This window comes from Enterococcus sp. AZ197 (genome assembly GCF_050556405.1).
GTDB lineage: Bacteria > Bacillota > Bacilli > Lactobacillales > Enterococcaceae > Enterococcus > Enterococcus faecalis.
Map to the genome: position 1 here is coordinate 2345001 of NZ_CP187873.1, position 367500 is coordinate 2712500.

The window sequence follows — 367500 nt, forward strand, 5'->3', positions numbered from 1 at the left end:
TGCAACCCCACATCCTTTTCCACTTAACATATATTTTGGGACCTTAGCTGGTGGTCTGGGCTGTTTCCCTTTCGACTACGGATCTTATCACTCGCAGTCTGACTCCCGGATATAAATGAATGGCATTCGGAGTTTATCTGAATTCGGTAACCCGAGATGGGCCCCTAGTCCAAACAGTGCTCTACCTCCATCATTCTCAATTCCGAGGCTAGCCCTAAAGCTATTTCGGAGAGAACCAGCTATCTCCAAGTTCGTTTGGAATTTCTCCGCTACCCACACCTCATCCCCGCACTTTTCAACGTACGTGGGTTCGGTCCTCCAGTGCGTTTTACCGCACCTTCAACCTGGACATGGGTAGATCACATGGTTTCGGGTCTACGACTACATACTCATTCGCCCTATTCAGACTCGCTTTCGCTGCGGCTCCGTCTCTTCGACTTAACCTCGCATGCAATCGTAACTCGCCGGTTCATTCTACAAAAGGCACGCCATCACTCATTAACGAGCTTTGACTTGTTGTAGGCACACGGTTTCAGGATCTATTTCACTCCCCTTCCGGGGTGCTTTTCACCTTTCCCTCACGGTACTGGTTCACTATCGGTCACTAGGGAGTATTTAGCCTTGCGGGATGGTCCCCGCGGATTCCGACGGAATTTCTCGTGTTCCGCCGTACTCAGGATCCTCCTAGGTGTTGTTAGCATTTCGTCTACGGGGCTTTCACCCTCTTTAGCGGAATTTTCCAAATCCTTCAACTATACTAACAGACTACCATATTGGAGTCCTACAACCCCAACAAGCAAGCTTGTTGGTTTGGGCTCTTCCCGTTTCGCTCGCCGCTACTCAGGGAATCGAATTTTCTTTCTCTTCCTGCAGGTACTAAGATGTTTCAGTTCTCTGCGTCTACCTCTAATCAGCTATGTATTCACTGAAAAGTAATATCCTATAAAAGATATTGGGTTCCCCCATTCGGAAATCTCTGGATCATAGCTTACTTACAGCTCCCCAAAGCATATCGGTGTTAGTCCCGTCCTTCATCGGCTCCTAGTGCCAAGGCATCCACCGTGCGCCCTTATTCACTTAACCTTATCAACCTTACGGTTGGGTCTTGATCACTTCTTCTAGCGATAGAAGGTTAATCAATAAATAAGCAATTGAACTTATTAAAAAACTCATTCAACGCGGTGTTCTCGGTTTGTTTTGATTCTTTTTACTTCAATATCCAGTTTTCAATGAACGAATCTGATAGCAAAAGCTATCAATGGAGCCTAGCGGGATCGAACCGCTGACCTCCTGCGTGCAAAGCAGGCGCTCTCCCAGCTGAGCTAAGGCCCCGAACTTATTTGATTGAGAGTAGACCTCTCAAAACTGAACAAAGTAAAGACGAAATGTGTATTTCCGTAATATTCCTTAGAAAGGAGGTGATCCAGCCGCACCTTCCGATACGGCTACCTTGTTACGACTTCACCCCAATCATCTATCCCACCTTAGGCGGCTGGCTCCAAAAAGGTTACCTCACCGACTTCGGGTGTTACAAACTCTCGTGGTGTGACGGGCGGTGTGTACAAGGCCCGGGAACGTATTCACCGCGGCGTGCTGATCCGCGATTACTAGCGATTCCGGCTTCATGCAGGCGAGTTGCAGCCTGCAATCCGAACTGAGAGAAGCTTTAAGAGATTTGCATGACCTCGCGGTCTAGCGACTCGTTGTACTTCCCATTGTAGCACGTGTGTAGCCCAGGTCATAAGGGGCATGATGATTTGACGTCATCCCCACCTTCCTCCGGTTTGTCACCGGCAGTCTCGCTAGAGTGCCCAACTAAATGATGGCAACTAACAATAAGGGTTGCGCTCGTTGCGGGACTTAACCCAACATCTCACGACACGAGCTGACGACAACCATGCACCACCTGTCACTTTGTCCCCGAAGGGAAAGCTCTATCTCTAGAGTGGTCAAAGGATGTCAAGACCTGGTAAGGTTCTTCGCGTTGCTTCGAATTAAACCACATGCTCCACCGCTTGTGCGGGCCCCCGTCAATTCCTTTGAGTTTCAACCTTGCGGTCGTACTCCCCAGGCGGAGTGCTTAATGCGTTTGCTGCAGCACTGAAGGGCGGAAACCCTCCAACACTTAGCACTCATCGTTTACGGCGTGGACTACCAGGGTATCTAATCCTGTTTGCTCCCCACGCTTTCGAGCCTCAGCGTCAGTTACAGACCAGAGAGCCGCCTTCGCCACTGGTGTTCCTCCATATATCTACGCATTTCACCGCTACACATGGAATTCCACTCTCCTCTTCTGCACTCAAGTCTCCCAGTTTCCAATGACCCTCCCCGGTTGAGCCGGGGGCTTTCACATCAGACTTAAGAAACCGCCTGCGCTCGCTTTACGCCCAATAAATCCGGACAACGCTTGCCACCTACGTATTACCGCGGCTGCTGGCACGTAGTTAGCCGTGGCTTTCTGGTTAGATACCGTCAGGGGACGTTCAGTTACTAACGTCCTTGTTCTTCTCTAACAACAGAGTTTTACGATCCGAAAACCTTCTTCACTCACGCGGCGTTGCTCGGTCAGACTTTCGTCCATTGCCGAAGATTCCCTACTGCTGCCTCCCGTAGGAGTCTGGGCCGTGTCTCAGTCCCAGTGTGGCCGATCACCCTCTCAGGTCGGCTATGCATCGTGGCCTTGGTGAGCCGTTACCTCACCAACTAGCTAATGCACCGCGGGTCCATCCATCAGCGACACCCGAAAGCGCCTTTCACTCTTATGCCATGCGGCATAAACTGTTATGCGGTATTAGCACCTGTTTCCAAGTGTTATCCCCCTCTGATGGGTAGGTTACCCACGTGTTACTCACCCGTCCGCCACTCCTCTTTCCAATTGAGTGCAAGCACTCGGGAGGAAAGAAGCGTTCGACTTGCATGTATTAGGCACGCCGCCAGCGTTCGTCCTGAGCCAGGATCAAACTCTCATAATAAAAGTTAGAACAATCTTGCGATTGTTAAGCTCAATTTGTTTGCTAGCATATTGCTTGCTTGTTAAAAATGTTTGTTGTCTTGAATTGAATCAAGACGCCCTACACATTTGGTTCGTCTATTCTTTGTTCAGTTTTCAAAGGTCTACGTTACCTCGCAGCAACTTTTATATCATAACAAACTTTCGTTTGAATGTCAAGAACTTTTTTAAAAAAGTTTTTTAAGTTGTTTTGCTCGGTTGTTGTCGTCTGTTGTGACAACTTCTATACCTTATCATCTCGTTTGTTATTTGTCAACAATTTTTTTGTTGTTTTTTCAAACTTTTTTCGAGAGATTTGAAACCAAGAATTGTTATTTAATTATTGATTTCTGAATCGCTCAGCTGTGTGACTCGCCTTGCGACATGTAATAATATATCAAGATTTTGATGTTTGGTCAACACTTTTTTTCAAAAAAATTAAAAGAAGTTTTCAATCTGTTTTCATTCTTTTCAATTATTTCGTTTTTAAACTTTTTAAATCCTAATTGTCTATCAAAACAGTTTAATTCCTTACTAAAAATCGAACAATTTGAATCATATATTTGAAATAGTTCGATTAACTTTTTTACGTCCAACATAAAAAAAGAAAGAATCTGTTCGATTATCGACAGATTCTTTCTTTTTTGTTTAAAACATTGGGACACCTTCAATATGATATTTTGACCAAATCGTTTTTAATTCTGCAGGTGCTACCCATGTATAGTCTTTATCCATTTCATTTTTAAGTGCTTGTTCATCCATCTCGAAGACAAACAGCGGAACATTTTCTTTATTGATATGCGCGTTAGTTAATTCTACTAAGCTAATTGAAGTAACGTCCAATTGAACCTCTTCTTTGAACCATTGTAGCATACTAGCTAAACCCGTCATCTCATCAGAAACTTTTGCCATCGCAAACTCAATCGCTTCACCTATTGGATGCATCAAAAATTTTTTACTACCATCGTTTAAGTTCAGTATGATTGTTCCAGCGACTTTTTTGTTAGACACGACATCCACCTCAATTAATTTTTAGATTCACTAACAAAAGAAATTGTAACACACTTTCTGAAAAAATACAGAATTATTTTTCAAGCAACTTATCCATTGCTTCATCAATCCATTCTGGAAGTTCTTTGTCTAAGGTTGCAAAGCCAATTTTTTTATTCTTATCCGTAAAATATTTTTTGCGTCGATGGTTCACTGAATGAACTTTGTCTTCAAGGGTTCGTAAAGATAAGCTAATCTTTTGAGAATATTCATCAACATCAATAACTTGAACGGTTACTTTTTGTCCAACGGTTAAGAGTCCATGGATATTTTTGGTAAAGCCAGCTTGTACTTCCGAAACATGAATCAGTCCTTGTGTTTCTTCGTCTAAAGAAACAAATGCGCCATATGGTTGAAGTCCGGTAATTGTGCCAGAAAGTACCATACCAATTTTGTACTTCATCAAATTTCCTCTTTTCATACGATAAATTTCTTTTTCCGTTTCTACTCATTTAAAATAATAGCATTTTTTCAACGTTTGTGCATTATTTCTTCCCTAGTTGTTAAAACTATTGTTTCATCTTTTAAGCAAAATCTACTATACTATAGGAAGTAAGACTTTATATAGAAGAAAAGGAGTTATCTTATGTTTAATTTTAATGAAACCATTGATCGTCGCCACACGAATTGTGTTAAATGGGACACCGTTGAAACGAGTTACCACGAAAAAGATTTACTACCTTTATGGGTTGCTGATATGGATTTCAAGGTACATCAGCCTATTCTTGATGCCTTGTCACAAGTTATTGAACAGGGCATTCTAGGATATGCAGTTGCACCTAATGAACTGTATCAAGCAATTCAAGATTGGCAACGGCAACACCATCAATTGATTGTTGAAAAAGAAGAAATTTTGTTTAATAGTGGCGTGGTACCCAGTTTGGCCACAGCCGTTCAAGCGTATACAGCACCTGCTGATTCTGTCATGATTTGTGATCCAGTCTACCCCCCTTTTGCAGATGTGGTAAAACAAAATGAGCGTAGACTTGTGCGCCATTCTTTACTAGAAGTTAACGGACATTATGAAGTTGATTTGGTTAAAATGGAACAACAGATAATCGAAGAAAAGGTGAAACTGTTACTTTTTTGTAATCCCCATAATCCTGGTGGACGTGTTTGGACAAAAGAAGAATTGCTGGCAATTGGCCGTTTATGCCAAAAACACCAAGTAACTGTGGTTAGCGATGAAATTCATCAGGATTTGATTTTCAAACCGCATACCTTCACTTCCTTCACTGTCGCTGATGATGCATTTAAGGAATTCACTGTTACCTTAACCGCAGCAACGAAAACCTTTAATTTAGCGGGGATTAAAAATTCAATGCTGTTCATTCCTAATGAAAAACTACGGCAATCTTTCGTATCTTTACAAGACAAAAATCATCAAGGCGGCATCAATACTTTTGGCTACGTTGGAACGGCAGCTGCCTATCAAACAGGGGAGGAATGGCTAACGGCATTACTTGATTATTTAAAAGAAAATATTGATTTTGCCCTTTCTTTTTTCCGTGAAGAGCTGCCTAGCGTTCGTGTAATGGAGCCTGAAGGGACCTATCTTTTATGGTTAGACTTTAGTTCTTATTCACTAACGGATCGAGAACTTCGCGATACCTTAATTCATAAGGGGAAAGTGGTTCTAAATCCAGGAATTAGTTTTGGTCCCCAAGGTTCTCAACACATGCGTTTAAACTTAGCTTGTTCAAAAGAAACTCTCGAAGAAGGCCTTTTACGTATCAAAAAAGCCTTTAATTAAAAACAGCTGTCCTAGTTTTTAGGACAGCTGTTTTTAATTCTTTCTTTTGCGTTTAGCTAAATAAACTCTGACGAACCAGATACCTGAAAATAGAAGTAAAATTTCTCCAATTATGATTGTATAAAATCCTGGTTCATGAACGATTCCTTGCTGATCTACATACGTAAAAAACGTTCCTATAAATGGGAGTATTACTGCAAACAAAGCCAAGGCCATTGGATATCTGTATTTTTCTAACAAATTCGCTTCCTCTCCTTCTATTCTTTAACTCAGTATCCTATAAAGACTTCATTAAAAGAAGCGATTTGGATGCTTTTAAAAAAAAGTTAGTCGTTTTAAGAAAAAAATAAAGAGTACCAACGAATTTGTCCCTCGTTGGTACTCTCTTTTTCAATTGGTTAAACTTATTCACCAATGATTTCAACTGTGTCCATCACGACGTCAAATGTTGGACGGTCTTGGGCATCCCGTTGGACTCCACCAATTTCATCCACTACATCCATACCATCAACAACATGACCAAAAACAGTATGACGGAAGTCTAACCAAGGTGTTCCGCCTTGTTTGTAAGCTTCAATAATTTCTTCTGGAAAACCAGCATCTTCTAACTGACTCATCATTTGAGCTGGAACATTTTGATTAGTAACAACAAAGAATTGGCTGCCATTTGTGTTAGGACCAGCATTTGCCATTGACAATGCGCCGCGCAAATTGAAAACATCCCGAGAAAATTCATCCTCAAATGCTTCTCCATAAATACTTTCGCCGCCCATTCCTGTTCCGGTTGGGTCACCGCCTTGAATCATAAAATCAGGAATCACACGATGGAAAATAACGCCATCATAGTAGCCCTTTTTCGCTAATTCAACAAAATTTTTAACCGTTTTAGGCGCTTGTTCTGGGAATAATTGAACAGTGATGTCGCCTCGGTTTGTTTTAATGACCGCTTTTGGGCCTTTAGCATTTTCTAAATCTAATTGTGGAAATTGTGACATGAGAATGTCCTCCTAGATAATTATTTTATAGTTCCATCATATCGAAAAATGCTGAAAATTGCTATGATCTTTTTCCAATGATTAAAGAATGCTTTGATTCGTTAGCCAAACTTGCTTTTTTCGAAAAGCCGTGCTATTTTGTGAAGTGTTCGCAAAACGATCAATAGTTGTCTCAACCCTAAATGAATTAGGAGGAATTTTCAAATGTCTGATGAAAAAGATATTTATGATTTAACGATTATCGGCGGCGGTCCTGTTGGATTATTTGCCGCTTTTTATGCGGGAATTCGTAAAGCGAAAACGAAAATCATTGATAGCCTGCCGCAATTAGGTGGTCAGCTAACAATGCTGTATCCCGAAAAATATATTTATGATATTCCTGGATTCCCTGCTATTAAAGCCGGTGAGTTAATTGCCAATTTGGAAAAACAGATGCAGCCATTTCAGCACGATGTTTGCTTGGAAGAAGAGGTCACACACCTTGCACAGGAAGCAGATGGACTTTTGCGCTTAGACACAACTAAAGGCACACATTATTCTAAAACGGTTATCTTTGCGATTGGTAACGGCGCTTTCCAACCTCGACGTTTAGCTATCGAAAATGTTGAAGCCTTTGAAGGTGAGTCAATCCATTATTATGTGACTGACATGAAAAAATTCGCTGGCAAAAAAGTTGCGATTGCTGGTGGCGGCGATTCCGCAATTGACTGGGCTTTAATGCTAGAAAACGTCGCAGAAGAAGTATCTATTATCCATCGTCGCCCACAATTTCGCGGCCACGAACATAGCGTGGAACAACTGGAAAAATCTAGTGTTTCTATCAGAACTCCCTATATCATTAGTGATATTTTAAAGGAAAACGAAACGTTCACAGGCATCCAATTAACGGAGACAAAAGGTGACCAAACATTGGATCTCCCTCTGGATGATTTAATTATCAATTATGGCTTCACTTCTTCTTTAACACACCTCAAAGAATGGGGATTAGACGTTTCTAGAAATGCTATTAATGTTCATTCCGATATGTCAACTAACATTCCTGGTGTATACGCTGTAGGGGATATCTGTTCCTATGAGGGAAAAGTGAAATTAATCGCTACAGGCTTTGGTGAGGCACCTACTGCCGTAAATAATGCTTTACATTACTTACGGCCCGATGCTCGACGTCAACCAGTTCATAGTACAAGTTTATTTGAAAACGGCGTACCTAAATAAGGTTAGCACTGGACTTTAGCAGTTTTTAAGCCAAGGACAAAAATCTAAATCGGATTTTTGTCCTTGGCTTTCTGCTTTACTGAAAAGCCTTTCTTTTTCTCTTTTAAATTTATTTTTGATACAATAAAAAGTGCTAGGAGGAAGAAAGATGAACCAACCAATTATTTATTTAAATGAAGTATTCAACGAAGAACAACTGGAACAAGTGAAAGCTGTGGCACCCAATTATCTAGTTAAAACATCTACCGATCATTTATCATCTGCTGAAGAAGAGGCCATCGAAATTATGTTAGGCTGGCATAAAGAAATTGGTCCGCGTTTATTAGCATCTGATACTAGTCACCTAAAATGGATTCAGCTCATTTCTGCTGGTGCTGATTATATGGATTTTGATAAATTAAGAGAAAAAGGCATTCTGTTGTCTAATGGTAGCGGAATCCATAGTGTTTCTATCTCAGAACATGTTTTAGGCGTTTTATTAGCACATACCCGCGGACTGCAAGAAAGTATCCAACAACAAATGCAACACACATGGAATCAAACAGCCCCTTCCTATCAACAACTTTCTGGGCAAAAAATGTTAATCGTAGGCACCGGGCAAATCGGACAACAATTAGCTAAATTTGCTAAAGGTTTAAATCTTCAAGTTTATGGCGTGAATACCTCTGGACATGTGACGGAAGGCTTCATTGAATGCTATTCACAGAAGAATATGAGTAAAATTATCCATGAAATGTCCATTGTTGTGAACATTCTTCCTTTGACTGAAACAACAAAACATTTATACAATCAGGCACTTTTTGAAAAAATGGCTCCTGAAACAATTTTCGTAAATGTTGGTCGAGGCGCCTCAGTAGCAACGAACGATTTGATAACTGCCTTAAACAATAAAACCATTGCTTTTGCTGCCTTAGATGTCTTTGAAGAAGAACCTCTTCCCGAAGATAGCCCTTTATGGGAGATGCAGAATGTTTTATTAACACCTCATATTTCTGGCATGACACCGAAGTTCAAATCAAAATTACTGGCGATTTTTATTCCAAACTTAAATCAATTTGTGACGGATCAGACCCTCGTCAAAAACCAAGTTTCCTTAAAAAAAGGCTATTAACTCAAAAAAGGCCTTCAACCATCTTTCAAGTAATTGCATGGTTGAAGGTTTTTTTTTTGCTATTTTTTACCAGATAACCTTGAAGTTATCATTTGTCGACGCTTGAATGATTGGATGTTTTTTTAAATATTCTGCAATCAGTTCCGTCATATCAATTTGAATTTCTCGAATAATTTTTTCAGGTTGGAACATTTGATAGTTTCCGCCACCGACTGCTCGGTATTGATTTGTCACGATTTCCAAAACATCTTCTGCTTGCACTGCTTTGCCATGATAATTAAGTTTCGTCACTCTTTCACCAAACGGTTGTCTTAAATCAAGCGTATACTCAATGCCTTCATACATATCATAATTATAGTATTGTGGTTTTGGATCGACATATTTCGGGTTAAAAATTGGTTGGCCTTTTTCTAACACAAAATAAGTAGCGCTTTGTTCTAACGCTTCACGGAGGTCTTGTCCAGTGACACGCAATACAGCCAAAGTATTTGGATAAATGTAGTTGGTAATGATATCGCGCATCGTAATTTGATTATTAAATCCTTTGCCTTCATTGTTAAAAAGTGCAGTCCCTGAAATATCCGTTCCGCTTGAAGCCATTTGGACGTTATTAATAAATTCTATATATGGATGTTCTTTGAGGCGTACGGCATTCGGATTTTGAATCGTCATATCCCCTTCCACATTTCCCACTGGTTGGTCAAGCCACTCTTCTACCTCGTCATGTAACGCTGTTGTCAAAGCTAAAATTTCTGCATCTGGTTGTTCGTTTCCAACAGGATGAATAGCTGCGTCACTTCCAATAACGCGATAGCCTTTAGCCATAGGTTCAATTTCTAAAGTAATTTCTCCAACAAAAGCTCCTCGAAAACCTGGTTGAATCACAGGTATTCCATTCAGTTTTGTAGCAATTTCTCGATGTTGGTGACCAGTGACTAAGGCATCAATCCCAGGAACTTTTTCCAATAAATCGTAGCCTTCATTTTCTCCTGTTAGTAATTCCGTGGGTTCCCCTGTTTCTAAATCTTTTTCAAAACCGCCATGGTAAGCGACAACAACTAGATCCGCTTCTTCCCGCAGTTTTGGCACGTATTCTGCCGCTGTTTCAACGACACTTTTAAACGTTAAATCTTTGACTGTTGCCGGCTGTTCCCAATGAGGAATATATTGAGTCGTCACGCCAAGGATGGCTACTTTAATCCCTTGTTTTTCTATGATGACATACGGCTGACCGAAATAAGGTTGTCCATCTTTACCAAGGATATTGGCAGCTAAAACTGGCTGTTGATAACTGGCAATCGTTTCCTTTAAATAATCTAATCCGTAATTAAATTCATGGTTACCTAAAATGCTAACATCATAATTCATTTGATTAATGATTTTAGTGATGGCTTCCACTGAATGTGTTTCTGCTTTTCTTACGTAGTAACTAAGCGGCGAACCTTGAATAAAATCCCCATTTTCAATTTGAAAAACTGGTCCTTTGGCAGACGCCCGTAACTTTTTCAGCATGGTTGCTGCTTTTGCGGTTCCAAAAGGCAAATCCATCTTTTTTTCACTATAACTTGTTGGCATAATGTACCCATGCATATCACTTGTTGCTAAAATTTTTATTTGCATTTTGTTTCTCTCCTTCTTCCACCCAAAAGAACAGGAAGGTTAGAACACGAGCCATAACGACTCAGATCCCAACCTCCCACGTCTGTTTATTTATTGATTATTGGTTCCATGCTTGTTCAAATTGTGATGTTGCATCTTTCAATAATTTTTTCGTGTCTTTATTTGATGAAGCAAAAATACTTTCCATAATTGTCCGCATTTCATTATAGGCTGAATCAGCATTTTCTTCTACTGGGATAGCGAATAAATCTTTTACTGCGTTTTCAAGTTGTGCAGGTACTTTGGTTGTCTTAGAATTTTTGTACTCATCACTGTGTAAAACAGATTCTAAAATTGGCATATAACCTGTTTGTTGTGCCCAGTACAATTGTGAATCAGGCGTTGCTAAGAATTTCATGAATTCAAATGCCGCTGTCCGTTGTTCTGGCGTAGCACTATCGAACATATAAATATCTGTTCCTTGTTGTAAGTTGATTTTTTCAGGACGTGGTGCAACACCGTATTCATAGCCACCAGCTTCAGCATCTTTTTGAACAAAACCAGCACCAGCAATACTACCGACAAACATTGCTACCTTTTTGTTTGCAAATGGGCCAGATAAATATTTATCTGAACCAGCTGTGCGGAAGTAACCTGCTTCGATACCATCACGGTAATAGTCCACGACTTCTTGTGAATCTTTGCTTGTTAAATCTAAGTCTTTATTAAAATCAACGCCTTTGTTTTTCATTCCAATTGCGTAATAGTTATTTAACGAGTCAAAACCAGCACCAACGACTTCTTTGTTGGATTTTTCGTAAATTGTTTTAGAAGCTTCTTTTAATTCCTCTAATGTTTTCGGTACTTCAACACCATATTCTTTCAACAAATCAGCATTATAGAATAACATTTCTGTCGATTTATTAAATGGAATGCCGTATTGTTTGCCGTCGATTTTGGCGCCGTCTAACAATACTTCACGAATTGGCTCTGCATCTTTCCAGCCGATTGTGTCATCATCCATATATGGTTTTAAGTCCACTAACATTTCATCTTGTGCAGCATTCCATAACCAGCCTGGGTACGCTTGCGTAATTGTTGGTAAATCTTTTGGTGAAGTTAAAGTCGAATTGATTTTGGCTTGTAAATCAGGGTAAGCAGATTGATTTTGTAATTCCACTTTAATTTTTGGATTTTCTTTCATGAAGTCTTTCGTTAATTTTGTTAACGCTTCTTCTTGAACCCCATTCATTGCATGCCAGAAAGTGATTGTCGTATCTTCCTTCACTTCTTTCACAATATCGTTTGATTCTTTGGCCCCATTACCGTTACCACAAGCCCCCAATGCGAAAATAGCTGCGGTTGCTAACACTGTTGTTGCTAGAGTTTTGAACTTCATTTTTTTCTCTCCCTTAAAAAAATTTATAAAACAATTTGCTCGCCACGTTCTGGCAATATTCTTTCACCATACGGGTTTTCCAGTTTTTCTGGTTTTAACGTATGGATTGGAACCAATACTTGAGGTTCAATCAATGCAATAATTTTATCCAGATCTTCTGGAATTGCATGTCCTGAACAAGCTAAGCGGACAAAAGTAATGTCTTTTTTAGCCAACAAATCTAAAAACACGCGATACTGTGGATCAAAGTCCCCTAACGGTTGTGCATCACTGTGAATGTATAAACTACCTTCTTGGAGGTTGTCAAACTGGTTCACAACTTGCCACAAATAGTCTGTTTTGTCCTTTAGTAACGTGTCATACGGGATTTCTAACGCTGGATTCAATTCTGGTATTTTACCAGATTCAGCATAATAATAACGAACTTCTATTCCAAATACTTCAAGTAACAACGCAGCCATATTTGCTTCTAAAACGACTGTACGTGGTGACTTTTCAATAATCTTAGCAAAACGTTCCACGTTTGCTGGATAACCATTAAAGGTAATTTGTCGATTCGGGTTTTCTAGTTCTAAACGAACCAAGTGCTGAACAAGATCTTCTTCACTGACAACCGCTATTTGGGCTGGATCTGGTTCACGTTCTGGGAAGCTAATGCTTACGCCTTCCATCATTAATAATTCAGTATGTTTGGCTTTTTCACAAAAAGCTAAAGTCTCTTCACGATTATGGCCATGTAAGCGCAAATCACCTGTGTATGTGATGAAATGGTCAGGCGTGCGAATCAGTAATGCCGAAGCACCGTACGCGTCATGATCAACAGGTACGATTTCCACTGAAATTTCGCCAACTTTAATCACATCGTTTTTATTAAGACCAATCATTTCTCGGGTAAAATTCTTTTCTTCAAACGGTGATGGAATCAAAAAATCACCTTTGCGATTTAAACTATTTAGAATCATTTTCGTTTCTTTTAGGGTGTACAACGGAACAGCTGGGTCTAAATAATTAATCATGCGTGAATGATCTAAGTGGGCATGAGATAAGAAAACAGCGGTGTGTTGATACTCTTTGTCTTCTGCACCATGATATTCATAACCTAAACGTGGATCGTATAAGTCTTTTAATTCTGGCACTAAACGATTATTAATTAAGGTTTCAATGTGATCATCAGGCAAATCTAATTCTGGTCGAAATTCTGTACCAAAATCAAAGAAGATGTGGGCATCTTTATACGCCACTTCAATCACGGTTCCTCCAATTGTTAAAATGCCACTGTGAAAAGTCACAGTTGTTTTAGCCTTTGATTCCATTTTTTGCAACTCCTCTGATAATTTCTTTTCTGAAAATCAAGTAAATAATTAAAATTGGAATAACGGTTAATGTTGCAGCAGCCATTTGTAAATGTACGTCACTACCGCTCTCTGTCGCAAAGGCCGATAGTCCATTATTCAATAGACGGTATTTTTTCTCGTTCGTCACCAACAATGGCCACAAGAAAGAATTCCAACTAGAAATGAATGTTAAAATCCCTACTGTTACCAACGCTGGTTTTGACATTGGTACTAAAATACGCCAAATATATTCTAAATCACTAGCGCCATCAATCTTGGCAGCCTTGTAAAAAGTATCAGGAATACCTTTTAAATAACCGTTTAAATAGTAAATATAAAAAATACTAGTTAAAAATGGAATAATTAAGGCGCTGTAAGTATTTAACAAACCTAATTGCGCAATCGTTTGATAATTGGTAAAAATAATAGATTCATACGGAACCATTAACAACGAAATCATCAAAGCAATGACCACATTTTTAAAACGGAACTTCAAACTCGTTAATGCGAATGAAGCTAACACGGCGGTGACTACCGTAGCAATCGTTGTAACGCCTGAAACAAAGACTGTGTTCAAGAAATACCGAAGAAAGGGTGCTTTTTGAAAGACCTCTGTGTAGTTTTGCCATTGTGGTTGTTTTGGAAACATGGTTGGCGGCATGCTGGTCGCTTCAGAGTAACTCATTAAACCAGCTAAAATCATATAGACAAATGGAAATAACGTAATAACGGCTAAAATGCCTAAGAAAACAAATGCGATAATCGTTAAAACTTTTTTCATTGGCTTATTGCCCCACTTTCTTTAAGAGTTTATTTTGTAAGAAAGTGACCACTAAAATAATCACAAATAAAATCACTGTGGCGGCCATCGCAATTCCGGGACGCCCTGCAATGTGGAATTTGTCATAAATATAGTACACTGCGGTTGTGGCACTATTGGCAATCCCCGCACGACCACCGAATAAAGCATAAACTTGTGTATAAACTTTAAAGGCGCCAATTAAATTGACCGTTAATAAAAAGGCAATGGTCGGGACTAGCTGCGGAAACGTAATACGTCGGAAAATTTCGCCGTCTGAGGCGCCAAACATTTTTGCAATTTTAAAATGTTCTTCATCAATATTTCTCAACCCAGCCAACAAAATAATAATATTAAATGCTAAACTCGTCCAAACCCCAAAAATAATCAATGTCGGCATACTCATTTGAACATTATCTAGCCAGTTGACAGAAGGAATGCCGAAAAAGCCTAAGAAGTAATTGACAATTCCATAATCGCCATTAAAGAAGTAACGGAAGACAATCCCAATGGCAATCGTACTCGTTACATAAGGCATAAAGAAAATCGTTTCAAAGAAACTCTTATGTTTAACTTTTTCAAAGATAATCCAAGCAATTGCTAGGGAAATTATCAAGGCAATCGGTACCACAGCAAATGCATAGAGCGCTGTATTTTTTAACGCTTTATAGAAGATTGGATCATTCAATACACGTTGATAATTTTCTAAACCAGCGTAGCGTTGGTTAATTAAGGAACCTTTTTGGAAGCTCATCCACAAAGAACGAAACAGTGGATAAACGCTAAACAGTAAAATGATTCCTAATGATGGCAGAAGGAAGAGCCATGCTTTTGGTTGATTTTCTGGATTGTATTTTTTCATTAGTAAACCCGGTCTCCCGCTTCGTTAAAGATAAATACTTTTTTATATGAAAAATCAAAAGATAAAGTGTCTCCTTCTTCAATCGCTTCTTCTACACTTACAATTGATTTCACTTGTTCATTTCCTAATGTAAATCGTAAAATACGTTCTCGACCAATCAATTCCACTAAATCTGTCGTTGTGGTAAAGAGACCTGTTTCAGTTGGTACCACATCTTCTGGACGAGAAGCAAACGTATATTTCCCGTCAGTCATTGGCATTTTAAAGCGTGCTTGCTCAAAACGCTCAAGCGGAATTTCAAAACTTTCGTGGTACATTTTGCCGTCTTTCACTTCAACAGACAATAAATTAATAATTGGGTTACCTATGAACTGAGCAACAAATAAGTTATTTGGTTCTAAGTAAAGGTTTTGAGGTTCATCATTTTGTTGAATAACCCCTTCGTTTAATAAAATAATTTTATCACTGATTGATAGCGCTTCCTCTTGGTCGTGCGTTACAAAGATTGTTGTAATCCCTACTTCTTTCACCAAGCGGCGGATTTCTTCACGAATTTTCAAACGCAAACGTGCATCCAAGTTACTTAAAGGCTCATCTAATAATAAAACATCTGGTTTTTGAACTAACGCCCGGGTAATCGCAACACGCTGTTGTTGACCACCAGAAAGTGTGCCTGGCTTTTTATGGCTTAACTCTTCAATATTCGTTAGTTTCATATATTCTTCGGCAATAGCTTGTGCCTCTGCCTTAGGAACTTTCTTACTTCCTACCGTCAAAGGAAACATTACGTTTTCTAGAACAGTCATATGTGGATATAAGGCATAGTTTTGAAAAACGAACCCGATGTTCCGATCTTTTGGTGCTGTTTTGACAACCGATTGCTGTCGAAACTGAATATCTCCATCACTTGGATGTAATAAACCTGCAATTAAGTTTAAAATTGTGGATTTCCCACACCCACTTGGTCCTAACAAACAAACCAAGTCCCCTTGCTCAATCGTAAAATTGACCGATTTTAACGCTTCAAACCCATTATCGAATACTTTTTTCAAGTCGATAACTTCTATCATGACCCAACCTCCAAAAAAACATTTAATAGCATACCTTTTGATTTTAACATTTATTTCTTGCAACCGCGAGAGCAAAGCTGTTTCATTAAGATAAAAATAGGTAAAGTTAATGTATTTTTTATGTAAAAAATGTTGTTTTTCTGAAAAGCCTGTTTACACTTTTTTTAACGCATAACAAAAAAGCAGAGAATTTTTCTCTGCTTTTTTGGTTATTTTTTAGAATCTTTTTCTGATTCCTTTACAATATAAATTGGTCGTTTTTTCGTTTCTAAGAAAATTTTGCCGATATATTTGCCAATAATTCCTAAACATAATAGTTGCAAACCACCTACAAAAAGTACAATACAAACCATTGAAGGCCAGCCGCTTGTTGGATCACCATTAACTAATGTTCGAAAGATAATCACTAACATTGCTAGTGCAGAACCAATACACGAAAAGGCGCCAACGTATGAAGCAATATTCAATGGTGTCTCTGAAAAATTGACAATCCCGTCAATTGAATAACTTAATAGACTCCAGAAAGACCAAGAGGTTTCTCCAGCAATTCGTTCTCGATTTTTAAATTCAATATATTCTGTTTTAAAACCGACCCAACTAAAAATCCCTTTTGAAAAACGATTATACTCAGATAACTCTAAAATCGCATCGACCATTTGTCGGGTCATGACACGAAAGTCACGGGCACCATCCACCATTTCCGTCTCAGCAATTCGATTAATGAGTTTATAGAACATCCGTGCAAACAAGCTACGAATGGGCGGTTCGCCGTCTCTTGTTATGCGTCGTGTGCCAACACAATCTAAATCTGTACTGGTTTCAATCATCTCAATCATTTGAGGTAATAACTCGGGCGGGTCTTGTAAATCAACGTCCATGACTGTCACTAAGTCACCTGTTGCTTCTTTTAAACCAGCGTATAAGCCTGCTTCTTTCCCAAAATTTCGTGAAAAAGAAAGATAACGGACCTTCTCTGGATGTTCGCGATAAAGCTGTCTTAAAACAGCTAACGTCTTATCTTTTGAGCCATCATTCACAAATATATATTCTACTGAATGAGACAGTTGCTGGCTAATTTTTTCTACTTCTTCAAAAAACAGCGGAATCGCTGCTTCCTCATTATAACAAGGGACAACAATTGATAACATTTTATTTCCTCCACACTTCAGTTAATTATCATTATACCATATAATAGCCTTATTAAATAACGATATCCAACTAAAAATAACTTAAATAGAAAGAACCTGAGAAAAAATCCAAAACGATTTTTTCTCAGGCTGACTAGCGGTTAAACGAAAGCAACAGAAATAGTCCTACGCACTACTTCAGCCTCTTTTGTTTAGCACTAAAATTATTTTGTTAAATCTTCTTGGTTTGCTTCAAATTGATAACGCGGTTCATCATTCTTTTCATCATAATCAACAATCAAATCATACCCTTTAAAGAACCAATCATCTGTTTCTTCAATAAAATAGGTAATCCCATCTAGGTTCTCTTTAATCATTGGCTCATCTGGCGCTTCTACAGACATCGCAATGGAAAAACCATCATGAACAGGTGTTTTTCCGTAAATTTTTCCGAAAAAACGAATGCCTGTCTCAGGCTGAACCCCGGTTTCTTCTTTAAACCATTGTTGGGCTTTCGGTGTCACTTCTAATTTCATTCTTTGTTCCTCCTTCACATCTCTGTCGCCATTTATTGTAGCACAGCGCAGTGCTTTTAGAGAATAAAGTGCTTAGCCATTCATTTTTTCATCTAATAAATCCACGTCTGCGGTATCACCGATAACTAATAAATTGTCGTTTTCTCGAACAATTTCAGAAGCATCTGGCGAAGCAATTACTTCTGTTTTCGAGCGGCGGATCGCTACCACAGTTAAACCAAATCGCTGACGGAAATTTAATTCTGCTAAGGTTTTATTGTAAAATTTAGGATTGGTGACCCGAACCTCAGCTAATGAAAATTCGCTAGATAATTCAATATAATCTAAAATATTGCGTGAAACAAGTTTGTGAGCAATTCGAATGCCCATATCCCGCTCTGGGTGAACGACCATGTCTGCCCCAATTTTATCTAAGACACGGGCATGATATTCATTGACTGCTTTGGCTAAGACATTGGGAACCCCCATCTCTTTAACCATTAATGTTACTAAAATACTCGCTTGAATATCTTCACCAATTGCCACCACTACGTGATCAAAATTCCGAATCCCTAAAGAACGCAACGTCATTTCATCTTGGGCGTTAGCCACCACTGCATGCGTTGCAATATTCATATATTCATTGACACGGTCTTCACTGCTGTCAATGGCCAAAACTTCTTGACCAGCTTCCACCAAAGTTTGGCATATGCTGCCGCCAAAACGTCCTAAACCAATAATTGCAAAATTTTGTTTCATTTCTTCTGACCGCTCCTGTCTGTTCGTTAAAATTAGTATAACAAATCCATAAATAAATTCCTAGAAGGATTTCCTAGAATTTATTTATGGATTTATCTGATATTTATTTGGCTAAACCATGTTGAAAAGCATAAATCGCCGCTTGGGTCCGATCATCCACATCTAGTTTTGCTAAAATGTTTGAAACATGTGTTTTAACTGTTTTCAAAGTGATAAAGAGTTCATCAGCTATTTCCTGATTACTTTTACCTTGTGCAATCAACATTAAAATTTCGTGTTCCCGGTTTGTCAAATCTTCGTGCAACACCGGCTCTTGTTTTTTTGTTAACCGTTCCATCATCTTATGCGTCACTTCAGGTTCCAACACACGCTCTCCGCGATAAGTCGCCCGAATTGCATCAGCAATCTCATGTGCTGTTGATGTTTTTAATAGGTAGCCCGCTGCACCAGCTTCAATCGCCGGATACACTTTTTCATCATCAATAAAACTCGTCACAATAATAATCTTGGCTTCTGGCCAATCTTTCAAGATCGCTTTTGTTGAATCAATGCCGTCCATTTCTTCCATTACCAAATCCATCAAAATAACATCTGGACGTAGTTCCAATGCTTTTTCATAGCCAATCTTACCATTTTCTGCTTCGCCTACGACTTCTATATCCTCTTGAATAGATAAATATGATGAAACGCCTAAACGGACCATTTCATGGTCATCCACTAACATTACTTTGATCACTTGCAGTTTCCTCCTTTATGACAGGAACTTTAATTTCAACGCTGGTTCCCTGCCCTTTAAAACTAATAATTTTAACTGTACCGCCCATGCCGACAACACGTTCTCGGATATTATTTAAGCCATAACTACCGGCTTTATTACTTTGTTCCTTCATATCAAAGCCGACACCGTCATCAACAATACGCAATAGCACGTTTTTATCGACTTGGTGTAAGTATACCTCTAATTCCTTTGCTTTGGCATGTCTTAAGGTATTTGAAAGTAATTCCTGCACAATTCGGAAAAGATGATCCTCAATGCTGCTATTTAAATGAACATCTTCAACATCCCAAATCAATTCAATTTTAATTTTTGTTTGTAGTTCTTTCAGTAATTGTTCAATACCTTTACGCAAACTTTTTCCTTCTAGACTGATAGGACGCAAGTGCAATAGTAACGCGCGCATTTCCGATTGGGAGGCGTTAATGATTTCTGCCACCATGGCTAGTTGTTTACGATATGGTTCCGGGGTTTCTGTTCGTTGTGCTTGTTCATTTAAGGCAGACAACATCATCATGGCTGCAAAAAGTTGTTGACTGACTGAATCATGCAACTCCCGCGCCAAACGATGCCGCTCGTTCTCTAAAATTTCTTCTTTTGTTTGCCCATCCATTAATTGCGGTCGACTGTTTAATAATTGCAATTCTTTAGACATCTCTAATAATTTATTTTTAATCGACCAAATATCTTGTTCGACTTCGGTTAGATAATGGTCTTGATTTTCACTGGTCGTTGGTTTGTTTAAGACTGGACTTTCATAATTACCGTTGGCCAATAACCGAAGTTTTTCTTCAATCCGTCCATATTGCCCTTTTTGAACCAATGAAATCAGTAAAAAGGTCAATAAGCCTATTAGTAAGGATATGAGAACAATGTGCACAATTAGTGGTAAATAAAAGACTTTTCTCTGAAGAAGCTCTAATAACCACCGGTTTTGTTTAATCGAATGAAAATATGAAAACAATGTAATTAAGATAACAATAAAGGTGCTAAGGGACGCATATAATGAAATCATGCGTCTTGAAATCCGATCGGTCATACACGGATCACCTCAACATCTCCTACTAAAGTGTTCGTCATAATTTTCAAACGACGAAGATTGGTATCATAATCATTGCTGTAAATTTTTAATGATTCGTTTTTCAATTGATATTTTTCTTCTTCAAAACGTACCGTTCCGTAAAAAGTTGAATGTTCTAACAAAATAGCTACACCTAACGGCACTAGAATTCGCGTGCGGCCAAAACCTTTACGAATAATAATAATATTGTCTTCTTTCGGTAGTAGCGTATTACCTAAATCAATAATGGTGTCCCCAGAGATTAAATCAATATTGATATCGTCCCATTCATAGATATTGTTACCAATGCGTTCGTTGGCAAACCAGCGGCGTTTAAATCGTTTGCCATTTTTAGGTTCTTTTGCCGCCGTCTCCACCATAATCATTTGTTTTTTACGCCAAGGTGCTCGCTCAGCTATATCCACGCCTGAGATCTCAAAGCCTTTTAAGCCGATAAAGAGTACGCCAAAAATCAACATAAACCAAACAGCCGTGCTGTTCATTGCACCAATGACAATAAAAACAACGCCGAGGACGAATTGAAAGTTGTTAAAATGTGTTTTAGATGCTTTCCTGGAAACGTAGGCCACAAGTAAAACGCCAATTGTTAATAAAACAGCTAATCCAGGATTATGTACAATTTGCCATAACGCCAGAATAAAAAGTAATGCTTCTGCGACGATAAAAAAGCGCCAAGGGTTATTCATAGATTTGCCTCCTCCCTCTGTCATTTATTTTACTCGTTTATTTTATTTAATCATAGTGGTTTGCGCCTCAGGTTACCATAGGACTTTAGCCCTAAATGTCTTAGATTGCGAAAGGACAGGCCTTGGAAGCTGCCTGCCCTACTCAATTATTTAGTTTGCTTCAACTTTTGTAATTTTAACTGTCATGTCGCCACCAGGTGTTGCAATAATCACTTGGTCACCTAATTGTTTACCAATTAAGGCTTGCGCAATCGGTGAATCGTTAGAAATTTTACCAGAAAATGGATCGGCTTCGGCACTTCCTACGATTGTGTATTCCTCTTCTTCTCCATCAGGCAATTCTTGGAAAGTAACTGTTTTACCGATGGAAACTTCGTCTTGGTCCACGCCATCATTATCGATGATTTCTGCAAAACGAATCATATTTTCTAACGTTGTAATACGTCCTTCAACGAAAGCTTGTTCATCTTTAGCTGATTCATACTCTGAGTTCTCTGAAAGATCCCCAAAGCTACGAGCGATTTTAATACGCTCTACGATTTCTTTACGTTTAATTGTTTTTAATTCTTCTAGCTCTTGTTCTAATTTTTCTTTTCCTTCAAGAGTCATTGGATATACTTTTTCTACCATGTTAATTCTCCTTTTTCGCTTAACGATACGTAGTTCTTGGTTGGTTATTGAAAAAAATTCCGCTTTCAATCCACAAAAGAGTACCACGCTTTTTCTAAATTGTAAATATAATTATTGAATTTTTGTGATTTTGCTAAATTTTATTTATATAAATTTCTAGTTGCTACTCTTTCCCTCTGTTAAACAGATTACTTTTTGAGTATCTAAAAGCTTGGTGAATCATACAAAATTGATTCACCAAGCTCTTTTATGTTTTCATTTTATTCACTACTTGAATTATTGACATACTGATCTACTAATACTTGATGTTCTTCATATGTTTTTGAGAAGTAGACTTTTCCTGTAGAAATATCTGCTACAAAGTATAAATAGTCACTTGGTGTCGGATTCAAGACTGCTTTAATTGACTCCTCACTTGGGCTATCTAATGGTCCTGGTCCATAACCAGTATTTTTATACAAGTTATAAGACGAGTCCACTTCCAAGTCAGCATACGTTACAGTTTCTTTGTGTTCTCCTAGAGCATACAAAATAGAAATATCTGATTGGATTGGCATATCGGCAGCCAAGCGGTTAAAGAATACTTGCGCAATTTGTTTGCGGTCTGCTTCTTTGACTCCTTCTTTTTCAACCAATGAAGCTAACGTTAAGACTTGCTGATTGGTTAAATTCTTTGCATGAATTGTCGGCGTATATTGTTCCATTACTGTGTTCATTTTAGCAATCATTTGTTCGACAAATTCAGGAAGTGTTGCTTTTTTGTAGTAATCATAAGTTGCCGGGAACAAATAGCCTTCTAAGCGATAACGAACACCTTCTGCAGTTGCAGCACTTTCAAGTAAATCAGGATACTTAGCTTTCATTTGATTGAAGAAGTCTTCGTTTTTCATTAATGCAATGAAATCTGCTTTCTTGAAATCTGTATTTTTTTCAATAGCTTCGCCAATTTTATCTATATCGTAGCCTTCAGGAATCGTTACTTTGCCATCTGCAATTTTAGTTGGTTCTGGCGTACCTCCTTCTTTTAGCATTTCACCAATTTCATCGAGTGTCATGCTTGGAGACATTTGATAATAGCCCGCTTGAAAATCTGTTAAGTTTTTAAATTTTACGTAGTAGTTAAAAACCATTCCGCTTTTAATGACGTTGCTTTCTTCTAAAACCGCAGCAATTTGCTTATTAGAAGATCCTTCTGGGATATGCACTTGAACAAGCTTCTTATTGTTCTTGTCTAGTGGCTGTAGCCCAGCATCTACATATTTATAAAAAGTAAACCCAAAGATTGCCATCATTAAAACTAATACAGAAACTACAATTAACACGATACGACCGACTAAACGATCTTCTTTTTTACGTGTTTGTTTTTTTGTATTTGTTGGCTTTTCGTCTGTTTCAATCGGGGTTGGCTCTTCGACTGTCTGTGTTGTCTTGTCTTTCCCACGTCTTCGAGCAGCTCTAGAACCTGCACGTGTTTGTGTTGTGCGGCTCGCTGTTTCTTGTGATTCATCAGATGAAGGTTGGGGTGACCTATCATTTTTTTCAGAGGAATCAGGTTGATCGCCATCATTTCTACCATTTAAAGACCCAGTTACTTGATCTCTAAGCGAAGATTTGGGATCTTGGTTATTTTGGTTATCATTAGCCAAAACTAACCCTCCTTACTATTCTATCGTTTATGACTGAAACTATTATACATGAAACCTCTTTAAAATTAAATGTTTTTAATAAAAAGACCGTCATTCCCCGATAAAAAATTCATCATTGATAACGTTTAAAGCCTATGATGGCGCTTTTCTATTGAAACGATAATAAATCTTAAAATCCTCCTAAATTTATCGAAAATCCATTTTCTATTAAGAATTTCGTAGCAAAATAGCACCTAAGTCTTTAGGCGAGTGTACTAGGAATGTCGCTCCCGCCTCTTGTAACTCTGTTTCTTCACCAAATCCATACAAGACACCTATACTATCTAAGCCATTTTGTTGAGCACCAAGAATGTCATGATTACGATCACCAACCATGATAATTGCTTCTTTGGTTGGGTCTAGTTGAGCTTCCGTTAATGCATACTGAATCACATCTGCTTTTTTAGAACGATGACCGTCCATACTCGCTCCATAGATGCCTGTAAAATAACGATCTAAATCAAAATGAGTAATAATCTTTTTAGCAAATTCTTCTGGCTTGGAAGTCGCAATGTATAACTTTGCTCCCGCTTCCTTTAACCTTATTAGTACCTCTGGGATCCCTGGATACACATGATTTTCAAACATACCTTTTCTCTGATAATACGCTCGATAATGACCCACGGCTTGTTGCGCTGCTTCAGCTGAAGGCGCCATGTGCAAAAATGACTCATATAAAGGCGGCCCTATGAAAGAACGTAACGTCTCCTCGCTAGGAGCTGGCCAGCCTAATTGTTCTGTTGCGTACAAAATAGAACGCATAATGCCGCTACCAGAATCCGTAATTGTGCCATCTAAATCAAATAAAATCGTTTGATACATCTTCACTTCACTACTTTCTAGCATTTTTTGTCTAATTGATTCTTCAAAATAAGATACGCAAAAGAAGCACATTTTTCAGCGCTTCTCTGCCTTTTTATTTATTTTGCTGTAAACGTATCTGGTTTTTTATCTGATTGCTGCATTTCATAGGCAATGGCTTCAACGATTCGACGGCTAGCTTGACCATCCCCATACGGATTTTGTGCATGCGCCATCGCGTGGTAAGCATCAGAATCAGTCAATAATGTTTTTGTCTCTTGATAGACTACTTGTTCGTCTGTACCAACCAATTTCAATGTTCCTGCCGCTACGCCTTCTGGACGTTCCGTTGTATCTCGTAAAACTAAAACTGGCACACCTAAGGAAGGAGCTTCTTCTTGCACACCGCCAGAATCAGTTAAAATTAAAGCACTTTTCGCTGCAAAATTTTGAAAATCTTTGACATCCAATGGTTCAATTAAATGCACACGAGCTAATTCACCTAAGTGTTCCGCTACTATTTCACGGACTTTGGGATTTTTGTGCATAGGGAAAATGACTTCAATTTCTGGATGTTCCATTACAAGCCGACGAACAGCTTTAAACACATTTGCCATTGGCAGGCCTAAATTTTCACGACGATGCATTGTAATTAGCACGATGCGTTGGTCTGTAGGGATTTTTTCCAATAAATCATTTTGATAGTGGGCATCAACAGTGTACGCCATCGCGTCAATCGCTGTATTGCCAGTTACATAAATATGTTCTTCTGGATGATTTTCTTTGATTAAATTGTCCTTACTTTGAGTGGTTGGGGCAAAATAAATATCCGTTAACACATCTACCAGTTGACGATTCATTTCTTCCGGAAACGGAGAATATTTTTGCCAGGTCCGTAATCCTGCTTCCACATGTCCCACCGGAATCTGTTGATAAAAAGCAGCCAATGCAGCCGCAAATGACGTGGTTGTATCGCCATGAACCAAGACAATATCCGGCTGTTCTGTCACAAGAACCTCAGTTAATAAATTCAAAACACGACTTGTAATATCTGTTAAGGTTTGCCCATCTTTCATGATATTTAAATCATGATTCGGTGTAATTTGAAAATCTTCTAACACTTGATCCAACATTTGGCGATGTTGCGCTGTTACGACTACTACAGAGTCAAATCCTTCACTTTGCTCTTCTAAAACTTTGATTAAGGGCGCCATTTTGATCGCTTCTGGCCGTGTTCCAAAAACCGTCATTACTTTAATTTTCTTCATCATTTTCCTCCTAATTCTATGTTAGTTTCGGGTATTTTTGTTGGCGAAATTCTTCTGCTCGTTGAATATAATGTAAGGCGTTCGTATGATTACTGGCTATTTCTGCTGCCGTTAACGGACGGATAACCTTCGCGGGTCGACCAAATGCTAAAACATTTGGCGGGATAATTTTGCCTTCTGTCACTAAAGAGCCCGCACCAATCAGGCTGTTTTCTCCAATAATAGCGTTATTTAGAATGGTTGAACCCATGCCAATCAAAGCACCATCACCGATTTCACAACCGTGTAACATGCATTGATGGCCCACCGTTACATACTTGCCTACAATTGTCGGGGCATCTTCATCAACATGAATAATCGTGCCATCTTGAATATTACTACCTTCACCAATGGTAATTGTGTTACTGTCACCTCTTAAGACCGACTGAAACCAAATATTACTATCCTTTGCTAGTTGTACGTTTCCATAGACATCTGCACTAGCAGCAATAAAATACTCTTTTTTCAAACTCTGTCACCTCTTTTCATTAAGTATAGACAAGAATTCCTCACTTTCATAGTAAAAAAGACAAGAAAAGAGCGTGGGACAAAAATCACTTTGGATTTTTGCTCCACGCTCAAAAAATGATAAACGGCGGGAACAAAAGCAACTCCTTCGGAAATAAGCCGGAATTCTCCAAAAATTACAGAACAATTTTCGGAAATTCCTTCTTATTTCTCGGAGTTAAACGCTTCTGTCCCGACCTCTTTTTATTCCTCATAGTCGCCTTCTTCAGCAAATTGACTATTGTATAGTTTTTCATAGAAACCACCTTGTTCCAGCAACTCATGATGCGTACCTTTTTCAATGATTTCTCCTTGTTTCATAACAAGAATTAAATCAGCTTCACGAATAGTTGATAGGCGGTGGGCAATAACGAAACTCGTTCGTCCTTCCATAACACGATCCATTGCTTTTTGAATTAAGGCTTCCAAGCGTGTATCGACTGAACTAGTCGCCTCATCTAAAATCAAAATTTTCGGATCAGAAATTACCGCTCGGGCAATGGTCAACAATTGTTTTTGACCAAGGGAAACGTTATCTCCCTCAGAATTGATTTCCATTTCATACCCGTCTGGCATTGTCCGAATGAAGTGATCCACATTGGCCGTTTTCGCTGCATCCACAACTTCATAATCCGTGGCATCCAACTTCCCAAAACGAATGTTATCTGCAATGGTACCTTTATACAACCAAGCATCTTGCAATACCATTCCAAATACAGAACGGACATCACTACGGTTCATTTTTTTCGTGTCAATGCCATCAATTTTAATGGCGCCTTCTGTTACATCATAAAAACGCATCAGTAAGTTGATTAAGGTTGTTTTCCCAGCGCCAGTTGGTCCCACAATCGCAACCATTTGGCCCGCATCAACTTTAAAGTTCAAATTACGAATTAACGGTTTTTCTGGGTCATAACTAAAGCTGACATTTTCAAATTCAACAGAGCCTAAAATAGGTTCTGGCAAAGGAACATCTTGTTCGTTAAGTTCTTCTTCTGGTTCATCTAGGATTTCAAAAATCCGCATGGTCGAAGCTGAAGCGCTTTGTAAAGCTGCAGACAACTGCGTAATATTCCCCATTGGTTGGCTAATTTGCCAAATATATTGAATAAACGCTTGTAATTGCCCCACTACGATCACACCAGCAACCACATAGTAACTACCAAGGACAGCTACCCCGATATAGGTCCCATAAGCGGTCATCTGAACCAATGGCAACATTAATCCTGAGATAAAGGATGCTTTGAAACCAAAACCATTTAAACGATGATTGACTTGTTTAAAGCCTTCAAGGGTTTCTTTTTCCCGACCATATAATTTTAAAACACTGAACCCAGTCATATTTTCTTGGACATAACCATTTAAGTCTCCTAAAGAATTTTGCATTCCTTGGAAATATTTCTGGGAGATTTTAACAATTGTTCTGGAAATAATCAGAGACAACGGAATCATAATCACTGAAAAAATCGCCATCAGCGGATTGATCAAGAACATCATCACTACCGCCATCACAATACCTAAGACTGCCGAAACAATATTAATAAAACTTTGTTGCATCGCATTGCTGACAGCATCCACATCGTTCGTCACCCGTGACAAAATATTTCCTTGTTGGTTCTTATCAAAATAAGAAACTGGCAAACGATTGATTTTTTCTTCAATATCGCGGCGTAAATCGCGCATGGATTGTTGAACGACATTCGTCATTAAAAAGCCTGACAAAAATTGTGCCACACAATAACCTGTTCCCACAACTAAAATCCAAATTAAACATTGGATTACATAATCAAAATTAATGGATTCGCCAGCCGCAATATTACGGCTAATTTCTGTCGTTGGTAATCCAGTCAAATAAGGCAACGCTGCATTAAAGGCAACGGTTAATATTGTAAATAAAATAACTAAATAAAACGTCACTCGGTACGGTTTAATATAGCGACCGATTCGTTTCATAGAAGAAAAGGCGTGTTTCATGCTAATTCCTCCTCTGACAATTGAGAAGCCGCAATATCATAGTAAATTGGACAAGTCTCAAGTAATTCACGATGTGTGCCAATTCCGACCACGTCGCCTTCGTTTAAAACAACAATGCGGTCCGCATGCATAATTGTTCCAACACGTTGTGCCACAATTAAAACAGTGGATTCTGTTGTTTCTTTTTTCAGACGCGCTCGTAAATTTGCATCTGTTTGATAATCTAACGCAGAAAAACTATCATCAAATATATAAATTTCCGGATTGCGAATAATCGCCCGTGCGATAGCTAAACGTTGTTTTTGACCACCAGAAAAGTTCGTGCCACCTTCTGAAAGAGGTTCATCATAGCCTTGCGGTTTTTGCGAAACAAATTCTGTGGCTTGAGCAATGTCAATTGCTCGTTCCATTTCTTCTAACGTCGCATCTTCCTTACCGTAGCGAAGGTTATCAGCAATTGTACCAGTAAAAAGTAACGCTTTTTGTGGAATATAGCCAATCTTATTGCGTAATGCACTAAGTTGGTACTCTTTTACGTTCACTCCATCGATTAAAATTTCACCTTCTGATACATCATAAAACCGTGGAATCAATTGAATTAATGTTGATTTCCCACTACCTGTGCTCCCAATGAAGGCCACTGTTTCACCAGGTGACGCCTTAAAACTTACATTGCGGATGACTGGGCTTTCCGCATGTCCAGGATAGGCAAAGGTTACATTTTTAAACTCTAGATAGCCTTTAGTAGCTGTTTCTGTTACGCCTTCTTCTTCACGAATAGCTGGTTCCATGTCTAAGGCTTCTTGAATCCGCGAAGCCGAAACCGCAGCCCGAGGATACATCATAAAGACACTGGCAAATAACATAAACGAGAACAGCGCATGGAAAATATATTCAATAAAAGCTATTAAATTCCCAACTTCTAAATCCCCATGGCTGATTTGAACAGTCCCGCTCCAAATGATTAAGACCATCACAATATTAAATAAGAAAAAGAACCCTGGTTGGGCTGCTGCCATTAAACGAAACAGACTTTTTGAACTTTTAGTGTAAGTTTCATTGACTTTATTAAAACGAGATTCTTCAAATTTTTCATTAACAAATGCGCGTATTACCCGCAATCCAGAAAGATTTTCTCTTAAAATCCCGTTGATTCCATCTAAGTTCTTTTGTTGCTTTTTAGATAACGGTTCTGACAAACGAGCAATCCCGACAACTGCTAGCAGCAGAAAAGGCAAGGCACCTAAAACGTACATTCCTAACGACGGACTCGTTCGCATCACCATGTAAAGACTGGCAATAAACATCACTGGCGTCATAAAGCCAAGACGTAAAATATTTCCCAAGAAGAGCATAATTTGGTATGCATCATTGGTCGTTCGCGTAATTAAGGAAGAAACCCCAATACTTTCATATTCACTGTGTGAGAAAGTTTGAATCTTTTCAAATAAATCATCACGAATATCACGAACAATGTTTGTTGTAATTCTGGCACCAAAGTACCCTAGCAAAATATTCATTGCGACACCAATAATCGTAATTACAACCATCCAAATCCCTTGCTGATAAATATAGTCCATATCTCTAGGAATAATTCCTTTGTCAATCATTCGTGCTAAAATGGTCGGCAAGCCTAATTCAATCAAAATAAAACCAAACACACAAATAAAATCAGCAAAAAGTAATTTCTTATAACGCATTGTGTAACGCCACATTAACTTCAATTAATCATCTCCTTCTTATCTTACTTTAAATTTTCTAGTACTCCCACTGTATCAAAAAGAAATCGGTAATACAAGCTGTCTGGCTAGAAAAAACAGCCTTTCTCTTTCTATCCTTTCTCTTTTAGATTTTCTAAAAAATAGATAATTTTAATGATTTACTTATACGATTAAAATTGCTACTTCCTTTTGATTGTGCCATAATTGGGAAAAACTGAAAGGACCCTTTGAATGAAAAAATTATTCTTCATTTTTCTCGGTTCCTGTACGTTTGCTTTAGGCACGTTAGGAATCTTTTTGCCGCTTTTACCCACCACTGGTTTTTATTTATTAACGGCCTTTTTTTGGATGCGTAGTTCAGATAAACTTTATAACAAATTTTTAGCTTCTTCTTATTATCAAAAATATATCCAAGAAGCCTTCTTTGAGAAAAAAATTACTCGTAAAGGTAAATGGAAACTATTTATTTCCATGTTTCTTTTATTTGCCATTCCGTGTTTAATTGTCCGAAATACGTTGATGACTACGACTTTAGCGATTGTTTATTTAGCCCACGTGATCGGCTTAAGTTGGTATTGGCGTCCTAAAAAAAAGGCACTCGAACTTGATCAAGAATAAGGTGAAACAAGAAGTTTGTTTTTTTTAAAAGTCCAGTGAGTGTTTCTATACTTCCTTATCATTCTATGATAAAATAAGCTTAATTGTTGTTATTCACAACACACGGGACGGTTGAAAAAAGAACACATAAAATCAAATACCCAGAATGAAGCAAAGTCGAGGCTTCATTTCATCATTAACAGATGTTTTTGATGAGCATTCTTTTTTAGGTGATCAGCACCTCGTTTTGTTGTGTTTAATTTTCTGTCTTAAAATGAAAAAAACTATAAATTGCTACTATTAGTAGCTGAAGGAGAAATGAATCGATGATTTACAAAGTATACTATCAAGAAACAAAAATCAGAAACCCAAAAAGAGAAGACACAAAATCTCTTTACATGGAAGCCGATAGCGATGTAATCGTGCGCCAATTAGTTGAAGAAAATACCCCATACAATATTGAATACGTTCAATTATTAGACGAAAAACATCTTGCTTACGAGCAAGAACATGCGGACTTCACTCTAACGGAGTTTTAACATGAAAGTAAACATAAAAAATAACGAAACTGGCGTTTTTGCAATCGGTGGTTTAGGCGAAATTGGAAAAAACACATATGGGGTACAATTCCAAGATGAAATTATCATTATTGATGCTGGGATCAAATTCCCAGAAGATGATTTACTTGGGATTGACTACGTGATTCCAGATTATAGCTACATCGTTCAAAATTTGCATAAAGTCAAAGCACTCGTTATTACCCACGGTCATGAAGACCATATTGGTGGCGTTCCTTATCTTTTACGTCAAGCGAATATCCCAATCTATGCGGGACCACTAGCCTTGGCTTTAATTACCAACAAACTAGATGAACATGGTTTATTGCGAGAAGCGGAATTACACGAAATTAATGAAGATACGGTGATTCGTTTTAGAAAAACAGCGATTAGCTTTTTCCGGACGACTCACAGTATTCCTGATGCCTTGGGCGTTGTGGTTAAAACGCCTTCTGGTAACATTGTCGCAACAGGTGACTTTAAGTTTGACTTTACACCCGTTGGTGAGCCAGCCAACTTACACAGAATGGCGAAATTAGGTGAAGAAGGCGTCCTTTGTCTTCTTTCAGACAGTACCAATGCTGAAATACCCACCTTTACAAAATCCGAAAAAACAATTGGGACCTCTATTTTAAAAATCTTTGAAAAAATTGATGGTCGGATTATCTTTGCCAGTTTTGCTTCAAACATTTTCCGTTTACAACAAGCTGCTGATGCAGCCGTGAAAACCGGTCGCAAAATTGCTGTTTTTGGTCGTAGCATGGAAAATGCCATTGTCAATGGCGAACGCTTAGGCTACATCAAAGTGCCAAAAGGAACGTTTGTCGATGCGGCGGAACTGAATCAATTGCCAGCAAATGAAACAATGATTTTATGTACTGGCTCTCAAGGAGAACCTATGGCCGCGCTTAGTCGGATTGCTAACGGTACACATCGCCAAATTAGTATTCAACCAGGCGATACGGTTGTTTTCTCAAGTTCACCAATTCCTGGGAATACGACAAGCGTTAACCGTTTAATCAACTTATTATCTGAAGCCGGTGCAGAAGTTATCCACGGAAAAATCAATAATATCCATACTTCTGGTCACGGTGGACAAGAAGAGCAAAAATTAATGCTTCGCTTGATGAAGCCTAAATATTTCATGCCTGTTCATGGTGAATTTAGAATGTTAAAAATCCATGCTTCGCTCGCTCAAGATACAGGGGTTCCTGAAGAAAATTGCTTTATCATGGGCAACGGCGATGTCTTAGCTTTAACGGCTGATAGCGCACGTCCTGCTGGTCACTTCAACGCTAATGACGTGTACGTTGATGGAAATGGTGTCGGTGATATCGGGAATGTTGTTTTACGGGATCGTCGTATCTTATCTGAAGAAGGTTTAGTTTTAGCGGTAGCAACAGTTGATATTAAAAATAAAGAAATTATGGCTGGTCCAGACATTCTTTCCCGTGGTTTTGTCTACATGCGTGAGTCTGGTGATATGATTCATGAAGGCCAACGTCTTTTATTCAATGCTCTACGTGAAGCAATGAAAGATAAAAACTGTACCGAAGCAAAATTAGGCGAAGCCATGACGACCGCTTTACAGCCTTTCTTGTTTGAACAAACAGAACGTCATCCAATGATTCTGCCAATGATTATGACTGCCACAGTTAGTGATCAATAAAGCTCTCATTTAATAGAGAAGAAAAGTGTTTGTCCATTTTTCTTCTCTATTTTTTCTAACAAAAAAACACCTAACATGCGTTAGGTGTTTTTGGATTATTTTTTATTAGTTTTTTTCTACGTTAACTGCTTGAGGGCCACGGTCTGAATCTTCAACATCAAAAGTCACTGCTTGACCTTCTTCTAAAGTTTTGAAACCATCACCTTGGATAGCTGAGAAGTGTACGAATACGTCGCTTCCGTCTTCGCGTGAGATAAACCCAAAACCTTTTTCTGCGTTAAACCATTTTACTGTTCCTTGTTCCATTCTTTTGTTCCTCCTCGTGCATTTGCACATAAATAGTCGTAACTTTGCTCGCTTCCAATAGAATATTTAAAAAAATTTAAAAAGTCTACATAATTCCAAACAAGATTACCCTTTCATTTTACACGTGATAAAATATTTTTGCAAGAATTGTCCTCATTCTGAAGCAAAAAAATTCTCTTCTCTCAAACTAATGTATCCGCTATCACCAACAATAATATGATCCAACAATTGAATCCCCATCATTTCGCCACATTCTTCCATTCGTTTGGTAAATTGGATATCTTGTGGAGACGGTGTCGGATTGCCAGATGGATGATTATGAGCTAATAGTATGCGAGCAGAAGAATATTTAACCGCTTCCCGAAAAATTTCGCGTGGATGAGCAATACTTTGATTCAGTGAACCTTTGAAAATCGTTTTCTGTTGGATAATGTCATTCTTGGTATTCAAGTAAATACAAATTAAATGTTCTTGTTGCAGCCCCTTCATCTCTTGAAGTAATCGTTGAGCGACTTGTTGACTGGACGTAACTTTGCCAAATTTGATTTGACTACTTTGATAAATTCGACACCCTAATTCAATGGCCGCACGTAATTCAATGGCTTTCACTTGGCCAATGCCTTTAATAGCCATTAACTCGTTCAACGTGGCTTGCTGCAAATAAGAAAGTTGCTTAAACTGTTTTAACAGCGTTGCGGCAACAGTCATCACGTCTGCTTCTTTTGAGCCAGTACGTAACAGAATCGCCAACAACTCTTGATTCGATAATGCTTTTTCTCCTATCGCTAAGAGCCGTTCTCGTGGTAAACAATCACTCGGCATCTCGCGAATAAACAGATCCGATACTTGCATAAAAAAACCTCCTTTGCTAGTCATTAATAAACTACGCAAAGGAGTGTTGTTTTTATTATTTTAAATAATGTGGCGCTTGATGTAAACTCTCCAAGACATGTAATGTTTTCTCTTGGATAACTTCAGTTGGTTGCAATAAATCAGGTACCATGATCACTGGAATGCCCGCACTATGAGCCGCACTTACCCCATGAAATGAGTCTTCGAAAATCAAGGTTTTCGGGGCTTCTGTTCCTAAAAGTTGACGTGCTTTTTGAAAAATTTCTGGGTCCGGTTTTGCTCGTTTAACGTCCTCTGCTGAAACAATTCCTACAAAACGATCCTGAATCCCAGCATGGCTTAATAACATTTCAATTGCTGGACGGACGTTACTTGAAGCAACCAATCGAGGAATTTTTTGATCATCTAAAAAGTCGAGAAATTCCACCACCCCTGGTTTTAAAGGGACGTTACCAGATCGAAACTCTTGCAAGGTATCATCATAAGAACGGCGGATAAATTCTTCCACTGTGTCGTGACCATAGGATGCATAAATACGTCGGTAATTCTCTTGTACTTCTTCATCTGAAATCCCAACATAGTCTAAATAGACTTCTTTACTATATGGTAACCCCATTGCATCTGCTACTTTTTGAGTAGATGTATAGTAAATCAACTCCGTATCAAAAAGCAACCCATCCATATCAAAAATTACGCCATCAAATTTCTTCATCATTTCCTCCTATAGTTAAAAGTAATTCTCTTACTTGAGAAACAAAATATAATGAACCTGTTACTAATAATAAATCATCTGTCGACATTTTTTCTAAAATTTCGCCTAAGCCAAATTGCCATAAAGACACAATTTCTGTTAAATCGTCTTCATATTTTTCCATTTCTGTAAGTGCAATAGCTTTAGGGTAATCAAAGCTAGTTAAGTAAAGATGCGCATTCGGTACTTGCTTTAAGTCCTGAATCATCTCATCCACATCTTTAGTTGCTAAAGCTGAAAATAAAATATGAATCGTGTGTTGTGGAAACTCTTTGCGCAAGTTTTCAACTAAGCGTTTTACTGCATGATCATTGTGGGCACCATCTAAAACAATCAACGGTTCATCACTAAGACGTTCCATTCGAGCTGGCCATTGCGCTTTAGCTAACCCTTGAGTAATGTCTCGTTCTTTAAACGGCAAATGTTGTAGTTGGCAATACTTGTCAAATAATTGAATAGCTACCGCCGCGTTTTCTACTTGGTGACGCCCCAACAAGGGAACTTTAATTTTTGTCAGTTTGCCCATTTCTCCATAGAAATTAAATACTTCCCCCCATTGTGTATCAGGATGTAGATATTCCACTTGATACTCTTTGCCAAAACGAAAAATTGGACTCTGTTTTTCTTGTGCGACTTTTTCAATGACTGCTAGCGCATCAGCACAAATATTGCCTGTTACTACTGGGACTTTTTCTTTAATAATACCCGCTTTTTGATAGGCAATTTCAGCAATTGTTTCACCTAAAATTTCTGTGTGATCCTTCCCAATTGTCGTAATTCCCGTCAATAATGGCTTCACGACATTGGTGCTATCAAGTAATCCACCTAAGCCAACTTCAACAACGGCGATATCCACTTGTTCATTCACGAAATAGTCCAAGGCCATTCCTGTCAATGTTTCGAATTCTGTAATTCCAGCCACTTCAGTGATCTGGTCTAATTCTTTAATGATTGGTTGATACTTTTCCACATAGGTAATCAATTGTTCGTCTGAAATTGGTTGACCATTTATCGCAATTCTTTCATTAAATGATTCAATATAAGGAGAGGTAAAGGTTCCGACTTTCAAGCCCATTTCTTCTAATAGACAGCGTAAATATGTCACGGTTGAGCCTTTACCATTGGTTCCTGCGATATGAATCGTTGGCACTTTGTTTTCTGGATGATCAATTTTTTCTAATAACGCATTAATCCGATCCAAACCAGGTCTTGAGCCAAAGGGTAACCGGCTATGAATCCATTCAATGGCTTCTTCTATTGTTAATTGCATCTTGTCCAACTCCTTGTCTTCTTCTACATTATAACTAAGTTAGGTGACTTTTTCACTAATAACCAATTGAAACTTTTTCTTGAAAACTTTTTGCATTTTTCATAATTTTGCGTTATTAGCGGATACATTAATGAACTTATGGTAAACTAACATTCTGGATGGTTCATTCCAGCCAGCCAATTAAAAACTATTTTTAGAGCGTTCAACACGCTTATTCATGATTTTTTTATAAAGGTGGACTTATTTTGATGAAAAACAAATCGAAGCTTTTATGGTTAGGAAGTTTTTTCTTGCCGTTTTTACTTCTATTGCTTGTATGGATGACATTACAACTTGCGCCTTTTGGTGACAACAACTTATTAGTTAGTGATTTAGGCACACAATACATGCCTTTCTTGAGTTTTTTAAAACGCTCTTTTCACGAGGGAATAACTACATTCTACTCTTTTTCCAATGAGATTGGTGAGTCGATTGTTCCTTTGGCAGCCTATTACTTACTGAGCCCTTTTAATGTGTTGGCTTTCTTTTTTCCTTATGAACAATTACCTATAGCAATTTTATGGATTATTACCTTAAAACTTGCCTTGATGGGCACGACGATGTTTAGCTATTTAAAATACACCTATCAAAAAGTTGATGGCACCACGTTACTTTTTTCAACGTCCTATAGTTTCTGTGGCTTTGTCACCGTCTATAGCCAAAACTTTATGTGGTTGGATGCACTGATTCTATTCCCGCTTATCTTATTGGGACTCCAACGTTTATGGGATCAACGTAAATGGGGCTTATACAGTATCACCCTGTTTTTAGCGATTGTGACGAATTACTACATGGGTTATATGATTTGTCTCTTTGCTGTTTTGTACAGTATCTATTGGTTCTTTAAAAAGAATACCCAACCCCATGCTATTCGGCAATTTTTTAAACAAAGTCCGTTATTCATCCTCGTTTCTTTTTTAACAGGAACTGCAACTAGCTTTTTATTATTACCTGCAGCAGAAGGGATGCTCTATACAAAAAAAGCAGATTTTGATGTCTCGACGTTCTTTTTAACGCCTAAGTTCAACACTTCGTTTTTCTCGCAATTAGGCTTAGGTTCTATTAATTATGAGTTGCGTTTAGACCATTTACCAACCGTTTTTGCTGGATTATTTGTGACACTCCTCTGTGTTGCCTATTTTCAAACGAAACAAATTGCGTTAAAAGAAAGAATAGCTTCAGCAATTCTTTTATTCATTCTCTTTTTAAGCTTTTGGTTAGAAGCCTTTAATACTGTCTGGCACATGTTTCAAAGCCCAGCTGGTTTCCCTTACCGAAATGTCTTTATTTTTAGCTTTTTATTGATTGTCTTTGCCTATGAAGTTTGGCTTAAAAAAGTGACCATTCCTTGGACCGCACCTATTATTTTTAGTCTGCTGTTAGTCATTGGCTACGGATCTTTGTATTATGGTCCACAAAAGAATCTCTTAATTTCGATCAATTATTTATGGCTAAGTTTACTTTTTATTTGGTTGATTTTCTTTTGCTTGCGTTTAGCGCACAAAAAGGCCTTAAGAAACTATGTAGTCGTGGCTTTATTCTTACTGGTCAGCACAGAATTAACAACGAATTTCTGGATTTCTTTTAAACATATGCCCTTTGGTAGCCAAGCAACATTTGCCCAAGATTACCGAAAACACAGCCAATTAATCGATGAAAAAATGGCCTCAGCACCAGAACTTTATCGCATGAAACAAGTCATTCCTTCCAAAGAAACAGGGTTCCGTGAAATCAATAACGGCTACAATAATCCTTTACTTTATGGCTATGCTGGCGTTTCTAGCTATACTTCGACTTTAACTGCCACTACCCAAGACACATTAAGTGCGCTAGGTTTATATCGAAAAAATGATCGCCGGATTGCCTATGTGGATAATTCACAACTAACCAATTTACTTTTAAATGTGAAATATGACTTTTTACCAATTGAAAAACCTACGAGTGAAAAATTGCTAAAAACAGTTGGTTCCACGAAAATCATGGAAAATGATGAAGCGATTGGTATGGGCTTTTTGGCGCCAACCGCATTAACCAAGTTAAAATTAGCAAAAAATAATCCTTTAGATGCCCAAGAAGAACTCCTGCAAACGCTCGTGCCGACGGATAAACCTTACTTTAAAACAGCTTCGTTGATAAATGAACCTCATCATACCAACGAAACAATTGAAGCAACCTTTAAAGTGAATAGCACTGGTGACTTGCATCTTTATATTCCGAATTTAAAATGGAAAAAAGTTACACAATTGAAGGTAAACCAACAAGTTATCTCGACGCCGATTTATATTGCAACCAATCAACTGTTCAATTTAGGGCATTTTGAAAAAGGAACTACCGTGACCCTGTCACTAACTGCTGAACAAGTGGTTGATTTAACTAATTGGCAACTTCAAACTTTAGACCAAACAGCCTTTAATCGTGCGGTTGACAAATTACGCCAACAAGCTCTTCACGTGAATGCAACTAAAAAAGGCCATTTAAATGGCGCACTGAATGTACCTGGAAATGACACTCAGTTACTGTATACGTCCATTCCTTATGACCAAGATTGGCAAGTCAAATCGTCGCTACAAAAAGAACCCTTAAAAACACAACGCATTCTAGGTGGCTTTTTAGCTGTTGAAGTCCCTGCTGGCAAACAGCAGTTAACCTTTGCCTATCATCCAAGAATGATTTATCTTGGCACTGCCGTCAGCGGAACGGTTTTACTGGGAACGGCTGGTTATCTTGGCTTTAAAAAATACCGTCGAAAACGTCAGGAGGCCACTCATGACTAATCAGAAAAAATTTTTAAATGGACTCATTCGGTGGTTACCTCTAGTTGGACTGGTGCTTTTCTTCGGCTTAATTTTATGGGGATATTCCAGAGGAATTTTTCATTCTGTTGCTTCCTTGCAAGCTTTTATTAAACAGTTTGGTAACTATGCGGTTCTGTGTTTCATTCTTTTACAAATCGTCCAAGTGATTATCCCTATTCTACCTGGAGGAATCTCTTCTGTTGCAGGAATGTTGATGTTTGGCAATTTGCAAGGACTTTTGTATAGCTATCTTGGATTGATTATTGGTGAGTTTATTGGCTTTTTACTGGTTCGTTACTATGGACGTAGCTTTGTAAAAATAATCCTTTCACCCAATAAATACAAAAAATTTGAAGAGATTTTGGACAAAAATGAACACAATGTCAAAAAGCTCTTAATCTTTACTATGTTAGTCCCCTTCGCTCCAGATGATATTGTTTGTTTAGTGGCGGGAATTACAGATATATCTTTAAAGGAATTCATGAAAATTGTTCTTTTATTAAAATTCTGGTCTGTGGCTACTTACAGCTATTTAATGTTGTATTTGTTTCAATTATTTGGCAAATTATAACAAAAAGACAACAAAACCAACGTTTGGTTTTGTTGTCTTTTCTTTTTTAGATTGAACGTAATTGGGCAATCCGTTCTTTGACAGCCTCTTGTTTTTCAAGGTAGTCCTTTTCTTTTGCACGTTCTGCTTCCACGACCTCATCTGGTGCATTTGACACAAAACGTTCATTTGAAAGTTTGCCTTGCACACGTTTGACTTCTTTTGTCCATTTGTCTAATTCTTTTTCTAAGCGAGCAATTTCTTCCTCGATATTAATCAACCCAGCTAATGGTAGGAATAGTTCTGCGCCTGTTAATACAGCGGACATGGCTAATTCTGGCGCTTCTATTTCACGACTGATGACTAATTCCTCTGGGTTACAGAAGCGTTCCAAGTAGCTAGTATTAGCTGTTAAAAATTCTTCTACTTCTGTATCGTTTGTTTTAATTAACAAGGTAATTGGTTTAGAAAGTGGTGTATTCACTTCTGCTCGAATATTCCGAACCGAACGAATAACTTCTTTCAGAACTTCCATTCCTCGAGCTGCTGCTTCATCGTTAAATTCTTCATGAACAACTGGATACTCTGCCACAACCAATGACTCACCTTGATGCGGAATTTTTTCCCAAATTTCTTCTGTTACAAACGGCATAATTGGATGCAATAAGCGTAAGATTTGATCCAATGTGTACACCAAGATGCTCCGTGTTGTTTGTTTAGCTGCTTCATTTTCTCCGTAAAGAATTTCTTTACTCATTTCAATATACCAATCACAGAAGTCATCCCAGATAAAGTTGTATAATTGGCGACCTGCTTCACCGAATTCAAAGCGATCAAATAATTCTGTCACACGGGCGACTGTTTCGTTTAAGCGCGTTAAAATCCAACGATCAGCGACAGTCTTTTCACCACTAAAGTCAATATCTGCAGCAGTCATACCTTCTACATTCATGATAACGAAGCGACTTGCATTCCAGATCTTATTGATAAAGTTCCAAGAAGCATCCATTTTTTCATAACTAAAACGAACATCTTGACCAGGTGCTGAACCATTTGATAAGAACCAACGTAACGCATCTGCGCCATATTTTTCGATGACATCCATTGGATCAATCCCATTCCCCAATGATTTACTCATTTTGCGTCCTTGCTCATCACGAATTAAGCCGTGAATTAAGACATTTTGGAAGGGACGTTCGCCTGTAAACTCTAAGCTTTGGAAAATCATACGACTTACCCAGAAGAAGATGATGTCATAGCCAGTAACTAATGTGCTTGTTGGGAAGTAACGTTGATAATCTTCGCTTGCTTCATCTGGCCAACCCATCGTTGAAAATGGCCATAAAGCAGAACTAAACCATGTATCTAAGACGTCACTATCTTGAACCCAATTTTCACTGTCGGCTGGCGCTTCCATCCCAACATACATCTCGCCCGTTTCTTTGTGATACCAAGCAGGAATTTGGTGGCCCCACCATAATTGTCGCGAAATAACCCAGTCATGTACATTTTCCATCCAACGTAAAAATGTTTGATTGAAGCGTGGTGGATAAAATTCAACAGCGTCTTCTGTTTCTTGATTTTTCATTGCTTTTTCAGCTAATGGTCCCATTTTTACAAACCATTGGGTCGATAAACGTGGTTCCACGACAACGCCTGTTCGTTCTGAATGGCCCACGCTGTGATTCATTGTTTCGATCTTAATTAAGCGACCTAGTTCTTTCAAGTCGGAGACAATCGCTTTACGTGCGGCAAAACGATCCATTCCTTCGTATTTTCCAGCCAGTTCATTCATCGTGCCGTCTTCGTTCATAACATTTACTCGAGGTAAGTCATGACGATTACCGACTTCAAAGTCATTTGGATCATGGGCAGGTGTGATTTTTACAACCCCTGTTCCAAATTCCATATCTACATAGTCATCTGCAATAATTGGAATTTCTTTATCTACTAATGGCAAGACAACTGTCTTACCAATAAGTTCCTGATACCGTTCATCTTCTGGATGGACCGCAATCGCCGTATCTCCCAACATTGTTTCAGGACGCGTTGTCGCAATTTCAACAACGCCAGAACCATCTGATAATGGGTAGCTCATGTGGTAAAAAGCTCCTTCAATATCTTTATGGATTACTTCAATATCAGACAATGCTGTTTTCGCTTTCGGATCCCAGTTAATGATATATTCACCACGGTAAATCAAATCTTTCTCGTAAAGAGAGACAAACACTTTACGAACGGCCTCCGATAGCCCTTCATCTAAAGTAAAACGTTCACGGCTGTAATCTAAAGAAAGACCCATTTTTGCCCACTGTTCACGAATGTGAGAAGCATATTCTTCTTTCCATTCCCACACTTGATCAACAAATTTTTCACGACCTAAGTCGTAACGTGAAATTCCTTGTTGTGCTAGTTTCTCTTCTACTTTTGCTTGCGTAGCAATTCCAGCATGGTCCATTCCTGGCAGCCATAACGTATCAAAGCCTTGCATTCTTTTTTGGCGGATAATCATATCTTGTAATGTTGTATCCCAAGCATGCCCTAAGTGTAGCTTCCCTGTTACATTAGGTGGTGGAATAACAATTGAATAGGGCTTCGCTTTTTTGTCGCCACTTGGTTTAAATAAATCTTGATCTAGCCATTTTTGATAACGGCCAGCTTCGATTTCTGTCGGTTGATATTTCGTTGGTAAGTTTTTTTCTTCTGACATTTTTTCCCCTTCTTTCTTAAAATACGCGATTTGGAGCGGTAATTATTTTACAAATGAGTTTTTTTGGCTAAACACTAAAATACGCCCTAAAATACTTTCGTATTTTAGGGCGTAGATTCATCTTATTTACGCGGTACCACCTAAATTGCATTTGAATTGAATTCATTCAAATGCCACTCATTCGTGAGATAACGTTCACGAAACGAATCGTTCTACTAACGTACTGTGTTCAAACCATTGACTCACAAGCTACCTTCTCACTGGTTGTGTAAAAGTCTTGCACCTGAACGACTTTTTCTCTAAAACGACGCCAATGATACTCCTCTTGTTCGCTGTCTTTGCTTCATTCTACAATGAAGCGCAAGCAAAGTCAATTTGTAATCTAGAGGGATTACACTTTTTTTGCAGCTTCTAACGCTTGTTGATAATCGGGTTCCGACGAAACTTCTGAGACGATTTCTTCATAAACTAACGTTCCTTCTGGGTCAATCACAAAAATAGCACGTGCTAAACGGCCCATTTCTGGAATATACAAACCATAAGCTGCACCAAATGAGCCTTCAGTATCATGAAGCATTTCCATTTCGACACCCTCAGCGGCACACCAATTTGCTTGTTCTTCAACTGTGTTATTGGAAATCGTGATAATCTGAACACCGTCTAATTTCGCCGCTTCTTGATTGAAACGTTTCGTTTGCAGTGAACAAACACGTGTGTCGATATCAGGAACCACACTAATTAAAACCGTTTTACCTTTATAATCTGCCAAGTTGATTTCTTGGTTGTTTAAATTTTTCAAAGAAAAGACGGGGGCTTTTGTGCCAACTTCGGGCTGTTCACCTGTCAATTCTAATACGTGCCCTTTTCTTGTAACATTCATTCTGAAATCCTCCTTTTCCACTTTCAATAATAAGTATAGTAGAGGATTTTTATGAAGACAATTTTATTGCTTTGGGCTATTTGCTAGTGAAAAAGTTTCATTAAAATAAATCAGTGTTTGCAGTTCCGTTGTTAAATCAATATACTGCACACTAACGTTGGCTGGCACACTGACACGGTCTGGCGCAAAATTTAAAATCGCAGTCACACCCGCTTGTACAATTTTGTCGATGGCTTTTTGAGCATGGTGACTTGGTACTGTAGAAATGGCTACCGTGACCCCTTCTTGTCGAACGAATGCTTCTAACTCAGACATATCATGAACTAATAATCCATTAATCGTGGTGCCAACTAAAGCTGAATCATTATCAAAAGCACAGACAATATTCAAATTCTCGTTGCGTCTAAAATTATTTTTTAATAATGCCTTGCCTAAATTGCCACAACCAATCAGAGCAATTCTTTTTTCTTCTTGCGTATTTAAAATATTACTAAATACCTCAATTAAATACGGCACATCGTAACCATAACCGCTTCGACCCAGTTCACCAACGTGGGAAAAATCACGCCGAATCGTTGCAGAAGGAATCTGGATCATTTCACTAAACTCTCGTGATTTAATGCGTTTAACACCAGAATCCCCTAACATTTTTAAATAACGTAAATAAACCGGCAAACGTTTTGCCGTTGCTTTAGGCATTTTTTTCTCCATCCTCTGTCCTCCTTGTTACCTACTTCACATATTCAGTTTATCACGGTTCCCCTCTCCGAGCAACTTGTTTGTGAAATAAGTACAAAATAAATACAGTGACGTCTAAGCGACCGTCACTGTATTTATTTCTTATAGGAAATCTGCAAATTCGTCTTCTTGTTTATCTTTCGCTGTTTCTGCTGAAATCTCTGTAATTTTGAGTCCTTCTAAGGCCCGAGCCATTAAACCTTCCAAGTCTAAGCGCGCTTCATAATCTTGCGCTTTATCCAAGCGAGGTCGTGTTTTCGGTTGCGGTGGCGCAAAAATTGTACAACAATCTTCGAAGGGTTGGATGGCTAATTCAAACGTGTCAATTTTTTCGGCAATTTCGATAATTTCTGTCTTATCCATTGAAACAACGGGTCGAATTATCGGTGTTGAGGTAACCTCATTAATTGCTACCATACTTTGAAGTGTTTGCGAAGCCACTTGTCCTAACGATTCACCGTTAATAATGACTAAACCTTTCCGCATTTCACGAATTGCATCTGTTAAGCGTAACATTAAACGTCGTGTAATGGTCATTAAGTAGCCTTGGGGAACAACTCGTTTTATTTCTTCTTGAATTTCTGTAAAGGGCACTTCAATAAATTGAATAGTTCCTACATAAGGGACTAATTTTTCAGCTAAATCTTTAGCCTTTTGTAACGCTTGTTCACTTGTATAAGGTGGACTAGCAAAATGGACAGCTTCCACTTCCACGCCACGTTTCATAGCTAAATAACCAGCAACTGGTGAATCAATGCCTCCTGACAACATCAACATACCACGACCACTGGTGCCCACTGGCAATCCACCCGCACCGCGAATCGTTTCATAAGATAAATACGCCGCATCTTTACGAATTTCAATTCTTAAGTTAATATCAGGCTTTTTCATTTGTACTTGAATTTCCGGAATGGCTTCAATAACGGCCCCACCTAATTCTTGATTCAAGCCATTTGAATCAAGTTCAAATGAATGATCCGAGCGTTTAGCAGTAATTTTAAACGTCTTACCTGGCGTATAAACTTCCCGAACAACCTCTTGAACCATTGCACGAATCGCTGGCATTTCTTTTTCAATACGAATACTTGGCGAAAAATTTTGAATTCCAAACACTTTACTTAGTTTCGGAATCACTTCTTCACTATCTTCCCCATTTAATAAAATATGCATTCTATCTCGATCTGCATGGATTTTCAATGCTGGAAAATCAGCTAACGCACGTTTCACATTTTGTGCTAACTGCATGATAAACGTTTTACGATTTTTTCCTTTAGTTGATAATTCGCCATAGCGAACCATAATTTCTGTATACTTCACTCAATTAATTCCTCTCTGTTCCTGTATCTTCACAGGTCAATGTCTTTGCAAATTATACATCAAATAAGGGGCGTTTTTCTAGTGCTTAGTCGAAAAAAAATAGTTGATTCATAAGTTCATTGTCTTATGAATCAACTATTTGATAACTTTCTCTCTTGCTTATTGCGCATTCAGGATCCACATGAATCCGACAAAAACAAAGAACAAGCCATACATAATTGGCGAAACTTCTTTCCCGCGTTTTGCCGCAATCATTGTAATTGGATAGAAGATAAAGCCTAAGGCAATCCCATCTGAAATGCTGTATGTCAATGGCATTCCTAACAAGATTAAGAAGGAAGGAATCGCAATTTCCATCTCGTTCCATTTAATTTTGCTTAAGGATTGTGCCATCAAAACACCAACAATAATCAACGCTGGTGCTGTAACTTGCGAAGTGACAACTGCTAACAAAGGAGAAAATAGCAAACTGAAAATAAATAAAATCCCGGTTGTAATAGCTGTGATTCCTGAACGACCACCCACAGCAATCCCCGCAGATGATTCGACATATGCGCCAACTGGCGATGTCCCTAATAGAGAACCAGCTAACATCGCTGTTGAATCAGCGGCTAAAGCTTTCCCCACACGCGGCATTTTATTGTCCTTCATAAAACCTGCTTGATTGGCTAAGCCCACCAACGTACCAGCGGTATCAAAGAATGTTACTAATAGGAACGTTAAAACCACGACCCACATTTGAATCGTATTGATATCTTTCACATGTCCTAACGCCACTAAAAATGTTGGTTCTAAACTTGGCGCGCTTGAAATAATCTTATCAGGCATTGGAATAACGCCTGTCGCTAAACCAACAATCGTTGAAATTGCCATCCCAATAAAAATACCACCCGGTACTCGACGAACTAACAAAATTGCAGTTACGACTAAGCCGACAATGGTAACCCACGTTGAACCAACATTCAAAGGTCCTAAGCCAACGAGTGTCGCATCATTAGCCACAATTAAGCCACCTTGGCTTAAACCAAGAAAAGCAATAAACAACCCGATCCCACCTGAAATGGCAAATTTCAAGTCTGCAGGAATTGCATCAATAATTAGCTCGCGTAATTTAAAAATTGTAATTAAAATAAATATCAATGAAGCCACAAAAACGCCTGCTAATGTCGTTTGCCAAGGAATCCCCATACCAACAGAGACTGAATAAGCAAAGAATGCATTAATTCCTAAAGCTGGTGCTGTCGCAATCGGATATTTCGCCAACACACCCATTAAAATACAACCTAAGGCACTCGCTAAAGCGGTGGCAGTAAAAACAGCGCCTTCGTCCATGCCAGAAGCACCAAGTACGGTTGGATTAACGAACAAAATATACGCCATTGAGATAAACGTGGTGAAACCAGCTAACATTTCTCGTTTCATATTCGTATTCAATTGTTCAAGTTCAAAATATGAACTTATTTTTTCTTTCATGTTCCGTCCTCCTAAAATCTAAATATTTTACAATGTTCGTAAAATATTCAATTTATTAATGAAACAACGTGTTTAATCATATAATAAACCAACAAATAAGTAAATATCAAATTCTAAATTCTGTAAAAAACGAACAATCACGATTTAAAAAAAGTATTCCTTTCTAGGAATACTTTTTAAATTAAATCGTTTGTGTGGTCGGGCGAACAACCATTTCACTGATTGACATACGATCTGGCGTGTCTATGGCAAAGACCACTGCTTGCGCAATGTCTTCCGCCTTTAAGACCCAACTTAACTGTTCTAGATGTAACGTTTCAGCTACTACTCGATTAGAAATTGTTTGATAAAGTTCTGTTTGTACAGCACCTGGTGAAATAATCGTTGATTTAATGTTATTCTCTCTTTGTTCTTGTCGCAATCCTTCCATAATTGCTCGAACAGCAAACTTTGTTCCACAGTAGACAGCCGAATCTGGATAAACGACATGTCCTGCCACAGAATCAGTAGCAATAATCTGCCCTGATTTTTGTTCAACCATAATTGGAAGAACTGCCGCAATGCCATTTAAAACACCCATAATATTAATATCTAGCATTTGACGCCATTATCCTTTTGGTGCTTCAATAAGAGGCGCCGTTGGCATAACTCCTGCATTGTTAAAAAGAACATCAATTCGTCCATATTTTTCCATTGTAAGCTTGATTACACGCTGAACTTCCTCTTCTTTCGTTACATCTGCTTGTTGCACGAGAATCGTTGCTTCAGGAAGTTCTTTTTTTATAGCAATTAAACGTTCTTGTCGACGTGCTGCAATGACTAACTTCGCTCCTTTTCTGGCAAGTAAACGGGCTGTTGCCTCACCGATTCCACTGGAAGCGCCCATGATAACAATAACTTTTTCTGATAATGATTTCATTATATTTCCTCCTTATCTTCCTGAATCCAACGAATAATTTTAGCTGGTGTTCCTGCAACAATAGCGTTAGCTGGCACATCTTTAGTTACAGTCGCATTAGCTGCTACGATAGCATTTTCACCAATCGTAATACCTGGTAAAACAGTAACACCCGCGCCTAACCACGCAAATTTTTTAATGGTAATTGGTGCTAGCAATACGCCTCGCCGTTTCATTGGCAGTTCCGGATGATTGACACTTAAGAGATTAACGCGCGGACCAATTAAAACATTGTCTTCAATTATAATGCCCCCTAAATCAACAAACATAGCTGCCCGATTAATAAAAATATTTTTACCAAAATGTATATTGCGTCCAAAATCTGTATAAAAAGGCAATAAAATCGTAACGGTTTCGTCAATTTTGTCTTGGATAATCGTGGCAAGAAGATTCCTTACTTCATTATGTGTATAGGCTTGTTGATTTAATTCTATTAAATAGCGACTATTTTCCTCTTGAATCTGATGAATAAGTTGAAATAGTGGTTCATCTTTATCAATGCTACCTGTTGCAATTAGTTCTTGGAGATTTTTTGTAAGCATTCCTAATCGCCTCCTTTTGCTAAATTTATCGTAATACGTGACAACTCCTCTGTCTAATACTTATAATAAATAGATAAGTATGCGTTTTAGTTATAGGAGGGAAAGTAATGGAATTACGAGTGATTCACTATTTCTTAGCAGTGGTCCAAGAAAAAACGATTAGTGGCGCAGCCAAACAATTGCATGTATCACAACCAACATTATCTAAGCAATTAAAAGAATTAGAGGAAGAATTAGGCGTGACATTATTTATACGCGGAAATCGACAAATACAATTAACACCTGAAGGAGAATATTTAGCTAAACAAGGGCAAGATATTTTAAGCTTAGCGAATAAAACAGTCACCAACTTGTCGCAAAATGAATTCATTAATGGCGAAATCACGATTGGTGGCGGCGAAACAAAAGCTATGTCTTTTTTAGCGAATGCACTACAACAAATAACAAGCCAGCACTCAGCTGATATTCACCTTCATTTATACAGCGGGAATGCAGATGATGTAATAGAACGGCTAGACAAAGGATTATTAGATTTTGGTTTAATTATTGAGCCTGCACCTAAACAAAAATATAGCTATTTAACATTACCAGTTGTAGATACATGGGGCTTAATCACTGTAAAGGACCATCCCTTAGCCACTAAAAATGTTATTACTGCAGCCGATTTAAAAGAAGAACCTTTATTTATTTCTCGACAAGCACAAGTTCCGAGCCAACTCTCTGATTGGCTCGAAGCAAGTCTAGATCAGTTCCGAATCGTTGGGACCTACAACTTACTTTACAACGCTTCACTGATGGTAGAAGCTGGGCTAGGTAGCGCCCTAAGCATTGATGGTATTCTAGAAACAAAGCAAACAAATTTACGTTTTATCCCGCTATATCCTGCTTTAACAGCCAAAATTAGTTTAATTTGGCGCAAAAATACGGTTCTTTCCACAGCTGCTGCATTATTTTTAGAACAAATAAAAAAAAGTATTCAACGCCCTGAATAATAGGTCGTTGAATACTTTTTTAAATCATCACTGTGATCGTAGCTGCAGCCAAAATCAAAACCAAGCCGATAATCGTTACGGTCATTTCCTTGGCTGTTTTCTTTTGACCTAAGAACCAAATACCTGTCAACGTTGCAAGCACAACTGATGTTTGGGATAGAATAAAGCCAGTTGCCAAGCCGTTCATATCTGGCTGCGCTGAAATTAAATAAGTTAACGCTGCAAAGGCGAAGAAAAAGCCTGAAAAAATTTGTTTGTAAGAAACAGCTTCTATAAATGGGGATGTTTCCCCACCCTTAATAGTGACAACTGCTGAGTAAATAACTGCCACAATTACCATGCCTATTGCTTGTGGTAAAAAGGCATGCATGCCATCAATTGCCGTTGCTTGGGGTGCTGCAGAGTACGCCCAATAGCCGATTTCACCAACGGCTAATAGAAGAACTGCTTTTTTCATAATCCCAGCACTCTCAGCGGACTCCGTTTCCGACCAGACCGTCATTTTGGCACCAATCATGATTAACACTAAGGCAAATGCGCCTAACAATTTGGCTGTCGCACCTGGCCAGTTTCCTAAGAAAAAGACACCCCAGAGAGAAGCACCTAAAAGTTGGAACGCGGTCGTTACTGGCATGGCACGTGATGAACCAATCATCGTGAAGCATTTAAACGTAATGATTTGCGCACAGGCCCAACCGACACCAGATAAAATTGAAAAGAATAAATCCATGCCCGCTGGAAAAGCCAAACCATTAATCATTGAAAAAATAGCGGCAAAAATCAATGTTCCTAAACTGGTACCGAGAATTTGATTCACCGGACGTCCACCAATTTTTGAAGCAATTGTTGGAAAAAGCCCCCAACCTAGAAGCGGTCCTAAACCGATTAATAATGCAGTCGCATTCATCTCTATTTCCCCTCTCTCGTTTAAAAGACAACGTTACTTTCTAATAAAATATTTGCGTAAGGAGTCATTTCCCCCGTCCGAATAAATGCATGGCAGTTGTTTAATTCTTGTTTCATTTCTGTATGAGGAATAAAACTGATGGGAGTTTCTGGTAAACGAGTTTCAATTGCTGTCAACATGTCAGGATTTTCTGTTTTAATTTCTTCTGCTAAATAAATTCGTTGAACTGCCAATTCCTCAAGGACATTGTTTAAAACTTCCATAAAACTAGGGACGCCATTGGTAACTGCTAAATCAATTTTTTCTGTAGTCCGAGGCACTGGCATGCCTGCATCACCAATACTTAATTTATCAAAATGACCCATTTGTGCGATGACGCGGGAAATATCTGAATTAATAACTTTTGTTTTTTTCATGTCGCTTGCTCCTTTTTATTTGTCTACCAATTCGTGTTGATAAGGAATCGAAGGTTGGGCTCCAAAACGTTGAACAGTCAACGAGGACGCCTTGTTTCCATAACGAATAGCTTCTTCCAAATTGCTAAAATCTTTTTCTAATATACTACTTAATGCGCCAATAAAAGTATCGCCAGCAGCCGTTGTATCAACCGCTTTCACTTTAAAAGCAGGCACAATACCACTTCGTCCATTGACGTCATAAAAGGCGCCTTTACTACCTACTGTAATAATTACTGCTTCAATCCCTAATTGATGAAGTGCTTCTGCGGCTTTACGCATACTCTCTTCATCTGTGATTTTAATGCCTGTTAAAATTTCGGTTTCTGTTTCATTTGGTACAATCATATCTGTCACGTTTAGTAATTCTTCAGGAACTTGTTCTAACGCAGGTGCGGGATTTAAAATCGTTTTGACGCCTGCTTTTTTAGCAATTTTAAACGCTGCAATCGTACTATCAATCGCACTTTCAAATTGGGCAATCACAAAATCACTTTTTTCAATAATTTCTTGATGTTCCTGGACTTGTTTTGGCGTAAAGGCGTTATTGGCTCCTGCGTAAATCATAATGCTATTTTCACCAGCGTTATCTACCATAATAAAGGCTTGGCCAGTAGCTGTTTTTTCTAAAGTGGTGACCCCAGTTAAATTAATTTCATCTTGACTCATTAAATCAGTCATCATAGCTCCAGCGCCATCATTTCCCACAGCACCAATAAAATATGTTTCTGCGCCTGAACGTTTCGCTGCAACTGCTTGGTTTGCTCCTTTACCACCACCTGCTGTAAAATGTTCAATGGCGTGAATTGTTTCGCCTGGTTTTGGCATTTCTTTGACTCTTAATGTTGTGTCTAAATTGATACTTCCGATAATTGTAACCGCGTTCATTTTCATCCACCTCAATAAAATTTATTTTTTCATTCTAATTAAAACGTTTTAGTAAAACGTTTTAATTCCACAACAAAAATATAGCACACCTTGAAAGCTATTTCAAGGGTGCTGTCGAAAATCGTTCAATCAGTTGGACAGGCAAGGTTTGCTCCTCCCAATCTTTTGCAGGCTGATGGATTCTTTCCAATAATAAAGTCGCCGTAGTTTTCCCCAATTGAAAAACAGGTTGAGCAATTGTTGTTAGCGGCGGCGAAACATACTCGCACATATCAACATTGTCATAACCAATAATGCTATAATCCTCAGGAATTTTTTTGCCTGCTTCTGCTAATCCTCGATATAAACCAAAAGCAATTTCATCATTGATAGCAAAAATTCCGGTGCTCTCTGTTTTTAAAATTTCGGGGACAGCTTGGTAGCCGCCAGTTTTTGATAATTCTGTTTCGATTAACTGGACCTTTTCCGTATAAACAGAACAAAAACCTTTTAAACGTTGCTGAATATTGACTGGCGCATGTGGCGGCATTACCACGATGACTTGTTCATGTCGTTGCTCTTGTAAATGCTTTGCTGCTAGTTGCCCACCTCTATAATCGTCTGTCAAAACAGCGTCGCTACAGCCTTCTGCTTTTTTTTGGTCAAGTACAATAAACGGAATCTTTTTCGCACGTAGCGTTTCATTAATCGTTTGATTGGAAATTTCAGAACTTGCAATCACAAAGCCATCGACACTACGACGAATCAACTCTGTTAAATATTCATGTTCTCTTGTAACATCTTGGTCCGCATTGCATAACATCAGTATAAAATTTTCTTTGTATAAAACACTTTCAATTCCTCGAATCAATTGCGCGAAAAATGGATTAGTAATATCAGGTACGATTACGCCAATCGTCTTACTTTTTTTCATCACCATACGTTGCGCAAAATAGTCGGGCTGATAGTTTAATCGCTCTTTTGCAGCCAATACTTTTTCGACCGTTTTCCCACTAAACCGTGCCCCATTCCCGTTTAAAATTTGTGAAACGGTAGTAATGGAGACACCTGAGTCATTGGCAACATCTTTAATTGTAACCTTTTTATTTGTCATCCTACTTCTCTCCTTGCCGTGAACGCGCCCATTCACCGGACCTCTTAATCTCATTTAATTTACTACAATCATTTACTTTACGCAACCACAAATAAATACGTACATTCGTTTAAACCGTCCTTTCATCCCTTCAACAAATTTCGTTGTTCTACTTTTAAAATGTTATACTGTAGAAAAAATGATTTACTTTTTGCTGAATGGAGGGCCTTAATTGAAAAAGAAATCGATTGGTTTGTTGTTAGCTAGCGCATATTTGTTTCACACACGTTCTCGTCAAAAATCCTTAAAAGCCTGTCTTTTTGAAGATTCTTTACGTCTTTCCCAAATTGCTCGCCTTGAACGAAATCCGAAAGTCACCAAGGCTTTTTATCATTGGCAACGATCATTAAATGAACAAGTAACTTTGCCAAAACATTTACGTCATCTTTTTCCTCTTCAAGAAATGACTCAATTTCCTACGATGTATCGCATGTCAAACTCCGTTATTGCACCTACCAAGAAAGCTGTACTGTACCTGCATGGTGGGGGCTTTACATTGAATCTCGCCTATAGCCAATTAGACTTTAGTTATAAACTAATTGAAGATCTCTCTTTTGCAACAGATTATTTTATCCCTGTATATCCATTAGCACCAAATAAGTCTTTTGCTGATATTTATAATCATTGCTATGCTGCTTATCAAGAAATTTTACAGCATTATGATCCCGAAGATGTTATTTTATTAGGTGATTCTGCTGGTGGCACATTGGTTTTAAACGTATTGCAGAATTTAGCCACCGATTTCCCTGAACGCTTACCCAAAGCTGCTGTTTTAATTTCTCCTTGGTTAGATGGACATTTAGACATTCCTGTTGCCAAAAGTTATCAAAAAAAGGACAAAATGATTGGCATGAACTATTTACAATTAATTGCCCAAGAGATTGACGACACGGCCAATCACGCCACACTTTCTTTAAATTGCTTGTCCTTTGATTATCAAAAATTTCCGCCACTTTTTTTCGTGGGCGGCACACATGAAGTTTTTTGCCCTTCCTATCACCAATTTTTAAAACAATTAGGGCCACGACCACAAGATACTTGCCGATTGGTGCCTGGCATGCAACACGTTTTCGCAATGAAACAGTACTTGCCAGAAGGACGACAAGCGCGGAAACAAATTGCACAATTTATCCAAGAACAATGGTAAAAGGCAAATGGGACAGAAGTCAAAACGACTTCTGTCCCACTTGCCTTTTTAGAACTAAACACTTAGTTTTCTTCGGCGACTTTTTTCTCCCGCATAGTCAAAACAGCGCTAGCCAAAAGAACAACCACTACAAAAGCAATGATTCCTCCTACTAAAAGACTCGGACCTGCCTCACCTAATTTACCTAAAAATAGGCCTGGGATTAAATAATCTGTATCCGCAAACGTTGAGGATGCTAACTGTAGATCACCCAAGACTGGTAAAATGAATAACGGTAACCAACTAATTAATAAGCCATTAAACGCAGCCCCTAAAATCGCTCCCCGACGTCCCCCTGTGGAATTTCCAAAAACGCCTGCCGCGGCACCACAGAAAAAGTGCCCGACAACGCCTGGTATAATCACGGTGGTATTCAGACCAACCATCGCTAACATTGAAATAGTTCCCACAATAAAGCTCGCAAAGAACCCAATCAAGACAGCGTTTGGCGCATAAGGAAAGATAATGGGAACATCAAGTGCTGGTTTAGAATTAGGCACTAATTTTTTAGCAATTCCTTGGAAAGCTGGCACAATTTCTCCTAAAACCATCCGCACACCCTGTAAAACCACAACGAAACCAGCCGTAAAGGTTCCTGCTTGAATTAATGAAAAGATGATCGCATTTTCGCCATTGCTTAACTCATGCTCGACATAGCCTGTCCCAGCCAGCAAAGCCAAAATCACATAGACAATCGACATCAAAATCATAATTGAGATGGTTGAGTCTCTTAAAAAACCAAAACTTTTAGGAATTTTAATATCTTCCGTTGACTTTTCTTTATTCCCAAAGACTTTTCCAATAAAGCCACTTGCCGCATAACCAATATTCCCTGTATGCCCCATTGCTACTTTATCATTTCCAGTAATTTGTTTCATAAAGGGCTGACAAAGAGCAGGTGTCACTGTTAATAAAGTTCCTTCAAATAAACCACCTAAAAGAATCATTGGCAAACTAACGCTAAAACCGGCCCCCACTAAAATAACGGCTGTCAAACACGAAACGTACATCATCGCTTGACCTGTCAAAAAGATATATTTAAAACGTGTAAAACGCGCCAACAGAATATTAACAACCATGCCCACCAACATAATCAGAGCAGTTGGTGTCCCATATTGTTGCAAGGCAATCGCTACAACTGCTTCATTACTAGGCACCACGCCTTGTGTATTTAACGCGGTTTGGAACATCTCCGCAAAGGGCGTTAACGAGTTCGCTAATAGCCCTGCGCCACCAATTAAAACTAAAAAGCCGACGAATGTTTTCAACGTTCCTTGAACAACATCAGAAAATTTCTTTTTCTGTAAAACTAATCCCAACAAAGCAATTAATGAAACCAGAATCGCTGGCTGGCTAACAATTGAAACAAATAAATTCAATAAAGTTTCCATGTTTTTCCTCCTTCTTATTGATGTGCAATGCCATTGTCATCTAAAACTTTCAAGACTTTCTCCTTCGTTTCATCGTAATCAATAATCGCATTTAAAGGAATGATTTTTTCATCAGGAATTGACCCTAAAGCATCTTGCAATGTTTTTTCGACAAAGAAGTAATCAGCCATATCGCCACTGGCACTCCCGACATCTGTGTGATCAATTTGAAAATTATCTGTATCAACACCGACTTCCTCTAAAATTTGTTGGATATTCATTTGCACCATAAAACTTGTTCCTAAACCACTTTGACAAACTGTAAAAATCTTCATCTTATTTCTCTCCTTCTTGGATAATTGATAGTATTTCTGGGACGGTTTCAGCCGCCACTAAGCGATGTAATGATTCTTTTTTTGATAGAATTTTTGTCAGACTAGATAAGGCCCGTAAATGTGTTTCGTTATCTGAAGCAGCTAAACAAATAAAAAGGTGAATTTCATGCTTAGGATCTTCTAATAAATCGACACTTTTTTGGATTTTTAGTAATGACATGCCTAACTGATTAACGCCATCTTCTGGTCGCGCATGAGGCAATGCTACGTCTGGACAGATATGGATAAATGGCCCAAACGATTCGACTTTTTGAATCATTGCATCAATGTACTTTTCCGTAATACTGCCATTTTTTAATAACGGCTTGGCAGCTTCTGTAATTCCCGCTCGCCAGTCTGCAACTTCAGGCAGGACTTGGACTGTTTCTGTTGTTAATAATTCCGATAACATTGGACGCAGATCCTCCTCTTTTTCTAAAATTTTGTTCATTTTACGATGCAAGACACGATATAACTGCGCTTCTGTGACTCCTTTTTTTAAGGAAATATAAGGTTTTAAGGCATCTAAAATATCTTTAACATCTGGCATGGAAATACCTGGCAATAGCCAATCTGATTGAACTTGGTGCATCAATTGATTTTTCTCCAAAGAGCTCATAATGGGCTTGGTAAGATAAACTTTTTTGGCTGTTTCAATAGGGACCGTTGAGAAAATGATGTCATAGCTTTTTTCAGATACATTCTCTATTTCCCTCACCGCATTCGTTTCTTTAAATTCAATCATTGGAAATAGCCGACGCAATTCCGATTGCAAAATCAACGAAGAACTGATGCCACTGGGACAAACAATTAGCGCTTTTAGCTTTTCTTGCCGCTGTTCATTTTTTTGGCCGAAAATTTCTCCACCAAATAATATGGTAAAAAAACCGATTTCCTCTGACGGGATTGACCGTTTCGTTAATTTTTCTAAAGGAGCTAACGCTTGTTCACAAAGATGATAAAGCGACCGATACGATTGTCGAATATCCTTGATTAAAACATTCGGCAAGTAAAAGCCATAGTTAATCCGAAAATAGGCAGGAACCAGATGATAATACACATTCATGAGCAATTCACGAGGCTGTTCAAATTGAACAACGGCCAACAATTCCATTTTCCGAATAATTTCACCAGAAATATCTAATAAAAACTCTAACTTCGTATCTCGCAATTCTCCTTGCAAGGCTGTCATTAAACAAATCGTGAAAAAAAGACTCTCAGTTTCTACATTCGCCACTGGCCCAACTAAATCACTTAAAATACGACGACTGACGGGATAAGCGCGTAAGGACTGAATTAACTGGTTCTCAGGCCAGACGACTGTTTTATATTTGCCTAATCTTTTTTGAGAAAAAGCAAGAAAGTAACTAATTTCATCTAATCTGCTGGGTACCAGTTGAAGCTGTGCTTCCTGGACGGCTAATTGAATGCCGTCACGTATTTTTGCGTATTGGCTCATTTGATGCTGACTGAGCCAGCAAAATAAAGCGAAGGTGCCCGACTTTTGTTGTAAGAGGCGGGCAAGCCAATTTTTCCCGAAACGACGAATCCGAAATTCATCTCCTTCTAGGTAAAACCCTCGTTTTCGTTCGTAGGATAAAGCAATGTTTTCAGTTGCTAGTTGGTGTCGTACTTTTTTGATATCCGCTAAAATAGTGCCTTTCGAAACGTCTAAAAAATTTTGGTAATGATACACCGATAGTTCTTCGATTTCTGAATAAGTGAGCAAAAAAATAAGTGCTTGTCTTTCTGTTTCGCTATAGATCACTTGACGTTGTTGAAAAAGTTGTTTTCCCCATTCATTTGCGGAAAGGTTTGGAATGCTGACGGTATCCTGTTGAACTTCTCCGCCTATTGTCGAAAGTTGCGTCACTAATTCTCGTTGCGAAAGATCGGTTATTTGTTGAGCCAAAGAGAGCGCAATTTTTTGCCCTGCATACTCGTCAAGGAGATAACTTATTTTATAATTCACAGCTGTGTCCTCCTCCTGTAATCATCATATAATGATAGCGCTTTAATTTCTATCTAAGTTGGGTACAAATGTCTACTGTACTTTTTTGATAAATTGTACCGTTCTTTATTTTAAAGTTAACAAAAACCCGTTGCAAGTTTCTTAAAAACTTACAACGGGTTTTCTTTATGTTAATTGTGTTTGTAATGCGATATTCAGCAAGATAGCCACCGCTACCCAGCCGCCACACATCACCAGAAGCAGCCAACTAAACATTGATTGTTTTACTAAAGACTGCTTAGGCTTTGCCAGATGTACAAAATTCATGCTATTTACTAAGAACAGTAAAAATAAAGCAAAACAAAGGACGGCCAAGCCAGCACAAATCCAAATCCACATCGTAATCTCCATCTATATTCCTCCTTCTACATTAACTCTATTTATAAAAACAGCACATTATTTTTCCTTTTTCCTTTTTTTATTCAAATAATAGAAACTTGTTAGTACTACGAGTAAACATGCAATACCAAGGCTGTAAAGCCACGTGCTATTTCGTTCACCTGTCCTTGGTAATGACGTCTGTGCATTAGTCGGATTCGTTTTAGCAGTGGTTTTTCTGCTCACTTTGTCTTGTTGTTGTGACGTTTTTTTATCTTTATCAGTGACTGGTTGCTCTATTGGCTTAATGACACCTTCCGTTTTTAGTGGCTCTTTCCCTCCATAGAACGTTACACCGATATTCGTTTGCCCTACTTCTTCTGCAAAACTCTCAGAAGAAACAATTAGACTCGCAATGCCAACGGTTAAAAGTATTCCCAACGTCACCAGAAGTGACCCTTTACTTTTCATTGTCATCATAGCGTACTCCTTGTCTATTTTTCAAGGCTGCCTGTTTTTCTTGTTGTAAATAGGCTTGTTGTTTCAGTGTTGCTTTCTGTTGCGTAAAACGCCAAATAGCTAGAATTAGACTCACAATTGTTGCAACTAACAAGCCATAAAAAGCTTGATTCCACCAAGTCGGTAGGACCAATTTCACTACTGCTTCTTTATTTAATTTTTTGGCTTCTTGACTACTGATGGTAAATTCTTGCTTAAACGGCCACACTTGTTGTTCATCTTCTTTCAAGACCGCTTTTCCTTCAAAAATATAGGTTCCTGGACGAACATCTTCTTTCCCGAAATCTAAATGGAAGTTCATCGTCGAATTTGGCGCAAAACGAACACTTGGTAAAATCCGTTTGGCATATTCTTTCGTTTCGCCTTTTTTCGTTACTTTTCCTTCTAAACGTACTTCAGGAAAAATAGCGGATGTCGGATTCTGAATAACCGCTTGGACCGATTTATTTCCTAAAGCAATGGTCGGAACTAATTTAACTAATTGAAGAGTCTCTGCTAGATACATCGGTGTATCTTCTGACATTCGTAAAGCAATTGCTACATTAAATCCATATCGACTGGTTAAACCCGTTGATTTTCCTTTTTCTTCCTTTTCATCTTCTGCAAGCGAAGCATAAACACCACCCAAAACTAATCCTTGGAAACCATTCGCTGGAATTTCGACAGTCATTTTGGCTGTTACGGTTTTCTTAGCGGGAACTTTTACATGTTCCTCAGGTAATTTAATTAATGTTGTCAAGGGTACTTTTAAACTTGAATCTGGTTTTTTCTCGAAATCATTGTACACAATTAAACCATTGTCATTCGTCACAGCATTCGCCAAATTTAAATCAATCGTCAATTCTTCATCTGTTTTATTAATTAAAGATAATTCGACTTCTTGTTTCTGTCCTGGTTTTACAATGAGATCGTAGTAGGATTGCGTATTTTTCGCTTGATTCTCAGGAATATTGGGTTTAACTGTAAATTTTGTATTCATGTTGTCATCCGCTTCTTCTGCTTGTACAGCAGAAGGGATGCTTAATGCCATCACACAAATAAAAACTGTGACGATTAGCCAGCGCATTGTCTTCATTATTTGTTCCTCCTATGTATCGAAAAGGAGCCGTGCACCACTGCGCAGCTCCTTTTCTAGTAATGCAGTATTCTCGTTAGTAACTTTTTATGGCGCAGCCACTAATGTCCAAGTTACGTTACCTGTATACGCACCATTTGTAATTTGTGAACTAGGTGTTGTAATGTTTAATTTTACATTTGATAATTCAGAATCCCATGTACCTTGACCTTTACCAACTGCAGCTGTAGCAATTGATACAGCTGCTCCACCTACTGGAATAGTTGTTCCAGCAAATTCAGGACTTCCTGGATCTGCTGCAAAGGCAGCCACATCACGTGAGTATGTTTTTGCTGTTTCATCGTATTTAGCTACTGCTCCTGTTTGCGCAAAGGTAATTGAACCTTCTAAAGTAGCAGTACCATTTTTCATTTCAGCAACGCCTGCAGTAACTGACCAACCCGCTTGTGTTCCACGAACATCCCCGACCGCATAACGTTTTGTTTGTGTACCATTTGCATCTAATGAAATCGCTGATAAATCAGAACTAACTTCTGTCGAAGCAAATTTGAATTCTGTTGGAACATATAACAAATCAAAGTTAGTATTCGTACCTGGTTCTGGTTCTTGGGTACTTCCATCTTCTCCATCACCATTACCACCTGGTAATGAACCACTCGTCATTTCTACGTTTGCTGGTGTTGTACCAGTCGTTGTTGCATGTGCTGCTGCAGGAGCGATGCTTGCCCCTAAAATTGCCGTTCCTGCAAATAAAGTTACCAATGTTTTTTTCTTCATTTTACTCTCTCCTTTATATCTTGGTTAATTAATGAATAAAAAAGTGAAAAACTTTTCTATCTCAGTAGAACGTAAACTAAGTATAGCGAAAAAAAGACTGCTTGTGATTTCAAATTTTAAACACCTCATGCAAAAAAAATGAATTTACTATAACAGCAAGGTTCCAACGACTTTTCGTGTCTTTGAAAACGTAATTTTCAAAAAATATATTGTTTTTTTTCACATATAAAGTAGTAATTTTATAAAAAAACAGCGAGAAAACGTCAAAACATTAGTAACAAACACTAACATTTTGACGTTTTCTCGCATTTATTAAATCGAAATTTCCTCAATATTTTTAAAAAAAATAGTGAAAACTAAAATTATATCGTTTTCATAGACAAAACGTACATTTTTTCTTACGAAAATTGATAATCACTCGCTGACTATTCTCTAATCAAAGCTTGCGTTGTACAGCGGAAGGAACCACCTAACATTCTAGAAACATGGTAATCAATTGCCTCAACTTTGATACCTTTTGCTTCTATTTGAGGAATTAAAGTTGTAAACGATTGGTCCGTTATATAAGTTTCTTCGTTAAGCGGTAGACCATTTGTCACTAAATACGCTGCTTCTTGCAAAGTAACGTGAATTTTTTCCCAGTTGGCTAATTGCGCAGGAAGTCCATCCAAAAAGGCCTCTTCACAAACAATCATCAAGCCTTCTCTCAACAAGCTTAACGCACAATCTAAGTGGAGAATATGCGGATGTAACCGAACCGGCACCACTTCATAACCAAAATGACCAATCATATTGGCTAACCACTGAATTCCTGCTAGGTTACTTGCCAAGCCAGAGTAGCCCACAAAAATTGTTTTTCCTAGAACTAAAACATCGCCGCCTTCAATAAAGGGACCTGCTTCACTTAAAGCCCCTTCAGAAATGTCAGGTTGTGGCGCAGCAAAATAATAGCCTTCTGCTTCTTGTGTCCACTGCTGAATAATCGGACGAATTGGTAAAATTTCTTGTCGACGGTGTTGAAATCTTAAGTTTCCTTCTATTAAGAGATTGCCAATTGTAAAAAAAGGGTCTCGTGAAAAGAAGTTACTATATCCTACGCCCAATTCCTTGCCATGTTCTTTTTCATAGGTTGTCAATAAACGTGGACGAAATACTTCTACGCCATAAGATTCTAATACTCCTTGCATGACTTCTTTTTCTTTTTCCCAACGCACTTGTTGTTCTGGTGCAAAGTCTGCTAAATCACGCCCTTCATTATTCTGTGTTAAACGGGCATTTTCCTCTGTTAAAAAAGTCGTATCCGCTTCATCAAATTTATCTGGTAAACAAAATTGCGATTGTGCTAAAACAACTGAACGCAACGGTGCAAATTCACTTTCAACATGCATTTTTTTCATTATTTGACCTCACTTTTATCTGGTTACCTTCATTATAACAGAGATAAAATTTTTATGCCTTCAATGAAGAAAAAGCAGAACTTCTATACGTTCTGCTTTTTCTTCATTTTGTTATTTACCAATACCTTTATCTTTAATCTCAGCTTTTTGCCCGGTGCCATCTACTAAGCCAAAAATAATCTTCGCTTGGTCTGTATTATCAATTTGTCCTGAAAAAGCTTCTGCTTGTGGGCCATAAGCATAGACATTTACATCTTCTCCTGTGTGTCCGCCAGTAGTCCAACCAGTATTCGAACGTTCATCAAAAATCTTTCTTAATGCCTGAGCTATTTTTTCAACATCTTTTGACTCCGCCGCTGTTTTCACTGCTTTCAATTCAGCCTCACTTAATTGAAAATCAATATACTCAGTCACTGTTTTTTCCACATTACCATTTTTAATAATTTCTTCTGCCATGAAATCAGGCGTGCGTTTTGCCGCATGTAAAGGCTCCGTCAACCAGTTGTATTGATCTCCTTTGCCTAAAGACAAGCCCCCTGTTGAATGATCTGCAGTTGTAACCACCAATGTTTCACCATCTTTTTTGGCAAAATCGATGGCCTTTTCAAACGCCGCTTCGAAGTCTTGCATTTCGCTCATCGCGCCAACAATATCATTGCTATGCCCGGCCCAATCAATTTGACTACCTTCAACCATTAAAAAGAAACCTTTTTCATTTTTATCTAACCGTTGAAGAGCCGCTTCTGTCATATCAGCTAATGAAGGGACTTCTTCCGTTCGGTCAATCATTTTAGGTAGCCCGCCTGGTGCAAACAAGCCTAAAATTTTGTCGTCTTGGTTCTCATTCAACGACTTTTTGTCTGTGACATGACCATAACCCGCTTGGGAAAATTCTTTGACTAAATCACGATCTTTCCGGGCAAATAATTCGGAGCCGCCGCCAAGTAACACATCGACTTTGTGTTGTCCGTCGATTTGATCATCAAAATAGTCATCGGCGATTTCTGCCATGTTTTTGCGTGAAACATTATGTGCGCCATATGCAGCAGGGGTTGCATGTGTTATTTCAGATGTTGCTACAAGCCCCGTTGATTTCCCCACTTTTTTCGCACGTTCCAGCACTGTTTCTGTTTTGGACTTGTCATTATCGAGTGCTATAGCATTATTATAGGTTTTTACTCCGGCAGCCATCGCTGTCGCTGCGGAAGCTGAATCGGTGACATTCTCTTCTTCATCTTCTGGATAAGTGGCTTGCTGTCCGACCAAATAGGTATCAAAAGCTGTTTGGGGAACACGCTTGTCTGAGTGATTGGCTTTGAAATAGCGATAGCCCGTTGTATACGGATTCCCCATGCCATCTCCAATCATAAAAATAACATTTTTTACTGATGCTTTTTCAGATTCAGTTGCCTTCGCTTCAGCAACCTCTGTTTGTTTTTCGCCGCTTTTCTGTTCAGATAAATTTGTACAACCCGCTAATGTTGTGAATGTTAATAAGGTAACCCCTAGCAAAGCTCTTTTCTTCATTTCCTTGTTTCCTCCTTCATATCTACCCATACATTGACTATAACAAGTCTTAGTTGATTTCTGATAAATAACAAGTAAACAAAGTGTTAAGTTGTTGTATTGCTTCTGTTAAGTTCCTTATTTATCGCGTCTTGCTGCTCTTTTTTCGGCCTCTTTGCGTAATTGTTTCTGCGCTTTTTTTGAGCCGCGTTCAATATCTTTGAGTTTCTTTCGTTCATGGAAATCTGTAAATAAACTTTCTAAATCATAGTCTTGCGGATATAGATCTTGTGCTTTCGCTTGTAATTTCAACCGTCTTCGTGGTACATTTTCAATTTTATCATTCACAAATACTTGGATTTCTTGTTCACCCTCATCTGTAAAAACCAACCCAATTTGTTGTGTTTCTGTCAATAGGACACGATCACCTTTTTGATAACGGTGTGTTTCTTTTACAAACATGGCAAAGGTCGTTTCTTTTGCTTTCAGGGGTTTAAATAAACTTCGATTAGTAGGGTATTCTTTCCGCTGAATATAATGGGCCGCCTTTTCAATGAGCTGTGGCTCCATCTTCATTTTACGTGCAATCCAAAGCGCCTGACTATCGCCAACTTCACCAATTTTCAATTGATATTTGGGTGTTAATGTTTCACGATCGAAGGCCATTGCGGCGGGCACAAAATCATCATGTTCTTGGGCAAAACGTTTAATTTCACCATAATGGGTCGTCGCAACTACCAAGGCACCCTTTTGATACATCGTTTCCATGATCGCAATCGCTAAGCCAGCTCCTTCGTTCGGCTCGGTACCACTGCCAATTTCATCTAATAAAACAAGCGTGTGTCGCTTAACATTACGCAACATTTCCGCAATATTTTTCATGTGCCCAGAAAAAGTGCTTAACGCATTTTCCAGATTTTGCTGATCACCAATATCGACAAAAATTTCATCTAATACTGGAATCTCTGTGCCCGCTTGTGCTGGAATTTGCAACCCAAATTGTGTCATGACAGTCAATAAGCCAACTGTTTTCAAGACAACCGTTTTACCACCAGCATTGGCACCTGTAATGACAAGTCCTCGATACTCTGCTCCTAAAGAAAACGTCAATGGTACTGCGTGTTCTAATAAAAGTGGATGTTTTCCTTGAACAATGCGCAAGCGTTCTTCTTTGTTTACTTTTGGCGTGATCCCACCAATTTCGCGACTATACTTTCCTCGTGCAAAAATAATATCTAAGGTGGTCATTGTATCGACGGCTTGATCGACAAGTCGTTCTTGCTCATTAATTAACCCAGTTAGTTCCGCCAAAATTTGATATTCTTCCGCTGTTTCTTCCGCTTTTAAGAGTGTCAATTGTTCATTTAATTTACTAATTGCTACAGGTTCAATAAAGACCGTTTGTCCTTTATTGGATTGCTCAATGATTGTGCCTGAAACCTTATTTTTATAGCTAGCTTTGATTGGTACCGTGTAATGTTCCCCTTTTTTCACCATCATATTTTCTTGAATATACAGTTGATTATTTTTATTGCGTAAAAATTTGGTGACTTTTGTTTCAATTTCTTGTTGGCATTCATTGATTTGACGCCGGATTTTCCGAAGTTGTCGAGAAGCATCGGTGGCAACTTTTTGATTATGGATTTTCGTATAAATTTGTTCTTCAATTGCTCTGAAATCAGCTAAGTGCTGACTGTAACTAAATAGGCGTGGTGTTTGGTATTGATTTTTTTCAAAAAACTTCTGGATTCGCTGACTACTTCTTAAAAAGTCAGCGACCTCAATCAATTCGTTTGGTGTAAGGATTAAGCCTTTTTTCACTTGTTGAAGCAAGCGGGTAATTTGGCTCAAGCCCATGAAAGGGACGTGTTGTCCGCTATCAATAATTAAGCGGGCCTCGGTTGTTTCCGTTAAGCGGGACTGCACTGTTTCTAAACGTGTTGCAGGGACCATTTTCGCCAACCGTTCTTTACTATACTCGCCAATCGCACGTGTTTGAACTTCTTTAAGAATTGTTGTAAATTGTAATTTTTGAATGGTTTCATGATTCATTTGTTTTTTCTTCCTTTCTATCACGAAAAGAATACCTGGCGCCTTTAAATAAAAACCAGTTTCTATAGAAAAAAGAGGACAGCGTTCTACCGCTGTCCTCTTTATCATTGGATAAAGGTTACTAAAGAAACCTCTTTTAAAGGAGGTATTTAGTAAATGAGATGACTGACAGGTATCACTTTCTAAGCACACCAAATAAACCTTGCTTGGTTCACTGGTTATTCAACTTATCAATTAGATACCTACGACACTCACCAAAATACCCCACATTCATTTGTTGGTTTTTATTTATTCTCCACTTGAGAGTAGCAAATCTAGCGAAGAAAGTCAAATAAAGATTGGCCCTTTACTTATTCAATGTCTTTTTCATCATGGTTAGTAACGTTTTCACGTCTTCTGTTCTAGTGTCCCCTGTTTCTTGATCGATAATTGAGCTGTAGACATGAGGAATGATTTTTTTAACGCCGGCATCCACCGCAATTTGAACAATTTCTTCAAAGTTTTCTAAATCAATGCCCCCTGTTGGCTCTAAATAAAAGTCATACTTGGCACAAGCTGCTGCTACTGCTTGGTATTCTTCTTTGTGAGCCAAGCCTTTCATCGGGAAATATTTAATGGAACTGCCCCCCATGTCTTTCAACAATTTGATGGCAGTTTCGATAGGTACTTCCGCCGCTGGCGCACCCGAGCTTAACGGACCTGTCGCAATGTTAACATAGCCAACTTTGCCTGTGGGTGAAACCAAGCCATTAATCACTGTTTCGTCTTGACGAAGTAAGGCCCGCGAAGCGCCGACACCTGTGAAAACTTGGTTCACGTGTTGCGGTTGTAGAACTTCTGATAAGCGAGCCACCATTTGACTTTGATTTGGATCACCAGCTCCTAAGCCGACAGATAAAGCGTTGTTGGTTGCTGCTTGGTATTTTTTCATATCGTCAATGGCTGCTTCATCGGTTTCATAGTTTTTTGAAAGGACGCCTAACACAACATGCCCTTCTGCTGCTTCATAACAGGCTTGGGCATTTTCTACTGAATTGGCTAAAACGTTTAAACAAATGCGTTCTTCTAAATAATTAGGTTTTAATGACATGGCTTATTTCTCCTTTGTGTCCATAATTTCTTGTAATCGTTGCACGATTTTGTTCATTTCTTCTTGATTGACAGAACGAATGTCAAATTCAATGATGCCATTGTTGGCTTGATATTCTCGCGTATAAATGGCTGGACTTTCTGCTTTTAACGCTTGGATGACTTCCTTGGCGGTTTTTCTGCCGTCCACTTTGACACTGGCGCGATAAATGTCTCGGCCAGCGCCATCTTGGACAATTTTGGCGGTTAAATCTGACAGGTTGTTGATGGCTTCAACAAACGGTTTTAAGCGCTCTTGCATCGAAGCCCCTGATTCACTGCCATGCGCCAAGTATTCTTCCACTGCTTGCGTAAAGCCTAGGATATTGTCTTTGCCAATTTTCATTGCTCGACCAATGCCTTTGCCTTGTAGGCGCACCCAGTCAATGTATTCTTTTTTCCCGACCACTAAACCGGCACTTGGCCCTTCAATGGCTTTGGCGCCGCTGTAAATCACCAAATCAGCGCCTGCTTCAGTGTATTTGAAAAGATCTTCTTCTGCTGCCGCGTCAACAATTAGCGGCACCTTGTGGCGTTGCGCCACTTTGGCCGCTTCGGCTACCGTCAGCATACTTTTTTGCACGGTATGATGGCTTTTGATGTATAGAATGGCCGCTGTTTTTTCAGAAATCATCATTTCCACGTGTTCTGGACTGCACATGTTGGCGTAGCCAGCTTCCACCACTTGGCCGCCGCCTTGCGCTACCATAACTTCTACAGGCGTGCCGTAGTCCACGTTGTGCCCTTTAGGTAAAACAATCTCCCGCTGTTCGATCTTTTCTGAATAGGGATGATACGCGTGGTACAAGCTGCCTTTTCCAATCAAGGCAGCCACCGATTGGGCAATCCCCGCCGAAGCCGAGGAAACGATTTGGGCATCTTCTACCTTCAACAAGTCGGCTAAAAAGGCCCCTGTTTGCACACTAAGTTCACTCATTTCAAAGAAATGTTCGCCGCCGAATCGTTGAGCTGCTAGGACTGCCTCCGAAACTTTGGAGACACCTAGAATGGTCATTTTCCCAGAAGCATTGATGACTTCTTTTAAGTGGAATTTTTCGTAACTATTCATTATTTTCTCCTTTATAACAAACCAAAGAATGAAGTGACCAAACTAACTAAGACAATCGTGCCGATAATGATACCGTAACGTGGACCTTTTTTTACCATGAAGAAATAAATAGCCATGACTGCTGCTAAAGGAAGTAACCCTTTCATAATTTGATCTAGGATATCTTGTAAAACAATCGTGGCACCGCCAGTAACTTTAAACGTCATCGGGCTAGCAATTTTAACATAACTCGCACTTAAAGCGCCCATCATCATCATTCCTAAAACATTTGCTGAATAAATGACTTGCTTAATTTTGCCGTCTTTTAACAAACTTAAGATTGAATTACGCCCTAATGTATAGGACTTATTTACTAACGTCCAACTGATGTATAACGTAATGGCTGTGTACAGAACCAACGGACCGATACTTCCAATCACGTTACCTCCTTTAGCCATTGGAATAAAAATGGAAATGATTAACGGCATTAATGCTGCCCAAATAATCGAATCGCCAATCCCAGCCAGCGGACCCATCAGCCCAGTTTTAATCGATGTGATCGCCGTATCAGAGATCGCTGCGCCATTGGATTTTTCTTCCTCCATAGCAATTGCAATCCCTTGAATTGAAGCCCCTACTGTTCCTTCAGTATTAAAAAAATTCAAATGACGTTTCAGAGCTTCTCTTTGTTGTTCTTCATCGTCTGCGTAAAGTTTTTTAATTGCAGGAATCATCGATGCACAAAAAACTAAACTTTGGAGACGTTCATAAGAATTTGATAATTCACAGCCTAGTTGATAAATCCAAAAGGCTTTGGATAATTCTTTTTTAGTAATTTTTTTCTGTTCCAATTGTTGTTCATTTGCTTGTGTCATTTGTTCCATTATGCTGCCTCCTCACTCAATGCCTTATTTCTAACTAAAAAGGCAATACAGATTCCTAAAATAGCGACGGCCATAACTTCTGCGCCAAAATATACTACTGCAACAAAACCAATTAAAAAATAAGGAATCAAATTTTTCTTGCCAATTACCATAATTGTTAAGGCGAATCCTAACGCTGGTAAAATACCACCCATTACTTCAAAGCCGTGCATCAACCATGCTGGGATAACTTCTAAGACTTTATTCACCACGGATTGACCAAAAAAGTTCGCCGCAAAAACCAACGGAAAGCGAATTAAAAATCCCGCTAAAGCTGGATAAACAAACGCAGCTCGGTAAATCCCCCCATAATTTAACTCTTCTGCATATTTATCAGCCATATGCACCCAAGTCGCATTGATGGTCCGCCGTAATTGATCCATAAAGACGCCTAACACACCAAAAGGAACAGCTAGTGCAACAGCCGCCTCGGCATTCATTCCCACACCTAAAGCAATCGGAATCGCGATTGCTGAAGCTAAAGCCGGATCACTAGGCACATTGCCGCCCGGTGTGGAGGTGACTCCTAGATAAACAAGTTGAATCCCCGCCCCCACAACCATTGCTTCACTAAGTTTTCCTGTTGCTAAACCAGCCACCAACGCTGCGCCTAATGGCTGAGACAGCATGCCTGAAAATGTGTACCCAAAACGCAAACGTGCAAACCAATAATAAAGTCCCATAATAATTGAAACACCTAAAACGCCCATATGATTCTCTCCTTTTTCTCTGATTATAGTGATTGATATTTTTCAATTAATTTTTGAATTGGTAGGGGATTTTCTTCGGGAATCGCTTGGAAGAAAACATGGATGCCCTTCGTTAAAAGTTCAGTCAAAATTGCAACATCTTCTTCAGATAAATTGATATTTTTTAAAACATTTTTCCGATTTGGTCCGCCACCTAAGCCACCAACTTGAATCTCCTCTTTAATAATTTCTTGGTCCACCATCGCTTTTAAGGTCGTTAAATCTGGCACTAAAAATAACACCTTTTTCTCTTCCTTTTCTTGCGATTCCCAATATTCTTTGGCACTTTCAATCCCTTTAATTACTACAGAAACCCCTGGAGGCGCCGCCATTAAATAAATACTTTGTAAAAATTCATCTTGCTCTAGTTCATCACTCACTACCAAAATTTCATTTGCACCTGATTGTTGTAACCATTTAGTCACTACTTGTCCATGGATTAAACGGCTATCGACTCTTGTTAATACGATTTTTGACATTCTGTTCACCTGTACTTTCTTATTTTGGAATTTCTAAAATTTGACAACTGTCTACTGCTGCTTGTTGAATCATCTCTGCATCTTGTAAACGAAATCCAGGACCACTTTGTTTCATGACGGATTCTAATAATAACGATGTGCATAATCCTGACACAATCAGGAGGTCATAATCTTTTGATAAACGTAATGCAACGTTACTAGGTGTGCCGCCTTTAACATCTGTTAAAATTAGCAACTGGTTGTGCCACGTTAATTGGTCAATTTTTTCTGTGACTCGTTCTAAATAATCCCCCAGTGAATCCTCTGCTTGTAATGCTACTTCATGTACATTTGTGACTTCTCCTACAATCATCTGGACGCTTTTGACTAATTCCAAGCCCCAACCATTGTGTGTTAAAAGTAAAATTGGTTCATTTTCCATAAACAAACTCCTTTGCTAATTAATCATTTTATTAAAAGCAATAAGTGTGCCAACTTTCATTTCCGTTTGAATTAAGCCTTTTCAAAGAGCAATTCATAAATATAGCGCACTTCCAAAGGTGGAATCAACAGATTATAGGACACTTCAAGCGGTCGAAACGCCATTTTTATGACAGATACTACTTCTGGCAACTCTCGGTATGACACTTCATAAGCTGTCGGGTCATATTCTGGATTTAGCAATTGCCGTTCTAACATACAAGCACAATGAATGATAAAACGAAGTAAAATCTTTTCGTCACTTTTTATTTTAGTTTGTAAGCAAATATCTGAATAAATCTTAGCTAATTCGATCGAAATGGTTGTAGGATTCAAAACCGTTAGTAAGTCTGTAATAGCTTCGATTGATAATCCTTGAATATATTTAGCTGAAACTTTCTTTAGTAACTCTTGGTTTTGTTTTTCTTCTAAATGATGGCCTAATAATTCGAAAACTAGCTGAATGCCCCGCTTCGATAGTAAATCTTGTAAAGAAATAAACGGAATATCTGGCACTTCTGTCTTTACGGTGCCAATGATACCAACGATTTTCTCTTCTTTTCGAACAAAAGAATGCAAGCGATCAATATCTTCCACTTCTCTTTTCTCTAAAGTAATGATGCGTACATTCGTTAGTAATTCATTAGGAAAAGTTTTTAGTAACAACTGTTCAATTTTAATAGCAGTCCCCATGCCAGTTAGACAGGAAATAATGAGAACTTTTGCCTCGTTGAAGCGACCTTTACTGCAAATCAAGGCGCGATGATTTTTTTCTTTTAAGACTGGTAATAGATACTCAAATGCCGTCGATTCATAAATGACTTCTCGGGCCACTTCTAGCAATGTTAAGAGATTGATATTGCTAATTAGCAGCACTTCCATTTGAAACGTTTGACTGATAGCATTACCAAAGTAAACCAGGGAACCTATGTCCACCATTAAAATAATTTTTTTATACTGATTTTGCTTTACAATTGCACGGACTTTTTCTAATGTTTCTTCCACGGATTGATTAATCGGCATATCAACTGCACGCATGACCGTTGTTGAAAACAGAAGGTTGGTGTACTCAACCATACTGCTGGCCGTCGCGGTACCATGAGCAACGACGATAACGCCACAGTTTTCTTCAACTGAGTGCGCTCTTTTTTTAGCTGTGACTTTACGAATAAATAGATCAAAAAAGAGGATTTCCGTATCAGCAAAAGAAATCCCAAACAATGTTTGTAGAAAGTCCACCATGGTCTTAGCAGCTTGATACTGGGTTACTTTGCCAGAATAGATATTTTTGGTATCTGAATAAAATGTTTCATTCATTTGTGCAGAATAAAAAACAGCAGAATAAAGGTGGACAATTAAAATATTCTGGAAATCCTCTGTCAATTTTTCTTGGATTAATTGTTCAAAAAAGACAATGGCTTCTTGAATTTTTGACTGCAATGTTTCGTCAATGGCCTCTATGGCTAGCGGTTCTTGAGCAAAAATATCCATATCATAAAGTTGCTCTACTTTGTTTTGCATGATTGCTAGCGCATCCTCTGTCGAAAGAGTTAATTTTTTCAAATCCGCATATTCTTTCAATAGAAAATTATAAAAACGATCATTTTTCAGACTTTCCGATTTGAGTAACTCTTGACTGCTTAAATAAAAATGGTTGTATTGAATCGTGAGGCCATCGTTAGGTATCCACTCATTAAAAGCCAGCAGACTTTCTACATCAGGTTGCTCTTTGACTGTCCCCTCGTTTGCTTCAATGCAAATAGTTTCCGTTAATTGATCGAATACTTCTAAATAGGCTTGTGCGCTCATAAATTGAATCGCCGCTTTCAATTCGCCAACGTTGGCTTCAAAATGAGTAAACGTTAATTGTTTCAACGCCTCATAACGAATATGGATATTCTTTTGAATCCGTTGACTTTCTTCTAAGAAAAAGGACAAAATCAATTGAATTTTTTCTTTCAAAGAGCGCTCGGCTAAAGCTGGAATGGCTAATGTCACAGGGATCCTTCTTAAAAACGTTTTCAAAAAATGTTGATTGACGGCTTCGGTTGTTGCAAAAATAAATTTTATCGATACATTTCTTTGTTTTTCGGCTTCACCCATCCGTGTAAAATACCCTTTATCCAAAACTGTAAACAATTTTTCTTGGCCTTCGCTCGTTAATCGATGGACTTCATCTAAAAATAAAAAACCGCCATCTGCCAACTCCACTAAGCCTTTTTGGTCATTGACGGCACCAGTAAAACTGCCTTTTTTATAGCCAAACAGATGCGAAGTTAATAATTCTGGATTGTTGAAATATTCTGCACAATTAAAATAAATAAACGGAACTTCTTGGTTCATTTTAACTTGATAAAATTGGTGTAATTGTTCCGCAATTAAGGTTTTCCCCACCCCAGATTCTCCAGTAAGTAAAATATTCAAGCCATTAGGCGGATATAAAATAGCGGCTTTCAACTTCTTGATGGCGTCTGCTAAGCTCCCATCAAAACCAATTACGTTCGCAAATGGATTCATTTTCAGTAGCTGCTTTTTCTTATGTATCTGTTCTGTCTGTTGATAAATGTCCTCTTGCAGCGAAGCGAGGGAATCATAGCACGTGCTACTTTTAAAAAAAGGAAACTGTTCCTCTAAGTAGTCTTTATCAAAAAATAACACCGGTCTTGATTTAACTTTAACGACTTGGTCTTTTCTCACTAATTCTGAAAGCTCTTCACTAACAGCGGTTCGGGTATAGCCAGAGGCCTGACTTAATTGCGAAGCCGTTGCGGGCAACAAGGTTTCTTTGCTACTTGGATTTTGTACGTGAAACTGTTTTAACGCTTGATGAATATTATCAATTCTCATAGTCTTTTCCCCATTTCTTTTTTGATCCAAAAGTTAATTTATTATACATTAAAACGGAAGCGGTTTCTTATTTACCATAAAAAAAATCAAGTCTTTAACCAAAAGATTAAAGACTTGATTTTTATTCTCCGTATTGTACAAGTTGTGTATTTTCACAATGAAAGTCCAAGAAATCTTGGATTTTTTTACCATTGAAGTAGTTATCAATGACTCGCATAACCGCATTGTGGCAAACAAATAGGTAAGTTTCCTCTGAAGCCAAGGCTTCCTCAATCAGGGGATAAATTCGACCCGCGACATCTAGGACTGATTCCCCTTCTGGAAACGGCAAGGAAATCTCAGAACGATTTTCTTGGAAAGCCGTTGTTTCAATCGGTTCACCATCATAAATGCCAAAATTCATCTCAATTAAACGAGGTTCTGTTTCAGTCGTCAATTGATTTCGTTCCGCAATTTTACGTGCTGTTTCTTGCGCCCGTTTTAAAGGGGACGCCAGTAAACGGTCGATTTGAATTCCTTGTTTGGCAATTTTTTCAGCTACCAATTCCGCTTGTTGATAGCCTTTTTCGGTCAATTGCGCTTCCGCATGACCACAAATTCTACGGGCCACATTATAATCTGTTTCACCATGTCTCACTACGTACAGCATTTTTCCACCTCAGTTTTTTGTCTTGTGTCTATTTTATCTGAAATTTGGTCACAATAACACCCTATTTAGCGGTAACTTTCTGGTAATTTAAATTTACCTTCTTGCTCAAACTGTTCGCCTACTTGGAATAAGAGATCTTCACGTCCACGAGCAGCCAGCAATTGAATGCCTAAGGGTAACCCCGTTGCCGTAACATGTGTGGGCAAGCTGATGGCTGGTTGTCCTGTCAAGTTCGCTAGTTGAGTATACGGTGTTAGCTGTAAACTTTTATCAAAATAATCATAGATTAATTCAGCTAACTCTGCTTCTGTTAATTCTGCTGCTTGCTCCATTCGTTGACGAATGTGCTCACTTTGCAAATCTTCGTTAATTTTTGGTGCTGAAAAAGCCGTTGTTGGTGATAAAAACAGATCAAATTTTTGAAAAAGTTCTTCCATCGTTACTGCTGCTTGATCCCACAACTGTAATGAATGAACATAGGTGGCTGCTGGAATCTTTTGGCCAAATTGATGCATGGTCCATGAAAAAGGTTCGATTTCTTCTTTACGAATTGGGCGCCCGAGCCCCTGTTGAATGCTGTTCATCATTGCTGTAGTTTCTGCGCCGTTCATTTGATAATAGGAGCGAATCAGCGCTGCACCATCGACTGGATAAGGAATCTCAATGATTTCATGACCAGCGGCTGCCAGAAAATCAGCCGCTTGTTTCGCCGCTAGTGTTGCTTCTGGCGAAATCATTGAGCCGATAGGCGAAGCGGTACACAGAGCAATTTTTAGCCGTTGTTTTTTAGGGTGTGTTTGCCATTCTGCCAAGGGCGCTTGGTATGGGGCGCCACTGTGGCTACCACGTAGGCCATAAAATAACGCTTTGGTGTCTCTCATAGAAATAGTCAACGCAAAGTCAATCGAGGCACCTTGCCAGCCTCGCCAGCCTTCTGGGCCGACAGGCATGGAGCCACGGCTAGGTTTTAAGCCAATTAAGCCACTAAAAGAGGCGGGAATTCGGATGGAGCCACCGCCATCGCTAGCGCCGGCGATAGGAACAATCCCGCTAGCGACAACTGCGGCAGCGCCGCCACTGGAACCGCCTGGCGAATGTTCCAGGTTCCAAGGATTGCGGGCTGGCCCGTAAAGCGCAGGGTCCGTAATATTTTTAAAGCCAAACTCTGGAGCGTTGGTTTGTCCTAAAGGCATCAAGCCAATCGTTTCTGCTTGTTTGACAAAGTTAGAGGTCGTTGTTGCAGTACTATTTTTAAAAAGTTGCGAGCCGGCCGTTGCTGACCACCCCGCTTTTTCTTGGCCTAACATTTTCAAAGGAAATGGCAAACCAGCAAATAGTGTGTCCTGCTGTTTATTTTTTTGATAAGTTGCTTCTGCTTTTTGGCTGTCAAAGGTTACAAAGCCATTGATCTTTGGATTTAACTTTTGGACTTTTTTCTCAATATCCTTTAAGAGTTCTGTGTGACTTACTTTCTGTTCTTTTAATTGTTGTACCCAATATAGTCCGTCTTTCATACAGACCCACCTCCTATACTATTCAGTATTAGTATAGCATGGTTTTTAAGGGGCATCCTGTGATGGTGATTCTCATTCGTCAAGTGCTTCTCTAATTTAAGTAAATAATTCGCCAATGTAAGGAAGCAACTGCGGATGCAGTTTGTAGCCTTTATAACGTGTATTTTGGATACCTTGTTTTTTAAAGCCCCCTACTTGAATTTTTTTATTTAATTTTGTCAGCTGTTTGGTCATTTTTTTTCGATTATTGGCTGTTTCTTCTGTGTCATATATTAATTTACACAGGCGCTCCATTGGTAAGTGTTCTTTTGGCGTACTATACAAGACAGCCAGTAGTGCACGTTCTGCGGCTGTTAGCTTTATCCCCTCTACATCTAACTTTTCATCTTCTCGTTGGATGGGTTTATTTAATTCTGCCAAAAGGAGATTTTCTCTTAATGTATCCAAAGTCGCATCCAATCGTAACCAATTGAGAATGCCATATTGATAGCTAATGCTCAATTCTTCCGAGGTAGGAATGTCTTCCGAGCGAAGAAACAACGGCGTTTTAACTCTGGCTAATTCCTTTAGATATAAATATTGTTCTTTGCGAGGAATCGTTTCGCTGAGAATGATGGCATCAAATTTTCGATAAAACAAATGACTTTCCTTAATTTCACCAATCAGACACGTCGTACAAAAAACTTGGTGATCTAAATGCTGTAAGCGGTTTTGAAAAGCAGTTTCTGATAAAATATTTTTTGTGATGACCATTATTTTCATTCTTGATTCCTCCTTAATTCTTTTTTGGTTCAAAATTTTCTCAATTTTCGTGTTTTGTTTTGATATATTTAGTATACTGGAAATTTTTCGAATTAAAATTTAGAAATTTACAAGCAAATCAGTCATTAACAGTCATTCCTGTAATCCCCGATTTATAAAGGATTTCCAATAGTCTTATTTAAAAAATGTTTGTTATTTAATCCTCAACGTGCTATTTTTTTAATTTTTTTCTTTTTTATTTAGCTGACAAACGTCAAAAGGTTGGTATTAGCTACCAACCTTTTGACGTTTGTTAGCTACTTTCTCTTGAAATCTTTGGATTTTTTTCTACTTTCACTAAAAAAAACAGCCAAAAATGGCTGTTTCTTTGCTATTTATATTTATTTCATAATATCGATTAAGTCTTTTTTTGAAGCTGCCGAGGCAGGGAAATAGCTAAATACAACCCCGATAAAGACAGAAATCCCAATGGCTAATGAAACGGTCATTAAATCTGGTCGAACAGAAAACGGTAGTGCCATTGAGGCTAAGTAGGCAATAATCATTCCTAAAAGATAACCAGTAATTCCGCCGATTAAGGTCAAGGCAATCCCTTCTGTTAAGAATTGCTTTTTAATATCACTGGCTGTCCCGCCCAATGCACGTCGGATACCAATTTCCTTAATCCGTTCTGAGACCGAAATGTACATCATATTCATAACGCCGACCCCAGCAATTACCAGTGAAATAGCCGCAATTGCGGAAATAAACAAGGTTAAATTATTTAATAAAGAGCCCATTTCTTTGATGGTATCTTTAACATTATATTCTTGATACGTCCCACTGTTTTTCATGGTTCCTTGTTGAGAGAGAGTTTTTATTGTTTCTTTCAATACTTGATCTGGTTGATAGCCAGGTGCTACTGTTAGTTTCAACGTAGATGTATCTTTTAGCTTGCCGAAATAATGTTCATAGGTCTTTTTGGGAAAATAAAGCAATGAGTCATCATTACCTGGACCAATGGCACCGCTGGTATTGGTTGTCACGCCAACAATGGTAAAAAGTTGCTCTTTATATGGAAAAGTTCGATTAACTGCTGCAGTCGGGTCTTGGTAGAGTTCTTTGGCAACCAGTTCATCCACCACCACTGTTTTATCCAGTTTTGCATTGTCTCCATCATTCAGTTGGCGTCCCGCCAACAATTCTTTGGTGGTTTTGTTGGCAAGTTCATAGGTTACAGAAAGATTTTTCGGTCCTGCTTGAAAATTCAGTGTACCTTTTTGGGCGCCATCAACTTCTCTTTGATCAAAATCAATTTTTTCTACGCCAGGAACCATGCGCACGACCCCTAAATCATTGTCGGTAAACATCGCTTGGTCACTAAACATATCCGAAGTGTTGTAGGCCGAAAAAGAAATCTTTTTCACATTTTCTTTTTGTTTTTCAGCAGATAATTTATCGACCATGTCTTCTTTAAAGCCGTTACCGATAGCCACGATGGTAATCACCGAAGCGATCCCGATGACAATCCCTAGCATCGTTAACAAGCTGCGTCGCTTATTTTTCAAAATGGAACGGAAGGCGGTTTTCCAAATAATTGAACATTTCATGTCAGCACCTCCTCTAAAATCTTTCCATCACGAACTTTAATCAAACGATTGCAGTATTCAATTGTTTCTTCATCATGTGTCACTAAAATAATGGTGACACCTTCATTGTTTAATTGCTGAAAGAGCGTTAAAATTTCTTCCGATGTTTTACTATCTAAAGCCCCAGTTGGTTCATCTGCAATAATAAAACTTGGCCGATTGACAATCGCACGCGCAATGGCAACACGTTGTTGTTGTCCGCCCGAAAGTTGTTTTGGATGCTTCTTGCCTTTATCTGGCAAGCCGACTTTTGTCAGAACTTCGTGGACACGATCTTTGGCTTCTTTTGGGGTTAACCCACTATATAAAAGAGGTAATTCAATGTTTTCTTCAACTGTTAGTGTTTCAATTAAACTAAAATTCTGAAAGACAAAGCCGACTGCTTCATTTCTAATTCGGGATAGTTCCTTATCAGAAAAGTCGCCAATTTCACGGTCTTCAAATAAATACGTTCCTTCAAACTTTTTATCAATAAAGCCTAGCAAATTAATCAAAGTCGATTTCCCAGAACCAGAAGGACCCATAATCGCTAAAAATTCTCCAGCGTCTACTTGGAGGTTAATATCATCTAACACATGCAGTGTTTCTTCTTCGGAATAATAATATTTATGAATATGGGCTAGCTTAATCATTGGCAGCTACCTGAACATCTTGATTATCTTTTAATTCTTTATTGGGATTGGCAATCACTTGGTCTTTCCAATTCAAGCCACTTTTGACAACTTTACGACCTAAATTTGTTTCTGTTTCAATCGGTGTTTTTTTCGCTTTGCCCGCTTTGTAAACATAGACAAATTCTTTTTGGCCTTCTTTTTGGATTGCTGCTGTCGGTATAATCATTTGCTTTTGTGGCACAGCGATACTAGTAGACAAGCCTTCTGCCCAAGGAAAATCACCTTCTACTGTAAATTGATAACTCACTACTGGATTGCCTTCATTTTTAGCTATTGGGGTTTGCGCAATGGAAACAATTTTGCCTGGTGCTGATTTACCTGAACCAACGGTCGTCACTGTTACTTCTTCCCCTATCTGTAATTTATCGTAATCATACTCGGTTACTTTTCCTTGAATATTTTTCTTTTGTGTTGCAATTTTAATGACTGGTTTGTCGGTACTACTCATGGCACTAGCATCAACAGTGACTTGGCCATCAATTGGTGCTGTAACGACTGTGTTGACTTTGCCACGTGTTTGTTCAAGCGTGTTTGCTGCTCCGACGGCATCACTGTTGGCTAATTGAAGGGCTTGGTTAGCTTGGGCGACTTCACTATTCGCAGCACTAACGGCTTCATTCAATTGCTGAATTTCCGCATTTAGTGTTTCTTTCTCTTCAGCCTCTTTTGCGGTGTTTAATTTTTGCTTGGCTGCAGCAACTTTGTTTAACGCTTCATTGTATTTTTGAGTGGCTAAGTTAACGTTCTCTTGTGCTTGTTGAACTTGAAGATTGTTCCGATTAACAGCATTCGCTTGTTCTGTTTCTGTGGCTTGGATGTCTGAGTTATTGTACGTTAACAATGGACTATCTTTCTTGACTTCTTTACCATTTTCAACATTTATTTCGGCAATTTTTCCTAAAGAAGGATCAAAGAAAATATCCCGAGTATCTAGAAAACTCACTTGACCATCTAATTTTAATGAGGCCATTTCTGTAATGGTATACGTTGTGTATTCAGGTTCAACTTCTTTTGAAGAAAAAACTGTTTTTGCTCCGATAAATCCGACGACGACCACTGCGGCACCAATACCGAACCACACTTTTTTATTTCGCTTCTTCTGGCCTGACTTTTTCATTTATTTGTTCCTCCTTGATTTCTGTTGACGAGTTTGTCATTTTATTTAGTATATAATGAATAAAAAAACTGGTCCCTTCATCTTCCTATCATTCCTCTTACAGTTTTGACACATCTTTATCTAACAAAAAAACGTTTATCCTGTGTAAAAGAATAAACGTTTTTTGTTATTTTATTGTTCTAATTGACCCAACCAGCCAGATGTACCACCTAGAACATTGGTTACTTGATACCCTTGTTGACTGAGAAACGCACACGCTTGTGCGGAGCGCGACCCCATTTGACAAATCAGATAATAGGGTTGGTTTTTATCTAATTGCTGATAATTTTCGGTTAAAGTACTTAAAGGTAAGTTGATGGCCTGAGGGACATGCCCCAGTTGGTATTCCATTTCTTCTCGTACATCAATAATCGGTAATTTTTTTCGTTTTGCTTCCTGATAAAATTCAGGCATGCCAATCGTGTTATACATTTTCTAGTTCCTCCGGTTTTACCATTCGATATAGCGCAAAAGCACCATCTAAATTTTTGGCTGAGATGCCTGCTTGTTTTAGCATCCGTTCTGCAATATAACTACGCAAACCACTGTGACAACTAACAATGTACTCCGTTGACTTGTCTAATTCCTCCAAACGTTCTCTTAACTCATTTAAAGGAATAGACACAGCATTTTTAAATTGACCATTGGCTCGTTCGGCGGGATTACGGACATCTAATAAAACAGCTCCATTAGCTAATTCGTTGGATAACTCATACCATTGAACGTTTTCACTCAATCCTTCTACAAGGTTCATCGCTGCATAGCCTAACATGTTCACAGGATCTTTCGCTGAACCAAACGGCGGCGCATAGGTAAACTCTAATTCAGGCAAATCAAAAATAGTTAACTGTCCTTTAATAGCGGTCGCAAGAATATCAATCCGCTTATCTACGCCCTTTGCCCCAATTCCTTGTGCGCCATAAATTTCCCCTGTCGTAGGATGGAAAACTAATTTTAACTGAAGATCTGTTGCGCCAGGATAATACCCCGCATGGTCTTTTCCACTGATATGCACAACAGCTGTTGTTAGTCCAGCAGCTTTAGCAGCCCGTTCGCTTAAACCAGTTGAAGCAGCGGTTAAATCAAAGACTCGCACAATGGCGGTCCCAATGCTTCCTTGATTTTTTCTCTCTAACCCAGCAATCACATCCGCTACTTGACGTCCTTGGCGATTGGCGGGAGAAGCTAAAGAAATCAGCGCATCTTCTTGAGTGATTTGTTGTTTCACTACAATAGCATCCCCAACCGCATAAATATCGGGTTGATTCGTTTGATAGTGTTCATCAACAACAATACCGCCACGTAAACCAGTTGCTACACCTGCTTCAACTGCTAAGGTATTTTCTGGTTGGACCCCCACCGACAAAATGGTTAAATCAGAAGCTAATGTTTGACCGTCTTCTAAGCGAATCACTTGCCCTTCTTCTTCAAAAGCAACCGCAGATTGTCCCGTAATTACTTGAACATTGTTTTTGCTTAATTCAGCTTTGACAAAAGCGGCCATTTCTTCGTCTAATGGCGGTAAAACATGAGGCGCTTTTTCCACGAGAGTGACTTCTAATCCGCGTTTTTGCAAGTTTTCTGCCATTTCCAAGCCAATGAAGCCTGCGCCAATCACGACGGCTCGTTTTGTTTCTGGTGTCAAGGCTGTCATAATTTGATCTAAATCAGGAACATTTCTTAATGAAAAAACATTTTTGGCTTCTGCCAATCCTGTAATTGGTGGCACAAAAGGTTTCGCCCCTGGTGATAAAATTAATTTGTCATAGTGTTCTGTTAAAATTTCTGTTTCATGTTTCACTGTGATCACTTTTTCTATTGGATCAATAGCCACGACTTCATGGTGAGGACGAACATCTAAATTAAACCGTGCCTTTAACGCTTCGGGTGTTTGAACAAGCAGTTGCTCTCTTTCTGCGATTTCGCCAGAAACGTAGTAAGGCAAACCACAGTTTGCAAATGAAACAAAAGGGCCTTTTTCCATGACAACAATTTCAGCATCTTCCATTAAACGACGTAAACGTGTCGCTGCTGACATACCACCAGCCACGCCTCCGATAATTACAATTTTCATTTATTTTCCTCCTTTAATTTGACCAGACCATTGGGACATCCCGCCACGAACATTAATCACGTGATAGTTTTTTCTCGCTAAAATTTTGGCCGCATTTTTGCTGCGCATGCCGGACTGGCAAATCACATAGACTTCGTTAGCGGATTTGTTGTAGGCGGGAATTTTGTTAAGTGGGACATTAATCGCTTGTGGAATATGCCCTGCGCGGTATTCGCTAGGTGTCCGGACATCTAATAACGTTATCTCTTTAGATAAACGTGACTGCAATTCCTTTGTTGAAATACTTGGCGTTTTTTTAAACAATTGAAATAACATCTTTTTCTCCTTCTCTTATATACCTTACGGGGTATATTTAACATGAAAAAGTTAGACTTGTCAACTGAAGAGATTTCTGCCATTTTTAGATTCAAAGAAAAGATAGTTGACAAAAATACCTCGTGTAGGTATATTTTAAAACAATCACTACTCTTAAGGAGGGGCAAAATGACTGAAGAAAAAAAGAAAGTGCTGAATCGTTTACGCCGCACAGAAGGTCAAATTCGCGGGATTCAAAAAATGATTGATGAAGAAAAAGAATGTATCGATGTTATCACTCAGTTGAGTGCGGTCCGTTCTAGTATTGATCGCGTAATGGGGATGATAGTTGCGGAGAATTTAAAGCATTGCTTTGAAAATCCTGAAAAAGATCCTAAAGAACAAGAAGAGCGATTAGCACAAGCGATTAATATGATTGTCAAAAAGTAAAACAACGCAAACTTATTCAGCGAAAGATAAGTTTGCGTTGTTTTTTTATTTATTAGACGAATCTGCCCTGCGTTTTTTTAAATTGACAAGCATAAAAAGAATCGTGCCAATTAGTAAAATCACGACGGCGATATAAAAGCCCATGACTTTCGAACCCGTTGTGTCAGAAATTTTCCCAGTTAAAGCTGGGGCAATCACAGATGACATCATGCCGAAAAAGTTAAACACGCCCAAAGTAGTGCCAATTCCAATTTTTGGTGCATTTTCACCTAGCCAAGAAATAATAATCGGTTCTACAGCTAATTTTCCTAAGAACCCATACATAATTAAAGCAATTAATAACAACGTCGCATTACTTACTTGTACAGTTAACAAGAGCATGGCTGTTGCTAAAAATTCTAAAACAACGATGAATTGAACTTTTTTATGCATGTACTTATCCGCCAACCGACTAAAAAATAACGCTCCTGGAATAGAGGCAAATGCGACCAGTGAAGAGGACAACCCTATTGCTGCTCCTTGGAAACCACGTTCGGTACTTAAAAAATTAGGTAACCAAGTCACAATCATATAATATGCATAACAAGTGCCAAAATATAAAATATACGCAAATAGCATATGTGGCGCAAACAGTTTTTTAAAGGGCACTTTTTCTTTTACCGCTCCGTTATCTTTTTCATCAACAACGGTTGGCTGAATCAAGGCCATGTCTTCTTTATGATTACGAATAATCACTTGAAAAGCCACTAACATACAAATAATCATAAAGGCGGAAATGTACATCATCACTTGCCAAGGTAATCCTTTTTGGGCAACTAAATAACTAGATAAAATCATCCCTAAACCTGAACCAACGGCTGAACCACTGTTGACAATAGCTGTTGCAAAACTTTTTTTGGCTTGAGGAATGTTTTGCGACGTCAACGAGTAAGCCGAGCCATAGAAAGAACCACATCCTAAGCCTGCCAATAAGCTACCTAAGTAAATTGTTCCAATCGTTTGGGCTTGGGCAATCAGTAATGCTGCCAGCGCAAACAAGATAAAGCCTGGAATTAATACACGTTTTTTCCCAATTTTGTCTACCAAGAAGCCTGCAGGAATCTGCATGACTACGTAACCGAGAAAATAAAAGCTAGAAATGGACCCTAGGGCCGTATCGGAAGCGTTACCATTTAGAGACGCACGAATTTGTGGATAAACAGGAGAAAGCGCGGAACGATAAATCCAGATTGTTACCCAGCCCATACATAGTAAAATAACGATTTTTTTCCAATAAGCCAACGAACTTTTTGTCTTGTCTGTCATTTTCTTTTCCTCCACCAATCATTTTTTTGGTTAACGTTTCACAAGGAACAAAAGCACTACGCTTTTTACGTAGTGACCTTTGTCCTACCTTCTTTTTTAGTTTAAATACTCAGCCAATGCATGAGTACTACCGCTACCGCCTTCAAATTGATAGCCTTGGTGTTTCAATACAGTCTCAAAGGCACTTAAGAAATGCAACACATTGTCTTCGCGACTGCTGTAACCCATATTACCGACCCGCCAAATTTTTCCTTTTAAATCACCGAAGGAAGAGGCAATTTCAACTTTAAAATGATCCAGTAATAAGCTCCGCACTTTTTCACCATCAATTCCTTCTGGAATGACCACAGGAATGACTGTTGGTGTTTTTGTGTCTAACTTCCCGAAAATTTCTAAGCCCATTTTTTGCAGACTTTCAACTAAAATACGATTGTTTTTCCGATGGCGTGCATAGACATTTTCCATGCCTTCTTGAAGTAACAAGCGCAGCCCTTCATGTAGCCCATAAATCATTGTAGTCGCTTCTGTATGGTGATTTAAGCGCTCTGGTCCCCAATATTTTTCTAATTGCGATAAATCCAAGTAGTTACTTTGAATGAACCGTTCATTCCGCGCATCCGCGCCAAGCCCTAACTCTTTTTGGTAACGGCCCGCCAGATAGTCGGCCACACGTTGGTTGTAAGTAATCAAAGAAAGGCCTGAAGGTACACTGACACATTTTTGAGTGCCTGCTACCGCAATATCAATCTTCCAATCATCGACCTTTGTTTCGACACCGCCGTAAGTCGCCACCATATCTACTACGAAGAAAATTTCATTTTCCCGACAAAAGGCGCCAATTTGATCCAGCGGTTGCATTTGTGCATTCGCCGTTTCGCCGTGGACCATCGCAACAATTTTTGGTTGATGTTCTTTAATCGCTTCAATCACCGTTGTTTGTTCAAACGGTGCGAGCCAGTCCTTTTCTAAATAAATGACTTCGGCCCGGGCGCGTTCGCAAATTTCACCTAATAAATAAGCAAACCGGCCATACGCAGGCACAAGCACTTTGTCGCCTGGCTCAATCAACGCAAATAACCCCGCTTCCAAGCCTGAACGTGACGTGCCATCAATGGCAAAGGCTTGTTGATTCTTTGTGGCAAAAGGTACTTTAATCATTTCCCGAACTTCGTCCATAATCTGTAGAAATTCTTGATCAAATTGCCCTAAAATTGGTTGACCCATTTGACGAAGTACCGATGGATGGGCTTCGACTGGTCCCGGCGTCATGATTGTTCGCCGTACAAAATTTGGTTGTTGATACATAGTAATCCCTCACTTCATTTTTAATTCTTCTCTTTTATTATCTTTGGAAAAACCCAGAAATTCATTGTTCAATTTGCACTATTTTGACTTGGTTTTTTAGACATATTCAATAACTATCTTTTGTACTCCTTTTTATTCTTCGCTATACTATAAAAAAAGGAGGTTGTTGTGATGAAAATATTAGCTGAGGTCTTGGCTTTACCAAGATTTTCTGACTTACAATTATTATCGTCTCACTCAAACTTAACACAGCCCTTGGAAAGTGTAGAAATCACGGAAACACCTGATGTGGCTGATTTTATCCCTAAAAATGTCATGATTTTAACAACGGCAATGATTTATAAAGATGATCAAGAAAAATTGAAACCTTTTATTGACTCGCTAAAACAAGCAGAGTGTACGGCTTTAGGAATCAAAGTTGGGCGGTTCCTTGACGAAATTTCACCAGAAATTGTTGCCTATGCCAGTGCCGTTGATTTGCCCCTGATTAAAATTCCTAGCACACAGCCACTAGGCGGGTTGTTGCATGAAATTGTAGGCTATCTTCGTGATAGCAAAACCGAACAGATGTCTGTAGCATTTGACATCCAAAAGCGTTTTTCAACATTATTAATGCAAGATGTTGATGCTACGCGTTTCATCGCTGAATTTGCGAAAATTTTAAATGCGCCAATTATTTTATTAAGTCCTTGGCAACAGGTGATTGCCCACTCGAATTATTTTTATGGCAATCAAAAATCGGCGGAGTTTTTTATCAAACAATTATCAAAAGACCACTTTCAACAATTGGCACAAGAAAAGAAAATCTTTCGTTTACAGGATGAGCGACAAGAAAACATTCAAGTAGCTGGCTTTCCAATTCGTGTGAACGATTATTTTCCCTATTATCTATTGGTCTTATCTCCTGAACAGATTCCTTATCCTATTTCTGAATTTGCCATTGATCAGGCCATTTTAGTTTTGACTTTTATGTTATTTAAAAACCAGAAAATTGCTGAATCTTTTGAGCATCTCAAAACAGACTTTTTGGACCGCTTGCTTGATACACATCAAGAAGCGCTGAGTAAACATCAAAATTGGTTGGAACTTTGGAAAAATTATCGTTTAATCAACAGTGATTATTATCAATTAGCGATTGTCTACGGCGTGACTAAACCAGAAAATGAAACCCATATTCGTTATCAGCAAGCGGAAGGGCAACTAATTTTCCAATGGCTCAAAGAACAATTGCCGGAAATCCTGCCAGATGTCGCCTTGTTTAAATTAAAAAATCAAAATAAAAGTATCTTGATTTTTCAATCTAAAAAAAATGACCATTTGATGATTTTGCAAAACCTCGCTGAACGTTTGCAACAGGCTTTGCCTATTACCATTCGCTTTGCTTTAGGCAATGCTTATGAAAACCTAGAAGATTTGCCTAATTCTTATATTGAAGCTTCCTCGACATTAGAGGCTTCTTTACACGCTCAAAAACCAGCGACTGTGCAATTGTTCCATCCCAAAGGCCTAGCTGGACTTTTTGAAAAGATTGGCACTGAAGATGTTGAATACTTTTGCCAGCAACAATTGAAAGAGTTGGCCTATCCGACGGAACCGACGTTACAAGAATTACGAAAAACCTTGAAAGTTTTTTTAGATTTCAATTGCGAAATTACTAAAACGGCCAACGCTCTTTACCTACACAGAAACACCATTAAATATCGCATGAATCAATGTGAAAAATTATTAGGCACCTCTATCCAAGAGCCTGAGACGAGTTTACTCTTACGGGTAGCGCTAGAACTTTCAGGAAAATAATTAACAGGAAAATAGCCGAATAAAAGTAACGTCTACCAAGAAAAAGGACTCTACCGTTCACCACTGCGTGTTCAAATCCTATTGTTCCGAGGTCATTACTTTACATTCGGCTTTTCTTTATAATTCTGGTTCACGATTGGCATCTTTGGAATAAACGTACATTAGCGGTTCTTCACGGCCAACCGCATAGGCTGCTTGTGGCACATAGGCACTCATGAAAATATAGTCCCCTTTTTCCACTGGATACCATTCATTGTCCAAATTGTACATCCCTTGGCCACTAATTAAATACGCACCATGCTCTTGGACATGCGTTTCAATATAGGCATGACTAGCGCCTGGTTCAAAAGATAAGATATGCATATTCATATCAAAGTCAAACTCTTTCGGCAATAAACTCCAAAGTAAAACGTCTGTCATTCCTTCATATTCTTCGGGTTGTTGGTCATGAATTGACCCAACCACTTTATAAGGTTGATGGCCTGCCAACGGCTGATAGCGTTTTTTATATAAGAAAACTTCTGTGTCCGCTTCCTGTGCGTTCGCTAAATACATTTTCATTTCAGGCGTAAAGTAGGCGTAGCCCCCGGCTTCAAGTTCATGAGTTTCTTGACCATCTGAAACGCGCAAACGACCGTCAATGACATAAACCAACGTTTGGATCCCGTCGCCACCAAAACCAGTTGTTTGTTGACCATTTTTATGAAACGTAGCAATGTAATCCACAAATGTCGCACCTAATTTAGGCGATCCCAAAAAGGAAATATCGACATTTTCAAAACCAGGTACTGCATTTTGCACCAAACCATCATGGGGAATAATGGCGTAATTGTCTTTTTTTATCACAGCTCTTGATGTTAACAATTCTTTTTGGTAACCAACTCGATTATTTTTATAACCCATCACAATTCTTCCTTTTCTATCTTATTTATACGCTAATTCATATAAGGTATCTGCTAAAAGCTTGACGCCTTCAACCAAATCTGGAAATGCCGTTGCTTCTGCTGGATTATGACTAATCCCACCAATACTTGGCACAAATATCATCGCTGTCGGGTAATGGGGCGCAATAATTTGCGAATCATGCCCAGCACCACTATGCATCATACGATACTGATACTTGCCTTCTTTGGCTTTTTGTTCAATAACTTCTACAATTGCTTGATTCATCGGTACAGGGGCTTCATCCATCCAGCGGTCAATCGCAATCGTCAAGCCTAATTCTTGAGCAATTGTTTTCATCCGTTCTTCTAATTCACCGGTAAAATGTCGTAAAAAAGCAGCGTCGGTATGACGGCAGTCAATTGTAAATTCCACTTCTCCAGGCACCACGTTGACTGTATTGGGTTTCGGAATAACTTTGCCGAATGTTAAAACTAACGGATCCCCAATTTCGTTCGCACGATCAATGGCTTCTGCACAAATTTTAGCAAAGCCATATACCGCATCATGACGGTAACTCATTGGCGTAGTGCCTGCATGATTGGCTTGCCCTTTTAAGTTAACCGTGTAGCGACGTTGCCCTACAATACTATGAACAACACCGACTTGGAGCTTTTCGTTCTCTAAAATATTGCCTTGTTCAATATGAATTTCGACAAATGCTTCAATGTCCTCACGTCTTGTTTGCTCCTGCCGAAAATCAAAGCCTTGGCGATGCATCTCATCAACAAACTTTTTACCTTCGTTGTCAGAGATATCGACTACTTCTTCACGTTTGGCTTCACCAACGACATTTTTGCTTCCCCAGAAAACCGTTGGAAAACGACTCCCTTCTTCTTCAGCCATGGAAAGCACTTCTAAAGAACGCCGTGGTTTCCCATATTTGTCTAATAAATATTGAACAGCCGTCATGGAAGCAATAACACCATATTGACCATCTAAGGTCCCACCATTTACTACTGTGTCGATATGTGACCCAGTTAAAATCGTTTCCTGAGGAAATTCCGTTCCTGCCACTCGACAAAACAGATTCCCGACTTCGTCAAATTGCGTTTCCAGTCCAAACGCCTCAGTTTGGCTTTGCACATACTTTTGTGCTGCCAACCACGAATCTGTATAAAGTAAGCGTGTCATCCCTCCTGCAGGATCACTCCCAATTGCTGACAACTCTTCGATTCTTTGTTTTAAAACTTTTTCCAAGTCCATCACAAAACCTCCTGACTGATTACACTTTGATTGTAAACGTTTCCCTAGTTATCTTCATTGTACTTATCAAACAAAATTAAGCCTTTTTTTGTGCAAAACAACCAACGAACATCCTCTAACTCGTGGACAGAGGCGCTAATTCAATCACGCTTCTGTCCCTTTTCATTTCTAAAATAGGTGTTTAATTTTTGATAAATACGCCGTTAAACGCCTCGGTTACCCCAGTTTCTTGTGCGTAAATTGTTTCGCCTCTTAAAATTGTTTGAATCACTTGGGCCCCAATTTCACGACCAATGTAAGGACTAATTTTATTTCGGTATTCTAAATCTTCTGCTTTTAAGATATACGGCGCATTAGGTTTAATTAGTACAAAATCGGCATCCTTACCAATGCTGATGCGGCCCTTTTGTGCTAAGTGATAACGGTCAGCTGGGTTTGCTGCAATCATATCCGCGAATTGTTTCAAGGATAAACCACGTTTTTGGACGGCTTCATCGAATAACACATCGACGTTATTTTGAACACCAGAAATGCCGCCCCAAGCTTCAAAAGCATTGGTTGTATCTTTTAAGTCTGGCGTACAAGGAGAATGGTCAGAGGTTACAAACGCGATGCCGCCTGTTTGCACGTGGTTCCATAATGCGGCTTGTTGGTCCGCGTCACGAATCGGCGGTGAACATTTGACAACTGGACCAATGGCATCAAGTTCATCCGTGGTAAAATATAAATAATGCGTACATGTTTCACAAGTCACATCTACCCCTTCTGCTTGGGCTTTTAAAACTTCTTCCACGCCTTCTTGACAAGCCACATGACAAATATGAATCCGACAACCTGTTTCTTTGGCAAATAAAATAGCTTTTTGAATCGCTTCAACTTCGGTAAACACAGGACGTGTAGCTACATATGCTGCTAAAGTCGTTTCGCCATTTTGATAAGCTAACGCGCCTAATTTATCCGTAATTGGCGCATTTTCTGCATGGATTGCTAGCACTTTGCCAGTCTTGGCGACTTGTTTCATTCCTTCATATAGTGAATAATCGTCGACATTTTGAAAATCTCCTTCAATTGAACGATCGCCGCACGTTCCTAAAAAGCATTTATAGCCGGAAACGCCTCCTTCATCAAGTTCCTGAATCCCACCAGCCAAGTTGGTCGGGACCACGCCGCCAAATGACCCTACATCTACTTTTAGTTTATTTTCTCCTGCCTTGTATTTGATCTCAAGAGAGGTCTTATCCACAGTTGCTGGAATCTGATTTAAAGGCATTTCCATAAAGGTCGTCACGCCCCCTTTGGCACAAGCGGCTGTTCCTGTGACATACCCTTCCCATTCATCGCGGTAACCACCACCAGGATCGGTAATATGAACATGAGCATCCACCATCCCAGGACTAACGACTAAACCCGTCGCATCAATCACACGTTCTCCTGACAAGTCTTGCCCAATCGCTACGATTTTTCCTCCTTGAACGGCGACATCCGTAATGACTTCTCCAGTTTCTAAAATAACTAACCCGTTTTTAATCACTAACTCTGCTTGCATTTATTTTCCCTCCTGATAAGCTGTTTCTTTCACTTTTTTTGAATCCCAAGTCCATTTTTTTAACACTAAGTACAGCACAAAACCTGTGGCAAAGCCCACAAACCACGAAATATCAGCAATGATTTTAACCTGTGGAATAAATTGACCACTTAAGGAAAGAACCAACGCCAGAATAGTAGCAACATACGCCGGCTTGTTTAATCCGTAAAAAGGATTGGCTTCCTCTTTTTTGTGTTTATCTACGTATAAAGCATTTAAATCAATTTGTTGCTTTTGAACAAAATAATAATTCGCAATCATCACACCAGCGACTGGTCCTAAAACAGCCCCAATTGCGTTCAGAAAAATAAAAATACTATCGGCGTTTTCCATCAGTTTCCAAGGCATAATAAGAAAGCTAATAACACTGGCAATCATGACGCCTTTTTTATACGTCATTTTTTTAGGAAATAGCGCCGCCAATTGATAACCTGCCGGAATGATGTTCCCCGTTGCATTCGTTGAAATAGTCGTTAATAAGAAAACCGACATGGCTAAGACCACCACTGCCACATTATCTAAACGATCAATAATGTTTAAAATATTCCATTCTTGAATCCCAAAATACAGCGAACCACCTAACAGAATAACCACACTGGAAAAAGCGAAAATCCCATAACCAACAACTAAACCTGTTGTTTGCCCCACAACCTGAGCACGTGTCGAGCGCGCATTCTTAGTAAAATCCGCCACACTCGCACCAGGCGCTGACCAAACGGCCACAACCGAGTTAAAAATAATCAGATACGCCACCAGTGGATTGACTGAACGAATCGCACCAGAAACTTGATAGGACAAAATTGGTGTTAAACCGCCCCCAGCTCGAATGGCCCAAATCGTTAATCCAATAATAACGACATAAATCAACGGACTTAAAATGGCGGTAAAACGGTTCAAAATTTTGCTACCACCGAAACCTATTGCCACATTTAAGAGCCAGAAAAGAGTAAACGCCATTAATTCAGGTAGCCTGAGACCAAAAAACTGGAATGATCCACCAATTTCTAAAAAGTTCGGCCAAAATTTCCCGAGAATAATTAATAAAGCCAGCGATCCTGTAAATGTTTGCAGACCAAACCAAGCAATCGCGGCCACACAACCTCTTAAGAACCCTGGCAGTTTTGCCCCGAGACTGCCGTAAGTAGACTGTAAGTGCATCGCAAAAGGAATGCCATATTTAGAGCCAGCCACGCCATTCAAATTCATGAAAGTTGCTACAATGAATGAGCTTAACACAACTGCCAACATAACTTGCAGCGGCGATAAACCTAAGAAAATAAAGCCGCCCACTGCTGCATAATTCGGGATATTATGAATCGAACCCATCCATAATGTAAAAAAATTGCGCGCGCTCATTGTCCGTTGTTTCGGGCTACTTGGCAACAAATCCTCATTGTAGCCACGTGCTTTCAGCGCTGTTTCTTCTTGAGCTGTTACTTGAGACACATTTTTCTCCACGACAAACTCTCCTTTTTATTAAAAATTTTTTTCTATTAAAACACCCTGCCTTCTCTTTTTTGTCACTTTTGCACAAACATGCGTACTACTCTCATCACACAAATTGTAAGCGCTTTTTATAACAACAATCATTAGTTACCCCAACTAAATAACAAACGATTCTTTGTTCACTTCGAACGAAAAAATAGCAACCTTTTTTATATCGTCCTCTCACTCTAGAAAGTAAGAAACAAATCTTTTTATTCACATATTATGTACAACTTCTCTTTTCAAATGCTAAAATACGCTTATTGTTAAAAATGACATAAACAAATTATACAGTTAAATGAAATCCAACACAACATTTTTTAATCAAACACACACAAATCAGATAAACTGAAGTGGATTTTCAGGAAGAGACCCATCCTGAAAAAAGACACTGACAAAAGAGTTTTCTCACAAGATCGACAATTTTTCACAGATTCAAAATCTTCTTTTTCAATTTTTACGTTTTAAAAAATAACATTTTGAAAATAAAAAAAATGCTTAATTTTAGTCAAAAAAATAAACAAAGATTTCTGATTTTATCAGAAATCTTTGTTTCTAAATTTTCTTGCTATAATTCCTTTAACAAAATAAAATCCGTCTGTTCATCGTCTCCCATAAAAAATGAATGTTGACTGTAATAGCGGTAGCCAATCGTTTTATAAAATGCCCGCGCCGCATCATTGTGTTCCCAGACACCTAGCCACAGTGCGTTTTTACCAAATTCACGAGCTTTCTCTTCCGCCAGTTCTAACAATTGTGTCCCCAGCTTCTTTCCTTTAAACGCAGGCAAAATATACAATCGCTCAACCTCGAGCTTTTCTGGCCCCATCGGTTCCGTTTGTGCCGTCTCACGATTTAATTTCATGTAGCCAGCTAATTGATTATCGACAAAGATAAAATAAAAGTCAGAGTGGGGATTAGCCAATTCCTTTTGTAATTTTTCTAAATTGTAGGCTTCTACTAAATAGGCTTGCATATTTTCTGGGGTATTATATGGTCCGAAAGTATCTGTATAAGTTTCAATGCTGATTTCTTGTAACGCTGGTGCATCTTCTATTGTTAATTGTTTTATTTCTCCCATCAATCAGTCGTCCTTTCCTTAATAATTTCGAGTGTTCCCTTTTTTGACAAATTCCCAATCTTCGCTGACATTTTTACGCATCCGGACTAAGTAATCTGCCAATTGTGAAATTTCCACTTCTGACAAGCCTTGCAAAGCAACTTGATTCGAGTGTTGATTTTCGCGCACAATGATTGGATAAACGTTTTTCCCTTTTTCTGTGGCATAAATCCGCTTAATTTTTTTGTTGCTTGCATCTTCTTGACGATAAATGAAGCCTTGTTCTTCCAAACGCTTAATCGCCCGCGCCGCTGTGGTTCGATCAACTTTAATCAGTTCGGCAATCTTTTCTTGGATAATCCCAGGATTTTCACAGACCCTGACCAAATAAAGATATTGTCCTCGTGTTAAAGATAATTCCTTAAATTCAATATTACTGATTGAATCTAAGGCCCGCGCAATCATGCCAATTTCTCTTAAAATATCTGTCACTAGGACACTTCCTTTCGCTAATATTTTATGATTGTCATTACTGTAACTTATTTTTGTTGCAAATGCAACAAAAATAAGTATAAAAACTACAGATTTAAACAATTTGAGCATTCGTGAAAATAAAATAATTATTTCTTTTGTTATATTAACAAGTAAGATAAAATTAGTTATAGCGTCTATAGGAGGAATAGTATGAAAAAATTATTTTGTGTTATTTTAGTTATTTTTTTAACAGGTTGTAGTTCTCAAAAAGCGAATGAACCTAAAAAACAAGAAAATTCTACCAATCATACAACATCAATAAAAAGCAGTACTAATCATTACAGTTCTAGCACAGAAACAAGCTCTAATAATAAACTAAAAGAAACTTCAGAAAGTGCCAGCACCACTCAAGCTTCGGCAAAGTCTAAAAATGAAGTATCCACAAATGTCGAAGAAGCAAATTCTTTAGAAGCAACACCTTATGCTGTCGATCTTAGTAGTTTAAACAATCCACTAGTATTTAATTTTAAAGGAATGAATGTGCCAACTTCAATTACGTTAGAAAACTTAAATTCAACACCAACTGCTACCTTCCGAACTAAATTGTTTGGGGCTGAAAATGGTCAAGTGAAAGAAGCCATTAATAAATATGAGCTATCTATAAATACAATTCCTACAAAAGAGATTAGAATATTTTCAGCGGCCGATAACAGTATTCGCACCGTTAAAGTAAATACAGAGTTAATTTTAGGAACTAATATTTCTTCAAACGATGAACAAAATAGATCGGGTACTTTATACTTATTCAACAATAAAAATGGTTCGATATCTTTAATCACTTCTAACTACGCAGGCAATGTTACGGATGATCAAAAAGACGTTATGCTAGAAGTAATTCAATAAATAACCAAAAAAAATAATAAAGAGAAAACTTCATACTTAGAAGTTTTCTCTTTATTATTTTTTAGGAACTCCTCTAGAAACTCGTTTTAGTCCCCACTTATTTTTCTTATTTCTTCACCCATTAAGCTCGCGATAGAAAATAGAACATTTCATTTGAAAATGAATTATGGTTCTGCAACATGCACCGTTTGTAAAAATTCTGCGACTGAGAAATGGTATTCTTTCTCTTGATTTCCTTGAATGGTTCGAATCATTTTCTCAACTTCTGGTTGCAGAGCGGCAAACTGAACTTGTTGTCCGCGACCTTCTGCTGCGAGACAAAATTCTTCTAAAATATCTAACGCCGTACTATCAATGCTAGGAACTCCTCGCATTGAAAATACTACACCACTTTTTGTTTCCAATTGCAGTAACGTTTGTTTCAATCGTTCAGAAGACATGAAAAATAACGGGCCACTCAAATAAACCACCACCCAATTTTCCGTACAATCGGTCGGTACTAGCCCCATTCTTGACCAATCAACTTCCTCGACATTAATCGTAATCACGGCACTTTTCGCAATGAAAAACAGGCAACCCGCTAAGACCCCTAAAACAATAGCTAAACTCAAGTCAAAAATAACGGTCGCTACCATCGTTAAAAAGAATAAACATAAGGCTGTGTGGAAACGTTTCTGGAAGAATTCTTTAATCACCGACCATTCATTCATTCGCCACGCTGTCACCACTAAAACACCAGCTAACGCAGGCATGGGAATTTTAGACATGACTGGCGATAAAAGCAACATCGATAACAATAAAAAGACCGCATGAAAAATACCCGCTAAACGTGTTTGCGCACCAGATTTAATCACTACGCTCGTGCGGGCAATCGCTGCCGTCGCAGGCACGCCACCGAAAAATGGCAAAATTAAGTTGCCAATTCCTTGTGCCACTAGTTCCTGATTACTGTCTAATGGTTTCCCTGTCATGCGACCAGCCGAAGCGCCACAAAGCAAACTTTCAATCATACCTAACATAGCAATGCTAATCGAAGGCACCAAAATATCCTGAAACGCACTTAATTGAAGTGAACCAAGTTCCAAACGTGTATCACTAAAAATACTTGTCGGAATTTTCCCTACAGTGGCCACTGGCAGTTGAAAAACCACTGTTGCTAAAGTAGCTAAAATAATCATCACCAATGAAGCTGGTATCATCGCATTCCACTTTTTCGGAAAGAACACTAATCCAAGCACCACTAAAATCGACATAACCGTCGTTGGTATACTTAAATCAAAGCCCAATGAACGATAACTGCTGATTTTCTCAATTAAATTGTGTCCTTCTGAACGAACCCCAAAGAAATTATCAAGCTGCCCCAACGCAATAATAATAGCAATTCCTGAAGTAAACCCGGTAATGACCGGTGACGGAATAAAAGAAGTCAAGCTCCCTAAGCGCAAAATCCCTGCCAAAAGCAAGAAAATTCCCGCCAAAAAGGTGGCCAACAAAATCCCTTGCATGCCATGCACTGCCGCAATTGACATTAAAATAGCTGCCATCGCACCTGTTGGTCCTGAAATTTGATAAAACCCACCCGAAAGGCTCCCAATCACAATTCCAGCGATAATCGCCGTGATCATGCCAGCTGCTGCAGTAGCACCGCTAGAGACCCCAAACGCTAACGCTAATGGCAACGCGACGGCTGCGACAGTCAAACCTGCCAAGAAATCTTTTTTCATTTTTTTTTGATTATACCCTTTAAATTCATCCCTTATCATTTGTGTGTACTTTTTAAACATTCGCATCCTCTTTTCATGAAATTTCCATTCTAAAGATATCATATTTTCGGAAAGATAATAAGGTGTTTTGTGAAGGAAATCGCTAAAAAATTTTTTTCACCTCATTTAGACAAAATTGTCTAATATTTTAGGAATTTAGCCACCGCTGTTTCCTAGAGTATGATATGCTTAACTAGTAAACAGGCTTCACAAACTTACATTAATTGGGGGAAACTATTATGTGTACAGGCATCAAGATTATTTCCAAAACAAATGATATTTTTTATGGACGTACGATGGATTTTACGTTTGACTTTTTTGGCAACGAAGATCCAATTGCACCAAAAATCCCTACTCTAATTGCTCAATTTCCAAAAGGTACAGTTCTAAACAGCCAACTAAATCCTTGGACGGCAAAATATGCCTTTATGGGACTAGCAATGTCAGGCACAGATCAACCAGCGAACGATGGTAAAACCGTCAGCCTTGCTATCACAGATGGTATCAATGAAGCCGGCTTATCTGGTGATATTCAATATTTAATGGAATCTTCAACAGCACCTGCTGAAAGTTTAGCAGATCGTGGTTTAACACCTCATATTGCAGAAGAAGTACTTGCTTATATTTTGAGTAATTTTGAAAGCGTTGACGAAGTAAAAGTAGCTTTTGAAAAAATCGGCCTGTTAGATCAAAAATTCCAACTTGATTCATTGGGGGAAGTTCATTTTACCTTACACTGGACCATTAATGATAAAAATAATAATAGTATCGTTTTGCAACCAACAGATAACGGAGCGTTCGTCATTTATGATTCGATTGGCGTAGTCACAAACAGTCCAGAATACAATTATCATTTAACCAATGCACGAAACTATATCGGGATGCGCAACTATGCTATTAAGGAACCTTACACTTTAAAATCAGGCGCAACACTTGACCCAATTGAAGGTGGGACTTCTTACGGACTATTAGGAATCCCAGGAGACTTCACTTCGCCGTCACGCTTCATTCGTGCGTTATACTATTCTGACAATCTCCAAGAATTTGATAGCTCTGAAGGGATTATGCAACTCTATCGCGCCTTCCAAACAGTGATGATTCCTCGGGGAATTGGCCATTTAGGTCAAAGTAATTCTCTGTCTGATTTCACACATTATTGGTCAGGATATGATGTAACTAATTTAACCATGTATGTCCAACCAGAAAGTACTACCTCATTTACAAAATACACTTTGGATCCAGCTTTAACAGAAGTTACTACTTTTGCTGTTTCTAACGAGCTACTACTAACAGATTTAAATCAATAAAAACACAAACAACGTCTCTGACCAGGTAATTGGTCAGAGACGTTGTTTCGTTCATTTTTCAGATAATGCGTTATACAACGGCGCTAATTCTTGAAGCGCCTGACAACTTTTTTCTTCAATCGTTTCAAGCTTTTCCGTCGCAAACCACAACTTACCGATCTGAAATGAGCGATTGCCTATCCGCTCTTCTAGAATTTTCCGTTGTTTTTCATCTGCTAAATAATCTTTTAAAGGCAAATGGTCCACTAGTTCATGCTCCTCCTGCGGCCAAATATAATAGCCTTCGCAGTCGATGGTTTGACTCCAAGCTTCTAAACGATTAAGCAATTGATTGTAAGCGACGACTGAGCCTGTCCGCTCCTCACTTTTGTAATGTTGAAACATCAAATACACTTGAAATTGCTTTTTATTTAATAACAACGCCAAACAAGCATTTTCCGCTTGACGTTGCTCACTGCGATACGCAGCCCAGAAATGACTGCGTAAATTCCAGCCGTTGGTCCAGCTTTCAATTTTCGGCTTAGTGATGCCGAGTTCAGCTGGTAAACCTTGGGCGATTGCGAGGTTTAAGGCTTTCCACTTTTCCCAATGTTGCTTGTAGGTTTGCTTTAAGGCATCGATTTCTGCTGATGTTTGTTGCTCTTTGAGTTGTTTAAATGTGAAGATTTCTCGGTTGAATAGGTTGAAGTCTTGATGGGTTAGGTTCATTTTATTCCCTCTTTTTAGTATCTTCTAGTTACTCTTAATAATTTTATTTTTCAATAGCCATTGTAAAAATAACACAAGGACTACAACTGGCCAAAGCGTGATTGGGAAAAAAAGCCCCACAAAAATGCCTGGTACAAGAATCGTTCCTAAGATTTGGGTTGTTAAACTCGTAGCAAAAATTGCGACAACAAAAAGCGAGTTAATTGTTGGAAAAAATTGTGCGACCGCAAACCCGATTAAAATAGCTGAAAAAACGACGGGAAAAATATCGCCACCTATCCAACCCGTGTGTAAACAAACTTGTAAAAATACTAGTTTCATTATCGCAGCGATTACCAAGATATACCAGGCTTGTTGACTACCAAAACTAGGAACTAAATGCATAAAAGATTGTCCTGAAAATAGTAATCTTGGCATTAAAATAACAAAGAGAAAAATACAGGCTGCACCAAAGCTTACCAGTATGCTTTGCTTTTCTTCAAAAGGTTGGCATAGTTTAGCCAGAGCAGCTTGCAACCATTGATAGGCGTTACCAATCACAAAAGCAGTTAATAAAGCGGGTAAAATCAGCCATAACGAAGCCATTTCAATTTTTCCAGTTCCTAACTTCGTAATAAACGATGGGTGTCCCACCAATTTCATTAAAAAGGTAAACACCACCAACCCGTTCACAATAAATAACCCGTTCATCACTTGTTTCAGTTTCTTTTTATCCACAGGAGCGAGCATCGTATCGTAGCGCTGAACAAACTGTTGCGGATGTAGCAAGCGCTGAATTTTTGTCCAAAATACTTGCTGTTCTTGCTCGTCATAATGAAAATAAAGGTACCGTAACTTATCAGATTGCCAGACTGACAACGAAATAATTGCTCCCAACAATGCAGCTTCAGGACCGACACCAGCCCCGAAAATTAAAATTACCAAGGCGGCCAATAAATTTCTAAACACACCTGAATAATCGACCGATTGTTTCGCCTTCAATTCTGTCAGAGCCTCATGCGCCGTTTGTGGTATTTGCCCGAAGCGTTTCTTCAGATAACTCAATACCAACGCTCCTAGCACACACAAGACAAAATAATAGAGAATTGGCCATTTCATTTGCGCTGGCAACACCTCCCAGAGCAGAGTCGTTAGCTCTCCTTCAATGATTAAAAATGCTCCTGAAATTCCCGCGATGATACTACTTAAAAATAACCCACTGACGATAATTGTCCACATTTTTCTGTTACACATACTTCCTCCAAATGATAGTTGTTTCTTTTATAGTAGCAGATAGTTAGTGGTTTGTGTTTGAAGATTTTGGGAAGGATTTATTTTTTTGAAAAAATTGAGGTTATGAAAAGATTCCATTTTTTATTGATCAAATTATCCTTCTTGTATAATCGTTTCTTTTGGCTATATATATTCCATTAAATTAAAAACCGCCACTTATATTGCTTCTTAAGTTCCCACAAACAACGCCACTTCCAGCGCCAACAAGTCCACTTCCTTATCAAAATCCAACAGCACTAGCTGTTCAATTTTCTCCAATCGTTGTAACAAAGTATTACGATGAATAAAGAGCTTTTTGGCTGTTTGAGACAAGTTTCGTTTTGATTGAAAATAGACATTCAGTGTATGGACAAAGTCGGTATGTTGCTGTTGATCACTTTTCTTCAATGGTTGAAGATATTTTTTTCTGAGGGTTGCTTGTCCTTCTTCTAAAAAATAACGTTGCAATGTCTGTCTAAGATGAAAATTCGCGTAGGAAGCAATCCTCATTTCAGGTTTTTCTACAATGAATTGACGTTGAAAGGCTAAAACGTCAATCGCTTGTTGATAAGATTCATGAATCTGGGTCAGACCTTGAATCTTAGGTCCTATTGTTAGGAAAAGTTCCACATCTTCTTGTACTTTCATTAACTGATTTATACTACTTTGTGCTAGGCGTTGCATCATTTTCAGATAATCGCCTTCTTTTTCAGGTGGATCTTCAACCAATAAGACAAAGGAACTGTCAATTTCAATACAAACAATTTTTTGTTTGTCCCCTAAGATAACTTGGTTTAGCTGGTTGCCTAAAATAGACATTCTTTCTTGCCTTTGGCGTTCATTTAAGGTTAATGAAATTAGCAAAATTGCATAGGGCTTATCTATTGCCAAGCGATAATATTGTTGAAATTGTTGGAAAACAGCTTGGTCCCTCTTTTCATGCGCAATCAGCTTAAAAAATAATTCGTTTCGTTGTTGGTATTCTTCAAATTTCCGTGAGTATTCCAATTGCAATTGTAAAAGTAAGTAATGAGCTGTGATTTTAAAATGAGCCACATCGACTGGCCGTAATGGGGCCAAGGTGTTCCAGACGAGTAAATAATATAAAATAACATTTTTCTTTTTAATTGGATAAATTTCAATTGGCACCACTTGGTTCTGGAGTTTCAACTGTAAATGAATCGGTTCTTGATAAAAGCGTAATAATGGATGACTTTGTTCCAGCAATTGTTTTTGGAACTCTGAGGTTTCTTGTCTATCTTCTAAAATGCTAGAAATACGAATTGGATTTTTAGGCAAGTCAAAAAAATTAACTCCTTCAAAGTGGTCATTCAATAACAAGACAGGATTTTGAATGGTTTCTGCTAGATCCTGCAGCAAATGAAAACTGCTACTTCCCGTTTCTAAGATTTGGTAAATTTTATTATGCAATGCGGTTTCTTGCGCATTCATGTCAAATTGTTCTAACGTGACACGACTTTTCAACACGTCAGCAATTTGCGAAAAGGTGTAATTGTAAGGAATTGCTAAAATAGGAACGTTCATTTCATCTGCTAATTTGATTAGGTCTGGTGGAACTTCTTCAAAATAACGTTGGGTTTTAAATCCCAAGGCAGCACAATGGTGTTTGGCTAGTTCTTTCAAAAAATTTTTCTGTAATTTCCGATCATCTTTAAATATGTACCCTGTCGTTAACAGCAGCTCACCTGCTGTTAGCCAATCTAAAATATCAGGATTTTCTAAAATATTGACTTTTAAAATCGGTTGGTCCTGATTTTTATGTCCTGCCACTAAGGTAATGCCAGGTAATTCTTCTAACGTTAATAAATCACTCACTTTTAACATCATTTATCCTCCCAATGTACAAATTGTCCATTCAAACTTGTAAATCAATGTCATTTTTAGCAATTGTTTAGCGTGCTGGATTCTTTTATTATGAGGTCGTGAAAGCGCTATTAAAAAGGAGGTCGTTGGAATGACAAAAATTTTAGCTTATGACCAAACGATTTTATCGAAACTCCCTCATCAAACATTGACTAGTTTGCAATGTTTTACGCACGCTATTAATTATGGTCATGTAGACACCCAAGAAATTCTCTTGACCATTTCAACGCATCCCGAACATATAGCACCTAACACGATTATACTCGATGAAAAAAAACTTAGCCATTTCGCTGATTTACCTGTCCAAATTGAGCCCCTGTTTATCCGGTTAGGCCGACGACAATTAACCCTAGCCGATGCCCAAATTTGGCAACCAACGCCACTTTATTTAACACCCAGTAAAACAAAAATAGCTATTTTTTTAACGTATATTCAGCAAACTCGTTTCAATCCTTGGCAAGCGCTTTTTCCTGCTTCGCCGTCAACCTTTCTTTTTGATTCTTATAGTCGGACCCAGATTCAAAAAGAAATGATTCATTTTCAACAGGCTTGGGAGCAAAAATCTTTTAAAATAGCTCTTGATTGTTTAACGAAGATTTTGGGATTGGGGATTGGTTTAACCCCCACTGGCGATGATTTTATCACAGGATTACTTGCTAGTTTTTCTGCATTACAGCAGCTTCCCTCGAATTTCCAACAGCTGGCTGTGCTAGCCAAGGAACGAACGAATGCGGTCAGTTATGCGGAAATCCATGAAGCAGTGAACGAGCGGTTTTCTCAGCTAGTTCAGCGTGTTTTTTTATCAATTGAAAGTGGAAATACAAACGAAATGGCTCAAGCGGTTTCAGCTTTAGAGGAGGTGGGCTCAACTTCAGGAAGCGACATACTTTGCGGCATTATTTTTGGTTTAAAACTATTTTGTGAGGAGAATAATCATGACAATTCAAACAGTAATTAAAGAGAACGCCTATTTTGATTCAGTTACTTTAATGACCATTTCAACACGAGCCAATGAACTGGCTGGAGTTAAAACTGCAATGATTGGGATGGGAACCGACATGAATCTTGAAGTGATTCGGAATGTTGGTTTATATACACCCGCCTTGGATCATGTTACAACAGGTGATTTATTAATTGTTTTAGATCTTGATGACCAAGCGAACTCAGAAGAAATTTTACAGCAAGTCGACGAGTTATTTACGAAGAAAAAGAAAACCGCTTCTTCTGAAGTAACCTATAAGACGTTAGATTCAGCCCTTCATGAAGAGCCTGATGCCAACTTAGTTGTAATTTCTGTCAATGGAAAATTTGCTGCACGAGAAGCGCATAAAGCTTTAGATCAGCAAAAACACGTCATGCTCTTTAGTGATAACGTGACGGTTGACGAGGAATTAGCGTTAAAACAAAAAGCACACGAAAAAGAACTGTTTGTGATGGGCCCTGATTGTGGAACAGCGATTATTAATGGCGTCGGGTTATGTTTTGCTAACGAAGTACGTTCAGGAGATATTGGAATTGTCGGCGCTTCTGGTACAGGCAGCCAAGAAGTTAGTGTCCAAATCCATAAATATGGTTATGGGATTTCACAATTAATTGGTACTGGTGGCCGTGATTTGTCTGCTGAAATTGGTGGGCTGATGATGCTTGACGGGCTGGATGCTTTAATGGCTGACGAACAAACTAAGGCAATTTTGCTTATTTCTAAACCGCCTGCTCCAGAAGTAACAGAGAAAATTTTAAAAAAATTAGCTGTTTCAACTAAACCAGTTGTTATTTATTTTATCGCCAGTGAACAAACGGAACGAAAAATAGACAACGTCACTTTTGCTACTTCTTCTCTGGATGCAGTTCAAAAAGTGATTCAATTTAGTCAAACACAGGAAGCGGAAACCAGCCTCTATCAAAATCCGACAGGCGCAATGTTAACAGCTATCCAACAGCAACAAGCCCCTTCTCAAAAATTTGTTCGTGGGTTGTTCTGTGGTGGCACTCTTTGTGATGAACTTTTGTATGCTTTAACAGAAGTCTCTGATGATGTTTATAGTAATATTCATAAAATTCCTGAACGACAATTAGCAAATCCTGACCACAGCCAAGCACATACATTGATTGATTTCGGTGATGATCGTTTCACAGAAGGCCGCCCACATCCAATGATCGATCCGACTTCTCGGATTACTCGCATTCTTCAAGAAGCCAAAGATCCTGAAGTGGCAGTTTTAGCGTTAGATTTTGAATTAGGTTATGGTTCTCACGAAAATCCTGTTGGCGTGTTAGCGGAGGCGTTAAAGGAAGCCAAAGCAATAGCAAAAGCAGATGGGCGTGAGTTAGCCATTATTGGCTATGTTTTAGGGACCGAAGAAGATCCACAAGATATTCATGAACAGCGGAAAATTTTAGAAGATTTAGAGGTTCTCGTTGTCGACAGCAGTCATCAACTTTGCGAAGCCACCAAAACTTTTGTAAAAGGAGCGAACGAACATGAGCAGAAATGATCTTTTTAAACAGCCTTTAGATACGATCAATGTAGGCATTGACTTTATTCATGAAGATATGAAAAAACAAGGGATTCCTTCACATCAAGTAAATTGGGCACCGCCAGCCAATGGCGACCCAGAGCTATTAAAATTATTGGATCAGTTAAAAAATCCAACACTTTATGAAAAAATCCAACAAGCCAACGAAGAAGCGGTTACCCGCATTATTCAATCAAAACCTATTTTAGTAGGATTTGATAAAGCAATTAATGTCATGCCCGATATGACTGAAACGACCATCTTACATGCTGGGCCACCCATTACTTATGAAAATATGTGCGGACCGATGAAAGGTGCCGTTCAAGGAGCGCTTGTTTTTGAAGGATTAGCAAAAGATCTAGCTGATGCCGATCGGGTTGCTCGTTCTGGCGCGATTACGTTTTCTCCTTGTCATGAACATGATGCCGTTGGTTCTATGGCTGGCGTGACTTCTCCGAATATGTACGTTCATATTATCAAAAATGAAACGTACGGCAACACGGCTTTTACTAATTTAAGTGAACAATTGGCGAAAGTTTTACGATTTGGTGCAAATGATCAATCCGTCGTGGATCGCCTGATTTGGATGCGCGATGTTTTAGGTCCATTACTTCATGATGCCATGACTTTTTGTCCAGAAGGCATTGATTTACGCTTAATGCTTTCGCAAGCCTTGCATATGGGCGATGAGTGTCATAATCGCAATGTAGCTGGAAGTACGTTGTTAGTCCAAGCATTAACACCTTACATGGTTCAAACTGATTTTTCTCGTGAACAATTAAAAGAAGTATTTGAATTTCTTGGCAGTTCTGACTATTTTTCTGGTCCGACTTGGATGGGCGCCGCTAAATGTGCGTTAGATGCTGGGCATAATGTGGAGAATAGTACAATTGTCACCACCATGTGTCGAAACGGGGTCGAATTTGGAATTCGTGTCAGTGGGATTGGTGGAAATCACTGGTTTACGGGGCCTGCCCAACGGGTGATTGGTCCGATGTTTGCTGGTTACACACAAGAAGATGCTGGTTTGGATATGGGCGATAGTGCTATTACAGAAACGTATGGTGTTGGCGGATTTGCCATGGCAGCTGCACCAGCAATTGTCCCATTAGTTGGCGGAACAGTGGCAGAAGCATTGAATTATTCAAAAGAAATGCTGGAAATTACTACGAAAGAAAATCCCAATGTCACGATTCCTGTTTTAGATTTTATGGGGATTCCTTCAGGCATCGATGTCTTAAAAGTCTTAGAAACAGGGATGCTGCCTGTCATTAATACTGCTATTGCTCATAAAGAACCGGGGATTGGTATGATTGGCGCTGGATTGACTAATCCGCCAGCAAATGTCTTTAACGAGGCACTAAAAGCTTTAATAGCTACAATAAACTAATTTCAAAAACTTAGTAAAATGTCATTTTTTTGGAGCGATCATATGAAAAATAAATCGATCAATTACGAAGCCGTTTTAGCTCTTGTTGTAAAAATTTTTTTGGGAATGTTCCTGTATTGGATCATGAATGGCTTTCGACATGTGTCTAATTTTTTTCCTTACAATGACGTAGTTACCAAAGTGAATCAGCAGGGATTTTACAAATTTATCTATTTTGTTATGAACTTCACGGAAGGAGAATTTTACGGTGGACTTTTTACAACGCTTTTCTTACTAATCGGCGGTCTGATTGCTTGGCAACTTTATCGGAAAAATTCAAAATGGCAGGGATTTGCAATTGCTGGTGGTTCTGGTGCTTGGCCTTGGGTACTTGCTTCTCAGCTACTTTCCCTCTTTTTAACTATTTATGTTTTTGATTTTACACGCTTTTTTACAAAAGAAGTGTTGTGGTTACCAACGTTTATTGTGGTGGTCGGCACGCCGCCAGCTTTAACGCTCGTTTATGGTCCTGGCTGGAAAAAATTAGGAACGATTTCTCTGTTGAGTGCGCTTTTCACCTTTCCGTTTGCCAATTGGCTGAATGCGCAATTGATGCCCCTTTTAAATGTACCTGGGACAGTTTCCAACGTTACCACAATGGCTTTTGTTGGCTGGATTGTTTCAGCCATCTGTCATCAACTTCCTTGGATGGTTCCTTCTGTTGCACCAATCGCTCAGAAGCGGCAAAAACAACCTAAAATTGAAAATACGCAAACCTTTCAATGGTCAATACGACGCACTTTTGCTGACTTCTCCGAAGCTTGGTTTTATGGAAATGAGTTAGTTGGAGGTTTGGTAATTCTAGGCGTTTTAACAGATTGGTTTGTCAACATTAATCATATTACAAATGGTTCTGGCTTGGTTCCTGACATTTTAATGGGACAAATGATTGCTTCGGCTGTTGGTGTTTTTCTTTATCGAAAACATTTCGCTGAAGAAGGTTGGTATCCAACGTTTATGCCACTGGTCAGCATTGTTCCTGGTGTGATTTTAATGATGGGTGGTGGCTTTTGGCTTTCCCTGACCATCGCCGTTTTAGCAGGAATTAGTGCGGCCCCTGTCGGTAGCTATATTGCTAAACGATTACCTCCGTTTGTTCCTGGCGCTGTCGGCTTTGTATCAGGAATGGCTGTTGTAACCATTTTATTGTCAGCCGTTTTGCATACATTTGATATTTTTGTATAGTGAATAAAAAGAAGCGAATGACGATTCGCTTCTTTTTTTAATTGACCAATCCCCTTTTTATCCGTATTCTTAAGCAAAAGGAGGTTTTGCCATGTACTCCATGTTAAAACGTGTGATAACGGAAAAAGATTTGCTTCGGCAAATTCGTTTGTTGGAACAGTTGTTAAATGTTCCCCAGCTGACAGCCAAGCGTTTAGCCACGCAAATCCAAACGACAGAGCGAACCGTTTTTTCGGATTTACAGTATATTCGCAGTCAATTACCCGCCGACTGGTCCATTGAAACCGATAGCAGTGGTATTCGGTTACGCAATCAGGGGAATGCGCAAACCAATGAGCTTTGGTCATTATTTTTACCTCAATCCATTAGTATTCAACTATTAAAAGAGCTACTATTTACGAAAGAGTTAGTGACAACTTCTTTTTTGAGCACTAGTGGTGTTTCTTATGAAACTTTGAAGCGACATATCAAAAAGATGAATCTGGCCTTACGTGATTTTCATTTAACGATTCAGCTAACCACAGCCACCATTCAGTTAATCGGGGCAGAAAGCAATATTCGGATTTTTTATCATCGTTTGTTGGTGCCTTTTACTCATAATAATTATTTTTTTGACGATTATTCTATTCATGAGGAGCATTATTTTCAATTTTTGAAACAAGTTTACAGTAGTGAGTTTACGGTGGAAACGGAAGAAATTTTTGGCGCTTGTTGGTTTTTTATTAACACGATTCGCAACAAAGCCAATTGCCGAGTGAGTCAATTTTCTTTTGATTCAAAAGATGTCTTGTTTCAACTTTATCAACCGTCCTTGGCAAAACTTTATGCTTCTGAAGGCATCTATTTGCAAGGAGAAGAAAGTTTTTTCGCCTTCTTTTGTTTCTTAGAAAGTTGGAATTACGATAATGTCTATGGCGAAACGTTGGCTTCTGCGCTCCACACTCATTACAGTCAGCTGCGAAAGTCGTTACAACAGTTTGTCACTAATTTGTCCACTGAAGAAGCCCGGCCTGATTTAATCCAAACAAATTTATTGGATAATCTGTTATTGTTATTCATTAAATATACCGAGTCCCCAACACTTTCTGAGCAATTTCAATTGGAATATCAAGAATTAATGACTGAACAAGCCGCGGAGGACCTTGCGTTATCAAAGAGCAACCAAGAACTTTTGGAGATTTTATCTCGCTACACCACGATTGAAGAACCAACTTATTTTCTTAGTTTGGCTTCTTTGTTAGAAAAACAAGCCAGTTATTCTATTCAGGCGCAAACGATGACTGCCTATTTCCTCTTTCAAGGGGAACCTGCTTGGAAAGCTTTTTTACAACAAGAATTAGCTGCTTATTTAGGTACTCGTGTGAAATTACAAGCCATTGAATATGTGGAACTAAGCCAGTTGACGTTAAATGAAGTCGACATAATTATTTCCAATTTTCCCTTGGATCATCTTGATCTTCCTGTCTTTTATCTCTCTTTAATTCCAACAAAAAATGAACTCCGCCGACTAGCAGAGCTCACTCTTCATTCTTATTTTTAAAGGAACTAGCGAGGACATTCGCTAGTTTTTTGGCTTTCTTTCGTCATGAATCGTTTGGTTATATATTTTTCCCCTTCAACAAGGAAAAACAGACTCACAACATGGACGAAAATCATTGCTAATTGAAGGCCATTTAAAGAAGTTGTGCCAATTAATTGCTGCGCTACTGGCCAGTAAACTACTAGCGCTTGTAGTAAAAAGAGGATTCCTAATGAAGCAAACAACACTTTATTTTGGAAAAATCCTGTGCTTAACGACGGATCAACCAACTTACGACAGTTGATCATATACGCTGCTTGCGCTAAGACGATACTTTGTAAGAGGAACGTTTGCTGTAAGGCTTGGCCCTCAAATTGTAATGCCATAAGGTAACCTGGTACCATAATGAGTACCGACACATAGACGATTCTAAAAATACTGTACTTTGTTAAAATGCCTTCGTTAACATCTCTTGGTGGTCGTTTCATTGTATCAGCACTCGCTTTTTCAAAACCTAATGCATAAGACAAAGTAATCGTAGTTACCATGTTTACCCATAATATTTGGACAGGTGTCAACGGTAGAGGATGATTCATTAAAAGCGCCCAGACAACAATTAAACCTTGTGCTAAAGAGGTTGGCAAGAAGAAGGTAATCGTCTTTTTCAAGTTATCAAAAATGCGGCGTCCTTCTTTCACGGCTTTAGCAATCGTATGGAAATTATCATCTGCCAAAACCATATCTGCGGCTTGTTTGGTTACTTCACTTCCTTTAATTCCCATGGCAATTCCGGCATCGGCTTTCTTTAGTGCTGGCGCATCGTTTACACCATCGCCGGTCATTCCGACAATTTCGCCATTGTTTTGTAACGCCGTGACAATTCGTAATTTATGTTCTGGCGTCGTTCGTGCAAATACATCGACTTTTTGAACGTGCTGAGCTAATTCTTCATCTGACATAACATCAATTTCTAATCCTTCAAGAACTTTTTTCGTATGCTTTAAACCAACCTGCTCGCCAATGGCTTGCGCTGTATCTTTATGGTCTCCGGTAATCATTTTGACGGAAATACCTGCTTCTTGAGATTCTTTGACGGCTTGAATGGCACTTTCTTTTGGCGGATCGATGATGCCTGCCAGTCCAGCAAACGTCAATCCTGACAATGTTTCATGTGTCAGTTCCTGTTGTGACGTAACTGTCTTATAAGCGAAACCTAATACCCGTTGTCCTTTTTGCGCTAATTGCGCAGCTTGTGCTTGCCAAGCACCTTTTTGATTATCAGATAACGTAGAAAGTTGTAACAATACTTCTGGCGCACCTTTGACATAAATAATTGAACCTTCTGCTTGCGGATGGCGAGTGGCCATGTATTTGTAACTTGAACTAAACGGAATTTTCTTTTCTACAGGGCGTAAAGACAGTTGATCCTGATCAACATATTGTAATAAAGCTAACTCGGTAGGATTCCCTTGTAAGTCGGCGATTTTTTGTTGGTCTTGTAATTTCAATTCTTGACAGTTGGCCATAATCTCTTTGACAATGGTCATTTCTTCAGTCACTACATCCATTACCGTCATTTCATTTTTAGTTAGCGTTCCTGTTTTATCTGAACAGATAACTGTCATTGAGCCTAATGTTTCAACGGAAGGCATGCCTTTAATAATCGCATTTTCTCTAGCCATCTCATGAACACCCATCGATAAAATCATCGTTAACACAGCAGGTAAGCCTTCTGGGATCATTGCTACAATTAATGCAATCATCGCAGAAAATAAGAGGCTCCATTCCATGCCATGACGAAAAGTGGTAAAGAAAATCAGAAACACGATCAAGACCATAATCCCTTGGAAAATTTGCTTGTTTAATTGGTGCATTTTCCGTACGAGCGGCGTTGTTTTTTGATCTACTGACTGCAACGCGTGATTAATTTTTCCAACTTCAGTGGAATCTCCTGTTTCTACTACAACGCCCAAGGCTGAGCCCGCTTGGACAAGAGTTCCTGAAAAAGCCAAATTCTTTTGATCGCCTGTTGGCAATTCTTCATTCAAGGAACCGGTAATTTTCTCCACGGCTTCTGATTCGCCTGTCAAAATTGATTCTTCAATCATCAGATTATGAACATCAAATAAGCGCAAATCTGCTGGGACTACATCGCCAGCTTGTAACGTGACTACATCTCCCAGAACCAATGTTTCAGAAGAAACGGTTGTTTTTTGTCCATCAATTAGAACGACTGCCTCTTGGCCCATCATCTGTTTCAGGCCGTCTAATGATTCTTCTGCTTTACGCTCTTGCCAATAACCGACAAAGCCATTGACAAGTACCACTAGAAAAATGATACTTCCTTCGACCACTTCGCCTGTGGCAAATTTTAGAATTGCGGCAGCGAGTAAGACCACCATTAGTAAATCTGTAAAATGTTTGGCTAGCTTTTGCCACGTTTTCAGTTGTTGTTTTTCTTCAATTTTATTTGGACCATTCGTTTGTAAACGTTGCTGACGTTCTTCGCTAGAAAGACCCGTTTGCTTCGTCTTAGTCTGCTCGATTACTTTTGTTGAGGAAAGTTGATACCATTTCATTTCGTGTACCTCCTATTTACTTGATACCTTTATTATAGAGAGGATTTTCTTCACAAAATGGTCGATAATTTCAGTGGCCCCTGAAAAAAATGGGGCCGAGATTATTAAAGAAAGGAACAACCCGCATTTTAGCGGGTTGTTCCTTTCTTTTAAATATTTTCTTGTTCGACCACCAATTGACTTTTGCCAATTAACGCTTTGACATCAATAATTTCACCATTTTTACGTCGGTCTGCTAACTCAACTGAGGTGGTAAACAACAAGTCACTAGAAGAGTTCAACGCTGTTTCAATGGAATCTTGGACTACGCCGACGATAAAGCCAACGCCGACGACTTGCATGGCAATATCATTGGAAATGCCAAACAAACTACATGCAAGCGGAATTAACAACAAGGAACCACCAGCAATTCCTGAAGCCCCACAAGCAGAAACAGCGGCGATGATACTCAACAATAATGCTAAATAGATTGGCACGGACATGCCTAATGTGTGGACTGCCGCCAATGTCATAATGGTAATCGTAATGGCTGCGCCGCCCATATTAATCGTTGCGCCCAGCGGAATAGAGACCGCATAAGATTCTTCATTTAAATCCATTGCTTTCGCCAATTCCATATTAATGGGAATATTGGCCGCAGAACTGCGTGTAAAGAATGCGGGAATCGCACTTTCCTTTAATACAAAAAAGACTAACGGATACGGATTTTGCCGAATATTCCAAAAAACAATCGCTGGATAAACGACTAAAGCAACCACGGCCATCGTACCAATTAACAATAATAGTAACTGACCATACTTGGCTAACCCTGCAATGCCTGTTGTTGCCACCGAATGAAACACCAAACCTAGAATTCCAATTGGCGCAATGCCGATAATCATTTGAACGACCGTGGTAATCCCTGTTGAAAGATTGGCAATCACATCCTTGGTAGCGACCGAACTTTGACGTAGCCCAATACCGATTAATGAGGACCAAAATAAAACAGATAAATAATTGCCTTCAATCATCGCTTGAATCGGATTTTGGACAACGCTTGTTAACACATTGCTTAAAACATCACTAAGTTGCGTTGGGGCTGCTTGCGCTTCCTGCGCCGCCTCCAAGACAATCTTAACGGGAAACAGATAGCTTGCCGTCACTGCAACAACAGCTGCCAAAAATGTCGCTAACAGATACACAACTAAAATTGATCCAACATATGTTTTCGCCCCAGCCTTTTGTTGGGCTAGCGACGCAATAATTAAGACAAAAACTAAAATCGGCGCAATTGCTTTTAAGGCGCCCACAAACAATTCACCAAGAACGCTGATGAAGGTCCATTCTGGCACCAAGAAACCCAAGGTGGTTCCAATCACAATCCCTATCATGATTTTTTGAATTAACGATAATTTCCGAATCGCTTTGACCATTCACTTCACGCTCCTTTAAAATAAAATACAGTTTGGGACATACTACCATAATTATTAAGATAAAAAAAGAGTGTTTCTCAAAAAACTTTCATTTTTCGAGAAACACTTGGTCAACTCATCAATTTCGTCTATTTTTCTGAAGACTTTTCCGCTGAATGTTCTTTGTTTTTATGGTGATGGTGGTGATGACTTTGTTTAGAATACAAGTAGGATTTTGCTACGACCGAAATAAACATAGCCATAATCCCCAAGCCTACTGTAGCATAAACCATGGTGAAAATTTTTCCCAAGTCAGTAACTGGATGCACATCTCCATAACCAATCGTGGTTAACGTCATGAAACTTAAATATAACGAATCTAATGGCGACAATTTTTCCACTGTTGAATAAAAAATAGTCCCACTCAACAACGTGGTTGCCAGTAAAAAGAACAAGGCACGAGTGTCTTCTTTTTTTAAGATACCTAAAAAAGATGAAAATAGTTTTTTGACAGAAATAAGTAAAGATAGCAAAAAAATGACCTCTTTCTATTGTTAATCTCTTCTTAACGTTAGCACTTTTTAGATGAAGTTCAACTTTTTAATTGGTGTGGTTAAAGAAAATTTATTTTTTTGTTATTTATAATACACTTCATCTAAAAATAACCCTTGTGCAGGAGCCGTTTCACCTGCGCCTTCTCGGACTTTTGTTGCGAACAATTCATCAATTATCGCTAATTCTTTGGTGCCTGCACCAATTTCTAAAAGTGTCCCAACGAGGATGCGGACCATTTTATGCAAGAACCCATTGCCCACAAAAGTGAACTGTAACATTTCGCCGTTTCTTTCAATCGTAATCTTTTCAATCGTTCGAGTAGTCGATTTTTTGTTTTTTTTCAATGCTGAAAAGCCAATAAAATCATGGGTCCCTATTAATTTTTGGCAAGCTTGTTCCATTTTTTCTTGATCCAACGCTTTGGGAAAGTGAAAACTATGATACCGTTCAAAGGCATTAGGAATTGGGCTATTCCAAACATAGTAGCTGTATTGTTTGCCTGTGGCATTATACCGTGCATGAAAACGTTCAGGCATTTCTGTAACTTCTTTAACAACAATATCGCCAGGTAAATATCGATTTAAAAAGGATAACATTTCGGTTGTTGTTAGTGAACTAGTCGTTTTAAAATTCGCTACTTGACCACGTGCATGTGTGCCGGCATCCGTTCTGCCTGAGCCAATAATTTCAATCGGTTCACCCGTCATTTGTGTTAAAATACTTTCAATTTTCCCTTGAATCGTTTTCTCTGAATTGCCTAGTCGTTGCCAACCTGAGTATCTTTTACCATCGTATTCAATGGTTAATTTTATGTTGCGCATGGGCGAAGCTCCTTCGTATTCTTTTTCTCTCTTATCATAGCAGAAATAAGTGGATTTTTCTTCTTTTCCAAGAATAAAACACCTCTTTTCTATAGAAAAGAGGTGTTTTATTTAGTTTAATCCTGCAATTTTCAATTCTTCAACATTCGCTGCTTTAGCATTTTCAGTCACTACGGCTTTAAATGTCACTTGGTCGCCCTCTTTTAAGAATAGCGCCAGCGGACTGTTATTAGTTGTTACGCTAAAAATGGTTTTTTCATCTTCTAGTAAAAATGAAACTACCGTTTGCGCTTCCCCAGCTACTACTGAGACACGAGCTACTTTACCTTGCATCGTTTTCAAGTTGGCTTTGTCTGTATTTTCATTGTTACTTCCTTTGGTTACTAACTCAATTCGATAAGCGTCTAATGCGCCTTGTGCCGTGTCTGCATCAATCACAATATCATTATCTACGGCGTTTATATAGACATATTTTTTGAAAATCCCTTTACTGTCCATTAACGAAACAATCCACGTTGGCACGCCATCAATGTTATAAAGGACTGGCATACTAGCTTTCCATTTCTTTTCTGGATAAATTTTTGAAGCGATAGAAATGGCGCCATCACTATCCATAATGCCGACTTTAGTATCACGATAATACGTAACTTGGCCTGTTCGGGCATTGATTAAGGAATAACCTAAAGCGGAATCTTGGTCTTTTTCACTACTTGTAAAGTCCGTAAAATAAAGCAACTGGTTCCCTTCCTTGTTCATCATCGGCGTAATTTGTCCTGATGCATAAATACCATTTTCAGTTGGAATTTTAACATCTTTTTTGGCACCAAACATTGTCTGGTTCCACCAGCCTTGACTGTAACGACCAAAGAATTCATTTAAGCTATTCGCCGCTGAACTAGTAATCGGCGCATCAACGAAACTTGGGGCTTTTTGACTGTCATAAACGTTAACTTCTCCTGTTGTAGCATTTAATACCGCCGTTTTAAATTCATTATAGTGCATGCGACCAGAAACCCCATACTCTTTGTAAAGCGTTTGAATATAGTAAGGATTTCCTTGGTCGTCCAACTCTAAATTGATTGTGCCAGTTGCTGCATAACCTGGATAAGCGGAATAAATTTTTCGTGCAGCATCTTTGCCAAAGTAAGCTGAAGGAGTATAAACAATTGGTTTTTCTACAAATTCTGGCTGTGCGTTGATATCTGTCGCACTAATGATGAAATAGCCAGGTACTTCCCCCAGTTTTAGCCATTTAAAGAAGCCATTAAATTCGACTGTTGCTACATAAACATACTCGCCATTGACAACTTGTGCCGTTATACCATCCAAAGTAAACATATTGGAATTGGGAATGACAGAAAATTTTTGTAACATTTTTCGTTTCGCCGTTTGTGGTGCAATCGCAATGGGTGTTTCTTTCGCCGAAGTTAAAACTTCAGCTTTTTCTTCCGTTTTTAAAGGAATCGTTTGATAAATTTCATCAATAGAAGAGATTCTGGTAATACTACTGACAACAGTCAACAAAATCATTGCCAAAACGGCAACACCCAAAATTTTGCCAGACCAGTCTTTGTTAGCCGTTTTGTTGGTATTCTTCCCTACTTCTTTGCGGCCCTTTTGGATACCAGGAACTTCGACTTTACTAGCTAAGCGTGTACTTAATAACACCCCACTAGCAATCACTGCGCCAATCAGATTAATCCATAACACGGTTGAAAGATTTTTACTTGGCAAAGTCACAAATAAAAAGATACCTAACAAGAGCAATTCCATCACCATTAATAGAATGGTCCCCTTACTCTTTTTCCCTTTATTCGCTACAATTTTGGCGCCATTCGCAACTAAGATCCCGATACCAAAAAATAACGTTAACCCAATAAAATTAAAAAACATTCACTTGCCCTCCTCATAGATAAGTAAAAAAGTGCTCCCACGCATTGTAGAAGCACTTCCTGTGATCCATTCTATTATAACGTTTTCTATTTTTACTGACAATATCGTTGAAGCAAAATCAGTCGGAAGGCTTAGAGTTTTGAAGAACGTTTATTTCTCTGGCTGAATATAAGGAACGATAGGTGCGGTCACGCCAATTGAAGCCCCACGAACAAAAGGTTCATTTTGTAAGGCTTTGAAATTTTTGGTTTGTCCGGTGAGCATGACTCCCCAAATAGGTAATTTTTCGACTTTTTTATTTTTATTTTGTTGGATAAACTTTTGGCCTTCTTGGTTGTCAGCAAACATGGGGGATTTTTCTAAGGTTTCAAAAAAGTGTTGCTTGTCGTTTTCAGGATCAAATATTTCGTTTTGATCGTCCATGCTTAATTGAAAACCATAAGGCAGCGTACCAGAAGGACCCTCTTTTTCATTAACCGTTTCGGAGTAAACATAGAGCCAAACTAAGTTGACATTGCTCGGTAACATTTTGCGGACTTCTTCATATGGATAAGGTTTATCAAAAGAAATCGCCACTTCCGCTACTTGGTTTTCCATTTTATCTAATTCACTTAATTCGTTTTTGATACCACCATAGTAATTGGTAATCGCTGGGTTATAAAAAGATGCTACTTTCTGCTTGGTTTGTCGGTTGTATTCATAAAAATTCTTAGAAGAATAATAGCTACCAGGATAGACTTCATTCCAGTCAATCGAATTTCTGAAAAAGCTATATCTGCTACGTAAATTACTCCACTCCACCGTGTAACCATCAATATTTTTTGAACGATTAGTTACAACTTCGCCCCCAAAAGGCGAACTATTAGCAATTACTTGGGAATCTAATTGAGTGTTTGGTGAAGCAATCATTTCTTGATCATTAATTACTTCTAGTAGGGTATGATAGTTTTTCGTCGAAAGTTTATCCATTCCCACAAAAAAACCGACAAACAATACGGCAAAACTAACAACGGTTATGGCACCAATCACGATAAATTGTTTTCTTTTCGCTTTACGAATACTTTTTTTTAAATCCACTTCTATTCCTCCAGTTCTTTTTTTAATTTTTGACGTGTGCGATACAATTTTTTGCGAACATTTTCAACAGATAATTCTAAAATCAACGCAATCTCGGCATACGATAATTGATAATAATATTTCAAAAGTACTAGTTCTTGTTCCTCATCTTTTAAGGAATCGATCAATAATAATAACTCTTGCCCTTCCATTTTTTCTATTGATTGCACAGGATGGCTGTTTGCCACAAAAGTGCGTTCTCGTTTCTTTTTTCGATACATCGTAATGTAGTAATTAAATGTTACTCGGAAAAACCACGGGCGTAGATTTTCTGATGTAATTTCAGGTAATATTGAAAAAATCGTTGTATACGTTTGCGACACTGCATCTTGTGCATCTTCAAGACTTGCTCCTCGGTGAATCAAGACTTGGATGACTTCTTGCCCCAAAGAAAATAGTACTTCGTCAAAATTTGCCTCCTTTTTCATCTGATTTCTCCTTTCACTTATACAACGTTTCAACTAGGGAAAAAGTGGACAGTCCTTCGTTCATTATTTTTATGTATTTTTCTCTCAATAAAAAATGCTCCTGCTTAAGCAGAAGCATTTTTGTTTTTGCTTATTTATCATTTTCCAATGACTAATCTTCGTGTATAAACGGCTTGCCCAGAATGCATCACTGCATCATCAATCGCTGAAACTAAACGGACTTGTCTAGTCACCGGCGGGGTCCAATTTTTATCAATCACGTCTGACAATTGTTCTTCTTTGATTTGGTCTAAATAGCTTTTGGTAAGTGCCACACTAGCAGCCAAATAGTCACTAAGCAATTGCTTTTCTGCCACCACGACTTTCGCCGCTTCTTCTGGTGTGTGATGCCAGTCTTCTGTCTCATCTGGCAAATCCAAGGCAAATTTTTCTGTCCAGTGTTGGCTAAGCCATAACGGTTCACTATGATTAAGTGCGGAAATTTGTAGGTCTAATTCTCTGGCTGTGTGCCACATTAGCCAAGTAACAGACTTAATTAATGGTGCGGGCATCGTGTTTGCTTCGGCAACGGTCATTTGCGCAAGGGTTTCTTCAAAACGTTCGTGCGCTCGGTCAAGGGTTTCACTAGAAAGTTGAGTGACTTTCATAAAAATACCTCCTTTGTGTTGGTGCCTGTTCTTTCGTTTCTATTTTCTATTATACTGCAAAAGAATCCGTTGTAGTTCTTTTTTGGCTGCAGTATCTGCGGAAAGGGTAAATGTTTGAATAGGCCTTCCATTTTCTTGCCGATTGCCTTTATCATCCATCTCATAAAAACCATCTGTAAAAGAACCACTACTGTGATATTCATAAATTTCACCATCATCACCAAGTAAATATTTTATAATTGGTTTTCCTAAATCAGCAACTTCATTATAGCCTGCTGCTAAAGCCGAAGTCATTACTTTATCAGACTGGCCCAAGGTGCCATCTTTCGAAGTATAAAATGTTACCCCACCCAAGGCTTGAATAGAGTAGCTATTTTGTCTAGATGAATCTTGCCGCTGAACTAAAATAGCTTGCCAATCTGGTGTTAATGCATACCAATCACCTTTACCACTAGCTCCATGATCAAAAAATCTAGTGGTAACAGCCATTCCACCAATTTCTGCTCGCTTACTAGCCCAGAGCAGAAATTCATTAGTTATTGCTCGCTTCTCTGACTCCGTATAATTCCTTTCGTTTAATCTTGTTGAACTATTTTGCTGTGAACTCATTGTTTGAGGTATGGTTTTCAAACTCTCTTTACTAATTTTTGTTGTTTGGGTTGTTTTGCTGGAACTTTTTGTTTGTTTTTCAGAATTTTTCCCACCAGTAACAATAATAAAAATAAGTAACCCAATAATGACTAGTAGCAGTATAATCACAACAAAGAAGTATTTATTTTTTTTGTGACGATGATTAAACATACGCTTTAACTCCTTTTCTAAATCAGTGCTCTATTACTTTATGACAATCTGATCCGCCACTCGATTCATACTACTTAAATCACCCACATCAAAAAAATTTTTCCAAATTTTATTCATATTAGCTTGTCCCAAGTTTATCGCTGTTGGTTGAGCGGATGAATTATCCAGTTTTGTTTTAACAACATAATAGTAAATCATTTCACCATCACGTCCGAACGCATAGATTTGTGAGGGAACACCGCCAACACCTTGTATATTTTTCCCCGTTGCAAAAAACATTTGATCATTTTCACTAGTGTTATCACTTAACTTACTACTTACTTTGGTTAACGTTATGGCATTCATATTGGATAAAGCAATCTCTTGAACTGATTGATTCGAATTTTCTTGAGCTGGATAGCCATTAAACCGCCATCCTGAAGGCGCACCCAAAATAACTAACGCCGCACGTTGGCTAGTGGAGAGTTTTTTTACTGCTTCTGCAGCCACATTTTCTTCATCTGAAATAGTAGTAACTGCTGAACTACTTTCACTTTCTTTCACCACTGAGGTACTTGAATAACTGCTAACGGTCTTTGTCGAGGAAGATGGTGTTGCATCTACTTCTTCTACCGTCTTTCTTTTTAAATTTGTTTGCCCATTCACTAAGATGAATACTAATAATCCAATAATAACAATTAATAATCCAATCACTATTCCTAAATACTTGTTATTATGATGTCGATCACTTCTCATTAAAAATACTCTCCTATCATATAGAAAGGTAATATTTCCTTTCACTTATTCTACTAATGATTATTTTAACACAATCATTAAACAAAAAATGAAAAACGTCTGTTTCTTTCCTTTCATTTCTTCAAAAATAACACCCCCCTAAGTAAAAAAGAATTGACAATTCTCGTAGTTTCCCTTAGTATGTGGAAAAGTACCTTTAAGATAGTCCGAGAGGCTAACAAGGCAAAGTTCTGTAAAATTCTGTATTTTTGTATAGTGAATGATACGAGATGTCTTGCCCTTTTTTTGTGTGCAAGGCTTTTTTTGCGCGGTGCTTAATCAATTTATTTGGGAGGCAACAAAGTGGAAAAGAAAAAACGTGAAGTGAAAGGTATCTCATTTACCAAAAAAATGGTGATTTCATTGGTGGGAGGGTTAATCGTTGGGCTCGGCTTTTTATTTTTAAGAGAGCACCTTATTCGCAGCAATCAAGGCGCTGTGTGGCAGACAATCAATCAGATTCTTTTCCAAGATATTTCAGATCCTGAAAAAGGACAATCTGCGATTGGGCTTTTCTATATTATTGGTCAACTATTTATCAACAGCCTACAATTAGTGATTGTGCCGATGGTCTTTACTTCAATTACTTTAGCCATTTGTCATATTACCGATACGCAAAAATTAGGACGAATTTCCTATAAAACGATTTTTGGCTTTTTATCGATGTCACTGATTGCGCTATTAACGGCTGGAATTGTGGGCTATAGCGTATATTTAACTGGCGCTTTTAATGTGTCGTTATCTGAAACGCTAGCTCCTGTCGAAGTAAGTACGAGCGGCAACCCATTAATGGTGATTGTCAATGCTGTCACGAAAAATATCGGTTCTGCATTTAGCGACAATGGTGCAATTTTAGCCGTTGTTGTGTTGGCAGTGATTACTGGTTTATGTATTAATGCATTAGGGGATAAAATTCGTGTTTTCAAAAAATTAATTGAAGAAGTCAATGCGATGGTCACGTTATTTTTAACCTTTGTAATTACTAAATTTGCTCCTATCGCCGTCTTTATGTTGTTAGTTCGGACGTTTGCTTCTTACGGGATTGATTATTTAAAACCAGCGTTAGTCTACGTCGTAACAACGACAGCGACGCTCTTAGCCTTTTTGATGATCGGTTACCCATTATTTATCTTATTTGCGACAAAATTAAATCCTGTTCCTTTTATTAAAAAGATTATGAAAGTTGTGGTCTTTGGATTTTCTACTTCTTCTTCGGCAGCCACTTTACCGTTAAATACAAAAACAACGGTTGAAGAGTTAGGTGTCGACAGCGATGTTGCCGCCTTTGTCTTGCCGTTAGGAATGACTATTAATATGAACGGCACAGCGATTATGCAAGTAATTGCGGCTATTTTTGTGGCGGGCGTAGCTGGTTATGAAGTGACACCAGCTAATATTGCCTTGATTGCCATTTTAGCTTTAATGTCATCTATTGGTACACCGGCGGCACCTGGCGCTGGCGGAATTATCCTTTTCACTATTTTAACTGGTTTAAACTATAACAATGAGATTGCGATTGCGACGTATTCATTGATTTTAGCCATTAATCGTCCAATCGAAATGCTCGTTACTAGCCTAAACGTGGTTGGTGATAGCGCCACTGCGATTTATGTCGCACATTCGGAAGATTTGTTGGATGAAGCCACTTATCTGACTGATGTCGCTGACTTGCAAAATGCGGAAGCGGAGTAATTAAAAGCAAATACGCTCGTATGAGATTGAAACAAAAGTGTTTAGTTCCTATAAAGCCTTTATCATCGACTATCTAAAAAAAGAGTTTGGGGCATCGGTCATTTTGTAGCGCCCCCAAACTCTTTCTTTTTTTATCAATCCAAAACATTTCTTCACTAAACTGATTTATTTCTGCCGTATTACAAAAGCTTCATATGGTTGCAGCATGATTTCTCCTTGTGGTAATTCCGCTAAATGATAATTGGAAATAATTACTTCTTTTCCCGCTCCTGGCATCGTCCACTGCTGCTGATTCCTGCTGATATTCGCTACAACTAACCAAACTTCGTCATTAAGTGTGCGCTGATAGGCAAATACCTCAGGTGGTGTATTCTCCAATAGTGTGTACTCTCCCCAAACAACAATTTCATTTTTCTTTCGCAACTGGATTAATTTTTTGTAAGTATAAAAAATTGATTCAGCATTTGCTAAATTGGCAGCTACATTAATTTCTCTATAATTTGGATTCACATGTAACCATGGTGTTCCCGTTGTAAAGCCTGCATTTTCTGAGTTGTCCCACTGGATAGGAGTACGTGCGTTGTCTCTACCTTTGGCATTGATTGATTCCATCAGCGTTTCTTTAGAAAAACCTAAAGATAATCGTTCATTATACATGTTAATTGTCTCTATATCCTCCGCTTCAGAAATATCTGAAATTGGGTAATTGGTCATCCCAATCTCTTCTCCTTGATAGATATAAGGCGTTCCTTTCATCATATGCAGCAAAATAGCAAACATTTTGGCGCTCTGTTCTCGGTAAATCGTATCGTCGCCCCAACGAGAGACAATTCGAGGTAAATCATGATTGTTCCAAAACAAACTGTTCCAGCCCTCATCACCTAGTGAAACTTGCCACTTAGATAAAACGGTTTTCAGTTCTGGAATACTTAATGGTTTTAAATCCCACTTATCTTTGCCTACGCCATGTTCTTGGTCCAAACCAATATGTTCAAACTGAAAAACCATGGATAATTCATGCCGTTTCGGATCAGAGTACAGCTTCGCAATCTCAGGTGTCGCTCCCCACGTCTCACCTACTGTCATTAACTCTTTATCGCCAAAAGTTGCTTGGTTCATTTCTTGGAGATATTCATGAAGCTTCGGTCCATTGCCAGTTATTTCCTTATCTGGTATTTTACCAATTAGGTCAATGACATCCATCCGAAACCCGCCTACACCTTTAGAAATCCAGAAATTCATCATTTTGTATACTGCTTGACGAACGTTCTCATTTTCCCAATTTAAATCAGGCTGACGTTTACTAAACAAATGCAAAAAGTACTGTCCAGATTCTGCATCAAATTCCCATGCAGAGCCGCTAAATGTTGAACGCAAGCCATTGGGAACCGCTCCAGCCACTCCATCGCGCCAAACATAATAATCTCTGTATTTATTATCTTTACCTTTTTTTGCTTCAATAAACCAAGCATGTTCATCAGAGGTATGGTTGACGACTAAATCCATGATAATTTTAATATTGCGTTTTTTTCCTTCTTCAATCAAACGCTCCATATCTGCCATGGTACCAAATTCCGCCATAATTTCCTCATAGTCGCTGATATCATAGCCATTGTCATCATTTGGCGATTGATAAACTGGAGATAACCAAATGGCGTCAATCCCCAAGTTTTCCAAGTAGTCTAAGCGTTGAATGATTCCTTGTAAATCGCCGATTCCATCTCCATCTGAATCTTGAAAGCTTCTAGGATAGATTTGGTAGACCACTGATTTTTGCCACCACTTTTTTTTCATGTTTGTTCCTCCTACAACTCAATCCATTCAATATCAAATGCTAATTGTTGCTCACAACTGACTGAACGGTCGTCTTTCGTTACTTTTATATGGATTGTATTTCCTAAATAGTCAACAATTGTTTGTTCAAAATCTGTTTTGACTGTAATAATCAGTTTTGGTTTTGTATATTGTGTTAAATCATTTCCGATAGTCTCTCCTAACACTCCTGTATTGCCTAAATTCAAAAAGACAGCTGAATTTTCTTTTATAAAAACAGGGATTTGATGAACTTCAGCAGAAACCTCTACAGTTGTGCCTCCGTCATAAATCTTATGCGTCCAAAAATCTGTCCAACGACCTTCTGGGAATTGCACGTTCCTTGCAATTGCTTTTTCCTCAATCACAGGTGCAACAAGTAAAGATTCGCCAAACATAAATTGATCATAACAATTTTGAAAGTCTTCTTTTTGATACTCAATTTGTAATGCATTCATCAATGGTTTCTGTTGATTCACTGAGTTCATGGCTTGATCATAGATGTACGGTAGCAAATTCATTCGAGTATTTGCAAAAAAACGATATACGTCAATGACTTTCGGTGTGTTCGTTCTTTCCGCTATATTCCATGGCGTTCTATCTTGATTAAATTCCCCTTTACTTTCCGCATGATACTGCATAATTGGACAAAAAGTAGCCATTGAAGTTGCACGCATAAATAGTTCTGCGCTAGGAATATCACCATTGAATCCCCCTAAATCCCAACCCCAAAATAGTACGCCAGACATCCCTGAATTTATTCCTGCAATAAGTTGTCGTTTAAACGCTTCAAATGTAGAGCGTTCATCTCCTGCCCAATGCGCTGGATAAGTTTGAGCTCCTGTATAACCTGACCGACTGAACGTGATGCCTTTGTTTTGCTGTGCAAATTCGTAATATGCTTTGATGTATTCTTTAGGATAGTTATTGCGCATGTTTCTCCCCGTGCTTCCATCTGAGAAGGTCACATCTGCTCCGTAAACCATTTCTCCCCCGTCTGTTTTAAAGCCATCAACACCAATCTCAATTAAATATTGTCGTTTTTCAAACCACCATTTTTTTGCCTCGTCATTCGTAAAATCCATCAAAAGACTATCTGTAAACCAATTTTCTGGAATTCTATACGGCGATCCGTCGGCATTCTTAACTACAAATCCTTTTTCAATCATATACGCTTCGTCTTGATCTTTTAAGGGATGTTTTTGCTGATTTAAATATTTTTCTATCGGAATTTGCCACAATATAAATTTCAACCCATTTTCATGACAATAATCAATCAACCCTTGAGGATCAGGCCAACGCCCCCATTTAGGAAAAGTCATCTGATGATAAGAATGACTCTCACCAGGTTTCAGCATTGGATACTGGGCATCATTAAACATATAATAGGTTGTCTCATCACTCCACTGCTCAAGAACAATCACCGTAGAGGGGATATCATATTGATTAGTCAGTTCTACTTGCTGACGAACAATACTGTCCCGATCCCAATTATTACTAGACATCCAAGGTCCCAATGCCCAACTAGGCACCATAATCGGCTCACCTGTACATGTGATATATTGACCAATCATCTCTTTCATGCTGCCGTGAAGTAGTTTAATTTCAACAAAAAAGTCTGTAGGTTCTGTCTCTATAAATACTGTCACAACACCCGATTGTGCTTTTTGTAAATCAAAGCTTGTATAATAATCTGTGTCTATATACATTCCGTATCCACGATCTGTAAAAAAGTAAGGCATCGGCAGATACGTTCGAGTTCCTTGATCCCGATATTGATTATAGACAAAGCAATCCAGCTGATTTCCTAATTGATTGATTGCGTTATAGCGTTCACCAAAGCCGTAATAAATCTCTGATTGATCGTTAAAATTCATTGAAATGCCACTAATTCCTTGCCCCATTAGCTCGTGTAGTTGAAGCATATTTTCATGAAATTGAAGCAACGGCTCACCAGTCGGTGTCATAATCTGCTGCTGCTCGTTTAAATACATATATCGTTTATTTACTTCCTTTGAGCAAGGTTGTGGCTGCGCCAAAACAAGTTGTACTTTTGCTTGTTGAAACATTAAAAAAAGTGGGGGTCCATTACTCTCCAACTGATAAATATTCCCTTCTACACAAGAACCTAAGAACATAGGCTTAGCCCCTGTCGAAACTTTTTGAATCGTCAATTGATAGGTTTCCGAACGTTCTTTTGTATCTCCTACAGCCAAAAATGAATAGGTTCCACCTGTGTAACCTACAGGAATATTGACAGTTCCTTGATAAATGTTTTGTTGCTCATCTACCAATTCACAAATAACCTCACCTAGTCCATCAAGAATCAAAACAACCTCCTTTACATATTTGCTATTTACTTGAACCTTAAAGGTACAGTCTTCCCCAACGATTGGGTAATGAGGGCTTCTTTCATAAGGTAAGTTATCATAAATATTGCCATTGCCTAATGGCTTATGGATAAAATCATTGGTTGATATACTGGCTTTTTTTTCTTTCAAATAGGTTTCAAAAAGACAGGTGAGTATGTTGCCGTCATCAACTGCTATTTTCGTTTGTGCCAGATAATTGTCTGCTTTCGTAAAATCATATTTTTCTGTATAGTAAATCCCTAACAATGCTGCTTCATTTTTTGATACTAGCTTTTTCTTCTTTGTTAGCTGTTGGATTCCTGCGACCATAACTAAATCTTCTGGTGCAAAAAGGCCAAAAGGCAACACACTTAACACTATGTCAAAATCAGGCTCTCCTTTTTCAATAGACGAAATAAGTGCACCTTTTCGAATCATATGTGCAAAAATATAGTCACGAATTTCTGTAATTTCTTTTTGTAGTTCAAAAAAACTATAATTGTTTTTAACCTCTAACAATGTCATGTAATAAATAGCCAAATTTGATGTATAGATATCCGCGGGTTCTTCAAAGACATTTTTCGTCTTATTTGACCATTCTTTTTGAATTCTATAAATCATCGTATAATCTTCTTCATTTAATATTATGCCAGTTCTTACTTTTACCCAAATTGCTGCGGCTGTGATAGGTAAAGAAGTAGTTGTTAGCTTTAATTTTTGTTCATTATCACGACGACTATTGATATAATTATTATAAAATGAAAGTATTTCTGAGAATTCTTGCGCTAGTTTCATAAATGCTTCCTCTCTTAAAAAAGAGTGTGGTGCGGGGACTCCCCTGTTTCTATACCACACTCAAAAATTTTATCTATTTTCCAAACTCATTTTGAAGTTTATCCAGTGCTTCTTGTGCACTTTCTTCATTCAATAATACTTTTTGGAATTCTTTATCTGCAGTATCACTTACTTTACTCCAATCACTATCTACTGGCGGTAAAATTAGATAGTCTAATGATTCAAATACAGCTTTCCGATTTTCTGGTGGTGTTTGTTCTAAATATGGTTTTAAAGTTGAATCATCCGTAATTGCTGGTAGTTCCCACCCATTTTCTACACGAATTGCCGCAGCTTCTTTGCTCGCACTCATGAATTGAGTAAATTTATAGGCTGCTTCAGCATGTTTGGTATCTTTAGAAACTGCTAAGCCATTCGCAAAAAAGTGCGTTGCTTTTTCTACATTCCCAGCTTCAACTTGAATATCCCAATCAAAATCAGCCTCTTTAAATTGACTAAACATCCAAATTCCAGTATGAACCATTGCTAGTTGACCATTTAAGAAAAGGTCTTCTGAATTTTGACCAGACATTTCTTCTGGCGAAGGGGCTATTTTTTCTTTGTTTACGTTGTTCACCATATATTCCAGTGCTTCAACATTTTTTGAATCATTGATTGTCCAATTTCCAGCATCATCCTTTAATTTCCCACCATTTTGAGCAGCAACTTTGTAAAATTCATTCATTGTAACAGGCGCATACGTGCCATAAATATTTTCTTTTGCATTTGTCAGTTTTTTAGCAGCTGCCACTTCATCTGACCACGTCCAATCTTTTGTAGGATAGTCGATATTGGCTTTGTCAAAGAGATCTTTATTATAAAAAGTCACTACGTTTGAAAAACTTTCAACCATTCCGTATTGCTTTCCATCATACTGATATGCTTCAAAGGCTTCTTTATTCAATGTCTTGCTGTCAAAATTCTGATCCTCTGCAATGTATTTATCCAAGTTTAATAATGCCCCTTTTTCTGCATAGGAAACAAAGTTCTCATAGTTCAGTTCAAAAACATCTGGTGCTTGACTTCCTGCCATCAACGTCTGTAGCTTCGTAAAATAATCGTTGTACGGCACTAATTCAACATCAACTTTGATTTCTTTGTTTGCGGCTTCAAATTTTTCAACCATCTCGTTTAGCTGATCTTCATAATCAGGTGTAGCTGAAAAACTATAATATTTTATTTCTGTTTTGTTTTTGTCGGATGTAGAGTTGCTTCCACCACAAGCGCCTAATACCAATAACGTCAATGCTGCAATGCTCATAAATAATAATTTTTTCTTCATATTTTTCCCTCCATTTTTTATTCTTTCATACCACTCATGGTCATCCCTTGAATGAAATATTTTTGTGCAAATAGGTAAACTGCTAAAATAGGAATCACGCTAATTACAACGCCAGCCATTACAAGGTTCCAGTTGGTACTCCAACGACCTTGTAATAATGAAAGTCCCAAAGGTAAAGTAGCCATTTCACGACTACTTGTAGCGATTAACGGCCACAAATAATTATTCCATGATTGCATAAATGTAAAAATAAACAATGTTGCTATCGTTGGTTTTACTAACGGCAAATCAACTTTTATAAAAACAGTCCAGTGATTCGCACCATCCATGAAAGCTGCTTCTTCTAACTCAATAGGAATGTTCAAAAATGCCTGTCGCATAAGAAATACACCAAACACACCAAAGATATTTGGTAAAATTAGTCCTTGATACGTATCAATCCAGCCTAAATTTTTCAAGAGAATAAATTGAGGAATCATGATTACTTGTGACGGAATCATCATTGTACTCAAATACAGTAGAAACAATAGGTTTCTTCCTTTGAAACGCATTCGGGCAAAAGCATAAGCTGCCATTGATGCTACAATGATTGTTCCCACGGTTGTCACCAAGGATACAATGATTGAATTTTTCATAAATATTAGCATTGGAAAACGGTCGATTACTTGTTGATAATTTTCAATCATGGGATTTTCAGGAAGAAATGTTGGTGGAAAGACCATTGTCGCTCCACGTTCTTTTAATGACGTGGAAACCATCCATAAAAACGGCAAAATCATAATGCCGCAGCCCATAAGAACGATCAGATATTTCAAAATCGTTACTAGTCTTACTTTTTTCATTTCGTCAACTTCCTTTCTCCCCACATCTGAACAACCGATACGACTAAGATAATCAAAAATAATATCCACGACATAGCCGCCGCATAGCCCATTTCTGAATATTTAAACGCTGAATTATAGATGTTTTGTACCAACACTGTCGTTGCATCTCCAGGACCACCTGCTGTCATGATATTTACTTGATCAAATACCTGAAAAGAATTAATTAACGAAATCATTGAAACAAAAAAGGTTGTTTGTTTTAGCATAGGTAAAGTAATCTTCCAAAATTGATGCCACTTATCAGCACCATCAATATCCGCTGCCTCATAAAGTGATACAGAGATATTTTGCAAACCACCAAGATAAAGGACCATGATAAAACCAATATCTTTCCAAACGCTTGTGATAATAATAGCTAACATAGCGGTCTTAGGATCATTTAACCAATTAGGTCCATGAAGCCCAATCATTGTCAAAAAATAATTAATCAAGCCATACTTCGGATTAAACAACCATTTCCAAACCAATGATACCGCCACCCATGATGTCACTACAGGTAGGAAATAAACCCCTCTAAAAACAGGTTTTAAGCATAATTTACTATTTAACAACAATGCCACAAGTAGCCCAATTATCATCACGGAAGGTAAATAGCCAATTATAAACAGAAACGTATTTTTCAAAGAATTCCAAAATGTAGAATCATTAACTAAACTTTGATAATTTTTTATCCCAACAAATTTCATTGGATTGATTAAATCCCAATCAGTAAAACTCACCCCAAGAGAATAAAATACTGGATAGATAATAAATACTAAAAAACCCATCAAACTCGGTAGTAAAAATAAACTTATCCATAATGCATTGTTTTTTTTTGAACCAATCATCGCTTTCCTCCCCCCTTAACTTTCTTCTATATAAAAGACTTCCGTTAATAAATCTGTTAACTGTTCATCTTTAAAGCACTTGACAGTTAACAATTTATTTTTAAAATCTGTAGTATCGGCTAGTATTTCCCATAATTGATTTTTTAAATCATAGGAAATTTCTGGTAAATCAATGCGCTCAAAGAGCATATCTGTCATCATTTGTTTGTCTATTTCTTTTACTGGTAACGACAAGTGTTCAACAATCTCTGCTCGGAAAATATTTTCAGGAAAAGCAGAACCATCACCAGCTTCTACACAATGTAAAATCAATCTATGACTTCTGTCACTAGGGATAATCGATAACTCACCATTGATCGCAATTGTCACTTTCAAATTTTCCCAGTCTAATTTGAAAGAAGTAGTACAACGTTTACCCTCTTTTTCTTCGATTAAATGATATTCTCCTGACTGACCAGGAAAAACTTTCCATTCAATGACTTTTGGTAGTTCATCTGGCTTTGTTGTGAGGAAATCTGCTGCGGTTGGAATAATAGCTCCTCCTCTGACAAACACAGCGCTTTCATTAATTTTTCGAAAAATACTAATTTCAGTATCCCCTTCATAACGATAGCCATTATGGTAGTCATACCACTTTCCTTCGGGCAGCCAGATATCTTCTTTTGAAAATTTATACGTTTTATCTGTAGGGTGAACGATTGGAACAACCAGAAGTTCATTCCCAAAATAATATTGATTTTTATAGTTATAGGCTGCATCTTTTTCTGGATTTTCGTAATACATAGGTTGTAGCAAAGGGCTTCCTTGTTCACTTAGTTCTACATTTGCTGTATATAGATACGGCAATATGCGATGCCGCTCTCTCAAGGACTCCTTCATGGCCTCTTCAATCATTGGTGGAAAATTCCAAGGCTCTTTTCCATTAAATGGACTGGACGAACTATGTAAACGATTAATTGGACTATAGATACCGAATTGCATCCATCTTAATGTCAACTCATCATCTCTCTTTCCACCCATATGTCCGCCAATATCATGGCTCCACCAAGAATAACCAATGTTAGAAGCAGTCGCTGTAAAATAAGGTTGAAATTGTAGTGATTCCCAACTGATAATCGAATCCCCAGAAAAGCCAACTGGATAACGATGACTGCCCGGGCCTGCATATCGTGAAAGAATCAAGCCATCTTTTGTTTTGTTATTATCTTCAAAATGATACTGGTTCAATAGCCACAAAGGGTCTAAACCATCCTCTTTACTTTGTTCACCTTGTTGCCAGTCAATCCACCAAAAATCAACGCCTTGTTGTTCTAAAGGATGATGGACATCTTTAAAATAACTTTCAACAAATGCTTGACTCGTCATATCAAATTCTGCCGACTCTTCAAGTAAAACGTTTAACTTTAATCGGTCAGCAACTTTCGGATAACAATCTTCAAATGCTCGAATGCCATCAGCAGGGTGAACATTTAACGTTACCCTCAGTCCTCGCTCATGCAACTTTTCTAAAAATTCAGCTGGTTGAGGAAATAATTTTCGATTCCAAGAATAGCCTGTCCAACCACTGCCAAATCGACTGGGAATATCTCGAAGATGCCAGTCCATATCAATCACACTCACTGAAAGCGGGATTTCTTCTTTTTTAAATCGATCCATTAACGCTAAATATTCCTGATCTGTATAAGCCCAAAATCGACTCCACCAATTTCCAAGTGCATAACGAGGCAGAATCGGTGTTGCCCCAGTTAACTTGAAATAATCTTTGAGTGCTTTTTTGTACTCATGTTGGTAACCAAAAAAATAAATATCTTTATGTTCCACTTGTTTTGATTTAGGTAAACCTTTAGTTGATACAATAAATGAGGTGGAATCATCAAGTATGGCATAACCTTGTCTAGAAATGATTCCTTCCTCTAGCTCAATTTCTCCATCTACGTTATCAAGTGTGCGAACAGTTCCTTTTAAAGTATTTACTTGTTGGCCGTAATACCATTTATTATTGTAATCGGTAAAATTAGATTTCATAGTAATTACCAGCCCTTGACTGGTAAAAGCTTTCTTATCATAAGTTAGGTGAAACGCCTCCGTATCAATCTCTAACCGTTCATTTTTTTCCTCTAGTTCAAACTCAAACTCAGGAAACTCTCTATTTTGAATCACCTGTGTCTGCTCATCAATAAAGAAGTTCTCTTTTGAATATTCCATTCGAATTAGCTGTGGCGTTAATACTGTAAATCGATATCCCTTTCCCACTATTTTCTGCTTACTTGATACTTTTACCATCTCACTCTGTCCTTTCCAATACTGACTCTCGACTAATTAGCTGACCTTCAATCATAATATTTCTTTCAAACTGCTTTTCTGACCTTTGAAGCATATCGTTGATTAATTTAACAGCAATACGTCCCTTTTCTTTTTGTCTCAAATCAACGGTAGACAGAGGAGGATTCAATAGTTGAGAAAATATATTATTGTCAAAACTAATCAGTGACTTGAATTGCTGATTTCTTTCTCTTAATTTATACAAATATTGTGCTGCTAAATAATCTGAATTAATGATGGATGCGGAATAAGTTTCTTCAGCTTCTATAAAATTAGTCAATTTTTCTTCCGAAAATAACAGTTTATCGTCAGCAGCCAAGCCAAATTCCAAAAGTGCATCTAAATAACCTAAATAACGTTGTGGGACTACGCCATCATCTTTTAATGAAAAAGCTGGACTGAAAAAGGCAATATTTCGATACCCATAATTTAATAATACTTTTGTAGCTTCATAAGCAAGTTTTCTGTCATCATTATTGACAAATAAAATTTGTGGATTTTGGATAGATAGATCATAATAACTATCAATAAAGACCATGGGTTTACTGATTTTTTTAACAAGTTCTGTAATAATATTTTTAAATGCACCAATAATGATAAAACCATCAAAATTCCAGTTTCTTTGCAATAAATCAATGTCTTTTAATTCATTAAATCCATGAAATAAGATGAACGTCCCTTGTCGTTTTGCTTCAAATTCTAAGCCGGTCATCAAATCAGCAATAAATGGATCGCCAAAATCGATTTCTTCTTTAATAGAGTAATATAAAATACCAATCATCTTTGATTCCTGTGCTACGAGGGAACGAGCATTTAAATTAGGTGCATAATTGTATTTATCCATCAACTCATGAATTTCACGTTTCTTTTTTTCTGAAACACGGTTTGCTTTATTATTAATGACATTTGAAACCGTGGCGATACTGACTCCTGCTTCACGCGCAATATCCTTTATCGTAATTTTTTTCACAAAAACACTCCTATCAAATAAAGTTAAACGTTTAACTTTATGAATTAAGATTAGCATAGTTGCATTCAGCTGTCAACGCTTTCATTAACAAAAAATAACGTTTTTGACCGATTGATTATTCGTCTCGTTAACGAGTTCTATATCTTTTGAAAATCACATAGTATAACTTGTTACCATACCTCCTGCTTATTTCACTACTTTTGCAAAGCTCTTGCTATCCTTTTTACGTTAGGAAACCGCCCCTATTTATGATACGGTTCCCCTTTCATAATCCGAAAACCGCGATAAATTTGTTCAACTAATACCAAACGCATTAACTGATGTGGATAAGTTAAGCGGCCAAAAGAAATTTGTTGGTTACTTCGCTGAAGGACTGAATCACTGAGACCTAAGGAGCCACCAATGACAAAGGTTAGATTACTTTTGCCACTAATCCCTAATTGTTCAATTTCTTTTGAAAATTCTTCACTAGATAATTGTTTGCCATTAATGGCTAAAACAAAGACGTATTCGTTGTCATTAATTTTCCCCAAAATACGTTGGCCTTCTTTTTCTTTGACTTGAAGCATTTCAGCGTCACTGAGTTTTTCTGGGGCTTTTTCATCTGGTACTTCAATGATTTCCATCTTGGCATAGCTATTTAAACGTTTCAGATATTCATTAATGCCTTGAATCAGGTATTTTTCTTTCAGTTTTCCGACTGTTACTAGTTTAATTTTCACCTATTCCACTACTTTCTCGTTTTCTCTTCTTTCTTATTTTAGCACGAAGTTTGGCTACTTTCCACAACGTTTCCACATACTTATACACATATACACAGAGTTATCCACAGAAAAAACTAAAAAATTACTTTATTTAACAGCTTTTTCAATACAAACACATATTCGCCACTGATTTGTCCACATTATCCACATTCTGTGGATAACTTTCTTAAAAACTATACACAGAGTTATTCCCGATTTGTTCACATTTTTCTGTGTATAACTTTTTCATTCGTATTTTTTCTGTAATTTTTCCCTAAGTTGTTCATAAAAAATTCAAAGCTATTCGATAGACTAAAGGAGTAGGAAACAGATATACTTAATATAGAAAATTCAGATGCACTTATTGGGAGGTTATTTTATGCAACGAAAAGATGTTACACCTAATTCAGATAAAAAAAGTTTATTGCAAAAATTTGGGATTGGTTTAGCTGGCGGCTTACTTGGTGGCGCTCTTATTCTAGGAGGCGCTTATTCTGGGATTATTCCCACACCCAACGGCGGAAATAATGCGGCGACGACGACGTCCACTAATCACGGCGACACAAAAGTCAGCAATGTGAGTTACAATGTTTCTAGCGATGTCACAAAAGCCGTGAAAAAAGTTCAAAATTCTGTGGTTTCTGTCATTAATATGCAAAGTGCTAGCAACAATTCTTCGGCAGATGATCCTTTTGGGGGATTGTTTGGTGGGAATGAAGGTACTCAAGACTCTTCCGGCAACAATGGTAACGATTTAGAAGCAGCCAGTGAAGGTAGTGGGGTTATTTATAAGAAAGATGGTAAAACGGCTTATGTCGTGACAAATAACCACGTCGTAGATAAAGCGCAAGGATTGGAAGTTGTTTTATCTGATGGTACCAAAGTGAAAGGCGAATTAGTCGGAACCGATGCTTACACGGATTTAGCCGTGATTAAAATTTCTTCCGACAAAGTTGATCAAGTCGCTGAGTTTGGAAATTCTAGTAAAATCACAGTCGGTGAGCCTGCTATTGCAATTGGTTCCCCTCTAGGCTCTGATTATGCTAACTCTGTCACACAAGGAATCATCTCTTCTGTGAATAGAAATATTACCAATAAAAACGAGTCTGGTGAAACCATCAATATTAATGCCATTCAAACCGATGCTGCCATCAATCCAGGAAACTCCGGTGGTCCACTAATCAATATTGAAGGACAAGTCATTGGCATTAACTCAGTAAAAATTGTGCAATCAACTAGTCAAGTGAGCGTTGAAGGGATGGGCTTTGCCATTCCAAGTAATGACGTAGTCAACATTATCAACCAATTAGAAAAAGATGGTAAAGTGACGCGGCCAGCTCTCGGGATTACGATGTCTGATTTAACAGGTATCTCTTCACAACAACAAGAACAAATTTTAAAAATTCCAGCTTCTGTAAAAACTGGCGTAGTGGTTCGTGGCGTTGAAGCAGCGACCCCTGCTGAAAAGGCTGGATTGGAAAAATACGATGTTATCACGAAAGTTGACGGCCAAGACGTAAGCTCTACTACAGATTTACAAAGCGCGCTTTACAAGAAAAAAGTTGGCGACAAAATGGAAGTGACTTATTATCGTGGTTCTAAAGAAATGAAAGCAACCATCGATTTAACCATTGATAAATCAGCTTTAACACAACAAAATAATCGCAGCAATCAATAAAAGAAAAAAACGACCTGTTGTCTGAACAACAGGTCGTTTTTTTCTTTTATTCTCCTACCGCAAATGCAGAACCAACTTCTGCATCAAAAGGCAATTCTAAGATTCCTTTTTTAGCAGGTGCATTTGGTAAACGTAATTCTTTTGCTGAACAAATCATTCCAAAACTTTCTTCACCACGTAAAACCCCTGGCCAAATCATTAAACCATCAGGCATCATTGCGCCTGGTTTGGCCACAACTACTTTTTGTCCTGCTTTGATGTTCGGTGCGCCACAAACAATTTGTAAGATTTCGCCGTTGTCTACTTCTGTTTGTGTGATAGATAAATGATCTGAATCTGGGTGTTTTTTACATGATTTGACAAAGCCAACCACAATTTTAGGGGTGTCGTCTTTTTCAAGGGTTTCTGAAAATCCCGCATCTTTAATCGCTGTATTGACTTTTTCGATTTGTTCGTCTGTTAAAGTCACTTGGCCGGTGCCATTAATGTCACCTAGAAGCACTGAAGCATTGAAAATATTCCAAGCTACCACTGTTTCTGGCGCCTCAACTAAACTTACACGTGCCACATCGCCGACACGTTTTACTTGGTTTTCCGCACCTTGATCGTCCGCAACGATGACAAGTAAGACATCGCCAACGTGTTCTTTATTATATGCAAAAATCATTTCTGTTCCTCCTCTGTCGTTTTCCTGTCTTATCTTATCAAAAATTGACCCCTTGTGCATACTTTTTTGTCGAAAAACTAAAAGACTTGGAAAATATGTCGCTACGACTTATTCTCCAAGTCCTCAATTTTGAGTGACAAGCCGCTGATCCTTTGAAAAAACAAAAGAAACGTAGGGTCAACTCTCTATTCAATCAATAACTTTTTTTGCTTATTTTTCTTCAGAGTGAACAATTAAGACATCGCAAGGGGCTTGACGAATAATGTAGCTACTGACGCTTCCCATGACCACACGTTCGACTGCGTTTAATCCTGATTGTCCCACCATAATTAAATCAACATTGTATTTTTCAGGTAATTCATGACTCATGACTTCTTTGGGTGAACCAAACATGGTAACTGTTTCAACATTATGAAAATCAACGCTTTCAGCATACTTTTTACAATCGGCCATTAATTCTTCCGCAGCGGCTGTTTCTTGATCAATTAATTGATCATTTAACGTCGAATACCCCATCATTGTATACACTTGATTTTCTAAAATATTTGCAACAATGACTCGGCTTCCGTTTCGACGAGCAACCTCAATTGCACGTTCATAAGCTAAATTGGCTTGATCACTACCGTCTACGCCGACAAGAATATTTTTATACATTTGTTCTTCCATTTTCGTCACCTTCCCGATGGAGGCTGATCTAAAAGGCTTCTTTGACTAAGAAACTAGAGTCAAAAATGAATTTAGGACCCTTACGCAGAACGCCCTTTTGTCCAGCTGATTCTCTCTTAATTTAATGGTTCCTCTGGTTCATGAAAATTAGCCTAAGCTAGTTAAAAATGCACTGATTTCTTCTTTTGTTTTTCGGTCTTTGTTTACTAAGCGTCCTAACTCTTGACCGTTTTCAATTACGACAAAACTCGGAATACCAAAAATATTCCACTCGGCAGCCACGTCAATAAACTGATCACGGTCGACTTCGATAAATTGAAACGCTGGAAATGCTTCTTCAATTTCAGGCATGACTGGTTTAATGAAACGACAGTCTCCGCACCAATCAGCCGTAAAGAAGAAAACATTTTTACCTTTTTCAACATAAGTTGCTAGTTCTTCTAATGAATTGGGATAAATCATTTAAACATCCTCTACTTTCCGTAAACAATTGTATTAACTGTTGATTTATCCAAGCCACGTAATGCTTGTAACAACATTTCCCGCGCTGCTTCATAATCCGCAATACTAAACATTGTTTGATGCGTATGGATGTAACGACCACAAACGCCGATGACTGTACTTGGTACACCGTTATTAGTTGTGTGCGCTGCCCCAGCATCCGTTCCGCCTTTAGAAACAAAATATTGATACGGAATATTGTGTGTCGCAGCTGTATCTAATAAATATTCACGTAAGCGAGGCAATGTGATCAAACCTGGATCGAAAATCCGTAATAACGTTCCTTCACCTAAATGACCATACGTCCCTTTTTTCGTGTGAATATCATCTGCCGCTGAACAATCCACCGCAAAGAAGATATCTGGATTAAATTTATGAACAGATGGTTTAGAACCACGTAAACCGACTTCTTCTTGTACGTTTGCTCCAGCAATTAATGTGTGGCCTAATTCTTCATTTTGTAACGTTTCCAATGCATCTAATACCAACGTACAACCATAGCGGTTATCCCATGATTTACTGATAATATTTTTGCCATTGGCTGTTTTAATCGTTTCTGTTTGTGGAACAATGGAATCCCCTGGACGAACACCAAAGCTTTCAGCTTCTTCTTTTGAAGAGAATCCTGCATCAAATAACACATCAGAGACTTCCAATTGTTTTTGACCACTCGTACCACGCAACAAGTGTGGCGGAATAGATGAAGAAATACATGGATAGTTCCCTTTACTTGTTTTTAACGTAAAACGTTGTGCTGAAACAACATAGGGATTCCAGCCACCTAAAGGAACCACTTGGAATAAACCATTATCGTTAATTTGAGTTAACATGAAGCCAACTTCGTCCATGTGAGCTGCTACCATTACGCGTGGCGCTGCTTCCACTTTTGAACGTTTAATCCCAAAAATACCACCTAAACCATCATATTGGACATCGTCCACTAATGGGGTGATATGTTCTTTCATGTACGCGCGAATGTCGTCTTCAAATCCGCTGGTTCCTTGTAATTCAGTTAATTCCTTGATTCGTTGAAATGTTTTTTCTTCCATAGATGTATGTCCTATTGCTTTTGATTTGTTGGAAATTACGCCAACCAAGCGTCACTTTTTCTCTAAAAAGTCACTTTATCCTGTCGATAAAAATAGGTACTCCTTTCATATGATTTCACTCTTATTATAACGCAAATACTAGAAAATGCACATCGCTTTCTCTTTTTAAACGTGACAATGAGAATGCCCTAAAAGAATGATTGAAAAACTTTTTTTATTTCTCAGCGGCCCCTTCTCTATGGTAAAATAAGAGTGATACTGACAAAAGTAATAGTAAGCAGAAACCGACCAAGGGAGGTCATACAAATGAACGAAGAAAATGAGTTGACATACTTTAAAGGCGGCTTAGCGCTAGGTGTTGGTCTTGGTTTAGTAGGCGGCATTGCCTCAACCTTGTTCTACCATAAGAAAAAAACAATCTCCGCTGATCTCGTCTTAGAAAATGTAAAAGCTGCTTTTTTAAAAGAAGGACCGATTGAAGGTTCGTGGATTGAGTTTGAGAAAAAGCCCTTGCGGAAATTCGCCATCCACTCCAAAACGTATACTGGAGGAATTTGCCGCATTGAAGACGACGGCATTGTTCAATACGAATTCACTGCAGATGCCTACACAGGAACTGTCATTGACATCCAACGATTAAAAGATTAAAAAGATTGTTACAAAAGCACTTATTTGCTTTTGTAACAATCTTTTTTTCTTCTCATTTGTTTTTTGTAAAAGGGATGTTTATTTTATGTCAAAAAAATCAAATCAATGATGAATAAATACTCAAAAATTGAATGTTTTCTGCATGGAAATCAGCTTAAATCTTTACTTATCAACGTTTGTCCACTTTTTTCATAAAAAAGATTAGACATTTTTTAAAAATTGATAAAAGAATAATCATTTCTAACGATTTTTTAATTTCTCCTTTTCATTTTTACATTATACTGAGAGTATTGCTAAAAATGAAAAGGAGCGTGTCAAATGAAGAAATCTGTTTTATTTACTTCATTACTTGTATTATCAAGCTTAGCTTTAGCGGCCTGCGGCGGTGGCAGTGACGATAAAGGAGCAAGCAACGGCGGCAGCGACAACCAAGTATACACAATGGTTGAATCCCAAGAAATGCCTAGTGCCGATCCGTCCCTTGCGACAGATGAAGTGAGTTTTACCACTTTAAATAATGTCTACGAAGGAATCTATCGTTTAGATAAAGACAACAAACCCGCGCCTGCTGGTGCAGCCGAAAAAGCGACTGTTTCAGAAGACGGTTTAGTTTACAAAGTTAAATTACGTGAAGAATCAAAATGGTCTGATGGCAAACCAGTTACTGCTGCAGATTACGTTTACGGTTGGCAACGAACAGTGGACCCTGCCACTGCTTCAGAATATGCCTACATGTTTGAACCAGTAAAAAATGCTGAAAAAATTTCTAAAGGGGAACTACCTAAAGAAGAATTGGGCATTAAAGCAATCAATGATCATGAATTAGAAATCACTCTAGAAACAGCAACACCATATTTTGACGATTTATTGGCTTTCCCTTCTTTCTTGCCGCAACGTCAAGATATCGTTGAACGTTTTGGTAAAGATTATACAAAGAGTAGCGATAAAGCAGTCTACAATGGTCCGTTTACGCTAACTGAGTTTGATGGTCCCGGAACAGATACTAAATGGTCTCTAACTAAAAATGAAGAATATTGGGACAAAGAGACTGTCAAGTTAGATAAAGTCGCTATCAACGTGGTGAAAGAAGCCCCAACTGCCTTAAATCTTTATGAAACTGGTGAAGTGGATGATACGTATTTATCTGGCGAACTGGCCCAACAAATGCAAAACTCGCCTGACTTGGTCCAATTAAAAGCCGCTTCTTCTTTCTATTTAGAAATGAATCAAGCAGATGAAAAATCACCATTGACTAATGCAAACTTACGTCGTGCTATGTCTTATGCCATCGATCGCGATTCATTAGCTAAAAATATTTTAGCTAATGGCTCTCTTCCTTCACAAGGCTTCGTTCCTGTGGATGTCGCGAAATCACCAAAAACGGGTGAAGACTTTGTTAAAGAAGCCGGCAGCGACAAATTAGTCAAATACGACAAGAAAAAAGCTGTGGAATACTGGAACAAAGCGAAACAAGAACTTGGTGTTTCCAACTTAACGGTTGATTTAATGGTAGACGACTCTGAAGGCGCTAAAAAAATGGGCGAATATCTTCAAGGATCACTATCTGATACTTTGGAAGGCTTAAAAGTAACTGTGACGCCTGTCCCTATGGCTGTTCGCTTAGATCGTACCTTAAAAGGGGATTTCCAAATCGCTGTTCGTGGTTGGAGTGCCGACTATTCAGACCCAATTAACTTCTTAGATTTATTAGAAAGCTCAACTTCTAATAACCGTGGACGTTACAGCAATCCTGAATACGATAAATTCATTGCTGCGTCCAAAACCACAGATGTTAACGATCCTGAAAAACGCTGGGAAGATCTAATCAACGCTGAAAAAACAGTAATTGCTGATATGGGTGTTGTGCCAATTTACCAAAAAGCAGAATCACACTTACGTGCACCAAACATGAAAGAAATTATTTATCATCCAACAGGTGCTAAATACGACTTCAAGTGGGCGTATAAAGAATAAAATAAAGGTCTCCTTCAATTTTGGAAGGAGACCTTTATTATTTATAATGACACGTTTCTAAATGATCATTCACCAATCCCGCCGCCTGTAAAAAGGAATAGACTGTCGTGGCACCTAAAAATTTAAATCCTCGTTTTTTTAACGCTCGACTAATCTGTTGCGATAATTCCGTGGAGGCTGGAACCTCTTCTGGCCGCTGCCAGTGATTAACGATTGGTTGCTGATCGACAAAGTTCCAGAGGTAGCGATCAAAGGAGCCAAATTCTGCCTGAATTTCTTGAAAAACTTGCGCATTCGTGATGGTCGCTTGAATTTTTAAACGATGACGAATCACACCAGGATTTGCTAGTAAAGCTAAAATTTTTTCCTCATCATATCGCGCAATTTTCCGATAATCAAACGCATCATAAGCTGCTCTGAGCGTTTCTCGTTTATTCAAAATAATCGCCCAGCTTAAGCCCGCTTGCATACTTTCCAAGGTCAATAACTCAAATAACTGTTGCTCTTCATGAACTGGACGTCCCCATTCATCATCATGATAGGCTTGCATCTCTTCAGTTGTATTCGTTGCCCAAGTACATCGCTCCATTGTCCTGCCTCCTTTTATTTGCTAAAAAAGATGCGAACAAAGGGTACTGCCTGTTGTTCCACACCTTTTCTTATTCCTAATAAAATGCCCAGAAGTTTAACGCTTCATTCATCACTTCTTCGGCTGTAAATGTCCGTTTTGAATGGCCCTTTTCTTCTGAATCGTTTGGATCATTAATCCAGAAATCGCCTTTTTCATCCACGCCACTCATCACCATAATGTGACCAGTTGTAGTGAAATAGCCCGGTTTTACAGAAATAATGACTGGATGACCTTCCTTCAAGAAAGCTGCCACTGTTTCAATATCCCCAATTTCTTGACAGTTATAGCCTTTCATTTCAGCATATGCACTAAAAATAGACCACGCCGTTCCTTGCCCTTCCATAAAGAAGTCATTTTTTGCCCAAGCTAACACATCCAGAGGGGTAACTTCTTGGTGATCCATGTATGAACCAACCATTGCAAGCGACACAATCGCACAGCCATTAATTTCGATTGTATTCGGCTTATCCACATTGCCAAATCCGTATGCGGTGTCTTTCCATTTAGCATCTGTCTGCAATTCTAACGGCAAATCCAGATGTCCATTATATTGCTTCTTTTCAATTTCTTGATTGACCTGTTGTCCATAGCTTAAAGGTTTGACTTTTTTCTCAATTTTAACTGGTGCTGGTTCTTTTGTTTTACTTGATTCAGCACTAGCTTTGACATATGAATCATCAAACCAACTTGAAAACCCACCTGATTTCATCGGCGAAAACTGCGCTAACAACCCGCCAAAGCCAAACGATACCAACAACACCGTGAGAACTTTTTTTTGGTAACCTGATGGTTTTTTTGACATACTATTCATCCTTTTCTATCTATTGACTACATCCGATAATCTTATGTATTTCTTATATGCTCACACATTATACTACTTTCTTTTTCGAAAAACAGAAACGTTGGTAAATTCTCATAATTATTGAAGGCGAACATATTTTCTTGAATTTTATCACAAAATTAGGTAAAATACAGGTAATTAGTCATTTGAGTTTTATTCTATTTTATTCGTAAAGGAGGCAGAAGAATGGATCAACATAAAGCTACCATCAAGAGCATTTCTAAACTGATTACGCTCTCTTCCCAACATTTCTTTTCGGCATTTTTAGAAGATTCTCAAGATCAAAAGAATAAAGAAAAGGAACGCAGTGCGCTTTTACAAGAGCTCCAAGTCGCTGCCGCCCAAAAATCCTTAGTGGTCTTACAATTGAAAGAAGTCCCTACAGCGCATAAATTCGAAACGGTGATCGGCTGGATTGTCTCAAAAAATATTTCGGACAATATCGTCGTTCGTTTACAAACGGATGAACAACAGTTGCGCATGATTCCTGTTGCTTCTGTCATGAAAGTCAGCACGTTAGCTAATCGTCACCAACGTCAAATTCACTAGAATATTGAAGTCTTTATAAAATAAATGGAAACCACCAACCCTGGCGATTGCAGGTTGGTGGTTTCTTTTATTTATGACTTTAGTCAAAATCCCATGAAACTTCTGACTTAGGACTCAACTTATTTCTTAGGAACAAATAATTGCGGTGCTACTTTTGCCAATAAGCCTAGAACTAGACTTACATATAAACAATTGACGACGGTACTTGTACCGTTTAGAACAAAGGAATAGAGATATGGGCTCATTCCTTCTGGTGCATACATGCCCCAAACCAATACACCCGCCCAAAAATGCCAAAACCAGCGGGCGAAGACTGCGACAACACTTCCTAAAATAATCGTACGAATGGCTGATTTTAAACGATTCGCTTGAAAATACAGTTGAATTTTTCTAGCGAATACGCCACCCATTCCTCCAAACGCAAAAGCAAAGGGATATTCAAAAATAATCTGCGGAACGGACAAGAAATTTTTCATGGCTGTACCGAGAATAATATTTAACATGCCCCAAACAAAGCCTGCTGCAACTCCAGGAAGCAACCCACGACGAAACGAATAAAGAACTAATGGGACCATTCCCAACGATAGGTCCAAGCCACTATTGGCAAATTCAATCGGTAAAAAAGAGAGGGCCATTGCCATTGCTGCGACGACTGTTCCTTCTACCCAAATACGTAAATCCATTTTTCTAGCCAAACAAATTTCCTCCTATGTTCTGACGCTCTCAACCACTAATACATCGTTATTTTACCATAGGGACTTTAGAAAAACACGTTTGTCGAACAAGCAAAAAAATAGCTGATCAGCATTTAAGGGAATCAACTCCTACTCAAACGCATGCCAGCTACTTTTTATCCATTAATCGTCCCGCTCAGTTGTCAAAATTTTACCAGAATGAGCATCGATTTTTACCTCTATTTTTTGTTGGCCCTCTTTCACTTTCACTTCCCAATAGGTGATTCCTAATTCTTTCTCTAACTTCCAATCTGTTGCCTGGCCGACTTTCGCTGCTTTTTCAGCCAAGGTTGTGGCTTGTTCTCTGGAAATGATATTTGTTAAATCAAGTGCCTCTTCTTGCATTTTAACGCCATTTTGTTCATCGGCATCCAAGGTTTCGACTTTTTCTTTTGTGAATTCGCCTGTTTCTGCGTTCACTTCAACTTGATATTCTTTTTGCTGATCCACGCCTTCTATTTCATAAAAATAACGTCCAAAATCTGTATCTAACTGCAGACTTGTTATTTTAGCTTCTGGATATTTTTTCTCAAATGCTGTCGTTACTTTTTCTAAAGAGACAGCTACCGCACTTGTCTTCTCTGATGTCGTCGTTGCTTCTTGTTGTACGGATGAACTTGTTTCAGTAGTTGATATTACTGTTTCTTTTTGTTCATTTGTTGATGAAACAGCTGTGGGTGTTTTGGATGTACAGCCAGCTACCAAAAAGAGTGCCAAGCCAGTCATAGAGCCATAGAGTATTTTTTTCATTAAACAACCTTCTTTCCTTTTTATCATTTTATTATACTTGATTTCTCATCCAAATCATAGCTACAAAAAAAAGCCCTACTTTAGTTGATAAAGTTAGAGCTCTCTCAGCCTTCATGGGCCAACATAAAAATTTCACCGAAATCATTCTCTTGTTCAATGTGCCAAATGCGTTTTTCACTATTATAGACAAGCGTTGCCAAAATTTCTTCTTTTTGGTAAGAGGTATTTTTCATCTTGCTAAGTGAATCTTCCACCAAGTAAATAGGAATCCGATATTCTTCTTTATCCACTTCCGTTTGTTGGAAGCAAAAAATAACACCTTCTTGCAAGATACCTTTCATATTTTTAAGTAATTCAGGACTTAATTTTTCGACAGGCGTATTTCGTTTAAAGAAGGCCTTTTTCTGGTTCACTTTCTCTAAAACAACACGTGTAATTTTATCAGCAAAGATTCGATAAAATTCATCAATATAACGATAATAGACACGCGTCATCTGATCTGCAAATTCAAAAAAGACAAAATCATTTTGTAGCTTATAAAAGAAAGGCGAATGCAAACTATTCTTCATGTGTCCAAAATAAAGAAGTTCCGAAATTTCTAATGGCGTTAGCTCTTTTAGCATCGTCACATCGGAAAAGTCAATCCATTTAATTTCTTCAGTCATCCAACGACGTTGTAGCGATTGAAAATAGCGATTGACGCTTTCTTCTCCGCGAATAATTTTCAAGCCTGAATGCATATCGTATTCGCCAGCTTCGGCAGAAGGATCTAATAATAGTAAGTTCTGTGGATGATGCACAATTGAACGAACAAAATCGGAATGGGTAATTCCTTTAGATAAAACCGCGTTGCTGGTTACATCTATATGTACATAAATTAAATCAAGCAAATTCCCATCTCCCCTCTACTAGCCTCCTTACCATTTTACAATATTTTCAAAAGAAAAGCTTGTTTCTTTTACTTTAAAATTCCATTACAAAATGAGGATTTTTTTGAAAAATCAATCGATTCAGTTGTTTTTTATTAAATCAAGGTCCGGCCAGCTTACCTATTCCCCAAAGAAAATAAATAGGTTTTTCAAATAAATTGTGGTAAACTTGATACATTAAAAGGAGGGAGAATATGCGCCCAAAAGAGAAAAAAAGAGGAAAAAATTGGTTAATCAACAGTTTATTAGTTTTACTATTTATCATTGGCTTGGCCTTAATTTTTAACAATCAGATACGCAGTTGGGTGGTTCAACAAAATAGCCGCTCGTACGCCGTTAGCAAGTTGAAACCAGCTGATGTGAAGAAAAATATGGCTCGTGAAACAACGTTTGACTTTGATTCAGTTGAGTCCTTGAGCACAGAAGCGGTGATGAAAGCCCAATTTGAAAACAAAAACTTACCTGTGATTGGTGCCATTGCGATACCAAGTGTCGAAATTAATTTGCCCATTTTTAAAGGATTGTCAAATGTCGCTTTATTAACTGGTGCCGGGACCATGAAAGAAGATCAAGTCATGGGGAAAAACAATTATGCCTTGGCTAGTCATCGAACGGAAGATGGTGTTTCCTTATTTTCACCTTTAGAAAGAACCAAAAAAGACGAACTCATTTATATCACTGATTTATCTACTGTTTATACATACAAAATAACTTCTGTAGAAAAAATCGAACCAACCCGTGTTGAGTTAATTGATGACGTTCCTGGTCAAAATATGATTACCTTAATTACCTGTGGCGATTTACAAGCAACGACGCGAATTGCTGTTCAAGGAACATTAGCAGCAACGACGCCTATTAAAGACGCCAACGACGATATGTTAAAGGCTTTCCAATTGGAGCAAAAAACCTTAGCCGATTGGGTGGCTTAATAAAAAAATCCTTGAAAAGTTTTGACACTTTTCAAGGATTTTTTGCTTTATTTCATCACTTGGCGTTCTTGCTGTTTCAGACGAGCAAAACCATAACGAATACCTGCAAATAATAAAACTAACGGAGATAAGAAAACAGAGATCATTAACCATTCACTTGTATACATACTACTAAAAGATAAATGATACGTGACAGCATACACTAGCGGCAGACTCATTATCAACAATAAATAATACAAACTCAATTCAAAAACATAGGATAAATAACTACTGTTCATCTTACTTCCCTCCTGTCTCTTTTTCCCTGAACAATTTGTTAACACTATTGTACCAAGGGGAAACAGAAAGTACTATCGGACTATAGTCCTAATCTTTCAGCTGTGCTTTTATTTTTTTCAACCATTCTGAGGTACCTGCTTCCACTAAGCGGTAAGTTTCCTCAAAATCACCAGTATAATAAGGATCAGGTACGTCCATGGTTTCTTTACCAGCCACAACTTCCATAAATAAATGAATCCGCCGTTGCTCTTCTTGAGGAGCTAATGCTTTTAAATCTGCCACATTATTCGCATCCATCCCAATGATATAGTCATATTTTTTAAAATCACTTGGCTGGATTTGTGTTGCCCGCATTCCTTGATAGGAAATTCCTTGTTGTTCCAAAATTTTTCTGGTTCCCTTATGTGGCTGACTGCCAACTTCCCAGTGGCTAGTAGCTGCTGAAAACACTTGAATAGTCGATTCTAAACCGGCTTGTTGGACTTTCTGACGAAAAATCGCTTCTGCCATTGGCGAGCGACAAATATTGCCTAAACAAACAAATAACACAGTTACCACAACGTTTCACTCCTTCATAAAACTTTTTATCCGTCACACATTACTCATTGGCTTCTTGTTCATACAAATGATAAGCCATAAATTCTGTATCTTTCGCTAAACGGAATAATTGCGTCGCCATTTCCAAAGGAGTCTGAGGATATTCCTCAAGAATCCATTTCGTTAAGACGCCGCTACATCCATAAGAAAAGAAATTCGCATAAAATTGTTTGTCTTTATCTGTTAAATGGTTCTCAACATCGACTTGTTCAAATAATGAAATAAATAAGCGATTGGTCGAAGCGGAAAAAACATTAAGAAGAACTTCTGAATCTGAGGTCACCGTTGTATAGTAAAAATGACTCTTCTCTTTAATCGCTTTTAATAACTTCAGGGCTTGTTCCTCCCAGTTTTCCAAACAAATATCTGTTTCTAAGTAAATCAATGCATCGTGACGATAAATCCAACGTAATAAATCATATTTATCTGTAAAGTGATAATAAAATGTTTGACGATTCAAGCCCACTTTTTTGGTAATATCTTGGACACTTATTTTACGAAAATCCTTTTGTTCACATAATTCTATTAAAGCTGAAGCGATTGCTTGTTTTGTATCGTGCGTTCCGCTCATGCTGATTCCTCCGCTCCTAATATGTATATACCTCTATAATTGCAAAAAAACGGCCAGATTACAATATTTTCAGATACATTTTATGCATATATTTAAAATTAAATGAATAAAAAAAGCGGCAACTAACGATTTTTGTTAGTTACCACTCCTTGTTATCAATTATTAATAGATGACTATTTAGCCTGGAAAACGCCATACAACAGCGCGGAATCCTGCTGGTGGTGCTGGTGACCAGTTAGAGTTAGAAGAAACATAACCAGAACCTCCTGGGTTGTTCGCTTCAACGATTTGAACACTTCCACCACTTACACCTGTAACTAAGACAGTATGCACGCCACCAATCCAGCTATCTGGACTATAGGCACTTTCATATTGAACAACATCGCCTGGTTGCACGTTACTCCAGCTAACTTGTGTTGCGCCAGAAGCAACATAGCCACTGTTTGGACCACCATAACCGAAGTTAATACCGCCTGCCGCTAACCAGCGACGAACAGATACTAAACATTCGCCTGGTTGATTCCAACCTGTTGCATAAGAATTACCAACATCTGCTAAAGCTGCATTAATTGCGGCTTGTTTTCCTGAAGTCACGCCACCATTCCCTGGTTTTACTTCATTACCTTTTTCAGGAGTCGTTGGGTTAGTTACAGGAACTTCTTTTTCTTTTTCAGGTGCTGCTGCAGGTGTTGTTACAACACTTTCTGTTTCAGTACTTGAAGTTGTTGTTTCTTGCGTTGTGGTACTTTCAGTAGTTGTTGATGATTCTACTACTGGTGTTGCGGCTTTTTCTTCAGCAGCAGATGCTGCTGCCTCATTAGCTGCTTTTGTTGCTTGCGCTTGCTCTGCTGCCGCTTTTTGTGCTGCGGCTTGTGCTTGCGCTGCCGCTTGTTCTTCTGCTTTTTTAGCAGCTGCACGTTGGCGTGCTTGTTCTTCTGCTAAACGTTTTTCCGCTTCTTTTTTCTGTTTAATGAAGCCGTCTTTTTTCCCTTGTTCTTCAGAACGTTGTGCTTCTAAATCATTTTTAGCCACTTCTTGTTGAATCTTCAATGTTTTTAATGATTCTGTTTTGTCATTTAATTCTTTTGTTGCTGCTTCTAATTCAGCAATTTGTTTTTCAACATTCTTTGTTTTCTTTTCAACAGTCGCTTTGTCTTCTTTTTGTTGTTCTAGTAATTCATTGTTGGCGCTCATCATTGTTGAGACCGCTTGAACGCGACCAATTGCATCTGCTACTGAATCTGCATCTAAGACAGCATCAATAATTGAATCACTTTGACCATTCACTTGGACATCGCGTGCTTGTTTTGTCATTTGTACTTCACGTTTTTGAATACGGACATTCAAATCAGAAATTTCACTATATAATTTAGATACTTCTGATGATAGCTTGTTCTTTTTAGCTGTTAATGTATCGATTTGTTTGGCCGTTTCAACCATATCATTTTCAATCGCGGCAACTTTTGCTTCTGCATCTGACATTTGGCTAGTTAACGCATTAATTTTTTGATCTTGTTGTTGAATCTTTGTATCGTATTCATCTGCAAATGCTGCGGATGGCAACGCTACGCTTGTTAAGGTAATGGAACATACCATTAGAGCCGATAATACACTTTTCTTCAATCTGTTGTCCTCCGAAAATCCTTTTTTTGTTAAGCTTTTTTATTATTTATTAAAATTTGAATAAATTTCTCTTTTTCAACGATAGAGCAATTGTAGCATAGCTGTATGTCACTGAGATAATATGGATGTTACAGTAATATTTCAATTTTCTTCTTGTAAATGACAAAAAAAAGCTTCACTTTTTTCACAACTTTCTTCATGGCTCCAGGGTAAGCTTCTCATTGTTTTGTTATTTAAAGAAAATAAAAAAAAGCGAAAAATGCTAACAAATGAGCATTTTTCGCAAACGAACAAAATTTTCAATTTTTATTTTACGGAAAACAGTTTTTTCAGCGGATAAGATAAAATAACATACCACACCATGTTCAATAGCAATGTAGGTCCCAACACACGCGTAATAAATAAAATCGGGCTGACATCTGCTAAATGAAAGGCCACTTGAATCAGTACCGCAATCAGTTCATACAACGTGGTAAAAATAACGATCCCAAAAAAACCAGTTAGTAAATTTGTTTGAATTACTTCTTTAAATGTATACATCAACATAACCGAAAGCGTCAGTGCAACTGTATAAATCCCGATAATGCCAATGTAGTAGCTATCGCAAATAAAGCCTAAAATTAACGAAGTAATTAATAAATAACGTTTAGAAAAATTAGGAACGGCAAACATAAACGCAAGTAATAGCAGATGAGAACTGGCGAAGTAAACATTACTTGTCCACGTTTCAAAAGACTTTGTTAAATGAGCATCAATTAACATTAAGAAAAACAAGAGAATAGGTGTGACGTATTTTAAATACTCTTTCCGAATCATTCGCTTTCCCCTGCCGATCTTTTCACGACCGTCACAACAGAGATACCATAGACATCCGCATAAGGTTTCACATACACTTCACGATCTAAACCAAAACTATCTGGTTTCACTTTAATAACTGTCCCTACCGCTAAATCGGCTGGGGAATTACCACCTAAGCCAGAAGTCTGAACGACATCGCCTTCTTTCAGAGTGGCATCGCCAGTTAATTGTGACACAATTAATGCATTCGTCTTATTGTCGTAATTTTTAAGTAAACCAAATGATTCGCCATTTGCGGAAGTTACTCGCACAGGGAAATGGTTCGAGTTAACATTTTTAGACGTTAGTAGTTCCACTTTTGCAGTCGTTGCATTGACTTCAATAACACGCCCCACTAACCCTTTTTGCGCCATGACCGCCATGCCCGCTTCAATGCCGTCATTGGTTCCTTTATCGATAATTAATAAGTCTTGCCAAGTATCAGGCGAACGCGTAATGACATTCGCAGTTACTTTTTCATAGTTGGCCAACGTTTCGTTCAGATTCAATTCTTGTTTTAAACTATCAATTTCGCGTTTATAGTTATTGTTTTGGACAGCTAATTCATTATAGCTATCAATTTTTTCTTTTAGACGTTCGTTTTCTTTAAACGTGTTAATTAAATTGCCCATTGAAGACAAGCCATTTTCCACCACACGAGCTGGAAAAGAAATTACACGATCCACCATACTAACGCTATTGTTGACGCCACCTTGAACGACATTGGTTTTGCCTTTTTCAGAACGTTGCGCAGCAGTTAAACTAATAATGGTTACTAAAATAATGACTAAAATTAAGGTAATGATTATATTTTTATTTGGATTAAATTTTTTCACAAAGACACCCCAGATATTCTTCAGACTGATAGTATTAATTTTACCACTAATTGACTATAAACAAAAGAGTTGGCGATCGTCTTTAGCTTTTTTTATCATTTCTTTTTTAGGGCTTGTTTTCAACGAAAAAACCAACGAAAAGAAAGGAAGCTTCCTTGGTTTTCGTTGGTTTAAAAAGAAATTATTTTTCTTTGTTTTCTTCGTTTAATAATGCTTTTCTTGACACGTTGACACGGCCTTGTTTGTCAATTTCAGTTACTTTGACAAGGACTTCGTCGCCTAATTTCACGACATCTTCAACGTTGTTCACACGTTCGTTTGCTAATTGAGAAATATGGATCAAGCCATCTTTGCCTTTAATTAGGTTAACAAACGCACCAAATTTTTCAATGCGGACAACTTTTGCTAAGTAAACTTGACCGACTTCGACTTCTTTGGTTAATTCTTCAATAATCTTGATGGCTTTTTTAATCATTTCGGCATCTGATGAAGCAATACTTACGTTACCGTCTTGATCGATATCAATCTTAACACCAGTTTCATCAATGATGCTGTTGATTGTTTCGCCACCTTTACCAATGACATCTTTAATTTTCGCTGGTTTAATTTGAATCATTTCAATTTTCGGTGCATATTGACTTAATTCTTCACGAGGAGCAGCAATCGTTGTTGTTAATTCTTCTAGAATTTCCATCCGTGCTTTCTTCGCTTGGTCTAATGCTTCCGTTAAAATTTGTTCTGTAATTCCTTGAATTTTGATGTCCATTTGTAAAGCAGTGATTCCGTCTTTCGTTCCCGCTACTTTAAAGTCCATATCGCCAAGGTGGTCTTCTAAGCCTTGAATATCTGTTAAGATTGTATAGTTTTCACCATCACTAACAAGACCCATTGCAATACCTGCAACTGGCGCTTTAATTGGCACACCCGCATCCATTAATGCTAATGTTCCCGCGCAAATACTTGCTTGTGAAGAAGAACCATTTGATTCTAACACTTCTGCCACTAAGCGGATTGTGTAAGGGAAGTCTTCTTCTGATGGAATAATTTGTGCTAAGGCACGTTCACCTAACGCACCGTGACCGATTTCACGACGACCTGGTGAGCCCGCGCGTCCTGTTGAACCAACAGAGAATTGTGGGAAGTTATAATGATGGATGAAACGTTTGCTATCTTGGACACCCAACCCATCGATAATTTGATGTTCCCCTAAAGGCGCTAATGTACAAACGGATAAAGCTTGTGTTTGACCCCGAGTAAATAAGCCAGAACCATGCACACGTGGTAAAATACTTACTTCTGATGATAAATGACGAATTTCGTCTAATTTACGGCCATCCGGGCGAATCTTATCGATCGTGATTAACTCACGTACGACATCTTTTTCAAGATCTTCCGCAATTTGTTTCACTTCTTTTAGTAATTGCGCTTCTTCTTCGTGTTCCGCAAATTTTTCAGCGTAAACTTCTTTGACTGTATCTTTTACTTTGTCAATTTCAACTTCACGTGCTAATTTTTCTTCCGTCATTACGGCTGTTTTCATTGTATTATAGTACGCATCAAAAATTTCTTTTTTAAGATCAGCGTCCACTTGTAATAAGTCCACGTCCATTTTTGGTTTACCTACAGCGGCAACGATTTCTTCTTGGAACGCTACTAGTTCTTTAATGGCATCAAAACCGAAAAGTAAGGCACCTAACATATCTTCTTCTGATACTTCTTTAGCACCACTTTCAACCATGTTGATGGCTTCTTTTGTTCCAGCAACAGTTAATTCAATATCTGTTTGTTCTGCTTGTTCTACCGTTGGGTTTAAGACATATTCGCCATTAATACGGCCAACGTCAACACCAGCAATTGGTCCATCAAACGGAATATCTGAAATTGCTAACGCTAAGGAAGACCCAAACATTGCAGCCATTTCTGGTGTACAATCTTGATCCACACTCATAACGATGTTCGTGATTTGGACTTCGTTACGGAAGCCTTCTGAGAACATTGGACGAATAGGACGGTCGATTAAACGAGCGGTTAATGTCGCACGTTCACTTGGACGACCTTCACGTTTAATGAAGCCGCCAGGAATTTTTCCTACCGCATACATTTTTTCTTCATAGTTTACAGTTAATGGGAAAAAGTCTACATCTTTTGCTTCTTTAGAGGCAACAGCAGCACTTAAAACGACCGTATCGCCGTAACGTACTAAGACAGCTCCATTGGCTTGTTTGGCTAATTGGCCGATTTCTACTTCTAGTGGGCGGCCGCCCCAAGTTGTTTTAAAGACTTGTTTTTCTGTCATAATTCTTCTCCTTTACTCTTGCTCTTTGGAAAAGTCAGACGGCTACTAAACAAATGAAAAAGTAACAAGTCGTTGCTGCTCTTTCATTTGGTTAGTAGTTCCTAAAAACTTTCCAAAGAGGACCTTCAATAGTGACAATAAGATAAAAAGCGAGATTCTGATTGAACCTCGCTTTATACGTAATGATTAACGACGTAATCCTAAACGTTGGATCAATTCGCGGTAACGTTGGATGTCAGTTTTACGTAAGTAAGCTAACAAGTTACGACGGTGACCGATTTTTTTCATTAAACCACGGTAAGAATGGTGATCTTTTTTGTGTGTACGCGCATGTTCGTTCAATTGGTTAATGTCTTCAGTTAAGACAGCAATTTGTACTTCTGGAGAACCAGTATCTCCTTCATGACGTGCGTATTCTTTAATGATTTCGTTTTTTCTTTCTTGTGAAATTGCCATTTGTTCCACCTCTTTCTCTATTATTCGTCTGATCACTGAGTGAAGCGTTGGTGACTCGCTAAACCAAGTGATAGATGGTGTGTTTCCACACAAGCTTACTTTACAGGAAACACCGCTAAAATGCAAGCTTAATCTCTATTATTCGATAGTTTTTTTAAACAATCTAGCCCCTTTTTTAGTGATTTTGTGATACACTAAATGGTGGTAAACAACTGATTATTTCAGCGCATGAATAAATAAAAGAAGAATTTTTTTATGTTTCAAAGGAGGAACCATTGAATGATTACAATGAAAGATATTATTCGCGAAGGGAATCCCACACTTCGTGCTGTGGCAGAAGAAGTGCCTGTCCCTATCACTGAGGAAGACCGACAATTAGGCGAAGACATGTTGACTTTCTTAAAAAATAGTCAAGATCCAGTCAAAGCCGAAGAATTACAATTACGTGGTGGCGTTGGTTTAGCTGCACCACAATTAGATATTTCTAAACGAATTATTGCTGTCCATGTTCCTAGTAACGACCCAGAAAACGAAACGCCTTCATTAAGTACGGTAATGTACAACCCTAAAATTTTGAGCCATTCTGTGCAAGATGTATGTTTAGGTGAAGGGGAAGGCTGTTTATCTGTCGATCGGGATGTGCCTGGGTATGTCGTTCGCCATAACAAAATTACCGTCAGTTATTTTGACATGGCTGGCGAAAAACACAAAGTTCGTTTAAAAAACTACGAAGCGATTGTGGTTCAACATGAAATTGATCATATTAATGGCATTATGTTCTACGATCATATTAACAAAGAAAATCCATTTGCTTTAAAAGAGGGCGTTTTAGTCATCGAATAAAAAAAACTGGGCCGTTTGTTTTCAGACAAACGGCCCAGTTTTTTTAAATGGCCTTCATTTCTTTTAAGGCTTTCCAAATGCCATCATTATCATTTGTATCTGTGACCATCGTGGCCACTTTTTGAATGGAAGGACTCGCGTTGCCCATTGCGACGCCAATCCCTGCATGGCTTAACATTTCTCGGTCATTTTCGCCGTCCCCAAAGGCAATGATATTTTTTGCATCAATGCCCACACGTTTAGCTAAATACGTTAACGTAGCTGATTTTGAGCCATCTTTAGGCACAACATCTACGCTATGTTGATGCCAGCGAATAAAGCGAAATTCTGGGTATTCTTCTTCAAACGTACACTGATCTTCTGCGTCATAAAAAGCCAACGCTTGGTAAATATCATTTTGACGATAAAAGTGTTCATCATAAGCAGGTGAATGAAAATGAAAAGAGTTCATCGCAATTTCCATTTTTTCAGCACGGTGCTGGTTGCTCTTCTTAATATCATCTAAGCCCACACAAGCAAATCCTAAGCCGCGTTGATCACTGTCTTGTGCCAAACGTTCCAACGCTTCAGCGTGCAATAAATTTTGATAATATTGCTCATGATCCACAAAAGCCGCGGCGCCATTACATAATACGTAATTAGTAAAATCTAAATCCCAAATCACCTCTTGCGCCATATAACGACTTCTGCCAGTTGCCAGCGTAACTAAGTGTCCTTGCTCCCGCAATTTTGCTAGCGCTTCTCTCGTGCTATCCAATGCTTTCTTCTCCGAATTTAACAACGTCCCATCAATATCAAATGCAAAAAGTTTTCTTTCCATCATTTCTCCTTATTCGCTCGCTTTCGCTAAATATTTACTGCCTTCTCGTTGTGCTAAAGGACTCAACACTAATTCTTTCATCAATTCCTCGACCCATTGCGGATTCGTTTTACTATATTGGCGTAATGACCAGCCAATCGCTTTTTGAATGAAGAACTCCTCTGTAGTTCTATCATAAATAATCGCCTTTTTCAACAGGTCCTGATTGGTCTTTTCTTTCAACATCAACTGTAAATTCAGCGCAACACGCCGATTCCAGAAATTTTCAGCGCCATAAAAAAGGGCAAAAATCGTTGGCAATTCAGTCAGATGCAACGCCACCCACGACCCAAAAAATTTTCGCCAAGCATCCACACTATCCCACCATGCTTTTTGTGGAACATAGGCTTTAAACGCTACGACCTCTTCTAATGAAAATCTCCGAACATTTTGAAGGGCTAAATCAATAGCGACATACTGATATTCTCGTTCTGTTTTTTGATAATAAGCCTCAATCTCTTGGCATAATTTTTCCTTTGGCCACGTATGACTTTCTTTTAAAAGTTGTTTACTTAACGCTTGACGTTCTGGGGCGGGGATGCCTGCAAAAACAAATTGGTGTTTCATATAAGCAGACATTTTTACTGCTGTTTCTGGGTTCTTCTGAAATTGAAGTGTGTCCATTCCTTCGCTCCTTATAATAAAAAAACTATACTAAAACAGTGTACCATGTTTTAGTATAGTTGGTTGGTCAATTAATCAAAATACGTTAAGTTTTTGTTGTCTTTATCTAACCAGGCATAGCCGAGACCCATAATTAAGCCACCACCGATAAAGTTACCGATAAAGGCCCAGAACAGATTATGAACAACATTACCAGCTGTGAAAGCTTCAATTGCGCCGTTCGAAGCAAAGTAAGCTAAACTGAAGGCTGGGAAGTTGGCAATCACGTGTTCAAAACCAAGGAACGCAAAGATAAAGATAATGAAAATAATGGCCGCGACTTTGCCGGCGTCATCTTTCATTCGCATACTCACTAATACGGCTGTATTAACTACAATATTGGCGAACATAGCTTCAACTAAAATCTGTAGGGTGGTTTTTTCTAATTTTCCAGCAATCGATGTAAAGAAGAAACTATCTTTTGGCAAATCTTGGAACGGCACCGTAAGTGATACCAAGAAACCAAACAAGACGCCACCAATTAAATTGAATAAGATACAGGTAAATAAAATTTTTGCAGCTAAGGAAAAGTTGACTTTTTTACGATAGACCCCAACAGTCATGTACAACATATTCGAGGTACCAAGTTCGGCATTCATATATAAAATCATCACAAGTGACCAACTGAACATGAAGGCGTAAAGCATTTTCCCTAAACCATGAGAAATTCCTTCTCCTTTAATTGCGATTGCAAAAGCAACAGCTGTTCCCAACGTTAAAAATAGACAAGCAAGCATTGCACGAACAGCGTAGCGGGAAAAGCTGTTTGAGAATAAATTCACTTTCTTGTCGATGGATTTATCAATTTGTTCAAACAATGGTGAACCAGACTTCATTGTAAACTCCCTTTCATTCCGTTTTCAACTTATATTTTCAAAACATCTCCCCTTATTCTAATGAGGAAAAGTGTTTTTGTCTACCTTTTTTTCATATTTCACTTTAAAACCTTGACGTTTCCTATCCTATTAAGTATACTAGATTTTGTGTAAAATAATTGCAGCAGAAGAATAATAACTCGTCAACAGTTCATTGCCAAACTTGGTTCAACTGCGTAACCGCGGCTGCAAAGGCGAAGGTTGAAGAATGAACTGAACGAATATGAATTTTTCATCTAATTATTTTACTCCAAAAAAACATTTATTTATTGGAGGAATTTTTAATGTCTCGTTATACTGGACCATCATGGAAAGTATCTCGTCGTCTAGGTATCTCTTTATCAGGTACTGGTAAAGAACTAGCTCGTCGCCCTTACAAACCAGGACAACACGGACCTAACAGCCGTGGTAAAGTTTCTGAATACGGAATGCAATTAACTGAAAAACAAAAATTACGTCATATGTATGGCATGAACGAACGTCAATTCCGTACGTTGTTCATTAAAGCAAGCAAAATCAAAGAAGGTAAACACGGTGTTAACTTCATGGTTTTACTAGAACAACGCTTAGATAACGTTGTTTACCGTTTAGGTCTTGCAACTACTCGTCGTCAAGCACGTCAATTAGTTAACCATGGTCACATCACTGTAGACGGCAAACGTGTTGATATTCCATCATACCACGTTGAAGTTGGTCAAGTGATCGGTGTTCGTGAAAAATCTCAAAACATCTCAACAATTAAAGAAGCGGTTGAAGCAACTGTTGGACGTCCAGCATTCGTAAGCTTTGACACTGAAAAATTAGAAGGTAGCTTCACTCGTTTACCAGAACGTGATGAACTTTACCCAGAAATCGACGAAGCACTTGTCGTTGAATACTACAACCAAAAACTTTAAGATTTCAAAAGGTCGAACTACGGTTCTTACCTTCTTTCAAAACCTTGCCTTTCTTGGGCAAGGTTTTTTTCTTTGCCCTCTTTACAAAATGGTTCACTTCCGCTAAACTATTGTTAACCAAATAAAACAATTGGTTAACAATAGAAAGTGAGGCTTCTTATGAATAAAGCATCGTTACGCTCTTTAATTTTAGCAGCAGAATTCGCTGTGATTATTGCTGTACTTTCACAATTTACAATTCCATTGGGGATTGTCCCACTAACCGGGCAAACATTTGCCATCGGCTTAACCGCTACCGTTTTGGGCAAGCGAACGGGGACCTACGCTATTTTAATTTACTTCTTATTAGGATTAATTGGTTTACCCGTTTACGCTGGGATGTCTAGCGGGTTCGGTGTACTCTTTGGACCAACTGGCGGCTATTTAATCGGCTTTATCTTTAACGGCTTATTAACTGGTTATATTTTAGAAAAAACAACCTTTAACTATACTTGGGCCATTATCGCAAATATTGCCGGTGCCTTAGTTACCTTAGTTTTCGGCATGATTTGGTTGAAATATTCCGCAAATCTGCCGTGGCCAAACGCTTTCGCTGGCGGGTTTGCTCCGTTTATTATTCCTGGTATCATCAAGGCTGTCGCAGCTGCTTATGTTGGTATTTTAATTCGCCAACGCTTTATGAAACGTTTTTTAGCACATCTTTCTTAAGGGGAAAACTTTTTTCTTTTCCTTGTCTGTAGTACACTAAAAGGACAAAGGAGTGAAGTCCATGTCCTCATTATTAAAACGATTGGTTCAGTTGGTTTTGTTAGTCGTCGCTGTCTTGCTAATTCGACACTATGTTTTCTCCCCTGCTGCAGTGAATGGCTCTTCAATGGAACCAACACTTCATAACAACGACCGTTTATGGGTGACCTCGATTAAAAAACCACAGCGCTTTAATATTATCGCTTTTCCCAGTCCTCGCAACGGCCAACGAGTAGCCAAACGTTTAATTGGTTTACCTGGCGAAACAGTCGAGTATCGCGATGATACCCTTTATATTAATGGTGTATCACTCAGTGAAGATTACTTAGCAAGTGCTAAACGAAATGTCTCTAAAAATGAAAATTATACCCAAGATTTTACGCTAGAGACCTTAGAAGCCACCCAATCCCTGACCGTTCCAGAAGGCATGTATTTTGTCTTGGGGGATAATCGCCCGCGCTCAGATGACAGTCGTTACTTTGGCTTTGTTAAACAAGCGAGCGTGGAAGGTGTTTTGACTTTTCGTTATTATCCATTAGATAAAATTGGCTTTCCATAAAATAATAAACCGCCCTCAAAAAGTTAGACTTTTTGAGGGCGGTTTACTATTTTTTTAAGGTCCAGTGACTAAGTTCCACGTCACCGTTCCTTGATATTTCTCATTTATTTTCCCTTGATTGGCAGGGACTTCTAATTTCACATTGGCAAAATCAAAATCTAATTGATAGACATCATTACCTGTAAATTGGTTATTAAGAATTACTGGTGTAGATGTACCGTCACTCGTCAAAGCTAAGGTTTTCGTAACCCCAACTTTATTTGTTAACTCTGTGACTTGATTATAGTTTTCGATTGCTATAACATCCGCACTTCCTAATAATAAACGCGTACTAGTTGGCAAACTATCAGCTGATGCTGTTAACTGTGACAATTGTGCTGTTAACTGCCAATTAGGTTGGCTTGTCTTTATTCGTAGATATGGATTACGTGTGCCGTTGCCATAGTAATCAGCTGCTTTTTTCAGTCCGTACTGCTTAGTGCTACTGTTAATCGTAATTTTCCCAAAATCAAATGTTGGTGTACTAATGAAACCTTCTTCTACTGGTGTTGGCGTAATCGTTTGATCTTCTCCTTGAATACGTACAAAGTTACTAGCTGTCACTGCAGAAAAGTTTCCACTAGATGTCATTTCTGCGGTTAAAAGTTGTCTTGGTTCTCCCGTGATTTTCGCTGTACCCACTGTCACTAAGGCTTCACCGTTCACAGGAATCTCTATATCCAAATTAACCCCTGCTTGCCATTGTTCTGCCGTCACTGGAATAATTTTATTTGGTGTATTACCAATACGAACAGCTAATTGTGTCGGTACCGAAATACCTGCCGCCCATTTGGCAGTTGGGGCTAGTTTAACGTTGGTCAATGGAACTTCACTGGTGTTTCTTAGTCTAACTGTCCAAACCATAGAAGCTTCATTTGGGATCACTTCTAGTAACCGACTAACCGTCATTTCTGTTGTTGGCTGGACTTCCTCATAGACTGCTGTCATGTCGTCTTTATCGTCGTAAGTCACAGCGTAACTTGGTGTTTTAGTCGTTGTCAAGGTACCTGGTTTGGTGTTACCTTTGTACCAGCCTCTGAACTTATAGAATTTGTCTCCTGTTGTATAAGTGTCTGGTAAGGCTTTCGTACTAGCGTAAGTGAAATTATCACTATCAATCACTGTTTGTTTTCCTTGCGTGAAGCCTGTTGGCGGTGTAATTTTAGCGCCGCTTGGATCCACAAAGTTTTCAGTGACTCGGCGATTTTCTAAATAATAGTAGATTGTTCCCTCTGGAGAAGCTAGGTTATAGTTTTTTCCGACTGTCCCTGAATAAATTCCCATAGCATACAACGTGTTATTCGGGTCCCATGTCCAAAAAGCTCGTCTGGTTCTAAAAAAAGTTCCAGCGTCAGTTAATTTGAAGGCTTCTGCTCCGTCAGCTTGAGAAACAACCGTATATGGCGCTTCTATATTTTTCCGGACCTCTTTGCTCATAGGATACTTTGTTTTGTCTCCCGTATAAGTAGCTAGCGGTGTAATCGACATTGTCTTATATTGTTTAGGAATCGTATGATTAACAGACCTTGCACCGTATGTCTTAAGCTTCTCTATCGGGAAATCATATGACTTGCCAGGAATCGATAATTTTTTTAATTTACTCATCACTTCATCAGTTCCTTGGATTTTCCCTAATACTGTTGATTCAGTTTCGTCACTTTCACCTAATTCGGCTTCTACAGAAAAGCCTGCTGTATTCAATAGGTTACCTGCATCATCAACATAACCAAAGTACACATCTTTGGCTGGTAAATTATACGTTTTCATCACGACTTCTTCATAGACTACCGTCAAATCATCATCATCATTATAAGTGACTGGATAACTGGGAGCTTTGGTCGTCGTCAAGGTGTCTGGTTTGTTTTTACCTTTGTACCAGCCTTTGAACTGATAGGTTTTCGTGCCGACTTTATAGGTATCTGGCAAATCTCCGCTTTGCTTAAAGGTGTACGAATCACTAGTAATTACTGTTTTTTTCCCTTGAGTGAAACCCGACGGTGCGGTGATTTTAGTACCATTGGTATCTACGAAGTTTTCCGTAACACGACGATTTTCTAGGTAAAGATACATCCGCGCATTTTCATCTAGCGTATAGATAATCGGTTCTACTCCTTTACCAGTGCTAGTAGCACTTAGTAGTGTCGCAAGCCTAACATTTGCAGGCATTGATGACCAGTATATACCGCTCATCGTAAACTTTTGTGGATCTGTTGTCGGGTCAAGACCAATTCGCCATCCAGTTGTATCGATGTCACTTTTGACGCCACTTCTTAAACTAAGACGATACGTTTCTGGAATAGGATAGGCTGTACCTGTATAATTAGGGCCAGGTTGATACGTTACGGTTTTATACATTTTGGGCAACGTAAAGGTTGCATTGCGAACTCCATATTGCAACTGTGTAGGTCTTTCTGTATCGAAAGCCCGACCTGGTATAGTGATTTCTTTTACTGCGCTATTATTGTTAGTCGGAACTGGGCCAATTGGCGTTACTTTGCCATCCGCAACCTCAACTAATTCTCCAGTAAAGCCATAACGATCAGCAAATGTCAGACCTCCTGTTTCATTGATAAATAGGACACGATACATGCGATCAGGCAAAGTCACTGGATTCTGAATCGCCTTATTCATCACCTGAACAGATGACATTCCTTTTCCTTCTTGAATCGCCTCATACACCACCGTCAAATCGTCATTCCCATCATAGGTCACCGCATAGCTTGGCGCTTTGGTCGTGGTCAAGGTATTTGGCTTGGTTTTGCCTTTGTACCAGCCTTTGAATTTGTAGGTTTTGCCGTTGCTTGCTTTGTAAGTGTCTGGTAAGGTGCCAGCTTGTTTGAAGGTGAAAGCATTGCTGGTCATTGGTGTTTTCTTGTTTTGGGTAAAACCTGTTGGCGGTGTAATGGCTACGCCGTTAGCATCTACGAACTTTTCGGTGACTTGTTTACGGGTGACTTTGTAAACCATTTTTGATTTGATTGTATTTGTCCCATCAAATCCACGTAATATAATAGAGTCATATCCTTGAGCTACCCAATCAGGATAGCCACCACTGGTTATCGACAAGCTATTTGGCTGTATGATTTCAAAAGAATCCAATGTATTTTTTTGGAAGGTCCTATCCTTATTTGTTTCACTTATTGGCGTTACTCTTCCTTCCTCAATACTATCGTCAAAAATACCTGTCGTTGTATTAAATCCTTTGTATATATACAAATACCAGTAACTGTCTGCTGTAGCATCATATTCAATGCTCTCCACAAATTTCAATGACGTCGTAATAGTTAACTTGTCTAAAGTAAACGTTACTCGATACTTGGTACCAGGAGTTGTTCCACCAGCACCATATTTTTCTATGAATTGCGGAGTCAAGGGAAGCCCCGCACGATTATTGATACTTAAAATATAGGAACCCGTACCATTTGCCTGACCGTATAGTTTATCATAAGGTGCAGGTAAAGCAGATAGTGGCCCATCTGCGCCCCCACTTCGTGCTAGATAATTTCCCGAAAAACCTAAGGGTGTTGTAAACGGCGCACCAGTTTCATCCACAAAATCATACTGAACTTTCGGATAAACAACTGTTTTTAAGGGGATTCCTCTCGACTCAATTTTGGGTGAATTTGCCTCTGAGGAGGATGTCGGAGCCTCGGTTGATTGCACAGTTGCTCCTTGATTATCCTCTTCTGAAGTATCCTGTAATGCAGCATCCATTTCGTTATGTCCTTGTTGATTCTTGGTCTCTATTGCCTGTTCGGTTTGTTCTGTTGCTACTTTTTTCTCTGTTTCTGTACTTGTTACTGGTTCAGCTGTTTCTTCTGTCTGGTTACTTTCTTTCGGCACAGTTTCTGCAACAGCTGTGACTCCCGCGAATGAATTCACTAATAACGAGCAACATAATCCAAATGTTGCTAAGTGTTTAAATTTAATCTGTTTCATGTTGCTCCTTCTTTCTATGTACCATTCCCGCCAAGCCCAATTAAGGCTCTTCTCCTTTTTATGTATTGGTTTATTGTTCATTGGTATATGTACATCTTTTAATTTTCTCCATTATTCTATCAAAAAAAGGCGGACTTGAAATTTCAAATTTTGCTACAGACAAGTGACTTTTCCGACGATTCCTATTATACCAAGGCGGAAGAGCACTTTTTCACTAGAAAAACACTCGAAAATTAAGAGAATCTACCATTTCGCTACTGATTTTCAGCCAAATTCCTTAATTTACATAAACAAAAGCTCAAAATGTTAGTGTTTGATACTAACATTTTGAGCTTTCCTCATGATAACTTAACTATTTTAAGGACCTGTCACTAAGTTCCACGTAACTGCAGCTTGGTATTGTTGGCCTTTGACTCCTTGATTGGCTGGCACTTCAAGTTTGACATTGTTGAAGGTGAAGTCCAACTGATAAATATTACTCCCAGTGAATTGCTGGTTGGCAATAATCCTAGTGGCCGTGTTGTTGGCATTCAAGCTAATGGCACTCGTAGTACCGACCGCATTTTTCAACTCGGTAGGTTGGTTGTAATTTGAGAAACTCGAAACAGGCGCCGTCCCTAATAATAAGCGGGTTGCTGTAGGCAAGCTGTCTGTCGCTGATTTCGGTTGCGACAGTTGCGCCGTTAAGCTCCAATTCGCTTGGGTTTTCTTGATCCGCAGATAGGGATTGCGTGTGCCGTTGCCATAATAATCAGCGGCTTTTTTCAAGCTGTGCTGTTGCGTGCTTCCCGCTACCCCAACTTGACCAAAATTGAACGTTGGAACACTGATGAAGCCTTCAGCCGTTGGTGTTACAATTGCTTGATCATTGTCTTTCACACGTACGGTGGCCGAAGTAGAAACACCACTGTAATTCCCACTGGTGGTAATCCCAGCGCGCAAAACTTGCCCCGCTGTCCCCGTCGCTTTCGTAGTGAACTGAACCGTGGCAGATTTTCCTACGGGAATGTCAGTGCCTAAGCTAACACCATTGGTCCACGTAGTCGCTGTGACGGGAACTGTTTTTGCGGTTCCGCCAGCTGGCGTGACAATCATGGCGGTTGGTGCTGCTAAGCCAGTTGTCCAAGCGGTTGATTTCTTGATGGTCGCCGTGGTTAGTGGCGCTTGGCTTGTATTGGTAATTGTGGCACGCCAGGTGACATTGCCGCCGCTAGTCACGGTTTCAGCGGTAGTGCGCGTTAAAGCGACACTTGCTTTCGGTACTTCTTCCTTATACATCGCCGTCATGTCGTCATTGCCATCAAAGGTTGTATTGTATGTTGGCGTAGTGCTTGTTGTTAAAGTATTAGGCTTGGTTTTACCTTTGTACCAGCCTTGGAAAATATAAGTTTTACCGCCTGTTGTATAACTAGCTGGTAAAGCTCTTGCCGCTGTGTACTTGAAAGTGTTGCTAGTCATGGGAATCTGGTTCCCCTGCGTGAATCCTGTTGGTGGCGTGATTTTAGTGCCGTTGGCGTCCACGAAGTTTTCGGTGACTTTGCGGTTGGTTAGATAGTAGTAAATTGGTTTATCTAACATATGATATAATCCTTTGTCAACTGAGTCAGCAGGATCATAAACGATTTCTCGTAAATTATAAGGCACCTGGACGTCTGCTGGTGCAGCTGCCGTTGTTTGGTTAAAGATAAAAGATTGATTATTACTTTTCTTTAATTGAAACAATTGAGGTCTGCTACTTAACGGAGTTGTAGAAGTATTAACTTTTATAGTCGGAAATGGATACGCTGTATCAAAGGTACCATTCTTATTATAAACACTTATATTTTCATAATACTTGGGTATTTTGAATGTTAAGTTAGCGGCACTATATTGTGAAATTCGTCCATTCATTATTTCTAAAGAATGGCTAGGATAAACAATCTCTTTCAAATTATTTTTTGTTAGTGCGACTTGCCCTTTTTCAATACTAGTTGTTTTCCAACCATCGACAGATGATAACAGTTCTCCATGCCAATTGTCATACGTCAAATCAATCGTTGAAGCATCTACTCGTTTGCCAGACTCGTCTACGAACCCGAATTGATAGGTCAGCGCTGGGAAATCAAAAGCTTCAATCTCCTCATACACCACATTCAAATCATCATTATCATCATAAGTCACCGCATAGCTTGGTGCTTTGGTGGTGGTCAAGGTGTTTGGCTTGGTTTTGCCTTTGTACCAGCCTTTGAATTTGTAGGTTTTACCGCCTGTTGTATAGGTGTCTGGTAAGGTGCCACTTTGTTTAAAGGTGTATGGGTCACTGTTAATTACTGTTTGTTTTCCTTGCGTAAAGCCTGTTGGTGGCGTGATTTTAGTGCCGTTGGCGTCCACGAAGTTTTCGGTGACACGGCGGTTGGTTAGATAGTAATAGATTGGACCTTGAATCGTATAGTACATTGCTTTCCCCGTAAGAAAACTCGATACATATCTTAAATAAAATGGAAGCTGAACATTTTCGGGAGCGGCGGCTGTTGTTCTATTGAACACAAACTCCTGTCCTCCATTATTCTTTAATTCAAAATATTGAGGAGTATTATTTATTTCCGCACCTGATGGGTTTAGTATACTTGGATAAGGATATGCGGCATCAAAACCACCTTGTTGATTTTGTATACTGATGGATTTATAAATTCTTGGAAGCTGATATCTTAAGTTTACTGCACTAAATTGAAATGAATCATTACTATTCGTTTCAAGAGATTGAACTGGGTATATGATTTCTTTAAGATTATTTTTTGTATTTGCCTTAATCCCTGTTTCTATTTTAGTAGTTGCCCATGCTGATGGGATATTGTTGGGTGGCTCAGTACCAATACCGTACCAATTATCATATGTCAAATCAATCGTGGAGGCATCTACTCGCTTACCTGATTCATCAACAAACCCAAATTGATATGTACGACTAGGAAATTCTAAAAACTCAATCTCCTCATACACCACCGTCAAATCATCATCATTGTTATAAGTCACCGCATAGCTTGGTGCTTTGGTGGTGGTCAAGGTGTTTGGCTTGGTTTTGCCTTTGTACCAACCTTTGAACTTATAGGTTTTGCCGTCTGCTTGATAGGTATCTGGCAAGGTGCCACTTTGTTTAAAAGTGTACGCTTCACTATTAATAACCGTTCGCTTCCCTTGTGTGAATCCTGATGGTGGTGTAATTTTTTGTCCGTTACTATTAACAAAATTCTCATAAAGCTTTTTGTAATAAATATAATAATTAATAGTAGCACCAGAATTCCCTTTATTGAACTGTCCTGTTGTTCCTACAAGATTGTCACTAAACATAATATTGGTGCTTACTCCGCTATTAGAACTACGATTCGTTATACGCCATGTCTTACCAGTCGCTTTAGTAAAGTTATATGTTGAAATATCATAGTTACTTCTCGTATAAGTTGTTGATGTGTACGCTCTGGAAGTCATCACACCTGTTCGGCTGTCTGGAAGTGTTGCTTTAGGTGGTGCTAACACAATTTTATCAATTCTATTGGTGGTAGCTGTAGCAAAATTAATCGCAATATCGTTACTAAAGAAAAACCACGAACCCCCGTTACTAGTACCTATATTTTTTAGTCCTGTATCAAACCTATAAAGCCCACTACCAGCATTTGTCATAGTTAAAGGATATCTTAACAGCGTCCCTTCTACTCTCGAATTGGTTGATTTAAATAATACTGGGTTTATGGAAAGACTCATTTGTTCCTTACTAGCCACTCCATCCTCATCGTAAAATTTTAAATTCCCTTTCAAACCTAAGTTACCAGAAAATCTATCCACATACGTCATTTCATTTCGTCTATTCACTGCGCCAAATCCATTAAATCGAATCGTGGAATCGATATATTTTTTTTCGTTGTGTGTACCCGAAGTAATTCTTGTCTGAAAATACAATGTTTTGATATACCCAGTATTTCCAGAAGTTCGCCCGTGTAGACGATTGATAAATGCAGTGACCGTCCTAGTCGACTCTGTCCAAACAAAATATTCGCCACCACTATTGGCATTATGAGAGCCTTCTCCTATAACTACATTTTGTTCCTCGGGGCCAACTTTGATAATAACTGACGTTGGTCTAGTCATTCCAGCTGCCAATTTTGATTCAATTCGAATCGGACCAACAATATCTGAATTTGTATCATCTGTTGTAATATTTTCCAGTTTCATTCGATAATCAACTACATCGTTAAGACGAACCGTGGTTCTATTCGTGGTTCCTGTAGCTGCCCAGACAAATGCTCTAGGCATAATTTTCGCTTGAATACCAGATGGTTCCAGCAGATTTTCTTCTTGAGCTATTTCCGTTGTATCTTCTTGTTCCACTGTTTCCTGTGTCACTTCTTCCCGACTCGTTTCAGTCGTTTCTTGACTGCTTTCCGTACTTTCTGGCGTTGCGCTACTTGCTGATGTTGCTTCCTTAGCGCTACTTGCTACTGTCGGACTACTTTCAATCGTGATGTTTTCCGCAACTGCGGTCGCGCCAGAAAAGGCGTTAATCACTAAAGAACTACACAAGCCAATGGTTGCTAATCGTTGCCACTTAGTTTGCTTCATGTCGTCCCTTCTTTCTCTGGACCATTCCGACAAGACCAATCAAGACAAGACCAAGAATGCTAAGATTTGCCTGACTCTTGCTTCCTGTACGAGGGAGCTGCGAGCCAGCTGTGGTGGTCTGTATCGAACCACCACTTCGTTGATCTCCTTGCAGAGGACCAGCTGGTTCCTTGGGATCCGCAGCTGGCTCATCTGTTTTCGGTGGGGCATCTTTAGGAGCGGGTGTTGCCGGATTTTGGTAAAATTCAATTCCCACCGAACTAGAACCACCCTCAGATGCTTCAACATTTATAAAAAAACTAGGGGAAAATAGTAAACACGCAATTATTAAATAACGCTTTTTTTTCATTTAAAAACCTCCTTTTAACTCATTCACATTCTTCTATATAAAGAATGCGTAAACAACCTTTTTCATACCTTTATAATAGCAAAGAACTCTTTGTTCAAAACATCATTTTTTTTCATTTGACAACATCTATTCGCGAAAATCCCTTATTAAGCAAGGGTTGCTACTCTTGTTATTTAAGCAAAAAAGGCTATCAAAACGTACTTTTCCATAGAAATCAGCCAGTCATCCCTTAATTTTTTTCAAAAAAACTACAGAAAAGCTCACAATGTTAGTAATTAAAACTAACATTGTGAGCTTTTCTCATTTTTGACGATTGGATAATTCGATAAAATAACACTAAAACACAAAATAACTGTCTGTTTCTCTTATTGGGCAACAGCTAATTGATACAATGGCAGGAGTTGTTGATAGGTTGCCAACATATAAGCTCGTGCTTTTTCAGGGTTTTGCCACAAGTCACTATCTTTGGGAATGATGCGCCCAATTTCAAACTCACCTTTTTTTACATCTCTAAAACGAGTTAAGGCTTTCTCTAAATCCGTTTCTGGCAGCGGAGTAATTTGAGGAACCGTATGATCCAAGGAAACATACGTATCTTCTGGTAATGCTTGGAATAATTGCTGATTATCTAAAAAGGCTTGCGCAATCTGCTTTTCATTTTTAGGATTATCAATGAATGACAACCACATAAACACATAGTCGCCCCAAATGCCTAATTGAAAATGCGGCTGCATTTTATACCCGCGCTTATTCGGACTAAGTGCTGACCAAGTATTTTCTGGTGGATACACGGTGCGACGGCGATGTTGCGCAATATGGACAAACAACTCCGTTCCTAGTTCAGGCGCTAGTTGTTCGGCAAAATACGTGTCTAATTCTTGAAAAATAGGTTGAATTTGCGCACGGATAACCGCCATTCGTTCATCTAATCCAGCAACTTCAAAGGCTGCGAATTCTTTTTCTGTAAACATCAACATTTCTCTAATTCCTCTCTTAACTTGTCTTCCGCTTCTATTTTTGTCGATTTTGCCATGTTTCCAGTGTCATCCCACGATAAACATCTGTGACAATTTTCCCTTTATTAATTCGAGCATTGGGTAGTGTTCCTTCGTAGGTAAAACCAATTTTCTCCATGACACGACCAGAAGCTGGATTGTCTTGATCATGTAAAGCAAAGATTCTCATGAGTTTCATTTTTGCAAAACCCAGTTCAACTAACGCCGTCGCGGCTTCAGGCATGTAGCCATTGCCCCAAAAGGCACGGTTCAAGACATAGCCTAATTCTCCAATATTATTGGTTTCATTGACCCGCAAATCAATCGTGCCAATCATTTTGCCCGTTTCTTTCACTTCAATCCCATATTTTCCTAAAGGTTCCCCCATAAAATATTTAGCAATGTTTTGTCGTGTTTCAGCGATTGTTTGATTTTTCAAAAACACATAGCGGACCGTTTCCTCATCTGAAGCATATTCGTACATATCTTCTGCATCGGCTAATGTGACGGGCCTTAAAATCAAGCGTTCGGTTTCGATTCGTTGGTTTTCTGCAAAAATCAATGGATAATTCATGAGCAAAACTCCCTACTTTTCTACATACTTTACCGAAAAACAGCGAAACACGCAAGGAAAATCGGCATTTCCCTTGCGTGTTTCTTTAATTAGCGTTTAAGCGAATGATGGCAATGATCGTCTGAACAGCTTTGGCCATTGATTCAACGGTAATGAATTCATATTGCCCATGAAAATTCTCGCCACCTGTAAATAGATTAGGCGTGGGAATGCCCATGAAAGAAATCTTAGAACCATCTGTCCCGCCACGAAATGGTGTGATGATTGGTTCAATGTCACAACTTTCCATTGCTTGGACGGCCAATTCTACAGGAGTCCAATCTTTTTCGATGATTTCCTTCATATTATAGTATTGGTCTTGGAAAGTAATTGTTAGTCTGGGTTTATCCGCCAGCGCATTTAAACGTTGGACTTGTTTTTCCAAAAATTGCTTTCTCGCTTGAAAGTTTTCTTGATCATGATCCCGAATGATATAGACAAGTTCTGCTTTTTCAATACTTCCTGTAAATTTATTGAGTAAATAAAATCCTTCATTTCCACGTGTTTGTTCTGGCACTTCCTTTTGCGGTAGTGATTGATCAAGTTGTTCGCCTAATTTAATGGCATTTACTAACGAACCATAGGCCGTTCCCGGATGGACACTGGTTCCCTCAATTGTTATCACAGCTTGGGCAGCGTTAAACGTTTCATACTCGAAATGCCCCACGCGGCCACTGTCAATCGTATACGCAAAAGCGACTGGGAAGTTCGGCGCATCAAATTGATCGGCCCCGCGTCCAATCTCTTCATCTGGACCGAAGGCGAGCCAAACATCCCCCCGCGCTACTTCTGGATGTGCCAAAAAATACTCAACAGCAGCTAATATCTCGACAATTCCCGCTTTGTCATCTGCTCCTAAAAGTGTGGTTCCGTCTGTAGTAATCAACGTTTCCCCTTGATATTCTTTTAAATTGGGAAATTCAGCAACCGATAAAACGATGCCTTGTTCTTGATTCAAGAGGACATCTTGGCCATCATAATTAGTGATGACTTGGGGACGGATATTTTCTGCTGAAAAATCCGCCGTATCCAGATGTGCAATCAACCCAATACTCTTCGCTGCAGGTTGGTTACCAGGCAACCGTGCCGTTAAAAAGCCGTTTTGTTTGTTATAATGCACATCGGCCAAGCCTAATTCATGAAGTTCTGTTTCAATCATTTTGGCTAAAACCACTTGACCGACCGTCGTCGGTGTGGTTTGACTGTTGGCATCTGAACGGGTGTTAACTTTCACGTAAGTTAAAAATCGTTCGACTAATTTTTCCATTTTTTACTCCTTCTTCCTGAATCATTCTGTTAAATAAGCATTGCGCAAGTGGAAATAATCCCCATACAAGTGATAACTAATGCCTTTCAATTTAGGATTGATTAGATAATTTGAGGCACTTTGATACAGCGGTACTTGGGCAGCATCTTGGTTCAACAAGATGTCTTCCGCTTCTTTGTATTCTGCAAACTGTTTCTCTGGATTATTGGCATTAATCGTTCGTGCATCTTCTACCAGTTGGTCGTATTTGGCATTATGATAATTGCCATAATTGTAACTTGATTCTCCTGCATATAAGTTAAAGTAAGAGTCTAATTCACTACTGCCGGCAATCCATCCTGAAAGAGACAACTCATAATTTTTTTCACGTCGCGATTGGTTCACATTATTACTTGGTTGCGATGAAATGGTAATTTCTAAACCTGGCAGATTTTCTTGCAACTGACTTTGAACATATTCAGCAATTCGTTTTCCTTGATCTGTATCTGCCGCCAGCAATGAAAGTTTCACTTTTTTACCGACATCCGCTTGGGCTTTCGTCCATTCAGCTTGAGCTTTTTTGACGTCATTTTTCAAATATTCGCCACTGTAAGCTCGGAAATCTTCATCTGTTTCTGGATTCGCATAAAGTTTACTTGGAATCAATCCGTTGAGGGGGTTTGACCCATCGTTTAAGACACTTTGTGTTAAGGCTTCTTTATCAATTGCTTGGCCAATCGCTTTTCGTAAATGAACATTCGCTAATGGCGTTCCTTCTTTTTTGTTGAAATCTAAGAAGTAGTTGGCCACATCTGGATGACTGACATAGCCTGGATCATCTTGATATTGTTGAACATATTGTCCGTTAATGCGAACTAAGTCTAGTTCATTCGCTTGATATAAGTTAATCCCAGTATTATCTTCTTTGATTGTGCTAACCGCAACTTCTTCCAGTTTCACTTGATCCGCATCATAGTATTCTGGATTTTTTTTCAATGTCCAAGTATCTGAAGTCGCATCCCAATTGGCTAGCGTAAATGGCCCGCTATAAAGTAAATGTTCACTATCCAAGGCGTAATCTTTGCCTTGCGCTTCGACAAATTTTTGATTTTGTGGCGCTAACCAAGCAATCGAAACGACTGCTAAGAAGGAAGGTTGGGCCTGTTTTAATTCAACAATGAATTCTTTGTCATTAGGGGCTGAAATCCCTAATTCATCGACTGACTTTTCACCGTTGCGTATTTCAAAACTATTTTTAACACTGTCTAGTAAATAGGCATTTGGTCCAATCGTCGCTGGTGTCACCAGTTTTTTCCAAGAATAAACAAAATCTTGGGCCGTGATTGGCTCGCCGTTGCTCCACTTAATCCCCTCCCGCAAGGTAAAGTGGTACTTGCGTCCATCGTCACTAATCTTGACATCTTTAGCTAGAGCTGGCACCGTGGCACTATCATCATCAAACCGATAAAGGCCTTCAAATAAATGTTGTGCCATTGTAAAGGTATTTTTATCTGTTGTTTGTGTTGTATCCAATGTTGAGATTGGTGCAGGTGAACTAATACTGATTTTTTGTTCAGCTGCTAAATTTCCCGAATCTACTTTCTCTGCCGCTTCTTTGGTTCCGCCACATGCGGCTAAAAGAAACCCTGTTGCAATCAAACCTACTACTTTTTTCCCCAATTTCATGTTGTTGCCCCCTCATATTTTTTAAACAAATAAAAAAAGCATTCGTCCTAAAAAGGACGAATGCTTATGCAATCGCGGTACCACCTTTGTTGATCTCTTCGCTAAAAAAGATCCGCTCGTTTCCAGTACAATCATACTGTAGCGCTATAACAGGCGCACCTGAATTGGTTTAAGCGAACGGCTTCAACCAACCTGTTCAAAGGCCATTTTCCCCTTTAACGTCACTACCTCTTCTCACCAAACGAGGCTCTCTGCAAGCTATTTTAAAAAGTACTTTCCTTCTCATCACATTTTGTTCTTTTATTTGTTTCATCAATCATACTGATTTACGGATAGTTTAGCAAACATTTTCGAGGCCGTCAACCACATTTTTAATTTAAAACTTTTTTGTTTTTCATTAAAAAAAGAAAAGAGGTTTCAATCCCTCTTTTCTAAAACAATTTTACTCTAATCCTTTTTTAACATCTTCTATCATCAAATGCATTGATTCTAATCCACCACCGCTTAGATACCAAACATCTGGTTGAAGCATAATGACTTTATCATTTTTACCAGCATCGGTTTTTTGAATCAATTCGTTTGCAGCGACGTTATCTTTTGAATCGTCGCCACCAATTGCTTTGGTGCGATCTACCACAAAGAGAATCCCAGGATTTTTTTCTAAAACATATTCGTAAGAAACACTTTGCCCATGAGTGGAAGCTTCAATCTTATCGTCTGCTGCTTTGAAGCCAAATGTATCATGAATTAAACCGAAACGAGAGTCTTTTCCGTAAGCGGAAAGTTGTCCTTCGTTAACTAACACGACAAGCGCATTATTCGCGCTAGCTTCTGCTTGTTTTTTCACGTCAGCAATTTCTTTTTCTAAGCCAGTTATTTTTTCTTTGGCTACCTCTTCTTTATCAAAAATAGTGCCTAACGTTTCGATATTTTGTTTCGTTGATGCCCAAGGATTTTTGGCATCTACAGCTAAGTAAATGGTTGGCGCAATGGCTTTTAATTGTTCTTGATAATCTTGTTGACGACCAGAAATAATAATCAAGTCTGGTTTTAGTTGATTGATTTTTTCTAAATCTGGTTCTTTAATACCGCCTGCTGATTCAACTTTTTGGTATTTTTTCAAATACGCAGGGATATTTTTGGTTGGCGCACCTACCACGCGGTCACCGACACCTAGTGCGTCCATTGTATCCAAGGAACCATTGTCAAAAACAACGACTTTCTGAGGATTTTTGGGAACGGTTAATTGACCATTTGTGTCTTTGACTGTGACTTCCGTTTTAGCTGTTGTTTCTTTTGTTGCAGAATCTGCTGTTTTTTTATTTGTTTGACAAGCACTTAACATTAACAGTCCCATCATTGAAACTGCCATCATTGCTAAAAATTTCTTTTTCATTCTTTTCCTCCAAAAATGTTATTTTTAAATTGCCCGATTTAGTGATAAAGACAAAAGCGTTTTCCTTCAATTTCACAAATCCGGATATTCATTTCATAAAGATCATTTAAAATACTTGTTTGAATAACTTCTTCTGTTGCGCCATGCGCATAGAGCTTTCCGCCTTTCATGGCGACAATTTCATCTGCATAGCTTGCGGCAAAATTAATATCATGTAGAACAATCAGAATCGTTTTTCCTAGTTCATCCACTAAGCGTTTAAGAATCTGCATCATTTGAACCGCATAATTCATGTCGAGGTTATTTAAGGGCTCATCCAATAAAATATAATCGGTATCTTGGGCTAAAATCATGGCAATATACGCCCGTTGTAATTGGCCCCCAGAAAGGGTATCAATGTATTCTTCCGCCATTTCAGTTAAGCCCAATTGTTCCAGTGCTTCTGTTACTTTTTCGTGGTCAGCGCTTTTTAAGCGACCTTTGGAATAAGGAAAACGACCAAAATTGACCAGTTCTCGCACAGTTAATTTAAGTTGTACACCGTTGGCTTGTTTTAAAAGGGCAATTTTTTGTGAAAAAGCCGATTGCTTCCAGGTTTTTACTTCTTGCTTGTCCAGATAAATTTCCCCGGTATCTTTGGGAATTAAGCGACTCATCATGGCTAGCAGCGTGCTTTTCCCAGCGCCATTTGGTCCAATAAAGGCCGTTAATTTGCCTTCAGAAATAGGTAAATCAATGTCTGAAACGACAAATTTATCGCCATATTTTTTTGATACATCACTCATCTGGATCATGTGCGTTGCTTCCTTTCTGCAATAATTTTCCATATAAAATAAACGCCCCCAACAAATTGAATCACCACACTTAGCGGGGTATTCAAATGAAAGACCTGTTCAACCATCAATTGACCGAACACCAGTAAAAAGACTGCTATTAAACTCCCTGCCACAAACAGTTCTCGGTGGCGATAGGTTTTCATGAATTGATAACTCATATTGGCCACGATAAAACCTAAAAATGTAATCGGTCCCACTAATGCTGTTGATAAGCCGACCAGACTACTGATCAAACACAACAACACTAATTGAAACTGACTCACAGCAATCCCCAAATTCTGTGCTTGATGGTTCCCTAAATGTAAAACGTCTAAACGGTAACTTTCCCGCCAAAGTATCCCACAAATCATGAGTACCGCCACACCAACGAAAACGAGATACTGACTATTGACGTTACCGAAACTGGCAAACAACTTTCCTTGGAGTAAGTCGTATTCGTTAGGATCCATAATCACTTGTAAAAACGTACTAATACTACTGAAAAAAGTACCTAAAATCATGCCAATCATCAATAATAAAAATAAATCGGATTGATTTTTGCGTAATAGAAAATACGATAAACTAGTACTTAAAAACACCATTAAAAAGACGTTCATCAAAAACGAACCAAGACTTACTTGACCTAACGCTTGTGCGCCTCCTAAAAGAAAAAATAACACCGTCTGTACAAAGACATACAAGGAATCCATCCCTAAAATGTTTGGCGTTAGGAAATGATTTTGCGTGACCGTTTGAAAACTAATAGTTGAAAAAGCCGCAGCGATTCCGACAAAAATAAAAGCCAATAACTTTTTCCCTCGTAACGCCAAAGCAAAGGACCAATTGCCATACGTGTTATAAGTTAAATAACAAAGGCTCACAATTACTACGGCAGCTAAAAGCAAAAGTAATGAAAGCCATTTTTTTAAAGGCCGTTTCATTGTTTGCGCCCCCTTAGTAATAATAAAATGAACAAAATGCTCCCTAATGTTCCGACAACCACGCTGACAGGAATTTCATAGGGGGCAATCAATACTCGTGCTAAAATATCACAGATTAACAAGAACAAACTCCCGCAAATCCCAGTTAACCACAAGGTATTTTTCATATGATCGCCATAACGTAAAGACACGAGATTAGGAATCACAACCCCTAAAAACGGAATATTCCCCACCATCAATAAAACGATGGCACTTGCTAAAGCAACCAGCGTCAAACCTAAAAACTGAATTCGCTGGTAATGGACGCCAAGACTATTTGCAAATGCTTCACCCATACCAACGACAGTGAAATGATAAGCAAATAAATAAATAACAAACCACAAAGGAATCATTAAGAATAACCATTCATAATTCCCTTTCATAACTGTGGAAAAATTTCCTTGTAACCAAGCAGACATATTTTGAACCAATTGGTATTGATAGGCAAAAAATGTGGCAATTGAACCTAGAATGTTACCAAACATCACGCCCACCAAAGGGACCATCACTTGATTCTTACTTGGTAATAATCGAATGAGCGCTAAGAATAACAAGGTCCCGCTTAGCGCAAAAATAAAAGCAATTGCCGTTCGATAGAGAAACGGAGCTGTTGGGAAAAATAACATTGCGACTAAAATACCCAACCTTGCACTATCGGTTGTTCCAGCGACACTAGGAGCGACAAATTTATTTTGTGTGAGTTGCTGCATAATCAATCCAGAAATACTCATCGTACTACCAGCAATGATTAAACTCAACGTGCGGGGAACACGGGTGGTAAATAAAACAAATTGTTGCTGCGCATCTAATTGAAACAACTGAGAAAGTGCAATGTCCTTCACCCCTATCACTAATGACAATAAACTGAAAAGTAATAGTAGAACAAACAAACCAATCTTTTTCATGAGAAAACTCCATTTTTATTTAATTGAGAATGATTCTCATTCTTAGTTACAGTGTATGAGAAAACCATCACAAATGCAACCACTTTTTTTCCTTTATTAAAAACTTCTTCTCAAGCCGACTGACCAACGACTTATCTAAGATATGCTATAATGGAGGGAAACGTTAGGAAAGGAGTGTTACTGAATGGCGAATGATGACTTACAACAACGTCTGGATAAAGGAATGTACGGTACGCCCCTCGTTAATCCTGAAGAACAACACAAATACATGGGCACATTTCGTGAACGCTGCCGTCTCTCCATGACCGTCGCTGAAATGAAAGATGCACAGAACCAAAAACATTTATTAGAAGAATTAGCGAAGCATCCTGAAGTTACAGTACTTTTAAATGGCGAAATCTCTTCTGACCTGCAAAGTACCTATATTAAATTATTAAATCAGCATGGCGCAACCTTTAAGATTGTTAACAATTTTGTGGAGAACAACCCTGACTCTCTCGGCTTACTGTTAGCTGAAAAACATGCAGTAGATGAACCTGTGATTGACGTTACAGAAAAATATCCTCAAGCAACCGAAACGCCAAAAGAAGAGCCAACAGCTAAAAAAGGCTTTTGGCAAAAACTATTTCACTCATAAAAAGCTCAAGGAAAGTTATGAGCGCTTCCATTTATAATAGAATTATGCTATTATAAAGATGAAAAAGAGAGGTATGCGGGTACATACCTCTCCTTTTATACCAACACCAGTTATAAGAACTGGTGGCTTACTGAGTTAAGTTTTGAATCTTAACCGTTCGGCCTACGAAGCTTGTGAACGGTTATTTTTTATTGTTTTTCGTTGCTTCAAGGATACCGAAAATCAGTAGTGCAACAAACGCTGCAAAACTAATCATCAATTCCAATGCCGCTTCGATTGACAAAAAAATGCTCCTTTCGTTAAAGTGCATCGGATACACATAGGCATCACCTGCCTCTCTAACTCAGAGCCACCGTCATACAACTTTCATTGGTAATAGCTTTAGTATAACCTATTGGGTGCACCAAGAAAACGTTTTTATAGGAATTTTCTATAAAATGATATAAGTTATGAGCGCTTCCATTTTAAATAGAATTATGCTATTATGAAAATGAAAAGAGAGATATGCTACTACATACCTCTCCTTTATACCAACACCAGTTATAAGAACTGGTGGCTTACTGAGTTAAGTTTTTGTTGTTCTTTAACCGTTCAGCCGTCTAAGCTTATGAACGGTTATTTTTTATCGTTTTTCGTTGCTTCAAGGATACCGAAAATCAGTAGTGCAACAAACGCTGCAAAACTAATCATCAATTCCAATGCCGCTTCGATTGACAAAAAATGCTCCTTTCGTTAAAGTGCATCGGATACACATAGGCATCACCTGCCTCTCTAACTCAGAGCCACCGTCATACAACTTTCATTGGTAATAGTTTTAGTATAACCTATTGGGTGCACCAAGAAAACGTTTTCATAAAGAATACCGCCAAAAAATCTATTATGAATTTTTTGGCGGTATTCTTTTTTATTGAACCACTTCTGGGTATAAAAGTTTTAAAACGTCCATTGTTAAACGGCGTCCTTTTCCAGCGTAAGGATACACATGCATGTGCATGGCTGGATTAAAGTTTGCTTCGATAATCCCGTACGTTAAGCTATCACGTGTGCCTTTTACGTCTTTGTCAGGAATGATTAAATCAATGCCACAAATTTTGGCTCCTAAAGCAGCTACGGCCTCAATGGCGATTTGTTTATAACTATCATCAATGACATCGGTCATATCAATCGAATCCCCGCCCGTGCTAACATTAGAATTTTCTCGCAAGTACACGATTTGCTCTTTTTCTGGCACAGAATAGATAGTTAAACCTTGTTCTTTCAACATTAGTTTTTCTAAATCATTTAACTGGATTAATTCTAGTGGTGCACGGTGATTGGTCCCCCGCAATGGATCACTATTTTTAGCGGCCACCAATTCTTCTACAGTGTGTTTGCCATCTCCGGTAACATTGGCTGGCACGCGCAACATGATGGCTTTTACATCATTATCTAACACAAAGAACCGATATTCTGTTCCAGGTAAAAACTCTTCAATTAAAACCGCTGTGTCCTCTTTAAAAGCAATCCGTAACGCTTCCGTAAAGTCTTCCAACGAAGCGCCTTCTTTAAAAATGGTAATTCCTAAACCGTAATTCGTTGATTTTGGTTTCACGACAAACGCTTTATTGGCGTAGCGTAAATGTGCTTCTTGTGCCTCAATAAAAGATGAAAATTCTTCACCGCCAGGCACATGGAAACCTGCTGCAGACAAAATTTTCTTTGTCACGGTTTTGTTTTCCATAATCAATGGTACCACGTAGTTATCTTTGCTAGTCATGTTGGCATTTTTGACGTATTCAATGTGCTCGCCATGTTGCAGTTTCAAAAATTGCTCTTGTTCATCTAAAATTTCGATTTCCAAACCTTTTTGAATCGCATCAAACAAGAAAATTTGTGTGGATAATTCCATCTCACGGAAACCAGCTAATTGATAAGGGCGTTCAAAGGCCATACTTTGATATTGGTTTCCAAAAATATTTCCCAGTTCACTGTTGGAATTTTCTTGAATAATCGTCCACATTTTGCCAGAAACGGTGTCTTGTGGATTCCGCAGTTGTTGATAATACTTACCGACAACTTCTTTGCCTTTGCGAATGCCTAGAGCATCTAACATATCAATCATTTCTGAAAAAATTCGATCGCCTTCTGCAATTAACTTAATCGTTTCATGAGGATGACCAAGAGCCACTTGTTCATTAAAAATATCACCAGTTTTTACCCATTCATCCGCTTCTTCTTTTTCATCTGTCCACAATAAATACAACATGAAATAATGTAAGAAATCCACAGTATCTTCCACAATGCCTAAACGTGAAAAAGGATTTAAGTCTAAATTACGCAACTCGATATAGCGAATACCTGTTTTAGGCAGATCAGACATTTGTTTCCCGCCACGTAAGCGCACAGGCGCATAAAATTCTTTTTCTTCAGAAAGTAAACCATTTTCCACCATGCGATGAATATCTTCTAAATAGCGTTCCAATGAGGCATACGATACTTTCACATTGTCATGATTTCTGTAGCCATACGTACTATTCCGAATACTGCGAATGGGTTCTTGCGGTTGGTCGTCATAGACCCTAAAGTAGCCGTCTTCACTAACTGGCGAAGCCCCAAAAAGATACGTAATTAACCAACGATAACGTAAAAAGTTACGGGCAACTTTCATGTACACTTTCGTTTTAAATTGTTTGCAATCTGTCACTTCGGATTGTTCATCATATAATTGCTGAATCAGGGCTTGGTCATATTCAAAATTAAAATGAATTCCGCTGACCATTTGTTTTCGTTTGCCATACTCTTTTGCCAAATAACGACGATATAACACCGCATCATATTGATCTAATTTAGCGATTTTAATCTCTTCATCTTTTGTTGGTAATTGTGGCGGCATACTTAATGGCCACAGCATTTCATCTTCTGGAATCGAACGACGAGCCACATCGTGAATGGCATCTAAAAAACGAAGCATTTCTGTGCCGCTATTTGCTACAGGCGTGATTAGTTCTAATTGTGTTTCACTAAAATCTGTTTGAATATATGGATGATAAGAACGGTTACCAAAAACCGTGGGATGATCAGTTGTCGCTAAAAGCCCTTCTCGTGTACTACGTTGGTTTTCTTTTTCTAAACCAAAACGAGCCATCAATACGTAAGGACGAACATTTTTCTTTTGCATTAATTCTCTATAATTCATCTTGTCGCCTTTCTTTCTACAAACTATCTGTTTCTCTTACTATTATATAGGAAAATGAGTAAATATGCTGTTTTTTTGAACGTTCACTTGGGAATTTTCGAGACACTTTTAGAGAGCGCCTTTTTCCGTTATACTGAAAACAACTAGTTTATAGAAAGTGGGGATTGCTCATGAAAAATCGTGCATTACTTTTAATTGACTTTCAAAAAGGCATCGAAAGTCCGTCGCAGCAATTGTACCGTCTGCCAGCAGTGTTGGAAAAGGTCAATCAGCGTATTGCTGTCTACCGCCAACACCATGCGCCCATTATTTTTGTTCAACATGAAGAAACCGAATTACCTTTTGACTCAGACTCTTGGCAACTTTTTGAAAAGCTGGATGCACAGCCCACAGATTTTTTCATCCGCAAAACGCATGCGAATGCCTTTTACCAAACAAATTTAAATGATTTACTGACGGAACACGACATTCAAACGTTAGAAATCGCTGGTGTCCAAACCGAGTTTTGTGTGGACACTACAATTCGGATGGCTCATGGTTTAGGCTATACGTGTTTGATGACACCGAAAACCACTTCCACCTTGGATAATGGACATTTAACCGCGGCACAAATTATCCAACATCATGAAGCTATTTGGGCTGGCCGCTTTTTGACTTTTTTGAGCCTGTGACAAAAATCACTTTGGATTTTTGTTCCGGGCTCAAAATCTGATAAACGGCGGGAACAGAACCAACACTACGCGTTGCTCCGATCTCAACAACTTCTAAGATGTTTTCTCGACATGCGTCTCGTCACAGTACAGCCTTCAAAAGAGCTAAAGCTCTAAGAGTTGCGATGTTTCACTGTGAAGCATGAACAGATGAAATCATCGTACCTACTTGGTGAAGGTCCTTCGGAAATAAGCCGAAATTGACTTTCTCACACAAGTGTTCGGCGTATCTTAATCCTTCCAAGTGTTGAGAATCACGAAGAACGTAGTGATTCGATGATGAACAATACCTACTTGGTCTCCAAAAATTAAAGAACACCGGGTAGGTATCATGCAACATCAACTCGTACCTCGTTGTGTTTTATGACAATTTTCGGAAATTCCTTCTTATTGCTGAGAAACACTATTTGCAAAGCAAATAGATGTTAATCAGTACCTACTTGGTTCTCGGAGCTAAACGGTTCTGTCCCGACCTCTTTTCCAAAAAATTGTTTGTTCACTATGTTTTCTTGTCGTATTTCATGTTAGTATAAGGAAAAAGTGTTCAGTTGATTAGTTGAAGATTTAGAGTGTGGGACATAAGTCGATTAGGCTTGTCTCTCATGTTCTGTCTTTTTTTATGTCATCATTCACTAAACTAATAAATAATTGGAGGTATTTTATGAACAAATTTTTTACAGCCCAACGTTTAAAAGACACCGCCTATGTAACAGTCGGTGCATTCATTTTGGCCATTTCAATCAATGCGGTCTTATTGCCAAATAAACTTGTCGCAGGCGGAGCCAATGGCATTAGTATTGTTATTAATTATGTTTTCGGGATTAGTCCCGCCATTGTTCTTTACGCCATCAATATTCCTCTTTTAGTGCTTTGTTTCTTACTTCTTGGGAAAGAGGTCGGTGTCAAAACCATTTATGGCAGTCTTATTTATCCATTTTTTGTAGGAATTACTTCGGGGATGCCTGTTTTAACACATAATATTTTTCTAGCAGCATTATTTGGCGGTATTATTACAGGTGCTGGCCTAGGCTTGGTTTTCCGTGGCAATGCTTCAACTGGTGGGACAGCAATCATTTCACAAATTGTCAATAAATACTTCAAAGTTTCCTTAGGTATTGCTATTTTATTCGTCGATGGTTTAGTCATTTTATCAGCAATGTATGCTTTTAATGCAGATATTGTGTTATTCTCTTTAATTTGTTTATTTACAATTGGTCGTGTCGTTGACATGATTCAAGTTGGTCTGGTTCGCTCGAAGAATGTGATGATTATTTCACCAAAATATGTCGCAATTCAAGAACGCTTATTACGTGAACTAGATAAAGGTGTGACCTTGGTGCCAATCGAAGGCGGTTATCGAAACGCGAAAGGCATGCTCTTAATGACCGTTATTCGTGAAAAAGATTTTCCCCGCTTAAAAGAAGCCATTCTTGAGATTGATGAAGAAGCCTTTTTGATTTCAATGAGTGCGAGTGAAGTCTACGGAAAAGGATTTAGCTTGAAAAAAGTAGCTGATTCTTATGGCGTTGAAGCTACTAATGCCAATAATTTACAATAGTTTTTTGTAGGAAAAGAGCCGCAAAATCTGTAGAGATTTTGCGGCTCTTTTTACATCTTCATCCAGACAGGTTCTAAGCTATTGCCATCCAAATCTTGCACCTCTAAGCCATACATTTGCTCTTCTGGTATTCCCATATCAACTCGGTAACAGTTGCCTCCGTTAGCTTTGGCGGTTTCGCCAAACTGTTTTACGGCTTCGGCACTCTCTAAACTAAAGGAAATTAATGCTCCACTGGTTGTTTGCGCATCAATAATTTGCTTTTCTTGGATAAATTTTCCATAAAAGTCATGGTTCAACAACATAATCCAAAATTGATCATCCCACATCATCGAACTAGCTTCCTCTGTTGAAAATTCCTCGTTCTTTTTGAATCCAAGTTTTTCATAAAAGGCTGTAGAACGTTGGACATCCGCTACTGGGAAGTTAACAAAAACCATTGTGCCCATGTGATTCATCCCTTTCTTTTAATCATCTACGACAGCTAACTGTGCGTTGCGACAAAATCAACAAGCTTGTTTGATTTATACTAGCATATTCATAAAAGAAATGTTACTAAAACGTTTTCTTAAGGTAATTCTCGATAAGCCAAGTGCTGAATGATTTCACTATGTTGTGGATAATCGTTTAACAATTCCGCTTGAGTAAATAACTCGAAGTCTTCAAACTCAAAGCCTGGTGTAACTACACAACTGACTAACGCAAATCCTGTCGCTACTGTAGAGCCAAAGATTGTGCCGGCAGGAACTGAGAACGAAAGCTGTTGTCCTTGAACTAAGTCTTTCCCTAACTGAACAGCTTGATACGTTCCATCAGGAAAAATACAGTGAACGGTTAACGGCTGACCATCGTGAAAAAACCATAATTCATCCGCTTTTAAACGATGAAAATGTGACGGACTTTCTGTATTTAATAGAAATAAAATCGCTGTATGCAACGCCCGTTCGCCTCGTTTGGTCGGAATCAATTGTTCACTTTTATTGGTTTGTTTAAAATAACCGCCCTCAGGATGCGCTTCTAATCCTAACTTCTCAATCCACATTTGTTCTGTCATCTTCTCCCTCACTCCTTCATTTTTTCAGAAACGATTTAGGAAGAACTTAGAACATCCGTCCCAATCCTAAAATAAACGGCAAGACAGGAGGTCGGGGCAGAACCGTTTAGCTCCGAGAAATAAGAAGAAATTTCCGAAAATTGCTCTTTAATTTTTGGAGAATTTCGACTTATTTCCGAAGGAGTTGGTTCTGTTCCCGACGTTTATCAGGTTTTGAGCCTGGGACAAAAATCCAAAGTGATTTTTGTCCCAGGCTCCTGTCCCACGTTCTTCCCAAACCTGTTATTTTCTACAACTAAACATCTTTTAATAAGCCTTTAAATAAGCCCATTGCGAAATCGTTGGCATTGAATGGTTCTAAATCGTTAATGCCTTCACCTAGACCAACTAATTTCACTGGCAAGTGTAATTCATTCCGAATAGCAATGACAATACCACCTTTGGCTGTTCCGTCTAGTTTGGTTAAAACTAAGCCAGTGACATCGGTTGTTTCTTTGAACTGTTTGGCTTGTGTCATCGCATTTTGCCCAGTAGTTGCGTCCACGACTAAGAGAACTTCGTGAGGCGCATCTGGAATTTCTCGTTGGATGACTCGTTTGATTTTTTCTAATTCTTTCATTAAGTTGACTTTATTTTGTAACCGACCTGCTGTATCCACTAGCAAAACATCGGCCTGCTCTGCTTTGGCACGTTCCACTGCATCGAAAACGACCGCTGCTGGGTCGCCGCCAGCATTCCCACGTACAACTTCAACGCCAGCCCGTTCACCCCAAACAACTAATTGATCGATGGCGCCCGCTCGGAACGTATCGGCAGCGGCCATTAAAACTTTCTTTCCTTCCAACTTGTATTGATGGGCTAATTTACCAATGCTGGTTGTTTTACCAACTCCATTAACACCGACAAATAAAATCACGGTTAAGCCATTTGGCTGTAAGTTAATCGCATTATTCTCATTAATTCCTGCTTCTTCATACAAATCAACCATTTTTTCAATGATGGTATTTTGAACTTGAGCTGGTTTTTTCACGTTTCGCAGTTTCACTTCTTGTCGCAAGGCTTCTGTAATTTTTAAGGATGTATCAAAGCCTACGTCTGCACCAATTAACGTTTCTTCTAATTCTTCAAAGAAATCTTCATCGACGCTTCGGAAATTAGCAAACAATTCGTTCAACCGTTGACCAAATGTTTTACGTGTTTTTTCCAAGCCTTTTTCATATTTTTCTTGGACCTGCTCTTCTTTTGACTCTTCAATTTCTTCTGAAACCTGCGTGTCTGTTGGTTCTGCCAACGGAGTCACGACACTACTTTCTTCCTCAGGCGCTTCCACAACAACTTCTTGTGTTTCCTCTGTCAAGATTTCTTCTGGCTCTTCTTCTAACGCTTCTTCTACGCCAGCTAATTTTTCCATTTCAGCGTTATCTGTTAAATCGGCTGTTTCTGTGACTTCTTCCGCTGTCGTTTCTGGCGTTGTTTGCGCCTCTTCTGCTGCGGTTTCTTTTGATTCAGCAGGCGCTGATTCATCACTAGGTGTTTCGTCTACTGTTTCTTCAATTATCTCTTGTTTTTCTTCTTCCTTTTTTTCAGCGGAAAAAGCTTTTTTAATTTTATCAAAAAATCCCATTCTTATTGGCCTCCTTCCAACGGCGTTAAAATATATTTTTCGACCGCTTTGGCAACGCCATCTTGGTCATTCGTGTCTGTGACGACATCTGCGGCTTCTTTAACTAATGGAATCGCATTTGCCATGGCGACACCTAAGCCAGCGTATTCAATCATCGGTAAATCATTTTCTTCGTCCCCTAAGGTCATGATTTCTTCTGCACGGATTCCTAAATCTTTGGCTAACAAGGAAATACCATAGGCTTTCGTAATCCCTTTTGGCATAAATTCTAATAAGTTATTTCGCGTTTTAATAATTTCAAAGCGCTCATAAAAAGAGGCCGGAATTTCCTTGATGCGTTCATTTAAATACGCTTCATCAATCGCAACAACAACTTTGTTATAAATTCGATTCGGGGTTAACTCTTCTAATTTGTAGGACTCAAAGGTTAATAATTTGTTTAGAGAACTATAAATTGAAGGATAATTTGGGGCAGAAGGCAGTTGCATCACGACCTCATCGGATAAGACATCAAACGGCATGTTGAGTGTGGTTGCTAATTGGTACAGCTCATGAATCGCTTCCAAGGGAATCAATGTTTTCTCAATAATGGCCCCTGTATCATTTTTTTGAACCAACCCGCCGTTAAAAGTAATGCTATAATCGCCTTCATCTTGTAAACCTAATTCTTCTAAGTAAGGACCAATAGCTGCCAAAGGTCGACCTGTGCAGATAACAACTTTCACGCCTGCTTGTTTCGCAGCCATCAGTGCTTGTTTATTCCGTAAAGAAATCTCTTTTTGGCTATTTAATAATGTTCCATCTAAATCAATAGCAACTAATTTTATCAAACGTTCGCTCCTCCTTGCTTCTGGCTAATTGCTTTTTTCAATTGCGCCACCTTCTTTGACCTCTTCCAAGCGAACTGAAACGATTTTTGAAACCCCAGATTCTTGCATAGTCACGCCATATAAAACATCTGCGGCTTCCATTGTCCCTTTACGATGCGTCACCACAATAAACTGTGTGCCATCTTCAAATTCGCTTAAATAATGGCCAAAACGAGCAACGTTGGCTTCATCTAAAGCTGCTTCTACTTCATCTAAAATACAGAACGGAACTGGTCGAACACGAATAATTGAAAAGAGTAATGCAATCGCCGTTAATGCTCGTTCGCCTCCAGACAACAAGCTTAAATGTTGTAATTTTTTCCCTGGTGGTTGCGCCTCAATCTCAATCCCTGTATTCAAGAGATCCTCTGGGTTGGTTAGCACCAGCTCTGCCCGTCCGCCACCAAACATATTAGGAAATACCACTTTGAACTGGCCACGAATTGCTTCAAAGACTTCTTTAAACCGTTCTTTCACTTCTTGGTCCATTTCATCCATGGTTTCAAATAATTGTTCTTTCGCATTTAATAAATCATCTCGTTGACTGACTAAAAATTGATGGCGCTCATCGACTTGTTCAAATTGCTCGATGGCACTTAAGTTAACAGGTCCTAACCGCTCAATTTCTTGTTTTAGGCGTTTCACTGTTTGCTGCGCCTGCGCTAAATCATCGATTGGGAAATACGCTTCATAGGCAGCTTCATAGGTTAAGCTGTATTCTTCCTGTAAGTAACTTAACGAGCTATCTAATTGCATTTCTGCACGATTTTTTAGGACTTCGATTTGTGTTTTATCTGCTAAATACTGTTGTTGGCGTTTGTTTTCTTCCGCTAATTTTGTATCTAACTCGTCTACTTCTTCTTGCAACGCTTGTCGTTGACTACGTGCCGTTTGTAAAGAGGTTTGCAACGCTGTTTGTTTTTCCGCTAATTGCGCGACTTGTGCCGCTAAGCCTTCTTCGGTTAACTGATGATCGCTAGAATGGCTACTTAGTTGTTGTAGCTGTTGACGGATGGCCGTTTCTCGAATCAACAATTCGTCCAATTGTTCTTGTTTGTCTTGCTTTTGACGAGCAAAATGGGCACATTGTTCCGCCGCTACTGCTTGTTCTGCTTGAACTGTCGTCAAGCGTTCTTGCGCTTGGGCTTTAAAGGTTTCCATTTGGCTAGCTTCTTGTTCCACTTGTTTCATTTCAGCATCTAAACGTTCTTTCGTTGCCGTTAAGTTTGCTTGTTGCTCTGTCAATGTGGCTTTTTTCGTTTGATATTCGGTTAAGAATTGATGCAATTCCCGTGATTCATATTCAAACAGACGTTTTTCTTTTGTTAAACGAGTAATCGTTTCTGTTTGATTGGCTAATTTATTGTCAATTTCTTGTTGTTTTAAGCGATTTTGTTCACCAGCAGAGCGCAACATTTCTGCACGTTCCGTGGCTGTTTTCACTTCTTGCGAGAGTGCTTGGACTTCTTGTTCTACACTTCTTAGTTGTGTTTCTAATTGAGTCATTTGTTCAGTAATTGTTTGAAGTTCTTGCGCTTGTGAAAATAGGCTTCCTTGGTTGCCACGTTTATTGGCTCCCCCAGTCATCGAACCGCCAGGATTCATCACATCGCCTTCCAATGAGACAACGCGATATTGGTAATTGACTAATTTTGCTAACTGGTTGGCACTCGTTAAATCTGCCGCTAAAATCGTGACGCCTAAGAGATTTTGAATAACGGTTTGTACTTGTTCTGGATAACGAACTAATTCACTGGCAATCCCCACGAAGCCCGGTGCACCAGCCAAACGATTCTGAACCATCGCCGATACAGAGCGTGGCTTAATGGTAGTCAATGGTAAAAAGGTTGCTCGGCCACTGTGTTGTTGTTTTAAGAAGGTGATGCCTGCTCGACCATCTTTCTCATTTTCCACAACAATATGTTGCGCCGCACCACCTAGGGCCGTTTCAATCGCCAACGTATATTCTTTAGGCACTTCAATTAACTCAGCCACTGCGCCAACAATCCCAGTCAATTGGTTTTTGTGACGCAATACAGCTTTCACGCCTTGATAGAAGCCAGCGTAATTTTCTTGAATTTCTTGCAAACTTTTTTGGCGTGCCTTCGCTTGTTGCACTTGATTCATCGCTTGGTACATATCGTTTTGACGCTGTGCTAATCGTTCACGCTTAGCTTCAAGCGTTGCTTTCAACGCAGTGTATTCTTCCAACTGTTCTTGTAAGCCTTGTTTTGCAACTTTTTGCTCTTTTTCTAGCGTTTCTTTCATTGCAAGAGCTTCAACCATCTGTTCTTCTAGCGCTTCGTGTTTTGCTAGCGATTGTTGATTTTTAGCTGTTTCTTGTTGATATTGTCGTTCTAAATATTTTAAGTCATTGGCTGTATTGGCTTGTTCTTGCATAACTTCCACATACTGACTGCGCAATTCTTCCATTAATTCTTTAGAAGACTTACTATATTTTTCCACATCTTTCGTTGCCAAAGCCAATGCTTCTTTTAACGTCTGACGTTGTGCCGTTTTTTCTGCGATTGCTGTTTCCAGCGTCTGCAATTCTTCTCGATAACGAACAATTTTTTCGGCCGTTTCTGCCAATGTCTCTTCGTATTCGCTTGCCGTTTGGGAGGTGTGTTTAGAACGTTCAATTAAAACATTTTTTTGTCCTTCTGCTTGTTTCAACGCTTCTGTCACTTGTAATAATTGTTGTTGTTCCGTTTCAATTTGTTCATCTAAACGATTGCGCTTGCTTCGTAAACGTACCAATTTGCCTTCTAGGTCATGGACTTGTTTACTTGCGCCAGCTAACTTTTCTTCAATGGCTGTTAATTCTTGCGTTTTCGTTTCCCAAATAGCTTTTGCTTCTTGAATTTCGGTCACAGTTAAATTGACATCAATTTCGGTAAGTTCTTCTTTCAAAGCTAAATACTTTTTAGCCGCATCTGCTTGGGCGGCTAGAGGAACTAATTGGTCTTCCAACTCGTAAATGATATCTTGGACACGGCTTAAGTTGTCCTCGGTTTCGAAAAGCTTTTGTTCAGCTTTTTTCTTTCGTTGTTTGTATTTTAAAACGCCCGCTGCTTCTTCAAAAATCCCTCGACGGTCTTCAGGTTTACTATTAAAAATCGCTTCAACTTTCCCTTGCGAAATAATTGAAAAAGATTCTTTGCCTAACCCTGAATCCATAAATAAATCTTGAATATCTTTTAAACGGCACGCTTGTTTATTAATAAAAAAGTCACTTTCGCCCGTTCGTTTTAAACGACGGGTGACACTAATCTCACTATAATCCAATGCTAAATAATGGTCGCTGTTGTCTAACGTCACGGTAACTTCCGCAATATTTAGCGGCTTACGACCTTCCGAACCGGCAAAGATAATGTCGTTCATTTTGCCACCGCGAAGGTTTTTCGCAGATTGTTCACCTAATACCCAACGAACGGCTTCCGTGATATTACTTTTCCCACTTCCATTCGGACCAACCACTGCTGTCACATCATCTTCAAATTCAATAATGGTTTTATCTGCAAATGATTTAAATCCTGTAATTTCAATTCGTTTTAAATACACGAATATTGCTCCTTCCAGCCTTACTGAGGAATACTTTTCAGTGCCCGCTCAGCGGCATCCTGTTCAGCTAACTTCTTCGATTTTCCTTGGCCTAACCCAATGAGTTCACCATTCATGTAAACTTCAGTGAAAAAGGTGCGGTCATGAGCAGGGCCTTCTTCTTTAATTAAGCGATATTCAATTGAAACATCGCCTTTGCGTTGTAAAACTTCTTGTAATTGTGTTTTGTGATCCATCTCATGTGAAAAAGCACCGGCATCAATTTTCGGAAAAATAACGTCTTCAATAAATTTCTTGGCTGCGCCAACTTTTTGGTCTAAGTAGAGGGCACCTAAAAAGGCTTCAAATAAGTCACATAATAATGATGCACGTGTTCGTCCGCCCGATGCTTCTTCTCCTTTACCTAATAAAATGTAGTTGTCGAAGTGACATTCTTTCGCAAATTTGGCTAAACTATCTTCCCGAACGATGGCTGCGCGCATCTTCGTTAATTTTCCTTCTGGAAGTTCTGGGAATTTTAAATACAAATATTGTGAAACAATTAATTCTAAAACTGCATCTCCTAAAAATTCAAGACGTTCATTATCGGATAATTTTAAATAGCGATGCTCATTCACATAGGATGAATGAGTAAAAGCTTGCTCTAATAGATTGACATCATGGAAAACAATGCCGTAACGTTCTTTTAACTCTGTTGTTAACTGATTGTCCATTCTCCACATTCCTTTACATTTATTTACACCTTGTTTCATTATACTTTTTTTTTCACTTTTTTTAAATGGTTCTATTCAGAAAAAGCCTGTTATTCACTGTGTTCTCATTATTTTTTAGAAAAAAATAAATAAATAGAGCTATGATTGAGATAAAAGCGTTTGTTTACGTAAGAGATAGAAAGAGCGTGGGACAAAAATCACTTTGGATTTTTGCGCCACGCTCAAAAACTGATAAACGGCGGGAACAGAAGCAACTCCTCCTTATTTCTCGGAGTTAAACACTTCTGTCCCGACCTCGTTCTATCTCTATTAAATCAGCGGAACGTTGTTTAACGTTTTTCCGCAGTGACACCCACCGTTGCCCATGGATTATCTTTCGTATCAACTGCCCACGTAAAGTCAACTACACGGTCGTTGACAGGCAAGACTTCATTTCTGTAAAGCGTTGGGATTACAAACGCTTCATCAATGGCATACTCTTGCCAATCGTAGAAGGCTTTTTTACGTTTTTCTTCATCAAATGATGCTTTTGAATCAATCGCATCAAGTAATTTAGTATTTTCTTCTGACTCAAAACGTGTATAGTTAAAGGCTGAGTTTGGACCATATAAGCCGGTTGGTGAAGGATCTGAACCTGTGCCCCACGCGCCTTGATAGATATCTACTTCTGGGTCATCATTTTTCAATTTATCATAGAATGCTTGGAAATCAATTAAGCGTCCTGTTGTATACGTTACGTTTAAGCCAATTTCTTTCCATTGTTGGACATAGTAATCAGCAAGTGGTTGTGCAGTTTCGCCGCCTGACATTGAAGCAAACTTGATTTCTAGTGGTTTGCCTTCTTTGTCTTCGCGAATGCCATCGCCGTCTACGTCTTTATAACCAGCATCGTCTAATAATTTTTTCGCTTTGTCTAAATCAAGCGTATAGCCTTTCGCTTCGCTATCATGCAAGCTCTTGAAGACTGGTGGGATTAACGTTGTTGCCCCTGTTCGTAAGCCGTTGTAGAATTTTTGGCCGACTGCATCATTGTCAATTGCATAGCCCATGGCTTGACGTAAGCTTTTATCTGCCATTTTAGCTTTTGGATTGTATTTCACTGTATTGGTTTCTTTGTCAAACGTACCCATTTTAAAGCCAATATACGTGTAGGCTTGTTCGGGACGTCCTAAGATTTGATACCCTTCAGTATCTTTGTATGTTGGATACGTATCTGTTGGCATTGATAATGCAATATCGTATTGTTTCGCTTTCATCGCTTCTACAATGCTCGCAGAAGGAACAGATTTGAACACTAATTTATCTAATTTAGGTTTGCCACCGTAGTAATGCTCATTTGGTAGGTATTCAACAGATTCACCTGTCACAATATTACTCATGTAGTATGGTCCAATAGTCACAGGGTTTTTACGAACTGCATCGCTTGATTCCATGTCTTTAACAGCAATTCCTTCAAAGGCATGTTTTGGTAAAACTGAACCCCAAACACCGCCACCTAATTGTTGCATTCCTGGGTGAACTTCTTTATAAGTGATTTTAACTTCTTTATCATTGACTTTTTCTATGCCAGAAATGGTTGGCGATTTACCATCATGGTAGTCTTCCATGCCAACAATATTCGTAAAGTTATCATCATAACGAATCCCTGTATAGTCTTTATGACCAATGACTTCATAAGAGAAAATCACGTCATCTGCCGTCACATCTTTACCGTCAGACCATTTCAAATTGTCACGTAATTTTATGGTTGCTGTATTGGCATCTTCATCTAATTTCAGATCCGCAGGACCCCCATCGACAATCTTAAAGTCTGCATCATTGTTAAATAATGGCTGTACTGTTGGAAGCATGTATTGTGCATCATAGTTGTCTTGATAAAATTCTTGCTGGAAAAGTCCTTGGAATTGTGTATCCATAACTACAGCGACATCTAATGTCCCGCCATCAATTGCTTTTTTATCATTTTTAACAGCGATTGGCATTTTTGAAATGTCTTCTGTTTCCGTTGCTTTATTGCCCCCGCCTTTATTGCCGCCACCACATGCAGCTAACCCGAATACTAACACAGAAGCTAACGTGATTGCACCTAAAATCCGTTTCTTGTTCATCTCTTTTCCTCCCTCATTTTTTGGCTAATTAGCCTAATCGTTGTCGTGCATCTGCTGAGCGCTTAAATGCTTGTCCAACATAGTTTATACTTAACATCAAGACTAAAATTAGAATTGATGCAGGTAACCAAACCCATTGTTTATTGACTAATACATCCCCACTGCTGGCGTAGCCAATTAAGGTTCCTAAACTTGGGACACTTTGTGGTAACCCGAAGCCTAAGAAAGTTAACGTTGTTTCGATCCCGATATTGGCCGCGAAATTAATCGTTAAGTTCGTAATAATTAATGAACTTAAATTCGGCATAATTTCTCGAAACATAATTTTAAAATCGCTTGTTCCCATTGTCTTAGAGGCACTAACGTAATCTCGGCGCCCTTCAGATAACGTTTTACTGCGGAACAACCGCGCTTTTCCAACCCAATAAAACGCACACATAATCCAAATAAAGGACCAGATACTATATTTAGGAATCACGGAAACGAACACAATAATAATTAACATAATTGGCAAAATCATAATAAAATCCACGATACGCATCAAAATATTATCAATCATGCCTCCATAATAACCGGAAATAATCCCTAAACCGACCCCGATAATAGACGTAATAATCGTAATGGCAAAACCGATTAAAATCGAGTTCCTAGCCCCGATAATCAATTGTCCTAAAACATCACGACCCCCTTCATCGGCACCTAAAATGAACTTGGTGCCATTCATTGTAACGGTACCTGGTTCCGCATATTTATCTAAAATACTTACATGCATAACGGCACTTTGGTCTAACACTAACGAACCGATAAAAACGGCTAATAAGATAATAACCAAAAGGATTAAAGAAAACATCGCCATTTTTTCTTTGACGAATTCTCGCGCAATCATCCGAAAGCCCATTGGTGGAATACTTTCTTGTAAGACTTCTTCTCTTTTTTCTTCTGTCAATTCCATTTTTATCACCCTTTCTTCGTGTTTTTTCTACTGAATTCGAATTCTTGGATCAACAATACTCATTACAATATCAGAAATTAAGGTTCCGATAAGGGTTGCCAATCCCAAAATCAACACGAGAGCGGTAATAACGGAATAGTCACGTTGAATGATACTATCAATAAATAATTTTCCAATTCCTGGGAAAGCAAAAATCTTTTCAATAACGACTGATCCGGCAATCAAAGCAGTAATTTCATAACCTAATTGAGAGGCAATTGGTAATGCTGCATTTCTAAAAATGTGTCGATTAAAAATTTTATTCGTTGGCACTCCTTTTGAACGAGCAGTACGAACAAAGTCCATGTTTTTAACATCAATCACTTCACTGCGCAAATATTGAATAGTGACCGCTGTCCCTAGCAACGCTTGAGTGACCCCTGGTAAAATTAAATGCTTCAGTTTATCTAAATAATACGGCCACGTTCCCTCAGCCAAACCAACAGTCACGGTTCCACTCGTTGGGAACCAGTCTAAGCGATACCCAAAAATAAAGAGCATAATCAAGGCAAAGATGAATAATGGCACGGCAAAACTGAAGAAGTTGTAGATAACCACCATTTTGTCAAACCATGAATTTTGGTAACGGCCAGCAATTAAACCGAAAGGAATGGCGATTAAATACGTGATTATAACTGACACAGCGGCCAATGCAATCGTATTCCCCACCCGACCAGCAATGAGCGTGGACACAGGTAATTTAAAGATAAAACTATGCCCAAAATCTCCATGTAAGGCATTGCCAATCCAACGGAAATATTGTTCGTACCAAGGATCATTTAACCCGGCAGCTTCGCGCATGGCTTCAATCACTTTCGGGTCTTGGTTCGGATTAATCAATCCTGTAAACGGATCACCTGGCATCATTTTAGCCAACAGGAAAATCAAGACACTTAAAATAATCACTTGCGGAATCATCAATAACAAACGGCGTAAAATTGTTTTCCACATTATTCAGCACCTCCATTTTTTAACGCTACTTGGTGGGTTGGACTAATCGCATGTAAGTTATAAACCCGCCCATTTTCATCATAATAGTCTTTATGATTTTCCCGATACTCTTGCTCAACTCTTCTTCGTTCTTCTTTGTGAGCTTCTCGGTTCGCTACGTCAATTTTAGGAATTGCTGAAAGTAAGCGTTTGGTATAAATGTGTTGTGGATTAGTGTAAATATCTTGGCGTGTACCGATTTCTACAAAACGGCCTTTGTACATAATGGCAATGTTGTCACACATATGTTTAACTACGCCCAAATCATGGGAAATAAATAAGTAACTTAACCCATATTCCTGTTGAATGTTTTTCATAAAATTCAATACCTGTGCTTGCACAGATAAGTCCAGTGCTGAAACAGGTTCATCTGCAATAATTAATTTGGGGCTGGTAGCCACCGCTCGGGCGACGCCTAAACGTTGGCGTTGTCCACCAGAAAATTCATGAGGATATTTGTACAACGCATCTTCTGGCATCCCCACAATGTCCAACAAACTTTTGACTTTTTTCTTTTCTTCTTGGTCACTTAACCGTTCAAAATTTCGAATTGGTTCGGCGATAATATCTAGTACTCGTTTTTTAGGGTTTAAACTTGACATCGAATCTTGGAAAATCATTTGGACATCTTTGTTGTATCCAATCGCTTTTCGACTTCGCGGCTTGGTTACATCTTGTCCTTGATAAATAATTTCACCATTTGTAATTTTTTCTAAACCAATAATTGCTTTTCCTGTCGTTGATTTTCCAGAACCCGATTCACCAACTAACCCATACGTTTTACCTTGTTCAATCATGAAATCCACACCATCAACCGCCAAAACATGATCAGTGATTCGATTGAAGAAGCCGCTGCGAATTGGATAATGAACTTTTAAATCTTTAATTTGAATAATTTCTGTCATTACGCTTCCCCTTCCCCGTCTCTAAAATGAAAATGTTTATAACATGTACAACGAACAAAATGATTCGGTGCAACTTCATGTAATGTTGGATTTTCTTCATGTTCCGATGCATCAATCCAAGGAATTCGTGGGGCAAACCGACAACCTTTTCTAGGTAATTTGGTTAACGAAGGAACAATCCCTTCAATCACATGAAGTTCTTCTTCATCTGAATTCTCTTGGGGAATGGACTGAAGTAAGGAACGTGTATATGGATGTTTCGGATGACTAAACAATTCTTCAGCAGTGGCTACTTCTACAAACTGACCCGCATACATAACCGCTACACGATCAGCCATTTCCGCAACTACACCTAAGTCATGGGTAATTAAAATAATGCCGCTCCCTGTTTCTTCTTGCAAATCTTTTAACAAATCGAGAATTTGTGCCTGAATGGTAACGTCTAAGGCCGTTGTGGGTTCATCTGCAATTAAAATCGGTGGTTTACACGCGATTGCAATGGCAATAATCACCCGTTGGCGCATGCCGCCAGACAATTCATGAGGATACTGTTTCCCGACACGCTCTGGGTTGGGAATCCCCACTTGATCTAACAGTTCAATGGCCCGTGCTTGTTTTTGTTGTGCGGTCATTTTGGTATGATACGTGAGACTTTCTTTAATTTGGTCTTCAATTCGCATGAGCGGATTCAGTGCAGACAACGGATCTTGGAAAATCATCCCAATATCGTTTCCTCTGACTTTGTTGTACAATGTTTCATTAAACGTAGTTAAGTTTAAATTGTTGTATAAAATTTCCCCAGTAATTTTGGTATGATTGGGATCATGTAAGCCCATAATCGTTGTTGCTAAGGTACTTTTTCCACAACCAGATTCTCCGACGATTGCCAGAATCTCATTTTTCTTCAATTCAAATGAAACATCATCGACGGCATTATAATAATCATCTTTGATTCTAAATGCTGTTTCTAATCCTGAAACCTCTAGTAATTGTTCATTTCCTTGCATCCATACACACCCCTTACGTCCTTTCAAAAACATTATATAAATTAACTAATATTTAATGATAGCACTTTCTAATTTTTATCAATGTTAATTTACAGCTCATTGTTTTTTCATAATTTTATAGAATTATTCCATAAAAAGCAAGATAAAATAACTTTTTTCGCAGTTATTTTTTTACATGTATGATTTTTTTTACAAAAATATGTGTAAAAATAGCCTTATTGCTTAATAAAATAACCATTATGTACGCAAAAAAAGTCGATTAACAGGAATGTTAATCGACTTTGTCTTATTATTTTTTATGAATTACTCACAATATAATCTACAGCGGCACCAACTGTTTCAATTTTTTCTGCATCTTCATCTGAAATCTCTGTTCCAAATTCATCTTCAAGTTCTAAAACAAACTCCATTACGCTAATTGAGTCAGCGTTCAAATCATCTTTAATGTTTAATTGATCTGTTACTTGATCCGCTTCAATATCAAAGTGGTTTGAGATAATCTTCGCTACTTTTTGAAGTACTTCTTCACGAGTCAACTGTATTCACCTCCACTGCTTTTGAAAAAAGGTTCTTTCTTTTACTAAAACGCTAAGATACATTGTACTCACAATTTGGGTATTTGTCCATCTTTTTTTCATTTGAGTAACAAACTGATGTCAAGACAATTGCAAATTACTCTGCTTTGCCTTCATAATATTCCACTAATTGTGGGACAACTTGGGTTTCTAACATTGTATGAATTTGACGAATGGTGTAGCGGACGGCATCAGGACCCGTGGCCCCATGCGTTTTAATGACTGGCGCTTTTAAGCCAAATAAAACCGCTCCCCCATGTTTTGAGTAGTCCATTTCGTCTTTCATGCCACGCAACGCATTCTTTAATAATAAGGCGCCCATTTTTCCTTTGACACCTTCAGAAAGAATCGCTGTTTTCAGCAAGCTCATCATGTTCATAGCTGTGCCTTCGATGGATTTTAAAACGGCATTTCCTGTGAAGCCATCTGTCACCACCACGTCAGCTACGCCATTTAATAATTCTCGTGCTTCAACGTTTCCGACAAAATTAATCGTTTCATCTGCTGCTAACAATTCGAAGGCTTTTTTCGTTAATTCACTGCCCTTTGTTTCCTCAGTTCCGTTATTTAATAGACCGACACGAGGATTCTGAACGTTCCGAACTTTTTCAGCATAGAATGAACCTAAAACGGCATACTGAACCAAATGTTCTGGTTTATTGTCTGCATTGGCTCCTAAATCTAACATGTCAAACCCTTTGTCTGGTTCTCCCATGACAGGTAAAGTTGACATCAAACCGGGACGTTCCACATTTTTGATGCGGCCGACAATGAACAGCCCCGCTGCTAATAGCGCTCCAGTGTTGCCTGCAGAAAAAATCGCATCGGCTTCCCCATTTTTAACTGCTTGCGCTGCTAAAACCATGGAAGCAGTTTTCTTACGACGGATTGCTTTAACTGGCTCATCGTCACTAGCAATTTTTTCATCGGTATGAATAATCGTAATGTTTTTTTCATCGGTGATGTATTTTTTTATTTCGGCTTCTTTTCCATATAATTGAAATTCAATGTCTGGGAAGTCTTGTTTGGCTAGCATAACCCCTTCAACAATTGCTTGTGGGGCGTTATCTCCACCCATTGCATCTACAGCAATTTTCATGAGTGATTCCCTCCTACTTTTTTGTTTCCTAACAAGTATAACATATTTTTTTCAAAGAAATACGCATTGGCTTTTACTTTCTGGCTTCAAAAATTACCTCTTCTAATCGAAAAATTGGGCTGCCTCATCTTGGGGTTTCACTCGATTGGCTAAGCCTTGATAAGCAGGATATTGCCACCACTCTTTCACTTGCCATAGGGCACTTGCTTCTTGGCGCGCAACTTCTAAAATGTTAAAGTCCGTCACGATATCTCCTACCGCAAATTGAGGCACCCCTGATTGCCGTGCACCGAACACTTCCCCAGGTCCGCGAAGTTCCAAATCACGCTCACTCAAGACAAAACCATTGGTGGTCTCTGTCATGATTTTCATACGCTCAACGCCCATTTCATTTTTCGGATTGGCCACTAAAATACAATAAGATGCACTGGAGCCACGCCCAACACGGCCCCGTAACTGATGTAACTGTGCTAACCCAAACCGGTCCGCATCCATAATTAACATCACCGTGGCATTTGGTACATTCACGCCAACTTCAATAACGGTGGTAGAAACCAATAATTGCAGCTGATTGTCTTTGAACTCCTGCATAATGTCATCTTTTTCTTGGTTTTTCATTTTACCATGTAGTAATCCCACTTGATATCTTGGGGAATAAAAGCTTTGCATATGTTCAAAAATTTCTGTTGCGTTTTTCACATCTAAGGCTTCTGATTCTTCAATCAATGGACAAATAATATAGGCTTGATGTCCTCGAGCCAGCTCTTTTTCCATCCATTCTAAAACAGTATCTAACTGCGGCGGCCGAATCCAACGTGTTTCGATTGGAATCCGTCCAGCTGGCATTTCATCAATGATTGATACATCCATTTCGCCATAGGCTGTAATGGCCAGCGTTCGAGGAATCGGAGTGGCCGTCATAAATAGAACATCTGGTTTTAAGCCTTTTTCTCTTAATATTTTTCTCTGGTTCACACCAAAACGATGTTGCTCATCGGTGATTACCAAACCTAATTGATGGAAACTGACATCTTGTTGTATCAAAGCATGGGTCCCTACCACAATGTCAATCTCGCCATTGGCCAGTTCTTCGAGGATTAGACGACGTTCTTTCGTTTTGGTGGAACCTGTTAATAAGGCCGTTCGCACTTCTAATGGATCAAACAACTGCTGTAAGCTTTCCATGTGCTGTTGCGCTAAAATTTCAGTCGGAACCATTAACGCCCCTTGAAAGCCAGCGGTCATGGTGGCGTATAGCGCAATCGCAGCCACTACCGTTTTCCCACTCCCCACGTCACCTTGAAGCAATCGTTGCATATGCTTCGGACTTCGCAAGTCTCGACAAATTTCATTGGTCACTTTTTTTTGGGCGCCTGTCAATTCAAAAGGCAGTCCTTGGGTGAACGTTTTTAAGCGATCCACGTCATATTGAATAGCTAAACCATTTTTTTCCGCTTTTTCTTGTTTCTTCAATCCTTGCATTTTAAGTTGGAAAAGGAAAAACTCTTCAAAGACTACTCGTCGTTTAGCTTGATGGCTTTCTTCTGGATTACTGGGAAAATGCATCGCCCACATTGCTTCTTTTCTAGGCATCAAGCGGTACTTTTCTAATAAATCATTCGGTAAAATCTCTTCAATCAGTGAACCATACTCTTCAAAAGCAGTGCGGATTAACTGAACCAACGTGCTTTGGCGGACTTTTTTATTCACATGATAAATGGGGGCGAAATCTTCATTGTCTCCTTTAGAAGCTAAGATTTTCATGCCATTTAATGATTTTCTCTTGGCATCCCATTTGCCATAAACAGCAATTTCTTCGGAAAGAACTACTTTGTCTTTTAAAAAAGGTTGATTGAAGAAGGAAACATTAATAACCGCATGTTCTTGCATCATTCGAAACGTTAACCGGCTCTTCTTATAACCGTACCGACTAACGACTGCTTCCGAAACCACTAGCCCTTTTAGCGTAACTTTTTCCTGATCCTGAATCTCGCTTAAATCCTTTTCTTGGATATCATCGTAGCGGAAGGGATAATACGTCAATAAGTCTTCAATTGTAGCAATTCCCAGTTCTTGTAAATTTTCAGCACGTTTTGGGCCAACACCGGGCAATACGCTGACTAAATCTGTGATGTCCATAAAATCCCCTCCTCATTAATATACGCAAAAAAATGGATCATTCATTAAATAGGCTGGTTCATTAGCCCTAACTAATGAACCAGCCTATTCGTTTTTATTTTTTCATCACGAAAACCTATTCTGCTGAGAATAAGTATGGATACACAGGTTGTCCACCTTCATGAAGTTCTGTTTCTAGTTCATCGTTTTCAGAAACTAAAATAGCGATTAGCTTTTCAGCTTCTTCAACCGAACCATCTTCGCCGACAATAATTGTCACGATTTCAGTGTCTTCATCAATCATGCGGTTCAACGTGTCTAATGATGCATTAAAACGATCTGCTTCAGAAACGACGATTTTACCATCAATCATTCCTAAGAAGTCATCTTTTTTAATTTCAACGTCATCAATGGTTGTGTCACGAACAGCTGTGGTTACTTGACCACTCACAACGCTGTCTAACATTTCCGTCATACTTGCTTTGTTTTCTTCTAATGATTGTTGATCATTGAAAGCTAACATTGCTGTCATTCCTTGAGAAATGGTTTTAGATGGAACAACCGCTACTGGTACATCGGCAACTTCTGCTGCTTGATCAGCTGCCATAAAGATGTTTTTGTTATTTGGTAAGATAATGACTTGCTCTGCATTCACTTCTTTGACTGCTTTTAAAATATCTTCCGTACTTGGGTTCATTGTTTGGCCACCACTAATAATGTAGCTTGCACCTAAACTTCGGAATAATTCTTGAACGCCTTCACCGGCTGCAATAGCAATCACAGCAAACGGTACGCGAACTTTTTCAGTCAACGCTTCTTGCTGAGCATCGCGTTCAACTAACGTTTCATGTTGTAAACGCATATTGTCTACTTTTATTTTTACTAACGAACCAAATTTTTGGCCGTAGTTCATCACTTCACCTGGATGCTCAGTGTGTACGTGAACTTTGATAATTTCGTCATCGTTAACGACTAATAGAGAATCGCCTAGTTCATTTAAGTAGTTTCTGAATGTTTCATAATCAAAAGCGCTGTCCACGGTTGGGCCTTCGCCGATACGAACCATAATTTCTGTACAATAGCCAAATTTAATGTCTTCTGTCGCAACGTGGCCACTAACACCACGGTGATGTTCAGCATTAACCATTTCGTCCATTTCGGCAGGACTTGGTTCATACGTTTCAGTTGGTAAAAATTCACCACTAAGCGCTTCTAAAAATCCTTCATAGATAAATAGTAGTCCTTGACCCCCACTATCTACAACGCCGACTTCTTTTAGGACAGGTAATAAATCAGGTGTTTTCGCTAAGGCACGTTTAGCGCCTGCTACAACAGCTGTCATAACTTCGATACAGTCATCTGTTTCTTTCGCTTTACGTTCACCAGAACGCGCCGCTTCACGAGAAACAGTTAAGATTGTTCCTTCAACGGGTTTCATCACTGCTTTATACGCTGTTTCTACACCATGTGTAAAGGCAGCGGCCAAGTCTTTGGCATTTAATGTTGTAACCTCAGGAATTTGTTTTGAGAAGCCGCGGAATAATTGAGATAAAATAACCCCAGAGTTTCCACGAGCACCCATTAATAACCCTTTGGATAACGCACCTGCTAATTCTCCTACTTTTTCAGAGCGAGAATCGGCCACAGCCTTTGCACCACTGGTCATTGATAAGTTCATATTTGTTCCTGTATCACCATCGGGTACAGGGAAAACGTTTAATGAGTTGACATATTCTGCATTTGTGTGCAGACGAGTCGCACCTGCCTGGACCATTTCCTGGAACTGACCTGCGCTGATTTCTGTTACATTCACCTAAAAAATCCTCCTTCAGATTTACCGCTAACGGCAACACACGACTTCCTTGTGCAATTGCATCGTTGACAGTACACTACCTCTAATCCGGTAATACACGAACTCCTTGAACAAAAACGTTAACTGAATTCGCAGTGACACCTAATAATGTTTCAAGATTATATTTTACTTTTTCTTGGACGTTACGAGAAACTTCAGAAATTTTTGTACCATAACTAACAATCGTGTAGACATCCACTGCGATTCCGTTGTCTTCTTGACGAACAACGACACCACGTGAGTAATTCTCACGACGTAAAATATCGTTTAAGTTATCTTTAATTTGATTTTTGCTTGCCATTCCGACAATTCCGTAAATATCTGTCGCAGCTCCGCCAACTACTGTAGCGATCACATCATTGGTAATCTCAATGGTACCTGCGGGTGTTTGAATTTTTACAGCCATTGATGAAAGCCTCCTTATAAGAGCACATTCGCCCTATTTTCTTCCATAACATTTTATCATATCCAGCCTTTAATTAAAAGGAAGTTCGTCAGATATTTTCATTCTTCCACTTCTAAGTGAACATTCTAGCAAGATTTCAATTTACTCTTTTTGATTGCTAAAGTCAAATCATAGAAAAAAATCTTCTTGCAAATCAGTGCCTAATATGATAAATTAAGTTAGTATGAGCTGAATATTATCGCTCCAAGATCAAGGCAAAGGAGGAAACTTAAAATGGCAAAAGTATGTTACTTCACTGGTCGTAAGACTTCAAGTGGTAATAACCGTTCACATGCGATGAACTCAACAAAACGCACTGTGAAACCTAACTTACAAAAAGTTCGCGTATTAATCGATGGTAAACCTAAAAAAGTTTGGGTGTCAACTCGTGCTTTGAAATCTGGTAAAATCGAACGTGTTTAATAAACTTAAATAAGCAAAGCTGGACGTTCGTTGTTCGGCTTTTTTTATTGCATAAAAAAAGAGGTTGGACCTTCATCACTTTACTGAAGGTCCAACCTCTTTTTACTTATCTTTACTTTGAATAACCGCAATCATCCCTGCATCGAAGGAAAAAGCAGCGGCTTCTTCGATAAATTCATTACTTGCATACGATGTTGGGTAAGGAACATCTTGATTGGTTAATAAATATTTACTGCGTCGTAGCGTCAAGTTTTCTACAGGCGTCAAACAGCAGTAGGCCAGATATTCTTTATCTGGCTCTTTCGGTACGATATACGAACCAGGGGCGTAATACTGGATGCTATTTTGACGATCGCATAGACGGATTTGGCGAAGTACGCCTTGAAATCGTGGTTCAAAGGGTAACCAAAGATTGGCTAACAGGTGGTCAATTCTGCCCCCTGTCGCACCGATAATCGTCATCTCTGCTTGTGGAAATCGTTGTAAAGCTTCTTGAAGCGCTAATTGTGTATCTGTATCATCTTTTTCAGCAGGTGCTTGAATGAGTGTTTCGGCAGTTTCTTGGACAAAATGGTATTCTTCTCGTGATAATGAATCAAAATCGCCCACCGCTAATTGTAACGGTAAATCGGCCTCTAATAAATGGAGACAGCCGCGATCAATACCTACGAAATAATCATACGTAGCTGGTTCAATGGTTGGCCAATCACTTGGATTGCCCCCAGCTACCAGTAAGACACGACTCATTTGTCTAGCACTGCTCTCAGTGCATCGATTCGTTCTTGAGGATTTTCAGCATTATAAATGTAGGAGCCTGCAACAAACACTTCCGCACCAGCTTCTTTGCAGCGTGCGGCAGTTTCAGGAACAATCCCACCATCGACTTCAATTTCATAGGTGTATCCTTTTGTTTCTTTCCATTCTTTTAATTGAGCAATTTTTTCTAGTGAGTTTTCAATAAATGATTGTCCGCCAAAACCTGGATTGACAGTCATTACCAAGACTTGGTCTGCTAAGTCTAATACATTTTCAATCATCGAAAGTGGTGTCCCAGGATTGATGGTTACGCCAGCTTTCACACCCGCATTTTTAATCATTTGTAAGGCACGATGAATATGGGGTGTTGCTTCTTGATGGACAGTAATAATATCCGCACCGGCTTCCGCAAAGGCATTGATATAGTTTTCAGGTTGTACAATCATCAAATGAACATCCAATGGTAGTTTTGTCACTGGACGAATCGCTGAAACGATATTCGGACCTAAGGTAATGTTGGGCACAAATTGACCATCCATGACATCAACATGAATATAATCTGCTCCTAATTCTTCTACTAAACGGATATCTCTTTCTAAATTGGCAAAATCGGCACTTAAAATGGATGGTGCTAGTTTCATTTGGCTCGCTCCCTTTATATTTGCTATGATTTTTTCTTATAAACAGGTCGTCGATTCTCGATTTCCATTAAAAACTGTAAATAATTTTCGTAACGACTCGTTGCAATGGTTCCCGCTTCCACTTGACGTTTCACTTCACAACCAGGTTCTTTGTGGTGCATACATTCACGAAACTTACAGTGAGAGGCCGCGGCAACAAATTCAGGAAATTGCTTTGGTAATTCCACTGCTTCCATCTCCAAGAAATCGATGGCACTAAATCCTGGTGTATCAGCAACCAAACCGTCGTATAACGGAATCAATTCCACGTGACGGGTCGTATGTTTGCCCCGTCCTAAAGATTGGGAAATTTCCGCAGTTGCTAGTTGTAATTCTGGTGAAATTTGATTCAACAATGTTGATTTTCCAGCGCCTGATTGTCCCATAAAAACAGTCAATCGTTCTGGGAAAAAGCGTTCTAATTCTTTGGTGGCTTCTACGTCTTCCGAAGCGATTACCGCATAACCTAACGCTTCATAAATCTGTTTAATTTCAGTGACTTCTTGACGTTGCGGCTCATCTAATAGATCAACTTTCGTTAAATAAATAACTGGTTCTATATCCTTATACTCTAAGCTGACTAAGAAACGATCCAACAAATTAAACGAAAAATTTGGCGAAACCATACTCATGACAACCACACCTAGATCCACATTTGCAACAGGCGGGCGCACTAATTCATTTCGTCTTGGTAAAATTTCCAACACATAACCATCTGTTAAATTATCGCTTTCAAAAAGCACTTCATCTCCCACGAGTGGCGTAATTTTTCGATTACGAAAATTCCCTCGCGCTCTTGTTTGATATGTTTCTCCATCTGCGTATACATAATAAAAACCGCTTAACGCTTTTCTGATTTGACCTTTCAGATAAACCACTCCTAACTACTTTCGAATATACAGGATAGTGGCAGAGAAATCAAGGGAGCCTCTCGATTCTATTAATTAAAAAGAGCCTAGGACATAAGTCGAAATGACTTACCTTCCTAGACCTAAATCTTAAGATAAATGGCGAGACAGGAGCAGCTTCTTCTTATTGCTGAGAAACACTATTTGAAAAGCAAATAGATGTTAAACAGTACCTACTTGGTTCTTGAAGCTAAACACTCCTGTCCCAACCTCTTGTCTTAATTACTCGTACTACTTTCACTAGTGGTGCTTTTTGAATCATTTGCTTTTGAATAATAAACTGTAACAGAGTCGCCTTTTTTGACTTTGCTGCCAGCGGATGGGCTAGTTCGTTCAACGACTTGGCCATCGCCAGAGCCAGATAATCCTTGTTCATTGATTTTAAGGCCAGCGTTATTGATGCTGTCTTCTGCAGCTTTTGGCGAATAACCTGAAATATCAGGAACAGTTACTGAGTCACTGCCTTTGCTGACATGTAAAGTAATCGTGTCATTTTTCGGATCAACAGCGGTACCAGAAGCTGGTTCTTGACTAATCACGGTATCTTTTTCAACTTTGTCGCTTTCTTCGTCCACTCGTTTAATTTGAGATTCTGGGATACCTAAAGCAATTAAGCGACTTACCGCATTATCGTAAGAAATTCCGCTATAATCAGAAAGTGTCACTTTGTCGCTACCTTTACTTACATATAACGTCACTTGGCCATTTTTAGGTGTCACGGTGCCACCTGGTGCGGGGTCTTGCGTAATGACTAAACCTGGTTCTACCGTATCGCTTGCTTGGTCGACACGCGTAATTTGAGATTCAGAAATACCTAATTGTGCCAGTGCATTTACTGCATTTGTGTAGGAATAACCGGCGTAACTAGGCAAAGTAACCGCTTCTGGTCCTTCACTGACCGTTAAAGTAACTTTGTCTTTTTTCGGATCAACTTTTTTACCTGCAGCTGGTTTTTGTTTAATAATGTTATCTGTAGACACAGAATCACTGTATTCTTTTTTTGTTGTAATTTGGTCTTCTGAAAACCCTAGTTTTTTCAAGGCTTCGACAGCAGATTCATACGATTCGTTTGTATAATCGGCCATCTCAATTTTTTCTGTCCCAGAGCTGATGTACAAAGTAACAGATCGGCCTTTTTTCACAGATGATTTTGCTTCGGGGTCTGTTTTGACCACCTTGCCTTCTTCAATCTTATCGTCGGGAATTTTTTTGGTTTCACTATCGACTTTCAGCCCGGCACTTTGTAGCGCTTGTGAAGCGTCCGCTTTCGTTTCATTTGTAACATCAGGAACTTCAACGTCTTTACCACCCGACATTGCAAAGGCTAAGCCACCTATTGCTAAAGCAATTAATGCCGCAATTGCTAAGCCAATCCACAATTTTTTACGGTTTTTCTTCGGTGGTTGTTCAGCTAAAATGTCATCTGCGATATCTTCTGGGACTTCGACAGGCGTTGTCTCTTCCGGTTCAGCGATGTCTTCGGGTATCGGAGTTAATACTTTCGTTTCTCCTAATAAAGCCGTTGGTTCCCACGCAGGTTCGTTTAAACGACTGGCTGACAAGGACGTGTATAAGTCTTCTGCCATCTCATTCGCTGTTTTGTAGCGATCGCTTGGGTCTTTTGCGGTTGCGTGACGAACCACATTTTCCAATGATTGAGGAATTCCTGGATCAAACATTTTGACAGAGGGAATTTCTTCTTGAAAATGTTTTAAGGCAATCGTTACGGCTGATTCACCATCAAAAGGTACATTCCCTGTTAGCATTTCATAGAGAATAATTCCCACAGCGTAAATATCTGATTGGTTAGTCGCCATGCTTCCGCGCGCTTGTTCTGGCGATAAGTAATGCACCGAACCTAACATTGTGTTCGTTTGCGTAATTGACGTTTCTGACAAAGCAATCGCAATCCCAAAGTCAGTAATTTTGACTGTGCCGTGTTCGTCAATCAGAATGTTTTGCGGTTTTAAATCCCGGTGAATAATTCTATGTTCATGTGCCATTGCGACAGCAGATAAAATTTGTTGCGTAATGTCCACAACTGTGGAATAAGGGATTGGGAAATGCGTTTGGATGTAACGTTTTAAGTCCATTCCTTTTACATATTCCATGACTAAATATTGTAGTCCATCTTCTTCGCCTACATCGTACACACTGACGATATTCGGGTGAACCAGCTCAGTTGCGGCTAGTGCTTCACGCTGAAAACGTCGGATGGCGGCTTGATCGTTTTGGAAGTCAAAGCGCAAGACTTTTACTGCAACGTCTCGGTCTAAAATTAAATCGTGTGCTAAATAGACGTTGGCCATGCCGCCGCTTCCGATGCTGCCAATAATGTGATATCGACCATTCAGCTTCTTGCCGATTTCTATCATTGGTTTTCCTCCTTCTGTTCGTCAAAGTGTATCACTAACACGGTAATGTTATCTAAACCACCCGCTTCATTTGCTTGGGCAACGAGTTGGCTTAATTTGGATTCTAAGGGATCTGACGTCTCTAAAATTTCTAAAATTTTTGTCTCAGGAACCATATTGGTTAAACCGTCCGAACATAACAGTAAATAGTCATTAGGCAGCCATTCATGATTGGTTACATCGACTTCGACAGTGCCAGGCATTCCCAAAGAACGTGTTAGGACATTTTTTCGTGGATGATTTGCAGCCATCTCACGAGTAATCTCCCCTGATTTTACTAGTTCATTCACTAAAGAATGATCTTCTGTTAATTGTAACATGTGTTGGTCACGAACTAAATAAGCACGACTGTCCCCCACATTTGCTAAGACAAATGAATCTGGTAAAAGGATGGCACCAACCACGGTTGTCCCCATTCCTAAATACTCTGGTTTCGATTGTCCGCGTTCATAAATTTTTTCATTTTCCTTTTGAATTGCTTGAATTAACCACTGTGCAGATTTTTCAGCTGAGTCGACAGACGCATTGGACCAACTCTCACCTAAATTATTGACTGCCATTTGGCTAGCGACATCACCTGCTTGGTGACCACCCATGCCATCTGCTAAAACAGCAAAGGTTATGTGTTGTTGGTTCTCAAAAACGTTGGCATAATCTTGGTTCGTATTTCTTTTGCGACCGACATCTGATTGAACGTTGATTTCCAAATTATTTCACCTCATTTGAACTAACTTTCCGCATACAGCAAATAAAGAAGCCATCTGTCATGTATTGATGGGGATACAGAACCAGTTCTTGCTCTTTTACTACTGCTTGGACATTTTCATTTGCAACAATTTCAATTTTTTCAAATTCAGGGTGTTTGGCTAAAAAGGCTGCCACTACTTCCTGATTTTCTTCTGGCGTAATAGTACAAGTGCTATAGACCATTATACCCCATTGTTTTAGTGTTGGGGCAACACTTTCTAAGATTTCTAACTGAATTTTAGGTAAATTTTGAAAATCATTGGCCGTTTTATGGTATTTAATGTCTGGTTTACGGCGCATTAGCCCTAAGCCTGAACATGGTGCATCAACTAAAATCCGATCAAAGGTTTCTGCGGGAAATTCTTCGGCCACTTGTCGCGCATCAAGCTTTTCTGCTTGGACGACATCCGCCACATGGAGGCGTTGCGCATTTTCATTAATTAGCTTAATTTTGTGCGCATGAATATCTAAAGAAGTCACACGACCACCTGCTTCAGCCTCTAAAAAAGTTGCGATATGAGTCGTTTTGCCACCAGGAGCCGCACAAGCATCCAAGACACGATGATGCGGTTCAATTTGCATCGCTGGAGCCACGAGCATAGAGCTTTCATCTTGAATGGTTAAACAACCGTTAATAAACAGTTCACTGCCAGCTAAGTAGCCTTTTTCAGCGACAACACCATAAGGGGAAAGTTGACTTTCCTTCGCGGCAATCCCTGTTTCTTGTAATTCTTCCAGCGCTTCTTCTCGTGAAATAAACCGTGTGTTTACTCGGCCACTCGCATGACTTTTTTCAAATAATGATAAACCTAACTGCCGTGTTTCTTCTTCGCCTAATTGGGCAAGTAATTTTTCTGTTAACCAACGTGGCATGCTAATTTCCGTTGCTAAACGATCAACTGGATCGCTAATTGCTGCCAAACTAGGTGCTCCATTTCGTTGGAACGCCCGCAGCACGCCATTCACGAATTTACCAATCCCAGGATTGCCACGACGTTTGCCAATTTCAACCGCTTCATTAATGACTGCATGATCAGGCACTTTATCTAAATAAAGTAATTGATATAACGATAAAATCAATAAATTTCTCACCCAATTATCGACTTTTTGCGGTTTCTTAACAAATGGTGTTAAGTAGTATTCCAACAATAATTTGCGACTAATTGTGCCGTAGACAAGTTCTGTAAACAAGCGGCCATCTTTCTCGCTTAGTTCTGATTTTGTCATCATTTCATTAAGTAAAAGATTGGAGTACGCCCCACCTTTATCCACACGTTCGATGGTTTCTAAAGCAACGTATCGAACAGAACGTTTTAATTTCTTGGGGATTTTTTCAGCCATTTTTGTTAGTCCACCTTATCTTTTTCTGCGACATTTTGACCAACGCCATTTAAAAATTCTTGAATCGTTAATTGACCTTTACCTGCTGGTTGCAGGCGATCAATTTGAAGGACTGTCCCTTCACCACAAGCAATCCATAGCACTTTTTTACTACGCTGGATAATCGTTCCTGGGGCGCTGGTTGTTGTTTCAGTCAGTGGTGTCACTGCCCAAATTTTCCAGTTGGTCCCTTGATAGGTTGTGAACGCTGTTGGCCAAGGACGCATACCACGCACTTGGTTATCAATTGCCTCAGCAGTTTTTTGCCAGTCAATTCGTTCTTGTTCTCGGGTAATATTGGGTGAAAAAGTAGCCTCTTCTTCCACTTGTGGAATAGGCGTAATTTCGCCAGCAATTAGCTTAGGTAACGTTTCTAATAAAAGTTCTTTTCCTAGAATGCTTAATTTTTCAAACATGGTGCCTACATCATCTTGTTTCGTAATCGGAATTGCACGTTGCGATAAAATCGCGCCAGCATCCATTTTTTTCACCATTTCCATAATCGTGACGCCTGTTTCTTTTTCTCCTTCAATAATCGAGTAATGTACAGGTGCGCCGCCACGATATTTTGGTAAAAGTGAGGCATGGACATTAATCGCACCTAGTTTGGGCGCTTTTAAGATTTTCTCTGGTAAAAATTGACCAAAGGCTGCTGTCACAATTAAATCTGGTGCTAAGTCAATCACTTTTTCCATTTCAGGAGAACCTGAAATTTTCTCTGGTTGTAAGACTAATAAGTTATGTTTTAAAGCTGCTTCTTTGACAGGCGTTGGGGTAATCACTTTTTTTCGGCCAACTGGTCGATCTGGTTGCGTGACAACCGCTTGAACGTCATAGCCTGCCTCGATTAAACTTTCTAAAATCGGAACAGAAAAGGCTGGTGTGCCCATAAATACAATTTTAGTCATCAAAATGTTCCTCCATATACGCTTCTAAATCTTCTGGTGCAATTTTCTCAATCATTTTATCGATAAATAACTCGCCGTTCAAATGATCAATTTCGTGTTGAAAAGCTCGAGCTAAATAACCGTAAGCCGTAACTTCCATTTCTTCACCTTCACGGTCAAAATAACGGACAGTCACTTCATCTGCTCGTTCAACGGTTCCATATGTTTCTGGAATACTTAAACAGCCTTCCACATCAATACTGGTTCCCTTTTTTTCAATAATCACTGGATTAATTAGTTCAAAACGACCAGATTCTTCATCAATTTCAATTACTGCCATTTGCAAATTTTTGCCAATTTGCGGGGCTGCTAAGCCAATCCCATCATGGGCCAGCATTGTTTCATACATATCCTCTAGTAACTGCACAATTTCATCGGTAATAATCGTCACAGGTTGAGCCTTCATTTTTAAGTGTTCGTTCGGGTGAATCACAACTGGATAGCGCATAAGTGCTCCTTTCAAAGCTGTATTTTTTAAATAAAATTCATGGGTTCTGCATCAATGGAAAGCTTTAAACCACGAGCCGTTGCTCGTTGTGTATCGGTTAAAATTTCTTTCAATAATGGTTGAAGCATTGGTTCTTGTTTATACTTGATAATCACTTGATAAAAGTATCGATTATTGACACGCATAATTGCGTTAGGCGTTGGTCCCAACAAAATAGCTTGCGGCGATAAGCCTTGTTTTAATTTCGTCGCAATTTGAAACATTTGTTTCGCTGCTTCATTTTCTTCAGGATGGCTAGCCGTAATTTGGACCGTAAAATAGTACGGCGGATAATCCCCACGATGACGGATATACATTTCTTTTGTATAAAAATCTTCATAATCTTGGGCTTTTGCCAATTGTATCGCATAATGCTCGGGGTTAAAAGATTGAATGATGACTTCCCCCGGTTTTTCAGCGCGACCAGCGCGACCGCTGACCTGTGTCAATAACTGGAAGGTCCGTTCACTGGAACGAAAATCGGGTAAATTCAAGGCGGTATCAGCATTTAAGACACCGACTAACGTCACATTTGGAAAGTCCAGTCCTTTGGCAATCATTTGTGTGCCTAATAAGATATCCGCTTGTCCTTCACCAAATGTTCGCAAAATTTTTTCATGCGCACCTTTGCGACGGGTCGTATCAACATCCATTCGGAGAATACGACTGTCTGGTAACAACGTTTGTAATTCTTCTTCTACTTTTTGTGTGCCTGTTCCGTAGTAGCGAATTTTATCTTGGCCACAGTTAGGACAGCGATAAGGAATCCGTTCTTCATGCCCACAATAATGACATTTCATTGTTTTACTATCCATATGCAAAGTTAAGGAAATATCACAATTCGGACACGGCAACACATAGCCACAATCGCGACACATCACAAATGACGAATAGCCACGGCGATTAAGTAGGAGAACACTTTGTTCGTTTTTCTCTAAGCGTTCTTGGAGTTTTTCTTGCAACGACATGGAAAAAGAAGAGACATTGCCATTTTCTACTTCTTGCCGCATATCCACTACATCAATCGTAGGCAAGGTTGCCGCTTGATTGGCACGCTGTGTTAATCGTAACCGCTGATAAACATTTTTTTGTGCGCGAGCGCGTGATTCCAAGGACGGCGTGGCACTACCTAAAACAACAGGGCAATGATGGTACTCCGAACGCCAAATCGCTAAATCTCTCGCGTGGTAGCGGGGGGTTTCTTCTTGTTTATAACTTGCCTCGTGTTCTTCATCAATAATGATCACACCGATGTTTTCGATTGGCGCAAAAATGGCAGAACGCGCACCAACCACCACTTCCGCTTCTCCTCGTTCAATCTTCCGCCACTCATCGTATTTTTCACCTTGCGATAAGCCACTGTGCATTACAGCAACATGTTCGCCAAAGCGACTTTTAAAGCGTTGTACCATTTGTGGAGTTAAAGAAATTTCAGGGACAAGCATAATGGCTGTTTTGCCTTGGTTAAGAACTTCTGCAATGACCTGTAGATAAACTTCTGTTTTCCCGCTTCCTGTAATACCTTCCAATAAGTAGGTTTGGCTTTGCTGTTCTTGGACCGATTGTAAGATTGTTTCCACAGCCACCTGTTGTTCTGCATTCAAAGATAACGCAGTCGTTTTTTCAAACGTCTGATTAGCAAACGGATCACGATACGCCTCTTTTTCAATGAACGTTAACCAGCCGTTTTTGGCCGCTTCATTTAAAAGCGCGGTACTGAAACCTAATTCTTTCATTTCCTTCACAGCGGTGATTTTTTCAGTGCCCAAGCGTTGTAAATAGTAAAGAAGTTGCTCCTTCTTCTTAGCTCCCTTGCGTAAACCCAAACGAATTTCCTCTAATTGTTCAAATTCCTTAGCGGCTTGAATGAAGCGGACCATTTTTACTTTATTTCTCGTCGTAACTTCGTAGCGAATATCGACTTTTTGCTGTTTGCGTAACGCCATTAGTTGAGGCAAAATCCCACGTTCTTGCGCTTGGTCCCACGAAATTTCCTCTAAACCATAAAATAACTGATCTTGTAATTCTTCAGAAAGCTCATCCGTTAAATAAATATATTTTTGGTAATCGGCACGCATTACGCTAGGCAACATGGTTTGCAAACAAGTGATTTTAAAAGCAAACGTTTTTTCCTTCATATAATCAGCTAAAGCCAACATTTCTGTATTTAAGACAGGTTTTAAATCCAACACCGCCACTAGTTCTTTCAACTGAACATTGGTTTCGTCAAGAACCGTTGCAGCCACTGGTTCAATGGCTAGAACAAACCCTTGAACATGCCGATTACCGTTACCAAAAGGCACTTCTACACGCATGCCGACAGCCAATTGCTCATTTAAATTTTCAGGAACTAAATAAGTGAATGGTTGATCGGTTTGCATCGTTGGTACATCCACAATAACTTTGGCTACTTTTTGCATGGTGCGTCCTCCTTTTTATGTAAATTCTCTTTGCCTATTGTACTAAAGATTGACTGATTTGTCTTGTGTGTCTCGTTGGCACCTTTCAGAATAAACGAAGAGAAAGCCTCTGAAATAGACAGACGGCTTTCTCCATTCGTTGACAATCATTCAATTAATTTTTTTCGTCACGTAAACGGTTTTCTAATTCTTTTTGTTCTTGTTCACGTTGGCGTTTGCGTTCTTCACGTTCAATGCGTAGACGTTCACGTTTTTCTTCAGGATTTGGATCACTGATCACTGTTCCTGCTTCGATTTCTTCTAACGCACGACCCACACTTTTTACAGAATCAAAGGATTCAACGGTTGGTTGAACGCCTTCATCTAATTCATGCGCACGTTTGCTTGCTAAAATAACCAAAGAATATTTTGAAGGGACTTCTTTTAACAATGAGTCAATTGACGGTTTTAACATCATAAGGCTACATCTCCTCTAACATTTTAATATATTTTCCAATTACACGGTCAACACGGAAGTGCTCACTCGCGATAATGTCTTTAATTCGTTGCACGGCTAAAGGAACTTCATCATTCACTACCGCATAATCATACAGCGCCATCATTTCGATTTCTTCTCTGGCCACAGCCATTCGTTCTTCAATCACAGACATTTCGTCTGTTCCGCGGCCAATAATTCTTGATTTTAATTCCGCTAAATCGGGGGGTGTCAAAAAGATAAATACGCCATCAGGCACTTTGTCTTTGACTTGTTTAGCCCCTTGGACTTCGATTTCTAAAAAGACGTCTTTGCCTTCATCTAGCGTCTGGTTAACATACGTTAATGGTGTCCCATAATAGTTACCAACATATTCCGCATATTCCAACATTTCTCCAGCTTCAATCATCGCTTCAAATTCTTCTCTTGAACGGAAATAGTAATCTACTCCATCCACTTCGCCTTCTCGCTGTTTCCGAGTGGTCATTGAGATTGAATATTGAAAATCATTTTCTTCACTGTCGAAAATAGCCTTTCTTACAGTCCCTTTCCCCACTCCTGAAGGACCTGACAATACGATTAATAACCCGCGCTCTGACATAACGACTTCCTTTCAAAACATAATTTCACAGTATTAGTTCTATTTTGCACTTTTTTTCTGCAATTTTCAAGACTTTCTTGGAGATTCACTGAAAAAATAACATTTCTTCTTTAATTTGGCTTTCATAACTTGTTCTTTTTTTAAACAAATTACCTAGAATTCCTATACAGGCAGCCATTTTTTAAGTAAAATGAAGTGATGACTCCTTTAGGATGAAAAAACGTGAATAAGAAAGGACTGAGAAACATCGCACGAATTAAACCATTTACATTGTTTCTGCTAGGCTTAGTTGTCAGTTGTGGGGCCTTTTTTGCCCAACCTACTGTGACTCACGCAGAAGAAGATATTACCGCAATTGCTAAAAAAATGGGGACAACCCTGAAAGCGGATGGCATTCCCAAAGCAGCCATCGTTGTTGATGCTGATTCTGGAGAAATTCTCTGGTCGCAGCAACCAGATTTAGCGTGGAATCCTGCCAGTATTGCCAAAGTGATGACCATGTACTTGGCCTTTGAAGCAATGGAGCAAGGAAAATTTACAATGGATACGACTGTGACTGCTACGCAAAAAGATGTCGATATTTCTAAAATATATGCCATTAGTAATAACAAAATTACGTTAGGTGTTGCTTATCCAGTCCGTGAACTGTTAAAAATGATTGCTGTCCCCTCTTCTAATGTGGCGACTCTCATGTTGGCAAACTTAATTTCAGGGAACCAGCCTACTGACTTTGTTCATTTAATGAATCAAAAAGCGGCTGAATTAGGGATGACAAATACTACCTATTACAACTGCAGTGGAGCGCAAGCAAGTGCCTTTAACGGCCTGTATCAAATGCAAGGAATTGACCCAAATGGCGATAACGTCTCTACAGCTAGAGATTTAGCTTCACTAACCTATCACTTTCTGAAAAATTATCCAGAAATTTTAGAAATCACCAATAAACCAGTGGTGAAAACAATGGTCGGCACGCCTTACGAGGAAACGTTTGAAGCGTACAATTATTCTTTACCAGGCGCTAAGTACGGTTATCAAGGCGTGGATGGTTTAAAAACAGGCTCTAGTCCAACAGGCGGTTTTAACTATATTGCGACTGTCAAACAAGGAGATTTCCGTTTAATTGAAGTCATTTTAGGCGTTGGTAATTGGCAAAACCAAGATGGTGAATACGAACGGCATGTGGCTGGGAATGCTTTGCTGGACTATGCCTATACGACATACGAACGCAAAAAACTTTTAGACAAAGGACCACAAACCATTGATCACAAAAAAGTCACTTTGGCTAACGATTTATACGGTGTCGTTCCCAAAGGCAGTCAGCCTACTTTTAAATTAGTAGCAGGGCAGGTGCAAGTCGACACGCCTTTGACATTGTTAAATAGTACTGTTCAAGCGCCGAAAGTGGCTTACCAAGAAGTTAAGCCAAAACAAACAACAGCTGAAGCTGCGGAAGAATCAAACGAACATTCTGGGGATACCACCGTTGCAGAACCGAATCATTTTATTCCCAAATCGATTGCCACAAGTGTTTTAGTCCTTTTCGGGCTAATCTTCTCAGTAATTACCCGTCAGCTTCAAAAACGTTTAGAACGTCAGAAAAAACACGGCAAAGAAAGCAGTAAAACTGCAGCCATGCGGACAATCTTTTTAAGTGCCGCAGTTCTTTCTTTCCTATGCGCCGTTGGCTTGTTTCTTTTATTCTAATTAAAAAAAATACCACCAAGCGTGAAATGCTTGGTGGTATTTTTTATAAGCCCATATTAGAAAGCGTATTGACCACGTTCATCAATTCATCGCGACGACGAACTTGTTTGTCGACAGGGCCGTCAACTTCTTTCACGTCAATGCGAACAACAAAGTGACGATTCAAAGTAACAAACGTGTCTTCGTTAATTTGGATATTTAATTCTGTTTCAGAATAGCTTGCACAAGCATCTTGCCAGACGTCAAATGGTTCTCTGTCTGAAGCGACTTCTGTTTTTACCACAGAACGACCACTTAATTCTTGAAAGGTTACATCATAAAATTTAGTCATTGCTTTCACCTCTGTCATTTATTCGTTACTTCTATATTATAGCGTTTTCTGGAAAAACACGAAACCATTTTCTCTATTCGACATTTTGAATTTGTTCACGAATCTTTTCTAAGGTTGTTTTCATTTGAACGACACTATTTTTTATTTCAATTGGACTTGATTTCGAACCAATCGTATTGACTTCACGGTTCATTTCTTGAATTAAGAAATCTAGTTCTCGGCCCACTGGTTCTGTTTCGTCAAGCAACTGATGCAACTTATCAATATGGATATCCAAACGATCCAATTCTTCATGAATATCGCCTTTTTCCAATAAAATGGCCATTTCTGTTAATAAGCGTGTTTCATCCACTTGGCTACCTAACCATTCGTTTAATTTCGCTTCAAAACGTTGACGGTATTCTTGTTCAAAAACGCCCACAAACGCTTGCAGCTCTTGAATTGATTGGGTCAACACTGCTACATAGTCAAGCAGGACTTGTTTAATTTGCGTTCCTTCTTGCACACGGCTTTGGTCAAGACTAGCGATGGCTGCTTCAAATGCTTGAACAAGAAATGGTTCAAATGTCTGATCAACGATTTCTGCTTCCACTATTTCGACAAAATCATTTTGCTTTAATAAATGGTTGACCGTGTCCCCTGCATCAAACGTTGCTTCCGGATAGTTTTCCTTTAAATGTTGATCTACCGAAGTTAATAATTGATCAATTAAGTCCCACTGCACGCGCACTTCTTTTTGATTGTTGCCGATTTTTTGGAGATTTACATAGACTTCCACACGCCCACGTTTTAACGTGCGTTTGATTACTTGCCGAATCACCAGTTCATAGGCATTCAGTTCCTTGGGCATACGCAATTGAATATCTAAAAACCGCTGGTTGACACTTTTGACTTCGATATCCAATTGATAATTTTCATTTTGAATGGTCTTTTTTCCAAATCCAGTCATACTTTTCATTGACAGGGTGCTCCTTTTACATGGATTTAATTGTTTTGCTTAATTCAGCAAATTCTTCGTTGGTTAAGGTGATGCCTTTACCCATTTTTTCGTGATCAGGGGCCCACTCACGCAAATCAAATTTTGGTGGACGACCATTCCAACTAATTAAATTCAATTCTTTACGCCAGCCACGAGCATTCTCAGATAACACAGCGACTTCTTCTAAAATTTCATATGAAAATTCTTCTTTCATAACATTCACTCCTTGTTAGTATTCCTTAGGTTATTGTACCATCTTTTCCTCGACACTTAAAATACACATCTCTTTTCTATCACCCTGTCTATATAAACATACGCAACTTTTTCAAAAAATCAGTAAAAAAAGCGGCGACTGCTCGTTTCAATCGTGTCAGTCACCGCTTCTCTGTTTATTCTTTTTCTGTATAAAGATCCACCACTTCAAAACTTTGGCAAACTAACAACATGTCGGGATAAAATTGTAGCTGATAGGGGGCCAGTTCTTCTTTAAAGAACCGCGCATGCTCTTCATACCAATAATCCAACGTCAAATCTCCTTCACCTTCCGCTTGCGCAAAAGATTCTGAGACCTTGTTCATGGGCATAATTTCAACTTTGGTTGTTCGAATAATAGCCAGCGGTTGAGACTGACCATCTAAAATTATGTCGTATTGACCAGCTTTAGGGAGTTGTTCTTCTTCCATCTTATAAATATCTAAAGAAGAACATGTCGCTGTCTTACGACCAGAAACAACCAATTGACCCAAACGATTACCCATCTCAGAAGAGCCATCACCAAACATCCACACATCGGGCATCAACATATCTAATTCATGTTTATCTAAAAAGTTTTGCCAGAACACTTCTACATTTTTTAACATCCTTTGCTCTCCTTTTTATTTTTACTTCACGCAACCTTCTTTCACTAATTATACATAACTGATTGCTTTTCTCCTATACTATTTTTACAAAATGAAAACTAAAATAATGTCAGTAACATTTGGACAGAAAAAAAGAGGACTAAGTAACAAAACTTAGCCCATCTTTTTATTTTGCTTGTCGTTCTTTGATTTTCGTGAGTAAAGATTGAACATGCTGGCGTGCCGAAGCTTCATCTTCTTGAAGCATCTTTTCCGATAAAATAAAGGAGCCGCCCACTGCTAATACTTCTTTTGCTTCCACATACTCTATAAAGTTTGTTTCATCAATCCCACCAGTTGGTAAAAATTGAACATCATAAAACGGGCCACTTAAACTTTTGATGGCTTTTAACCCGCCGTAAATATCGGCTGGGAAAAATTTAACCACTCGTAAGCCATACGCCAGCGCTCGCTGAATCTCCCCAGGCGTAGCTGTTCCTGGAAAAATAGGCACCTCATTTGCCAGACAAAAATCAATGACTTCTGGAACAATCGCTGGGGAAACAATGAACTGTGCACCGTTCGCTACTGCCTCTTGGGCTTCTTTCAAGGTTCTAACAGTTCCTGCGCCTACTATTAAATTCCCTGAAGCAGCAAGTTGTTTGATGGCAGGCAAGGCCAGCTGACTCCGAAAAGTGACTTCAATAAACGGTAATTCGTTTTCTACTAAGACCGATTCTACTTGTGGCAAATAGCGTAAATCTGTTGCAGTGTATAGTGGTAAAAGTTTACATGTCGCTAATTGTTGATACAGTTGATTTTTTTCAACTTTTGTTTCCATTCTGTCACTTCCTATTTTGTTTGGCTTTGGTTGCTTCGTACAGTCCTTGAATATAGGTCAACCCCATTGCTCGATCATATAAACCATAACCAGGCATCGCTTTTTCATCCCAAATTGCCCGCCCATGGTCAGGACGAATAACACCTTCATACCCTACGTCTACCAGTGCTTGCATTAATTCCGCCATATCTAACGAACCAGCGACACTCGGATGCGCCGTTTCTTCAAAACGATGCTCACCTAAATACTTCACATTGCGGAAATGAACAAAATTAATTCTGTGACCTATTTCACGAATCATAGTAGGCAAATCATTCGTCGGGTCCGCACCGAGGGAACCTGTACAAAATGTAATCCCATTTGCTGGTGAGTCCACCAAGGAAAGGATCCGTTTTAAATCCGCTAAATTTTTAGTGATTCTTGGCAAACCAAAAATTTCCCAAGGTGGATCATCAGGGTGAATCCCCATTTTGATATTTTCTTCTTCACAGACAGGAATCACACGTTCTAAAAAGTAGCGCAAATTTTCGACCAAATCTTCTTCCGTTACGCCGGCATACATGGCTTTCAATTCTTGAAATTGTTGCAAACGCTCCTCTTCCCAACCTGGTAACCGGAATCCTTTTGACTGACTGTGAATTAATTGATACATGTCTTCTGGCTGCATGTTCTCTACCACAGCTTGATCAAATAACAACGATAAGCTACCATCTTCATTCTCATACGCCAAGTCCGTTTTAGCCCAACCAAAAATAGGTTTGAAACTGTAGCACACTAAGGAAATTCCGCATTTCCCCAAGTTACGCAACGTCTGGCGATAATTATCAATATAGTGGTCTCGTTGATCCGTCCCCGCTTTAATGGCATCATGAATAGCGACACTTTCAATTCCTAAAAGTGCTAATCCTTCTTGTTCCACCGATTGTTTAAGTGCCTGAATTTCGGCTACTGTCCAAACATCACCTGGTAGTTTATTTAACAAGGTACCGACAACACCAGTAATTCCTGGAATCTGTCGAATATGTTTTAACGGAATGGCATCGCCTGCCGCTCCGTACCATCTAAATCCCCATTTCATTGCTTTCACCCTTTACTACATTCTTAAAAATCATCGTCCTCATCCTCTTCGTCCTCAAAGGAAGTCATAGAAATATCCCATGCTTGCACACTTTCTTTGCCTTGCGCAACAATCGCTTGCGCCGCTTCAGCAATCGGTGTGCCCAATAATTGATGGTTTATCGCTTCTAAGACCATTGGTAGGTTGGTACCACTCACCACAAAGATTTTCTTTTGTAGAGCTGGTTCGAGTTCGTTAATCACCAAAACTGCCTGATTGTAAGGACTCGCACTTAATAAGTCAACCATGACCAACACGCCATCCCCTTGTTGGACGTTCTCAATCGCTGTTTTAATTTGTCCGCCTAGTGCTTGGACATCGTCGCCACTATTTAGATTAACGGTTTCGATATTTTCGGTTGCGCCCATAATCACGGTAGCTGCGTCTTTCGCACCGTCACTTAGTGCACCGTGTGTAGCAATCACAATCCCTAACATAAAAGTTCCTCCTTCAATTCAGTGGCTTGAGTCATTACTTCAAACAGTCATGCAATGACTCAAGCGACTGGCCTTTTTTATAAATTAAATTTGCCTAAAACCTCTTTTAAACTAGTTTTTGGTGCAGAAGGCGTTGCTTGGAAATAAATATCTTCTACGCCATACACCTCATGTAGTTCTTTTAATTTTTCGGCATCTTCTTTGTTTAAATAAACTGATTTGGTTACTAATAAATCTTTTTCTGGATTCTTCTGTGCAATACCGCCGATGTTTAACTCCTTCATAGGGACTCCGTGTTTTACTAAGTCATAAATTACAGAGACGGTTTTAGCGATTAAAATACAGTTGTACTCTTTGAATTGGTATTCATCCCAATAAAATTTAGCTTTTTCCGGCGTAATGACAATGGTTTTTTGTCCTGTCCGACTGCCTGCACTTTTGTATAAATCACGCATAAATTTATCCTTTGCCACCACTTCATCGACAACGAAAATGGAATTAACGCCACTTTTTTGGGACAAGGTCACCATCACTTGTCCATGAATTAATCGTTCATCTACTCTTGCTAAATTTACTACGCCCATCTGATTCACGTCCTTTTCTTTTTATAAAATACCTACCGTTGCTAAGACAATTAAAATACCTGTTAACCACAATAATGCTTGCGTAACTTTCAAGCCTTTTTTCGTATAGAACCAATACACGCCCATTACGACAGCTAGCGGCAAGAGTCCTGGGACAATCTGATCAAGGATATCTTGAACCACAAACTCACGGCCAGAAAGTTTAAATTGAAGAGTTGAAGAAACTTTGACATAATTACCAGCTAAAATCCCCATCATGAACAACCCTAAAACAGATAACATTTCAATGGCTTTTTGAATCCCAGCACTTTGCATTAAGCCTGTAGCATTCCGCCCCATTTTGAAGGATTGTCTCGCAAAGAACACACCTAACAGTACTTGATAAAGGGCAAACGCGACAAAGGGGAAAATCGCACCTAATGCGCTACCTTGTTGCGCCCACGGCACCGCAATCGCAATAAAAATATATTGAACCGTACCTGAGTCAATCGCATCACCAATCCCAGCTAACGCGCCCATCAAGCCAGCTTTGGTGTTATACATTAAATCATCTTGCATCATGATTTCGCGGCCTTCATGTTCTTCTTTGGCCCGCTCTTGTTCCATAGAAGCCATCAACCCAGTAATGACCCCGCCGCCCCAACTTAATTGCGTATTGAAAAACAGCAGTTGACGCATATAAGCGGCTTTTAATTGTTCATCGTCTTTATATAATTTCTTTAAAAGTGGCATCATTGCGTACAATAACGAAGGCGCCAAGTAACGTTCAAAGGAATGGGGAATTTCATTGGCAAAATGCCAACGGAGATAGGCTTTTGTAACATCTTTATTGGTAATTTCTTCTGGTGCTAAATTCGTTGTTTTCGGCACGACTTTTTCTGTTGTTTCCGTCATTTCAGTTCCTCCTTTTTCTTTTAAAACCCGTCATCGTAATCGTCATCATCATCAAAATCAGTGGTGGCACTGGCGGAACCAGCACTTTCTGCTACAGGTTTGCCTTTTTGGACTTGCACAAAAATTAACGCAATAATTACGCCAAAGATGGCATACGTTACCATGGTAATTTCCAATGACTTAAAGACGATACTCATGAAGTATGCAAAGAAAAAGAAAACCAAGAAATCTTTTCGACCAATGACATAGACCGTTGTCGCAATCCCAATTGCGGCTAAACCACCACCGACTACTTCTAACACGTGAATCACAACGGTTCCTTCTAATGCTTTAATAATATCGGCAATGACTGGTGCCCCTAGATAAAGAGCAAAAAAGACTAATGGAACGAATAAAATAAATGAGGCAATCGTTGGATACCAGATAATTGAGCGGGCAATTTTTTTAGAATTTAATTCAGCCACCGCACGATCGGTATACTTCCCTAAAAACGTGTTAATAAAGAAACGGAATTGATATAAATAACTCCCTAAAAGACCGACAGGAACCGCTACGGCGATAGCCGCTTCCGGCTTCAAATTCCCTAGCAACGCAACTGGCACAGCAATCGCTGCCGCAATTGATGGTTCTGCTGGCATAGAGCCACCTGGTGAAAAAACACCCATGTAAATCATTTGTAATGCTGCGGTGACAATCATCGCTTTCGGGACATCGCCCATCACTAAACCTGCTACTAACCCTGTCATTAAGGGCGAGAAACGCAACGTTAACGTTGCTCCTCCTCCAAGCCATCTGGACATAATTGCTGCCACCCAAAGCGCCATTATCAAACTTTGTAAAACACTTAACGTTTCCATAGTTCCTCCTTCTTATCCTTGGTTTTGGATATACTTTTCTAGCTCTTCAATCCCTTGACGTAAACGTTCTTCCGAAATCTCAATAGGAATTAAATGAACCTTTTCTTTTGAATCAATAAATTGAACCATTGCATCGAGTACTGCTTCTTCTTCTGGGTAAAGGCCCATTTGTCGTAACGACATGGGCAAGTTTAGCTCTTGATAAAAGGGGATTAATGCGTCTATGATGGCCCACCTTTTTTCCAATGCTAATTGATAGAAGATGCCGTAAGCTACTTTTTCGCCATGTAAATAGTCATGACTTTTTGGTAAAAATTTACTCATAGCATCATGCATGGCGTGTGCTGCTGCATTGCGGGCGTATTTGTCGCCGAAGCCGCCGACTAATCCAGAAACAGCGAAAACAATTTCTGAAAGATGGACAAATTCAGGCGTGAGTTTGCCCTCATCCATCGCTGCTAAGGCTGCTTTTGAGTCCCGCATAATCGCTTCTTGCGAAAGCTTGGCGGTCGCTCCCGCTAATTGTAAAAAGGGTTCCCCTTGCAAATGGGCTTGGCGTAAAATAGTCTCTGATTCATACCATTTCGCTAACGTATCAGCTAAACCAGCGACAAAATAATCACGGGGTGCATCCAGAAGCAACTTAGGATCGGTGATTAAAAACGCAGCTTGGCGAAAGAAATGTTCCGTTTTGCCTTCGGCCGCGCCATTTTCTTGATACATCACAGCTAACGGTGTCCACGGCGCACAGTTACTAGCCAAAGTAGGGACCAAGCCAAAATTCAGATTGTTTAAATGGGCGCTGTAGCCCACTAAATCGGCTAACTTACCGCCGCCGACTCCCAGAAGAAAGTCAATCTGGTGTTCCTTTATTTGCTTTGAAATTTGTTCGGCGCCAAAATAACTACATTCTCCTGTGTAAGTGTGATAGAAGAATTGATACTCTGAATCTGCCAAGAAGGGCAAAAATGGCTGAGCTTTTTCAAAGGATACGGTGCCATGCACCACCAAAATTCGTTGGGCGTGATATTCCTTGAAAAGTGACGGCACCGAAGCTAAGGCGCCTTCGTGGTAACGATAAAATTGCGGTCCAACTTTCACTTTTAAATCAGTTAACATGCTCCTCCTCCTTCTTAACTAACGTAACGACTGACTTCTTGCACTGCCCGTTGAGGTAAAATACCTTGCACCACGTCTTCCACATCTTGCACGCATTTTTCTCCCATCGCTTGCAGGCATTCCATGGTATAAGCGGAGGTGTGCGGCGTCATTACTACATTTTCAAACGCAAGATAAGGATGATTTTTCCGACCTGGTTCCTCTTCTAAAACATCTGTCCCAAGCCCAGCAATTTTGCCCGATTGTAAGCCGACAATCATGGCTTCTTCATCAATCAAGGCGCCTCGTGCGCTATTGGAAAGATAGACGCCGTCTTTCATCTTGGCAATTTCCGCCGAGCCAATCATGTGATAACTTTCTTCAGTTAAATTGGCACATAAACAAATGATGTCAGCTGAAGCTAGCAACGTATCTAAGTCTACTTTTTTGGCTCCATAACTTTGCAGATAAGTGGCGGATTTATAGGGATCATACGCTAACACGTCACAGCGAAATCCGTTTCGTAACGTCTCAACGACACAACTTCCTGTGTTCCCAACACCAATGACACCCACAGTTTTGTTAAATAACGTCCGACCGACAAAATTCGCTCGTTTTTCCCATTGATCTGCTTTAACGCTGGCATCTGCAGCCACGGTTTGCCGTAAAACAGCTAGTAAATTTGTGACATTGTTTTCCGCCACGGCATCTCGTTCTACTAAAGCTGGGATGATGGAAATAATTGTGTCATGCTGTTTTGCAGCGTCTAAATCGATGTTGTTATACCCAATGCCGTGGCGAGAAATCAGCAACAATTCATCTTTATGTTCAAAAAATTCTTTCGTGAAAAATGGCGTCACGCTAGCAATAATAATCGTATATCCTTGTAAACGTTCCGCTAACTCTTTGCCACCAATTTCACTGTCGACTGTAAAATGCTTCACGGTGCCTATTTTTTCTAAGCGCGTCAAGTGTTCAGGAAAAATTTGACCAAAACTACTGGAATTCACTATGGCAATTTTTTGTTTTTTTAACATGACTAAACTCCTTTACTGACTTTTTACGACTTCATGCCCGCCAAATCCTTGTCGCAAAGAAGCGACCACTTTGTTTGAAAAATGATTTGCTAGCATACTTTCATTTCGAGTAAATAAGGACAACGCCGTAGTTGGGACGGGCATCTCCAAACGCAATGCTTCTTCAATCATCCATTTGGCTTCGCCATTTGCTGCAACTTTCCCTTCTAAATTGGCTAACGTAGGATTTTCCGCAAAAACCTCTTTCGCTAAGCCCATCAAGCGAGCTTCAATAATCGAGCCGTGATTCCACACATCGGCTACTTTCTCCAACGCAAAATCATATTCGGCAGCTTCTAATAAATTGAATCCTTCGCCCATGGCTTGCATCATGACGTACTCAATCCCGTTATGCACCATTTTCAAATAGTGACCAGCTCCTGATTTCCCAGCATAAAGATACCCTTGTTCACAAGCTAAATCTTCAAAAAATGGGGTTAACACCTTGACAGCTTCAGGCGCACCGCCAACCATTAAACACGCTCCTTCCCGCGCTCCTTTGATGCCACCAGAAGTACCACAATCAATAAAATAAATTCCTTTTTCCTCAGCAAGCTGAGCATTCGCAACACTATCATGAAAATTTGAATTGCCACTATCCACAATGATATCCTCTGGTGCTAATTGCTCTACCAATTCTGCCACTAATTGATTGGTAATCTGACCAGCGGGGGTACTTAAAAAAATCACCCTCCTTTTGTTAAGCGCTTTCAATAGTTCCGGCAACGAATCTACAACGGAAAGCCCCTGCTCTCTAGCAGTCGCTCTTGCTTCCTTTGTCACATCAAAGCCAATAATGGGCCAGCCTTGTTCGTGAACATTTAATGCCATGTTCAAACCCATTTTCCCAAGTCCAATAAAGCCAATGTCCATTTTTCTTTCACCTGCCTCTTTTGATACTTCAATCATAAAGGATAAAAAAAATAATGTAAACGATTACACTAATTAAAAAATATTTTTTATTTTTTAGCAAAAATCTTGCCTACTCAAAAGGTAAAACGTTTTTATTTTTAAGGAGCTTTCATACAAAAAACACAAGTAAATCTCTTGGTATCACGTTCTTTTTACTGGCTACTTTCTTTAGTTGAGAGAAGTCTTTTCAAGACCCCTTCATTTTTCAGAAAAAAGATTATTTATTTTTTTTTTGGCTTTTTTAAAGAATTTCTTTTTTGTGGAGAAAAAGAGAAATTGTATTTGTCCTCTTTTTCCACTATAATCAGTCTATACCAACAATGAAAAGGCATTCATTTTATTTTAAAAAAAATAAGATTGGAGGAACGTGTTAATGAAAAACCACTATTTGGATCAACGGATTCGGATCAAAAAACCGAATTTGAGCCTCACAGAAAAGAAAATTTCCGATTACTTTGTTCATTCTGAATCATTATTGACACAAATGACGTTAGAAAGTCTTGCCAACGAAATTGGCGTCTCCCAATCTTCCGTGTATCAATTTGTAAAAAAGATTGGCTATTCTGGGTTCCAAGAATTTAAAATTGATATCGCCAGGAATTCTAATTATCAGCCGACTTTTCAAAACGTCAATAGCGTGAATGGCGCCGATGATATTTCACCAGATGATGATAGTATTACCATTGCTAAAAAAGTCTTACAAGCCAATATTTATTCCCTCAGTAACGCCACACAGTTCTTAACAAAGGAGCTGTTAGATAACGTGTTGGCTTTGATGTACTCTGCTAAAACGCTTCACTTTTTTGGGCAAGGCGGCTCCTCGATTGTGGCTTTTGATAGTTTCCATAAATTCATTCGGACCAACTATCGGTGCAACTATATTTTTGATTACCACATGCAGTTAAGTTTTGTCACAAAATTAACCAGTGAAGATTGCGTGTTTATTTTTTCCCATTCAGGCAAAACCAAAGAATCAATCAACCTAGCACGACAAGTTAAAAAAACCAACGCAAAAATGATTACGTTAACTGGTAACAGCGGTTCAGAATTGGCAGGCTTGTCCGACGAAGCAATTATTGTCGTCACCGAAGAAGGCTTGTTTCGTGCGGAATCCTTGGCTTCACGGATTAGTTACTTAACGGTAATGGATATTTTATATACAAATACGATGTATCACAATTTTGATCAAAATGCCGATTCCTTGAAAAAAATCCGTGATAACATTAGCACGACTAAGACAGATCCGCATTATTTGTCGTAAAGATCTGAATGGTGCTTATTTTTGTAATATCGGTCCTCGCAAATTGGCTTTATACCGTGACTCTACATTTTATGAAGCAAGTGAACTACCATGGAGGTATTTAAAAAGCGGCCAATTTTTTGGTCGCTTTTTATCTTGTGGGTAAAAATAAGTTGGAAAAAAGAACTTGGGGGTTATGTCCAAGTTCTTTCTAAATCTTAAGACAATTAGTTAAATGCATGTGTTGTCTTAGCTTCATTTTAAGTTTGCTTATTTCGTTCATTCCGTTACTTTAAATTGTTCGGATACATATTTAGCGTAAGTTTTATGTTTACTTACTAGCTCATCATGTTTTCCTGAACCAGTTACTTTCCCTTTTTCAACAAAGTAAATGCTATCCGCATCAACAATTGTCGACAATCTATGGGCAATAACCAATGTCGTTCGGCCCTTCATTAAATTAGACAATGCCTCTTGGACCTTCATCTCAGATTCTGAATCTAGGCTAGCAGTAGCTTCATCTAACATTAAAATCTTGGGATTCCGCAAGAATGCACGAGCAATTGCAATACGCTGTCTTTGTCCTCCAGAAATTTTAACGCCACGTTCACCGACTTCCGTATTCAATTTATCTGGCATTTCTTCTACAAATTTTCGCGCATATGCTAGTTCCAAGACATCCCATAGTTGTTCATCTGAGAAGTTTTCTGCTAAGCCATACGTTAGATTATCTCTGATTGTCCCTGCCATAATCGCAGAATCCTGTGATACAAAGCCGATTTGACGACGATAATCTGATAATTTGATATCTTTTATGTCAATATCTCCAAATTTAATTTGTCCTTCTGTAGGTTCATAAAACCTTTCAATTAAACTAAAAATCGTCGATTTCCCGCCACCTGATGGGCCTGCAAAAGCAATTACTTGGTTTGGCTGAGCAGTAAAAGAAATGTCTGTTAAGATAGGTTCCTCTGGTGCATCTTCATAAGAAAATTTTACATTTTTAACTGATAAAGTCTTTTCCGATAAATCAATATCTTGTCCACTTTCAAAGTCTTCAGGTTCTCTAGATAACAATTCTTGCACTCGTCGCGTTGATCCTGCTGCTTTAGCTACTTCAGAAAATAACGTCGCAATGATTGGCATGGCACCAATAAGATTAAATAGATACATTAAGAAACTCATCAATGTTCCGATTGTCATCACACCAATGGCAATTCGATGCATCCCATATGCTAATAGCCCAAATACCATGCTCATAAAGACCATCATCATAATTGGTTGCATAGATGCATCAAATATTGCTTCTTTTTTCCCTACATTAAATAACCGATCCACTTCATTTGCAGCACGAACCTGCGCCTGAGATTCAGCATTAGAAGTTTTGACTAAACGAATTTCACTCAACGTTTCAGTAGCAAGTCCGTTAAATTGACTCATAGCATCTTGGCGAATGTGACTAACTTTTGAACCAAATGCCATTACTGGAATCATACAAAGGATTACAACAGGAACAGCAATTACCATAGCAAGCGACATATGCCAATCCATTTTAATCATCATATATACCGTACCAATAACTGTAATCACACTGGCAACTGTTTGAGGAAAAGTAACGGCTAACAATTGCTTAACTTGATTAGTATCATTTACGACCCGGCTGGATATTTCACCCGCTTTAACAGAGTCAAAATAAGAAACTTTTAGAATAGTTAATTTATTCCATAAGCGTTTACGCATATTTTGGATGACATTTTCACCAAAAATACCTAAAATTGTCCCTCCTAATGCAGAAACGAGTGCTGAAAATATAAATAATCCAACAACTTTACCTAATAAACTATAATCTACCCCCTTTTGAAAATTATTGACTAAACTTGAAGCAAGTTTTGGAACGTACACTTGGATACTAGAAGAAATCACAAGAAATATCATCCCAATGCCAAGCAGTAAATAGTTAGGCTCTGTCATCTTGATTAAGCCTAAAAATTCTTTAAACGAAAATTTTGTTTTATCTGCTCGGATAGAATCATGACTATTTTTGCCGCCTCCACCTACTGCCATTATCTTCTCCGACCTCTCTTCCATCCTTCAAAGCCACCGTATTCACCATTGAATTCACCAAATCTACCAAAGCCATCATGTCCCATCATCTGTTCTCTAGCTCTACCATATCTAGCTGATATTTTTCTGAAATGTTCCCAATTTTTATCGTCGCCAAAAATTGTTTCAATTTTATCTAAAAATTCTTCACTAGAAATATTCTTTTCTATACGTTCTAAATAATTATTTAAAGACTCTAGTTCCTCCTCTGAAAAGCCCTTAAACATTTCTTCATTAAATCCATTGGAAATATTTCCTTGAGTACTTAAACTTTCTCGTCCCTTATCGGTCAATACAACGAATGTGACCCGAGCATCTGATTCATTTTTGACTCGTTTAACTGCTTTAACAGACTCTAATTTTTTTATGATTTGTGTCACACTAGAAGGTTTTATATCTAAATATTCAGCGATTCTTCCAGCTGTTACATTTTCTTCAGAAGCAAGCAATTTTAACGTTTCAAAAGTGTTATCTGGTTTCTCCTCTATGCTAGAAGCAAAGATTAAGTAAGGTTGTTGAGCAATTTTTAATAGTTTATTTAAAATATCTGTTTTTTTCATAATTTCCTCCAAAAAATTTATTTAGTTTATATATAAGCTAACGAACTAAATAGTAATCTATTTAGTTTACTTTGTCAACAACAAACTAATTATTTGTATGTAGATATAACCAAAATGAAAAATAGCATACAGAAACTGCCGATTTGTTTTATCGATTCATCTGTTCCTCTACTTAAAAATCTATTTGCCGATTCAATCATGAATACTAAAAAAACGCTTGGCACAAGCCAAGCGTTTTGATTCTCTCTTTACATCGAACCTTTAAAAACATCTTTATTCTTAGCAAAATAATCAACACCAGAGTAAATGGTGAAAATCAAGCAGGCATATAGCATGATTTGATCTAGTGGTAGATGAAGTGCTGAAAATGGAATGTTGTTAATGAATAGTAAAATAATTGCAACCATTTGGGTAGCTGTTTTTACTTTTCCTGGCCAAGCTGCTGCCATTACTTCGCCATGTTCGACTAATAACAACCGTAAACCAGTTACTGCCAATTCACGACAAACAATAATTGCTACAATCCAAGCAGGTACTTTGCCTTGACCAACTAAGACGATAAAAGCGGTCATCACTAGCATTTTGTCCGCTAATGGGTCCGCAAATTTTCCGAAGTTCGTCACCAAGCCTTGCGCACGGGCAATTTTGCCATCCAACCAGTCTGTAAAACTAGCAACTGCAAAAATAATCGCGCCCACTAATTGGGTAACGGCTAACGTTGTGTCGCCAAAACTAATCGTTCCCCAGTCCATTGGCACCGATACAATAATAATAAAAATCGGAATCATAAATATTCTTAAAACTGTTAATTTATTTGGTAAATTCACTTCAATTGCCCCTTCCTTCTCCTGTTCTATTTTACGTTATCTTGCTGGCAGTGTCACGAAAAAAAGAAAAGAATCTGGAATAATTGCCGTTTGACCGTTTATTCAGAAATATTCTTGCCTTTTTTTAGAAAGAGCTGGTAATAGCCTAAACCGAAATCAATCATTCCAATCAATGTGATACTGTCTAAAAATTTAGAACCATAGATAAAGTAGAAATACAGTTGTAAGCCAACAATCAAGAAGCCCATGACCAACAGAGCGATTGAAAATATAGTGATAAGATTAAATTTTTTATTAACTATTTTAAGCATTGATACCCCCTTCTCTCTTGAATTATTATTGTCGTCTTTTTAACCATTCGCTGTTAATTATAAAAGAAAAGAATCTGGAATAATTGCCGTTTGACAGTTTATCCAGATTCTTCTTACACCATTTCTAACGATACGTAATCCCTAATGTAACATCCTTACGAATTAAAACTGGCGTTTTTTCCAGTGTTAAATCGGCGCCATCGACTTGAATGGCGACGTTATTTGAGGCGCCTAGAATCAGTGTTGCATTGGCGGCATTCGCAGGTAAAGCTGTTGTTTGGGTCTCTCCTGCTTGCAGGGTGTGTTGGTACGTATAGTTGCCATCGACCATCACGCCAATCCAGCAAGAGCCTTCAGTGCCTTTAAAGGTAATGTTGATTGGACTATTCGCATCTTTAACCGTTGCAGTCACTTGATTGTTAGCATCGCTCACCACAGCCACAGCTGTTTTCTTCTCTGGTTCGCTTGAAGAAGACGGCGGTGTACTACTTTGTGTGCTACTTTCTGGGGCTTGACTTGATTCTTTGGGTTTTTCCACACTGGCACTAGTTGCCGGTGTTTGAATAATCGGTTCGGCTTTTTGATCTTGCCACATAATGTACAGCACCACGACCGCAATGGCTAAACCAATTAACGAAAAGGCAATGGCTGGTAAGTTCCGCAGTAACCAACTGGATTGCTTTTCTTCGTCATGCAATTGCTTACGTGATCCTTCAAGCTCTTCATACACTGGCTTGGGTTCTTCGACAATTGCTGGTTCTTTGCCATCATAGATATCTACCAATTGATTGCCATCTAAGCCGACCGCACTTGCATATTGGCGGATAAACGCCCGCACATAAAAGGTGCCTGGTAAGGACTCAAAATCGTTTTGTTCAATAATTTCTAAATATCTTTTTTGAATTTTTGTCATTTGTTGCAGTTCATCAATTGAGATGTTCTTCTGCAATCTTGCTTCTTTTAGTGTTTCTCCAATATTTACGCTGGCCACTCGTCCATCTTCTCCAGTCTATTTTGTTAATTTATCGATTGTCTCATCAGTCTTTTTCAATTGCCAAGGAAAACATTCCCGTCCTTTAAGAATACCACAAAAGAAGCCAACTGAGGATAACAAAATTGAAAGATTTCAAAGATTTTTCTTTTTCTTAAACAGTTGGTTTATTGCTCGGTTTCTCCTTTAGGATACATGTAGAAACGGCTCAATCCTTCTTCACGAATCAAGGTCTCTGCTACTTGGCGGACGTCGGCTAATTGAATACTTTCAATGACTTCAATCTTATCAAACAGCGTGGTTTCCCCAAACAATGATTGTGAAAATTGGTTGGCGATATACTCTAAAGAGTTTAAGGATTGGAAGTATTTACCAATCATTTTTTTCTTCAATAAGGACAAATTTTCTTCCGTTAATTCTGGACTTGTTGTGGCAGATAATAAAATAGCTTCAATTCGTTCTGCTAAGACTTCTGGTTGCTCACTATCGCCGCCAATATCCGCAAAATGGAAACTGCGATCTAAATTAAAGTCATAACTAAAACTATCATCTAACAAGCCTTCATCATAAAGAGCTAAATAGTTTTGAGAGGTATTACCAAACAATAATTGTAACAACAAGTTGACGGTGACTTGATATTTCATTAAGTCACGACCCGTTGTTGGCACTTCATCTAAGCCTTTCAAACCAACAAGCACTTTTGCCCGTGTGACTGCCATTTCAATGGCGCTCTCTTTGACAATGTCAGCAGCTGTTTCTTCAGGGAAATGCCGACGAATAGGTTGGGCGGCAGGAAACTCTTTCGCCGCTTGATTTTCGCGAATGAAGGCCATTAACGCTTCAGGGTCCATTTTCCCTACCACGAATAAGGTCATATTACTTGGATGATAAAACGTATTGTAACATGTATACAAATCCTCTGCGGTAATCTCCGCAATACTTGCCACTGTACCGGCAATATCAATATGCAATGGATGTTTCGGATAAAGGTTGCCTAAAATCCCAAAGAACAAGCGCCAGTTAGGATCATCTAAATACATTTGAATTTCTTGTCCAATGATGCCTTTTTCTTTTTCGACCGTTTCCTTCGTAAAATACGGCGATTGCACAAAATCAAGCAACGTTTCTAGATTTTGTGTCACTTGATCCGTCGTTGAAAACAAATAACTCGTCTTCGTAAAACTGGTAAAGGCATTCGCTGAAGCCCCTTGTTGCCCAAATTTTTGGAAGACATCGCCATCTTCTTTTTCAAACATTTTATGTTCTAAAAAGTGGGCGATTCCGTCAGGTACTTCAATCATTTCCTCTTGACCAATTGGCACGAACGTATTGTCAATGGAACCATAATCGGTCGTAAACAAGCCATACGTTTTTTGGAAATCATTTTTCGGTAATAGGTAAACCTTTAACCCATTCGCCAGTGTTTCTGTATACAATGTTTCTTTAATTTGTGCATAGTCTTTTTTAATCATTTTCCGTTTCTCCTTCCAAAAAGAAGATCGCTTGAAGTTCCAAACGTTTGGCTACTTCTTGGATTTCTGGAATAGTCACGGCATTGATCCGCGCAATCCATTCCTCCGCCGTTAGCATCGTCTGCGGCATTAATTGGTTCAAGTATTCTTTTTCCAGCCACGCGCCTGCATTATCTAACGCTAAGATATACTGATTTTTTAACATTGCTTTCGTTTGTTCAATTTCTAATTCGCTAATCTTACCTAAGCGAATATTTTCCAATTCTGTCGAAATCAAACGCAAGACCTGATTCCGATTTTTGCCATCGATTCCTGTTTGAACCGTCATGAAGCCACGGAAAGTGTCGATACTACTAGAAGCATAATACGCTAAATGCTCTTTTTCACGGACATTCATAAATAATTTAGAATGCGGGAAACCGCCAAAAATCCCATTAAACACTTGCAACGCAAAATAATAGCTATCGCCATAATAAATATCCGTGTTGTAAGCCAAGTTTAATTTCGATTGGGCTAACACCTCACGCTCGGTCCGCTCTTCAATCACGTTGCGAATTGGTTGATTGTAGAAAATCGCGGCTTTGCCTTCTTCACGAGGCGTAAACGGTAATTGCTTGAATAACGGCACTAGCTCCGCCTCATTGACATCGCCTAAAACAAAAATATCCACTTGATCTTCCGCCAGCATTTTTTGATAATACGCTGCTAATGACGCCGCTGTTTCCTCAGCTAACGCCGCAACGGTCCCGAAACTAGGGATTTTTTGATCCTCCGATTGATTAAAATAGACACTTTGAAGCGCCAAAGAAGCATAGGTTTGCTTATCCTCCACAATACTTTCCAAGTACGCTTTCAAGTTCTCTTTTTCCCGTTGGAAGGTTTCCGCCTCAAATTGACCTGCTTGAATATTGGGGGCAAAAATAATTTCCTTCAAAAAGTCCACCGCTTCGGCGAGAACCTGACTATCCTGTAAATAATGATCATTGACAATGTTCATAGAAATATTAAACCAATGTTGATTGCCTTTTTTGGAAACGCCAATCCCAAAGCTGGCGCCGTAAAGTTCCGCCAAACGCTCACTTAACTTGACTTGATTCGGGTAATTCAAGCTGTTGGTTTCCATCAAACTGGACAACAGCGTTCTTTTTGTAATGGTTTCATGATTTAATCGTGTATTAAAGCGGACTAAAAGACGCACCGTTTTATATTTTTCTGTAGGAATGACGTGTAAATTCACGCCTTTAACTAATTGAACAGACATTGCCGCATCGCTCCTTCATTTGCTTCATCTTACCTAAAGAATGCTGTGAAATATATGTATCGCGTAAATTCTAAAGCATTTTTTAATGTTTTTTCCAATAGCTCCATTATAACACAGCTTCAGGTGCTTTCTGAATGATAAGAGTTTTTCAGTTCAAATTTTCAAGAAGATTCGGTATACTGTTTTTAAAGTGAGGAGGGAAAAAAGAATGATTAAAGAATTTAAAGAGTTTATCATGCGCGGGAGTGTCTTAGACCTAGCCGTTGGTGTTGTCATTGGTAGTGCGTTTACAGCGATTGTGACACAAGTGGTGGAAGGCTTGATTACCCCGTTAATTAGTCTGATTTTTGTCTTGACGACTGGGAAAAAGAGTGCCGACGATGCATTGGGTGCCCTTGTTTATAAAGTCGAAGGCGTTGAATTCAATATTGGTAGCGTGATTAGTGCACTTATTACATTTTTAATTACGGCCTTCGTCCTCTTCTTGATTGTCAAAGCGGCCAACAAAATGAAAAACCGCGGCAAAAAAGAAGAAGCGGCAGAAGAAGAAGTGGTACCAACGAGCGAAGATTACTTAAAAGAAATTCGCGACTTGCTAGCGGCGCAAACACCGCCTGCTGAAACTGTCAAAACAGACAGCACCGTCACAGAGAAATAAGCAAAAAGTCATCCTGAGGGGATGACTTTTTTGTTTGGACTTAGATTGATGGTCCTGCGACGAGGTTCCAGGTGATGTTGCCTGTGTAGGCTCCTGCTTTGATTTGTTGATACGGTGTAGTAACATTTAACGTCATATTATCAATACGTCCCAACCAAGTTCCCTGACCCTTACCAACAGTAGCATTTATTAATGTAGTAGCACCACCACCAATTGTCATGTTTGTCCCAATAAAGCTAGGTGCTGTTGGATCATCAGTAATGTTCATTCCATTTTGACTAGCCATTCCCCCATATAAACCCGAGCTAACATTGAACACAGCATAATACGGTGTCATTCCAAATTTAAACTCTCCATCTAATTTGTCTGCCCCGTTCTTCATTTCTGCTATTTCGCCCGTTACATGCCAGCCTTCTTTTGTTCCTCGTAAATCCCCCACCATTACAGATCGTGGGCTAGTTTGAGGTGAAACTGATTTAATAGACGTTAAATCTTCGCCAATTTTTACTGGAGAAAAATCAAAACTTCTTGGAATGGCTAATAAATCAAAATCTGTATTTGGTTTCGTTGGATCTGGATCTACACTTCCACCAGTATTATCCCCTTGATCTGGCAATGTTCCTCCGCCAAACTCCACCTGCACAGGCGTATTCCCTGTCGTCACCGCCTGTGCTGAAAGTGGTGCCAAACTTGCGCCAACTACGGCGCTACCAACCAATAAACTTGCCATTATTTTCTTTTTCATCTATGTACGCTCCTTTGTTTTCAATTCGTCTATAAAGTACAGAACAGCAAAAGTGACGACTGCTGTTCTGTACTTGATTCTTTCAATCTTTGTATTTAGATAGATGGTCCTGCGACGAGGTTCCAGGTGATGTTCCCTGTGTAGTTCCCTGCTTTGATATTGTTCGCTGAAGTGGTGATATTTAAAGAGGTACTAAACATTGTAAACTTCCATAGTCCTTGCCCTTTTCCTGCTGTTGCATTAGCTATAAGAACGGCTTCGCCACCTAAAGGCAGCGACCAATTTCTTGCATTAATAACTTCGGGTTTAGCTACTGGGTCGGCAAGATTAGCAGTTTTAGAAGTATACGTGTTAGTTTCCGCATCATAGTCTAATGAATACAAATTAATTGTACTATTTGTAATACTGCCTTCCAAACTCTCATCGCCGAGCTTCATACCCATCGATTGAGCAGTCAGATGCCACCCTTCTTTAGTTCCCCGCATATCCCCTACGCCAATTGCTTCAGCCTCTCCAGCAGCCTGAGTGATATCTGTATCTTTTTTATTAGGAATCGGTTGAGTTAAATCATCAGAAATCGATAGTGTTCCAAAATCAAATTCTCTGGGAATAAACAGTAAATCAAAATTGCTATTTGTAGCGCCTGGATCTGGCCTCACAGTGTTTCCATCTCCATTACCATCTGGCAAACTTCCCCCTTCAAATCCCACAGATACAGGCGTATTCCCTGTCGTTACAGCCTGTGCCGAAAGGGGAGCCAAACTTGCGCCAACTACGGTACTACCAACCAATAAACTTGCCATTATTTTCTTTTTCATATGTACATCTCCTTTAACATCTTGAATTCCCAGTGCGCCCTAGGTGTTTCTTCGGTGCTACTGAAGCTATGGCTTTATTATACAAGATTCCCCCTTGTCTGTGATTTTAAATATTGAACAGTTCTTGCAAAAAAACAACATTTCCTTTAAAAGCAACGTTTCCCCTTAGTTTAAAGGCTTTTTTTCAACACTTATTGATATTTTTGGCTGTTATTTAATGGTTTTTCCGAAAAAATGCTTTAATAAACAACGAGAAAACGTCACAAAGTAGAGGTCAAACTCTAACTTTGTGACGTTTTCTCCTAAAATCTTATACATTTATTCGCAGTTACAGCGAAAAAACCGTAATTTTTTATTTAATGACAGCCGTTTTTATATTTGTTCGTCACTAAGACTTACAATTTACGGCGACGAGCGAATTCCACAAACTTAAATTTGTTTAAGCGGTGACGAGATTCCGTATAGCCAAAACAGCGGGTATCTTCCAAGTTCATGATACTGCGGACCACGACAACATGATTGCCTTCCACTTCACCAATCAGCTGCTTGTCCATCTCTGTGAGCGGTTCCACGGTAATTTCTTTCTGGGCGTAACTAATCGCCAAGCCAAGGTCGTTTTCAAGATAATCGAAAATCGAATCTTCGGCACGGTGTTTCGGCAGTTCTGGGACAATCTCTTTAATCAAGTAATCAATATCTAAAATATCGACTTCCCCTTCAATCTCCCGTTGCCGAACTAAGCGCCACACAGGGGCCCCTTCCCTCCAACCAGTCAACTGAGCCAAGTTGCGCTCCACAGGAATTTCTTCTAAGGAAACCACATGAGTATGACTTTCAATATGTTGCGTTTGTTGTAACTCCTTGTAACTGGTCACCCCTGAAATAGGAAAATTAAACTTTTTAAAGTTGAGCACAATCGAGCCTTTGCCTTGTTTTTTCTGAATGTAGCCAGCGTTAATTAGTAAATTCAAGGCTTTCCGAATTGTTTCACGGGAAACATTGTAGGTTTCCACTAATTGATTTTCACTAGGTAATAAATCGCCTGGCTGATAGTCGCCTTGGACAATTTGTTGTTCTAATTCTAAAAATATGTCATGAAACTTGTTCATGCCGATCCTCCTCTACCAACAATTTCTTTTCTAAAAGCATAGCATATTCCCTCCGAAAAACCTAGAGCTGGTCAGAAAAATCCCCCGCACTTTCTGCCTTGCTTACGCCACAAACTCCCCCAGCCAAACCACTGCTTGACCGCCTTTTTTTCGGACCCAGCGTAGTCTGTTGCTGCCCCCTTCTGGAAAAGTTTTCCCAAGAATCTGGGGAAAATCCTTGTAATTCTGATTCGTTCATACTATACTGTAGTCAAACACAACATGTCTATACAAGTTTACGAGGAGGCGCCAAACATGACCATTTTAGAATTAACATTCGCAACGAACCAACTAACGACGACTTTTTTTAACCATAAATTGGAACCGCTTCACCAAAAAACGTTCCCTTTTGAAGCCTTGACTATCGAAGAAACGGTTCCTGAGCTGTGCCAATTGATTTTGGCAGAGGCTACGCCGATTCTGGGGGGGATTGTGGCTGATTTTCCAGCGGATTTCTTTTCGCCAGAGGAAACGTTGGCGCTGGTTCCGCAAGCGGTGATTCAAGCATTCGCGGAACAGTTGAACACGCCACTTTTAACGGCAGCCGAACAAGCGGCGGCACCGAATCTGCTGGCAGCATTTGAAGAAAAACGGCAGTATTTGGCTTGGCATTTAGATTATTATGGCTACGTGCCTGGGAAAAATGAATATGCGGTGGAGTCCCTGTTAACTGTCGGCAATGGCTTTTTAGGCTTGCGCGGCACGACACCTGAGATGACGATTTCTGATGATCATTATCCAGCAACCTACATTGCGGGGCTTTATAATACAGCGGCTTCGGAAGTTGCGGGTCAAGTAGTGGAAAATGAAGATTTCGTCAATGCTCCTGACAACCAACACATCGCTTTAAAAATTGGCGATGCCACTGACTGGTTAACGATTTCCCCAGACACGCTACAACAATTACACCGTCAATTGAACTTGAAAACGGGATTGTTTGTCGCAGAAATGATTTTGAAAGATGCGGACAATCAGCAAATTAAATTAACGACGAAAAAAATCGCCAATATGGCACAGCCGAATGACTATCATCTGCAATATACGTTTGAGCCGTTAAACTTTTCGGCCCCGATTACTTTGAAAACCGTCACGGATGGCAGTGTCTACAACTATAACGTGGCGCGGTATCGTAACTTAACAGCCAAACATTTTCAGGTGACAGCATTAAGCGCGCAGGAAAACAAAACCGTGATTGAGGTTTGTACCAATCAATCCAACTTAAGCGTCCGAGAAACGGCCTTGATAACTGGTGATTTTTTTGAAAAAGAAGCGATTACGATTCAAGAAGAAGCGGAAAAAATCGCCCAAGTGGTGACCGTGATGGCGCACCAAGGAACGCGCTATACGCTAGAAAAACAAGTCTTTGTGCAAGCCAGCCACGCCGAACAAAGTTGGCAAGTACCGTTTACGCCGAGGGACTCTTTTGCGGCCGCCGCTCAGGAAAGCGCCCGCGCTTGGCAAACCCTTTGGCAACAAGCCAACATTACCGTGACAGGCGATTTGATGTCTCAAAAACTTTTACGGATTCACAGTTATCACTTGCTGGCTTCGGCTTCGCCTTTTAGTAACCAAGCCCAAGCATTGGACGTCTCGATTACCGCCCGAGGCTTGCATGGTGAAGCGTATCGTGGACATATTTTCTGGGATGAAATTTTTATTTTACCTTTTTATATTCAACATTATCCTGACACAGCGAAACAATTGTTGCTGTATCGTTACCACCGATTAGAGAAAGCGAAGGAAAATGCGGCGGCCAGCCAGTATCGTGGCGCAATGTATCCGTGGCAATCAGGGCGTGATGGGCGTGAAACCACGCAAAAACTTCACTTAAATCCGTTGAATGGACATTGGGGCGAAGATCATAGTATTCTGCAACGACATGTGTCCTTAGCGATTGCTTACAATGCTTGGTTGTATTGGCATAGTACACAGGATCATGAATTTATGAAACAATATGGCGGCGAAATGTTGTTAGAAATCGCTCAATTTTGGAACAGCGCTGCGACGTTAGATGACGCAACAGGACGGTTCTTTATTGATAAAGTGATGGGACCTGATGAGTTTCACGAGGGCTATCCAGACCAAGCGGAAAGCGGCTTGAAAAACAACGCCTATACGAATTTGATGGTGGTTTGGCTATTCGAAGAATTAACCAACATTTTGGCACTTTTCTCTGAGGAAGAACAGGCACAACTTTTTGCCAAAACGCAGACCTCTTCGGCTGATCTAGCCCGCATGCAGCAAATTCAAAATTCACTGGAAATTGAAGTTAATTCTGACGGTATTATTGCGCAATATGAAGGGTATTTCGGCTTAAAAGAGATTGACTGGGCGGCGATGAAAGAGAAATACGGCAATATTTACCGCATGGATCGAATTTTAAAAGCCGAAGGGGAATCTCCCGATGATTACAAAGTGGCGAAACAAGCCGACACGTTAATGTTGTTCTACAACTTAGACAAAACTCGGGTGGATCAAATTTTAGAAGATTTAGGGTATCAATTGCCTGCGGATTATTTGGAAAAAAATCTTTTATATTATCTAAAACGGACGTCTCATGGTTCGACTTTGTCACGAATTGTTCATGCCCAATTGGCAGAAATGGCGCAATTCCATGAGCTATCTTGGCAACTTTATCAAGAAGCGTTGTATTCCGATTATCGTGACATTCAAGGTGGCACGACCGCTGAAGGGATTCATACAGGGGTCATGGCTGCGACGATCCACGTTACTTTAGCAACGTATGCAGGCGTTGACACGCGCCAGAACGAGTTATCAATTTGTCCAAACTTACCTGAACATTGGCAAGCGCTGGCGTTCCAGTTTATTCATCAAGGCGTGACGTATCAATTTTCATTAACACAAACCAGTGTCACGATTACAGCAGATAAAGACACACAATTATTGGTTCAGGGCGCGTTGATTCCGTTAACCGCCGAACGACCAAAAGAAGTACATTATCAATAAAGGAGCGAACCACAATGACGATTGGATTTATTTTTGATTTGGATGGTGTCATTACAGACACCGCCAAATTTCATTATCAAGCTTGGAAAGCGTTGGCCGATTCGCTAGGCATTTCCATTGACGAAACCTTCAACGAAACATTAAAAGGCATTAGTCGGATGGACTCCTTGGACCGCATTTTAGCCCATGGCCACCGTGAAAATGCGTTTACTCCAGCAGAAAAAGAAGCCTTAGCTCAGCAAAAAAATGACCACTACGTTCAATTATTAGAACATTTAACGACAGAAGATGTTTTACCTGGTGTCGTGCCATTGCTACAGCAAGCCCAAGCACGTCACATTCCCTGTGCCGTGGCTTCGGCTTCAAAAAACGCGCCCCTGATTTTGGAAAAATTAGGCGTGCGCGCGTACTTCGCCACAGTTGTCGATCCCGACTCATTAAGCAAAGGCAAACCTGATCCTGAAATCTTTTTAGCCGCCGCTGACAGTATTGGCGTGCTACCGCAAAACGCCATTGGCTTTGAAGATGCCCAATCAGGCATTGACGGCTTGAAAGCCGCGGGCATCTATGCCGTCGGCTTGTCGGCCAGCCAACCCTTAATCGGAGCCGACATGCAAGTTTCTGAAATGACTGAACTAAGCGTTGATGCACTGCTCAATCGCTAAAGAAGGACAAGAACCTTTAGCAGCAGGCACCTCTTTTCATCTACATTGTATCTATGCTAGAATGTAAATGAAAAGAGAGATATGCGTCAACATACCTCTCTAGTGTAGAGCCATTTGAGACGGTGACCTTTTGGATTAATTAAAAATAACCGTACTTGATCAAAGTTGACGGTTATTTTTTATTGTCATTTTTAACAGCTTTTTAGTTTCCAAGGACCAATACTTTACTATTAGCAACGAAGTTCACGGTCCTTTGTGCTTGTCTCCACGTTCATTTCTTTTGCTTATTGTTTAAATCCTACTAACGGAAAAATGAAATCAACGAATTTTATCCCCGCATAAAAACATAGGGCAAACATCAAAATCTTAATTAAGATTTTGACAATTGGTCGTTCAGTTATCTTTTTCATTTGTATACTCCTTTCCAATATTTTTAAAGCTCCAACCTTTTTAATCTTTTTGACATCTATATTTTATCTAATTATAATAAAACTCACAATAGAGGAAGCATCATTTTTTCATTTCCTTTTTATTCCTTGATTAGTAGTTCAATTTGTAAACATATCATTCTGACAAAATAGAAAAGGAGGTTGTTATAGTATCGAAACAAAATTATCTACAAAGAAAAAAACACTTCTTTATCTCCTGTTCACTTTTTTGACAGCCCTACCCAGCATAGAAGCATTAACCGGAATGAGCTTAATAGCTATAAAAAATAACGAAAAAGCCTTGATTATCTTTGATAGTGTACTATCTTTAATTATTATTATCGTGCTATCAGTTTTCTATAAAAAAATAGTAAAGAAAAAAAAGCAAGCTATCTTTAAAAGTCTATTACTAGCTATTGGCATGTTCTTATTTTCTATTATTCTAAATTTACTTTTCTCACGCATTCCTACTCCAGAAAATCAACATTATATTAATGAAGTCCGAAATGTAGCACCTGTTTTAATGGCCCTTCATACTAGACTCTTTTCACCTATAATAGAAGAACTCCTGACTCGTGGCATTTTTATGAACTTATTTTTTATAAAAAACACCTCTCGAAGTGTCTTATGTAAAATATTTTTTTCTGGTCTTTTTTTTTGTCTTAGCCATGGACTATTACCATCAATTTCCATGCTTTTTTATTGTGGAATGGGCTGGGTTTTAGCCTCTACCTATTATTTCTGTAATAACAATCTCACGTATCCTCTTGCTATTCATTTGCTATTAAATAATTTATAATACACAAAAAAAAACCGCCCACATCAGAAAAATGATGTGGGCGGTTTTTATAATTATTTATTTTTTGTTTCAAATAACGGACTAACTGGTTTGTTTTCGTGGATACGTTTAATCGCATCTCCGATTAATTCACCAACGCTGACTTCGTCAATTTTAGCAATTTTACGATCATCAGATAGGTAAATAGAGTCTGTTACAACTAAGCGTTCAATTGCTGAATCTTCAATACGTTGTAAGGCTGGTCCTGATAAAACGGGATGTGTACAAGAAGCGTAAACGTCTTTTGCTCCGGCTTCTTTCAATGCGTTTGCAGCAAGAGAAATTGTCCCCGCTGTGTCAATCATGTCATCAATTAAGACACATGTTTTGCCTTCCACATGACCAATGATATTCATTACTTCTGCTACGTTCGCTTTTGGACGACGTTTGTCAATGATCGCAATTGGTGCTTTTAAGAATTCTGCCAATTTACGCGCACGCGTTACACCACCATGGTCAGGGGAAACAACAACGACGTCATCGCCTTGAATGCCGTGTTCGATGAAGTAATCGGCAATTAATGGTGCACCCATCAAATGATCCACTGGAATATCAAAGAATCCTTGAATTTGGACCGCATGTAAGTCCAATGTCAACATTCTTGTTGCGCCAGCTTTTTCAATCATGTTTGCAACAAGTTTAGCAGTGATTGGTTCCCGGGCACGTGCTTTACGGTCTTGACGTGCATACCCATAATAAGGCATAACCACGTTAATTGTTTTAGCACTCGCACGTTTTAACGCATCAATCATGATTAATAGTTCCATTAAGTTATCGTTAACAGGGCTACTTGTTGATTGAATGACGTAAACATGTGCACCACGAATACTTTCTTCAATATTCACTTGAATTTCGCCATCACTAAATTGTGTTACAGAGCACTTTCCTAGCTCCACACCCACAGCATCCGCAATTTTTTCTGCTAAGGGACGATTAGAGTTCAAAGAAAAGATTTTCAATCTTGGATCAAAATAATGTTTCGACATTAGAACCTCCACTTTCTATTTCAGCCAATTCGTTAAAACTGAACAATACTTTCCTTCTAAAATAATAGTAGTCCTAGCCAAATAAATCAAGAGATTTTCTGTATTTCATACAAGATATTCATCAAAAGTCGCTTTCTTCTAACTATTTTATCGTATTTGTCTAAAAAATGAGGATTATTTGAATAAAGAAAGGTACTCGCCATAGCCTTCTTTTTCTAAATCTGCCACTGGCACAAATCTCAAAGCTGCCGCATTAATGCAATAACGTAAGCCGCCTTCTTGGAGTGGGCCATCAGTGAAAACATGCCCTAAATGTGAATCCGCTTCTTGACTACGAACTTCTACTCGGTGCATGCCGTGACTAAAATCAGCTTTTTCTTTGACGCCACGTTTTTCAATTGGTTTGGTAAAGGATGGCCAGCCGCAACCAGCATCGTATTTGTCCAGGGAGCTAAACAACGGTTCGCCACTAACAATATCTACATAGATTCCGTCTTGGTAAAAGTCATCATATTCTCCTGAAAAAGGGCGTTCTGTTGCGTTTTCTTGTGTGACGGCATATTGAAGATCCGTCAAGGTTTGTTTTAATTCTTCTTCTGTTGGTTTTGTCATTCTGTCCACTCCTTTTCTTCTGTTCAATTTATTGGGTTCAATGATACCACGTTTGCCAAACAGGCACCTAATAGTTTGCATAGTAAAAGACAGTCCTTTCTCTTTTTGACGAATGAAAAGGACTGTCTTTTATTAGTTGAATTCTTTTAGTAGTCGGGCTACTTTGGCAATTGGTAAACCCATAATGGCGTAATAATCGCCAGCGATTGCTTCAATTAGTAATGCTCCTTGTCCTTGGATACCATAAGCGCCTGCTTTGTCGGCATATTCTGCGGTATCTAAGTAAGCATGGATTTCCGTGTCTGTCAGTGGATAAAACGTCACGGTTGAATGAACTGTCGCGGAGCGTTCTTTTTCCCCTTGTTTCAACGTCACACTTGTATACACGTCATGTGTTTTGCCACTTAGGAGGCGCAACATGCGATAACCGTCTTCCCGAGAAGTGGGTTTGCCGAGGATCTCTCCCGCCAATGCCACAATTGTATCGCAGCCAATGACTAGTGCTTCGGGGGATTGCTCTGCTATAGCCGCTGCTTTTTGGGCAGCCATTTGCGCCACATATTCTGCTGGTAAGCCGTCTTTGCCAACAGTTTCATCGATGTCGGCTGGTGCAATCGTAAAAGTTGGGACCACACGCTTTAATAACTCCTGACGGCGAGGAGATTGGGATGCTAAAATAATTTGCATAAAATGATGACGCCTCGTTTCTTTTTAATGGGGGTCTTGAATGCGTTTAAACATTCGTTCCATATCTGAATTCGTAAAATGAATCAGCACCGGACGTCCATGCGGACAATTAAACGGATTTTCGCACAAGGCTAAATCTTTTAATAGCACGCGTGCTTGTTGCTCATTGAGGTAATGATTGGCTTTGATGGATCGCTTACAGCTCATCATAATGGCAGTTGCTTCACGGAATTTTTTCACGCTGACCGAGCCAGTTGTTAGCAACATGTCAATCATCTCGCGAACAATGCTTTCCTCTTCGCCTGCAGGATACCAAGTTGGGTGCGCCCGCACAATGAAACTATTTTGTCCAAAGTCTTCCAAATGGATGCCGACTTCCGCAAGGGTTTCTTTCTGCTCTTTAATTTTCAAGGCATCGCTATTTGGATAATCAATAACGATTGGTACCAATAGTTCTTGTAAATCATCACTGACTTCGCCAATTTTTTCACGGAAGTACTCGTATTTAATTCGTTCTTGGGCAGCGTGTTGGTCGATAATAAACAGGCCATCTTTGCTTTGTGCGAATAAATAAGTTCCGTGCATTTGACCGAAGTATTCTAGCTCAGGAAAACGTTCTGTTGGTCGTTCTTCTTCCAACTTATTCAGGGCTTGTTTCAGTTCTCTTTGACTCGCAGCGCTATTGGCATCGAATTCTGGGTGAAGTTTCATTTCTTCTTGGAAAACCTCGTCAGCAGCCTCTGATGAACGCAGAGAAGGTTCTGAATCAGATACTTCAGTTATTCTCGTTTCTTCGGCTATTATCTGTTGCTCATTACTAGCTGTTTCCCAATGATTTTCGGAATCAACAGCTGCCGAAGAGGTTTCGTAAGCTGACGTTTCTTCCGCTACACTCGTTGATTCTGGCACTGGCGGCGCAAATGGGTCGTCCATTGGGTCCACTGCTCTTTCTGTCTGGTTGACAGCTTCAGGGGCGCTTGAGACTGGTGTTTCGTCTGTCGCATGTTCCGCATAGAAGCGACCCGTTGCGGGATTATAGCTTAAGCTGCCCGGTCGTTGTTTTACCGCAGGTTGTTCAGTCGATAGAGGAATTTCCATTTGTTCGGCTTTAGGTTCTGTCGGTAGTTTCTTTTTAAAACGCAAATTGTCTGCCGCATTGGGAATCAACTGTTCTTGGCTCAACACTTCTTGAATCGCCTGTTCAATTAATGCCATTAAATCTTTTTCTTTACTTAAACGAACTTCTTGCTTAGTAGGATGGACATTGACATCGACTAACAGCGGATCCATTTCAATTTCTAACACAGCAATTGGAAAACGCCCCACCATTAGTTTCGAACCATAGCCGGCTACAATTGCTTTATTTAACGCGAAATTTTTAATATAACGACCATTGATAATCGTTGATAAATAGTTACGGCTGGCCCGTGTGACTTCTGGCAATGAAACATACCCTGTCAAAGTAAAATCAAGGTCTTTTCCTTCAATTTTCAACATTTTCTTTGCGGTGCTAATGCCATAAATTCCCGCAATCGTTTGTTTTAAATCGCCATTGCCTGTTGTACTCATCATTTTGTGGCCGTCATGAACTAAGCGAAAAGCGACTTTAGGGTGGCTTAACGCCAGACGATTGACAATGTCACCAATATTGGCCAATTCCGTTTGGATCGTTTTGACGTATTTCAAACGAGCGGGCGTATTATAAAATAAATTAGAAACGGTCATTTTTGTGCCTTTACGGAGGGCTGCTGGTCGGTTTTCTTCGACCTTGCCCCCTTTTAGAATCACATAGCTGCCTTCTTCTTCCTCAGCTGTGGCAGTTTCGACAATCATTTCAGAAACTGAGGCAATACTTGGTAAGGCTTCGCCTCGGAACCCCAAGCTGCGAATTCGGAACAAATCATCTCTTGTATGAATTTTGCTTGTGGCATGGCGTTTGAAGGCATTCAGTACATCTTCTTTGGCAATTCCTTCACCATTATCAATAATTTGAATGGTTTTCAAGCCAGCTTCTTCAATAAAAATATCAATTTGGGTGCTTCCTGCATCCAGTGCATTTTCCACCAATTCTTTGACGACAGAAGCGGGACGTTCAACAACTTCACCAGCAGCAATCTGGTTGGCTAGTTGTTCGGATAGTTCTTGAATTTTCCCCATTTCACGACCTCCTAACCGGTTCGGTTCCTAATTAGATACGTTTTTGCAATTGATGAAGCATGTTTAACGCATCTAGTGGTGTCATTTCTAATAGATTCATTTTCTTCAATGTGTCAATGACACTTAATTCTTCTGTTGAAACTTCTTTAAATAATGAAAGTTGCTCGGTTTCTTCATGGACTTCTGAAACTTCTTCATGATGAACTGAACTTGGAATCGTTGTTTCTTCCGCTTCTAAAGCGGATAAAATGGTGGCTGCTCGTTCTAAAAGCGGGCTTGGTAAACCAGCGATTTTAGCAACATGTATCCCATAGCTCTTATCAGCAGGTCCTTCCATCATTTTATGAAGAAAGACCACTTCGCCATCTTTTTCGACAGCGCCCACGTGAATATTCTTCAAGCCTTTTAAAGTTTCATCTAGAACAGTTAGTTCATGATAATGTGTAGAGAATAGCGTTTTGGCTTGTACTTCACGATGGATATATTCAATGATGGCTTGCGCTAGCGCCATCCCATCATAGGTTGCTGTGCCGCGTCCTAATTCATCAAATAAAATTAGGCTGTTAGGCGTGGCGTGCCGCAGTGCTTGGTTGGCTTCCATCATTTCTACCATAAAGGTACTTTGCCCTGCAATTAGATCATCAGAGGCCCCAATCCGTGTAAAAATTTGATCGAAAATTGGCATTTCAGCACTTTCCGCTGGTACAAAACAGCCAATTTGCGCCATGACCACCGTCAAAGCCAATTGACGCATGTAGGTACTTTTCCCTGACATGTTTGGTCCAGTAATCAAGAGAATATCTGTTTCTGGGTTCATGCGGATACTGTTTGGAATGTATTCTTGATGCCCTAAAACTTTTTCCACGACTGGGTGTCGTCCTTCGACAATCGCCAAATTTTTCGTGTTACTTCTTAACGTTGGTCGAACGTATTGATACCGTTCACTAATTGTTGCAAAAGATTGTAAAACATCAACCGCACTAATGGTTTTAGCCAGTGTTTGCAACCGATCAATGTTCGTTTTCACTTGTTCTCTCACGGCCAAGAACAATTGATATTCTAGTTCAACTGATTTTTCTTCAGCTTCTAAGATTAAACGTTCTAGTTCTTTTAGTTCGGGCGTAATAAAGCGCTCCGCATTAGCTAATGTTTGCTTACGCTCGTATTTTCCTTCTTCTAAATTCGCTAAATTTGACTTAGTGATTTCAATGAAATAACCAAAGACCCGATTGTAGCCAATCTTCAAGTTTTTAATCCCTGTTTCTTGGCGTTCTTTCGCTTCTAACTCCGCTAACCATTGCTTACCATTGCGCATGGCATCACGGTATTCATCTAATTGGTCGTTATAGCCGTCCTTAATAACGTTTCCTTCAGTAATTTGTAAAGGGGCTTCTTCATTAATCGCCGTCGCAATCAATGCCACTAAATCTTCAACAGGGTTTAAGTCGACTAACAAATCATCCCATTCCCCTTGATTGATCCCGACAATTAACTGTCGAATCGTTGGTACTTGTTCTAAAGAAGTCCGTAATTGAATTAAATCACGCCCATTCACACTGCCGAATGCCACGCGTCCTGCTAACCGCTCTAAATCATACACGTTCGTCAATGCTGCTTGCAAATCTAAGCGTTCAAAATAGGCATTTAATAAGGATTGCACCATTTCTTGACGCGCCTTAATTTGACGTTCCTGAATCAGCGGACGATCCAACCATTGTTTCAATAAACGTCCGCCCATAGCTGTTTTCGTTTCATCTAATAGCCACAAAAGAGTCCCTTTTTTCTGCCCTGTTCGAATCGACTGACTCAATTCTAAATTGAATTTAGAATAATGATCCATTTTCAAGAAATGATCTGGCTGATATTCCACAGCTTTCTGAATATGGGACAAGCTCCGCTTTTGGGTAACGGATAAATAAGATAATAATTTGCCTGTAATTTCAATTTCTAATGGATTAATCAGTTCATTGGTTAAAAAACTAAACTCGGCATTTTCTTCCACCGTTTCTTGTGTCGAAAAGATGATATTTAAACGTAAACTTAAGTTCTCTTTTAACGATTCAGGGATCCCTGAACCTAGGACCATTTCTTTTGTTTGCAACGCAGAAGCTTCGTTTAAAACGCCCTCTTCATCAGCCAAGACTGCTGTTTTTAATTCGCCTGTACTCAAGTCTACATAGGCAAAACCGAACTGATTACCATCTGTTAGCACAGCGGTTAAGTAATTATTGTCTTTGGCTTCCAAGCCTTTACTATTCATCACCGTTCCTGGCGTTACCAACTGGACCACTTCTCGTTTGACCATGCCCTTGGTAGTCTTTGGATCTTCCACTTGCTCACAAATCGCTACTTTATAGCCTTGCTCAATCAACGTATCAATGTAGCCTTGCGCGGCATGATAAGGAACGCCACACATAGGAATCGGATCATCCGCATTGCGGTTACGACTGGTTAACGTCAATTCTAAGATTTGCGCTGCATTGATAGCATCTTCATAAAATAACTCATAAAAATCACCTAAGCGATAAAATAAAAACGCATCCTTGTATTGGGCCTTAATGGATAAATATTGTTCCATCATGGGTGTATTTTTTGTCTTTTGTGGCATTTAATTCCCTTCCTTCTCTAGCTCTTCGTTCACGCGGTATTGAATGAGCGCCGTGACATGTTGGACTAAGTCATTGGCTTCGATCAGTTGTTCGCGGTAGGCTACAACGAGTGGGTGCTCATCAAATTCTTTTGTTTTCGCATCAGCTCGTTGAATGGCTTCTTTTTCAGCAGTTGGTTTGCCATAGTGAGCAAATTGAACCGCATCTTTTTGCGCAGCTTTAATTTCTTCCACTAATTCTGTCAGCTTTTTGTTTTTCTTTACCTTTTCTTCAATCGCTTGGTAGCGCTGAATGACTTCATCTTGTCCAATTAAATGTAACAATTTTTCTAATTCTTTATTACTTTGTGCATCTAAATTCAACGGCTCCATTTTTTTCACCTTCATCTTTCACCGGCACTTTTTCTATAAGAGCAGAAAAAGTTAACCTCTTAATGATCCGAGATTAACTTTTCTTCTATTATTCTTGAAACGGGCGATCTTCGCTAATCTGAATCGGCTCAATCATCTTCGCTTGGCCCGTTTGGTCATCAATCTCTAAAATACAGGCAGATAAAATCGTCCGCCCTGTTTCGACTACCTCAAAGCGCTTCGGCAATGCTGTCATAAACTTCTCAATAATCGGTTCACGCTTCATTCCTAGAATCCCATCATAAGGTCCGGTCATACCGACATCACTTAAGAAGGCTGTCCCTTTCGGTAAAATCCGAGCGTCATTTGTTTGAACATGCGTATGTGTTCCAACAACGGCTGAAACTTGGCCATCTAAAAACCAGCTCATGGCTTGTTTTTCACTCGTCGTTTCGCCATGAAAATCCACAAAAATGAGCGGTGTCCGTTTGCGAGCGATAGCCACTAGCTCGGCGGCTTTCTTGAAAGGATCTTCCAATGGCACCATAAATGTGCGGGCCTGTAAATTAATCACCGCTAGTTCCAATTGATTGACTTTCACAAAAACCATTCCTTGACCAGGCACATCTTCTGGAAAGTTCGCTGGACGAACCATTTTCTTCGCATCATCAATGAATTCAAAGATATCCTTGTTGTCCCACGTATGGTTACCCATCGTAACAACATCGACACCATCTTGCAAAAATTTCTTATAAATCTTGCCAGTAATTCCCCGACCAGATGCCGCATTTTCACCATTGGCAATGGTCACTTGTGGACGATATTTCTTCTTTAATTTAGGGACATACGTTGCTAGGGCTTCTCTTCCTAAAGAACCGACAACATCTCCTATAAATAATATACGCAAAAAGGTTCCTCTTCTCTTTTTAACATCTCTTGTTTATTATAGTTGTTTTCGCTTTGAAAAGAAAGTTTTGGTTTTAAAAGATTAAAAAAAGTGTCTCAACGAACAATTCTTGCAATTGTTCGTTGAGACACTACACGCGATACTTATTCGCTTTTTATTTTATTTCGCATAGTCTACGGCACGTGTTTCACGGATAACCGTTACTTTGATATGTCCTGGATAATCCAAGTCATCTTCAATTTTCTTCCGAATGTCTCGAACTAAACGAACAGATTCTAAATCAGAAATTTCTTCTGGTTTCACCATGACACGAACTTCACGTCCTGCTTGAACAGCAAAACTTGAATCAACGCCTTCAAAACTATTAGAAATATTTTCTAAGTTTTCTAAGCGGCGAATGTAGTTTTCTAACGATTCACTACGTGCACCTGGACGGGCTGCAGATAACGCATCTGCGGCTGCCACTAAAACAGAAATAACTGAGGTTGCTTCCACATCACCATGATGCGAGGCAATGGCATTAATAACTACTGAATTTTCTTTATATTTCGCAGCTAATTCTGCGCCAATCTCAACGTGAGAACCTTCAATTTCATGATCTAATGCTTTCCCAATATCATGTAGTAAACCTGCACGTTTGGCTAATTGAACATCTTCGCCTAATTCGGCGGCTAAAACGCCAGCCAGTTTTGCTACTTCGATTGAGTGGTTCAAGACATTTTGACCATAACTTGTTCTGAAACGTAAACGGCCTAAAATTTTAATTAAATCAGGATGTAACGTATGAGCACCTACTTCAAAGGCTGCTTGTTCTCCGTATTCACGAATCCGTTCATCCATTTCTTTACGTGATTTTTCTACCATTTCTTCGATACGAGCGGGATGAATCCGACCATCTTGGATTAATTTTTCCAAGGTCATTCGAGCGATTTCTCGTCTGATTGGATCAAATCCGGATAACACAACCGCTTCTGGCGTATCATCAATGATTAAGTCAATCCCTGTTAATGTTTCCAATGTACGAATATTACGTCCTTCACGACCAATAATGCGACCTTTCATCTCATCATTTGGTAAAGTGACCACGGAAACAGTTGTTTCAGAAACAGAATCGGCGGCGCAACGTTGAATTGCTAGGGAAAGCAAGTTCTTCGCTTTGCGATCAGATTCTTCTTTGGCACGTTGTTCTGACTCCTTGACCATCAAGGTTAGTTCATGATTCAACTCTTCTTCTGTTGACTTCATAATAATCGATTTTGCTTCTTCTTTTGAAAGGGAAGCAATTCGTTCTAATTCTTGATGTTGCTGATTAATTAAGTTTTCTACTTCTTTTTCTCGCTCATCAATTAATTGCTGTCTAGCACCAAGTTTCTCTTCTTTTTCTTCCAGTGAGCCTTCACGTTTTTCAAGAGAGTCATCTTTACGATCCAACGTTTGTTCCCGTTGAATTAAACGATTTTCTTGAGATTTAAGTTCTAATCTGCTTTCTTTCAACTCACTTTCAATTTCTGAACGATACTTCTGGTTCTCTTCCTTAGCTTCTAGCAATGCTTCTTTTTTCAGTGTTTCTGATTCTTTCCGAGCGTTCTCGAGAATACTCGACGCTGAAATTTTTGCACCATTTATTGCTTTATCATGACGTGACTTTGCAATAACAAATCCTAAACCAAGACCGACAATCAAACCGACGATAGCGAGGAGAATATTTAAAACCATATTTCCACCTCCATACTATCTTTTTGTTAATTCATATCTTGTAGTTTTTTGATAAACTAAAATCAATTATCAATATGCCTACTTGCATATTTGTGCATACACACAATTTTATTCTAATGTTTGTCGCGAAAGGTGTCAACTTAAAAAAGCCCTTTCTTTTGGAAAGGGCAGCAAATATTAGACAACGTCACATTTTTAGGTTTCCGCCGTCACGAATTGTTTAAATTTTAGAACAAACGCCGCATAGTCTGCTGTTTGACTAAGCTGCTTGATGTGGATGGGCTCGGACATGGACAACAGTCTATTTAACAATTTAGTTCTAAACAAAAAAAGACAACACCTGTCCTGTTCAGTAAGTGTTGTCCTTCTTCTTAACGAGTCGTATTCACTCGTTATTTATTCGTCTAAGGGTAATTCTTCTTGACCTTCTGCTTCTTCTGTAATGGTTGAACCGTCACCGATGCCGTATGCATCACGGACCAATTTAGACACTTCTGCCATCATTTCAGGATGATCCGCCATGTATTGTTTGGCATTTTCACGGCCTTGGCCAATTCGTTCTTCTTTGTAGCCATACCAAGCACCACTTTTACTGATAAGGTCTTTTTCCACAGCCATATCTAGTAATTCGCCTTCTTGGGAAATACCTTGGCCATACATGATATCAACTTCTGCCACTTTAAATGGTGGCGCCACTTTGTTTTTAACGACTTTAATTTTTGTGCGGTTACCGACGATGTCTGTTCCTTGTTTTAACTGTTCTGCACGACGGACTTCTAGACGAACCGTTGCGTAGAATTTCAATGCACGTCCACCAGGAGTTGTTTCAGGATTTCCGAACATCACGCCAACTTTTTCACGAATTTGGTTAATGAAAATAGCAATTGTTTTTGTCTTATTAATTGAGCCTGATAATTTACGTAGTGCTTGAGACATTAGTCGAGCTTGTAAGCCGACATGGCTCGCTCCCATCTCACCATCAATCTCTGCACGAGGAACTAACGCAGCAACCGAGTCGATGACAACGATGTCAATCGCACCACTTGAAACTAAGGCATCGGCAATCTCTAAGCCTTGCTCGCCCGTATCTGGTTGAGATAAAAGTAATTCATCGATGTTAACGCCTAGTTTCTCCGCATATTGAGGATCCAATGCATGCTCAGCATCGATAAAAGCGGCTGTTCCACCATTTCGTTGCACTTCTGCAATTGCGTGTAAAGAAACAGTTGTTTTACCTGAACTCTCAGGACCATATACTTCAATAATTCGGCCACGTGGATACCCACCTACGCCCAATGCAACATCTAACGCTAAAGAACCACTAGGGATAGTTGAAATTTTTTGATCAGCTTTTTCGCCTAATTTCATAATAGAGCCTTTCCCAAAGTTCTTTTCAATTTTTTTCAGTGCGGCATCTAAAGCCACTTTACGATCATCTGCCAATGGATAATCCTCCTTTAATTTATATAAACTTATTTTTCATTTCCTGTTAGTAGGTCTATCATATCTCTTTTGTACCAAAAAAGCAAGAAAAAACCGAACAAACATTCGCATATTTATTTTTTATTAATGATTCGGCGCCGCAAAAGATCTAACCCTCGCATAACCGCACTCTGTCTAATATAATTTCGGTCACGGTTAAAATGGAAACATTCTGCAACGGTTGGTTGGCCTTCTTCCGCCAGCCCAATCCAAACAGTGCCTGTCGGTTGACCTTCGATTGGGTCACCAGCGACCCCAGTAAATGATAAACCATAGTTAGATTTAGCTAACTGACGCGCTTTCTCTGCCATTTCTTTGGCACACGCTTCACTTACCGTGCCATGCTCTTCTAAAAGTTCATGAGAAATTCCTAAAAAGTTCTCTTTTGTTTCTTGCGAATACGTCACGAAGCCTCCCTTAAAAATCTTCGAAGCACCCGCAATTTCCCCCAGTGTACTTTGGAATAGGCCAGCAGTGAGGCTCTCAGCAGCCGTGACGGTTTGCCCGTTTTGTAATAACAAATCCACTGTTACCTTGGCTAAACTATTGTCATCCCCATACCCATAAAAATAGTCTCCCACTTTAGCTAAAACCTTTTCTTCCGTCGCTGTTAATAATTCTTCGCCAGCTACTAAGTCTTTTGTTTTAACTGTTAAACGAAGTGTCACTTCATTAGGCTTAGCATAAGGCGCAATGGTTGGATTCGTTTGGTGCGCAATCAACGATTGAATCTCGGTCACCAGCTGTGATTCACCAATCCCATAAAAACGCAAGACTCTTGAAATCAATTGTTCTTCTTGTGGAAACGCATCAATCAATAAAGGTCGTGCCGCTTGTTGGAACATCGGAATTAATTCATTGGGTGGTCCTGGTAAGAGCAAATAGCTTGTTGTGCCTTCTGTTACGAAAGAACCAACCGCTAATCCTGTCGGGTTTTGAAGAACTTGTCCACCTTCAATGGCTAACACTTGTCGTAGATTATTTTCCGTCATTGGCCGCTTAGACTGTTGGAAAAACTGGTGCAAGCGGTTCAATCCTTCTTGATCTTCTACTAATGATTTATGGAGATGTTGTGCGACAACTTGCTTGGTTAAATCGTCTTCTGTAGGTCCTAGCCCTCCACAAAGGACAATTAAATCACTTCTTTGTTCTGCTTCTGTTAGTAGCGTTTCTAAGCGGCCGCCGTTATCGCCAACAACGGTCTGATAGTAAACATCGATGCCTAGCGCAGCTAACTCTTCTGATAAAAAGGTGGCGTTGGTATTCACTACTTGTCCCAGTAATAATTCTGTTCCGACTGCAATGATTTCTGCTTTCATTGATTTCCCCTTCTCTAATAACATACGTAGTTAAACTCACTTTCCATTTTAGCACAACAAAATTTTTACAAAAGAATTTGAGCTTCAGGAAATAATTTTTTTATCAGGAAATTTATTAATTATTACGAAAAAAATGTTCATTTTCTCACAATACATTGTATAATAACGTTATATCGAAAGGAGAGAAATGAATGAGTGTAGTATTAGTACTTTTGGGTCTATTAGGGTTACTTGTCAGCGGGGGACTGACTATCAAAGCATTAATTAAGAAACAACCGAAAAAACAATATGGCTATGCCGCGTTAGCAAGTGCCGCTCTATTTATTGGTGGGGTTGCCACGACAGATTCTTCCCCGACACTTTCACTTGATGCAGAGAGTGTTGAAACCGATGCCAATGGCTCAGCCACCATCAAAGGCGAATACGACGGCAACAGCAAACTAACGGCCAATGGCAAGGAAGTAAAAACGAAAGACAAAACGTTTGCTTACAAAGTAAAACTGTCCGATGAAAAAACGCAAAAAATCACTTTTGTTGCTGAGAAGAAAGATACCAAAGTTGAAAAATCAGTCGAAGTCACACCGTCAAAAGAATTTATTGCGAGCATCACAGATTCTGAGCAAGAATTGGCCAAAACAGAAAAAGCCTTAGCTTACGCTGAAAAACAACCTTCTCAGAAAAACTATGATGAAGCCGCAACCTTAGTATCTTCATTAAGTCAAGAATACGAGGAATACAATGATCGCCTTGAAAAAATCAAAGAAGCAGTACCTGTTGATGAAGCAGTTACAACTGCTGAAAAATCTAAAAGTAAAAGCGATTATCAAGCAGCTGAAAAATTAGTAGCTGCTGCCCCAGTTGGTAAAGAAGGATTTCAACAACGATTAACGACTGTTCAAACCGCTATCGCTGAAAAAGAAAAAAATGAACAATTAGTCGCCAGTGCAACTGCCGCTGTTGAAAAAGCTGAACAGGAACCAACCAATGAAGCTTACTATAATGAAGCGATCAAACAAATTGACGCTTTAAACTCCCCAAATCAAGCTTTAACAAAACGGGTAGCCGTTGTTAAAACTCAATTAGATGCCCACAAAGAAAAACAACGAAAAGAAGCAGAAGCTCAGAAACTAGCCGCTGAAAAAGCGCAAAAAGAACAAGCCGAAGCGGCAGCAAAAGCGCAAGCTGAAGCAGAGGCGCAACAAGCCGCACAGGCGCCGGCGGAAGTCGAGACGGCTGCTGCGGAAGCACCAAGCGGTAACGCCTTAATTAAAGGGTCACGTAATGGAATTTATCATGTACCTGGAAGTAGATATTATAATAGAACTACGAATCCAGTAGCTTGGTTCTCTACTGTTGAAGAAGCAGAAGCAGCAGGATACCGAGCACCCAAACAGTAAAGACATTAGCAATAATTAATCAAACAAGAAAATGGGGTCTCCGTTGTTTTAACGGAGGCCCCATTTTTCTTGTTTCTTTTATTGATACACACTGATTCGTTGATTTGGGTGTGCATTACTTTCCACTTCATCTAACATGGTAACGGCGTAGTCTGCGTAACTAATGTAGCTGTCACCTTGACTATTGGTTGTTAATTCTTCGCCAGCGACTTCATAATGGCCTGTCGCAGGACCATCAGCATCAAACATGGCTGCAGGACTAATATAGGTCCAGTGGATGTTTTGAGCTTCTTTCAATAAGTTTAAAGCTTCGCCCATCGCCGAAGCTAATGGCTGAATTTCTGCTGGGAATGATGGTGTATCTTTTAATTGAGTTGTGTGTTCTGGGTCCACATACAAGGTTCCAGCGCCCCCAACGACAAACAAGCGCGTTTTTTGATTGGTTAAAATCTCAATCAAATGCTGGGTAGATTTGGGGAAATCTTGCACATCAGGGAATCCTAAGGCACTAATTAATACATCAAACGCTTGAATATCTTCTGTTGTTAATTGATAAACATCTTTTTCAATGGTCGGTGTGCCATCTGTTATTTTTGAGGCATTACGAACGATGGCTGTCACGTCCATCCCACGACGTTTAGCTTCTGCTAAAAGTAATTGTCCTTCTTTTCCTGTTGCTCCTAATACTGCTACTTTCATGTAAATCATCCTTTCATTTTTAAATAGAACTAAAATAGTTACATTTAATACTTTAAAAGTAGAGAGATTACTTATCTCTCTTAACTTCTATTTCATGAATCACATCTGCTAAGGTGATGCTTTTCAATTCTTCTTCCATTTTTTGTTGCACTTTAGTAAATTCAGTTTCTAGTACCGATTGGATATTTGCCCCAACGGAACAGTTTGGATTAGGATTCTGATGAATATTGAAAATCTCTCGTTCCAATTCAACCGCTGTATAAATTTCATACAGTGAGATCTCTTCTGGTTTCTTTAATAAGGTATTTTTATTGGCTCCACGCATGGAATGAATCAAGCCGGCTTTTTTTAACTGGCTCATTAGTCGTCGAACAACGACTGGATTCGTATTCACGCTCGAAGCAATGTATTCAGAAGTCACTTGTTCTTGAGGACCTGTTTCAATCAAACTTAAAATATGAATCGCAACACTTAATTTCGTTGACATGGCCATGTCTAATCACTCCAAACTAAATGTAACGTTATTTGTTGCATTTACAGAATACGCTGTTTCGTTTTATTTGTCAATGAGAAACCTCTGACTATTCAAAATAAAAATCATTTGTTGAAACAACACGGGCCCCAAACGGCATTAACGCTAATTTCGCCAATTTAAAGGATTGTTGCCCAAACGGAATACCGATGATTGTCAGACAAAGAAACAAGCCACTAATACAATGCCCAATTGCTAATGGTAGTCCACTGATAATCAGCCAAATAATATTTACCACCAAAGATACGCCACTATCACTATACACGACTCGCTTTTTAAACGGCCAAAAGCTCAACCCCGCTAATTTAAAACATTGTAAACCAATCGGAATACCGATAATTGTAATACACCAAATCACGCCTGCGAATAGCCAAGATAAGCCACCAAAAAAGCCGCCAAAGATGAACCATAAAATATTGCCAAGTGTTTTCATTCTTGTTCCTCTACTTTCCTCATTAAAAATTATGTATGTGAGTAAGTATACCACGAAAGCTTCTTTTTGTTTCAAACAATATTGTAAGGTTGCTGACTCGTTAAAAGACGAAGACGCTGTTTCATGATACAATGAAGAAACTAACGATAAAGGAGCAGACTTCATGGACTTACATTTAACCGTTGATCTAAAAAAAACAAAGACACTCATTGACTTAGCCGATCAGGCCCACTTAATCATTGAACAAACAACTAAATTACCGAAAAAAGAGGCAGCGATTCTTTTCTTGCTAAGAGATAACCAACTAGTTGCTTTAGGACTTGCTGAAGAAAAAGCTACATATAAAGAAGTTTCTTTTGATCACTCGATTTTATTGAAACCGACTTGGGACACAGAACTTGCCTATTTAGCGCAAGCTTTCCTAGATGATGCGAAAGAAAGTGGTTTAACATTGGAAGCGACCCCAACGACAGTCAAAATTCCGAAAAGTGCGGTAGCGACAGTGACTAACTATAAAGAAACAGTCACCTTTATCTTGGAACGTTTTGGCTACTCTCTGTTTAAAAAACCGGCGCCGAAGAAAGCCAGACCAGCCAAAGCACGCCACAAATGGACAAAAGAAGTCAGCCAAATTCCTTTTTATATTGATACTCGACAAAGCAAAGCAACTGTTTTTTGGCAAAAGCGCAATGAAATGCTTATTAAAGCTGGCGCAACAATGATGCCAGAAGCCCCTTTAAATAAAGACGGGTCTGTCGGTTTCTCCGCCAGATTTGGTGAAAAACTTCGTGATGAACGCAAGGGCCAATTTAAAGACTTTGTCACAACGGAAGATATCGTCTTAAAAAGCGTTAATGAAGTCGGCTTGTTTCTCTATTTTGCTGGAACAAACAGCTGGTTAGAGCTAGTTGATGAGAACGGCAAAACCTTAAATGAATGGACTGTGGTGGAATAAACCTTATAAAAAATGTCGCACCTGATTTTTATGATTCAGGCGCGACATTTTTTTAATTTAAATAACTTTTTGCTATCGCTTGATACTTATCAATCATATCTAAATAATTATCAATTTCGACATATTCGTCGACTTGGTGTGCAGTAGTGGTCACACCTGGTCCAAAGACAACGCAATCAAATGTATTGTCTGATTTAGTAAATTCAGCTAAGTCTGTGGTCCCAGCGCTTGTCACTAATGGTAATGGTTGATCAAATTGGGCTTGAATGGCTTGAATTAACGCAGAATCTTTCTCAGCTTTTACAGGAATTTTATTGTAATCAATCGTTAATTCTAACTGATGTTTTTCTTTTTTGTTCAATTCATCGACAATTTTTTGTAATAATGCAATGACTTGGTCGTTGCTGAATTCTGGAATTGAACGGATATTCCCTTGCAAGGCTGCTTGACCTGGAATACTGTTCACTTGTGTGCCACCTTTAATGACGGTTACATTGTGAATCGTTCGACCCAATTCAGGATTTTCATAGTTTGCTGTGACTTCCGCCATTTGTTGGTTTGCTTCTGTAATAAATTCGTTCAAATTATTAATTGCATTAATGCCTTCTTCCGGCATCGAACTGTGGGATTCTTTTCCGTGTGACACAACAGAATAGTTAATTGAACCCATGTGCGCATACATCAAGTTATAATTGGTTGGTTCTCCAATGACTAAGGCACTTAAATCATCCGCATAGCCTTTTTCAGTTAATTGGCCAGCACCTAGCTCACCGACTTCTTCACCAACTGTACCTAAAAATTTAACCGCTCCATTTAATGGAACTTCCTTTTCTTTTAATTCAATCATTGCTAAAACCATTGCGACTAAGCCGCTTTTCATGTCCGTTGCGCCACGGCCATACAATTTATTTCCTTCAATATGGGCCGCAAATGGTGGGAAAGTCCATTGACTTTCGTCCCCTTCAGAAACCACGTCCATGTGGCCACTAAACCCTAAGACTTTTTCTCGGTTTTCACCTAAATAAGCAACCAAACTACTACGATTTGGTGCATAAGAAACAAGTTCAGAAGGGATCTCATATTTCTTCAAAAGATTTTGTAAATAGATTGCCACTTCTTCTTCGTTTCCATTTACAGATTTAATTTTAACCACATCTTGTAAAATACTAATTTTTTCTGATTTTTCCATTGCCATTCGCCCTTTCTTGTTATGCTTAATTCTAGTGTACGCTTCTCTCAGTAAAACCGCAACTGACTTGGTTAGGTCAGTAAAAAACACGCGACATTTCTTAAAACTGTCGCGTGTTTTTTACTGAGTTTATTTTAAATAATTAGGCGCTGCCAATTCATTCTCAATGACTTGATTAGGAATCACAAATTCAGGGGTGCCCATATAGTAAGGCGCAATCTCTCCTTGAGGAAACACAATCACTAATTGGTGTTTTTCATTGATATAGAAAGGTTGGTCCTTTTTAATTTTTTTGAAGGGTTGAACATCACTGGGGGCATCCTCTTTTTCGGACCAGTATATTTTATTGCTATCGTTCTTCATTTGGTCTGATATTTGTTGTTTAATTTCACTACTAATAACATCAATGTAAAAATCATTTTTAAAAATTAAGGGGAGTGAAACGACAACATTGGCTCGTTTGTCGATGGTGTCATATTTCGTTGTCGTCGCAGAGCTGCCTTTAATTTCTGTGAAGGTTCGTTTGACCACTAGGAAGCGACGGTCGTCCACAACTTTTTCATAATCTCCAGTGACTGAAACACGAGAACCATCAAACAATTGCCCTTTGACTTGTTGAAATTCTGTTTGGGCTTCTTTCAAGTATTTTTTATTGAGCGTGTCGGCTACTGAAGATTCTTGGGATGTTTGGATTTTAGGGACATCGATGTTTACTTCACTTTCCTGTTTTTTCGCTGTCAACGTTTTGATGGTGACTAATTGAACAATTTTATCTAACACAGGAATGTTGCGGGCTGCTTCACTAAAACCTGGAAACAAATTGACTGATAAGACAAAGCCACAAGCCACCACTAAACTACTTTGCAGTGAGCGGTTTCTAAAACGAAGCCAGGTGTACCGCTTTTTCTCTTTATGAAAACGCGCTTTGACTTCCGCTTGTAGATCCGTTGGCAACGGTTGTTGGCGGTATTCTTTTGAAAAGTTTTTAACAACACTTTTTACAAAATCTTCCATTATTTTTTCGCTTCCTTTCTTTTACTAATTCAATAGACTTCGGAGTTCATTCAAACTGCGGTACATCTTCGTTTTAATCGTGTTTTCGTTAATATCCAGGATCAAGGCGATTTCTTTTAGCGTAAATCCTTCAAAAAATTTTAATAGAATAATTTCACGATTGGGACTATCTAATTGATTAATAATTTCTTCAATTTCTAAAAAACTGCGTTGGGGATTATTTAAAAGGGCTAACACATGTTCATCTTTTTCAATATGAACAGCTTCTCGTTTCTTTTTACGCCAATAATCTGTCGCTACAGAAAGCAGAATTCGAAAGAACCACGCTTCAAAATCCTTAATATCGGGTCCTTTTTGGATGGCCTTCAGTGCCTTTTCAAAGCTTTCTTGAATCACATCCAAGGCATCTTCTTTCGAATGTGTATAGTTAAAGGCAATGCGATACATTTTTTCATATTTGGTATCCACAAGCGTTTCTAACGCGCGAATTTGTTTTTTTCTTTTCCAACCATCGAAAACCATCGATTTCTGGAACCTCCTTTCCTGTACACTTATATAGACGAATCACAAGCATAAAAAGTTTCAACTTTTTTATTATTTTTAATTTTTATATTCTAAAAGAAAAAGCGTGGTACAAAAATCACTTTGGATTTTTGCTTCACGCTCAAAATCTGATAAACGGCGGGAACAGAACCAGCTCCTTCGGAAATAAGCCGAAATTGTTGAGAATCACGAAGAACGTAGTGATTCGATGATGAACAATACCTACTTGGTCTCCAAAAATTAAAGAACAATTTCCGGAAATTTCTTCTTATTTCTCGGAGCTAAGCGGTGCTGTCCCGACCTTGTTTTCTTCTCCCGAGTGCGGTCTTAGTGCACTCAGCGTTTTAATAAAATGCGACCAATCAACAGGACGTGGTGGCGCTAGCCAAATAATTTGAGTAATCTCAGGCCAATCGACAAAATGAATATCCGATAAAATTAATTGTACACTTTCATCTACATGTGCTTTGAAAATGATATTCCATTCCGTAATTTTTTCAATATTTTTTTGTATCATACGATTATAGGCTTCACCAAAGGAAAAGTCGACACACAATGTAATCGGAGCCAAAACTTTTTTCAATGGTAACGCATCCACCATTAACAACAGATACCGATAAAATAAAAACTGTCTGGCATCCCAAACAGCGGGATTCGTTTTTTGTTCTTGAATAAATTGTCGACTAACAGAAAAATACTCTGTATACGTTTCTGCAAAGTAGGTTATATCCATTTTGCGATAACTATAGTTTGCTTCTATTGGAAAATGGAACAATTTAAAATGAACGATTGTTACTTTTTGTTCAAAACCTTGCAGGACTTCCTCGGAAAGCTGAAATTGTATTTTTAAATAGCTTAACAAGTCACGATTCAATTGTTGAATTTCTGCAAATCTTTGGCAAAGTGCTGCTGAAGCTACTTGAAGCCACTCTTCAGCAATTAAAAATAAGAGTAAATAATTGCCTTCGTTTGTTCGTTGTGGTTCTGGGATTTGAAGACTCTCTAACCAATTGAAAACATTCTGCTGATTGTCACCGGCTAATTGTTTTAACACTTGCGAATCTACTTTTTTCTCTACATAAAACTGTTGCTGCGTTCGTACTAAAGAAACCGCCAAAAAATGAAAACATTTAGCTTGTGCATAGCCTGCACGCTGATTAAGATGAACCTTCTCAGAAAAAAATAGCTCAAAGTTCCGAATCTGCTCTAAAACTTTTTTACCGTACAATGAAAAATCACGTTGGTATAATTGTAAAAAAACCAGTGTTGTTACTTCGCGTAAATTGGTTTCATTTCCTACCAAGTGAAATTCTTTATTAATTGTAATTTGATAATTTTCCAGCATTTTCTTTAATTCCTTGAACTCCTTATAAGCCAATGTGTGACTAACAAAGTGTTCTAACGCAAACTCATTTACAGAATCAAAACGCTGAAAAAAGAAATCTTGAAACATAGCAAAACGTAACGACTCTTTAATATAGCAATCAATCAAGGTAGCGGAAGTTTCCGTTCCTGATTCATTAAGCGTTAAGAAAATACCATCGCTCACAATTTGAAAATCCTCTGATAAACCAAATTCAATAAAATCGGCATTTAATTCAGCGACCGTTTTGTTCACGATAAATTCAGATAATTCTAACTCCTGCATTACGGTTTCTTTTGACTCTGTTAACATCGGTGCATTTTCCAGTAACTGAAATAAGGCGATTTTTCTTTTATCCACTTTATTTAAAAACATCATCAATATCATAGACTTCTCTCACATCCATTTTTTTCCCATACAATCCATTTCCTGAAAGAAAGTACCCAACCGCTGCTAAATAGCTTTCAGATTCTTCATCGCCGCCTGCACCAAGTCCGTTAGGAAAGACAAAGTCTTTATTCACTTGTAAGGGATGAGCCGTTGTTTCTTTTGTTTGTTTCTTTTTTTCTTTTGACATTGCCGGTTTCTCCACAGGTTTGTCTTTTTTCTTGGGTGAAGGCTTTTTTTCTTCAGAAGGAACCGTAGTTTTTTGATCTTCCGGAGGGGTTGGCGCAGGTTGTTCCGGTTCTGACTTTTCCTGAGGGGTGATTGATTCTGGTTTTGGTTGAATTTCTTCCGTTGGTTCTAAGGGATTATAAATAGGTGTCGCCAATGTTTGAATTGGTTCTATTTCGACAGCCGTAAAAATTAGCAAAGAACTAAATAAAAAAAGATACTTTTTTCTCATGGCTTCTCACTCTCTCTACCTCTACTTTATGGGAAGCAATTCCTTGTAAAAGTACCTTTACTTTTACAAGGAAAACCCTTTTTGTCAATAGATAGCCCTTTTTATTACTCAGATTGTTGTTCTTCCTCTTTTTTCTTTTTACGATACAAGAAGAAAATCAATAAGAGCAGCGCTAGAATGATTAATGCAATCAGTAGATACAACCACCAATTGGTTCCTTTAATGGTTACGTCTTTTTCATTTAATTCTTTAGCGACGTCCCCAGAAATAGTAAATTCTTTTGTAAATTCCCATTTGTACAGGTACCGTTCTTCACCATTGGCGCCTTTGACTTGATAGGTGCCCTTTTCATCTTTTACACCATAGGCCGTTGATTTCAAGACATATTTTCCTGGCGTTAATCGTTCCCCTTTTAAAGAAATTGGGTAACTAAAGTTAGAGTTTGGCGCCACTTGCATATCCTCAGTATCGGATTGGTAAAGCGTTTCGCCTCCTTTTGAAACAATGTTGATTAAATGTAATTGGTTTAAATAGGCCGCTTGTGGGTTTTGTAAAGAAACATTGATGACGTTTCGCGCGTTGACTTGGCCTGGTTTAACCCCCAGTAATTTTAAATCTGGTTGAACCTTTGTCTCATTTTGCTGAAGAATAATAGCCACAACATAGGAGTATTCATTATTAATAGCTAACCCTTTTGATTGATCCGCAGAAGTCGTGGTTTCTTTCTTTTTCTCTTTGAGTGTTATACCGCCAGCCATCACGCCATCAAAAGAATCTTTAGGCATTGTGATGGTTAAAGGTAAGGTCTTTTGGGAATGCTTCGGCAAGATGATTTCTTTCGGTGCTTCCACATAATCTTTTAAGTTAAAGCGTAAAGTTTTGTCAGGTTTGATCCCGTTTTGGCCATATTCTACTACGCCATTTAAATTTGTTGTCGCTGAGTTCACCGTATTTTCAATGGTAATGTCTTCATCTGTATCATTGCGTAACTGAATTTCTACGGTTTGTTTGGCACCAGGCGCCATTTTTAAGTCAAAGTAGGTTTTTGATTTGTCCACTTGATTTTCGGGAATTGTTGGTGTGACCGCAAAATTAAATTCAGAAGCGTGCGCCTCCACGCCAATCCAGCCAAATAACATACAAGCGATTACCGTTGCATATACTTTCCATCTGTTCATATTCATTCTCCTATGTCTGTCATTCTTTATTGTATTATAAGCACCAAAAGACCGAAAGATAAGCCAAAAATTTTTGACTTATATCCCGATCTTGCGTGTATGCTGTCGTTCTTAGTTTCCTGTGTTAGCAGGTGTATCTGTCAAAGTCCAAGTAAAAGTTGTCGTGTATTTTTTCGCATATTTTGTGGTTGAACCAGGTACTTCTAAGGAAATACTTGTTTTAGCGGTATCTACACTATCGCCCCAGCTCATTAAGTACGTACCCGCACCTTCTTTATCGCCAGCAGCCATGACCACTGATTCAGCCCCAGTTGGGTTTAATTCAATCGTAGCTGGCGCTGTCGTTGGTTTTGCAGATTGTGAAGCTGAAACCACGCGTCCGTTGCTTAAAGTTACTTTGGCCGCTGTTAGTTCTTGGTTGGCTTCAGTTTTGAATTGACCATTTTGTTTTACTTTTAACGTCCAACCTGTTTCAGTCCCACGATTATCTGAGACTTGAACAAAGTTCGGGCCTTCTTGGTCGGCACCAGCATTATCTTTGTATTTTTGTGTTTCTGCATAGTAGGTCATATTTTTTGAGGTAATCGTTTGTTCCCCAAAAGATAAGCTAGATGCATAGTCAATGGATAACGGACCTGCTGTCCCTGGCTTAGGCCCTGTCGGATCAGTTGGATCAACTGGCGTAATTGGTTTATCCGGATCTGGATTCGTCGGATCAACTGGATTCGTTGGGTTCGTATTTGGTGCAAATTGAATCGCTCCGTTTGTTTGGTATTCACCACCGTCGACTGCTAATGCACTCATTGGTACAAGTGCTAGTGCGCCTAAAGTTGTGGTTGCCATCAATGTCATTACTTTTGTCTTTTTCATTTATTTCCCTCCATTATTTACTGGTACATCTGAAAGTAGCCAAGTCAAAGTTGTTTTATATTGTACTGCATCCTTAGGGGTTTTCCCGGGAACAGTTAGTGAGATTGCCCGTGTGATTGTGGCATTTACTTGCTGTCCTTGTTGATTTTTTTCAGTCACTTTTTCTGCTTGCCCCCACAGCGTGATCCACGTTCCGGCGCCGGTCTTTTCTGGGGCTTGCATGACAACAGTTTCTGCGCCCGCAGCATCTAATTGAATGTTTGCGGTAGCAGTTGGCGGCAATACGTCCGTCGCATTTGAGCGCACACTGGGCTCAGTAAAGGCGACGGTGGCGCCTGTTAATTCTTTGTGTAATGTTTCTGCATTACGAAATTGACCATTTTGTTTCACTTTTAAAACCCAGCCAGCATTGGTTCCCCGTAAATCACTTACTTGTACATAATTAGCAGTTGCCAATTCACTTGCTGAACCATCTGGATTTTTATAGTTTTGCGCTCTGGCAAAATACGTTTGATCCTTATTCGATATCTCATTACTCCCAAAATCCAAACTTGAGGCATAATCGATGGAAAGTGGCCCAGGTGTGCCTGGATTAGGTCCATCAGGATTCGTTGGATCGACTGGTCGAACTGGTTTTTCTGGATCGGGATTTTCTGGATTTACTGGATCCGTCCCATCTGTGCTTGGGGTAAAAACAATCGACTGTTCGCTATCAAAAACGACCGTCGCCGCTTCAGCAGGAACAGTGGCGCCAAGCAACATTGTTCCGAATAACAAGGAGTAGACGACTGTTTTTTTCATTTACTTAGCCTCCAACATTCGTTGGTACAGATTTCAATGTCCATGTTAAGGTCGTACGATATTCTTTTGCTAATTTAATCGCTTTACCTGGGACATTTAATTTCACGGCAGTAGCACCTTCTGTCGCATCTTTCCCAAAACGATAGACCCAAGTCCCCATTCCTTTGCCATCTTCTGCTTTGACTAATTCTACTTCTGTTCCAGGAACAAAGGTATGTGCTGCTGTTGGTGTTGGCGCGTATGCGGCATCAACAATCGATGTCACACCTGCATTGGCAATCGATAAAGCGGCCCCCACTAATTCTTCATTTTGGGCTGTTTTGAATTGCCCATTTTGTACAGCGCTTAACGTCCAGCCTTCTTGTGTCCCACGTTTATCCGTTACCTGAACATAGTTGGGACCTGTTGTTCCATCTTTAAATGTTTGAATTTGTGCGTAATAATCTTTCGTATCGGAAGTGATTTTTTGGGCGCCAAATTGAAAGCTTGAAGCATAGTCAATTGATAAGGGGCCTGCAGTCCCTGGTTTTGGTCCAGTTGGGTCAGTTGGATCTTCTGGTTCAACTTTTTCATCTGGATTGGTTGGGTTAACTGGCTTCGTTGGATCTGTATCTGGTTCAAATGTAATGGCGCCATTACTTGTATAGTTCACGTTAATGTCTTCCGCAAATGCTTGTTGTGTCGCTAGGACACCGCTAAATCCTACAATCCCTACTACTGCTAATACTGTTTTTTTCATCTTCTCTTCTCCTTTTAATAAATAATATGCCTATAGTGATAAGGCTGATTCCCAAATAAATAAATGGTCCTTGATTGGTGGTACCTGTCGCTGGTAATCTTCCTTGTCGCGACCCATATACGCCAGAAGAAAGGACGGATGAAGCGCCTCCGTCAGCTGGCTTGGTGGGTTCAGTCGTTGTGGAAGAATTACTAGTCGCTGTTGTCGACTCTTCTGTGGGATATTCATACGTTCCATAAAAGGAGACAACACCACTATTTTCATAAGCTGCTTCCCCAAACGCAGTGTCTGAATGACAGAAGCTGAAAAGACCTAAAAAACAACTAAGCAAAAGGTATTTTTTCATCTCACTTCTCTCCTCCTTGTTATGGTGCCATGACTAATGACCATGACAATGTCCCTTTGAATTCGCCAACTTTTTGTTTCTCGACTGGCACAGATAGTTTAAGTCCCCGTTGGTTTGCCGCACCCCAACCTTGGTTAATTGTATAACTACCTGAACCGGAGCCTTCATTTTCTGTAACAACCGTATCTCCCTTATTGAGTAAAAATTCTCCTTTGTCTGTAACCAATGACAAATCTTCCAATTGATCTGTGCCGTTCGTTAAGGGATTCGTTACCTGAACATTCAGTTTCCAAGGCGTACTTTCTGTCCCGCGTGTGTCTTGAACGACTAAATCACCTGAAAGAGTTGGCCAGTAAACTTCTGGCTTGGCAGAAATTTTTTGTTTGCCAAAATCAATTGTTTTAGGTACTTTTTCTAACGTTAATTCACCTGAAATAGACACATTGACTTTTTTATTTAACGTTTCACCAGCTTCTGTAAATTGATAATTGGCTGGCACCGTTTTGGCTAATTCTTCTGGTTTCGCTTGCTGAATGGCTTGGAAGGTTGCGGCATCAAGACTTGGTGTTTGATTGGCCCGATCATCTGCGAAAATCACCGTTGCTTGTGTCCATTGTGCCAACTCGTCTGAATTCGTTAAGCCATTTGCTTCTTTTAATTTCAAATGCGCACTTGTCGCATACAAGGCAAACGAACGATCTTTGGCAAGGACACTTTCATTTTTCACAACAACTAAATGAACCGTTTTGTTTTGCAAATTATCTCCTGACGTCCCTGCTTCTAATTGAATATCATGTGTCCGCGATACAGTTTTTTCTGCTAACGGCGTTTGAATTTGTGGTAAATCAGTCTCTTTTAATGAGGTCTTGAAAAATGGCCGACCTTTTGCACCGAGCATTTCTATTACTTTATCGACAGTCGTTAGTTGCGCTGCCTCATCTTCTGTGACAATCACCGATTGCCCCGAAAGTTCCACTTTATTTGAAAATTGAACTTTCACCTGATAACTGTAGTTCATATTCGTCGCTTTCCATGAAAGCGGGGTGGTATCTTTTTGCTCTGGAATTTGCTCTATCGCGCTCCCAACTTCACTAGACTTAACCGTTCCTTGGTGCAACCAAGAACCTGTTACTTCGTCAGGAAGGAAGCTTAGGGTTGGTGTTAAAGCACTTGAGGTCGGAATCATCAAACGTCCTTTTTGAACTTTTTGTCCAGCTACTTCGGTGCCCCACGCTTGTAAGGTTAATGGCGCATTGCCGGCTTTGACCTCTTTTACATCATGAGAAATAGTACCTGCACCTGCCACAATTCCAGGCGTTTCCACTTCGTAATCGATGATGGAGCCAGGAATTGCTATCCCATAGCCATTGGCGCCCTTGGTCACATCGTTATCGCCAATAAATGTTTTTCCAGTCGCTTTTTCAATCCCATGAAACGTTGTTGGCGTAAGTTTTGTAGCATTATTGACCGTTGGATTAATCGTCAAGACCTGATAGGCTTTGACATTTCCAAACCAAGTCCCTGTGCTATCCACCAAAGCAGTTGTATCTGTCGTTGGTTTAATCCATAAAAGTTCATCTTTTGTTGGATCGACAGCTTCAAAATCCGCAATGTTTACCTTACCTGTACCAGGAATTGTTTCTAATGTTGCATGATCCTGAACCGTTAGTTTGCTAGCTGAGATTAAATTGGCCGTGTTGGTGATCCCAATTCCAGCGTTTTTAGATAGATGAATTGATCCGAATTCATTGTAAGTCGTACTGTGGTTCGCGGCAGTAGCAGAAACGCCATTTTTGATGTTCCCACCATTAGCCATTAATTTAATGCCATTGGTGACATTTAATTCCGTAAAGTTGACAACGCCTAAGCCTGTCGCATTTAGTGGTTCTGTTTGATAGTTATCGGTGCCGTCAACGTTAGTCCCAAAGTTAAAGGCCACTTTATTTGAACTAGCATTCACAATTGCATTAGTGAAATTATCTGTTGATGAACCACCGGATAAACCGTTAATACTAACTGCACCTTGAACATTTGCGGTAACATCACGTAAGATTTTTCCGCCACTGATATTGGAATACTGTGTCGCATATAAATTTCCAATACTAGAACCCGCTGCTTGAATATTCATTGTAATCTTGCCGTTCTTGGTATACGCAGCATTGGTTCCACCATCACCGTAAATGCTGGCCCCATTTAGAGATTCCACACCTGTTTTAGTGAAAATATTTAAAGTAATTGTGTTTGATTCATCCGTTCCTAGTGTCGTATTTTGACCATAGGGCCGACCACCAGTAATGTAGGTATTACCAGGCAACTTAAACTCTCCGTTGTAATTTCTTAAATCAATTAAGAGTTTGGCATTTCCAAGAAGTGAGCCCGCATTGGTAATCCCACCTGAAAAACCGTTCGCGCCTGTCCGAGGAGTTCCTGAGAAATTTCCTCCGTAGATGCGATTGTCTGAATTACCAGTAATTGTATGGCCACCGCTTGCTCCATAAGAAGCGCCCATCGAAGCATTAATTACTCCTTCATAAACCGTTACACCGACATTCCCAACATTTTTGGCATCATTCCAGCCACCGCCTGAAAGAAACCAATCGACTTGACCATTATTAACGATTGTTTGACCGTTTCCATAAACTCGAGCTGCTTGATAGCCTGTTCCTTCTAATGTGTCAGCAATCCCGCCATTCAATGTGTTAGAAGTATTGCCTTCAACGACACCTGAAAAAGAGCCACCATATGTCCAGCGAGCAATGGTATTATTTAAAACAGTCTTAGTATCTCCTTTTATATAGATATCCCAAGTATCATTACTAGCAGGATAGCCGCCGCCACCAACAATATCCCAACCTGAACTATACCCACGACTTTTATCGGTCGTTGAATAATCTAAACTCGTCGGTTTTGCGCCTGAATAAGCCATACCATCGCCACCTAAAGACCCATCACCATTCGCTGTTCCCACTTCAATTGTTGTATTTCCTTCAATATAGCCGCCGCGGCCAGCTGCAGTTGAGTAAATTGCACCATTATTAAACGAACCGCTGACTAATTTAGAAGAAATATTTCCAAAAACTTTAAAAGCTGCTGCTGATTTGGCTAATTCTGCTCTTTGTTGTGGTGTATAAGCATCATACGTTGCTTCATTTGAGGCCCCAATTTGACTCTTGTTAAATTTCGAAACATTGTTACCAGCACCGCCGTTAAAATCATTAATACCACCAGCGGAATTCGTTCCTGCTGTAACCACATTCGTAATATCTCCGATGATCGTTCCAGAATATTGGTTGCCTCCTTCAAAATCTGCACGACCCGCACTATACAACTGTGTATTTAAATTTGTAGTAATTCCATCAGTCGTACGATTCGTTCCTATATCGCCACGGGAAGAGCCACCAATAAAACGTTGACCCGCTGTATACCAACGGCCATATCCAGAAATATCGTTTGTTACTTTTCCACCAATATTTCCGTATTGAACACCGCCATAATACGTACTTAATTGGAAACCTGTAGCAGCATTCGTAATCGCAACCTTTGTTGAGACGTTACCAGTAACATTCGCTGTGTTGGTTGCGTTGGTCCCATAACCGCCCCCATAAATTGAAGCAATTCTGCCACCAGAATCATTGACAACCAATGAAGTATTCCCAGTCACTGTCCCAATATTGGCGCCCCCACTTAATGTATTTAGTCCGCTCCGTGTATTGTTAATAACAATCGTAGGATTTCCAGCTAAATTACCACCATTTTGGTTTCCGCCATAGAAATTCCATGTCCCTGTACCTGTACTATTTACTGTTAAAGTTGGGTTTCCTGAAACATCTCCTGTATCCGTTCCACCGTATACGGTCAGACCGTTTCCACTAGAACCGCCATTCAAGTTCAAACTGTAACCATTTAAATACATATTCGTACCTGTATAGTTTAGATTTCTCAAAGTGATGTTTGAGCCAAAATAGATATTTTGATTAAATCCTAACGTCTTAGAACCCGTTGGCGCCGTTTGATCCATACTAATCGGATCCGCGCTGTTTCCAGTAATCACTAAATGATTGACCTTGCCTTGCAAGGCGTAAAAGGTCATATTACTTGCCGTAACGGTGTCAGGAATCACTTTAGCGGTGGTCGCCGCACTCGTCGTAATATTGTTTCCTATATAAAGAGTGAAATCGCCATTGTTCCCCTGTTGATACAAATCAAACAAGGCTTCTTTCAAGCCAGCCTCTGTCGATGCATATTCTTTGTACGCTGCTCCATCTCCTGCAGGACTTGGCACAACAATCACTTTTGTTTTATCCGCAGGAGCAATTGTGTCCGCAATGGACTGATCAACTGAAACAGCTCTGGCCATGCGTGTCAGTTTCTGTTTAAAGACAGCCGTAAGTTGTGTATCTTCTGAAAACTCTAATTGAAGAAGTTCTTCATTTGTATATGTTTTTCCTTGGTAAGACCAGCCAACGAAAGTCGCATTTTCCTCACTATTCGCCCATTTTGGTAATTCTTCTGTCCGAAGTGGCTGATTTTTTTCTTTTACCACTTGATAACTTTTGGCATCATTTTGAAACAAAGCTTGATCCGTTGTTTCAAAGGTCAACGTGATTTGCTTCTGCTCTTCGCTTGGTTTTATTTCTGTGGAAGAGGTGGTTACTTTTTCTGTGATAGCACTAGATTCCGTCATTGATGACTGTTCTATAGAATGTGCGCTGCTTTCTTTTGTTGCTTCACTTGTACTGGTTTCTGCTGTTTTTGGCTGTGTCTGCGTACGTTCTGTTTGTTGCTCCCCTTCAATCGCCCACGCTGAAACAGATAAAAATGGTTGTACAAGTAAACAAGTTGCCAATAAAACAGCGATTTTCTTTTTCATTAACTTCATCACTCCTCCCTCGAAGTAAACTTTCCACAACCAACCTATGGCTCAAGTATACGAAGTTTTCTTCTGATTTTTTTAAAGATATTTTCTTAATTTCAAAAAAAAAATTTATTTTTTAATTTTCTTTTTGTTAACTAAACGAATTTTTTGCTGTTTTTGTAAGATAAAAATGTTAATTTGTTCACAAAAATAACAAAAACGTTGTTTTTAACATTAAAATTAACAAACGAGTTCGTAGTATAGCACGGATTTTTTCTCATGTAAACATCATTAAATAAACATTTTTGTTTAATTTATACATATTTCTCAGCTGAAAAAATGACAAAAATAAATAAACAGAGGCCTTAGAAATATTTCTAAGGCCTCTGTTTATTTATACGTATTCACAAACTGGACTGTTTCTTGGTAACATTGTTTAGCTTCTTTTGTTTGATAGTCGAATTGATATTCGTGGGTGATCGTTGCTTTCTTATCTTTGAAAAAGAGAGCTGAAACTGGAACATTTAAAGTTTTTAACCGCTGAACCAAGGCTAGTCCTTGCTCTTGGAATGAAAAGCTATTGCCATCTGTTAGATACGTCGGGGGAAATTCTTTGGTGGCTTTATCCACTAAACTCACTTCTTGCAGTTCTGCACTCGTCTGCCAGTCTTTAGTGCCGAGCAAGGACCAAGCCACTGTTTTAACGAAAAATTTCATAAAACGATTATCACTTTGTTGGTTGGCCATTTGTTTCAAATCCACCGGACCACAATACGAGAGCGTGCCTTTTAAATGGCTAGCCGGCAATGCTGCAGTCATCCCTAGTTCTTTGGCATAGTTGGCATTGGTTTGAACTGTTGCATATTGTAGAGCAATCTGTGCACCCGCACTGTCCCCGCCAATAAAAAGCTTAGATAAATCTAACATGGGATATGCTTGTTTCTTTTCTAATAAAAATTGAACAAGTTCATCGACCTGCTGGAGCTGGCTTGGATAAGGTGCGTCTGGTGCTAATTCATAATTCATTGAAATAAAGGCAACTGAGGAATCAGCCACTAAACGTGTCGCAAACTCTTTCATCCCAGACTTATCTCCTCCCACATAGCCACCACCATGGACCCATAAAACGACTGGTACCGCTTGTTTTGACGTTTGGGGATAATACAAATCAAAGGTATTCTTTTTTCTTGAAGAAGGGTATGTTTGATTTTCTTGCAATTGGACATTGGGTAATGCTTTATCATAGGAAGCTGAATCTTTTATTTCAACTTCGCCTGCGAATAACTGGTTGATGACCCAAGCGCCTGGCTTAGGGGATAATTGAAAGGCGAGAAACACACCTAAGCAAATAACCACAATGATTCCTAACAACCAAAGGATAAAACGTACGATTTTTCTTTTCACTCTATTCACCTGCTTTAATTTGTAGCAAAATTATAGCATGTTTTTTAGCCAAAGCGTTTATTTTGAAACAGCTTTTTTAGAATTTGATGTACTTTTATCATTTGAAATGCTTTCTTAAAAGCTGTAAAATGAACAAAATGACTTTAACCTTTAGGAGGTTGCCAAATGAAAGCTCTGATTTCCATTGATTATACGAATGATTTTGTCGCCACAGACGGAAAACTAACCACTGGTGCCGCTGGACAAGCTATTGAAACGGCCCTTGTTCAACAAACAAAGCACTATTTTGACAATGGCGATTTTGTGGTTTTTGCCATTGATGGGCATGACCCCCTAGATCGCTATCATCCTGAAAATAAACTTTTCCCGCCCCACAATGTCTTAGGAACTGACGGGCGTAATCTGTTTGGCTCGCTAGATGATTTTTATCAAGCTCACAAAAATGAGGCAAGCGTTTATTGGATGGACAAACGACACTATTCTGCTTTTAGTGGTACAGATTTGGACATTCGATTACGAGAACGAGGAATTACAGAGCTTTGTTTAACTGGTGTTTGTACAGATATTTGCGTGTTGCATACGGCTGTCGATGCCTATAATTTAGGCTATCAATTAATGATTCCCGAGAATGCCGTTGCTAGTTTTGATGAACAAGGACATGAATGGGCATTACGCCACTTTAAACAAACTTTAGGAGCAACCATTCTATAAAAAGACTGGTCAATCCTTCCATGCGCCCTATCTATACTCAAAAAATCCTGTGAACAACACAAAAGAGCCTGGGACAAAAATCACTTTGGATTTTTGTCCCAGGCTTAAAAATTGATAAACGGCGGGAACAGAATAAGCAGAGACTGCTAGCTGATAGAAATTAGCTACTCATAAAAAAGTGAGGAATCCCACTTTTTTATAGACCAATGACCGTTGCAAAGAAAGGAACTACTAAAACAGTAACTACACCAACCACTACGACAGAAATACTAGCCATAGCAGCCTCTGTTTCGCCCATTTCCATGCCAACTGCCACACCTAGGGCATGTCCGGCCGCACCTAAAGCTAAACCTTTGGCGATTGGATTGTTAATTTTAAACCATTTCAATGCAATTCGGCCCAAGGCATAGGTTAGTACACCATTGAAGATTACAGTAAACGCCGTAATGGAAGCAATGCCGCCAACAGTTTGAGAAATAGGTACGGCAATCGCTGTTGTAGCTGCTTGTGGTAAGATTGAGGCCACTAAATGATTATCCATGCCAATCACTTTTCCTGCAAAATAAACAGCCACTAACGAACCAAAAGAACCAATTGTTAACGCCGTTAAAATTTCTAACCAATAGTTTTTCAACACGTCTCTCTTTTTATATAAAGGAATCGCAAACGCTACTGTCGCAGGCTCTAGAAAGAAGCTGATATATTTGCCACCTTCATTGTATTGCTCGTAACTAATTCCTGTTACTTTTAAAACGACAACGCCTAAAATCATCGCAACGAATAATGGCGTAAATAAGAAGAAACCTTTACTTTTTTTAAACAACCAAGTACCTATGCCAAATACAGCTAATGAAATAATAATGCCAACATACGGATTCATGCGCGAACCTCTCCTTTCGCTTTCTTCGTTGCTGCGGGTTCTTTTTCTTTTCGAGCATCTTTCATATGCAATAAAAAGGCGCCCGTCCAACCAGTTGTTGCTAGTAACGCTAATGTTGCTACTAAAATAACAAAAACAATTTGAACGCCAAATTGTTGCATAATCCCTAAAGAATTAACTAAGGAAATCCCTGAAGGAACAAATAAAAATGTAATAACCGTTGATAAGCTATTACCTAGCCCTTCCACTTGCTCCAATTTAACAACTTTTGTACATAAACCAATGAACAATAACACCATGCCAATTACTGAAGCAGGCATTGGTATTGGGGAAATGAACGCCAAGCCGTTGGCGATTAACATAATAATGGCAAAAACTGCTGCTTGTTGTAAAAATGAATATACTTTCTTTTCCATTCTTCTTCGCTCCCTTTTCTCTGTTTTCTATGGGTTAAGTATATAAAGAAAACGTTTTTTTAAGGGCTTTTTTTCATGAAATGCCAGAATTTCTTCACCAAATGCAAAAATCACCACTTGAAATGCATTCGACATTTCAAGTGGTGATTTTTTAACTTAAGCCAAGTTTTTCTTTAAATTCTTTGACGTATGAACGGCTAACAGGTACTTTTGAGCCGTTGGTTAAAATTACTTGCAACGTGTTATTAAACCACGGCTGAATTTCTTGAATTTTTGTTCGATTCAAGATGAAACTTCGATGCGTTTTAATAAAGAGCGTGGCAGGTAATTTTTGTTCGATACTGTTGAGGGTCCCTGTCATCTTATAGACCTGTTGATCCACAAAAATGCTCAGTTGCCGTTCTTCGACAGAAACGAGGTAAATATCTTCTGGCGCCACAAGATAAATGCGGTCTTCCCCTTGAATAGGTATTGCTTCAGATTTTGGTCCTTTTTCGGCAGTGTTTTCTGGGACAGCTTGACCCATTTCTTTCGATGCTTTTTCAATGACTTGTGTTATTTTTTCTTCTTCAAAAGGTTTCAAAATATAATCTTTTGCATTCACTTGAAAGGCCTTTAACGCATATTGATCATAGGCGGTTGCAAAGACCAAGTAGGGCGCTTTTTTAAGATGGGTTAATTTTTCCGCTAAATCAAACCCGCTTTCATCGGTCAAATGAATATCTAAAAATAACAAATCTGGCTTTTGATCCATCATCTCTTCCATTGCCTCCGCCACAGAATCCGCTTCTGCAACGCTCGTCACTTGCGGATGTTGGGAAACAAGATAGCTCAATTCTTCTCGTGCTAAGGGCTCATCATCAACGATTAATACGTGCATCTAATTCCTCCTGTTCCATCGGGATTTCTAAATGAACATGGCTCCCGCCTGTCTCTAAATTTTCAATTAAAAAACAACCTTCTGATCCATAAAGGTTCGCCATTCTGCGGGACAGATTTTCCAGTGCCGTGCCGGTGCCTTTTTCCGAAGTCACTGTCGTCTTTCCTAATAGCAAGCGGCGTTCTTCAGGAATCCCTTGCCCATTGTCATACACATCCACATGTAATTTGTGTTGTTTTGCTTTGACCACTACCCGAACTTGATTGTTCTCCTTCCGGCTGCCAAATGCATGCTTGATGGTATTTTCCACTAACACCTGAATCGCATACGGCGGTACTTTTTCTGAAGCAACCGCTTCTTCCACGTCAAATGTTACTTGATAACGATTCGGAAACCGTGCTTGTTCTAATGACAAATAGGCTTTTACTTGCTCTAGTTCTTGTGAAACTGGGATCGTAGTTTGCACGGCTCCCTGTAAGTTGCCTCGAAAGTATTTACTTAATTGAAGCAATAGTTTCCGCGCTTTTTCACTGTCTTTCCGCATTAATGCGGAAATAGTATTGATGGCATTAAAGAAGAAATGCGGGTTCACTTGCGCTTGCAAGGATTTAATTTCAGCTTCTTTAAGTAATTTTGATTGTACTTCCGCTTCCCCTAATTCAATTTGTGAAGAAAAAATTGTCCCAAGACCTTCTGCTAACTGTTCCTCGACATGTGTTAATTGCGCTGGATCCGTAAAGTACATTTTTAAGGTGCCAACAATTTGCTGATGGGAAAATAATGGAATCACAATCGCCGCTTGCAACGGACAATTAGGGTCCGAACAACCAACTTCTTCTTTGGCATGTGCGATGGTCATTCGGCCCGTCCGTAACACTTCCCGAGAAAGCTCCGTAATGACTTCTAGCTCTGGAATATGATGATCGCTTCCTGCGCCAACATGAGCTAAAATTTGATGACTGTTTGTCATGCTAATCGCACTGACTTTTGTATAATGCTTAATAATCTCCGCAACTTTTTTGCTGGAATTTTTATTGAGGCCTTCTCGAAAATATGGCAGTGTTTCCGCTGCTAATTCCAAAACATCGTGCGTCTGAACCGCTTTGGCCTGCTCTTCTTGTTTCAATGTCGTTGTTAGAATCGACATAAAAATAAACGTTCCTACGCTATTTAACAAAATCATCGGCAGCGCAATAAAACGAACCAACGTGGCTCCATCCGCTAGATCACCGCTGAAAAAGAAAATAAAAATCATCTGAATCATTTCCATGCACGCTCCGACAATGGCAGAAAAGCCGGCAGACGGAAAAACGGTTTGCTTTGCCATGCGGCTCCCTAAAAAACCGGCAATTAAGCCAACAATTAAAGAAGCAGGCACATAAAAGAAACTATGCCCTCCACCTTGAATAACCCGATGAAAGCCAGCAATTAAACCAACCGTACTGCCGACAATCGGACCACCTACTAATCCAGAAACGCCAATTACTAACGTACGCGTATTCGCAATGGAAGCATTGCTGCTTAAATAGGTTAGTAAATTATTGGGGACAATCTGATTCTTAGCGATTTCGATACCTGTAAAATTAGAAATAATAGCAAATAAACCAAAAATCAAAATCAACTGAACTTTTGAAGACATTTTTTCACGACTTAATAAAACACGCTTAAAATAAGGCACATTCACTAAAAGAAAGGCCAGTAAAATAATTAAGCCTACCCGTTCCATCATTAAAATAAATAATTCGACCACACCGGCACCTCCTTCCTATTAACTATACTATAAATCAAGGAAAAGAAAAAAATGAAGCTTCTCAAAAAAGAAGCTTCATTTTTTCTATTCATTAAAACGCAGGAATATTGGCACCTTTAGAATTTTTCTTGATGTATTCAGCAACTTCTTTTGTTGTCATCGCTTCTTTTAAAACCTTGATTTTTTCGCTATCTTTTTCGCCTTTACGTGTCACAACTTGCAATGCGTAATGTTTACTTGCTTCTTCATCTTCTAACAAAATCGCATCTTTCGTTGTTAAACCAGCAGGTTCTAAGTAGGCTGGGTAGCAGAACACCATAGCGATGTCTTTTTCATCATAGGCTTTAGCTAAATTCAGTAAATCAATGCTTTCAAAAGTGATGTTTTTAGGATTTTCCACGACATCTGCCACCGTGCCGTTAAAGCCGACACCTTCTTTTAATTTAATCACGCCGTTTGCATTTAAAATTGCTAAAGCACGACCTTCATTGGTTGGATCGCTAGGAATCCCCACTTTGGCATTTTCAGGTAAATCTTTCGCATCTTGGTATTCTTTTGAATAGAAACCACCAGCAAAATAATAAATCGGTTGCACAGCCACTAAATCAGCTTTTTTCTCTTTGTTAAACATTTCCATGAAGGGTTGATGTTGCGCAAAATTAGCATCCGCTTCGTCATGTTGCACGGCATCGTTGTAGGCAACATTGTCGCTCACTTCCATAATGTTAATTTTGTACCCTTTTTTCTCAGCTTCTTTCTTGGCAATCTCCAAGATATCTTTTGAAGATTCCAATTGCACGGCCACGGTAATCTCCTTGTCTTCTTTCTGATCTGCTTGTTTATTTCCCCCACAGGCAGCTAAAATGACTGTTGCAATAACAGCGAATGTTGCTAAATAAAACTTCTTCATTCTTTTGTCCTCCTACTTTCTTTTGTCTAGTTTTTGGGCAATGAAGTTCCCAAGCATTTGTAAAATGAAGACCAGTGCAATCATAATCACAATGGCAACATACATAATACCGTATTCATACCGTTGATACCCGACACGAACTGCAAAATCGCCAATCCCGCCGCCACCAACAACACCCATCACCGTGGAATATGAAACCATACTCACTGTCGTGGTTGTGTAAGCAAGGACTAATCCGCTACGTGCTTCCACCAATAAAAAGTGCCAAATGTATTGGACTTTCGAGGTACCTAACGAATTAGCTAAAAAATAAATTTCTTCTGGAACATCCAACAGCACTTGTTCAACCAAGCGAGCAAAAATCGCGATCGCAACAATACTCAATGGCACAGATGAAGGAATTGGGCCAAACGCCTTTCCTAAAACAGAACGAGTGACTGGAATCAACGCAATCACAAATAATAAATAAGGAAACGAGCGAATAACAGTTACAATGAAATTTAAAACCCAGTACAGCCAAGGTTGATGCCCTTTGACTTTCGGATTAGCCAAAAATAGTCCTAATCCTAAAGGCAAGCCGACAAGCAAACAGATAGCCATCGAAATCGACATCATAATCCCTGTTTCTTTTAAACCAATCAGCATAGATGGCCAATATTCGGCAAAGGTTTCTGAAAAAGTCATGGACGCAAACTCCTTTCCACTTTTTCTAAATAGGAAAGCGGTTCTTCCTCATATTGCTGAGGATTATTCAGAAATTCGCCAATTAACTGACCTTTTTCCATCACTAAGATACGATTACATAAGCGCTTCACGGTTTCTAATTCGTGACTAACAAAGAAAATAGTCGGTCGGAATTCCTGATGCGTCTTATGTAATAGTCGAACGACACTTTCTGTATTTTCTTCATCTAATGAACTCGTTGCCTCGTCACATAATAACCATTTTGGATTACGGCTCAACGCTCGAGCAATAGAGACACGCTGTTTTTCCCCACCAGAAAGCTGAGCAGGATACGCTTCTGCCTTATGGGCCATATCAACAAACGTTAATAAACGCTCAATTTTTTCAGGCTGTTTCTCTTTTAAAAGTTTCAAAGGCAACGCAACATTATCATAAATTTTCAAATTTTCTAACAAATTGTAATGCTGAAACACCATCCCCATTTGTTGTTGCTGCTGGCGAACTTCTTTTTTAGAAAAGGTTTGAACATTTCTGCCATCAATACGAATCTCCCCTTCACTCGGTTGTTCCATTAAATTCAACAAACGTAACAACGTGGACTTGCCAGAGCCACTTTTCCCAACAATCCCAACGATTTCTCCTGGTTGGACAGAAAAGTGAATATTTTTTAACGCGTGTGTCTCTTGATAGACTTTCGACACATTCACTAACTCAATCATGATTACCTCCTAAAGGCCGACAAACAAACTATAACAACTAAAAAAACTGTATAACAATTAAAGTAATTCTGTGAAACGATTTAAAAAAACTATTACGAATTAAAAAATAACATACGTTTCGAAAAACAGCGTTATATCAGAGATGTAACTACTTACATCATCTACTAAAACAGAAAAAAAAGCAACCTTTTTATTTGTGAAAAAAACACTATCTGTTTTTTGCCTGTATTATTTTGTACAAATGAATTAAAAATTTCCTGTTTCTACAGCTATTTCCCCACGCTCCTCTAAAAAAAGACATTCTCAGAAACGAGGCATCCAAAAAAGGAAAAGCGCTCGTAACGATAATGTCTCTAATAGTTTACTTTTTAAATACAACTGTTTCTTCGACAGTAATTCTTTCAGCCAATGATTGAATCACTGGACAGTTTGGGGAGACAAGCTTCAAACACCGTGTCGCCCGTGCTTGAAAGTCTTCTGGAACAGACACATAAAAGAGAATCGTCACCTGTTTTAATGGTTGTGCGCGTCTCTCTACTTCTCTTGAATACGTGACTTCTATTTTTTCAAACTCAAAGGGAATGTGCGAATTTTCCAAAACGGATTGATACACGTATCCCCCACAAGCGCCAATTGCCGAAACGAGCATTTGAACTGGCGAATATCCCTCTTCTTTTGCTAACACCCAGCGCGCTGTTTTCGTTTGTAATTCAAATTTTTCCACACCACGAATAATCGTCAAACGTTCTACCATTGCCATCTTCACTCCTTTTTACTCTTTCTTAAAAGATACTACAAAACAGCGCTAAAACAAACATTTCTAACTTCTCAACTTAGCAAGTCCTAAAAAAAAACAAAATTCTCACTTGACAAACAACGCAACACCTGATAATATACTTCCGTTCAAATCGTAACCATTACGATTTAGATTTTATAAATCCAAAAAGAAAGGAAGTGCCTTATGGCTAAAAAATCAAAAATTGCTAAAGCAAAAAAACAACAAGCAATGATTGCAAAATATGCGCCTATTCGCCAAGCCTTAAAAGAAGCTGGCGATTATGAAGGTCTTAGCAAATTGCCAAAAGATGCTCATCCAAGTCGCTTAAAACTCCGCGATCAAACAGATGGGCGCCCACGTGGCTACATGCGTAAATTTGGCATGTCTCGGATTCGTTTCCGTGAATTGGCTCACCAAGGCTTGATTCCTGGCGTCAAAAAAGCAAGCTGGTAACTCATTATTTCGATAAAGACAACTAGCGAGGACAGTCGCATTTGGGCTGACCTCGCAGCCCCCTTTATCTTTTATACGCAATTAAAAAAATCAAATTGGAGGACGGTACTATGCGCCAAACCATTACGTTAGCTTGCGCTGAAACTGGCGAGCGCCTTTACTTAACAAGTAAAAACAAACGAAATACACCAGAAAAATTACAGCTGAAAAAATATTCACCAAAATTACGGCGCCGCGCACTTTTCACTGAAGTCAAATAACAGGAGGAAAACTTGATGGGCATTCCAATCACCATTGTTTCTGGCTTTTTAGGCGCAGGAAAAACAACCTTAATTAACCATGCGCTTGCGCAATCACCGTTTCCTAAAGAAGAAATTATTATTATTGAAAATGAATTTGGTCAAACAGGCGTTGACCACGCATTACTTTTACAAACCACGGAACGAATTATTCAATTAAATAACGGTTGCATGTGCTGCAGCTTACGAGGAGATCTTCTTGCCTCTTTATCAGCAATCTTAGAAGTGTATCAAGAAGAACAACAACCCATTGCCCAAGTCATTTTAGAAACAACGGGCATTGCTGATCCGCAACCAATCATTCAAACAATTTTAACGACCCCGCACATCAAAAATCATTTCTATATAGACAGTCTCTTAACGGTCGTTGATGGGCATCATTGGCAACAACAGCTTCAAGAATCCGAAGCCATCAAACAACTGGCCTTAGCAGATCGCCTCTTTTTTTCTGTCAAGGAACCAGCAGACAGCACTCAGCTACCAACGTTCCAAGAAACCCTTCGTACCATTAATCCTTTTGCTGATATTTTATCCTTTCAAGCCAACGAGCCTCTTTTGGCTAGTGACTTTTTTCAATTAAATAAGTTTACGGCAACACTTACAGAACACGAAATGACTCATTCCCCGCATGAGCACGCCCACGAGCATCATCACCATACCTTTCACTCCCTCACGCTAACGGCGTCCTCAGCCATCAACGAACCTCTTTTCACTCGTTGGCTTGATTGGTTAATGTATACGCATCAGGAAAAGTTATACCGTTTCAAAGGGATTCTCGCCTTACAGGAGCATGACTTGGCCATTGCCATGCAAGGCGTCAACCAGCAAGTGGCCTTTCAAATGACGAATCAACCCCCTCAAGAAACGACAATTGTTCTGATTGGCAAAGAATTAGAGACAAAAAAAATTCAAGAAACCTTTCAAACCCTCAACAAAATAGCTACTCCGTAAATTATTTTTTACGAAATGGAGGTCCTATATATAATGGAAAAAACTGACTTATCTAGCGCTTATCGTCGACTGAAAAGTCCCAACATCAAAACACGAAAACGCGCACTTAAAATCATTAAAGAACATAAGCGCAATAAACAAAAGAAAATTGCGTAATTCACTAAAGGAGCACACCTATGAAAAAATTTACTCTTCCCCTGTTAGCCGCCTTATCGCTAATCCTTTTCGGCGCTTGCGGCAAAACAAACACCTCTGATAAAACCGCTGACGGTAAAGAAAAACTATCCATTGTCACGACTTTTTATCCTATGTACGATTTCACTAAAAATATTGTAGGCGATGAAGGAGACGTCAAATTGTTAATCCCTGCTGGTTCTGAACCACACGATTATGAACCATCCGCCAAAGATATGGCTACCATCCATGATGCGGATGTTTTCGTTTACCACAATGAAAATATGGAATCTTGGGTACCAAAAGCTGCTAAAGGCTGGAAAAAAGGAGCCCCGAACGTCATTAAAGGTACCGAAAACATGGTCTTACTTCCTGGCAGTGACGAAGACGGACACGACCATGACCACGAACATGGCGAAGAAGGCCACCACCATGAATTAGACCCGCATACTTGGGTTTCACCCCATCGTGCCATCCAAGAAGTTACAAACATCAAAGAACAATTAGTCAAACTTTACCCTAAAAAAGCCAAAACATTTGAAACAAACGCAGAAAAATACTTAACAAAATTAACAGCCTTAGACAAAGAGTTCCAAACAGCTTTGAAAGACGCTAAGCAAAAAAGTTTTGTTACCCAACATGCTGCATTTGGTTATCTTGCCTTAGATTACGGCTTAAAACAAGTGCCAATAGCTGGTTTAACACCTGAACAAGAGCCAACAGCAGGGCGCTTGGCAGAGTTGAAAAAATATGTCACAGACAATCAAATTCGCTATATTTATTTTGAAAAAAATGCCAACGATAAAATTGCTAAAACGTTAGCTGACGAAGCAAATGTTCAATTGGAAGTCCTAAACCCGCTAGAAAGTTTGACACAAAAACAAATGGACAATGGCGAAGATTATCTTTCTGTAATGAAAGAAAACTTAACCGCTTTGAAAAAAACAACAGATACAGCTGGGAAAGAGGTTCAGCCAGAAACCTCTGAAAAAACAGAAAAAACCGTGGCTAACGGCTATTTCAAAGACAGTGAGGTGGCTGAGAGAACACTGACAGATTACGCTGGAAATTGGCAATCCGTCTATCCTTTATTAAAAGATGGCACATTAGACCAAGTCTTCGATTACAAAGCGAAACTGAAAAAAGATAAAACACCAGCCGAATACAAAACCTACTATGATGCCGGCTATCAAACCGATGTCGACCACATCAACATCACTGATTCCACCATTGAATTTCTGGTCAATGGCAAACCACAAAAATTCACCTATAAAGCAGCCGGTTATAAAATTTTAAACTATGCAAAAGGCAACCGTGGCGTCCGTTTCCTTTTTGAAACAGACGATGCCAATGCTGGGCGGTTTAAATACGTCCAATTTAGCGACCACAACATCGCACCAACGAAAGCCGCTCATTTCCACATCTTCTTCGGCGGCGATAGCCAAGAAAGTCTGTTCAATGAAATGGACAACTGGCCAACGTATTATCCAAACGACTTAAGCAAACAAGAAATTGCCCAAGAAATGATTGCGCATTAAGCATTCAAAAGAGAGGAGGTCGGGACAGAAGTGTTTAACTCCGAGAAATAAGAAGAAATTTCCGAAAATTGTTCTTTAATTTTTGGAGAATTTCGGCTTATTTCCGAAGGAGTTGCTTCTGTTCCCGCCGTTTATCAGTTTTTGAGCGTGGAGCAAAAATCCAAAGTGATTTTTGTCCCACGCTCCTCTCTTTTTTTATTTAGTCAAGCACACCATGTTCTGCTTCAAACGTCGCTAACAACTGGCGCACTTCATCCGTTGATTTTGTATTCATTAATTGTGCTCTTAAATCACTGGCACCTGGAAAGCCTTTGACATAAATTTTGAAGAAGCGGTGCAACCCAACAATGGAGCGGGGCACCAATTCTGCATATTTGTCTTGCAAATCCAATTGTAAACGTAGCAAGCCCAGTAATTCTTGTGGCGTATGTGTTTTGGGTTCTTTTTCAAAGGCATAAGGATTTTTAAAAATCCCCCGACCAATCATGATGCCATCTACACCATATTGTTCTGCTAATTCTAGGCCCTTTTGACGATCGGGAATATCCCCATTAATCGTAATTGTCGTTTGCGGTGCGACACGGTCCCGAATAGCCATAATTTGCGGAATGACCTCCCAATGGGCATCCACTTTACTCATCTCTTTTCGTGTTCGCAAATGAATGGATAGATTCGCAATGTCTTGCTCTAATAAATGCGTGATCCACGCATCCATTTCCGCCATTTCAGTAAACCCAATGCGTGTTTTGACACTAACAGGTAAGCCACCTGCTTTGGCGGCGTCAATCAATTCAGCCGCGACTTCTGGGCGCAAAATCAGCCCGCTGCCTTTTCCACGCTCAGCCACGTTGGGCACAGGACAGCCCATATTTATATCTAATCCTTGAAAGCCCATCTCCGCTACGCCGATACTCATTTCACGGAAAAATTCCGGTTTATCCCCCCAAATATGTGCCACCATCGGCTGTTCATCTTCTGTAAAAACGAGGCGCCCGCGCACACTGTCTTTTCCTTCAGGATGACAATAACTATCTGAATTAGTAAACTCTGTAAAAAACACATCTGGTGCTCCAGCTTCTTTCACGACATGACGAAAGACCACATCAGTGACATCTTCCATTGGTGCTAAAACAAAAAAGGGCTTTGGCAATGTTGCCCAAAAATTCTTGCTCATCTTCATATACTCCGTTTCTGATTTTTTCTTTATTTTCAACGACAATTGTCGACATATTCTGGTGCGAAACATTGCTATTATACAGGGAAATGCACGAAGAATCAAAAAAGCATACTTAGAAACAAGAAAACTGTCTGAATCTGCTCGCTAGAATGAGTGATTCAGACAGTTTAATCTTTTTACGGCTTAACTACGTAAACCACGCCCTGTTTCTACAAGGTACCAACAAATGCCATATAAAACGACAATAAATAAGATTAAAATGGTCATAGAAATACCAATTGGCACATCTTGAACCCCTAGGAAACCGTAGCGGAACCCAGAAATCATGTAAACAATCGGATTAACTTTTGAGACAGCTTGCCAAAATGGCGGCAACATGGAAATGGCATAGAAAACCCCACCCAAATAGGTTAAAGGCTGTAACACAAAGGTCGGCACAATCGATACATCATCATAGGATTGCGCAAAAATACCATTTAACAAACCAGCTAAAGAAAAGAGAATCGCTGTCATCAATAAAGTCATGATGACCATCAGCCAAGAAACAACGTGCAATGGCACAAAAAATAGAGAAATGATGGTGACTAACGCACCGACCAAAATACTACGACCAACGCCACCAATCACAAATCCCCAAATAATCACATGAGTTGGAACTGGCGCCACGAGAATTTCTTCGATATTTTTCTGGAATTTTTGTGAGAAAAAGGAAGATGAAACATTGGCGTACGAGCTTGTAATGGCTGACATCATAATTAAACCTGGCACGATAAATTCCATATAAGAAAAACCGCCCATATCGCCAATTCGCCCGCCAATCATTTTCCCAAAAATCACAAAATATAAGGACGTCGTAATCACTGGCGGTACCAGTGTTTGGACCCAAATTCGTAAATAACGGTTGGTTTCCTTCACAGCTAAACTTTTTAAAGCAGTAAAATACAGACTAAACATGTTGATCCTCCCTTTGGTACGTATCCTCGGTAATCTTCAAGAAGAGCTCTTCCAAACGGTTGGACTTATTCCGCATTGACAATACTTTGATTCCTTGTTGACTTAGCTGTTCAAACAAGTGATTGACTCCTTGGTTTCGTTCCACTTCCACCGCTAACGTTAACTCGTCCTCAAATACGCTTTGATAGCCTTCAATAACTGGCGCCTGCGTATAAGGTGCTAAATCAAAAATAAACGTTTCAAATTGTAATTTTGCTAACAAGTGCTTCATGCTGGTGTTTTCAATCAATTCACCAGACTGAATAATCCCAATGTTGCGACACAACATCTCAGCTTCTTCTAAGTAATGGGTCGTCAAAATAATCGTGGTTCCCTGCGCATTTAACTCTTGTAAAAAGGCCCACATTTCACGGCGCAATTCAATATCGACACCTGCAGTTGGTTCATCTAAAATCAATAACTTCGGCTCATGCATCAGCGCGCGAGCAATCATCAAGCGACGTTTCATTCCGCCAGAAAGCATCCGAGCCCGCTCGTTCCGTTTTTCCCATAAATTGGATTGTTTTAAATACTTTTCACTCCGTTTCATGGCTTCTTTACGAGACACCCCATAATAGCCCGCTTGATTGACCACAATCTGCTGGACCGTTTCAAACGGATTGAAGTTAAACTCCTGCGGCACTAACCCAATCTGTTGCTTCGCCCGCACCATCTCCGTATCTAAATCATACCCAAAAATTTTGACTTTCCCCGAAGTCTTATTAACTAACGAGGTCACAATCCCAATCGTCGTTGATTTTCCTGCGCCATTCGGTCCCAAAAGAGCATAAAAATCGCCTTCTTCGACTGTTAAATCAATCCCCCGCAACGCTTCAACACCTGAAGCGTACACTTTGCGTAAATCTTGTATCACAAGAGCATCAGTCATTCGTAACTCTCCTTAATGTATAAATATTCATGAATATTATTGTAACACTTCTCGATAAAAACGGGGGTTATTTTGATTAAATTTCACAGTTTTGCTTAGCTATTTTTCGACAACAAACTAGCCAACGATTAACGTGTTTATTTTGATTCAAAACTGTTTAAACAGTTTCAAGAGCGTTAAAACCCTTTCAAATCAAGGATTTAGAGTTCTCTTTTTTTGGCACAGAACTTGCTTTATATAAAAGTGAGGTGAAAAGAATGAAAAGAAAATTTTTAATTGCTAGTCACGGAAACTTAGCGAAAGGCTTCCAAAGTTCCTTGGATATTCTCGCAGACAAAGGAAAAGAGCTGGCGGTCATCAATGCCTATGTGACTCCTGAGGACTACACGCCAATTATTCAAACGTTTCTTCAGTCCCTTGGCGCAGAAGAACAAGCTATTATTTTAACAGATTTATATGGTGGTAGTGTCAATCAAAAAATTGTTCAAGAAGTCATGACGACAAAACCAGACAATGTTTTTATCATTTCCAATGCCAACTTAGCCATTGCCTTGTCGCTGATTTTCTTAAAAGAAGGCGAAAAGCTAACCAAAGAAGATATTCAAGCAGCAATTGCTGAAGCACAAATTCAATTCGTTGAATTAAACCCATCAAATGAAGAAGAAAACTTTTTTTAGGAGGAAATTAAAATGATTACACAAGTACGAGTAGACGACAGATTAATTCACGGCCAAGTAGCCGTAGTTTGGACCAAAGAATTGAATGCCCCCTTATTAGTTGTAGCGAATGATGAAGCAGCCAAAAACGAAGTAATGCAAATGACGTTAAAAATGGCTGTCCCTAATGGCATGAAACTATTAATTCGCTCAGTCGATGATGCGATTGATGTCTTTAATGATCCTCGTGGCAAAGACAAACGAATTTTTGTAATTGTGAACAGTGTAGCGGATGCTACTAAAATTGCGAAAAACGTGACAGATATTGAAAGTGTGAATGTTGCCAACGCTGGCCGCTTTGATAAATCAGATCCAGCCACCAAAACAATGGTTTTCCCAAGTGTCCAATTAAACCCTGAAGAGTTAGAAGCTGCCAAAGAATTAGCCAGTTTGACTCACGTGGAAAGCTATAACCAAGTCCTGCCAACCAACTCAAAATTAAGTCTAAAACAAGCCGTCAATTAAAAGGAGGAAATGAACAATGCTTATGCACGCAACAATGGCAGCCTTAGCTGTATTTATCTGTTTTGCTGGGAATTATTTAACTGGTCAAAGTATGATGGAACGTCCCTTAGTCGTTGGATTAGTCACAGGAATTTTAATGGGCGACATGAAAACAGGGGTCTTAATGGGGGCCTCTTTAGAAGCAATTTTCTTAGGAAATGTTAATATCGGTGGTGTTATCGCAGCGGAACCTGTAACTGCGACTACTTTAGCCACAACGTTTGCAATTATTTCAAATGTCGAACAAAAAGCCGCCATGACGTTAGCCGTACCAATTGGGATGTTAGCCGCTTTCGTGGTGATGTTTTTAAAAAATGTCTTTATGAATATCTTTGCTCCTTCTCTTGACAAAGCAGCACGTGAAGGCAACCAAAAAATGGTTGTGACACTGCATTACGGAACGTGGATTATTTATTATTTAATCATCGCTTCGATTTCATTTATCGGAATTTTAGCAGGAAGCGGGCCAGTAAATCTGTTTGTTGAAAGCATTCCACAAAATTTGATGAACGGCTTAAGCGCAGCTGGCGGACTTTTACCTGCCGTTGGGTTTGCTATGTTAATGAAACTGTTATGGGATAATAAATTAGCCGTCTTTTACATTTTAGGCTTTGTTTTAACCGCGTACCTACAATTACCAGCCGTTGCGGTAGCGGTCATCGGGACAGTAATTTGTGTCGTGAGTGCCCAACGGGATGTAGAATTTCGCGACATTCTAAAAAGAAAACCTGCGGCGTCTTCTGCGGTTGAAGGCAGCGCGAAAGAAATCGAAGAGGAGGACTTTTTCGCATGAAGTTAAAAGAGAATTTATCTAAAGAAGAGAAAAAAATGATGCGCTCTGTTTTCTGGCGTTCTTGGACGATGAACGCTAGCCGGACAGGAGCTACACAATACCACGCAGTGGGTGTCATGTACACTTTACTCCCAGTTATCAATCGTTTTTATAAAACCAAGGAAGAACGGGCCGAGGCATTGGTGCGTCACACCACTTGGTTCAATGCAACCATGCATATCAATAACTTCATTATGGGGCTCGTTGCTTCGATGGAAAAACAAAACAGTGAAGACGAAAATTTTGATGCTAGCTCTATTACAGCAGTTAAAGCCTCACTAATGGGGCCACTTTCAGGCATCGGTGATTCCTTCTTCTGGGGCATCTTACGTGTTATTGCTGCCGGTATTGGGATTTCATTAGCCAGCACTGGTTCGCCATTAGGGGCGATTGTCTTCTTACTTTTATACAACGTTCCTGCGTTCTTAATTCACTATTATGCGTTGTATAGCGGCTATTCAATCGGTGAAAGTTTTATCCAAAAAATGTACGAATCAGGCGGAATGAAGATACTCACAAAAGTATCAAGTATGCTAGGCTTAATGATGATGGGCAGTATGACTGCTTCAAATGTAAAATTCAAAACGATTCTTGAAGTTTCCGTTAAAGGAAGCAAAGACGTAGTTAAAATCCAAGACTATTTGGATCAACTATTCGTCGGTATCGTACCATTAGCCGTGACATTACTTGCTTTCTGGCTATTACGCAAAAAAGTCAATGTTAACGTAGTGATGTTTGGCATCATGTTCTTAGGCATCTTGCTAGGATTACTAGGCATCTGTTAAAATTGAAACAATAAACATTTAATTATTAAACACTTAGAGCCTGAGACAAAAATCCAAAGTGATTTTTATCTCAGGCTTAAAAGCTGATAAACGGCGGGAACAGAAGCAACCCCTGTCCCGACCTCTCTTTTGGAAGGACGATGAATCATGCGCTTGGAGACCTACCAACACTTAGTTGATATTTTAGAAACCAGCAACACCCCGATGAGCACACAAGAAATTGCCACAAAAATTCAATTAAGCCGCTCGGTAACCAGCTTATACTTAAATAAATTATTGGAAAAAGGTGAAGTCCAACAAACGGGAAAAAAACCCGTTTATTGGCAATTAACCCGTGCAACAACCCCCACGACCGATGTGTTTCGACAATACATCGGTAGCCAAGGTAGCGCCAAAAAAGCCATCGAACAATGCAAAGCCGCTATGTTGTATCCCCCATTGGGTATGCCTTTATTAATCCATGGAGCCAGTGGCGTCGGCAAAAGCTTTTTGGCAAAGCTGATTTATGAGTATCTGAAAAATGAACAAATCATTGGCCTGGAAAAATTCTACACCTTTAACTGTGCCGATTATGCCAACAATCCCGAATTACTGTCATCCATTCTCTTCGGCCATACCAAAGGCGCATTTACTGGAGCTGAATCAGAAAAGCAAGGACTCTTGGCCCAAGCCAATAATTCCGTACTCTTTTTAGATGAAGTACATCGATTATCCAACGAAAACCAAGAAAAACTCTTTCAGTTTATGGATACAGGAACCTTCCGCCCTATTGGTGAAGAAGGAAAAATGGTGCATTCCAAGGTCCGGCTACTATTTGCGACCACCGAAAACCCGAAAAAAGTCTTATTACCAACCTTTTATCGCCGAATTTCCGTAATCGTCTCACTTCCGAACTTCAAAGAGCGCCCCATTCGAGAACGGATTGCGATTTTAAAAAACTTATTCCACCGAGAAGCGAAACGAATGACCAAAGACATCAACGTGGACGAAGAAATCTTTACGGCATTATTAGAAAATGACGAACCTGGCAACGTGGGAAGTTTATCCAACAAAGTGCAGCTCCTTTGCGCGTCGCAATTACGAAAAACTTTGCCCAATCAACCCGTCGTCATTGGCGATGCGACTCAACCAATGATTGCGATTCCTTTAGACAAAGAAGTGTTAGAAGAAGACACACTTTCTTCCGATATTTTCGCAACATTTGAAGCCTTATTTACAAAAGAAAAAACACTGGCCCACTTAAAAACTGAACTGACACAATTCATTAAATATTGTTTAGACGATGAAATAACCTTAGAAAATGATTATTTTTTACAAAACCTAGTCACGGAAGTCCAAACCAAAAACAAACTAATTATTAACCAACCTGAACAAACTGAAAAACCGATGAAAGATGTTGCCAAATTGCTGAAAATTTTACCGCCAACTTTTAACGAAACAGTGCTCCTTCCAGTCCAAACACAGTTAAAAGAACACTATCCGCGAACGGTTTCCCTCGTGAAAAACTTAGTCAGTCCGCTACCAGAAGAATACCGTTTCTTGACAGAGGTACTCTTATCTGTATTACTTAGCGGAGAAATTTCTGAAACGATTCCTTACCAAGCGCTCCTCGTGGCGCATGGTGAATCGACTGCCACAAGTATTCAAGCCGTTGCCAACAAATTATGTGGTACCTATATTTTTGATGCGATTAACATGCCCTTAACCTCTTCGGTCAGAGATATCGTCGCCGAAGTTAAAGAGTGGCTTTCTCAGCGGGACACATCACAAGGCGTCATTATGCTCGTCGATATGGGTTCCCTGACACAACTTTATAAAAGTTTGAAACCGCAAATTCTTGGAGAACTTTTGGTGATCAACAACCTGACCACTGCCTATGCGTTGGAAATTGGTCATCAATTAATGAACGAACAACTTTTCTATGGTATTGCTAAAACCGCTGAAAAAAAATTTAAAACCGATGTACAGTACTTTGAAGGCTTTTCAGTAGAAAAAAATATCATTGTCTCTAGTATTTCAGGTCTGGATATTGCCAAGCAAATCAAACAAATCTGTCAAAAATACCTGTATACTGACATTAAAGTCATTACCCTAAAATACAAAGATTTGGTGAACACGTTAGACATTGCCAACGCCGAAGAAAATTATTTAAAAGAAACCTCGCTCATTTTGACGACGTCCTACTTAGACAATCATACGAATGTTGCTAGCGTGAACCTCTTAGACATGTTAGACGAAGATGCAGGAACCCAGTTGATGGAACCTTTCCAAAACTTGATGCATCCCAATAACATCGATAGCATGATTAACGAATTTGTTCACTTCTTCTCGAAAGAAGGCTTGTCAGAAAAACTAGAATTTCTAAATCCTGACGTCATTATTAAACAAGTCGAAAACGTTACAAAAAACATTGAAAAACGCTTCGACCTCACACTCAGCGGCAAAATGAAATTTAACTTAATGATGCACAACGCGCTCATGGTAGAGCGGACAATGCTCGGCGTTGAAGACTATGAAATCCCTGCTAACCTAGAGGAACTAACCATTAACCAAAAACCATTTTTCCAAAATGCTAAAAACATTTTCTATACCCTAGAACAGTTTTATCGAATAGAAATTTCCAACTGGGAACTCTATGTGATTTATGAAATTTTGTCTTCTCGGTGAGGGGGGATGGGAAAAGCCACTTTCCAGGGGAAAGTGGCTTTTTTAGTTTGTGTTCTGCGTTAAAAATTCATACATATTAGGTTCTACAGGTGTTTCTAAGGTAAAGTCTAGTTTAACGACGCTTTTTTTCTTACCCTCTTTGTCTTGTTTTTCGACTTGTTGGATAGTTTCTTGAAGAGGGACTACTTCGCCTAGATAATAGAAATCTGTTTCGTTCTCTTTTTGATTATATTTCCGTTTCACAAATAAATGAAATTTATATTCCCCAGGATTCCGCAAAAGTTGAACTTCTGGCGAGCGTAGATTTCTAGGCGCTTTTGTATACCAATGGAATGTTCGTTCATCAATAAATTCATCCTCATAAGCAATACGTGCAGCTTTAAAATCTTTGCCTTTATCCAAAGTTACAAAAATAGCAAAATGATTATTACTGTTTGTATATCCACCAATACTTTGTTCATTTTGATTAAAGTTCATATTTAATAATCGTAAAACATCTTTACGACGATATTTTTTGTATAAATTTAACGGTTGGGATAAATCATACTCCATAGATTTGTTAATCCCTGTATGGATTACATCTAACATCAAATTGATGAAATAAGAATTCTTTTTAAACTCTCTGAATTTTTCTGTTATTTGTAAACAATTTTCTTTCATCTTAAACATTTGTGATAACAAATAACGTTTTCTAATTGTTGATTCGTAAAAAGATAAATCTAAGACTTTAACAACAGATGCTAGAGTATCTGTCGTATACGTCAGGTTAAACGTATCAAACAGCGCTGTGATTTCCTCTAAAGATAACTGTTCTTTATCTGTCATTAAAAATTCTTCAATAACATAAAGTTCATGCGGGCGAATTCCTGATAGCAATTCTACAGAAACAAATTTTAGTGCACTGTTTTCTTCTTCACTTAATTTAGCTTCTGCTTCCCCAATCCTCTCCAAGAAATTATAGTATGTTTTTTCTTTACCTATAATCAACAATGGATCCACGCCATCTAACACTTGAAAATCATTCAGGTAAGGAACCCTATTCAACCGATTTTTCAACTTAAAATAACTAGCTTTTAGTTCTGACATCGCATCTAATTTAGCTTGATCAATTGATTTAAAGATACGTTCACGAGCAACTTTTTCAAAATTAATTGAAGATAAACCACTGATATACGTCACATCAATTGTATCGCGACGTAAACTATTCTTAGTTTGAGAACTATCTCCAGATAAAGCCATAGGAATCATATAGTTATTTTTATAATTACCAATAAAATCAATTACCGTAACAAATTCTTTTGATGGGTCTTTTCTTAGCCCCCGACCTAATTGCTGAATAAAAATAATACTAGATTGCGTATTTCGCAGCATAATTACTTGATTTACTTTAGGGATATCAATACCTTCATTAAAAATATCAACCGTGAAGATATAATGAATCTCTCCAGTATCTAAACGCTTAATTTCCTTTTCTCTTTTATCAAAATTATGGTCACCTGATAAATAAGCACTCGGAATTCCACGATCGTTAAACATCTCTGCTAACTGCCTTGCTTCGTCTTTACGACTACAAAACACCAAGCCTCGAGGACTATCTCCCGAATAACCATAATAGTTAATTTTTTTTATTAAAAAATCAACTCGTTCTTCCTGTAGCAAACGTTTTAAATCGGTTGTTTCATCAATGATTTCACCATCTTTTTCATAATCAGTTACGCCAAAATAATAAAATGGACAAAGCAGTTCTAATTCTAAAGCGGCTTGCAAACGTATTTCATACGCTACATTATAATCAAATAGCTCAAAGATATTAAAATTATCTGTTCTTTCAGGTGTAGCCGTCATTCCCAATAAAAACTTGGGATTGAAAAATTCAATGGCTTTAATATAAGATTTCGCTCCAGCTTTATGGACTTCATCAATCAAAATATAGTCAAACGCTTCTTTTCCTAAACGCTCTTGATATTCACTTTTAGATACTGTTTGAATTGTTCCAAATAGATATTTTGCATCAAAATTCTTAGAATTCCCTGATAAAACACCATAATCATCATCTTTTCCACCTAAAATCAATTTGAATGATTCTAATGCTTTCATTAAAATTAGCTCACTATGAACAATAAATAATACACGTTTAGGATGGAATTGCTGCACATCAAATGCTGCTAGATACGTTTTCCCTGTACCAGTCGCCGAAACAATCATTCCCTTAGTTGCGCCCGTTTCTCTAAGCGCTTTTAAACTTCTAAGCGCTTCTTTCTGCATAGAGTTCGGCAAAATATATTGCGTATCTAAACACTCGTTTTCAGAAACATCTTGTACTAACATCTTTCTATTAACAATAGGATGATAATTTTTTTCAAATGCTTCGAACCATTCTAGGGTTAACGACTGTGCCTCATGCCATTCTTGAATGAGATGCTTTTGAATAGAAGAAACCATCTCGCCATTCTCTCTTGAAGTTAATCTAACATTCCACTCATAGTTAAGTTTCAAAGCAGACATTGTTAGGTTTGAACTACCAATAACGAAGCTTTGATAATCCTCCATCTCAAATAAATATCCTTTTGAATGAAAACCTTCTTTTTTAGAAACTCGTACTTCTACATTTGGAATATTCAACAATGTTCGAAATACGTGTGGATCATTAAAATTTAAGTATGTTGATGTTAAAATTTTTCCAGAGATTCCACGCAAAGCCAGATCAGCCAGTTGTGTTTTTATTGCATTTAAACCACTAGGTGTTATAAATGCGACGGCTATAAAAAAAGTCTTACAGCTTTTCAAATCTTTACTCAATGTATTCAATAAATAATCATGTTTTTTGGGATTGTTCACAATAAATTTAGGTGTAAGTTCGTCACCTAGAGCTTCCTTATTAATAAATGCCTTTTGTAACGCCAATTCTAAATTATCCATTTTGTTCAGTTCCCACACCTTTTTCTACTAATTTTTCCACAGTAGGAATATCAGCAGGCGCCCACTCAAGTTGGTTTAATTCATTTGGCGTTAGCCATTTAATTTGTAGATGTTCTGTCAACTGAGGTTCACCTGATTCTAAATAACAGATAAATGTAGTTAGATTAACGAAACCAAAATCATACTCATATCGACAAAAAGCATACTCTTCCTTGACGATCGTTACTTCTATTTTTAATTCTTCTTGCAATTCACGTTCAAGCGCTTGAACTTTCGTCTCACCATTCTCGATTTTTCCACCAGGAAATTCCCAAAGATTTGCTAATGCACGTTCAGGTCCTCTTTGACAACACAAAACTTTCCCCTTCTCCACTATGATTGCTCCTACTACGTGAATTTCTTTTTTCATATATTTTAACCCTCTAATCTAATTGATTTTGTTAGTTTTATTATATTTAGGATCGCATAAATAAGCTAGGGTTGCAATATTAGTGGCGTAAATTTCATTTATTATATTTGTTTTTTGATTTACTATACTTTAATTATTTAATAACTCTTCAGTTTAAACATACTAATCTCTCAAAAAACCGCTACTTACTCCCTCCAAAACGCAAGAGAGAAAAAGTTAATAAAGAAATATCTCCCAAAAACGTATGATGAATTCAAAGAAAAAAGAAATAGCGGCGATCAAAATGAGGAAATCAACTAAAAAGAAATGTATCATTTGCGTAAGTGCGTTATTCGGAATGAGGATACTTGCTGAAATCGGAATCAATTATTCTATTGGTAAGCGAACATGTTCGCAACGACTCCAAATAATTAACGTTTTGAGCAATAACATGACTTAATTTAAGGAAATTATATAACTTAATATCCTTTAATATCAAGATTTCACAACTCTAAAATTGGATATCAATAGTTAGAAAAACATAAAAAGTGATGTTATTTACACTTATTTCCACCAAGTTTACATTCTTTCTTGCAATTATCAAAATATAATGCTATTATATTTTTACGGGATAACTTTCAAACGTTACGAAGGGGGCTGTTTTTATGCCAGATAAAACAAATGTAAGAATGCGGTTAGCTTCAGAATCTAAATTACTTTTAGAAAAATTGAAGAACGATTTTAAAGAAAAGTTTGGACTTGATGTTTCATACTCTAGTTTAGTAAATCAAATAGTGCGAACTCAATATAAAAAAATGCATGATATTGATTGGCAGAATATAAAACTAAAGAAGCTAGATTTCAGCAATTTATCTATGAGTAATGATTGGGGATACCAAACATCATTCATGCTTGAAAAGGATGTATTATCTAATCTTTTAGATATGCAAGGTCATTTCATGGGAGTATTTGGAGCAAAGAGAATTCATAAGGCTTTCTGTGTTCGTTTATGTATAAAATCATATTATTTAGATAATTTTAATTAGCAAGATTAGTTTCTTGTTAATTTTTCAAACTTTACGGGATAAAAAAATCCCATTTTAAAAAAGCATTTACGGGATAAACTTAACCCGTAATAGATATAAGGAGGATTTGATATGTGTATTAGAGCATCACCATTAACCAAAATATTCCTACTGTCACAAACTAATCTTTTAATATGGAGGTCAATAAAATGACATTTGAAATCGGAACAACTATCAACATCGAAAAGCTTATCAGAAATACTTCAATTACTCAACGTAGAAAACTGATACGTATAGGGAAAGCTTACAATTTGCTCCTGCCACCTATCACGAACCATGTCGTACATGTTGCAAAAATTATTAGAGATGAGAATGATTTAAAGCGTTTACCTATTGAGTATGCTAGAAAACTAATAGCAATCTTTAATATTATTATTCACGTAAGACACTATAAGAACAATCATTTTTTAATTGATGACTTTTTGGAAAATAAAAGAATTTATCCCAAGTCTTTCATAACTAACCTTTATGAAAGTTATCCTCATATTTCTGGAAATGAAGAATGGAGACAAAAAAATGACAAAATTGTATAAAAAGAGCATTTTAAACTTGGTTTATCTGTTACCCATGGTAGCAGTTTTCATAATTTTCGGATTAATCCTAAGTTTCATCTCGAACGTTGGTCTTAGTCCCGTGGGATCAGACTTTGTTGTGGGTGGCTTTTACCTTTCTTATTATAATTCAGTTATTCACAAAGCAACGAGTTCTATAGTCCAATTCTCTCTCTTTTCTTCATTTTTTATTTTTTCGTTCTTAGCCATACTTCTAGCTGTTCTAGGTCGCCTTCTTGAAGAATACGTCAAAAATAAAGCAAGAAAAAATTAGGAGAAGCAAATAAAATGAAAAAATCAAAATTTTTTGGGGGAGCCTTTCTTATTCTTGGAATGCTGTTTGGAATTACCAATCAAATAGTGATTGATAACGACTTTCTGAATTTTTTAACCTTATCTTTGGGAGCAATATCCTTCTTTATAAGTTTTTTCTTTTTGGTAAAATATGCGACTGAATCTATATTAGCTCGAATTAGGTATTGGATAGGTAAGATTAAAGGAGAGATTTAGATGATTATTTCCTTATACAAGAAGCCATTTGATTGGTTAAAAATCGTCACTGTAGCAACAGTTATTTCCTACATCTTTTTATTTTTGCTACTGTCCTTCTTAATTTCAACTATTAAAAACCTCCTTCTTCTGTTGGTTGTCATAGGATTGGGAGTAGTCTGTGTTATGAAAATCAGGCAATTTTCAAAGCAAATAAAAAAAGCAGTTGAGAAAAAACACTATCTAGAGTGGCTTTTATATGATTTTATCTTGAATAATAATCTTTACAAAAAAAGCCAAGAAAAATTTGAAATCTATGAAAATGGGCGGTTTAAAGAAAAAAGCAGAACCATTATAGAAAGTTCAGCAGAATTATCTTATTTAGAAAGCTCTGGCAAAATTATCATTTTTTGTTATAAAACAGGAGATATTTACTCTAAACGCATGGAAGCATTAGATGTTGAATTACAAGGTTTACTAGCTCTCCCAATTGAAGAAAAGCACATCCTCCCTGATGTAGTTAAATATACCTTTTTGAAAAACAAACAAGAAATTGAGCAATACGTATTTTCCAATACATTGACTAGAGATTTTTTTGAAAATACTCCAATAGATATTATCCGACTATCGAATACTCAACAGTTCTCTCTGAGGAGTAATACGAATTTGGGACTATATGGTCGAACTGGGTCAGGCAAAACTATCAGTTTACAATGGATTTTATATAATGCAATTTCAAAGGGGTGTGGTCTATATCCAAATACCTATTTAAGCATAGTCGATGGGAAGGGAGCTGATCTATATAGTTTGGGGGAGATCTTGAAAGAAACTTTGGGGGAACAGATTAACATTGGTCAAACTCCACATTCTCTTGCCAAGCTCTCTAGGGAGTTTTGTGAAGTCATGAATGAACGCTTTGAGCTAATAAAAAATAGCGATGAACTAAATGCTGATGCTTATGACTTAGACATGACCCCTAATTTCTTGTTTATTGATGAGTTAGCCAGTATCAGAGATTCTTGTGGCTCGTCTAAAGACGGTAAGGCTTTGTGGAATGAGATACTTCAAAACCTAGGACTAATCGCTAGAAAAGGACGTCAGGCGGGTTGTCATTTATGCATTAGCACACAAGACCCAAATGCTGAAAATATACCTGTGGAATTAAGAAACCAGATTTCTGCGGTTTTATATATGGGCTCTCCATCAGCAGATAGAATACGTATGGCTTTCGCTATGTGTGAACTTGAAAATATACCTACAGTAACAGGCAGAAAGGGCGAGGCCCTCTTCTATGCTGACGGACAAAATATGATAGATCCTGAAATCACAGTTGCCCCTTTTGTTGATTTAAAGACTAAACAAGAATTTAAACAAGTGATATTAAATATCATGCCAAATCCCTAATTACAACTACTTTTTTAGTTTATTCAGCGGTTTTCTGAATGAACTGGAAAAGTGGTTCTTCACGATTCCGCCGAGTGATAAGGGCGGTCAGGCTTTGCCTGAAAATTAACACAAAAATTTATGTATGTCCAAACCTGAACGACTCTAAAAGCTGGAATGAAAGGAATTTCGATATGAAATTAAATGATTTTTTGAAGCCTGAATTACTTGGAAATAAATTCTTAGCCGTAAAAGGATATTCTGAAGTATTAGACCGTGAAACACAAAAGTTATCTGCATATCGCTTAAACGTTTCTATTCAAGATGAGAATTCAGACTTCTTCATGGAAATGATTCAAGTAAAAGTTAATAATGTGTCTCCTAGCTTGAGTGTTCAAGATTTGAAAAATAATAAAACTACTCCCGTTTTACTTCAAGATTTAAATGTTGGTCAATTTAATGGAAATTTATGGTTCTCTTGTGCTGATGTCCTACCAACTAATAAATAATTTCTAGTTTTTGTAGCTCTTATTTTGGTTCAAGAACAGACTGCCCCCGTCAGGGGCAAAGCGGAGCGATAATGTTCTTGATCCAAAATTTAGAGATACGGAAGAGTTTGGAGAACTCTTCCTAGTTTATTTATTGTATAAGCAAACACTACGAGAAAAATATTGAAAATATGGTGATTTTTTGTGAGTTATAACCGAAAAATTATCCGCACTGCTTCATATATCGAAGTATATGAATATGAAAAAGTTATCTTTACTCAAGATGAAAATATTGAAAATACTGAACCGAAAAAAGAACGAAAAAAGAAACGAAATTTTGATGAATTATCTACTGAAGAACAAAATGAACGACTAGAAAGAATTTCAAAAACAAGAAAAAATTCACGTTGGGAAGTTATGAGATTAGTTGATACTAATTTCGACAAAAGAACTTCATTCCTCACACTTACAACAAAAGAAAATATCCAAGATAGAAATCAATTTAATTTACTTTTCGACAAATTCATCAAACGTTTAAACTATAAAATTTTTAATTCAAAAAAACGACTACTTAAATATCTTGCTGTATTAGAAAAGCAAAAAAGAGGTGCTTGGCACGTTCATATTATGCTTTTTGATTTTCCATTTATTCCCCAACATGATTTAGTAAAAGTTTGGGGTCTTGGAGGAGTATGGATTAATAAAATTGATGTTGATTCAAAATCAAGTCGCGGGAGGTACGTTTCGAAGTACTTTGAAAAGGGAATCGGACAGGAACTTCTTGAAAGTTATGGAAAGAAATCTTTTTATTCTTCAAGAAATCTGAAAAAACCTGAAGTACTTAAATTCGTTACATTTGAAGATACCGAAAATATCATCAAACATAATGAAGTTTTATATGAAACAGAGTATTCAGGTAAGATTTTCAAAAATGGAGAACTCTTAGAGAACCGTATCAAATATAAAAAAATAAAAATTGATTGAATGTGAGGAAATAAAATGAATCGTGAAGTAAAAAACTTTCCTTTATTGTTGACAAGGGAAATGGCAGCTAATTTCTTAGGGATTGACCCAAAATCTTTTGACAAGTATGTTAGGAGTTCAGGTGAGCTAAAAAGGTTCATGGTTGGAAAACAGGAGCGTTATACAATCACTGAACTTGAAAAATTTATTGTTAATCATTCAATCCATTAAGCGAGGTTAGGTAAATGGCAACAATAATTAAAAGAGGCAATTCATATCGTGCAGAAATTTCTAACTATAAACATGGCGTAAATAATCGGATTACAAAAACATTCAAAACTAAAGCTGAGGCGAAACGTTGGGCTATGCAACACGAAATAGCAAAAGGTGACGGTATAGACCTCGCACAAAGGCAAGATAGTTTTTCAAGCTTTTATGAAAATTGGGTTTATATTGTAAAAAAGAATGATGTAAGACCCGCTACCTTTGTAAATTATACCAGGACTATTCCTGTAGTAAAACAACTATTCAAAGATATAAAATTAAATGAATTAAATGACCTAGTAGTACAAATGAAGATAGATGAGTATGGAAAAACTCATTCTCGTAAAACAACAACCGAATTATTATTAAAATTAAGAACTTCGCTTCGTTACGCTTACGGAAGAAATCTTCTTGTTTCAGATTTTGCTGGTCTTGTAAAAACCCGTGGTAAAGAACTTGAAAAAAGAAATAAAGCACTATCTATTTCTGACTTTAAGAAATTACGCTCTTATCTCCTTCAAAATCATAATAAGGAGTTTTATGTTATGGTACTCTTAGCGCTTGAAACTGGTGCTAGACGTGGCGAACTGCTCGCCTTGACTAAGAATGATATAATTAAGTATGGCATTAAAATAGAGCGCTCAATCAGCCCCACAAGCCCCGATACTCGTCTTAAAACAAAGAAATCTAAACGGACTGTGTCTATTAATAAAGATGTTTATGAGATTGTTAACACTCTAAAACCAAAAGAGAATGGTTATTTATTTGATCCAGACGGATTTCAACAATCAGCGAAATTAGCAAGACTACTGAAGAAATTAGAAATCCCTAGAACAACTTTTCATGGGCTTCGAGATACTCACGCTTCATTTCTATTTTCAAATGACAACATTAGATTGGACTATATTTCACAACGATTAGGGCATTCAAATTTACAAACCACAATGAATTACTATCTTGAATTAATGCCAGAAAAAAAGCACCTGCAAGATACAGACGCTTTAAATCTATTAAATTCATTAAAATAACAATTTTTAGCTATCATTTCCCTGAATTCTATTTTCAAATAATACATTAAAGATATCATTTTCTATAAACTTATCTAACAGTCTAATATTTTTAAAAATTTCAACTGACTCCAAATACTTATTTTTTAGTTCAACCTCATCAATAAGTTTTTGGTCTTCAGTTGATATTTTTTTATAAATACTTTCAAATATTTTTTCTATTACTAAAGAGAGTTCTGATTTTGTTAGTTCTTTAAACTTTATTTTGGTATCTATTCTTGAAAAAATTGGAAAGCCAAGTACTTCAGCAATATTTTTTTCATTGTTGAAGTTAGATGTGAGTATAAAAATACAATTTGATACATCAACCTTATAATTTATATCTTCAAATTCTCCCTCATCAAACATTTGATAAAAAACATTGTACAGAGAGGGTGATACTTTATCAAACTCATCAATTAACACTACATTTGTTTCCCTAGATAATAAGTCTCTCGCTAAAGATGGCTTCCCATGAGTATCTCCAAATATATATTTAAATGCTTCATCTGTTTGCATCATGGAAAATTGAATTCTTGTGAGCTTTCCATCATAAAAACTACTTATTTTTTTTGCAAGTTCCGTTTTCCCTACTCCTGAGGGACCGTAATACAATAGCACTAATGGTTGATTTTCTTTCAAAACAGTTGACTTGTACAAACCAACACAAGTTTTTTTCTTAGCTTCCTCTTGTCCTACAACATGACTATTTTTTACATCATTATAAAATTTAATGATATCTTCCGAATCTGCTTCATAATAATCAGACTTACGGTTTTTTATTATATTATCAAACTCCACCTCCAACGAATACTTAACACGTTTAGGTGCATTTTGAATATATAAATTCTCAATATCATGTCCTAAAATCACTATGTTAGGGAAGTTAGTAATTACATGATCTGTTACAGAAGCAAAATCATCAGAATAAATAACTACATTTTCAATAATATTCTTATTTACCTCACCCACTTCATTTACAGCAGATGTATCATTAGCTCTAATTTTTTCATTATATTGTCTAATCAGCTCCATAAATGGAGTATATTCTTCAACACCATGTTTTTCAACATAAGCATTAAAATCTTTTTTTGATCCATCAAAAAGAACTATCTTATCCATTTATTTCACTCCTGCCAATATTACATCATATACTGGGACAATTTCATCAGATATAACTTTTTCATCAGCCTTCTTATCACTAAATCCTTGAAAGTCCAATTCAGTTTTATCTGAATTTAAATCAAATTCTTTTTCAAAATTTAATTCAGACATATATGTTTCCCCAACATATATAGAGTATAAGTTTAAGTTCATTCTTCTTAAATCTTGAATTCTATAATTGTTTTTGAAAGAATCGATATTAAATCGAAAAATTCTCTTATCTATAACTTTATCAGTTGAATCATCTACAGATTGGGTTTTTGTTCCTATCAATTCATAATACCCTTTGGTATTCCTTATCCCTTGATTCATTTTAGATACTGTCATTGTTATCTCTTCACCTACCCTTTGATTACCTTCCATCATTTCCGTTATAGGGGCAATCATAGCAAAATAAGTCATAGATTCTTTATCGATAGTCAATTTATATCCACTTGTAATATCTATCAATGATTTTCTTTTTCTAAATTCAACAGTATCTAAAAAATCAGAGAGTAAAGTATTCTCTAATAATGTTTTTGCAATTCTTCCGCCATGAATAGCTCCAGAAGCTCCAATTTGACCCTCAATTGAACCCGACAACCCTGTTAATTTTTCAAAAACAGCTTTAACTGCACTTTGCTTCCCAGCGGCCGCACTGGCTTTTACTTCACCATTGGCTCCACCACTTACTTCATTAACTAGTTCTATTGTTTGCTTAAAGTTTCCCTTTTTCTCTATCTGCAATAAATCAATTGCAGATGTCTCATCAAAATAAATTATTTTTTTCAAATTTTCCGCCAAAATAAAACCTCCTAATAATATACTCAGTAAATATATTATAACAGTTTTACAAATTTCTCGATAAAAATAAAAAAACACCAGTAAAACACTGATGTCTTTTGCTTTTATATTGATAAGAAAATTGATTTTTACACCAATTTCCACCAAATAATAGTCCAAAACGTTGATATATCTGAAACAGATTAACGTTTTGAGAACTGTGAAGCTTTACGGGCTTTCTTAAGACCTGGTTTTTTACGTTCAACCATACGTGCGTCACGAGTAAGTAACCCAGCGCGTTTTAAAGCAGAACGGAAGTCAGGATCTACTTGTAACAATGCACGAGCGATTCCGTGACGGATAGCTCCTGATTGTCCAGCATAGCCACCACCGTTTACGTTTACGATTACATCGTAAGCGCCTTTTGTTTCAGTTACGCCAAATGGTTGGTTGATAACTTCACGCAAGTCAGCATGTGGAATATATTCTTCTACGTCTTTTTTGTTTACAGTAATTTTACCAGTACCTGGTACTAAGCGTACGCGGGCAACTGCATTTTTACGACGGCCTGTGCCGCTATATTGTACTTGTGCCAATGAATTTCCCTCCTTAAATTAAGTTCGTGATATCTAATACTTCTGGTTGTTGTGCAGCATGTGGATGCTCAGCTCCACCGTATACGTTCAATTTAGTAAATTGTTTACGTCCTAAAGTGTTTTTAGGTAGCATACCTTTTACAGAAGTTTCGATAAGACGGCGAGAGTTTTTGTCGCGTAATTCACCAGCTGTCACTGATTTTAATCCTCCAGGATACATTGAGTGACGGTAGTAAATTTTGTCTGTAGCTTTTTTACCTGTTAATTTTACTTTATCAGCGTTAATTACGATTACGAAATCTCCAGTATCCACATGTGGTGTGAATGTTGGTTTATTTTTACCACGTAGTACAGAAGCAACAACTGCTGATAGACGTCCTAAAGGAACATCTGTTGCATCTACTACGTACCATTTACGTTCTACTTCGCCAGCTTTGGCCATATATGTTGTACGCACGTTTCTTTCCTCCAATTTTGTTTTCGATGTTTGACATACACTTGAGTTTCCGGGGCTCATTGTGGGGCAAACAATACCATTTAATATTTTACCTTCAATCACTGATAAAGTCAATGTTTTTCTGCGCTTTCAGAAAATAGATTTTCACTTATTTTTTTGTGCCTTTTAAACAGAAAAAAACCGCCAACGTCAACGTCAGCGGCTTTGGGAGTTGTTTTAAATTATGCGTCAATACCAGGCGCTTTGCCAAGTTTGGCTTGTAACATCCAAATATTTTTTTCGATGTCTGTTTTGTTTGCGATGAAAATGTCTTGTGTGCAGTCGTCGCCTTCTTCACCAGAAACTTCGATTCCTTTTGCGTAAAGGTCTGCTAAGTAACGGTAGCCTGCTACTAATTTTTCCATACGTTCTGGAATAGTGCGGTCCCAGTTACCAATTTCATCTTCAATTTTTGTATTTTCTGCGAATTCACGCAATGTTGAGAATGGAGAGCCGTCCAATGTGATTAAACGTTCTGAAACAACATCTAATTGCTCATTGATTTGATCCATGTATTCATCCATTTGTGGGTGAAGTGTTAAAAATTCAGGTCCACGCATATACCAATGTGTTTGATGAATTACCACGGAAAATTGGCTTAAATCTGCAACGAGTTGGTTCAAAATTTCTTTTGTTTTTTCAAATTTCATTCTTTGTCATCCTCCTAAATATTATTTCTACACTCTTAGTGTAATATGAATTGTGAAAAAAGTACACTGAAAACCTTTCTTTTTTAAAATTATTATCAAATTATAATAATTACAATTAAGAATCTAATTAATTTCCTGAAATCGCTGTTTTTTCATCCGCAGTGACGACTTTTTGTTCCGCTTGAGTAAGGATCGTGTCGAGTGCCTCTGTCAACTGGTCAGTATCTTCTTTTCCTGTGACGAAAGCTAAAAAAAACTGATTCAGTCTCAGTTGCTCCGCTGCCGGCAAGTACCATTGTCCTTCTACTTGCTTAACCGTTAATGGCAGTTCAACTGGCTCATGGCTGACATTGATTTGTTGGATTTCTTTTTTTAAAACGGCTAACGTGTGCTGCATGTCTAGCGCTTGTGTTGCCTGTTGCGTTTGCTGAAGAAGAGCAGTGGTTGTATCTTCAATCGCCGTCACAAAATCTAAGCCCTTAATCTGAAAAGTGATTGTCGCTTGTCCATTCAATTCTTTCGTGGCTACTAGTTGATATGACGCTTTTTTCTTCACTTGAGCCAGTAATTCTGTGCTAAGCTTCTGGGCTTCAGTCTCGGTGACTTCAGCGTTCATTTCTTTTAAGCTATTGAAAAATTGCTTCTGGAACTGTTGACGGCTCGTCTGCAAATGCTCCGCCAAGACTTTCGGTTCACGAAAAGTTTGAGAGAATGTCGCTGTCTTTTCTTGATAAATAAAGTAATCTACCAACTGTTGCGCTGCTTTTTCGCCGGAACGAGACGGCGCACTGCAGCTTGCTAACGCCCCAATGAATAACAGAAATAGTGGTAATAGCTGCTTCTTCATTCCTCATCCTCATTTCCTCAAGTCTTCGTCTCTCTTCTAGTTAAGCAACTTCTCAGCCATTTGTCAAAGCTATTTACTATCAATTATTTGCGGAATTCTGCTAATTTTTGATAACTTTGTGCTAAAACTTGTTGGGTTTCTTGAAAAACAGGATACAGTTCTTGATAAACTAGCAATTGATCCGCTCGTGGCGTGACCGTTTCATGAATCAGCACCTGTTGCGCCGCTGCTTGTAAATTTGGTAACTGCCCTAAGCCTTGCCAACCTAGCAAAACAGCGCCTAATGCCGAAGCTTCGGTGCTATCAGTGAACGATAACGTTTCTCCCAGCACATCAGCCATGATTTGACGGAACACAGGGGAATCAGCAAAGCCGCCTGTCGCTCGAATCTCCTGAACGGGTCCACCGAGTTGTTTCAAATCCTCTAAAATGGTTTTTAAATTGAAACAGATTCCTTCCACCACCGCTCGAGCTAAATGCCCGGCATGGTGATTTTTGCGCAAGCCAATAAAACTTGCGCTCGCCTCTGCATTCCACAGCGGTGCTCGTTCACCTAGCAAATAAGGATGAAACAGTAAGCCATTTGCCCCAGCTGGCACGGTTGCAATTTTGGCCATAATTGGGTCATAGAGATTGGTCCCGTTTTGGATAGCTTGCTGACGTTCTTCTGCAAAAATCGTTTGGCTCGCCCAATCTAACGCAACTGCACCATTACTACTTGCGCCACCAATCACCCAGTGCTGTTCATCTAGAGCAAAACAAAACGTTTCACCTTGCGGATGCAAAAAAGGTTCCTCGACAATATACCGAAGTGCGCCGCTCGTACCAACGGTCAAAGTCGCTACACCCATTCCTAGCGCTCCCAAACCTAAATTAGACAATGGACCATCCGCGCCACCAAGAACTAAAACCGTTTCCTCCTCAACACCAAGCATCTCTTGCCAAGAAGGCGCTAATGCTGGAAAAATGAACGTTGACGGGGCAACTTTTGGCAACTGTTCCTCCTCAATAGATAAATACGCTAAAATCGACGATTCCCATTGCCGCGTGTGAATATTAAATAAACCCATCCCCGAAGCACTACTATAATCTGTCCAGTATTCGCCAAAGAAACGGTAAAAAATGTAGTCCTTAATCCCAATAAACTTGGCCGCGCTCTGCGCAACGGCTGGCTGATTTTCCTGCAGCCAGCGAATCTTGTACAAAGGCGCCATTGGATGAACTGGCATGCCTGTCAATTGATAAAACAATTGGGCCGCTGGCGTTTCTTTTAACGCTTCCGCATAATCAGATGCTCGTGTGTCAGCCCAAGTAATCACTTGGGTCAATGGGCGTCCTTGCGCATCCATGGCAATTAAGCCATGCATCGCTGAAGCAAAAGAAATGAGCCCAATTGGTTGATTCTTCACTTGTTGTGTGACGGTTCGAATACAGTTCACCACAGCTTGGAACAGCGTTTCTGGGTCTTGCTCCGCCATTCCTTCAGTCTCTTGAATTAATGGATAACGCACATAGCTAGAAGCTACGACTGTGCCATTTGCTTGAAAAGCCACTGCTTTGGCTTGCGTAGTGCCAACGTCGACACCAATCGCTAATTTTTCCATTTGATTCCCTCATTTCTTGTTTCTTTTATTATTCCTAACAAAAAAAGATTTGTCTAGTCAAACGAAAAAGTTTAAAAAAAGCGTAGTTTATTTTTAAGGAGGTAACCTATGTTTTTCTTGAATCTCTTTTTGATTGGTGCCTGTTTCGGTTCTTTTTTATGCTTAGTGGCGGAGCGCTTACCAGTAGGGCGTTCTTTGTGGTGGCCCCCTTCCCACTGTCAAGGTTGCCACCAGCCTCTACAACTCTATGAATTAATTCCAGTTGTTTCGATTTTGCTGCAGCGCTTTCGTTGTCGAAAGTGTCAACAGCCAGTAGCTAAGAGTTATCTTTTAGCAGAACTTGTCATGGGCGGCTTAACCGCAAGCTGTTTTTCAGCTGGCCTGACGATTGATGCTTTGATTCTCTGGTGGTGGCTGACGAGCGCTTTCACATTATCCTTGATTGATTACTGGTATTTAGTGGTTGAACCGAAGATTCTTTATCCTAGTTTTTTTGTGCTTTGCTTGCTGAAAATTGCGGGTCAGCATTCGTTTTACTTACTGACTGGTCTTTTTTGTTTTTGTTTTTTCCAATCCGCCTTACATTATTTTCCAGAAGCCATGGGGCGAGGGGATCTTTTGTTACTGGGTTTGTGGGGCTGTTTTTTACAGGTACCTCAGTTGCTGATGCTACTATTTTTTGCCAGTAGTTATGGCCTAATCTATGGCTACAGCTGTAAATTTTTGGGGTATCCAGTTGAACAGACACTTCCCTTTGTCCCCTTTTTAAGTTTGGGCTTACTCACAATCAGTTGGTTATAGCAAATAAAAAAGCCGCAAGGAGCATGCTCCTTACGGCTTTTTAGGGTTTATTTATTGATGTTTTTCATCGCATCTTCAGCAGCCATTTGTGCTTCAATGTCTGAAATACTATAAACGTTTTCGCTAGCTACGCCAACTTCTTTTGGTTCCATGTTACGGTAACGAGCCATACCAGTACCAGCTGGGATGATTTTACCAATGATAACATTTTCTTTCAATCCAAGTAATGGATCTTTTTTGCCACGGATAGCAGCATCTGTTAACACGCGTGTTGTTTCTTGGAAGGATGCAGCAGATAAGAAGCTGTTTGTTTCCAATGACGCTTTGGTAATACCAAGTAAGACTGGACGACTAGTAGCAGGGACGCCACCAGCAACTAATGTGTCGTAGTTACGGTCTTTAAATTCTGCGATGTCCATTAATGTTCCTGGAAGGATTTCAGTGTCACCTGGATCCATTACGCGGATTTTACGTAACATTTGACGAACCATTACTTCGATATGTTTGTCGCCGATTTCTACCCCTTGCATACGGTAAACACGTTGTACTTCACGTAATAGGTAGTTTTCAACAGATAAAACATCACGAACTTGTAATAATTGTTTTGGATCAATTGAACCTTCTGTCAACGGTGCACCACGGTGGATGATGTCGCCTTCAGCAACTTTCATACGTGCAGTGTAAGGGACAGTATAGGTACGTGTATCTGTTTTTCCTTTGATGGTTACTTCTTTTTGACGTGTGGCAGGATCTTCAGAAATATCGATAACTTCACCGGTTACTTCTGTAATCACTGCTTGCCCTTTCGGATTACGTGCTTCAAAGATTTCTTGGATACGAGGTAAACCTTGAGTGATATCGTCACCGGCAACCCCACCGGTATGGAACGTACGCATAGTTAACTGTGTACCAGGTTCCCCGATTGATTGAGCGGCGATTGTACCAACTGCTTCTCCGACTTCAACGTCAGAACCAGTTGCCAAGTTACGTCCGTAACAGTGCTTACATACACCATGTTTTGTGTTACATGTAAAGACAGAACGGATGGTTACTTTTTCAATACCAGCGTCCACGATTTCTCTTGCAAGATCTTCAGTGATTAATTGATCCGCACCAATGATGATTGCACCAGTTTCTGGATGAACAACTGATTTACGTGTATAACGACCTAATAGACGTTCGTCTAATGGTTCGATAATTTCGTTACCTTCACGAATTGCTTCGATTTCAAGACCACGGTCAGTGCCACAGTCGTCTTCACGAATGATTACGTCTTGGGCAACGTCAACTAAACGACGTGTTAAGTAACCTGAATCGGCTGTCTTCAAGGCCGTATCGGTCATCCCTTTACGAGCCCCGTGAGTTGAGATAAACATTTCTAAGACAGAAAGTCCTTCACGGAAGTTTGAGATGATTGGTAATTCCATGATTCGTCCATTCGGAGCGGCCATCAAACCACGCATACCAGCTAACTGTGTAAAGTTGGAGATGTTACCACGGGCTCCAGAGTCAGACATCATGAAGATTGGGTTACGAGCTTCCATACTTTCGATCAGTTTTTGTTGGATTTCGTCTTTGGCACCGTTCCAAACGCCGATTACACGTTCATAACGTTCGTCATCAGTAATTAAACCACGACGGAATTGTTTAGTAATTGTTTCAACTTGTTTGTGGGCAGCATCAATGATTGCTTGTTTTTCATGAAGAACCATGATATCGGCAATCCCTACCGTCATCCCAGCATACGTTGAGTGTTTGTAACCTAAGTCTTTCATGCGGTCAAGCATTTTAGAGGTTTCCGTAATGTGGAATCTCTTGAAGACTTCAGCAATGATATTTCCAAGATTTTTCTTCTTGAATGGTAAAACTAATTCTTGCTCTTTAATATGTGCAGGAATGTCTGTACCAGCTTCTACGAAGTATTTATCTGGTGTTTGAACAGTTAAGTTATAGTCTGTTGGTTCGTTCAAGTAAGGGAACTCAACAGGCATGATTTCGTTAAAGATGATCTTACCAACTGTGGTGATTAAGATTCGTTCTTTTTGCCAATCAGTAAATGGTTTGTCACCTAAAAGTGTTGTTTGAACCCCAATCCGTGAGTGTAAATGTACGTAGCCATTTTGCCATGCTAAAACAGCTTCGTTCATGTCGCGGAAGATCATGCCTTCCCCTTCACGGCCTTCTTCTTCCATTGTTAGGTAGTAGTTACCTAAGACCATATCTTGAGATGGTGTAACAACTGGTTTACCATCTTTCGGGTTCAAGATATTTTGGGCAGCAAGCATTAACATACGAGCTTCTGCTTGTGCTTCTTCATTTAGAGGCACGTGAACCGCCATTTGGTCTCCATCGAAATCGGCATTGTAGGCTTCACAAACTAATGGGTGAAGACGAATCGCACGACCTTCAACAAGAACAGGTTCGAAAGCTTGGATCCCTAATCTATGCAACGTAGGTGCCCGGTTAAGTAAAACTGGGTGTTCTTGGATAACTTCCTCTAAGATATCCCAAACTTCATCTTCGCCACGTTCGATTTTACGTTTCGCATTTTTAATGTTTGTCGCAATTTCACGTTGTACTAATTCACGCATTACAAATGGTTTGAATAATTCAATCGCCATTTCTTTTGGTAAACCACATTGGTACATTTTTAAGAACGGACCAACGACGATTACGGAACGACCAGAATAGTCAACACGTTTACCTAGTAAGTTTTGACGGAAACGACCTTGTTTCCCTTTCAACATGTGAGAAAGAGATTTCAATGGCCGGTTACCTGGTCCAGTAACTGGACGGCCACGACGACCATTATCGATTAAAGCATCGACCGCTTCTTGTAACATCCGTTTTTCGTTTTGAACAATGATGCTTGGCGCATTTAAGTCTAATAAACGTTTTAGACGGTTGTTACGGTTGATAACACGGCGGTATAAGTCGTTTAAGTCACTTGTTGCAAAACGACCACCTTCCAATTGAACCATCGGACGTAAATCTGGTGGAATAACTGGGATAACATCCATTACCATCCAGCTTGGTTGGTTACCAGAAGCACGGAAGGCTTCTAAGATGTCTAAACGACGGATGGCACGTGTCCGTTTTTGACCAGAAGCTGTTTTCAATTCTTCTTTTAATTGCGCAACTTCGCCATCTAAATCGACGTTATCTAATAATTGTTTCACGGCTTCGGCACCCATAGCAGCTTTGAAGGCTTGGCCATATTGTTCACGTTTTTCACGATATTCGCGTTCCGTTAACAATTGTTTTTTCTCTAATGTTGTGTCACCTGGTTCGATGACAACGTATGAAGCAAAATAAATGACTTCTTCCAATGCACGAGGGCTCATGTCTAAAACAAGACCCATCCGAGATGGAATTCCTTTAAAGTACCAGATATGTGAAACTGGTGCGGCTAATTCAATATGTCCCATACGTTCACGACGTACTTTTGAACGAGTGACTTCAACGCCACAACGGTCACAGACAATACCTTTATAACGGATACGTTTATATTTACCACAAGCACATTCCCAGTCTTTGGTTGGACCAAAAATGCGTTCACAGAATAACCCTTCACGTTCGGGTTTTAATGTACGGTAGTTAATTGTTTCGGGTTTTTTAACTTCCCCATAAGACCAACTTCTGATCTTTTCTGGTGAAGCAAGCCCTATTTGCATACTTTCGAATTTATTTACATCGATCAAAAGGAATTCCCTCCATTTCCTTATTTAGAGAAGCTGAGTCAGCAACTTGTTAGCAAATGGCAAGCATCACTTGAAAGAAGGTCTGACGACACTTGGAACAAGTAATGACTTGCGCAGTTGCAACAAAGTCGCAGTTGAATCAACTCATCAGAGTGGTAGCGACAAATTAGTCTCTGTCTTCGGCTGTTTCAATTTCTTGAACAACGTCTTGTGCTTCTTCTTTCACGACTGATTCTGCTTCTTTTTCCAGCTGTTTCGCTGATTGTTGTTCCGCAAATTTGGTTAGTGCGTCAACGGTGATTAAATCATCATCGTCATCGTCCATATCGCGTAACTCAATCTCAGCTTCCTCAATGTCCAAGACACGCATGTCTAAACCAAGTGATTGTAATTCTTTCACTAATACTCGGAATGATTCAGGCACACCTGGTTTTGGAATTGGTTCACCTTTAACGATGGCTTCGTATGTTTTCACACGTCCGACAACGTCATCAGATTTGTAAGTTAAGATTTCTTGTAATGTGTAAGCAGCACCGTAAGCTTCCAGTGCCCAAACTTCCATTTCCCCGAAACGTTGTCCACCGAATTGAGCTTTACCACCCAACGGTTGTTGCGTAACAAGAGAGTAAGGTCCGATTGAACGAGCATGCAATTTGTCATCAACCATGTGGGCTAATTTAATCATATACATGACACCAACGGAAATACGGTTATCAAATGGTTCACCTGTACGTCCATCGTAAAGAACTGTTTTAGCATCGCTAGCCATACCAGCTTCACGAACAGTTTCCCAAACGTCTTCATCGGTTGCCCCATCGAAAACAGGTGTTGCGACGTGAATACCTAATTGGCGAGCAGCCATACCTAAGTGTAATTCAAGTACTTGTCCGATATTCATACGAGAAGGTACCCCTAATGGGTTCAACATGATATCAACAGGTGTTCCGTCAGGTAAGAATGGCATATCTTCTTCCGGCATAATACGGGAAACAACCCCTTTATTTCCGTGACGTCCCGCCATTTTATCTCCTTCGTGAATTTTACGTTTTTGAACGATATAAACACGAACTAACATGTTGACACCTGGTGATAATTCATCGCCAGCTTCACGAGTAAAGATTTTCACATCATGAACGATACCGCCGCCACCGTGAGGTACACGGAGAGACGTATCACGAACTTCGCGGGCTTTTTCCCCGAAGATTGCGTGTAATAAACGTTCTTCTGCAGATAATTCTGTAACCCCTTTAGGTGTGACTTTCCCAACTAGTAAGTCGCCATCTTGAACTTCAGCACCAATGCGGATAATCCCCATTTCGTCTAAGTCTTTCAATGCGTCTTCCCCAACGTTTGGAATTTCACGGGTAATTTCTTCAGGTCCTAATTTTGTATCACGTGCTTCTGATTCATATTCTTCAATATGCACAGAAGTGTAGACATCGTCTTTAACTAAACGACGGCTCATGATAATGGCATCCTCGTAGTTGTAACCTTCCCATGTCATGAAGGCAACTAAGACGTTTTGCCCTAAAGCCATTTCGCCTTCTTCCATAGAAGGTCCATCCGCTAAAGTATCGCCTTTTTCGACTTTTTCACCTAAGTGAACAATTGGGCGTTGGTTGTAGCTTGTTCCTGAGTTAGAACGACGGAATTTTGTAACCATATATTTGTCTAATGCGCCATTGTCGCGACGAACGCGAATTTCTTTGGCATCGACGAATTCTACGACACCGTCATGTTTACATAGTAAAGCAGCACCTGAGTCATGGGCTGATTTATATTCCATACCTGTACCTACCCACGGAGAGCGTGGTTGAATTAACGGCACCGCTTGACGCTGCATGTTGGCACCCATCAAGGCACGGTTGGAGTCATCGTTTTCTAAGAAAGGAATACATGCTGTTGCGACTGCGACTACTTGTTTTGGTGAAACGTCCATGTAGTCAACTTTGTCTACGGCAACTTCTAAGTTTTCACTTTGTAGACGCGCCATAACAACATCATTGGCAAATGTGCCATCTTCATTTAAAAGTGAGTTCGCTTGCGCTACGATATAATGGTCTTCGATGTCTGCTGTTAAGTAATCTACTTGATCAGTAACACGGCCTGTCGCACGATCAACACGGCGATAAGGCGTTTCGATGAAACCAAATTTATTCACTTTCGCATAACTAGATAAGCTATTGATCAACCCGATATTTGGTCCCTCAGGCGTTTCAATTGGACACATACGACCATAGTGAGAGTAGTGAACGTCACGAACTTCATAACCGGCACGGTCACGAGTCAAACCACCAGGCCCTAAGGCTGATAGACGACGTTTATGGGTTAACTCACCTAATGGGTTTGTTTGGTCCATGAACTGTGATAACTGTGAAGAACCAAAGAATTCTTTGATACTTGCTACCACTGGACGGATGTTAATTAATTGTTGTGGTGTCAATGTTTCTGTGTCTTGAATAGACATTCTTTCACGAACCACACGTTCCATACGGGCTAAACCAATACGGAATTGGTTTTGTAATAATTCGCCTACTGAACGGATACGACGATTACCTAAGTGGTCGATGTCATCGACATTGCCGATATCTTCCATTAAGTTGAAGAAGTAGCTCATTGAAGCAACGATATCTGCTGGACGAACTGTTTTTACGCTGTCGTCTGGATAGCCGTTACCAATCACATTTACGATACGTTCAGGATCTTTTGGTGAAAGAACTTGAATCACTTGGATTGTCATTGGTTCAGTTACTACCGCATCTTCACTTGGATAGTAAGTTACGCTGTTTAAGCCGTTGTCAATGTATTCGCCTAATGTTTCCATGATTTGGTGTGTTAAAACCGTGCCTTTTTCGACAATGATTTCACCAGTTTCTGGATCAACTAGCGTTTCAGCTAAGGTTAAGTTTAAGAGACGTGTTTTTAAGTCTAATTTTTTGTTAACTTTGTAGCGACCAACGTTTGCCAAATCATAACGTTTTGGATCAAAGAAACGTGCAGTTAACAAGCTACGTGAGCTATCTGCTGTTTTTGGTTCGCCTGGGCGAAGACGTTCATAAATGTCTTTCAAGCCTTCTTCTGTACGAGAATCACTTGCGTTTTTGTGTAAATCTTTTTCAATTGTGTTGCGTAAGCTTTCGCTGTCGCCGAAAATTTCGAAGATGGTATCATCTGAACCGAAACCTAAAGCACGAACTAACACAGTTAAAGGAATTTTACGTGTGCGGTCAATCCGAACATAAGAAATGTCTTTCGCATCTGTTTCCATTTCTAACCATGCACCACGGTTAGGAATGACTGTTGAGCCAAAACCTTCTTTGCCGTTTTTGTCCACTTTTCCATGGAAGTAAACACCTGGAGAACGAACTAATTGGGAAACGATAACACGTTCTGCCCCGTTGATGATGAAGGTACCCATTTCTGTCATTAATGGGAAATCGCCGAAGAAGACTTCTTGGGATTTAATTTCACCTGTTTCACGGTTAGTTAAACGTAATGTTACATGTAATGGCGCAGAATAGTTGGCATCATGTGCGCGGGCTTCTTCTACTGTGTACTTTGGTTCTTTTAATTCATAGTCAACAAATTCTAAGGATAAGTTTCCTTGGAAATCATCAATTGGTAAAATGTCTTCAAACATTTCACGAAGTCCCTCATCTAAAAACCATTGATAAGAGTCTGTTTGGATTTCAATTAAATTTGGTAATTCCAATACTTCACTGATACGTGCGAAACTTCTACGTTCGCGATGCTTTCCGTATTTTACTACGTGTCCAGCCAAGCTCTTCACCCCTCTAGTTATAAGTCTATCAAAACACCGATCCGAAAAATTACATTTACGTTACATATATTAAATATATGTAACAAAAAGCATTTTTTGCAGTTTTTAAGCAAAAAAAAACCAAAAATAGAACATGCTTCCGAAAAATTTTCTGGCGTTTCTACTTTTGTTTTCCTATAAAAAACCGGAACGGACAATATTTCGCTCCTGCTTCGTCACTTTCAGATAGTTTTTGCTCTATAGATTCTACTACCTTTGTCTAGAAAAGTCAAGGGTTTCTTTAAGGTTTTCTTTTTCATAAAAAGGAGTTTTTTTGTAAAGGGTTTAAATGAAAAAAGGCGTAATAAATAATTACGCCTTTTTTCAACAACTAGAAAATATATTCAATTATTTGGTCAATTTTCGCCATATCTTTTAATGGCAAATGCTCAATTTGACTTAATTTTCTTTCAGTGAAGTCCAAAGATTTCAGTTGTGAGATCACTACTTGTCCTTGGGTTTCTATGTCATCGGGCAACGTATATCGCGTGGGAATATTTTTAATGGTGGAAGTAATCGGGCAAATCACAGCAAACATGGTTTTCCGATTAAATTCATATCTTGACACGACTAAACCAGGCCGTCTCTTCTGAATCTCTTTGCCTGCAGCAGGATCAAAATCAATCCATACAATATCTCCTTTTTTGGGAATGTACTTCTTTTCAACATTCATTAAAAAAGTTCTCTCCCCTCAGGTGCAAGATCATGCCACTCATCTTTTTCATAATACTCACCTTCTGGACCTTCACTAAATGGATCCTGAATTTTAGGGACTAATGTAATTGTACCGTCGTCAGAATACATCACAATATATTCTTGGTCGACTTTTGGTTTTTTACCATTATCAGTGGGTAAAGTTAAAACGACCGAGTTTCCTTGTCTTCTTGATTTAGTTGTTAGCATGAAATCACTCCCTTCGCTTCATTATACTATGTCTTTGCAATGATAGAAAGAATTTTAAATCACACTTAATGTGACTGAGTTTACTATATAATGCGTGTGGGACAAAGATCACTTTGGATTTTTGCTCCACGCTCAAAAACTGATAAACGGCGGGAACAGAAGCAACTCCTTCGGAAATAAGCCGAAATTCTCCAAAAATTAAAGAACAATTTTCGGAAATTCCTTCTTATTTCTCGGAGTTAAACGCTTCTGGCCCGACCTCCTTTTCCCCTATCTTCCTCTTCACACAAAAAAACGAATGCAAAGATGCATTCGTTTTTGACTAACCGCCACCTAATAAAAAGTCTAGGACATTCATGCCGCCGCTTGTTTGGCTGCGGTAAAGTTCGGTGTAGCCGCATTGGGTACAGCTAATTGTAATAAATTTTTTATTTTGAACATCAAAAATTTTCGCAAAGTTCCCACCTGTTGCTTGAAATTGGTCCGACACATAGTGCATGTTGCCACATTTCTCACAAACATATTGTTGCTTTTCCATTCCCCTCACTCCTTCTCAATAAAACAAGTATAGCAAACGCCTGCTTCATTTTCCTCCATCCTAAGATGGATTTTTTCACTAGTTGACCAAGCCTTTTCCTTTCCGCTACAATAAGCATAACGAATCGGAGGAAAAAATATGTCGACAAAAAGCCAAGTCCTAACTTTATTGATGAAACAAACGCCCGCATTCCTTTCGGGCGAAGAGATGGCACAACGTCTGTCCTTATCTCGCACAGCTATTTGGAAAGCGATTAATGAATTGAAAAAAGATGGCTATCAAATTACTAGCGTGCAAAATAAGGGGTATCGCCTTGAAAAATCAGATGTCCTTTCTGCAGAAGGCATTCAGTTGGCATTATGGCCACAAACGCCGCCTTTAACAATTACCGTCCTAGAAACATCTGAATCTACCATGACCGATGCTAAGCGGGCGATTTTAGACCAGACGCCCGACAATACATTGATTGTTGCTGACATGCAAGAAATGCCGCGGGGCAGGTTCGGCCGGCCGTTTTTCGCTACGCCAGGTAAAGGGATTTACATGAGCATGGTGCTTCAACCGAACCAAAATTTTGAAGAAATCGCCCAATATACTGTGATTATGGCCGTAGCGGTCGCTCGAGCAATGGATGCTCTGGCAGGCGTTCACACAGAAATTAAATGGGTCAATGATCTTTATTTAAATGGCAAAAAAGTTTGCGGGATTTTGTCGGAAGCCATGAGCAATGTGGAAACAGGGCAGATTTCTAATGTTATCATCGGCATGGGGATTAATTTTTCAATTACAGAAACCGAATTTCCTGAGGACATTCGGCAGAAAGTGACTTCTCTTTTCCCAGATGGTGAACCGACAGCGACGCGAAATGAATTAGTCGCCAACATTTGGAATCATTTTTATCAAATTTTAGACGAACGTTCAACGAAAGACTTTTTAGAAGAATACCGTCAACGCTCCTTTGTGATTGGCAAAGACGTCGCTTTTACCCAAAACGGGCAAGACTTCCGCGGCGTTGCGACAACCATTAATGGAAATGGAGAATTGATTGTCCAGTTGCCTGATGGCACGGCCAAAACGTTGTCTTCTGGGGAAATTAGTTTGGACCAGATTGGTGAATGGCGTCGAGGATAAGTGGGGAAGTTTAGAAAAAGAGCAAGAAAGCATCTGTCTAAATTTAAACAGATGCTTTCTTGCTCTTTAAAAATCAACTTCTTTTTGTGCTAACATTTCGCACAATTCTTTTGGGAAATTCGTATAGGGATTTTCATTGATTTTCATTTCTTCTAAAGGAGACAACCAGTTTTTATTCGTATTCTGAAAAGCAATAGCTACTTTTTCTTCAAGATACTTACATACTTCTGCGCCTTTAAAATTTCGATAACTGTCTTTTAAATGCAGAACTTTCTCTAATCTCCCATATAAATTTTCTCTAGTCATGTATCGATTGACTTCCTCAAAGTGAAGTAATAACCAGAGTTCAAAGCATTCATTTGAAAAAATTGTCTTGATTTCAGGACGATGTCGTTGTGCACATCTTACCGCGTTTTCAATCGATTCTGTGGTTTGTTCGTCCTTGTCATACATAACATAAAACAAATCATAATTGTCCCGCTCCGCTTTTCCCATACTCCGAATACAGGAAACGGCGTATTCGACCAACGCCTCTCCTTGACGTCTACATGTTTTTACTTTGAGTTTACTTTTAATATTGACTGCAGAATATTTTCGTTTAATCAATCTAAGGTAAGCTTCTTCTGTTTCTCCTTCGCAAAAAATCATGACATTTGGTTTTAATTTCTTTCCTTTTTTTACCCTTTTTATTTTTGGCATACCAACTTCTACTCCTTTACCTTCACTGCCTGAACGATTTCACTTCGATCAATATGAGGAACACCACCGAACAGACCATTTAAATAACGGCGATAATATGTGATATCTCCGCGACCTTTTTTTGGGTCTGCTTCAAAGTCATACAAAGCGTATAATTCGCTGGCGCCACGATAATTCTTATCTGTGAAGTAAATTTGATCCTTTCTCAATTGATTATCCATCAAATGAAGTTCATGGGAGGTCAAGATAAATTGTGTATTCGTCTCCATGGCATTGAACGCTTCTAACAATGTTCCTGACAACTCTTGATGAAATGCATCATCAAATTCATCAAAAACAAAAACTTTTTCTTCTGGATTAAATAAAATATTTAGCGCTAAGCCAATTAATTTTTTCGTCCCAGAAGATTCCAAATCATAATGAATACGTTCTTGTCCGACCACTTGATTCATTTCGTCATATTGGTTATAAACAGAGTACAGCGAATACAGACTTTTCTTGACTCGACCGATTTCAATGGTCGGGTCTTTTTCTTGGATAATTCGTTCTAAAACAGCGGCTAATTTTTCTTGTTTCGAGTAATCTTCCTCTTTGTCTTTCACAGGAACCAGATCAACCATGTTCATATCCGCAAGTTTCAAAAAGTTCAAGACTTTCTCTTTGTCTTTTTCATTGTTCAACCGTTCAATATTCCGTAAAGATCCATCAAAAATAACTAACTGATTGGCAAACCAACGAACGACATTCGTAGCGTGCTGATCATTTTTTGATTCCAACGTATGGATAACTAACGAATTAGACTTAATTTGTGTTTGGTATTCTTGATATTTTTCTGGAAAAACGGAAGATTCCGCACCGTCTCTCTTAAAATAATAAACAAAATCATCCTGCGTTTTGTCATAAATCTCTAAAGATTCCTTAACTACTTCGCGCGCTGTGTTAGCTAACGAATAGCGATACAAGACACTGTCATTAATAAATTCAATGGTCATAACAGATGGGCTCTGTTTAGTGAGAGGGTCTAACGCAAAAGGTTCATATAATAAAGCATCATTAATCGAAGCTTGTTCTCTTAAAACTAATGTTTTTAATGCATTTAACCCACTCACTAAATTTGATTTTCCTGAACCATTTCCCCCAAAAACAATGGCACTCTTCAGTAACCTTAGTTTTTCTGGGTAATTTTTAGGTTTCACTTCGAAACGATTATTGACATACTTTCGTAAATACGCACCTGTTTGTAGGGAAAGTGTTTGTTCCTCTTTAAAAGATAGAAGATTTTTGACTGTAAAATTAACTAGCATGCTGTTCACCTCCTCGTTTTTTCATCTATTCTTTTATTATATCGTTAAAAGCAGATACTGTAAAACGTTTTTCCGTTTTTAAAATAACTTTCCCAAAATAACACTTTTCTCCCACACCTTTAAATTTATTTAAAAAACAATAAATTTTCTTAAACTTCATTGTGAGAACTGCTGCATAAATTCTATACTTCTAGCGTTAGATAAAATAACCTTGTTAGGTGAGGCTCCTATCCAAACATAGGCTATTGCGCAGAAATGTCGAAAGACACCAATGTGTAAAACAGGAATGGTCGAATTAAGGCTCTTCTAAAAATAGCTAAGAGAAATCTTTACGTTGGATAGTGCTAAAGCTCAGACGATGAGAACCGATTGGCTTGCTGTGTCCTGTTTAGTCGCAAGCGCTTATTTACGATCGATGCTGGCTTAGTCTACTCTTTCAAGGGAAAAAGAAAGGGATTCTCATGCAAACATCGAATAAAAAATTTCCACTTTATGCCCTAACAACGCTTGGTTTTACTTTCCTCACTTTGTTAGTGGCGGCTAGTCCAAATTGGTTTCAACAAATGGACGAAGCTATCTATCACATCAAATGGCAATTAAATGCACCACTTTTAACAGCGGTCAATCTGTTAGCAAAAACAGCCACAATTGGACCAATGCTGCTATTCTTCTTATTATTGATGGTATACCTTTTACGCAAAAAAGAAAAAATCCTAGCCTTTTGGGCTGTCAGTAACCTATTAGCTGTCGGCTTCTTAGGGAGCGTTTTTAAACATGTGGTGGGTCGGGCTCGACCAAACCTAGGCGCTTTAGCTGACCGGAGCTCTGCTAGCTTTCCCAGCGGACATTCATTATTAGCAATGGCACTAGTCTGTACGATTTTGATTATTTTGGCCTATCTTCATGTCGAAAAAACTAAAGGCATCAAAATTTTCTTACTCACTTATTTAGTTTTGATTGTGTTAGGTCGTTTAATCTTACGCGTTCATTATCCTAGTGATGTCATCGCTGGGATGCTCCTAAGTTATAGCTGGATCAACTTTTCATTTCAAATTGTTCAACGTTATTTGCCGGCACCTGAACCAGAGGAAGCAGAAGTACCGACACAACGCCGGCGCCGCCATTCTCGTAAAAGAAAAAGTTTATTCGTGGTCTTCAGTTTAACCCTTTTATTTTTAGGCACACTTTCTGTTTCGGCTTACGGCGTCAGCATGTATCGCAATTTGCAAAAAACGGCGAACACCATGTATAAACCAAGAAAATCTTCCACGAAGAGTCCCGATTTAGCCAAAGGAGAACCGGTTAGTTTCTTAATTATGGGAATTGCGAATGACTCAAAACGCAAAACCGATTACCGCTCCAACGCCTTGATGGTGGTTACAGTGAATAATCAATTACAAAAAACTACCATCACCAGCATCCCGCGTGACTACTATGTGGAAATGGCTGGCACCAATGGCGAATACAATAAAATCAATGCGGCCCACGTTTTCGGTGGTGCCGATATGCAAATTAAAACGGTTGAAAATGTCTTGCACATCCCAATCAATCATTACTTTTCAATTGATATGGATGCTATGAAGGACCTTGGCGATGCGGTGGGCGGCGTCACTGTTGACAATGCCTTTGCTTTTGATGCTGAAGGGATTCATTATCCGAAAGGCAAACAGCATTTAGGGGGCTGGGAAGCTTTACAATACGCGCGCATGCGTTACGAAGACCCCGAAGGCGACTATGGTCGTCAACGCCGCCAACGAGAAGTTTTAATCGAATTAACCAACAAACTACTTTCTTTTAACAGCTTGCTAAAATATCAAGAAATTCTGGACGTAATCGGCGAACATGGCGAAACCGACTTGTCCTTTGACCAAATGATGGCGATGCTAAAAAAATACACCCCCGCACTAAAAACGATTGAAACCGATCAATTAAAAGGCTACGATTACACTGGCGATGGCGTGACAGGGATTGAAGGTATTTCTTATCAACTTGTTGAAGAGAGTGAACGCCAACGTGTCGAAAATGCTATCAAAGAACAAATGAACCTCTCTACGAAAGACACTGAACAATCGCAATAACGACTAAAAAGCAGCGCCCCTTAATGAAAGGGGTGCTGCTTACTTTGGCTAGTTAGACGGTCATTTCAAAAATATTAATTTTTGTCACCGTTAGTAACGGCTCTACATCAGAGAGGTATGTTAGCGCATAGCTCTCTTTTCATTACCATTATAGCACAATTACCTAAAAAAACATATTGGAAACTAATTATTTTTTAGCCCTACATGGTATAATAAAATTGTAGAGAAGTTATGGCGGCGGCTATCCAATCTGAAAGGTGGTGGTGCTTATGAATGTAAGTACTAAAATCTATGAAAGGAGAGGCCTTTTGTCTATCGCAGAAGCTTTAGCTCTGATGATTAGTTTCGGTTCTTTTATCGCAACGTTAATCTTCGGAATCCTAGAGGCTGTTAAAGAAGACAATAAAAAATAACCGTCAACTTTAGCGAGCACGGTTATTTTTTATAAATCACTAAAAATCGCTACCGTCTGAAACGGCTCTACACTAGAGAGGTATGTTGTCGCATACCTCTCTTTTCATTACCATTATAGCACAACGACCCTCAAAAGACCATCAATAAAAATGCCCGAGCCTTAGAAAAATAAGAGGCTCGGGCATTTTTATTTTTATGGGCCAGTCACTAAATTCCAAGTGACGGCGGCTTGGTATTGTTGGCCAGACATGCCTTGATTGGCGGGCACTTCTAGTTTGATGTTAGCAAACGTGAAGTCCAACTGATAGACGTCACTACCTGTGAACTGTTGGTTCGCGACCACCGCTGTTGCGGTATTGTCGGCGGTTAAATTCACGGTGCCAGTCTTGCCAAGCGGTGTCTTGGTTTCTGTTGATTGGTTGTAATCGGTAAAGCTGGCAGCAGCGGCCGTTCCTAGCAACAAGCGGGTCGTTGTCGGCAAGCTGTCTGTGGCTGATTTTGGTTGCGACAGTTGCGCCGTTAAGCTCCAGTTGTCTTGGCTAGTATTCAGGCGTAAATAGGGATTGCGTGTGCCGTTGTCGTAGTAATCAGCGGCTTTTTTCAAACCATATTGTTGCTTACTTCCTGAAATCGCTAATTTGCCAAAATCAAATGTTGGCGTACTAATGAAGCCGTCGCCGTCAGGATTAGTTATTTCTTGGTCTAGGTCTTTAATACGGACCGTATCTTTGGCGATTAAGCTGCCAAAGTTGCCCGTTACTTCAACTTCAGCGGTTAAAACTTGACCAGGATTTCCTGTAGCGGCGGTTCCTAATAAGTTCATTTGTAACTGTCCCCCTGCTGGTAAGGGCGTATTTAATGGCAGAGAAAAACCTGCTGCCCACTGTTCTTTCGTAACTGGAAAGGCCTTAGCATTCTGCCCTGTACCTAACACAAAAATAGTATTGGGCGGGCTGATGCCAGCGGCCCATGTCGCCGTTGGTTTGATTTTAATGGTCGTCAACGGGGCTTCTCCCGTATTTTTTAATAGCACTTCCCAGTGATCCATTGTCGTGCCATTTTCGACTATGTCAGCGGAACCTTTTACCGTTAATTCTGCTGTAGGGACCGCTTCTTGATACACAGCGGTCATGTCGTCATTCTCATCAAATGTTGGAGTAAAGCTTGGTGTTGTTGTTTTTAAAGGTGTTGTTGTTTCTTTCCCCTTGTACCAGCCTTTGAATACATAGGTTTTTTCTCCGACTTGGTAGGTTTTCGGTAACGCTTTTGCAGCGGTATATTTATACGTTTCACTGTTCATTACCAGCTGATTTCCTTGCGTGAATCCTGTCGGTGCTGTAATCTTCGTACCATTCTCATCTACAAAGTTTTCAGTGATGCGTCGATTTTCTAAATAGTAATTTACTGTCCCTGTTGCGTATATTTCTGTGTGAGCAGTCACCCCGCTCACTGTACTATTATAATCCATTTTATAAAGAGAAGAGAAGGTTGTTCGAGTGGTCTCCCCTTGCCACCCTACTTCAGGAAACCGGTAATCCGTTTGAGACCCCGCAATTGGTGTCACTTGTAAACGATTTTCAGTAAATTCTGCACTATTTTTCGTATTATGATACGCAATTATTCCCGTAACCCCAGAATAATTCGGACCATTATATTTACTCGATGGGGTTATAGTCGGCGTTTTATAATACTTAGGAATTGTCACGATGCTATTACGTGTTCCATAAAGCTCTTCATCCGACGTAAAACTTCCCACAATATTGACAGCTGGAAGCTTTAACTGTAGAAAATCACCAGTTGGTAACGCGGTAATAGTTTGCAACTTGCTTTGTAAACCACCCACTACCTGAGACATATCTGTGCGGATATTGAAATTACTTGGTGCTACATAGTCACCCGTCTCATTGATAAAACCAAAATTAATCGTTTTGTCTTCCGTCTTAAATTCATCATATACTATAGTGATATCATCTTGGTCATCATAAGTCACTGGATAACTAATATTTCGATTTGTTCTGGTGATTTCATTTAGTTTGTCTGGTTTTTCTTTGCCTTTATACCAGCCTTTTAAGACATAAGGCCGATTATTGACTTTGTACATAAAAGGCAACGTACCTGCCTGAGTAAATGTAAAATTATCCTTATCAATGATTGTTTGTTTCCCTTGTGTGAACCCAGTTGGCGGCGTAATTTTCGTTCCAGATGCATCTACAAAATTTTCAGTTACACGGCGATTAACAAGATAGTAATATAACGTGCTTTCAGGAAACATTTCCACGCCAGCTAACGAATTATCATTTCTTATAAGTGTTGTTTTATATAAACTTGAGAAAAAGTTTTCAGGATTATCATCCCAGTATATTTCACGGAGTTTATAACGTTGGTTCTGACTCTTCGTTACTGTGAAATATACAGGATTTGCACCTTCTGTATAAGGATTGCCAGCAAAAGTCCTTTCTACTCGTCCTGCTAATGGATACTCTTGTCCTTGATACCCAGAAGGTTTTTGAAATGAAAGGTTCTTATAGTATTTAGGAATCTCAATAAACGAGTTCCTTGTACCATAAAAGTTCGAGCTATTCGTCAACGTGTACTGTTTTTGTGGAATTGTCATGGCTTTTAAATTTCCTGTTTGATCCGTTGCCGAAATATTATCTAAAACCGTGCTAACGCCATCGATAATCTGAACTACCTCTGTGGTGACTTTAAAGTCAGCAGGATTGAGTAATTGCCCACTTTCTCCAACAAACCCAAACTGCACGGTATTGCCGCCATATTTAATTTCTTCATATATAATTGTTAAATCATCATTATCATCATAGGAGGCATCATATTCCGGCACTCGTGTGGTTTGTAAATTTTGAGGTTGCGTTTTCCCTTTATACCAGCCTTTAAAACGATAGGCTTTGTCATTCGCGTAGTAACTATAAGGTAATTCTTGCGCCAATTTAAAATGGTAGGTGTCGCTGTCAATGACTGTTTGCTTTCCCTGAGTAAATCCTGTCGGTGCTGTAATCTTCGTACCATTCTCATCTACAAAATTTTCAGTGATGCGCCGATTTTCTAAGAAATAATACATCGTATCATCGGTTGTATAGTAATTTGGCACACTTACTTCTGTATTTGTACTAGTCAAAATAGAATCAAATCTCGTTTTGGTCGTATCCTCTGTCCAATAAGTGTAGTACAGTCGATACTGATTGGCTGTCGTTGTAGGATATAAACTATAATATTTGCCATCTGTCTCCACCCGTATGTCAGCTATCGTACTGTCCACAAAACGCATTCTTTTTGTTGCAACAGGATAAGCCGTACTGGAGCCTGTATAATGAGGCCCAGATGTTACTGTTGGTGGTTTGTATTGTTTAGGGATTGTTAAGCGAAAATTAGTACTACCATAAAAGGCAGGATTTATCGTTTTCGTGTAGGTTAATTGTTGACTAGGAATAGTTAATTTTTTCAGATTCCCACTATTAACACCTGTTGCTGTTCCTACTTGTTTCGCTATTCCGTTCATGATCGATGTTAAATTAGTCTGCATCCCGAAATTCGCTGGCGCTATTAATGCGCCTTTTTCATCTACAAACCCAAAACTATAAGTGATTTCCGGGATTGTCGTTGTCTTTTCTTCTAATTCCTCATAAAAAACATACACATTGTCTTTACCATCGTAAGTAACATCAAATTCTGGTGTCAATGTGGTTTCCAACTTAACGGCTTTAGGATCTGGTCGAGCGGATCCTTTATACCACCCTTTAAACTGGAAGTGGCGATTCCCAGAAGAATAGGTTTTTGGAAATGCTTTTGGGGCTTTATAGTGAAAATTGTCTGACTCAACCACCGTTTTCGAAAGGGCTGCGTTATAGCCTGTCGGATAGGTTGGCAAAACTGTCGATGTCATGTCATTATAATAAATACTGACTCGTCTATTGGGTACATAATAATAAACCGTATCATCGGTTATTAAATAATTATTTTCACCTGCAGTCGTGGCCATACTGTAAGCAGCAGAAAATTGGACTTTTTGAGGATCAGGGACCCAAGAATATGTTCGCAAACTAAATTGCTTAGGCGTTGCCGTAGTAAACATATTAAAACGTTCCCCTGTTGTGTATGTACTAAAATCCTTGCCAGTAGCTATAGTTACTTGACGGGAAACAGCCAAAGGAAAGGTTGTCGTGTCTGGTCCTTTATAAAAATTATTAGGCGTTGTCTTTGGGGTAGAATATTGCCCTGGCAACGTAATTTTGTGATTGGTTAGTCCCGAAAAACCGTAGTCCTCTGTGGCGTCATCATCAGGAAGTGTAACTTTCGGCACCGTCAACATCTTGAAATTCCCTAGATTACTAGTTGTAATGGTTCCCACCTTTGTCTGAGTACCTGATTTTCTTTCTACTTTCGTGACATCGGCTGTGAACGTCACTTTAGCAGGATCAATAAACAACCCATTTTCATCAATAAAGGCCATTTTATAGGTTTTCTCAGGAATATCAGCCGTTTTAACTGCACGATTTTCTCGCTTTGTCGGCTCCTCCTGAGTCGCTTCAACAGCCGCTGTCGTTGTATCGGCTGTTGCTTCAGTCTGGTCCTCTGCCGATGGTAGTTGCGGCTCTTCTATCATCTTTTGAGGTAATTCTGATGTCTCTGGTTCTGTGGTTGGTTCTGATGACGCAACTGTGTTGGCTGTTTCATTTTCTTGACTAGCGTTTAACGATGAGTCGCTTGTAGCGGTATCCTCACTTGCCGTTGTTTCGCCCGTTTCAGTGGTTGTTTCATTTTCAACAACCATTGTTTCGGCGAATACTGAGATGCCATTGAGTGAACTTATCAATAAGGAACAACACAAGGCGGTTGTAAGTAACTTTTGCCATTTTTGATTCATGCTATTCTCCTTTTTATGTATTGGTTTTATTGTTAATTGTTATATGTAAACCTTTTAATTTTCTCCATTATTCTATCAAAAAAAGGCGGCCTTGAAATTTTAAATTTTGCTACAGCTAAGTGACTTTTCCAATGATTCCTATTATACCAAGGCAGAAGAGCACTTTTTCACCGAAAAAGTGCTTGATAATCAAGAGAATCTGCCATTTTGCTACTGATTCTCAGTCAAATTCCTTAATTTTCATAAACAAAAGCTCAAAATATTAGTATCAAACACTAACATTTTGAGCTTTTCTCATGATATTTTTACTATTTATAAAAGGAGTCCACCACATAATCCCGAAGGTTGTTAAGGTCCTGTCACCAAATTCCACGTGACGGCGGCTTGATATTGTTGGCCAACCATGCCTTGATTGGCGGGCACTTCTAGTTTGATGTTAGCAAACGTGAAGTCCAACTGATAGACGTCACTACCTGTGAACTGTTGGTTCGCGACCACCGCTGTTGCGGTATTGTCGGCGGTTAAATTCACGATGCCAGTCTTACCAAGCGGTGTCTTGGTTTCTGTTGGTTGGTTGTAATTAGAGAAACTCGAAACAGGCGCCGCCCCTAATAATAAGCGGGTCGTTGTCGGCAGGCTGTCTGTCGCTGATTTTGGTTGCGACAGTTGCGCCGTTAAACTCCAATTCGGTTGGGTTTTCTTGATCCGCAGATAGGGATTGCGTGTGCCGTTGCCATAGTAATCAGCGGCTTTTTTCAGGCCATGCTGTTGCGTGCTTCCCGCTACCCCAACTTGACCAAAATTGAAGGTTGGAACACTGATGAAGCCTTCCCCAGTTGGTTCCTTTGTTTCTTGATCTAAATCTTTAATCCGGACCGTATCTGAGGCAGTCAGTTTGTTGAAATTCCCTGTGACTTCCACAGCGGCTTTTAGCACTTGGTTTGGTTGTCCAGTAACTTTTGTTCCTAGGAGATTAATCGTTAGTTGGCCGCCCACAGGAAGACTACTGTCTAAAGGAATCTCAAAACCTGCTTCCCACTGCTCTTTCGTGATTGGTCGAACTTTCGTATTTTGACCAGTACCTAAAATAAACAGTTCCGTGGGCGTACTAATTCCAGCCGCCCAATCAGTGGTTGGTTTAATCTTAACTGAAGTTAAAGGTGCTTCTCCAGTATTTTTTAAGAGCACTTCCCAATATTCCATGGCTGCGCCATTGTCAATGACATCGACTGCACCACGCATCGTTAAGTTAGCGCTGATGCTTGCTTCTTTGTAGACTGCCGTCATGTCGTCATTGCCATCAAAAGTTGTATTGTATGTTGGCGTAGTGCTTGTCGTTAAGGTACTGGGCTTGGTTTTACCTTTGTACCAGCCTTGGAAAATATAAGTTTTACCACCTACTGAATAACTAGCTGGTAAAGCTCTTGCGCTCGTATACTTGAAAGTGTTGCTCGTCATGGGAATCTGGTTCCCCTGCGTGAAGCCTGTTGGCGGCGTGATTTTAGTGCCGTTGGTGTCCACGAAGTTTTCGGTGACTTGTTTACGGGTGACTGTGTAGACTAATTTGGATGCATTTACTGGATTTCCACTAAAAAGATTCATAGTAATTAGAGGCTTACCTCCGGTACTCGCATAACCCATCAATGTATTGAATACTCCACTACTTTCCTTGGAAAAATATACTCCATCTGTATCAAAGCCTAATAAGGCGAGAGTTGCAGCACTTATGTTATATTCTGCTGGCACTTGATTAGGATCTATAATTGTGGCGCTATCACTGGTATAGTTATAGCCATACATTTTCATAACACTTTTTACTGTATCTAATTCAATACTATTGACATATTTTAATTGTTGATTGATCGCTAGTTTATCTAAAGAAAAATTAAGTCTGTTCGCACCAGTAATTGGTTTGTCATTCCCATAAACTAGCAATAGCTCTGGTGATAATGGCATCGTACCATTGTTAAGACTCAGTGTGTATTGTCCGCTACCTTTGCTTTTGGATGTTAAATCGTACAAGTCTGTATAAAGCCTATCACTCGTTCTTTGCACACGATATTTGCCACTAAAAGTTAACGCTGGCGTGAAGCCAACCCCTTTTTCGTCTACAAAATTTACATCTAATGATGGATACAACGTTGTGACTGTCTCTTCTTCATACACAACATTCAAATCGTCATTCCCATCATAGGTCACCGCATAGCTTGGTGCTTTGGTGGTGGTCAAAGTATTTGGCTTGGTTTTACCTTTGTACCAGCCTTTGAAATTGTAGGTTTTGCCGTTGCTTGCTTTGTAAGTCTCTGGCAAGGTGCCAGCTTGTTTGAAGGTGAAAGCATTGCTGGTCATTGGTGTTTTCTTGTTTTGGGTAAAACCTGTTGGCGGTGTAATGGCTACGCCGTTAGCATCTACGAACTTTTCGGTGACTTGTTTCCGAGTGACTACGTAATTAAGTGTTTCTCGGTACGTTGCTGTACCGTCAAATCCGTATAATACTGGTTCTACTGGAGTGCCAACGGGGGCGACACTCAGGATTCTTAAAAATTCATTACTATCCGTGTTTAGAGAGAAAACATTTTCACTGCTTTTAGAAAACACGCTATCTCTTGTGCGTAATACAAAAGGAGTCATATGATTTCCAAACTGCGGTAACTCAGTTGTTTGTTGCGCACTATATCTAGTCATCCTCAGTGTAGAATTAGGCACAGCAACAATATTGTCGACATACTTTAGCGTGTTATCAATCTTTAATTGTTCAATCGCGTATATATTCATCCTATAATTTGCTGGTAAATTTGTGAAAAAATCGTACGGCATAGGAACCGTTGCATTGACAGCTACTCGATATTGACCACTACCTGCATTAGAAGAAGTAATTGGATAATTAACTGCATATGGTCGCCATAAACTAGTTGCGTCTTCATATCCAAATTTAGTATACGTCCCTGATAACGTTAAGTTTTCATCAGCAAAAGCTTTTCCTGTTTCATCAGTAAAGCCAAAGATCATTCTCGGATAAATCACTTGATTATTCGGTACCCAACGTGGTGAAATGCTCGTTTGTCGGTCATTTTCATTACTACTTTCTGGTACCGATTCTATTGTTTCAGTTTTCACCTCTGGTATTTCTGCTTGTTTCGCTGTTTCCTGTGTTCCTTCTTCCCGACTCGTTTCAGTCGTTTCTTGACTGTTTTCCGTACTTTCTTGCGTTGTGCTACTTGCTACTGTCGGACTACTTTCACTCGTGACTGTTTCCGCAACTGCGGTCGCGCCAGGAAAGGCGTTAATCACTAAAGAACTACACAAGCCAATGGTTGCTAATCGTTGCCAGTTAATTCGCTTCATGTCGTCCCTTCTTTCTATGTACCATTTTGATTCATGCTATTCTCTTTCTTTATGTATTTATTTATTGTTCATTGGTCTATGTACACCTTTTAATTTTCTCCATTCTATCAAAAAAAGGTGCCTTTGAAATTTCAAATTTTGCTACAGCTAAGTGACTTTTCCGACGATTCCTATTATACCAAGGTAGAAGAGTCCTTTTTCACTAGAAAAATGCGCGAAAAATCAAGAATTTCTGCCATTTTGCTACTGATTCTCAACTAAATTCCTTAATCTTTATAAGCAAAAGCTCAAAATGTTAGTGTTTGATACTAACATTTTGAGCTTTCTTCATGATAACTTAACTATTTTAAGGACCTGTCACTAAGTTCCACGTAACTGCGGCTTGGTATTGTTGCCCCTTGACCCCTTGGTTGGCTGGCACTTCAAGTTTGACATTGTTGAAGGTGAAGTCCAACTGATAAATATTACTCCCAGTGAATTGCTGGTTGGCAATAATCCTAGTGGCCGTGTTGTTGGCATTCAAACTAATGGTACTCGTAGTACCGACCGCATTTTTCAACTCGGTAGGTTGGTTGTAATTGGCGAAGCTAGAGACAGGCGCCGCCCCTAATAATAAGCGGGTCGCTGTAGGCAAGCTGTCTGTCGCTGATTTTGGTTGCGACAGTTGCGCCGTTAAACTCCAATTCGCTTGGGTTTTCTTGATCCGCAGATAGGGATTGCGTGTGCCGTTGCCATAATAATCAGCGGCTTTCTTCAAGCCATGCTGTTGCGTGCTTCCCGCTACCCCAACCTGACCAAAATTGAAGGTTGGAACACTGATGAAGCCTTCAGCCGTTGGTGTCACAATTGCTTGATCATTGTCTTTCACACGTACGGTGGCCGAAGCAGAAACACCACTGTAATTCCCATTGGTGGTAATCCCAGCGCGCAAGACTTGCCCCGCTGTTCCCGTCGCTTTCGTAGTGAACTGAACCGTGGCAGATTTTCCTACGGGAATGTCAGTGCCTAAGCTAACACCATTGGTCCACGTAGTTGCTGTGACAGGGACTGTTTTCGCGGTGCCGCCAGCTGGCGTGACAATCATGGCGGTTGGGGCTGCTAAGCCGGTTGTCCAAGCGGTTGATTTCTTGATGGTCGCCGTGGTTAGTGGCGCTTGGCTTGTATTGGTAATTGTGGCACGCCAGGTGACATTGCCGCCGCTAGTCACGGTTTCAGCGGTAGTACGAGTTAAAGCGACACTTGCTTTGGGCACTTCTTCCTTATACATTGCCGTCATGTCGTCATTGCCATCAAAGGTTGTATTGTATGTTGGCGTAGTGCTGGTTGTTAAAGTATTAGGCTTCGTTTTGCCTTTGTACCAGCCTTGGAAAATGTAAGTTTTACCGCCTGTTGTATAACTAGCTGGTAAGGCTCTTGCGCTCGTATACTTGAAAGTGTTGCTCGTCATGGGAATCTGGTTCCCCTGCGTGAAGCCTGTTGGTGGCGTGATTTTAGTGCCGTTGGTGTCCACGAAGTTTTCGGTGACTTGTTTACGGGTGACTGTGTAATTCATCGTATGTTTATAGTCTGTAGTACCATCAAATCCAAATAATCTTGGCTTACTGCTATTGCTTGCTAACAATAACATTGCAGGAACTATATGCGAAAACGTTCCATTTCCCCAAATTGATTTTATCGCAAAAGTGTTATCTGTTTGCTTAACAAATGTTTTATCAATAGCGTTTAATTCTGTCTGAGAAGTATTATTCAGGTTGACTCCAATGTCCGAAACTCCAGTATAATCGTACATTGTAATGTGTGTGTCAGTAGTTTCTATCTTGTCAACATATTTCATTTGATTGGTAATAGCTAAGTTATTTAATGCGTACCCTCTATTAACAATGTCAGCAGGCATGGCTGTCCAATAATTATTCGGTACTGCAACACTACTCGTTGTTTCAATCTTATACTTATTTGTCACTGTTGTATCGCGCTTACCTGTCATTGGATAAAAGGCGCCCTTCGTTTCAAAAACAGTGGTACCTGTCTTTCTGAGATACTCAGTATAATTTCCAGAAAAAGTTAGCGGATTAGTAAAAGCTTTGCCTTGTTCATCAACAAATTGCGCATAGAATCCTGGATAAACAGCTGTTTCTGTTACTTCTTCGTACACAACATTCAAATCGTCATTATCATCATACGTCACCGCATAGCTTGGTGCTTTGGTAGTTGTCAATGTGTTAATTATGGACTTGCCTTTGTACCAACCTTTGAACTTATAGGTTTTGCCGTCTGCTTGATACGTATCTGGCAAGGTGCCACTTTGTTTAAAGGTGTATGGGTCACTGTTAATTACTGTTTGTTTCCCTTGCGTGAATCCTGTTGGCGGCGTGATTTTAGCGCCATTGGTGTCTACGAAGTTTTCGGTGACACGGCGGTTGGTTAGATAGTAATAGATTGGTTTATCGATTGTATAATAGAATGCTTTATCTGAAATTTCATCAGGATTTCTAACCACAGCTCTCAAGTAAGAAGGGACTTGAACATCTATTGAAGCAGCCTCAGTTGATCTGTTAAAAATAAACGATTGGAGACCATTTTTCTTTAGGTCAAACCGCTGAGAAAGGCTTTTATTCGCATCTTCAGTTAATAATATAGGGGATGCGGGGGTGGTGTGATGCTCTTGAACAGTCGGCAATGGATAGGCTGTATCAAATCCACCACTCTTGTTATAAACACTCATTTTTTCATAGTATCTTGGCGGTGTAAACGTTAAATTAGCCGCACTATATTGTGAAGATTTTCCACTTACTATTTCAAAAGATTGAGCAGGATAAGCTATCTCTTTTAAATTATTTTTGGTGGGTGCCACTTTACCTTTTTCTAGGCTGATTGTTTTCCAATCACTAGGCACATTTGCGGTTGACTGTCCCTCTCCAAACCAAGTGTCATAGGTTAGTTTAATCGTTGAAGCATCTACTCGTTTGCCAGACTCGTCCACGAACCCGAATTGATAGGTCAGCGCTGGGAAATCAAAAGCTTCAATCTCCTCATACACCACATTCAAATCATCATTATCGTTATAAGTCACCGCATAGCTTGGTGCTTTAGTCGTGGTCAAGGTGTTTGGCTTGGTTTTTCCTTTGTACCAACCTTTGAACTTGTAGGTTTTGCCGTTGCTTGCTTTGTAAGTGTCTGGCAAGGTGCCAGCTTGTTTGAATGTATAGTTATTGCTGGTCATTGGTGTTTTCTTGTTTTGGGTAAAACCTGTTGGCGGTGTAATGGCTACGCCGTTAGCATCTACGAACTTTTCGGTGACTTGTTTCCGAGTGACTACGTAATTAAGTGTTTCTCGGTACGTGGTAGTGCCATCAAAACCATATAGTATTGGTCCACGTTCTATAGAACCTGTGCGCAGCATCGTTAATATGTCAGCCGTTGATGGAGCCAAAGCTAATGAATTTAGAGAAAAGATATTTGCACTATTTTTAGAAAATGTTCTATCCCTCTGAGTCAAACTACTTGTAATATAGTTACCAAATTGAGCTGCTTCAGATGTTTGTTGCTCACTGTATCTAGTCCTGTTTATAATACTAGGCGGGGCAACAATACTGTCGACATACTTTAGTGTGTTATCAATCTTTAATTGTTCAATTGCGTATATATTATAAAGGTAACCTGCTGGTAAATTTGTGAGAAAATCGTACGGCATAGGAACCGCTGCATTGACAGATACTCGATATTGACCACCACCTGCATTAGAAGAAACAATTGGATATCTAGCAGCGTATGGTTGCCACTGACTAGTTGCCGTGTGACGTGTTAATTTATAATACGTCCCTGACAACGTTAAGTTTTCATCAGCAAAAGCTTTTCCTGTTTCATCAGTAAAGCCAAAGATCATTCTCGGATAAATCACTTGATTATTCGGCACCCAACGTGGTGAAATACTCTTTTGTCGGTCATTTTCATTACTCTTTTCTGCAGGTTGTTCTGTGGTATCTGTTCTCACCTCTGGCGTTTCCGTTGGTACTTCTGTTTCTACTTGTTTCTCCGCTTCTTTCGTTTCCTCTTCCTGACTCGTATCAGTTGTTACTTGACTATTTTGTGTACTGGCTTTCGTTGTTTCTTTCTTAACGCTACTTGCTGGTGTCTCTTCTTTCACACTACTTGCTACTGTCGGACTACTTTCAATCGTGATGGTTTCCGCAACTGCGGTCACGCCAGAAAAGGCGTTAATCACTAAAGAACTACACAAGCCAATGGTTGCTAATCGTTGCCACTTAGTTTGCTTCATGTCGTCCCTTCTTTCTATGTACCATTCCCGCCAAGCCGATTAAGGCTAAGCCGAGAATGCTAAGATTTGCCTGACTCTTGCTCCCTGTACGAGGGAGCTGCGAGCCAGTTGTGGTGGTCTGTGTCGAACCACCACTTCGTTGATCTCCTTGCGGAGGACCAGCTGGTTCCTTGGGATCAGCAGCTGGCGCATCTGTTTTCGGTGGGGCATCTTTAGGAGCGGGTGTTCTCGGATTTTGGTAAAATTCAATCCCCACCGAACTAGAACCACCATCAGATGCTTCAACATTTATAAAAAAACTAGGAGAAGATAGTAGACACACAATCATTAAATAACGCTTTTTTTTCATTTAAAAACCTCCTTTAGATTCACTTGTATTCGTTGCTCTTTTATACAAGGAATGTGTAACAACCTTTTTTCATACCTCTATAATAACAAAGAACCCCCCCTTAGGAATTGACGTTTTTTTCGCACCTCTTGCGAAAATTTTGAAAGTTCTTGTTATACTACGGTTTACAACGCCCGTTATTTAATAATCGTTACTAAAAAAAGGCGATTTTAGTCAATTTTTATCAAAAATCCCCGACAAAAGTTTAAGGTTTCTAGCCATTTAACGAGAAAAGCTCAAAAAGTTAGTAATTGATACTAACTTTTTGAGCTTTGTGTAACACTTTTGAAGAAGTCGCTTGAAAAAAAACAGTATTTTTTTCGTATTTTCTCTACTTTTTTAAGAATCTAGCCAAGCAACGCACTAATTAATAGTCCTAAGGCATAGGTGCCATTGAAAACCATTAAGTTTTTAATGGAATGACGGAAACTTTTCGGCTGCGGCAATTCTTGTTTAAACGTTTGAATATTTTTCCAAATGACAGGCAAAGTAGCAAATGTAATTAACACTGGCCATTGATAAATACCACTAATGAAGCCAAATAAAATCACCAGATAACCAGCTAGCGCTAACACTTGAAACAGCACAATCCCTACTGGGCGCCCGATATAATAGACTAATGTATAACGGTGGTTCTCAATATCCGTGTCTAAGTCCCGTAAATTGTTGGCGAGCATGATGTTAGCAATCGAACAGACCAAGGGCAAGGACGCCACGACAATCGCAAGCACCGCCCAGAGATTGCCGTCTAAGCGAAAGGCGCCGCTAGCAAAATCGACCGTTAAGTAAAACGGCGGATTGGTGACGACGTTCAAGTAAACGGTTAAGACGAAGATGCCTAAGCCCATCGTGAAGCCACTGAAAATTTCCCCCAAGGGCATGCGGGATAACGGAATCGGTCCATACGTGTAGAAAATACCGATGAAGCAGCAAATCCCGCCTAATACGAGGAAGAGCCAGCCTGTTTGAACCGTTAAGTAAGCACCCACAACGGCAGTGAAGGCAATCATGGCGAAAATCATGTTGCGGACCAGTTGTGGTGAAACGCCTGATTGTCCGATAATATTTTCTTCATATTTATAGACGTCAGATTTGGCTTTTTTGAAGTCCATGTAATTGTTAATGGCGGTGGTGGCCATATCAAAGACCACCATGCCAATGAAGAAAACCAGCGTGTTGCCCCACTGAACTTCCCCGAAATAGGTCATTGAAAACAAGACCCCGATAATGAAGGGAAAGAGACTGGCAAGCTTCGTCTGAATTTCCACTACTTTTAAAAACACATTTAAAGACATTTTTAGTCGCTCCTTATTTCAAATCGGCCCGATTCCCCATCGTATAGCCAGAGTCTTTGCCGATTTCAAAGTTGCCTTCGATATCTTTGCTGATGTAGACTTTGTCGTCTTTTGTGACGAAAATGGCATCGGTTCCTTTCAGACTTTCGACATATTCTAGTCCTTTTTTGACGCCCATTGAGAAGACGGCTGTTGAGAGACCATCACCATCGATGGATTTGTCGGTGATAATGGTGACACCCGCGATGTCGTTATCAAACGGATAGCCAGTTTCACGATCAAAGAGATGGTGGTATGTTTTGCCATCGACTTTTAAGTAGCGTTCATAAATTCCTGATGTGACTAAGGTTTTGTTGCTTTCTTTGACTTGACCTAAGACTGTGTTGCGGGCTTTATTCGGATCTTGAATGCCGACTGTCCAGTCCATGTCTTTGCCACGTGGGCTGTGTCCTAAGACGTAAACATTCCCGCCTAAATCGACAATAGCGGTAGTGACGCCGTTATCTTTCAGAACTTTCACGACTTCATCGGTGATGAAGCCTTTGGCAATTGCGCCTAAATCCAATTGCATGCCTTTTTCTTCAAGGTAAACGGTTTGCTCTTTGTCGTTGAATTTGACTTTCGTGTAATCAACGAGTTTCAAGGCTTGATCAATTTCGGCTTGGCTTGGTTTGCGGGCATCATCGAAGCCAATGTGCCACATAGAAGTGATTGGGCCAATTGCCATGTCGAAGCCGCCGCGGGAGTCTTTGCTGTATTCATAGGCTTTTTTCAACAAAGGATACAGGTCATCTGAGACTTTGACTGGTTTTACGCCTGCTTCTTGGTTGATTTCATCAATTTCTGAACCTGGTTGGTTGACGGTGATTTTATCGCCTAGTTCTTTGACACGGGCAAAGGCTTTCGGTAAGACGTCTTCTTTGCCATCATCGTAGATGCGAATTTGAACGTAGGTACCAAGCATTGTTTGACGGTCAGAGTATGGTTCTGTATTAATTTTCGCTTCTGGTTTTGAGGAACAAGCAGCTGCCACAAACAGCACTGCTAGAACACTCACCATGAGCAGAAGTTTCTTTTTCATAGGATTCCCTCTTCTTTCCTTCTTTAATTAAAAAATAAGTTCTCTTGCATAGTAGCCTTTTTTGGAAAAAATGAAAAGTCTTTCTCTTGGAAATTCACAAATTTCTGTGAAAAAATTTGTGAAATGATGGACAGAACTAGCGAAGAAAAAGGGGCGGGAAAGTCAGCCAACCGACTTTTTCCCAACCCCTCAATGGTGTCAAGTAATTGCTGAAAAGCGTTTCAGGAACTACTTCACGATTCATTTATTATTACTTATTTTGTTACGATGTTGTCAACAACGATTTCAGTTGTGTCGCCTTTTTCAGCAGCGTTCACTAATTGTTGTGCGTAGTTGATGAATGAATGTGTGCTGTGTGTTGCACCAGTTACCACTTCAACACCTGCAGGTGAGCCGTCTTCTTCGCCCATTGCTTTAACAAATTCTTTGTTTAATGTTTCGATATATTCTTTTGGTCCAACGCCAGCAACGTCTTTCATTTTGCTTTCGTATTCAGTGTCATCTTTTTTAGATTTGCCGTCAGCGTTCACGTTATCGTAGTTAGATTCAGTCACTTTACCATCTTTCACAGTCATTGAGAATGTTGTGTGGTAGCCGTTTGAGTCATTTTTTTCTTTCAATGAGTACGTACCATCTTTCAATGTTGCCCCATTGTCGATTTCGATTGTGTCTGTGTTACCAGCTTGTGCTGCTTGGATTAATTGTTGTGCGTAGTTTTGGAATGATTCAGATGAATGAGTCGCACCAGTTACTACTTCCACACCGCTTGCGCTTTGTGCTTTAACAAAAGAATCGTTTAATTGTTTGATGTATTCTTTTGGTCCAACACCAGATTTTGCTTTCATGCTTTCTTCATACTTAGTGTCTTCTGTTTTAGATTTGCCGTCAGCATTGATGTTGTCATATTTAGATTCAGTGATTTTGCCGTCTTTTACAGTCATTTCAAAGACTGCACGGTAACCATTTTTTTCATTTTTTTCTTCTAATTTATACGTACCATCTTTTAAATCGCCACCGGCAACTTTTTTCGCTGGTGCTGATGATTCAGTTGATTTTTTCGTTTCTGAAGATGCTGCGCTAGAAGAGTTCGTTGTGTTGTCTTTCTTGTCTGCGCCACATGCTGCTAAGACTAAACTTGATAATGCAATTGCCGCAAAACCTTTAACAAATTTATTCACTTTCATTGATAGTCACCTTTTCTTTCATGATTTTCACAAACATCAAAAGTTTGTGATACATTACACATTATAATGGTTTTAAAAACGTTGTCAAGACCATCCCCTAAAAATATTTACATTTCGGTCTTTTTTTCATCAAAAACTCATCGTTGGAGTAAATTTGTTGACAATTAAAATTTATATTAGACAAATTCGTGAAATACTTATATAATGTTAGTCGATTGTGTACTTATTAATCATTATCACTATTTTACTACTTACAATATTAAGGAGCGGATTGTCAATGACAAAGCAAAATATTGTCGTTGTAGGTGCTGGGTATGCTGGCGTTTCAGCTACTAAATTTCTAGCAAAGAAATTTAAAAAAGATACGGACGTAACAATCACATTGATTGATCGCCATTCTTACCACACTATGATGACCGAATTGCATGAAGTAGCAGGCGGACGTGTTGAACCAGAAGCAATTCAATACGACTTACAACGTTTGTTCTCACGCAAGAAAAACGTAAAATTGGTAACAGATACTGTTACTGGGATCGACAAAGAAAACAAAGTTGTGAAAACTTTAGCAGGTTCTTATCCATTTGACCAGTTAATTCTGGGTATGGGTGGCGAACCAAACGACTTTGGAACACCAGGCGTGAAAGAAAATGGTTTCACCTTATGGTCATTTGATGATGCAGTGAAAATTCGTCATCACATTGAAGCAACCGTTGCTAAAGCAGCCATCGAACCAGATGCTGAAGTACGCAAAGCAATGTTAACATTCGTTGTCTGTGGTTCTGGTTTTACTGGGATCGAAATGGTCGGCGAATTAATCGACTGGAAAGATCGTTTAGCGAAAGATGCCAAAATTGATCCAGACGAAATTACATTAATGGTTGTTGAAGCAATGCCAACCATCTTAAACATGTTATCTCGTAACGATGCTGCCAAAGCAGAACGTTATCTAGAAAAGAAAAATGTTCAATTATTATTGAACTCACCAATCGTTGAAGTTGCAGCAGATCACATTAAATTAAAAGATGGTTCTGAAGTACCAACGCATACGTTAATCTGGACAGCTGGTGTGAAAGCAACTTCTGATGCCGCTGACTTTGGTTTAGAAGCAGCCCGTGGTAGTCGTTTAGTTGCGAATGAATACATGCAAGCAAAAGGTTACGAAGACAAAAACATTTATATCATTGGTGACTTGGTTTATTACGAAGAAACACCAAATACACCAACTCCTCAAATCGTTCAAGCGGCTGAACAAACAGGTCATACTGCAGCTGCCAACATCGTTGCAGATATTAAAGGTGGCGAAAAACATGCCTTTAAAGGAAACTACCAAGGATTCATGGTTTCCATCGGCGCGAAATGGGGCGTTGCCAACTTATTCGATAAAATTCATTTGAGTGGTTTCTTAGCCATCATTATGAAACATATCGTTAACTTGAAATACTTCTTTGATATTCGTTCTGGTTACTATATGTTCCAATACATTATGCACGAAATCTTCCATATTAAAGATGATCGTTCTGTTGCTCGCGGACATACGTCTCGTTACGGCAATGTCTTGTGGAGTGTTCCGCTACGTGTTTTCTATGGTATGGTTTGGTTAGTCGAATCAATGAAGAAAATTGTCGGCAACGGCGATTACTTGAAACCAAGCACTTGGTTTGGTGACGGTTCTTGGTTCACAGATAAAGTCGTTTTCCCATTCCCTTGGTTACAAGAACAAGTAACAACAGGTGCTTCTCAAGCAACTGAAACAGCAACAACTGCTGCAAGTGGTGCGGCGGATGCGGCGGCAAGCGGTGGTGCCGATGCGGCAACACAAGCAGCGCACTTTGGTTTAAGCTACGCTTACGGCGAAACACCAATGCAAGTGTTTGATCACATGCCTAAATGGTTCGAAAGCGTAATGAAATTTATGATGCCAAACCAAGAAGTTGCTTTGTTCATGCAAAAATTCATGACAATCGTTGAAGTATGTATTGCTTTAGCATTGATTGCTGGTTTATTCACTTGGTTATCAAGTGCTGCTACAATTGGTTTAACAATTGCCTTCTGTTTATCTGGCATGTTCTATTGGGTAAATATCTGGTTTATCTTTGTCGCTTTTGCTTTGATGAACGGTTCAGGCCGTGCTGTCGGTTTAGACCGCTGGGTAATTCCATGGATTCAACGCAAACTTGGTAAAGCGTGGTATGGTACCCCGAAAGCTAGATACGGCGGTAAGTAAGCAATCGATAATCGATTGACAACTACGAGCAAAAGCTGAGACACATGTCTCCAGCTGACTATCATAGGATTTAGTATGTGGGACAGCAGTCAAGCATGACTTTTGTCCCACATATTTTCTTTTATATAATATGGTGGCTCAACTGAGGTCGGGACAGAATCGTTTAGCTCCGAGAACCAAGTAGGTACTGTTCAACATCTATTTGCTTTGCAAATAGTGTTTCTCAGCAATAAGAAGAAATTTCCGAAAATTGTCATAAAATACAACGAGGAACGAGTTGATGTTGCATGATACCTACCCGGTGCTCTTTAATTTTTGGAGACCAAGTAGGTATTGTTCATCATCGAATCACTACGTTCTTCGTGATTCTCAACAATTTCGGCTTATTTCCGAAGGACCTTCACCAAGTAGGTACGATGATTTCATCTGTTCATGCTTCACAGTGAAACATCGCAACTCTTAGAGCTGTAGCTCTTTTGAAGGCTGTACTGTGACGAGACGCATGTCGAGAAAACACCTTAGAAGTTGTTGAGATCGGAGCAACGCGTAGTGTTGGTTCTGTTCCCGCCGTTTATCAGTTTTTGAGCTTGGAACAAAAATTCAAAATAATTTTTGTTCCAAGCTCGTTCACTGTGTTATGATAGACAAGAAAAAAACACCAAAGGAGAGAGAAGAAAATGACGATCAAAGAATTCATTAAGAAAAGTCGCTTGAAAACATGGGACGTTATTATTATTGCTGTTTTAGTTCTTGGTTCTTTTCTGCCCCTTGTTGTTTTTGCCATGCAAAACAGTGGTCAAGAAGCGGCTACGTATCAAGCAGTCTTGAAAGTAGACAACAAAGTAATCAAAGTCTTTGACTTAAAAAAGGACGGCCCGCATTATACATATAAATACGAAGCAAAAGACGGTGATTACAACCTGATTGAAGTAGATGGTGATCGTATCCGCGTGAAGGAAGCCAACTGTGCTGACTTAGTGGATGTTCGACGAGGCTGGATTTCCAAACCTGGTGAAACCCCGATTGCCTGTCTACCCCACAATTTGTTTATCACCGTGGAAGCTTCTGATGGGAGTGAAGACGGTAGCTTAATTTATTAAGCACGACAACTATGAGCAAATTACACAAGAATATTTATATTGCTATGCTCGTTGCCCAAGGGGTCATTATTGGCTTAATCGAAAATATGATTCCTTACCCTTTCGCATTTGCTCCTGGGGCAAAGCTCGGTCTAGCAAATTTAATTACCATTATTGCGATTTTCACCATGCGTAAGCGTGATAGTTTTTTCCTGGTCTGTTTACGTTTGATTTTAACGACATTACTGGGCGGCACACTTTCGACCTTTTTCTATAGTGCCAGTGGTGCCTTATTAAGTTATTTCGGCATGTTGCTTGTCAAGCAGCTGGGGCCAAAACGGGTCAGCATTATTGGGATTAGTGCCGTTGGTGGTTTCTTACACAACGTTGGTCAGTTGCTAACGACCTCTTTCTTTGCTCATTCGTGGGCGCCGATGCTGTACTTACCATTTTTATCTCTGTTTGGGTTACTCTCAGGGATTGCCATTGGGATTGCCGCTAATTATTTACTACAACATGTCCAGACGTTACGAAAATTCCAACTGAATTATGAACAAACAACGAAACATAAGTGGAGTCAATTTTTCTAATTGAAAACCTGTCCGCCACAATTAAAGGAGTCATCTTATGAATATACATCCTATGTGGAATACCTATCCTACGTTATCAAAAGAATTAACAACTACTCTTCGCTTGATGGAACAAGCGGTTCAAATCGATAATCACGAGATTCAAGCTGCTGTCCATGACATGATTCATTCTGGCGGCAAATTGCTACGTCCAGCCTACCAACTGTTGTTCTCTTATTTTGGTGAACAGCGGGACCCTAAAAAGGCGACAGCGTTAGCGGCTTCCATTGAATTACTGCATACCGCCACGTTAGTTCACGACGATATTGTCGACGAAGCCGATACGCGTCGTGGCTTGCCAACATTGCGTTCGCGCTTTGGAAATAGCACAGCCGTGTATACAGGCGATTATCTTTTTGTTTGCTGTTTCAAGCTCTTATCTGATTATTCTTCTTCATTAAAAAGCATTCAATTAAATTCGCGCAGTATGGAAAAAGTCCTGACTGGTGAGCTTGGTCAAATGGACAATCGCTATAATTTCGAGGTAACGATTGACCAATATTTAAAAAACATTTCTGGGAAAACAGCGGAATTGTTTGCGCTAAGTTGTTTTGTCGGTGCCTATGAAAGTGGCACCTCCCAACGTTTTGCCAAACGTTGTGGTGAAATCGGCGAAAATATCGGACTGGCTTTTCAAATTATTGATGATATTTTGGACTATACACAAACTGCCGATGCTATCGGCAAACCCGTCTTAGAAGACGTACGTCAAGGCGTGTATTCTTTGCCCTTGATTTATGCACTTGAAGCCAATCGTGAAGTCTTGTTGCCACTTTTAATGAAAAAAGAAGCCTTGACCGATGAAGAAACACAGGAAATTTATCGTCTTGTCCATGAACTAGGTGGCGTAGAAAAGGCCCAAGAATTAGCCACTCATTACACAGAAAAAGCGCTGAAAGAAATCAGCAAACTTCCTGAAACAAAGGCCCAAGCGAAAGAACAATTGTATGAAATTACACAAACGATTTTGACAAGAGAAAATTAAAAAAGCCGCTGGATCCTATTGAGGATTTAGCGGCTAGCTTTTTAGGTGATACCTTGGTATAATAAACACGAAGAGAGCGTACTAGACATACGCTCTCGGGTAGACCGTTTAAGACGGTAGCTTTAATTGTGGATAAATAAACCCGTCAATCTTCGCTAAAAGTTATGACGGGTTTATTTTTTGTCGTTTTTATTACTGATTTTGACAATTAATGTTGCGAAAGCAATCGCAAGCATCAATGCTTCAAAGACAGTCACTACTATTCCTTTCTAGGGAAAGAGCAAACAAGCAAAAACATTGGCAGTCCCCCTTTTTTTGAGAAATTGCCACCGTCATAAACTTCCTACTTGTGTAGTATAACACATTTGTACCTTCCTAGAATACGCTTTCTTTTGTAATAAAAATCGTGCACCGTTTACTGGGATAAAACGATTCAGCCAACTAAAATTTTTTAGACTAAACAGACCGACCATCTTTTTTGATGGTCGGTCTGTTTAGTCTATTGCTCCGCCTTTACTCCTTCTCCGACAATGCTCGCCAGACATCAAATGTTTGTTTTAAGCCTTGGACATTATGAACACGTAAAATTTCTACGCCTTGTTGTGCTGCATACAAGGAAGCAGCGGCTGAGCCAAAATCACGGTTGGCTGGTTCTGGTTCGTTCGTTAAAGCGCCAATAGTTCGTTTGCGAGAAACGCCGTATAGTAACGGATAATCTTGGTAGCGAAAGGCGTTAGGATCTTTTAACAGTTGAAGGTTTTCTGCGACAGTTTTATGAAAGCCAATCCCTGGATCAAAACAAATTTTTTCTAAGGAAAGCCCATATTTTTGGCATTGTTCAATTTTTTCTGTATAAAATTGGTGCAACTCTTCTTTTAAAGAAAGGGATTGGTGTTTTCTGGAATGCATAATCACAACTTGGACTTCAGGATATTGTGCGAGGACTTCTGCCATCCCCGGAGTGTCTAATCCTTTGATGTCATTAATCATTGTGGCGCCAGCTTGGATCGCGGCTTCTGCTACTTCGGGATAGTAGGTATCCACAGAAATCGGCGCTAGAGAAGTCTCACGTATTTTTTTAATTAACGGTAATACTCGGTCTGCCTCAACTTGTGGAGAAACTTCTTCGTAGCCAGGACGTGTGGATTGGCCGCCAATGTCTAAAATATCGGCCCCCGCTTCTAGTAGATGAAGCGCATGTTGATAGGCCACGTCGACCGTTGTGTAGCTACCGCCATCAGAAAAAGAGTCGGGGGTCGTGTTGACAATCCCCATAATTTGGTAATTCTTTTTTAAATCAATCATTGTCACATTGCTCCTTCATCTGCTGAATCATCTTTCGTAAAGCCCGCATTCTAGGACTTATCTTCATTCGTTCACTCGTGGACAACTCCGCTAAGGTTTTGCCTCGATCTGGTAAATAAATAATCGGATCAAAGCCATAACCACCTGTACCGCGCGGTTCAACTAATTCACCAGTCAAAGTGGCTTCCGTTTGCAACAGTTTGTCGTCATCGAGTACATAGACCAACGTGGCTGATAAGGTTAACTCTCGGGTCGACTGTTGCCCTTCAAATAAGTGCAACAGTTCGCGGTTCTGTTCTTCCGGATTGGCTGAATGGAAAAAGCGGCTTGTATGAATACCTAATAAATCAGGAAAAGCAGTTAACGTTAAGCCGCCATCATCACCTAACACTGGGCGGCCAATTAATTGTTGGAAAAAGCGAGCTTTTAGATAAGCATTTTCAGCATACGTAGTGCCAGTTTCTGCAGGTTGTTCTTGACTGGTTGTATACTTTCGATAAGAGACAAGTTGAATAGCGGGGTCCTTAAGTCCTGATTGCATTTCTTTTAACTTACCTTGGTTATTCGTGCCAACAATGATTTCCATTTTCTAACGTATCTCCATTAAAAATTGATTTTTCCACTCTTGTTCTTTAAATAGTCCGGTAAATTGAAATGTTTTGGTGCTACTTTGTGGTGTTTTCACGCCGCGCATCGTCATACACATATGTTCCGCTTCAATGGCTACTGCAATGCCTTTGACGGGAATATTTTCTTGGAGTTTGCGGGCAATTGTCACTGTTAAATCTTCTTGAACTGTGGGACGTTTGGCACAATGTTCTACTAATCTTGGTAACTTGCTTAGTCCCAATACTTTGCCACCTTCTGGCAGATAAGCGACATGTACTTTTCCATAAAATGGCAATAAATGGTGTTCACACATTGAATAAAAGGCAATATCTTTTACTAGAACCATTTCGCCTTCATTTAAGCTATCAAATAATTTATAATCGTGAAATTCAGGTTCGGTTAATCCACCAAAAACTTCTGCATACATTTTAGCTACGCGTTTGGGTGTATCAATGAGTCCTGCCCGTTGAGTATCTTCCCCCACCGCTTCTAAGATTGTGATAACTGCCTGCTCAATTTGCGCTTGTTTTTCCTGCTCCATCTCTACCATTCCTTTTCGCTTACTCGCACTTCTTCTTGATTGCCACTGCGCTGAATCCACGTAGCTATTGGCGCGCCCAATAGTTGTTCCTCTGCGTAAACATCACTTAAGGGAATCAAAACAAATGACCGTTTTGTTAATTCTTGATGAGGAACTTGTAAGTGGGGCAACGCGACTGACTGTTCCCCTAATAATAAAATATCAATATCAATAATCCGCGGACCCCAGTGAATTAATTTTTTACGTTTCATTACTTGCTCAATCCCTTGGGTAACAGCCAATAACTCTTCAGCGGTATAGCTAGTATCAATTTTCAATACGGCGTTCAAAAAATCATCTTGGTCTGTATAGCCGTAAGGATCCGTTTCATAAAGTTTTGAAGAAGCCACGACCTGAATCTGCGGGTCTTCGTTTAAATAATTGCGGGCTTTCACTAAATTTGCGTATGGATCGCCGACGTTACTACCTAATGCTACATAGCCAATCATCTATACTTCTCGCTCCATTTCAATTTCAATATTGTCAAAAAGGCCGGGCATCGGCACACTATATTTTCTAATTTTAATGATAATTTTTTTCAATTGTTCTTGATAATCTGCGGAAATATCATCTAAAATAGCACTCGCTAACCCTTCGATTAAATCGTACGAGTGATTGTTTACTCGTTGGGCAATCAATTCATTCACTTCGGCATAATTGACAGTTTGAGTGACATCATCTGTTCGCCCTGCCTCAGCTAACGACAACTGCATTTCAAGGTCGATTTCTACTTGCTGTCCTAGACGTTTTTCTTCTGCCAAAACACCATTTTTTGTGAAAAATTTCAAGTTGTTGATTCTAATTTTATCCATCCTCTAACTCCCTACCCTCTGTTTTGCTGATTTTTTTAATCATAGCATATTTCTTGGAAAAGTCAGTAGTTAAAAGATGGAAAAGTGGTTATTGGTATGATATAAAAAATTACTTTTTACGAATCAAATAGTATAACTCGTGTATTCAAAAAAGAGCGTTGCTGATGCAACGCTCTTTTTTGGGGTTTATTCGCCTTTTATCGCATTGTTACAAATTCTTCTGAGCCTGTTGGATGAATCGCAACAGTATTATCAAAATCAGCTTTGGTCGCGCCCATTTTAATAGCGACTGCAAAGCCTTGTAGCATTTCGTCAACACCGATGCCGATGCCATGCAAACCGACAATTTTTTCTTCTTTGCCGACACAGATTAATTTCATGTCGCATTTTTGACGGTATTCTCCTAAAGCGAAATACATTGGCGTAAAGCTAGAGCGATAGATTTTCACTTGGTCTTCACCATATTCTTCAAGCGCTGCTTTTTCCGTCAAGCCAATTGTCGCAACTGGTGGATGGGTAAAGACCACCGTTGGTACCAAGTTATAATCCAAATATAAATCGGTTTGTCCGTTAAATAAGCGTTCAGACAAGCGCCGACCAGCGGCAATCGCAACTGGCGTTAAGTCGATTTTCCCAATGACATCGCCGACTGCGTAGATGCCATTTTGCGTGGTATTTTGGAATTTATCTACTTTGACGTAGCCTTTTTCATCAAGGGCTACTTTCGTATTTTCTAAGCCTAATTGATCCGTGTTCGGCTGACGGCCTGTCCCGAAAATCACGGCATCTGTCGTGATTGATTCACCATTTTCAAATGTAATAACGTACTCATTCTGCGCCGTTTTTTCAATTTTAGCTGGTGTTGCATTCGGATGAATTTGCATGCCCATTTCTTGATAGCGTTCTACGACTTTTTCAGAAAGCATGTCATCAAAGCTTCGTAATGGTCGTTCATGACGGAAGGCCCAATGTGTTTCTGCGCCTAAGCCATGTAAGGTTCCTGCTAATTCGGCTGCGATATAACCCGCACCGACAAAGACCACACGTTTTGGCATTTCTTCTAACGCAAAGAAGCCGTTTGAATCTAAGGCATATTCTTCTCCTGGAATCCCTAGTTTTTTCGGACGACCACCTGTCGCGATTAAAATGTGCGGCGCCGTATATTCTGTCCCATTGACTTCAATTGTTTGCTCCCCAGTAAACGTAGCGTAACCATGGATACGTTCAATGTTGTTACTGTCTAAACCACGATTATACGCACCATGTAAGAAGTCAATATATTTTTCACGATTTTCAACTAATTGTTTAAAGCTAAAATTTTTGATTTCAACATCAAACCCGTAGCCTGCTGTGTCTCTTTCCATCATTTCCATCATGCTGCTGGCTTGCCACATGACTTTTTTAGGCACACAACCAACGTTGACACAGGTCCCACCAATTTCGTTGCCCTCAATTAAAAGGACGTTGGCTCCGTGCATTCCTGCGCGGTTAGCAGAAGCAATCCCGCCACTACCGCCACCAATAACAATATAATCATAGGTTTTCATTTATTCTGGCTCCCTTTCAATTTGAACTTTCTCCCTTATTATCGCAAAAAATAGCAAAAAAAGACAGTCGTATTACTTACTTTTGTTTAGTTTTCTGCTGCTTCTGTTTCATGGATTCGTTCCGTAAAAGCACTGGGGGAAAGGAATTCAATCGTAGCATTGTCGAAGGGAATTCCTAAATCTTCTTTCGTTACGTTTGGGTTCATTGTAATGACGTAAAGTGTTTTGCCTAAGGAAAGTGCAATCCCAATTTCTAAATAACTTAGTCGGTCAAAGTCACCATTAATAAAAACGTAGGTTGCTTCGTGAAGATACCGTTTTATCACTTCAATATCTGTAAACATTCCGGTTTGAACACAATCTGCTAACCCGAAGCCCACTGCACCCATACAGCCATGCTCATCTTCAAACAGCTGAGGATCTACCAAAAGGTCCGTTTGAATACGAGGGTTTTGACCAATTTGGTAGGCGAATAATTTAGCCATAGTTATTCCTCCTTCTTTTACTATAGCACAAAAAGGAAACCCTCATATGCCAGAGGATTTCCTTTCTTTTAATACATGTTCCCAACCACTTTTACTCGTAAGCGGGTTGCATTTTCTGGATGATAGGCGAGTGGTGTTTCTTCCACCTCGACTAACTCGATTGTGCCAGGGACTGCACCCGCAAGTTCGGCTTGTTGGACGGCTTTTTCTTGGGCATCGACCAACGCCGCGTCCCGTTGGATTTTTGAATAGACATAAATTTGTTCGTATTGTCCGCTAATCTGAGCGATAGAGGCACCGATGGCATTCGCCACTGCTCCGTTTTCGTTGCGAATTAGCGCTTTAACGCCTGTCAATTCTTCGGGGATGATAATACTCCCACCACCAACTAAAACGACCGTCACGTCTGCGGAACTGGTCTTCATGCGATCAATCGCTTCACTGACCAATTCGCCAATTTTTAGGTACACTTTTTCCGCAAACGCTTGGTCTAAATGAGCCACTTTGCTAGGATCACCGACTTGGGCATGGCCTAAGCGAACCGCGATATCAGTGGTCGTTAATTGTGTGCCGCCAAAAACAAGGGCCTCTTGTGTAATACGGTAGCCGACACTATCGGGGCCAACTGTCACAGAACCATCTGGTTGTTCACGCACTAGACTGCCGCCGCCGACACCGATTGACACGATATCTGGCATTCTAAAATTGGTCCGTACCCCGCCAACATCAACGGCCAGTGAAGATTCTCTTGGAAAGCCATCCACTAACACGCCAATGTCGGACGTTGTGCCACCAACATCTAAAACAACCGCATCTTTCAAGCCAGCTAAGTATGAAGCGCCACGAATACTATTGGTTGGTCCACAAGCAATGGTTAAAATAGGAAACTGTTTGGCATACGTTAACGACATTAACGTACCATCATTTTGACATAAGTACACTTGGGCGTGATGAATTTTTTCTTGTTCTAAGGCTTGTTCAAAGCCTTCGCTGGTCACTTTAATTACTTTGTGCAACGCAGCATTCAAAATTGTCGCATTTTCCCGTTCAATTAAACCGACAGACCCAATCATTGAGGAGCAAGATACAGGAACATCTGCCCCTAACACTTCCTTAGCAAGTGCTTGAACAAACAATTCTTGGTCATTTTTTAAAGAAGAAAAAACGCCAATTACTGCGATTGCCTCTACTTCTCCTCGCCAAGAGGCCAAAATTCCACGTAATTCTTCTTCGTCCAGTGCAGTCAATGGTTGTCCATCATATTCGTAACCGCCATGTGCTAAAGCATACGTTTCTGAAAGAGTGGCCACTAAATCCTCGGGCCAAGCTGTGTAAGGCAAGACCGAAGCGGTTGCTGGATAGCCCAAACGAAGGACCCCAACTTTTGCTAATTTTTTTCGCTCAACAATGGCATTCGTACATTGGGTCGTGCCCAACATTGCATGTGTGACTTTGGTTGGGTCCACTGCTGATTCTGCCAAGACTTTATTTAAGGCACCGGCAATCCCTGTTTGAATATCATCGGTTGTTGGAACTTTCACTGAATGAATCAAGTTTAATTGATGATCTAAAATAACAGCATCTGTATTTGTGCCGCCGACATCGATACCGATTTTATACATTTATTTGTCCTCCTTCGCTACTAAGTTTTCTAGTGGTTGATAATCCATTTCGTAGCCGAAATACCGAGGACCCACTGTTTCGATACCTTTTTTCGTTCGCCAAGCGGCATTCGCTTTCAAGCCCATTACTTGGACACGTTTGCCGTATTTCAAGCTTTCTGTTGTCACAGGCGTTAAAGTTTCTAAATCTACCATACAAATCAAATCAGGCGTCATCGCAATCACCTGACCATCTTTCTCGGCAATTAAATTTTCATTTTGAAAATGGACGACTGCTTCTGAACCAGCATCACTGTTTAAGCCACTCAATTTGACACGTCCCAAATTGAAGCCACCTTTTACTTCTCGTTCCACATCTAGAATTTTTCCTTGGAACAATTCAAAGCCATCCGTAACTTCTACTAATGCTTGGCGTTTTTCTTGTTCATCTGCATAGGTACCTCGAATCACTTTGCCAATTTCTTCTGATAATGTCACGATGTTGTGAATACCATAGTCTTGTAATTGTTTGCCTGTCGCGGGATAAATGCTCACTAAAGCACTGGCGCCCATTTCAACCGTTTGAACACGAGCAAGACGTTCTGTCCAAGTATTATCAATCGTTTCCATAATGCCGATATTTCCTTTTTCATCGGTAATTGCCATAGGGGTCGCTGACATCCCATTCAAATGGAACGTTACCATAGGCAATTCTGGAAAGGCCCGACCCATACCATCACAATCCACCAAGGGAATGCCTAGCTTCGCTGCAACAACAATTGGAATCATTGAATTGACGCCCCCAGCTTCCATTGGAAAGGTTCCCGCAATCGTTTCTTGGTCTAAATATTTTCCTAACTTCTCAAAGACACGGACGAATTCGTCGCCTTTGGGAAATTTTTCAATTGCGACAGATGGGGCACCCATCATTGCGGCTGGTAGGAAAAAATCCTCCGCAGCTATCTCTTCTGGAGAAACCAGTTTGACAGGTCCGTTTTCTTCGATGGCGGACAAAGCCATCATTTTACCAATGTAGGGATCACCGCCACCTCCTGTCCCTAAAAACGCTGCTCCTGTAGCTATATTCTCAATTGCTTCTGCATCTAAATAACGCATTCTCCGACACTCCTCTTCTTCATTCCATTTCTAATGATTCGGTGTTCGTCTGTTGACGTTTTGCACCGAAATAATAAATAACAAACGATAAAACAATGCCAATTAGCGGTTGGTTAGGCAATTGAGGGGCATTGGGAAAGAAACTCATAATCACCGGAATGCCCCCCACTGCAGCACCAATTAGCCATGAAAAAACACCTAATTTATTCACGCCAGGCGTTGGCTGCCATTTGGTTCGATCGCCTTTGTTAATCAACCAATAGGCAGCAATCATTACACCAGCCACTGGTGGCACCATCGCAGAAAGGACGGACATAATCGGCGTAAAGTAATTTAAAATCCCCACAACTGCTAATAAGGTTCCAATGGCGCCGGCCGCACCGACAGCGACTTTTTCTTTTTCTTTTGGAATATCAAAGACATTAATCAAGGCCAGTCCGCCAGAAAAAGCATTCACGGCATTCGTGGTCCAAGTTGCTAAAATTAGCGCAATAATTCCTAAAACTGGAAAACCGAGATTCATAAAAATTTCCGTGATATCTGCGGTGTTCGATGCAATGGTCAAGACCGCACCAACGCCAATCATCAACAAGCCTGTCGGTAAAATCCCTAAGGTGGCCGCTTTGACCACATCTTTACGAGAAGAAACATATTGAGAGTAATCTCCAGCAATTACTGCGCCTAATGCAAAAGAACCGACAGTCATTGAAAGACCTGACATAAAGCTTCCTGCTGTTTGAGGGGTATATTGACTAACAGCCGCCCAACCGTTGTTTCTTAACGAAGCCACCAAGCCATAAAGACAAACCAGAACTAACACAGGAACCGCAAAATAATTCAGAATTTTCAATATTTTTATGCCATAAAGAGCCGAAATAAGCATGATAATTCCCCAGATTAAGGAAGAAAGCGACACAGGTAAATCAATGCCGTAAATTTTTAAAAAGTTTGTGAAGGCGCCGCCGCTGACATTGGCTTGCAAACCAAACCAACCTAAGCAAGCAATCGCTAGAATAATAGAAATGATCTTTTGCGAACCTTGAATGCCAAACACTTGAGAAGCGACTTTGACAGAAGGTTCTTGTAAGTCGGAACTTTGAATTCCTTGTAAAATCATTAAAATAACAATAATACCGTAACCAATAAATCCTGTTAACAAAGCTTCCCATAAAGGCATGCCTGCAACTAACGTTCCTCCAATAATTAATCCTGGCACGCTAATCATTGCGCCCGCCCAAACAAATGCTAAGCTAAGCCACGATTGTTGTTGCTCGTTTTTTAATTTCATTCTCATTCCTCCTTAATTATTTTTTCAATTATAACGAAAAATCAGTCATAGGTCTTTTTCAAATTTAAAAAAATATCAAGGAAGTTTTGGCTTAAAATAAAAAAGAGACAAGAACCTGGGACAAAAATCACTTTGGATTTTTGTCCCAGGCTTAAAAATTGATAAACGGCGGAAACAGAAGCAACTCCTTCGGAAATAAGCCGAAATTGTTGAGAATCACGAAGAACGTAGTGATTCGATGATGAACAATACCTACTTGGTCTCCAAAAATTAAAGAACACCGGGTAGGTATCATGCAACATCAACTCGTACCTCGTTGTGTTTTATGACAATTTTCGGAAATTCCTTCTTATTGCTGAGAAACACTATTTGCAAAGCAAATAGATGACATCTGCGATTACTCGATGTATTTGAGCCTTTGAGAGTGTTGAACAGTACCTACGTGGTTCTCGGAGTTAAACACTTCTGTCCCGACCTCTGTCTGCTTTTTTCATTCATTCGTGACCAAGCGATATAAGATCATCGCCAAATAGACTTCATAGGCTTCGGCGGCGTTGGTCATATCATAGCCGAGCGCTTCATTAATTTTACTGATACGATATTTGACCGTATTTTTATGAACAAATAGGCGTTCCCCGCATTCTTTAAAATCACTACTTGCATCTAGTAAAAACGTTCCTAATGTCATTAACTGCTCTGATTCTTTTAAGAGAGGTTGGATAACTGCTAAGCGTTGTTGGATTGCTTCTTCTCCTGCTTGGAGACACGTCATCATTTGTTGAACTGTACGAATTTCCGCGATTGATAACACTTTTCTTTGTGGATAGACGCGCTTTAAAAACGGCGCGACTTGATTAGCGGTTTGGTAGCTGACACGCACTTCAGTCGTGTTACGAACTTTCGGACAAAGGATGATTTCACCTAAATAGTCCTGATAGTCTGTGGCTTGCAAGTATTCTTTACTAATCGTGGCTTCAGGCTGTTTGTGTAAATAATTACCTAAGAGAACAATCAGGTAATTTTCTGTTTGCTGGACAATCGTTGTTTGGTAATAGTAACGTAGGAAATCTTTCAAATCTTGCTGAATAGCGTGGATTTCTTGTCCTTGTTGCCAAATAGGCAAAAGCCACATCGTTTCGACAGAAGAAATATCAATCATTAATTTTTTGGCTAATTGGTACATCTTATCACTTTCATCGTTAATGATTGCTTGGACTAAGGCATACTCACTGACTTCGTCATAGTTTTTCCCCCATAAATTCAGAGCCATCTGAACGACTTCCACCGCTTGATTCATCTCAAAAGAGGTTAACTGCTCTTCTTCTCGAATGAAGTAAAGCTTCAATGTTTGTCCATCTTTCTGAGGAAGTTTTTGCGAGGTAATGAAGTAGGTCGTTTCTCCCAGCGCTACTTTCTCTTGTGATTGATAAAGTAACTTGGTTAAGGGCAATTTCGTGCTTCGCGGCCAATTGATGGTGCTGATGATTTCATTGGTATATGTGGTTAACGCAATGTTGACTTTTAAAAAATCGGATAGGATTTTCAAGGTCATTTCCACACTGCGGTTTTGTTCAGGCAAAAGGGAAACTTTTTCCAAGAGGTCCGTTGCAAAAGAAGCCATTTTATTTTTATTGACTAACAATTTCATGACTTCATAAATGACTTCGTTGTAGCGTAATGTGGGATCATTTTTAGGCATTTGGATTAAAATAAAACCTAAAGAATCCGCTAATTGAATCACTTCCTCTGCAACTTTCGGTACGATAATCCCAACGTAGTACAAGATTAGGCCTACTTCGCCTAATTCATGGAGATGCCGAATCGTTTCGCATTGCTTCACCACATCATGACGAATGGCACAAAATGAACCAATCAAAATTTCGCCAGCATGGTATTCATTTGTTTTGTGAAGTTTTTCCGAAAACAAAGACATATCAGAGACTTCTAAAAAAGAAAGAGAAGCAACAGATGTGTCCAATTGGTTTTTACCAGAAAGTACCGTTGCTTCTCGCAAAGACGGTAATTTTAATAAATCATTCACGCGGACACTCATATTTACTCCTCCTTTTGGCTGGTTTATTTTTTCTTACGAATCATATCGCCGACTGCAACAGGTTGCGTCACTTCCATTGTTAATAACATCATGGGATTAGGTGCCCGATCGATCGCTTCACCGTCTTCATTATACATCTCTTTAACGGTTTGGTGGAAATGGGTAAACCCGGGACCATAAAATTCAATTTCATCGCCGACACTGAAAAGGTTCCGTTGACGAATCGTTGCGACTTGCGTCTTTTCGTTGTACGCAATCACTTCGCCAACAAATTTATATTGTGGAATTTTACGACGTTCGCCGAATAATTGTTCATTTTCACTTGGTGTATTGTAATAAAAACCAGTTGCTAATTCACGTTGTGCTACTTTCCATAATTCATCAATCCACTCTTGTTGGCAGACATAGTTTTCAGGGTCTTCCATGTAAGAATCGACGGCTTTTTTATACACATTAGCGACTGTCGAAACATAGTGAATGGATTTCATGCGACCTTCAATTTTAAAACTATCGACACCATTTTCAATTAATTCTGGAATATGTTCAATCATAGACATATCTACGGCGCTCATTGAAAACTCTTCTTCAACTTCCCCTTCACTGGTTTTGCTCCGACGTTCTGTCCCAAAAGGCATATCAAATAACTCATATTTCCAGCGACAAGATTGAGAACAACCGCCACGATTGGCATCCCGCATCGACATATGATTGGACAAAGTACAACGTCCTGAATATGAAATACACATTGCTCCATGAATAAAGGCTTCAATCTCAATGTCCGTATTTTCACGAATCGCTGCAACTTCCTCCATTGAAACTTCGCGCGCTAATACCACACGTTCTAAGCCTTCATTTTTCCAAAATTCTAATGTTTCATAGTTGGTTGCTGAAGCTTGTGTCGATAAATGGATAGGTAAACCTGGTGCTTCTGTCGCACAAATTTCGATTAAAGCTGGATCGGAAACAATCACAGCTGAAATTCCGATGTCTCGCAATTCTCTGAAAAACGCTCCTGCCCCTTCCTGGTTTCCTTCATGAGTGACCATATTGGCAGCGACATAAACTTTCGCATTATGTTCGCGGGCAAAAGCTACGCCTTCCGCCATTTCTTCTGGCGTGAAATTTCCTGCGCGGCTACGCAGACCGTAGGCATTCCCTCCGATATAAACGGCATCGGCACCGTAACGAATTGCGACTTTTAGTTTTTCTAGCGTCCCGGCTGGAGCCAACACCTCGGGACGCTTCAATGTTCGTTCTGTCATTACTTTCATGTTCTTCTTCCCCTTAAATGAATCAATTTATTTTATTGCATCGGCACTTAAATCAAAGAAACCATTGTCTAAGCCACGACCTGTTGGATGTAATTTTTCAATTTCAGCTGTTGCATGAGCTGCTTGATCTTCTGACCAAGTTCCCGCTTCAAGTGCTGCTTTCGCTTCAGCAAATAAGCGAGCAATCGCGACAAAATTTTCACCTGGTGTGTAAAGGCCATCGAGCTTCCATGTACGATAGTGATGGTCATACAAGTTTGTTAACTCATTCATCAAGTTCACATCGTTATTGGCAAAAATATGCGTACCATGACTATCTTCATAAATGGAATAGTGGGTTTCTGGTTTTTTGGGTTCAGAAATAAACAGCCCTTCGTCTTTCGTAACCCCTTTGTCGTTCTTTGTGTAATTGTAGTAATTTTGAATTAATGGGCGTTTCGATTGATGAATACAGGTCGCCCCATAGACAAGAATTTCAGCTGGAACTGCTAAGTTTTCTTCCATTGCGACCATTTCTTCAAAAGGTACTTCCCGAGCTAGGACAGCTCCGATGGCTCCTCGTTTACTCCAAAAATTGATTTGACGTGAGCTCGTTACTAAGGTTTCACCATCATAAACGTAAGGAATTTCTAATCCATTTCGTTGCATAATAAACACAATACCTGGATCACCCAAAGTAATTTTATCGACGTTGATTTCTTTTAAAAATGTCAGATACTCTGGGACTAATTTCATTTTTTCAGGGTGCATAATGCCATTTACTGCAACTAGCACTTGTTTGCCCATTTCATGTGCACGTTTCACAATCTCGCGTTGTTCATCTCGTGTAAAAGATACGGGCAAACGCAACCCGAATGTTTCTTCTCCAATATATAATGTATCCACACCTGTTGCGAGTAATTCTACAGCCTGCTCAACAGATTCTGCAGTTGCAATCAGTTCAATCATAAATATAGCCTCCTTCTTTATGACCGTTTAATAGTATCATACGTTCACAAACTTTAAAAGAGCCTATCTGTATTAAACGTACATTTTTCACAATGTTTCCGAAAAAAATCTTGGTAGAGAAGCGCCATCCGCTTACCTACCAAATGCTCTTTTTTTAATTACTGGTCATCTGTTCTTTGGTCACTCGTTCAAGTGATATTTTCGTTCATAAAACGTTACTACAACGGTGAATAGCCACGCTGCCGCTAAGCCTAACAAGCTGCCTAAAACAATCCCCAAAAAGCGGAATTGAATCAACGTTATCACGTACTGCTGACGAACGAGCAATGAAAGCATCAGAGCCATAGGCGTTGTGAAAAATTGCGCCAATCCATAATTACGACGAATAAAATACTCAACGGTCACAAATAAGATTGTAATCACGACAATCGATTCAAAAGTTGTCAAAGCTAAATTAAGCAGAAAAGCGGAAATAACCAATCCAATCGTTGTGCCAAAAATTCGCTGAATATTTCGCTGCTTAATCGCACGTAAATTGTCTCCTTGTAAAATGGATGCACAGGAAACGACTAACCAATACGGATTCTGTAAATGTAAACTTTCGCTGATATATACAGCAAAAAATAAGACAAAGCTATAATATATGCTATCTAATGGCGCTTCTGGATGCCGATAAATTCGTTCCCGTAATGATCGCTTAGCTAGCGGGGCACTGATTTCCTTCTCTGTAAAATGCAACACTAGTGCAAACAAAATAGAAAAGCCAATGCCTAATAACATACAGCCACTCATGAACGGAATTTTTGCTAACGGAATACTCGTACTGGCACCCATCGCTGTCACCATCACACCAAAGAAGGCCCCTGGTTTTGAAATATCGTAGACTTCAAAGAAAAAGCGGCCACCAAAACCGACCAGTGCAACAACAATGGGAATAAGCCATGCAATATGGGTCGATAACATGCCTAACAAATTTCCTAAAAAAAGGTAACTACCGACCACAGATAAACGAGTCATTAACTGTTTTAATGGTAGCGGCTGATAATATAAAAAAGTAAAAATACCTAACGAGCCAAAGCTTGAAATCAATAATTGATGATTGATATAGCCCAAAAAAAGAATGCTGAACATAACCAAGCCAGCAAACACTAGTCGAAAAGGATTATCCTTTGGACGCTGATAATGTAGTAATTCTCGAAAAAAAGATTGTTCCATTCCATCACCCCTCCTTATTAACGTAGCACAGAAAAATCAATCTGGCAATTCTCAAAAAGAAATCGCCACTGGAAAATAGAAAAAGGAGCGTGGGACAAAAATCACTTTGGATTTTTGTCCCACGCTCAAAAACTGATAAACGGCGGGAACAGAAGCAACCCCTTCGGAAATAAGCCGAAATTCTCCAAAAATTAAAGAACAATTTTCGGAAATTCCTTCTTATTTCTCGGAGTTAAACACTTCTGTCCCGACCTCCTTTGCATCTCATCTATACAGTTTGTAATTCTTTCGCTTCTGTCTTTGGTGCTTTTGGTGCCCGCACATTTAACGTAATTTTGCCTTTGCTAGCACCTAAGGTTACTTTATCCCCTAACTGAATTTGACCAGAAAGAAGGGCTTCACTTAAACGATCTTCCACTTCTTTTTGCAAGGCCCGACGAATTGGACGTGCGCCATATTCTGGATCAAACCCGACTTTACCAATAACTTCAATTGCAGCTGGTGTGATTTTCACTTTAACCTCTTGTTCGGCCATCCGTTTCACGACAGATTGACTCATAATTTTTACGATTTCATGAATTTCCTCTTGTTTCAAGGAATGGAAGACAACCGTTTCATCAATTCGGTTTAAGAATTCTGGACGGAAGGCTTTTTTCAATTCTTCCATGATTCGTTTTTGCATTAATTCATGATTTTTAGAAATGTCTTTCACATTGAAGCCGACATGTTTTTCTTCACGAATCGCTGTTGCTCCTAGGTTGGAGGTCATGATTAAAATCGTGTTACGGAAATCGACTTTTCGTCCTTTGGCATCCGTTAAATGGCCATCATCTAAGACTTGTAATAAAATATTAAAGACATCTGGATGGGCTTTTTCTACTTCATCTAGCAAAATAACGGAATAAGGACGTTGACGAATTTTTTCAGTTAGTTGGCCGCCTTCTTCGTAGCCGACATAACCTGGAGGAGAACCGATTAAACGGCTAGTACTGTATTTTTCCATAAACTCAGACATGTCCACGCGAATCAAAGCTTCTTCGCTGCCAAACATCGCTTCGGCTAAGGCTTTGGCAAGTTCCGTTTTCCCAACCCCTGTTGGTCCTAAGAACATGAAGGAACCAATCGGTCTTGCTGGGTCTTTCAAGCCACTACGCGCACGACGGATAGCGCATGAAACAGCTTCAACTGCTTCATTTTGGCCAACGACCCGTTGATGTAAAATGGTTTCTAATTCCATCAATCGTTCGCTTTCTTTCTTCTCTAGCTGTTGCAAAGGAACGCCTGTCCATTGTGAAACGACTCCAGCCACGTCTTCTTCTGTTACTTGCGTACTGTAACCAGACAGACTTTTTTCTTTCACTGCAATCAATTCTTCTAGTTTTTCCATCACTTGTTTTTCTTTTTGACGAATCCGAGCGGCACTTTCAAATGATTGATTTTGAATGGCCTCTTCTTTTTCCGTAATTAATTGAGAAATTTCGGTACGCAATTCATTAATTTCTGAAGGTTGATCTGCCTTGTCTAAACGAACTTTTGCTGCAGATTCGTCCATTAAATCAATTGCTTTATCTGGTAATTGGCGGTCATTTAAATAGCGAATCGATAATTGAACCGCTGCATGTAGAGCTTCATCTGTAATTTCTACGCCATGATGTTTTTCATAGCGTGAACGCAAGCCTTTTAGAATTTCTTCTGCTTCTTCTGGCGTTGGTTCTGCTACTTGAATACGGGCAAAACGACGTTCCAAAGCGGCATCTTTTTCAATATATTTTTGGTATTCATCCAGAGTTGTCGCACCAATTGTTTGCAACTCGCCACGTGCTAAAGCAGGTTTTAAAATATTTGAAGCATCAATCGCCCCTTCTGCACCGCCAGCACCGATCAAGGTATGCAATTCGTCGATAAATAAAATGACTTGTCCATCTTGATAAATTTCATCGACAACTTTTTTCAAGCGATCTTCGAACTCACCTCGATATTTAGTTCCAGCAACCAAGGCACCCATGTCTAGCATCATTAAACGTTTGCCTTGCATATCTTCAGGGACTTCCCGGTTGACAATTTTCTGGGCTAAGCCTTCTGCTATCGCTGTTTTCCCAACACCTGGTTCACCGACTAAGACAGGATTGTTTTTGGTACGGCGACTCAAAATTTGGATCAAACGACGGACTTCGGTCCCGCGACCAACTACTGGATCCAAGCTTTGTTCTCGTGCTAACTTGGTTAAATCTCTTGCTAAAGAATCCAATGTTGGCGTCCCTTGTGGCGCATTTTTACTTTGACCATTCCGACGACGTTGTGCGCCATTGGGTTCGGAAACGCCCATTTTTTTCAATAATAATTGACGCATTTTGGATAAGCTTAATCCTAAATTCACTAAAATTCTAGACGCTAAAATTTCTTCGTCTCTTAACAAGCCTAATAATAAATGCTCGGTACCAATCTTTTGAGCCCCTAAGCGCTTCGCTTCATCTCCAGCATAGGCAAAGATTTGTTTGGCTCTTGGTGAATAAGGTAAGTATAAGTTGTTATTTCCCATTGGACTTTGCATGGTGCCATAGCCACTTAAATGCTCAATTTCTTCACGGATGTCTTCTGTGTCAGTATTCAATTGTCGTAATGTTTTTCCGGCAATCCCATTCGGTTCTAAAACGAGTGCTAATAATAAATGCTCAGAACCGACGGATTGGTGACGAAAATACTTCGCTTCTTCTTGGGCAATCGCCAGTACGGCTTTCGCACTTTCTGTAAATAGTTCATCCATAGTTATTCCTCCTCATAGCTCAAGCGCTCTAAAAATGAACGCATTATTTGAGCTCTTAGAAAATCTTCGTGATTCCCCAGACCATTCAATGTGCTTTTACTTAAAGCAGCTAGCATTAAATTGCCTTCCTTTTTCGTAATCACTTCTTCTTCATACAATGTTTGAATAAATGTTAGCGCATCTTTTTCTGTTAAGGTTGCGCCAATCAATTGATCCATTTGTTTTAGTAATTGATCGTTATCTGAAATTTGTACTTTGACAATGCGAATATAGCCGCCTCCACCACGTTTACTTTCAACTGCGTAGCCTCGTTGGATGGTAAAACGTGTATTAATTACATAGTTAATTTGTGAAGGAACGCAATTAAATAAATTAGCCATTTCCGCCCGACGGATTTCAATTTTATTACTTTCTTCTAAAATCTTTTTTAAATAAGCCTCGATTAAATCTGACGTATTTTGATTACTCATAGTCTTCCATCCTTCTTCTCTCTTGACTAATATTGACCATTATTATATCGAACTTTGCCTATTAAATAAAGAGGAACGCTTTGACTTTAATAAAAAAATGCAAAACAGGAGGAGCAACCTCAGTCAAACTGACTTAAGTTCCCCTCCTAAAATTGAAAATATGTTATTGAATCACAGAGGCTGAGACAAAAGTGTTTAGCTCCAAGAAATAAGAAGAAATTTCCGAAAATTGTTCTTTAATTTTTGGAGAATTTCGGCTTATTTCCGAAGGAGTTGCTTTTGTTCAGCTGATTATCTTAATGTCTCACAAAAACGATTCTTCGCCATAGGCTTGATCTAAGGCTTGTTGAATATCTTCGATAATAGATGTTGGCTCTTCCAAACCAACATACATGCGAATGTGCGCTGGCGACAAGCCTCTTTTCTGAACAGCTGCCAAGTTATTGCCTTTGAATACAGGCAAGGCCAAACTTTCAAAGCCACCCCAACTGACCCCAATTGTGACCAGCGTCAATGCATTCACAAATGTTTTCAAACGTTCAAAATCGGTATCTTTTAAATCAATCGCAAACAATGAGCCATAACCTGTTAAATATTTTTCTGCTAACGCTTGTTGTTGTTGATTTCCTACAAAAGGATGATATAAGCGGCTGATTCGCGGATCCTTTTGCAAAGCCAACAGCACCGTTTGGATGGCTTGAGACTGATGCGCCAACCGAACAGGCATGGTACGAATACCTCGTAACGCTAACCAAGAATTGAAGGGACTATTGACTGCTCCTAAAGCTTGATGACCATGTTCAAAAATTTGATCTACAAGCGCTGCTTTGCCAATGACAGCCCCTGCTACAATATCCGAATGACCACCAATATATTTGGAACAAGAATGAATCACTAGGTCCACATTATGGCATAAAGGATGCTGAAATAACGGTGACGCCCACGTGTTATCAATGACAGTGTATGCGCCGATTTTTTGTGCTAACGCAGTTATTTTTTCTAAATCTAGCAGTTCAAACTTTTGTGAGGACGGACTTTCAAAGTAAATGACTTTGGTGTTTTCCTGAACAAATTGAAAAAGTTCTTCTGTTTCTGCAACGTCTACTTTGGTCAAGGATACGCCAAATTTCTCTAAATATTGCACAAACGAAACAGATTCTCCATAAATTGTATTGACCATTAAAACATGATCGCCTTGTTGGAGCAACGTAAACAGCGTTGCCGAAATAGCGCCCATTCCTGAGGCAAAAACTTTACATTTTTCTCCACGTTCCAAACGAGCAATTTTTTTCTCTAAAATTTCTGTTGTGGGGTTGGTGCCACGTGTGTAAACATAATTATTTTTTTCATCTATACTCGCTGCCATAAATTCTTCGTAAGTTGGAAAATAAAAGGAAGAGGTTTGAACCAACTCGGGCACCATCGGATGATACGTTTTTTCCATTCCTTTTTCCACTTCACAGCAAATATTTTCATCATTCTCAACATGCATTTCCTTCACTCCTCTTTCTCTACAATGTTTCTGGTACTTCATGGGCTTCTTCTTTTTGATATTGTCGATCTAAGGCTTTTACAAATGGATAATAAATAACGACACTAGCCGCAACAGCTAAAACTTGCGTCACTGCACCTTGCCATTTTCCCACTAAAAAGCCCGAAAACAGAAAGGGGGTAGCCCATGGTGCTTGAATGTTTGTAAACATTGGCATGAACCCAATTTTCATTGACAGAAAGGCAATCAAGACCGATACAATCGGCGCGACCGCAATCGGAATCAATAATAAAGGGTTAAAAATAACTGGGAGTCCAAAAATCAAGGGTTCATTAATGTTGAAAAATGCTGGAACAAACGAAATTTTCGACATGGCTTTCATTCTAGACGAATGTCCGACGATGGCCATTGCAATAGCCAAGCCAATCGTGCAACCAGCGCCTCCAATTGTAGCAAATTGATCGAGCATTTGGACCGTGCCAAAGTTGCCATTTTGAGCAGTTAATTGTCCTAATTCCGCTAAGCTTTGGTTTTTGTCTGCATTCGCATATAAAATAGGATATAGCATGGAATTGATGACAGTTGGATGAATCCCAAACCACCAGAACAGTCCATTTAAGCCAGCCACAATAATAATTGCAAAAGGGGTTCCGATTAAACCTTGCAGTGGCGCTTGAATCACCGCATAAATTAATTGTGGGAAGTAATCCGCAAACGAAAGCCCAATCCCATTAATCAATAAAGCCACCGCTACCACAAAAATCCCAGGAATCAATGCACTAAAAGCTTGGCTCACCATAGAAGGCACGCTTTCAGGCATTTTGATGACTAATTTTTTCTTAATACAGAAACGAGTCAACTCAACCGAAAGAATTGACATAATAATGGCCGTAATCACCCCTTGCGTTCCTAACCAATCAAACGATAAAACTTTCGTCACAACTTCGCCTGATTCAGTGGTCACCGTTTTCGGTAAAACGACTACGTAAGCGACAATTCCTAAAATTAATGAAGTTAAACGATCCATTTCGTAACTTTCCGCCAATTTATAGGACATCGTCCCGGCAAAAATAATTCCCATCATGTTGAAAGTCGCTCGATAAGCTGGTGAAATCATATCCGCCCAACCTGCACCGAAAATTCCAGCCATAAAATCGCCATACCCTGCTACTGGAAAATCTGTAATCAACATAAAAATCGATCCAATAATTGTTAACGGCATAATTGCAAAAAAACCATTTCTTAAGGCTTGAAAATAACGTAAACTTGTAATCCTTGAAACTTTAGGCACTACGGCTTGCTCCACCCAGTTTGTTAACTTATCCATTTCACTTCTCTCCTTAATCCTTTGTGATATCCTCATCATAAAGAAACCGCTTTCTGATGTAAATACAACTAACTGATTCTGTAACTATGTTTCATAATTCATACGCTTAAGGTATACTGAAAGCGAAACAAAGTACCACAGAGAGGTGAACCCATTGAATCTAATCGAATGTTTAGAACAAAAAGAACGCTATACATATAACGAAGGGCTAATTATTGATTTTATTTTATCTCATACTGAACGAGTCCTGCATATGTCGATTTATGAACTAGCAGAAGCCACCAACTCTTCAACTTCCACGATTGTTCGTTTGTGTAAAAAAACAGAAACTAGCGGTTTCAAAGAATTTAAAATCCGCTTGTCCCGCGACTTAGAAATTCACTACCAAGCAATCCGGAATGTTGATGCGAATATGCCTTTTTTAGCGCAAGATTCTGATTTACTAATTGCCAAGAAAATTGCGCAGTTAACGACTGAAACTGTTCAATCCACCCAACAGTTATTAACCGAGGCCATGTTAAATAAAAGCATTGATTTACTTTTAACCGCTGAAAATATTTTAGCAGTGGGTGTCAGTAACTCCTACATTCGCTTAACGGATTTTCAAACAAAG

325 protein-coding genes, 1 tRNA gene, 2 rRNA genes, 1 pseudogene, 1 riboswitch and 2 other annotated features (2 of these 332 running past the window's edge) are annotated in these 367500 nt (G+C 39.2%); of the genes and pseudogenes, 69 read left to right on the plus strand and 260 right to left on the minus strand.

Annotated elements, in window-relative coordinates; translation table 11 throughout:
* The 6 genes from IGK82_RS11360 to IGK82_RS11385 all read right to left on the minus strand — a co-directional run.
* Positions 1–1083 (minus strand): 23S ribosomal RNA (locus IGK82_RS11360) (it extends 1830 nt beyond the left edge of the window).
* Positions 1084–1259: 176 nt separating this feature from the next.
* Positions 1260–1332 (minus strand) — tRNA-Ala (locus tag IGK82_RS11365).
* Positions 1333–1411: 79 nt separating this feature from the next.
* Positions 1412–2972 (minus strand): 16S ribosomal RNA (locus IGK82_RS11370).
* The 16S and 23S rRNA genes sit together here with 1 tRNA gene alongside, the layout of an rRNA operon.
* 433 nt (positions 2973–3405) lie before the next feature.
* Positions 3406–3654 (minus strand): hypothetical protein, encoded by a 249-nt coding sequence (locus IGK82_RS11375; protein WP_002387756.1) that lies wholly within the window; start codon positions 3652–3654, stop codon positions 3406–3408.
* Positions 3638–4009 (minus strand): hypothetical protein, encoded by a 372-nt coding sequence (locus IGK82_RS11380; RefSeq protein WP_002385270.1) that lies wholly within the window; start codon positions 4007–4009, stop codon positions 3638–3640. Before IGK82_RS11380 ends, IGK82_RS11375 begins: the two co-directional genes overlap by 17 nt.
* Positions 4010–4073: 64 nt before the next feature.
* A complete protein-coding gene (locus tag IGK82_RS11385) occupies positions 4074–4442 on the minus strand; it encodes a CvfD/Ygs/GSP13 family RNA-binding post-transcriptional regulator (protein ID WP_002365178.1) in 369 nt (122 codons plus the stop codon).
* Positions 4443–4625: 183 nt separating this feature from the next.
* Here IGK82_RS11385 and IGK82_RS11390 point away from each other — a divergent pair, with 183 nt between their 5' ends.
* Positions 4626–5792, plus strand: a complete 1167-nt coding sequence (locus IGK82_RS11390; protein ID WP_010709900.1) for a MalY/PatB family protein — start codon at positions 4626–4628, stop codon at positions 5790–5792.
* Between the two features lie 33 nt (positions 5793–5825).
* Here the strand turns inward: IGK82_RS11390 and IGK82_RS11395 are convergent, their stop codons facing one another.
* Both IGK82_RS11395 and IGK82_RS11400 read right to left on the minus strand, forming a co-directional pair.
* On the minus strand, positions 5826–6032 hold the full coding sequence (locus IGK82_RS11395) for a DUF3955 domain-containing protein (protein ID WP_002355151.1): 207 nt from the start codon (positions 6030–6032) through the stop codon (positions 5826–5828).
* 164 nt (positions 6033–6196) lie between these two features.
* Positions 6197–6787 (minus strand): peptidylprolyl isomerase, encoded by a 591-nt coding sequence (locus tag IGK82_RS11400; protein WP_002355150.1) that lies wholly within the window; start codon positions 6785–6787, stop codon positions 6197–6199.
* A gap of 204 nt (positions 6788–6991) precedes the next feature.
* Here IGK82_RS11400 and IGK82_RS11405 point away from each other — a divergent pair, with 204 nt between their 5' ends.
* Together IGK82_RS11405 and IGK82_RS11410 are read left to right on the plus strand one after the other, a co-directional pair.
* Positions 6992–8002, plus strand: coding sequence for an NAD(P)/FAD-dependent oxidoreductase (locus IGK82_RS11405; RefSeq protein WP_002368301.1), 1011 nt, complete (start codon positions 6992–6994; stop codon positions 8000–8002).
* Positions 8003–8150: 148 nt separating this feature from the next.
* Positions 8151–9113 carry a phosphoglycerate dehydrogenase gene (locus IGK82_RS11410; RefSeq protein WP_002355148.1) on the plus strand — a complete coding sequence of 321 codons (963 nt, stop codon included), beginning with the start codon at positions 8151–8153 and terminating at the stop codon, positions 9111–9113.
* 66 nt (positions 9114–9179) lie between these two features.
* Here the strand turns inward: IGK82_RS11410 and IGK82_RS11415 are convergent, their stop codons facing one another.
* From IGK82_RS11415 to efrA, 19 genes are all read right to left on the minus strand, one after another.
* Positions 9180–10733, minus strand: a complete 1554-nt coding sequence (locus IGK82_RS11415) for a bifunctional metallophosphatase/5'-nucleotidase (protein ID WP_002361119.1) — start codon at positions 10731–10733, stop codon at positions 9180–9182.
* Positions 10734–10830: 97 nt separating this feature from the next.
* Positions 10831–12111, minus strand: a complete 1281-nt coding sequence (locus tag IGK82_RS11420; RefSeq protein ID WP_002359172.1) for an extracellular solute-binding protein — start codon at positions 12109–12111, stop codon at positions 10831–10833.
* A 23-nt stretch (positions 12112–12134) separates the two neighbouring features.
* Positions 12135–13424, minus strand: a complete 1290-nt coding sequence (locus tag IGK82_RS11425) for an MBL fold metallo-hydrolase (protein WP_002359171.1) — start codon at positions 13422–13424, stop codon at positions 12135–12137.
* Positions 13408–14226 (minus strand): carbohydrate ABC transporter permease, encoded by an 819-nt coding sequence (locus IGK82_RS11430; RefSeq protein WP_002355144.1) that lies wholly within the window; start codon positions 14224–14226, stop codon positions 13408–13410. Before IGK82_RS11430 ends, IGK82_RS11425 begins: the two co-directional genes overlap by 17 nt.
* A gap of 4 nt (positions 14227–14230) precedes the next feature.
* Entirely contained in the window at positions 14231–15106 is an 876-nt protein-coding gene (locus tag IGK82_RS11435) for a carbohydrate ABC transporter permease (RefSeq protein ID WP_016622205.1), read from the minus strand.
* Entirely contained in the window at positions 15106–16239 is a 1134-nt protein-coding gene (locus IGK82_RS11440; RefSeq protein ID WP_002385276.1) for an ABC transporter ATP-binding protein, read from the minus strand. The genes IGK82_RS11435 and IGK82_RS11440 overlap by 1 nt, the downstream gene beginning before the upstream one ends.
* A gap of 146 nt (positions 16240–16385) precedes the next feature.
* Positions 16386–17324 (minus strand): glycosyltransferase family 2 protein, encoded by a 939-nt coding sequence (locus IGK82_RS11445; RefSeq protein WP_002407364.1) that lies wholly within the window; start codon positions 17322–17324, stop codon positions 16386–16388.
* Between the two features lie 203 nt (positions 17325–17527).
* A complete protein-coding gene (locus IGK82_RS11450; RefSeq protein ID WP_002355140.1) occupies positions 17528–17857 on the minus strand; it encodes a HesB/YadR/YfhF family protein in 330 nt (109 codons plus the stop codon).
* Positions 17858–17911: 54 nt separating this feature from the next.
* Positions 17912–18577 (minus strand): potassium channel family protein, encoded by a 666-nt coding sequence (locus IGK82_RS11455; protein ID WP_002355139.1) that lies wholly within the window; start codon positions 18575–18577, stop codon positions 17912–17914.
* Between the two features lie 103 nt (positions 18578–18680).
* Positions 18681–19313, minus strand: a complete 633-nt coding sequence (locus IGK82_RS11460) for a response regulator (protein WP_002355137.1) — start codon at positions 19311–19313, stop codon at positions 18681–18683.
* Entirely contained in the window at positions 19288–20391 is a 1104-nt protein-coding gene (locus IGK82_RS11465; RefSeq protein WP_002365182.1) for a sensor histidine kinase, read from the minus strand. The genes IGK82_RS11460 and IGK82_RS11465 overlap by 26 nt, the downstream gene beginning before the upstream one ends.
* Complete coding sequence (gene liaF, locus IGK82_RS11470; protein ID WP_002381168.1) at positions 20388–21119, minus strand: cell wall-active antibiotics response protein LiaF; 732 nt, start codon at positions 21117–21119, stop codon at positions 20388–20390. The genes IGK82_RS11465 and liaF overlap by 4 nt, the downstream gene beginning before the upstream one ends.
* A gap of 150 nt (positions 21120–21269) precedes the next feature.
* Positions 21270–21749, minus strand: a complete 480-nt coding sequence (greA, locus tag IGK82_RS11475) for a transcription elongation factor GreA (RefSeq protein ID WP_002355133.1) — start codon at positions 21747–21749, stop codon at positions 21270–21272.
* A gap of 260 nt (positions 21750–22009) precedes the next feature.
* Positions 22010–23395 (minus strand): endolytic transglycosylase MltG, encoded by a 1386-nt coding sequence (gene mltG, locus IGK82_RS11480; protein ID WP_002387309.1) that lies wholly within the window; start codon positions 23393–23395, stop codon positions 22010–22012.
* A 207-nt stretch (positions 23396–23602) separates the two neighbouring features.
* A complete protein-coding gene (locus IGK82_RS11485) occupies positions 23603–24280 on the minus strand; it encodes an HAD family hydrolase (protein ID WP_002399507.1) in 678 nt (225 codons plus the stop codon).
* Between the two features lie 74 nt (positions 24281–24354).
* Positions 24355–25506 carry a non-hydrolyzing UDP-N-acetylglucosamine 2-epimerase gene (gene wecB, locus IGK82_RS11490; RefSeq protein WP_016622204.1) on the minus strand — a complete coding sequence of 384 codons (1152 nt, stop codon included), beginning with the start codon at positions 25504–25506 and terminating at the stop codon, positions 24355–24357.
* A 13-nt stretch (positions 25507–25519) separates the two neighbouring features.
* Positions 25520–26011 (minus strand): gamma carbonic anhydrase family protein, encoded by a 492-nt coding sequence (locus IGK82_RS11495; RefSeq protein ID WP_010709902.1) that lies wholly within the window; start codon positions 26009–26011, stop codon positions 25520–25522.
* Between the two features lie 242 nt (positions 26012–26253).
* Entirely contained in the window at positions 26254–28023 is a 1770-nt protein-coding gene (gene efrB / locus IGK82_RS11500; RefSeq protein ID WP_002365186.1) for a multidrug efflux ABC transporter subunit EfrB, read from the minus strand.
* Complete coding sequence (efrA, locus tag IGK82_RS11505; RefSeq protein ID WP_010709903.1) at positions 28020–29747, minus strand: multidrug efflux ABC transporter subunit EfrA; 1728 nt, start codon at positions 29745–29747, stop codon at positions 28020–28022. Before efrA ends, efrB begins: the two co-directional genes overlap by 4 nt.
* A 228-nt stretch (positions 29748–29975) precedes the next feature.
* On the opposite strand from efrA, the gene IGK82_RS11510 reads away from it, so the two are divergent.
* The 3 genes from IGK82_RS11510 (at position 29976) to rnjA (ending at position 32567) form a co-directional block, all read left to right on the plus strand.
* Positions 29976–30362 carry a YbaN family protein gene (locus IGK82_RS11510; RefSeq protein WP_002355126.1) on the plus strand — a complete coding sequence of 129 codons (387 nt, stop codon included), beginning with the start codon at positions 29976–29978 and terminating at the stop codon, positions 30360–30362.
* A 305-nt stretch (positions 30363–30667) separates the two neighbouring features.
* The gene (locus tag IGK82_RS11515; RefSeq protein ID WP_002355123.1) at positions 30668–30880 is read left to right on the plus strand and encodes a DNA-directed RNA polymerase subunit epsilon; all 213 of its coding nucleotides are present in this window, start codon (positions 30668–30670) and stop codon (positions 30878–30880) included.
* A 1-nt stretch (position 30881) separates the two neighbouring features.
* The gene (gene rnjA / locus IGK82_RS11520) at positions 30882–32567 is read left to right on the plus strand and encodes a ribonuclease J1 (RefSeq protein ID WP_002355122.1); all 1686 of its coding nucleotides are present in this window, start codon (positions 30882–30884) and stop codon (positions 32565–32567) included.
* A gap of 105 nt (positions 32568–32672) precedes the next feature.
* Here rnjA and IGK82_RS11525 read toward each other — a convergent pair whose 3' ends face one another.
* From IGK82_RS11525 to IGK82_RS11540, 4 genes are all read right to left on the minus strand, one after another.
* A complete protein-coding gene (locus tag IGK82_RS11525; RefSeq protein WP_002355121.1) occupies positions 32673–32873 on the minus strand; it encodes a cold-shock protein in 201 nt (66 codons plus the stop codon).
* A gap of 153 nt (positions 32874–33026) precedes the next feature.
* Positions 33027–33725 carry a RadC family protein gene (radC, locus tag IGK82_RS11530; protein ID WP_002365188.1) on the minus strand — a complete coding sequence of 233 codons (699 nt, stop codon included), beginning with the start codon at positions 33723–33725 and terminating at the stop codon, positions 33027–33029.
* A 55-nt stretch (positions 33726–33780) separates the two neighbouring features.
* On the minus strand, positions 33781–34440 hold the full coding sequence (locus tag IGK82_RS11535; RefSeq protein WP_002385286.1) for an HAD family hydrolase: 660 nt from the start codon (positions 34438–34440) through the stop codon (positions 33781–33783).
* Positions 34424–35746 carry a bifunctional folylpolyglutamate synthase/dihydrofolate synthase gene (locus tag IGK82_RS11540; RefSeq protein ID WP_002355117.1) on the minus strand — a complete coding sequence of 441 codons (1323 nt, stop codon included), beginning with the start codon at positions 35744–35746 and terminating at the stop codon, positions 34424–34426. Before IGK82_RS11540 ends, IGK82_RS11535 begins: the two co-directional genes overlap by 17 nt.
* Positions 35747–35994: 248 nt before the next feature.
* Here IGK82_RS11540 and IGK82_RS11545 point away from each other — a divergent pair, with 248 nt between their 5' ends.
* Both IGK82_RS11545 and IGK82_RS11550 read left to right on the plus strand, forming a co-directional pair.
* Positions 35995–38559 carry a YfhO family protein gene (locus IGK82_RS11545; RefSeq protein WP_016622110.1) on the plus strand — a complete coding sequence of 855 codons (2565 nt, stop codon included), beginning with the start codon at positions 35995–35997 and terminating at the stop codon, positions 38557–38559.
* Complete coding sequence (locus tag IGK82_RS11550; RefSeq protein WP_002355114.1) at positions 38552–39151, plus strand: TVP38/TMEM64 family protein; 600 nt, start codon at positions 38552–38554, stop codon at positions 39149–39151. Before IGK82_RS11545 ends, IGK82_RS11550 begins: the two co-directional genes overlap by 8 nt.
* A 46-nt stretch (positions 39152–39197) precedes the next feature.
* Here the strand turns inward: IGK82_RS11550 and IGK82_RS11555 are convergent, their stop codons facing one another.
* The 7 genes and pseudogenes from IGK82_RS11555 to IGK82_RS11585 form a co-directional block, all read right to left on the minus strand.
* Positions 39198–41840: a valine--tRNA ligase gene (locus tag IGK82_RS11555; protein ID WP_010709906.1), complete on the minus strand. Its 2643-nt coding sequence runs from the start codon at positions 41838–41840 to the stop codon at positions 39198–39200.
* Between the two features lie 102 nt (positions 41841–41942).
* Positions 41943–42182 (minus strand) — a binding site (T-box leader).
* Between the two features lie 49 nt (positions 42183–42231).
* Positions 42232–42720: a thiol peroxidase gene (tpx, locus tag IGK82_RS11560; protein ID WP_033624760.1), complete on the minus strand. Its 489-nt coding sequence runs from the start codon at positions 42718–42720 to the stop codon at positions 42232–42234.
* Between the two features lie 63 nt (positions 42721–42783).
* On the minus strand, positions 42784–43431 hold the full coding sequence (locus tag IGK82_RS11565) for a redox-sensing transcriptional repressor Rex (RefSeq protein ID WP_002365189.1): 648 nt from the start codon (positions 43429–43431) through the stop codon (positions 42784–42786).
* Positions 43432–43560: 129 nt separating this feature from the next.
* Entirely contained in the window at positions 43561–44775 is a 1215-nt protein-coding gene (thiI, locus tag IGK82_RS11570) for a tRNA uracil 4-sulfurtransferase ThiI (protein ID WP_002359156.1), read from the minus strand.
* Positions 44776–44934: 159 nt separating this feature from the next.
* Positions 44935–46248: an NCS2 family permease gene (locus IGK82_RS11575; protein ID WP_002355107.1), complete on the minus strand. Its 1314-nt coding sequence runs from the start codon at positions 46246–46248 to the stop codon at positions 44935–44937.
* Positions 46249–46429: 181 nt separating this feature from the next.
* Positions 46430–47167 (minus strand): annotated as a pseudogene (locus IGK82_RS11580) (SDR family oxidoreductase).
* Entirely contained in the window at positions 47167–47748 is a 582-nt protein-coding gene (locus IGK82_RS11585) for a DapH/DapD/GlmU-related protein (RefSeq protein WP_002355105.1), read from the minus strand. The pseudogene IGK82_RS11580 and the gene IGK82_RS11585 overlap by 1 nt, the downstream one beginning before the upstream one ends.
* 107 nt (positions 47749–47855) lie before the next feature.
* Here IGK82_RS11585 and IGK82_RS11590 point away from each other — a divergent pair, with 107 nt between their 5' ends.
* On the plus strand, positions 47856–48740 hold the full coding sequence (locus tag IGK82_RS11590) for a LysR family transcriptional regulator (RefSeq protein WP_002370030.1): 885 nt from the start codon (positions 47856–47858) through the stop codon (positions 48738–48740).
* Positions 48741–48759: 19 nt separating this feature from the next.
* Here IGK82_RS11590 and rbsU read toward each other — a convergent pair whose 3' ends face one another.
* The 4 genes from rbsU to rbsR form a co-directional block, all read right to left on the minus strand.
* Positions 48760–49647, minus strand: coding sequence for a ribose/proton symporter RbsU (gene rbsU, locus IGK82_RS11595; protein WP_002355103.1), 888 nt, complete (start codon positions 49645–49647; stop codon positions 48760–48762).
* 20 nt (positions 49648–49667) lie between these two features.
* Positions 49668–50063, minus strand: a complete 396-nt coding sequence (gene rbsD, locus IGK82_RS11600) for a D-ribose pyranase (RefSeq protein ID WP_002375705.1) — start codon at positions 50061–50063, stop codon at positions 49668–49670.
* Between the two features lie 15 nt (positions 50064–50078).
* Positions 50079–50996 (minus strand): ribokinase, encoded by a 918-nt coding sequence (rbsK, locus tag IGK82_RS11605; protein ID WP_002394056.1) that lies wholly within the window; start codon positions 50994–50996, stop codon positions 50079–50081.
* A gap of 91 nt (positions 50997–51087) precedes the next feature.
* Entirely contained in the window at positions 51088–52083 is a 996-nt protein-coding gene (gene rbsR, locus IGK82_RS11610; RefSeq protein ID WP_430605111.1) for a ribose utilization transcriptional repressor RbsR, read from the minus strand.
* 211 nt (positions 52084–52294) lie between these two features.
* Here rbsR and IGK82_RS11615 point away from each other — a divergent pair, with 211 nt between their 5' ends.
* A complete protein-coding gene (locus IGK82_RS11615; RefSeq protein ID WP_002394058.1) occupies positions 52295–53269 on the plus strand; it encodes an alpha/beta hydrolase in 975 nt (324 codons plus the stop codon).
* Positions 53270–53331: 62 nt separating this feature from the next.
* On the opposite strand, the gene IGK82_RS11620 is transcribed toward IGK82_RS11615, so the two are convergent.
* The 26 genes from IGK82_RS11620 to IGK82_RS11745 all read right to left on the minus strand — a co-directional run bounded on the left by IGK82_RS11620 (position 53332) and on the right by IGK82_RS11745 (position 81112).
* Positions 53332–54699: a PTS ascorbate transporter subunit IIC gene (locus IGK82_RS11620; RefSeq protein WP_016622105.1), complete on the minus strand. Its 1368-nt coding sequence runs from the start codon at positions 54697–54699 to the stop codon at positions 53332–53334.
* A gap of 14 nt (positions 54700–54713) precedes the next feature.
* Positions 54714–55013, minus strand: coding sequence for a PTS sugar transporter subunit IIB (locus tag IGK82_RS11625; RefSeq protein WP_002355095.1), 300 nt, complete (start codon positions 55011–55013; stop codon positions 54714–54716).
* Between the two features lies 1 nt (position 55014).
* A complete protein-coding gene (locus IGK82_RS11630; protein ID WP_016622104.1) occupies positions 55015–57024 on the minus strand; it encodes a BglG family transcription antiterminator in 2010 nt (669 codons plus the stop codon).
* A gap of 165 nt (positions 57025–57189) precedes the next feature.
* The gene (locus IGK82_RS11635; RefSeq protein ID WP_002355093.1) at positions 57190–57414 is read right to left on the minus strand and encodes a hypothetical protein; all 225 of its coding nucleotides are present in this window, start codon (positions 57412–57414) and stop codon (positions 57190–57192) included.
* A gap of 45 nt (positions 57415–57459) precedes the next feature.
* Positions 57460–57861: an LPXTG cell wall anchor domain-containing protein gene (locus IGK82_RS11640; RefSeq protein WP_002355092.1), complete on the minus strand. Its 402-nt coding sequence runs from the start codon at positions 57859–57861 to the stop codon at positions 57460–57462.
* Complete coding sequence (locus IGK82_RS11645) at positions 57842–58975, minus strand: DUF916 and DUF3324 domain-containing protein (RefSeq protein WP_002394060.1); 1134 nt, start codon at positions 58973–58975, stop codon at positions 57842–57844. The genes IGK82_RS11640 and IGK82_RS11645 overlap by 20 nt, the downstream gene beginning before the upstream one ends.
* Positions 58976–59062: 87 nt before the next feature.
* Positions 59063–59752 (minus strand): WxL domain-containing protein, encoded by a 690-nt coding sequence (locus IGK82_RS11650; RefSeq protein WP_002355089.1) that lies wholly within the window; start codon positions 59750–59752, stop codon positions 59063–59065.
* Between the two features lie 425 nt (positions 59753–60177).
* The gene (locus IGK82_RS11655) at positions 60178–61149 is read right to left on the minus strand and encodes a dimethylarginine dimethylaminohydrolase family protein (protein ID WP_002359145.1); all 972 of its coding nucleotides are present in this window, start codon (positions 61147–61149) and stop codon (positions 60178–60180) included.
* A gap of 111 nt (positions 61150–61260) precedes the next feature.
* The gene (locus tag IGK82_RS11660) at positions 61261–62706 is read right to left on the minus strand and encodes an alkaline phosphatase (RefSeq protein WP_002392525.1); all 1446 of its coding nucleotides are present in this window, start codon (positions 62704–62706) and stop codon (positions 61261–61263) included.
* Between the two features lie 87 nt (positions 62707–62793).
* Complete coding sequence (locus IGK82_RS11665) at positions 62794–64707, minus strand: endonuclease MutS2 (protein ID WP_002388572.1); 1914 nt, start codon at positions 64705–64707, stop codon at positions 62794–62796.
* Between the two features lie 346 nt (positions 64708–65053).
* The gene (gene dagF / locus IGK82_RS11670; protein WP_002378063.1) at positions 65054–65797 is read right to left on the minus strand and encodes a 2-dehydro-3-deoxy-phosphogluconate aldolase; all 744 of its coding nucleotides are present in this window, start codon (positions 65795–65797) and stop codon (positions 65054–65056) included.
* A 3-nt stretch (positions 65798–65800) separates the two neighbouring features.
* Positions 65801–66904, minus strand: coding sequence for a DgaE family pyridoxal phosphate-dependent ammonia lyase (locus tag IGK82_RS11675; RefSeq protein WP_002370039.1), 1104 nt, complete (start codon positions 66902–66904; stop codon positions 65801–65803).
* 11 nt (positions 66905–66915) lie between these two features.
* Positions 66916–67767: a PTS system mannose/fructose/sorbose family transporter subunit IID gene (locus IGK82_RS11680; RefSeq protein ID WP_002359140.1), complete on the minus strand. Its 852-nt coding sequence runs from the start codon at positions 67765–67767 to the stop codon at positions 66916–66918.
* Positions 67767–68516 carry a PTS mannose/fructose/sorbose/N-acetylgalactosamine transporter subunit IIC gene (locus IGK82_RS11685; RefSeq protein ID WP_002355079.1) on the minus strand — a complete coding sequence of 250 codons (750 nt, stop codon included), beginning with the start codon at positions 68514–68516 and terminating at the stop codon, positions 67767–67769. The genes IGK82_RS11680 and IGK82_RS11685 overlap by 1 nt, the downstream gene beginning before the upstream one ends.
* A gap of 23 nt (positions 68517–68539) precedes the next feature.
* A complete protein-coding gene (locus IGK82_RS11690) occupies positions 68540–69034 on the minus strand; it encodes a PTS system mannose/fructose/N-acetylgalactosamine-transporter subunit IIB (RefSeq protein WP_002355078.1) in 495 nt (164 codons plus the stop codon).
* 19 nt (positions 69035–69053) lie between these two features.
* Positions 69054–69455, minus strand: a complete 402-nt coding sequence (locus IGK82_RS11695; RefSeq protein WP_002365282.1) for a PTS sugar transporter subunit IIA — start codon at positions 69453–69455, stop codon at positions 69054–69056.
* A gap of 71 nt (positions 69456–69526) precedes the next feature.
* The gene (locus IGK82_RS11700; RefSeq protein WP_010709912.1) at positions 69527–72340 is read right to left on the minus strand and encodes a sigma 54-interacting transcriptional regulator; all 2814 of its coding nucleotides are present in this window, start codon (positions 72338–72340) and stop codon (positions 69527–69529) included.
* Positions 72341–72461: 121 nt separating this feature from the next.
* Positions 72462–72989: a histidine phosphatase family protein gene (locus IGK82_RS11705; RefSeq protein WP_002393993.1), complete on the minus strand. Its 528-nt coding sequence runs from the start codon at positions 72987–72989 to the stop codon at positions 72462–72464.
* Positions 72990–73054: 65 nt separating this feature from the next.
* Positions 73055–74503: an amidase gene (locus IGK82_RS11710; protein WP_010710917.1), complete on the minus strand. Its 1449-nt coding sequence runs from the start codon at positions 74501–74503 to the stop codon at positions 73055–73057.
* A gap of 96 nt (positions 74504–74599) precedes the next feature.
* The gene (locus tag IGK82_RS11715) at positions 74600–75265 is read right to left on the minus strand and encodes a helix-turn-helix domain-containing protein (protein ID WP_002359135.1); all 666 of its coding nucleotides are present in this window, start codon (positions 75263–75265) and stop codon (positions 74600–74602) included.
* A 380-nt stretch (positions 75266–75645) separates the two neighbouring features.
* Complete coding sequence (locus tag IGK82_RS11720) at positions 75646–76854, minus strand: ABC transporter permease (protein WP_430605112.1); 1209 nt, start codon at positions 76852–76854, stop codon at positions 75646–75648.
* Positions 76851–77525, minus strand: a complete 675-nt coding sequence (locus tag IGK82_RS11725; RefSeq protein WP_002365285.1) for an ABC transporter ATP-binding protein — start codon at positions 77523–77525, stop codon at positions 76851–76853. Before IGK82_RS11725 ends, IGK82_RS11720 begins: the two co-directional genes overlap by 4 nt.
* On the minus strand, positions 77518–78684 hold the full coding sequence (locus IGK82_RS11730; RefSeq protein WP_016622056.1) for an efflux RND transporter periplasmic adaptor subunit: 1167 nt from the start codon (positions 78682–78684) through the stop codon (positions 77518–77520). Before IGK82_RS11730 ends, IGK82_RS11725 begins: the two co-directional genes overlap by 8 nt.
* Before the next feature lie 171 nt (positions 78685–78855).
* Complete coding sequence (locus tag IGK82_RS11735; RefSeq protein WP_002355066.1) at positions 78856–79155, minus strand: rhodanese-like domain-containing protein; 300 nt, start codon at positions 79153–79155, stop codon at positions 78856–78858.
* Entirely contained in the window at positions 79148–80797 is a 1650-nt protein-coding gene (locus tag IGK82_RS11740) for an FAD-dependent oxidoreductase (protein WP_002387331.1), read from the minus strand. The genes IGK82_RS11735 and IGK82_RS11740 overlap by 8 nt, the downstream gene beginning before the upstream one ends.
* Positions 80798–81112 carry a rhodanese-like domain-containing protein gene (locus IGK82_RS11745; protein WP_002365287.1) on the minus strand — a complete coding sequence of 105 codons (315 nt, stop codon included), beginning with the start codon at positions 81110–81112 and terminating at the stop codon, positions 80798–80800.
* Positions 81113–81280: 168 nt separating this feature from the next.
* Between IGK82_RS11745 and IGK82_RS11750 the strand changes: the two genes are divergently transcribed.
* Positions 81281–81541: a metal-sensitive transcriptional regulator gene (locus tag IGK82_RS11750; RefSeq protein ID WP_002355063.1), complete on the plus strand. Its 261-nt coding sequence runs from the start codon at positions 81281–81283 to the stop codon at positions 81539–81541.
* A 45-nt stretch (positions 81542–81586) separates the two neighbouring features.
* Here the strand turns inward: IGK82_RS11750 and IGK82_RS11755 are convergent, their stop codons facing one another.
* Together IGK82_RS11755 and IGK82_RS11760 are read right to left on the minus strand one after the other, a co-directional pair.
* On the minus strand, positions 81587–82846 hold the full coding sequence (locus IGK82_RS11755) for an MFS transporter (RefSeq protein WP_002378762.1): 1260 nt from the start codon (positions 82844–82846) through the stop codon (positions 81587–81589).
* A gap of 96 nt (positions 82847–82942) precedes the next feature.
* Positions 82943–84151: a pyridoxal-phosphate-dependent aminotransferase family protein gene (locus IGK82_RS11760; protein ID WP_016622058.1), complete on the minus strand. Its 1209-nt coding sequence runs from the start codon at positions 84149–84151 to the stop codon at positions 82943–82945.
* Positions 84152–84322: 171 nt separating this feature from the next.
* Between IGK82_RS11760 and IGK82_RS11765 the strand changes: the two genes are divergently transcribed.
* Positions 84323–85948 (plus strand): PucR family transcriptional regulator, encoded by a 1626-nt coding sequence (locus tag IGK82_RS11765; protein WP_016622059.1) that lies wholly within the window; start codon positions 84323–84325, stop codon positions 85946–85948.
* Between the two features lie 117 nt (positions 85949–86065).
* On the opposite strand, the gene allE is transcribed toward IGK82_RS11765, so the two are convergent.
* The 6 genes from allE to sylA form a co-directional block, all read right to left on the minus strand.
* Positions 86066–86851 (minus strand): (S)-ureidoglycine aminohydrolase, encoded by a 786-nt coding sequence (gene allE / locus IGK82_RS11770; protein ID WP_016622060.1) that lies wholly within the window; start codon positions 86849–86851, stop codon positions 86066–86068.
* 21 nt (positions 86852–86872) lie between these two features.
* Positions 86873–88096 (minus strand): allantoate deiminase, encoded by a 1224-nt coding sequence (allC, locus tag IGK82_RS11775; protein WP_002383320.1) that lies wholly within the window; start codon positions 88094–88096, stop codon positions 86873–86875.
* A 181-nt stretch (positions 88097–88277) separates the two neighbouring features.
* Complete coding sequence (gene allB / locus IGK82_RS11780; RefSeq protein ID WP_002367359.1) at positions 88278–89642, minus strand: allantoinase AllB; 1365 nt, start codon at positions 89640–89642, stop codon at positions 88278–88280.
* The gene (gene allW, locus IGK82_RS11785; protein WP_016622063.1) at positions 89643–91139 is read right to left on the minus strand and encodes an allantoin permease; all 1497 of its coding nucleotides are present in this window, start codon (positions 91137–91139) and stop codon (positions 89643–89645) included.
* Positions 91140–91734: 595 nt separating this feature from the next.
* On the minus strand, positions 91735–92247 hold the full coding sequence (locus tag IGK82_RS11790) for a GNAT family N-acetyltransferase (RefSeq protein WP_002399070.1): 513 nt from the start codon (positions 92245–92247) through the stop codon (positions 91735–91737).
* Positions 92248–92265: 18 nt separating this feature from the next.
* Positions 92266–92718 (minus strand): transcriptional regulator SylA, encoded by a 453-nt coding sequence (gene sylA / locus IGK82_RS11795; protein WP_002359121.1) that lies wholly within the window; start codon positions 92716–92718, stop codon positions 92266–92268.
* A gap of 192 nt (positions 92719–92910) precedes the next feature.
* Here sylA and IGK82_RS11800 point away from each other — a divergent pair, with 192 nt between their 5' ends.
* A complete protein-coding gene (locus IGK82_RS11800) occupies positions 92911–93603 on the plus strand; it encodes a hypothetical protein (protein ID WP_010821133.1) in 693 nt (230 codons plus the stop codon).
* Positions 93604–93767: 164 nt separating this feature from the next.
* On the opposite strand, the gene IGK82_RS11805 is transcribed toward IGK82_RS11800, so the two are convergent.
* Positions 93768–95429 carry a SulP family inorganic anion transporter gene (locus IGK82_RS11805; protein ID WP_016622065.1) on the minus strand — a complete coding sequence of 554 codons (1662 nt, stop codon included), beginning with the start codon at positions 95427–95429 and terminating at the stop codon, positions 93768–93770.
* A 176-nt stretch (positions 95430–95605) separates the two neighbouring features.
* Between IGK82_RS11805 and IGK82_RS11810 the strand changes: the two genes are divergently transcribed.
* Positions 95606–96673, plus strand: a complete 1068-nt coding sequence (locus IGK82_RS11810) for a choloylglycine hydrolase family protein (RefSeq protein WP_002367364.1) — start codon at positions 95606–95608, stop codon at positions 96671–96673.
* A 51-nt stretch (positions 96674–96724) separates the two neighbouring features.
* Here IGK82_RS11810 and IGK82_RS11815 read toward each other — a convergent pair whose 3' ends face one another.
* The 3 genes from IGK82_RS11815 to IGK82_RS11825 all read right to left on the minus strand — a co-directional run bounded on the left by IGK82_RS11815 (position 96725) and on the right by IGK82_RS11825 (position 100480).
* Positions 96725–97381: a glucose-6-phosphate 1-dehydrogenase family protein gene (locus tag IGK82_RS11815; RefSeq protein ID WP_002387340.1), complete on the minus strand. Its 657-nt coding sequence runs from the start codon at positions 97379–97381 to the stop codon at positions 96725–96727.
* Positions 97382–97405: 24 nt separating this feature from the next.
* Complete coding sequence (locus IGK82_RS11820) at positions 97406–98614, minus strand: chloride ion channel protein (protein WP_025194132.1); 1209 nt, start codon at positions 98612–98614, stop codon at positions 97406–97408.
* A 207-nt stretch (positions 98615–98821) separates the two neighbouring features.
* A complete protein-coding gene (locus tag IGK82_RS11825; RefSeq protein WP_016622067.1) occupies positions 98822–100480 on the minus strand; it encodes a PucR family transcriptional regulator in 1659 nt (552 codons plus the stop codon).
* 127 nt (positions 100481–100607) lie between these two features.
* Here IGK82_RS11825 and IGK82_RS11830 point away from each other — a divergent pair, with 127 nt between their 5' ends.
* The 5 genes from IGK82_RS11830 to IGK82_RS11850 all read left to right on the plus strand — a co-directional run bounded on the left by IGK82_RS11830 (position 100608) and on the right by IGK82_RS11850 (position 107186).
* Entirely contained in the window at positions 100608–101474 is an 867-nt protein-coding gene (locus tag IGK82_RS11830; RefSeq protein ID WP_002361070.1) for a DUF2877 domain-containing protein, read from the plus strand.
* The gene (fdrA, locus tag IGK82_RS11835) at positions 101452–103011 is read left to right on the plus strand and encodes an acyl-CoA synthetase FdrA (RefSeq protein ID WP_113843954.1); all 1560 of its coding nucleotides are present in this window, start codon (positions 101452–101454) and stop codon (positions 103009–103011) included. Before IGK82_RS11830 ends, fdrA begins: the two co-directional genes overlap by 23 nt.
* Positions 102998–104422, plus strand: coding sequence for a DUF1116 domain-containing protein (locus tag IGK82_RS11840; RefSeq protein WP_002413762.1), 1425 nt, complete (start codon positions 102998–103000; stop codon positions 104420–104422). Before fdrA ends, IGK82_RS11840 begins: the two co-directional genes overlap by 14 nt.
* Positions 104423–104464: 42 nt before the next feature.
* The gene (locus IGK82_RS11845; RefSeq protein WP_002359110.1) at positions 104465–105646 is read left to right on the plus strand and encodes a hypothetical protein; all 1182 of its coding nucleotides are present in this window, start codon (positions 104465–104467) and stop codon (positions 105644–105646) included.
* A gap of 100 nt (positions 105647–105746) precedes the next feature.
* Entirely contained in the window at positions 105747–107186 is a 1440-nt protein-coding gene (locus IGK82_RS11850) for a helix-turn-helix domain-containing protein (protein WP_016622069.1), read from the plus strand.
* Positions 107187–107191: 5 nt separating this feature from the next.
* Here the strand turns inward: IGK82_RS11850 and IGK82_RS11855 are convergent, their stop codons facing one another.
* The 10 genes from IGK82_RS11855 to IGK82_RS11900 all read right to left on the minus strand — a co-directional run bounded on the left by IGK82_RS11855 (position 107192) and on the right by IGK82_RS11900 (position 118131).
* Positions 107192–109744, minus strand: a complete 2553-nt coding sequence (locus IGK82_RS11855) for a cation-transporting P-type ATPase (RefSeq protein WP_010709923.1) — start codon at positions 109742–109744, stop codon at positions 107192–107194.
* A gap of 149 nt (positions 109745–109893) precedes the next feature.
* Complete coding sequence (sstT, locus tag IGK82_RS11860) at positions 109894–111156, minus strand: serine/threonine transporter SstT (RefSeq protein WP_002355037.1); 1263 nt, start codon at positions 111154–111156, stop codon at positions 109894–109896.
* A gap of 128 nt (positions 111157–111284) precedes the next feature.
* The gene (locus IGK82_RS11865; protein WP_002355036.1) at positions 111285–111668 is read right to left on the minus strand and encodes a potassium channel family protein; all 384 of its coding nucleotides are present in this window, start codon (positions 111666–111668) and stop codon (positions 111285–111287) included.
* A 102-nt stretch (positions 111669–111770) separates the two neighbouring features.
* Positions 111771–112511: a tRNA pseudouridine(38-40) synthase TruA gene (gene truA, locus IGK82_RS11870; protein ID WP_002359105.1), complete on the minus strand. Its 741-nt coding sequence runs from the start codon at positions 112509–112511 to the stop codon at positions 111771–111773.
* A 111-nt stretch (positions 112512–112622) separates the two neighbouring features.
* Positions 112623–114404, minus strand: coding sequence for a hypothetical protein (locus IGK82_RS11875; RefSeq protein ID WP_010830683.1), 1782 nt, complete (start codon positions 114402–114404; stop codon positions 112623–112625).
* A gap of 150 nt (positions 114405–114554) precedes the next feature.
* The gene (locus tag IGK82_RS11880; RefSeq protein WP_002365315.1) at positions 114555–115481 is read right to left on the minus strand and encodes an anti-sigma factor; all 927 of its coding nucleotides are present in this window, start codon (positions 115479–115481) and stop codon (positions 114555–114557) included.
* A gap of 2 nt (positions 115482–115483) precedes the next feature.
* Positions 115484–115948, minus strand: a complete 465-nt coding sequence (locus tag IGK82_RS11885) for an RNA polymerase sigma factor (protein WP_002401614.1) — start codon at positions 115946–115948, stop codon at positions 115484–115486.
* A 137-nt stretch (positions 115949–116085) separates the two neighbouring features.
* On the minus strand, positions 116086–116595 hold the full coding sequence (gst, locus tag IGK82_RS11890; RefSeq protein WP_002361063.1) for a DinB family glutathione transferase: 510 nt from the start codon (positions 116593–116595) through the stop codon (positions 116086–116088).
* Between the two features lie 39 nt (positions 116596–116634).
* Positions 116635–117396 carry a hypothetical protein gene (locus IGK82_RS11895; protein WP_010709927.1) on the minus strand — a complete coding sequence of 254 codons (762 nt, stop codon included), beginning with the start codon at positions 117394–117396 and terminating at the stop codon, positions 116635–116637.
* Between the two features lie 33 nt (positions 117397–117429).
* Positions 117430–118131, minus strand: a complete 702-nt coding sequence (locus tag IGK82_RS11900; protein WP_010709928.1) for a hypothetical protein — start codon at positions 118129–118131, stop codon at positions 117430–117432.
* A 327-nt stretch (positions 118132–118458) separates the two neighbouring features.
* Here IGK82_RS11900 and IGK82_RS11905 point away from each other — a divergent pair, with 327 nt between their 5' ends.
* Positions 118459–119862 carry a dicarboxylate/amino acid:cation symporter gene (locus IGK82_RS11905; protein ID WP_002400478.1) on the plus strand — a complete coding sequence of 468 codons (1404 nt, stop codon included), beginning with the start codon at positions 118459–118461 and terminating at the stop codon, positions 119860–119862.
* 165 nt (positions 119863–120027) lie between these two features.
* Here IGK82_RS11905 and IGK82_RS11910 read toward each other — a convergent pair whose 3' ends face one another.
* The 8 genes from IGK82_RS11910 to rlmH form a co-directional block, all read right to left on the minus strand.
* Positions 120028–121656, minus strand: coding sequence for a glycoside hydrolase family 13 protein (locus IGK82_RS11910; RefSeq protein ID WP_016622072.1), 1629 nt, complete (start codon positions 121654–121656; stop codon positions 120028–120030).
* Between the two features lie 11 nt (positions 121657–121667).
* Entirely contained in the window at positions 121668–124820 is a 3153-nt protein-coding gene (locus IGK82_RS11915) for a TIM-barrel domain-containing protein (protein WP_016622073.1), read from the minus strand.
* Between the two features lie 73 nt (positions 124821–124893).
* Entirely contained in the window at positions 124894–126141 is a 1248-nt protein-coding gene (locus IGK82_RS11920) for an ABC transporter substrate-binding protein (protein WP_010709932.1), read from the minus strand.
* 17 nt (positions 126142–126158) lie between these two features.
* Positions 126159–126983, minus strand: a complete 825-nt coding sequence (locus tag IGK82_RS11925) for a carbohydrate ABC transporter permease (RefSeq protein ID WP_002404340.1) — start codon at positions 126981–126983, stop codon at positions 126159–126161.
* Entirely contained in the window at positions 126980–127852 is an 873-nt protein-coding gene (locus IGK82_RS11930; protein WP_002359095.1) for a carbohydrate ABC transporter permease, read from the minus strand. The genes IGK82_RS11925 and IGK82_RS11930 overlap by 4 nt, the downstream gene beginning before the upstream one ends.
* A 15-nt stretch (positions 127853–127867) precedes the next feature.
* A complete protein-coding gene (locus tag IGK82_RS11935; RefSeq protein WP_010709933.1) occupies positions 127868–130135 on the minus strand; it encodes a TIM-barrel domain-containing protein in 2268 nt (755 codons plus the stop codon).
* 1 nt (position 130136) lies between these two features.
* Positions 130137–131144, minus strand: coding sequence for a LacI family DNA-binding transcriptional regulator (locus IGK82_RS11940; protein ID WP_002359092.1), 1008 nt, complete (start codon positions 131142–131144; stop codon positions 130137–130139).
* 242 nt (positions 131145–131386) lie between these two features.
* The gene (gene rlmH / locus IGK82_RS11945; protein WP_002355021.1) at positions 131387–131866 is read right to left on the minus strand and encodes a 23S rRNA (pseudouridine(1915)-N(3))-methyltransferase RlmH; all 480 of its coding nucleotides are present in this window, start codon (positions 131864–131866) and stop codon (positions 131387–131389) included.
* 400 nt (positions 131867–132266) lie between these two features.
* On the opposite strand from rlmH, the gene IGK82_RS11950 reads away from it, so the two are divergent.
* Complete coding sequence (locus IGK82_RS11950; protein ID WP_002368406.1) at positions 132267–133565, plus strand: S1C family serine protease; 1299 nt, start codon at positions 132267–132269, stop codon at positions 133563–133565.
* A 46-nt stretch (positions 133566–133611) separates the two neighbouring features.
* Here the strand turns inward: IGK82_RS11950 and ytpR are convergent, their stop codons facing one another.
* The 4 genes from ytpR to pepA all read right to left on the minus strand — a co-directional run bounded on the left by ytpR (position 133612) and on the right by pepA (position 136448).
* Positions 133612–134232: a YtpR family tRNA-binding protein gene (gene ytpR / locus IGK82_RS11955; protein WP_025194133.1), complete on the minus strand. Its 621-nt coding sequence runs from the start codon at positions 134230–134232 to the stop codon at positions 133612–133614.
* A 210-nt stretch (positions 134233–134442) separates the two neighbouring features.
* On the minus strand, positions 134443–134898 hold the full coding sequence (locus IGK82_RS11960; RefSeq protein WP_002385249.1) for a universal stress protein: 456 nt from the start codon (positions 134896–134898) through the stop codon (positions 134443–134445).
* 147 nt (positions 134899–135045) lie between these two features.
* Positions 135046–135360, minus strand: coding sequence for a thioredoxin family protein (locus IGK82_RS11965; protein WP_002355015.1), 315 nt, complete (start codon positions 135358–135360; stop codon positions 135046–135048).
* A gap of 11 nt (positions 135361–135371) precedes the next feature.
* Complete coding sequence (gene pepA, locus IGK82_RS11970) at positions 135372–136448, minus strand: glutamyl aminopeptidase (RefSeq protein WP_002355013.1); 1077 nt, start codon at positions 136446–136448, stop codon at positions 135372–135374.
* A 306-nt stretch (positions 136449–136754) separates the two neighbouring features.
* Here pepA and IGK82_RS11975 point away from each other — a divergent pair, with 306 nt between their 5' ends.
* Together IGK82_RS11975 and IGK82_RS11980 are read left to right on the plus strand one after the other, a co-directional pair.
* Complete coding sequence (locus IGK82_RS11975) at positions 136755–137096, plus strand: PepSY domain-containing protein (RefSeq protein ID WP_002355012.1); 342 nt, start codon at positions 136755–136757, stop codon at positions 137094–137096.
* Between the two features lie 318 nt (positions 137097–137414).
* The gene (locus IGK82_RS11980) at positions 137415–139070 is read left to right on the plus strand and encodes a peptide ABC transporter substrate-binding protein (RefSeq protein WP_016622075.1); all 1656 of its coding nucleotides are present in this window, start codon (positions 137415–137417) and stop codon (positions 139068–139070) included.
* 37 nt (positions 139071–139107) lie between these two features.
* Here IGK82_RS11980 and IGK82_RS11985 read toward each other — a convergent pair whose 3' ends face one another.
* Together IGK82_RS11985 and IGK82_RS11990 are read right to left on the minus strand one after the other, a co-directional pair.
* A complete protein-coding gene (locus IGK82_RS11985) occupies positions 139108–139659 on the minus strand; it encodes a DNA-3-methyladenine glycosylase I (RefSeq protein ID WP_010709937.1) in 552 nt (183 codons plus the stop codon).
* A gap of 76 nt (positions 139660–139735) precedes the next feature.
* Positions 139736–140512 (minus strand): peptidase C39 family protein, encoded by a 777-nt coding sequence (locus tag IGK82_RS11990; RefSeq protein WP_002355000.1) that lies wholly within the window; start codon positions 140510–140512, stop codon positions 139736–139738.
* A gap of 216 nt (positions 140513–140728) precedes the next feature.
* On the opposite strand from IGK82_RS11990, the gene IGK82_RS11995 reads away from it, so the two are divergent.
* Positions 140729–141091: a hypothetical protein gene (locus IGK82_RS11995; RefSeq protein WP_002354999.1), complete on the plus strand. Its 363-nt coding sequence runs from the start codon at positions 140729–140731 to the stop codon at positions 141089–141091.
* A gap of 119 nt (positions 141092–141210) precedes the next feature.
* On the opposite strand, the gene thiT is transcribed toward IGK82_RS11995, so the two are convergent.
* The 3 genes from thiT to IGK82_RS12010 all read right to left on the minus strand — a co-directional run bounded on the left by thiT (position 141211) and on the right by IGK82_RS12010 (position 143465).
* Positions 141211–141786 carry an energy-coupled thiamine transporter ThiT gene (gene thiT, locus IGK82_RS12000; RefSeq protein ID WP_002354998.1) on the minus strand — a complete coding sequence of 192 codons (576 nt, stop codon included), beginning with the start codon at positions 141784–141786 and terminating at the stop codon, positions 141211–141213.
* A gap of 162 nt (positions 141787–141948) precedes the next feature.
* The gene (locus tag IGK82_RS12005) at positions 141949–142602 is read right to left on the minus strand and encodes a PepSY domain-containing protein (RefSeq protein WP_025191775.1); all 654 of its coding nucleotides are present in this window, start codon (positions 142600–142602) and stop codon (positions 141949–141951) included.
* A 77-nt stretch (positions 142603–142679) separates the two neighbouring features.
* The gene (locus IGK82_RS12010) at positions 142680–143465 is read right to left on the minus strand and encodes a hypothetical protein (RefSeq protein ID WP_002354996.1); all 786 of its coding nucleotides are present in this window, start codon (positions 143463–143465) and stop codon (positions 142680–142682) included.
* Positions 143466–143698: 233 nt separating this feature from the next.
* On the opposite strand from IGK82_RS12010, the gene IGK82_RS12015 reads away from it, so the two are divergent.
* Positions 143699–144433 carry a class A sortase gene (locus IGK82_RS12015; protein WP_002354994.1) on the plus strand — a complete coding sequence of 245 codons (735 nt, stop codon included), beginning with the start codon at positions 143699–143701 and terminating at the stop codon, positions 144431–144433.
* A gap of 47 nt (positions 144434–144480) precedes the next feature.
* Here IGK82_RS12015 and IGK82_RS12020 read toward each other — a convergent pair whose 3' ends face one another.
* The 8 genes from IGK82_RS12020 to rpsO all read right to left on the minus strand — a co-directional run bounded on the left by IGK82_RS12020 (position 144481) and on the right by rpsO (position 151928).
* Complete coding sequence (locus IGK82_RS12020; RefSeq protein ID WP_002385239.1) at positions 144481–144711, minus strand: hypothetical protein; 231 nt, start codon at positions 144709–144711, stop codon at positions 144481–144483.
* Between the two features lie 88 nt (positions 144712–144799).
* Positions 144800–145270, minus strand: a complete 471-nt coding sequence (locus tag IGK82_RS12025) for a low molecular weight protein-tyrosine-phosphatase (RefSeq protein WP_002378799.1) — start codon at positions 145268–145270, stop codon at positions 144800–144802.
* Between the two features lie 40 nt (positions 145271–145310).
* Complete coding sequence (locus IGK82_RS12030) at positions 145311–145880, minus strand: TetR/AcrR family transcriptional regulator (protein ID WP_002354991.1); 570 nt, start codon at positions 145878–145880, stop codon at positions 145311–145313.
* A gap of 177 nt (positions 145881–146057) precedes the next feature.
* The gene (locus IGK82_RS12035; RefSeq protein ID WP_016622078.1) at positions 146058–147476 is read right to left on the minus strand and encodes a CHAP domain-containing protein; all 1419 of its coding nucleotides are present in this window, start codon (positions 147474–147476) and stop codon (positions 146058–146060) included.
* Positions 147477–147809: 333 nt separating this feature from the next.
* Positions 147810–148319: a rod shape-determining protein MreD gene (gene mreD, locus IGK82_RS12040; RefSeq protein WP_002354987.1), complete on the minus strand. Its 510-nt coding sequence runs from the start codon at positions 148317–148319 to the stop codon at positions 147810–147812.
* A complete protein-coding gene (mreC, locus tag IGK82_RS12045) occupies positions 148316–149176 on the minus strand; it encodes a rod shape-determining protein MreC (protein ID WP_002383273.1) in 861 nt (286 codons plus the stop codon). The genes mreD and mreC overlap by 4 nt, the downstream gene beginning before the upstream one ends.
* A 181-nt stretch (positions 149177–149357) precedes the next feature.
* Positions 149358–151472 (minus strand): polyribonucleotide nucleotidyltransferase, encoded by a 2115-nt coding sequence (gene pnp, locus IGK82_RS12050; protein ID WP_002367402.1) that lies wholly within the window; start codon positions 151470–151472, stop codon positions 149358–149360.
* Positions 151473–151658: 186 nt separating this feature from the next.
* On the minus strand, positions 151659–151928 hold the full coding sequence (rpsO, locus tag IGK82_RS12055) for a 30S ribosomal protein S15 (RefSeq protein WP_002354983.1): 270 nt from the start codon (positions 151926–151928) through the stop codon (positions 151659–151661).
* Positions 151929–152207: 279 nt separating this feature from the next.
* On the opposite strand from rpsO, the gene def (IGK82_RS12060) reads away from it, so the two are divergent.
* On the plus strand, positions 152208–152771 hold the full coding sequence (def, locus tag IGK82_RS12060; RefSeq protein WP_002354981.1) for a peptide deformylase: 564 nt from the start codon (positions 152208–152210) through the stop codon (positions 152769–152771).
* Between the two features lie 43 nt (positions 152772–152814).
* On the opposite strand, the gene IGK82_RS12065 is transcribed toward def (IGK82_RS12060), so the two are convergent.
* From IGK82_RS12065 to IGK82_RS12075, 3 genes are all read right to left on the minus strand, one after another.
* Positions 152815–153591 (minus strand): HAD family hydrolase, encoded by a 777-nt coding sequence (locus IGK82_RS12065; RefSeq protein ID WP_002361040.1) that lies wholly within the window; start codon positions 153589–153591, stop codon positions 152815–152817.
* Between the two features lie 9 nt (positions 153592–153600).
* Positions 153601–154254, minus strand: a complete 654-nt coding sequence (locus IGK82_RS12070) for a DNA alkylation repair protein (protein WP_002394021.1) — start codon at positions 154252–154254, stop codon at positions 153601–153603.
* 71 nt (positions 154255–154325) lie between these two features.
* Complete coding sequence (locus tag IGK82_RS12075) at positions 154326–155129, minus strand: formate/nitrite transporter family protein (protein WP_002365340.1); 804 nt, start codon at positions 155127–155129, stop codon at positions 154326–154328.
* Between the two features lie 323 nt (positions 155130–155452).
* Between IGK82_RS12075 and rpsD the strand changes: the two genes are divergently transcribed.
* The 3 genes from rpsD (at position 155453) to lepB (ending at position 157370) form a co-directional block, all read left to right on the plus strand.
* Positions 155453–156064, plus strand: coding sequence for a 30S ribosomal protein S4 (gene rpsD, locus IGK82_RS12080; protein WP_002365342.1), 612 nt, complete (start codon positions 155453–155455; stop codon positions 156062–156064).
* 159 nt (positions 156065–156223) lie between these two features.
* Positions 156224–156772 carry a biotin transporter BioY gene (locus IGK82_RS12085; protein ID WP_002354975.1) on the plus strand — a complete coding sequence of 183 codons (549 nt, stop codon included), beginning with the start codon at positions 156224–156226 and terminating at the stop codon, positions 156770–156772.
* Between the two features lie 61 nt (positions 156773–156833).
* A complete protein-coding gene (gene lepB / locus IGK82_RS12090) occupies positions 156834–157370 on the plus strand; it encodes a signal peptidase I (RefSeq protein WP_010709940.1) in 537 nt (178 codons plus the stop codon).
* Positions 157371–157424: 54 nt separating this feature from the next.
* Here lepB and IGK82_RS12095 read toward each other — a convergent pair whose 3' ends face one another.
* The 11 genes from IGK82_RS12095 to IGK82_RS12145 form a co-directional block, all read right to left on the minus strand.
* Positions 157425–161348, minus strand: coding sequence for a WxL domain-containing protein (locus IGK82_RS12095; protein WP_430605113.1), 3924 nt, complete (start codon positions 161346–161348; stop codon positions 157425–157427).
* Positions 161349–161705: 357 nt separating this feature from the next.
* Positions 161706–165938, minus strand: coding sequence for a WxL domain-containing protein (locus tag IGK82_RS12100; RefSeq protein ID WP_104670516.1), 4233 nt, complete (start codon positions 165936–165938; stop codon positions 161706–161708).
* On the minus strand, positions 165925–166287 hold the full coding sequence (locus IGK82_RS12105) for an LPXTG cell wall anchor domain-containing protein (protein WP_010709943.1): 363 nt from the start codon (positions 166285–166287) through the stop codon (positions 165925–165927). The genes IGK82_RS12100 and IGK82_RS12105 overlap by 14 nt, the downstream gene beginning before the upstream one ends.
* Before the next feature lie 365 nt (positions 166288–166652).
* A complete protein-coding gene (locus tag IGK82_RS12110; RefSeq protein WP_002361033.1) occupies positions 166653–167264 on the minus strand; it encodes a YktB family protein in 612 nt (203 codons plus the stop codon).
* A gap of 34 nt (positions 167265–167298) precedes the next feature.
* Positions 167299–167856, minus strand: coding sequence for a GNAT family N-acetyltransferase (locus tag IGK82_RS12115; protein WP_010709944.1), 558 nt, complete (start codon positions 167854–167856; stop codon positions 167299–167301).
* Between the two features lie 85 nt (positions 167857–167941).
* Complete coding sequence (pepT, locus tag IGK82_RS12120) at positions 167942–169162, minus strand: peptidase T (RefSeq protein ID WP_002413782.1); 1221 nt, start codon at positions 169160–169162, stop codon at positions 167942–167944.
* Positions 169163–169183: 21 nt separating this feature from the next.
* The gene (locus IGK82_RS12125; RefSeq protein WP_002413783.1) at positions 169184–170827 is read right to left on the minus strand and encodes a peptide ABC transporter substrate-binding protein; all 1644 of its coding nucleotides are present in this window, start codon (positions 170825–170827) and stop codon (positions 169184–169186) included.
* Positions 170828–170876: 49 nt separating this feature from the next.
* Positions 170877–171122: a binding site (T-box leader), on the minus strand.
* A 147-nt stretch (positions 171123–171269) separates the two neighbouring features.
* Positions 171270–172223: a siderophore ABC transporter substrate-binding protein gene (locus IGK82_RS12130; RefSeq protein ID WP_010709946.1), complete on the minus strand. Its 954-nt coding sequence runs from the start codon at positions 172221–172223 to the stop codon at positions 171270–171272.
* A gap of 38 nt (positions 172224–172261) precedes the next feature.
* Complete coding sequence (locus IGK82_RS12135) at positions 172262–173017, minus strand: ABC transporter ATP-binding protein (protein ID WP_002354962.1); 756 nt, start codon at positions 173015–173017, stop codon at positions 172262–172264.
* Positions 173014–173979, minus strand: a complete 966-nt coding sequence (locus tag IGK82_RS12140) for an iron chelate uptake ABC transporter family permease subunit (protein ID WP_016622541.1) — start codon at positions 173977–173979, stop codon at positions 173014–173016. Before IGK82_RS12140 ends, IGK82_RS12135 begins: the two co-directional genes overlap by 4 nt.
* Positions 173976–174923, minus strand: a complete 948-nt coding sequence (locus IGK82_RS12145; protein ID WP_002354960.1) for an ABC transporter permease — start codon at positions 174921–174923, stop codon at positions 173976–173978. Before IGK82_RS12145 ends, IGK82_RS12140 begins: the two co-directional genes overlap by 4 nt.
* A gap of 184 nt (positions 174924–175107) precedes the next feature.
* On the opposite strand from IGK82_RS12145, the gene IGK82_RS12150 reads away from it, so the two are divergent.
* On the plus strand, positions 175108–175560 hold the full coding sequence (locus IGK82_RS12150; protein WP_002359057.1) for a YueI family protein: 453 nt from the start codon (positions 175108–175110) through the stop codon (positions 175558–175560).
* 181 nt (positions 175561–175741) lie between these two features.
* On the opposite strand, the gene IGK82_RS12155 is transcribed toward IGK82_RS12150, so the two are convergent.
* The 3 genes from IGK82_RS12155 to gshAB all read right to left on the minus strand — a co-directional run bounded on the left by IGK82_RS12155 (position 175742) and on the right by gshAB (position 178735).
* On the minus strand, positions 175742–175843 hold the full coding sequence (locus IGK82_RS12155; protein WP_021164441.1) for a putative holin-like toxin: 102 nt from the start codon (positions 175841–175843) through the stop codon (positions 175742–175744).
* Between the two features lie 332 nt (positions 175844–176175).
* Positions 176176–176277 carry a putative holin-like toxin gene (locus IGK82_RS12160; RefSeq protein WP_075551663.1) on the minus strand — a complete coding sequence of 34 codons (102 nt, stop codon included), beginning with the start codon at positions 176275–176277 and terminating at the stop codon, positions 176176–176178.
* Positions 176278–176464: 187 nt separating this feature from the next.
* A complete protein-coding gene (gene gshAB / locus IGK82_RS12165) occupies positions 176465–178735 on the minus strand; it encodes a bifunctional glutamate--cysteine ligase/glutathione synthetase (RefSeq protein ID WP_002368430.1) in 2271 nt (756 codons plus the stop codon).
* A 170-nt stretch (positions 178736–178905) separates the two neighbouring features.
* On the opposite strand from gshAB, the gene IGK82_RS12170 reads away from it, so the two are divergent.
* On the plus strand, positions 178906–179406 hold the full coding sequence (locus IGK82_RS12170) for a cysteine hydrolase family protein (RefSeq protein ID WP_010709949.1): 501 nt from the start codon (positions 178906–178908) through the stop codon (positions 179404–179406).
* A 700-nt stretch (positions 179407–180106) separates the two neighbouring features.
* The gene (locus tag IGK82_RS12175; protein WP_002354953.1) at positions 180107–181003 is read left to right on the plus strand and encodes a YitT family protein; all 897 of its coding nucleotides are present in this window, start codon (positions 180107–180109) and stop codon (positions 181001–181003) included.
* A gap of 50 nt (positions 181004–181053) precedes the next feature.
* Here IGK82_RS12175 and IGK82_RS12180 read toward each other — a convergent pair whose 3' ends face one another.
* The 16 genes from IGK82_RS12180 to IGK82_RS12255 all read right to left on the minus strand — a co-directional run bounded on the left by IGK82_RS12180 (position 181054) and on the right by IGK82_RS12255 (position 200878).
* Positions 181054–181452, minus strand: coding sequence for a VOC family protein (locus IGK82_RS12180; RefSeq protein WP_002354951.1), 399 nt, complete (start codon positions 181450–181452; stop codon positions 181054–181056).
* Between the two features lie 119 nt (positions 181453–181571).
* Positions 181572–182057 carry a cupin domain-containing protein gene (locus tag IGK82_RS12185; protein ID WP_002381091.1) on the minus strand — a complete coding sequence of 162 codons (486 nt, stop codon included), beginning with the start codon at positions 182055–182057 and terminating at the stop codon, positions 181572–181574.
* Between the two features lie 295 nt (positions 182058–182352).
* The gene (gene ftsY / locus IGK82_RS12190; RefSeq protein WP_002385216.1) at positions 182353–183681 is read right to left on the minus strand and encodes a signal recognition particle-docking protein FtsY; all 1329 of its coding nucleotides are present in this window, start codon (positions 183679–183681) and stop codon (positions 182353–182355) included.
* A gap of 2 nt (positions 183682–183683) precedes the next feature.
* A complete protein-coding gene (locus IGK82_RS12195) occupies positions 183684–184511 on the minus strand; it encodes a Cof-type HAD-IIB family hydrolase (RefSeq protein WP_010709951.1) in 828 nt (275 codons plus the stop codon).
* Between the two features lie 24 nt (positions 184512–184535).
* On the minus strand, positions 184536–188114 hold the full coding sequence (gene smc / locus IGK82_RS12200; protein ID WP_010709952.1) for a chromosome segregation protein SMC: 3579 nt from the start codon (positions 188112–188114) through the stop codon (positions 184536–184538).
* Between the two features lie 20 nt (positions 188115–188134).
* Positions 188135–188827: a ribonuclease III gene (rnc, locus tag IGK82_RS12205; protein ID WP_002354946.1), complete on the minus strand. Its 693-nt coding sequence runs from the start codon at positions 188825–188827 to the stop codon at positions 188135–188137.
* A gap of 329 nt (positions 188828–189156) precedes the next feature.
* Positions 189157–190935 carry an oligopeptide ABC transporter substrate-binding protein Opp2A gene (opp2A, locus tag IGK82_RS12210; protein ID WP_002354945.1) on the minus strand — a complete coding sequence of 593 codons (1779 nt, stop codon included), beginning with the start codon at positions 190933–190935 and terminating at the stop codon, positions 189157–189159.
* Positions 190936–190963: 28 nt separating this feature from the next.
* Positions 190964–191887, minus strand: a complete 924-nt coding sequence (gene opp2C / locus IGK82_RS12215) for an oligopeptide ABC transporter permease Opp2C (protein ID WP_002365358.1) — start codon at positions 191885–191887, stop codon at positions 190964–190966.
* A gap of 27 nt (positions 191888–191914) precedes the next feature.
* Entirely contained in the window at positions 191915–192877 is a 963-nt protein-coding gene (opp2B, locus tag IGK82_RS12220) for an oligopeptide ABC transporter permease Opp2B (RefSeq protein WP_002354943.1), read from the minus strand.
* Complete coding sequence (opp2F, locus tag IGK82_RS12225) at positions 192877–193821, minus strand: oligopeptide ABC transporter ATP-binding protein Opp2F (RefSeq protein ID WP_002354942.1); 945 nt, start codon at positions 193819–193821, stop codon at positions 192877–192879. Before opp2F ends, opp2B begins: the two co-directional genes overlap by 1 nt.
* Positions 193821–194861 carry an oligopeptide ABC transporter ATP-binding protein Opp2D gene (opp2D, locus tag IGK82_RS12230; RefSeq protein ID WP_002365359.1) on the minus strand — a complete coding sequence of 347 codons (1041 nt, stop codon included), beginning with the start codon at positions 194859–194861 and terminating at the stop codon, positions 193821–193823. The genes opp2F and opp2D overlap by 1 nt, the downstream gene beginning before the upstream one ends.
* 263 nt (positions 194862–195124) lie before the next feature.
* Positions 195125–195364, minus strand: coding sequence for an acyl carrier protein (acpP, locus tag IGK82_RS12235; protein ID WP_002354939.1), 240 nt, complete (start codon positions 195362–195364; stop codon positions 195125–195127).
* Positions 195365–195500: 136 nt separating this feature from the next.
* Positions 195501–196502, minus strand: a complete 1002-nt coding sequence (gene plsX / locus IGK82_RS12240) for a phosphate acyltransferase PlsX (protein ID WP_002354938.1) — start codon at positions 196500–196502, stop codon at positions 195501–195503.
* A 102-nt stretch (positions 196503–196604) separates the two neighbouring features.
* Positions 196605–198641, minus strand: a complete 2037-nt coding sequence (gene recG, locus IGK82_RS12245; RefSeq protein WP_002372822.1) for an ATP-dependent DNA helicase RecG — start codon at positions 198639–198641, stop codon at positions 196605–196607.
* A gap of 115 nt (positions 198642–198756) precedes the next feature.
* On the minus strand, positions 198757–200433 hold the full coding sequence (locus tag IGK82_RS12250) for a DAK2 domain-containing protein (protein WP_002354936.1): 1677 nt from the start codon (positions 200431–200433) through the stop codon (positions 198757–198759).
* Positions 200434–200515: 82 nt separating this feature from the next.
* Complete coding sequence (locus IGK82_RS12255; RefSeq protein WP_002354933.1) at positions 200516–200878, minus strand: Asp23/Gls24 family envelope stress response protein; 363 nt, start codon at positions 200876–200878, stop codon at positions 200516–200518.
* A gap of 273 nt (positions 200879–201151) precedes the next feature.
* On the opposite strand from IGK82_RS12255, the gene rpmB reads away from it, so the two are divergent.
* Positions 201152–201340, plus strand: a complete 189-nt coding sequence (gene rpmB / locus IGK82_RS12260; RefSeq protein ID WP_002354928.1) for a 50S ribosomal protein L28 — start codon at positions 201152–201154, stop codon at positions 201338–201340.
* A gap of 102 nt (positions 201341–201442) precedes the next feature.
* Here rpmB and IGK82_RS12265 read toward each other — a convergent pair whose 3' ends face one another.
* The 11 genes from IGK82_RS12265 to gmk form a co-directional block, all read right to left on the minus strand.
* Complete coding sequence (locus IGK82_RS12265) at positions 201443–202087, minus strand: thiamine diphosphokinase (RefSeq protein WP_002361010.1); 645 nt, start codon at positions 202085–202087, stop codon at positions 201443–201445.
* The gene (gene rpe / locus IGK82_RS12270; RefSeq protein WP_002354925.1) at positions 202084–202737 is read right to left on the minus strand and encodes a ribulose-phosphate 3-epimerase; all 654 of its coding nucleotides are present in this window, start codon (positions 202735–202737) and stop codon (positions 202084–202086) included. The genes IGK82_RS12265 and rpe overlap by 4 nt, the downstream gene beginning before the upstream one ends.
* A gap of 23 nt (positions 202738–202760) precedes the next feature.
* Entirely contained in the window at positions 202761–203654 is an 894-nt protein-coding gene (gene rsgA, locus IGK82_RS12275; RefSeq protein WP_002359046.1) for a ribosome small subunit-dependent GTPase A, read from the minus strand.
* Positions 203655–203902: 248 nt separating this feature from the next.
* A complete protein-coding gene (gene ireK, locus IGK82_RS12280) occupies positions 203903–206059 on the minus strand; it encodes a serine/threonine protein kinase IreK (protein WP_002365367.1) in 2157 nt (718 codons plus the stop codon).
* Positions 206056–206805 (minus strand): Stp1/IreP family PP2C-type Ser/Thr phosphatase, encoded by a 750-nt coding sequence (locus IGK82_RS12285; RefSeq protein WP_002354922.1) that lies wholly within the window; start codon positions 206803–206805, stop codon positions 206056–206058. Before IGK82_RS12285 ends, ireK begins: the two co-directional genes overlap by 4 nt.
* Position 206806: 1 nt before the next feature.
* Positions 206807–208186 (minus strand): 16S rRNA (cytosine(967)-C(5))-methyltransferase RsmB, encoded by a 1380-nt coding sequence (gene rsmB / locus IGK82_RS12290; protein ID WP_002367437.1) that lies wholly within the window; start codon positions 208184–208186, stop codon positions 206807–206809.
* 5 nt (positions 208187–208191) lie between these two features.
* Positions 208192–209133, minus strand: coding sequence for a methionyl-tRNA formyltransferase (gene fmt / locus IGK82_RS12295; protein ID WP_002367438.1), 942 nt, complete (start codon positions 209131–209133; stop codon positions 208192–208194).
* Positions 209126–209620, minus strand: a complete 495-nt coding sequence (def, locus tag IGK82_RS12300) for a peptide deformylase (RefSeq protein WP_002371656.1) — start codon at positions 209618–209620, stop codon at positions 209126–209128. Before def (IGK82_RS12300) ends, fmt begins: the two co-directional genes overlap by 8 nt.
* 26 nt (positions 209621–209646) lie before the next feature.
* Positions 209647–212079, minus strand: coding sequence for a primosomal protein N' (gene priA / locus IGK82_RS12305; protein ID WP_016622586.1), 2433 nt, complete (start codon positions 212077–212079; stop codon positions 209647–209649).
* Between the two features lie 154 nt (positions 212080–212233).
* Entirely contained in the window at positions 212234–212536 is a 303-nt protein-coding gene (rpoZ, locus tag IGK82_RS12310; protein ID WP_002354916.1) for a DNA-directed RNA polymerase subunit omega, read from the minus strand.
* Between the two features lie 4 nt (positions 212537–212540).
* Positions 212541–213155: a guanylate kinase gene (gene gmk / locus IGK82_RS12315; RefSeq protein WP_002354915.1), complete on the minus strand. Its 615-nt coding sequence runs from the start codon at positions 213153–213155 to the stop codon at positions 212541–212543.
* 222 nt (positions 213156–213377) lie between these two features.
* Here gmk and IGK82_RS12320 point away from each other — a divergent pair, with 222 nt between their 5' ends.
* Positions 213378–214859 (plus strand): DUF1958 domain-containing protein, encoded by a 1482-nt coding sequence (locus IGK82_RS12320; RefSeq protein WP_002389422.1) that lies wholly within the window; start codon positions 213378–213380, stop codon positions 214857–214859.
* 43 nt (positions 214860–214902) lie between these two features.
* Here the strand turns inward: IGK82_RS12320 and IGK82_RS12325 are convergent, their stop codons facing one another.
* The 13 genes from IGK82_RS12325 to gnd form a co-directional block, all read right to left on the minus strand.
* Entirely contained in the window at positions 214903–215208 is a 306-nt protein-coding gene (locus IGK82_RS12325; RefSeq protein WP_002383233.1) for a hypothetical protein, read from the minus strand.
* Between the two features lie 55 nt (positions 215209–215263).
* On the minus strand, positions 215264–216148 hold the full coding sequence (locus tag IGK82_RS12330) for a YicC/YloC family endoribonuclease (RefSeq protein ID WP_002365374.1): 885 nt from the start codon (positions 216146–216148) through the stop codon (positions 215264–215266).
* Between the two features lie 16 nt (positions 216149–216164).
* Positions 216165–216383: a YdbC family protein gene (locus IGK82_RS12335; protein ID WP_002381076.1), complete on the minus strand. Its 219-nt coding sequence runs from the start codon at positions 216381–216383 to the stop codon at positions 216165–216167.
* Between the two features lie 175 nt (positions 216384–216558).
* The gene (locus IGK82_RS12340) at positions 216559–217029 is read right to left on the minus strand and encodes an ASCH domain-containing protein (RefSeq protein WP_002354908.1); all 471 of its coding nucleotides are present in this window, start codon (positions 217027–217029) and stop codon (positions 216559–216561) included.
* A 166-nt stretch (positions 217030–217195) separates the two neighbouring features.
* Positions 217196–217849, minus strand: a complete 654-nt coding sequence (locus IGK82_RS12345; RefSeq protein WP_002354907.1) for a bifunctional 4-hydroxy-2-oxoglutarate aldolase/2-dehydro-3-deoxy-phosphogluconate aldolase — start codon at positions 217847–217849, stop codon at positions 217196–217198.
* 4 nt (positions 217850–217853) lie between these two features.
* Positions 217854–218927, minus strand: a complete 1074-nt coding sequence (uxuA, locus tag IGK82_RS12350; RefSeq protein WP_002388613.1) for a mannonate dehydratase — start codon at positions 218925–218927, stop codon at positions 217854–217856.
* A gap of 23 nt (positions 218928–218950) precedes the next feature.
* Positions 218951–219403, minus strand: coding sequence for a PTS sugar transporter subunit IIA (locus IGK82_RS12355; RefSeq protein ID WP_002354905.1), 453 nt, complete (start codon positions 219401–219403; stop codon positions 218951–218953).
* Between the two features lie 77 nt (positions 219404–219480).
* Positions 219481–219987 (minus strand): PTS system mannose/fructose/N-acetylgalactosamine-transporter subunit IIB, encoded by a 507-nt coding sequence (locus IGK82_RS12360; protein ID WP_002354904.1) that lies wholly within the window; start codon positions 219985–219987, stop codon positions 219481–219483.
* Positions 219988–220008: 21 nt separating this feature from the next.
* Complete coding sequence (locus IGK82_RS12365; RefSeq protein WP_002354903.1) at positions 220009–220881, minus strand: PTS system mannose/fructose/sorbose family transporter subunit IID; 873 nt, start codon at positions 220879–220881, stop codon at positions 220009–220011.
* Between the two features lie 20 nt (positions 220882–220901).
* Positions 220902–221738, minus strand: coding sequence for a PTS mannose/fructose/sorbose/N-acetylgalactosamine transporter subunit IIC (locus IGK82_RS12370; protein WP_338361663.1), 837 nt, complete (start codon positions 221736–221738; stop codon positions 220902–220904).
* Between the two features lie 12 nt (positions 221739–221750).
* Entirely contained in the window at positions 221751–222857 is a 1107-nt protein-coding gene (locus tag IGK82_RS12375; protein WP_002410646.1) for an iron-containing alcohol dehydrogenase family protein, read from the minus strand.
* Between the two features lie 14 nt (positions 222858–222871).
* Positions 222872–223873, minus strand: coding sequence for a D-isomer specific 2-hydroxyacid dehydrogenase family protein (locus tag IGK82_RS12380; protein WP_016622584.1), 1002 nt, complete (start codon positions 223871–223873; stop codon positions 222872–222874).
* A 12-nt stretch (positions 223874–223885) separates the two neighbouring features.
* On the minus strand, positions 223886–224821 hold the full coding sequence (gnd, locus tag IGK82_RS12385; protein WP_016619094.1) for a phosphogluconate dehydrogenase (NAD(+)-dependent, decarboxylating): 936 nt from the start codon (positions 224819–224821) through the stop codon (positions 223886–223888).
* Positions 224822–225197: 376 nt separating this feature from the next.
* Between gnd and IGK82_RS12390 the strand changes: the two genes are divergently transcribed.
* Positions 225198–226085, plus strand: a complete 888-nt coding sequence (locus IGK82_RS12390; RefSeq protein ID WP_002383224.1) for a MurR/RpiR family transcriptional regulator — start codon at positions 225198–225200, stop codon at positions 226083–226085.
* Positions 226086–226343: 258 nt separating this feature from the next.
* Here IGK82_RS12390 and IGK82_RS12395 read toward each other — a convergent pair whose 3' ends face one another.
* From IGK82_RS12395 to yfmF, 7 genes are all read right to left on the minus strand, one after another.
* On the minus strand, positions 226344–228128 hold the full coding sequence (locus IGK82_RS12395; RefSeq protein WP_002370114.1) for an ABC transporter ATP-binding protein: 1785 nt from the start codon (positions 228126–228128) through the stop codon (positions 226344–226346).
* Positions 228128–228727, minus strand: coding sequence for a MarR family winged helix-turn-helix transcriptional regulator (locus IGK82_RS12400; protein ID WP_002359022.1), 600 nt, complete (start codon positions 228725–228727; stop codon positions 228128–228130). The genes IGK82_RS12395 and IGK82_RS12400 overlap by 1 nt, the downstream gene beginning before the upstream one ends.
* A gap of 248 nt (positions 228728–228975) precedes the next feature.
* Positions 228976–229554 (minus strand): CDP-diacylglycerol--glycerol-3-phosphate 3-phosphatidyltransferase, encoded by a 579-nt coding sequence (gene pgsA, locus IGK82_RS12405; RefSeq protein ID WP_002365382.1) that lies wholly within the window; start codon positions 229552–229554, stop codon positions 228976–228978.
* 98 nt (positions 229555–229652) lie between these two features.
* Positions 229653–229865 (minus strand): hypothetical protein, encoded by a 213-nt coding sequence (locus IGK82_RS12410; RefSeq protein ID WP_023894764.1) that lies wholly within the window; start codon positions 229863–229865, stop codon positions 229653–229655.
* A gap of 124 nt (positions 229866–229989) precedes the next feature.
* Positions 229990–230856: a RodZ domain-containing protein gene (locus tag IGK82_RS12415; protein ID WP_002359020.1), complete on the minus strand. Its 867-nt coding sequence runs from the start codon at positions 230854–230856 to the stop codon at positions 229990–229992.
* A 167-nt stretch (positions 230857–231023) separates the two neighbouring features.
* Positions 231024–232328, minus strand: a complete 1305-nt coding sequence (yfmH, locus tag IGK82_RS12420; RefSeq protein ID WP_002354885.1) for an EF-P 5-aminopentanol modification-associated protein YfmH — start codon at positions 232326–232328, stop codon at positions 231024–231026.
* Positions 232321–233589, minus strand: coding sequence for an EF-P 5-aminopentanol modification-associated protein YfmF (gene yfmF, locus IGK82_RS12425; RefSeq protein ID WP_016622583.1), 1269 nt, complete (start codon positions 233587–233589; stop codon positions 232321–232323). Before yfmF ends, yfmH begins: the two co-directional genes overlap by 8 nt.
* A 208-nt stretch (positions 233590–233797) precedes the next feature.
* Here yfmF and mscL point away from each other — a divergent pair, with 208 nt between their 5' ends.
* Positions 233798–234247, plus strand: coding sequence for a large conductance mechanosensitive channel protein MscL (gene mscL, locus IGK82_RS12430; RefSeq protein ID WP_002359018.1), 450 nt, complete (start codon positions 233798–233800; stop codon positions 234245–234247).
* A gap of 40 nt (positions 234248–234287) precedes the next feature.
* Here mscL and IGK82_RS12435 read toward each other — a convergent pair whose 3' ends face one another.
* The 3 genes from IGK82_RS12435 to treR all read right to left on the minus strand — a co-directional run bounded on the left by IGK82_RS12435 (position 234288) and on the right by treR (position 236919).
* Positions 234288–234992, minus strand: a complete 705-nt coding sequence (locus IGK82_RS12435; protein WP_047648973.1) for a WxL domain-containing protein — start codon at positions 234990–234992, stop codon at positions 234288–234290.
* A gap of 95 nt (positions 234993–235087) precedes the next feature.
* Positions 235088–235810, minus strand: a complete 723-nt coding sequence (locus tag IGK82_RS12440) for a WxL domain-containing protein (protein ID WP_016622581.1) — start codon at positions 235808–235810, stop codon at positions 235088–235090.
* Positions 235811–236205: 395 nt separating this feature from the next.
* On the minus strand, positions 236206–236919 hold the full coding sequence (gene treR, locus IGK82_RS12445; RefSeq protein ID WP_002367455.1) for a trehalose operon repressor: 714 nt from the start codon (positions 236917–236919) through the stop codon (positions 236206–236208).
* A 261-nt stretch (positions 236920–237180) separates the two neighbouring features.
* On the opposite strand from treR, the gene IGK82_RS12450 reads away from it, so the two are divergent.
* Positions 237181–239925, plus strand: a complete 2745-nt coding sequence (locus IGK82_RS12450) for a glycoside hydrolase family 65 protein (RefSeq protein WP_016622580.1) — start codon at positions 237181–237183, stop codon at positions 239923–239925.
* A 14-nt stretch (positions 239926–239939) separates the two neighbouring features.
* The gene (gene pgmB / locus IGK82_RS12455) at positions 239940–240590 is read left to right on the plus strand and encodes a beta-phosphoglucomutase (protein WP_016622579.1); all 651 of its coding nucleotides are present in this window, start codon (positions 239940–239942) and stop codon (positions 240588–240590) included.
* 284 nt (positions 240591–240874) lie between these two features.
* Here pgmB and IGK82_RS12460 read toward each other — a convergent pair whose 3' ends face one another.
* Complete coding sequence (locus tag IGK82_RS12460) at positions 240875–241000, minus strand: hypothetical protein (RefSeq protein ID WP_002383214.1); 126 nt, start codon at positions 240998–241000, stop codon at positions 240875–240877.
* Positions 241001–241283: 283 nt separating this feature from the next.
* On the opposite strand from IGK82_RS12460, the gene IGK82_RS12465 reads away from it, so the two are divergent.
* Positions 241284–241817, plus strand: coding sequence for a CPBP family intramembrane glutamic endopeptidase (locus tag IGK82_RS12465; RefSeq protein ID WP_016622578.1), 534 nt, complete (start codon positions 241284–241286; stop codon positions 241815–241817).
* Between the two features lie 53 nt (positions 241818–241870).
* On the opposite strand, the gene IGK82_RS12470 is transcribed toward IGK82_RS12465, so the two are convergent.
* From IGK82_RS12470 to IGK82_RS12515, 10 genes are all read right to left on the minus strand, one after another.
* Positions 241871–242842 carry a ribose-phosphate diphosphokinase gene (locus IGK82_RS12470; protein WP_002381060.1) on the minus strand — a complete coding sequence of 324 codons (972 nt, stop codon included), beginning with the start codon at positions 242840–242842 and terminating at the stop codon, positions 241871–241873.
* Positions 242843–243016: 174 nt separating this feature from the next.
* Entirely contained in the window at positions 243017–243454 is a 438-nt protein-coding gene (msrB, locus tag IGK82_RS12475; RefSeq protein WP_002354871.1) for a peptide-methionine (R)-S-oxide reductase MsrB, read from the minus strand.
* 132 nt (positions 243455–243586) lie between these two features.
* Positions 243587–244141 (minus strand): Maf family protein, encoded by a 555-nt coding sequence (locus IGK82_RS12480; protein ID WP_002354869.1) that lies wholly within the window; start codon positions 244139–244141, stop codon positions 243587–243589.
* A gap of 24 nt (positions 244142–244165) precedes the next feature.
* Positions 244166–246298: a DNA mismatch repair endonuclease MutL gene (gene mutL, locus IGK82_RS12485; RefSeq protein ID WP_430605114.1), complete on the minus strand. Its 2133-nt coding sequence runs from the start codon at positions 246296–246298 to the stop codon at positions 244166–244168.
* 31 nt (positions 246299–246329) lie between these two features.
* The gene (mutS, locus tag IGK82_RS12490) at positions 246330–248906 is read right to left on the minus strand and encodes a DNA mismatch repair protein MutS (protein WP_002354867.1); all 2577 of its coding nucleotides are present in this window, start codon (positions 248904–248906) and stop codon (positions 246330–246332) included.
* Positions 248907–249293 carry a RicAFT regulatory complex protein RicA family protein gene (locus IGK82_RS12495; RefSeq protein ID WP_002359008.1) on the minus strand — a complete coding sequence of 129 codons (387 nt, stop codon included), beginning with the start codon at positions 249291–249293 and terminating at the stop codon, positions 248907–248909.
* Between the two features lie 73 nt (positions 249294–249366).
* Positions 249367–250164 carry a TIGR00282 family metallophosphoesterase gene (locus tag IGK82_RS12500; RefSeq protein WP_002354864.1) on the minus strand — a complete coding sequence of 266 codons (798 nt, stop codon included), beginning with the start codon at positions 250162–250164 and terminating at the stop codon, positions 249367–249369.
* 159 nt (positions 250165–250323) lie between these two features.
* The gene (gene rny / locus IGK82_RS12505; RefSeq protein ID WP_002354863.1) at positions 250324–251880 is read right to left on the minus strand and encodes a ribonuclease Y; all 1557 of its coding nucleotides are present in this window, start codon (positions 251878–251880) and stop codon (positions 250324–250326) included.
* Between the two features lie 396 nt (positions 251881–252276).
* Positions 252277–253323, minus strand: coding sequence for a recombinase RecA (recA, locus tag IGK82_RS12510; RefSeq protein ID WP_002354860.1), 1047 nt, complete (start codon positions 253321–253323; stop codon positions 252277–252279).
* A 113-nt stretch (positions 253324–253436) separates the two neighbouring features.
* Complete coding sequence (locus IGK82_RS12515; RefSeq protein ID WP_010710870.1) at positions 253437–254681, minus strand: competence/damage-inducible protein A; 1245 nt, start codon at positions 254679–254681, stop codon at positions 253437–253439.
* 191 nt (positions 254682–254872) lie between these two features.
* Between IGK82_RS12515 and IGK82_RS12520 the strand changes: the two genes are divergently transcribed.
* Positions 254873–256078 (plus strand): hypothetical protein, encoded by a 1206-nt coding sequence (locus IGK82_RS12520; protein WP_002360981.1) that lies wholly within the window; start codon positions 254873–254875, stop codon positions 256076–256078.
* A gap of 78 nt (positions 256079–256156) precedes the next feature.
* Here the strand turns inward: IGK82_RS12520 and IGK82_RS12525 are convergent, their stop codons facing one another.
* The 3 genes from IGK82_RS12525 to IGK82_RS12535 form a co-directional block, all read right to left on the minus strand.
* Positions 256157–256786, minus strand: coding sequence for an NAD(P)-dependent oxidoreductase (locus IGK82_RS12525; RefSeq protein WP_016622577.1), 630 nt, complete (start codon positions 256784–256786; stop codon positions 256157–256159).
* A gap of 58 nt (positions 256787–256844) precedes the next feature.
* A complete protein-coding gene (locus tag IGK82_RS12530) occupies positions 256845–257270 on the minus strand; it encodes an Rrf2 family transcriptional regulator (protein WP_002383201.1) in 426 nt (141 codons plus the stop codon).
* An 88-nt stretch (positions 257271–257358) separates the two neighbouring features.
* Positions 257359–257742 (minus strand): YccF domain-containing protein, encoded by a 384-nt coding sequence (locus IGK82_RS12535; protein WP_002365398.1) that lies wholly within the window; start codon positions 257740–257742, stop codon positions 257359–257361.
* A gap of 163 nt (positions 257743–257905) precedes the next feature.
* Here IGK82_RS12535 and IGK82_RS12540 point away from each other — a divergent pair, with 163 nt between their 5' ends.
* Positions 257906–258697 (plus strand): hypothetical protein, encoded by a 792-nt coding sequence (locus IGK82_RS12540; RefSeq protein WP_002367471.1) that lies wholly within the window; start codon positions 257906–257908, stop codon positions 258695–258697.
* Positions 258698–258749: 52 nt separating this feature from the next.
* On the opposite strand, the gene IGK82_RS12545 is transcribed toward IGK82_RS12540, so the two are convergent.
* The 12 genes from IGK82_RS12545 to IGK82_RS12600 all read right to left on the minus strand — a co-directional run bounded on the left by IGK82_RS12545 (position 258750) and on the right by IGK82_RS12600 (position 273846).
* Complete coding sequence (locus IGK82_RS12545; protein ID WP_033624739.1) at positions 258750–259886, minus strand: ArgE/DapE family deacylase; 1137 nt, start codon at positions 259884–259886, stop codon at positions 258750–258752.
* Between the two features lie 129 nt (positions 259887–260015).
* Positions 260016–260900: an RsiV family protein gene (locus IGK82_RS12550; protein WP_002354846.1), complete on the minus strand. Its 885-nt coding sequence runs from the start codon at positions 260898–260900 to the stop codon at positions 260016–260018.
* 24 nt (positions 260901–260924) lie between these two features.
* Complete coding sequence (locus IGK82_RS12555; RefSeq protein ID WP_002354845.1) at positions 260925–261422, minus strand: RNA polymerase sigma factor; 498 nt, start codon at positions 261420–261422, stop codon at positions 260925–260927.
* Between the two features lie 289 nt (positions 261423–261711).
* Positions 261712–263193: a helix-turn-helix domain-containing protein gene (locus IGK82_RS12560; protein WP_016622574.1), complete on the minus strand. Its 1482-nt coding sequence runs from the start codon at positions 263191–263193 to the stop codon at positions 261712–261714.
* Positions 263168–263653, minus strand: coding sequence for a hypothetical protein (locus IGK82_RS12565; RefSeq protein ID WP_002354843.1), 486 nt, complete (start codon positions 263651–263653; stop codon positions 263168–263170). The genes IGK82_RS12560 and IGK82_RS12565 overlap by 26 nt, the downstream gene beginning before the upstream one ends.
* Positions 263654–263757: 104 nt before the next feature.
* The gene (locus tag IGK82_RS12570) at positions 263758–264837 is read right to left on the minus strand and encodes a DUF916 and DUF3324 domain-containing protein (protein ID WP_430605115.1); all 1080 of its coding nucleotides are present in this window, start codon (positions 264835–264837) and stop codon (positions 263758–263760) included.
* Positions 264838–264942: 105 nt separating this feature from the next.
* Positions 264943–265701 carry a WxL domain-containing protein gene (locus tag IGK82_RS12575; RefSeq protein WP_002385163.1) on the minus strand — a complete coding sequence of 253 codons (759 nt, stop codon included), beginning with the start codon at positions 265699–265701 and terminating at the stop codon, positions 264943–264945.
* The gene (locus IGK82_RS12580) at positions 265702–266502 is read right to left on the minus strand and encodes a WxL domain-containing protein (protein WP_430605116.1); all 801 of its coding nucleotides are present in this window, start codon (positions 266500–266502) and stop codon (positions 265702–265704) included.
* A 4-nt stretch (positions 266503–266506) separates the two neighbouring features.
* Complete coding sequence (locus IGK82_RS12585; protein ID WP_002365407.1) at positions 266507–267241, minus strand: WxL domain-containing protein; 735 nt, start codon at positions 267239–267241, stop codon at positions 266507–266509.
* Complete coding sequence (locus IGK82_RS12590) at positions 267198–267587, minus strand: LPXTG cell wall anchor domain-containing protein (protein WP_002365408.1); 390 nt, start codon at positions 267585–267587, stop codon at positions 267198–267200. Before IGK82_RS12590 ends, IGK82_RS12585 begins: the two co-directional genes overlap by 44 nt.
* 19 nt (positions 267588–267606) lie before the next feature.
* Positions 267607–272466, minus strand: a complete 4860-nt coding sequence (locus IGK82_RS12595) for a hypothetical protein (protein WP_430605117.1) — start codon at positions 272464–272466, stop codon at positions 267607–267609.
* Positions 272467–272832: 366 nt separating this feature from the next.
* Positions 272833–273846 (minus strand): alpha/beta hydrolase, encoded by a 1014-nt coding sequence (locus IGK82_RS12600; RefSeq protein WP_002392705.1) that lies wholly within the window; start codon positions 273844–273846, stop codon positions 272833–272835.
* Positions 273847–274011: 165 nt separating this feature from the next.
* Here IGK82_RS12600 and IGK82_RS12605 point away from each other — a divergent pair, with 165 nt between their 5' ends.
* Positions 274012–274557 carry a cysteine hydrolase family protein gene (locus IGK82_RS12605; protein WP_016622570.1) on the plus strand — a complete coding sequence of 182 codons (546 nt, stop codon included), beginning with the start codon at positions 274012–274014 and terminating at the stop codon, positions 274555–274557.
* 196 nt (positions 274558–274753) lie between these two features.
* Here the strand turns inward: IGK82_RS12605 and lrgB are convergent, their stop codons facing one another.
* The 8 genes from lrgB to IGK82_RS12645 all read right to left on the minus strand — a co-directional run bounded on the left by lrgB (position 274754) and on the right by IGK82_RS12645 (position 281556).
* Positions 274754–275437: an antiholin-like protein LrgB gene (gene lrgB / locus IGK82_RS12610; protein WP_002372721.1), complete on the minus strand. Its 684-nt coding sequence runs from the start codon at positions 275435–275437 to the stop codon at positions 274754–274756.
* Positions 275434–275853, minus strand: coding sequence for an antiholin-like murein hydrolase modulator LrgA (gene lrgA, locus IGK82_RS12615; RefSeq protein WP_002354829.1), 420 nt, complete (start codon positions 275851–275853; stop codon positions 275434–275436). The genes lrgB and lrgA overlap by 4 nt, the downstream gene beginning before the upstream one ends.
* A 151-nt stretch (positions 275854–276004) precedes the next feature.
* Positions 276005–276733, minus strand: coding sequence for a LytR/AlgR family response regulator transcription factor (locus IGK82_RS12620; RefSeq protein ID WP_002367483.1), 729 nt, complete (start codon positions 276731–276733; stop codon positions 276005–276007).
* Positions 276714–278483: a sensor histidine kinase gene (locus IGK82_RS12625; RefSeq protein WP_002360969.1), complete on the minus strand. Its 1770-nt coding sequence runs from the start codon at positions 278481–278483 to the stop codon at positions 276714–276716. Before IGK82_RS12625 ends, IGK82_RS12620 begins: the two co-directional genes overlap by 20 nt.
* A 91-nt stretch (positions 278484–278574) precedes the next feature.
* Positions 278575–279393, minus strand: coding sequence for a MetQ/NlpA family ABC transporter substrate-binding protein (locus IGK82_RS12630; protein ID WP_002354826.1), 819 nt, complete (start codon positions 279391–279393; stop codon positions 278575–278577).
* Positions 279394–279405: 12 nt separating this feature from the next.
* Positions 279406–280077, minus strand: coding sequence for a methionine ABC transporter permease (locus IGK82_RS12635; RefSeq protein WP_002354825.1), 672 nt, complete (start codon positions 280075–280077; stop codon positions 279406–279408).
* Positions 280074–280796 carry a methionine ABC transporter ATP-binding protein gene (locus tag IGK82_RS12640; RefSeq protein WP_002354824.1) on the minus strand — a complete coding sequence of 241 codons (723 nt, stop codon included), beginning with the start codon at positions 280794–280796 and terminating at the stop codon, positions 280074–280076. Before IGK82_RS12640 ends, IGK82_RS12635 begins: the two co-directional genes overlap by 4 nt.
* 361 nt (positions 280797–281157) lie before the next feature.
* A complete protein-coding gene (locus IGK82_RS12645) occupies positions 281158–281556 on the minus strand; it encodes an OsmC family protein (protein WP_002385154.1) in 399 nt (132 codons plus the stop codon).
* A 201-nt stretch (positions 281557–281757) separates the two neighbouring features.
* On the opposite strand from IGK82_RS12645, the gene rpsN reads away from it, so the two are divergent.
* The 5 genes from rpsN (at position 281758) to IGK82_RS12670 (ending at position 284989) form a co-directional block, all read left to right on the plus strand.
* Positions 281758–282027: a 30S ribosomal protein S14 gene (gene rpsN, locus IGK82_RS12650; RefSeq protein ID WP_002354822.1), complete on the plus strand. Its 270-nt coding sequence runs from the start codon at positions 281758–281760 to the stop codon at positions 282025–282027.
* A gap of 110 nt (positions 282028–282137) precedes the next feature.
* Positions 282138–282287 (plus strand): 50S ribosomal protein L33, encoded by a 150-nt coding sequence (gene rpmG, locus IGK82_RS12655; RefSeq protein ID WP_002354818.1) that lies wholly within the window; start codon positions 282138–282140, stop codon positions 282285–282287.
* Between the two features lie 15 nt (positions 282288–282302).
* Positions 282303–283277, plus strand: a complete 975-nt coding sequence (locus tag IGK82_RS12660; RefSeq protein ID WP_016622566.1) for a CobW family GTP-binding protein — start codon at positions 282303–282305, stop codon at positions 283275–283277.
* Between the two features lie 33 nt (positions 283278–283310).
* The gene (locus IGK82_RS12665) at positions 283311–283433 is read left to right on the plus strand and encodes a putative metal homeostasis protein (protein WP_002383181.1); all 123 of its coding nucleotides are present in this window, start codon (positions 283311–283313) and stop codon (positions 283431–283433) included.
* Between the two features lie 20 nt (positions 283434–283453).
* On the plus strand, positions 283454–284989 hold the full coding sequence (locus IGK82_RS12670) for a zinc ABC transporter substrate-binding protein AdcA (RefSeq protein ID WP_002398929.1): 1536 nt from the start codon (positions 283454–283456) through the stop codon (positions 284987–284989).
* A 199-nt stretch (positions 284990–285188) separates the two neighbouring features.
* Here the strand turns inward: IGK82_RS12670 and IGK82_RS12675 are convergent, their stop codons facing one another.
* From IGK82_RS12675 to IGK82_RS12685, 3 genes are all read right to left on the minus strand, one after another.
* Positions 285189–286163, minus strand: a complete 975-nt coding sequence (locus tag IGK82_RS12675; protein WP_010710860.1) for a tRNA dihydrouridine synthase — start codon at positions 286161–286163, stop codon at positions 285189–285191.
* Positions 286164–286349: 186 nt separating this feature from the next.
* A complete protein-coding gene (locus IGK82_RS12680; RefSeq protein WP_002354811.1) occupies positions 286350–287120 on the minus strand; it encodes an ABC transporter permease in 771 nt (256 codons plus the stop codon).
* On the minus strand, positions 287113–288048 hold the full coding sequence (locus tag IGK82_RS12685; protein ID WP_002354809.1) for an ABC transporter ATP-binding protein: 936 nt from the start codon (positions 288046–288048) through the stop codon (positions 287113–287115). Before IGK82_RS12685 ends, IGK82_RS12680 begins: the two co-directional genes overlap by 8 nt.
* Positions 288049–288305: 257 nt before the next feature.
* On the opposite strand from IGK82_RS12685, the gene IGK82_RS12690 reads away from it, so the two are divergent.
* From IGK82_RS12690 to IGK82_RS12710, 5 genes are all read left to right on the plus strand, one after another.
* Entirely contained in the window at positions 288306–288725 is a 420-nt protein-coding gene (locus IGK82_RS12690) for a PTS sugar transporter subunit IIA (RefSeq protein ID WP_002354802.1), read from the plus strand.
* Positions 288726–288737: 12 nt separating this feature from the next.
* Positions 288738–289229, plus strand: a complete 492-nt coding sequence (locus IGK82_RS12695) for a PTS system mannose/fructose/N-acetylgalactosamine-transporter subunit IIB (RefSeq protein WP_002354800.1) — start codon at positions 288738–288740, stop codon at positions 289227–289229.
* A gap of 16 nt (positions 289230–289245) precedes the next feature.
* Complete coding sequence (locus tag IGK82_RS12700; RefSeq protein ID WP_002365419.1) at positions 289246–290061, plus strand: PTS mannose/fructose/sorbose/N-acetylgalactosamine transporter subunit IIC; 816 nt, start codon at positions 289246–289248, stop codon at positions 290059–290061.
* Positions 290058–290885 carry a PTS system mannose/fructose/sorbose family transporter subunit IID gene (locus tag IGK82_RS12705; protein WP_002354796.1) on the plus strand — a complete coding sequence of 276 codons (828 nt, stop codon included), beginning with the start codon at positions 290058–290060 and terminating at the stop codon, positions 290883–290885. Before IGK82_RS12700 ends, IGK82_RS12705 begins: the two co-directional genes overlap by 4 nt.
* A gap of 147 nt (positions 290886–291032) precedes the next feature.
* The gene (locus IGK82_RS12710) at positions 291033–293552 is read left to right on the plus strand and encodes a sigma 54-interacting transcriptional regulator (protein ID WP_002381047.1); all 2520 of its coding nucleotides are present in this window, start codon (positions 291033–291035) and stop codon (positions 293550–293552) included.
* A 42-nt stretch (positions 293553–293594) separates the two neighbouring features.
* Here IGK82_RS12710 and IGK82_RS12715 read toward each other — a convergent pair whose 3' ends face one another.
* Both IGK82_RS12715 and IGK82_RS12720 read right to left on the minus strand, forming a co-directional pair.
* Positions 293595–296471, minus strand: coding sequence for a DUF3427 domain-containing protein (locus IGK82_RS12715; protein ID WP_016622563.1), 2877 nt, complete (start codon positions 296469–296471; stop codon positions 293595–293597).
* Positions 296464–296880: a (deoxy)nucleoside triphosphate pyrophosphohydrolase gene (locus IGK82_RS12720; protein ID WP_002401151.1), complete on the minus strand. Its 417-nt coding sequence runs from the start codon at positions 296878–296880 to the stop codon at positions 296464–296466. Before IGK82_RS12720 ends, IGK82_RS12715 begins: the two co-directional genes overlap by 8 nt.
* 644 nt (positions 296881–297524) lie before the next feature.
* Here IGK82_RS12720 and IGK82_RS12725 point away from each other — a divergent pair.
* The 8 genes from IGK82_RS12725 (at position 297525) to IGK82_RS12760 (ending at position 303110) form a co-directional block, all read left to right on the plus strand.
* The gene (locus IGK82_RS12725; protein ID WP_311956285.1) at positions 297525–297905 is read left to right on the plus strand and encodes a hypothetical protein; all 381 of its coding nucleotides are present in this window, start codon (positions 297525–297527) and stop codon (positions 297903–297905) included.
* Between the two features lie 188 nt (positions 297906–298093).
* Positions 298094–298477: a hypothetical protein gene (locus IGK82_RS12730; protein WP_430605118.1), complete on the plus strand. Its 384-nt coding sequence runs from the start codon at positions 298094–298096 to the stop codon at positions 298475–298477.
* Positions 298478–298783: 306 nt separating this feature from the next.
* Positions 298784–299005: a hypothetical protein gene (locus tag IGK82_RS12735; protein ID WP_167839613.1), complete on the plus strand. Its 222-nt coding sequence runs from the start codon at positions 298784–298786 to the stop codon at positions 299003–299005.
* A 165-nt stretch (positions 299006–299170) separates the two neighbouring features.
* Positions 299171–300388, plus strand: a complete 1218-nt coding sequence (locus IGK82_RS12740) for a cell division protein FtsK (RefSeq protein ID WP_430605172.1) — start codon at positions 299171–299173, stop codon at positions 300386–300388.
* A 173-nt stretch (positions 300389–300561) separates the two neighbouring features.
* On the plus strand, positions 300562–300876 hold the full coding sequence (locus IGK82_RS12745; RefSeq protein WP_197908596.1) for a hypothetical protein: 315 nt from the start codon (positions 300562–300564) through the stop codon (positions 300874–300876).
* Positions 300877–301059: 183 nt separating this feature from the next.
* Positions 301060–301839 carry a rolling circle replication-associated protein gene (locus IGK82_RS12750; protein ID WP_197908597.1) on the plus strand — a complete coding sequence of 260 codons (780 nt, stop codon included), beginning with the start codon at positions 301060–301062 and terminating at the stop codon, positions 301837–301839.
* A 15-nt stretch (positions 301840–301854) separates the two neighbouring features.
* The gene (locus IGK82_RS12755) at positions 301855–302049 is read left to right on the plus strand and encodes a DNA-binding protein (RefSeq protein WP_430605119.1); all 195 of its coding nucleotides are present in this window, start codon (positions 301855–301857) and stop codon (positions 302047–302049) included.
* 14 nt (positions 302050–302063) lie between these two features.
* Complete coding sequence (locus IGK82_RS12760; protein ID WP_197908601.1) at positions 302064–303110, plus strand: site-specific integrase; 1047 nt, start codon at positions 302064–302066, stop codon at positions 303108–303110.
* A 6-nt stretch (positions 303111–303116) separates the two neighbouring features.
* On the opposite strand, the gene IGK82_RS12765 is transcribed toward IGK82_RS12760, so the two are convergent.
* The 7 genes from IGK82_RS12765 to IGK82_RS12795 form a co-directional block, all read right to left on the minus strand.
* On the minus strand, positions 303117–304250 hold the full coding sequence (locus IGK82_RS12765) for an AAA family ATPase (RefSeq protein ID WP_197908603.1): 1134 nt from the start codon (positions 304248–304250) through the stop codon (positions 303117–303119).
* Positions 304251–305219 carry a DUF6414 family protein gene (locus IGK82_RS12770; RefSeq protein WP_430605121.1) on the minus strand — a complete coding sequence of 323 codons (969 nt, stop codon included), beginning with the start codon at positions 305217–305219 and terminating at the stop codon, positions 304251–304253. It lies immediately after the preceding gene.
* Between the two features lie 38 nt (positions 305220–305257).
* Entirely contained in the window at positions 305258–305650 is a 393-nt protein-coding gene (rpsI, locus tag IGK82_RS12775; RefSeq protein ID WP_002354786.1) for a 30S ribosomal protein S9, read from the minus strand.
* A 13-nt stretch (positions 305651–305663) separates the two neighbouring features.
* Positions 305664–306092, minus strand: a complete 429-nt coding sequence (rplM, locus tag IGK82_RS12780) for a 50S ribosomal protein L13 (protein ID WP_048670019.1) — start codon at positions 306090–306092, stop codon at positions 305664–305666.
* 236 nt (positions 306093–306328) lie between these two features.
* A complete protein-coding gene (locus tag IGK82_RS12785) occupies positions 306329–306796 on the minus strand; it encodes a Dps family protein (RefSeq protein ID WP_002354782.1) in 468 nt (155 codons plus the stop codon).
* A 127-nt stretch (positions 306797–306923) separates the two neighbouring features.
* The gene (locus IGK82_RS12790; protein ID WP_016622550.1) at positions 306924–307643 is read right to left on the minus strand and encodes a DUF5105 domain-containing protein; all 720 of its coding nucleotides are present in this window, start codon (positions 307641–307643) and stop codon (positions 306924–306926) included.
* 83 nt (positions 307644–307726) lie between these two features.
* Entirely contained in the window at positions 307727–309247 is a 1521-nt protein-coding gene (locus IGK82_RS12795; protein ID WP_002396789.1) for a gluconokinase, read from the minus strand.
* Positions 309248–309355: 108 nt separating this feature from the next.
* Between IGK82_RS12795 and IGK82_RS12800 the strand changes: the two genes are divergently transcribed.
* Positions 309356–310048: a prepilin peptidase gene (locus IGK82_RS12800; protein WP_016622549.1), complete on the plus strand. Its 693-nt coding sequence runs from the start codon at positions 309356–309358 to the stop codon at positions 310046–310048.
* A 47-nt stretch (positions 310049–310095) separates the two neighbouring features.
* Here the strand turns inward: IGK82_RS12800 and rpoC are convergent, their stop codons facing one another.
* The 5 genes from rpoC to IGK82_RS12825 all read right to left on the minus strand — a co-directional run bounded on the left by rpoC (position 310096) and on the right by IGK82_RS12825 (position 319010).
* Positions 310096–313749, minus strand: coding sequence for a DNA-directed RNA polymerase subunit beta' (gene rpoC / locus IGK82_RS12805; protein WP_002354777.1), 3654 nt, complete (start codon positions 313747–313749; stop codon positions 310096–310098).
* A gap of 166 nt (positions 313750–313915) precedes the next feature.
* Positions 313916–317530, minus strand: a complete 3615-nt coding sequence (rpoB, locus tag IGK82_RS12810; protein ID WP_002389470.1) for a DNA-directed RNA polymerase subunit beta — start codon at positions 317528–317530, stop codon at positions 313916–313918.
* Positions 317531–317900: 370 nt separating this feature from the next.
* Positions 317901–318242 carry a type II toxin-antitoxin system PemK/MazF family toxin gene (locus IGK82_RS12815; protein WP_002354774.1) on the minus strand — a complete coding sequence of 114 codons (342 nt, stop codon included), beginning with the start codon at positions 318240–318242 and terminating at the stop codon, positions 317901–317903.
* Positions 318242–318472 carry a type II toxin-antitoxin system PemI/MazE family antitoxin gene (gene mazE / locus IGK82_RS12820; RefSeq protein ID WP_002367500.1) on the minus strand — a complete coding sequence of 77 codons (231 nt, stop codon included), beginning with the start codon at positions 318470–318472 and terminating at the stop codon, positions 318242–318244. The genes IGK82_RS12815 and mazE overlap by 1 nt, the downstream gene beginning before the upstream one ends.
* Before the next feature lie 322 nt (positions 318473–318794).
* Positions 318795–319010, minus strand: coding sequence for a zinc ribbon domain-containing protein (locus IGK82_RS12825; RefSeq protein WP_002354768.1), 216 nt, complete (start codon positions 319008–319010; stop codon positions 318795–318797).
* Positions 319011–319148: 138 nt separating this feature from the next.
* Here IGK82_RS12825 and IGK82_RS12830 point away from each other — a divergent pair, with 138 nt between their 5' ends.
* Positions 319149–320141, plus strand: coding sequence for a biotin--[acetyl-CoA-carboxylase] ligase (locus tag IGK82_RS12830; RefSeq protein WP_002358973.1), 993 nt, complete (start codon positions 319149–319151; stop codon positions 320139–320141).
* 66 nt (positions 320142–320207) lie between these two features.
* On the opposite strand, the gene IGK82_RS12835 is transcribed toward IGK82_RS12830, so the two are convergent.
* Positions 320208–320840: an RloB family protein gene (locus tag IGK82_RS12835; RefSeq protein WP_002358972.1), complete on the minus strand. Its 633-nt coding sequence runs from the start codon at positions 320838–320840 to the stop codon at positions 320208–320210.
* A gap of 8 nt (positions 320841–320848) precedes the next feature.
* A complete protein-coding gene (locus IGK82_RS12840) occupies positions 320849–322144 on the minus strand; it encodes an AAA family ATPase (protein ID WP_002410675.1) in 1296 nt (431 codons plus the stop codon).
* 203 nt (positions 322145–322347) lie between these two features.
* Positions 322348–322514: riboswitch (M-box (ykoK) riboswitch) on the plus strand.
* 91 nt (positions 322515–322605) lie between these two features.
* Between IGK82_RS12840 and IGK82_RS12845 the strand changes: the two genes are divergently transcribed.
* Both IGK82_RS12845 and IGK82_RS12850 read left to right on the plus strand, forming a co-directional pair.
* Positions 322606–324222 (plus strand): phosphatase PAP2/LCP family protein, encoded by a 1617-nt coding sequence (locus tag IGK82_RS12845; protein WP_002372620.1) that lies wholly within the window; start codon positions 322606–322608, stop codon positions 324220–324222.
* 269 nt (positions 324223–324491) lie between these two features.
* Positions 324492–324635 carry a putative holin-like toxin gene (locus IGK82_RS12850; protein WP_002396786.1) on the plus strand — a complete coding sequence of 48 codons (144 nt, stop codon included), beginning with the start codon at positions 324492–324494 and terminating at the stop codon, positions 324633–324635.
* 194 nt (positions 324636–324829) lie between these two features.
* Here the strand turns inward: IGK82_RS12850 and IGK82_RS12855 are convergent, their stop codons facing one another.
* The 7 genes from IGK82_RS12855 to pplA all read right to left on the minus strand — a co-directional run bounded on the left by IGK82_RS12855 (position 324830) and on the right by pplA (position 341087).
* Positions 324830–329518 carry a WxL domain-containing protein gene (locus tag IGK82_RS12855; protein ID WP_430605122.1) on the minus strand — a complete coding sequence of 1563 codons (4689 nt, stop codon included), beginning with the start codon at positions 329516–329518 and terminating at the stop codon, positions 324830–324832.
* Between the two features lie 348 nt (positions 329519–329866).
* Positions 329867–332863 carry a WxL domain-containing protein gene (locus IGK82_RS12860; protein ID WP_113843976.1) on the minus strand — a complete coding sequence of 999 codons (2997 nt, stop codon included), beginning with the start codon at positions 332861–332863 and terminating at the stop codon, positions 329867–329869.
* A 346-nt stretch (positions 332864–333209) separates the two neighbouring features.
* Positions 333210–337139, minus strand: a complete 3930-nt coding sequence (locus IGK82_RS12865) for a WxL domain-containing protein (protein ID WP_113843977.1) — start codon at positions 337137–337139, stop codon at positions 333210–333212.
* On the minus strand, positions 337126–337488 hold the full coding sequence (locus IGK82_RS12870; RefSeq protein ID WP_002370158.1) for an LPXTG cell wall anchor domain-containing protein: 363 nt from the start codon (positions 337486–337488) through the stop codon (positions 337126–337128). Before IGK82_RS12870 ends, IGK82_RS12865 begins: the two co-directional genes overlap by 14 nt.
* 386 nt (positions 337489–337874) lie before the next feature.
* Positions 337875–338822, minus strand: a complete 948-nt coding sequence (gene menA, locus IGK82_RS12875) for a 1,4-dihydroxy-2-naphthoate polyprenyltransferase (protein ID WP_002394619.1) — start codon at positions 338820–338822, stop codon at positions 337875–337877.
* A gap of 13 nt (positions 338823–338835) precedes the next feature.
* Complete coding sequence (locus IGK82_RS12880; protein ID WP_002354751.1) at positions 338836–339903, minus strand: FAD:protein FMN transferase; 1068 nt, start codon at positions 339901–339903, stop codon at positions 338836–338838.
* A gap of 254 nt (positions 339904–340157) precedes the next feature.
* Positions 340158–341087, minus strand: coding sequence for an extracellular electron transfer flavoprotein PplA (pplA, locus tag IGK82_RS12885; RefSeq protein ID WP_002378870.1), 930 nt, complete (start codon positions 341085–341087; stop codon positions 340158–340160).
* 277 nt (positions 341088–341364) lie between these two features.
* Between pplA and IGK82_RS12890 the strand changes: the two genes are divergently transcribed.
* The 4 genes from IGK82_RS12890 (at position 341365) to IGK82_RS12905 (ending at position 346004) form a co-directional block, all read left to right on the plus strand.
* Positions 341365–343311, plus strand: coding sequence for an NAD(P)/FAD-dependent oxidoreductase (locus IGK82_RS12890; RefSeq protein ID WP_002354747.1), 1947 nt, complete (start codon positions 341365–341367; stop codon positions 343309–343311).
* A 677-nt stretch (positions 343312–343988) separates the two neighbouring features.
* Complete coding sequence (locus IGK82_RS12895; protein WP_016622500.1) at positions 343989–344411, plus strand: NusG domain II-containing protein; 423 nt, start codon at positions 343989–343991, stop codon at positions 344409–344411.
* An 11-nt stretch (positions 344412–344422) separates the two neighbouring features.
* Positions 344423–344980 (plus strand): Gx transporter family protein, encoded by a 558-nt coding sequence (locus IGK82_RS12900; protein ID WP_002354743.1) that lies wholly within the window; start codon positions 344423–344425, stop codon positions 344978–344980.
* Positions 344981–345017: 37 nt separating this feature from the next.
* Complete coding sequence (locus tag IGK82_RS12905; protein ID WP_016622499.1) at positions 345018–346004, plus strand: polyprenyl synthetase family protein; 987 nt, start codon at positions 345018–345020, stop codon at positions 346002–346004.
* Positions 346005–346517: 513 nt separating this feature from the next.
* On the opposite strand, the gene folP is transcribed toward IGK82_RS12905, so the two are convergent.
* From folP to IGK82_RS12995, 18 genes are all read right to left on the minus strand, one after another.
* Positions 346518–347309: a dihydropteroate synthase gene (folP, locus tag IGK82_RS12910; protein ID WP_002385125.1), complete on the minus strand. Its 792-nt coding sequence runs from the start codon at positions 347307–347309 to the stop codon at positions 346518–346520.
* Entirely contained in the window at positions 347302–347895 is a 594-nt protein-coding gene (locus IGK82_RS12915; protein ID WP_002358949.1) for a non-canonical purine NTP pyrophosphatase, read from the minus strand. The genes folP and IGK82_RS12915 overlap by 8 nt, the downstream gene beginning before the upstream one ends.
* Positions 347896–347898: 3 nt before the next feature.
* Positions 347899–348468 (minus strand): GTP cyclohydrolase I FolE, encoded by a 570-nt coding sequence (gene folE, locus IGK82_RS12920; RefSeq protein ID WP_430605123.1) that lies wholly within the window; start codon positions 348466–348468, stop codon positions 347899–347901.
* Positions 348462–348947 carry a 2-amino-4-hydroxy-6-hydroxymethyldihydropteridine diphosphokinase gene (gene folK / locus IGK82_RS12925; RefSeq protein ID WP_002368519.1) on the minus strand — a complete coding sequence of 162 codons (486 nt, stop codon included), beginning with the start codon at positions 348945–348947 and terminating at the stop codon, positions 348462–348464. The genes folE and folK overlap by 7 nt, the downstream gene beginning before the upstream one ends.
* Positions 348948–349310, minus strand: a complete 363-nt coding sequence (gene folB / locus IGK82_RS12930; RefSeq protein ID WP_002407140.1) for a dihydroneopterin aldolase — start codon at positions 349308–349310, stop codon at positions 348948–348950.
* A 197-nt stretch (positions 349311–349507) separates the two neighbouring features.
* Positions 349508–350857, minus strand: coding sequence for a glutathione-disulfide reductase (gene gor / locus IGK82_RS12935; protein ID WP_002354732.1), 1350 nt, complete (start codon positions 350855–350857; stop codon positions 349508–349510).
* Positions 350858–350943: 86 nt separating this feature from the next.
* Positions 350944–351342 (minus strand): hypothetical protein, encoded by a 399-nt coding sequence (locus tag IGK82_RS12940; RefSeq protein ID WP_002358946.1) that lies wholly within the window; start codon positions 351340–351342, stop codon positions 350944–350946.
* Between the two features lie 68 nt (positions 351343–351410).
* The gene (locus IGK82_RS12945) at positions 351411–352964 is read right to left on the minus strand and encodes a hydantoinase/oxoprolinase N-terminal domain-containing protein (RefSeq protein ID WP_016622496.1); all 1554 of its coding nucleotides are present in this window, start codon (positions 352962–352964) and stop codon (positions 351411–351413) included.
* Positions 352965–354059: a DUF917 domain-containing protein gene (locus tag IGK82_RS12950; protein WP_002354727.1), complete on the minus strand. Its 1095-nt coding sequence runs from the start codon at positions 354057–354059 to the stop codon at positions 352965–352967.
* Between the two features lie 19 nt (positions 354060–354078).
* Positions 354079–355353 carry a cytosine permease gene (locus IGK82_RS12955; RefSeq protein WP_162491206.1) on the minus strand — a complete coding sequence of 425 codons (1275 nt, stop codon included), beginning with the start codon at positions 355351–355353 and terminating at the stop codon, positions 354079–354081.
* Between the two features lie 484 nt (positions 355354–355837).
* On the minus strand, positions 355838–357400 hold the full coding sequence (locus tag IGK82_RS12960; RefSeq protein WP_002354724.1) for a PucR family transcriptional regulator: 1563 nt from the start codon (positions 357398–357400) through the stop codon (positions 355838–355840).
* A 23-nt stretch (positions 357401–357423) separates the two neighbouring features.
* Positions 357424–358671, minus strand: coding sequence for a peptidase U32 family protein (locus IGK82_RS12965; RefSeq protein ID WP_002368523.1), 1248 nt, complete (start codon positions 358669–358671; stop codon positions 357424–357426).
* Between the two features lie 27 nt (positions 358672–358698).
* Entirely contained in the window at positions 358699–359619 is a 921-nt protein-coding gene (locus tag IGK82_RS12970) for a peptidase U32 family protein (protein ID WP_016622278.1), read from the minus strand.
* Positions 359620–359799: 180 nt separating this feature from the next.
* Complete coding sequence (locus IGK82_RS12975; RefSeq protein WP_002354721.1) at positions 359800–360834, minus strand: FUSC family protein; 1035 nt, start codon at positions 360832–360834, stop codon at positions 359800–359802.
* Positions 360835–361102: 268 nt separating this feature from the next.
* Positions 361103–363598: an ATP-dependent Clp protease ATP-binding subunit gene (locus tag IGK82_RS12980; RefSeq protein WP_016622279.1), complete on the minus strand. Its 2496-nt coding sequence runs from the start codon at positions 363596–363598 to the stop codon at positions 361103–361105.
* Between the two features lie 2 nt (positions 363599–363600).
* Positions 363601–364068 (minus strand): CtsR family transcriptional regulator, encoded by a 468-nt coding sequence (locus IGK82_RS12985; protein ID WP_002354715.1) that lies wholly within the window; start codon positions 364066–364068, stop codon positions 363601–363603.
* Between the two features lie 304 nt (positions 364069–364372).
* Positions 364373–365602, minus strand: a complete 1230-nt coding sequence (locus tag IGK82_RS12990) for an aminotransferase class I/II-fold pyridoxal phosphate-dependent enzyme (protein WP_057086907.1) — start codon at positions 365600–365602, stop codon at positions 364373–364375.
* Positions 365580–366887 (minus strand): PTS sugar transporter subunit IIC, encoded by a 1308-nt coding sequence (locus IGK82_RS12995; protein WP_033624786.1) that lies wholly within the window; start codon positions 366885–366887, stop codon positions 365580–365582. The genes IGK82_RS12990 and IGK82_RS12995 overlap by 23 nt, the downstream gene beginning before the upstream one ends.
* A gap of 145 nt (positions 366888–367032) precedes the next feature.
* On the opposite strand from IGK82_RS12995, the gene IGK82_RS13000 reads away from it, so the two are divergent.
* A protein-coding gene (locus IGK82_RS13000; protein WP_002354705.1) for a MurR/RpiR family transcriptional regulator crosses the window boundary here: on the plus strand, positions 367033–367500 show its 5' portion. The gene runs 390 nt beyond the window's last position; 468 of the gene's 858 nt are visible here — the first part of the coding sequence; its start codon is at positions 367033–367035; its stop codon lies beyond the right edge, outside the window.

What these genes read in the sequence shown, in the direction of transcription:
- IGK82_RS12680 (WP_002354811.1), bottom strand. Translation starts at nt 287,120, where the DNA reads ATGTTTAGTCTGTATTTTACTGCTTTAAAAAGTTTAGCTGTGAAGGAA.
- IGK82_RS12605 (WP_016622570.1), top strand. Translation starts at nt 274,012, where the DNA reads ATGAAAGCTCTGATTTCCATTGATTATACGAATGATTTTGTCGCCACA.
- IGK82_RS11885 (WP_002401614.1), bottom strand. Translation starts at nt 115,948, where the DNA reads ATGAAAAAGGAGGCAAATTTTGACGAAGTACTATTTTCTTTGGGGCAA.
- IGK82_RS11420 (WP_002359172.1), bottom strand. Translation starts at nt 12,111, where the DNA reads ATGAAGTTCAAAACTCTAGCAACAACAGTGTTAGCAACCGCAGCTATT.
- mutS (WP_002354867.1), bottom strand. Translation starts at nt 248,906, where the DNA reads ATGCCACAAAAGACAAAAAATACACCCATGATGGAACAATATTTATCC.
- IGK82_RS12450 (WP_016622580.1), top strand. Translation starts at nt 237,181, where the DNA reads ATGTCTATACAAGTTTACGAGGAGGCGCCAAACATGACCATTTTAGAA.
- IGK82_RS11745 (WP_002365287.1), bottom strand. Translation starts at nt 81,112, where the DNA reads ATGTTATTTCAATTGTTTAAAAAAACGCCAAGTATTTCAACAAAGGAA.
- lepB (WP_010709940.1), top strand. Translation starts at nt 156,834, where the DNA reads ATGTCCTCATTATTAAAACGATTGGTTCAGTTGGTTTTGTTAGTCGTC.
- IGK82_RS12880 (WP_002354751.1), bottom strand. Translation starts at nt 339,903, where the DNA reads ATGAAAAAGAAACTTCTGCTCATGGTGAGTGTTCTAGCAGTGCTGTTT.
- IGK82_RS11400 (WP_002355150.1), bottom strand. Translation starts at nt 6,787, where the DNA reads ATGTCACAATTTCCACAATTAGATTTAGAAAATGCTAAAGGCCCAAAA.
- rplM (WP_048670019.1), bottom strand. Translation starts at nt 306,092, where the DNA reads ATGGCCAAAGCTGGCGAAGTAGAACGTAAATGGTACGTAGTAGATGCA.
- IGK82_RS12180 (WP_002354951.1), bottom strand. Translation starts at nt 181,452, where the DNA reads ATGGGCACAATGGTTTTTGTTAACTTCCCAGTAGCGGATGTCCAACGT.
- IGK82_RS11645 (WP_002394060.1), bottom strand. Translation starts at nt 58,975, where the DNA reads ATGAAGACAATGCGCTGGCTAATCGTCACAGTTTTTATTTGTGTGATG.
- IGK82_RS12400 (WP_002359022.1), bottom strand. Translation starts at nt 228,727, where the DNA reads ATGAAAAAAACAGATATTTTAAATAAACTATTAAAAATTGCTCAACAA.
- folK (WP_002368519.1), bottom strand. Translation starts at nt 348,947, where the DNA reads ATGATTGGCTATGTAGCATTAGGTAGTAACGTCGGCGATCCATACGCA.
- IGK82_RS11920 (WP_010709932.1), bottom strand. Translation starts at nt 126,141, where the DNA reads ATGAAGAAAAAATTATTATTTATGAGCATTGCAGCATTGACGTTATTG.
- IGK82_RS11540 (WP_002355117.1), bottom strand. Translation starts at nt 35,746, where the DNA reads ATGCAATTAACAATAGAAGAAGCCATTGAATGGATTCATAGCCGGTTA.
- IGK82_RS12975 (WP_002354721.1), bottom strand. Translation starts at nt 360,834, where the DNA reads ATGGAACAATCTTTTTTTCGAGAATTACTACATTATCAGCGTCCAAAG.
- IGK82_RS11430 (WP_002355144.1), bottom strand. Translation starts at nt 14,226, where the DNA reads ATGAAAAAAGTTTTAACGATTATCGCATTTGTTTTCTTAGGCATTTTA.
- IGK82_RS12915 (WP_002358949.1), bottom strand. Translation starts at nt 347,895, where the DNA reads ATGGAAATCATTGTTGGCACGAATAACCAAGGTAAGTTAAAAGAAATG.
- IGK82_RS12715 (WP_016622563.1), bottom strand. Translation starts at nt 296,471, where the DNA reads ATGGATAATTTAGAATTGGCGTTACAAAAGGCATTTATTAATAAGGAA.
- IGK82_RS12865 (WP_113843977.1), bottom strand. Translation starts at nt 337,139, where the DNA reads ATGAAGCAAACTAAGTGGCAACGATTAGCAACCATTGGCTTGTGTAGT.
- menA (WP_002394619.1), bottom strand. Translation starts at nt 338,822, where the DNA reads ATGTCTTTAAATGTGTTTTTAAAAGTAGTGGAAATTCAGACGAAGCTT.
- IGK82_RS11620 (WP_016622105.1), bottom strand. Translation starts at nt 54,699, where the DNA reads ATGGAAACTTTATTGAATTTATTTGTTTCAATTGTTAGCCAGCCAGCG.
- IGK82_RS12460 (WP_002383214.1), bottom strand. Translation starts at nt 241,000, where the DNA reads ATGAAAAAGATAACTGAACGACCAATTGTCAAAATCTTAATTAAGATT.
- def (WP_002371656.1), bottom strand. Translation starts at nt 209,620, where the DNA reads ATGCGCTATCCAGTTGTGATTCACCCGAACGAACACTTAAAAATGAAG.
- pepA (WP_002355013.1), bottom strand. Translation starts at nt 136,448, where the DNA reads ATGGAAGAAAAAACATTTCAACGAATCAAGGAATTAACTGAATTACAA.
- IGK82_RS12960 (WP_002354724.1), bottom strand. Translation starts at nt 357,400, where the DNA reads ATGAGTGTCCGCGTGAATGATTTATTAAAATTACCGTCTTTGCGAGAA.
- IGK82_RS11655 (WP_002359145.1), bottom strand. Translation starts at nt 61,149, where the DNA reads ATGAAAAAAATGCATGTTGAAAGTGAATTTGCACCGTTGCGTTCAGTT.
- IGK82_RS12635 (WP_002354825.1), bottom strand. Translation starts at nt 280,077, where the DNA reads ATGACTTTTTCAGAAACCTTTGCCGAATATTGGCCATCTATGCTGATT.
- IGK82_RS11845 (WP_002359110.1), top strand. Translation starts at nt 104,465, where the DNA reads ATGAAAAATAAATCGATCAATTACGAAGCCGTTTTAGCTCTTGTTGTA.
- IGK82_RS11730 (WP_016622056.1), bottom strand. Translation starts at nt 78,684, where the DNA reads ATGAAAAAGTCAGGCCAGAAGAAGCGAAATAAAAAAGTGTGGTTCGGT.
- IGK82_RS11840 (WP_002413762.1), top strand. Translation starts at nt 102,998, where the DNA reads ATGAGCAGAAATGATCTTTTTAAACAGCCTTTAGATACGATCAATGTA.
- IGK82_RS12585 (WP_002365407.1), bottom strand. Translation starts at nt 267,241, where the DNA reads ATGAAAAAAACAGTATTAGCAGTAGTAGGGATTGTAGGATTTAGCGGT.
- IGK82_RS12125 (WP_002413783.1), bottom strand. Translation starts at nt 170,827, where the DNA reads ATGAAATTGGGGAAAAAAGTAGTAGGTTTGATTGCAACAGGGTTTCTT.
- recG (WP_002372822.1), bottom strand. Translation starts at nt 198,641, where the DNA reads ATGGACATCACAGATTTAGTCAGCGTATTGCCCGGTGTTGGCCCAAAA.
- IGK82_RS12005 (WP_025191775.1), bottom strand. Translation starts at nt 142,602, where the DNA reads ATGATAAAAAGGAAAGAAGGTTGTTTAATGAAAAAAATACTCTATGGC.
- rsmB (WP_002367437.1), bottom strand. Translation starts at nt 208,186, where the DNA reads ATGGCTGAAAAAATCCCCAAGAAATTAAAACGTTCTGTTCGATACGTT.
- IGK82_RS11410 (WP_002355148.1), top strand. Translation starts at nt 8,151, where the DNA reads ATGAACCAACCAATTATTTATTTAAATGAAGTATTCAACGAAGAACAA.
- IGK82_RS12335 (WP_002381076.1), bottom strand. Translation starts at nt 216,383, where the DNA reads ATGAAAGAAGAATTTTCATATGAAATTTTAGAAGAAGTCGCTGTGTTA.
- IGK82_RS12755 (WP_430605119.1), top strand. Translation starts at nt 301,855, where the DNA reads ATGAATCGTGAAGTAAAAAACTTTCCTTTATTGTTGACAAGGGAAATG.
- IGK82_RS12675 (WP_010710860.1), bottom strand. Translation starts at nt 286,163, where the DNA reads ATGAGCAAGAATTTTTGGGCAACATTGCCAAAGCCCTTTTTTGTTTTA.
- rnjA (WP_002355122.1), top strand. Translation starts at nt 30,882, where the DNA reads ATGAAAGTAAACATAAAAAATAACGAAACTGGCGTTTTTGCAATCGGT.
- IGK82_RS11535 (WP_002385286.1), bottom strand. Translation starts at nt 34,440, where the DNA reads ATGATGAAGAAATTTGATGGCGTAATTTTTGATATGGATGGGTTGCTT.
- gor (WP_002354732.1), bottom strand. Translation starts at nt 350,857, where the DNA reads ATGAAAACCTATGATTATATTGTTATTGGTGGCGGTAGTGGCGGGATT.
- IGK82_RS12265 (WP_002361010.1), bottom strand. Translation starts at nt 202,087, where the DNA reads ATGAGTCGTGTCTTACTGGTAGCTGGGGGCAATCCAAGTGATTGGCCA.
- IGK82_RS12380 (WP_016622584.1), bottom strand. Translation starts at nt 223,873, where the DNA reads ATGTTAAAAAAACAAAAAATTGCCATAGTGAATTCCAGTAGTTTTGGT.
- IGK82_RS12105 (WP_010709943.1), bottom strand. Translation starts at nt 166,287, where the DNA reads ATGAAAAAAAAGCGTTATTTAATAATTGCGTGTTTACTATTTTCCCCT.
- IGK82_RS12410 (WP_023894764.1), bottom strand. Translation starts at nt 229,865, where the DNA reads ATGCTTAAAATAGTTAATAAAAAATTTAATCTTATCACTATATTTTCA.
- IGK82_RS12360 (WP_002354904.1), bottom strand. Translation starts at nt 219,987, where the DNA reads ATGGGCGTAGTAAATTTAGCAAGAGTAGATGAACGATTAATTCATGGA.
- IGK82_RS11735 (WP_002355066.1), bottom strand. Translation starts at nt 79,155, where the DNA reads ATGTATAACACGATTGGCATGCCTGAATTTTATCAGGAAGCAAAACGA.
- IGK82_RS12720 (WP_002401151.1), bottom strand. Translation starts at nt 296,880, where the DNA reads ATGAAAAAAGAAATTCACGTAGTAGGAGCAATCATAGTGGAGAAGGGG.
- IGK82_RS11960 (WP_002385249.1), bottom strand. Translation starts at nt 134,898, where the DNA reads ATGGAAGAACAAATGTATAAAAATATTCTTGTCGGCGTAGACGGTAGT.
- opp2F (WP_002354942.1), bottom strand. Translation starts at nt 193,821, where the DNA reads ATGACAGAAATTATTCAAATTAAAGATTTAAAAGTTCATTATCCAATT.
- IGK82_RS11720 (WP_430605112.1), bottom strand. Translation starts at nt 76,854, where the DNA reads ATGAAATGTTCAATTATTTGGAAAACCGCCTTCCGTTCCATTTTGAAA.
- gnd (WP_016619094.1), bottom strand. Translation starts at nt 224,821, where the DNA reads ATGATTGAAGTATCAAAAGAGGCAGGTGAAAGAAAAATGGACATTGGC.
- IGK82_RS11455 (WP_002355139.1), bottom strand. Translation starts at nt 18,577, where the DNA reads ATGAAACAAAATTTTGCAATTATTGGTTTAGGACGTTTTGGCGGCAGC.
- IGK82_RS12950 (WP_002354727.1), bottom strand. Translation starts at nt 354,059, where the DNA reads ATGCGTTATTTAGATGCAGAAGCAATTGAGAATATAGCTACAGGAGCA.
- IGK82_RS12955 (WP_162491206.1), bottom strand. Translation starts at nt 355,353, where the DNA reads ATGAGAATGAAATTAAAAAACGAGCAACAACAATCGTGGCTTAGCTTA.
- ytpR (WP_025194133.1), bottom strand. Translation starts at nt 134,232, where the DNA reads ATGATTTTTGCATATAATAAAGAACACGTTGGCGATGTCTTACTTGTC.
- IGK82_RS12580 (WP_430605116.1), bottom strand. Translation starts at nt 266,502, where the DNA reads ATGAAAAAAACAGTCGTCTACTCCTTGTTATTCGGAACAATGTTGCTT.
- greA (WP_002355133.1), bottom strand. Translation starts at nt 21,749, where the DNA reads ATGGTAGAAAAAGTATATCCAATGACTCTTGAAGGAAAAGAAAAATTA.
- folB (WP_002407140.1), bottom strand. Translation starts at nt 349,310, where the DNA reads ATGGATAAAATTAGAATCAACAACTTGAAATTTTTCACAAAAAATGGT.
- efrB (WP_002365186.1), bottom strand. Translation starts at nt 28,023, where the DNA reads ATGAAACACGCCTTTTCTTCTATGAAACGAATCGGTCGCTATATTAAA.
- IGK82_RS12535 (WP_002365398.1), bottom strand. Translation starts at nt 257,742, where the DNA reads ATGAAAACACTTGGCAATATTTTATGGTTCATCTTTGGCGGCTTTTTT.
- IGK82_RS11555 (WP_010709906.1), bottom strand. Translation starts at nt 41,840, where the DNA reads ATGTCAGAAGAAAAAAACTTACCAACGAAATATCAACCGACAGAAATC.
- IGK82_RS12785 (WP_002354782.1), bottom strand. Translation starts at nt 306,796, where the DNA reads ATGAAATTTGAAAAAACAAAAGAAATTTTGAACCAACTCGTTGCAGAT.
- IGK82_RS11855 (WP_010709923.1), bottom strand. Translation starts at nt 109,744, where the DNA reads ATGAAATGGTATCAACTTTCCTCAACAAAAGTAATCGAGCAGACTAAG.
- IGK82_RS12660 (WP_016622566.1), top strand. Translation starts at nt 282,303, where the DNA reads ATGGGCATTCCAATCACCATTGTTTCTGGCTTTTTAGGCGCAGGAAAA.
- yfmH (WP_002354885.1), bottom strand. Translation starts at nt 232,328, where the DNA reads ATGATTAAAAAAGACTATGCACAAATTAAAGAAACATTGTATACAGAA.
- IGK82_RS12325 (WP_002383233.1), bottom strand. Translation starts at nt 215,208, where the DNA reads ATGACAGAGGTGAAAGCAATGACTAAATTTTATGATGTAACCTTTCAA.
- IGK82_RS12740 (WP_430605172.1), top strand. Translation starts at nt 299,171, where the DNA reads ATGAAAATCAGGCAATTTTCAAAGCAAATAAAAAAAGCAGTTGAGAAA.
- IGK82_RS12330 (WP_002365374.1), bottom strand. Translation starts at nt 216,148, where the DNA reads ATGAAAAGTATGACTGGATTTGGAAAAAAGACCATTCAAAATGAAAAT.
- IGK82_RS12705 (WP_002354796.1), top strand. Translation starts at nt 290,058, where the DNA reads ATGAAGTTAAAAGAGAATTTATCTAAAGAAGAGAAAAAAATGATGCGC.
- IGK82_RS11910 (WP_016622072.1), bottom strand. Translation starts at nt 121,656, where the DNA reads ATGAAAAAAAAGTGGTGGCAAAAATCAGTGGTCTACCAAATCTATCCT.
- IGK82_RS11820 (WP_025194132.1), bottom strand. Translation starts at nt 98,614, where the DNA reads ATGTGTAACAGAAAAATGTGGACAATTATCGTCAGTGGGTTATTTTTA.
- IGK82_RS11640 (WP_002355092.1), bottom strand. Translation starts at nt 57,861, where the DNA reads ATGATGACAATGAAAAGTAAAGGGTCACTTCTGGTGACGTTGGGAATA.
- IGK82_RS12175 (WP_002354953.1), top strand. Translation starts at nt 180,107, where the DNA reads ATGAACAAATTTTTTACAGCCCAACGTTTAAAAGACACCGCCTATGTA.
- IGK82_RS12845 (WP_002372620.1), top strand. Translation starts at nt 322,606, where the DNA reads ATGCAAACATCGAATAAAAAATTTCCACTTTATGCCCTAACAACGCTT.
- IGK82_RS11650 (WP_002355089.1), bottom strand. Translation starts at nt 59,752, where the DNA reads ATGAAGAAAAAAACATTGGTAACTTTATTTGCAGGAACGGCAATTTTA.
- IGK82_RS12435 (WP_047648973.1), bottom strand. Translation starts at nt 234,992, where the DNA reads ATGAAAAAGAAAATAATGGCAAGTTTATTGGTTGGTAGCGCCGTAGTT.
- truA (WP_002359105.1), bottom strand. Translation starts at nt 112,511, where the DNA reads ATGCGCAACATAAAATTAACCATTGAATACGATGGTAAAAGATACTCA.
- IGK82_RS11965 (WP_002355015.1), bottom strand. Translation starts at nt 135,360, where the DNA reads ATGATTTATCCCAATTCATTAGAAGAACTAGCAACTTATGTTGAAAAA.
- IGK82_RS12795 (WP_002396789.1), bottom strand. Translation starts at nt 309,247, where the DNA reads ATGGAAAAATTAGCGATTGGTGTCGACGTTGGCACTACGCAAGCCAAA.
- rny (WP_002354863.1), bottom strand. Translation starts at nt 251,880, where the DNA reads ATGGTTTTAAATATTCTCCTCGCTATCGTCGGTTTGATTGTCGGTCTT.
- rpmG (WP_002354818.1), top strand. Translation starts at nt 282,138, where the DNA reads ATGCGCCAAACCATTACGTTAGCTTGCGCTGAAACTGGCGAGCGCCTT.
- IGK82_RS11825 (WP_016622067.1), bottom strand. Translation starts at nt 100,480, where the DNA reads ATGATGTTAAAAGTGAGTGATTTATTAACGTTAGAAGAATTACCTGGC.
- IGK82_RS11810 (WP_002367364.1), top strand. Translation starts at nt 95,606, where the DNA reads ATGTGTACAGGCATCAAGATTATTTCCAAAACAAATGATATTTTTTAT.
- IGK82_RS11715 (WP_002359135.1), bottom strand. Translation starts at nt 75,265, where the DNA reads ATGAAAATAATGGTCATCACAAAAAATATTTTATCAGAAACTGCTTTT.
- rbsK (WP_002394056.1), bottom strand. Translation starts at nt 50,996, where the DNA reads ATGAAAATGAACGCGGTTACAATTATCGGAAGTATCAATTTAGACACA.
- IGK82_RS12995 (WP_033624786.1), bottom strand. Translation starts at nt 366,887, where the DNA reads ATGGATAAGTTAACAAACTGGGTGGAGCAAGCCGTAGTGCCTAAAGTT.
- IGK82_RS12395 (WP_002370114.1), bottom strand. Translation starts at nt 228,128, where the DNA reads ATGGCAGTAGGTGGAGGCGGCAAAAATAGTCATGATTCTATCCGAGCA.
- IGK82_RS11390 (WP_010709900.1), top strand. Translation starts at nt 4,626, where the DNA reads ATGTTTAATTTTAATGAAACCATTGATCGTCGCCACACGAATTGTGTT.
- rpsD (WP_002365342.1), top strand. Translation starts at nt 155,453, where the DNA reads ATGTCTCGTTATACTGGACCATCATGGAAAGTATCTCGTCGTCTAGGT.
- IGK82_RS11710 (WP_010710917.1), bottom strand. Translation starts at nt 74,503, where the DNA reads ATGAAAGACGGACTATATTGGGTACAACAATTAAAAGAACAGAAAGTA.
- IGK82_RS12530 (WP_002383201.1), bottom strand. Translation starts at nt 257,270, where the DNA reads ATGGCCATGTCAACGAAATTAAGTGTTGCGATTCATATTTTAAGTTTG.
- opp2D (WP_002365359.1), bottom strand. Translation starts at nt 194,861, where the DNA reads ATGTTTTTGAAAGGACGTAAGGGGTGTGTATGGATGCAAGGAAATGAA.
- IGK82_RS12185 (WP_002381091.1), bottom strand. Translation starts at nt 182,057, where the DNA reads ATGACAGAACAAATGTGGATTGAGAAGTTAGGATTAGAAGCGCATCCT.
- IGK82_RS11850 (WP_016622069.1), top strand. Translation starts at nt 105,747, where the DNA reads ATGTTAAAACGTGTGATAACGGAAAAAGATTTGCTTCGGCAAATTCGT.
- IGK82_RS11625 (WP_002355095.1), bottom strand. Translation starts at nt 55,013, where the DNA reads ATGAAGATTTTTACAGTTTGTCAAAGTGGTTTAGGAACAAGTTTTATG.
- IGK82_RS12365 (WP_002354903.1), bottom strand. Translation starts at nt 220,881, where the DNA reads ATGACGGAAACAACAGAAAAAGTCGTGCCGAAAACAACGAATTTAGCA.
- IGK82_RS12150 (WP_002359057.1), top strand. Translation starts at nt 175,108, where the DNA reads ATGGCGAATGATGACTTACAACAACGTCTGGATAAAGGAATGTACGGT.
- mutL (WP_430605114.1), bottom strand. Translation starts at nt 246,298, where the DNA reads ATGGGGAAAATTCAAGAACTATCCGAACAACTAGCCAACCAGATTGCT.
- radC (WP_002365188.1), bottom strand. Translation starts at nt 33,725, where the DNA reads ATGCAAGTATCGGATCTGTTTATTCGCGAGATGCCGAGTGATTGTTTA.
- IGK82_RS11790 (WP_002399070.1), bottom strand. Translation starts at nt 92,247, where the DNA reads ATGGGAGAAATAAAACAATTAACAATAGAAGATGCACCAGCGTTACAA.
- IGK82_RS12890 (WP_002354747.1), top strand. Translation starts at nt 341,365, where the DNA reads ATGACAAAGCAAAATATTGTCGTTGTAGGTGCTGGGTATGCTGGCGTT.
- IGK82_RS12135 (WP_002354962.1), bottom strand. Translation starts at nt 173,017, where the DNA reads ATGATCCAGATGAGTGATGTATCAAAAAAATATGGCGATAAATTTGTC.
- IGK82_RS11675 (WP_002370039.1), bottom strand. Translation starts at nt 66,904, where the DNA reads ATGAATAGTTACGAAAAATTCCACTTAAAAGAAGTCATCAATGCTTCT.
- rbsU (WP_002355103.1), bottom strand. Translation starts at nt 49,647, where the DNA reads ATGAATGCGACTGCATTATTAATCGGTTTAGGACCGCTTCTAGGTTGG.
- IGK82_RS12800 (WP_016622549.1), top strand. Translation starts at nt 309,356, where the DNA reads ATGTTTTTCTTGAATCTCTTTTTGATTGGTGCCTGTTTCGGTTCTTTT.
- IGK82_RS12470 (WP_002381060.1), bottom strand. Translation starts at nt 242,842, where the DNA reads ATGTCGAAACATTATTTTGATCCAAGATTGAAAATCTTTTCTTTGAAC.
- IGK82_RS11665 (WP_002388572.1), bottom strand. Translation starts at nt 64,707, where the DNA reads ATGAATCATGAAACCATTCAAAAATTACAATTTACAACAATTCTTAAA.
- pnp (WP_002367402.1), bottom strand. Translation starts at nt 151,472, where the DNA reads ATGACAGAAAAACAAGTCTTTAAAACAACTTGGGGCGGCCGCCCACTA.
- IGK82_RS11895 (WP_010709927.1), bottom strand. Translation starts at nt 117,396, where the DNA reads ATGTTTAATCATCGTCACAAAAAAAATAAATACTTCTTTGTTGTGATT.
- IGK82_RS12340 (WP_002354908.1), bottom strand. Translation starts at nt 217,029, where the DNA reads ATGTTAAAAAATGTAGAAGTGTTCTGGCAAAACTTTTTAGATAAACAT.
- rpe (WP_002354925.1), bottom strand. Translation starts at nt 202,737, where the DNA reads ATGAAACTAGCACCATCCATTTTAAGTGCCGATTTTGCCAATTTAGAA.
- IGK82_RS11930 (WP_002359095.1), bottom strand. Translation starts at nt 127,852, where the DNA reads ATGATTGGTTCAAAAAAAAACAATGCATTATGGATAAGTTTATTTTTA.
- IGK82_RS11585 (WP_002355105.1), bottom strand. Translation starts at nt 47,748, where the DNA reads ATGCTTACAAAAAATCTCCAAGAACTAATTGCAACAGGTAGCATTGAT.
- IGK82_RS12905 (WP_016622499.1), top strand. Translation starts at nt 345,018, where the DNA reads ATGAATATACATCCTATGTGGAATACCTATCCTACGTTATCAAAAGAA.
- IGK82_RS12035 (WP_016622078.1), bottom strand. Translation starts at nt 147,476, where the DNA reads ATGGTATGTTCCATTACCTTAACAAGCGTAGCGTTGCCATCCGCAGCA.
- IGK82_RS12595 (WP_430605117.1), bottom strand. Translation starts at nt 272,466, where the DNA reads ATGAAGTTAATGAAAAAGAAAATCGCTGTTTTATTGGCAACTTGTTTA.
- dagF (WP_002378063.1), bottom strand. Translation starts at nt 65,797, where the DNA reads ATGTCATTAAAACCTAATTATTTAGAAGAACGCATTTGTTTAAACGTT.
- IGK82_RS11635 (WP_002355093.1), bottom strand. Translation starts at nt 57,414, where the DNA reads ATGGAGATTACGATGTGGATTTGGATTTGTGCTGGCTTGGCCGTCCTT.
- IGK82_RS12555 (WP_002354845.1), bottom strand. Translation starts at nt 261,422, where the DNA reads ATGGTTTTCGATGGTTGGAAAAGAAAAAAACAAATTCGCGCGTTAGAA.
- IGK82_RS11515 (WP_002355123.1), top strand. Translation starts at nt 30,668, where the DNA reads ATGATTTACAAAGTATACTATCAAGAAACAAAAATCAGAAACCCAAAA.
- IGK82_RS12640 (WP_002354824.1), bottom strand. Translation starts at nt 280,796, where the DNA reads ATGATTGAGTTAGTGAATGTGTCGAAAGTCTATCAAGAGACACACGCG.
- IGK82_RS11565 (WP_002365189.1), bottom strand. Translation starts at nt 43,431, where the DNA reads ATGGAGAAAAAAATGCCTAAAGCAACGGCAAAACGTTTGCCGGTTTAT.
- IGK82_RS11415 (WP_002361119.1), bottom strand. Translation starts at nt 10,733, where the DNA reads ATGCAAATAAAAATTTTAGCAACAAGTGATATGCATGGGTACATTATG.
- mazE (WP_002367500.1), bottom strand. Translation starts at nt 318,472, where the DNA reads ATGCTAACAACTAAATCAAGAAGACAAGGAAACTCGGTCGTTTTAACT.
- IGK82_RS11685 (WP_002355079.1), bottom strand. Translation starts at nt 68,516, where the DNA reads ATGGGCGTTTTAGGTGTTTCAATTATTATGGGACTTTATTATTGGTTT.
- IGK82_RS12390 (WP_002383224.1), top strand. Translation starts at nt 225,198, where the DNA reads ATGAAAAACCACTATTTGGATCAACGGATTCGGATCAAAAAACCGAAT.
- IGK82_RS11815 (WP_002387340.1), bottom strand. Translation starts at nt 97,381, where the DNA reads ATGAACCTAACCCATCAAGACTTCAACCTATTCAACCGAGAAATCTTC.
- IGK82_RS11510 (WP_002355126.1), top strand. Translation starts at nt 29,976, where the DNA reads ATGAAAAAATTATTCTTCATTTTTCTCGGTTCCTGTACGTTTGCTTTA.
- IGK82_RS12575 (WP_002385163.1), bottom strand. Translation starts at nt 265,701, where the DNA reads ATGAAAAAGACAAAAGTAATGACATTGATGGCAACCACAACTTTAGGC.
- IGK82_RS11545 (WP_016622110.1), top strand. Translation starts at nt 35,995, where the DNA reads ATGAAAAACAAATCGAAGCTTTTATGGTTAGGAAGTTTTTTCTTGCCG.
- IGK82_RS12070 (WP_002394021.1), bottom strand. Translation starts at nt 154,254, where the DNA reads ATGGACACACTTCAATTTCAGAAGAACCCAGAAACAGCAGTAAAAATG.
- folE (WP_430605123.1), bottom strand. Translation starts at nt 348,468, where the DNA reads ATGGTAGAGATGGAGCAGGAAAAACAAGCGCAAATTGAGCAGGCAGTT.
- IGK82_RS12700 (WP_002365419.1), top strand. Translation starts at nt 289,246, where the DNA reads ATGCTTATGCACGCAACAATGGCAGCCTTAGCTGTATTTATCTGTTTT.
- IGK82_RS12560 (WP_016622574.1), bottom strand. Translation starts at nt 263,193, where the DNA reads ATGATATTGATGATGTTTTTAAATAAAGTGGATAAAAGAAAAATCGCC.
- IGK82_RS12375 (WP_002410646.1), bottom strand. Translation starts at nt 222,857, where the DNA reads ATGTTAACTGATTTAAAAGTGAAAGTTGGACCGCAATTTTATCGTTAC.
- IGK82_RS11740 (WP_002387331.1), bottom strand. Translation starts at nt 80,797, where the DNA reads ATGAAAATTGTAATTATCGGAGGCGTGGCTGGTGGTATGTCAGCAGCG.
- IGK82_RS12545 (WP_033624739.1), bottom strand. Translation starts at nt 259,886, where the DNA reads ATGGAAAAATCAGAAAAAATTAGTATTTTACAAGATGTGGTTAAAATT.
- tpx (WP_033624760.1), bottom strand. Translation starts at nt 42,720, where the DNA reads ATGAATGTTACAAGAAAAGGGCACGTATTAGAATTGACAGGTGAACAG.
- IGK82_RS12840 (WP_002410675.1), bottom strand. Translation starts at nt 322,144, where the DNA reads ATGCTAGTTAATTTTACAGTCAAAAATCTTCTATCTTTTAAAGAGGAA.
- liaF (WP_002381168.1), bottom strand. Translation starts at nt 21,119, where the DNA reads ATGAATAACCCTTGGCGCTTTTTTATCGTCGCAGAAGCATTACTTTTT.
- IGK82_RS12550 (WP_002354846.1), bottom strand. Translation starts at nt 260,900, where the DNA reads ATGGAAGATTTTGTAAAAAGTGTTGTTAAAAACTTTTCAAAAGAATAC.
- opp2B (WP_002354943.1), bottom strand. Translation starts at nt 192,877, where the DNA reads ATGTGGAAAACAATTTTACGCCGTTTGTTATTGATGATTCCGCAAGTG.
- rbsR (WP_430605111.1), bottom strand. Translation starts at nt 52,083, where the DNA reads ATGACAAATAAAAAGGTTACAATTAAAGATGTTGCCAATGACTCAGGT.
- gshAB (WP_002368430.1), bottom strand. Translation starts at nt 178,735, where the DNA reads ATGAATTATAGAGAATTAATGCAAAAGAAAAATGTTCGTCCTTACGTA.
- IGK82_RS12565 (WP_002354843.1), bottom strand. Translation starts at nt 263,653, where the DNA reads ATGAGAAAAAAGTATCTTTTTTTATTTAGTTCTTTGCTAATTTTTACG.
- wecB (WP_016622204.1), bottom strand. Translation starts at nt 25,506, where the DNA reads ATGATGAAGAAAATTAAAGTAATGACGGTTTTTGGAACACGGCCAGAA.
- IGK82_RS12765 (WP_197908603.1), bottom strand. Translation starts at nt 304,250, where the DNA reads ATGGATAAGATAGTTCTTTTTGATGGATCAAAAAAAGATTTTAATGCT.
- IGK82_RS11405 (WP_002368301.1), top strand. Translation starts at nt 6,992, where the DNA reads ATGTCTGATGAAAAAGATATTTATGATTTAACGATTATCGGCGGCGGT.
- IGK82_RS11980 (WP_016622075.1), top strand. Translation starts at nt 137,415, where the DNA reads ATGAAGAAATCTGTTTTATTTACTTCATTACTTGTATTATCAAGCTTA.
- IGK82_RS11385 (WP_002365178.1), bottom strand. Translation starts at nt 4,442, where the DNA reads ATGAAGTACAAAATTGGTATGGTACTTTCTGGCACAATTACCGGACTT.
- IGK82_RS12850 (WP_002396786.1), top strand. Translation starts at nt 324,492, where the DNA reads ATGAATGTAAGTACTAAAATCTATGAAAGGAGAGGCCTTTTGTCTATC.
- IGK82_RS11550 (WP_002355114.1), top strand. Translation starts at nt 38,552, where the DNA reads ATGACTAATCAGAAAAAATTTTTAAATGGACTCATTCGGTGGTTACCT.
- IGK82_RS12620 (WP_002367483.1), bottom strand. Translation starts at nt 276,733, where the DNA reads ATGCACGTATTAATCGTTGATGATGAGCCCTTAGCACGAGAAGAATTG.
- IGK82_RS12480 (WP_002354869.1), bottom strand. Translation starts at nt 244,141, where the DNA reads ATGCAAATTATTTTAGCATCCCAATCTCCTCGCCGTCAGGAGTTATTA.
- IGK82_RS12515 (WP_010710870.1), bottom strand. Translation starts at nt 254,681, where the DNA reads ATGAAAGCAGAAATCATTGCAGTCGGAACAGAATTATTACTGGGACAA.
- IGK82_RS12710 (WP_002381047.1), top strand. Translation starts at nt 291,033, where the DNA reads ATGCGCTTGGAGACCTACCAACACTTAGTTGATATTTTAGAAACCAGC.
- IGK82_RS12495 (WP_002359008.1), bottom strand. Translation starts at nt 249,293, where the DNA reads ATGAAGGTGAAAAAAATGGAGCCGTTGAATTTAGATGCACAAAGTAAT.
- IGK82_RS12835 (WP_002358972.1), bottom strand. Translation starts at nt 320,840, where the DNA reads ATGCCAAAAATAAAAAGGGTAAAAAAAGGAAAGAAATTAAAACCAAAT.
- allB (WP_002367359.1), bottom strand. Translation starts at nt 89,642, where the DNA reads ATGCAAGCAGAGTTAGTGATTAAAAACGGGTTAGTTATTTTAGAAACT.
- rpsN (WP_002354822.1), top strand. Translation starts at nt 281,758, where the DNA reads ATGGCTAAAAAATCAAAAATTGCTAAAGCAAAAAAACAACAAGCAATG.
- IGK82_RS11800 (WP_010821133.1), top strand. Translation starts at nt 92,911, where the DNA reads ATGAAAAAATTATTTTGTGTTATTTTAGTTATTTTTTTAACAGGTTGT.
- ftsY (WP_002385216.1), bottom strand. Translation starts at nt 183,681, where the DNA reads ATGGGATTTTTTGATAAAATTAAAAAAGCTTTTTCCGCTGAAAAAAAG.
- IGK82_RS11525 (WP_002355121.1), bottom strand. Translation starts at nt 32,873, where the DNA reads ATGGAACAAGGAACAGTAAAATGGTTTAACGCAGAAAAAGGTTTTGGG.
- IGK82_RS12030 (WP_002354991.1), bottom strand. Translation starts at nt 145,880, where the DNA reads ATGAGCGGAACGCACGATACAAAACAAGCAATCGCTTCAGCTTTAATA.
- IGK82_RS12630 (WP_002354826.1), bottom strand. Translation starts at nt 279,393, where the DNA reads ATGAAGAAGTTTTATTTAGCAACATTCGCTGTTATTGCAACAGTCATT.
- IGK82_RS11925 (WP_002404340.1), bottom strand. Translation starts at nt 126,983, where the DNA reads ATGAAAAAAGTAAGACTAGTAACGATTTTGAAATATCTGATCGTTCTT.
- IGK82_RS12745 (WP_197908596.1), top strand. Translation starts at nt 300,562, where the DNA reads ATGAAATTAAATGATTTTTTGAAGCCTGAATTACTTGGAAATAAATTC.
- IGK82_RS11700 (WP_010709912.1), bottom strand. Translation starts at nt 72,340, where the DNA reads ATGAGAATTGATAATATTCATCAAGCGTTAAAACAGTTTCACGTACAA.
- IGK82_RS11750 (WP_002355063.1), top strand. Translation starts at nt 81,281, where the DNA reads ATGACTGAAGAAAAAAAGAAAGTGCTGAATCGTTTACGCCGCACAGAA.
- fdrA (WP_113843954.1), top strand. Translation starts at nt 101,452, where the DNA reads ATGACAATTCAAACAGTAATTAAAGAGAACGCCTATTTTGATTCAGTT.
- IGK82_RS11805 (WP_016622065.1), bottom strand. Translation starts at nt 95,429, where the DNA reads ATGATATCTTTAGAATGGAAATTTCATGAAAAGAGGATGCGAATGTTT.
- IGK82_RS12860 (WP_113843976.1), bottom strand. Translation starts at nt 332,863, where the DNA reads ATGAAGCGAATTAACTGGCAACGATTAGCAACCATTGGCTTGTGTAGT.
- IGK82_RS12130 (WP_010709946.1), bottom strand. Translation starts at nt 172,223, where the DNA reads ATGAAAAAGAAATTTTTAGCAATGATGGCAGTTTCAATGATGGGACTG.
- opp2C (WP_002365358.1), bottom strand. Translation starts at nt 191,887, where the DNA reads ATGGAATTGACAGAAGAAAAAAGAGAAGAAGTCTTACAAGAAAGTATT.
- IGK82_RS11900 (WP_010709928.1), bottom strand. Translation starts at nt 118,131, where the DNA reads ATGAGAAGTGATCGACATCATAATAACAAGTATTTAGGAATAGTGATT.
- IGK82_RS11425 (WP_002359171.1), bottom strand. Translation starts at nt 13,424, where the DNA reads ATGGAATCAAAGGCTAAAACAACTGTGACTTTTCACAGTGGCATTTTA.
- rpoZ (WP_002354916.1), bottom strand. Translation starts at nt 212,536, where the DNA reads ATGATGTTAAAACCGTCAATTGACTCATTGTTAAAAGAAGTCCCTTCA.
- mscL (WP_002359018.1), top strand. Translation starts at nt 233,798, where the DNA reads ATGATTAAAGAATTTAAAGAGTTTATCATGCGCGGGAGTGTCTTAGAC.
- IGK82_RS12895 (WP_016622500.1), top strand. Translation starts at nt 343,989, where the DNA reads ATGACGATCAAAGAATTCATTAAGAAAAGTCGCTTGAAAACATGGGAC.
- IGK82_RS12020 (WP_002385239.1), bottom strand. Translation starts at nt 144,711, where the DNA reads ATGAACAGTAGTTATTTATCCTATGTTTTTGAATTGAGTTTGTATTAT.
- rpmB (WP_002354928.1), top strand. Translation starts at nt 201,152, where the DNA reads ATGGCAAAAGTATGTTACTTCACTGGTCGTAAGACTTCAAGTGGTAAT.
- IGK82_RS11915 (WP_016622073.1), bottom strand. Translation starts at nt 124,820, where the DNA reads ATGAAACTAGCGCAAGAATTCTCAGAAATACTTTCATTTTATAATAAT.
- IGK82_RS11875 (WP_010830683.1), bottom strand. Translation starts at nt 114,404, where the DNA reads ATGTTTTTTAATTTTATTGGGTTAACGTTATTTTTTGGTATCGGGATC.
- IGK82_RS11950 (WP_002368406.1), top strand. Translation starts at nt 132,267, where the DNA reads ATGCAACGAAAAGATGTTACACCTAATTCAGATAAAAAAAGTTTATTG.
- IGK82_RS11435 (WP_016622205.1), bottom strand. Translation starts at nt 15,106, where the DNA reads ATGAAAAAATACAATCCAGAAAATCAACCAAAAGCATGGCTCTTCCTT.
- lrgA (WP_002354829.1), bottom strand. Translation starts at nt 275,853, where the DNA reads ATGGAAAAGAAAGTATATTCATTTTTACAACAAGCAGCAGTTTTTGCC.
- IGK82_RS11725 (WP_002365285.1), bottom strand. Translation starts at nt 77,525, where the DNA reads ATGATTAAGCTAGCCCATATTCATAAATATTATTATTCCGAAGAAGAA.
- IGK82_RS12870 (WP_002370158.1), bottom strand. Translation starts at nt 337,488, where the DNA reads ATGAAAAAAAAGCGTTATTTAATGATTGTGTGTCTACTATCTTCTCCT.
- IGK82_RS11705 (WP_002393993.1), bottom strand. Translation starts at nt 72,989, where the DNA reads ATGCTGTACGTAGTGAGACATGGTGAAACAGATTATAATGTGGCCCGT.
- def (WP_002354981.1), top strand. Translation starts at nt 152,208, where the DNA reads ATGATTACAATGAAAGATATTATTCGCGAAGGGAATCCCACACTTCGT.
- mreD (WP_002354987.1), bottom strand. Translation starts at nt 148,319, where the DNA reads ATGATTCGGAAAGAGTATTTAAAATACGTCACACCTATTCTCTTGTTT.
- IGK82_RS12345 (WP_002354907.1), bottom strand. Translation starts at nt 217,849, where the DNA reads ATGGAAACAAAAGTTGAAAAAAATCAACTGTATCAACAATTAGCGACA.
- IGK82_RS11680 (WP_002359140.1), bottom strand. Translation starts at nt 67,767, where the DNA reads ATGGAACAAATGACACAAGCAAATGAACAACAATTGGAACAGAAAAAA.
- IGK82_RS12965 (WP_002368523.1), bottom strand. Translation starts at nt 358,671, where the DNA reads ATGAAAGTAATGACAGAACGAACATTGAAGCGTCCCGAGGTGTTGGCT.
- IGK82_RS11830 (WP_002361070.1), top strand. Translation starts at nt 100,608, where the DNA reads ATGACAAAAATTTTAGCTTATGACCAAACGATTTTATCGAAACTCCCT.
- IGK82_RS12940 (WP_002358946.1), bottom strand. Translation starts at nt 351,342, where the DNA reads ATGGCTAAATTATTCGCCTACCAAATTGGTCAAAACCCTCGTATTCAA.
- IGK82_RS12465 (WP_016622578.1), top strand. Translation starts at nt 241,284, where the DNA reads ATGAGCTTAATAGCTATAAAAAATAACGAAAAAGCCTTGATTATCTTT.
- IGK82_RS11765 (WP_016622059.1), top strand. Translation starts at nt 84,323, where the DNA reads ATGAAAATATTAGCTGAGGTCTTGGCTTTACCAAGATTTTCTGACTTA.
- IGK82_RS11760 (WP_016622058.1), bottom strand. Translation starts at nt 84,151, where the DNA reads ATGTATCAACAACCAAATTTTGTACGGCGAACAATCATGACGCCGGGA.
- uxuA (WP_002388613.1), bottom strand. Translation starts at nt 218,927, where the DNA reads ATGAAATGGGGATTTAGATGGTACGGAGCGGCAGGCGATGCCATTCCG.
- IGK82_RS12945 (WP_016622496.1), bottom strand. Translation starts at nt 352,964, where the DNA reads ATGTATAAAATCGGTATCGATGTCGGCGGCACAAATACAGATGCTGTT.
- pplA (WP_002378870.1), bottom strand. Translation starts at nt 341,087, where the DNA reads ATGAAAGTGAATAAATTTGTTAAAGGTTTTGCGGCAATTGCATTATCA.
- IGK82_RS11690 (WP_002355078.1), bottom strand. Translation starts at nt 69,034, where the DNA reads ATGTCAAAAATCGTATTAACAAGAGTCGATAGCCGTTTAATCCATGGA.
- IGK82_RS12100 (WP_104670516.1), bottom strand. Translation starts at nt 165,938, where the DNA reads ATGAAGCAAACTAAGTGGCAACGATTAGCAACCATTGGCTTGTGTAGT.
- IGK82_RS12695 (WP_002354800.1), top strand. Translation starts at nt 288,738, where the DNA reads ATGATTACACAAGTACGAGTAGACGACAGATTAATTCACGGCCAAGTA.
- IGK82_RS11485 (WP_002399507.1), bottom strand. Translation starts at nt 24,280, where the DNA reads ATGCTAGAAAGTAGTGAAGTGAAGATGTATCAAACGATTTTATTTGAT.
- IGK82_RS11990 (WP_002355000.1), bottom strand. Translation starts at nt 140,512, where the DNA reads ATGAATAGTATGTCAAAAAAACCATCAGGTTACCAAAAAAAAGTTCTC.
- priA (WP_016622586.1), bottom strand. Translation starts at nt 212,079, where the DNA reads ATGCAAAAAGTAGCCAAAGTTATTGTGGATGTACCAACGATGCAAACC.
- pepT (WP_002413782.1), bottom strand. Translation starts at nt 169,162, where the DNA reads ATGGAAAAATTAGTCGAACGATTTTTAACTTACGTGAAAGTTAACACC.
- folP (WP_002385125.1), bottom strand. Translation starts at nt 347,309, where the DNA reads ATGATTGATTTAAAAAAGAATTACCAAATTATGGGGATTGTCAACACG.
- IGK82_RS12730 (WP_430605118.1), top strand. Translation starts at nt 298,094, where the DNA reads ATGACATTTGAAATCGGAACAACTATCAACATCGAAAAGCTTATCAGA.
- IGK82_RS12540 (WP_002367471.1), top strand. Translation starts at nt 257,906, where the DNA reads ATGGACTTACATTTAACCGTTGATCTAAAAAAAACAAAGACACTCATT.
- IGK82_RS12590 (WP_002365408.1), bottom strand. Translation starts at nt 267,587, where the DNA reads ATGAAAAAATACCTTTTGCTTAGTTGTTTTTTAGGTCTTTTCAGCTTC.
- IGK82_RS11590 (WP_002370030.1), top strand. Translation starts at nt 47,856, where the DNA reads ATGGAATTACGAGTGATTCACTATTTCTTAGCAGTGGTCCAAGAAAAA.
- rnc (WP_002354946.1), bottom strand. Translation starts at nt 188,827, where the DNA reads ATGGACAATCAGTTAACAACAGAGTTAAAAGAACGTTACGGCATTGTT.
- IGK82_RS12110 (WP_002361033.1), bottom strand. Translation starts at nt 167,264, where the DNA reads ATGTTGATGTTTACAGAAAAAGAATTCGCAGCCTTTGAAGTTGCTGGA.
- IGK82_RS12075 (WP_002365340.1), bottom strand. Translation starts at nt 155,129, where the DNA reads ATGAAGTCTGGTTCACCATTGTTTGAACAAATTGATAAATCCATCGAC.
- allC (WP_002383320.1), bottom strand. Translation starts at nt 88,096, where the DNA reads ATGGACTTGGAAAAAGTTTTAAAACAAAGAATCGAAGAGTTGTCAGCA.
- IGK82_RS12645 (WP_002385154.1), bottom strand. Translation starts at nt 281,556, where the DNA reads ATGGCAATGGTAGAACGTTTGACGATTATTCGTGGTGTGGAAAAATTT.
- IGK82_RS12370 (WP_338361663.1), bottom strand. Translation starts at nt 221,738, where the DNA reads ATGGAAACGTTAAGTGTTTTACAAAGTTTGATAATGGCGCTTTGGGTG.
- IGK82_RS12725 (WP_311956285.1), top strand. Translation starts at nt 297,525, where the DNA reads ATGCCAGATAAAACAAATGTAAGAATGCGGTTAGCTTCAGAATCTAAA.
- IGK82_RS12085 (WP_002354975.1), top strand. Translation starts at nt 156,224, where the DNA reads ATGAATAAAGCATCGTTACGCTCTTTAATTTTAGCAGCAGAATTCGCT.
- IGK82_RS12760 (WP_197908601.1), top strand. Translation starts at nt 302,064, where the DNA reads ATGGCAACAATAATTAAAAGAGGCAATTCATATCGTGCAGAAATTTCT.
- sstT (WP_002355037.1), bottom strand. Translation starts at nt 111,156, where the DNA reads ATGGTCAAAGCGATTCGGAAATTATCGTTAATTCAAAAAATCATGATA.
- IGK82_RS12790 (WP_016622550.1), bottom strand. Translation starts at nt 307,643, where the DNA reads ATGAAGAAGCAGCTATTACCACTATTTCTGTTATTCATTGGGGCGTTA.
- IGK82_RS11755 (WP_002378762.1), bottom strand. Translation starts at nt 82,846, where the DNA reads ATGACAGACAAGACAAAAAGTTCGTTGGCTTATTGGAAAAAAATCGTT.
- IGK82_RS11660 (WP_002392525.1), bottom strand. Translation starts at nt 62,706, where the DNA reads ATGGGTAGATATGAAGGAGGAAACAAGGAAATGAAGAAAAGAGCTTTG.
- rpsO (WP_002354983.1), bottom strand. Translation starts at nt 151,928, where the DNA reads ATGGCAATTTCACAAGAAAGAAAAAACGAAATCATTAAAGAATACGCA.
- IGK82_RS12140 (WP_016622541.1), bottom strand. Translation starts at nt 173,979, where the DNA reads ATGAAACGGCCTTTAAAAAAATGGCTTTCATTACTTTTGCTTTTAGCT.
- IGK82_RS12520 (WP_002360981.1), top strand. Translation starts at nt 254,873, where the DNA reads ATGAGTGTAGTATTAGTACTTTTGGGTCTATTAGGGTTACTTGTCAGC.
- yfmF (WP_016622583.1), bottom strand. Translation starts at nt 233,589, where the DNA reads ATGTCTGTTCAATTAGTTAAAGGCGTGAATTTACACGTCATTCCTACA.
- IGK82_RS12570 (WP_430605115.1), bottom strand. Translation starts at nt 264,837, where the DNA reads ATGAATATGAACAGATGGAAAGTATATGCAACGGTAATCGCTTGTATG.
- lrgB (WP_002372721.1), bottom strand. Translation starts at nt 275,437, where the DNA reads ATGAATCCGTATGTTGGCATTATTATTTCATTAGCTGTATTTGGCATA.
- IGK82_RS11695 (WP_002365282.1), bottom strand. Translation starts at nt 69,455, where the DNA reads ATGGAAAATGAACCAATTTTACTTTTAACACACAATGGTTGGGGCTTG.
- pgmB (WP_016622579.1), top strand. Translation starts at nt 239,940, where the DNA reads ATGACGATTGGATTTATTTTTGATTTGGATGGTGTCATTACAGACACC.
- IGK82_RS11465 (WP_002365182.1), bottom strand. Translation starts at nt 20,391, where the DNA reads ATGACCGATCGGATTTCAAGACGCATGATTTCATTATATGCGTCCCTT.
- IGK82_RS12900 (WP_002354743.1), top strand. Translation starts at nt 344,423, where the DNA reads ATGAGCAAATTACACAAGAATATTTATATTGCTATGCTCGTTGCCCAA.
- IGK82_RS11575 (WP_002355107.1), bottom strand. Translation starts at nt 46,248, where the DNA reads ATGAAAGAAAAAATAAGTTCATATTTTGAACTTGAACAATTGAATACG.
- IGK82_RS12670 (WP_002398929.1), top strand. Translation starts at nt 283,454, where the DNA reads ATGAAAAAATTTACTCTTCCCCTGTTAGCCGCCTTATCGCTAATCCTT.
- IGK82_RS12970 (WP_016622278.1), bottom strand. Translation starts at nt 359,619, where the DNA reads ATGATTGAACTGATTGCAACTGCAGAATCTGTTGAGCAGGCTGTAGAA.
- opp2A (WP_002354945.1), bottom strand. Translation starts at nt 190,935, where the DNA reads ATGAACAAGAAACGGATTTTAGGTGCAATCACGTTAGCTTCTGTGTTA.
- ireK (WP_002365367.1), bottom strand. Translation starts at nt 206,059, where the DNA reads ATGATAGAAATCGGCAAGAAGCTGAATGGTCGATATCACATTATTGGC.
- IGK82_RS11975 (WP_002355012.1), top strand. Translation starts at nt 136,755, where the DNA reads ATGAACGAAGAAAATGAGTTGACATACTTTAAAGGCGGCTTAGCGCTA.
- treR (WP_002367455.1), bottom strand. Translation starts at nt 236,919, where the DNA reads ATGAACAAGTTTCATGACATATTTTTAGAATTAGAACAACAAATTGTC.
- gst (WP_002361063.1), bottom strand. Translation starts at nt 116,595, where the DNA reads ATGAAAGTCACTCAACTTTCTAGTGAAACCCTTGACCGAGCGCACGAA.
- plsX (WP_002354938.1), bottom strand. Translation starts at nt 196,502, where the DNA reads ATGAAAATTGCTGTAGATGCAATGGGTGGAGATAACGCCCCACAAGCA.
- IGK82_RS12815 (WP_002354774.1), bottom strand. Translation starts at nt 318,242, where the DNA reads ATGAATGTTGAAAAGAAGTACATTCCCAAAAAAGGAGATATTGTATGG.
- IGK82_RS12690 (WP_002354802.1), top strand. Translation starts at nt 288,306, where the DNA reads ATGAAAAGAAAATTTTTAATTGCTAGTCACGGAAACTTAGCGAAAGGC.
- IGK82_RS12255 (WP_002354933.1), bottom strand. Translation starts at nt 200,878, where the DNA reads ATGGCTGTAAAAATTCAAACACCCGCAGGTACCATTGAGATTACCAAT.
- IGK82_RS12980 (WP_016622279.1), bottom strand. Translation starts at nt 363,598, where the DNA reads ATGGATGAACTATTTACAGAAAGTGCGAAAGCCGTACTGGCGATTGCC.
- IGK82_RS12825 (WP_002354768.1), bottom strand. Translation starts at nt 319,010, where the DNA reads ATGGAAAAGCAACAATATGTTTGTGAGAAATGTGGCAACATGCACTAT.
- IGK82_RS12065 (WP_002361040.1), bottom strand. Translation starts at nt 153,591, where the DNA reads ATGGAAAGAAAACTTTTTGCATTTGATATTGATGGGACGTTGTTAAAT.
- IGK82_RS12015 (WP_002354994.1), top strand. Translation starts at nt 143,699, where the DNA reads ATGCGCCCAAAAGAGAAAAAAAGAGGAAAAAATTGGTTAATCAACAGT.
- IGK82_RS12115 (WP_010709944.1), bottom strand. Translation starts at nt 167,856, where the DNA reads ATGAATTATCCATTGATTTTTGCAGAAAACCAACGAATCGAAACCGAA.
- IGK82_RS12665 (WP_002383181.1), top strand. Translation starts at nt 283,311, where the DNA reads ATGGAAAAAACTGACTTATCTAGCGCTTATCGTCGACTGAAAAGTCCC.
- IGK82_RS11445 (WP_002407364.1), bottom strand. Translation starts at nt 17,324, where the DNA reads ATGTTATCAATTGTTGTCCCTTGTTATAATGAGGAAGCAGCGATTCCG.
- IGK82_RS12985 (WP_002354715.1), bottom strand. Translation starts at nt 364,068, where the DNA reads ATGAGTAATCAAAATACGTCAGATTTAATCGAGGCTTATTTAAAAAAG.
- IGK82_RS12525 (WP_016622577.1), bottom strand. Translation starts at nt 256,786, where the DNA reads ATGATTTACATGAAAGTAGCAGTATTAGGAGCAACAGGAAAAGAAGGA.
- fmt (WP_002367438.1), bottom strand. Translation starts at nt 209,133, where the DNA reads ATGACTAAAATTGTATTTATGGGCACACCAGCCTTTTCTGTTCCGATT.
- IGK82_RS12830 (WP_002358973.1), top strand. Translation starts at nt 319,149, where the DNA reads ATGTCGACAAAAAGCCAAGTCCTAACTTTATTGATGAAACAAACGCCC.
- IGK82_RS11985 (WP_010709937.1), bottom strand. Translation starts at nt 139,659, where the DNA reads ATGGAGCGATGTACTTGGGCAACGAATACAACTGAAGAGATGCAAGCC.
- IGK82_RS12735 (WP_167839613.1), top strand. Translation starts at nt 298,784, where the DNA reads ATGAAAAAATCAAAATTTTTTGGGGGAGCCTTTCTTATTCTTGGAATG.
- IGK82_RS11935 (WP_010709933.1), bottom strand. Translation starts at nt 130,135, where the DNA reads ATGGTAAAAGTATCAAGTAAGCAGAAAATAGTGGGAAAGGGATATCGA.
- msrB (WP_002354871.1), bottom strand. Translation starts at nt 243,454, where the DNA reads ATGACAAAACCAACAGAAGAAGAATTAAAACAAACCTTGACGGATCTT.
- IGK82_RS12170 (WP_010709949.1), top strand. Translation starts at nt 178,906, where the DNA reads ATGAAAAATCGTGCATTACTTTTAATTGACTTTCAAAAAGGCATCGAA.
- IGK82_RS12855 (WP_430605122.1), bottom strand. Translation starts at nt 329,518, where the DNA reads ATGAATCAAAAATGGCAAAAGTTACTTACAACCGCCTTGTGTTGTTCC.
- rbsD (WP_002375705.1), bottom strand. Translation starts at nt 50,063, where the DNA reads ATGAAAAAAACAAAAGTTATTAATTCAGATATTTCCCGCGTCATCGCA.
- allE (WP_016622060.1), bottom strand. Translation starts at nt 86,851, where the DNA reads ATGGGTTATAAAAATAATCGAGTTGGTTACCAAAAAGAATTGTTAACA.
- gmk (WP_002354915.1), bottom strand. Translation starts at nt 213,155, where the DNA reads ATGTCAGAGCGCGGGTTATTAATCGTATTGTCAGGTCCTTCAGGAGTG.
- IGK82_RS12440 (WP_016622581.1), bottom strand. Translation starts at nt 235,810, where the DNA reads ATGAAAAAGAAAATAATGGCAAGTTTATTGGTTGGTAGTACCGTAGTT.
- IGK82_RS12095 (WP_430605113.1), bottom strand. Translation starts at nt 161,348, where the DNA reads ATGAAACAGATTAAATTTAAACACTTAGCAACATTTGGATTATGTTGC.
- IGK82_RS12990 (WP_057086907.1), bottom strand. Translation starts at nt 365,602, where the DNA reads ATGAAGTACCAGAAACATTGTAGAGAAAGAGGAGTGAAGGAAATGCAT.
- IGK82_RS12145 (WP_002354960.1), bottom strand. Translation starts at nt 174,923, where the DNA reads ATGAAAAAGATTGGTTTGTTTGTTCTACTATTACTTTTCAGTTTATTG.
- IGK82_RS12355 (WP_002354905.1), bottom strand. Translation starts at nt 219,403, where the DNA reads ATGTTAGGGATTGTGATTGCTACACACGGTGCACTAAGTGACGGTGCG.
- IGK82_RS12685 (WP_002354809.1), bottom strand. Translation starts at nt 288,048, where the DNA reads ATGACTGATGCTCTTGTGATACAAGATTTACGCAAAGTGTACGCTTCA.
- IGK82_RS11995 (WP_002354999.1), top strand. Translation starts at nt 140,729, where the DNA reads ATGGATCAACATAAAGCTACCATCAAGAGCATTTCTAAACTGATTACG.